Origin of the sequence: Clostridium manihotivorum (assembly GCF_004015185.1) — a bacterium.
GTDB classification, from domain to species: domain Bacteria; phylum Bacillota; class Clostridia; order Clostridiales; family Clostridiaceae; genus Clostridium_AR; species Clostridium_AR manihotivorum.
Genome location: NZ_CP025746.1, coordinates 5709063 through 6170435, shown reverse-complemented (window position 1 = coordinate 6170435; position 461373 = coordinate 5709063). Strand labels below are relative to the sequence as shown.

The 461373-nt window shown below is 31.9% G+C and carries 360 protein-coding genes, 3 tRNA genes, 5 rRNA genes, 7 pseudogenes, 4 riboswitches and 1 other annotated feature (2 of these 380 running past the window's edge); of the genes and pseudogenes, 323 read left to right on the top strand and 52 right to left on the bottom strand.

The window, feature by feature from the left end:
- The 3 genes from C1I91_RS27180 to C1I91_RS27170 all read left to right on the top strand — a co-directional run.
- Nucleotides 1–2088: ribosomal RNA gene (locus C1I91_RS27180) — 23S ribosomal RNA — on the top strand (it extends 817 nt beyond the left edge of the window).
- Between the two features lie 55 nt (nucleotides 2089–2143).
- A 5S ribosomal RNA gene (rrf, locus tag C1I91_RS27175) occupies nucleotides 2144–2261 on the top strand.
- Between the two features lie 6 nt (nucleotides 2262–2267).
- Nucleotides 2268–2343: transfer RNA gene (locus C1I91_RS27170), tRNA-Phe, on the top strand.
- Nucleotides 2344–2523: 180 nt separating this feature from the next.
- Here the strand turns inward: C1I91_RS27170 and C1I91_RS27165 are convergent.
- Nucleotides 2524–2982, bottom strand: a complete 459-nt coding sequence (locus C1I91_RS27165) for a peroxiredoxin (protein WP_128215731.1) — start codon at nucleotides 2980–2982, stop codon at nucleotides 2524–2526.
- A 648-nt stretch (nucleotides 2983–3630) separates the two neighbouring features.
- Here C1I91_RS27165 and C1I91_RS27160 point away from each other — a divergent pair.
- The 5 genes from C1I91_RS27160 (at nucleotide 3631) to C1I91_RS27140 (ending at nucleotide 9247) form a co-directional block, all read left to right on the top strand.
- A complete protein-coding gene (locus C1I91_RS27160; protein WP_128215730.1) occupies nucleotides 3631–4377 on the top strand; it encodes a peptidylprolyl isomerase in 747 nt (248 codons plus the stop codon).
- A 353-nt stretch (nucleotides 4378–4730) separates the two neighbouring features.
- A complete protein-coding gene (locus C1I91_RS27155) occupies nucleotides 4731–5396 on the top strand; it encodes a hypothetical protein (RefSeq protein ID WP_128215729.1) in 666 nt (221 codons plus the stop codon).
- A complete protein-coding gene (locus C1I91_RS27150; RefSeq protein WP_128215728.1) occupies nucleotides 5386–7152 on the top strand; it encodes a hypothetical protein in 1767 nt (588 codons plus the stop codon). Before C1I91_RS27155 ends, C1I91_RS27150 begins: the two co-directional genes overlap by 11 nt.
- A 30-nt stretch (nucleotides 7153–7182) precedes the next feature.
- On the top strand, nucleotides 7183–8289 hold the full coding sequence (locus C1I91_RS27145) for a glycosyltransferase family 4 protein (RefSeq protein WP_128215727.1): 1107 nt from the start codon (nucleotides 7183–7185) through the stop codon (nucleotides 8287–8289).
- 64 nt (nucleotides 8290–8353) lie between these two features.
- A complete protein-coding gene (locus C1I91_RS27140; protein WP_128215726.1) occupies nucleotides 8354–9247 on the top strand; it encodes a glycosyltransferase family A protein in 894 nt (297 codons plus the stop codon).
- Nucleotides 9248–9389: 142 nt separating this feature from the next.
- Here the strand turns inward: C1I91_RS27140 and C1I91_RS27135 are convergent, their stop codons facing one another.
- From C1I91_RS27135 to C1I91_RS27120, 4 genes are all read right to left on the bottom strand, one after another.
- Nucleotides 9390–10784: an oligosaccharide flippase family protein gene (locus C1I91_RS27135; RefSeq protein ID WP_238476069.1), complete on the bottom strand. Its 1395-nt coding sequence runs from the start codon at nucleotides 10782–10784 to the stop codon at nucleotides 9390–9392.
- A 358-nt stretch (nucleotides 10785–11142) separates the two neighbouring features.
- On the bottom strand, nucleotides 11143–11790 hold the full coding sequence (locus C1I91_RS27130; protein WP_128215724.1) for an HAD family hydrolase: 648 nt from the start codon (nucleotides 11788–11790) through the stop codon (nucleotides 11143–11145).
- 212 nt (nucleotides 11791–12002) lie between these two features.
- A complete protein-coding gene (locus C1I91_RS27125) occupies nucleotides 12003–12503 on the bottom strand; it encodes a phosphatase PAP2 family protein (protein WP_164880681.1) in 501 nt (166 codons plus the stop codon).
- 171 nt (nucleotides 12504–12674) lie between these two features.
- Nucleotides 12675–14024: a [Fe-Fe] hydrogenase large subunit C-terminal domain-containing protein gene (locus C1I91_RS27120; protein ID WP_128215722.1), complete on the bottom strand. Its 1350-nt coding sequence runs from the start codon at nucleotides 14022–14024 to the stop codon at nucleotides 12675–12677.
- 481 nt (nucleotides 14025–14505) lie between these two features.
- On the opposite strand from C1I91_RS27120, the gene C1I91_RS29520 reads away from it, so the two are divergent.
- A complete protein-coding gene (locus C1I91_RS29520) occupies nucleotides 14506–14628 on the top strand; it encodes a hypothetical protein (RefSeq protein ID WP_275051641.1) in 123 nt (40 codons plus the stop codon).
- Between the two features lie 48 nt (nucleotides 14629–14676).
- Nucleotides 14677–16071 carry an N-acetylmuramoyl-L-alanine amidase gene (locus tag C1I91_RS27115; protein WP_164880680.1) on the top strand — a complete coding sequence of 465 codons (1395 nt, stop codon included), beginning with the start codon at nucleotides 14677–14679 and terminating at the stop codon, nucleotides 16069–16071.
- A gap of 210 nt (nucleotides 16072–16281) precedes the next feature.
- Here C1I91_RS27115 and C1I91_RS27110 read toward each other — a convergent pair.
- A tRNA-Pro gene (locus C1I91_RS27110) sits at nucleotides 16282–16357 on the bottom strand.
- A gap of 231 nt (nucleotides 16358–16588) precedes the next feature.
- Here C1I91_RS27110 and C1I91_RS27105 point away from each other — a divergent pair.
- Nucleotides 16589–16888 carry a hypothetical protein gene (locus C1I91_RS27105; RefSeq protein WP_128215720.1) on the top strand — a complete coding sequence of 100 codons (300 nt, stop codon included), beginning with the start codon at nucleotides 16589–16591 and terminating at the stop codon, nucleotides 16886–16888.
- Nucleotides 16889–16984: 96 nt separating this feature from the next.
- Nucleotides 16985–18139 (top strand): metallophosphoesterase, encoded by a 1155-nt coding sequence (locus C1I91_RS27100; RefSeq protein WP_128215719.1) that lies wholly within the window; start codon nucleotides 16985–16987, stop codon nucleotides 18137–18139.
- A 35-nt stretch (nucleotides 18140–18174) separates the two neighbouring features.
- On the opposite strand, the gene C1I91_RS27095 is transcribed toward C1I91_RS27100, so the two are convergent.
- Entirely contained in the window at nucleotides 18175–19512 is a 1338-nt protein-coding gene (locus C1I91_RS27095) for a peptidoglycan bridge formation glycyltransferase FemA/FemB family protein (protein ID WP_128215718.1), read from the bottom strand.
- Nucleotides 19513–20064: 552 nt separating this feature from the next.
- Between C1I91_RS27095 and C1I91_RS27090 the strand changes: the two genes are divergently transcribed.
- From C1I91_RS27090 to rsmI, 3 genes are all read left to right on the top strand, one after another.
- Nucleotides 20065–21303: a C40 family peptidase gene (locus C1I91_RS27090; protein WP_128215717.1), complete on the top strand. Its 1239-nt coding sequence runs from the start codon at nucleotides 20065–20067 to the stop codon at nucleotides 21301–21303.
- 353 nt (nucleotides 21304–21656) lie between these two features.
- The gene (locus C1I91_RS27085; protein ID WP_128215716.1) at nucleotides 21657–22424 is read left to right on the top strand and encodes a tRNA1(Val) (adenine(37)-N6)-methyltransferase; all 768 of its coding nucleotides are present in this window, start codon (nucleotides 21657–21659) and stop codon (nucleotides 22422–22424) included.
- Nucleotides 22425–22427: 3 nt separating this feature from the next.
- On the top strand, nucleotides 22428–23267 hold the full coding sequence (gene rsmI, locus C1I91_RS27080) for a 16S rRNA (cytidine(1402)-2'-O)-methyltransferase (RefSeq protein WP_128215715.1): 840 nt from the start codon (nucleotides 22428–22430) through the stop codon (nucleotides 23265–23267).
- Nucleotides 23268–23426: 159 nt separating this feature from the next.
- On the opposite strand, the gene C1I91_RS27075 is transcribed toward rsmI, so the two are convergent.
- On the bottom strand, nucleotides 23427–23672 hold the full coding sequence (locus tag C1I91_RS27075; RefSeq protein ID WP_128215714.1) for an AbrB/MazE/SpoVT family DNA-binding domain-containing protein: 246 nt from the start codon (nucleotides 23670–23672) through the stop codon (nucleotides 23427–23429).
- A 937-nt stretch (nucleotides 23673–24609) separates the two neighbouring features.
- Between C1I91_RS27075 and C1I91_RS27070 the strand changes: the two genes are divergently transcribed.
- Entirely contained in the window at nucleotides 24610–25203 is a 594-nt protein-coding gene (locus C1I91_RS27070) for a DUF1836 domain-containing protein (protein WP_128215713.1), read from the top strand.
- A 90-nt stretch (nucleotides 25204–25293) separates the two neighbouring features.
- Here the strand turns inward: C1I91_RS27070 and C1I91_RS27065 are convergent, their stop codons facing one another.
- On the bottom strand, nucleotides 25294–26025 hold the full coding sequence (locus tag C1I91_RS27065; RefSeq protein WP_128215712.1) for a M15 family metallopeptidase: 732 nt from the start codon (nucleotides 26023–26025) through the stop codon (nucleotides 25294–25296).
- A 102-nt stretch (nucleotides 26026–26127) separates the two neighbouring features.
- Here C1I91_RS27065 and C1I91_RS27060 point away from each other — a divergent pair, with 102 nt between their 5' ends.
- A complete protein-coding gene (locus C1I91_RS27060) occupies nucleotides 26128–28482 on the top strand; it encodes an ATP-dependent DNA helicase (protein WP_128215711.1) in 2355 nt (784 codons plus the stop codon).
- Between the two features lie 107 nt (nucleotides 28483–28589).
- On the opposite strand, the gene C1I91_RS27055 is transcribed toward C1I91_RS27060, so the two are convergent.
- Nucleotides 28590–29468 carry an aldose 1-epimerase family protein gene (locus C1I91_RS27055; protein ID WP_128215710.1) on the bottom strand — a complete coding sequence of 293 codons (879 nt, stop codon included), beginning with the start codon at nucleotides 29466–29468 and terminating at the stop codon, nucleotides 28590–28592.
- A gap of 248 nt (nucleotides 29469–29716) precedes the next feature.
- On the opposite strand from C1I91_RS27055, the gene C1I91_RS27050 reads away from it, so the two are divergent.
- The 3 genes from C1I91_RS27050 to C1I91_RS27040 all read left to right on the top strand — a co-directional run bounded on the left by C1I91_RS27050 (nucleotide 29717) and on the right by C1I91_RS27040 (nucleotide 32625).
- Nucleotides 29717–31177 (top strand): oligosaccharide flippase family protein, encoded by a 1461-nt coding sequence (locus C1I91_RS27050; RefSeq protein WP_128215709.1) that lies wholly within the window; start codon nucleotides 29717–29719, stop codon nucleotides 31175–31177.
- A gap of 166 nt (nucleotides 31178–31343) precedes the next feature.
- On the top strand, nucleotides 31344–32174 hold the full coding sequence (locus C1I91_RS27045) for a YihY/virulence factor BrkB family protein (RefSeq protein ID WP_128215708.1): 831 nt from the start codon (nucleotides 31344–31346) through the stop codon (nucleotides 32172–32174).
- An 88-nt stretch (nucleotides 32175–32262) separates the two neighbouring features.
- Entirely contained in the window at nucleotides 32263–32625 is a 363-nt protein-coding gene (locus C1I91_RS27040) for a single-stranded DNA-binding protein (RefSeq protein WP_128215707.1), read from the top strand.
- Nucleotides 32626–32671: 46 nt separating this feature from the next.
- On the opposite strand, the gene C1I91_RS29515 is transcribed toward C1I91_RS27040, so the two are convergent.
- Complete coding sequence (locus tag C1I91_RS29515; protein ID WP_128215706.1) at nucleotides 32672–35326, bottom strand: FAD-dependent oxidoreductase; 2655 nt, start codon at nucleotides 35324–35326, stop codon at nucleotides 32672–32674.
- An 800-nt stretch (nucleotides 35327–36126) separates the two neighbouring features.
- Here C1I91_RS29515 and C1I91_RS27030 point away from each other — a divergent pair.
- The 10 genes from C1I91_RS27030 (at nucleotide 36127) to C1I91_RS26985 (ending at nucleotide 44461) form a co-directional block, all read left to right on the top strand.
- Entirely contained in the window at nucleotides 36127–37080 is a 954-nt protein-coding gene (locus tag C1I91_RS27030; protein ID WP_128215705.1) for an AAA family ATPase, read from the top strand.
- Nucleotides 37081–37097: 17 nt separating this feature from the next.
- Complete coding sequence (locus C1I91_RS27025; RefSeq protein ID WP_128215704.1) at nucleotides 37098–38219, top strand: DUF58 domain-containing protein; 1122 nt, start codon at nucleotides 37098–37100, stop codon at nucleotides 38217–38219.
- Nucleotides 38219–39457: a hypothetical protein gene (locus C1I91_RS27020; protein ID WP_128215703.1), complete on the top strand. Its 1239-nt coding sequence runs from the start codon at nucleotides 38219–38221 to the stop codon at nucleotides 39455–39457. The genes C1I91_RS27025 and C1I91_RS27020 overlap by 1 nt, the downstream gene beginning before the upstream one ends.
- 64 nt (nucleotides 39458–39521) lie before the next feature.
- Complete coding sequence (locus C1I91_RS27015) at nucleotides 39522–40088, top strand: hypothetical protein (RefSeq protein ID WP_128215702.1); 567 nt, start codon at nucleotides 39522–39524, stop codon at nucleotides 40086–40088.
- 251 nt (nucleotides 40089–40339) lie between these two features.
- On the top strand, nucleotides 40340–40666 hold the full coding sequence (locus C1I91_RS27010; RefSeq protein WP_128215701.1) for a DUF6514 family protein: 327 nt from the start codon (nucleotides 40340–40342) through the stop codon (nucleotides 40664–40666).
- A 256-nt stretch (nucleotides 40667–40922) separates the two neighbouring features.
- Nucleotides 40923–41297, top strand: coding sequence for a holo-ACP synthase (gene acpS, locus C1I91_RS27005; RefSeq protein ID WP_128215700.1), 375 nt, complete (start codon nucleotides 40923–40925; stop codon nucleotides 41295–41297).
- A 1-nt stretch (nucleotide 41298) separates the two neighbouring features.
- A complete protein-coding gene (locus C1I91_RS27000; RefSeq protein WP_128215699.1) occupies nucleotides 41299–42801 on the top strand; it encodes an NAD(P)H-hydrate dehydratase in 1503 nt (500 codons plus the stop codon).
- A gap of 58 nt (nucleotides 42802–42859) precedes the next feature.
- Complete coding sequence (locus C1I91_RS26995; protein WP_128215698.1) at nucleotides 42860–43474, top strand: germination lipoprotein GerS-related protein; 615 nt, start codon at nucleotides 42860–42862, stop codon at nucleotides 43472–43474.
- A gap of 385 nt (nucleotides 43475–43859) precedes the next feature.
- A complete protein-coding gene (locus C1I91_RS26990) occupies nucleotides 43860–44099 on the top strand; it encodes a hypothetical protein (RefSeq protein ID WP_128215697.1) in 240 nt (79 codons plus the stop codon).
- An 8-nt stretch (nucleotides 44100–44107) separates the two neighbouring features.
- Nucleotides 44108–44461 carry a type II toxin-antitoxin system PemK/MazF family toxin gene (locus tag C1I91_RS26985; RefSeq protein WP_128215696.1) on the top strand — a complete coding sequence of 118 codons (354 nt, stop codon included), beginning with the start codon at nucleotides 44108–44110 and terminating at the stop codon, nucleotides 44459–44461.
- Between the two features lie 135 nt (nucleotides 44462–44596).
- Here C1I91_RS26985 and C1I91_RS26980 read toward each other — a convergent pair whose 3' ends face one another.
- The gene (locus C1I91_RS26980) at nucleotides 44597–45328 is read right to left on the bottom strand and encodes an AraC family transcriptional regulator (RefSeq protein ID WP_128215695.1); all 732 of its coding nucleotides are present in this window, start codon (nucleotides 45326–45328) and stop codon (nucleotides 44597–44599) included.
- A gap of 349 nt (nucleotides 45329–45677) precedes the next feature.
- Between C1I91_RS26980 and C1I91_RS26975 the strand changes: the two genes are divergently transcribed.
- From C1I91_RS26975 to pyk, 45 genes are all read left to right on the top strand, one after another.
- Complete coding sequence (locus C1I91_RS26975; RefSeq protein ID WP_128215694.1) at nucleotides 45678–46946, top strand: ABC transporter substrate-binding protein; 1269 nt, start codon at nucleotides 45678–45680, stop codon at nucleotides 46944–46946.
- 102 nt (nucleotides 46947–47048) lie between these two features.
- The gene (locus C1I91_RS26970; RefSeq protein WP_128215693.1) at nucleotides 47049–47927 is read left to right on the top strand and encodes a carbohydrate ABC transporter permease; all 879 of its coding nucleotides are present in this window, start codon (nucleotides 47049–47051) and stop codon (nucleotides 47925–47927) included.
- Nucleotides 47927–48772 carry a carbohydrate ABC transporter permease gene (locus C1I91_RS26965; RefSeq protein ID WP_128216119.1) on the top strand — a complete coding sequence of 282 codons (846 nt, stop codon included), beginning with the start codon at nucleotides 47927–47929 and terminating at the stop codon, nucleotides 48770–48772. Before C1I91_RS26970 ends, C1I91_RS26965 begins: the two co-directional genes overlap by 1 nt.
- A 47-nt stretch (nucleotides 48773–48819) precedes the next feature.
- Nucleotides 48820–51099 carry a glycoside hydrolase family 65 protein gene (locus C1I91_RS26960; protein WP_128215692.1) on the top strand — a complete coding sequence of 760 codons (2280 nt, stop codon included), beginning with the start codon at nucleotides 48820–48822 and terminating at the stop codon, nucleotides 51097–51099.
- Between the two features lie 400 nt (nucleotides 51100–51499).
- On the top strand, nucleotides 51500–52324 hold the full coding sequence (locus C1I91_RS26955; RefSeq protein WP_128215691.1) for a transketolase: 825 nt from the start codon (nucleotides 51500–51502) through the stop codon (nucleotides 52322–52324).
- Nucleotides 52324–53268, top strand: a complete 945-nt coding sequence (locus tag C1I91_RS26950) for a transketolase family protein (RefSeq protein WP_128215690.1) — start codon at nucleotides 52324–52326, stop codon at nucleotides 53266–53268. Before C1I91_RS26955 ends, C1I91_RS26950 begins: the two co-directional genes overlap by 1 nt.
- A 134-nt stretch (nucleotides 53269–53402) precedes the next feature.
- Nucleotides 53403–54251, top strand: coding sequence for a YitT family protein (locus C1I91_RS26945; RefSeq protein WP_128215689.1), 849 nt, complete (start codon nucleotides 53403–53405; stop codon nucleotides 54249–54251).
- A gap of 504 nt (nucleotides 54252–54755) precedes the next feature.
- The gene (locus C1I91_RS26940) at nucleotides 54756–55610 is read left to right on the top strand and encodes a YitT family protein (protein WP_128215688.1); all 855 of its coding nucleotides are present in this window, start codon (nucleotides 54756–54758) and stop codon (nucleotides 55608–55610) included.
- Nucleotides 55611–55646: 36 nt separating this feature from the next.
- Entirely contained in the window at nucleotides 55647–56495 is an 849-nt protein-coding gene (locus C1I91_RS26935) for a YitT family protein (RefSeq protein WP_205694259.1), read from the top strand.
- Nucleotides 56496–56722: 227 nt separating this feature from the next.
- A complete protein-coding gene (gene ftsE / locus C1I91_RS26930; RefSeq protein WP_128215687.1) occupies nucleotides 56723–57409 on the top strand; it encodes a cell division ATP-binding protein FtsE in 687 nt (228 codons plus the stop codon).
- On the top strand, nucleotides 57399–58289 hold the full coding sequence (ftsX, locus tag C1I91_RS26925) for a permease-like cell division protein FtsX (protein WP_128215686.1): 891 nt from the start codon (nucleotides 57399–57401) through the stop codon (nucleotides 58287–58289). The genes ftsE and ftsX overlap by 11 nt, the downstream gene beginning before the upstream one ends.
- A gap of 81 nt (nucleotides 58290–58370) precedes the next feature.
- Complete coding sequence (locus tag C1I91_RS26920) at nucleotides 58371–59660, top strand: S41 family peptidase (RefSeq protein ID WP_128215685.1); 1290 nt, start codon at nucleotides 58371–58373, stop codon at nucleotides 59658–59660.
- A 12-nt stretch (nucleotides 59661–59672) separates the two neighbouring features.
- The gene (locus tag C1I91_RS26915; RefSeq protein ID WP_128215684.1) at nucleotides 59673–60944 is read left to right on the top strand and encodes a PDZ domain-containing protein; all 1272 of its coding nucleotides are present in this window, start codon (nucleotides 59673–59675) and stop codon (nucleotides 60942–60944) included.
- Between the two features lie 293 nt (nucleotides 60945–61237).
- Nucleotides 61238–63208: an excinuclease ABC subunit UvrB gene (gene uvrB / locus C1I91_RS26910; RefSeq protein ID WP_128215683.1), complete on the top strand. Its 1971-nt coding sequence runs from the start codon at nucleotides 61238–61240 to the stop codon at nucleotides 63206–63208.
- A gap of 258 nt (nucleotides 63209–63466) precedes the next feature.
- Nucleotides 63467–63982, top strand: a complete 516-nt coding sequence (locus C1I91_RS29295) for a hypothetical protein (RefSeq protein WP_238475870.1) — start codon at nucleotides 63467–63469, stop codon at nucleotides 63980–63982.
- Nucleotides 63983–64257: 275 nt separating this feature from the next.
- Nucleotides 64258–64950 carry a transposase gene (locus C1I91_RS26890; protein WP_128215682.1) on the top strand — a complete coding sequence of 231 codons (693 nt, stop codon included), beginning with the start codon at nucleotides 64258–64260 and terminating at the stop codon, nucleotides 64948–64950.
- Between the two features lie 425 nt (nucleotides 64951–65375).
- Nucleotides 65376–68198 carry an excinuclease ABC subunit UvrA gene (gene uvrA, locus C1I91_RS26885; protein WP_128215681.1) on the top strand — a complete coding sequence of 941 codons (2823 nt, stop codon included), beginning with the start codon at nucleotides 65376–65378 and terminating at the stop codon, nucleotides 68196–68198.
- A 501-nt stretch (nucleotides 68199–68699) separates the two neighbouring features.
- Nucleotides 68700–69950: an ATP phosphoribosyltransferase regulatory subunit gene (gene hisZ, locus C1I91_RS26880; RefSeq protein WP_128215680.1), complete on the top strand. Its 1251-nt coding sequence runs from the start codon at nucleotides 68700–68702 to the stop codon at nucleotides 69948–69950.
- A complete protein-coding gene (gene hisG, locus C1I91_RS26875; protein ID WP_128215679.1) occupies nucleotides 69937–70593 on the top strand; it encodes an ATP phosphoribosyltransferase in 657 nt (218 codons plus the stop codon). Before hisZ ends, hisG begins: the two co-directional genes overlap by 14 nt.
- Complete coding sequence (gene hisD / locus C1I91_RS26870; protein WP_128215678.1) at nucleotides 70586–71875, top strand: histidinol dehydrogenase; 1290 nt, start codon at nucleotides 70586–70588, stop codon at nucleotides 71873–71875. Before hisG ends, hisD begins: the two co-directional genes overlap by 8 nt.
- Nucleotides 71868–72929: a histidinol-phosphate transaminase gene (hisC, locus tag C1I91_RS26865; RefSeq protein WP_128215677.1), complete on the top strand. Its 1062-nt coding sequence runs from the start codon at nucleotides 71868–71870 to the stop codon at nucleotides 72927–72929. The genes hisD and hisC overlap by 8 nt, the downstream gene beginning before the upstream one ends.
- Before the next feature lie 4 nt (nucleotides 72930–72933).
- Complete coding sequence (gene hisB / locus C1I91_RS26860) at nucleotides 72934–73521, top strand: imidazoleglycerol-phosphate dehydratase HisB (RefSeq protein ID WP_128215676.1); 588 nt, start codon at nucleotides 72934–72936, stop codon at nucleotides 73519–73521.
- 109 nt (nucleotides 73522–73630) lie between these two features.
- Nucleotides 73631–74233: an imidazole glycerol phosphate synthase subunit HisH gene (gene hisH / locus C1I91_RS26855; RefSeq protein WP_128215675.1), complete on the top strand. Its 603-nt coding sequence runs from the start codon at nucleotides 73631–73633 to the stop codon at nucleotides 74231–74233.
- Nucleotides 74230–74952, top strand: coding sequence for a 1-(5-phosphoribosyl)-5-[(5-phosphoribosylamino)methylideneamino]imidazole-4-carboxamide isomerase (hisA, locus tag C1I91_RS26850; protein WP_128215674.1), 723 nt, complete (start codon nucleotides 74230–74232; stop codon nucleotides 74950–74952). Before hisH ends, hisA begins: the two co-directional genes overlap by 4 nt.
- Nucleotides 74953–74969: 17 nt before the next feature.
- On the top strand, nucleotides 74970–75731 hold the full coding sequence (gene hisF / locus C1I91_RS26845) for an imidazole glycerol phosphate synthase subunit HisF (protein ID WP_128215673.1): 762 nt from the start codon (nucleotides 74970–74972) through the stop codon (nucleotides 75729–75731).
- 32 nt (nucleotides 75732–75763) lie between these two features.
- Nucleotides 75764–76069, top strand: coding sequence for a phosphoribosyl-AMP cyclohydrolase (gene hisI, locus C1I91_RS26840; protein ID WP_128215672.1), 306 nt, complete (start codon nucleotides 75764–75766; stop codon nucleotides 76067–76069).
- Between the two features lie 168 nt (nucleotides 76070–76237).
- The gene (gene hisE, locus C1I91_RS26835) at nucleotides 76238–76564 is read left to right on the top strand and encodes a phosphoribosyl-ATP diphosphatase (RefSeq protein ID WP_128215671.1); all 327 of its coding nucleotides are present in this window, start codon (nucleotides 76238–76240) and stop codon (nucleotides 76562–76564) included.
- A gap of 392 nt (nucleotides 76565–76956) precedes the next feature.
- Nucleotides 76957–77397, top strand: a complete 441-nt coding sequence (locus C1I91_RS26830) for an FHA domain-containing protein (protein ID WP_128215670.1) — start codon at nucleotides 76957–76959, stop codon at nucleotides 77395–77397.
- A 31-nt stretch (nucleotides 77398–77428) separates the two neighbouring features.
- Nucleotides 77429–78649, top strand: coding sequence for an FtsW/RodA/SpoVE family cell cycle protein (locus C1I91_RS26825; protein WP_128215669.1), 1221 nt, complete (start codon nucleotides 77429–77431; stop codon nucleotides 78647–78649).
- A gap of 3 nt (nucleotides 78650–78652) precedes the next feature.
- A complete protein-coding gene (locus C1I91_RS26820; protein WP_128215668.1) occupies nucleotides 78653–80116 on the top strand; it encodes a peptidoglycan D,D-transpeptidase FtsI family protein in 1464 nt (487 codons plus the stop codon).
- A gap of 119 nt (nucleotides 80117–80235) precedes the next feature.
- A complete protein-coding gene (gene uvrC / locus C1I91_RS26815; RefSeq protein WP_128215667.1) occupies nucleotides 80236–82101 on the top strand; it encodes an excinuclease ABC subunit UvrC in 1866 nt (621 codons plus the stop codon).
- 24 nt (nucleotides 82102–82125) lie between these two features.
- Nucleotides 82126–82857: a phosphatase gene (locus C1I91_RS26810; protein ID WP_128215666.1), complete on the top strand. Its 732-nt coding sequence runs from the start codon at nucleotides 82126–82128 to the stop codon at nucleotides 82855–82857.
- A 65-nt stretch (nucleotides 82858–82922) separates the two neighbouring features.
- Nucleotides 82923–83843 (top strand): UDP-N-acetylmuramate dehydrogenase, encoded by a 921-nt coding sequence (murB, locus tag C1I91_RS26805; RefSeq protein WP_128215665.1) that lies wholly within the window; start codon nucleotides 82923–82925, stop codon nucleotides 83841–83843.
- A 180-nt stretch (nucleotides 83844–84023) separates the two neighbouring features.
- On the top strand, nucleotides 84024–85490 hold the full coding sequence (locus C1I91_RS26800) for a spore germination protein (RefSeq protein ID WP_128215664.1): 1467 nt from the start codon (nucleotides 84024–84026) through the stop codon (nucleotides 85488–85490).
- A 2-nt stretch (nucleotides 85491–85492) separates the two neighbouring features.
- Entirely contained in the window at nucleotides 85493–86689 is a 1197-nt protein-coding gene (locus tag C1I91_RS26795; RefSeq protein WP_128215663.1) for a Ger(x)C family spore germination protein, read from the top strand.
- Nucleotides 86690–86699: 10 nt separating this feature from the next.
- Complete coding sequence (locus tag C1I91_RS26790; RefSeq protein WP_128215662.1) at nucleotides 86700–87812, top strand: GerAB/ArcD/ProY family transporter; 1113 nt, start codon at nucleotides 86700–86702, stop codon at nucleotides 87810–87812.
- 44 nt (nucleotides 87813–87856) lie between these two features.
- Nucleotides 87857–88075: a binding site (T-box leader), on the top strand.
- A gap of 318 nt (nucleotides 88076–88393) precedes the next feature.
- Nucleotides 88394–88531 carry a hypothetical protein gene (locus tag C1I91_RS28455; RefSeq protein WP_164880678.1) on the top strand — a complete coding sequence of 46 codons (138 nt, stop codon included), beginning with the start codon at nucleotides 88394–88396 and terminating at the stop codon, nucleotides 88529–88531.
- A gap of 120 nt (nucleotides 88532–88651) precedes the next feature.
- Entirely contained in the window at nucleotides 88652–89935 is a 1284-nt protein-coding gene (aspS, locus tag C1I91_RS26785; protein ID WP_128215661.1) for an aspartate--tRNA(Asn) ligase, read from the top strand.
- Nucleotides 89936–90391: 456 nt separating this feature from the next.
- On the top strand, nucleotides 90392–91276 hold the full coding sequence (gene rapZ / locus C1I91_RS26780) for an RNase adapter RapZ (protein ID WP_128215660.1): 885 nt from the start codon (nucleotides 90392–90394) through the stop codon (nucleotides 91274–91276).
- A complete protein-coding gene (locus C1I91_RS26775) occupies nucleotides 91273–92595 on the top strand; it encodes a gluconeogenesis factor YvcK family protein (RefSeq protein ID WP_128215659.1) in 1323 nt (440 codons plus the stop codon). The genes rapZ and C1I91_RS26775 overlap by 4 nt, the downstream gene beginning before the upstream one ends.
- A 16-nt stretch (nucleotides 92596–92611) precedes the next feature.
- A complete protein-coding gene (gene whiA, locus C1I91_RS26770; RefSeq protein ID WP_128215658.1) occupies nucleotides 92612–93562 on the top strand; it encodes a DNA-binding protein WhiA in 951 nt (316 codons plus the stop codon).
- 403 nt (nucleotides 93563–93965) lie between these two features.
- Complete coding sequence (locus tag C1I91_RS26765; protein ID WP_164880677.1) at nucleotides 93966–94919, top strand: galactose-1-phosphate uridylyltransferase; 954 nt, start codon at nucleotides 93966–93968, stop codon at nucleotides 94917–94919.
- 192 nt (nucleotides 94920–95111) lie between these two features.
- On the top strand, nucleotides 95112–98702 hold the full coding sequence (locus C1I91_RS26760; protein ID WP_128215656.1) for a DNA polymerase III subunit alpha: 3591 nt from the start codon (nucleotides 95112–95114) through the stop codon (nucleotides 98700–98702).
- A gap of 802 nt (nucleotides 98703–99504) precedes the next feature.
- Nucleotides 99505–100464 (top strand): 6-phosphofructokinase, encoded by a 960-nt coding sequence (gene pfkA / locus C1I91_RS26755; RefSeq protein WP_128215655.1) that lies wholly within the window; start codon nucleotides 99505–99507, stop codon nucleotides 100462–100464.
- A 413-nt stretch (nucleotides 100465–100877) separates the two neighbouring features.
- Entirely contained in the window at nucleotides 100878–102296 is a 1419-nt protein-coding gene (gene pyk, locus C1I91_RS26750; protein WP_128215654.1) for a pyruvate kinase, read from the top strand.
- Nucleotides 102297–102569: 273 nt separating this feature from the next.
- Here pyk and C1I91_RS26745 read toward each other — a convergent pair whose 3' ends face one another.
- On the bottom strand, nucleotides 102570–102914 hold the full coding sequence (locus C1I91_RS26745) for a hypothetical protein (protein ID WP_128215653.1): 345 nt from the start codon (nucleotides 102912–102914) through the stop codon (nucleotides 102570–102572).
- Between the two features lie 625 nt (nucleotides 102915–103539).
- Between C1I91_RS26745 and C1I91_RS26740 the strand changes: the two genes are divergently transcribed.
- The 5 genes from C1I91_RS26740 (at nucleotide 103540) to C1I91_RS26720 (ending at nucleotide 109726) form a co-directional block, all read left to right on the top strand.
- Entirely contained in the window at nucleotides 103540–103902 is a 363-nt protein-coding gene (locus C1I91_RS26740) for a DUF1540 domain-containing protein (protein WP_128215652.1), read from the top strand.
- A gap of 538 nt (nucleotides 103903–104440) precedes the next feature.
- A complete protein-coding gene (rlmD, locus tag C1I91_RS26735; RefSeq protein WP_128215651.1) occupies nucleotides 104441–105817 on the top strand; it encodes a 23S rRNA (uracil(1939)-C(5))-methyltransferase RlmD in 1377 nt (458 codons plus the stop codon).
- Nucleotides 105818–106182: 365 nt separating this feature from the next.
- Nucleotides 106183–107397, top strand: coding sequence for a hypothetical protein (locus tag C1I91_RS26730; protein ID WP_055668298.1), 1215 nt, complete (start codon nucleotides 106183–106185; stop codon nucleotides 107395–107397).
- The gene (locus C1I91_RS26725) at nucleotides 107394–107852 is read left to right on the top strand and encodes a hypothetical protein (RefSeq protein ID WP_055668297.1); all 459 of its coding nucleotides are present in this window, start codon (nucleotides 107394–107396) and stop codon (nucleotides 107850–107852) included. The genes C1I91_RS26730 and C1I91_RS26725 overlap by 4 nt, the downstream gene beginning before the upstream one ends.
- On the top strand, nucleotides 107849–109726 hold the full coding sequence (locus C1I91_RS26720; protein ID WP_128215650.1) for a DUF3732 domain-containing protein: 1878 nt from the start codon (nucleotides 107849–107851) through the stop codon (nucleotides 109724–109726). The genes C1I91_RS26725 and C1I91_RS26720 overlap by 4 nt, the downstream gene beginning before the upstream one ends.
- 59 nt (nucleotides 109727–109785) lie before the next feature.
- Here C1I91_RS26720 and C1I91_RS26715 read toward each other — a convergent pair whose 3' ends face one another.
- A complete protein-coding gene (locus tag C1I91_RS26715; RefSeq protein WP_128215649.1) occupies nucleotides 109786–110001 on the bottom strand; it encodes a helix-turn-helix transcriptional regulator in 216 nt (71 codons plus the stop codon).
- A 181-nt stretch (nucleotides 110002–110182) separates the two neighbouring features.
- On the opposite strand from C1I91_RS26715, the gene C1I91_RS26710 reads away from it, so the two are divergent.
- From C1I91_RS26710 to C1I91_RS26630, 17 genes are all read left to right on the top strand, one after another.
- Nucleotides 110183–110968, top strand: a complete 786-nt coding sequence (locus tag C1I91_RS26710; protein ID WP_008423775.1) for a ParA family protein — start codon at nucleotides 110183–110185, stop codon at nucleotides 110966–110968.
- Entirely contained in the window at nucleotides 110965–111954 is a 990-nt protein-coding gene (locus C1I91_RS26705; RefSeq protein ID WP_128215648.1) for a ParB/RepB/Spo0J family partition protein, read from the top strand. Before C1I91_RS26710 ends, C1I91_RS26705 begins: the two co-directional genes overlap by 4 nt.
- Complete coding sequence (locus C1I91_RS26700; protein ID WP_128215647.1) at nucleotides 111947–118489, top strand: helicase-related protein; 6543 nt, start codon at nucleotides 111947–111949, stop codon at nucleotides 118487–118489. The genes C1I91_RS26705 and C1I91_RS26700 overlap by 8 nt, the downstream gene beginning before the upstream one ends.
- Nucleotides 118490–118520: 31 nt before the next feature.
- A complete protein-coding gene (locus C1I91_RS26695; protein ID WP_128215646.1) occupies nucleotides 118521–118751 on the top strand; it encodes a hypothetical protein in 231 nt (76 codons plus the stop codon).
- On the top strand, nucleotides 118752–119468 hold the full coding sequence (locus C1I91_RS26690) for a JAB domain-containing protein (RefSeq protein ID WP_128215645.1): 717 nt from the start codon (nucleotides 118752–118754) through the stop codon (nucleotides 119466–119468).
- Nucleotides 119469–119493: 25 nt separating this feature from the next.
- Complete coding sequence (locus C1I91_RS26685; protein ID WP_128215644.1) at nucleotides 119494–120483, top strand: DUF3991 and toprim domain-containing protein; 990 nt, start codon at nucleotides 119494–119496, stop codon at nucleotides 120481–120483.
- 21 nt (nucleotides 120484–120504) lie between these two features.
- Nucleotides 120505–120921: a DUF6075 family protein gene (locus tag C1I91_RS26680; RefSeq protein ID WP_128215643.1), complete on the top strand. Its 417-nt coding sequence runs from the start codon at nucleotides 120505–120507 to the stop codon at nucleotides 120919–120921.
- 150 nt (nucleotides 120922–121071) lie between these two features.
- Nucleotides 121072–121374: a plasmid mobilization protein gene (locus C1I91_RS26675; RefSeq protein WP_128215642.1), complete on the top strand. Its 303-nt coding sequence runs from the start codon at nucleotides 121072–121074 to the stop codon at nucleotides 121372–121374.
- A 185-nt stretch (nucleotides 121375–121559) separates the two neighbouring features.
- Entirely contained in the window at nucleotides 121560–122279 is a 720-nt protein-coding gene (locus tag C1I91_RS26670; RefSeq protein WP_128215641.1) for a hypothetical protein, read from the top strand.
- A 161-nt stretch (nucleotides 122280–122440) separates the two neighbouring features.
- Nucleotides 122441–123379, top strand: a complete 939-nt coding sequence (locus C1I91_RS26665; protein WP_128215640.1) for a relaxase/mobilization nuclease domain-containing protein — start codon at nucleotides 122441–122443, stop codon at nucleotides 123377–123379.
- A gap of 149 nt (nucleotides 123380–123528) precedes the next feature.
- The gene (locus tag C1I91_RS26660) at nucleotides 123529–125574 is read left to right on the top strand and encodes a hypothetical protein (protein ID WP_128215639.1); all 2046 of its coding nucleotides are present in this window, start codon (nucleotides 123529–123531) and stop codon (nucleotides 125572–125574) included.
- Nucleotides 125575–125661: 87 nt separating this feature from the next.
- On the top strand, nucleotides 125662–127842 hold the full coding sequence (locus tag C1I91_RS26655; RefSeq protein ID WP_128215638.1) for a VirD4-like conjugal transfer protein, CD1115 family: 2181 nt from the start codon (nucleotides 125662–125664) through the stop codon (nucleotides 127840–127842).
- Nucleotides 127832–128182, top strand: a complete 351-nt coding sequence (locus C1I91_RS26650; RefSeq protein WP_128216116.1) for an Mbov_0395 family pilin-like conjugal transfer protein — start codon at nucleotides 127832–127834, stop codon at nucleotides 128180–128182. The genes C1I91_RS26655 and C1I91_RS26650 overlap by 11 nt, the downstream gene beginning before the upstream one ends.
- Nucleotides 128183–128209: 27 nt before the next feature.
- Complete coding sequence (locus C1I91_RS26645) at nucleotides 128210–128440, top strand: DUF6133 family protein (RefSeq protein WP_128215637.1); 231 nt, start codon at nucleotides 128210–128212, stop codon at nucleotides 128438–128440.
- A 49-nt stretch (nucleotides 128441–128489) separates the two neighbouring features.
- Nucleotides 128490–128720, top strand: a complete 231-nt coding sequence (locus tag C1I91_RS26640) for a DUF6133 family protein (protein ID WP_027626208.1) — start codon at nucleotides 128490–128492, stop codon at nucleotides 128718–128720.
- Nucleotides 128721–128783: 63 nt separating this feature from the next.
- On the top strand, nucleotides 128784–129617 hold the full coding sequence (locus tag C1I91_RS26635) for a conjugal transfer protein TrbL family protein (RefSeq protein WP_128216115.1): 834 nt from the start codon (nucleotides 128784–128786) through the stop codon (nucleotides 129615–129617).
- Nucleotides 129617–129826, top strand: a complete 210-nt coding sequence (locus C1I91_RS26630; protein WP_027626210.1) for a hypothetical protein — start codon at nucleotides 129617–129619, stop codon at nucleotides 129824–129826. The genes C1I91_RS26635 and C1I91_RS26630 overlap by 1 nt, the downstream gene beginning before the upstream one ends.
- Here C1I91_RS26630 and C1I91_RS26625 read toward each other — a convergent pair.
- On the bottom strand, nucleotides 129823–130056 hold the full coding sequence (locus C1I91_RS26625; protein WP_027626211.1) for a helix-turn-helix domain-containing protein: 234 nt from the start codon (nucleotides 130054–130056) through the stop codon (nucleotides 129823–129825). The two genes, C1I91_RS26630 and C1I91_RS26625, sit on opposite strands and share 4 nt — an antisense overlap.
- A gap of 132 nt (nucleotides 130057–130188) precedes the next feature.
- Between C1I91_RS26625 and C1I91_RS26620 the strand changes: the two genes are divergently transcribed.
- The 39 genes from C1I91_RS26620 to C1I91_RS26435 all read left to right on the top strand — a co-directional run bounded on the left by C1I91_RS26620 (nucleotide 130189) and on the right by C1I91_RS26435 (nucleotide 167599).
- Nucleotides 130189–130359 carry a Spo0E family sporulation regulatory protein-aspartic acid phosphatase gene (locus C1I91_RS26620; protein ID WP_164880676.1) on the top strand — a complete coding sequence of 57 codons (171 nt, stop codon included), beginning with the start codon at nucleotides 130189–130191 and terminating at the stop codon, nucleotides 130357–130359.
- A gap of 29 nt (nucleotides 130360–130388) precedes the next feature.
- The gene (locus C1I91_RS26615) at nucleotides 130389–130721 is read left to right on the top strand and encodes a hypothetical protein (RefSeq protein ID WP_128215635.1); all 333 of its coding nucleotides are present in this window, start codon (nucleotides 130389–130391) and stop codon (nucleotides 130719–130721) included.
- A gap of 62 nt (nucleotides 130722–130783) precedes the next feature.
- Complete coding sequence (locus C1I91_RS26610; protein ID WP_128215634.1) at nucleotides 130784–131200, top strand: prepilin peptidase; 417 nt, start codon at nucleotides 130784–130786, stop codon at nucleotides 131198–131200.
- Nucleotides 131201–131215: 15 nt separating this feature from the next.
- Nucleotides 131216–132022, top strand: coding sequence for a Flp pilus assembly protein CpaB (gene cpaB / locus C1I91_RS26605; RefSeq protein ID WP_128215633.1), 807 nt, complete (start codon nucleotides 131216–131218; stop codon nucleotides 132020–132022).
- A complete protein-coding gene (locus C1I91_RS26600; RefSeq protein ID WP_128215632.1) occupies nucleotides 132012–132869 on the top strand; it encodes an AAA family ATPase in 858 nt (285 codons plus the stop codon). Before cpaB ends, C1I91_RS26600 begins: the two co-directional genes overlap by 11 nt.
- Nucleotides 132869–134233 (top strand): CpaF/VirB11 family protein, encoded by a 1365-nt coding sequence (locus C1I91_RS26595; RefSeq protein WP_128215631.1) that lies wholly within the window; start codon nucleotides 132869–132871, stop codon nucleotides 134231–134233. Before C1I91_RS26600 ends, C1I91_RS26595 begins: the two co-directional genes overlap by 1 nt.
- Complete coding sequence (locus tag C1I91_RS26590; protein ID WP_128215630.1) at nucleotides 134230–135159, top strand: hypothetical protein; 930 nt, start codon at nucleotides 134230–134232, stop codon at nucleotides 135157–135159. The genes C1I91_RS26595 and C1I91_RS26590 overlap by 4 nt, the downstream gene beginning before the upstream one ends.
- A 75-nt stretch (nucleotides 135160–135234) precedes the next feature.
- Entirely contained in the window at nucleotides 135235–135600 is a 366-nt protein-coding gene (locus C1I91_RS26585) for a type II toxin-antitoxin system RelE/ParE family toxin (RefSeq protein WP_128215629.1), read from the top strand.
- Nucleotides 135593–135877 carry a helix-turn-helix transcriptional regulator gene (locus C1I91_RS26580; protein WP_027626220.1) on the top strand — a complete coding sequence of 95 codons (285 nt, stop codon included), beginning with the start codon at nucleotides 135593–135595 and terminating at the stop codon, nucleotides 135875–135877. The genes C1I91_RS26585 and C1I91_RS26580 overlap by 8 nt, the downstream gene beginning before the upstream one ends.
- 58 nt (nucleotides 135878–135935) lie before the next feature.
- Nucleotides 135936–136808: a secretion protein F gene (locus C1I91_RS26575; protein WP_128215628.1), complete on the top strand. Its 873-nt coding sequence runs from the start codon at nucleotides 135936–135938 to the stop codon at nucleotides 136806–136808.
- Nucleotides 136809–136819: 11 nt separating this feature from the next.
- A complete protein-coding gene (locus C1I91_RS26570) occupies nucleotides 136820–137227 on the top strand; it encodes a DUF4320 family protein (RefSeq protein ID WP_128215627.1) in 408 nt (135 codons plus the stop codon).
- Nucleotides 137218–137772: a hypothetical protein gene (locus C1I91_RS26565; RefSeq protein ID WP_128215626.1), complete on the top strand. Its 555-nt coding sequence runs from the start codon at nucleotides 137218–137220 to the stop codon at nucleotides 137770–137772. The genes C1I91_RS26570 and C1I91_RS26565 overlap by 10 nt, the downstream gene beginning before the upstream one ends.
- A 159-nt stretch (nucleotides 137773–137931) precedes the next feature.
- A complete protein-coding gene (locus tag C1I91_RS26560; RefSeq protein WP_008423831.1) occupies nucleotides 137932–138465 on the top strand; it encodes a DUF6550 family protein in 534 nt (177 codons plus the stop codon).
- A gap of 71 nt (nucleotides 138466–138536) precedes the next feature.
- A complete protein-coding gene (locus tag C1I91_RS26555) occupies nucleotides 138537–140264 on the top strand; it encodes a DUF8193 domain-containing protein (protein ID WP_128215625.1) in 1728 nt (575 codons plus the stop codon).
- Nucleotides 140265–140274: 10 nt separating this feature from the next.
- Nucleotides 140275–140841, top strand: coding sequence for an MT-A70 family methyltransferase (locus C1I91_RS26550; RefSeq protein ID WP_035283401.1), 567 nt, complete (start codon nucleotides 140275–140277; stop codon nucleotides 140839–140841).
- 6 nt (nucleotides 140842–140847) lie between these two features.
- On the top strand, nucleotides 140848–141225 hold the full coding sequence (locus C1I91_RS26545) for a DUF3846 domain-containing protein (RefSeq protein WP_128215624.1): 378 nt from the start codon (nucleotides 140848–140850) through the stop codon (nucleotides 141223–141225).
- Nucleotides 141226–141237: 12 nt separating this feature from the next.
- A complete protein-coding gene (gene dcm / locus C1I91_RS26540; RefSeq protein ID WP_128215623.1) occupies nucleotides 141238–142302 on the top strand; it encodes a DNA (cytosine-5-)-methyltransferase in 1065 nt (354 codons plus the stop codon).
- Nucleotides 142303–142422: 120 nt separating this feature from the next.
- Nucleotides 142423–143097, top strand: a complete 675-nt coding sequence (locus C1I91_RS26535) for a hypothetical protein (protein ID WP_128215622.1) — start codon at nucleotides 142423–142425, stop codon at nucleotides 143095–143097.
- Nucleotides 143098–143117: 20 nt separating this feature from the next.
- Nucleotides 143118–143318 carry a hypothetical protein gene (locus tag C1I91_RS26530; protein ID WP_128215621.1) on the top strand — a complete coding sequence of 67 codons (201 nt, stop codon included), beginning with the start codon at nucleotides 143118–143120 and terminating at the stop codon, nucleotides 143316–143318.
- Between the two features lie 2 nt (nucleotides 143319–143320).
- Nucleotides 143321–145159, top strand: coding sequence for a VirB4 family type IV secretion system protein (locus tag C1I91_RS26525; protein ID WP_128215620.1), 1839 nt, complete (start codon nucleotides 143321–143323; stop codon nucleotides 145157–145159).
- A 128-nt stretch (nucleotides 145160–145287) separates the two neighbouring features.
- On the top strand, nucleotides 145288–145638 hold the full coding sequence (locus C1I91_RS26520; RefSeq protein ID WP_008423847.1) for a hypothetical protein: 351 nt from the start codon (nucleotides 145288–145290) through the stop codon (nucleotides 145636–145638).
- Nucleotides 145635–146498 (top strand): diguanylate cyclase, encoded by an 864-nt coding sequence (locus tag C1I91_RS26515; RefSeq protein WP_008423848.1) that lies wholly within the window; start codon nucleotides 145635–145637, stop codon nucleotides 146496–146498. The genes C1I91_RS26520 and C1I91_RS26515 overlap by 4 nt, the downstream gene beginning before the upstream one ends.
- A gap of 111 nt (nucleotides 146499–146609) precedes the next feature.
- The gene (locus C1I91_RS26510; protein ID WP_008423850.1) at nucleotides 146610–147443 is read left to right on the top strand and encodes a C39 family peptidase; all 834 of its coding nucleotides are present in this window, start codon (nucleotides 146610–146612) and stop codon (nucleotides 147441–147443) included.
- Between the two features lie 20 nt (nucleotides 147444–147463).
- The gene (locus C1I91_RS28450) at nucleotides 147464–147628 is read left to right on the top strand and encodes a hypothetical protein (protein WP_164880675.1); all 165 of its coding nucleotides are present in this window, start codon (nucleotides 147464–147466) and stop codon (nucleotides 147626–147628) included.
- On the top strand, nucleotides 147594–148589 hold the full coding sequence (locus C1I91_RS26505; RefSeq protein WP_128215619.1) for a hypothetical protein: 996 nt from the start codon (nucleotides 147594–147596) through the stop codon (nucleotides 148587–148589). The genes C1I91_RS28450 and C1I91_RS26505 overlap by 35 nt, the downstream gene beginning before the upstream one ends.
- Nucleotides 148590–148612: 23 nt before the next feature.
- Nucleotides 148613–149230 carry a helix-turn-helix domain-containing protein gene (locus C1I91_RS26500; protein WP_128215618.1) on the top strand — a complete coding sequence of 206 codons (618 nt, stop codon included), beginning with the start codon at nucleotides 148613–148615 and terminating at the stop codon, nucleotides 149228–149230.
- Nucleotides 149231–149425: 195 nt separating this feature from the next.
- Nucleotides 149426–149614, top strand: coding sequence for a MerR family transcriptional regulator (locus tag C1I91_RS26495; RefSeq protein WP_055668235.1), 189 nt, complete (start codon nucleotides 149426–149428; stop codon nucleotides 149612–149614).
- A 29-nt stretch (nucleotides 149615–149643) separates the two neighbouring features.
- Nucleotides 149644–150870 (top strand): DNA cytosine methyltransferase, encoded by a 1227-nt coding sequence (locus C1I91_RS26490; RefSeq protein ID WP_128215617.1) that lies wholly within the window; start codon nucleotides 149644–149646, stop codon nucleotides 150868–150870.
- Nucleotides 150871–150894: 24 nt separating this feature from the next.
- The gene (gene drmD / locus C1I91_RS26485; RefSeq protein WP_128215616.1) at nucleotides 150895–153504 is read left to right on the top strand and encodes a DISARM system SNF2-like helicase DrmD; all 2610 of its coding nucleotides are present in this window, start codon (nucleotides 150895–150897) and stop codon (nucleotides 153502–153504) included.
- Between the two features lie 14 nt (nucleotides 153505–153518).
- Complete coding sequence (locus C1I91_RS26480) at nucleotides 153519–155171, top strand: site-specific DNA-methyltransferase (RefSeq protein WP_128215615.1); 1653 nt, start codon at nucleotides 153519–153521, stop codon at nucleotides 155169–155171.
- A gap of 1 nt (nucleotide 155172) precedes the next feature.
- Entirely contained in the window at nucleotides 155173–157833 is a 2661-nt protein-coding gene (locus C1I91_RS26475) for a DEAD/DEAH box helicase (RefSeq protein WP_128215614.1), read from the top strand.
- Nucleotides 157826–161170, top strand: a complete 3345-nt coding sequence (gene drmA / locus C1I91_RS26470; RefSeq protein ID WP_128215613.1) for a DISARM system helicase DrmA — start codon at nucleotides 157826–157828, stop codon at nucleotides 161168–161170. The genes C1I91_RS26475 and drmA overlap by 8 nt, the downstream gene beginning before the upstream one ends.
- Nucleotides 161157–162920, top strand: coding sequence for a DUF1998 domain-containing protein (drmB, locus tag C1I91_RS26465; RefSeq protein ID WP_128215612.1), 1764 nt, complete (start codon nucleotides 161157–161159; stop codon nucleotides 162918–162920). Before drmA ends, drmB begins: the two co-directional genes overlap by 14 nt.
- Nucleotides 162902–163594, top strand: a complete 693-nt coding sequence (locus C1I91_RS26460) for a phospholipase D-like domain-containing protein (protein ID WP_128215611.1) — start codon at nucleotides 162902–162904, stop codon at nucleotides 163592–163594. Before drmB ends, C1I91_RS26460 begins: the two co-directional genes overlap by 19 nt.
- A 17-nt stretch (nucleotides 163595–163611) precedes the next feature.
- Complete coding sequence (locus tag C1I91_RS29685; RefSeq protein ID WP_128215610.1) at nucleotides 163612–164877, top strand: DUF429 domain-containing protein; 1266 nt, start codon at nucleotides 163612–163614, stop codon at nucleotides 164875–164877.
- Nucleotides 164878–164897: 20 nt separating this feature from the next.
- Nucleotides 164898–165608: a hypothetical protein gene (locus tag C1I91_RS26450; protein WP_128215609.1), complete on the top strand. Its 711-nt coding sequence runs from the start codon at nucleotides 164898–164900 to the stop codon at nucleotides 165606–165608.
- Nucleotides 165584–165781: a hypothetical protein gene (locus C1I91_RS26445; protein WP_128215608.1), complete on the top strand. Its 198-nt coding sequence runs from the start codon at nucleotides 165584–165586 to the stop codon at nucleotides 165779–165781. Before C1I91_RS26450 ends, C1I91_RS26445 begins: the two co-directional genes overlap by 25 nt.
- Before the next feature lie 125 nt (nucleotides 165782–165906).
- Complete coding sequence (locus tag C1I91_RS26440; RefSeq protein WP_128215607.1) at nucleotides 165907–166236, top strand: helix-turn-helix transcriptional regulator; 330 nt, start codon at nucleotides 165907–165909, stop codon at nucleotides 166234–166236.
- A complete protein-coding gene (locus tag C1I91_RS26435; protein ID WP_128215606.1) occupies nucleotides 166229–167599 on the top strand; it encodes an ImmA/IrrE family metallo-endopeptidase in 1371 nt (456 codons plus the stop codon). The genes C1I91_RS26440 and C1I91_RS26435 overlap by 8 nt, the downstream gene beginning before the upstream one ends.
- Nucleotides 167600–167642: 43 nt before the next feature.
- Here C1I91_RS26435 and C1I91_RS26430 read toward each other — a convergent pair whose 3' ends face one another.
- Together C1I91_RS26430 and C1I91_RS26425 are read right to left on the bottom strand one after the other, a co-directional pair.
- The gene (locus tag C1I91_RS26430; protein ID WP_128215605.1) at nucleotides 167643–168149 is read right to left on the bottom strand and encodes an ImmA/IrrE family metallo-endopeptidase; all 507 of its coding nucleotides are present in this window, start codon (nucleotides 168147–168149) and stop codon (nucleotides 167643–167645) included.
- 15 nt (nucleotides 168150–168164) lie between these two features.
- Entirely contained in the window at nucleotides 168165–168614 is a 450-nt protein-coding gene (locus C1I91_RS26425; RefSeq protein ID WP_128215604.1) for a helix-turn-helix domain-containing protein, read from the bottom strand.
- A gap of 168 nt (nucleotides 168615–168782) precedes the next feature.
- On the opposite strand from C1I91_RS26425, the gene C1I91_RS26420 reads away from it, so the two are divergent.
- The 11 genes from C1I91_RS26420 to C1I91_RS26380 all read left to right on the top strand — a co-directional run bounded on the left by C1I91_RS26420 (nucleotide 168783) and on the right by C1I91_RS26380 (nucleotide 180280).
- Nucleotides 168783–169337, top strand: coding sequence for a hypothetical protein (locus tag C1I91_RS26420; protein WP_128215603.1), 555 nt, complete (start codon nucleotides 168783–168785; stop codon nucleotides 169335–169337).
- A 214-nt stretch (nucleotides 169338–169551) separates the two neighbouring features.
- Entirely contained in the window at nucleotides 169552–169962 is a 411-nt protein-coding gene (locus C1I91_RS26415; RefSeq protein WP_053241277.1) for an RNA polymerase sigma factor, read from the top strand.
- A 533-nt stretch (nucleotides 169963–170495) separates the two neighbouring features.
- Nucleotides 170496–171698 (top strand): ATP-dependent DNA helicase, encoded by a 1203-nt coding sequence (locus C1I91_RS26410; RefSeq protein ID WP_205694258.1) that lies wholly within the window; start codon nucleotides 170496–170498, stop codon nucleotides 171696–171698.
- A 153-nt stretch (nucleotides 171699–171851) separates the two neighbouring features.
- On the top strand, nucleotides 171852–171992 hold the full coding sequence (locus C1I91_RS28445) for an SHOCT domain-containing protein (RefSeq protein WP_164880674.1): 141 nt from the start codon (nucleotides 171852–171854) through the stop codon (nucleotides 171990–171992).
- Between the two features lie 72 nt (nucleotides 171993–172064).
- Complete coding sequence (locus C1I91_RS26405) at nucleotides 172065–173774, top strand: recombinase family protein (RefSeq protein WP_128215602.1); 1710 nt, start codon at nucleotides 172065–172067, stop codon at nucleotides 173772–173774.
- Between the two features lie 416 nt (nucleotides 173775–174190).
- Nucleotides 174191–174334, top strand: coding sequence for a winged helix-turn-helix domain-containing protein (locus tag C1I91_RS28440; protein ID WP_164880673.1), 144 nt, complete (start codon nucleotides 174191–174193; stop codon nucleotides 174332–174334).
- Nucleotides 174335–174848: 514 nt separating this feature from the next.
- Entirely contained in the window at nucleotides 174849–175082 is a 234-nt protein-coding gene (locus C1I91_RS26395) for a helix-turn-helix transcriptional regulator (RefSeq protein ID WP_164880672.1), read from the top strand.
- A 147-nt stretch (nucleotides 175083–175229) separates the two neighbouring features.
- Nucleotides 175230–175388 carry a hypothetical protein gene (locus C1I91_RS28435; protein ID WP_164880671.1) on the top strand — a complete coding sequence of 53 codons (159 nt, stop codon included), beginning with the start codon at nucleotides 175230–175232 and terminating at the stop codon, nucleotides 175386–175388.
- Nucleotides 175389–175411: 23 nt separating this feature from the next.
- Nucleotides 175412–179080, top strand: coding sequence for a carbohydrate binding domain-containing protein (locus C1I91_RS26390; RefSeq protein ID WP_128215600.1), 3669 nt, complete (start codon nucleotides 175412–175414; stop codon nucleotides 179078–179080).
- Nucleotides 179081–179346: 266 nt separating this feature from the next.
- On the top strand, nucleotides 179347–179538 hold the full coding sequence (locus C1I91_RS26385; protein WP_128215599.1) for a YwbE family protein: 192 nt from the start codon (nucleotides 179347–179349) through the stop codon (nucleotides 179536–179538).
- 289 nt (nucleotides 179539–179827) lie between these two features.
- The gene (locus C1I91_RS26380; protein ID WP_128215598.1) at nucleotides 179828–180280 is read left to right on the top strand and encodes a GNAT family N-acetyltransferase; all 453 of its coding nucleotides are present in this window, start codon (nucleotides 179828–179830) and stop codon (nucleotides 180278–180280) included.
- 172 nt (nucleotides 180281–180452) lie between these two features.
- On the opposite strand, the gene C1I91_RS26375 is transcribed toward C1I91_RS26380, so the two are convergent.
- Nucleotides 180453–182084, bottom strand: a complete 1632-nt coding sequence (locus C1I91_RS26375) for a glycosyl hydrolase (RefSeq protein WP_128215597.1) — start codon at nucleotides 182082–182084, stop codon at nucleotides 180453–180455.
- Between the two features lie 564 nt (nucleotides 182085–182648).
- Between C1I91_RS26375 and C1I91_RS26370 the strand changes: the two genes are divergently transcribed.
- Both C1I91_RS26370 and C1I91_RS26365 read left to right on the top strand, forming a co-directional pair.
- Nucleotides 182649–183209 (top strand): cysteine hydrolase family protein, encoded by a 561-nt coding sequence (locus tag C1I91_RS26370; RefSeq protein ID WP_128215596.1) that lies wholly within the window; start codon nucleotides 182649–182651, stop codon nucleotides 183207–183209.
- 244 nt (nucleotides 183210–183453) lie between these two features.
- Nucleotides 183454–184740, top strand: a complete 1287-nt coding sequence (locus C1I91_RS26365; RefSeq protein ID WP_128215595.1) for an amidohydrolase family protein — start codon at nucleotides 183454–183456, stop codon at nucleotides 184738–184740.
- Nucleotides 184741–184883: 143 nt separating this feature from the next.
- On the opposite strand, the gene C1I91_RS26360 is transcribed toward C1I91_RS26365, so the two are convergent.
- Nucleotides 184884–187259, bottom strand: a complete 2376-nt coding sequence (locus tag C1I91_RS26360; RefSeq protein WP_164880670.1) for a preprotein translocase subunit SecA — start codon at nucleotides 187257–187259, stop codon at nucleotides 184884–184886.
- A gap of 827 nt (nucleotides 187260–188086) precedes the next feature.
- Here C1I91_RS26360 and abc-f point away from each other — a divergent pair.
- The 5 genes from abc-f to C1I91_RS26335 all read left to right on the top strand — a co-directional run bounded on the left by abc-f (nucleotide 188087) and on the right by C1I91_RS26335 (nucleotide 196745).
- The gene (abc-f, locus tag C1I91_RS26355; RefSeq protein WP_128215593.1) at nucleotides 188087–190015 is read left to right on the top strand and encodes a ribosomal protection-like ABC-F family protein; all 1929 of its coding nucleotides are present in this window, start codon (nucleotides 188087–188089) and stop codon (nucleotides 190013–190015) included.
- Between the two features lie 289 nt (nucleotides 190016–190304).
- Complete coding sequence (locus tag C1I91_RS26350) at nucleotides 190305–191474, top strand: M20 family metallopeptidase (protein ID WP_128215592.1); 1170 nt, start codon at nucleotides 190305–190307, stop codon at nucleotides 191472–191474.
- 65 nt (nucleotides 191475–191539) lie between these two features.
- On the top strand, nucleotides 191540–193255 hold the full coding sequence (locus tag C1I91_RS26345; RefSeq protein WP_128215591.1) for an ABC transporter ATP-binding protein: 1716 nt from the start codon (nucleotides 191540–191542) through the stop codon (nucleotides 193253–193255).
- 3 nt (nucleotides 193256–193258) lie between these two features.
- The gene (locus tag C1I91_RS26340) at nucleotides 193259–195118 is read left to right on the top strand and encodes an ABC transporter ATP-binding protein (protein WP_128215590.1); all 1860 of its coding nucleotides are present in this window, start codon (nucleotides 193259–193261) and stop codon (nucleotides 195116–195118) included.
- A 205-nt stretch (nucleotides 195119–195323) separates the two neighbouring features.
- Nucleotides 195324–196745 (top strand): glycoside hydrolase family 1 protein, encoded by a 1422-nt coding sequence (locus tag C1I91_RS26335; RefSeq protein ID WP_128215589.1) that lies wholly within the window; start codon nucleotides 195324–195326, stop codon nucleotides 196743–196745.
- Nucleotides 196746–197082: 337 nt separating this feature from the next.
- On the opposite strand, the gene C1I91_RS26330 is transcribed toward C1I91_RS26335, so the two are convergent.
- Together C1I91_RS26330 and C1I91_RS26325 are read right to left on the bottom strand one after the other, a co-directional pair.
- Nucleotides 197083–197688: an HAD family hydrolase gene (locus tag C1I91_RS26330; protein ID WP_128215588.1), complete on the bottom strand. Its 606-nt coding sequence runs from the start codon at nucleotides 197686–197688 to the stop codon at nucleotides 197083–197085.
- 295 nt (nucleotides 197689–197983) lie between these two features.
- Nucleotides 197984–199264: an Nramp family divalent metal transporter gene (locus C1I91_RS26325; RefSeq protein WP_128215587.1), complete on the bottom strand. Its 1281-nt coding sequence runs from the start codon at nucleotides 199262–199264 to the stop codon at nucleotides 197984–197986.
- 189 nt (nucleotides 199265–199453) lie between these two features.
- Between C1I91_RS26325 and mntR the strand changes: the two genes are divergently transcribed.
- The 3 genes from mntR to C1I91_RS26310 all read left to right on the top strand — a co-directional run bounded on the left by mntR (nucleotide 199454) and on the right by C1I91_RS26310 (nucleotide 202642).
- Nucleotides 199454–199927, top strand: a complete 474-nt coding sequence (gene mntR / locus C1I91_RS26320; RefSeq protein ID WP_128215586.1) for a transcriptional regulator MntR — start codon at nucleotides 199454–199456, stop codon at nucleotides 199925–199927.
- A gap of 175 nt (nucleotides 199928–200102) precedes the next feature.
- Nucleotides 200103–200759 (top strand): class I SAM-dependent methyltransferase, encoded by a 657-nt coding sequence (locus C1I91_RS26315; protein WP_164880669.1) that lies wholly within the window; start codon nucleotides 200103–200105, stop codon nucleotides 200757–200759.
- Nucleotides 200760–200983: 224 nt separating this feature from the next.
- Nucleotides 200984–202642, top strand: coding sequence for an oleate hydratase (locus C1I91_RS26310; protein ID WP_128215584.1), 1659 nt, complete (start codon nucleotides 200984–200986; stop codon nucleotides 202640–202642).
- A gap of 51 nt (nucleotides 202643–202693) precedes the next feature.
- Here C1I91_RS26310 and dhaS read toward each other — a convergent pair whose 3' ends face one another.
- The gene (dhaS, locus tag C1I91_RS26305) at nucleotides 202694–203248 is read right to left on the bottom strand and encodes a dihydroxyacetone kinase transcriptional activator DhaS (protein WP_128215583.1); all 555 of its coding nucleotides are present in this window, start codon (nucleotides 203246–203248) and stop codon (nucleotides 202694–202696) included.
- Between the two features lie 564 nt (nucleotides 203249–203812).
- On the opposite strand from dhaS, the gene C1I91_RS26300 reads away from it, so the two are divergent.
- The 5 genes from C1I91_RS26300 to C1I91_RS26280 all read left to right on the top strand — a co-directional run bounded on the left by C1I91_RS26300 (nucleotide 203813) and on the right by C1I91_RS26280 (nucleotide 210074).
- On the top strand, nucleotides 203813–204184 hold the full coding sequence (locus C1I91_RS26300; RefSeq protein WP_128215582.1) for an ATP synthase F0 subunit 8: 372 nt from the start codon (nucleotides 203813–203815) through the stop codon (nucleotides 204182–204184).
- Between the two features lie 26 nt (nucleotides 204185–204210).
- Nucleotides 204211–204888 carry a DUF421 domain-containing protein gene (locus C1I91_RS26295; protein ID WP_128215581.1) on the top strand — a complete coding sequence of 226 codons (678 nt, stop codon included), beginning with the start codon at nucleotides 204211–204213 and terminating at the stop codon, nucleotides 204886–204888.
- Between the two features lie 44 nt (nucleotides 204889–204932).
- Nucleotides 204933–206642 carry an ion channel gene (locus tag C1I91_RS26290; RefSeq protein ID WP_128215580.1) on the top strand — a complete coding sequence of 570 codons (1710 nt, stop codon included), beginning with the start codon at nucleotides 204933–204935 and terminating at the stop codon, nucleotides 206640–206642.
- 558 nt (nucleotides 206643–207200) lie between these two features.
- Entirely contained in the window at nucleotides 207201–208682 is a 1482-nt protein-coding gene (locus tag C1I91_RS26285) for a family 43 glycosylhydrolase (RefSeq protein ID WP_164880668.1), read from the top strand.
- Between the two features lie 453 nt (nucleotides 208683–209135).
- Nucleotides 209136–210074, top strand: a complete 939-nt coding sequence (locus C1I91_RS26280; RefSeq protein ID WP_128215578.1) for a DMT family transporter — start codon at nucleotides 209136–209138, stop codon at nucleotides 210072–210074.
- On the opposite strand, the gene C1I91_RS26275 is transcribed toward C1I91_RS26280, so the two are convergent.
- Together C1I91_RS26275 and C1I91_RS26270 are read right to left on the bottom strand one after the other, a co-directional pair.
- Nucleotides 210036–210215, bottom strand: coding sequence for a hypothetical protein (locus C1I91_RS26275; RefSeq protein WP_128215577.1), 180 nt, complete (start codon nucleotides 210213–210215; stop codon nucleotides 210036–210038). The two genes, C1I91_RS26280 and C1I91_RS26275, sit on opposite strands and share 39 nt — an antisense overlap.
- 222 nt (nucleotides 210216–210437) lie before the next feature.
- The gene (locus tag C1I91_RS26270) at nucleotides 210438–210818 is read right to left on the bottom strand and encodes a DUF1284 domain-containing protein (RefSeq protein ID WP_128215576.1); all 381 of its coding nucleotides are present in this window, start codon (nucleotides 210816–210818) and stop codon (nucleotides 210438–210440) included.
- 542 nt (nucleotides 210819–211360) lie between these two features.
- Between C1I91_RS26270 and C1I91_RS26265 the strand changes: the two genes are divergently transcribed.
- The 7 genes from C1I91_RS26265 to C1I91_RS26235 all read left to right on the top strand — a co-directional run bounded on the left by C1I91_RS26265 (nucleotide 211361) and on the right by C1I91_RS26235 (nucleotide 224197).
- Complete coding sequence (locus C1I91_RS26265; protein WP_128215575.1) at nucleotides 211361–212575, top strand: NAD(P)/FAD-dependent oxidoreductase; 1215 nt, start codon at nucleotides 211361–211363, stop codon at nucleotides 212573–212575.
- 323 nt (nucleotides 212576–212898) lie between these two features.
- Complete coding sequence (locus tag C1I91_RS26260) at nucleotides 212899–215601, top strand: PAS domain-containing hybrid sensor histidine kinase/response regulator (protein WP_128215574.1); 2703 nt, start codon at nucleotides 212899–212901, stop codon at nucleotides 215599–215601.
- A 291-nt stretch (nucleotides 215602–215892) separates the two neighbouring features.
- Nucleotides 215893–218316: an HD domain-containing phosphohydrolase gene (locus C1I91_RS26255; protein WP_128215573.1), complete on the top strand. Its 2424-nt coding sequence runs from the start codon at nucleotides 215893–215895 to the stop codon at nucleotides 218314–218316.
- A gap of 296 nt (nucleotides 218317–218612) precedes the next feature.
- Complete coding sequence (locus tag C1I91_RS26250; RefSeq protein ID WP_128215572.1) at nucleotides 218613–220847, top strand: MASE3 domain-containing protein; 2235 nt, start codon at nucleotides 218613–218615, stop codon at nucleotides 220845–220847.
- A 157-nt stretch (nucleotides 220848–221004) separates the two neighbouring features.
- A complete protein-coding gene (locus C1I91_RS26245) occupies nucleotides 221005–222165 on the top strand; it encodes an ABC transporter permease (RefSeq protein ID WP_128215571.1) in 1161 nt (386 codons plus the stop codon).
- 13 nt (nucleotides 222166–222178) lie between these two features.
- Nucleotides 222179–223435 carry an ABC transporter permease gene (locus tag C1I91_RS26240; RefSeq protein WP_128215570.1) on the top strand — a complete coding sequence of 419 codons (1257 nt, stop codon included), beginning with the start codon at nucleotides 222179–222181 and terminating at the stop codon, nucleotides 223433–223435.
- 42 nt (nucleotides 223436–223477) lie between these two features.
- Nucleotides 223478–224197, top strand: coding sequence for an ABC transporter ATP-binding protein (locus tag C1I91_RS26235; protein WP_128215569.1), 720 nt, complete (start codon nucleotides 223478–223480; stop codon nucleotides 224195–224197).
- Nucleotides 224198–224240: 43 nt separating this feature from the next.
- On the opposite strand, the gene C1I91_RS26230 is transcribed toward C1I91_RS26235, so the two are convergent.
- Nucleotides 224241–224435, bottom strand: a complete 195-nt coding sequence (locus C1I91_RS26230; RefSeq protein WP_128215568.1) for an alpha/beta-type small acid-soluble spore protein — start codon at nucleotides 224433–224435, stop codon at nucleotides 224241–224243.
- A gap of 448 nt (nucleotides 224436–224883) precedes the next feature.
- Here C1I91_RS26230 and C1I91_RS26225 point away from each other — a divergent pair, with 448 nt between their 5' ends.
- The 5 genes and pseudogenes from C1I91_RS26225 to C1I91_RS26205 all read left to right on the top strand — a co-directional run.
- Entirely contained in the window at nucleotides 224884–225894 is a 1011-nt protein-coding gene (locus C1I91_RS26225; RefSeq protein WP_128215567.1) for a phage holin, read from the top strand.
- A 174-nt stretch (nucleotides 225895–226068) separates the two neighbouring features.
- Complete coding sequence (locus C1I91_RS26220; protein WP_128215566.1) at nucleotides 226069–226659, top strand: TetR/AcrR family transcriptional regulator; 591 nt, start codon at nucleotides 226069–226071, stop codon at nucleotides 226657–226659.
- 67 nt (nucleotides 226660–226726) lie between these two features.
- Nucleotides 226727–228478, top strand: a complete 1752-nt coding sequence (locus C1I91_RS26215) for a methyl-accepting chemotaxis protein (RefSeq protein WP_128215565.1) — start codon at nucleotides 226727–226729, stop codon at nucleotides 228476–228478.
- Between the two features lie 240 nt (nucleotides 228479–228718).
- Nucleotides 228719–229303 (top strand): P-loop NTPase family protein, encoded by a 585-nt coding sequence (locus tag C1I91_RS26210; RefSeq protein ID WP_128215564.1) that lies wholly within the window; start codon nucleotides 228719–228721, stop codon nucleotides 229301–229303.
- Between the two features lie 43 nt (nucleotides 229304–229346).
- Nucleotides 229347–229610: pseudogene (locus C1I91_RS26205) on the top strand (MFS transporter); the annotation flags it as partial.
- A gap of 116 nt (nucleotides 229611–229726) precedes the next feature.
- Here the strand turns inward: C1I91_RS26205 and C1I91_RS26200 are convergent.
- The gene (locus C1I91_RS26200) at nucleotides 229727–231283 is read right to left on the bottom strand and encodes a PucR family transcriptional regulator (RefSeq protein ID WP_164880667.1); all 1557 of its coding nucleotides are present in this window, start codon (nucleotides 231281–231283) and stop codon (nucleotides 229727–229729) included.
- Nucleotides 231284–231462: 179 nt separating this feature from the next.
- Here C1I91_RS26200 and C1I91_RS26195 point away from each other — a divergent pair, with 179 nt between their 5' ends.
- From C1I91_RS26195 to C1I91_RS26155, 8 genes are all read left to right on the top strand, one after another.
- Entirely contained in the window at nucleotides 231463–233400 is a 1938-nt protein-coding gene (locus C1I91_RS26195) for an oxidoreductase (protein ID WP_128215562.1), read from the top strand.
- 132 nt (nucleotides 233401–233532) lie between these two features.
- The gene (locus C1I91_RS26190) at nucleotides 233533–234393 is read left to right on the top strand and encodes an SDR family NAD(P)-dependent oxidoreductase (protein ID WP_128215561.1); all 861 of its coding nucleotides are present in this window, start codon (nucleotides 233533–233535) and stop codon (nucleotides 234391–234393) included.
- A 394-nt stretch (nucleotides 234394–234787) separates the two neighbouring features.
- Nucleotides 234788–235177 (top strand): peptidoglycan-binding domain-containing protein, encoded by a 390-nt coding sequence (locus tag C1I91_RS26185; RefSeq protein ID WP_205694257.1) that lies wholly within the window; start codon nucleotides 234788–234790, stop codon nucleotides 235175–235177.
- A 382-nt stretch (nucleotides 235178–235559) separates the two neighbouring features.
- Entirely contained in the window at nucleotides 235560–236120 is a 561-nt protein-coding gene (locus tag C1I91_RS26180; RefSeq protein ID WP_128215560.1) for an AAA family ATPase, read from the top strand.
- 356 nt (nucleotides 236121–236476) lie between these two features.
- Complete coding sequence (locus C1I91_RS26175; RefSeq protein WP_128215559.1) at nucleotides 236477–241660, top strand: tandem-95 repeat protein; 5184 nt, start codon at nucleotides 236477–236479, stop codon at nucleotides 241658–241660.
- A 504-nt stretch (nucleotides 241661–242164) separates the two neighbouring features.
- Nucleotides 242165–243574, top strand: a complete 1410-nt coding sequence (gene ltrA / locus C1I91_RS26165; RefSeq protein WP_205694228.1) for a group II intron reverse transcriptase/maturase — start codon at nucleotides 242165–242167, stop codon at nucleotides 243572–243574.
- A gap of 353 nt (nucleotides 243575–243927) precedes the next feature.
- A complete protein-coding gene (gene ilvA / locus C1I91_RS26160; protein WP_128215558.1) occupies nucleotides 243928–245142 on the top strand; it encodes a threonine ammonia-lyase in 1215 nt (404 codons plus the stop codon).
- Nucleotides 245143–245295: 153 nt separating this feature from the next.
- Nucleotides 245296–245961, top strand: a complete 666-nt coding sequence (locus tag C1I91_RS26155) for an HAD family hydrolase (protein WP_128215557.1) — start codon at nucleotides 245296–245298, stop codon at nucleotides 245959–245961.
- Nucleotides 245962–246202: 241 nt separating this feature from the next.
- Here C1I91_RS26155 and C1I91_RS26150 read toward each other — a convergent pair whose 3' ends face one another.
- Genes C1I91_RS26150 through C1I91_RS26140 form a run of 3 tightly spaced genes read right to left on the bottom strand, consistent with a single transcriptional unit; the run spans nucleotide 246203 to nucleotide 248111 of the window.
- Nucleotides 246203–246856, bottom strand: coding sequence for an ABC-2 transporter permease (locus C1I91_RS26150; protein WP_128215556.1), 654 nt, complete (start codon nucleotides 246854–246856; stop codon nucleotides 246203–246205).
- Entirely contained in the window at nucleotides 246853–247716 is an 864-nt protein-coding gene (locus C1I91_RS26145; RefSeq protein WP_128215555.1) for an ABC transporter ATP-binding protein, read from the bottom strand. The genes C1I91_RS26150 and C1I91_RS26145 overlap by 4 nt, the downstream gene beginning before the upstream one ends.
- A 17-nt stretch (nucleotides 247717–247733) precedes the next feature.
- A complete protein-coding gene (locus C1I91_RS26140) occupies nucleotides 247734–248111 on the bottom strand; it encodes a GntR family transcriptional regulator (RefSeq protein WP_128215554.1) in 378 nt (125 codons plus the stop codon).
- 301 nt (nucleotides 248112–248412) lie between these two features.
- Between C1I91_RS26140 and C1I91_RS26135 the strand changes: the two genes are divergently transcribed.
- The gene (locus C1I91_RS26135) at nucleotides 248413–250191 is read left to right on the top strand and encodes a M3 family oligoendopeptidase (RefSeq protein ID WP_128215553.1); all 1779 of its coding nucleotides are present in this window, start codon (nucleotides 248413–248415) and stop codon (nucleotides 250189–250191) included.
- 52 nt (nucleotides 250192–250243) lie between these two features.
- On the opposite strand, the gene C1I91_RS26130 is transcribed toward C1I91_RS26135, so the two are convergent.
- Complete coding sequence (locus tag C1I91_RS26130) at nucleotides 250244–250633, bottom strand: VOC family protein (RefSeq protein ID WP_128215552.1); 390 nt, start codon at nucleotides 250631–250633, stop codon at nucleotides 250244–250246.
- A 451-nt stretch (nucleotides 250634–251084) separates the two neighbouring features.
- On the opposite strand from C1I91_RS26130, the gene C1I91_RS26125 reads away from it, so the two are divergent.
- From C1I91_RS26125 to C1I91_RS26080, 10 genes are all read left to right on the top strand, one after another.
- A complete protein-coding gene (locus C1I91_RS26125; RefSeq protein WP_128215551.1) occupies nucleotides 251085–251882 on the top strand; it encodes a Cof-type HAD-IIB family hydrolase in 798 nt (265 codons plus the stop codon).
- A gap of 446 nt (nucleotides 251883–252328) precedes the next feature.
- The gene (locus C1I91_RS26120; protein WP_128215550.1) at nucleotides 252329–253177 is read left to right on the top strand and encodes a GNAT family N-acetyltransferase; all 849 of its coding nucleotides are present in this window, start codon (nucleotides 252329–252331) and stop codon (nucleotides 253175–253177) included.
- Nucleotides 253178–253286: 109 nt separating this feature from the next.
- Nucleotides 253287–253703 (top strand): hypothetical protein, encoded by a 417-nt coding sequence (locus tag C1I91_RS26115; protein WP_128215549.1) that lies wholly within the window; start codon nucleotides 253287–253289, stop codon nucleotides 253701–253703.
- A 34-nt stretch (nucleotides 253704–253737) separates the two neighbouring features.
- Nucleotides 253738–254021, top strand: a riboswitch (cobalamin riboswitch).
- Between the two features lie 393 nt (nucleotides 254022–254414).
- Nucleotides 254415–255491 carry a nicotinate-nucleotide--dimethylbenzimidazole phosphoribosyltransferase gene (cobT, locus tag C1I91_RS26110; protein WP_128215548.1) on the top strand — a complete coding sequence of 359 codons (1077 nt, stop codon included), beginning with the start codon at nucleotides 254415–254417 and terminating at the stop codon, nucleotides 255489–255491.
- Complete coding sequence (gene cobU / locus C1I91_RS26105) at nucleotides 255488–256036, top strand: bifunctional adenosylcobinamide kinase/adenosylcobinamide-phosphate guanylyltransferase (RefSeq protein ID WP_128215547.1); 549 nt, start codon at nucleotides 255488–255490, stop codon at nucleotides 256034–256036. The genes cobT and cobU overlap by 4 nt, the downstream gene beginning before the upstream one ends.
- Before the next feature lies 1 nt (nucleotide 256037).
- Nucleotides 256038–256775, top strand: a complete 738-nt coding sequence (gene cobS / locus C1I91_RS26100) for an adenosylcobinamide-GDP ribazoletransferase (protein WP_128215546.1) — start codon at nucleotides 256038–256040, stop codon at nucleotides 256773–256775.
- A 143-nt stretch (nucleotides 256776–256918) separates the two neighbouring features.
- Nucleotides 256919–257515, top strand: coding sequence for a histidine phosphatase family protein (locus tag C1I91_RS26095; RefSeq protein ID WP_164880666.1), 597 nt, complete (start codon nucleotides 256919–256921; stop codon nucleotides 257513–257515).
- 184 nt (nucleotides 257516–257699) lie between these two features.
- Nucleotides 257700–258581: an ABC transporter substrate-binding protein gene (locus C1I91_RS26090; RefSeq protein WP_420808489.1), complete on the top strand. Its 882-nt coding sequence runs from the start codon at nucleotides 257700–257702 to the stop codon at nucleotides 258579–258581.
- Between the two features lie 11 nt (nucleotides 258582–258592).
- Nucleotides 258593–259591, top strand: coding sequence for a FecCD family ABC transporter permease (locus C1I91_RS26085; protein ID WP_128215543.1), 999 nt, complete (start codon nucleotides 258593–258595; stop codon nucleotides 259589–259591).
- Between the two features lie 2 nt (nucleotides 259592–259593).
- Nucleotides 259594–260364 (top strand): ABC transporter ATP-binding protein, encoded by a 771-nt coding sequence (locus tag C1I91_RS26080; RefSeq protein ID WP_128215542.1) that lies wholly within the window; start codon nucleotides 259594–259596, stop codon nucleotides 260362–260364.
- Nucleotides 260365–260630: 266 nt separating this feature from the next.
- On the opposite strand, the gene C1I91_RS26075 is transcribed toward C1I91_RS26080, so the two are convergent.
- Nucleotides 260631–261911, bottom strand: a complete 1281-nt coding sequence (locus C1I91_RS26075; protein ID WP_128215541.1) for an alkaline phosphatase family protein — start codon at nucleotides 261909–261911, stop codon at nucleotides 260631–260633.
- 912 nt (nucleotides 261912–262823) lie between these two features.
- On the opposite strand from C1I91_RS26075, the gene licT reads away from it, so the two are divergent.
- The 9 genes from licT (at nucleotide 262824) to C1I91_RS26040 (ending at nucleotide 281978) form a co-directional block, all read left to right on the top strand.
- Nucleotides 262824–263660 (top strand): BglG family transcription antiterminator LicT, encoded by an 837-nt coding sequence (licT, locus tag C1I91_RS26070; protein WP_128215540.1) that lies wholly within the window; start codon nucleotides 262824–262826, stop codon nucleotides 263658–263660.
- Nucleotides 263661–263977: 317 nt separating this feature from the next.
- The gene (locus C1I91_RS26065) at nucleotides 263978–265837 is read left to right on the top strand and encodes a sucrose-specific PTS transporter subunit IIBC (RefSeq protein ID WP_128215539.1); all 1860 of its coding nucleotides are present in this window, start codon (nucleotides 263978–263980) and stop codon (nucleotides 265835–265837) included.
- A 347-nt stretch (nucleotides 265838–266184) separates the two neighbouring features.
- On the top strand, nucleotides 266185–267141 hold the full coding sequence (locus C1I91_RS26060) for a carbohydrate kinase family protein (RefSeq protein WP_128215538.1): 957 nt from the start codon (nucleotides 266185–266187) through the stop codon (nucleotides 267139–267141).
- 9 nt (nucleotides 267142–267150) lie between these two features.
- On the top strand, nucleotides 267151–268623 hold the full coding sequence (locus C1I91_RS26055) for a glycoside hydrolase family 32 protein (protein WP_128215537.1): 1473 nt from the start codon (nucleotides 267151–267153) through the stop codon (nucleotides 268621–268623).
- Nucleotides 268624–268981: 358 nt separating this feature from the next.
- Entirely contained in the window at nucleotides 268982–274138 is a 5157-nt protein-coding gene (locus C1I91_RS26050; protein ID WP_128215536.1) for a S8 family serine peptidase, read from the top strand.
- 112 nt (nucleotides 274139–274250) lie between these two features.
- Nucleotides 274251–274763, top strand: a complete 513-nt coding sequence (locus C1I91_RS29960) for a transposase (protein WP_338032587.1) — start codon at nucleotides 274251–274253, stop codon at nucleotides 274761–274763.
- A 307-nt stretch (nucleotides 274764–275070) separates the two neighbouring features.
- Complete coding sequence (locus C1I91_RS29955) at nucleotides 275071–275637, top strand: transposase (RefSeq protein ID WP_338032586.1); 567 nt, start codon at nucleotides 275071–275073, stop codon at nucleotides 275635–275637.
- A 34-nt stretch (nucleotides 275638–275671) separates the two neighbouring features.
- Nucleotides 275672–275875, top strand: a complete 204-nt coding sequence (locus C1I91_RS29950) for a transposase (protein WP_338032585.1) — start codon at nucleotides 275672–275674, stop codon at nucleotides 275873–275875.
- 493 nt (nucleotides 275876–276368) lie between these two features.
- A complete protein-coding gene (locus C1I91_RS26040) occupies nucleotides 276369–281978 on the top strand; it encodes a S8 family serine peptidase (protein WP_128215535.1) in 5610 nt (1869 codons plus the stop codon).
- A gap of 47 nt (nucleotides 281979–282025) precedes the next feature.
- Here the strand turns inward: C1I91_RS26040 and C1I91_RS26035 are convergent, their stop codons facing one another.
- The 4 genes from C1I91_RS26035 to C1I91_RS26020 all read right to left on the bottom strand — a co-directional run bounded on the left by C1I91_RS26035 (nucleotide 282026) and on the right by C1I91_RS26020 (nucleotide 285686).
- Nucleotides 282026–283354, bottom strand: a complete 1329-nt coding sequence (locus tag C1I91_RS26035; protein WP_128215534.1) for an FAD-dependent oxidoreductase — start codon at nucleotides 283352–283354, stop codon at nucleotides 282026–282028.
- Nucleotides 283355–283732: 378 nt separating this feature from the next.
- Nucleotides 283733–284752, bottom strand: a complete 1020-nt coding sequence (locus C1I91_RS26030; protein ID WP_128215533.1) for a DUF4097 family beta strand repeat-containing protein — start codon at nucleotides 284750–284752, stop codon at nucleotides 283733–283735.
- Between the two features lie 12 nt (nucleotides 284753–284764).
- Nucleotides 284765–285370: a DUF1700 domain-containing protein gene (locus tag C1I91_RS26025; protein ID WP_128215532.1), complete on the bottom strand. Its 606-nt coding sequence runs from the start codon at nucleotides 285368–285370 to the stop codon at nucleotides 284765–284767.
- Nucleotides 285363–285686, bottom strand: coding sequence for a PadR family transcriptional regulator (locus C1I91_RS26020; protein WP_128215531.1), 324 nt, complete (start codon nucleotides 285684–285686; stop codon nucleotides 285363–285365). The genes C1I91_RS26025 and C1I91_RS26020 overlap by 8 nt, the downstream gene beginning before the upstream one ends.
- Before the next feature lie 759 nt (nucleotides 285687–286445).
- On the opposite strand from C1I91_RS26020, the gene C1I91_RS26015 reads away from it, so the two are divergent.
- The 17 genes and pseudogenes from C1I91_RS26015 to C1I91_RS25935 all read left to right on the top strand — a co-directional run bounded on the left by C1I91_RS26015 (nucleotide 286446) and on the right by C1I91_RS25935 (nucleotide 309798).
- Nucleotides 286446–287966, top strand: a 16S ribosomal RNA gene (locus C1I91_RS26015).
- Between the two features lie 580 nt (nucleotides 287967–288546).
- A 23S ribosomal RNA gene (locus tag C1I91_RS26010) occupies nucleotides 288547–291450 on the top strand.
- A gap of 54 nt (nucleotides 291451–291504) precedes the next feature.
- A 5S ribosomal RNA gene (gene rrf / locus C1I91_RS26005) occupies nucleotides 291505–291622 on the top strand.
- The 16S, 23S and 5S rRNA genes sit together here with 1 tRNA gene alongside, the layout of an rRNA operon.
- A gap of 6 nt (nucleotides 291623–291628) precedes the next feature.
- A tRNA-Glu gene (locus tag C1I91_RS26000) sits at nucleotides 291629–291703 on the top strand.
- 193 nt (nucleotides 291704–291896) lie between these two features.
- Nucleotides 291897–293523: pseudogene (locus C1I91_RS29900) on the top strand (IS1182 family transposase).
- Between the two features lie 581 nt (nucleotides 293524–294104).
- Complete coding sequence (sfsA, locus tag C1I91_RS25990) at nucleotides 294105–294797, top strand: DNA/RNA nuclease SfsA (protein WP_128215530.1); 693 nt, start codon at nucleotides 294105–294107, stop codon at nucleotides 294795–294797.
- A 36-nt stretch (nucleotides 294798–294833) separates the two neighbouring features.
- Nucleotides 294834–295325: an NAD(+) diphosphatase gene (locus C1I91_RS25985; RefSeq protein ID WP_128215529.1), complete on the top strand. Its 492-nt coding sequence runs from the start codon at nucleotides 294834–294836 to the stop codon at nucleotides 295323–295325.
- 162 nt (nucleotides 295326–295487) lie between these two features.
- Nucleotides 295488–296177: a beta/alpha barrel domain-containing protein gene (locus C1I91_RS25980; protein WP_128215528.1), complete on the top strand. Its 690-nt coding sequence runs from the start codon at nucleotides 295488–295490 to the stop codon at nucleotides 296175–296177.
- Nucleotides 296178–296326: 149 nt separating this feature from the next.
- Nucleotides 296327–296524, top strand: a riboswitch (Lysine riboswitch).
- Between the two features lie 414 nt (nucleotides 296525–296938).
- Nucleotides 296939–298234, top strand: a complete 1296-nt coding sequence (lysA, locus tag C1I91_RS25975) for a diaminopimelate decarboxylase (RefSeq protein WP_128215527.1) — start codon at nucleotides 296939–296941, stop codon at nucleotides 298232–298234.
- 549 nt (nucleotides 298235–298783) lie between these two features.
- Nucleotides 298784–299008: a DUF3006 domain-containing protein gene (locus C1I91_RS25970; RefSeq protein WP_128215526.1), complete on the top strand. Its 225-nt coding sequence runs from the start codon at nucleotides 298784–298786 to the stop codon at nucleotides 299006–299008.
- Entirely contained in the window at nucleotides 299008–299541 is a 534-nt protein-coding gene (gene lepB / locus C1I91_RS25965; protein ID WP_128215525.1) for a signal peptidase I, read from the top strand. The genes C1I91_RS25970 and lepB overlap by 1 nt, the downstream gene beginning before the upstream one ends.
- Nucleotides 299542–299609: 68 nt before the next feature.
- Nucleotides 299610–301601 (top strand): ATP-dependent zinc metalloprotease FtsH, encoded by a 1992-nt coding sequence (gene ftsH / locus C1I91_RS25960; RefSeq protein WP_128216113.1) that lies wholly within the window; start codon nucleotides 299610–299612, stop codon nucleotides 301599–301601.
- Nucleotides 301602–301700: 99 nt separating this feature from the next.
- Entirely contained in the window at nucleotides 301701–303833 is a 2133-nt protein-coding gene (locus tag C1I91_RS25955) for a HelD family protein (RefSeq protein ID WP_128215524.1), read from the top strand.
- Between the two features lie 700 nt (nucleotides 303834–304533).
- Complete coding sequence (locus C1I91_RS25950; protein ID WP_128215523.1) at nucleotides 304534–305352, top strand: transporter substrate-binding domain-containing protein; 819 nt, start codon at nucleotides 304534–304536, stop codon at nucleotides 305350–305352.
- Between the two features lie 175 nt (nucleotides 305353–305527).
- On the top strand, nucleotides 305528–306187 hold the full coding sequence (locus C1I91_RS25945) for an amino acid ABC transporter permease (RefSeq protein WP_420808444.1): 660 nt from the start codon (nucleotides 305528–305530) through the stop codon (nucleotides 306185–306187).
- Entirely contained in the window at nucleotides 306174–306896 is a 723-nt protein-coding gene (locus tag C1I91_RS25940) for an amino acid ABC transporter ATP-binding protein (RefSeq protein WP_128215522.1), read from the top strand. The genes C1I91_RS25945 and C1I91_RS25940 overlap by 14 nt, the downstream gene beginning before the upstream one ends.
- 1072 nt (nucleotides 306897–307968) lie before the next feature.
- The gene (locus tag C1I91_RS25935; protein WP_128215521.1) at nucleotides 307969–309798 is read left to right on the top strand and encodes an LTA synthase family protein; all 1830 of its coding nucleotides are present in this window, start codon (nucleotides 307969–307971) and stop codon (nucleotides 309796–309798) included.
- 298 nt (nucleotides 309799–310096) lie between these two features.
- Here the strand turns inward: C1I91_RS25935 and C1I91_RS25930 are convergent, their stop codons facing one another.
- A complete protein-coding gene (locus C1I91_RS25930; protein ID WP_128215520.1) occupies nucleotides 310097–311275 on the bottom strand; it encodes a cation diffusion facilitator family transporter in 1179 nt (392 codons plus the stop codon).
- Between the two features lie 401 nt (nucleotides 311276–311676).
- On the opposite strand from C1I91_RS25930, the gene C1I91_RS25925 reads away from it, so the two are divergent.
- From C1I91_RS25925 to C1I91_RS25915, 3 genes are all read left to right on the top strand, one after another.
- Nucleotides 311677–313434, top strand: a complete 1758-nt coding sequence (locus C1I91_RS25925) for an N-acetylmuramoyl-L-alanine amidase (RefSeq protein ID WP_128215519.1) — start codon at nucleotides 311677–311679, stop codon at nucleotides 313432–313434.
- 496 nt (nucleotides 313435–313930) lie between these two features.
- Nucleotides 313931–315226, top strand: coding sequence for a M18 family aminopeptidase (locus C1I91_RS25920; protein ID WP_128215518.1), 1296 nt, complete (start codon nucleotides 313931–313933; stop codon nucleotides 315224–315226).
- 229 nt (nucleotides 315227–315455) lie between these two features.
- Nucleotides 315456–324023 carry a glycoside hydrolase family 94 protein gene (locus C1I91_RS25915; protein WP_128215517.1) on the top strand — a complete coding sequence of 2856 codons (8568 nt, stop codon included), beginning with the start codon at nucleotides 315456–315458 and terminating at the stop codon, nucleotides 324021–324023.
- A 215-nt stretch (nucleotides 324024–324238) separates the two neighbouring features.
- Here the strand turns inward: C1I91_RS25915 and C1I91_RS25910 are convergent, their stop codons facing one another.
- On the bottom strand, nucleotides 324239–324454 hold the full coding sequence (locus C1I91_RS25910; protein ID WP_128215516.1) for a hypothetical protein: 216 nt from the start codon (nucleotides 324452–324454) through the stop codon (nucleotides 324239–324241).
- Nucleotides 324455–324860: 406 nt separating this feature from the next.
- On the opposite strand from C1I91_RS25910, the gene C1I91_RS25905 reads away from it, so the two are divergent.
- The 7 genes from C1I91_RS25905 (at nucleotide 324861) to C1I91_RS25875 (ending at nucleotide 332091) form a co-directional block, all read left to right on the top strand.
- The gene (locus C1I91_RS25905) at nucleotides 324861–325244 is read left to right on the top strand and encodes a desulfoferrodoxin (protein WP_128215515.1); all 384 of its coding nucleotides are present in this window, start codon (nucleotides 324861–324863) and stop codon (nucleotides 325242–325244) included.
- Between the two features lie 1050 nt (nucleotides 325245–326294).
- On the top strand, nucleotides 326295–327128 hold the full coding sequence (locus tag C1I91_RS25900) for a Cof-type HAD-IIB family hydrolase (RefSeq protein ID WP_128215514.1): 834 nt from the start codon (nucleotides 326295–326297) through the stop codon (nucleotides 327126–327128).
- A gap of 488 nt (nucleotides 327129–327616) precedes the next feature.
- On the top strand, nucleotides 327617–327820 hold the full coding sequence (locus C1I91_RS25895; protein ID WP_128215513.1) for a hypothetical protein: 204 nt from the start codon (nucleotides 327617–327619) through the stop codon (nucleotides 327818–327820).
- Nucleotides 327821–327842: 22 nt separating this feature from the next.
- Complete coding sequence (locus C1I91_RS25890; RefSeq protein ID WP_128215512.1) at nucleotides 327843–328469, top strand: hypothetical protein; 627 nt, start codon at nucleotides 327843–327845, stop codon at nucleotides 328467–328469.
- Nucleotides 328470–328482: 13 nt separating this feature from the next.
- Nucleotides 328483–328812: a hypothetical protein gene (locus C1I91_RS25885; RefSeq protein WP_128215511.1), complete on the top strand. Its 330-nt coding sequence runs from the start codon at nucleotides 328483–328485 to the stop codon at nucleotides 328810–328812.
- A 112-nt stretch (nucleotides 328813–328924) separates the two neighbouring features.
- Nucleotides 328925–331429, top strand: coding sequence for a glutathionylspermidine synthase family protein (locus C1I91_RS25880; RefSeq protein WP_128215510.1), 2505 nt, complete (start codon nucleotides 328925–328927; stop codon nucleotides 331427–331429).
- Between the two features lie 2 nt (nucleotides 331430–331431).
- Entirely contained in the window at nucleotides 331432–332091 is a 660-nt protein-coding gene (locus C1I91_RS25875) for a hypothetical protein (protein ID WP_128215509.1), read from the top strand.
- A 67-nt stretch (nucleotides 332092–332158) separates the two neighbouring features.
- Here the strand turns inward: C1I91_RS25875 and C1I91_RS25870 are convergent, their stop codons facing one another.
- Nucleotides 332159–333184, bottom strand: a complete 1026-nt coding sequence (locus C1I91_RS25870; RefSeq protein WP_128215508.1) for an acyltransferase family protein — start codon at nucleotides 333182–333184, stop codon at nucleotides 332159–332161.
- A gap of 697 nt (nucleotides 333185–333881) precedes the next feature.
- On the opposite strand from C1I91_RS25870, the gene C1I91_RS25865 reads away from it, so the two are divergent.
- Complete coding sequence (locus C1I91_RS25865; RefSeq protein ID WP_420808443.1) at nucleotides 333882–335504, top strand: peptide chain release factor 3; 1623 nt, start codon at nucleotides 333882–333884, stop codon at nucleotides 335502–335504.
- 239 nt (nucleotides 335505–335743) lie between these two features.
- Here C1I91_RS25865 and C1I91_RS25860 read toward each other — a convergent pair whose 3' ends face one another.
- Complete coding sequence (locus C1I91_RS25860; protein ID WP_128215506.1) at nucleotides 335744–336298, bottom strand: AAA family ATPase; 555 nt, start codon at nucleotides 336296–336298, stop codon at nucleotides 335744–335746.
- Between the two features lie 411 nt (nucleotides 336299–336709).
- Between C1I91_RS25860 and yidA the strand changes: the two genes are divergently transcribed.
- From yidA to C1I91_RS25795, 13 genes and pseudogenes are all read left to right on the top strand, one after another.
- Complete coding sequence (gene yidA / locus C1I91_RS25855) at nucleotides 336710–337516, top strand: sugar-phosphatase (RefSeq protein WP_128215505.1); 807 nt, start codon at nucleotides 336710–336712, stop codon at nucleotides 337514–337516.
- Between the two features lie 229 nt (nucleotides 337517–337745).
- On the top strand, nucleotides 337746–338117 hold the full coding sequence (locus C1I91_RS25850) for a FlxA-like family protein (protein ID WP_128215504.1): 372 nt from the start codon (nucleotides 337746–337748) through the stop codon (nucleotides 338115–338117).
- Between the two features lie 74 nt (nucleotides 338118–338191).
- A riboswitch (FMN riboswitch) is annotated at nucleotides 338192–338305 on the top strand.
- Between the two features lie 523 nt (nucleotides 338306–338828).
- A pseudogene (ribD, locus tag C1I91_RS25845) lies at nucleotides 338829–339263 on the top strand (bifunctional diaminohydroxyphosphoribosylaminopyrimidine deaminase/5-amino-6-(5-phosphoribosylamino)uracil reductase RibD); the annotation flags it as partial.
- Nucleotides 339264–339288: 25 nt separating this feature from the next.
- The gene (locus tag C1I91_RS25840) at nucleotides 339289–339939 is read left to right on the top strand and encodes a riboflavin synthase (protein WP_128216111.1); all 651 of its coding nucleotides are present in this window, start codon (nucleotides 339289–339291) and stop codon (nucleotides 339937–339939) included.
- A gap of 84 nt (nucleotides 339940–340023) precedes the next feature.
- Nucleotides 340024–340620 (top strand): annotated as a pseudogene (gene ribB, locus C1I91_RS25835) (3,4-dihydroxy-2-butanone-4-phosphate synthase); the annotation flags it as partial.
- A gap of 177 nt (nucleotides 340621–340797) precedes the next feature.
- Nucleotides 340798–341262, top strand: coding sequence for a 6,7-dimethyl-8-ribityllumazine synthase (gene ribH, locus C1I91_RS25830; RefSeq protein WP_128215501.1), 465 nt, complete (start codon nucleotides 340798–340800; stop codon nucleotides 341260–341262).
- Nucleotides 341263–341268: 6 nt separating this feature from the next.
- Nucleotides 341269–341928, top strand: coding sequence for an HAD family hydrolase (locus C1I91_RS25825; protein ID WP_128215500.1), 660 nt, complete (start codon nucleotides 341269–341271; stop codon nucleotides 341926–341928).
- 298 nt (nucleotides 341929–342226) lie between these two features.
- Nucleotides 342227–344533, top strand: a complete 2307-nt coding sequence (locus tag C1I91_RS25820) for an alpha-amylase family glycosyl hydrolase (protein ID WP_128215499.1) — start codon at nucleotides 342227–342229, stop codon at nucleotides 344531–344533.
- A gap of 191 nt (nucleotides 344534–344724) precedes the next feature.
- The gene (locus C1I91_RS25815) at nucleotides 344725–345930 is read left to right on the top strand and encodes a sugar ABC transporter substrate-binding protein (protein WP_128215498.1); all 1206 of its coding nucleotides are present in this window, start codon (nucleotides 344725–344727) and stop codon (nucleotides 345928–345930) included.
- A 231-nt stretch (nucleotides 345931–346161) separates the two neighbouring features.
- Entirely contained in the window at nucleotides 346162–347052 is an 891-nt protein-coding gene (locus C1I91_RS25810; RefSeq protein ID WP_128215497.1) for a carbohydrate ABC transporter permease, read from the top strand.
- 45 nt (nucleotides 347053–347097) lie between these two features.
- The gene (locus C1I91_RS25805; protein WP_128215496.1) at nucleotides 347098–348006 is read left to right on the top strand and encodes a sugar ABC transporter permease; all 909 of its coding nucleotides are present in this window, start codon (nucleotides 347098–347100) and stop codon (nucleotides 348004–348006) included.
- 111 nt (nucleotides 348007–348117) lie between these two features.
- Nucleotides 348118–349188 (top strand): LacI family DNA-binding transcriptional regulator, encoded by a 1071-nt coding sequence (locus C1I91_RS25800; protein ID WP_128215495.1) that lies wholly within the window; start codon nucleotides 348118–348120, stop codon nucleotides 349186–349188.
- Nucleotides 349160–351028: a glycoside hydrolase family 13 protein gene (locus C1I91_RS25795; RefSeq protein WP_128215494.1), complete on the top strand. Its 1869-nt coding sequence runs from the start codon at nucleotides 349160–349162 to the stop codon at nucleotides 351026–351028. The genes C1I91_RS25800 and C1I91_RS25795 overlap by 29 nt, the downstream gene beginning before the upstream one ends.
- A gap of 225 nt (nucleotides 351029–351253) precedes the next feature.
- On the opposite strand, the gene C1I91_RS25790 is transcribed toward C1I91_RS25795, so the two are convergent.
- Nucleotides 351254–351916: a hypothetical protein gene (locus C1I91_RS25790; protein ID WP_128215493.1), complete on the bottom strand. Its 663-nt coding sequence runs from the start codon at nucleotides 351914–351916 to the stop codon at nucleotides 351254–351256.
- Nucleotides 351917–352472: 556 nt separating this feature from the next.
- Here C1I91_RS25790 and C1I91_RS25785 point away from each other — a divergent pair.
- From C1I91_RS25785 to C1I91_RS25750, 8 genes are all read left to right on the top strand, one after another.
- Nucleotides 352473–355559 carry an ATP-binding protein gene (locus tag C1I91_RS25785; RefSeq protein WP_128215492.1) on the top strand — a complete coding sequence of 1029 codons (3087 nt, stop codon included), beginning with the start codon at nucleotides 352473–352475 and terminating at the stop codon, nucleotides 355557–355559.
- Nucleotides 355560–355573: 14 nt separating this feature from the next.
- Nucleotides 355574–356812: a response regulator gene (locus C1I91_RS25780; protein WP_128215491.1), complete on the top strand. Its 1239-nt coding sequence runs from the start codon at nucleotides 355574–355576 to the stop codon at nucleotides 356810–356812.
- A gap of 369 nt (nucleotides 356813–357181) precedes the next feature.
- On the top strand, nucleotides 357182–357613 hold the full coding sequence (locus C1I91_RS25775; RefSeq protein WP_128215490.1) for a ferritin family protein: 432 nt from the start codon (nucleotides 357182–357184) through the stop codon (nucleotides 357611–357613).
- An 81-nt stretch (nucleotides 357614–357694) separates the two neighbouring features.
- Entirely contained in the window at nucleotides 357695–358798 is a 1104-nt protein-coding gene (locus C1I91_RS25770) for a radical SAM/SPASM domain-containing protein (protein ID WP_128215489.1), read from the top strand.
- A 404-nt stretch (nucleotides 358799–359202) separates the two neighbouring features.
- Nucleotides 359203–359877 (top strand): response regulator transcription factor, encoded by a 675-nt coding sequence (locus C1I91_RS25765; RefSeq protein WP_128215488.1) that lies wholly within the window; start codon nucleotides 359203–359205, stop codon nucleotides 359875–359877.
- Nucleotides 359874–360932 carry a HAMP domain-containing sensor histidine kinase gene (locus C1I91_RS25760; RefSeq protein ID WP_128215487.1) on the top strand — a complete coding sequence of 353 codons (1059 nt, stop codon included), beginning with the start codon at nucleotides 359874–359876 and terminating at the stop codon, nucleotides 360930–360932. The genes C1I91_RS25765 and C1I91_RS25760 overlap by 4 nt, the downstream gene beginning before the upstream one ends.
- A 53-nt stretch (nucleotides 360933–360985) precedes the next feature.
- Nucleotides 360986–361957: a Gfo/Idh/MocA family protein gene (locus C1I91_RS25755; RefSeq protein ID WP_128215486.1), complete on the top strand. Its 972-nt coding sequence runs from the start codon at nucleotides 360986–360988 to the stop codon at nucleotides 361955–361957.
- Nucleotides 361958–362363: 406 nt separating this feature from the next.
- Nucleotides 362364–369749 carry an immunoglobulin-like domain-containing protein gene (locus tag C1I91_RS25750; RefSeq protein WP_128215485.1) on the top strand — a complete coding sequence of 2462 codons (7386 nt, stop codon included), beginning with the start codon at nucleotides 362364–362366 and terminating at the stop codon, nucleotides 369747–369749.
- Between the two features lie 124 nt (nucleotides 369750–369873).
- Here the strand turns inward: C1I91_RS25750 and C1I91_RS25745 are convergent, their stop codons facing one another.
- On the bottom strand, nucleotides 369874–370332 hold the full coding sequence (locus tag C1I91_RS25745; RefSeq protein ID WP_128215484.1) for a Ger(x)C family spore germination C-terminal domain-containing protein: 459 nt from the start codon (nucleotides 370330–370332) through the stop codon (nucleotides 369874–369876).
- Between the two features lie 328 nt (nucleotides 370333–370660).
- Between C1I91_RS25745 and C1I91_RS25740 the strand changes: the two genes are divergently transcribed.
- From C1I91_RS25740 to C1I91_RS25670, 16 genes and pseudogenes are all read left to right on the top strand, one after another.
- Nucleotides 370661–371269, top strand: a complete 609-nt coding sequence (locus C1I91_RS25740) for a hypothetical protein (RefSeq protein WP_128215483.1) — start codon at nucleotides 370661–370663, stop codon at nucleotides 371267–371269.
- Nucleotides 371270–371573: 304 nt separating this feature from the next.
- Complete coding sequence (locus C1I91_RS25735) at nucleotides 371574–372629, top strand: acyltransferase family protein (RefSeq protein ID WP_128215482.1); 1056 nt, start codon at nucleotides 371574–371576, stop codon at nucleotides 372627–372629.
- Between the two features lie 501 nt (nucleotides 372630–373130).
- Complete coding sequence (locus tag C1I91_RS25730; protein ID WP_160674498.1) at nucleotides 373131–375098, top strand: LPXTG cell wall anchor domain-containing protein; 1968 nt, start codon at nucleotides 373131–373133, stop codon at nucleotides 375096–375098.
- 149 nt (nucleotides 375099–375247) lie between these two features.
- Complete coding sequence (locus C1I91_RS25725; RefSeq protein ID WP_160674495.1) at nucleotides 375248–377050, top strand: O-antigen ligase family protein; 1803 nt, start codon at nucleotides 375248–375250, stop codon at nucleotides 377048–377050.
- Nucleotides 377051–377549: 499 nt separating this feature from the next.
- Nucleotides 377550–378260: a sugar transferase gene (locus C1I91_RS25720; protein WP_128215479.1), complete on the top strand. Its 711-nt coding sequence runs from the start codon at nucleotides 377550–377552 to the stop codon at nucleotides 378258–378260.
- Nucleotides 378261–378309: 49 nt separating this feature from the next.
- Nucleotides 378310–379461, top strand: a complete 1152-nt coding sequence (locus C1I91_RS25715; RefSeq protein WP_128215478.1) for a glycosyltransferase family 4 protein — start codon at nucleotides 378310–378312, stop codon at nucleotides 379459–379461.
- Nucleotides 379462–379577: 116 nt separating this feature from the next.
- The gene (locus C1I91_RS25710) at nucleotides 379578–380804 is read left to right on the top strand and encodes a glycosyltransferase family 4 protein (protein WP_128215477.1); all 1227 of its coding nucleotides are present in this window, start codon (nucleotides 379578–379580) and stop codon (nucleotides 380802–380804) included.
- 528 nt (nucleotides 380805–381332) lie between these two features.
- Complete coding sequence (locus C1I91_RS25705; protein ID WP_128215476.1) at nucleotides 381333–382115, top strand: hypothetical protein; 783 nt, start codon at nucleotides 381333–381335, stop codon at nucleotides 382113–382115.
- Between the two features lie 499 nt (nucleotides 382116–382614).
- Nucleotides 382615–383517, top strand: a complete 903-nt coding sequence (locus C1I91_RS25700; RefSeq protein ID WP_160674484.1) for a glycosyltransferase family 2 protein — start codon at nucleotides 382615–382617, stop codon at nucleotides 383515–383517.
- Nucleotides 383518–383546: 29 nt separating this feature from the next.
- Entirely contained in the window at nucleotides 383547–384980 is a 1434-nt protein-coding gene (locus tag C1I91_RS25695) for a flippase (RefSeq protein WP_128215474.1), read from the top strand.
- 79 nt (nucleotides 384981–385059) lie between these two features.
- Entirely contained in the window at nucleotides 385060–386175 is a 1116-nt protein-coding gene (glf, locus tag C1I91_RS25690) for a UDP-galactopyranose mutase (RefSeq protein ID WP_128215473.1), read from the top strand.
- A 214-nt stretch (nucleotides 386176–386389) separates the two neighbouring features.
- Nucleotides 386390–387118, top strand: coding sequence for an SGNH/GDSL hydrolase family protein (locus tag C1I91_RS25685; RefSeq protein WP_128215472.1), 729 nt, complete (start codon nucleotides 386390–386392; stop codon nucleotides 387116–387118).
- Nucleotides 387119–387904: 786 nt separating this feature from the next.
- Nucleotides 387905–388246, top strand: a complete 342-nt coding sequence (locus tag C1I91_RS25680) for a hypothetical protein (RefSeq protein WP_128215471.1) — start codon at nucleotides 387905–387907, stop codon at nucleotides 388244–388246.
- Nucleotides 388236–388380, top strand: a pseudogene (locus C1I91_RS29895) (IS66 family transposase); the annotation flags it as partial. The gene C1I91_RS25680 and the pseudogene C1I91_RS29895, both read left to right, overlap by 11 nt.
- Complete coding sequence (locus tag C1I91_RS29890) at nucleotides 388353–388517, top strand: transposase domain-containing protein (RefSeq protein ID WP_420808488.1); 165 nt, start codon at nucleotides 388353–388355, stop codon at nucleotides 388515–388517. The pseudogene C1I91_RS29895 and the gene C1I91_RS29890, both read left to right, overlap by 28 nt.
- Before the next feature lie 226 nt (nucleotides 388518–388743).
- Nucleotides 388744–390372 (top strand): IS1182 family transposase, encoded by a 1629-nt coding sequence (locus C1I91_RS25670; RefSeq protein ID WP_128215469.1) that lies wholly within the window; start codon nucleotides 388744–388746, stop codon nucleotides 390370–390372.
- Between the two features lie 194 nt (nucleotides 390373–390566).
- On the opposite strand, the gene C1I91_RS28430 is transcribed toward C1I91_RS25670, so the two are convergent.
- From C1I91_RS28430 to C1I91_RS25650, 5 genes are all read right to left on the bottom strand, one after another.
- The gene (locus C1I91_RS28430; protein ID WP_164880665.1) at nucleotides 390567–390710 is read right to left on the bottom strand and encodes a hypothetical protein; all 144 of its coding nucleotides are present in this window, start codon (nucleotides 390708–390710) and stop codon (nucleotides 390567–390569) included.
- Between the two features lie 74 nt (nucleotides 390711–390784).
- The gene (locus C1I91_RS25665; RefSeq protein ID WP_128215468.1) at nucleotides 390785–392077 is read right to left on the bottom strand and encodes a helix-turn-helix transcriptional regulator; all 1293 of its coding nucleotides are present in this window, start codon (nucleotides 392075–392077) and stop codon (nucleotides 390785–390787) included.
- Nucleotides 392078–392298: 221 nt separating this feature from the next.
- A complete protein-coding gene (locus tag C1I91_RS25660; RefSeq protein ID WP_128215467.1) occupies nucleotides 392299–393828 on the bottom strand; it encodes an IS1182 family transposase in 1530 nt (509 codons plus the stop codon).
- Between the two features lie 309 nt (nucleotides 393829–394137).
- Entirely contained in the window at nucleotides 394138–394899 is a 762-nt protein-coding gene (locus tag C1I91_RS25655) for a YdcF family protein (RefSeq protein WP_128215466.1), read from the bottom strand.
- 246 nt (nucleotides 394900–395145) lie between these two features.
- Complete coding sequence (locus tag C1I91_RS25650; protein WP_128215465.1) at nucleotides 395146–395643, bottom strand: hypothetical protein; 498 nt, start codon at nucleotides 395641–395643, stop codon at nucleotides 395146–395148.
- Between the two features lie 429 nt (nucleotides 395644–396072).
- On the opposite strand from C1I91_RS25650, the gene C1I91_RS25645 reads away from it, so the two are divergent.
- The 12 genes and pseudogenes from C1I91_RS25645 to C1I91_RS25595 all read left to right on the top strand — a co-directional run bounded on the left by C1I91_RS25645 (nucleotide 396073) and on the right by C1I91_RS25595 (nucleotide 408520).
- Nucleotides 396073–396498: a hypothetical protein gene (locus C1I91_RS25645; protein WP_128215464.1), complete on the top strand. Its 426-nt coding sequence runs from the start codon at nucleotides 396073–396075 to the stop codon at nucleotides 396496–396498.
- A 100-nt stretch (nucleotides 396499–396598) separates the two neighbouring features.
- Nucleotides 396599–397015, top strand: a complete 417-nt coding sequence (mntA, locus tag C1I91_RS25640) for a type VII toxin-antitoxin system MntA family adenylyltransferase antitoxin (protein ID WP_128215463.1) — start codon at nucleotides 396599–396601, stop codon at nucleotides 397013–397015.
- 5 nt (nucleotides 397016–397020) lie between these two features.
- On the top strand, nucleotides 397021–397434 hold the full coding sequence (gene hepT, locus C1I91_RS25635) for a type VII toxin-antitoxin system HepT family RNase toxin (RefSeq protein WP_128215462.1): 414 nt from the start codon (nucleotides 397021–397023) through the stop codon (nucleotides 397432–397434).
- A gap of 129 nt (nucleotides 397435–397563) precedes the next feature.
- Complete coding sequence (locus C1I91_RS25630; protein ID WP_128215461.1) at nucleotides 397564–400062, top strand: MBL fold metallo-hydrolase; 2499 nt, start codon at nucleotides 397564–397566, stop codon at nucleotides 400060–400062.
- Between the two features lie 230 nt (nucleotides 400063–400292).
- Nucleotides 400293–400592 (top strand): annotated as a pseudogene (locus C1I91_RS29655) (AlbA family DNA-binding domain-containing protein); the annotation flags it as partial.
- Between the two features lie 252 nt (nucleotides 400593–400844).
- Nucleotides 400845–401723: a Fic family protein gene (locus C1I91_RS29650; protein WP_338032630.1), complete on the top strand. Its 879-nt coding sequence runs from the start codon at nucleotides 400845–400847 to the stop codon at nucleotides 401721–401723.
- Nucleotides 401724–401952: 229 nt separating this feature from the next.
- Nucleotides 401953–402037: riboswitch (cyclic di-GMP riboswitch) on the top strand.
- Nucleotides 402038–402068: 31 nt separating this feature from the next.
- Nucleotides 402069–402680: a response regulator transcription factor gene (locus C1I91_RS25620; RefSeq protein WP_164880664.1), complete on the top strand. Its 612-nt coding sequence runs from the start codon at nucleotides 402069–402071 to the stop codon at nucleotides 402678–402680.
- A 923-nt stretch (nucleotides 402681–403603) separates the two neighbouring features.
- Nucleotides 403604–404296 (top strand): sugar transferase, encoded by a 693-nt coding sequence (locus tag C1I91_RS25615; protein ID WP_128215458.1) that lies wholly within the window; start codon nucleotides 403604–403606, stop codon nucleotides 404294–404296.
- Nucleotides 404297–404310: 14 nt separating this feature from the next.
- Complete coding sequence (locus C1I91_RS25610; protein ID WP_128215457.1) at nucleotides 404311–405618, top strand: UDP-glucose dehydrogenase family protein; 1308 nt, start codon at nucleotides 404311–404313, stop codon at nucleotides 405616–405618.
- A 19-nt stretch (nucleotides 405619–405637) separates the two neighbouring features.
- On the top strand, nucleotides 405638–406687 hold the full coding sequence (locus C1I91_RS25605; protein WP_128215456.1) for a mannose-1-phosphate guanylyltransferase: 1050 nt from the start codon (nucleotides 405638–405640) through the stop codon (nucleotides 406685–406687).
- A gap of 14 nt (nucleotides 406688–406701) precedes the next feature.
- Nucleotides 406702–407787, top strand: coding sequence for a GDP-mannose 4,6-dehydratase (gmd, locus tag C1I91_RS25600; protein WP_128215455.1), 1086 nt, complete (start codon nucleotides 406702–406704; stop codon nucleotides 407785–407787).
- 163 nt (nucleotides 407788–407950) lie between these two features.
- Entirely contained in the window at nucleotides 407951–408520 is a 570-nt protein-coding gene (locus C1I91_RS25595; protein ID WP_238475896.1) for an acyltransferase, read from the top strand.
- 129 nt (nucleotides 408521–408649) lie between these two features.
- Here C1I91_RS25595 and C1I91_RS25590 read toward each other — a convergent pair whose 3' ends face one another.
- Together C1I91_RS25590 and C1I91_RS25585 are read right to left on the bottom strand one after the other, a co-directional pair.
- Complete coding sequence (locus tag C1I91_RS25590; protein WP_128215454.1) at nucleotides 408650–409330, bottom strand: tyrosine-protein kinase family protein; 681 nt, start codon at nucleotides 409328–409330, stop codon at nucleotides 408650–408652.
- 13 nt (nucleotides 409331–409343) lie between these two features.
- Nucleotides 409344–410006: a YveK family protein gene (locus C1I91_RS25585; protein ID WP_128215453.1), complete on the bottom strand. Its 663-nt coding sequence runs from the start codon at nucleotides 410004–410006 to the stop codon at nucleotides 409344–409346.
- A 211-nt stretch (nucleotides 410007–410217) separates the two neighbouring features.
- Between C1I91_RS25585 and C1I91_RS25580 the strand changes: the two genes are divergently transcribed.
- Nucleotides 410218–410592 carry a glycosyltransferase family protein gene (locus C1I91_RS25580; RefSeq protein WP_128215452.1) on the top strand — a complete coding sequence of 125 codons (375 nt, stop codon included), beginning with the start codon at nucleotides 410218–410220 and terminating at the stop codon, nucleotides 410590–410592.
- Between the two features lie 85 nt (nucleotides 410593–410677).
- On the opposite strand, the pseudogene C1I91_RS25575 reads toward C1I91_RS25580, so the two are convergent.
- A pseudogene (locus tag C1I91_RS25575) lies at nucleotides 410678–411980 on the bottom strand (IS110 family RNA-guided transposase).
- A gap of 417 nt (nucleotides 411981–412397) precedes the next feature.
- Between C1I91_RS25575 and C1I91_RS25570 the strand changes: the two are divergent.
- The 14 genes from C1I91_RS25570 to C1I91_RS25505 all read left to right on the top strand — a co-directional run bounded on the left by C1I91_RS25570 (nucleotide 412398) and on the right by C1I91_RS25505 (nucleotide 430346).
- Nucleotides 412398–413276 carry a glycosyltransferase family 4 protein gene (locus C1I91_RS25570; RefSeq protein ID WP_238475895.1) on the top strand — a complete coding sequence of 293 codons (879 nt, stop codon included), beginning with the start codon at nucleotides 412398–412400 and terminating at the stop codon, nucleotides 413274–413276.
- Between the two features lie 33 nt (nucleotides 413277–413309).
- A complete protein-coding gene (gene fcl, locus C1I91_RS25565) occupies nucleotides 413310–414239 on the top strand; it encodes a GDP-L-fucose synthase (protein WP_128215450.1) in 930 nt (309 codons plus the stop codon).
- A 52-nt stretch (nucleotides 414240–414291) separates the two neighbouring features.
- A complete protein-coding gene (locus tag C1I91_RS25560) occupies nucleotides 414292–415182 on the top strand; it encodes a glycosyltransferase family 2 protein (protein WP_128215449.1) in 891 nt (296 codons plus the stop codon).
- A 17-nt stretch (nucleotides 415183–415199) separates the two neighbouring features.
- Nucleotides 415200–416342, top strand: coding sequence for a glycosyltransferase family 4 protein (locus tag C1I91_RS25555; protein ID WP_128215448.1), 1143 nt, complete (start codon nucleotides 415200–415202; stop codon nucleotides 416340–416342).
- A 10-nt stretch (nucleotides 416343–416352) separates the two neighbouring features.
- Complete coding sequence (locus C1I91_RS25550; RefSeq protein ID WP_128215447.1) at nucleotides 416353–418647, top strand: glycosyltransferase family 4 protein; 2295 nt, start codon at nucleotides 416353–416355, stop codon at nucleotides 418645–418647.
- Nucleotides 418634–419194, top strand: a complete 561-nt coding sequence (locus tag C1I91_RS29280) for a serine O-acetyltransferase (protein WP_128215446.1) — start codon at nucleotides 418634–418636, stop codon at nucleotides 419192–419194. The genes C1I91_RS25550 and C1I91_RS29280 overlap by 14 nt, the downstream gene beginning before the upstream one ends.
- Before the next feature lie 18 nt (nucleotides 419195–419212).
- Nucleotides 419213–420688 (top strand): O-antigen polysaccharide polymerase Wzy, encoded by a 1476-nt coding sequence (wzy, locus tag C1I91_RS25540; RefSeq protein WP_164880663.1) that lies wholly within the window; start codon nucleotides 419213–419215, stop codon nucleotides 420686–420688.
- Nucleotides 420651–421664: a glycosyltransferase family 2 protein gene (locus C1I91_RS25535; protein ID WP_128215444.1), complete on the top strand. Its 1014-nt coding sequence runs from the start codon at nucleotides 420651–420653 to the stop codon at nucleotides 421662–421664. Before wzy ends, C1I91_RS25535 begins: the two co-directional genes overlap by 38 nt.
- 2 nt (nucleotides 421665–421666) lie before the next feature.
- Nucleotides 421667–422971 carry a glycosyltransferase family 4 protein gene (locus C1I91_RS25530; RefSeq protein WP_128215443.1) on the top strand — a complete coding sequence of 435 codons (1305 nt, stop codon included), beginning with the start codon at nucleotides 421667–421669 and terminating at the stop codon, nucleotides 422969–422971.
- The gene (locus C1I91_RS25525) at nucleotides 422968–424023 is read left to right on the top strand and encodes an O-fucosyltransferase family protein (protein ID WP_128215442.1); all 1056 of its coding nucleotides are present in this window, start codon (nucleotides 422968–422970) and stop codon (nucleotides 424021–424023) included. The genes C1I91_RS25530 and C1I91_RS25525 overlap by 4 nt, the downstream gene beginning before the upstream one ends.
- Before the next feature lie 79 nt (nucleotides 424024–424102).
- Nucleotides 424103–425641: a polysaccharide biosynthesis C-terminal domain-containing protein gene (locus C1I91_RS25520; RefSeq protein WP_164880662.1), complete on the top strand. Its 1539-nt coding sequence runs from the start codon at nucleotides 424103–424105 to the stop codon at nucleotides 425639–425641.
- A 25-nt stretch (nucleotides 425642–425666) separates the two neighbouring features.
- Nucleotides 425667–427253, top strand: coding sequence for a glycoside hydrolase family protein (locus tag C1I91_RS25515; RefSeq protein WP_128215440.1), 1587 nt, complete (start codon nucleotides 425667–425669; stop codon nucleotides 427251–427253).
- Between the two features lie 22 nt (nucleotides 427254–427275).
- A complete protein-coding gene (locus tag C1I91_RS25510) occupies nucleotides 427276–428337 on the top strand; it encodes an acyltransferase family protein (RefSeq protein WP_128215439.1) in 1062 nt (353 codons plus the stop codon).
- 329 nt (nucleotides 428338–428666) lie between these two features.
- Entirely contained in the window at nucleotides 428667–430346 is a 1680-nt protein-coding gene (locus tag C1I91_RS25505; RefSeq protein ID WP_128215438.1) for a glycosyl hydrolase family 28-related protein, read from the top strand.
- Nucleotides 430347–430492: 146 nt separating this feature from the next.
- Here C1I91_RS25505 and C1I91_RS25500 read toward each other — a convergent pair whose 3' ends face one another.
- Both C1I91_RS25500 and C1I91_RS25495 read right to left on the bottom strand, forming a co-directional pair.
- The gene (locus tag C1I91_RS25500) at nucleotides 430493–431707 is read right to left on the bottom strand and encodes a nucleotidyltransferase domain-containing protein (protein WP_128215437.1); all 1215 of its coding nucleotides are present in this window, start codon (nucleotides 431705–431707) and stop codon (nucleotides 430493–430495) included.
- A gap of 22 nt (nucleotides 431708–431729) precedes the next feature.
- The gene (locus tag C1I91_RS25495; protein WP_128215436.1) at nucleotides 431730–433433 is read right to left on the bottom strand and encodes an ABC transporter ATP-binding protein; all 1704 of its coding nucleotides are present in this window, start codon (nucleotides 433431–433433) and stop codon (nucleotides 431730–431732) included.
- Between the two features lie 164 nt (nucleotides 433434–433597).
- Between C1I91_RS25495 and C1I91_RS25490 the strand changes: the two genes are divergently transcribed.
- From C1I91_RS25490 to C1I91_RS25400, 22 genes are all read left to right on the top strand, one after another.
- Nucleotides 433598–435556, top strand: coding sequence for an asparagine synthase-related protein (locus tag C1I91_RS25490; protein WP_128215435.1), 1959 nt, complete (start codon nucleotides 433598–433600; stop codon nucleotides 435554–435556).
- A gap of 81 nt (nucleotides 435557–435637) precedes the next feature.
- The gene (locus C1I91_RS29510; RefSeq protein WP_275051640.1) at nucleotides 435638–435772 is read left to right on the top strand and encodes a hypothetical protein; all 135 of its coding nucleotides are present in this window, start codon (nucleotides 435638–435640) and stop codon (nucleotides 435770–435772) included.
- Nucleotides 435773–435853: 81 nt separating this feature from the next.
- On the top strand, nucleotides 435854–435985 hold the full coding sequence (locus tag C1I91_RS29505; protein WP_275051639.1) for a hypothetical protein: 132 nt from the start codon (nucleotides 435854–435856) through the stop codon (nucleotides 435983–435985).
- Nucleotides 435986–436060: 75 nt separating this feature from the next.
- Nucleotides 436061–436192, top strand: coding sequence for a hypothetical protein (locus C1I91_RS29500; RefSeq protein ID WP_275051638.1), 132 nt, complete (start codon nucleotides 436061–436063; stop codon nucleotides 436190–436192).
- A 154-nt stretch (nucleotides 436193–436346) separates the two neighbouring features.
- Nucleotides 436347–437291 (top strand): phosphoenolpyruvate carboxykinase (ATP), encoded by a 945-nt coding sequence (locus tag C1I91_RS25485; RefSeq protein ID WP_128215434.1) that lies wholly within the window; start codon nucleotides 436347–436349, stop codon nucleotides 437289–437291.
- A gap of 14 nt (nucleotides 437292–437305) precedes the next feature.
- Nucleotides 437306–437578, top strand: a complete 273-nt coding sequence (locus C1I91_RS25480) for a lasso peptide biosynthesis PqqD family chaperone (protein WP_128215433.1) — start codon at nucleotides 437306–437308, stop codon at nucleotides 437576–437578.
- Nucleotides 437553–438032 carry a lasso peptide biosynthesis B2 protein gene (locus tag C1I91_RS25475; protein WP_128215432.1) on the top strand — a complete coding sequence of 160 codons (480 nt, stop codon included), beginning with the start codon at nucleotides 437553–437555 and terminating at the stop codon, nucleotides 438030–438032. Before C1I91_RS25480 ends, C1I91_RS25475 begins: the two co-directional genes overlap by 26 nt.
- Nucleotides 438033–438366: 334 nt before the next feature.
- Nucleotides 438367–439203: a metallophosphoesterase gene (locus tag C1I91_RS25470; RefSeq protein WP_164880661.1), complete on the top strand. Its 837-nt coding sequence runs from the start codon at nucleotides 438367–438369 to the stop codon at nucleotides 439201–439203.
- A 252-nt stretch (nucleotides 439204–439455) separates the two neighbouring features.
- Nucleotides 439456–440055, top strand: a complete 600-nt coding sequence (locus tag C1I91_RS25465) for a sugar transferase (protein ID WP_128216109.1) — start codon at nucleotides 439456–439458, stop codon at nucleotides 440053–440055.
- A gap of 559 nt (nucleotides 440056–440614) precedes the next feature.
- Nucleotides 440615–441910 carry a UDP-glucose dehydrogenase family protein gene (locus C1I91_RS25460; protein WP_128215430.1) on the top strand — a complete coding sequence of 432 codons (1296 nt, stop codon included), beginning with the start codon at nucleotides 440615–440617 and terminating at the stop codon, nucleotides 441908–441910.
- 19 nt (nucleotides 441911–441929) lie between these two features.
- Nucleotides 441930–442973 carry a mannose-1-phosphate guanylyltransferase gene (locus tag C1I91_RS25455; protein WP_128215429.1) on the top strand — a complete coding sequence of 348 codons (1044 nt, stop codon included), beginning with the start codon at nucleotides 441930–441932 and terminating at the stop codon, nucleotides 442971–442973.
- Nucleotides 442974–442988: 15 nt separating this feature from the next.
- Nucleotides 442989–444227 carry a glycosyltransferase family 4 protein gene (locus C1I91_RS25450; protein ID WP_128215428.1) on the top strand — a complete coding sequence of 413 codons (1239 nt, stop codon included), beginning with the start codon at nucleotides 442989–442991 and terminating at the stop codon, nucleotides 444225–444227.
- A 15-nt stretch (nucleotides 444228–444242) separates the two neighbouring features.
- Nucleotides 444243–445325: a GDP-mannose 4,6-dehydratase gene (gmd, locus tag C1I91_RS25445; RefSeq protein ID WP_128215427.1), complete on the top strand. Its 1083-nt coding sequence runs from the start codon at nucleotides 444243–444245 to the stop codon at nucleotides 445323–445325.
- A 135-nt stretch (nucleotides 445326–445460) separates the two neighbouring features.
- Nucleotides 445461–446408: a GDP-L-fucose synthase gene (gene fcl, locus C1I91_RS25440; RefSeq protein ID WP_128215426.1), complete on the top strand. Its 948-nt coding sequence runs from the start codon at nucleotides 445461–445463 to the stop codon at nucleotides 446406–446408.
- Between the two features lie 42 nt (nucleotides 446409–446450).
- The gene (locus C1I91_RS25435) at nucleotides 446451–447008 is read left to right on the top strand and encodes an acyltransferase (protein WP_238475894.1); all 558 of its coding nucleotides are present in this window, start codon (nucleotides 446451–446453) and stop codon (nucleotides 447006–447008) included.
- Nucleotides 447009–447032: 24 nt separating this feature from the next.
- Nucleotides 447033–447773, top strand: a complete 741-nt coding sequence (locus tag C1I91_RS25430) for a glycosyltransferase family 2 protein (RefSeq protein ID WP_128215425.1) — start codon at nucleotides 447033–447035, stop codon at nucleotides 447771–447773.
- A 123-nt stretch (nucleotides 447774–447896) separates the two neighbouring features.
- Nucleotides 447897–449078, top strand: a complete 1182-nt coding sequence (locus C1I91_RS25425) for a glycosyltransferase family 4 protein (RefSeq protein ID WP_128215424.1) — start codon at nucleotides 447897–447899, stop codon at nucleotides 449076–449078.
- A gap of 3 nt (nucleotides 449079–449081) precedes the next feature.
- Nucleotides 449082–450317: an O-antigen ligase family protein gene (locus C1I91_RS25420; protein ID WP_128215423.1), complete on the top strand. Its 1236-nt coding sequence runs from the start codon at nucleotides 449082–449084 to the stop codon at nucleotides 450315–450317.
- Between the two features lie 40 nt (nucleotides 450318–450357).
- Nucleotides 450358–451503 carry a glycosyltransferase gene (locus tag C1I91_RS25415; RefSeq protein WP_128215422.1) on the top strand — a complete coding sequence of 382 codons (1146 nt, stop codon included), beginning with the start codon at nucleotides 450358–450360 and terminating at the stop codon, nucleotides 451501–451503.
- A 12-nt stretch (nucleotides 451504–451515) separates the two neighbouring features.
- Nucleotides 451516–452103 carry an acyltransferase gene (locus C1I91_RS29275; protein WP_128215421.1) on the top strand — a complete coding sequence of 196 codons (588 nt, stop codon included), beginning with the start codon at nucleotides 451516–451518 and terminating at the stop codon, nucleotides 452101–452103.
- 101 nt (nucleotides 452104–452204) lie between these two features.
- A complete protein-coding gene (locus C1I91_RS29495; protein ID WP_275051637.1) occupies nucleotides 452205–452906 on the top strand; it encodes a DapH/DapD/GlmU-related protein in 702 nt (233 codons plus the stop codon).
- Nucleotides 452903–454354 carry a flippase gene (locus C1I91_RS25400; RefSeq protein WP_128215420.1) on the top strand — a complete coding sequence of 484 codons (1452 nt, stop codon included), beginning with the start codon at nucleotides 452903–452905 and terminating at the stop codon, nucleotides 454352–454354. Before C1I91_RS29495 ends, C1I91_RS25400 begins: the two co-directional genes overlap by 4 nt.
- 151 nt (nucleotides 454355–454505) lie before the next feature.
- On the opposite strand, the gene C1I91_RS25395 is transcribed toward C1I91_RS25400, so the two are convergent.
- Nucleotides 454506–455171, bottom strand: a complete 666-nt coding sequence (locus tag C1I91_RS25395; RefSeq protein WP_128215419.1) for an acyltransferase — start codon at nucleotides 455169–455171, stop codon at nucleotides 454506–454508.
- 384 nt (nucleotides 455172–455555) lie between these two features.
- Here C1I91_RS25395 and C1I91_RS25390 point away from each other — a divergent pair, with 384 nt between their 5' ends.
- The 7 genes from C1I91_RS25390 to C1I91_RS25360 form a co-directional block, all read left to right on the top strand.
- Nucleotides 455556–455819, top strand: coding sequence for a hypothetical protein (locus C1I91_RS25390; protein ID WP_128215418.1), 264 nt, complete (start codon nucleotides 455556–455558; stop codon nucleotides 455817–455819).
- 475 nt (nucleotides 455820–456294) lie between these two features.
- Complete coding sequence (locus C1I91_RS25385) at nucleotides 456295–456963, top strand: sugar transferase (protein WP_128215417.1); 669 nt, start codon at nucleotides 456295–456297, stop codon at nucleotides 456961–456963.
- Between the two features lie 36 nt (nucleotides 456964–456999).
- The gene (locus tag C1I91_RS25380; RefSeq protein WP_128215416.1) at nucleotides 457000–457920 is read left to right on the top strand and encodes a glycosyltransferase family 2 protein; all 921 of its coding nucleotides are present in this window, start codon (nucleotides 457000–457002) and stop codon (nucleotides 457918–457920) included.
- Between the two features lies 1 nt (nucleotide 457921).
- Nucleotides 457922–458806, top strand: coding sequence for a glucose-1-phosphate thymidylyltransferase RfbA (rfbA, locus tag C1I91_RS25375; RefSeq protein ID WP_128215415.1), 885 nt, complete (start codon nucleotides 457922–457924; stop codon nucleotides 458804–458806).
- 29 nt (nucleotides 458807–458835) lie between these two features.
- The gene (gene rfbC, locus C1I91_RS25370) at nucleotides 458836–459408 is read left to right on the top strand and encodes a dTDP-4-dehydrorhamnose 3,5-epimerase (protein WP_128215414.1); all 573 of its coding nucleotides are present in this window, start codon (nucleotides 458836–458838) and stop codon (nucleotides 459406–459408) included.
- Nucleotides 459409–459412: 4 nt separating this feature from the next.
- Nucleotides 459413–460462, top strand: coding sequence for a dTDP-glucose 4,6-dehydratase (gene rfbB, locus C1I91_RS25365; protein ID WP_128215413.1), 1050 nt, complete (start codon nucleotides 459413–459415; stop codon nucleotides 460460–460462).
- Between the two features lie 155 nt (nucleotides 460463–460617).
- Nucleotides 460618–461373 carry the 5' portion of a glycosyltransferase family 2 protein gene (locus tag C1I91_RS25360; protein WP_164880660.1) on the top strand. It continues 246 nt past the right edge of the window, so the window shows 756 of its 1002 coding nt (coding positions 1–756); its start codon is at nucleotides 460618–460620; its stop codon lies beyond the right edge, outside the window.

Below are 461373 nucleotides of genomic sequence, written 5' to 3'. Positions count from 1 at the left end.
AAATTCCAATCGAACTCGGAGATAGCTGGTTCTCCCCGAAATAGCTTTAGGGCTAGCGTCGGATATGACTAATGGAGGTAGAGCACTGAATGGGCTAGGGGGCATATCGCTTACTGAACCTTATCAAACTCCGAATGCCATATAGTATTAGTCCGGCAGTCAGACTGCGAATGATAAGATCCGTAGTCAAAAGGGAAACAGCCCAGATCGTCAGCTAAGGTCCCAAAGTATAAGTTAAGTGGAAAGGATGTGGGATTTCTAAGACAACTAGGATGTTGGCTTAGAAGCGACCACTCATTAAAAAGAGTGCGTAATAGCTCACTAGTCGAGAGATCCTGCGCCGAAGATGTTCGGGGCTCAAACTTATCACCGAAGCTACGGCTAGTAGATTTAATCTACTGGGGTAGGGGAGCGTCGTAATCGGGCTGAAGTCGTACCGTAAGGAGCGGTGGACTGATTACGAGTGAGTATGTTGGCATTAGTAGCGAGAACTAGGTGAGAATCCTAGTGGCCGAAAACCTAAGGTTTCCTCAGGAAGGCTCGTCCGCTGAGGGTTAGTCGGGACCTAAGCCGAGGCCGAAAGGCGTAGGTGATGGACAATCGGTTGATATTCCGATACCACTGCAAATCGTTATTACCGATGGAGTGACGCAGGAAGATAGAGTGTGCTAGCTATTGGATGCTAGTCTAAGCACTTAGACATGCAAGTAGGCAAATCCGCTTGCTAAGTTAAGGTGATGGGGAAGGCCCTTGTGGCTGAAGTACTTGATTCTACGGCCGCCAAGAAAAGCTTCTAGGGAGAAATGTAGTGCCCGTACCGCAAACCGACACAGGTAGGTGAGGAGAGAATCCTAAGGCCGGCGGAAGAATTACAGTTAAGGAACTCGGCAAATTGACCCCGTAACTTCGGGAGAAGGGGTGCCTACGAGAGTAGGTCGCAGAGAATAGGCCCAAGCAACTGTTTAGCAAAAACACAGGTCTCTGCTAAAGCGAAAGCTGATGTATAGGGGGCTGACGCCTGCCCGGTGCTGGAAGGTTAAGGGGAATCGTTAGCGGTAACGCGAAGCGGTGAACTTAAGCCCCAGTAAACGGCGGCCGTAACTATAACGGTCCTAAGGTAGCGAAATTCCTTGTCAGGTAAGTTCTGACCCGCACGAATGGCGTAATGACTTGGGCACTGTCTCAACTGTAAATCCGGCGAAGTTGTAGTGCAAGTGAAGATGCTTGCTACCCGCGATTGGACGGAAAGACCCCGTAGAGCTTTACTGTAGCTTAGCATTGAGTTTCGGTATTGTCTGTACAGGATAGGTGGGAGACTGGGAAACATCCTCGTTAGGGGATGTGGAGTCGACCTTGGGATACCACCCTGACAGTACTGGGATTCTAACCGGGCACCATGAAGCTGGTGACGGGACATTGTTAGGTGGGCAGTTTGACTGGGGCGGTCGCCTCCAAAAAAGTAACGGAGGCGCCCAAAGGTTCCCTCAGAACGGTCGGAAATCGTTCGTAGAGTGCAAAGGCAGAAGGGAGCCTGACTGCGACACTTACAAGTGGAGCAGGGACGAAAGTCGGGCTTAGTGATCCGGTGGTACCTCGTGGGAGGGCCATCGCTCAACGGATAAAAGCTACCTCGGGGATAACAGGCTGATCTCCCCAAGAGTCCACATCGACGGGGGAGGTTTGGCACCTCGATGTCGGCTCGTCGCATCCTGGGGCTGAAGTAGGTCCCAAGGGTTGGGCTGTTCGCCCATTAAAGCGGCACGCGAGCTGGGTTCAGAACGTCGTGAGACAGTTCGGTCCCTATCCGTCGCGGGCGTAGGAAATTTGAGAGGAGCTGTCCTTAGTACGAGAGGACCGGGATGGACTGACCTCTGGTGCACCAGTTGTTCCGCCAGGAGCATAGCTGGGTAGCTACGTCGGGAAGGGATAAACGCTGAAGGCATCTAAGCGTGAAGCCCACCTCAAGATTAGATTTCCCATAGCGTAAGCTAGTAAGATCCCTCGAAGAACACGAGGTTGATAGGTCGGAGGTGTAAGCATGGTAACATGTTCAGCTGACCGATACTAATAGATCGAGGGCTTGACCAAAACAAATATTACAAAGTAAACTTAAGTGCAATTTTGAAAGAATAATCTTTCAAAATCTAGTGATGATGCGTCTAAGGGTTACACCCGTACCCATACCGAACACGAAGGTTAAGACTTAGACGGCTGATGGTACTGCATGGGCGACTGTGTGGGAGAGTAAGTGGTCGCTAGGTAAATGTGGCTAGATAGCTCAGTCGGTAGAGCAGAGGACTGAAAATCCTCGTGTCCCTGGTTCGATTCCTGGTCTGGCCACCATAAGCATAGTACATATAGTACTATGCTTTTTTATTTTTTTAAAAAAGTAGTACAAAAAATTCACTAAAGGAGCTACTTCAGTGAATTTTCTATTTCTTAAGAAGTTTAATTGAAGCTTTAACAGAACCTTTATTTCAAACGCATGTTTTAGTAACACTCAAATAATATACAACTCTAAAATTAAATACTTTTTAGTACTTCCAAAACTTCTGATATATGCTCTTTTACTTTAACTTTTCTAAATTCTTTAACTAAAACACCATTTTCATCTATTATGAAAGTACTTCTTTCTATGCCAAGTACCTTTTTTCCATACATATTCTTTTCTTTTATTACATCGTAGATTTTACATACTTCTTCATTTGAATCACTTAACAGTATAAATGGTAATCCAAGCTTATTTATAAACTTTTCATGTGAAGACAAAGAATCTCTAGAAACTCCTAATACTATTGCATTATAATCACCAATTTCATTATAGTGATCTCTAAAATCGCAGGCCTCATTAGTACAACCAGGAGTATTATCCTTAGGATAGAAATAAAGCACTATCTTCTTACCTTTGTAATCACTTAATTTATGTATATTACCATCAGAACCTGAAAGAGAAAAATCTGGCGCCAAACTATTTATTTCCATATACAGTGTTACCGTTGACAAAACTTTATAAAACTCTATAAAGTTCATTCCTTTTTCGTTGAACCCAATTTTGTAAACTCAAAAGAGTAAACTACTTTTGTTTGATGTAGTTCTCCAAAGGCTTAAATTCCCGTACAACGCACGGTACATATTCGTAAACGCTTGTTAGTGCTTAGTTTACGAAGTGTCAACATTCTCCTTTCTTAATATTTATCAAATTAATCTTTATCTCTCCACACGGTGTTAAACACCCTCACCATTCTACTGGATGACTACATCACTTTCGCAATGTATGGGAATCACAATAAACCACCGACCTCAACGAAATGAGGATTTTATAAAAGATTATCATAGTTTTATAATTTTTTATAAGTTTTCTTTAACTGTTACTAGCCTCCTACTATTATTTGGTTATTATTATATAATAGTTATTATTAGATATCAATAATATTTTCTATTAAATTTATATTTATTGTTTTAGTAGGTCATGAAGTTGATGTTTTGATAAATTATAGTGTTTATAATTATATAGATATGAAGCTGTGTACTTACAAAGTATAAGTTTCTGAAGAGTAAAAATATGAATATTATGCTATTTGTGATATGATAAATAAGATTAAAACTTTAATATAAAAAAGGAGACTATTTATGGACAATAAAGTGTTAGCCGTAGTTGGTGGAAACGAAATAACTGAAAGAGATTTGATGGAGGTTATAGAAAGATATCCTGAAGATAGAAGAGGCGTTTTTGCTAGTGAAATGGGCAGAAAGCAATTACTTGAGCAAGTTATAAGCTTTGAATTATTATATAAGTTCGGTAAGGATAATGGATTTGATCAATCTCAAGAATTTTTAGCTCAGATTGAGAAAGCAAAAAAGGATATATTAACTCAAACAATTATAAATAAGATACTTTCAGAAGTTACAATAACTGATGAAGAAGCTCTTAAATACTATGAAGCTAATAAAGAAGCATTTATGGAACCAGAGACTATTTCAGCTAAACACATACTTTTAGATTCAGAAGAAAAACTTAATGAAATAAGAGCAGAGATAGTGTCAGGTAAGAAATCATTTGAGGAATCAGCTGCCGAATATTCAACTTGCCCTTCAAGCGAACAAGGTGGAAATTTAGGATCATTCTCAAAAGGAATGATGGTACCAGAATTTGAAGAAGCAGCATTTATGTTACCAGTAGGTGAAGTAAGTGAACCTGTTAAGACTCAATTCGGATATCATTTAATAAAAGTAGATGCTAAAAATCCTTCAATTGTTAAGTCTTTTGATGAAGTTAAGAATCAAGTTATACAACAACTAATCCAAGAAAGACAAGAAAGAAAGTATCTTGATTTTGTGCAAGAATTAACTGCAAAGTACGGTGTTGAAAGAAAGTAGATAGCTTATATTAATAATAGTAATTGAAAGGTGGATAAAATGATCTAAAAAATCATTTTATCCACCTTTTCTTTTCTTTAGTAAGATTAAGAAATTAGAAAATTAATATTAATGTGAATTAAAACTCTAATTATGATTAAGAATTAAAGTATAGCATTTTTTTGAAAATATATTTATTGCAGGTTATTAAAAAAATAGTGAGTATACAATAATAAAGCTTTTTTATAATATTAATCTCATTATAGGCAGCAAATTTGAATAAATCATATAGTTTAATTATATAAATAGATTATCATGTAAATTTGTATAAAAGTATACATTTAAACCAATTATAAGTAAGGGGTAGCTAAGTGATGAAGAAAAATATAATGATACTTGTAATATCTACCGTTATATTATTGATATGCATTATATATAGACCAGTTGCTAATGAGCAATCAATAGTTATAAATGTAAAAACTTACAGTTCCATTGATCCGGTATTATATAAATTACCTTCTATTTTTCAAAGTAAATACAATAGTACTATTACTTTGAATTATGTTGGAAGCACTACTGATGCAGACTTGATATTGGCCCATGAAGCATTAATTAAAGATAAATATAAAAAAGAGGAGTTTGAGGAATTGACAAATAGGGAAGATAACATAGTAATAATCAACGATGAAAGCTATGTTGATTTTCTTAATACCAATAGAACTCAGCGTATTACATTGGTTTCTAACGAAGTTAGAGATTATCTTATTAATGAAGGGTATTATAAAAAGTTAATTACAGCAGATGACTTGTTGGATAAGGCAATAGCAGATAAGAATATAAATGCAGTGGTTTTTAGAAGTGAGTTGAACAATTATATGGAACAAAGGTATTTAACAGAAATACCTAATAAAGTGAGTAATTTAAATAAGAGTGATACCGTTAAGCTTCTAATTAGAAAGAATTCTAGAGAATATGATGAGTTAAAATCAGCAATTAAACTGATTCTGGAGGAAGAGGAGAGAAAGAATAGTGAGAGGTAAATTAGTATTAGATAAGAAGCATTATTTTATCTTTTTAATAATATTCTTAGCTGTGATTTGTGGTTATATAAATACTACATATGTAAAGTATATTAATGTTAGAATTTACTTTTTGGATGTAGCGCAAGATAAGATTGAACCATTAAATAATAACAATATAAGAGTTATTAACTCTTATAATAATGAGTTTCATAGTAAGTACAAGAATATACTGATTTCGCCAGAGAACTCTAAGGAATATATATATAGGATGGAAGTTAAGAGTAAAAATAATGAATATAAAAACTTAAATACTATATATGAAGAGTATAGGGATGGTTTGATGAAGCGGGGAGCTTTCTTTATATCCAATAGTAATTATATAAATGAAGATATGACTAACATCAAAGTGAAAAATATAGCATTTAACTTGATGATGGGGATTATTTTTATATTTGTCATAAGGTTTTTAGAGAAGGTGATAAATAATACTAGGTATGTGTTTATTAAAGAAAAGTGTCCATATACACTATTGGCATTAGTATATTTTCTATCATCAATGATTAAAGTTAGTGTTGTATTAATAGCACTTTTAATATCCTTTGGAATTATAGCAAATATAATAAAAAGAAATATAGATAAGAAGCAACAACTTTTACTATTATTTAAGGTATCAGTAATTTTTAAGGTTGTTGCAATAATTGGGTTTAATTTGATTAATTATATTAAATATAAAACGTTATATAACTACACACAGCCAGATGAGCTGTTTTATTATTCTACAGCAGATTATTTATATCAAAGAATATTAAACATCTCTCACCTGAGGATATTGGAGCTTACAAATGGTAACAGGCAATTTGGTTATAACTTGTTCTTAGGTTTACTAAAAGTACTAAATAATGGAGATATATTAATAAGTGCTAAGGTGGTTAATTTACTAATCGGATTAGTATTCATATTTATAATGTATGAGTTTTCCTATAAATTATTAAGAGAGCACAAAGTTGCAATAATGACAGCATATATGATGGCTATACTTCTTACCTTTTCACTTTTTAGCTCAATTGCACTTAGAGATGTATTATTATCGTTATTAATATGTCTGCTTCTTAAGGAAATAATAATTGAAAATGGAAAATATACAATTAAGAAGTTAGTAAGAATAATGATTATATCCATAGCATTATGCTCATTAAGGATATTTGTCTTTATGATTATAGCATTATTACTTGCATTATATAAAACTGTACAGTATGGGCGAAAAAGATCCATAAGTATTGTATTTACGGCTTTAGGTTTAGTATCATTGGCCTTTATATTTATTATACTAGCTGGTAGGTTCTATAGATTGAGTATGTTTAATTTTATATACCCGTATATTAGAAGAGTAGGTTTGCTGGGGTATATAAAGGGATTGGTGTTAAGTAGTGTAAACTTAGATTTTATAGTGAATATAGGGGGCACCATATATACTTCTCCAAAAGCGCTTATACTTAGAATGTTATATCCAGATACCTTATTTCTTATAATTACATTTCCATTTATGATATTAGGCTTTTTTAGCTTATTTAGAAGAGTTAAGGATATTTCAGTAATTATTATAATAATGTTTGTATCGTTAATAACTATATATACTATCCAATATGGTGGATGGTTCTTAAGAATACAGCTTCAGATATTTCCATACCAATATATGGTCATAAGTCTGGGGATATTTGAAGTGTTTAAGAATGTTAGATTTAAATTTGTTGATAGATTTAAGAATTATATATAGAAGTATTATATATAATTATTTGGAGGTATTATGAAAGGTTCAAGAATACTTCATGTTGTTGCTACTGATAGGTTAAGTGGGGCAGAAAAGGTCGTTTCAGATATATGTACTAATTTAAGTAATAAATTTTCAGCTATAGTAGTTTGTTCAGGCGGTGAGTTAAAGCAATATTATGAAGAGAGGGGTCTAAAGGTTTATTTAGCTGATGTAAATAGAATTAGCCCTATGGAAATTATTAAGATAAAAAACATATTGAAAGAAGAAAATATAAACTTAGTTCACGCCCATGATGTAAAAGCTTCTATAGCGTCTCAAATAGCTTGTGGATCTCTAAATATACCGGTTATATCTCATATTCATGTAAATTATACTTGGATGAAAGATAATAAGCTAATGTCAGCTATAGATAAGCATTTTAGGCGTAAGTACTCACTGTCGATTGCATGTTCAGAGCTTGTAAAGAAATATTATTTAGACAATAATGATACGGTAAATAAAGAAAAAATAACTTATTTAGACAATGCTTTTAACTTTAATGAGTTTAATAAAATAAATCTCGGAGATACAAATAAATTAAGAGACGTGCTTAAAATATCGGAAAAAGACTTTGTATTTGGATATTTAGGAAGATTAATAGAGATTAAAGGAGTTGATCTATTAATTGAGAGTTTCTCTAATATAGCAAGGGAGCATTCTAATGTTAAATTACTTATTGTAGGAGATGGAACTGAAAGAGTTAAATTAGAAAAGTTGGTCAAGAATCTAAATGTAGAAGAAAGTGTGATTTTTACTGGGTATCAAAAAAATACTTATGACTATATGGAGCTTTTTGATTGTTTTATACTTCCATCTATAAGAGAGGGACTACCGATAGCTATGCTTGAGGCTATGGCTATGAGAAAGGCGGTTATTTCTACTGCAGTAGCTGGAGTAGTAAAATTAATAGATAGCGGTTATAATGGCCTAATATTAAAGAACAGAAATGAAAAGGAACTCATAGAAGCAATGATATCCTTATTAAATGATAACGAGAAGAAAAAGCAACTTGCTGAGAATGCATATAATTGCCTAAAAGACAATTACGATATAAATAATTATGTAGAGAAACTAGAAGTTATATATTCAAGATTTATATAAGCAAGCTATGTGTTAATGTGGCAGCTTTCTGATCAGATATATTATTAGGTATGAGGTAGGTAAAATGAAAGAAAACTTTGTAACAATATTTACGCCAACTTATAATAGAGGTAATTTACTAGGAGAGCTTTATGAAACTTTGACCAGACAAACTAATGATAACTTTGAGTGGTTAATATATGATGATGGATCTAGTGATAATACAGAAGAAATTGTTAACTCATTTATAAGAGAAAATAAAGTTGGTATAAGGTATACTAAAGCTAAAAATGGAGGAAAACATGTGGCCATAAATAATGGATCAGAATTAGCTATAGGTGAATTGTTCTTTATAGTGGACTCTGATGATATGCTGACCTATGATGCAGTAGATTATATATTAACTTATTGGAAGTCTATACCGGATGATAAGAAGCATTTATATGCTGGAGTAGGCTCTAATAGAGCTATACTGGATAAAGATAATAATAAAGTTGTAAAAAAGCTAAAAAATGAATACATAGATGCTAGCTTTACAGAGTTTTCTCTTTTACTAAATAATAAAGCTGATAAAGCTGAGGTATTTAGAACTGAATTATTAAGAAAATATAAATTTCCTGTATTCGAAAACGAAAATTTTATGACAGAGGCGGTTATATGGTTCAAAATGGCTGACGATGGCTATATTATGAGGTGGTTTGATGAAGCTATATATATATGTAAATACAGAGAGGATGGATTAACTCAAAACTCATTTAAAGTTAGGTTAAAGAATCTAAATGGAACTTGCCATGCATATAACTTGCTTTCATCTTATAAATTACCTAAGAAAAATATTATAAGATACAAGGCTAACTATTTCAGATTTGGATTACATAAAGGAAATACTATAGGCAAGTTAAAAGATAGCTTAATTGATAGAAGATATTGGATTGTTTCTAGTATATTAGGTAGAATACTATATATTAAGGATAGTTAGATAGTGGTATATATTATGATACAGCTATAACGCAGTCGCTAATTTTATATTAGAGACAGCGTTATAGCTGTAAATTTATTTTTTTTATAATAAGGAGCTATTAACCGACCTGTTGAAGCTAATTAGATAATCCTTCAAAGCTTTAATTATGCTTTATTAACTTAAGTTTAATTAAGATATCTAAAACTACTTCATCCTTTGTAAGCAATAATATTACTCCATATAAACTAGCATTTATAATAATAGAGGCTAATATTATAAGTATAAACTTATGAAGGTATAGCTTAATAATAAGAGTTATTGGAATAAATAAAAGGGATATAACTAGATACTTAAACTTATCAAAAGTTAACAGAGAAACTTTAACTTTTAACTTTAATTTTATGACGGTATATTCGGCAATAACCAGTATCCATGTTGAGATCGTTGTGGTAAATATAGCTGATACATGATCCAATAAATTGAGCTTTATTAGTATTACTTTTAATATGAAGTTTAATAAACCAAGTAAAGCAACCAATAACATTGCTAACTTTTCTCTTCTATGCACATAAAAGATGCTATTAACTAATAGGTAGTCTAAACCTGTAGCAATCATATATATACTAAAAACTTGAAGGACGGGTATGGATTGAGCAAATTTTATGCCAAAAAGCAAGAGTATTATCTCTTTCGATAAAACAAGTACACCAATTGAAGTTGGAAGAAGTAGTAGAAGATAAGTTCTTGCTATCTTGTTTAGTAGATATTCATAAGCATCTCTACCTTGAGAAGCTAGCACGTTAGATAAACGAGGTATAGATACTAATACTATTGAGAGTAGAAGATAATTAATCATGCTTCCAAGCATTTGACTTGTATTATAATACCCTACGGATGTTTCTCCAGCATAGGAGCCTAACAATATCTTATCTAGTTGGGTAAATAGTATACTAGCGTTTGACATTATAACAATTATGAATAGCGGTTTTAAATGCTTTTTTAAATCAAGTTCTGAAAAATTAAATGATATTCCCTTTTTTATATATATAAAACTAGCCAAATAATTTATAAATGTAAGTAATGAATTTAATGCAGCATATTTTATATAATCAGTTGGGTTTCTTACTAAGATAAGTAGAAATATAACATAGATACTTCTAATTATTATTGTCTTAATAGTAATAAAACGATAACTTTCAGTTGCTTCACACATCCACTCAACATAAAACACATTGCTAAAAAGAGTAAAGCCATATATGAGAAGTACTAAAAATTGTGGCTGATTTGAAAACTTTATAAACACAAATAACAGGTATACTATGATTACAAGCAAATTAGAAAGCATACCTATAACAAATAAGCTACTAAAAAGTTTGCTTGACTTTTCCTTATCATCTCTTATCCTACTAATTTCCCTTAGTCCATAATTATAGATTCCAAAGGTTGCAAATATAAGAAAGTATGTGTATATAGATTCACTAAAATAAACCCTACCCATATAAGTTGGCCCTATTATCCTAGATGCATAAGGCCCGATTATGAGAGGTATAATCATATTGAAAATTGTTAATAGCGATTTGTAAAATATATTTTTAGTTATAGAATTTTTTGAAGTCATTATCGTACCTTTCTTTATAAGAGTAGTATTGATGAAATACCTGTGAAAAACAACCCTATAATGTTAATTTTTCCATACTTTATATATTTATACCCATCAAGGGTTGCAAATATTACAATGACATCCATAAACTCATGGCTTTGCTAAGGTATCCTGTTGAAATTAAACAAAGCTTAAAAATTATATTTTTCTACATAATAAAAAATAAAGACTCTGCATAAATAAGTGTATTTACACTGTATGCAGAGTCTTTATTTTCTCTATAATAGAAAATAATTAATTGAATAGGATTATATTATATTACTATATCTAAATAGCTTTCTATATATCTGTTTGCAATTGATTTAACCTGTTCTACATCATCTTTGGAAGATTCATCATAAACGCCCACTACCTTCATGCCAGCTGCCTTTGCACCTTTAACAGCAACAAGAATATCTTCGAAAACCACACACTCATTAGGGGTAATACCTAATTTATCAGCAGCTAAAAGATATACATCTGGAAAGTTTTTTCCCCTAGATACTTCATCGGTAGTTGTAATAGAATCAAATAACTCGTATACACCATTAGCTTCTAAGGCTGCTCTTAATAGCTCCTGAGAATTAGAAGTAGCTAAGCCTATCTTTATGTTTAAGGCTTTTAATCTTAATAAAAAGTCTTTAGCACCAGGCTTTAACTTTACATCTTCGCGATAGTGTGCTACAGCCATTGAATGCCATTCATCCATTATGTCCTCTATATTATCTGAAATATTAAACTTATTTTTAAAATATAAAGCTGTTTGTTCAAAGCTAAGATGTCCGATTTCTTCTTTAAGATTATCAGGTTTAGTTAATCCTTTATTTATTAGGTAATCAGTATCTATCTTGTCCCATATCCACAAAGAATCTATTAAGGTACCATCTAAGTCAAATATTGCTGCCTTTATGTTTTGTAGCATTAGCAAAATCACCTCATTAAAGTTTAGTGTTAGGAATAATTATATAATGATATAGATATCTAAGTTCTAATATTTACAAATAAGCTTATAGTTCTACTAATGTAAGTTTAGTAAGCTATCTGACATTTCTTGAACTAGAATGTCCATAACAGAAATGCTATATCTATATAAAATAATTTTAGTTTATATTAATAGATATAGCAATGTAAAATTTACATATTTATATTTATGAGAAAATTGATTAATACACCTATAATCATACCTATAGATACATCTGTAACATAATGCACTCCAAGATATAATCTGGAGAATGCTACTATTAAGGCTAATAGTACAAATAATATAGAAAGGTGTGGAATTAGAAAACAAAAGGATGTAGCTAGGGAAAATGCCGCAGTAGTGTGTCCAGAAGGAAATGAATATTTATCAATGCCTATTTTATTTATATATAAATCTTTAATAACCAAGAAAGGCCTTGTTCTTCCAACTATAAATTTTATTAAGTTGCAGATAAGTGCACTAACTATAAGTGGTAGGATTATCTTTAGAGGCGATTTTACAACAAAGATTGATATTATAGAAATACATACACAAAATTGAATTGAACCTAGATATGTTGCCTTAGGCATGAGAAAGTTAAAAAGGCTGCACCTAAGTCCTTTATTTATTTTAATAAGAATAAGTTCATCATGAGCAAGAACTTTTTCAAGCATTATATCAACACCTCTCAAGTAATATTTATAATGATAGCATAGGAATATTAAAATATTATTAGTAAATGTAAAAAATATAAGAAGTTTTCTATTATATTTATATAAAAATACCACTATCATAATATTGGATTTCATCCAAATTGATAGTGGTTTAAGAAAATATTTATTTAGTTAAAATTTTCTCTCAAATATAGCTACTTTATGTTCATCTTGAAAGTCTTTTAGGGAGTTTATACCAAGCTCAGATAAAACCTCGTTCATTATATCGCTATGGGTAGAAACTTTTATTGGAGAATCATAGGCAACTCTATTAGATACCTCTTTTCCATATTCTCTTGGAACCAATGCTTTTGGACCTCCTACGCATCCTCCAATGCATCCCATACCCTCTATAAAGTTTGCATCTATTTCACCAGCTTGAGCTTTTTCAAGAATTGCTTTACATTCTTTTACACCATTTGCCTGAACTGCTTTAAAAATCGAGTGTTTCTCAGGAAAGAGTTCTTCTATAGCCTCAGAAACTGCAATGGAGACTCCACCAGTTCTTGCATATAGTCTTCCTCCTCTTGATGCATACTCAATTGAAGGAACACCATGGAGTTTAATTGGATCAATGTCTAATACATCAAATATTCCTTTCAATTCCTCAAAGGTTAGAACATAATCAATTGCTGAGTCTATATCTTTTTCTCGTGCTTCTGCTTTTTTAGCTATGCAAGGTCCAACAAAGACTACCTTAGCATCAGGATTTAGCGTTTTTACCATTCGTCCAGCGGCGATCATAGGAGAAACAGAAGGTGAAACATCTTCAACTAAATTATCATAAACTTTTTTCAGCATACCAACCCACATTGGACAGCAACAGGAAGTTATTAGGAAGTCTCCTTCTTTATTAACGTGCTTATCAAACTCCACCGCCTCTTTTATAGTCAACATATCTGCAGCAAAGGCTACTTCAACCATATCTGCAAAGCCTAACTTTATAAAAGCTGAACGTAATTGATCTAGTGTGACATCATCTCCAAACTGACCAGATATAGCAGGGGCAACTGCAGCAACAACTTTTTCATTGTTTTTAAGAAGCTCCATAATTGGTAAGAACTCTATTCTATCTATGAAGTTACCACTTTCGCATGCATCTATGCACAGGCCGCAATCAACACATAGTGTATCATCTATATAGGTACTACCGAAATTTTTATCTTTTTTTATAGCATTGAACGGACAGGCTTTCTGGCATCTAGAAAGTCCCGTATCATCAGTTTTGCAATCATCTGAGCAGTTACCTAACTTTTCAACAATCCTTTCTTTTACTTTGTAATCAGTTATGGCTTTTTTTAAGTTATAGATATAGTTATCGTCTTTGTATACATCCACTCCGCATAGTGAGGATACTATATTTCTAGCTTCATCTTTGTTAAAACTAGGATCATTAATTATTTCGTTAATAACTTTGTCAAAGTCACCCTCATAATATGATTTTACAATTTTTTTGAACAAATCTTCATATTCCTTTTTCATGGAAGCCTCCTAATTTAGAATAAAAAGTCTATTTCTTATACTCCTTAATATTTTTCAAATCTATAGTAATTTGAATATTACTATATTAAAAAACATAAGGTTGAGTTATAAGAAAGGTATATGTACATAAAGATAAGTATAGTATCTTCTATTACATGGAAATTAATTCATTTATTAATTGTAGTATTATAAAAAATTAGCTAAAGTGACCTTATTTAGTGAATCTTTTTGCGCCTCTACCTTTCTGAAAGCATATGAGGAAAATTTGGTAGGTGACATGATTTCTATTTTTTATCTATTATCCAATATATATACATTTAAGCTATATGCACATAGTTATTCACAGCTTTATACAAAATATAATTTCCTAAAGAATAAAAATTAATTAAACAAATATGAATGCTCTAGGTATTATTTGGAGAAATTAGATAGAGTATTATTTATAAGTAAATTTTATTATGCATAAAAAAGGGTGGTATTTATGTACTATATAGCTGGATTTCTTTTTTGTGGATTTATAAGTACCTTATGTCTAGCACTGTGTAAAGCAGCAGCTAAAGAAGAAGAGTATTATAGTCAGGTAGCAAGAAAAAATAAAAATTAGTTAATAATATAATATTATTGCAATATACATATAATGATTAAACATTATATGGAGATGAATTTTGGTATGATAGATTTGGTACTTGATGCTGGACATGGGGGAAGGGATCCTGGGGCAATAGGTCCAACTGGACTTCAAGAAAAAGAATGTAACCTTTATATCGCTAAAAAATGTGAGGAGATACTTAAGAAACAAGGTATAACCGTACAACAAACAAGAGCTGATGATAGTTATATAGGACTTTCTGAAAGAGCCAAAATAGCTAATGATGCTAATAGTAAGTATTTTATTAGCATACACATTAATAGCGCAGACATACAAACTGCAAATGGAACTGAAGTGTATTCCTTGGTAAAAGGAGGAGAGGGTGAGAAATTAGCGCAAAGAATTTTGAGTAGTATGGTTAATGAAATTAATTTAAGTAGTAGAGGTGTGAAGTTTGCTAACTTTGCAGTGCTTAGAGAAACTAATATGCCTGCTATATTAATTGAAACCTGTTTTATAAGCAATGTTAATGAAGAGAGGTTATTGAGAGAGGATAGTTTCAAGGATAAAGTTGCTCTTTCAATTTCAAAAGGATTTCTAGACTATATAGGTATCTCTTATAAGGAAGATGTTTCTGTTACTGATGACGATAGTAAGCTTACTCCATTAATAGCGCCGTCACAAGCGTCCAAAGATCAGGGCAAGCAGTGGGCTAAAAATAATGGAGGTACAGAATTATTTATATCTCTAGCTGATTTGTATTGGTCGATGTATTCAGCACATGGAAATATTAATCCTACTATAGCTTATGCGCAAGCTGCTTTGGAAACCGGATATGGTAAGTTTGGAGGTAGTATAGATGAGAGTTTCAAGAATCCTACTGGAATAAAAAGTACAAGTGCTAGAGATGATTCGGCAGATTCATATGTAAGATTCAAAAGCTGGAAAGACGGAGTATCAGCACATCTTGATCATTTAGCTTTATATGCTGGTGCTGATGGTTACCCAATTGAAAATACTACAGATCCAAGACACTTTGCATATTTAAATGGCAAAGTTAAGTATGTTGAAGAACTATCAGGTAACTGGTCAGCTTCTCAGGATTATGGGTTGAAGTTATTGAAGCTTATAAATGATATAGAAGGAGTTACTGTTGTTGATAAATTTGAAGATAGTAATATTTATGAAGATAGTATTATAGAAGAGAAATCAGAAGAAAAGGAAACTATAAAAGCTGTAAAAGATAAGTTACTTACATTTTCAGAAGAGATAGACAATTTAAAAACTAAGTATCAAGAATTTTCATCTGTTATTAATGATTTAGATAAGATGATAAGTTATAAAGATAGTGAGAATGAGAGATTATTAAAAGAGAATGGGGAACTTATGGACAAGGTAAAACAGTATGGAGAAGTAATTGATGATATACTCAATATTATTAATACAAGAGCAAGGTAAGAAAGTAGCTGAAGAGATCTTATTTTATTGATTTTTTAGGCATCTGCTTTTCTAGAGAAAATAAAAAGAATGTATTTTAGTATGGTTTATTTTATTGATGTATAACATAAAACATTATGCTAAATATTCATAGTTATTAGACCACGAAAACATAAGGATTTTGTAATTTTATAGAAATAAAAAAGGAATTGTATAAATACAATTCCTTTTTGGTCGGGGTGACAGGGATTGAACCTGCGACCTCATGGTCCCAAACCACGCGCGCTCCCATCTGCGCCACACCCCGCAGTACACTAGTAATTATAAGATACTTTTTTTGCATTGTCAATATATAATGATAAAAAATATGCAACTTGTCAGATTTTCTTATAATAGAATTATAAAAGTTATATGTTTAGGGATATTACCGATATGGCGACTTTAGTGAATTTTTAAAAGTGTTAAAAATCAGATATAAATTCTTTATACAATGAGGTATAATATATTATCATATAATTATTTGATGGAGGGAATGTTTATGAATCTTACCACAATAATAATAGAGGTAGCAAGCATAATATACATAATTTTTGGGCTACTTGTACTTTTTAGTAAGGGATTGAGAAAGAACGTTGAAAGAAGCAATGCTAAGGATATGAATGGTTATATAGCTTTTAATGGAAAGTTTAACTTAGTACTAGGTATAATTGGAGTATTTATTGGATTGCTTGACTATTTCTTTCCTTCACTTACTAAGGTTTGGATAGGACTGTTTTTGATAATAATGCTTGGATCTTCAGTTATACAGGCTAAGGTTAGTAGACAATTTGTAAAGTAAGATTTATGGAGTTATCTTAAAAGATAGCTCTATTTTCAATTTTTATGCTAACAGATTATATGTTTTCGCTAATATGTGGAATTAGGAGGGGAGTTTTTGAACTATAAAGTTGTGATAGCTATAATATCAGTGATTGGAGTTTATGCTCTAGGAAACTACTATATAGGTACTAGGATATATAAAGGATTAGCTAGTAACTTCTCCATAAACAGTGTTCTTTATTGGAGCATATTTTGGCTTATAGCAATTGCGTATATCATTACTATGATTTTAGGAAATTATATATCGGGAAAAATTTTTGACGTTTTTAATCTCATAGGTGCTTATTGGTTAGCCATATTATTTTATTTAATCATCTTATTTCCTTTAATAGATTTAGTAGCTTTAATAAATAGAAGGTATAGTTTCATTCCTACAGATATAGGACGATATAATGTATCATCTTTAGTTTCTTTAGTAGTTACAATTGCTATGGTTTTTATAGTTGTATACGGAACTTGGAATGGGAGACACTCATATGTTAAATCCTACGATATAAATATAGATAAAAAGATTGATGGTTTAGATGAACTTAATGTTGTTATGGTGTCTGATATACATCTAGGCAATCTTATTGATGGTAAGAGGGCAAAGACTATGGTTCAGGAGATAAATATATTAAAGCCAGATATTGTTTTGTTTGCAGGGGATATAGTAGATACAGAGGTAAAACCTTTTCTAAAAGGCAGTATGGCGGAAGAGTTTAGAAACATAAAATCAACTTATGGAACATATGCTGCTTTAGGAAATCATGACATCATGAGAGGTGATGATGATATCATCACAGAAGAGTTAAATAAGTATGGGGTTACAGTATTAAGAGATGATGTGAAAGCTATTAATGATAAGTTCTATGTAGTAGGTAGAGATGATATATCCATTAATAGAGCTAAGAGAAAAAGAAAATCTCTAGAAGGTATATTGGCTAATATAGATAAGAGTAAGCCTATTTTATTAATCGACCATACGCCTTCATCTCTAGAAGATGGGGTAAAGAACCATATAGATCTACAGGTATCTGGCCATACTCATAAGGGACAGTTTTTCCCTAATAATTTAATAACCAGCAGGATATTTGAAGTTGATTACGGTTATTTAAAAAAGAATGACATGAATGTAGTAGTCTCCTCAGGATATGGAACCTGGGGACCGCCAATAAGACTTGGTAGCAGAAGTGAAATCGTAAATATGAGGATAAAATTTAATGAATAAAAAATGTAAGTCACTGGTTTAGTGACTTACATTTTTTATTGCTTTCCATTCATTATTTTATTACGGATTTCTTTAAACTTAGGGAAGGCTTTCTTATACATATTGTATACAAAACTGTTTATAACAAGATCGAACTCGCCTATAAATTCAACAAAATTGCCATTGAAACCTTTTTTGAATTTATATAGACCATATAGAGGGTTCTCAGGGTTAAGATCTCCAGAAACCCCTCTAAAGTCGTATAGGTAGCAACCTAAATCAATGCTATCGGTTATCATAGCCCATTGCATAGCAAAGTTTGGCATAGTATCTCTCAATATATTTTCAGAGGCACCATAAAGATACCAAGCCTTTCCTCCATAGTACAGGTAAATAGAGCCGGATAAATATATTTCTTGACCTTTGAATGGTTCTATATCTTTAAGTCTGTTCTTAAAGCCTTCAATTTGTCTTTCTGATTCTTTTAGTTTACTATCTTGATCATCTATTTTCTTCTGTAGTCTAGCTAATTTATCTTCATCTTTCTCTTCTGAAAGTTTTATTCTTAGGTCATCTATTTTAATTATTGCCTTTTCTCTTACTTGAAGTTGTTTCTCCAATTTAGTATTTACTGTGGAAAAGTCTTTTTCATAACTATACTTTACCATATATAATCTGCAGTATGGATTTATATTTTCAATCATATCTTTGAAGTACTCTTTTTTTCTTACTATAAAGTTGTCCCTCTTACCTGTTGTCACCATTATTTCATGGAATCTAGATAATACTTCATCGGAGATATTATCTTTATTATAAACCTCAACAGAAAGGCCTCTATCTTCAGCAACTTTGATATTGTATCTAGTTTTATTGGAAAAAGATTTAAAAACATCTTTTTTTATTTGTTCTTTATCTTCGCCTTCTGGTAGGTTAAGTCTAAATACGAAATTTGGCTGAATTGCTTCAAAATTTTTTGAGTCTGTATTATTAAAGCCTAAACTTTTTAAAAAGTCCTTTATATTTTCACCAGCATCTATAAGTTTTTCATTTTCAGATAGATGTATATCTGGGTCAACAGTAATAAAGGATATCTTATGTTCCTTTGCATAGTTTCTTATGAAATCTGTAAACTCTATTAGAAGATTTTTATTAGTGTAGTCGCAAGTAAAGCTTCTAGGTATATAGCCCATATAGGCATTTATGTATGGAGCTTTTCTTAAAAGCATAGTTGCACATAGAACTAAATTATCATTTTCATCAAAACCACCTATGAATTTAGGAGTCCATTCTCTCTTTATGTTAGCCCAATAAGAGGTTTGAAATATATGCCCTTTTTCATGAACTGAATTAAATTCATTTATCTGAGAAGGGGGTACTTCCTTAAACTTATACAAAATAAATTCCTCCTTAATGCTTTCGCACTAAATGTTATTTGATTTTACGCATAACACTATTTTAATACTATTGGACTAACTATTTCAAGAAATTAATATATAACTGAAAATAGAGTATTTTCTGCCTATATGTATAGTAGATTATATTAATATCAAATTTAGTACATTAATGAACTTAATATATGAAGTAGACATAAACATTCATTTTAAAAGTTTCCCAATAACTATTTAAATTATACTAAAGTACTTTATGGAAGGCTGCCCAGTAAAAGTTATGTATAAAAATTATTATATTAACCAATATACTATAAGTGTTAACTAAAAATTATAATTTTAGTCCGAATATACAAATTGTCCATATATATAGCTGTTTTGGGAGTTAAAAGCATTAACAAAATGTTAATAAAATATAAAAGGTAACAAATTGGTAAATATTTATATTGTTATGTAAAACTATTTAATGGTATAATTTCAGTATAAAACAATGATAGGGGGGGAGCAGTTTTCGTATTTGACACTTTTGTCATGGATATATGAAAGCTGAGAGTACGCATGAATAAAAAAGTAATATCAACGTTAATCGTATTCAGTTTGGTATTTGGGATTGGTGTACAGGCACATGCGGCGCCACTTACGGATGATCAACAAAAACAGATACAAGATAATAGAGATAAGTATGCCGAAGTAAAAAGTAAAATAAGTGATTTGACTGATAAAATAGATGCATTAGATGACCAAATACAACCATTAGTAGTACAGATTGACAAGAACAATCAACAAATTAAACTAGTGGAAAAGCAAATTAAAACAACTCAAGAGGAAGTAGATAAAGCTAGAGCTGATCTTGATCAGAAAGAGCAAGTCTTTGGCGATAGAATGAGAGCTATATATAAGTCTGGAGGACAGGAAAGTTATATAGCTGTAATATTAAGTTCACAGAACTTTAGTGATTTTATCAGCAAGATGGAAGCTGTAGGTAAGCTTATGAGCTTGGATAAACAAATCATAAGTGATTTAAAAGATCAGAAGCAAAAGCTTGATGATAAAGTAAATGAGTTAAAAACTAAGAATGAACAATTGGCTAAACTTAATGAAAGTACACAAAAGCAAGTAGATGATTTGAATACTAAGAAAAATGATCAGCTTAAATTGGTAGCTGACTTAAAAGAGCAGCAAAAGAAGGTGTTAGGAGATCTAGCTAACTCCGAAGTAGCTCTTATACAATATCCAGCATCAATTATTGACAATGGTGATAGTTCTGTAAATGACTTACAAAATGCAATAGATATGTTAAGACAGGTTAGGACTAAGGTTGTTAGCCCAGATGTTGATAGTAAGATAGTAAATTATATAGAGAAGGCTAAAAAGGTTGCAGACAATAAGAAAGCAGCAGCTACTGCACAGACCTTCGTTAGTAGAGGTAGCAGCGGAAGTGTTCCAGCATCATCTTCTTCAGTTTTGTCTGAAGCATATAAGTACTTAGGGATTCCTTATGTATGGGGAGCTGGTGGTCCAAACTCCTTCGATTGTTCTGGATTTACAAGTTACGTTTTTGGGAAGTTAGGAGTTAGCCTTCCAAGAACAACATATGACCAAATAAATGTAGGTACATCTGTATCTTATTCAGATCTTCAACCTGGAGATTTAGTGTTTACTAGAGGTAGTGCATCTAGACCAGAGCATGTTGGTATATACGTAGGTGGGGGTCAGATGATACATGCACCAAGAACCGGTGAAAATGTAAAAGTTGGACCTATATACGATTATGTAGCTTCAAGAAGATTAAAATAATTAATTAAAAATGAGAGTAAAATAAGGAAGCTTATTAAGTCCGATGAAAGTTATATAACTTCATCGGATTTTTTACATTTTTATAATAGAAGGATGCTTATAATTCTATTTATATTCCATATGATGTAAGTCTATCAATTGGTTTCAAAACATATAGCATATTATTTTGCCTATATATCTATATGCGGGATATTTATAATGTGTGAGAACAACATTGAAGTATATTTAAATATTTATATTTGTTATGTATAATATATGATGTGTAATTGGGCATATAAAGTTTTTTTAGATATGGGATGCAGTAATGGATATAATACTAATAATAAATGGAATATGTTAAGAGAGGAAAATTAATGTTACATATAAATAATGATTTAATAAATAAACTTGTAAAAGATGATGAAAGTATTGATGATCTTCAACTGAATGGAATACATTTAATCCAAAAGAAAGAGGGATTTAGATTTGGGGTAGATGCTGTATTGCTTGCTAACTTTGCCAATGTAAAGAAAGGTAACAAAGTTATAGACATGTGTACAGGAACTGGTATAATTCCCTTTATATTAGCTGGTAAGACTAAAGCTTCAAGTTTGACAGGTATAGAAGTTCAGAGAGAAATGGTTGAGATGGCTAATAGAAGTATTGAAGTAAATGGATTAAATGATAGGATGAGTTTTATTTGTGGAGACCTTACTGATAGCAAACTTCTGAAAAGTATGGAGAAAGCAGAGGTTGTTACGGTGAATCCACCATATAAGTTAGCTAATTCTGGGATAGTTAACCCTAATGATAAGAATGCAATTGCAAGACATGAAATACTCTGTACTTTAGAAGATGTAATAATAGCAGCAAGAGTTTTATTGAAAGACAATGGAAGGTTTTTTATGGTACATAGGCCTGAACGATTAGCTGATATATTTGAGTTAATGAGAAAACATAGAATAGAGCCAAAGAGAGTAAGAATGGTACATCCAAATACTAAAAGAGAGCCTAATATAGTTTTAATTGAAGGGCAAAGAGATGGTGGAAGGTTTCTGAAGTGGGAAGCCCCTTTGTACGTTTATAAAGAAGATGGCGGTTATAGCGACGAAATTGAAGAGATTTATGGGAGGAGACAATAATTTATGGCTAAACTTTATCTAGTACCTACGCCTATAGGCAATTTAAAAGACATAACTCTGAGAGCGATAGAGACTCTTAAGAGTGTTGATGTTATTGCTGCAGAAGATACAAGACAAACATTAAAGCTTTTGAATCATTATGAGATTAAAAAGCCCCTTATAAGTTATCATATGCATAATGAGTACGGGAAAAGCGAGGATATAATAGGGATAATAAATTCAGGTAAATCTGTAGCATTGGTATCTGACGCTGGAACACCAGGAATATCAGATCCAGGCGAGATAATTGTTAAAAGATGTATTGAAGAAAATGTAGAGTTTGAAGTGTTACCAGGAGCAACAGCAACTACAACAGCATTAGTTTATTCTGGATTTGATACTACTAAGTTTATATTTAGAGGATTTCTTCCTAGAGAAAATAAAGATAGATTAAAGGTCGTAGAAGATCTTAAAGATAGAAGTGAAACTATAATATTTTACGAAGCTCCCCATAGACTTTTGAATACATTAGATTTTTTGAAAGAATGCTTTGGGGATAGAAGAATATCAATATGCAGAGAGCTAACTAAGCTTCATGAAGAGGTGGTAAGAGTCAACATAAGTGAAGCTCTAGTATATTTTACATCTAAGCAGCCAAAAGGAGAATTCGTATTAGTACTTGAAGGCAAGACAAAGGAAGAAATTGAAAATGAAAAGAAATCAGAGTGGGAGGATCTTTCCATAGAAGAACACATTATAAAGAATATTAATGCTGGGATGGGGAAAAAGGATGCTATAAAAGCTGTAGCTAAGGAAAGAAAGCTACCTAAATCTGAAGTTTATAAATATTCTACGAGTATATAATATAATTTTATTTTTTATTGCTTGGCATAAATAGCTAATCTAAAGCTCTAATATTGGCTAGGTTTAGATAACAAGAAATGTTAAACTTCCCTTAACAGTAAAAAAATAATAAGCACTTCAAGGGGAGTTGAAGTGCTTATAAATTAGAATCATATTTAATTATTTATCGTTCTTAAGCTCTAGTAAGCAGTTCTTACAGATATTCTTTCCTCTGTAGTTTATTACGTCTCTAGCATCACCACAGAATATACAAGCTGGTTCGTATTTCTTTAATATTATTTGTTCACCATCTACATATATTTCTAGAGCGTCTTTTTCTGCTATGTCTAAAGTTCTTCTTAATTCTATAGGAATAACTATTCTTCCTAACTCATCTACTCTTCTAACTACACCTGTTGATTTCATTTTTGTTTCCTCCTCATATCCTACATCTTTCGACAAATTATATTATAATACTAGCAAAAATGTAATATAAAGTCAATATTAAATGATAATATTTTTTGTTTTTTTACAAATATTTTATCTAGTAAACTTATAGATTAAATATACTACCATTTTTTTGAAAAGTCAATACCATTACTTGTTCAAAAATATACAAATTTCTTCAATAAATTTGATAAATATTCAATAATGGATAATTAAATTAATGTTTTTATATAAATTAATAGTAAATTATTCAAAAAAACAAATAATTACTAAAAATCATAAAAACAATTAAAAAAAAGTAATTTGTTGGAATAGTGGACTAGCATTGTCGAAATTAAGCTTTTGTTGGGGTAAAAAATGTTTTTTACATCAATAGTATATGTAATTAAAATAAATTTTGTTTATATTTATATGGAAACACACCCATTAATATTGTAAAATTAACTATTAATAAATAAAAAAGATTATAATAGGTGTATAGAATAAATTTTTATGTAAAAATAATGTAATATTTCGAGTGTATAAAAATATAATAATTTGTTGGATTAAGGTGTTTTTTAGTAGTATTTCCACATGTAATAAACAGGTTATCCACATGCATTCTGTGGATAATGTGCAAAAGTTTGTACATTATTTATTGCAAACACAAGATGTTGTGTTAAGTTATCAACATATACTGTTTATAACCTGTGAATAACTGTGGATAAGTGTGGAAAGATAGGATTTAATAATTATATAAGTTTATATGAGCAAAGCTTCATGTAAGGTATAGGAAGAAAAATTTAGTATTGAAAAATAATTAAGGTAAGATTATAATAATTATAAAAAATAGGCGCAGTTAACTTGTAATGGGTTTATGTATACTATATAATAGAAGTATATAGTAACATAAAATCAATATATTTAGAGGTGTGTTATGGACGATAAGAATTTCGATCTAAATTATATAATAGGGTTAGCAGAAGAAATGTCAAAGAATAGTATGGTATCATATGATGAGTTGCCAAGATATGATTTGTTTTTATCACAGGTTATTGATTATTTAAATGATAAATTTACTGAAGATAAGTATACCAACAATATTGTTCAAAATTATATAAAAAGTGAAGTAATAACTAAACCTGAGGATGGAAAAAAGAGAGGTTACACAAAACTTCATCTTGCACAGTTAGTTTTATTAAGCTATATGAGGCCCCTATTGACAACAGAGGAAATAAAGAAGGTATTTAGATTAGCGTTTAATGAAATAAATGATAGAACTGATGATATAATATCTTGGGAAGATGCTTATAAGATATTTTCAGAGATACAAACTGATAGCTTTAAAGATTTTTTAAAGGCGCCGTTGTTTAATGAAGATAAGTTAGAAGGATTTGTTAAAAATCTTAAGTTAGAATCATCTGATGAAGAAAGAATAAGAATATTCTTAATGGTTATGTCGTTAATAGCTCAGGCTAGTGTAATAAAGAAGTTAGTCCAAAAACTAGTAAATGAATATCATTCAGAATAATATAATTTAATTTACTTATAGTTAGATCTTTTTTAGTATTTTAATAGTTTAGAAAAGATAACTGTGAAAAAACCACTAATAGTATTTCTATTAGTGGTTTTTTAAATCATCTAGAGAAAGATTTATAACTGGGTATTTATCAGCATCTTTGTCGTCATAGTGCCACCATTCAGTTTGAATAGTATTGAAGCCATGCTTCTCCATTATCGAGGTAAGTAGATTCATATTTTTTCTTGCAGTAGCACTCATAGTAGTGCTTGTTCTATATGCAGTTACATTAAATTCATCGAATCCAGTGGGCATCTCTAACTCGTTACCATTTTCGTCTACCAAAGTAATATCTACTGCAACACCTCTATTATGTCTTGACCAATTAGCGTAAGGGCTTGCAATAAACCTACTATCATGTACTATGCTCCAAAAGTATTGCTGTACTTCCGGTGGACGATAAGCATCCCATATTTTTATTCTATAACCCATTGTTTTAAATTCATTGTTTGCAGCGATAAGTTTGTCTAATGTTGCTTTTTGAAGAAGACATACATCTTTTAGATATACTTTCTTCTTAGTAAAGTTATTGTCTGTTGCATAACGTAAATCTATGACAATTGAAGTATCATAATCAACTACATGTACTAGTCCATTGTAGGAGGATTTTTCGTTAAAGTTTGAGTGCTGTTTTATTGCAAATGATTTTATCTTAATTATTGCAGTATTTGTATTTTTTATATCATGGATAAAAGCTATATATAAACCTATGAAAAAGCCTAAGACAATCACGACTAATATAGGAATGTACTTTTTTATCAGGTTAATATTCATATTGCAAAATCTCCCTTTGACATAGAATCTTGTTATTCTATAATTAACTTATCGTGTTTTAATTATACCACTAAAGGAGCTCTTTAGAAAAAGGATGATTGTATGGTGAAAAAGGATATAAGGATATCAGTTAGAAATATAGTTGAGTTTGTACTTAGAACAGGCAGTATTGATAATAGATTTATGAGTAAGACTAGAGCACAGGAAGGTGTTAGGGCACATCAAAAGCTTCAAAAGCAGAATGAAAGAGAATTATCTAATTATCAAAAAGAAGTATATATGAAGCATAAATTTCAGTTTGATAAATTTGATATAGTAGTTGAAGGAAGAGCTGATGGCATAATAAAAGAAAATGAACAAAATATAATTGAAGAAATAAAAAGCACTAATAGTAATCTCAGCATGATTGATGAAGACTATAATGCTCTTCATTGGGCACAAGCTAAGTTTTACGCTTATTTTTACTTGATAGATAATAATCTTGAAGATGTAGATATACAGCTTAGCTATTATCAATTAAGCACAGACGAAGTAAAGTGTATAAGGAAAAATTACAAAGCAGATCAATTAAGAGAATTTGTGATGAGCATAGTAGAAAATTATTATATGTGGGCAAAAGTAGAAGCTAATTGGATAGAGCGTAGAAATAATTCAATAGGCGAAGTGGTTTTCCCCTTTAGTAATTATAGAAAAGGTCAGAGAGAACTTGCTGTAGCCGCTTATAATACTATAAGACAGGAAGAAACCTTATTCGTGCAAGCTCCTACAGGTATAGGGAAAACAATATCTACCATATTTCCTGCTATAAAGGCCTTAGGCGAGGGGCTTGGTGATAGAATCTTTTATCTAACCGCTAAGACTATAACTAGGACGGTAGCAGAGGAAGCTTTTGATAGGCTAAGAGAGAAAGGGCTTAAATGTAAGTCTATTACTATTACAGCAAAGGATAAGATATGTTTTAGTAAGGGATCAGCCTGCAATCCAGATGAATGCAGTTATGCTCTTAATTACTATGACAAAGTTAATGATGCTATAAGAGATTTAATAACTAATGAAGATTCAGTAACGAGAAATATAGTTGAGAAATATGCATTAAAACATAAAATATGTCCTTTTGAATTTTCTCTAGATCTAACATTCTGGTGTGATGCAATAATTTGTGACTATAACTATGCATTTGATCCTAAGGTGTATCTGAGACGTTTTTTTGAAGATATAGATGAAAACTATATCTTTCTAATTGATGAGGCTCACAATTTGGTTGAACGTTCAAGAGAGATGTTTTCAGCAGCAATAGATAAGAGCAACATTATGGAATGTAAAAAAATTTCTAAGGGAAAGTCTCCAGGAATGTATAAGGCACTTAGTGCTTTAAATAGCTATATGATAGAGCTTAGAAGAAGAACAGAAGAAATAGAGGTGGATTATTTAGTTTTAGAGGAAAATCCTAAAGATTTATATCCCCTTATAAGAAACTTTTTAAAAGAGTCCGATGAATATTTAATTAAGAGCAGAGGAACTGAAGGATATGAAAATATATTGGAATTATATTTTCAGTTGAACTCTTTTATAGCAATAGGAGAGAACTATGACAATGGATATATTAGCTATATAGATTGTGCCAATAAGAAAGTAGTGTTAAAACTATTTTGTATATATCCAAGAAATAAGATGATAGAGGCTATGAATAGGGCAAAAAGTAAGATTATATTTTCTGCAACTTTAACTCCTCTTAATTATTTTATAGATGTACTTGGAGGTGATGAGAATAGCTACAAGCTAAGACTAGCCTCGCCTTTTGAACGAGAAAATATGAATTTAAATATAGCAACGCTTTCTACTAGATATAAACATAGAGAAAAAAATATAGGTTATATAGTTGAGTATATCCATAACTTTGTAAGTTCTAAAGTAGGAAATTATATAATATTTTTACCTTCCTACTCATTTATGATTAATGTTTATGATAATTTTAAAAATGTTTATCCTGATATAAACACCATACTACAAAGTGGAGATATGAATGAGGAAGAGAGAGAAGTATTTCTGAAGAAGTTCGATAATAATCCAGATAGTACCATGGTGGCTTTTTGTGTGATAGGTGGAGTATTCTCTGAAGGTATTGATTTAACTAATGATAGACTTATAGGAGCTGCAATTGTTGGAGTTGGACTGCCGCAGTTATGTACCGAAAGAGAACTCATAAGAAATTTTTTTGGTGACAAGGATATGGGGTATGATTATTCCTATACTTATCCAGGAATGAATAAGGTGCTTCAAGCTGCTGGTCGAGTTATAAGAACCGAAGACGACATTGGCTCAGTTTTGCTTATAGATGATAGGTTTGCCACTAATAAGTATATGGCATTGATGCCGAGAGAATGGCTTAAGGAATATAATATAATAAGAGATCCGAATATGTTAGAAGCCAAACTGAAGGAATTTTGGGGTAACTAGCTAAGCTAAAATCATATACATTCGGAAAAGTTGATGCTCAAAAAAGAGCTCGCTGAATAAGGTTACTTCAGCGAGCTTTTTAATGTCTAGAAAAAATAGAGCATTACTTAACAATTTATTGTTACTGAATAAGAGCAATTAAAACTTTTGCTTTGATCCAGCTTTAATATACCTTCCTTATCTGAAAACTCACCAGTGAAATCCTCATAATCGGCATGGCCATACCAAGGCTCTATACACACAAAAGGAGATCCTGTAGGTTTAGACCAAAGGCCTAGATAAGGAAAACCACTAAAATCGAAATCTAAGGATTTGGAATGATTCTTTGACTTTAAGGATATTCTTGTAGAGTTTAAGTCTTCTAGAATCAGCGCATCATTCTTAAATAATTCCTTCGATAACATTATATTATTTTCGTTCTTTAGAAATGGAACAGACTCTCTTTTTAGAAACCCGTCACTGTTTAGTGGTATTAATGAAGCAGTCTCCTCTTTATTGAATTCAAAGTAGTAGTCGCTTAATGATTCATTTTCTAATATAGGACACATAAAAGCAGGATGAGCTCCTATGGAGAAAGGTATAACTTTAGAGTCTAAATTGGTTACAGTATAATTTATAGTTAAAGTGTTATTTTCTATTATATAGCTTATTTTTAATGAGAATTTAAAAGGATAAACCTTTAAGGTTTCTTCAGAATATATTAATTCATAAGTAATAGAATTCTCAGTTTTATTTAGTAAAGAAAAATCTTGTACTCTAGCAAGCCCATGTTGAGGTAAAGAGTATTTTTCTCCATTAACTAAGTACTGGTTATTGTTTACCTTTCCGACTATAGGGAATAGTATTGGAGCATGATACTTCCAGTAAGTTTCATCTCCATTCCAAAGACGTTCTGTATTGTCTGATTTTGAGAAGATACTGTGAAGTTCTCCTCCATAGGTTGAACTACTAATCTTCAAAAAATTGTTTTCTAAAGTATTTATCACATAAATCACTCCTTACAAATATGTATTAATTATACCACTTTACTTTAATAAAATAGAAATTATTGTAGCAGATAGTGGGTTAATTATGAGAATTGATTAATTGTAACACTTTATTAATGGACAATATTGAAACTATAAAATATAATTACATCTTGTAAAGAATATTTTATTTTTGTACTTTTAACTATAGAAGATCATACAAAGATTTTATCATTTAAATTATTATTTTTTAACGGAAGGTTAGCTTTATGGAGAAGAACAAATCTATTACGAGAAATGTAATATTCAAGGTTTTACTAAGTACTTTTAATATATTAGTACCACTTATAATAGGTCCCTATGCCTATAGAGTAATAGGGGACAATAATATGGGAATGATTAATCATGCTGATGCAATCTATAATTATTTCTATATTTTTGCAACCTTTGGCATATACCAATATGGCTTAAGAGAAATGAGTAGGATAAGAAATGATAAGGAAAAGCTTAAGACAGTATTTACTAGTCTATTTGTTATTGGAGTAATAGCTAATATTGTAGTCTTATCAATATTCATAATGTTTACTAATGCAAAGTATGGAGGTACAGTAAAGTACCCTGTACTGATGTTGTATTCAATTAATATATTTGCTAACGTATTTTATATAGAGTGGGCAAATGAAGCTTTAGAAAACTATGATTTTATAGCTATAAAAACCATAATAGTAAGAATAATTTACCTTATCTGCTTATTTGCATTTGTAAGAACAGAGAAAGACTATATTATATACACAGTAATAATAAATGCATATACTCTTTTAAACTACTTTGTGAGTTTCATTTATATAAAGAAAAGAATAGGTTTTAGTTTTAAGAATTTAAACTTAAGTATCCACGTTAAGTATTTACTAATGTCCCTTATAATGGGCAATGCTAACATGCTTTATATACAGCTTGACAGAGTAATGCTTGGTGATTATGTAAGTGATAGGTCTGTTGCATATTATACGCTTTCTTCATACATAACATCTATGCTTAATACTTTAATACTATCGGTGGTATATGTAACTATACCAAGACTTGCGAATATAGTGGCCAAGGATGACGAAGATGGGTATCATAATCTTTTAAATAAAGTGTGCGAGAATCTATTTGCTTTCATATTTCCAGCAGCTATTGGAATATTTGTGACTGCTAGAGAGATAGTACTTATATACGGTGGTGCTAAGTACATAGATACTGTTCCAGTACTAAAAGGATTTACTTTCTTTATGATAACCTCTGCCTTTGAGTCTGTTTTCACCAATCAAATATTATATGTAAAAAGAAAAGAGAAGAGACTTGTTTTATTTATACTTGGAGCAGGAGTAATGAATTTAATATTTAATATTACATTAGTAAAGTTAGGAATATTTACTGCAGTTACAGCAATATATACCACAGCATTAGCTAATTTTATTTTAATAAGTATGGAATTTATTTATGCTGTATTTGTGCTTAAAGTAAAGATAAATTTATTTACTATGGAAAAGCTTAAATATCTTTTATACTCGATTATATTTATACCTATAACCTTAGGGATAAGAATGGTCACAAATAGGGTTGTTCCTGTGTTTTTACTTGCGGTTACAATAAATGTACTATATTATGTTGGGGTATTATATCTAACGAAAGATAAAGTTCTGTTAGCTTTTATCAATAAGTTCTTTAAAAAAGCTAGTAAGGCATAGCTCTTAAAATTATTAAGCTCTCATCTTTATGACGAGAGCTTTTTTACTTTTAAGAAAAGTATAAAATGTTTGCTGTCTATTAAATTATAATTTAAGTTTTATAGGGAATATTAATGTATATAATAACAATATATTATTACTATTAGCATTATAAAAAGGTGGTTTGATGAATAAAGATTGTTTAGTGAAAAAGAATTGTTTGATTGATACTTTTAAAATTCTTATTAAAAAAGTTATTGAAGATGATATTTTTGCTTTAGCATCTCAATTAGCGTATAATCTTATACTTTCGTTTTTTCCGTTTTTGATGTTCATTATGACAATTGTGGGTATGAGTAATCTAAGTAGTGAGCAAGTTCTATCTAGTTTAAGTTTGATACTTCCTGTTAGCGCTTTTGAGTTGATAAAGTCTACTGTAGTAGAGGTTGTAGAGGTTCAGCAAAAGAACCTATTATGGATAAGTTTGCTATTAGCTTTATGGACATCTTCTTCAGGATTTAGTGGTGTTATAAAAGGGTTAAATAAAGCTTATGAGGTAAAGGAAAGTAGATCTTATATAAAGGTTACCTCTATAGCTATAATGTGTACTATAGTTTTTGCTCTAATGATAGTTATAACTTTATTTCTTATGGTTTTTGGAGATTTAATAGGCCACTTTCTAATGGCCAGGTTTCCTTTTGATGAGGCTATAAAGTTTGTGTGGGATATGGTAAGGTTTATAGTTATGATATCAATTATGATATTAGTTTTTGCAGCGCTATATCATTTTACTCCTAATAGAAAACTTGGTTGGTCGGAAGTTCTACCTGGTGCAGTAGTAAGTACTATAGGATGGTTGGCGGTATCTTATATATTCTCTTACTATGTTAACAATTTTAGCAACTACTCAAGGTTTTACGGAAGTCTAGGGGCGGTGTTTATTTTAATGACTTGGCTTTTTCTAACATCACTTATACTTCTTCTCGGAGGAGAAATTAATGCAGTTCTTGCTGAATGATGAAAATTATTAAATAAATATCTATAAGTGTATAAAAAACTCCTGAGTGGATAGAATTTACAATAAGAATCTTCAGGAGGTTTAAGTTATGAATAAAATTGTTTTATTAGGAAGATTAATAAGAGACCCTGAACTAAGAATAGTTGAAGACAGCGAGAAAATATATACTAAGTTTATTATTGCTGTAGAAAGAAACTTTAAATCTTCAGACGGGGAAAGAAAATCGGATTTAATTCCTGTTACTCTTTGGGGCAGAAAGGCTGAAGTTGTTTGTAAATATATGAAAAAAGGAAGCATAATCAGTTTGAGCGGAAGACTAAGAACGGGAAGCTATGAGGATAAAGATGGTAATAAGAAATACATAGCAGAAGTCGTAGCAGAAGATTTTAGATTTGTAGGAAACAAAAAGAATGTAGAAAATGATGAATTAGTAAGTGAAGATGGTAACTAAAAGAAAGAGGTAAAGATTATATCTTTACCTCTTTTAATCTCTTGTTTTATGAAATTAAACCTGAAGAAACTGCTTCTGATTTAGATATACCTTTACCTATACCACTTAGAATTTTTGTTGCTTTTGCTAGTCCACCTATTAATATTCCAGCCACTAGTTTATCAGCTTTGAAGAATAACTTTCCATACTGACCTTCAGGTAGGTTGTTATAAGGCACTTCTTCAAGAGACTCATCTGCAAAGTCTACTGAACCAGCAGAAAAAACATGAGCTCCTAGGGCGTTAAACATAACTGAAGATACGAACTTATTAAAGGATTTACAACTAACTACTGAGTTAGTACCAGCTACTTTACCCATTTCTATAGCAGCAGGCCAGTTTCCATAAACTATTCCATTAAGCTCAGCTACATCACCACAAGCATAGATATCAGCAATGTTAGTTTCCATGTTGTCATTAACTAAAATACCACGATTAATATCTACTCCAGCAAGTTTCGCTAATTCGCAATGTGGTCTAACACCAACTGAGAATAGGAGAAGATCACAGTCAAGAGTTTTTCCACTTCCAAGTTTTATTCCAACCACTTTATTATCTTTAACCACAATTTCTTTGCAGCATTCGCCTAATAATATGTCTACTTCAGAATTATCAATTATATTTTTAAATAATTGTGAACCAGCTTCATCTAGTTGTCTAGGAAGTAATCTTGGTAAAAATTCTACTACAGTAACTTCTGTACCTTTTTTTGATATTTCAGCAGCGGCTTCTAAACCGAGAAGGCCTCCACCTATAACTATAGCTTTTTTAGAGAGCTTTAAAGCGTCTCTAACTTCAAAAGTATCATTTAAATCTTTTATTGTGTAAATGCCATCGATTGTTTTATAGTTGAAGGAATTAAGTTCGGCTAAGCTTTCGCCTTTATCTGAAATCACTGCAGTAGGAGGTATAAAGTTATAACTTCCGTTAGCAAGTATTAACTTATCATAGCTTAAATTTTGTCCATTATCTAATGAAACTACCTTATCATTAGAATCTATGCTTGTAACTGTAACTCCTAATAACTGAGTAATAGAATTTTCTTCGTACCACTTTTCAGGAGCTATATAAAACTTCTCATCAGCAATATCTTTTGTTAGTAGATCTGATAGTTGGGGTCTAAAGTAGGATCTAACTTCTTCTTTAGATACTATTGTGATTTCACCTTTTTTATTATTTTCTCTTATGGATTTAGCTGCATAGAAGCCTGCTGCTCCATTACCAATAATAACATAGCGATCATTACTTTCTTTTACAGGTGCAGCAGCTTCTCTTTCAACTTCAACAAATTGATCACTTCCAGCACCACATACTGGACATATTTCAGGAGGAAGCTCTCCTTCAAATATTTCTCCGCATATAACGCACTTCCAAAGCTTTAATTCTCCGTCTCCACCCTCAATTTTTTCTACTGTTGATTGTTTTTTTGGTTTGAAGTCAGACTTTTTTTTTTCAAGGACCATTTCACCAAATCCAACACCAAATTCGAAGGCTTTTTGTAAGTCCTCTTCTGATGGCTTGAAATTTATCTTTAATCCTGGACCATAAATCTTCATCTTAAGTTCTTCTAATCTTGTTTCAATTCTTGGAACAGCTTCTCCGCTCCAACCATAGGAACCAAATGCTGCTGCAACTTTTCCACCATGAATTACAGGGTTTAATTTTGATAGCACATCTCTTATAGGTTCTAGCAATTCACTTACAATTGTTGGAGAACCGAATAATATACCATCTGAATCGCTTATATCAGCCACAATATCCTTCATATCGTGGTTAATTACGTTGTAAACTTTAATTTCATATGCACCAGTTGTGTTGATGCCTTCAGCTATTTTATAAGCAAGCTGTTCAGTGTAGCCATAAGCTGAAACGTAAGAAATAGTTATTTTCTTTTTGCCATCTTCTCTTGGAGAAGGAGGAGTGCTCCATTCTTTATAAAGGTTAACCACGTCCCAAGGAGTTGTTCTTAATATTGGTCCGTGTCCTGTACATATAGTATCAATTTCTAAATCCTTTATCTTATCTATAGCCTTAAGGACATAAGGCTTAAATGGTCCCATTATACAGTCGTAATAGTATCTTAATGACTCCATATATCTGTCATGGTCTTCTGCTGGTATTAAATCATCAAATACTCCCTCAAAGCAGAAGTGGCTTCCAAAAGAATCACAAGTTATTAACAATTTATCTTCTTTTACATAAGTATATATAGAATCTGGCCAATGTAAGAATGGTACTGATAAGAATTGTAATGTCTTATTACCTAAACTTATAGTATCACCATCATTAACTACTATGGCTTCAAATTTAGTATTTGCTATTTTGTGCATAAATTTAATAGCTGGAGCTGAACCTACTATTTTTGCATTAGGTGAAAGCTCTAATAATTTTGCAACTGAGCCAGCATGATCTGGTTCAGTATGATCAACTACTATATAATCTATATTATTTATATCAACATCTAAGCTTTTCAATCTTGAAATATATTGATCAAAGAATTGAACCTTAACTGTTTCAAATATTGCTACTTTTTCACTACCCTTAACTACATAAGAGTTGTAAGTTGTTCCGTTTGGAGTATACATTATAATATCAAAGACTCTTAAATCAGGATCTAAAGCACCTACCCAATGAATATCATTTTTAACTTCTAAAGAACGCACTAAAATCACTCTCCTCAACTATTCACATTAATACAAACCGTTTATTAATTAATAATTATTATTTGTTATATATATATATATTATACACTAACTAGCTGTTTTGTAAAGATAAAAATTTAACAAATATAGGTTGTATATTTAAAGATTTAGTAATTAAAATAGGTTTTATTAAAGTGTAAAATCCTTAAATATAGTCGTTTAAATTAGTATACGTCTTTACTTTATTACATATTCAGTACAGAAATAAATTAAACACTGGGTAATTGAATAAAAGATTCTAGTTTTATACAAAATTTATTATTTGATATTGCAAAATTTAATGTATATGGTATAATTAAGTTAGTTGATGATAACGTATACAAAAAAGATTACCGTTTCTTCAATTATGGTATTTGTGGGAATTTAGGTGAGATAAAAAGCAAATGGAGTTGGTAAACCAGCTCCATTTGCTTTTTTTACTGTTAAATTAAGTATGAAATTTTTGCTATCTAAACCTAGCAATACAAAGGCTTTAGAGCGGCTCCTTAGAGTAAATAGTAACAAAATAAAATTATGCATACTGTCATATTTTCGTCATGTAAATTCGAAAAGATAGATGCAGAAAAAATAAAACTTAGATAAGTTTTCGAAAAATATAATAAATAATTAATATTTTGAAAGTTTTTTATTTAACATAGATATAATAGCTCACTAAAGTTGCAAATGCTTGAACTCTATAGTTATAATTATATATAAATATTAATATTAGTAATTATTTGTTTAAAGGGGGCGAAGGGTAAGCAGTAGATTACCTGAATTATATGGAGATAAATAATTTTGTGAAATTTAGAGAGAAGATTCAAAACAATATTGGAAAAGTAATAGTAGGAAAAGAGGAAAAGATTGATAAAATAATTGTAGCTTTTATTTGTTCTGGACATGTTCTGTTAGAAGACATACCTGGATTAGGTAAAACCAAGCTTTCAAAAGCCTTATCGAAGACTTTAAACTGTACATTTAAAAGAGTTCAGTTTACTCCGGATCTTTTACCATCTGATCTGACTGGAATATACTTCTATAATCAAAAAACAGGTGAGTTTGAACTGAAAAAGGGACCGTTGATGAGTAACATAGTCCTTGCAGACGAAATAAATAGAGCCACACCTAGAACTCAGTCAGCTTTACTTGAGTGTATGGAAGAAAGGCAAGTTACTATTGAAGGAAATACCTTAAAGCTTGATAGCCCTTTCTTTGTAATAGCGACTCAGAACCCTATTGAGCAGTTTGGTACATTCCCGCTTCCTGAAGCACAGATGGATAGGTTCTTTATGAGACTTTCTATGGGGTATCCTGAGTATGAGGAAGAGAGGGCAATATTAAATAAATATATGAGTGAAGATCCTTTAGAAGATTTGAAAGCGGTTATATCTATGGAAGATATAATATATGTACAAAAACATTACTCAGAAGTAAGTGTAAGTGAAGATATTAAGAGTTATATACTTGATATAATTTCAGAAACAAGAAAGAGCTATGATATAGAGTTAGGAGCATCTCCTAGAGCTACTTTAAACTTAATGAGAGGAGCTCAAGCATTAGCAGCAATTAGTGGTAGAGATTATGTAATACCTGAGGATATTAAGAGCATAGCAGTAAGCATTGTCTCCCATCGTTTAACTGTAAAATCCTCTATTGGAACCTCTAGAAGTGATTCTCAAGAAAAGATCTTAGAAGATATATTAAATAAGATAGATACTCCTTTAGAAAAGCTGTAATCCAGTGAGGTGGTGACGTGGATGGTATATTAATATTATTTTTTTCTATATCAATAATTTCTATAATAGCAGAAAAGATAAGAAGAAATGCATTTAGAAACCTATCAATATTTAGAAAGATCGATAAAAAATCAATGTATCCTGGGGAAGAAATAAATGCAAAGTTGTATTTTGAAAACTTCTCTAAGATATTTATACCTTTTGTTCATGTTGAAGAACAAGTTCCATTAGAATTAGAAAGAATAGGCCAATCATATAGTGAGAGAATAGGTGATGTAAAATATTATTCCAATGTTTTCAATATCGGGGCAGTAGAAAGGCTGAAGTTTAATTACAAATTTTCATCTAATAAAAGAGGAATATATTATTTGAAAAACATAAAAGTATCAATAGGAGATGTTTTTGGATTATCTGAAGATATTCGTGAATTTGAAGATTACATTGAAATAATAGTATTTCCCAAAGTTAAGAGTCTTTCAGAACTTCAATTTAATAATAATAGTCTTTTAGGAGATATAATAGTAAAGAGGTGGATATTTCAAGATCCATTGTATGTAAAAGGCATTAGGGAGTATACCACAGATCATAGGATGAAAGATATTCATTGGAACTCTTCTATAAGAATGGGAAAACTAATGGTAAGAGAATATGATTTTACTTCTGATAGACAAGTTACCTTTTTATTTAACACTCAGACTACAACACCATTCTGGAATGTGTATGAAGGTAATAATATTGAAAGCGGAATAGAGTTGATGGCATCAATAGGCAAGGAGCTTATATATGGAGGTATTGCTACAGGAATATGGACAAATGGGCAGATAGTAAGTTATTTTGGAAAGCACGGCAATGAATTGCCTCCATCTACTTCATCAGTTGAAAGATTTTTAGAATATTGTGCAAGGATAGATGTAAATACAAAGTTTTCATTTAGTGACTATATATATAATAAAAGAGATAAGTTTGATATAAATACAGTGTATCTGCTTATCACTTCATATATTGATAATGAATCTGCAGCAATAATAAATATATTAAGAAGTAAGGGGATACTGATAAAGCTTATAGATATATCAAAACAAGGAGATATTAATATTCCTGGAGTTGAAAAGTTACATCTAAGCGGGGAGGGAAGATGATGAATTTATATAGATTTATTAAAGTAATATACGGTATTTTAGTATCTACTTTTGCATTTATAATTTCATCAATTCTGTTAAATGCTATAGGTGGAGTAGAACCTAAATTCATTGTTTATGTTATTACAATATTGTTCATGTTTCTATTTTATTATATGAATAATAAAATAAGTAAGAAGAATGGATATAAAATTATTATAGTAGTTCATAATGTATTATATTTTATTACATTATGCATTATGTTTGGGGTAGGAGATAACCTAAGCTTACAACTAATAGTTTTAATTCAAGAAGTGTTATTATTTGGGGGGGAAAGTGGATCTATAACAAGAGATTTTTATAAAAGCAGACTAAGAAATTTAGTAATATTTTTAGTTGTAGGAATAGTATTCTCTTTCTTTGCATCTAAAGAAGTTACTACCTACTTATATCCATTTTATATGCTGTTCTTAATTACAGGAATTATCTTATTAAGAGCTTCAAGAGCATTTCAATATAAACTTGAAAGCTCTAAAAAAGCAAAAAGTTATATAATAATAATTGTGTTATCTTTATTTTTATTTAATCCATATATATACACATTTCTGTTGAATATTATTAAAATATTATATAAGAAAATTGAATGGATTCCTCTGACACTTATCTATTTTATATCATTACTGCTTGAGTATCCTATAAAAATGATACAAGCATTATTGGCTAATGCTAAGACAACCGAAAGTGTTGATAATGGAGCTAAGACAGTAGATAATCAATTAAAGGTTGGCGACTATAGTGGTGTTACTACTAACCTAGTATTAAAAATTATATTTATTCTTCTTATAGTTATGTTTTTTATAATTATGTTTAGAATGATATTGAAGAGAAGTAAGGATAAGCAGAGGAACATTGAGACTCTTGGAGGAATAGAAAGAGAAAGTTTAGAAGAACTAGGAAAGAATAATAAAAAGATTAAAAAAAATAATTGGTCCGGAGCAAATGGAAAGATACTAGAGATATTTTATAATATAGAAAAAGATACTTATAAGAAAAATATATTTAAAAGAAGTATGACTGCAAGTCAATTATTTAATATATCAAAATCCTATATAGATAGAGATAAGGAGTTTAAGAATATAATTGATACCTATAATGAAGCTAAGTTTTCTTCACATGAAATTAGTAAAGAGGTAATAAAAGAATATGAAGAAAACTATAAAGGATTAAAAAAACAGATAAAAGATATTAAAAAGGCATAAATTCTTGAATAAAATAATCTCCTTTGGATAAAAATACTACTTGAATTGCAAGGGAGGTTAAATAATGAGAAATAATGATTTTATGAAGAAAACATATAATAATTTTTCTGACTTTGTAAGGGTAGCTTCTTCTAGAGAGTTATCCTATTTTTTGTTGGACGCAAAGTACACTAGTAACTTTAGTAAGCAGATGAGTCAATTAATTAGTGACATTACCAAGGAAGGAAAAGTAGCAGCAGATTTTGTGCTATTCTTTAATACTGATGGAGAAATTGCAATTTTTGATGAAGATTTACTAGGAACTTATATCGGAGACCGATTTACTGTAGAGATAGAGGAGAAGTATAGTAATAAGAGATTAAATTATATAATAAAATCTGTGATTAATAATAGTGAAGAGGTGCAGAAAGATTTTATTCAGGTATGTTATGAAGTAATCGTGTCTATATTAAATGAGATATATAAAGAAATGAAGTACAAGAAAGAGTTAGGAGAATTTTATAAAAAGACTTTAAAGCTTGATGATGATTCTATAGATAATCTCCCTTTAAAGATTGCGGCTTTGCTAATAGTAGAGGATATCTGCAGATACTTAGGAATTAATATAGGATTAAAACAGATAATAAAATAATATAAAAGTTGTTTACAAAAAAAGCATGGATTCGGCAAGTTTTGTTTGTTTCTTATGACAATTCGCAGTATTAATTTTCCATATGGCGCAGATATAGGATTATCAAAAGACGTTTTTAAAGTATTGTGTCATATTTTAAAGAGAAAAAAATTTTTGACAAACCATCATTTGACACAAAAATAAAATAATTAGTGTTAGGATATTCCTATGAGTTCTATAACATGGTTTATAAGACTTAAGGGGGTAATTTTATGATGGTTGTTGAAAATTTATGGAGAAAGGTAAACATTGACAACAGGGAATGTGACTATTCTTACAGACTTATCAAATCTGACTTTAAAGGAACACCTGTATATGGAATTGAAGTAGAGAGAGTTGACTACTACGATAATAAAATTGTTAATATAGAAAGAGACTCTATAGACAAGATTTCACCAATATACGATAGTGTACATCAGTTGTTAAATTTGGTTTATGAAAATCAAGTATCTCCTATTCATTTGATTGATATACTTGGAGAAAGAGTAGATGAGCTAGTAGAAGATTTCAGTACATGCTATCTGTCTGTTGCAAATTAATATATTCTTTTTCTTAAGGAAAGTAATTGCTTTCCTTAATATTTTGCAGTTTATCCTTAGTACAACTTTGAAATATCTTTTATTAGCTATAAAATAATATAGAGTTCCTAACTCAACTATCAATTTATACATGCCCGAAAATCCCCAAAAGCCGAGATTTTCGAACAAGTATAAATTAAGTTTCGATATATGAACTCTTTAGTAAGGCAAACTGTAGTTTATAATAAGATTTTCAAATATGTTTAGGGGTGAGCAGATGATTATAGGAACTGGAGTAGATATTATTGAAATAGATAGAATAAAAAGAGCTGTCGAAAGAACTAAATCATTTATGAGTAAAGTATTTAGTGAAAGAGAAATAAGTTTATTTGTTCAGCGAAATATGAGAATGGAGTCAATAGCTGGTAATTTTGCAGCAAAAGAAGCTATAAGTAAAGCTCTAGGCACTGGAATAAGAGGATTTCAATTAAAAGACATAGAGATTCTTAGAAATGAAATAGGAAAGCCAGAAGTAAATTTATTTGGAAGAGCTAGAATAATAGCTGACTTGAAAAACGTTAAATTAGTACACGTAAGCATATCTCATAATAAAACTGATGCTATTGCATTTGCTGTATTGGAGGGAGAATAAAATGAGAATAGGATCCTCTGAAAATATTAGAAAGATAGATCAATACTGTATAGATAAGATAGGCATACCTAGTATTGTTCTGATGGAAAATGCAGCTTTAAAAGTTTTAAGTAATTTAGATTTAAAAATTCATAAGAATTATGTAATTGTTTGCGGTAATGGGAATAATGGAGGAGATGGATTAGCTTTAGCTAGGCATCTTAAGGCTTTAGGTAAGAGCATTGATGTGTTTTTAATTGATTTAAATGGTAAATTATCTGATGATTGTTCTATGAATTATAGTATACTTAAGAATTTAGGTGTAAAAGTATATGGCTTAAATAACATAGAGGACTGCTCACAACTTAGAGAATCCTTGTTAAATAGTGATGCAACAATAGATGCTATATTCGGAACAGGTCTAAGCCGAAATCTATCAGAGTTTTATATAGATGTAATCTCTGTTATAAATGAAAACAGTAATTATATAGTTTCTATTGATACTCCATCAGGTATGGAATGTAATACGGGGAAGGTACTTGGCAACTGCATTGAGGCTGATAAGACTATAACCTTTCAATTTTTAAAAAAAGGTTTTTTAACTTGGGGAACTAGCAAATATACTGGCCATATAATTATAGAGAACATCGGAATAACAGATGAGATAGTGGATCAATATAACGATAATATTTTCATGATTACAGAGGAAATGGTGAAGAAGTACATACCAAACAGAAATAAGTATGGATATAAAGGGGATTATGGTAAAGTTTTAGTTTTGGCAGGATCTTCAGGTTTTTCTGGCGCTGCATATATTACCGTTAATAGTGCAGTTAGAAGTGGAGCGGGATTGGCTACTCTATGCACTTCACCAGATTTGCAAAAGATATTATCAACAAAGCTTACAGAAGCTATGACTTCGAGCTATGAAGATGAAGAAGCTTTGTCGAGACTTATTGATAAAAGTAATTGCATAGCGATAGGTCCAGGGATGGGAGATACGGGGTTAACCTTAGAACTATTAAAGAAAGTATTAAATAGGTCCACATGTCCACTGGTTATAGATGCAGATGGTATAAATGTTTTAAAGGATAAAAAAGAATTACTCATAAATAACAATCTGCCAATTGTAATAACACCACATATAGGAGAAATGGCTACTTTAACAGGATATTCAAGAGAATATATAAAGGAAAATAGGTTGGAAGTATCAAGAGAATTTGCCATTAAATACAAAATAGTGGTATTATTAAAGGGGTACAATACAATAATAACAGATGGAAATAAGACTTATGTAAATCCCACTGGAAATAGTTCTATGGCTTCAGGTGGAATGGGTGATTGCTTAACTGGTATTATAGCAAGCTTTATAGCTCAGGGGCTTTCTATACTTGAAGCTGCGGCGATAAGTGCTTATATACACGGGTATATAGGAGATTCACTATCAGAGTCCATGTATTGTGTTAATGCTAGTCATATCATGGATAATATATCATCAATAATAAAAGAAATCCAGCTAAAATAGAATAAAATCCTGCTTTCTTTAATAATAGTATTAATGTAGTCATAATTTAGGAGGATTTATGAAAAGGAATAGACTATTATTAATATTATTATTTTTAATAATAGCAGCAGTATCAATATTTGCTGCTTATCAAAGGTTTTTTAATATTACACCAGAGGAAATTCTAGATGAGATTAAAGAAATAGATGCATACAGTACAGACGTCTCTTATACAGCTATAAGTTCAAGAGGTGAAGTTAAGTATGATTCTACTCAGTGGTATGACAAAACACAAGGGACAAAGGTAGAGTTTAAGGATGGCAGGATAAATCTTTATAAAGAAAACAAGATCTATATAAAAGATATAAATTCAAACAGACAATACGAAATGGACAAGGACTCTGATCAGTTCTATAAGTTAGCATTTATGGATGAGATTAGAAAGTATATTGTACTAGATAATGAGATTAAATACTACTATAAGGATATTAATGGCATAAGGTATTTAATGGTTGAGTTTTCCATGCTCAATGGAAATAAAAATATGGACAAACAGTTATTGGTAATCGATAGTGAAAAGAGAGTGCCTAAAGAGTTGATAATATATGATAAGAAAGGAAGTGAGCGTGGAAAAATAGTTTATAGTAATTTTAAGAAACTTAAGAACGTTGATAAAAAGCTGTTTGAAATATAGTATTTGACATATAAATGTAAAATAAACTTTTTGCTGTTTTATCTAGAAAAGTTATGATAAAGAAAAACATAAGAATTATAATACTTAAGGAGATTGAGCATAGGGTTAATGTTTGTAAATATATATTTTACCTATATGGAGAGATTTCCGAGAGTATGTACATAGAATATGGAATTGGAATAAAGGTCATATAGTACTATCACTAAAGCTGATAAAAAACTTTTGATTAATCTTACATTGAAATAAATAAATTTAAAAATAAATGTAAAAAAAAGTAAAAACGGAATACTAAAAGATGAAAATTCTTTGACATTGTGACATAATTTGCTATAATTTACTTATACATATATCATTCTTTTTATAACTCTGAGGAGATGGGAGAATCATGTCATATTCAAAGAATAAGGGAAATAATGCATTGAAAAAAAAATATGAAATTTATAGTCAATTAAATGATGCAAATTTAATATCATATAATGAGGACGATGAAGAATCAAAATTTTATTTGTTGATGAAAAAAGGTTATGAAGAGATGGCAAGTATAAATTCTGAACTTGCTGAATTTGGTGTTTCATCAGAACTTAAAAATACTATTGAATATGAGACATGGCTATTCGGAGTGTGATATATGTAATGACGGGGACAAATGTAAAAAGAGGAGATATATTTTATGCAGATCTAAGTCCTGTAATAGGTTCAGAACAAGGTGGCATAAGACCTGTAATAATTGTACAAAATGATATAGGCAATAAGTATAGTCCAACTGTAATTGTTGCTGCTATAACATCTCAGATTAATAAAGCTAAGCTTCCTACTCACGTTGAGATATCTTCAGAAGAGTATGGTCTTAATAGAGATTCAGTTGTACTATTAGAGCAGGTACGTACTTTAGATAAAAAAAGATTAAAAGAGAAAATTGGTCATATGACTGATGAGGATATGAAAAAGGTGAATAGAGCTTTACTAATAAGTTTAGCATTAGATTAGATATTTGAAGGGGCTGTTGCATTAGCGTATAAAAACGTTTATGCCACAGCCCATGTTTTTTATAAATAACTATTTTCCCAATGATATATCTGGTTTTTATCTTTCTTTTCCATAGGAAAATTTATTTGTTGAATATTAAACGGTTGCAGTTAAGACCTGCTTTCTATATTCCATTGGAGTGAGTCCTATATGTTTCTTAAAGAAGCGTGAAAAGTATGTTATATGATTAAAGTTAAAAATATGACTGATTTCAGTCACAGATAAGTCAGTGTTATTGAGATAAAGTTTTATAGCTCCTATCTTAACCTCACTAATATACTCAGATAAAGTTTTACCAACTTCCTTTTTAAAAGCAGCAGAGAGGTAGTTAGGATGTACCTTTGCGAAAGTTGATATCTCTTGAAGAGATAAAGGATTTTCTATATTTTTTTTTATATATTCTATTACTCTATTTATAAGTGGGTTATAAAAATACTGCTTGTATCTTTTTAAAACATTAATAAAATCTGTCAACATTGAATACTCCAATTCTTGTAGCGCATGAACGTTGGGAGTTTCGTCTATTAGATTTATATAATAATCGCTTAATATAAAGGCTGTTTCAGTATCCAAACCTCCTTCTATTGCAGCTCTGGTAAAAATTGCACAAGAACCTACAATGGAATATTTAAGAGAAGTTAAGGGTTGGTTAGATAATTGAGCCCTTTCGAGTGAATTAATTTTATTTAAAATGTAGCTAGCAGTTTCAAGATCCAGTTGTTGAATACATTGTACCAATTTAGATTCAAGTTCATAAGGTGGATGAATATATGAAGCATATCTATTTTTAACCATAGTATCCTCGATTTTTTTATAAATACTTTTCATTTCTATATCACCTCAAAAAGTAATCTTAAAAAAGTGCAAAAGTTATTAATATTGTATAAAAATTATAGTTTTTTTTGGATATAATGTCAATGTAACCATTAATTAATTTAGATACAACGGTCCTACAAATGTAAAAGATTCCTTATTGTGTGGAACTTAGTACCATAATCCACCTGATTAAATAACTTAAAGTTTTACTATCATTAACTAAGAAAATTTAATTAGTGAAATGTATTTATGTTATCTTTGTAAACGTTTAATAAATTGAGCGGCTTAAAAAAGATAAAAATAAATATTTACATTACAAAAAACAATAACATATTGAGAATTAAAAATAGGGGGAAATAGTATGAAAACCAAAAAAATATTAAGTGTTATCTGTGTTATGGCGGTGGCATTAACAACTATGGTAGGATGTGGATCTAATGGTGGAGGATCAAGTTCAAGGTCAGGAAAAACAGAAGTTACATTGATTCAAAATAAGGTTGAAATTCAACCTGAACTTGAAAATGCAGCTAAACAGTTTAATTCTTCCCAAAGTGATGTGGAAGTGAAGGTGTTAGGAGCAGCAGGAGATAATTTGGTTACTACCTTACAATCACAATTTGCATCAAGTCCTGCCAAGGCACCTACAATCTTTACTTGCAATAGTGGAAGTGAGTTTGAAAAATTCTTCAAGTACATGGCTCCTATGGATTCAGCAGCTGCAGCTAAGAATATAGCTAAAGGACAAGCTGAAGATACTATGAAGGATGGTAAATTATATGGATTACCATTAGCAGTAGAGGGAATTGGACTTGTTTACAACAAGCAAATGTTTAAAGATGCCGGAGTAGATGCTGATAGCATAAAGACAATGGATGATCTAATTTCAGCTTGCGAAAAACTTTCAAAAGTTAAAGGAGTGAATAAGCCACTTGCTTTTGCAAAAGAAACTTACTTCCAATTTATGCATCCATTTAACTGGCCATTTGCAACTATGAGTAACTATAAAGATATTATTCCTAAGGTGGTAAGCGGACAATTAAATCTTAAGGATGTACCAGAAGTTAAGAAATATGCTGAAGATCTACAAAAATTAAAACCATATACTAATCTAGCTAAGGATACTTATGATGATCAAGTTGCAGGTTTTGCACAAGGTAAATATGCAATGATTCATCAAGGTAACTGGGCTCAATCAATTATAGATCAATATAAGGTTGGTTTTGATTATGGTATGATTCCAATGCCTGCAAATGGTAATACTTCTCTTGCAGTAGGAAACACAAACTTCTTCCATGTAAATAATGCGGCTACAAAGGAACAACAAACTGGTGCTATCAAGTTCTTAGATTGGTTATTAACTACTAAAGATGGACAAAAGATTGTAACTGATAAATTTAAAGTTATTCCAGCATACAATGGTTTTGATACAAGTAATTTAAGTGTTCTTTCTAAGGAAGTTTCTAAGTATTCAGATGCAGGAAAAACAGTACCATGGACATTTAACCTATTCCCTGCAGGTGTTGATAAGGATTGTACAAGTGCCATGGAAAAATTCTATGCTGGTCAAATTAATTCGGACCAACTATTAGATGAAATACAAAAGGTTTGGGTAAATGCAGCTAAAAAATAGTACTTAGTGTAGCCTTAGAAGCCTCTCTTGAGGCTTTTAAGGTATATAAAGATTAAGTAAGATGTAGAAATTAAAAATAAGGTTAGAAATGGAGCGAAAATAATGAATAAAAAGTATAAAAATAAAATAACTACAGCCTTATTTGTTATTCCATCTTTATTTATATTTGTAAATGTTGTTATTATCCCGTTTATAATGGGAGTCATATATTCATTTACTAATTGGGATGGATTTGCTTTTACAGGGGCCAGTTTTGTAGGAATAAAAAATTATATTTCAGCTTTTCAAGATGGAAAATTCGCTGCCTCTTTTTTGTTAACCACAAAATACGTTATTGCTATGACTATTTTAGTTAATATTGTTGGGCTTTCACTTGCAATGCTTGTAACATCAAAGGTTAAGTTTAAAAATTTCTTTAGGGCTGTATATTTCTTACCTAATCTAATCGGTGGGTTAATACTAGGCTTTATATGGAAATTCGTATTTACAAAGTTATTTGAGAACTTAGGGCAAATGACACATACTTCAAAGATATTTTTCAATTGGTTAGACAATCCTACTGCTGCCTTTTGGGCGTTAGTTATAGTAGGGGTGTGGCAAATGGCTGGATATGTAATGATAATATATATTGCCTCTATTGAGAGCATATCAGATGAAGTATTAGAAGCAGCAGATATTGATGGAGCAAGCGCATGGACTAAATTTAGAAAAGTAACTGTACCACTTATAGCTCCTGCCTTTACAGTAAGTTTGTTCGTTACTTTAGCAAATTCCTTTAAGCAATACGATACAAATCTATCTTTAACAAATGGTGGACCTTTTGGATCAACGGAGCTTATTAGTATGAATATATTTTCAACAGCCTTTGGATATAACAAATATGCTGAGGCACAAGCTAAATCTATAATGTTTTTCTTAGTTATTATGATAATTACTATAGTACAAATTTCCATTACTAAAAAGAAAGAGGTTGAAATGTGATGAAGTCAAAGTCGAAAGCATATAAAATCTTTTTTATCCTTGGAATTATTGTAGCAATAATGACTTTATTTCCTATATATATCATGTTAGTAAATTCGTTCAAAGGAAGAGAGCAGATATTTACTGATACACTTGGGTTACCTAAAGCTTTTGATCTTTCATATTATCTACAAGCAATAGATAAAATGAATTTTCTTCATGCATTGACCAATTCTTTAATTGTAACAGTAATAAGTACTGTCTTAATTATAGTATTTTCTTCTATGACAGCATGGGCATTAGTTCGTAGTAAGTCAAAGATTGCCAATGTAATACTCTTAATGCTAGTTGTAACCATGCTTATACCATTCCAATCAGTTATGATCCCATTGATGCAGTATATGAGTAAATGGGAAATACCTTCAATTGGGTTTTCTATGATTAATACTTTTTATGGCCTTATTTTTATGAATGTTGGCTTTGGAACAAGTCTTGCAGTCTTTTTATATCATGGATTTATTAAGAGTGTTCCTCGTGCGTTAGAAGAAGCGGCAATGATAGATGGTTGCAATAAATTTCAATTGTACTGGAGAATAGTATTTCCGAACTTAAAGCCAATTACAATCACAGTAGCTATTTTAAATGTTATTAGTATATGGAATGATTATTTATTACCATCACTAGTACTAAGAGATCCAGAACTTAGAACAATACCACTTTCAACATTTTATTTCTTTGGAGAATTTACAATTCAATGGAACTTAGCTATGGCTGGATTAGTTTTAACAGTTATACCAGTTGTAATTTTTTACTTAGTTTCTCAGAAACATATAATAAAGGGAGTTATGGCTGGAGCGGTTAAATAGCTTAAAAGATGAAGTAGTATAAATATATTAGAAAGAGAGAATAGGAAATGGAGAATGAATGGATTGTAAGTGATTATAGCTTAGATGAAAATAAACTTTTAAAAAATGAAAGTATCTTCAATGTTTCTAATGGATATATAGGGATAAGAGGAAACTTTGAAGAGAAGTATCCTGAGAAATATAAAACAATTAGAGGAACATATATAAATGCGTTTTATGAAGATACACCAATTACCTATGGTGAAAAAGCATATGCATTTCCTGATAGCATGCAGAAAATTGTGAATGTCATTGATTCACAAGATATCGATATAATAATTGATGGACAAAAGTTATCTATTTTTCAAGGTACGCTTAAAGACTTTAGTAGAAAGCTAGATATGAAAAAAGGATGCTATATTAGAGAAATATGGTGGGTTTCACCATCTGGAAAAGAACTAAAAATAAAGATATCTAGACTTGCATCTTTGGACCATTTGGAGTTATTTGTTATTCATTATGACATTGAGAAAGTAAATTTTGATGAAGAAATTATTATAGAATCTTCCATTAGCGGAGATGTAGAAAATTTTATAGATGATAATGATCCAAGAGTAGGTACAGGACATGCTAAAATATTATCTGTAAACTCTATAACACTTGAAGATGAAATTATGCAAATAGTTTCGCAAACAAAAAATGCAAAAAATATTGTAGCAGTTACTACAAAGCATGTATGTAGTTCAACGTATGAATGTATTTTTGAAAAAACAGATAAAAAAGCAAAAAGCATTTTTACAATCAAACCAGGTAAAAAGGTGATCAATTTTATAAAATATAATATATATACTGACTCTCTAAGACATGCAGATGTAGTAAGTATTGGTGAAGAAAAGGCGAAAAGTATTAGCAAGATACCATTTGAAATGTTGGTTAAAACTCAAGAGGAGCATCTAAGTGAGTTTTGGAATTTAGCAGATATTGATATTGAGGGGGATGAAAAGCTTCGTCAAGGGCTTAAGTACAATTTATATCAACTATTCCAAGCAGTAGGAAGAGATGATAGAAGCAATATCACTGCAAAAGGCTTGAGTGGTGAAGGATATGAAGGTCATTACTTTTGGGACACAGAAATATACATCCTTCCATTCTTTATACTATGCTATCCAAAGCTTGCAAAAGGACTTTTAAGATATAGATATAATATTTTAGGATTGGCTAGACAAAGGGCATTAGAGATGGGGCATAAAAAAGGTGCTGCCTATCCATGGAGAACCATAATAGGCAAGGAGTGTTCATCATATTTCCCAGCAGGCACAGCCCAGTATCATATTAATGGAGATATAGCTTATTCCTATATTCAATATTATTTGGCGACTGGTGACTTAGATTTCATTAAGGAATTTGGACTAGAAGTTATCTTTGAAACTGCAAGGATATGGATTGAAATAGGGCATTTTGATAAAGGTTTGTTTAAGATAGATGCTGTAACAGGACCTGATGAATACACAGCAATTGTGAATAATAATTACTATACAAATGTCATGGCAAAATTCAATTTAAAATGGGCAAGTAAGCTTTACGATGAATTTAGAAATAAGGATTCAGAATTTATTAGAGAATTAAGTAAAAGAATTAATATCGAAGAAAAAGAAGTTAGGCTTTTTGAAAAAGCTTATAAAAATATGTATTTACCATATGATGAAGAGTTAAAAATAAACCCGCAGGATGATTCTTTTTTACATAAAGCTATATGGGATTTTGAAAATACACCTAGTGAGAATTATCCATTGCTATTAAATTATCATCCTCTAACAATATATAGGTACCAAGTACTAAAGCAAGCTGACACAGTTCTAGCCCACTTCCTAGTAGAAGATGAAGTTGAGTTTAATATCATAAAGAATTCCTATGATTACTATGAAAAAATAACAACTCATGATTCGTCTTTATCTTGCGCCGCATATAGTATTATGGCTTCAAAGGTGGGATATACTGATTTAGCATATAAGTATTTTATTGAAACAGCAAGACTAGATTTGGATGATACTCATGGTAATACAAAGGATGGTATTCATACTGCTAATATGGGCGGAACCTGGATGTCTATTGTATATGGATTCGCAGGGCTTAGGATAAAAGAAGATTATATTTCACTATCTCCAAAGCTGCCGGAGGTATGGGAACAACTAAAGTTTGGATTCTTGTATAAAGGTAATCACATTAAGGTTTCTATGAAAAAAGATAAAACTGAGATAATTAATGAAGGAGACAGCCGTATCAATTTGAGAGTGAACAGCATCTTGTATGAAGTTTCTAGAGGTAAAAAAATTCAGGTTCAAAATTAATCTAGGAGATGTGACACTAAAAGTAATTAGTGCACAACTCCTTTTTTACTGTTAAGATCAGTATAAATTTCTTTGTTAGTTAACCTAGAGACATAATCACCCATGAAAGCTAAAATTTTCTGTTTAATAAAATAAAATTTTCTAAATAGTATAGCACATATATCATATTTGTGTATAAATGGCATCTTTTTTATAAAATAAGTATATCCAATTTAGGAAAGCTATGATAAAATATTTATTGGTTTGGCATAGCTGTTTAACATTATGATATTTAGAGCTGTACAACTTTGATACTAGATTAATTTCAATTACATACAGATATGTAACAGATAAATTAAAAAGTTAGTTCTAAAGTTTTGCTTCTATATAGATAATAGGCTAAGACCTAGAGGGGGATAATATGAGTAATAAAGTTGATGAATTAAAACAAATTGCTAAGGTTGTAAGAAAAGATATTATTTCTATGCTGACAGAATCAGCATCAGGTCATCCTGGTGGATCGCTTTCAGCAGCAGATATATTAACAACTCTTTATTTTAAAGAAATGAATATAGACCCTAAAAATCCTAGAATGACTGATAGAGATAGATTTGTTTTATCTAAAGGGCATGCTGCGCCAGTATTATATAGTGTACTAGCAAGAAGAGGATTTTTCTCAGTAGAAGAGCTAAATGGCCTTAGAAAATTAGGCTCTATGCTTCAAGGTCATCCAAATATGAATGATGTTCCAGGAGTAGATATGTCTACAGGATCTTTAGGACAAGGAATATCAGCAGCAGTTGGTATGGCGCTTGCTGGAAAATTAGATAATAAGGCTTATAGAGTATATGCTTTATTGGGAGATGGAGAACTTGAAGAAGGACAAGTTTGGGAGGCGGCAATGTCTGCAGCTCATTATAAACTTGATAATTTAACAGCTTTTGTTGATAATAATGGTTTACAAATAGATGGAGAGATAGAAAAAGTAATGAATCCAGCTCCAATTGGAGAGAAGTTTTTAGCCTTTGGATGGAATGTTATCAATATAGATGGTCATGATATAGATCAAATAATCAATGCCTTAAACGAAGCTAAAAATGTTAAAGGTAAACCTACCATGGTTGTATGTAAGACTATAAAAGGAAAAGGTGTTTCATTCATGGAAAATCAGGCTGGATGGCATGGAGCTGCACCAAATAAGGAACAATGTGAGATTGCTTTAAATGAAATAGGAGGGGAGAATTAATGTCTAATAAAATTGCAACTAGAGAAGCTTATGGCAAGGCACTTGCTGAGCTAGGTAAGATAAATCAAAAGGTGGTAGTATTGGATGCTGACCTTTCTAAATCAACAAAAACAGCAGATTTTAAAGCGGTGTTTCCTGAAAGATTTTTAAATATGGGAATAGCAGAAGGAAATATGATGGGGGTTGCGGCAGGTCTTTCAACTTGTGATAAAATACCTTTTGTTAGTACTTTTGCAATGTTTGCTGCTGGAAGAGCTTTTGAGCAGATAAGAAATTCCATATGCTACCCAAATTTGAATGTAAAAGTGTGTGCTACGCATGCAGGTTTAACTGTAGGAGAAGATGGAGCTTCACATCAAGCTATAGAAGATTTATCACTAATGAGAAGCATTCCGAATATGACTGTTATAAATCCGTCTGATGATATAGAAACAGAGGCTGCTATAAAGGCAGTAGCTGAATATGTAGGACCATGCTATGTAAGACTAGGAAGAGTTGCAGTTTCTACTATTAATGACAATGCAGATTATAAGTTCGAGATTGGTAAAGGAGTAAAACTTTCTGAAGGTAAAGATGCTACTATAATAGCTACAGGTATAATGGTTGAAAAGGCTTTAGAAGCTAAAAAAGTTCTAAAGACAGAGGGAATAGATGTAGCAGTTATTAATATTCATACAATAAAACCAATTGATAAAGAAATTATAATATCAGCAGCAAGAGAAACTGGAGCAATAGTAACTGCTGAGGAACATAATATAATCGGTGGACTAGGATCAGCAGTTTGTGAAGTTGTAAGCGAGAATATTCCAGTACCAGTAGTCAGAGTAGGTGTTAAAGATACTTTTGGAGAGAGTGGTAAGCCAGATGAATTGCTAAAAGCATATGGACTTACTACAGAAGATATTATTGCTTCTATAAAGCGCGTTATTGAGTTAAAGGGCTAAAATAAAAGGAAATAAAAGAAAATAGTAGATTATTTTAATTAAATCGATTAATATAACAGTGTAGGACATCCTATGCTGTTTTTTGCTGTAAAGCAAATTGCTATACTTTTTACATTAGAGGAAGGAGAAGTCATATGAATGACAAGATTAAGGAATTTTTTATAATAACATTAGGATTTATTTTAGTTTCTATAGCAGTTCAATATTTTTATGTTCCTAATAATATATCAGGTGGAGGAATAACTGGTATAGCTATGGTTATAAATTATTACATACCAAGCATACCAATGGGACTGTTAATGATAATAATGAATATAATTTTATTTATAGTTGCATTTTTTGTAGTTGGTGGCAATTTTGGTGGGAAAACTTTATACGCAGCTTTTGGACTATCATTTTCAATGTGGATTATAGAAAGGTTTTTAAAACCTCATGCATTAACTACAGATCCAATGCTGGCCGCAGTTATTGGAACCACAATGCTTGGAATTGGGTTAGGAATTGTCTTTTCTCAAAATGCATCTACAGGAGGAACAGATATATTAGCTAAAATATTAAACAAGTTTTTTCATTGGGATATGGGAAGATGTATGCAATCAGTAGACATAATTGTTGTTATTCTATGTGCTATGGCTTTTGGAATAAGTAAAGGCTTGTACGCTGTTGTTTGTGTTATGCTAAATGGTATTATAATTGATAAGGTTATTGAAGGCTTTAATTCAGCAAAAGCTGTAGCTGTATTTACCAATAAAAGTGATGTTATAAAGTCGTACATAATAAATCAAGTAAACAGAGGCTGCACTGTATTTGAAGGTAAAGGTGGATATACCAATGAAGAGAAAAAAGTTATATATTGTGTAATGGATAGAACTCAATTAATTAAGCTGAGAGCCTACATAAAATTAGTTGATAAAGATGCTTTCATTATAGTTAGTGAGGCTCACGAAGTATTAGGACAAGGCTTTAAAGATATACACAACTGAAGACCGGGCCTAAGTTCAATTCACAACTGAAGACCGGGCCTAAGTTCAATTCACAACTGAAGACCGGGCCTAAATATTTCATATTGTAAGTAAATATAGGGTTTCATTAAGAAAACTTAATACTTTAAGTTGGAATCCTATATTATTTCTACTCATAAATTTAATAGGAGAGCTTATAAAATGCATGAAAGCTCATCACAAAGTATAAGCCATACATAAAAGAAGATTAATCTTCTTTTATGTATGGCTTATACTTATTTAAAATTATTACTATATTTAATAATTTCAACACAATACTTTAATAGAGCCAATTTTATTGAGAAGTTGCACAGCATAACCTTTAAACTACCTATGATGGATAAAAGTTAATTTTTTAAGAGAGAATAAGTGTGATGAACATACAATAGTGCAATAAATACAAAGTTTGTAAGATGTGTATTCTATTAAGGGCTTATAAATATATATCTATAGTATATGTAAAATGTTATTAGGGGGAGTTTTGGTATGACTAAAAATTTTCTGAAAGACTATGTTCTTATAACCATAGGAATACTTTTTGTAGCTATAGCTGTTGAATATCTCTATGCACCAAATAATCTTGCAGCAGGAGGTGTAACAGGTCTGGCTATAGTTATAAATCATTATGTACCATTTGCATCTACTGGTATCCTTGTTTTAGTAATGAATTTGATCTTGTTTGTAATTGCATTTATATTTATTGGAGGCAATTTTGGAGCTAAAACTATATATGCATCTTTCGGGCTATCTCTAATAATGTGGATAATCGAAAAGTTCTTTAACCCTCAAGCTATTACCAAAGATTTAATAATAGCAGCTATATTTGGTACTTTTTTATCAGCTATAGGGATGGCTATAGTTTTTAATACTAATGCCTCTACTGGAGGTACAGACATAATAGCTAAGATACTCAACAAGTTTTTTCATGTAGATATAGGAAAGTCTTTATCTTCTGTGGATTTTATAGTGACACTATTGGCAGCTATTACATTTGGACTTAATGCAGGGCTGTATGCCTTGTTGTCTGTAATATTAAATGGAATTGCTATAGATAGGGTTATTGAAGGGTTTAATACCTCTAAGCAAGTTACTATAATAAGTAGAAAAAACAAAGATATAGGTCAATTTATAATGAATGAATTAGGTAGAGGATGTACTTTTTTAAGAGGTGTTGGTGGATATACTGGAAAAGATACCTTTATAATATATACGGTTGTAGGCAGGACTGAATTTATAAAACTTAGAGAATATATAAAAGGAATAGATTCAAAAGCCTTTATAACTGTTGGCGAAGCTCATGAGGTATTGGGAGAGGGATTTAAAGAGATAGGTAATATGTAGAATATATAGCATATATCTGTAAAGTGTGAGGAGCATATGATGAGAATCTTAAAGAAATACCTTTATATAACATTTGGTGTTCTCCTGATAACTATATCGCTTGAATATTTCTTTTTTCCTAACGATATAGCTGCTGGAGGGGTATCAGGTCTTGCAATTGTGATTAATAAGCTAACTGGTATATCAGTGGGAATACTAATGATAGCATTTAATATAATTCTATTCTTAATAGCTTTTATCTTTATAGGCGGAGGGTTTGGGGCTAAGAGCATTTATGCTACTTTCGCTTTATCAGGACTACTTTGGTTTTTTGATACCTTTATTGTCCCCTACCCATTTACTGAAAACTATATACTTGTAGTATTTGTTGGAAGTGCAATTCAAGCAGTTGGTCTTGCAATAGTTTTTAATGAAAATGCATCAACTGGAGGTACTTCAATAATAGCTAAGATATTAAACAAGTACTTACATATAGATATAGGTAAATCACTATTGTTGTCAGATTTTGTTGTTACAATTCTTGCAATATACGCTTTTGGTCCAGACAAAGGAATGTTTGGATTAATAAGTGTTTTTTTAACAGGAACACTTGTTGACAATGTAATTGAGGGATTTACTATAGCAAAAGCTGTTTTTATAATCAGTAGTGGAAGTGAAAAGGTAGCTCAATTTATTATGAGCGAATTAGGAAGAGGCTGCACTTACTTAGATGGTAGAGGTGCTTACACCAAAGAAAAAACATCTATGCTTTTCACAGTAGTAAATAGAAAACAATTCATAGTTCTTAAAAATAAGGTAAGAGAAATAGACTCTAATGCATTTATAACAGTAACTGACGCAAGAGAGGTTCTTGGAGAAGGATTTAGGGATATAGATGAGGAATAATTATACTAATATTCAATAATATATATTTTTTATTTAAAATTTTTATACAGGCTAAGGTCAGTAAATAAGTATGTTACAACAACTTTCCCTAGAATTCCCTAAGGTAAGTTAATAAAGAATTCATAAAAACAAACGCAACTACATTAATACTTATGTTATAATTATTTTGTGTATTTGTAGCATTAGATAAATTACCGTCGAAAAAACAATTTTAAGGAGTTGTCTATATGATTGAATTTAAGAGTGTAAATAAAGTTTATAATAATAATGTAAAAGCTTTATCAGATGTAAATGTTCAGATTGATCAGGGGGAATTTGTTTTCCTTGTAGGGCCAAGTGGAGCTGGAAAGTCTACTTTTATAAAAATGTTACTAAAGGAAATTGAACCTACTGATGGAAATATATTTATGAATGGAACAGACCTTGCATCCATTAAGAGGAGACAAGTTCCTTTTTATAGAAGAAAAATTGGAATGGTATTTCAAGACTTCAGATTAATTCCTACTTTAAATGTTTATGAAAATGTAGCTTTTGCAATGAGAGTAGTTGAGGCTTCTTCTAGAGAAATTAGAAGAAGAGTTCCGCTTGTTCTTTCTTTGGTTGGACTGTCTCATAAATATAAAATGTTCCCAAATGAGTTGTCAGGTGGTGAGCAACAAAGAGTTTCTATAGCAAGAGCTATTGTAAATAATCCTCAGGTATTAATAGCAGATGAGCCGACTGGAAACCTAGATCCTGAAACTGCTAAAGAAATAATGAAGCTTATAGATGATATAAACAAAGCAGGTACTACTATAGTTATGGCTACTCATGCTAAAGATATAGTTAATGCTATGAAAAAGAGGGTTATTGCTATTGAGAGAGGTACTATAGCAAGAGATGAAATGAAAGGTAGGTATATCTATGAAGATTAGTACTATAAAATATTTTATATCAGATGCGTTTAAAAGTTTAAGAAGAAATAGAACCATAAGTATAGCTTCTATGGCTACAGTTTTAGCAACTCTGTTTGTTTTTGGGGTATTCATGCTAGCAGCTTTAAATGTAAATAATGCAGTTAATAGTGTAGAATCAAAGATTCAAATACAAGTATATTTAAATAAAGATATAACTTTAAGTGATGAACGAGATATTGAGGTAAAGCTAAGAGCTGTTAATGGAGTTAAGGATGTAACCTTCGAATCAAAAGAAGAGGCGTTAGATAAATTTAAGAAGCAGCTAAAAGATAACGCATCTTTATTGGAGGGGTATGATACTAAAACTAATCCATTGCCAGATTCATATATAGTAGAAATAGACAAACCTGAAAACACTCAAAAAGTAATTAATGAAGTTAAAGGGATGAAGGGAATAGAAGAAATAGGAAATGATCAAGATCTAGTAAATAAGATTGCAGCCTTTTCTAAAACTATAAGATGGGTAGGAGTTATTATATTTGTAGTTTTAATTGGTGTATCTTTATTCCTAATAATGAATACAATAAAATTGACAGTTTACTCAAGAAGAAGAGAAGTTGGAATAATGAAGTTTGTAGGTGCTACAGATTGGTTTATAAGATGGCCATTTATACTTGAGGGAGTTGTTATTGGAGTAGTGGGTGCAGTTATATCTAATATATTATTATTCTTTGCTTATAAAGAAATATATTATAAGATAACAGCTCAACTTATAACTGTTAATTTGATAAATCCTAATTATGTATTAACAATGATGTCTTGGCAATTTGTTATTTCTGGAGCTCTAATAGGTATATTCGCAAGTATTATTGCCTTAAGGAAGTTCTTGGTAGTATAATTTAAAAATAAGAATAGAATAAATTATTAAGACAAGAATATAATTATAGGAAAGACAGTTGCTCAGAAAGGGTGAATACATATGGTCAATGACAGCGAAGATAAGAAGAAGACCAACAAAAAGAGATTAGGAGTAGTAGCTATAATTGTAGCAGCATTACTAGTTACAAATGCAGGATCATTTTATCTAGGAAATCTAGTGGCATTTAAAGGTTTTACCCCAGCACTAAATGATAAGGCAGTTGCAGCATCACTTGCAGGAGTAAATGATTTGTCAAAGTTTAAATCTTTATTTGAAGTAAGAGATATTCTTTACAAAAATTATGATGGTCCTATAGATGATTCTAAGCTGGTTGAAGGTGCTATAAAGGGTATGACAGAAGCTCTAGAAGATCCATATACAGTATTTATGGATAAGAAGGATTATCAAAGTTTTGCTGAACAAAGTAAAGGAAATTATATGGGACTTGGAATTCAAGTAGAGCCCAAAGATGATAAAATTGCAATTTCAGGAGTTTTTGATAATTCACCCGCAAAGAAAGCTGGACTTTTACCAGGAGATTTTATTTTAAAAGTAAATGATACAGCAGTATCTGGGAAAGAACTTGATAAGGCTGTTTCTATGATGAAAGGAACTACTAAGTCTGAAGTTAAGCTTACTGTTTCAAGAGAAGGTAAAGGAACTTTCGATGTTAAAGCTGTTAGAGATGTGGTAAAGATTGATTCGGTAAAAGGTGAGATGATAGATAGCAAAACTGGATATATACAGATAGCTGGTTTTGAAGAAGATACATCTAAGGATTTCACTAATAAACTTAAAGAGCTTGAAGGCAAAGGAATGAAAGGCTTGATATTAGACTTAAGAGACAACCCAGGTGGTTATCTAGATGAGTGTGTAAATGTAGTATCAAATTTCATTCCAAAGGGAAAGACTATAGTATCCACAATAGATAAATATAAAAACGAAAACAAAAGCGAATCAAAAGGTGGTATAGCAATAGGAATGCCTTTGGTTGTGCTAGTAAATGGCAATTCTGCTAGTGCTTCAGAAATAACTTCAGGGGCAATAAGAGACTATAAGATAGGAACTCTTATAGGAACAACAACCTTTGGAAAGGGTGTTGTTCAAGTAGTGTTTAGTGATGATACACCATATAAGGAAAAGTATATGCCTTCACTAGATAAAGGTACTGCACTAAAGGTGACTATTTCTAAGTACTATACACCAAGTGGTGAAAATATTCATAAAAAGGGTATTAAGCCTGATATAGTGGTGGAGTATCCAAAGGATTTACTCTCAAAACCATATGATAGATCAAAAGATCCTCAATTTAGTAAAGCATTTGAGGTATTACAAGAAAAGATGAAATAGGAGGATATCCACATGGATTTAGCGATATATACCCTTAGATCTCTAGCTTATGCAATTGTGGACCCCCAATATGCCTTGATATTAACATTACTTGCTGTAATGTTCTATATGCAAAATAGAAAAAATGCATTTATGCAAAGAATGATATTAGGGGAGAGCTTCAACTCTCCCCTAGAACTTACTTTATCACAGATAGTATTAGGGATACTTGCGGGAGCTTTGGGGAGTATAATACTTACCTATCTTGGGGTTGTTTTTGATAAGAACTCTGGAATTGGTATCTTATTCATGGTATCACTTTTACTAATGTTTTATAAACCAAGATTTTTTTGCTTTTCATATTCTGCAGCTTTGCTTGGAATTGTAACTATAATATTGAATTCTATATATGCATCAATGAATATGGAATCACCTCTAAATATTAATGTAGTTTCTTTAATTACTTTTGTAGGTGTGTTACATATAATTGAAGGAATATTAGTAAGCTTCGATGGTGACAGAGGAGCTATACCTGTATTTACTAACAAAGATGGCAGAATACTTGGTGGGTTTGCTCTAAAAAGGCATTGGGCCATACCACTAGCTTTAATTATATTAATGAAAGGTACTATCGATACTGGTACAGTAGAGATAGCAAACCCAAGCTGGTGGCCACTTATCCAAGGTGAAAGCTTTAAGAAAATAATGGAAACGGCAGTGATATCTTTGGTTCCGTTCTATGGAGTTATAGGCTATTCCTCTGTTACTTTTACTAGTAATAAGAAGGAGAAAGTTAGAGGCTCTGGAGTAGGAATATTCTTATATGGATTAATAATGATTTTAGTTGGACAACTTGGCGATCTTGGACTTGTATTCCAAGTTGTGGGGCTTGTCTTGATGCCTTTAGCTCACGAAGTTATGTTGAAATATCAGAATGTTTTAGAACAAAGAAAAGAACCAGTGTTTGTCAGTGATGAGGAAGGAATCTCTATACTTGATGTTTCACCAAATTCACCAGCGCAAAGTGCTGGTGTAAAGAGTGGAGATAAGATTCTAGCTATAAACGAAGAAAAGGTAGTTAATGAACTTCATGCATATAAGCTTATAAAAGAAAGTTATTTAACTGTAGATATGAAGATAAAAAATAGAAAAGGCTCTATAAAAAATATATTAATAAATCAAGTAGAGAATAAGAGATTAGGAGTTATATTAGTTCCTAAAGTTGTCAATGATAAAGATATGATAAATTACGATAAGCAAAGCTTTAATGATATTTTAGATAAGCTGAAAAATAAAGATAAGTAAATTAATAAAGATGTACCACTTTAATCCGTAACTATTTTTAAAGTTCCTCTGGATTCTGAGAGGAGAGCTTAAAAATATGAATTCAATATGAAGTGGTACACCCTAAATCAAGCCTAACTATAATGTACATCTACACTACATTGTTGTTAGGTTTTTATTTTACAAAGTATAAATATAGTGTTATTTTAGATAAATGGTATTTTGTAGTTGTATTTTATTATACTTACTATTGACTTGAAAATGAATAAAAGAATAAAATAGGATTATACGAATGTATGTACGGAGGTATACTTATGCCAGAATTTCAAATAGTATCAAAATTTAAACCAACTGGAGACCAACCTCAAGCAATTGATAGTTTGGTTGAATCACTAAACAATGGTGACAGAGGACAAATACTCCTTGGAGTAACAGGCTCTGGTAAGACTTTTACAATGGCAAATATAATTAATAGAGTTCAAAGACCAACCTTGATATTAGCACATAACAAAACACTAGCTGCTCAGTTATGTGAAGAATTTAAAGAATTTTTTCCTAATAACATAGTTGAGTACTTTGTATCTTACTATGATTATTATCAACCGGAAGCGTATGTAGCACAGACAGATACGTTTATAGAGAAAGATGCATCTATCAACGATGAGATAGATAAACTACGACATTCAGCCACTTCTGCATTGCTAGAAAGAAGAGATGTTATAATAGTAGCCTCAGTATCTTGTATATATGGACTTGGAGACCCCGACGAATATTCTAAGTTAACTATTTCATTAAGACCTGGTATGGTTAAAGATAGAAATGACATAATAAAAAAGCTTATTGAGATACAGTATGAAAGAAATGATATAGATTTTGCAAGAGGAACCTTTAGAGTTAGAGGAGACTCCTTGGATATTATACCAGCATCTTATTCAAATAAAGGTATTAGAATAGAGTTTTTTGGAGATGAAATAGATAGAATTAGAGAGTTTGACGTTCTTACAGGAAAAATAATAGGGGAGAGAAATCATATATCGATTTCACCAGCATCCCACTTTGCTACGTCTAAGGAAAAGATTGATGCATCAATAAGAAGAATTGAAGATGAACTTGAAGAAAGATTAAAAGAGCTAAATGCACAGGATAAGCTTTTAGAAGCTCAAAGATTAAGACAAAGGACGAACTTTGACATTGAAATGATACGAGAGGTAGGCTACTGTAGTGGAATAGAGAACTATTCAAGAATACTTGATGGTAGAGATCCAGGAACTCCACCTAAAACTTTGATAGACTACTTTCCAGAAGACTTCTTGCTTTTTATAGATGAGAGTCATGTTACTTTGCCTCAGGTGAAAGCTATGTACGGGGGAGATAGATCTAGAAAAACGGCTTTGGTTGAGTACGGATTTAGACTGCCAAGTGCTTATGACAATAGACCTCTTAAGTTTGAGGAATTTGAGCAAAAGATAAATCAAGTGGTTTTTGTATCTGCAACGCCAGCGCAGTATGAAGTGGATCATGCTACAAATATTGCTGAACAGATAATTAGACCTACAGGTCTTTTAGATCCAGAAATTGTTGTAAAGCCTGTTGAGGGACAGATAGATGACCTATATGGCGAGATTCAGAAGACTATAAGTGATGGATTTAGAGTTCTTGTTACTACACTGACTAAGAGAATGGCGGAAGATCTAACTAAATATCTGAAAGATTTGGGAGTAAATACTACATATATGCACTCAGATGTTGAAACAATAGAGCGTATGAAGACAATTCGATCTTTGAGACTTGGTGAGGTAGATGTGTTAGTAGGTATAAACCTTTTAAGAGAAGGGCTTGACATACCAGAGGTAGCGCTGGTTGCTATTCTGGATGCTGATAAAGAAGGTTTCTTGAGATCTGAAACTTCACTTATACAAACTATAGGTAGAGCTGCAAGAAATGCTGAAAGTAAAGTAATAATGTATGCTGATACAATAACTAGATCCATGGATAAGGCTATTAGAGAAACTAACAGAAGAAGAGAAATACAAATGAAGTACAATGAGGAACATGGAATTGTACCAACGACCATTATTAAAGATGTTAGAGATGTTATGGAAGCTACTAAGGTATCTGAGGAACAAGTAGAGTATAAGGCAGTTAAAGCCAATAAGATTGATGAAGATCCTAAGGTTCTTATTGCCAAGTATGAGGCAGAGATGAAGGATGCTGCAAAGAACTTACAATTTGAAAGAGCCGCTGAATTAAGAGACTTAATTAATGCATTAAAGAAAAAAGCTTAAAAAATAGCAGAATAACCAGTTGGTTTAGGGTTAATTAACAAGTTTTAACATCAATTATACTAATATGCTTTATATTTACCCCCTAGGTATATAATAATCTCTCGGAATCTTTAAGCCTTGATTTATCTGGCTTAAAGATTCCTTTTTTATTGAAATCCCCCACTTTTTTGTTAAAAGCACTTGACAAAAATATCGAAAAATGCGGCGCTACGCGCCCCTTAAATATAAGGTATATTTTTCGATTGGAGGAGATTTTTAATGTTACCTGTTTACTCTGGCGGCCATTCCGCCTATCAAAAATTTGTTGTTGAAATGCTTCGTAAATATTATCCTAATCCGGATGCTATCGCGCGTTCTACCTGGGATATCATTGATCGTTTCTGGAACCTAGACCTCTCATATACTGAAATACATCTGAAAAATAAATATTCCATTTTCGGTCCGAAGCCGAGAAATCCTTCTTGTATGCATAGATCATATCTTTTATCTATTGATTTTAAAGTTACTTCAGTAACTGATTGGGTTGCACAACTTAAGATCAACCCTCTTTATGCTATATTGAGCGGATTTGAAGTAGGCGACACTCCTGGTGTTGGTACTTTTTATGACTTCTTTAGCCGCTTATGGGATTCTGATAATAACAATCTTTCATCTCAGTTACAACCTTTAAAAACTTCTGTAAAAAAACCTAAAAAGAAAGGTTTAAAAGCTGATCCAGTTGAAAAGACAACAGTAGAACAACTATTAAAAGAATTACAAGGAGTATCTTTTTAAGTGATGAACAACCTTATAGTTCCCTTTTTAATTTATATAAAAATGAGTTTCTTAATCTTTCTATACAAAAGGGACTGATCAATACAGAGAACTTAGCTCTTGCAGGTGATGGCACACCAGTCGCTACCTCTGCAAGAGAACGAAAACACCGTGTATGTGATTGTATTTCCAAAGGTATTACTGACTGTACTTGCGATAGATTCTTTTCTCAGCCTGACTGTGACATCGGCTGGGATTCATCAAGAGACTGTTTTTATCATGGATATGATCTCTACATGTTTGTTGCATCTGATTCTGATAGTGATCTTCCAGTATTCCCTTTGTTTGGGCCAGCCTCAAGGCATGACTCCCATGGATTTCTCCATGCGTTTTTTCGCATGAAAAGTTTACTTCATGACTTTAAAATAGACAAAATTATTCTCGACTCTGCTCATGATGCCATGCCATTTTATGAATACTTCAAGCAAGAAGGAATAACTCCGTTTATTGACTTGAATGAGAAACGTGGCATCAAAGTTAAATATAAAGATGATTTTATCATTGGTAAAGATGGTATTCCCGTCTGCAGAGCAGGCCGTAAGATGAATCGTGATGGTGTTGAAAAAAAGAAACACCGTATCAAATTCCATTGTCCTCTAACAAGTAGAAAGTATGGATGTTCCTGCGAACACCCTTGTTCTGATTCCAAATACGGGAGAACGGTGCATCTGGCAATGAAAGATAATCCAAGATTGATAAACATCCCACCAAGGTATAGTAAAGAATGGAAAGTAGAATATAATTCAAGAACTTCCGTAGAACGTTCTAATAAACGACAAAAAATAGACTTTCTATTAGAAAGCGGCAGACACCGCTCTACTAAGATGTGGTACTGCCGCCTCTATAACATCTTGATGCTACAACATCTCAATGCCTGGGATCTGCCTTTTGAGTCAGATCTCAAAAAATTGATTTTGCAAGCCGCTTAATCAATACATAATTATTTTAAAACATAGCGGCAGCTATGTCTATTAGTTATGCGCATTTTTATTAATATTCCACATTCTCTGTAAATCTTTGGATAATATTCACTTTTTAATGTACGCTACCCCGATAGGACTATAATAATCACTCATAATTCCGAGAGACTATTATATTAAAATATTTAAGGGGTTTTAAGTTTTTTACCATCATTTTATTTGTAAAATTTCTAACTAAAAGTTGACTTATAAATTTTAAAGAATTAAAATAATTACATGCGAACTTATGTTCAAAGTTTTGTGCTTTTAGCCAATTTTTAATAAAGTGGTTAGAATTTGAGCAATAATGAAATAATTAAAAATGGTAACTAAGTACTTTGACCAATGATAAAGGTATAAATTTGATAGATAATACATAAGCAAGGAGAAATGATATGAAGGATAAGATAGTAATAAAGGGTGCTAAAGTACATAATCTAAAAAACGTATCTTTAGAGATTCCAAGAGATAAACTGGTTGTGTTTACGGGATTATCAGGATCAGGAAAGTCTTCACTAGCCTTTGATACACTTTATGCAGAAGGTCAAAGAAGGTATGTGGAGTCCCTATCAGCCTATGCTAGAATGTTTCTAGGACAGATGAATAAGCCGGATGTAGAGGCTATAGAAGGCTTGTCACCAGCTATATCTATAGACCAGAAAACTACTAGTAAGAATCCACGTTCAACAGTTGGAACTGTAACTGAGATATATGACTATCTAAGACTACTTTATGCGAGAGTTGGTACGCCACATTGTCCGAAGTGTGGAAAAGTTATATCGCAACAAAGTATAGATCAGATTGTTGACAAAGTAATGAGCTTTGAGGAAAGAACTAAGATACAAATATTGGCTCCAATAATACGTGGAAGAAAAGGAACTCATGAAAAGGTCTTAGAAAATATAAAGAAAAATGGATTTGTAAGAGCTAGAATAGATGGAGAAATTTATGATTTAACAGAGGATGAGGTTAAGTTAGAAAAAAATATAAAGCATTCTATTGAGGCTGTAATAGACAGACTAGTTGTAAAAGATGACATAGAAAGTAGACTTACGGATTCATTAGAAATAGCTCTTAAGTTAGCTGAGGGATTAGTTATAATTAATGTGGTAGGAGAACAGGATATATTATTTAGCGAGAAGTTTGCTTGTGCGGAATGTGGCATAAGTATAGATGAGTTAGAACCAAGATTATTTTCCTTCAATACTCCTTTTGGAAAATGTGATCATTGTGATGGTCTTGGTACTCTGATGGAGATTGACGAAGATCTTGTTATACCAAATAAAGAATTGAGTGTAATGGAAGGTGCTATAGCTTCTTGGGGTGAAGGAAGATTGGCAGAAGGAGCTTGGACCTATTCTGTTCTAAAGGCATTAGAGAAAAAGTACAATTTTGATCTAAATACGCCTATAAAGGACCTTCCTAGAGAAATAGTTGAATTATTACTTTATGGAACTAATGGAGAGAAGGTAGAAGTAGACTACACTAAAGAAGGAATATTAGGTAGGTATAATCACGCCTTTGATGGAGAGATAAACTCCTTAAAAAGAAGGTACATGGAGACTAACTCTGATGTAATAAAGTCAGATATAGAGCAATACATGAGTAATAATCCTTGTCCTAAGTGTAAAGGAGCTAGATTAAAACCTGAAGCTCTAGCTGTTACTGTAGGAGATAAAAATATAAATCAATTTACAAAGATGAGCATAAGAGATGAATTAGAGTTTATAAACTCCTTAGACTTATCAAATAAAAATAAAACTATAAGTGAACAAATAGTTAAAGAAATAAATTCAAGATTGAAGTTCTTAATAGATGTGGGATTAGACTACCTAGATCTAGCAAGAAGTTCTGGTACTTTATCCGGTGGAGAAGCTCAAAGAATAAGATTAGCAACTCAAATAGGTTCCCAATTGATGGGGGTATTATATATACTTGATGAGCCAAGTATAGGGCTTCACCAAAGAGATAATGATAGACTTATTGCTACGTTAAAGCACTTAAGAGACCTGGGAAATACTCTTGTAGTGGTTGAGCATGATGAAGATACTATGAAAGAAGCAGATTTTATAGTTGATATTGGACCAGGTGCTGGTGAGCATGGTGGTCAAATAATAGCAGCGGGGCCAATAGATGTTATAAAGAATACTAAGGATTCAATAACTGGTCAGTATCTTACTGGTGAGAAGAAAATTGAAGTACCTAATGAGAGAAGAAAGGGCAACGGGAACTTTATAACTATAAAAGGTGCGAAGGAAAACAACCTAAAGAATGTTAATGTTAAGATTCCACTAGGAACACTTACCATGGTTACTGGTGTGTCTGGATCAGGAAAAAGTACCTTGGTCAACGAAATTCTTTATAAGGGTCTTCACAAGATAGTGAATAAATCAAGGGCTATTCCAGGAGCTCATAAAGAGATATTAGGTTATGAAAATATTGATAAAATCATAGATATTGACCAAAGTCCTATAGGAAGAACTCCACGTTCTAACCCAGCTACTTACACTGGAACCTTTGATATAATAAGAGAACTTTTCTCAAATACAACAGAAGCTAAAATGAGAGGCTATAAGCAAGGAAGATTTTCTTTCAATGTTAAAGGTGGAAGATGTGAGGCTTGTAGCGGCGATGGTATAATAAAGATAGAAATGCAGTTTTTATCTGATGTATACGTGCCTTGTGAAGTTTGTAAAGGAAAGAGATACAACAGGGAAACTTTAGAAGTTAAGTATAAAGGTAAGAATATTGATGATGTATTAAATATGACAGTGGAAGAAGCACTTGATTATTTTGAAAATATACCAAGAATATATAATAAACTTAAGACTCTTCAAGATGTGGGACTAGGTTATATAAGATTAGGTCAGCCGTCAACCCAGTTATCTGGAGGAGAAGCACAAAGAATAAAACTTGCTACTGAACTTTCAAAGAGAAGTACAGGTAGAACGCTTTATATATTAGATGAGCCAACTACAGGACTTCATATTGATGATGTAAGTAGACTTGTAGAAATTCTTCAAAGACTAGTAGATGCCGGTAATACAGTAGTAGTTATTGAGCACAATTTAGATATGATAAAATGTGCTGATCATATAATTGATCTTGGTCCAGAAGGTGGAGAAAAGGGTGGTACAATAGTATGCCATGGAACTCCAGAAAAGATAGTACAGGTTGAAGAATCATATACTGGAAAGTATCTTAAAAAATATTTATAGAAATTATATAACTAAAGGGTTCAGTATTATACTGAGCCCTTTAATATATTAAAAGGAACATAAGTAATATTTGAGGCACAAGTAAAGATAATCAATCAGCCTGATAAGACTCAATATTGAGTCTACTCTTTCAAGTTCATAGGACAGGGCCCTCGAGGGTTTTTGAAGATATTCAATCAACAAAATGTTCAAGTTTAGATCCGTATGGTTAAATTGACAGTAAGATTAATTGTTGCTCTATACTTTAGCTGCAGTCTACATAGACTGCGGCTTTTTATATTACCATGTTCCTTATGTTATTAATATAACCTTCTGTGAAGAATTAATTCCTCTATATATAGTTAAATATATAGAAATCAAGGAAGTATATAACTTATAGGTAAGATAGATCACTTGCTTCTGTATATTGACAGAATATTTTATTTATAGTACTATTGTTTTAATGATTTATTAGTTTAGCATGTTAAAGTAATAGAGCGATGGAAAAGGTGGGCTATTTTTATGAATGTATGGAGAAAGTATGCGATTGAGGGAGCTCAGGATCTTTTATTTGATCAATGTGAAGTGAAAAATGAAGTTATATATAAATGCAGAAAGGTGTTTAGGAAGTACGGATTTAATGAAGTACAGACACCAACTCTAGAATTTTATGATGTTTTCAATTTTTCAAATCATCCAATAGATGATGAAAAGATATATAAGTTAGTAGATTTTAAAGGCAGAATATTAACTTTAAGGCCAGATTTGACAATTCCAATTGCAAGAGTTTATTCCACAAAACTAAAGACTGAAAATGCAATGCTAAGTTATGTTGGAGATGTTTATAGGGCAAATGAGCATAACCATGGAAGAAATAATCAGATAACTCAATGTGGTATAGAAATAATAGGTATTTCTAATATAAAAGCAGAAATATTGCTTATTTTAACAGCTATAGATACCTTTAAGGAGATTGGAATAGAAGAATTTAAAATTGAAATAGGTCAATGTAAGTTTTTTAAGGGAATACTTGAAACTTTAAGTTTTGACAAGGAAGAGGTATTAGAACTTGAAAGTCTTATAATGAATAAAAACTTAGGATCATTGTACTCTTTTTTAAATACTAAAAGAGATAAATTAGATGATGACCAGTATAGGCTTCTTAAAGTGCTTCCACAGTTATTCGGTGGAAAGGATGTAATAGCTGAAGCAGAAGAACTAGTAAACTCAGAGAAAGCTTTAAATGCCTTGAGAGATTTAAGATATATATACAATACCTTAGAATCCTTGGGATATTCACAGTATATATCTTTAGATCTTGCTATGATACAAAGTTTTAATTATTATACCGGAGCAATATTTAAAGGTTATATAAAAGAGCTTGGGGAAGAGATTCTTAGTGGCGGAAGATATGATGGCTTGGTTGGAGAGTTTGGAGAAGCTAGTGCAGCAGCAGGCTTAGCTATAAATGTAGATGAGGTACAAAAACTTTTATATGAGAGAGAAAAGCTTAAAAAGCCGGAGGAAGTAACTGGGGTAATTTTCTTTGAAAAAGATTCTTATGCCAATGCAATAAAAATAATGAATTTATTGAATAAAGGCAATGGCAATTGGCGGCTTAATATTCAAGAAAACTTTGAAGAAGTAGCAGATTATTGCAGAACCAAAGGAATACAGAGAATAATGAAGGTAAACAGCAATGAAGTAATTGAGTACAGATTAAATCCTAAAGGAGTTTTTATAGGAGAGATGTTTAAAAATGGGGAATATTAGAATAGCACTTACTAAAGGCAGACTTGAAAAAGATGCCATAAGTATCTTTGATGGTATAGGTATTGATACAAATGAATTAAAGAACAAAGGCAGAAAGTTAATATTAAAAAGTGAAAACTATCCTGTAGAATTTGTTTTAGCAAAAGCTCAAGATGTAATAACCTATGTAGAGCATGGAGTTGTGGATATGGGCATAGTAGGGAAAGACACCATTTTAGAAAACAATCCAGATTTTTATGAGGTGGTTGACTTAAATAAGGGAAAATGCTTTTTTGCCCTTGCATCTCTTGAGAGTTTCAGTACTTTGCCTAGTTACAAAAGAAAGGTTATAGCTACTAAATATCCTAAAGTAGCTCATGATTACTTTAGAGAAAAAGGTGAAGATGTAGAAATAATAAAGATTGAAGGCTCCGTAGAGCTTGCTCCAATATTAGGTTTAGCTGATGCTATAGTTGATATAGTAGAGACCGGAACCACTCTTAAAGAGAATGGACTTATAATCTTTGATAAGATTTGTGATATAAGTGCAAGATTAATTGTCAACAAAGCAAGTATGAAGATGAAAAAGAACTTAGTGCTAGACCTAGTAGATAAGATAGAGAAATTTCTACTTTTAAGTGAAGGAGAAGTTAAAAATGATTAAGATATATGAAGATGAAAGATCAATTGAACAATTTCTTGATTTGATGAAAAAAAGAAGTGAAGATGATAGCAAAGAGGCCTTAGAGGCCGTTGAAAATATAATAAGTTTGGTAAGAGCAGAGGGCGATGCGTCTGTAAGAGATTTTACAGAGAAGTTTGATGGAATAAGCCTCGGTGATATGAAGGTTAGCGAAAAAGAGATAGAAGAGGCTTTTGAAAATGTTTCAACTGATATAAAAGCTGCATTAGAAAAAGCAATAGCTAATATAGAGTATTTTCACAGAAAACAAATAAGACAGTCATGGATAAGTACAGAAGAGAATGGGGTTATGATGGGACAAAAGATAATACCTTTAGAGAAGGTAGGGGTTTATGTTCCTGGTGGAAGTGCTGCTTACCCATCTTCTGTTCTAATGAATGTTATACCTGCAAAGCTAGCTGGGGTAAAAAATATAGTTATGGTGACTCCTCCAAGAAAGGATGGGAGTATTGATGTAAATATATTAGTAGCTGCAAAGCTAGCTGGAGTAAGTGAGATCTATAAAGTAGGCGGGGCTCAGGCGATCGCAGCTCTTGCATACGGAACAGAGTCTATTCCTAAGGTTGACAAGATTGTTGGCCCTGGCAATATATATGTAGCTTTAGCTAAGAGGGTATGCTATGGAAAAGTTGACATAGATATGATAGCGGGGCCAAGTGAAATTACTATTGTATGCGATGATAAAGCAAATCCAAGATTCCTAGCAGCAGATTTAATGTCTCAGGCTGAGCATGATAAGCTTGCCTCATCAGTTCTTATAACAACAAGTAAAGCATTAGCAGAACAAGTTAATGATGAGATTATTAAACAGCTTCAAAACCTAAGTAGAAAGGATATAATAGAAGCTTCTCTAAAAAATTATGGAGGAATACTTATTGTCAATTCTTTAGGGGAGGCTATTGATTTATCAAATACAATTGCTCCTGAGCATTTAGAATTAATGATAGAAAATCCTTTATCTTATCTAGGTAAAGTGAAAAATGCAGGATCTATATTTCTAGGACAGTATAGCCCAGAACCTTTAGGAGACTATATGGCTGGACCTAATCATGTTCTGCCAACCAATGGAACAGCTAGATTCTTTTCACCTTTGTCAGTAGACGATTTTATAAAGAAGTCTAGTTATATATACTATACGGAAGATGCTCTTAAAGCCTTAAGTGAAAGTATAATGGTACTTGCAAAGGCTGAAGGCTTAGATGCACATGGTAATTCTATAAGAGTGAGGGTTGACAATGAATAGTTTGTTTAGAAAAGATTTAAGCGAATTTAAACCGTATGAGGCAGAAGAGAGTAATTGCAGTGTTATTTTAAATGCAAATGAGAGCTTTATAAATATAGGGCAACAGCTGGAAAAACAGATATTATCAACAATTAAAGAAATTAACCTCAATAGATATCCATCACCAACAGGGGAAAAGTTAAGAAGTGCATATGGTGATTATTCAGGCGTTGATAAAGAAAGCATAATGATAGGAAATGGTTCAGATGAACTTATTTCAATAATATGTAATACCTTTGTAAATAGCGGAGATAAGGTTATAAAGTTCAATCCTGATTTTTCTATGTATAAAATTTATGGAGTTATACATGGAGCTAAGGTGATAGAGTATGAACTAAAAGACGATTTTTCCTTAGATATAGAAAAATATATAGATTTTATAAATAATGAAGCACCAAAGGTTGTTTTTATATCGGTGCCCAATAACCCCACTGGAGGAATAATTAATAAGGAAGAACTACTAAAGATTGTGTCTTCAGTGAATTCTATAGTAGTCATAGACGAAGCTTATTTTGAGTTTTATGGAGAAACTTTAATAAATGAAATAAATAAATATAATAACTTAATAGTACTTAGAACTGCATCAAAAATAGGATTAGCAGCTCTAAGATTAGGTTTCTTAATAACAAATTCAGTTTTATTAAGAGAGTTATACAAGGTTAAACCTCCGTACAATGTTAATGCTATTACACAGGAGATAGGTACATTATTGTATACCAATAAGGATTTACTTCAAGCTAACGTAGAGGCGATTTTAAAAGAAAAAGACTTATTGGAAACAGCCTTGAAGAACTTAGCAAGTAGATTTGGTTTTAATGTATATCCTAGCAGTACTAACTTTATATTAATTGAATTGAAGGAAGCAAAAGCTCTTTATGAGTACTTAGAAAGTATGGGAGTTGCAGTAAGATTCTTTGGTAAGGGTAGATTAGAGAATTGTATAAGAGTTACTGTTGGAAGCGGTGTTGAAAATATGGTGTTAGTTAAAAAAATTAATGATTTTCTAGGAGCTTGATTGTATGAGAGAAGCAAAGATGTTGAGGAAAACAAGTGAAACTGATATTGAAGTTAGTGTGAAATTAGATGGGGAAGGCGTTTACGAAATAAATACGGGAATTGGATTCTTTGATCATATGCTTTCTTTGATGAGCAGGCATTCACTTATGGATATAAAAATATCGGCTAAGGGCGACCTGTATATAGATGGACATCATACAGTAGAGGATGTAGGTATAACCTTAGGTAAGGTATTAAAGGATGCACTGGGAGATAAAGCTGGTATAAAGAGATATGGAACTTCTTATGTACCAATGGATGAAGCTTTAGCTTTAGTATCTTTAGATTTAAGTGGAAGGGATTATTTAGTTTTTGATGCACCTATAGATACTAGTAAGACCTTAGGAACTTATGACGTAGAGTTAACAGAAGAGTTTTTCAGAGCGGTAGCAGCTAACTGTGGTATAACTCTTCACTGTAAGGTTTTGTATGGTAAAAATAATCATCATATGATAGAGGCTCTTTTCAAAGCTTTTGGAAGAGCGCTTAGAGAGGCTGTAGCTTATGATGAAAAAATAAAAGGTGTTATGTCTACAAAAGGAGTTTTATAAGCTGTTTTTTACTGTTAAAGAAGGTCGCTTTATAGAATTTTTTTTCATTTGATTTCAACAATAATCAGAAACACTACCTTATATAAAGGTAAGTAAATGAGGTGAAATAATGATTTCAATAATAGATTATGGTATAGGAAACCTGAGAAGTGTTGAAAAAGCTCTTTGGAGCCTAGGGATAGAGGCAAAGATAACTAGTGATGTGAAAGAGATAAAAGCTAGTAAAGGAATAATACTTCCAGGAGTAGGGGCCTTTCCTGCAGCTATGGCTAACCTAAGGGAGAGAGGTCTTGATTTTTTCCTTAAGGAAGAGGTTAAAAGCGGTAAGCCCCTTATAGGGATATGCCTAGGAATGCAATTACTATTTGATTCTAGTGATGAAGTTAGATATACAGAAGGGTTAGGGTTAATAGATGGACATGTGAAAAAGTTTGATATAAAGGAAAAAGTGCCTCATATGGGGTGGAACAAGTTAAAATTTAACGTTCCAAGTGAGACGCTGAAAGGTATAACTGAGGGAAGTTATGTGTATTTTGTTCATTCCTTTTACGCACAGACAGATAATGCTAATGTGAATGCATATGCTGAATATGAGATAGAAGTACCTGCTATAGTTTCAAAGGAAAACGTAATAGGATTTCAATTTCATCCTGAAAAAAGTGGAGAAGTGGGACTTAATATATTAAATAACCTAAAGGGGCTGATAAGATGATAATAATACCTGCTATAGATTTAAAGGATGGAAAGTGTGTAAGGCTTTATAAAGGAGAAGAAGACAGTACGCATGTAGTGGCAGAGGATCCTATCAAGATATCAAGACAATTTGAGGAACAAGGCGCAGAGTTCATACATGTTGTTGACTTAAATGGGGCTTTTAGCGGTGAACAAGTTAATCTGCCTATTATAGAGAGTATAGTAAAGAGTGTAAAAATTCCTGTTGAAGTTGGTGGGGGAATAAGATCTATAGAAGCCATAGAAAATTTGATTTCTATTGGTGTTAAAAGAGTGATATTAGGTACTTCTGCTGTTAGTAATAAAGAGCTTTTAGAATTAGCTTTAGATAAATATGGAGAAAAGATAGCTGTAGGAATAGATGCTGCCAACGGTTATGTAGCTATTAAGGGATGGGTTGAAGTTACAGAGAAAAATTATATTGACTTTGCAAAGGAGCTTGAGTCATTGGGAGTAAAGACCTTTATTGTTACGGATATATCTAAGGATGGAACACTTGAAGGGCCTAACTTAGATATGCTTAAGCAGCTAAAAGACAATATACTTGCTGCGAATATAATAGCATCTGGAGGAATTAAAGACCTTAATCACATTGGTAAATTAAAGAAATTAGATTTATATGGAGCTATAACTGGAAAGGCTATATATTCAGGAAATTTAGATCTAGATAAGGCCATAAGTCTCACAAAAGAAGATTAATAAAGGGGGGATTTATAATGATAACAAAAAGAATAATACCTTGCTTAGATGTTAAGATGGGGAGAGTGGTCAAGGGAATAAACTTTGTAGGGCTTAAAGATGTAGGAGATCCTGTTGAGATAGCTAAGTTTTACAATGATGAAGGCGCAGATGAGCTAGTTTTTCTAGATATAACAGCAAGTCATGAAGGAAGAAAAACTATGATAGATGTGGTTGAGAGAACAGCAAATGAAGTTTTTATTCCATTAACTGTTGGTGGAGGAATAAGTACCATAGAAGATATAAAAGCAATACTTAGAGCTGGTGCTGACAAGATTTCTATAAACTCTGCAGCCCTAAGGAATCCTAATTTAATAACAGAAGGTGCAGAGCTTTTCGGAGAGCAATGTATCGTGGTAGCTATAGATGGAAAGAAAAGATCTGATGGAAGTGGATGGAATATATTTATTAATGGTGGAAGAATAGATACAGGGGTAGATGCTATAGAGTATGCCAAGGAAGCAGCTAGAAGAGGAGCAGGAGAAATATTATTAACAAGTATGGATGCAGACGGTACTAAAAATGGTTACGACATTGAGTTTTTAAATGCCATATGTGGTTCTATTAATATACCTGTAATAGCCTCAGGAGGGTGCGGAGAAATATCACATATCAGCGAAGTTTTTAAGAAAACCAATTCAGACGCAGCATTAGCTGCTTCAATATTCCACTACAAAGAAGCATCCATCGGTGATGTAAAGAAATATCTGAAAAAAGACAATATTGAGGTTAGGATATAAGTTTAATAACTTTTATTACCAGGAGGGGTATTATGGAACCTAATTTTGAAAAGGGCTTGGTACCTGCAATAATTGTAGATGAAAGCACTAACGAAGTCCTAATGCTAGCATATATGAATGAAGAATCTTACAAGAAAACTATCGAGACAAAGACTACTTGGTTCTTTAGTCGATCAAGAAATAAACTATGGAATAAGGGAGAGACTTCAGGACATTTTCAAACGGTTAAGGAAATCCTTATTGATTGTGATGAAGATACTCTCTTAATTAAAGTAGAACAAATAGGTGCTGCTTGTCACACAGGTGAGAGAACCTGCTTTTATAGGAAGATTTTATAAAGGTATTATGTTGTTCTTTAGAAAACTATATTTTGCTGTCTAGTAAAGTATAAAAAAAGATAAAACTGTGGATAAGCATCTGTAGATGGTTTAAATTTAGGTATCTCGGTTTTATTGTGAATAGCAAGTAAGCATAGATTAAATATAGAATTGGAGGAGAGAATAACTATGGACGATTCTCTTAAAAAACTTTATGAAGTCATAAAGCTAAGAAAAGATAACCCTATGGAAGGTTCCTATACAAACTATTTATTTTCAAAAGGTAGAGATAAGATATTGAAAAAGGTAGGAGAAGAGTGTACTGAGGTCATAATAGAAGGAAAGAATGATAACAAGGAAAATGGCATTAGTGAAGTTTGCGATTTGATATATCATACTTTGGTCTTAATGGCTGATATGGGGATAGAAATTGAAGACATATATACCGAGTTAGACAGAAGAAGTGAAAAAATGGGTAATCTAAAAAGCGAAAGAAAAGATATAGAAATTCTATAGATATAGTAGGACAAATTGAAATATATAAATCAATAAAAATACCATATAATATTTAAAATTATAGTTAGAATTTTTCAAGACAATAAAATGTCATCATATTAAAAAAATCACTAATGAAAATAGCATTAGTGATTTTTTTAATTAAAGGGCATCAATATAATGTGTTATAAATATATTATACAGTAAAAAGGGTGAATTTATATTACTTTATTTATAAAAATATTAAAACTTAGGGCTTTTTAATATCTTAAGAAAATATAAATTTTTTATATGAAAACGTATGAATTGCATTTTGTCATGATTTAAGATGATTTTTATTGTATAATCAATATGGAGAAAGAAGAGAATAAAATATAGGATAATACTGGTTAAAGATAATTTGAGGTGAAAATATGGATTTTAAGAAGATAAGTAGTGTAATTTTTGGAGTTATTTTTATAATTATTCTTTACGTAATTATTTATTATGCTCTAAAAATAATGTACAAGGATGTTAAAACTGGTGGGAAAAGGAGACCTAGCAAATCAAAAAAGGTTCATGGAATTGAAGTTATTAAAGCTTTAGAGAATCATGACCTTAAACCAGGTTCTGTTATACCAGTTATGAATAGTATAACCATAGGAAGAAGAGATGATAACTCCATAGTTTTAAACGACCAATTTGTTTCGGGCCACCATGCAAAGTTATATTTAAGAAATGATGATTTTATTTTAGAAGATCTCAATAGTACGAATGGTACCTTTGTTAATGATAATAAGATAACGGGAAGAGTAAAGTTAAAAGTTGAGGATGAAATAAAGTTCGGAGGTACTATTTTTAGAGTTATAGATTAAAAACAAACTTTGTCAGGCTTGAGGTGATTATATGAGTTCAGTAAAATATGAAAGAAGATTACTTTTTATATCATATCTTTTATGTATAGCGCTATTTGGAGATTTGGCGTTCTTAAAAACTCCAGTTGACATAGGAGCATTAATTATGGGAGGAGTAGTTATTATTCTAATAACTTATGCTCATTTTGTAATACGACGTTTTTTCCCAGATGGAGATAAGTTCCTATTAATTTTTTCAGCAATACTTTCATTTATTGGAATAGCTATGCTCTACAGAATAAATCCCCAGTTTGCAGTAAAGCAGCTTATATGGTTTATAATTGGCATAACCTCTTACATACTTATTGTGGTGATTGTTCCTGATTTAAGAAGCTTCATAAAATATAAATACGTATTTCTAGGAGTTACTGCAGTATTTATGCCTATGGCTCTGTTTATAGGAAGTGAAGTATATGGAGCTAAGAATTGGGTTAAGATAGGTAGCTTTAGCTTTCAGCCTTCAGAGATAGGAAAGATATTTTTTGTTTTATACTTATCTTCTGCATTATCTAAGTATGAAGATAAAAAAAATATACTAGAAGACTTTAAGCAGCTTGTAGAGCCGGCTGCAGTTGTAATGGCTGTACTAGGTTGTATGGTACTTCAAAGAGATTTAGGATCAGCACTTATATTTTTTGGTATCGCAGTAACTATGCTGTTCATAGCTACAGGAAAACTGAAGTATGTAGTTACTTGTTTATTATTGTTTGCTGCAGGGGCAAGTGTTAGTTATAAGCTCTTTGCTCATGTAAGAAAAAGAGTGATAATATGGAAGGACTTATGGAAATATGCTAACGATCAGAGTTACCAGATAGTTCAAGGTCTATTCTCTATATCCTCAGGTGGATTCTTTGGAGCTGGGCTTGGACAAGGATACCCTGGATTTGTTCCTGTTAGAGAATCAGATTTTATTTTTGCAATTATTTGTGAAGAGTTCGGAATAATATTTGCTATAGGAATAATGCTTCTTTATTTTTTGCTTTTTTATAGAGGTATGAGAGCTGCTTTAACGACTGATGATAGATTTTCCCAGTTAAATGCAGTTGGATTTAGTGCTATGATAGCTATGCAGGTATTAGTTATTGTTGGTGGGGTTTTTGCAGTTATACCTCTTACAGGAATAACACTTCCTTTGATAAGTTATGGTGGTACTTCAATGATGACTATGTTTTTTGCATTAGGAATATTGCAGAAGATTTCAGAGGAGGGCTAGAATATGAAGGATTTATCAAACAGTATAAAAAAAGTATTGGTTGTTTATCTTGTTCTGATTTTGGCTCTTATAACATATATAGCTTATTTTCAATTGTTTAAAGCTAGTGATATTGCGGCAAGACCAGAGAATCAGAGATTATGGGCCAAAAGAAATGAAGTTTTAAGAGGAACTATATACGATAGAAATAAAAATCCTCTAACAGCTTCTTCAAAGAAGGATTTATTAACTCAGAATAGAGAATATAAAGGTGGAGCTGTTTATGCGCAGGTATTAGGATATGTAAATCCTAAGTATCGTCTTTCAGGACTAGAGAGTAAATATGATGAACAGCTTACTGACTATCATAGTGCTACACTTAAAGCCTTCTTAAAGTCTTTAAATGTAATAGATGCCTTTAAGAATAGAAATAATACAGAGGAAAAAATAGGAAATAGTATAGTTACTACCCTAGATGATAAGATACAAAAAGCAGCTTTTGACGCCTTAGGTGACAATAAGGGAGCGGCGGTAGTATTAAATCCTAAGACAGGGGAGATACTTGCAATGGTGTCAAAACCATCCTATGACCCTAACAATCTGGATGAGGTTATGAAACAGGCTAATTCAGGAAGTTATGGTGATTCTCCTCTTATAAACAGAGCTGTTATTGGAATGTATCCTCCAGGATCTACTTTTAAAATAGTTACTTTAGCTTCGGCTATAGATAACTTACCAGGAGTTACAAACAGGACTTTTAATGATACTGGTAAAATTATTTTTAATTCCAAGCAGTCCTTAAGTAATTTAGACGGACATGTATATGGAACTCTAAGCTTAAAGCAGGCTTTAGCGGTTTCTTCTAACTTTGTATTTGGTAATTTGGCGTTAGAATTAGGAAATGATAAATTAAAAGCAACAGCGGAAAAGTTTGGCTTTAATGATACGATTCCTACTGATGGAATAGCACTTGAAAAAAGTGAATTTCCAACTTTAAAAAGTTATGAAAAAGGAAGTATAGCTCAATCTGGAATAGGTCAAAGTAGTGTTTTAGCTACGCCTACCCAAATGGCTCTAGTTGCAAGTACGATTGCCAATGGCGGTATAATGATGGAGCCACAGCTTGTAAGTCAAGTGTTGAATAAAGATGGAGAGCTTGTAAGTAAGACATCTCCTAAGGTAGCTAGAAATGTAATTTCTCAAAATACAGCCAATACCATAAGAGATTATATGAAGTATTTGGTTGATGATAGAGTAACAAGAGATTGGAAAAACTATTTTGGTGGTACAAATGCTGCCGGAAAGACTGGAACAGCCGATTATCAGATAAATGGTAAAGATGGAGTGCCACACTCCTGGTTCATAGGCTTTGCACCAGCAGACAATCCTCAAATAGCTTTTGCTGTAATAATAGAAGGTGGCGGAGCTGGTGGTGGAAAGGCTGCTCAGGCCGCAGGAACAATAACCAAGGCAGCCTTAAATAAGTAATAAAGTTAAGTTTTAGATAAACATTATAGGGTAATCTGTATTTGTTTATCTAAAACTTATGCCCATATTTAAATATATATTTTTATGATTTGCGCAACATATGATTAGGAGGTGAAAAAATGTTTGATTTTGAACATCAATTAAAAATACTACCAGATAAACCTGGAGTTTACATAATGAAAAATTCCTTAGGCGAAATTATATATGTAGGAAAAGCTAAGATACTTAAGAATAGAGTTAGACAGTATTTTCAAAATTCTAAAAATCACTCAGAAAAGACAAGAGCCTTGGTTAAGAATATTTCTGAATTTGAATATATAGTAACAGATTCAGAAATGGAGGCTCTACTACTTGAATGCAATCTTATAAAAAAATACAGTCCAAAGTATAACATAGCTTTGAAAGATGATAAGTTTTATCCATTTATAAAAATAACAACTAATGAAGACTTTCCTAGAGTATATGTAACTAGAAATTATGCAAAGGATGGAAACAGGTATTTTGGACCATACACAAATGTTCCTGCTGTTTATGAAACAATAGGTATGATAAAAAAGGCATTTCCCTTAAGAACCTGTAAGAGGATTATTACTGAAGATGGAGAAAAGACTAGGCCATGTCTAAACTACCATATAAAGCAATGTAATGCGCCTTGTGGAGGCTATGTATCTAAAGCTGAGTACGGAAGGATGATCGAAGATATAATCAATATATTAAGTGGTAAGGATACGGAACTGGTAAAGGGCTTAAAAAGTGAGATGAACATAGCAGCAGAAAATCTTGAGTTTGAAAAAGCTGCAAAGCTTAGAGATAAGATATTATCCATAGAGTTTATAAGCGAAAAACAAAAGATGTTTACTGCTAGAGAGGCTGATGAAGACTTTATAAATGTTTATAGTGATGAAAAAGACATCTGTATTCAGGTATTTTTCCTAAGAGAAGGAAAGATAACTGGAAGAGAACATTTTATGTTTCAAGATAAAGCTAATGATGAGGTTGGAGAAGTCATATCTGAATTTATAACCTCCTTTTATGGTGGAACCGCTCAGTTGCCTAAGAACGTTTATGTGCCAGACATACAGGATATTGACCTTATGGAAGAGTTCTTAACAATAAAAAAAGGATCGAAGGTTTGGATCAAGATTCCTAAAAAGGGCGAAAAGAAGGATATGCTTGAGATGGTTCAGAACAATGCAAAAATGACCTTGGAGCAATTTAAGGATAAGATGTTAAAGGATAAGGAAATTAACAAGGTATCCTTAGATGAACTTGCATTTCTCTTAAATCTTGAAAGCATTCCTACAAGAATAGAATCCTATGATATATCTAATATTCAAGGTGTAGATTCAGTAGGAACAATGGTGGTTTTCGAAGAAGGAAAGCCTAAGAATTCTGATTATAGAAGATTTAAGATAAAGACTGTTAAAGGTGCAAATGACTATGATAGCATGAGGGAAATATTAGAAAGAAGGTTTTCTCACGGTCTAGAAGAAATAAAAGCAATTCAAGAGAGAAACCTAGAGTTCTCAAAGGGTAAGTTTTCTATATTCCCAGACCTCATAATGATGGATGGAGGTAAAGGACAAGTAAATGTAGCTCTTGAAGTATTAGAGAAGTTTGGCATAGACATACCTGTTTGTGGAATGGTTAAGGATGATAAGCATCAGACTAGAGGGCTTATATATAACAATGAGGAACTTATTTTAAATAGAGGTTCAAATTTAATGCACATGATAACCAGAATACAGGATGAAGTACATAGGTTTGCTATAACATACCACCGTTCCCTTAGAGATAAGAGAACCTTGCATTCAATTCTTGAAGATATTCCTAATATAGGAGAAAAGCGAAGAAAAGAACTACTCATGAAGTTTGGAAGTGTAGAAAATATAAAAAATGCTACCTTTGAGGAATTGCTTGAGACTCCTAGCATAGATAAGAAGGCTGCTGAAAGCATAAGGGGATATTTCGCATCAAAAAAATAATTTGAAGAGGAGACTTTAATTTATATGAACTATGTTTTAGATACCCATACGCACACAATTGTAAGCGGTCATGCATATACTACATGGTTAGAAAATATAAAGTGGGCATCAGAGAATGGTATAGAAGTGTTAGCAACAACTGATCATGGTCCTAATATGCCAGGAGGACCGCATATATTTTATTTTAATAATCTAAAAACACTTCCAAGAGAGCTTTATGGAGTTATTCACTTAAGAGGCTGTGAAGCCAATATCGTTGATTATGAGGGCAATTTAGATATACCACAAAGAACCCAAGCTAATATGGATATTTTAATAGCTAGCCTACATGATGTTTGTATAAAAGCGGGAAGTAGAGAAGAGAATACAAAAGCACTAATTAATGCAATGAACAATCCACTAATCGATATCATGGGGCATACAGGTAATACATTTTTTCCAATATATGAGGAAGAAGTTGTAAAGAAGGCTAAGGCTGAGGATAAGATAATTGAAATAAATAACAGCTCATTCAAGTCTAGACCAGGCAGTGAAGCTACTTGTTTAAAGATAGCAAAGCTTTGTGCAGATTATGGGGTTAAAATTGTTTTAAGCTCTGACGCTCATGTGTGCTTTAATATAGGTAAATTCCCTATTGCGCAGAAGATAATAGAGGAAGCAAAGGTTCCAGAAGAGTTAATATTAAATACGAATAAAGATAAAATTTTAATTTACTTAAAGAAAAAAGGCAAACTTTCTGATTTAAGCCTTGATTAAAGGGCAATAATTACTTTATACTATTTAATTGAGCGTATTTAATAAAATCATGAGGAGTTTTAATAATGAATGAATACTTAGAGTTTAGTAAGCTACTTTTTAGTATTTACGATGAAGAAGATATAGAACTAAATTCTCTTATGAGTGAGCACATATATTTTAAGGTTGGGGGCCCAGTTGATATATTAGTGAATCCCAATACTGCCGAACAAGTGAAAAGAACTATTGATATATGTAAAAAGCATAATGTCCCATATTTTATTATAGGTAATGGCTCCAATATTCTAGTAAAAGACGGTGGAATAAGAGGGGTAGTTATAAAGCTTTGCAAACTTAGTAAGATAACAGTTAGAGGTACGGAAGTAGAAGCAGAATGTGGAGCCCTTTTAGCAGATGTTTCTAAACAAGCCTTAGCTAATAGCTTAACTGGATTTGAATTTGCATGCGGTATACCAGGTAGTGTAGGTGGAGCAGTGTTTATGAATGCAGGAGCTTATGACGGTGAGATTTCATTCGTAATAAAAGAAGCAGTTGTGTTAGATGATAAAAATCAAATAAGAGTTTTGGAAAAAGATGAGCTTGAGCTTGGTTATAGGTCAAGCGTTGTTATGCAAAGGGGATTTATTGTTATTGGAGCAGTATTTGAGCTAAAAAAAGGTAATTATGAATCTATAAAGCAAAGAATGGAAGAGCTAACAGCAAGAAGAGAAGAAAAACAGCCATTAGAATATCCATCAGCAGGAAGTACCTTCAAAAGACCACAAGGGTATTTTGCAGGTAAGTTAATTCAAGACGCGGGATTAAAAGGCTTTACAATTGGAGGAGCTGGGGTTTCTGAAAAGCATTCAGGCTTTGTTATCAACAAAGGCAATGCTACAGCAGCCGACGTTTTAGCAGTAATACATCATGTACAGGCCACAGTTAAGAATAAATTTGATGTGGACCTTCATCCAGAAGTTAGGATTATTGGTGATGATGTAATATAACTAGAGATTTACGGCTTCATATTATAATTTATAGCTTTAACTTAATATTTCTTTTATACTTAAATTTATAACTTAGCTTATTAAGTTAAAAAGATAGAAAAAACTTATATACCACTATTGGTATATAAGTTTTTTTTTAGGGAATTTTAATAGTAAATATAGGTACTAGTGGTGATAATAATGAATGAAATTAGTACTAATCTAAAAGAAAACTTATCTAAGATCAAAAGTGTATTAGGAAAGAGCAATGATATAGTAATTAGGGAATTTACCATAGGAAAAGATGAAAGAATAGAAGCTTTTATAATTTATATAGATGGACTTTCTGATGATGATACGGTAAATAGCATAATTCTAAAGTCTTTAATGATAGATGTAAGAATAGCTGATATAAAGCTTTCTAATGGTAAGAATATTGATTGGTTTGATATTATTAAAAGACACTCTCTAGCTTTTGGAGAGATAGATGAATTATCCGATATTGATAAGGTGTATGAAAGCGTATTAGCAGGTGAAACTGTTTTACTTATAGACAGTTGTAATAAAGCTATTTCAATTGATTCTAAAAAGTGGGCTCAAAGAGGAATTGAAGAGCCTACTACACAAAATGTTATTAAAGGGCCTAAAGATGGATTTACAGAGACTCTAAGGACAAATACAGCTTTGCTTAGAAGAAGAGTAAAAAATAGAAATTTAATATTTGAAGATTATAGGTTGGGAGAGCAGTCTCAGACTGATGTATCACTTATCTATATAAAAGGAATTGTTGATGAGGATGTTTTGAGTGTGGTAAAAAACAAGCTGCAAAATATGAATATAGAATTTGTTGTAGGCAGTGCAATTATAGAGGATTATTTGCAAGGAGATAAAGTGTCACCCTTCCCTATAATATATAGTTCTGAGAGACCAGACTTCGTTGCCACTGCGCTTATGAGAGGAAAACTAGCTATACTTGTAGATGGGACTCCTTTTGCTTCAATACTGCCAGCAGTTTTTACTAACTTTTTTCAAACTACAGAAGAGCTTTATGTAAGAAATTATACAGGAAGTTTTTTAATGTTTATTCGATTTATAAGCTATATTATAGCCTTGCTTACCCCAGGAGTATATTGTGCTATACTAACCTTTCACCAAGAGATGCTTCCAACAGCCTTATATATAAGTATTGCCGCTCAAAGACAAAGAGTGCCCTTTCCTATAGCTTTCGAGGCTTTTATATTAGAGCTTATATTTGATATATTAAGAGAAGCTGCGGTAAGAATGCCTAGAGCTGTAGGTCCAACAATATCCATAGTAGGAGCCTTGATTTTAGGGCAAGCATCTATAGAGGCTGGAATATTTTCACCAATACTCATAATAGTAGTAGCTATAACTGCGATAGCCACTTATGTATGTCCGTCATACATAATGGCCAACGCTTCAAGATTATTAAGATATGTTATGCTTGCTTTAGGTACTACACTTGGACTTCCTGGCTTAATAAGCGGCATAATAGTTACAATATTTTATCTTTGTAGCATAAACAGTTTTGGTGTTCCTTATATGGAGCCTTTTGTACCCAAAACTATGGCTCCAAAAAATACCCCTATTGATCCTAAGATAAAGAATATTTTTAAGCTTATATTGAAAAATTTAATTAAGAAGTGATTATGATGAAGAGAATTTCTAGATTATTAATTATAATTATGATATGTAACCTATTAGGTGGCTGCTGGGGAGCGAAGGAACCATCACAGCTTTCTTTAATTACGGCTTTAGGGATTGATAAAGTTAAAGAAAAATATCTAGTTACAGTACAAATATTAAATACTGATAAAGTAGCATCTGATAGATCTGGGGCGGATGGTACTGCTGTAACTACTTATAGAATGGAAGGCAAGTCTTTAGAGGAGGCTATTAGGAGGTTAAGTTTAGAAATTCCCAGACAGTTCTTCTTAGGACATTTAAGAATGCTTGTATTTGGAGAGGATTTTGCAAGAGAAGGAATTGGTACTACTCTTGACTACTTATTAAGAAATAGTGAGATAAGAAGTGATTTTTATATTGCTGTGTTGAGAGGGAAAAAAGCTACTGATGCACTTAATGTATTAACACCATTAGATCAGAATCCGGCTAATAAGCTCTTTCAATCCATAGAAAATTCAGAAAAGATATGGGTAGCAACTACAAAGGTAAGATTGTTTGATTTAATAGAAATGACTCAGAGTGAAGGGATAGAACCTATATTAACAAGTATAATAGTGACTGGTGATACTGATATTGGAATGAGTAAAGAAAATATTAATTATTCAGATGTACCCGCAAACATTCAACTGGGGCCAGTAGCTGCCTTCAAAGGAGATAAACTCATAGGTTGGCTAAATGATAGTCAAAGCGCATTAGTAAATATAATAAGAGGTAGTGAAAAAGGTTTTTTGATAATAGTTCCCTGGGTTGATCCAAAGGAATTTATTAATTTAACAGCTGAGAATTTAAGAAAGACAATCACGGTAGAAGAAGTGATGGGTAAACCGAAAATAATAGTTAATATGAAAATAAAGGCCTCCATTGCTGAAGCTACAGGAGTTATACCAATAGATAAGCCAGGTACCATAAAACAAATAGAAAGGAAAACAGAGGATTATCTAGTCATGAGATTTAGTAAATCGACGTCAGAAATACAAGACAAATTTAAAACAGATATATTCGGGTTTGGTAGAAGTATTAAGATACATAAAAATAAACTGTGGAAGAAGGTAGGAAAGAATTGGGACAATGAATTCCCAATTATTCCAGTAGAATATAAGGTTAAGGTTGAGATAACAACTACTGGAACAACTACAAAATCACTTAAGCCTACAAAATAGGGTGAAGTTTATGAATAATAAAATAAGCGGAAGACAACTTGTTCGTATGATGATTTTATTTCAAATAGGAAGTGCTGTAGCAATACCACTAGCAACTAGTGCAAAACAAGATTCTTGGATAGTTATATTTTTAGGTATGGTTATAGGTACTGGAGCAACTTTTGCATATAGTACTTTATTTAACAAAACTAGTGGAGCTAATTTTACGGAAATTTTGCGTGAGATCTTTGGTGGAAAAGTAGGTTTTTTTCTATCTTTGGTTTACATAGTTTATTATATATATATTGCAAATAGAATAATTAATGATTTTAGAATAATAATAAAATCTACAGCCCTTCAGAGGACTCCTGACATTATGGTGATACTTATTATGACCATACCTGCTATATATTGTGCTTACCTAGGCATAGAAGCAATGGGAAGAGGAGCGGTTATATTAAATGCAATAACCTTTACTACAATCACTATAATAACTGTATTTGCATTTGTAAATAAGCTGCCAAGGATAGAGCGACTGCTTCCAGTGCTTGAATATGGATGGGGGCCAATCATAAAATTACTGTTTCCATTGGCTATAACAGTGCCTTATGGTGAAACTATAACTTTTTTGAATATATATCCTAATGTTAGGGATAATGAAATGAACAAAGTGAGAAAGCTTTCATTTATCTCTAATATAATTGCCGGAAATGCCTTAGCTTTTGCCTCTATTATGAGTATAGCTACAATATCTGCAAACATAGTTGAGGTATCTGTATTCCCTATATTGAAATCTATTGGTATAATACAGATTGGCAGCTTTATACAAAGATTGGATGTTTTTGCTATAATCCTCTTAATGCTAGGAGGTTTTTATAAGATTCTTATATTTTTTTATTGCTCGGTAGAGATGGCTATGGCTACTTTTAAAGTTGAAATTAAATACAGAAACTTTATAGTTATTATCTTAGGTGTAATAGTAGTTTTACTTTCATATATACTAAAATCTAATCCTGTTCAGCATTTCCATATTGGATTAGATATTGTTCCTATATATATTCATGTTCCATTGCAATTTGTAATACCTATCTTCTTATTAATAATAGCTCTTAGAAGAAATAAAAATAGGAATAAGATACAATAAATACAGGTTTACATATTTGTATTATTGATGTATAATTTATACAAATAAAATCAATGAAGAGAAAAGTAAAAGTAAAAACTTAAATTGAAGCGAGTTGGGGACGGTGGAAGCCCATATTTATATTTACTTTGAAGGACATCTCTGAGATGCGAAGCTGAAAAATAATTTATCTATTAGGCTGAGCCGGGTAAATACCGTTATATTGTAAAGATAACTTTTTAAGGTTAATTAGGATGGTACCGTGAGTAATGCTCGCTCCTTTATTGGAGGGAGTTTTTTGTTTTTCACCAATTCTTCTTAAAATCTAAAGCATCCAAAAGTATGATGAGAAAGCATTTCTTTTTCGTAGAAAATTATATTTTAGATAAAGCTATGAATAGATATGTTTGGATGGCTTAAATGAATATATAGTAGAAGAGTAAAGAAAAATTATTTTCACTGCCAGAAGCTTAATTTACTAAAAAGTCAATTAGGGTGGTACCGCGTATAATAGGTATCCTTTACGAAAACTTAATTTATACATGTTCGATGATCTCAGCTTCTGGGGATTAGATGATCCCGGCTTCTGGGGATCATCGGGTATGCATAAATTAATAGTTGAAGTTGGATACCAATATTCGCCCCTTGAGTTTACTCAAGGGGCGTTTTTTACTTTATTTATAGGTACTTGCTTGAAGTTAAATATCTATAAGTATACTGGAAAAGGCTTTGTTAAATAAATATAAAACTACGGCTGATCACCGTTTATATAGAGATTTATAACGTTATATACAAATTTATAGGTTTAAACATTTTGATATCAATATCTAAAGATTTAATTGTTTAAGGAGGAATTTGTTATGGAAAGAACATTAATAAATGAGCTTAAGTGTGGAAGTAAGGTAAAGATTACTGGATGGCTTCATAAAGTGAGAAGCTTGAGTAAAGTTAGTTTTTTAGTTTTAAGAGATAGAAGTGGTATGGTTCAATGTGTAGTTGATAATAACCAATTAGATATACAAGGTATAAAATTAGAATCTGTATTAGCTATATGGGGCAATGTAGTTGAAGGAAAAAATAAAATCAGTAATATTGAGCTTCAAGCAGAAAAGGTTGAGGTGATAACCTTAGTTAAAGATGAGCTACCTATAACTATAAATAAAAGCCCTATGGAAAGTAATTTGGAAACGCAGCTTAATAATAGAGTATTAAGTTTGAGAAATGAAGATAATAACTTTATATTTAAAATTCAAGCTGCTATATCTCAAGGCTTTTCCGAGTTTTTGATAAAGGAGGGCTTTACTCAGATATACACACCAAAGCTAGTTTCTGAAGGTGCTGAGGGAGGCACTGCTTTATTTAAAGTTAACTATTTTGAAAAACAGGCTTATTTAGCGCAAAGTCCACAGACCTATAAGCAGATGATGGTGGCAGCTGGATACGAACGAGTTTTTGAAATAGGCCATGTTTATAGAGCTGAAGAGCATAATACTTCAAGACATATAAATGAGTATGTGAGCATGGATTTGGAAATGGGATTTATAGAAGATGAGCAGCAACTAATTGAGCTTGAGACAGAGCTTTTAAAGTTTATACTTTGTAAGATAGAGAATGAGTATAAGGGTAAGTTTGAAGAACTTGGAATAATAATACCACAAATTAGAGAGGCTATACCTCAAATTACTTTGCAAGAGGCGATAGAAATATTGAAGGCTAAATACTGTCGTAGTGATCTTGTTGGAGATCTAGACCCATTGGGTGAAAAGCAAATATACCAATATGCTAAAGAAGAGCTTGATTCTGAGTTCATATTTATTACTAATTATCCAAGAAGTAAAAGACCTATGTATACCATGCCTAAGGGTGAGCTTGGAACTAGAAGTTTTGACTTATTATTTAGGGGAGTTGAAATAACTACAGGTGGTCAGAGGATAAACGAATATTCTGAGCTTGTGGAAAATATGAAGTATAAGGGATTAAATCCAGAGGATTTTGGTTTTTATCTTGAATCTTTTAAGTATGGAATGCCGCCCCATGGAGGATTAGCTATAGGGTTAGAGAGAATAACTGCTCAACTATTACAGCTAAACAATATAAGAGAAGCAACTTTATTTCCTAGAGATAGAACAAGGTTAACACCTTAATTATAATGGATAGGAATCAACCGTGAAGACTAAAGCTCTCACAAAGTATAATGAAAAAGCTTATTTTTTTTAGTAGGAAAATATAAAATTATACAAATTCAATCTGCATTATAGTTTTCAAAACTCTCAAGGATTCCTAGAGAGTTTTGAAAACTTGCTATTAATTTAAATGCTATTGTGAGCATAAACGTATATAATTTTAAGGTTTTATTTAGGCATAAATGCAACTTTAAAATTGTATATCTATAAAAGTTACATTATGTGATATAATTTAATGTAAGAATATTTTTACTCATAAGTGAGAATAGTTACTTTTTAAAATCGTATAGCATTTTATGATGTACTATTCAAAGTGAGTATATAAAGATGTAGCACTTCAATCCGAAAATATAGATTTTATTATGAAGTGATACGTATAAAGATGAAATACTTAAGGATGTGGCAAGGAGGATATTTATGAGATTTGTGATAGTAACTGGTCTTTCTGGAGCCGGTAAGACAGAAACCACAAGAAGTTTAGAAGATTTGGGATACTTTTGCGTAGATAATTTACCTCCAAAGCTTATATGTAAGTTTGCAGAGGCGTGTCAGCAAAGTGATGGGAAAATCGATAAAATAGCATTAGTAATGGATATAAGAGGTGGGATCTTTTTCGAAGATTTATTCGAAACTCTGCATTCTTTGAAGGAAAATCAACTAAAGTATGAAATACTGTTCCTTGAAGCGTCAGATGAGGTGCTTGTAAAAAGATTCAAAGAGTCTAGAAGAAGTCATCCACTTGCTCCAGACGGAAGGGTTATAAACGGTATTGAGGAAGAGAGAAAAAAACTTAGAGAGATAAAAGATAGAGCTGATAATATAATAGATACTTCTAAATATGCAATAAGAGACTTGAGAGAAAAACTTAACTTACTATATGGAAGTGGCTCAACAACCGAAAGACCATTAACAATCACTGTTGTGTCTTTTGGATTTAAATATGGAATACCTATGGATTCTGATTTGGTATTTGATGTAAGATTTTTGCCTAATCCATTCTATATACCAGAGCTTAAACCTTTTTCAGGAAATGATGAGCCTGTAAAAAAATATGTTTTGGAAAAAGAAGAAACTAAGAAGTTTATGGATAAGATAGATGACATGTTGAAGTTTTTAATACCTAACTACGCAAAGGAAGGTAAAAGACAGCTTATAGTATCTATAGGCTGCACTGGCGGAAGACATAGATCTGTAGCCATAGCAAATGCAATATGTGAGGATTTAAATAGCAGTGGATTCAAGGCTACAATTGAGCATAGAGACGTCAACGAAGATGTTAATAGAGGAGCTAAAAAGCTATGAGACTTATAGACTGGCTAAAACCAGGTATAAAACTTAAAAGGTGGATTTTATATGCTATACTAGGTATCTTGTTTATAGCTTTTGGCCTTAACGAATTGGTTCAACATAAGGTTTATAATACACCTTACATGGTTTTCTTTATATTTTTAAATATAACAGGAATTTTCATAATTTATGTATCCGTTACTGAGGGAATCAAGGCAGTGATAGCCCTAATGAATAAGGGATATATAAAAGTTTCCTTCGATAATGAGAAGATAGAAAATCTTATATATGAAAAGAGACTTTTAGTTAAAGGTCCTAAAATAGTTGTAATAGGTGGTGGAACAGGGCTGTCTACCATGCTTAGAGGTTTAAAGTATTATACCTCTAATATTACGGCTATAGTAACTGTTGCAGATGATGGAGGCGGTTCTGGAGACTTAAGAGAGGACCTTGGTATACTGCCACCAGGTGATATAAGAAACTGTATATTATCTCTTGCAGATACGGAGCCTCTTATGGAAGACCTACTTCAATATAGATTTAAAGATGGAAGACTTAAGAATCAAAGCTTTGGCAATTTATTTTTAGCAGCTATGGACGGTATCTCTGACAACTTTGAAGATGCAGTTCAAAAGATGAGTTCAGTTCTTGCTGTTACTGGAAAAGTATTACCTGTTACCTTGGAAAATATGAAGTTAAAAGCTGAATTGGCCGATGGGCAAATCATTGAGGGAGAGTCTATGATTCCTGAGATAGCCTATGAGAGTAAAACTAGAATAAAGAAGTTATCCATAATCCCAGAAGATGCAAAGCCTTTAGATGATGCTATAGATGCAATAAGAGAGGCTGATGCCATAGTTTTAGGACCAGGAAGCTTATATACAAGTGTTATACCTAATATGTTGGTAAAAGAAATAACTAATTCAGTAAGAAAAAGTAAAGCTTTTAAGATTTATGTATCAAATATAATGACACAGCCTGGAGAAACAGATGGCTTTAAAGTATCTGATCACATTAAGATATTAAATGATTATTGTGGTAAAGAGATTGTTGATTGTGTAATAGCTAATGTGGACAATATATCTGATGAACTTAAGAAAAGATATATGGAAGATGGCTCAGAGATTGTTGACATAGACTTGCCAGAACTTCAAAGGATGGGCATAGAGGTGGTAAAGGCTAATCTTGTAAACATAAATAAAGGGCTAGTAAGACATAACTCTGAGAGATTGGCCGAAGTAATAATGCAAACAGTTATGGAGAAAAAGCTTTTATATGATAGAAAAAAGATATTAGAATATATGTACTTATCACAAAGACTAAAGGAAAAGTAGCAAGGAAGGGGTATTTATGTCATTTTCGTCAAAAGTTAAAGGAGAAATATGCAGATATACTGATTTGAATAAAAATGAGGCATTGGCAGAAATTTCTGCAATAATGAAGGTTAGTGGAACCTTAGCTTTTAGTGGAAGACAGATTAGCTTTAAGATAACCACAGAAAATCCTGCCTGTGCTAGGTTAGTTTTTACTTTATTAAAGGATCATTTTAATATACATTCTAGGCTTATGGTAAAGAGAAGTAACTCATTGAAGAAGAATAATATTTATATGGTTCTTATAACAGAGGAAATGGGTGTTAAGGACCTTCTTAGAGATACAGGAATATTGAGAGAAGTAGAAGGTATCACCACCTTAGATTATAGGATTGATCAAGACATAGTGTCAGATGAGGAAAAAAGAAGGGCTTATGTAAGAGGCGCCTTTATCGGTGGTGGAAGCATAAGCAATCCAGAGAAAAATTACCATCTAGAGTTGGTCACCCATTCCTTAGAATATGCAGAAGATCTAAGAGATGTTATAAATACCTTTGCACTTAATTCAAAAGTGATACAAAGGAAGAATAGTTATATTGTTTATATTAAAGAAGGCGAACAAATAGTAGATTTATTAAATGTTATAGGGGCTCATTCTTCGCTATTAGAACTAGAAAATATAAGAATAATGAAGGAAATGAGAAATAACGTAAATAGGCTTGTAAATTGTGAAACTGCCAACTTAAGTAAAACTGTAAATGCCGCTGTAAGACAGGTTGAAAGTATAAAGCTTATACAAAGGCAAATAGGACTTGCAAGATTGCCTAAAAACCTGAGAGAAGTTGCAGAGCTCAGATTGTCATATCCTGATGAATCTTTAAAGGAATTAGGTGAGATGCTAGATCCTCCAGTAGGTAAGTCGGGAATAAATCACAGACTTAGGAAGATTGAAAAAATCGCAGACGAAATAAGATCAGGACAGATTTAAAGGTGCTGTTAAAGCATTTATGTGCTATTAATAGCCAGATGCTTAAATGAGATTAATTCAAGTAATATTATTGAATATAGATGTGTATGTAGATTTTATCATTAAGTGAAGAATAGCATTAGGGTTAAGTATAAGAAAATCAAATTCTTGTATTTAATCCTATTTTTACTTATCTAACAGGATTTTTTCACATATATTCAGAAAAGAAAAGCCAGTTGCACAAAAAGTTTACCAAAGAAAAATACTTTAGTACATTTTTGAAGCATATTAGTCAATAATCTCAATATAGGAAGTTGAAGAAAGATAGACTTTATTAATAAAGCTTAATATTGTTTGGTTATGTTAAAGCATCATGTTGAAATTAAACATAACCTATAGTTTATACATTAAGGAGTTACCAAGTATGAATGAGATTAGAGTAGATAAATTAACAGGAAGACAAGTAATAATAGCTACCAATAGGAGCAATAGACCTATTCACAGTAATCATAAGCTTAGAATATCTTCAGACACTGATATGCCTGTACATGACATTAAATGTCCTTTCTGCAAGGGTAATGAGGAAGAAACTCCTATTGAAATATATAGGACAGGAAAAGATCACTGGAAAGTAAGGGTAGTGAAAAACAAATATCCGACAATAGTGGAAGATGGAGAAAGTATTAAAGGCTATCATTATGTTGTTATTGAGACACTAGAGCATAACACAAAGTTATATCAATACGATGTTGAAAAGTGGAGAGATATATTTACAGCTTATAAATATACCGTAGAGAAATGTTTTGAAGACAAGGATATGGCGTTTATACAGATTTTTAAAAACTACGGAGTTAAAGGAGGTGCATCTATAGAACATCCTCATTCTCAGATAATAGCTCTCAATTTTACCCCTACTAGCAGAACTTCAAAAAGTTCAGGTTGTTTGGTTTGTGAGGAAATCAATTCAGAGCTTTCTTTTAAGGAGAGAGTAATATTTGATAATGAACATTATATAGTCTATTCACCTTATGGTTCTTATGTTCAGAATCAAATAAGAATAGCGTGGAGAAAACATTCAAGCTCTATAGAGGACGTTTTTAATTCTGAAAATATAACTAGGTTATCAGACTTAATGGCAAAGGTGTTTTCTATGATTTTTCATAGTTTAGGGGATATAGCTCTTAACATATGTTATTATATCGAGAAAAATAATGATTCATTAAGTCATTTTTACATTGATATATTTCCTAGAGAAGGTTTCTTTGCAGGCTTTGAGATGAGTACTCAGGTTTTCATAAATGTAACCTCTCCAGAAGAGGCTGCTAACAAATTTAGGCAGGCCGCTAATTATGTACATGATAGGCAAGAAGAGTTATAATAAATATAAATTAGATTTGTTATTTGAAGATGTAGCATCTCGATGTGAGAATTGTTTTTAAAGCACATATGGCTTATGATAGGATAGTTTTAAAATATAAATTTTAATATGAAGTGTACAAATATAGGAACTTATAGAAAGGTTTAAGTTAACTTAAGATAGATATAGATTAACAGAAGGAGGAGGGGCGTATTGAGTGATAAGAAGTTTACTCATCTTCATCTTCATACAGGATATAGTTTACTAGATGGTTCTGGAAAGATAGATAAGGTAATATCAAAGGCTAAAGACCTTGGTATGGACAGTATAGCTATTACAGACCATGGAGTAATGTATGGATGTGTTGATTTTTATAAAGCTGCAAAAAATGCTGGCATAAAGCCAATTTTAGGCTGTGAAGTCTATGTGGTACCTAAGTCTATGCACATAAAGAATGTTGATTCGGATAATAAAACTTATCATCTTGTTCTTCTTGTAAAGAATGAAAAAGGCTATGAAAATCTAATGAAGATAGTATCAAAAGCTTCTACGGAAGGTTTTTACTATAAGCCGAGAACAGACCATGAGTTTTTAAAGAATCATAGTGAAGGTTTGATAGCCTTAAGTGCATGTCTCGGTGGAGAGGTGCAATCAAATTTACTAAATGGAAATAAAGAAAAAGCTAAAAATGCTGCTTTATTTTATAAAGAGACCTTTAAAGATGGATTTTATCTGGAGATTCAGTATCATGGTACTGATGATGAGAGAAAAGTTAATGATATGAACATTGAGTTAGCTAAGGAGCTGGATTTGCCTCTTGTAGCCACAAATGATGTTCATTATATTGAGAAAAAAGATTCTAGATCTCATGATGTACTTCTATGCATACAGACTGGAAAGACTGTAGATGAAGAGAACAGAATGAGATACCCTTCAGATCAATTTTATTTAAAATCAGCTGAAGAGATGTGGAATATGTTTTCATATGTGCCGGAAGCACTGGAAAATACTCAGAAGATAGCAGATATGTGCAACTTTGAATATGAATTCCATACATCAAAGCTTCCTAAGTTTCCATTACCAGAAGGAACTGATCCTTTTGAGTATATGAGAGAGGTTTGCTTTAAAGGACTTATTGAAAGATATGAGGTCTTTAAAAATTTTTTACATAAGGATTTTGACTTAGACAAGATAATAGAATTTGGTGAAACAAACGATGAAGCCAAGCTTTATATAGATAGATTGAATTATGAGCTATCAGTTATAAATCAGATGGGATATGTGGACTACTTTTTAATAGTTTGGGACTTTATAAAGTACTCCAATGATAATGGTATACCAACTGGACCAGGAAGAGGTTCTGGGGCCGGATCCTTAGTTGCGTATACTCTTGGAATAACAAAGATTGATTCTATTAAGTATAGCTTGCTATTTGAGAGATTCTTAAATCCAGAGAGAATAAGTATGCCTGATATAGATAGTGACTTTTGCTATGAAAGAAGACAGGAAGTAATAGATTATGTTGTAGAAAAGTATGGCATGGACAATGTATCTCAGATTATAACCTTCGGTACTATGGCTGCTAGAGGCTGTATAAGAGATGTGGGAAGAGCCATGAACTATTCTTATAGCGAAGTTGATAAGATAGCTAAGATGATACCTCCTAATATGCAAGGGGTTACTATAACCATTGATAAGGCGTTAGAGCTAAATCCTGAACTTAAAAGTGAATACGATAATGATGCAAGAGTTAAGGAATTAATAGATGTTAGTAGGGAGCTTGAAGGACTACCAAGACATTCATCTACCCATGCTGCGGGTGTAGTAATAGCTTCACGTCCCTTAGTTGAGTATGTACCACTGCAAAAAAATGAAGATAACGTAGTAACACAGTTTGATATGGTTACTCTAGAAGAGCTAGGTCTCTTAAAAATGGACTTTCTTGGACTTAGAACCTTGACTGTAATGAAAGATGCAGTAGACATGGTAAAGCAAAATCGTGGTATAGATATTGATCTAGATAAGCTAGATTTTGATGATAAAGAAGTTTATAGGATGCTAGGAGAAGGTAAAACAGTTGGGGTATTCCAATTAGAATCTGCTGGTATGACTTCTTTTATGAAAGAACTAAAGCCAGATTCTTTGGAAGATATAATAGCGGGAATATCTCTATATAGACCAGGTCCTATGGCTGAGATTCCAAGATACATAGAAAATAAGAAGAACCCAGATAAGATAACTTATTTAACACCTCACCTAGAACCTATATTAAAAGTTACTTATGGATGCTTAGTATATCAAGAGCAGGTAATGGAGATAGTTAGAAAGCTTGGAGGATACTCTATGGGACGTAGTGACCTTGTAAGAAGGGCTATGTCTAAGAAAAAGCATAAGGTCATGGAAGAAGAAAGAAAGAACTTTATATATGGAATCGTTGATGAAAATGGAGATATCGAAGTTCCAGGATGTCTTAGAAACGGTATATCAGAAGAGATAGGTAACAAGATTTTTGATTCAATGATGGACTTTGCTTCTTATGCATTTAATAAAAGCCATGCTGCAGCTTATGCTGTAGTAGGTTTCCAGACTGCTTATCTTATGAAGTATTATCCTGTTGAGTACATCGCAGCAATGCTTAATTCGGTAATGGGCATAAATGAAAAAGTAGCTTACTATATCAATTTTGCAGAGAGTCTAGGTATACAAGTGTTGCCACCAGATATAAATGAAAGTTATTCAAAGTTTACAGTTAAAGGCGATACAATAAGATTTGGACTTGCAGCTATAAAAAATGTTGGTATGAATGTAGTAGAAAGCGTAGTTAGTTCCAGAAGGGAAAAGGGACACTTTAAATCACTTATAGACTTTGCAAACAAGGTGGACCTATCCACTATTAACAAAAGAGCAACAGAAAGTTTAATAAAGGCTGGTGCCTTTGATTGCTTTAAAATATTTAGATCAAGGTTACTTGCAGTCTATGAAAGAGTGTTAGACAGTATAGGAAACCAGAGAAAACGAAATATTGATGGGCAGATAAGCCTTTTTGGAAATGAAGATAACTCTGTATTAGACACTCCTACAATAAAGTATCCAGAGATTAAGGAGTTTGATAAAAAGTATCTTTTAGCTATGGAAAAAGAAATGACAGGGCTTTATATAACGGGACATCCTTTAGACGAATATGCTCAAAGTTTGAAGCTTCAAACTACTATTAGAATAGAAAAAATACTACTCTCTCATAGCCAAGTGCTTGAAGATGAAGCTTTAGGTGATTCTATTGATAGTGGACTTATGACCTCAGCCTCGGTTTATGATGGCGAAAGAGTGGTTATAGGTGGAATAATAGCAGAAGTGTCTAGAAAAGTAACCAGAAACAATACCATAATGGCTTTTTTAAAGTTAGAAGATCTTAGTGGTATTATTGAAGTTATAGTTTTCCCAAAAACCTTAGAAAAAGTAAATGCACTAATTAAAGAAGATTCTTTAGTGGTTGTAAGAGGCAGAGTTAGTATAAAAGAGGATGAACTTCCTAAGCTGATTTGTGAAGAGATACAGCCATTGGAGAAGCTAAATTCTTCAAAGATTTATATAAGAGTTCAGGATAATGAAAAGGCTAGAGCTGTAAATAAGCTTTTAAAAACAATATTAGAGCCCTTTAAGGGAGAAACCCCTATATATATATTCTCTGAAAAAGAGAGACAAAACTTTAGATTAAGTAAGGATTTGTGGGTATCTTTAGATGGGGATATAATAGCAACATTAAGTGGATATTTTGGGGATGAAAATATAAAAGTTGTGGATTAATTTTAAATCGAAAATTTAATTGTTATAGATATACCAGTTCAAAGTAAAATATATAAATCGACAAAAATACCATTAATAGTAAGAATGATTTCTAGGGTATTACAAGATTATAGAACTGGAATATCTATTCCTCTGAACAGACAAACTACTTCAATCCTTAGACTCAAAATAAAGCTTTCGATGAATCTACGAAGTTTTATTTTGATAGAGTTCATTTTGAAGTAGTATGTCTATGTAAGATAACAGTCTAAGGCATACTCTTTATGTAGTATGCCTATAGTCTGTTATTTGTTTTTATGCTTTTACAGTTAGCTATTAATATTTTTTGTTCTTTTAAAATATGAGAGTTTCATAAATTTTAGCACTCAAAGTAGTAATTTAAGCACAACAAAAAATATGTAGAAAATAAGAAAAGAAATTTAAAAATAATATCCTGTAAGTTAAAGGATTTCATATATTTTTTAACCACATATAAAAATATCACAAAAAGGATATAATAAATTGTATCAATCCCCAATGTTTCGTCATGTATTTCTACATTTCAACATAAAATCATTGAAAATTATGAAAATATTAGTTAGAATTTATTTGGGGAATTAATATGAAGTAATTTTAATTTTATTTGTCAGAATATTCAAGCGTTATTAAGCTAAATTTTATGAAGATAATTTAACTAAAATTATAATTTATACGTTGAAAAATCTTCGTAGTTTATGTAAAATTAATCTAGTTAATAAATGTGGGTAATATTTAGCACAGGTGGGACTATAAATGTCCATGAATGTGTGGAGGAGGAAATATTATGAAAAAAATCGCTGTTTTAACAAGTGGTGGAGATGCACCAGGAATGAATGCTGCAGTAAGAGCTGTGGTAAGAATGGCTTTACATAATGGATTGGAAGTTATGGGGATAAAAAGAGGGTACGCTGGTCTTATAAATGGGGAACTTTTTAAGATGGATAGAAGCAGCGTATCAGATATCATCCAAAGAGGTGGTACAATCCTAAGAACAGCAAGATGTGAAGAATTCAGACATGAAGAAGGAAGAAAGAAGGCAGCTAACATACTAAAAGCATACGGTGTTGATGCACTTGTTGTTGTTGGTGGTGATGGTTCCTTTACAGGTGCTAAACTTATATCTAAGCTTGGAGTTAAGACTATAGGTCTTCCAGGAACAATAGATAATGACTTAGCTTACACAGATTATACAATAGGCTTTGATACAGCTTTAAATACTGTTATCGATGCAGTAAATAAATTAAGAGATACATCAACTTCTCATGAAAGAGTATCTGTTGTAGAAGTAATGGGAAGACACTGTGGAGATTTGGCTTTATATGCAGGTCTTGCAGGTGGAGCTGAAGCAATAGTAGTACCAGAAAAAGGGTTTAATCAAGATGAACTATGCAAAACTATTCTAGAAGGAAAAGCTAAAGGCAAGATGCATAACCTTATCCTTCTTGCAGAAGGTGTTGGTGGAGCAGAAGATTTAGCTAAACACATAGAAGAAGTTACTGGACTGGAAACTAGAGCAACAATATTAGGACATATACAAAGAGGTGGAAGTCCATCTGCAGCAGATATAGTTCTTGCTTCAAAGATGGGAGCTAAAGCAGTTGAGTTACTACTTGAAGGAAAAACTTGCAGAGTAGTTGGAATAAAAAATAATCAAATAATGGATATGGATATAGACGAAGCATTAGCTATGGAAAGAAAATTTGATGAGAAATTATATGAGATAGCTACTGCACTTTCATATTAAAATTTTGTTTTCTATTAATGCGATAATATGATAGAATGTAATCTATGTGTGCATAAGTTTTTATTTAGGGTTTAAAGCTTGAGCACACATAAATTGAATAAATTATTTAATTTATGTATTTAGAGCAAGTTATAGTAGATTTTCAATTAAATAATTATATCTATACAAGCTTATAAATATAGTATTACTGGAATAATAAATGTATATTATACATGCCAAGTTGAAAATCTCTTTTTAGGGTAAGTAGATTTTTGATTAATTTAGCTAGTTAATTAGGAAAGTATATCTTGATTAACCAGGTTAATTTATGTCATGTTTTAATAGATAGATAAGTGAGCTAAAGAAAAAAGTATCTTTAGTCAGCTCTAAACAACACGTATTTGGGGTTAAAAAAAAAGAGGGAGTGTATTTTCATGAGAAAAACAAAAATTATTTGTACAATTGGACCAGCTAGTGAAAATGAAGAAATTTTATCACAAATTATTGAAACAGGAATGAATGTTTCAAGACATAACTTCTCACATGGAGATCATGAAGAACATAAAGGAAGAATGCTTGCAGTTAAGGAATTAGCTAAGAAGTATGACAAGCAAATAGCTGTTATGCTTGATACTAAAGGACCAGAAATAAGAACTGGAAAGTTTGAACCAAGTAAGGTTGAATTAACTGTAGGATCAGAATTTACAATATATGCAGGTGGAGATGTAGTTGGTGATACAACTAAATGTTCAGTTACATATGCTGGACTAGGCAATGATGTTAAGCCAGGTAACATGATCTTAATAGATGACGGTCTTGTTGGATTAGAAGTAACTGCAGTAGACGGAAACGTAATAAAGTGTGTTGTTAAGAACACAGGTGTTGTAGGTACTCATAAGGGAGTTAACGTTCCAGGAGTTGCTATAAAACTTCCTGCAATGACAGAAAAAGATATAGCTGACCTTAAGTTTGGTTGCGAAGTAGGAGTTAATCTTGTTGCTGCATCTTTCATAAGAAAAGCTGCTGACGTTGAAGCTATAAGAAAGGTTCTTGTAGAAAACGGCGGAGCTGATATTCAAATCTTCTCAAAGATTGAAAATCAAGAAGGTGTTGACAACCTAGATGAAATAATAGCTGTTTCAGATGGTATCATGGTAGCTAGAGGAGACCTAGGTGTTGAAATTCCAATAGAAAAAGTACCATCAGTACAAAAGCTTATAATAGAAAAATGTAACACAGTTGGTAAGCCAGTTATAACTGCAACTCAAATGCTTGATTCTATGATGAGAAACCCAAGACCAACAAGAGCAGAAGTTTCAGACGTAGCTAATGCTATCCTTGATGGAACAGATGCTATAATGCTTTCAGGTGAATCAGCAAATGGTAGCTGGCCAGTAGAAGCAGTTCAAACTATGGCTAGAATAGCAGAAGAAACTGAAAAGAAATTAAGCTATGAATTAGCAGTTTCAACAGCTAAGAAGCATGTACCTGCTATATCTGGAGTTATAAGCAGAGCTGCTTGCAATGCTGCACATGAATTACAAGCTGCTGCAATAATAACTTCAACTCAAACTGGTGCTACTGCTAGAAGAATTTCTCAAAACAGACCAGATTGTCCTATATTTGCAGTGACTCCAAATGAAAGAGTTGCTAAGACATTAGCTTTAAGCTTTGGAGTATACCCAATAGTTGCAGAAAAAGCTACTTCAACTGATGAAATGATGGAAAAATCAGTTTCTACAGTTAAAGCTAAGGGATGTATAAATAGTGGAGATACTGTTGTAGTTGCTGCTGGAGTTCCTGTAGACCAAGTTGGTGCTACAAACCTATTAAAGGTAAGTGTTGTAGAATAATTTTTAATATAAAATGAGTGCTTATGCACTCATTTTTTTTTACTATCTAAGAAATTATGAAAATCTTTTGTATAAAAAATCAAATATTACATAGAATATTTTTTATGTAAATATTGAATTTGTATTTTGTTAACAGAAAATTTACAAATTTAATAATAATTTTTTTCTTTTGTTCTGTATATTTTCCTTTTTATATGTGAAAATAATACTAGGGATATAATGGCAACTGATTCCTATGATTACTTGCACCTATTTTTTCTAGGTGCCCTTTTTTTAAATCTTGCCACACTTATATAAATCTTCTAATATAAACATCTTTTCGTTATATTCTTCCGGTGATAATATATTCAAATCTTTTAGCTTAAGTAAGGCGTTTTTCTCTTCTTCTAGTTTCTGTGAGCTTTCAGACTTCTTATATTGTGATAGTAGTTGTTCCATTTGATCACTTGAAACTATACCTTTTTCATTTAAGTTCTTATAAGCCGATAGTACTGAATTGGTTTCAGCAAATGCAGTTTCATTTTCTTTTTGTTTAAAATAACGGAATAAAATATAGACCTTTATAGCCAAAGCACTTATTATCATTACTGAAGCTATAACTAAAACAAATGTAGTCATATTATAATAACCTCCCGATACCCCAAAGGATTAAATATTTATATTTTTGCTTATGAAATCCTTTACTTGGTTTTATTATACATCTTTAGGTAGTATTTGAAAACACTTGCCCATGGATTAGTATAAAAAATTTGTAGTAAGCTAAATATTATAACCTAAGCAAACTTATAGAGCCAATAAATGAATTATTTAAGTTATATATGATAAAAATACTATTACACTATTAAATATGTAAGCTTTTACTTTTTTATTCTTTAGGAAATCATATTTAAGATAAATCTATAGATAAGTATGTGGAGTTACCTTAAATGCATATGGGAGAAAGAATAAAAAATAAAGATTAATCGCCTGCCAGAATTTCTTCACATACGTTCAGAAAAGGCAGATGCGCAAAAAAAGTCGCCGAAGAAGTTCGCTTCAGCCACTTTTTTATTCTTTAGGAAATCATATTTAAGATAAATCTATAGATAAGTATGTGGAGTTACCTTAAATGCATATGGGAGAAAGAATAAAAAATAAAGATTAATCGCCTGCCAGAATTTCTTCACATACGTTCAGAAAAGGCAGATATGCAAAAATTAGCTAAAGAAAAAATCATACATAGATATCAAGGAGAGATTATGATATGGCAAAACTTAGTTGTAATGCTGAAAATTGCGTTAACAATGTTTCAGGAGGCTTTTGTACTGCTGGTCAGATACATATAAAAGGAGATAATGCACATAGTTCAGAAGGAACATTGTGCTCCACCTTTGCTGAGAAAAGCTTTAAGAATTCAGTTAAGAGTATGACTAATACAAATTATACCGGAGAACTGATGCAAGTTTTTTCAGATAATGAGATAGTAGTTAGCCCAGGCATAAGGTGTGAAGCAGTAAAGTGTGTGTTTAACGAGAATCATAACTGTAAAGCTACAAATGTACTTATCAATGGGGAACATTCAGTTAGTGAATTGAGTACTCAATGTGAGACTTTTGTTGACAAATAGATCTGACTTATCATCAATTTATAAATTAGCCTTTTATAAATTGATATTCATAAGGATACTTTTATAATACTTAGTCAAGATTAAGGGGTAGTTAAACCAAACTTTACAACAATAAAATAGTTTGTACTTTAAACAATTTTACAATTTATATTGTTAAAAATATAAGAAGATAAATTCTTAAGAATATAAGAATTTATTGATAAAATCAGCTTTTGCAGCATTTTTTAGCAAATAATATTGACATAATTAATGATATAAAGGACAATTTATAGGTATGTATAAAGGTGTACTACTTAAATCCAAAGTTTACTTTCAAAACTCCTCTTGTGTATGAGAGCAAAGATTGAAAATAAAAAGTTTATTATGAAGTGGTACAGCTATATAGGGTTCCAACTTCAACTATTAATTTATATATGCCCGATAATCCCCAGAAGTCGGGATTATAGAACATACATAAATTAAGTTTTCGTAAAGGATACCTATAGAAGCGTGTTTAAACGTAAATGGATAGCGATTTGCTATATGAGGTGAAAATTGTATGATAGAAAAAAATAAAGAGTACATAGTTGATATAGTAGCTCAGGGATATGAGGGCGAAGGTATAGGAAAGTTAGATGGTAACTTTACTATGTTTGTTGAAGGAGCATTAAGAGGTGAAAGAGTAAAAGTTAAAGCTATAAAGGTTAAAAAGAATTATGCCTATGGAAAGCTAGTAGAAACTTTAGAGACCTCAGAGGAAAGAGTAGAACCTATTTGTCCAATATATAAAAGGTGTGGGGGGTGTAGGCTTCAGCATACATCTTATAACGAGCAGCTTAACTTTAAGACAGAGAGAGTTAGGGACTGCATTACAAAGATAGGAAAGCTGAATGGAGATCTAGTTAGAGATACTATCGGTATGGATAATCCATATAGGTATAGAAACAAAGTTCAACTACCAATCGGATTGCAAGACGGAAAACTTACCATAGGATTTTTTGCACCAAGAAGTCATGAAATAATAGATATGGAAAGCTGCTATATACAAGACGAAATTGCAGATAAGGTTGTGACCTTAACTAGAAGCTGGATAGAAAAAAATAATATAAGACCTTACTTTTTAGATGGAAACTATGATGAAAGTGGGATACTAAGGCATATTATGATAAGACGTGGCTTCAAAACAAATGAAGTTATGGTGGTGATAGTTACTAATGGTACTAAGCTTCCAGGTAAAGAAGAGTTCATAAATCTTATGAAGTTAAATATTCCTGGTATTAAAAGCATAATTCAGAACATCAATGATAAGAAGTCTAATGTAATACTCGGACAAGAATCTTTAACTTTATGGGGACAAGATACCATAAGTGACTACATAGGTGAGTTTAAATTCAATATATCTCCACTATCCTTCTTTCAAGTAAATCCAGTTCAGACAGAAGTGCTATACTCTAAGGCATTAGAATTTGCAGCTTTAGAGGGAGAAGAAACTGTTTTTGATGCCTACTGTGGAACAGGTACCATAACCTTATTTCTTTCGCAAAAGGCTAAAAAAGTATATGGGGTTGAAATAATTCAAGAAGCTATAGATAACGCTTGGATTAACGCCGAAGAAAATTCTGTTAGCAACGTAGAGTTTTACGCTGGTGAATCAGAAAAGGTTATACCAGACCTTATAGCTAAAGGAATAAAAGCAGACGTAGTAGTTGTTGATCCTCCTAGAAAAGGCTGTGACAGGAAGTTACTTGAAGCCATAACTTCTATTGATGCTGATAGAATAGTTTATGTTTCCTGTGATCCAAGTACCTTGGCTAGAGACTTAGCTATAATTGAAGATTTAGGCTATAAAACTGTTGAAGTGCAGCCGGTTGATATGTTCCCGCAGACCAGTCACGTGGAGTGTGTAGTAGGAATACGTCGCAAGGATTCCTTATAATCATTGAATTTACTCACTTTGCAAGCTTTTATAACTTTAACACAAATGGTGATGATTTTAGAAATAAAGAAGTTATTCAGGGTGTTAGAGTAAGAGTGGGGATTTGATATGGTGAAAGTAGATATGTAATTATAAAAAGTAAGTATGTGATAAGAAAACTATGAAGTAGAAATATTTTTAATTATAACTTCATAGTTTTTTCTTTATAAATATTTTTATAAATGTATTGGAAAGTCTGTTTGTAAATCATATAAGTATTTTACCGTAATTATTGTTATATTATGACTATTAATGTTATAATTATTGTAAATATATCCAAATTAGCAATGATTAGAGTTTATCAATAAAGAGTGAGTGATGATTTCATGAATACAGAGAGAAAAAGATATGATTTAACTTCAGCGGACACAAAAATAATAGGAACTGACTATCAATTTTTCTATTTTATAAATGAGTTATTAAAATTAAAAAAAGGCCAGCAATTAGGATATGAAGTGAAAGATGATGTTCATATTGATTTGTCATGTGGAAAAACTACACTTATACAACTTAAACATACAACACAGAAACAGGCAAATGGAGAAACAATTAACTTGACGGAACTTGATGATGATCTTTTACATACAATAAACAATTGGATACTTGCAATTTGTGATGAAAATGACGGAAGGAAAAGTTATGATTCTCAAAAAAATTATGTAAAAAACACAACATTTGTTCTAGCGACCAATAAATTAATTGATAAAAACCCTTTTATTATTAGCATGAAAAAAGCAAATGGTAATAATAGAAATTTTAAAGAATTTATTGTATATTTAGAGAATTTGCTTAAAAATTGCAAAGGAGAAAGTTCTAAAGAATGTATTAGCAATATATTATCAATGAATAGAGTTTTATTAAAAGAATTTATTTCATCGATAAAAATAGAGGTACAAGCAGATACTATTGTTAATGATATTAGAGAAAGTATTTCAAATAAGTATATTCGTGATGAGAAAATAAATGATGTTTTTAGTGATATTTTTTTTGAGTTAAAAGTAAGTTTTTTTGATAAGGTAAATAGTGGACAAAAATTTATTGTAACTTATGAGGAGTGGCAACCTAAAGCAATTGCTATTTTTGAAAAATACCAAACAACAAATTTACCTATAAGGGAGTTCCAAAAGCCTTTACCAAGTAAATTACAAGAGCAGCCATTTATACAGGAGTTAATTGAAATTGGGGATATTGATGAAGAAAATATTGAGGAAATGGCTGAATACACAGGTTTTATGCTTGAAGTAGAAATGAATTTTAAGGAATGGTATGATAATGGAGAAATTACTTTACAACAAAAAGAAAAATTCCATGAAATAGCAACAACATATTGGAAAAATAGTCACAAAAAGTGGCATCGTAAAACTATTTCTTCAAATGATATAGATCATGCTATTCAGTGTATAAATGAAATAAGAGATAAAGAATTAAAATTTGATAAAATTGATTTTAATATACAATTAAGCAATGGAGAATTTTATCACCTTTCAAATAATAGAAAAATAGGATGGTTAAAACATTGGGAGGAAAGGTATAAAAGATGAAACAGATAGATACATTTTATAATAATGAGTTACTTACTGGTATTGCTATTTTAGCAGCACTTAAACAAAAAGGAAAAGTAGAAATAAGCAAAGTTTTGCTAATTCATCCTATATTAAGCTATAAAGGAATAGTGGAATTTTTAAAAGATAAACGAACAAAAATCAGGAGTGTAGAAGAATTAATTATTAAGAAGAATATGGCTTTTGCTAATTTTAATAAAAGATATTTAGAAGATCTGGAATTAAGTATAAATGCAATTTTTCTATTTAAAGAATTGGGAATGTTAGATATTATAAATAATGAATTAATATACATAGAGGCTGGTTTTGATTTTAAGAATAAAGTTTTAGGCAAAAGAGCTTTAGATATTATAGATGCAAGTTATAACCTAATAAATGTTCTTGATAAGGAGGAGGCAAGTAATTTATATTTAAGCTTGCGAGTAGAACTATGAAGTTTTGTATAAATAAGATTATTCTTTGGTTAAAAAATGGAGAAAAAAGAGAACTTTTATTTCAAAAGAATAAAGTTAATGTTATTACTGGTAATAGCGATACAGGCAAGTCAACTATATTGGAGATAATTGACTATTGTTTTTTTGGAAGTGAAAGTGGAATTCCTGATGAACATATTGGGGAAAATGTTGATTGGTATGGTTTAAATTTATCAATAAATGAAAAATGTTACACAATTGCTAGAGGTAAGAAAAAAGGCACTCGTTATTCGAATTCTTATTATTTTTCTGGTGTTGGAGTTATACCTGATTTACCCAACGAAAGTATAGGTGAGGATGAACTTAAAGAAACTATAGAAAGAGAGTTTGGAATAAATGACAAAGTTGTATTTCCTTATAACGGGAAAATAATCAAACAAAATACAAAGATATCTTTTCGCTATTTTTGGATGTTTAATACACAGTCAGGAGATGTTATAACTCATAGTCAAACTTATTTTGACAAACAACATAAAGAAAGGTATAGAGAGGCATTACCAAGAATTTTCGATTTAGCTACTGGTATTACTACAATTGAAAATTTATCTTTAGCAGAAAAGATAATGCGATTAGAAAAAGAAATTGTAAAGCTTGAAAAAAAAGAAAAAGATGAATTGGCTGAAGAGGAAAAGAAAGATGATAAATTATATGAACTTATAAAAAAAGCAAAGGAATTTAAATTAATTCCAATTCAAACAAATAGCTTCAATGAAGATGTTGCAAACCTTTCATTAATTGTAAAAAATAATAAACTTGATTTGGTCGAATTTCCAGAGAATGATTTACTGGAGGAATTGCTAAAAGAACGACAGGAAATAATTTTAAAGATCAGAAAACTTAAAAGTTTTTCAGGCCGATATCGGAAATATAAAAATAAACTTTCAAAGGATGCGGAAAGTTTAAAACCAATAGAATACTTAAAAAAATATATAGATAATATTGAAAATAGTGAATATAAGAAATTTTTAAACATACTCGAAAATGATTACTATCAGATAAAAGAAACGATTAAGACTAAGATGCCATTTGAAATAGATATTGAGAATAAATTAAATAATTTAGAAGAACAATTGAAGAATAAAGAAGAGGAGATTAATAAGTATCCTAAAATAGATTTTAAACCTATAAGTGAAAAAGAAAGATATATAGCATTTGGAGAGATTAAAGCAGAGATCAACAAATTTTCAGAAGGGACATTAATTTCTTCTGGAACTAGAGAAAAAATAAAAGAAAAAACTAAAGAACTAGAACGTGCTAAGAAATCATTCATTCCATTGGAAGAAAGTAGAGCGAATACTATTGAAGCTTTGAATGAGTATATAAATACATATATTCAATCAGCAAAAGATGTATTTGGAACCTATAGTGATTATAAGGCATCATTTGATTATAAAGATAAAAAATTAAATTTAAGAAAAAGCAAATCATCAGAATGTGCTGGACACACAAGTAGTTCAGTAGATTTATTTAGGCATATTTGTCTATTTTTGGGATTGCATGAAATGATAATGAATAAAGATATTGAATATGTTGCACCATTTTTAATTCTTGATCAACCAACTAGACCATACTTTAATAGTTCAAAGAAACTTAATTATCAGGAAAGCAAAAGTAATACTAAGGATAAAGATGATTGGACAAAAGTAAGAAGAATTTTTTTATTACTAGATGAATTCATAAAAAATGTTGTTGAAAATGATAAAGAAATGCAGCTTATAGTTTTAGAACATGTTTCAACAGATGCATGGGAAGATTGTAATTATGTTCATCTAGTGGAAGAATTTGATGGAATAAAAAATGCTTTAATACCACCGAATATTGCTGAGATAAAATAATATGTTAAACAACACGGGTGAAAAGTCAAATTTAAGTATTCACTAGCGTTGTTTAATTTTTATATTTTATTCCCATTTTCAAAAACAAAAAATCCTTCAAATTTACAACCAAGAGCTTCAGCAATTTGCTGGAGCTCTTTTTCTGAGAAATTATCACGTGATAGTTTATTGGATAAATTTTGATTAGTAGTTCCAATTAATCTTGCAAGCTCCGATATAGTAATATTTTTTCTTTTTATTAAAATACGAATTTTTTCACCCATAGTTAATTGCATGTGATTCACCATCCTTAAATTTAAATATACACTTTTTAATGTGAATTTTCAATAATAATAAAAATAATTGATAAAAACAAAAGATTCTTCTTGAATAATCACATTTATAAGTGTAATATTAAATTAAATAGTGTGAATTAGAAAGGCAGGAAAAATGAATTTATAAAGGTGGAGGGTAAAAATGTGTAAAAGTAAAGTAATTTCTATCGTGAATCAAAAAGGGGGCGTTGCTAAAACCGTAACAACTTTAAACTTAGGATATGCATTAGCAGAAATGGGAAAGAAGGTATTACTTATAGACTTTGATCCTCAGAGTAGCTTAACAGTATGTTTTGGTTATGATAATACAGATAGTATAAAAACAACAATATATAATCTTATGGCACTGGCTATTGAGGAAAAAAGCTTACCTAAAAAGGAAGAGTATATTATTACAGCAGGAAATATTGATATTATTCCTTGTAGCTTAGAGTTATCAGCAATTGAAATAGCCCTTGTTAATGTTATGAGCAGAGAATTGGTTTTAAAATCTATAGTTGATGAAGTGAAAACTGATTATGATTACGTTATTATTGATTGTTCTCCATCACTTGGAATGCTTACTATAAATGCTCTTGCGGCTTGTGATAGTGTTATTATTCCTGTTACTCCTCAATATCTTTCAGCTAAAGGCTTGGAGCTACTTCTTAGGAATATTATAAGAGTTAAAAAGAGAATAAATCCTAAGATTGAGGTTGATGGAATACTTTTAACAATGTATGCAGAAAGAATGAAGCTTTCAAAAGAGGTATTAGCAATTATTCAGGATGCTTATGGTAGTAAAATCAACATATTTGAAAATAAAATTCCAACTTCTGTTAAGGTTGGAGAAGCCAATATGAAAAGTAAGAGTACCATAGAATATGATTCTAAAAATAAAGTATCCATTGCATATAGAGAATTTGCTAAGGAGGTGGCTGCAATATGAGTGAGAGAAAGTTAATGAGCTTAGATGATATGTTTGGAGATATCTCATCTGAAAAAGAAACTAATTCAGGAATAGCAGAGATTGAAATAGAAAAACTTGTGCCTTTTAGTAATCACCCCTTTAAGCTGTATGAAGGTGAAAGATTAAATGATATGGTAGAAAGTATTAAGGAGTTTGGAGTTATTGTACCTATAGTTATAAGACCTATAGGTACAAGCTATCAGATCCTATCTGGTCACAATAGAGTAAATGCTGCAAAACTTGCAGGAATACTTAAAGTACCAGCGGTTATTAAGGAAGGACTTACTGAAGATGAAGCTACTTTAATTGTTACTGAAACTAATTTAATTCAACGTTCTTTTGCAGATTTAAGGTATTCAGAGAGAACAGCTGCAATATCACAAAGATATAAAGCCATGAAGCAGCAAGGAAAAAGAAATGACCTTTTAGATGAAATTGAAAAGCTTGCAAACCCTTATAATATCAAAGATGAAGCAACTTTGTGCCAAATTGAGACAAAGTTAAGAACAGATGAAAAATTAGCTCAAAGTTATAATCTTTCAAGAAATATGATAGCCAGATATGTTAGGCTTGGAGAATTAGATAGTGATTTAATGAATAGACTTGATGCTGATGAAATTGCATTTATGACAGCAGTAACAATATCATTTATAAAAAAAGAAGAGCAGCAAATTATAAACGAAATTCTAAACTCCAACAATTTTAAATTAGACATGAAAAAAGCCGAAGTACTTAGGGATTACTCAGAGAAAGGTAAATTAAATGAAGAAACAGCTCATTCAATTCTTTCAGGAGAACTTAACAAAAAGCTGAAGTCAAATAAACCTGCATCTATAAAATTGAAGCCAAAACTAATAAGCAAATATTTTGCACCAGAAGTTAAACAGCTAGAGATTGAAGAGATTATTGATAAGGCTTTAAAACTATATTTTGAAACACAGGGGAAGGAGGTACTTGATGAGTAGAATAACAGATGTAAGAGAAATCTACGAAAAAGTAACAGGAATAGTTACAAGCAATAAAAAGGAGTGGAAAGAGTTCTTAGACTTTGCAGCAAAAATTTATAAATATAACTTTGATAATGCAGTTTTAATTTATGCTCAAAGACCTGATGCTACCATGGTTGCTACCATGGAAATTTGGAATAAAAAAATAGGAAGATATGTAAACAGAGGAACAAGAAGCATAGCAGTTTTTGATACTTCAATGCCAACTCTTAGATTAACATATTTATTTGATATTAAAGACACTAATGGAGAACCTCATACCATTCCTAAGCTATGGAAGTTAAGTGATGCTATTTGTGAAAAACTTTTAGAAAATATAAATGAAAAATATGAGTTAAATTGTAGTTCTATTGAAGAATTGATATTACAGCTTACAGATATCAAGGTTAATGAAGGCTTTGATAATATTTTAGAAGGCTATGAACAGGATATTAAAGAAACGTGGCTTGAAGGTTTACCAGAAGAAGGGTTTATAAGTTGTTTTACTCAAACTGTTCTTGAAAGTATAAATTATATGGTGGCAAAAAGATGTGGAATAGAAGCTTCAAACTTTGACAGCGAAAATAGCTTTAGAGTAATAAATCATTTTAATACGCTACCATTAACTTTTAGACTTGGAAATTCTGTATGCAATATATCACAGCAAATTCTTAGAGAATTTGAAAGTGAAATAGTAAAAATAATAAAAAAGCAAAGGAGCGAAAAAAATTATGAAAGAGAACTTAAATTTAAGTTACAAGGATATAGAAGGAATATTTTATCCAGAGATACAAATATCCAGGAACAAGGAAGTAGATCAGAAGCCTTTAGGGAAGTACGGGAAGATGGCATTAAATTATCTAAAGAACAATCATCAGAGCAGATACAGCTTACTTTTAGCACAAGGGGAGCTGATGGAGAAAATGCATCAGGTGAACGAGGAAGCATATCAGAGGTTGGAAGTATTAATGGAGCAAATGCTGAAAACAGATCCAATAATGAATCCAGAGAATACAATAGAGAGCTTCAAGCACAGGAAGAGAATAAAGGAAACAGCAGAGGAGATAGTTCTTCACGAAATAGTATACAAAATGAGATAAAGCAAATAGATATTTTTGAGTCACAACAAAGTGGCTCTTTTTTTATTCCTGAAAATAAGCATAAGGAAGCTAAAAATATAGAAGATACTAAAAATGAAGATATTAGTAATAAAGGCGATATTCAAGATAAAATCTATGAGCAGGTTATTTATAAGCTAAAAGCACTAAATACTGATTATTATAAAAGTGTAGAGTTTGAAGAACCATTAGAAAAGAACCTTTACTCAAAGACTTTACAAAATATATCAAACTTAATTACAAGTAAATTAGCATTAGAAGAAGCAAATATAGAAAGCAAGTTAGAAAAAATTCAAAATGTAATTGATAAAATAGTAAAAGAAATTACTTTTAATGATTTGGAGATAAATGTTGCTGTAAATAAAATAAACTCTTTAATTAATACAGAAGCATCAACTGTAGTAAATACAGAATATATAACTACAGGTAAAAATTCAACTTGGGAAGCTTATAAAAATAAAGCCATAGAAAATTATGAAACTAATATTTTAGGGTGGCTAAATAACAATGGAGTTAATAGAAAACCTGAAACTAAAGGAAAAACAAATGCAAAAGAAAAAGATGAGAAAATAAACTACAACTATAGTCCAGATGATGAAATTGGAGTTGGGGGACTTAAAACTAAATTTAGAAACAATATAGAAGCTATTAAAACTTTAAAGGCTATTGAAGAAGAAAATAGATTAGCAACACCAGAGGAACAGAAAATACTTGCTAAGTACGTAGGATGGGGAGGTATGGCTCAAGCCTTTGATATTAATAGCACAGGATGGAATAGTGAATATACAGAATTAAAAGCACTACTTTCTCCTGAAGAATATGCATCTGCAAGAGCTTCTACACCTAATGCTCATTATACTTCACCTACAGTGATTGAAGGAATATATAAAGCACTTGAGAACTTTGGATTTAAAACAGGTAATATATTAGAACCTTCCATGGGAGTTGGAAATTTCTTTTCTATGCTTCCAGACAGTATGAAAAATTCTAAGTTATATGGAGTAGAACTTGATGATATTTCAGGAAGAATAGCAAAGCAGCTCTATCAAAAGGCGGATATAAAAATACAAGGCTTTGAAGAAAATAATTATCCAGATAATTTCTTTGATGTTGCTATAGGTAATGTTCCCTTTGGAGATTATAAACTTCATGATTCTAAATATGATAAATATAATTTTTTAATACACGATTACTTTTTTGCTAAGACTTTAGATAAAGTAAGACCAGGTGGAATTATAGCTTTTATAACTTCTAAAGGGACTATGGATAAAGAAAACAACAGTGTAAGAAAGTACATTGCTGAGAGAGCAGAATTAATTGGAGCAATAAGACTTCCTAATACTGCCTTTAAATCAAATGCCAATACAGATGTTACTGCGGATATTATATTTCTTCAAAAGAGAGAAAGGGTACAAGTTACAGAAGAAAATTGGCTTCATGTATCAAAAACAGAAGATGGAGTGCCTATAAATGAATACTTCCTTGATAATCCAGAAATGCTTCTTGGAAAAATGGTTTTTGATCAGAGAATGTTTGGTGAAGGTAGTAAATACACAGCCTTAGTTAATGATGATGAGAATTTTGATTTAAGTGAAGCTTTAGATAAAGCAGTTGGAAATCTAAATGCTAACATAACAAGTTTTGAAAGAGAAGAAGCTGCTGCGGAAGATTTTATTCCTGCTGATCCTAATGTTAGAAACTACACTTACACCTTTATAGAGAATCAGTTATATTATAGAGAAAATGCTGTAATGAGAAAGATTGAAGCTACAGGAAAGACTTTAGAAAGGATAAAAGGTCTCCATGCTATAAGGGAAATCACTAGAGAAATAATAGATATTCAAACAAATGGATGCACCCAAGAAGAGTTAAAAGAAAAGCAGGAAATATTGAATAAAAGGTATGATACATTTGTTAAAAATTATGGATATATAACAGCAAGAACCAATAACACAGCTTTTAGAGATGACAATGATTATCCTCTATTATGTTCTCTTGAGGTAGTAGATGAAAATAAAAAAGTTACTAAAGCTGATATGTTTACTAAACAAACTATACGTCCTCTTGAAAAAATAACAGAAGTTGATACAGCCATTGAAGCTCTTACAGTAAGTTTAAATGAAAAGGGAACGGTAGATTTATCTCTAATGCTAGAAATTTATGATAGCACAAGAGAAAACATTATAAATGAACTTAAAGGTCTGATATTCTTAAATCCTGAAAAATATAATAAAGATGATTTACTTCAAGGCTGGGAAACTCAAGATGAATATTTAAGCGGTAATGTAAGGCAGAAATTAAAATTGGCAAAGCTTTATGCTGAAACTAATCCAGAGCTTTTTACACAAAATGTAGAAGCCTTAGAAAAAGTTCAGCCAGTAAATTTAGAGGCTAGTGAAATTGACATAAGGCTTGGAACAACATGGATTGAAGAAGGAGATATAGAAAAATTTATTTATGAAACCTTAGGAACTCCTAAGTATGCACAAAACTCAGGTTCTCGTTATAGCAGCAATGAAATAAAAGTTCATTATAATAATTTTAATGCATCTTGGGTTATTGAAAACAAAGGTATAGATGGCTATTCCGTGGCAGCAACAGAAACCTTTGGAACTAAAAGGCTTAATGCCTACTACATTATTGAAGAAACCTTAAACCTTAGAACAGTTACAGTAAAAGACAGAATAGAAGAAGGAGATAGTGTAAGATATGTACTTAATCAAAAGGAAACTATGCTGGCTAGGGAAAAGCAAAATCAGCTTAAAGAAGAATTTAAGAACTGGATATTTAGAGATCCTGACAGAAGAAAGAAGTATGTTGATTTTTATAATGAAAACTTTAATAACATAAGGCTTAGAGAATATGATGGGAGCCATTTAACTTTCCCAGGAATGAATCCAGATATTAAACTTAGACAGCATCAAGTAAATGCTATAGCTAGAATTTTATATGGTGGAAGTACCCTTCTTGCTCATTGTGTTGGTGCTGGAAAGAGCTTTGAAATGATAGCAAGTGCAATGGAGCTTAAAAGACTAGGACTTTCCAAGAAAAGCATATTTGTAGTTCCTAATCATTTAACAGAGCAGATGGGAGCAGAGTTTTTAAGATTATATCCTTCAGCAAATATTTTAGTTACAACAAAGAAAGACTTTGAAAAGCAAAACAGAATAAGATTTGTAAGCAGAATTGCAACGGGAGCTTATGATGCAATAATTATAGGGCATACGCAATTTGAAAAAATACCAATTTCAAAGAAAAGACAAGAAAAAATGTTAAACTATCAAATTGAGCAAATGACCTATGCCATAGAAACTACCAAAAGAGAGCGAGGAGAAAACTGGTCTATTAAACAGATGGAGAAATTTAAAAAGAGTTTAGAAAGTGAACTTAAAAGGCTTCTTGATGAATCAAGAAAGGATGATGTTATAAACTTTGAAGAGCTTGGTATTGACACTATGTTTGTAGATGAAGCCCATTATTATAAAAACTGTGCAGTATTTTCTAAAATGAGAAATGTGGCAGGAATATCAAATACAAGAGCTAAAAAAGCTAGTGACATGCTTATGAAATGCCAATATATTCATGAGATAAATGAAGGCAGAGGAGTAATATTTGCTACAGGAACTCCTATTTCAAATTCTATGACAGAAATGTATGTAATGCAAAGGTATCTTCAAAATCATGAACTTGAAAGGCGAGGTATCCAGCATTTTGATGCTTGGGCAGCTAGCTTTGGTGAAGTGGTTTCTTCATTAGAACTTGCTCCAGAAGGTACAGGCTATAGGTTTAGAAGCAGGTTTTCAAAGTTTACAAACCTTCCAGAACTAATGACCTTATTTAAAAATATAGCAGATGTTCAAACCTCAGATATGTTAAAGCTTCCAGTGCCAAAACTTAAAAACGATAAATATATTTTAGTATCTACAGAGCCAAGTGAGTTTATAAAATATGAAATGGAAAACTATGTTGGAAGAGCAGAAAGAATTAGAAATGGAATGGTTGATCCTTCTGTAGATAATATGCTTAAGATAACCAATGAAGCAAGGCTTTTAGGTACAGATCCAAGGCTTATAAATAAGGAAGCAATAAATGAGCCCTATTCAAAGGTTAATAAGTGTATTGAAAATATTTATGAAGAATATAAAAAATCAGATAGTATAAAAGGAACTCAAATAGTATTTTGTGATGTGGGAACGCCTAATTCAGATGGGCGCTTTTCTGTTTATGATTCAATTAAAGCAGAACTAATAAATAAAGGAATTCCTGAAAATCAAATATGTTTTATCCACGATGCTAAAAATGAAATACAACGTGAAGAAATATTTTCTGATATGAGGTCCGGAAATAAAAGAATAATCATAGGAAGTACTCCTAAAATGGGAACAGGAACTAATATTCAAGACAGACTAATTGCACTTCATCATTTAGATTGTCCCTATAGACCAAGTGATATTGAGCAGCGTGAAGGAAGAATTTTAAGGCAGGGGAATATGAACCCAGAGGTAAATATTTATAGGTATGTTACTAAAGATACCTTTGATTCATACCTTTGGCAGATTGTAGAGCAAAAACAAAAGTTCATATCACAGATAATGACCTCTAAATCTGTTGCAAGAAACTGTGAAGATGTAGATGAAACAGTACTGTCCTATGCAGAAGTTAAAGCTTTAGCTACAGGAAATCCATTAATAAAAGAAAAGATGGATGTTGATAATGAAGTAGCAAGACTAAGAGTTTTAAAAGCTGCCTATGATAGTCAAAAATATACCATGCAGGATAATTTCACTTTCAAATATCCAAAACTCATTAGTGAAGCTAACAGCCAGCTTGAATGTGTTATTAAGGATATTGATAAAAGGAATATGGAGGATGGTAAGGAGTTTTCAATAATTATAAATGGTAAATTATTTGATGAAAGAGAAAAGGCAGGAACAATGATTCAGAGCCTTTATGAGAAAATACCAAAAGGTGAAGAACTTAATGTAGGAAGTTTTAAAGGTTTTGAATTAAAACTTAGAAAAAATCTATTCTATGAAAAGTATGAACTCTTAATTCATGGTAATTTAAAATACACCGTAGACCTTGGAGATAGTGCTCATGGAAATATGTTAAGAATTGAAAATTTGCTAAATAACCTTGAAAGCAAAATGGAGAATATAGAAACAAAAATTGAAGAGTACAAAAGAAACTTAGAACAGTCAAAGATAGAATATGAAAAACCATTTCCTTATGAAGAAGCTTTAAAAGAAAAGTTATCGCGACAATTTGAGCTAAACTCATTACTGGATCTAAATAAAAAAGACAATGAAGTTATAGTAGATGAAGATGCATTAAATAAGGAAGGTGAGGAAAATGAAGGCTTTAAAGAACAGGAATATGATGAAATGGCAATGTAAAAAAGATTTTGAAAATGGTGGGGTGAAGTAAGTGAACAAAAATAAAGGAATAAACAGAGATAATTATAAATATATAAGTTCTTTAATAGCACAACTTTTAGAACTTGATATAGACATTGAAGAAAAAATAACAGGGTATATTGAAAACTATGGAGTAGATAATTTTCTAAAAGACTATGATAAAATGGATCTTCCTTATGAGATTTATGAAAAATTAGAAAGCTTAGGGATGATTATAGAAAATATGGGAGGTGCGGTGTAAATGGATAAGAATATGCCCTATACTAATAACTTTTTAAAAGGGTTAACCAATTTGACAGGTATTCCTATAAAGAAAATTCAAGAATATGCAAAAGAAAATAATCCTTTTAATATATTAGAGCATCCAAAAGTTATAGAACCAAATGAAAAGCAACTTCAAAAAATAGGACTGCTTAATGAATTTATAGCTTCTTACAACCTACTTAAAGTACATGAAAGTGAAAACAAAATTAAGTTTTCATCTCCTAAAGAAGCAGCTGATTACTTTATTCCATTATTAAGCGGTATAAAGGATAAAGAAAAATTTATGGTGGCATTTTTAGATAATGGAAACAACATAATTCAGACAAAAATAATGTCAGAAGGAAATATAGCTCAAGCAGTAATTTATCCAAGAGACATTTTAAAAGAAGCACTAGCTTGTGACTGTAAAGCCATGATATTAGCACATAATCATCCAGGAGGTTCTAATTCCCCATCCAATGAGGATAAAGCATTAACACAAAAGCTTGTAAATATATTTCATCCCTTAGATATTAAAATACATGATCATATAATAATTGCAGGAGTAAATTATTGTTCAATGGCTGAAAAAGGTTATATGCCACAAGCTATAGATGAATTAGCTAGCTATGAACCAATAAAAATAGAAAATAAAAATATATTAGAAGAAAATCAAAGCTTCAATTCTCAGTTAGACGAGGAATTGGAGCTTTGATTTTATTTATAGGAGGGAATAGTCCATGGCAATGGAAAAACTAAGATTTACTGATGAAGAAATATCTAAAGCTGATAGTGTAAATATAATAAGCTATGCCTTAAGTGCAGGATATCCAGTAAAGCAAGTTACTTCTCGTTCCTTTAAAATAGATGGCTATGGAGGTTTATATATTCATAGTGATGGCCATAAATGGAATTGGTTTTCTCAGAATAAAGGTGGTGGAGCTATTCAGTTTGTAATGGAAATGGAGAATAAGTCCTGGGTAGATTCGGTAAAAACTCTAATAGGAAAAACAGGTGAAATTGTACGATATAAACCTCCAGAAGTTATTGAAGAAGAAACAAAAGGAGAATTTATTCTTCCAGAAAAAAATACTACTTTTAAACATATCTTTGCATATCTTATAAATTCAAGGGGCATTGATAGTGAAATTGTAAGAGATTTTGTTAAAGAACATAAGCTATATGAAAATACACATGGTAGCTGCGTATTTGTAGGTTTTGATAAGGAGAACAATCCTAAATATGCAAGTATAAGAAGTACTAATACTACAGGGAATTCTTTTAGATGTGATGTAAAAAACTCAGATAAAACCTATCCATTTTGTAAGGAAGGAAAGAATAGTGCAGTATGTATATTTGAAGCTCCTATAGATTTAATGAGCTATCTTACATTGATAAAAAAACATAATATACGAAGCTTTGATAATCACTGTATTTCTCTCGGAGGAGTTGCTGATAAAGCTCTTGAATATTACTTAAAAGAAAATCCTAGTATAAATAAAATAATGCTCTGTCTTGATAATGATGAGGCAGGGCATTTTGCATGTAATCAAATTTTTAATAAATATAAAGATAGATATGAAATTGTAAGGCATAAACCTAAAGGAAAGGATTTTAATGAAGATTTAATAGCTTTAGATGAGGAGTCGAAAGTAACAAAAATAAGTGAAAATGAATCTATGTATGGAAGTAATAATTACTTAAATGAGTTTGATGATATGAGTATTTAGAAAGGCAAAGGATGATTTGAAATGCAATTTTTAAATAAGGAACATGCAGTCAATTTTAATGAACTAATACAGAAGGACAATACACATCCTAGAGATACTGAAAGGTACTCTTTATTTTATATTATTGCAGGTAATGAGGATTTATATAGAAAGAGAAGCTTTCTATATGACTTTGAAAGTAATGGTATTAAAGCTAACTGTCTTGATGATGGTACTGTTGATCTTTCTAGCAGTGCAAAAGCTCTTGTAAGATTAGCTTTTAATTTGCTCAACAACTATGAAGATAAATATACGACACCTATTGATATTTTTTATAGCTTGGATGATAAAAATTATAATTTGGCAATGAATTCAATAGATATAAGGTTTGGAATGGGTATTGAAAGTGAAAAAATTTGTAACATGGAACAGGAAAATGATGAGGAATTCGAAGTTTAGTTCTTTTTTCAATATCCAAGAGGACTGAGCGAAAGCCATGGGCTTGAGGTGAAGGCAAGCTTCCTATTGGTATAGCCAATAGCTTGTATAAAGTTGGGGAATCCCCAAACCCCTTTTTAAAAATGATTCTTTCAAGAAAGAAGTGAAGGAATGAGAAAAAGAAATGTTCAAACTAATATAAGAATGACAGAAGAAGAAGTAGAGCAAATAAAAAAGAAAGCAAAGAAAGCCAATATGACCTTTAGCAATTATGTTATAGCTTCAGCACTTAATAAAGAAATAGTGGTTATTGATGGAATAAAAGATTTTACTCACCAACTTTCTAAAGTAGGTACAAATCTTAACCAATTAACTATGCTTTGCTACCAAGGAAAGATAAATTGTCCTGATATAAATTCAGTGAATAGGATGTTGAAGGAGATATTGGAGAAACTTGTAGGAATTAAGAAATAAGATAAAATTCTTGGAATTATTGAGAATTTAACAGAAGTGGAATATAATTTTGTATAACTAATAAGATATTTAAAAAAAATAGAAATTTATCTAGTTTTTTATAAATTATGTAGAATATTTGTAGACAATGAAATATACCAATCAAAATTTATCATTGGAATTTTTTATAATTGGAGGATTGTTGAATGCGGTTATATAGAGCCATGCCCATGAATGAAAAAATACTAAATAGCCATAAAAGAGTCTTTTCCAAGGGTCAAAATGTTATTAGTAATATTTGTGTTTTGAATGAAATATACAGTCAGATAATCCCTACACATAAGTTGAATAAAGCAAGTAGGAATAGAATTATTTTTTCATTCACAGATGATATAGATGTGGCTTGTAGATTTATAGAAAAATATCCTATGACATATAATAAAATTGGATATATAGATTTAGAAATTTCAGATGAAACTTCTGCATTATTAATAAATAATGAAAATGTTCTATTTATTAAACCGATTTTTAGATTGTCGGATTGGATAGATTTAGCCATTTATAATGTAAGTGAAAATAAAAATTATTGTACCCCAATTACTATAAATAACGTCAATTACGCACGAAAAGAATTTCCATTAATAAATACCTTAGTTCCAAGTAGATGGGGAGCTTTAAGTTTAGCACGTGCTGCAAGAGAATACGTGGTAATATGTCAAAATTTAGTTCCTTCTATACTATCAAAAAAGGATATTGATTACGAGAGAAAAAATAAGCACCTTAAAGATTATAATCTATTTCTTTCTGATAATGATTCCATCACAAAAAAAGAAGTTGTAAAAAGTTTGAAGAATGACCTTGAAAATATTAACATATCAAAAGTGCGCAAGGATTACCTATTTAAGTTATTATCTGAATGCAAATGAAAGAAATAGGATGGTCATAGTATTTTGATTACAAATTTCAATTCATCAAAATTTAATTGCGCATTTTATAAGAATATTAAAATTATAAAAACACTTGTTATTTTAAAATAGCAGGTGTTTTCTATTGTAACCGCAATTGAGTGAAAAAGTAAGGTGAAGATATGGCTGTAATAGAATTTATTAATGGTTCAAATAATACCTATAAAGGTATGAAAAGAGCTATAAATTATATAAAGAATCCCCTAAAGACATCAGAATATTTAACTGGAGGAAAAGATTGCTTACCAGATACAGCTTATGAAGAGTTTGTTATCACTAAACAGAATTTTAATAAAGAAAAAGGGAGGCAGTTTATACATTTTGTTCAATCATTTTCTCCTAATGATATAGCTACACCGGAAATTATAAATGAAATAGGTAAAAAGCTTTTGGAACATGAAGTTTTTAATGATTTTCAGGTAATATATGCAACTCATACAGATAAAAAACATCTTCATACTCATTTTATTGTAAATTCAGTTAGTTTTTCAAAAGGATGTAAGTGGCAGCTATCTAAGGAACAATTAAAAAGTCTTAAGGAATATTCAGATGAGTTATGCAAAGAATATGGTCTTATTGTTATAGATGGAGAAAAAGGAAAGCACAAAAACAGGGGAGAATATAGAGTAACGTATAAAAAGCAGAGTTGGAAATATGAGCTGTATCTTGCTGTCAAGCATTGTAAATGGTGTAGCAGAAGTAAGGATGAGTTTATAGAAAATATGAATATGCTTGGTTATAAAGTTGATTGGATAGATGAAAGAAAATATATAACTTTTATAACTCTTGATGGAAAAAAGTGCAGGAATAGAAAACTATATCCTCCAGAACAATTTACAAAAGAAGCACTTCTTAAAGCTTTTGAATTAAATAAACAGAAGGCTGATAAAAAGCAGCTTGAAGCAAGGATGGAATTACTATTGACAGCAATTGAAATAATTTCTAAGGATAATAGTAATAATTTTAACTCTCATTTACCTTTAACCGCACTTGAGGGACAAGCAAAGAAGGAAAGAGCAATTGAGGAAAGCAAAGGAAGAGGATTAGATTGGGAGATATAAAATTAAAAACAAACATATTGGTAAAATATAAGATAATTTGTAAAATGTATGATACAATATTATCATAATATTCTATCAAAACGACTAATTCGTTTTGATTTCTATAATTTAAGAAAATAGAATAAATATGGTGAGTTGTGGAGGCAAATATGATAACTAAGCAGTCTAGAACAAAGCTTGATTTAATAAGAATAGAAGGTATTTGTAGAATGCTTTTTGATTCTATAGAATATGATACACTGAAAAATAAAATAGAGAATGTAACAGGTAGTGGAGAAATTAAAGATGTTAAGCAAGCTTTATTTAGAATGCCGAGATATCAATTAATAAAAATAATTGAAATCACACCTAGTATAACTACATCAATGATTAATGAGGCATATGAACAGTATAGATATGGTTTGAAACCAGGATTTACTTTATTTTCGATAACAGGAACATGTAAGAATATAAAAATTAGCGATGTAGAAGATAAGCTAAAAGAATTATTGTCAGAAGTTAAGTATGCAGATGAAGGCAACTATAAAAATTTAAAATATAAAGATAAAGTAAAAATTGATGAAAATGTATATGAGTTTTGCTTTGTGTATTTAAGTAAATATAGTTATATTTCAGAGACAGAAGAACCTAACTTTATTTATGAACTTGAAGAGTGTTTTGTTTGGATTAGTATTATGGATAAATTTATTGCTATTAAAAGTGCTCCTAATGCAATAATAAATATTATTAAAAGAATTTTTTCTAATATTTATAATGCTCATATATGCAGTGTAAAGCTTACTAAAAAACTTATTAATGAGATATTTGGTGAGAATAAAATGCGTAAAGGAACTTTTTATAAACCAACTGCTGGAATAGATGAAGCAGAAAAGGTTACTGTGGCAGATCCATATCTATCTGAAAAATCAAGTGTAAGGGAAAGGTTTGAAGGTTATGATATTACGTCTTCGCATTTAAATGAAGAAATAGATGAAAATACTACAAGCACATTAGGTATAAATTGTAATAAAGGGAAAATATATATTACAAAAAACCTTAATGCATCGCTTTTTAGAAGTTGGAGTGTTAAACGAATAAAAGATATTATCTCATATTTACGTAAATTAGAAAATACTAAAGATTTTGAAATTTTTAAAGCTAAGAATATGACTAGCGACAGTATATGGGGGAATTATAATTCAAAGCAAAAAATGATGATTGAAAATATTATGTTTTCTGTATTTATTCATAAGCTAAATGGAATTGATTCATTCCAGTTAAATTATACGGTTGAAGATATCTTTAATACTTTATTTGATTCATTTTATAAAAGAGTAAGTTATAATTGTGAAATTTGTGATGATGTTTGTAGTGGTTATTGTTCAAATTGTGGAAATAGTCAAATTGTTCTTGCTAAAAACGGAGCCTTGATGTGTAATAGCTGTGGCAGTGTACAAAAGGATAATTATACTTTTCAATGTGATGAAGGACATGAAAGTACATATAATTCCATTAATGAATTTATTATACTAATTCCAAATGGAGAATTATTAAGAAAGATATATGAAACAATTGGAAATCAGTTTAGTATAAAAATGGATTCTATGAATGAAAGTTTTTATATACAAGAAAATACTATAAATTTTCTTTCACATACTAAAGGAGAATATATTCCACCTGAAGATATAATAGAGCTAAAACCAATAGCAAATAGAGAAATATCGGAAGCTAGATATGAAGAACTTCTGGATAAATATATTAGTATAAAAGAGAAATGCAAAAAGACAAGTAATAAAGATTGTAATAAATGTTTATTATCAGATAGAAATTCTTGTATAATGAAGATTTTTACTGTCTATGATGGATTTAGGCCAAGCCCGCATCATGGACAAGAATTTGGTGATATTAATTTTGAAGTAACATACAAACAACAGACATTAGAATTAGTTGGTATTGCAAAAAGTAGAAATAAGGATAGTGAAGTATTAAATCTTAGTGATTCTTCAGCTAGAGAATTAATACAGCAGTTTTTATCAATGACTCATGATAAAAGAGTTGGAATAATATCAGCGGTTTGTCCGATGAGATTTCATGAACAACTTGTACAAGAATTAAAATATGTTTCAAGATTAAGTGGTGCAAAGATGACAATATTTGATGATATTTTTATGACAAAATTATTAGATTGTTTTATAGAAAAAAATAAACTCGGTTAATAGTTGATTTCTTATAATTAAAAGACTTACCAACTGGTAGGTCTTATTTTTATCCCCAAAATTCAATTAAGAAAGGAGATCTGCTCCATGAAATCGAAAAAGAAAAAACTTTTAATAAGCCTACTCATACTAGTGAGTGGCATTTTATTTAACCTTTATTTTTCTAGCATTATTCATCAGCTGCTTTCAAAGCAAATGACAATACTAAAAATCCCAAACTTAATAATCTGTATCCATAGCATGGCGGTAAGTAAAAAACACTTACTGCTTTTTTTATGTCTTGATGGGTTTATAGCTTTATTTTCGGTATTCTACTATCTAGCAAACAATAAGCCTTATCAGAGTGATTTAAGGGTAATAACACCTAAAATTTCAACACCAGTACCAGCAGGGCAAAAGCAGTTTGGTTCTGCTGAGTGGCTTACAGAAAAAGAGAAGGATTCAGCTTTTAATAGCTTTATTCTAAATACAAATGACAACGGGATAAAGGTATTAATAGAACAAGGATATGATGATTTAAAAGAAATGAAGAAAGGATGGAATGAAAGAAATGAAAGAGAAGATGAAGGGGAAAAGAAGCAAGAAAAATGCTCAGAGAGGAAAGAACAGTTTACCATGGAAGGAGAAAAAGGAAATATTCAAGGAAAATCCAAAGATGAAACCTCAAAATGTTCAGGTGAATTTACCAAAACTCTTTTACCGCAGGGTGGGATAGTTTTAGGTTGTAAAAAACATAAGGGAAGTGAAAAGATTTATTTTATAGGAGAAGATGTTCATAGTCTTTGTATTGGAGCTACTCGTTCAGGCAAAACAAGAACGGTGGTACTTGAAAGCATAGGTACAATAGCACTTGCAGGGGAAAGTATGATATTAAGTGATCCTAAGGGAGAATTGTATGCATATACCTATCCTTTTTTAGAAAGGTTAGGCTATGAAGTTATAGCAATAGATTTTAAAAATCCTGAAAAGAGCAGTAGGTATAATTTCCTGCAGCCTATAATCGATGCAGTAGATAACAATGATGTTGCTAAAGCTATTGATGCAACTTGGGATTTAACCTCACAGCTTGTAGGAGAACCAAAGGGTGAGAGGATATGGACAGATGGTGAAGCTTCTATAATTGCAAGTGCTATTATGAGTGTGGTTTATGACAACAAAGATGACAATAACAGAAAATATCAGAATATGACTAATGTTTACTACTTTATTAGTGAGATGTGCAAGGCTACTGGTAACACTATGCCAATAATAGAATATGTTAAAAAGCTAAATCCCTCCCATCCTGCTAAAGCTTTACTTGCTATTTCAGAAGTAGCACCAAGCAAAACTAGAGGAAGTTTTTATACTGCAGCTCTTACAACTCTAAGATTATTTACTAATCCTTTAATCAATTCCATGACTAATGTAAGTGACTATAATCCTAAGGAAACAGGCAGTAAAAAGAGAGCTATATTTATAATACTTCCAGATGAAAAGACTACTTATTACACATTGGCAAGTTTATTTGTATCACAGCATTATATTGAACTTGTAAAAAGTGCAGATGAAAGAGGTGGAAGACTAAAAAACAGAGTAAATTTTCTACTTGATGAATTTGGAAATTTTGCTACAATACCTGATTTCTCTAATAAGCTAACCGTTGGTGGTGGCAGAGGAATCAGGTTTAATTTATTTCTACAGAGTTTTGCACAGCTTGATGACAAGTATGGAAAGGAGGTGGCAAAGACCATAAAAGGCAATTGTGAAAACTGGATTTATCTTCAGGCAGACGATATTGACACTCTTGAGGAAATATCAAAAAAGCTTGGGAACTATACAGTATCTACTTATTCTTTAAGTGCATCTCAAGCAAAATTTTCTACTCCATCCAGCTCTCAAAGTATTAATCTAACCCATAGAGCACTACTTGCAGCAGATGAAATAAGGCTAATATCAAGACCTTACAGCTTAATTACTTCAAGAAATAACCCTGCAATTATGTATTCACCAGATTTATCAGCTTGGGAGTTTAATAAAATGTTTGGACTTGGAGATAAAGAACATAACAGAAAAGTAAGGGAGCTAAGGCAAAACAGAAGAAAATCAAGAAACATAACCATGTCTGATATGGACTTATGGGGAATATGGCTTTACTATGCTGCAAAGGAGGAAATGGGATTAATAAAGCAATCAGTAAGAGATATGCGTATGCAGGTTTCTAAAATCCAATCAGGATATTTTTATGAAGAAAGCGAAAAGAAAGGAGAACTATACAGCGATGAAGATTAAGAATTTATTAAAGAAAGTAAAAGAAAAGGCTTGGGCAGTAATTTTAACTTTATACGCCTTATTTATGAGTAGCTATACAGTCTATGCTGATGATAATGTACAAAATAGCAAACTTGTAAAAGGTACAGAAAAACTTATAAATGACATAACAACTTGGCTTATGATATTTGCTCCAGTAGTAGCAGGAGTGCTTATAATATACTTTTTTATAAGACGTAGTGCTGCCGATGATATGGATCAGAAGAAGTGGAACAACAGAATTGTAGTTGCTATAGTTTCTTGCATAGGTGCAGTTATAGCTTCAGCCACATTAAATTTAATAATTGGATATTACAAATAATTTTAAAAAAATTGGAGGGATTTATTAATGAAAAATTTAGTATTAATGATGCAATTAAAAGCAATGAGTAAGATGAATTCAGTAAAAGAAGCTTTAAAGAGTAAAAGCGGTGAGGGCTTTGTTGATACGGCAGTAAAAATACTTATGTCAGTAGTAATAGGAGCATTAGTTCTTGGAGGACTATATCTATTATTTAAGGACACAGTTCTCCCTACATTAACTCAAAGAATAAAGGATATGTTCAATTTCAAAGGTTAAAAAGTTATAAAAAAGTAAAAGAAAATATAAAAAGTGGAGGGATTTATTAATGAGAAATTTAGCATTAATGATGCAATTAAAAACAATGAATAAGGTGAATTCAGTAAAAGAAGCTCTCACAAGTAAAAGCGGTGAGGGCTTTGTTGATACCGCAGTAAAGATTCTAATGTCAGTAGTAATAGGAGCACTTGTACTTGGTGGATTATATCTATTATTTAAAGATACAGTTTTACCAACATTAACTCAAAGAATAAAGGATATGTTTAATTTTAAAGGCTAATAAAATCGTTTAAAGGGCTTGCAAGTTTAAACTTCAAGCCCTTTAAACTTGGAGGTGATGATGTTGGAGGCATTACTTGTAATGCTAATTGCAGGGATATTAAGTGGCTGCCTTGCATATGTAAATTCTCTTTTAAATGATCTTGTCTCGATAGCTCTTCATGCAGAAAAATATATGGATACTCTAATTGGTACAAATGGATTTACGGAAGTGTTTAATATATTTTTGGCTTTTGGTATATCTCTTATAGTGCTTAAATTTCTAAAGAAAGGCTTTGAGCAGTATGTGCTTTGGACAGAAGGTGATGCAGACGCAGATCCCTTAGTATTTCTTACTGGATTTTTTAAAGCGTTGGCAATAGCAATAAGTTTTCCTACACTATATCTTTGGCTTGCAACAATAGTTGAAGATTTAACAGATAAGGTAATAAATTTAATAAGTAGGGGAATGACAACAGATTTTTCAGCAGTAATAACAGGAATATCAAGTGCAGGACTATTTACAGCTATAATATCCTTGATATTTTTCATATGTTTCTTTCTTTTATACTTACAGTTTTTAATGAGAGGTATGGAAATATTAATACTAAGGATAGGACTTCCCTTAGCTTGTGTAGGTATTTTAGATGCAGATAAAGGAGTATTTAGAACCTATATACAAAAGTTTTTTCAATCAACTTTAGCTGTAATGGTTCAGATAGTGCTTGCAAAGGTAGGAGTAGCACTAATGCTTAATACTCATGTGTTTTGGGGAATAGCAGCCCTAATGCTTGCCATAAAAACACCAAGATTCCTTCAAGAATTTATTATCGTATCTGGTGGTCAAGGCTCTGGATTAATGGGAAATATATATCAATCTGTAAGACTTGTACAGATAGCGAAAGGAGCTTTTAAGTAATGGATTTAGTAAAAGAAATGGCAGATGCTTTTATGGTATTAATAAGAGCAGGGGCAGTACTTAGGGTAATTTATTGTATTATTCGTATGGGAGCATCTGAGGAAGAAAGCTCTATGTATAAGAAGAGAGCAAAAAACACAGCGATTTTTTATATAATAGCTGAGTGTATATGGCAAATTAAAGAATTAATAATGAACTATTATAGCTAAATTTTATCTTTAAGGAGTATTTCAATTTTAGCAATAAACACACTAGGTTTAACCTTTAAACTGTTACAAATATTAAAAATAACACTAAGAGTAGGCTTTCTTTTTCCTCTTTCTAAAAGGCTAATATAGGTTCTGTCTAAATCACATTTATCTGCTAATTCTTCTTGAGAAAGATTTTTTTCAGTTCTATATTCCTTTAAAACAATGGCTAAAGCTTCTTCTAAAAGCATTAAAATCATCCCCTTCTATATAATTGTCAAAAAAAAAGCGACAAGAAGTCCACGGACTATAGTCTACAAATGATAAAACATGTGGTATAATATCTCAATGTGATATTATTATGGAAAATGTGGGTGAGGATTATGAAAAAAAGCATAGAACATATAAATAATGAAATAGAAAATCTAAGAATTGTTTTAAATGAAATATGTGCCTCTATAGATGACGAAAGTCTTACGGAAGAAATTTTAGATATAAGCAGACAAATGGACAAACTTATAATTGATTATATAGAAGCAAAAAAGAAAAGATAATAAAACTTAAATATGAATGGGGGAGAATAATGGAACAATTTGAAAAAGAAACCCTATATATACCACTTGGACTTAAAACAAGAACAGAAATTTTTGAAGGTTTTGGCAAGGAAGAACTTTTAAAATCTATAGGAGCTACCCTTGTTGCAGCATTAATTGATACAGTAGTGTATCTAACAATAAGGAACACAGCATTTTGTGTGGTGTTTATCCTATCTTCAATTGCAGGCTCAGTTATGATGCTTACAAAAGATAAGACTAATATTTCAGTAGTGGATCAGATAAAATTCATGGTTAGATTTCATAAATCTCAAAAAGTTTATAGATACAAATATTTGGATGAATGGAATATAGGCACCTAACATTTATATCGTTAAATGATGGGTGTTTTTATTTTGTCTGAAAGAAAGGTGAAAAGTTAGTGATGGAAATATTTATTCTTAAAGGTATCTTATATGCTTTAATTTTAGCCTATGCAAGTTTTTATGATATAAAGACTAAAACTATTCCAGATAAGGTTCATATCGTAATAGTTATTGTAGCATTAATCAATTTAAACAGTTTAAATTCAATAATAGGCTTATTACTTGTCCCAATACCATTTTTCATTACAGCTTTAATAAAAGGTGGAGGAATAGGTGGAGGTGATGTTAAGTTTATGGGAGCTAATGGATTTTTTCTTGGAGTGAAAGGAGGTTTTATTGCAAGTATCATAGGACTTACTTTAGCAGTAGTTGCAAATTTTATTTATTACAAAATTAAAAAGAAGGATAAGAATATATCCTTTCCATTAGCACCGTATCTATCCATAGGGTGCTTTTTAACATATTTATTATTTTAGAGGAGGAGTTTTTCAATGAAAAATTTATTTAAAAATAGAACAATTGTAGGTCTTTCAGCTATAGTTTTATCTCTTATTATATGCTTTGGAGTAACACCATTATACAATAATGCACTACAGTCAAAGGTTAAAATTGTGAGAATAAGTAAAGATGTCCCTAAGGGAGAAATTATAAGTGCAGATAAGGTTGAAATTATAGAAGTTGGTGGATACAATTTGCCAAAGGAAGTTATAAAGAATAAAGAAAATGCAGTAGGTAAATATGCTGCAGCAGATTTAAGTAAAGGAGATTATATTTTAAGTAGCAAGATTTCAAATAGTCCTTTAGCAGAAAATAAATATCTTTATAGCCTCGATGGAAATAGCCAGGCAATATCCATCACTATAAAAAGTTTTGCAGCAGGGCTTTCAGGAAAACTTCAAACAGGAGATATCATTTCAATAATTGCATCAGATTATGGTGAGTTTAGAGAAACTGTGATACCGAAAGAGCTTCAATATGTAAAAGTCCTTGCAGTAACTACCAGCGAAGGAGCAGATAGGGTTTATAATCAAAAACAAACAAATGAAAAAGATAAGGAACAGGAATTACCATCTACTATAACTCTTTTAGTAAATAGAACTCAAGCAAAGTTGCTTGCAGATCTTGAGCAAAAAAGTAAAATCCATGTGTCCTTAATATATAGAGGTTCAGAGGAAAATTCTCAAAAATTCTTAGATGAGCAAAAGAAGCTTATAAATGATAATAAAGATAGTAGTACAGGAAATATGAGTAATACAGATAACTCAGTAAGTCAGGGGGCAAGTACAAATGAACAATAATAAAATAATTGCTCTTTGGGGAAATCCTGATGCAGGAAAAACTACTGTAAGCATTAAACTCGCTAAAGAACTTTCTACAAAAAAGAAAAATGTTATAGTGGTGTTTTGTGATGTGCTTTCACCAAGCATTATGACAATATTACCCTATGCAAAAGAAGAAAATAAATCTTTAGGTAGCATATTATCAGCTCCAGAAATAACTCAGGAAGATATTTTATCAAAATGCATTACCTTAGAAAAAAATCCTTATATAAGTTTTCTGGGATATTCTCAAGGAGAGAATATATTTACTTATGCTTCTTATTCAAAGGAAAGAGCAGTAGATTTTTTAATACTTCTAAGGCATCTTGCAGATTATGTTATTATAGATTGTTCAAGTGTTTTTGCCTATGATACCTTATCAGCAGTAGCACTTGAAATGGCAGATAATGTAGTAAGGCTTTGCAGCAGTAATTTAAAGGCAATATCCTACTTTGCTTCTTATTTACCACTGCTTGTAGATAGAAGATTTAATGTAGATAAGCATATTAAGGTTTTATCAAAGGTAAAGGAGAAGGAACCAAAGGATCAGATAATAGAAATGTATAGAGGAGTAAGATATGAGCTGCCCTATACAGAAGAAATAGAAAATCAATTTTTATCAGCATCACTTTTTAACCAGCTAAAGGATAAGAATAGCTTAGAATATGAAAATACTGTAAGAGCTTTAAGCAATTATATTATAGATGAAAAAGAGAATACTAAAAACTCAATTTCAAAAAAGAATGCTGTAGAAATTAAATCAAAAATAAAAGAGATTTCCTTATTAAAAAAAGCTTTTGTCTTTGGGAAGGGAGGAACTAAGTAGTGAATAATGCAGCTTTGTTTTTCAATACAGGGAAAAACTTAAAAGAATTCCCAGACATACTACAGGATGTACAGGAACATATTTCAAATAAATATTCAAATCTTATTTCAGATAACCCAAATGAGCAGAAGGATCAAATAAAATCCTATATTTCAAAATATATTATGGACTATTCCTTAGGGGTAGAGGGATTAAGTTTTGATGAACTTGTAGAAAAACTTTATTCAGAAATGGCAGAGTTTTCATTCTTAACAAGGTATTTATTTAGAAAAGATGTAGAAGAAATCAATATAAATCAGTGGAGAGATATTAAAATAACTTATACTAACGGAGAAATTCTGCCTACAAAAGAGAAATTCAATTCACCTGAACATGCTATAGATGTAATAAGAAGACTGCTTCATAAGTCGGGAATGATTTTAGATAACTCTCAACCCATAGTAAGAGGACACTTATCAAACAAAATAAGAATAACTGTATTTGGTACTGGTGTTATAGATGATGATAAAGGAATTTCAGCTTCTATTCGGATTGTAAATCCTCAAAAATTAGCAAAAGAGAACTTTATTAAAAATGGCACAGCTACAGAAGAAATGTTGGATTTTTTAAGTATATGCTTAAGATATGGCATAAGTATGTGTGTAACAGGAGCAACGTCTTCAGGTAAAACTACCTTAATGAGCTGGCTTTTATCTACAATTCCAGATGATAAAAGAATATTTACCATAGAAAATGGAACAAGAGAGTTTGACCTTGTGAAAACAGATGAAGAAGGAAAGGTAATAAACAATATAGTACATACAGTAACAAGATATAGTGAAGATAAAAAGCAGAATATAGATCAAGAAAAACTCCTTGAAAGTGCTTTAACCTTTAACCCTGACTATATATGTGTCGCGGAAATGAAGGGAGAAGAATCCTTTGCAGCTCAAGAGGCAGCAAGAACAGGACATGCAGTAATAACTACAACCCATGCAAATTCCTGTGAAGCTACTTATTTTCGTATGATGACCCTTTGTAAAATGAAATATGATATAAATGATGACACCTTATATTCTTTAGTTACAGAAGCTTTTCCAATAGTTTTGTTTACTAAAAAGCTTGAAGATAATTCAAGAAAGGTAATGGAAATTACAGAGTGTGAAATACTGCCTAATGGTAAAAGGCAAATTCACACTCTTTTTCGTTATCATATTAAAGAGAATACAGTAAAAAATGGGAAAGTTAAAATAATAGGTAACTATGAAAAAGTAAAGGATATATCAAAGAGTCTTCAAAAAAGGCTTCTTGAAAATGGAATGCCATTAAGTGTACTAGAAAGCTTGCTTTCTAAAAATGTAGTAGAAGAAGGTGAAGAAAAATGACCTTATTAAAATTAATAGCTTTCTTAGGAATAATTGCAGGGAGTTTTATATTACTTTCCTTGTCACCTTTTGAATTCTTTGAAGCTATAGCAAATAAATTTAAAGGTAAGAAAAAAACTATTAAAACAAAAGTTAAAGAAGCTACAAATAAGAAAAAGCCAAGAGGAATAAAGCTTCTTCTTGAAGAAACTAAAGAAATACTAAAGATTACAGGAAAAACAGAAAAGTTTTATACTCTATGTGTAGCTTCATTTTTCTTATTTGTAATAGGAGTTATTGTAGCTGTATCTATGAATAACTTCTTTTTAGTTCCAGTGCTCTCTATAGGCTTTTCGCTTGTACCTTTTTGGTATATAAAATTTACAGCAAACTTTTTTAAAAAGCAGTTAAATGCTGAACTTGAAACAGCTCTTTCAGTAATTACCACATCCTATATGCGAAGTGAAAGTATAATAACCGCAGTAGATGAAAATATAACCTATTTAAATCCACCAGTATCAGATGTATTTAAAGGTTTTTTAACTCAAACCAAGCTTATAAATTCTAATATGAAAATAGCATTAGAAAACCTTAGGAGCAAAATAGATAATGATGTATTCAGAGAATGGGTGGATGCAGTAATAGCCTGCCAAGAGGATAAAAACTTAAAAACCACCTTAACACCAATAGTGTCAAAGCTTTCAGATATGAGAATAGTAGGAGCTGAACTTGATTATCTTCTTTATGAACCTATGAAAGAGTTTATAACTATGACTATACTTTTAATAGGAAATATTCCACTAATGTATTTTCTAAATAAGGAATGGTACGAAACGCTACTATTTACTGGCATAGGGAAAGCAATACTTGCAGTTTGCATAACTGTCATATTTATATCATTAGCAGCAGTAATTAAATTAACTAAACCAGTGGAATATAAGAGATAAGACATTGACTAAAGTTATCGTATATGATAACATATAATTAATAAATGCATATATTATAAAGAGGGAGATATAAACGTGGATTGGAAGGTTGAATTCTACCAAAGAGAAAATGGTAACATCCCTGTAATGGAATTTTTATCATCACTCTCACCTAAAATGAGAGCAAAAGCATATAGTGAAATAGAACTTTTAAAGAAGCATGGCATTTATTTAAAAGAACCTTATGTAAAACCCATTAAAGGAGAACAATATAAAGGAATATATGAGTTAAGAATAAAATTAGGATCAGATGCATCAAGAATATTTTATTTTACTTATCATAGAGATACTTTTGTATTGTTAAATGGATTTCTTAAAAAAACAGATAAAACGCCAAAGCTAGAGCTTGAAAAAGCAAAAAGGTATAAAGAAGATTTTGAAAAGAGGTGTGAAGATGAGTAAAGCAAGTGTTGATTTTTCAGTAATTAAAGAAGAACTTATGAAGGATAATGAGTTCAAAGATGAGTATGAAAAACTAAAACCACGCTATGAGCTTATTTCAGAAGTAATAAAAGCAAGAAGAGAGCTAAACCTAACTCAGGAAGAATTAGCTTACCGTATAGGAACTCAAAAATCAAATATTAGCAGGCTTGAAAGTGGAAACTACAATCCTTCTTTAGATTTTTTAAGTAAGCTTGCAAAAGGGCTAGGAAAAGAAATTCATATAGAACTAAGATAATATTTAATAATTTTACACGCAGAGCAAAAGCACTGCGTGTTTTTTGCGAGGTGAAAAAATGTTAATTATATTTTTTATATTCTCATGTCTATTTTCTTTTGGAATTTACATGATAATTGCAGACATATTAAAGTTTCCAGAGATTAAAGCTTCAAAGGCAGTAATAAGCATAAGCAGGAGAGAAAAGAAAAAGACACACAATTCGGAACTATATATATTACAGCTATCAACTAAGCTTTCAAAAATTATAAAGCTTAATGAGTATAAAAAAAGAAAACTTACAGCAATTTTAAAATCCGCAGAAATAAATTTAACTCCAGAAACCTATATTGCTAAAGCTTATGTTAAAGCAGGTTTAGTACTATTTAGTATTATTCCTGCTTTATTTATTTTACCAATAATAACTCCAGTAATCTTATTTTTAGCTATAGCAATATATTTTAAAGAAATTAAGGTGGTTGAGGATAAGGTTAAAAATCAAAGAGAGGAAATAGAATATGAACTTCCAAGATTTACTGCTACTCTAACTCAAGAGCTTAAAGCAAGCAGAGATATACTGTCTATTCTTGAAACTTATAAGCAAAATGCAGGAAAAGCCATGAAAAGAGAACTTGAAATAACTGTTGCAGATATGAAATCAGGAAGCTTTGAGGGAGCACTTACAAGGTTTGAAACAAGACTTGGAAGTTCAACACTTTCAGAGGTCGTAAGAGGGCTTATAAGCGTACTTCGTGGTGATGATGGAGTGGTATATTTTCAGATGTTATCCCATGATTTAAAGCAATTAGAACTTCAAAGACTTAAAACACTAGCAGCAAAACAGCCATCAAAAATAAGAAAATATTCCTTTGCAATGCTTATGTGCTTTGTACTAATGTATCTTGTTGTAATGGGGATTCAAATAATGAAAACCATGGGGCAATTGTTTTAGGAGGTGGTGCAGTGATTAAACTTTTAAAAGAAAAGAAAGGCGAAGGATATATTGATACTGTAGTTATTATAATTGCAGCTATGATGGTTATTGCTTTTGCAGTAAAAATATTTCCTGTATTTGTGGCAAAAAATCAATTAAATACTTATGCCAATGAAATTATGAGAACCGCAGAAATTTCAGGAAGAGTAGGTACGGAAGTAAGTGCGAAGGTAGAAAGTTTAAAAGATCAAACAGGAATAAGCCCTGCTATATCATGGCAGGCAAATTACATTAGTGGAACAAATAAAGTACAGCTAAATGATGAAATTACTGTAACAGTTACTAAAACGGTGGATATAGGTTTCTTTAGTTTTGGCTCTTTTCCTATTGAACTTAAATCTAAAGCTACGGGGAGGAGTGAAGTGTATTGGAAGTAAAAAACATAAGAAGGATATTGAAGGAGAAAAAAGGAAATGCTCTTCCTCTTGCTTGTGCAATAGTTTTATCACTGATAATAATATTTAGTGCAGTATCAGAATACATGAGGCTTCAAATTATAGCAAAGGGAGTAAGGGATGCACTTCAAACTTCTGTAATAGTTGTGGCGGTTCAAAATTATGATGATGTATATAATGGGCTACGTGAAGGATATAGTGGAGGCTATAATCTAAACCAAGCTAATTTATGGGAGAGTAAAGTAGATACAGGAGATATATTTACTTATCTTGATAATCTTTTAGGTTTAGAGAAAAATGGTGTATATCACATTAAATTTACGGGAAAAGAGACAGAATATAAGCTTTCAGATCTTAAAATAAATATTATAAATACACCATTAGCACCGTTAAACCCTAATACTTCAAATAAATTTCAAGCTCAAGCTACTATCCATATTGAAGTACCTTTATCTTTTGGATGGGATAAGTTGCCACCACTACAAATAAACTTAAAGGTCAATGCAGGTTATACTTCTAAGTTCTAAAGTTAATCACATATCCACAGGAGAGCGTGTGGACAACGTGTGAATAAGTGAAAATAAAAAATTAAAAAAACATCTGGACAAAATACAAAAAGTATGTTTATTTTTTAACAAGGGCAAAAAAAACCGTTATGTTGAAAAAAATTAAGGGAGTGAATGTGGATGAAAAAACTTAATTTTAATGTAAAGAAAAATTTAACTGTAACATTTCTTGTTGTTTTAGCTATAGCTCTTGGAGCAGGCTTAATAAGTTATGTAAATAAAACACCTAAAACTAAAGAGGATAAAGTTTTATCAGATATTAATAAGGTAGATGAAGTTAAGGTAGACGAAATAAAAACAGAAAATGAAGAAAAAGCTAAAGTACCAGTTATTAATGCTGCTGATAGTACAGAAAAATCCTCTCAAAATAATGTTGTAAGTAGTAATACTGAAACAGCACCTAAAAAACCAGAACCACCAAAGGAAAAACCTAAGACTACAGATGATATAACAAATAAAAATAAAGTACCTACTTATCCTGAAAAAGCAGTAAAACCACAGAAAGAATCAAGTCCTAAGGGAGGAGAAAAAAATAACAAAGGACAAGTATATGTTCCAGGGTTTGGTTGGGTTAACGATGAAGGTGGTGGTGGTCAAGGAACAAATGTAACATCTGATGGTGATATTAATAAGCAAGTGGGTACAATGGATTAGTTTAATAAAAAAGTATTTTTAGAGAGTATGGTTAAAATCTGTACTCTCTATTTTTTTGGAGGTGTAAGCTTATGAAAAGAGTAACAGCATTTTTACTTTGTTTAATGTTAATAATTTTTTCTGTACCTATAAGTGTATTTGCTGAAGGAGATGGAAACTTTGACGGTGGAGGAGGTGGAATGGGAAATGGATCATCTCAAAACTTTTGGAATCCAAGGAATGATGGGGTAAGGATTACTGTTATCAGGTGTAGAGATCAAATGCCAGTAACTACACCTATTGATTTCTCAAATAAAAATCAAAATAATATAAAAATACATTTTGGAAAGAAATCAAAAATTCAATATAGAAACGGAAGTTCCTTGCAAGCATACACAAGTGTGTATAACTATTATATTCCATCTCAACCTATGCCAAGAATTATAGGTTCAAGTAGCTATACTATAAATATTGAAGCTACTAAAAAATACTTTTGTTCTGAATATGCTCTAAAATTAATTGCAAGCCTTACTGGTATGAATTATGAAAATCTTATAAGCGGAGATTATAAAATACTTATTGAACCTATAGCTTACATGACTTTTCAAGGAGTGTATATGGCAATGACTGCACATGAAGCAGCATTATATGATGAAAAACTTGGAGGAGGTTTAAGAGCAAAGATGGTAAGTTTATCTCATAAGAATTTGCCCCTTGCTTTGTTTTTACAAACTTCTGATTTAGGTTTTGCTGCTTGGTCAGGATCGAGTAATCAAAAGGTATCAAATACTCAAATAAAAGCCTATTTAGGACTTGGTGTCATAAGGTTTAGTGAGGCGGATAAGGGAGTAGATATTGATAGTAATTCCTATGAATATAGATGTGACACAGATGTTATTACTTCAATAACTGTAAATACAGATAGAAGAAGAACACCTGACAATCCTGTATCTGTAACCTTTAGAGTAAATGGACAAAACTACACTGTAAGTAATATTTATATTCCAGAAGGAGAATCTCAAAAGGTTTGGTTTAAATGGCACACTCCCAAAACACCACAAACATTAAATATAGATGTAAGTATAAGTGGAGCATCTGCAAATAAAGCAAATATTACAGCCCAAATAGTAGACCTTAAAGAAAACACTCCACCAAATCCTACTGCTAATGATAAGAATTCAAGTTTTAAGACTTCTAGTATTCCAAGTAAAGCTCCAAAAACTTCTGCTACATGGGGAAAATGGGATTGCTATTGGGAACCTAAATGGGAATGGCAGGCAAACTGGAGCTGGGTTAGTACAGGTAAAAACACAGGATACTGGGTTGATAATGGTCATTGGGTTGATAGAGGAGATTGGAAATATAAATGGATAAGTTACTATGCTTATCTTTCAGCCAATATGAACCTTCAGCCAGATGCTAAAGTCCCTACAGCCTATTCAAAAACTATGAAATCAGGATATGGAATAAACTTAAATGTAAATTCTAATCTTAGTTCTAATGCTCCAAGCTCATCCATAACAGGTGCTCAAAATGCTATTTCTTATTATCCTGAATTTAATTATAAAACTTATAATAGAGTATTAGAAATGATAACAGCAGGTTATTCCTCAAGTTTTCAGCTTAGAAAAAATAAATATTCTACCTATAATCAAAGAGTACATTTTACTCCAATATGGTATCCAGATGGAATCTATTCTGTATATGCAGAAGTAATAGATGTATGGACGCCAGAGGGTATGCTTTCAGTTAATTTGAATGATTATGTAAACATAAAAGGCAGCTTGTATGACGATTGGCATATAGGCCCACAGTTTTAGGGTGAAACTTATGCGATTTAATATAATTTATGCTGATCCACCTTGGAGCTATAAGGTATATTCTAAAAAAGGTAGAGGAAGATCTGCTGAAAATCATTATAATACTATGAGTCATGAAGATATATACAATCTTGACGTAGCAAGTTTAGCTATGGAAGATTGTATTTTATTTTTATGGGTTACTTTTCCTAACTTACTTGTAGGTCTTGAAACTATGAAAAGATGGGGATTTACTTATAAAACTTTAGGGTTTTGCTGGGTAAAGAGAAATAAGAAAAGCCCAAATTGGTTTTGGGGACTGGGATTTTGGACAAGAGCTAATCCGGAAATATGCCTAATTGGAACTAAAGGTCACCCTAAAAGAATATCAAAAGCAGTTCATTCAGTTATAGATTTACCTATTGAAAAGCATAGTAAAAAACCTGAGGAAGTAAGGAAAAGAATAATTGAGCTTTGTGGAGATTTACCCAGAGTTGAACTCTTTGCACGAGAAACTCATGAAGGATGGGTTTGTCTTGGTAATGAAATTGATGGTTTAGATATTAGAGAAAGTATTAAAAAAGTAAAGGAGATGTAAAAACTTATGAGAGTATTAATAGTTCAACCTCAAATAAGGCCTTATGTTGCAGAAATAGAAGAAGGTTTACAACCTATGCAGGAGATAGTTGGAGGCTCAATTGAAATGGTAGATTTAGATGATAATACAAGCCTTGTTTGTAATGAAGAAGGTAAAATAAGAGGTCTTGAAGGAAATAGACGTATCGGCAGGGATATAATTGCTGGTACGTTTTTTCTTTGCGGCTTTAATGAAGATGGAGAATCTATTTCACTAACAGATGAGCAGATTTCAAAATACTATGAAAGGTTTAGAGAACCAGAGTATTATTGTCAGGAAGAAGTAGAAGACTCCGCTTTTATGGATATTTATGTACCAGATTATGAAGATGATATGGAGCTATAGGAGGGAGAATACTTGAAGTTTATTGATTTGTTTAGTGGTATAGGCGGATTTAGATTAGGACTTGAATTGGCTGGACATGAATGTGTAGGTCATTGCGAAGTAGATAAATTTGCAGATAGAAGTTATAGAGCTATGTACAGTTGTGAAGGAGAGTGGTTTATTAATGATGTCAGAAAAATCAATCCAAAAGAAATGCCCGAATTTGAATTGCTCTGTGCAGGATTTCCTTGTCAAAGTTTCTCAATTGCAGGAAAAAGGAGAGGATTTGAAGATATTAGAGGAACTATGTTCTTTGAAATTGCCAGATTGGTTAATGAAAGAAAACCTTCACTTCTTCTTCTTGAAAATGTCAAAGGACTGCTATCGCATGACCAAGGCAGGACTTTTAAAACCATCCTCAGTACACTTTATGAATTGGGGTATGATGCTGAATGGCAATTGCTTAACAGCAAAGATTTCGGAGTGCCACAAAACCGTGAAAGAGTGTTCATTATTGCACATATTAGAGGAAGAAGTTTCACAAAAATATTTCCTATCATCAGTTGCAACCCAAAAACTCTTAAGCAGCTTATAGGAGGTAAACAAGGACAAAGGGTATACAGTATAGATGGTTTAAGTACAACATTAACTTCTCATGGAGGTGGTCAAGGAGCAAAAACAGGATTATATTTTGTTGACTTAAATTTAAAACCTCAAGTAACTGAAAATGCAAGATGTATAAAAGCAAGATATAATTCTGGGATTACAAATAAAGCTGCAGATAATAGTGGAGTTTTAGTTATTCCAAGAGCTGTTCTTACCCCAGAAAGATTAAAAAAACGTCAAAATGGGCGTAGATTTAAAAATGAAAATGAACCAATGTTTACTTTAACAACACAAGATAGACATGGAATATTATTGGGTGGGGCGATAAGAAAACTTACGCCTCTTGAATGTTTTAGATTGCAAGGATTTCCTGATGAATTTTATTATAAAGCACAATCAGTCAATTCAGATAGCCAGTTATATAAGCAAGCTGGTAATTCAGTTACCGTTTCAATAGTATATGAAATTGGCACAAGATTAAGAGTAGAGTGACTAGAATTTTAGATAATATGCACTGCTTAAAGAATAGCAAAAATGAGGATTATGAAAAAAAGATATTAATATTAAAACATGAAAGAATTAAAGAAGGATTAAAGCTATAGGAGGTGCACCATGAAACCTATTATACCAATTGTTATGTTATTACTATGTTTAATTTGTGGAGGTTTAACACTGCTATTTTTAAAGAAAAATAGTATAAGGACAAAGGTTACAGAAAATAAAGAGCAGAAAACTGCTAATGAGTTTGTAAATGCAAAAGATATTAAAGAACGCTATTTATATACACGAGATGGCTACATTATCATGTATATAAAAATTAATCCTATAAGTATTGATTTGTTATCAGAAAGAGAAAAAAAGCTTTTATGTAAAACTCTCACAGCAGAACTTTCAAGTGAGCAAAAACCTTATAAGTTTTTAGCAGTATCAAGACCAGTAGATATTTCGCTACTTATAAATGAGTATACTGGTATTATTTCAAATAGCTCAGATCAAAAGCAAAAGGATTTGCTAAGAAATGAAATGCTTGTAATGAGTAATTATGCCTTATCTGGAGAAGTTGTTGAAAGGCAATTTTATATAATGCTTTGGGAAAGGTATGAAGAAGATATAGAAAGAGAAATATCTAAAAGATGCTATGAATTTAAATCAAAGCTTGAAAGTGGAAATATACAATGTGAAATTTTAAAGCAGCAGGATATAGTAAGGCTATGTAATCTTATTAATAATCCAGCTTATACAAATATTGAGGATAGTGAGTTTGAAGCCACTATCCCTATTTTTTAAGGGAAAAGGGTGAGTTATAAATGGCAAAGAAACATTATTATGGGAAGATTGAATTTTATTCTATGACAGGTAAAGTTATGGAAACAATTTATTATGAAACTGAAGAAGCTTATAGAAAAGAAATAATGGATAGCTACGAAATTGGAAGACCTATTAATCCTCAGCGATTGCCTGAAAATAAGTTTATAGAGGATGAATTTGAAGATGAAGTGGAGATGTGAAAATGATAAAAAATAAGAATAACATAAACCAAGAAATTTTATTAAATAAATCTTTGCTAAATATAATTACTCCAATGGGACTAGAAATAAAAAGAAACAGCTTAGTTATAGGCGAAAATACTGGAAAGGTATATGGAATAGTTAAATATCCTCAAAAAGTTGATTATGGATGGCTTTCTAAAATTACTAATATACCAAGTACTATTGTCAGTATAACCTTTAAACCTATTGATAATTCTTCTTTTATCGAAAGTCTTTCAAGAAATGTAATACAAAGTCGTGGGGCAGCAGAAAGTGCCAAAGATCCACTAGCTCAGAAAAGGGCAGAACGTTCAGCTTTAGATGGAGAAAAGATAATGGTGCAAATAGATCAAAACGGTGAAACTGTTGGACTTATGGGAATTACCATTATGCCAATATCAAGAGAAGATGAAAATTTCAATAAAGTTTGCAGAAAAACTGAAAGTACCTGTGCCATGAGTAAATGTAAACCAAGAAACCTGTCAAACTTGCAAGAACAGGCATTTAAAAACTGTTCACCCTTTTATACTTCAGATGAAAATATAGAGCAGATAGTAAGCAGAATAGTTCCTTTATCCACCTTTGTAGGTGGATTTCCTTTTTCATCAAGCGGTTATAATGATGGAACAGGTTATTATTTTGGAAGAGATTCTAGTGGCGGATTAATTATACTGGATACTTGGAAGAGGGGAAATGATAGAACCAACACTAACATGGTTATAATGGGAGTAGCTGGTGTTGGAAAGTCTACAGCAGTTAAGCATATAGCCTTATCTGAATATATGAAAGGTACTAAAATTATATTTGTAGATCCAGAAAGAGAATACAAAGAGCTATGCGAAGCTTTAAATGGAGATTGGATTAATGCAGGTGGAGGCAGCAATGGAAGAATAAATCCACTCCAAATAAGATCAACACCAGTAGATGATAATGATGAAGTTTATAAAGATGAAGGTCAAGGTATGGGTGATATGGCTCTTTATATTAAGAATTTAGAAATATTTTTTAGTCTATACATTCCATCCTTAACAGATAGAGAAAGAGCTATTCTTAAAGATTGCTTAATTGAGCTATATAATAACTTTGGCATAACTTGGGATACAGATATAAACCAATTAAATAATGAGGATTTTCCTATATTTTTAGACCTTTATAATTTGATAGATAAAAAAGCAAAGGAAAAAGAAAAAACAAGAAAAGAAAGTGAAGCCAATATTTATGATGACCTTGCTCTGCTTTTAAAAGACATAGCCATGGGAAGTGATTCTTTTCTTTGGAATGGATATAGCTCTATTAAGACTAACACAAGATGTATTTGTCTTGATACCCATGATTTACAAAATACTAATGACAATATTAAAAGAACTCAATATTTTAATATTCTTACCTGGTGTTGGCAGGAGATGAGCAAAGATAGAAATGAAAGAGTATTGTTAATCTGCGATGAAGCTTATCTTATGATTGATACCAATGTACCTCAAAGTCTAGTATTTTTAAGAAATGTTGAAAAGAGAGCAAGAAAATATGAAGCAGGAGTTGCTATAATAAGCCATTCAGTTGTAGATTTTCTTGATCCACAAATAAAAATGTATGGACAGGCACTTCTTGATATACCTTGCTTTAAAATCATAATGGGTACAGATGGCAGAAATTTACAAGAAACAAAGGAACTTTACAATTTAACAGATGCAGAAGAAGAGCTTCTTGCAAGTAAAAAGAGAGGCAATGCCTTATTCATGATTGGGTCTAAAAGACTTCATGTTGTGTTTGAGATACCTGAATATAAATTTGAGTATATGGGGAAAGCTGGGGGAAGATAAATAATATAAGAGTAATATTATTAAACTATGGAATTTATCGACAATAAAATAAATTTCAAGTAAAATAATAGAATAATTAGACAATTTATGATAATATAGTTTATGAAATTAAGGAAGGTGACATATTTATGGGATATAAATCAGAAGGAACTAAAAAAGCTGAAATAAGTATGAGATTTTCAGAGTTTGAAATGCCTCCTATGCAAGACATATTAATTGTTGGTAAGAAAGCTCCAATAGGTCCAGAGGCTGCTAGAAGAATGGTAGATATATTATCTCCTGATCAATATGAAATAGTTAAAATAGAACATCAGTGCGTGGAAGCAATAGTTGTTAGAAGGACTATCTTAAATATGCTTCCGCAAGATAAACTTATTCCAATAATAATGGAGGAGGTTGAAAGGATTGCTAATGAAGATATGATTATAAAGGCGCAAGTTAATATAACTATCAATGTTAGCAAATCTATAGATTTATGATACAAAGGGTTTTAGATATAATAGATAAAAATTTTTATAAAGTAGACGTATTAGATGGAGTAAAAAAAGTTCAGGAGATTTTTTATCAAAATAACATAGAGTGTTCTGCCGTTTATGATAAGAAAAAGTTAGTGGGAGTCTTAACTTTAAGAGAATTAGGAATTGCAAATCCTAACAGAATAGTTGCGGATGTTATGACTAATAGATATATTTGCGTAGGCTCAGAAACCTCTACATGGGAAATTAAAAATTTATTTGATTTTAATCAGAACATAGATGTAATATTTGTAGAATATAATAGTAAAGTTGTAGGGGTTATTACGAAAAGTCAATTAAAGATAGAATTGGGAAGACATATTGATTTACTAACGGGTTTATATAAAAGCGATTATTTATTTTATAATATAAATAGTTTAATAGAGCAAAGAAAAGAAGTTTCATTAATATTTATAGATTTAAATAATTTTGGATATATTGATAAGAAGTTTGGACACATAAATGGAGATAAAGTTTTGAAAATTGTGGCAGATTTACTTAAAAAAAATATACAACCAGATAATTTTTTATGTAGATATGCAGGGGATGAATTTGCAATTTTGACTACATATAATGCGAATAAATGTAAAATTCTTTCTAAAAAAATAGTAACGGCAATAAAAGATTATAATTATCCTTATAATATTCCAGTTTCAGCATCTGTTGGCATAGCATGTTGTAATTTCAGTGACAGAATAATTGACGATAGGATAGAAACAATAAGAAATTTAGTAAATGTAGCAAGTTTAGCATCAACAAAAGCAAAACAGAATAATAATGATCATATTATTATTGAAGATTTTGAAACAGGTATAACGGCATAAAATCTTAATAAATCTATAGTCTAGTAACAATTTGTATATTAGTTTAGAGAAGGATATGTAATAATTCAATCCTTCTTTTTTAGTTTAAAAATAATAATGGAGGCGGGTTCTATGCTATTAGATCCGAAATCAGCAGCTACAATTGCTAAAATAGTAATTCAAGCTGCAAAAGATGATGAAACCAGAAATAAAATAATTTTTATATCACTGGCACCGATTATTTCGGTGCTTTTAATTTTGGCTTTTATTGTATATATTCTTACAAATCCACTTGAAATGCTAAGTAGCATTTTCTTTGGAAATGAGTTAACACAGATTAAAAATATAAGAAGCCAGTATGGATATGAACAGTTGATAAATTCTAATGACAATAGTTATTTAGAAAGTAGTGGATTAGACTTTTCAGGAGTATCTTTTAAAGATGGAGTAACAGAAGTGTTTTATTATAATCAAGCTGATGAAAGGTGGAAGGACAAGCCTTATGGAAAAACAGGTACTATAGGAAGAAGTGGTTGTGGTCCGACTTCTCTTGCTATAGTTGTGTCAAGCCTTACAGATAAAAAGGTTGATCCAGTTCAAATGAGTCAATGGTCTTATGAAAAAGGCTATTACTGCGAAGGGGTGGGTTCTTACCATACGTTAATACCTAATGGGGCAAAACACTTTGGACTTAAAGTAGAAGGCTGCACTTCAAGTGAGCCACAAAAGATAGTAGATGCTCTTGCAGCGGGTAAACTTATAATTGCTATTATGGCAGAAGGACATTTTACAAGGAATGGTCATTTTATTGTGCTTAGGGGAGTAACAGCAGATAAAAAGATTTTAGTTGCTGATCCAGTAAGCAGGACAAGAAGCGAAGAAAAGTGGGATTTATCAATAGTATTAAATGAAGCAAATAAAGGAGCAGATGCAGGAGGTCCATTTTGGATAATCAGTAAACAATAAATAGAAAGGGGTAGAGTACTTTGAAAAAGAAGTTATTAATAGAGCTATTTATATATATTGTAATTGTGGTTATAGGGGTCATTTTACTATTTACTTATAAACCTAAACACAAACCTATAGATATACCAGCAGACTATAAGGTGGCAAGGGGTGAGAGCAGTGCTTTTGTATCTATCAAGCAATGAAAACATAGGAATATTGGATTTTTTATCTAAGGAAAAAGGTATGGTAATTAAAAAGCTTTCAGGGGAATTCTATTTAAAAAAGTTTGTAATTCATGACATGAGAAATTTAAGTCACTACTCTTATTTTGCTATAGATTTAAAAGCTCTTAAAGATACCGAAAATGAAATAATTGAAGCAATAACAGCCTTTAAAGCCATGTATGATTCAAGAATAATAATCTTTGCTGAAGGATTAAAAAGAGAAGACGAAATAATATCAAGGCTTATAGAAGAAAAAATCTACAACGTTATAATTTCTAAAGAAATACAAGAGATTAAAGATGAAATATTAAAATGTTTAAGCAATATAGGAAAGACAGAGGAAGATTGGAACATAAAAGGAATTCATGAAAATCAGTATACATTTAATTATAAAAATATAAAAATAGCAGTTGCGGGAGTATCATCAAGAGTTGGTACAACTACAACTGCTTTTAATATGGCAAGATTTTTATTTAATATTGGAGCTAAGGTAAGTTATACAGAAGCTAATGACAGTGGGCATTTAAAAGAAATAGCTGCTTATTATGAATTTTTAAAGGTAGAAAATTATTATAGATACAAAGGAGTTGAATACTATCCTAATAAGCAATTTCCTAATGATGTAAACTATCAAATCTTTGATTTAGGAAGCTTAAATAAAGGGAATATAGCAATATTTAAAAGCTGTAATATTAAAATTTTATGCAGTGGAAGCAAGCCTTATGAGCTTATAGAAACATATGAAACGACTAATTATGTAAAAGATTTTAATTATAATATTTTGTTTACTTCAGTATCTAATGAAGAGAATTTTAAAATAAGAAAAAGCTTTGTAAACAGAAAGGATAATATACATTTTCTTAAATATTCACCAAGTCTATTTGATGAAAAGATTAATGAAGATATATACAAAGAAATAATTAATGACTTTATTACCTAAACTTGAAGAGAGGAGGAGCTATTGTGAAAAAAGGAGAAATGCTTGATAAAGTATATAAATCAAATCTACCAAGCAGAGCAAAGCAAATAATGTTTTATTTTATAAATAGAGCTAATGCAGAAGGAACCTGCTTTCCTTCTGTAAAAACTATAGCCAGTGACTGCGGAGTATCAGAAAGAACTATACAAAGGAATATGAATATTCTTGTAGAAGAAGGATTCATTATTAAAGAAGAAAGATATAGGGATAATGGAGGACAAAGTTCTAATCTTTATAAGCTTCAAATAGATTTTGAAAATAATGATATTAAAGCTAATGCTAATGAAAATAAGTTAGATGAAGAAAAGCTAAAAGATATTGAAGTGAAAGAAGAAATAAGCAATATAGAGAATATTGAAGTAGTTAATTTTGAGGATTATGAAGAAGAAAAAGATGTTATAGAAAATGAAACAAAGAAAGAAAAAACGTATATAGTAGATGTTTCAATGGGCGTTCCTTCGAATAAAGCAAATCTTGTAAATAAATATAATTGTCACCCTAGTATTTTCTATGAAATAGGTAAAAAAAGAAAGCCGATTACAATCATGTCAGCATTAAGTTCATTATGTCATGGGGAGAGCGACAATTTGTACCCTCCATGAACTATACAATATAAGGTTTATAGGGATATTGAAAGATAAGTATAACTTGTCAATTAGTAAAATAAATATATAAGATATCATGTAAATATATGGTGAAATATAAAATAATGCATCTAAATTTATTGTAATTCTACGTTAAAGCGAATAAAATAAAAAGTGGGATATTATATAATTTTCAAATTAACGAGGTGCAATATGAAGGGATACATTACAGTTCAGGATGCAGCTAAAAAATGGAATATTACTATAAGAAGAGTACAAGCATTATGTGCAGAGGGAAGAATCAAAGGAGCTACAAAACACGCATCTGTATGGGCAATTCCAGAAAATGCTGAAAAGCCATCTGATGCACGTATTATATCAGGGAAATATAAAAAAGAATAAATATTTAGAAAGCAGGATGAAATTAATATATGAATTTTATTGACTTATTCGCAGGAGCAGGAGGACTTTCAGATGGATTTGTCTCAGCAGGCTTTAACCCTATTGCACATATAGAGATGAATGAATATGCATCATTAACATTGAAAACAAGAACATGCTATTATTATTTAAAAGAACATAGAAGGATAAACATGTATTATAGATATCTCAGAGGGGAGATTTCTCAAGAGGAATTATATAGTTCAGTACCAAATGAGCTACTATCAACAGTTATGAATGAAGAAATATCAGATAAATCCATTGAGAATATATTTAACAATATTGACAACATAATTCGTGAAAAACAAATTAATAAAATTGATGTTATTATTGGTGGCCCACCATGTCAAGCATATTCCCTTGTAGGTAGGTCGAGAGACGAAAATAACATGGAAGATGATCCTAGAAATTATTTGTATAAACAATACGTGAAATTTTTAAATAAATATCAACCAGATATGTTCGTGTTTGAAAATGTACCAGGAATACTTACAGCCAAAGGTGGAAAAACCTTTAAAAACATTATCGCTTTTATGAAAAGGGTTGGATATGAAGTAGAAGCAAGACCATTAAATGCTAGTGATTTTGGGGTGTTACAAAATAGAAGAAGAATCATTATTATTGGTTGGAGAAAAGGAAGCGGATTAAGATATCCAGATTTTCAGCCTATTAAAATTAATGCAATAGTAAATGATATTCTAAGAGATTTAAGTCCATTAAATCCAGGGGAAGAGATTAATGAATACGTAGAGCCTATAAATAAATATTTAAGATGGAGTGGTATAAGAAAGAAAAATGATATTTTAACTCACCATATGTGCAGAAACCATAATGAAAGAGATAGAAAAATATATAGATTGGCTATTAATGCTTGGAATGATGGACATAGAAGATTAAAATATACAGATTTGCCAGAAGAGCTATGTACTCATAAAAATAAAGAGGCTTTTTTAGATAGATTCAAAGTAGTAGCAGGAGATATAGAAAGTGCCCAAACAATGATGGCACATATTTCAAAGGATGGACATTATTTTATTCATCCAGATGCTAATCAATGTCGTTCTTTATCAGTCAGAGAAGCAGCTAGAGTACAATCTTTTCCTGACAATTATTATTTTGAAGGCCCTAGAACTGCAAAATTTGTTCAGATAGGCAATGCAGTTCCACCACTAATGGCAAAAGGTATTGCAGAAAAGATTAGGGAAATGTTAGAGTAACGTTATTTTGGGGGAATTAGAATTATGGGAGATAATATTTTTATACAACATTATGCAAGTATAAAAAAGGAGTTTTTGAAAAACAATCCATATAGTTGTTTAATAGGTTCTAATATTGATGTTAATCCACATCAAGTAGAAGCTTTTTGCTCAGCAGTATCTTCTTTAAAAACTGGAGGTATTATACTTGCGGATGAAGTTGGGCTAGGTAAGACTATAGAAGCAGGTCTTGTATTAAAATATGTTATTCAAAATGGTGGTAAAAGAGTTTTATTGATTATGCCATCAAATCTTAGAAAACAATGGCAAATAGAACTTGAAGAAAAATTTAATATATATTCTACAATTGTTGATAGCTATAATATGGATGAATATTATGAAAAGGTCGATTCGGAGAATGAAAATGTTGCAGTAATAATATGTTCTTATAATTATGCTTCTAAAAGGAATGATATATTTAGTAAGACAGCATGGGATTTTATTGTATTTGATGAAGCACATAAATTAAGAAATGTTCATAAATCAGGGACAAAGACATCAAAAAATTTATATCAATTAACAAAAGGAATTCCTAAAATTCTCCTTACTGCAACCCCTATTCAAAATAACTTATTAGACTTATATGGATTAGTTTATTTTATAGATGAGAAAATATTTTTTGATAAACAGATATATGGAAAAAGATATTTGAAGGATAAAAATTATGAAGAATTAAAGAAACAAATAAACCAAGTTATACATAGAACTTTAAGAAAAGATGTAGCAGAGTATTTATCTTTTAAAGAAAGAATTTGTGTAACCGTTGATTTTAAATTATCACCTTCAGAAGCTATATTATATAAGATGGTTAATGATTATTTGAAGAGGGAAATCTTGTACTCAATTCCGTCTTCAAATAGAACCTTAATTACAGTGGTTATAAGAAAGCTATTAGCTTCATCAAGTTATGCTGTTGCAGATACCTTTGAAGTTTTAAAAGATAGACTTGTATTATTAAAAGAAAGTACAAGAATTGAAAGTGTGGATAAAGGACTTGATTACTTTTTCTCATATTTAGATGATGATAGTGAAGATGAGGAAGAAGATAAGATTATTGAATTATATGATAAGGAAAAAGTAAATGAATTTATTCAGCATGAAATAGATATAGTTGATAACATTATAAAGTTAGCTAGAAGTATAGACAAAAATGCAAAGGCAACTGCATTGTTTAAAGCACTATCTATTGCATTTGAAAGGCAAAATGAGCTAGAAATAGATGAAAAAGTAGTTATATTTACAGAATCTGTTAGAACTCAAGAATATCTTTTTAATGAACTTATAAAAAATGGATATGAGAATGAGGTTTTAATTTTTAATGGAAATACCTCGGATAAACGTACTGGAGATATTTACAGAGCATGGAAGGCTAAAAACTTTGGGAAAGTATTTGGCAGTCGAAATGTAGAAGTAAAACATGCTATAGTTGATTATTTTAAGAAAAACTGTAAAATTCTTTTGCTTACTGATGCTGGTTCTGAGGGTTTAAATCTACAATTTTGTAATACTGTAATAAATTATGACTTGCCTTGGAATCCACAAAAGATAGAGCAGCGTATTGGTAGATGTCATAGGTATGGGCAAAAAAATGATACAGTAGTAATTAATTTGTTAAATACCGAAAACTTAGCAGATAGAAGAGTTTATGAAATTTTATCTCAAAAATTTATGTTGTTTCAAGGGGTATTTGGTGCATCAGATCAGGCACTTGGATTATTAGAATCAGGAATGAACTTTGAAAAAAGGATATTACAAATATACCAAAACTGCGATAGTATAGGTGAATTTAGTAAAGAATTTAAGGCTCTTGAAAAGGACTTTGAAAGGAAAAGAAATACTAAGTTTAAAGAATTAAAATCACTACTTATTGAGGAAAAAGATAATACTAAAGGTGAATATTATAAAAAATTTCTATCAGATATATTTAAATATTTAGATGAAAATGAGAGTTTAAAAAATGTTAATAAGCCAAATAAAAAAATGAATTTACCAGCAGCTTTTAAAGTAAGAAGTTCTGCTTTAAATAAATATAATTTAAATCATGGATATATTTTTATAGGTGGATTTTACAATAATGATAAAATTATATATCCAGTTTTAAGTGTTTTTGATGAAAGAAAGAATAAAGTAAACTTAGACGAAAAAAGTATACTTGATGTAATTAAAAATATTGATGAGAACACCGTAGAAAAAATAGATATAAAAGAAAAGGAAGTGGAAAAGTGTGGCAATGACATCTATGAAGAATTAATTTTAAATTATTATAATCAATACCAAGGGCTTATTCAGTATAATAATTCTAAAATAAATAATTGGTCAGAAATTAGAAAAGAACAGTTTAATTTAGAAATAGAAGCTATAACATCTGAAATACAAGAAATTATGGAGCAGTGTGCTGCAACTAAAGTTTTTAAAGAAAAAATAGATTATAAAAAGAAAGCAGAAGAAAGAGAAAAAGAACGTAACAATATTATTATAAAATATCATGAAGCTATTCAGGAAATAGAGGATGAAGCAAGTAAGCTTAAAGAAGATTTTAAGAAACAGTTTGATATAAATCCTTATTTGATAGTTAGATTAATACTAAAATTTTGAATGGAGGAATAATAATGCTAAAACAAGGTAAACTTGAGTTAACTTGGGTAGGAAAATATGAAGAGAAAAAGATAGAACCAAGAATATTAATAGAAGATAAGTCAAAATCCTATGGTGATCCTAATACTGAAAATATGCTAATACATGGTGATAACCTTATAGCTTTAAAGGCTTTAGAACAGGATTATGCAGGGAAGATAAAATGCATATATATTGATCCACCATATAACACAGGTAGTGCATTTGAGCATTATGATGATGGATTAGAGCATTCTGTTTGGCTAAATATGATTTATGATAGACTTAAATTATTATATTCTCTATTAAGTAATGATGGATTATTATGGATTTCAATTGATGATAATGAATGTCATTATTTAAAAATTATATGCGATGAAATATTTGGTAGAACTAATTTTATAGCTGATATTACTTATGAACGTTCAGGTAGTGCAGGACTTGGACAAGGTGGAGTTTTTGTTAATAATTCTGAACATATACTTGTATATAAAAAAGAAGAGTTGGTAGTTAATGAGGTACTAGGAAGTGTAGAATTAGAATTTAAAACAATGAAAAGATATAATAAAATTCTAGTTAAAGAAGGGAACCGACAACTAATAGAAGAGTTTGAATCAAAGTCAAATGGAGAAACTGTAAAAATATATAAGCATGAAAATTTTGTAATTGAAACTATTTCATTAAGAAGCTTTGAACAAAGAGAATCTGAAATTCGAAATGAATTTTTATTGAATTTTGATAAATTATTTAGAACCAATAATGTACAAAAAGAAAATGAATTCCAAAATGATTTATTAAGTAGAATGGATAAGAAATATTTGTATACTGTTGATTATATCCCAAGCAGGGGGAAAAATAAAGGTAGGTTGACTACACTTTATTATTATAATGCAGAGTTATTTGCTTGGCTTAAAGATACTGCCTATATCGAACAAGACAAGATTATGAAAACAAATAAATTAACTACAGTATGGGTTCATTCCGATATACCAAAAGCTGATTTAGCTAATGAAGGAGGTGTAGAATTCCCACGTAGTAAAAAACCGGAGCAATTAATTAAAAGAATTATTGAAATTTCAACAAACGAGGGTGATTATGTTTTAGATAGCTTCTTAGGATCTGGAACTACTGCTGCAGTAGCTCATAAGCTAAATAGGAGATATATTGGAATAGAATTAGGTAATCATGCTTATACTCATTGTATTCAAAGATTAAAAAATGTTATTGATGGAAACGACAATGGCGGGATTACTAAATCTGTGAATTGGCAAGGTGGAGGAGGTTTTAAATTTTATGAACTTGCAGAACCATTACTTATTAAAAACTCTAAGTTGCCAATTTATAGTATAAATCCATCTTATACTTTTGACATGATGGCTGAGGCAATATGCAAAATAGAAGGATTTAAATATAAACCAATTGGAAATTTTCATGGGAAATCTTCTGAAAATAGATTTATTCATGTAACTAATGAATTTGTTAATAGTAAATATGTATTTTCTCTTGTTAATGAATTGGAAGAACGACAATCTTTGTTAATATATTGCACTAAAATGCAATCAGATATTAATCTGCCAGATAATGTTGAAATAAAGAAAATACCAAAAGATCTTTTAAATAAGTGTTCCTTTGAAAGCGAGGGAATGTAAAATGAGTATTGTTGATAAATTAAATTGGGCAATGAGCCTTAGAGAACCTCAATTTGAAGCTCTTAAAATTTTAGATAATATATGTTCTAAAATAGATTATAAAACCTATTCTAAAGAACAGGCAGAAGAAATAGCTATAGAAAACTGTCAAACACAATCCAAGATAAAGGTAGATGATAATCTTGGTTTTCCTTCTTTCTGCTTTGAAATGACCACAGGTATTGGAAAGACAAGATTAATGGGGGCTTCCATATATTATTTATATAAAACTAAAGGCTACAAGCACTTTTTTATATTGGCTCCAGGGAATACAATATATGATAAACTGCGTAAGGAAGTAATGCCGCACCATCCTAAATATATGTTTAAGGGATTAGAAGCAGAAATGGGAAGACCTAAGGTATATGATGGTGAGAATTATTTATCCTATCCAGTGAAATATGTTCAAGGTGAGATAGAAATTGATAATTCTTCAGAGATTCAAATATTTATTTTTAACATTGGAAAAATATTTAATAGAGGAGATGTACAATTTAAGTTCCACGAGTTCCAAGAAGCATTAGGAAAGTCCTTTGCGGAAGTACTTGCTAGTTTTGACGATTTAGTAATTTGTATGGATGAGGCACATAGGTATTATGCTCCTGCATCTATGAAAGCTATAGATTATTTGAAACCAATATTAGGATTGGAGTTTACAGCTACACCGAAATCAACAAATAAAAATATTATTTACAGCTATGGATTAGCAGAGGGAGCAGGAAAATTTCTTAAAATACCTGTAGTTATGGGAAGAACAAATACAGCAGGTTTTACTGAAAAAGATATTGAAGAAATGAAAATAAAGGATGGTATTAAGCTGCATGAGCATAGAAAAGCCACAGTTTATAAATACTGTAGTGAAAATGGATTACCTCAGGTAAAACCTATAGTTTTGATATCTTGCAAAGATACAAACCATGCTATGGAAATAAGACAGTTAATAGATTCTGATTCCTTTTTTGATGGAAAGTATAAGGGTAAAGTTATAGAAATACATTCTAAAACAGGTAGTGTAGAAACTGAAGATAATATAAAAAAGCTATTAACTATAGAAGAGAATACCAATCCTATTGAAATAGTTTTACATGTGTACAAACTAAAGGAAGGATGGGATGTTAATAACTTATTTACGATTATTCCTTTAAATGCTGCAAAAAGTGAAATATTAGCATTGCAGACTATAGGAAGGGGACTACGTTTACCTTTTGGGAAAATAACTGGACAAGAAGAATTGGATACATTGGATATAGTAGCACATGATCATTATAGGGAATTAGTTGATGAAATAAAATCAAATCCAGTATTTAAGAAGCGTAACCTAGATGAAGAAGACATAGAGCAAACAGAAACAGTGGAAATAGAACCAGAGCTTAATAATATGCAGTTAGAATTATTTGAAAAAGCAATAAGTTATACTGATATGAAATCCTTTCAGGATATAAGTGATATTAGAATACAGGAAGACTTGTATAAAGGATACTTAAAAACATATGCAAAAGAAGTAAAGGCAAAGGATAACTCCGATATACAGCAGATGACATTATTTGAACTAGAAAAGACTGTTGAAGAGAAGATAGATGAAAATTCAAAAGAAGCCTTTGAAAAACTCTCAAAGACTAAAGATAAAGCAAAAATTACTAAAACTCCAATACTCAAAAAAGATGAATTTATTGAAAAAATAAATAAGTTAAAGCAATTCGCTATTTCTGTACCTAAAATAAGTATAGGATACAGTTCTACAGTAAAGTTTAAGCCAATCATAGTTAAAAAAGGGATTAATAACTTTGAATTGGAGCAATCATATATTGAAAGATATGATGTTATAAATAATAAATTACTTGAAACACTTGAAGCAGTAGCATTAGAAATTGATGATCCAATAAATGAACTTGCATGTATGCTTCTTGAAAGTGTACCAGAGTTTAGTTCTGAAGATGCTGATTATATATTAAATGTGGTAGAACAATATCTTAAGCTTATTGAAGGTTCACATGAGGATAAGAAAAAGGTAGTAAGAAGATATGCTACTTTAATAGTAAATGAGATAAAAAAGCAAATTTATGCAGCAAAAGAAGAGCATACAGAATTTATATATAGAATAGAAAAAGACCTGATTATTTTCAAACCTTTTGTAAAAAATATAAAACCAGGTGGAAGTGTTGATTTTTACAAGGATATAAAAGATAAAAAGAACATTAGACAATACTTGTTTACAGGATACAAAAAATCTTACTATCCTGAATATGGTTTTGACAGTGATGATGAAAGAAGATTCTCAGTTATATTAGAGGAAGATAAAAAGGTGTTAAGATGGATTAAGCCACCACTAAATCAAATGGGATTATTCTATAAGGCAGGAAAACAATATAATCCTGATTTTATTGTGGAAACTACAGATTCAAAATATTTAATTGAAATTAAAGCTAAAAATGAAACGGAAGATAAGGATGTTCTAGAAAAGGCTAAAGCAGCAATAAAGTGGTGTAAATGTGCAACAGAAGTGGATGCTGATAAAAAACAATGGAATTATAGACTTATTGCAGGGGATAAAGTTATTATAGGTAATTCTTTCATGTACACAGTTGGTTTAAGTGAAAATTTGGAGGGAATTGAGAATGAGTGATAAATCTTATAGTAAAGTTAGGGATAAGCTACTTGACGCTTTAAGAATTGACTTAATGGGGCCTTTGGAAGAAGAAGAGAAGTTAGATGAATCACCACTAAGCAGTTATATAACAGGAATGCTATATCCTAGGAAAATTTCTGTATCTCCTGATGTGGAATATGAGAATAATGATTTTATGTCAGCAATGGATGAAGAATATATAGATGATGAAGAAGACGAAATAGAAGAGATGGTTGGAGCTAAGTTCAAGCTTCAATCTTCTATGGGAATAAGATTTTATGTTAATAGTGACATAGAAAAATTAAAAGTTAAAGTAAAATGGGGACAATATTATAAAGATAAGATAAAACCAGATAAAGATAATGATGAAGAAAATAAAAAGAAAACTGGTAGGACTGTTTTTATACGTATTCCAAAGGAAGAAGAACTTATTCTTGATATAGGAGATAAAAATAAGAATATAGAAATAGCACTAAAAGATGATTCATCTATTAAAATTAAATCATCACAAATAAGGCTTAAGAGTGGTGCGAAATTAGTTGCAGTTTATTTGGTTAATGGGAAAGAGACCTGTGATGAAAGAGATTTTGAAAATGTGATGTTTCAAGCAGAACTCATAGTTTCAGGAATAGACAATCAACCAGTTTTTGAACCGGAACATCTTTGCAGAGACATTGAAATAGAAGATGAGTTTTATTATGAAAAAAGACCAATTTATGCTCGTGGCAATGGGTGTGCTGCAGATTGGACTAAATCAGAAGGAGACAAGGCTATAGAGGTTAAAACTGTTTTTATACCTGAACATGAAATTGCTTCTGTTAGTCCAAATCTTGAAGGATTTTCAGAAGATTATTTTTCTATGAAGTTTATGGCTAAGCCTTCAAATAAAGCTAAAACAATTAGCAGATTAAAAGCTTTAAATAGTGATTATTTTAAATGGATTAATGCTTTAAAAAGTAATTTCAAAATGCAAGAAGAGGGGTTTAGAGACAGAGGAGATAAGATTATAAATTCATGCCTAGAAGCTTATAATAGAATTTCTAAAGGTATAGAGCAAATAGAAAGCAATGATTATGCTTTTAAAGCCTTTTGCTTTATGAACCAATGTATGTATTTGCAAAGAGGAATGAGTGAATTCTCAAAAAAATATGGTAGCGGTATAAAGTGTAGTTTTAGAGATGAAGAATTTTGCAAAAAAGATCATAGCAAATGGAGACCATTCCAAATAGCATTTATACTTTTAAATATTTCTGGATGTATAAATCCTATAGATAATGAACGAAAAAATGTTGACTTGCTTTACTTCCCAACTGGAGGAGGAAAAACTGAGGCTTATTTAGGATTGATTGCATTTGTAATTGGACATAGAAGATTAACTGCAAGTAATGAAAAAGAATTTGAAAAAGATGGTGGAGTAACAGTTATTTTAAGATATACATTAAGACTTTTAACCACTCAACAACGTGATAGATTAACCAAAATGATATGTGCAGCAGAGATGATTAGAAGTAAAAATGAAAATGATTATGGTAAATCACCAATTTCAATAGGATTTTGGGTTGGAGGTGGAGTAACTCCAAATAGTTTTAATGAATTTAAGTTTAATAAAGAAGATCCAACAGCTAGTGATAAAGCCGTAAATAAACTTACTAAGCAAATTATTACTTGTCCTTTCTGTGGGAGTGAAATATATAGAGAGGATTATGAAATTGATATTGAAAAAGGAGAAGTAAATATTTATTGTCACGATGCTAATTGCTATTTTTATAAATATAAAGAAAAGCCAATACCAGTTTATATTGTAGATGAAGAAATTTATAGAAAATGCCCAACGGTAATTATTTCAACAGTAGATAAGTTTGCAAGGCTTCCTTGGGATGAAAAAACTGGATTAATCTTCGGTAGAACAGATAGAGTTTGTGAAAGGCATGGATATATAGCTTGTGGAGAAGACCATCCAAATCGCCATAATAAAAAAGAAAATTTAAGTGCAGCTAAAGTTGTTGAAACAAGACAATTCTATCCACCAGAACTTATAGTTCAAGATGAATTGCATCTTATAACAGGTCCTCTCGGAACAATTTATGGAGGTTATGAAACTGTAATAGAAGAAATGTGTTCATTTACAAGGAATGGAAAGAAAATATTACCTAAATACATAGTTTCCACAGCAACTATAAAAAACGCAGATGAACAAATAAGATGCTTATATGGAAGGAATAGTTTCTCTCAATTTCCACCAAGTGGTTTTGATATTGGAGATAGTTATTTTATTAAAGAAATTAGTTTAGCTGATAAGCCCTTTAGAAAATATTGTTCAGTTTGTGCCAGTGGGCAATCAATGAAAACTACTGTACTTAGAATATATGCAGTGCTGCTTCAAACAGTTAAGGAGTTATTAAATGATGAAGAGTATAAAGAATTTATAGATCCTTATTATACTTTAATTGGTTATTTTAATAGTATAAGAGAATTAGGTGGTACTGTAAGGTTATTACAGGATGACATTCCTAAGAGAATAAAAAGAATAAAGAAAAGATATAGATATAATCAGGAAAGATTCTTAAAGAGAACAAAAGAAATTACCTCACGTATATCTTCTTATAAGATTGCAGAACTATTAGAACAATTAACTCTATCCCATGACAATGAAGAATGTTTAGATGTTGCAATAGCTACAAATATGATTGCAGTTGGTATGGATGTTGATAGACTTGGGTTAATGACTGTAATGGGACAACCTAAGCAGAATTCTGAATATATTCAAGCCACAAGCCGTATAGGAAGAAGGTTTCCTGGACTTGTAGTTACCATTTATAATCCATATAGACCGAGGGATTTATCTCACTATGAAAACTTTAAAGGGTTCCACTCACATATGTATAGATATGTAGAAGGAACTACTGCAACACCATTTTCTGCTCGTGCAAGAGATAGAGTTCTTCATGCAATAGTTGTAGCTTTATTAAGATTAAAAAATGAAGTTATGGCTGCTAACAAAGGAGCAAATAGTATTTGTGATATTGAAAATGAAATAATAGAAGAAACAAAGAAAGTAATAATAGAAAGGCTTAAGGTAGTATCAGCTAAGGCAAAAGAAGATACATCTTTTGAAATCAATCAATTTATTGAAGATTGGAAATGTTTATCAAAAGAAGAAAAAGAGTTATATTATTATATTAAAAATACTGAAAAGTATAATAGATTGTTAAATTATTACAACGAATATTGTACTGCTAAAGAAAAACCTACACTTAATTCAATGAGAGAAGTTGAAAGTTCATCGGCACTTTATTATTTTACAGAGGAGGCTAATAAGAATGAAAATAAATAAACTGGGTGAATTAAGACCTAACCAATTAATAACAACTTTTGGTCCAGGCTCCATATTAGATGCTCTTAATGATTCGGTAACAGTCTTAGATATTAATTATTGGACATCTTATGGAAAAACAATATATGATTCAAGATTAGCTTCTTACTTAGGAGTGGATTTTTTTAAAACACCTAAAGCTTCTTTTATTGGGGATATTCCAGTAGTATCATTTCCAAGCTATCATGTTTGTTCTAATAGTAGGTGCAATAACTTATTTGACATTACAGAAAATTTTAACTTAGATAAATATATTCAAAACGGTCCAGTGTGTCCTTTATGTGGTTTTAAAGCATATCCTGCCAGATTTATTACGGCATGTACTGACGGACATCTTGATGATTTTCCTTGGAGATGGTGGGTTCATAAAGGAGAAACTACTTGTAAAAAAAGTATGAAATTAATTTCTACTGGAAACACATCTTCTTTGGCAGAATTAATTGTTCAATGTGAATGTGGAGCTTCTAGGAACATGAGTGGGGCAACAAGTCCAGATAATTTTAGAGAGTTAAAATGCAGTGGTAGACATCCTCATAATCCAAGAGTAATTAAAAATTCCAAAGGAGTATATTCTACATGTAAAAAACAAGTTATTCCATCACAGCGTGGAGCTTCTAACGTTTATTTTTCTGTAATAAGAAGTGCAATATCAATTCCACCTTGGATAAATCCATTATATTCATTAGTTGATGAGCACTACAGGGACATTATCAATTATAGGGATGATTTTGGTGAAATGGGAGTAACAAAAGTTTATGAGAAGTATTTTAAAGAAAGATGCTCAAGAGAAGAATTTAATGCTGCAGTTAAAAAAAGAGATGAAAAAATAAAAGAGTTTACTGAGATTAAAGAAATGGAATATGCAGCAATCACTCATCATGATGATATGATATACCAAACAAATGTAAAATACTTTAAAGCAGAGGAAGAAGCCGTTCCTAATTATCTATCAAAATATTTTTCTAGAATTATTAAAGTTCATAGATTAAGAGAAGTAATGGTATTACTAGGTTTTATGAGAATGGAAGCCCCTGAACCAGAAGTAGATGATCCTAAAAATATAGTGCCGCTAACAAAAAGTAAAGTAGAACCTTGGCTTCCAGCAGTTGAAATAAATGGTGAAGGGATTTTTATTGAGTTTAATAAAGAAACAGTTAAAGAATGGAATCAAAATCTAAAAACTCAAAAATTATCGGAAAAATATAAGAGTTATTACAGCGAATTTTGTCAATCGAGGGGATGGACAAAATTTAAGGAAAGAAATGCGGAATACGTTCTCTTACATACTTTTGCTCATTTAATGATTAAGGAAATGGCTATGCTTTGCGGTTATTCATCCTCTGCGATTAAAGAGAGAATATACAGTAGTGAAAACATGTGTGGCGTATTACTTTATACTGGAAGTGCTGATAAAGAAGGATCTTTAGGTGGATTAGTTGAAATGGGTGAAATAAGAAGTTTTAATAAACTGTTAAAACAGGCATTGGAAAATGCATTGACCTGTACAACAGACCCAGAATGTATGGCAAATGAGCCTTCTGATGAAAGATTAAATGGTGCCGCTTGTCATTCTTGTGCAATGATTTCAGAAACAGCCTGTGAAAATGGAAACAGATTATTAGATAGAAAACTTGTTGTACCTTTAGCTATAGACGGAGATTGTAGTTATTTTAAAGATTTGGTGAAAGAATTATGTGGAATGGAAGTATAAGTGAAGCACTTCTTATAGAAACCATTGTATCAGATATTGAAAAAATTAATGATACTTTGGATTTTAACTTGAATTTTAAGGAATCTCTTATAGAAATTAATAAGAGATTCCCCAATCTATCTGTTGAAGAAGCAAATAGATTACTTCAAGTTGCAATTGGTTTATATAATTATAAAAATACTGAAAAGGTTGAGATTGTAATAACAGCACCAAATAGTTTCAAATTAAATGCCAGAAAGACCAGTGCAATCATAAAAGAATTAATATTTAGTGCGGAGAAGAGTATAACTTTAACAGGTTACTCAATATCCGACTATGCTATAGAACTATTTGATGAGATAGTTAATAAAAGTAGACAAGGTATATATGTAAATTTCTATCTTAATGATTTTGAGAATAAAAAAGAGCATTTAGATAAGCTTTTATTGTATAAGAGTAGGTATTTAAATATTTATGATTATAACAAAAACACAAAAGACAAGATGGCAGCTCTTCATGCCAAAGTAATAGTTATAGATTCCTATAAAACTTTTATTTCTTCTTCAAATCTATCTTATCATGGAATTGAAGGAAATATTGAAATGGGCACAGTTATAGAGTCTTTTAAAAAAGCAGAATTAGTTGAGGGGATGCTAAAAGAGCTTAAGAGGCAGAAGGTGTTTGAAAAGATATAAAGAGGGGAGAACAAAATATGTCCGATTATATTTTAACCTATACAAAAACTAAATTTTATCCTTTAGAACCATTAATGAAAGATATAAAAATTGAAGATATAGCCCATGCTCTTTCTTTGATGACAAGAGCAAATGGGCATTTTAAGCACTTTTATTCTGTAGCTCAGCATTCTGTTAATTGTTATAAGGAAGCAAAAATTAGAAGATATTCAAAGAGAGTTCAGCTTGGCTGTCTTTTACATGATGCCAGTGAAAGCTATATTTCAGATTTAACTAGACCTGTTAAAAAGAATTTATCACAGTATTTTGTTATAGAAGAAAAGCTTCAAAAGGTAATATACGAGAAATTTGGACTTATTAATTTAACAGAAGATGAAATAGATAAGATAAGAGAAATTGATGATGCAATGCTATACTATGAATTTATAGAGCTTATGGATGAAAAAATATTTGATGAAGAGCCTTTTATAGCTATGAAACATAACTTTTCACAAAGAGATTTTAAAAATGTTGAAAGTGAATTTATATATGCCTTTGAAAACTTAAATAAATCTGATACTAAGAATAGTTTTGTTGGTGTTGATGGCTGTAAATATGGTTATGTAGCAGTAAATATAACAGATAATGATTTTGATATTAATGTTTTTAAAAATATAGAAGAAATATGTGGAAAATATAGTGATAGTAATACTATTTTAATAGATATGCCTATTGGACTTCCTGAAAATACATATGATATAAGACCGGAAACAGAAGGAAGAAAAATATTATCTTCAAGATCATCTTGTATATTTACAGTGCCATGTAGACAAGCTGTGTATGAAGATGATTACTGCAAGGCTAATGAAATAAACAGAGATGTATTAGGAAAAGGTTTAAGCAAACAGTCTTTTTCTATTTGCAGCAAAATAAAAGAGATAGATGAATTTTTAAATAATGCACCAGAGTATAAAAATAGGCTTTTAGAAAGCCATCCAGAAATCTGTTTTGCAATGCTTAATTTTGACGGAACAATGGCAATGCCTATTTTTGAAAACAAGAAAACAGAAGAAGGAATAGATAGAAGATTTGAGGTATTAAGCCGCTATTATGAGAAGACTGATGAAATTAGAGAAGTACTATATTCTCATGACAAGTTGAAAGGGATTAAGGATGATATCATAGATGCACTATGTCTTGCTATTACTGGAATGCTTGGATATAAAAATGGATTTAAAACTATACCAGGAAATCCAATGAAGGATAGCAGAGGACTATTTATGCAGATGGTTTATGCTGATTAAATTTAAGAGAGGTATTATAAATGCTTTCAAAACAAAATATAATAACCACAATAAATTCCTTGAGTAATAAAAGAAAAATCTTTTTTTCGGAGGCAGACTTTCAGTTTGCACTTTCTTGGGAGCTGCAAAGGCATATGCCCAAAAGTGATGTTAGATTAGAATACTCTCCTGCACATATTGATCCATCTATGCATATTGATATTCTTCTTAAAGAAGAGGATGAGTTTTATCCTATAGAGTTAAAATATGTAACTGCTGCTTGTGATACTATTGTAGATAGAGAAAGATATTTATTAAAAAATCATGGAGCACAAGATATAAGAAGATATGATTTCTTAAAGGATGTTATGAGAATTGAAAAACTCATTTATAACCATAATGAATATAAGAAGGGGTATGCTATTTTTCTAACTAATGACTGTAGTTATTGGACAAAGTCCTTCGCTAAGGAAACCTGTGATAGGGATTTTAGGATAAATGAAGATGAAATAAAATCAGGTGAACTTAAATGGGGAGAAGCAGCAGGAATAGGAACTAAAAAGGGCAGAGAAGAATCTTTATTGCTGCAGGGAAACTATAAATTAAACTGGCAGGACTATAGTAGTATTAGTGATGAAAAATGGGGGAAATTTAAAATTCTTATTGTTGAAGTAGAAAATAGCAAAGATATAACAAGTGTTACTAATAAATATTGGGTTTATGAAAATTGGGTAGCAGAAAAAAAGCAGTAATTCACAAAGATAGCTGTGTATTTTGTAACCATGGAAAAGGTAATAATAAGAATATTCATGGAGATAGAAATGGAAAATGGCATGGGGAATTTTCAAGTTTTGATGAAGCAGAAAAATTTACAAATACACTTAAGGATAGAGAAATAAGAACTTGTAAAAAGTGCATTATATAGAATTATAGGAACATTGTATAAATTTAAAATAAGATGGTAACGATAAAAATGTTAGAATATATAACATTTTTTGTTGCGAAAACAATCTAAATTGCATATAATAATAGTGAAAGGAAGTGAGAGGTATGTCAAATAAGTTAAATGAAAGGCTTAAACAAGCTAGAAAAAACTTAGGACTTTCACAAGAATATGTTGCCGATGTAATGAAGGTGCATAGAACCACTATAACAGCTATCGAAACGGGAAGTAGAAAAATAACAGCAGATGAATTAAAGCAATTCGCTGAATTATATGGAGTAACCTTAGATGAATTAGTTTATGATCAGGACAATACCAAAGAAACCAAAATGTTTGCAAGAGCATTTTCTAGTCTTTCGGATATAGATAAAGAAGAAATAATGAATCTAATTGAATTCAAGAAAAAAATAAAAGAGAGACTTATAGCAAATGTTTAGTAGTGTAGATTTATCAGACTATTTCCACAAGCCAGAAATTCTTGCAAAGAAAGTTTTAGAAATATATTTTTCTCAAGGAATACCTTCTTATCCAATAGATCCTTTTGATATTTTAAAACAGATGAACGTAGTCTATCAATTTAGGGATTTTAAGGATTTAGAAGGTATTTATATTGTTCCTGAAGATGAGAATGATATAGCTATTGTAGGTATAAATAATAATAGACCAGTAACAAGACAAAGATTTACAGCCGCACATGAGCTGTGCCATCATATAAAAGATAAAAATGAAAGTTCTATATGTCCAATTGATGGAAGAGAAAAAAGTCCTATTGAAAAGTATGCTGATAAATTTGCTAGTGAAATATTAATGCCAACAGAGGAATTAAAAAAACAGGTAGGCAAATTTGAAAATAATGGGTATGTAAATTTTGAAAATATTATTTACATTGCTGATTACTTTGGCGTAAGTTTTGAAGCTTGTGTATTTAATATAGCTTATAAGCTGAATAAAATAGAAGGAGACATAGAACCCTCAAAGCTAAAAAAACGAATAAATAAATTTAAACCTGATAAAAAGAGAATTGAGCTAGGACTAAAAAAATATGATTCATTATTATTAAGAAATATAATAAATTCCTACGATTATTTTTACAGCAATGAAAGTAAGGCTGTTTGGTATAAATTCAAGAATGATTTTATTTATAATGAAAATAGACTTGAAGGGGTAAATATTGATAGAGAGGATGTTGCTGAAATTCTAACAGATATTAGAATTTATAAGCAAAACAGTGAATATTGCAAATCTGAATACAAAGATATAATTGAAGTTGTTGGACATGCATCTATCTATGATTTTTTACTAGAAACAGAAGAACCAATTAGCATCTTTAAACTTTTAAAGCTACATACTATGCTTTTTCAATTTGCACCATACCCAGAAGCAGCAGGGAAAATAAGAAACTCAAATAATTTTGTCACAGAAGCAAAATTTGAAACAGTTGACTATAATAATATAATTAATGAGCTGTTAAAACTAGAAGAAAAATTAAAAGAATTAATAAATAAAATGAATAGTATGTCTATTTCAGAATATGTTGAAGAAGCCGTGAAAATTCATCATAAAATTACTGTAATCCATCCATTTGTTGACGGAAACGGCAGGTGTTCTAGGGTTATGTTAAATTGGCTATTTAAGATTAAAGGATTACCTCCTGTTTACTTAAAATATGAAAATAAAGATTATTACTATGAAGCTTTAAAAGAAGCAGATCTAAATAATGATTATTCTTATTTATGTGAAGTTTTTTATAGAGAGATACTAAAGTCAATGATTCAATTAAATACTAAATTTAAACTGTAAAATATAAAAAGCATTGACTCAAATTAAAAAAGTTCAATGCTTTTTACTTCTTTAAAAAGTTTCCTTTAGAAATGCATAGTGGACTTATATTATACCCTTTAGCTTTTAATATTTGACTTTTAAAATCAACTAACTCAATAGGCACGTTTAGTTCAGCAGCTACTGATGAAAAGGTATAATCGCCATAAAATAATTCCATAATAGTAGAGTCTGGAATTAAAAGTTCTGATGCGAAAAAATTAGCTTCTCTTTCAGGTTTTGATGTCATATCAAACAAAGAGAATTCTCTTATAGCATCATTTTTGGCATAATTTTGGTGAAACCTATCGTGTCCAAGCTCGTGAGCACATATTACTGGCAAAAGTTCTTCTTGAATATTATTGTTTATTACAATGTATCTAAATTTAGACTGGTAAAAATAGTATCCCTTTAAGTTGCCTAAATCATGATAGCATATATTAATTTTCATATCTTTAGCCATTTCAAAAGGATCTCTTGTCTTATATTTTTTAATAAGCTTATCCACTTCTTTAGAAATAAAATTAGTCATAAGCAATTACCTCTCTTAAGGAGTTTTATTACCGTCGTTGCCTATAGATGCTGATTTCTTACCATATTTTTTTCTTGCCTTTTGTTTTGCATCAAAATATATTTCCGTAATTGACTTAAAAAAAGCATCCTTATCTTCATCGGACAATTCCCCTCCTGCAAGTACTGCAGAAGTTCTCTTTAAAATCATTTCTGCTTCTTTTTTTCCTTTGTAACCAAATTCAGCTTTAGCAGAAGATATAAAATTCTCATCTCTTGAAACATTTTCATTATCTGAAATTAAGTAATCTACAGAAACATTGAATATTTCAGCAAGTCCAGTAATAATTTTTTGCCCTTTAGGGAATCTAGTATTATTTTCGTAATTACAGATAGATTTTTGAGTAATACCTAACTTTTTTGCTAAGTCTTCCTGAGAAAGTCCAGCTTCTCTACGGAGTAATTTTATTTTATCACCAAAATTCATTTCCGTGACCTCCAAATATATAAATTTAAATACAGAACATTTGTTCTTGAAATTATTGACAAGATAAATTTGCCAATATATACTTATAATTAGAACGAAAGTTCATAATATTATTCTAATTCAGAACAATATTTCTGTCAATGATAAAGTGTAAGGGGGATGTGTCATATGGCTATTTTTAAAGAAATTCAAAGTAATAATATTAATGCTGGAATTGATAACATAAAAGATAATAAGAAAGTAAGTCCTAATATTTATCATAATACTAAGCTGCTTTTAAAACTATACAATAAAGTTTTATGGAGAATAAATAATTCCTTTGAGGAGATAGAGGAAGATTGTATTTCTTTCTCTGGAAAGAGACTGGATGAACTATTACATAGTCTTACTGATACAGAAGAATTCATAACAGAAGCAAGACTTGAAAGTAGGCTGCAATCTATAGAAGATAGTAAAAGTATTATAAATTTAATTGAAAAAGCTTTACTTATGTTAAAGTCCTATCCTGAAAATGGAGAGAGGTATTATTCAATAATTTATAAGATATATATTTCTGCCTACCCTTATAGTGAAAGTGAAATAATTGATTATTTATGCTGTTCAAGAGCTACCTATTATAGAGAGAAGAAAAATGCAATTAATTTACTTGGAACAATACTATGGGGATTTTTATTTCCTAATTTCATGAAAGAAATTAAAAGCATAAAACTGATACAAGATTGATACTAAAAAAATACATAATTGGTACTGACACCATACTTTGATACTGCTATGATATATACAATGGAAATAATATTAGCTGTTTTTTAGCCTTGAAGCGTTTATATACGCCTTAGGGCTTTTTTTATACCCAAAATTAAAAATTAATATAAAAACTCAGGAAGGAGTCGCACATTTTGTGCGGCTCCTTTTTGCGTTCTGAAAGGAGTTATTAAAAATGTCAAAGGAAGAAAATCAAAAATTTAATGAAGAATTTAAAGTTGTTATTGAGGAAGAAAACAAAAAAGAAAAGAACAATGAACGGAAGTATTATAGGCATAACATTTCGCTGGAATACTTACAAAGTTGTGAGGTACCAGTGGAATTTGCAGAAACAGAAAAAGATTCTCAGGTTGAAAAAGAGGTAGACAAGCTTATGAAATTTATTGATTTAATTTCAGACCCAAGGCTTATAAAAGCCCTGAAAAGTTTAAAAGAAGATGATCTTAGAGTGATTGAACTTAGATATAGATTTGGGCTTTCTATAAATGAAATAGCAGTAAAACTTCAACTAAAGGATGAAGCTGCAAAAAAGAAACATCAAAGAGCAATAAAAAAATTAAAAGTAATTTTAGAAAAAAATAAATAAAATTTTCAAATTTTGTCCCCTTATGTATTTTCTCAAGGCTATATAGTGAAGGCATTTTTTATAAGTGCTTTTATAGCTCTTTGAGAATTTAATACTCCATATATCAAGAAAACTACCTTTGCTGCTGGGACACGGCAAGCAACTTAAGCAGAGCGCCATGACCATTAAATATGCGAGCGATTAACTCTGGCTTTAAATAGTCTGTGGAAAGACTAATTGCGATGATAGGCAAAGGGATAAATAATGATACTTCTGCCTTGAACGCTTATCGGCATTGGGCAGCCCACAAGGAATGATGGGATAACGCTCCTTTGGCTTGAGAACTTATAGCCATGGCAGCTTATATGATGCTTATCCAAAAGCAACTTGATATATGTTCGAAGGTGTCAGGGGTGTTGAGAACAAATATGATGCACATTAATTTAGAAGAAATTATTTTTATAAGATAAATAAACTGCTTGACAGCAGAAACTATGCGGTGGAATAAATTCCACCGTATCCTTGTGCTGTCAAGGAGATGTGAGGAGAAGAAAATGAAAAAGGAAAGAGAAAATTTCCCATTGGAGCCTAAAGAAATGATTGAATTCATTTTCAAAAGGCTTATGTGCGGAAATGGATTTATAGTAAGAGATAACCAAATTCAACTATCTAAAAAAATATTTGATGGTATAAAAAATAATAATATTTTAATCTGTGAAGCAGGGGTAGGTATTGGTAAGACCTATGCATATTTAGTAGCCTCTGTAGTATATTCACTTTATAAAACAGGTGAGAAGAAATCAGTTTCAATAATATCAACATCAAGTATTGAGTTACAGAATGCCATAATTAAGAACTATGTACCAGCTCTATCAAAAATTTTAGTTGATAATAAGATTATAGATAAGCCATTAAGTGCAGTTTTAAGAAAAGGTAAAGAACATTATTTTTGTATATTAAGATTTAAGAGAATAATGAACTATTTGAAAAGCAGTGATAAGGATATTGATAAGGAACTGCTTAATAAATTAATGGGTTTAAAAATAGGAGAAATTTCAATAGATTTAGATGAGTATAAGGGGCTTAAAAATCATATAGTACAAAAGATAAATGTACCTAAAGGTTGTAATTATAGTTGTCCTTTTTATGAAAATTGTAGGTATATAGAACTTATGAAATATGTAAAATCATCAACCCATGATTTTCAAATTTGTAATCATAACTACTATATAGCCGATGCAATTAAAAGATATAAAGGAAAGACAAGTCTTATGCCAGAGCATTCATTAGCAATAATTGATGAAGCACATAAATTAATGGATGCTGCCATTCAAATTTTTGAAAAAAGATTTTCTTATGAAGATGTACTTATTATTGTTAATGTTTTAAAAAGTAAAATGAAGGGAAATAAATCATATTTGACAGTGCAAAAAGGCTATTTAGATGATTTATCTCTGGAGACTAAAAAGTTCTATCAAGGTCTTTTAAATCAGTTAAAAAACATTGAGCTTGAGGAAGATAGTTCCCAGATTAGAATTAAACTTGGAGCATATGAAAGAAAAATACTTGGAAATATCATTTTAAAACTTGATAAGATAAGTCTATATTGTAAAGCTGATATTGAAAATAGAGTAAGCTTAAAAGGGAAGTACAGAAAAAGAGTGCTTCAAGCTCTTAATGAATACAGGATAACAGATTCTCTTGATGATGTGAGAAGATTTTTTAAGAAAGTTAAAAGAGAAGAATATTTTTTATAGCAATATAAAGTAGTTACAGGAGTAGCTGCTTTCTCTATATTAAAAATTAACAAACACAAATTGTATTTATAAATAACAGGCAAAGAAGAATTAGTGAGTTTTCAATTTTTTGCCTGTTATTTTGATTAGAAGAAGTAAGGGGGATATTATTATATGGATAATAACATGAAGTATAGTGTTCAGCTTGCAATGTTAAGTCAACTATTAAAGTTAAATTTGATATCAAATAAAGAATTTGTAGCAATAAAAAATGAATTAATGAAAAAATATAAGATTAGTATGGTCAGCGCTTGAAAAAACATGATAGGAGTCATATAATAGTAACTAATAAGTTATAGGAATACATGTTTTGAAGGAGCGATTCATATGGCAGATGTTCAGGTGATAAAAGCTAATACAAGCAGAGTCAATAGAAAAAACGCAAAGGTTATTGAAAGATTAAGAGTAGCTGCTTATTGCAGAGTAAGTACGGATTCAGAAGAACAATTAAGTAGTTATAATTCCCAAGTAGAACATTATAGAAATATGGTAGAAAATAAGCCGGATTGGGCACTTGTTGATATATATGCAGATGAAGCGATTAGTGGGACTCAGATAGATAAAAGATTAGATTTCCAAAGAATGATAAATGATGCGGTAGATGGGAAGATTGATTTAATAATAACTAAATCAATATCCAGATTTGCAAGAAACACTTTAGATACATTAAAATATGTAAGACTTCTTAAAGAACATAATGTTGCAATCTTATTTGAAAAGGAAAATATCAATACCCTAACAATGAATGGTGAAATGCTACTTGTCATTTTAAGTTCTTTAGCTCAACAAGAAAGCGAATCTATTTCAGCTAATGTAAAAATGGGATTAAAGATGAAAATGAAAAGAGGAGAAATGGTTGGGTTCAATGGATGTTTAGGGTATGATTATGATCCAATAAATAAAGTAATTACAATAAATGAAGAAGAAGCTAAGACAGTTAGATACATTTTTCAAAGATATGTAGAAGGTGCAGGCTGTTTTGTTATAGCAAAAGAGCTTACCAAATTAAAGTATAAAACAAAGAAGGGAAATACAAATTGGAATGATGGTTCTGTAAGAGGTATAATTAAAAACGAAAAATACAAAGGAGATTTACTGCTAGGTAAGACTTTTACAGTTGATCCAATATCCCATAGAAGACTTGATAATATGGGAGAAGAAGAAAAATATTATATTAACTCACATCACGAACCAATCATTTCAGAAGAAATGTTTAATGAAGCTCAGAAGATATTAAATAAGAGAAATTCAGGAAGCAACAATATGGGAAGAAAAGAAAAATATAGCAGGCAGTTTGCATTTAGCAGTAAAATTGAATGTGGTTTTTGTGGAGGAACGGCTACGAGAAGAAGATGGCATAGTAATACTTCTCATGAAAAGACCATTTGGCATTGTGTTGTATCAACTAAAAAAGGTAAGAAATACTGCCCAGATAGTAAAGGGATAGACGAAAAGATAATAGAAAATGCATTTTTGGAAGCATTTAATATGTTTTGTCTTCAAAATAAAGAAATAGTAGAAGAATTTATGGAAACAGTAGAAAATACAATCAATGCTACTAATTCTATAAAAGAATTAAAAAAGCTTCAAAGAGAAGTCTCAACTATAGAAAATAAGATTAGAAAATTAGTTGATATGAGAATAGATGAAATGATAGACAAAGATACTTATGAACTTAAATACACAGAACTATCAACAGAATTAGAAAAACTTAAAACACAAAGAGATGAAGCAGAACTGGTTAATGAAGATAATATTGATGTAAAGAAAAGAATTGAAAGTTTTAGAAAAGTTTTTGATAGCAATAAGCCTATAAAAGAATTTGATAGAGTAGTTTTTGAAAGTGCAGTTAATAAAATAATATTAGGTGGAACGGATGAAGAAGGAAATAAAGATCCATATATGCTAACATTCATATTTAATTCTGGCATGAGCCATTCATTAAAAGGTAAAGATGTGGTAAAATTTAATGGTGATTCAAAAGAGGGAAAAGTGTGTTCCTATACAGAACACGCCACACGTGGAGACGGTAGTTAAGCTTAAAAGGAAACTGTTGTAAACCTCTAATAATCCCCTGCTCTTTCAAATAATCTTCTGACTTTTAAAATAAACATTTGCTTTTGGCAAGATTAAGAAGTTAGGAGAGTAGGATTAAGGGAGAATAGAGGCAAGGGTTAAAACAAGACACCGCAACGCTTAGACCAAGTTATAGCAAGAATAAATGTAAGAATGTGAAGCAAGACTTTATTTGAATTTAAATAAGGTGTTGCTTTTTATATTGTTCTTAATACGGGATAGGAGCAAGGTGAAAGCAAGAACGTTATTTTAAACGGTGGCGAAGAAATGCGGGGTTGAGGCAGAAGAAACTGGATTATAGAGCTTATAAGACAATGGACAATCAAAGAATTTAATATCACAATGAGTCATAGAGGTGTGGATGAAGGCTTTATAGGTTGAATTTAAGTTATACTAGACCAACTTATGTGTTAGCTAAAGATGATAAAGATAAGCAAGAAGCTCTTAAAAAAGATTTTGAAAGTTTTAAAAACACATTAATGGTAAAGTTGATCACATATTATTTGAAGACCAATCTATGATTAGAGACTATCAACCTATTCAAAAGACATTGCAAATGAAGTATCATTAATTAAAGTTGTAAATGATGTAATAATGGACACTGGAGCATCACATTCAATTATTTCACCAATTTCAATTATCTCATCTTTAGTGATTCCTAAAATCTGAGCTAGTTTACCTACACCAGTTGATTTATCACAGCCTCTTTTAACTCGTAATATAAGTAACTTTTTACTATCTTATCGTAACTTTATACTATTCCTCTAAGAAGGTAGTTAATTTAATATAATTATATATTAATTGTCTGAAAAGTACTTGTTTAATAATTACATTAGAATTTAAAGGAGATGAGTAAATGGAACAAGATATATGAAAAATTTATATAAAAAGTCAAGAAAAGTTCAAAAATCAAGAATAATTTTACCTTTCATTGAGGTGGATAGTGTAGCAAGTGCTATTCTAACGAGAAATGCAAATATTAATAAATTATAAGACTAGGAAAATTGTAAGATTGAAAGATTTAATTCCATATTGGTGGGGAGCTTATCTCTTGAGATGGTGGCAGAAGAATTTGATCTAACTTCTCAATGTTTATCTAGATGCTTTAAAAAATATATGGAAATCACATTTGTAAAATATTTAAATAGCCTAAGGTTAGAAAGTGCATATAAAGATTTGATTTATACAGATTATTCTATAACTTATATAGAAATTAATAATGGGTTTCCTGATAATAAAGCTTTTACTAAGACTTTTGGATATATATAAGGTTAATCCTAGGGAATACTGTAAAGGTTTTAGTATTCAGTGTAAAAATAAATTAATAGTTTGAGAAAAGTATTTAGAAGCTAAAAGCTAACCTTTTTTAGATTAAAAAAGACAACGAATTCTTAATTTTATGAAGCTATAATCAAGATGAAATTACTTAAATTACAGAAGTTAAATTTAATAGTAGTAAGAAATAGGGTGAATGATGAGTGGATTGTAAAGGTTATCATTATTAGCGTTGGTGAAGCTCAATTTAGAACTCTAAAATATAGATCTAATATAATGGCGTATAGTAAAAGAGCATAGTTTGATGAGAAGGGGGAGTAGATGTGTCAAAAATAAGTAAAATAGTAGCGGTTGTATTTTTATTTATGGCAACAATGACGATGAATGCATTTGCTGCTGAAGAAACAAACATACAGCCGGAATTGTCGGTACAAACAGACAAATCTGAATATTCGGACAGTGATAATATCACTGAAATTGTCAAGGTGAATAATCTTAGTACAAATCCATTGACAAATATTGAAATCAAAGTACAGATGCCGAAAGGGTATGTAGCAGAGGATGGAAAAGGTTCTTCGGGAGAGCGGATCTATACCATCCCACAGATTGCTGGAGGCCATACATCAGAAACAAGCGTTGTATTAACACCGAAAAATCCAGGAACAAGTGTTATATTACCGACGAAAAATTCAGAAACAAGCGTTGTATCAACACCGAAGAATGGAGAAACAAACGTTGTATTACCAACGAAAAATCCAGGAACAAGTGTTGTATTACCAATGAAAAATTCAGAAACAAGCGTTGTATCAACACCGAAGAATGGAGAAACAAACGTTGTATTACCAACGAAAAATTCAGGAACAAGTGTTGTATTACCAATGAAAAATTCAGAAACAAGCGTTGTATCAACACCGGAAAGTGGAAAAACAAGCGTTGCTGCACCAACGAAAGATCCAGAAACAAGCGTTGTATCACCAACGGGAAAGTCAGGCCAAGTGGAAGGACTGAACGCAAATAATACAAAGACTGGCATCTTTAGTCATAAAGAATTGTGGGTATGCATTGTGCTCATAAGTGCAGGCTTAATTGTTTTTGCTGTAAAGAAGAAAAAGGGAAAAAAATTATTTACACTTCTTTTAGTGATTACAATGATTGGCGCAGCGATTCCAGAAATTGGTATGAGAAGAGCCTATGCAGCAGAAACAGGCACAACAACCAAGACAATCACAGCAACCAAAGACATTACAGTTGCTGGAAAGAATGTAACTCTGTTAGTAACGATGACATTTGAGAATCAGGGAGAGGTTGCACAAAAATTGTCTTATGAAGGTTATAAATTAAAGTGGCAGGATGATTTTAATGAGACAACACTAAACAGAGATGACTGGAACGTAGAAACACATGATGCCGGATGGGTAAATGCAGAAAAACAGAAATATGTTGATTCTGATAAAAATATCTATTTGAAAGACGGTAAATTAGTAATAAAACCAATCAAAACTGTTGATGAGAATGGAGTGACATCCTATACATCAGGTCGTATTAACACACAGAATAAAAAAGACTTTAAGTATGGTATTTTTGAGGCAAGACTCAAGGTACCTAAAGGACAAGGATATCTGCCAGCATTCTGGTTAATGCCTACAGATGAGAATAACTATGGTCAATGGCCAAGATGTGGCGAAATTGATGCGGCAGAAATAATGGGACAAGATACATCGAAAGTATATGGAACCATTCATTATGGTAATCCTCATAATCAATCTCAGGGAACCACTTTATTAAGTAATGATACATTTTCTGATACGTATCATGACTTTGCTGTAGAATGGCTTCCAGGTAAGATCAACTGGTATATGGATGGAGTTATGTACCATAGTGAAGATAACTGGTATTCCAGAACAGAAGGTCAGGGAGAGATTACTTACCCGGCTCCATTTGATCAGAAATTCTATATGATCTTAAATCTTGCAGTTGGTGGAAGCTGGGTTGGAAATCCAGATGAAACTACAGATTTTGAGAATCAGGCTTATAGTATTGATTATGTAAGAGTATATCAGAAGGATAGTTATGATGAAAACGTAACAAAACCTGAAAACAGTGTCACTTTTAGAGACCCGGCTGAAGATGGAAACTATATTATCAATGGTAATTTTGCCACCCAAGAAAATCTGACAGATGACAAGGATTGGAGATTTATTACAGCTGTAGGAGGAGATGCAAAGGCGGAAATAAATAATAACAAGATTGATATTAATACCACCAATGGTGGAACTGCAGATTACAGTGTACAGCTGGTACAGCCTAATATTCCATTGAAAAAGGGTGGAACTTATCAGGTTACGTTTGATGCATGGGCAGATGATGCCAGAGCAATGAAGGTAGCTGTGACAGGACCCAATAATGGTTATGTGCGTTATATGGCTGATACAGGACTTAGCTTAACAACAGAAAAGAGCCCATATACTTTTAATTTTTCCATGAAACAGGATGATGATGCAAACGGGCGTATGGAATTTAATATGGGTAATGCAGGTTCCGCCGCCAGTATCCATATCACCAATGTAACGCTGAAGAAGATTTCACAGTCTGATGGCTCTAATGAAGCGAAAACAGTACTTGCAGATGGTAACTACGTTTACAATGCTAATTTCCAGGAAGGAACCAATCACATGGGCTTCTGGAATATCAAGGCAGCAAATGGTAATGCCTCTGTCACACCATTAGAGGATGGAAGAAGATTAAAGATTGAGGCTTCAGAAGAAACAACAGATGCGAATCCGGTTGTGATTTCACAGAACGGACTTGCATTAACAGCAGGTACAAATTATGCATTGAGTTTCAAGGCTGAGGGGGAATCTGGTAAGAACATTCAGGCAGCAGTAGTAGGCAAGACTTTTGATGCTGCACTTGATGGAAAAAATAATCTCTATAATTATAAATTCAAAATGCCAGCTACAAGCGGGGGAAATGATATTGCATTTAAAATCAACGAACCGGGCATTTATTATTTAGATGAGATTCGTATTGTTGAGGATACACTGATCAAGAACGGAAGCTTTAATGCAGGATTTGCAGGATATGATCCATATGTTGATGGGAGTGCAGACGCAACTTATGTAGTAGACAGCCTAACAGAGAAAAATGCAGCGGCTTTTACCATTAAAAATACAGGAGATCAGGGTTGGAAGATTCAGTTAAAGCAGAATAATGTGGAACTAGATAAAGATCAGTGGTACAGACTTACTCTGGAAGCAAAATCAAGTTTGAACAGAAAGCTGATGTTTGCAATTCAGAGAGATGGCAGTGCTGATAATAACTGGGACCCATATTCCGGAGAGAAAATTGTAAATCTGACAAATAATTATCAGACATTTACAATTGATTTCCAGATGAACAAACCAACGGATCTTAAGTCCATATTAAGTATCTCTATGGGTGCCGTAGGTGGAACTCAGATTACAACGCAGCATCAGATCTGTATTGATAATATTAACCTGGAAAAGATTGATGCACCAGCGGTACAAGTGACACCTGTTGGAGAAAATTTGTTGAAGAATTCTAATTTTGCAACTGGCAGCAATGGCTGGGAAAGTGCAATTACTGCACCAGCACAGGCAACATCAGCATTTACAGATAACAAGGCAACTTACTGTATAACCAATGTAGGATCAGCTGATTGGAATGTTCAGCTCAAGCAGAGTGGGATTACTCTGGAAAAGGGAGGAAGATATAAAGTAACCTTTAAGGCTAATTCAACAGAAGCAAGAACAGTTAAACTAGCTATGCTTACAGCAACATATGGCTGGTATGGTGGAGCAGATATTGCTTTAACAAAAGATGTGACGAAAGATGCAGTAGCTGAGTTTACAGTGAATGATCCTACTGATACTAATATAACAATGGTAGTATCTATGGGGCTGATTGATGGGGTGACTACTCCTACATCAACCATAACTTTATCAGATTTTTCATTGGTGAAGGAACAGTAGTTTATTCATAAGGTAAGAATGGCATGTGGCAGCCTGGCCATATGTCATTTTTGTATTACTTTTCTACATAAACTAATCGTAGCTCCGCTATACAGAATAGGTGAAGTATGAATTTCTATATAGCCTTAATGTGTTATAATTGTTTTTGTCAAAGTTAAAGATAAGGTAAGTTTAACATCGATTAATATATGTTACTACAAATAACATACACCATATGTGGAGTGTGTAGTAAAGCTATATAGAAAATAAGAAAGAAGAGTAATACTATGGATGGAACCATACGAAAACATATAAAAGTAGGAACAAAAGTCCTTGTTGTTCAAAAACAAGACCAGCGTTCTGGAAAGCTAACAGAGGGTATAGTGCAAAAACTTCTCACAAACTCAGAGGTTCATCCACGTGGTATCAAGGTAATGCTTGAGGGTGGAATTGTAGGAAGAGTTCAGAAAATAAAATAATATTTAGGCATAATAGAGAGCATTCAATTTTTTGATTGAGTGCTTTTTATTATAGCAAAAAAATCGAACAGTTTGAGTTGTATTGTATTATTTGGTAAAAAAGTAAGCTATAATATAATTGTATCAGTTTAAGCTTGTGCGATTTATTAAATTAAAGGGTAGATTTGTTATAACCTTTATATAATAGTGGAAGGAGTGATTTCATATGAAAAATATACTGGTTTGTAAATTAAGAAATACAGGGAGGGTGACCATAATTTAACCCTCCTTTAGAAATGGAGGATTTTAGTTGGGAATAGAATATAAAGTAATTGATATAAATGAAGTGCCTAAAATTGCAGAGATTTTTGGTGATTACATTATTAAATTTAATTGTTTTCATTTTGGTGAAGGCTGTTTATCATTAGTAGCTTATGATAATGAAGTACCAGTTGGGATTATATCGACATATCCATTAGAATATCCAAAACCATTAGAATATTTAAGAGACGCTTATATTGATGTTATCGAAGTAAATGAAAAGTATAGAAAACAAGGCATAGCAAGAGGAATGATAACTCATACTGAGAAGTGGGCCAAAGAGAATGGATATCATCAAATCAGAGCTTGGAGTAGCGAAGATAAAAAAGAAGCTATTCCAATGTGGTATGCATTAGATTATTGTATGTGCCCAGCCAAGATATGGGTAGAATGGTGCAAAGAAGTTGTAGATGGATTTTATGTAGCTAAAAAGCTAAACTAAGAAATTTATTAATAAAAGAATTGTATATGAAGAAATTATTTTAACATTCATAAACTCACCAATATGCTTTAAAGAATAGCATAAGGTGAGTTTATTTTATAATAAAAGTAAGATGTGAAATTAAAAATATTATTATTTCAAGTAAACTTCAATACATCTTATATGTTTTAATTTATCTACGATTAGTACTCAATAAATAAGAATCTAATGAACTTGTCTTTGAAAAATTATTTACGTTGCCATAAGTTAGCTTGGTTGTAGTTGTTCCATAAAGGTTTGTTGGTAGTTCATCTAGTGTTAATACATATGGACTGTTGTATATAGTATTTAGAAGTGTAGGATTGTTATAGGTTGAACTGGTAATAAAGTCACCATACCATGGGCAGAAATATAGCCACCAAGCTCCTTGATTGACGATGTTCTGAATGTCTGGGATAACGTCATTTTCAGTCATTGCGACCATTTTTTTATCGGTGGTGTCGTTTACAAGGGTAAGAAAAGCTGTTGTTGCAGCACTTGTTTTCCAGGTGTAAGGAGAGCCTTCATATTTATCATATCCTACTATATCTACATAGTTATCTCCTGGATACCACTGAGCTGAATTTGCATAGGTATAAAGATTAACTTCCCATATTAGATTGTGAATACCGTATTTTTCAGTTAGTGTTGTGTAAAGAAGCTGCCAAAGTTGCTTGTAGACTTCAGAACCTGAAGAACCCCACCAGAACCAAGCGCCAGAACCATCTGTATTGTTATTACCTTCAGCTTCATGGAAAGGTCTAAAAAGTAGAGGAACCTTTGCATCTTGAAGAACACGAAGCTGTTTTGCAAGATCATCAATTGCAAGCATTAAGTATGCATATTCCTTTGTGGATTTATCTAGACAGTTAGCTGCTTTAAAGCTAGATGTAGGTTTATAAGTGCATTTTGACCAGTCTAATTTATCGCCTAATTTATAGCTTGTAAAATCAGATGGAATGTTGATATGCCATGAGGAAGTTGCGATACCTCCACGTTGTTTTACCCATTGAATTATACGATTTGTTGTACCATCTTCCCATCCATATAGAGGATTGTAGTTCATCATATCAAAGCCTCTGATAGCAGGGTATTTACCTGTCTTGTCATGTATATAATTAAATTCAAGCTCAGTATTGCCGTTATTTCCGCCACCATAAATCTCCTGCTGTCCAGAAAGAACGTGATTGCCATAAACGCTGGTAAGGTAGTTTTTAAGAGCTTTTGTTTCAGATGTTGCATTTACATCAGAAGGGGTTGGATCAATCTTTAATGCAGGCATTTTGGCATTGTCAAAGGTTACTGTATCATATAGTACAAACCCCCAGCTTCCTGAGGTGCCAATCTCGATTTTTGCCTGTCCTGCTTCAAGGTAAAAGTATCCAAAACTGTAATCAGCCCATCCGCCTTTGTTTGGAATATAAAAATTGCCTTGGGAAACTCCATTGATGCTAAGAACCTGAAGTCTAGTATCACCTTTGTTTCCAAGATACATCCAGCATCTTGTTGAAAGCTCGTACATACCATTTTTAGGGACTGTGACGTTTAGTGTTATTGTACCTGAGTTTGGCACCCACACAAATCCACTGCCAGAATACCCAGGATATTTGGTTCCATAGACGTTGTCAGTAACAGTAGCACCATTGCTTAGAGTGCAAGTCTCAGCTTCCATTTTTACAGGAAGGGAAGTTGCGGCTTTAACTGAAATAGGCTTGTTAGTGAGAAAAGTACCTGCTATTGCAATGGTTGTCATCAGAGACAGTACTTTACGTAAAGTCTTATTCATAATAGATACACCCCTTAAAATTAAATTTTTGTTTATTAAATAGTTATGTTATATGAACTAATACTGTAAGATTACATAAAACATTACCTATCGTTAGAAAGGTATATACTTTATTTACTTACAAAACTATAATATGTTAAGAAATTAGAATTAATAACAAAGTTATTATAAAAATTTGTTTATTTTAACATGGGTGATTATTTTTCATTTACTTCTAGATTTATGAAGTGACGTCAATATTACAATACAATTATTAGCGGCTGTAATGTTAAATTATTTTTATTTGAATAATAAATTGCTGTGCAGTATAATATGTTAAATTAAGGAATATGAGAAGGTATCTGGAGGTTGTTGAGATGTAAAAAGAAATTTATCTGTATTTAAATTTGAGGTTTTTCAATAGCATATATAGGCCTTCCTAACTCAACTGTTAAGTTATACGTGCCCCATAATCCCTAGAAGTTGGGATTTCATAACAAGTATAAATTAATTTTTTATATAGGTTCTCTATATATGGAAGTTTAATTAGTATATTATAATAAATTATTATGAGAGGAAAAAATAATGGATAGTTATAAGAAGTCTACAAATAAAGCTTTATTAGTAATAGATATACAGGAAGATATGACTGGAGTAACCGCTACCAAGCCGCATCCATATAAGAATTCAGAAGAACTAATTAACAATGTGAATTCAGTAATTAAACTTTCCAAGGAAAAAGGTATCGTTGTAGTATATATAAAGTATGAGTATAGAAACAGTCTATTAAGTAGAACTTTAATAGGTAAACTAATTAAAGATACTGCTGGAAGTGAAATAGACTCAAGGATAAATATTGTTAGCGATAATATTTATTCTAAAGGTAAAGGGGATGCTTTTTCAAATCCTAATTTAGATACCTTCTTAAAGCAAAATAACATTAATGAACTGTTTTTAGTTGGCTTAGATGCTTCTGCTTGCGTTTTAAAAACATCAGTAGGGGGTAAAAGCAGAGGATATAAAGTTTCAGTTTTAAAGGATGCTATTACCACTATGGATATGAGTAAAATGCCAAAATTATTGGATAAATACTCAGAACGAGATATAGTATTAACTTCAGTAGAAGAATTCGAAAAGATTAGCTAAGTTTACCTATATAAAAAGATATGCTCTCTCATAGTTATTTGGGAGGGCATTTATATTTAAAAATATATTATAATTAAAGATGTAGAACTTTTATTATTAACATATTTTCAAAACTTAGCTGCTATTTGAGAGAAAAAGTTTGAAAATATAAATTTTTAGGTCATAAATAATTAAGAAAATAGCTTAAGTGGAGTTTTATGAGATTATCAAGACAATTATATATAAATGCTGAAGGGAGATTTTAATGGAAAAGTATACTTATTATAAGGCTTACAAAGGAAATATAATTTACAGTGAGAACAAGAATACTATGATTAGTAAGGATAATTCCTACATATTAGTTTTTAATGGTCAGGTTAAGGAGATTTGCTACGAATTGCCTGAAGACTTTCCAAAGGAAAATATTATAGACTTTGGAGATAGGCTTATCATCCCCGGTTTTTGCGATATGCATGTTCACGCTCCTCAATTTTTACAAAGAGGCATAGGGATGGACAGGGAGTTATTAGATTGGTTAAATACATATACATATCCAAATGAGGCAAAGTTCAAGGATGCAGATCATGCAAAAAAGATATACACCCTTTTTGTGGACGAATTAATACGTCAAGGAACCTTGCATGTTAATTGTTTTCCTTCCATTCATTACGAGGCTTCGGAAATACTTTTTGATATACTTAGAGAAAGGGGACTTTTTGCTTTTACTGGAAAGTTAAATATGGATCAGAACAGCCCAGAATACTATATAGAAGAAACAGAGCAGTCAATTGTGGAAACTGAGAGATTTATAAAAGAGCATATAAAAGCTGGAGAAGTAAAAGCATCTATTGTACCTAGGTTTTCAATCACTTGTAGTGAAAAGTTATTGTCAGGACTAGGAGAATTAGCAGAAAGATATGAAGTTCCAGTGCATTCTCACATGTGTGAAGCCGTCAATGAAATGAAGGTTTGTAAGGATCTTTTTCCAGATTATAAAAATGGAGCAGAGATATTTTATAAAAATAAACTTTTAGGTAATACGCCAACAATAATGGCTCATTGTATCTTCATGGATGAAGATGTTTTAGAACTTATGAAGAATCCAAACTGTATGGCAGTTCATTGTCCAGATGCTACTTCAAATATAAATGCTGGAGGGATAATGCCAGTTAAAAAACTTCTTGAGATGGGGATAAATCTAGCTCTTGGCAGTGATATAGGCTCTGGAGCAAGTTTATCAATAGCTAGATGCATTGCAACTACTATACAGCATTCAAAGATCCGGAATATGTTTGATCCACAGTGGGATGCTGTAACTCTTTCAGAAGCTTTTTACATGGCCACTCGTTCAGGAGGAAGATACTTTGAAAAGGTTGGGGCCTTTGAAGAAGGCTATTGGTTTAATGCTCTAGTAGTAGATGACAGCAATATTTATTCGGAAGATATAAATCCATTAGAAAGATTAGAACGTTTCTGTTACATGGGTGACGATAGAAATATAGTAAGGAGATATATTAAGGGAAAGGAAATTGGGACGCAGGGACGGTTCTAATGTCCCGATTTCAGTGCACAGTTAGGAAACTAATTTACAAATTAAATTAAGTGGTTAGCAGGAGATACCTTATTAACATTAAGGAATCTAGCGAGTAACCACTTAATTTCAACACAGTACTTTAACAGAGCCTACAATTTAATCTATGATTTATTTACGAGCTTATAATATAATGCTTCTATATCAAAACTTAATCCAGAGAAATAACCTTTTAGCTTTCTTAAACCAACAGCTTCTCCAACTTGTAATAATGCTACCACTGGAAGCATTCCTATACCTAGAAAACTATCTAGAGTATTGTCATATACGAAGTATGTCCAGGTAGAAACCGGTGGTTTATTTCTTTCACTAATTTCTTCAAAGGATAGTTCAGAATTTAAAAGTTTATTATAATCAGCTTTTATGGCTTCTTCTATTTCTTCTTGTAAAATATCAAATTCCTCTACCAAGGTAAGATTGAATACATTTAGAGGATTCTTACCTCCTAACAGATTTAGATGAATACCTTCCTTTATGCTTGCCACCTTTGCAAGATATTCAGACCAACATTGATCAATATTAAATAATCTAAGATTTTTCTTAAACTTCTCAATTTCAGCTAAAGTATATTGCTGCTTTAATTTTTCATGCAGTGTTGGAAAATCCTTGGATAATATTTCGTCTTCAGAATTACCTTCTATAATACTCATACGGATATTGTACATATATTGTCTTTGATCATCCAATATAAGAGAAAATTTATATAATTCTCTTCTCAAATCAGAGTTATTACCTTGAATTATTCGTTGAACTTGATTGATCTTTCCTCTAAAGGCAGCATTTTTAAGAGGTTCCTTTTGATGCTTAGGCATTCTTGACTTAGGAATAATATTCTGTATTCCGTATTTTACAATGAGATCATCCTCTAAGCTTATGAAGAAGCGGGTTAAGCCGGGATCTCCTTGTCTGCCAGTTCTACCTTTTAACTGCTTATCTATTCTTAAGCTTTCATGAAGGTTTGTTCCTATTACATATAGTCCGCCTAAGCTTTTTATTTTTTCTACATCTTTTCCCTCAGGACCGCCTAGCAATATATCTACACCTCTTCCTGCCATATTGGTTGAAACAGTTACAGCTCCGAACACTCCAGCTCTTTCAATAATTTGAGCTTCTAGTTCATCATTTTTAGCATTTAGTACCTGACAGTTTATTCCTGAGTTTAGTAGCTGCTCTGCCAAATATGTAGATTCTTGAATACTACTAGTGCCTATAAGAATTGGCTGACCAGTAGCATTAACGGTTTTAACTTCTTCAACTAAGGCCTGGTACTTAGCTTCTTTATCAGTAAATACATAGTTTGGCAAATCTATTCTATTAGAATTTTTATTTGGAGGTATTACCACGATTTCAATATCATAAATTTCGCTGAATTCGTATCTTGCATCAACAGCGGTTCCAGTCATACCTGATAAGTTTTCATATAGGCTGATAAAATGTTGAAGGGTTATCTGAGTTAAGATTCGGCCTCTAGATCGAACTTCAAGGTTTTCTTTGGTCTCTAAAGCACTTTGAAGACCATCAGGCCAATGTCTATTTTTTGCAACACGACCGGTGAACTCATCCACCATTTCAACTTTTCCATTACGTATGATATAGTCTACATCTTTTTTTAGTAGCACCTCTGCATAAAGAGCACTATTCACCTGAGTTAGCAAATCAAAATTTTCTTTTTCATAAAGATTTCCGCATGCTAATAAGGCTTCAATATGAGATATTCCCTTTTCTGTAAGATAAACATTTTGACCGTATTCATCTTTGGTGTAGTCTGTTAAAGAGTCTAGTGAGGTAACAGCGTCCCTAACTTTCTTAAAGTTTGAACCTTTTTCATCAGAACTTACAGCTATAACTAAAGGTATTCTTGCCTCATCTATTAGTATTGAATCAGCCTCATCTATGATAGCAAAATGAAAAGAACCGTGAATTAAGTCTTCCTTATTGTAGCAAATTGAGTCTCTGAGAAAATCAAAGCCCGATTCCTTTGCAGTAACGTAGGTTACATCACAACCATAAGCTGCTTTCTTTTCGTCTATGGACATACTTTCTTGTACAAAGCCAACAGTTACTCCAAGGAGCTCATAAATAGGCTTCATCCAAAGAGCATCTCTTTTAGCTAAGTAATCATTAAAGGTAAGGATATGTACACCTTTCTTTGATAAGCTGTTAAGATAAGCAGGAAATACTGCTGTTAAGGTTTTACCTTCGCCAGTTTTCATTTCAATAAGTTTCTTATCATTAAGTGCTACCGCTGCCGCCAATTGAACATCATAGACTTCAAAACCTAAGGTTCTCTTTACAGCTTCTTTTACTAAAGAAAAGCCCTCTATGATAAGCTCATCACTAGAAGTGCCATCAAGCGCAAGTTGCTTTAAACTATTTGATTTATTTAATAACTCTTCATTACTTAAGTGTTGTAAATTCACTTTATTTATTTCCTCAGCTATGAATTCATAGCTTTCTAAAAGTTTGTTTCTCTTAAACATGAATCTTCCTCCATGCTGTTTCATAAAATATTATTTGTTGTATATATTTTACATTAAGTAATGGATTTATAAAAGTAAAATATATGTTTCAAGGTTTGCATATAACTTAAGTTTTTATAAAGGTTCCCTATAATTCTTTCCCTAGGTTAATTAAAGCATGGGAGGATTAGCAATTATTTTTGACTCAGTGCATTAATATTGTTAAATCATAATATTGTAAGTTAAGTTGCCTTGTTTACATATATTTGAAAGTGTGATATTATTAAGTAAATTACACGGAAAGGGGAAAGTAAGTTATGATACCAGCTAATTGCTAATATTAATTTATGAAAAATTAATAGATATTTTGTAATGAGTTCTAATTTGCCTAGATTTAATTAGGTTTTATTGTTGTACTCTTTATGGAATAAGCATTTAGAAGGTAACTTGCTTCTCTGAGATTTATATTATAAATTATTAAGTATCCCAGTAATTATAGGGACACCTTGGAATTTTTTAGAATTCAAGAATTAGATATGATAATAATGAGTTTTTAGTGATAGTATTAAAAGCACTAACTTTTACTATATTTAATTTTAATAAGTTATTATAAGATAGAATATTTCGGGCTGTAGGAAGATAACTCTTCTTGCAGTCCTTTTTATATTTTAGGGTTCTGGGTATTTGATGTAAGCCTTTAGATAAGTATACTTAGGAAATTTAAATGCTAAGGCTATGTGATCTGCTAAATTTTTTCATGTAGGTGTTAAGAAAATGTAGAGATGAAAGAAAAGACTGCCTATCCATAAAGAAATGATTAGTATCAATGGATGAAAGAAGGAATAAATATGTTTGAATTATCGTTAAGTGGTGTAAAAAAATATATGGAAGCAACGCTTGTGACTGAAAATATAACCTTTCAGGTCTATTCGGGAGAAAAGGTTGGTATAGTAGGGGTAAATGGTAGTGGTAAAAGTACTATTCTTAAGCTAATAGCAGGAATAGAGCCTATGAACTATTACCCTGGTTATCCTCAGACCTCTAGCTACGGCTATGATGAAGGCTTTATTAATCTGCCGAGAGAAGCCAGTGTGGCTTACCTTGAACAGATACCGGAGTATCCAGAGGGCGTAAAGGTTATTGATGTGTTAAATTTAGCCTTTCAAGAGGTTAAAGAAATAGAAGAAAAGATGCGTAAGCTAGAATGTGAGCTAAAAACTCTTATAGGAGAATCTTTAGAAAAGGCTTTAAAGAAATATAGTTCTCTGGTTCAGCTTTACGAGGTCAAAGGTGGATATGAGGTAGAAGAGAAATTAGGAAAGGTATGCACTGGATTAAAGTTTAGTGAGAGCTTTTTGAATAAGGATTTTAGTTTATTAAGTGGTGGAGAAAAAACCACTGTTGTCCTTGGAAAGCTTCTTATCGACAATCCAGATATACTTCTTTTAGATGAGCCTACCAATCATCTAGATATGGACTCTATTGAATGGCTAGAAGCTTATCTTAAGGAGTACAAAGGAATAGTTATTATAGTTTCTCATGATAGATATTTCTTAGATAACGTAGTAACAAAGATAGTAGAAATAGAAGATATGGAGTCCATAACTTATAAGGGCAATTATTCTTCTTATGTTAGCCAAAAGGAAGAAAATATGAGAGTCCAGTATGAGCAGTTTAGGGAACAGCAAAAGAAGATAAATACTATGGAGAAAACAATTAAGGACTTGAGAGACTGGGCTATGAGGGCGGATAATAATAAATTCTTTAGAAGAGCAGCAAGTATGCAAATAAAGCTCGATAAGATGGATAGAATAGATAAACCAATTCTTGAAAAGCAAAATATGAAACTAAGCTTTAAAGCTGCCCAAAGATCAGGAAAAGAAACCATTAAAGCTTTAAACTTAAACAAATGCTTTGAAGATAAGACTATTTTTAAACATGCCAATCTAATGGTTAGCTATGGAGAAAGAGTAGCACTTATAGGGCCTAATGGATGTGGTAAAACAACTTTTCTAAAGATACTTTTAGGGGAAGAAGCTGCAGATTCAGGGATAGTAGAGCTAGGAGCCAGTGTTAAGGCAGCATATCTTCCACAAAGGATAACATTTAATGATGAAGAGCTCACGGTTTTGGAGTGCTTTAGAGAGGGAATATTTATAGCAGAAGGAAAGGCAAGAGAATATCTTTCTAAGTTTATGTTTTATGGTAACAGTGTATTTAAGAAGGTAAAACATCTATCTGGTGGAGAAAAAATTAGGTTAAAGCTTGGGAGATTGCTATATGAAGATATTAATCTTCTTATATTAGATGAACCTACAAATCACCTTGATATTGACTCTATAGAAAACTTTGAAGAAGCTTTGGAAGACTTTAGCGGAACTATATTCTTCATATCTCATGATAGATATTTTATTAATAAGGTTGGAGAAAGAGTAATTGCTGTTGAGGATAAGGGCTTTAAAAGCTATCTTGGTAATTATGACTTTTATAAAAAGGAAAAGCTTAAATTAGAGCATCAAGAAGTAAAGGCACCTTTAATAAAAACTGAAAAGCTTAAGAAAACAAGGACTGTGGATGAAAGTAAAAGAAGAGAAGTTGAGAAAGAAAAGACTTTTATAAAGCTTGAAAAGCTTGAAAAAGACATAGCTGAGGTAGATTTAGAAATGGCCAATTCGGAGCTTCATTATGATGAACTTAACAAGCTTTACTGTAGAAAGGAACAATTGAGTAAAGAGCTAGATACAGTTATGGAGCTTTGGTTAAGTTTCGAAAACTAGTTCTATTAATTAATTAGACTGCACTAAGGATAGCTTCTTTAGTGCAGTCTTTAATATCTAGGAAAGTATAAATTTTTAAATAGTTAAACCTAGCGATATTAAGGGGTTAGAACAGCTAGTTAGGTGGAACCGTAAAAAAGAAATCTGGGGATATATAATTGTAAAAGATACTAGACAAGAACATATCATTTGTCATGGCTATATTATAAGATTCAACTATATAAGGAATTAAAATAAATTTAATGATAAAATAGAATAATATATTTTAAAATAACAGGGGGCTTATGAGATGAAAGAAATAATTAAAGAGGAAGTTTATAAAGTTAGGGAGAAGCTATTTGAGATAAATGATTTTATTTATGCAAATCCTGAGCTTGGAAACAATGAATATAAAGCAGTAGAAACCTTAACTACGTTCTTGAAGGAAAATAAATTTGAGGTACAACTTGGGATAGATGAGATAGAAACAGCCTTTAAGGCTAGCTATTATAGCGGTATTGAAGGACCATCAATAGCTTTGCTTTGCGAATATGATGCACTGCCTGGGATAGGTCATGGTTGTGGACATAACATGATAGGAACTATGAGTGTTGGGGCAGCAGTAGCTTTAAGTAAGGTAATAAATAAAACCGGTGGTAAAATTATAGTTTTTGGAACACCTGCAGAAGAGACTGATGGGGCAAAGGTTAAACTAGCAGAGAGAGGATGTTTTGAAGGAATAGATGCAGCGATGATACTACATCCTGGTGAATTGACCTATAAAAGTGGAACATCACTAGCTATGGATGCTATTCAGTTTGATTTCTATGGAAAGACTGCTCATGCAGCAGCTTCACCGGAAAAGGGTGTTAATGCATTAGATGCAGTGATTCTTACTTTTAATGGTATAAATGCGTTAAGACAACATGTAACCTCTGATGTTAGAATTCATGGAATAATAAGTGATGGAGGAAAGGCGGCTAATATAGTTCCAGATAAGGCTACAGCTCAATTTTATGTTAGGGCAGCTAAGAAGAGCTATTTAAAAGAAGTTAGAGAAAAGGTGTGTAATGTTGCAAGGGGAGCTGCCCTGATGACTGGTGCTAAGCTTGAGATAAGCAATTACGAAATATCGTATGATGATATGAATACAAATAATGCACTTTCTGAAGCCTTCAATTCAAATTTAAAGCTTGTTGGCATAGAGGATATAAAGACACCAGAAGGTGGTCATGGCTCTATTGATATGGGAAATGTTAGTTATGTAGCACCAGCTATACATCCTACTATAGGAATTGGTAATCCAAACCTTATTGGACATACAAAGGATATGGCCGACTTTACCATTACAAAGGCTGCTCATGAAGCATTACTTAAAGGCGCTTGTGCCTTAGCTCTTACTGGATATGATGTAATTACGGATAAAGAACTTCTAAAGAGCATAAAAAAGGAATTTGAAGTTAATACAAGAGTAGAGTGATTTTTACTTCGATAAAAAGAGTTATAATATTATTTGAAATTCATACTAAAGAAAGGATAAGGTTTATGGGATTATATAATAAGTATTTTAAGAGATATAAGCTTCCATTTCTAATAGCAGTAACCTGTGTTGTTTTCGAAGCTTTCTGTGATCTTCTTGGTCCCACTTTAATGTCTAACATAATAAACACTGGAATTGAGCAAGGTTCTCTTTCTAAGGTTTACTATTGGGGGGCACTTATGCTTATAGTCACTGGCATAGGAGCTTGCTTTGCTGTTACTAGAAATATCTTAGCCAGTAAGGTGTCACAGCGTATGGGAGCAGATCTAAGATATGATTTATTTAAAAAAATTATGAGTTTTTCTGAAGTTAGTGCGGATAAGCTTGAAAGCGGCTCTTTAATAACTAGAATGACCAATGATACAGCTCAGATAGTACAATTTAATGGGATAATGAGAATATTTTTGAAGGCTCCAATAACTTGTGTTGGAAGTATTGTGCTTGCAAGCATTTTAAACTTTAGGTTAAGTATAATAATTTATAGTGTTGTTGCAGTAGTTGGAGTTCTTATAGTAATTAGTATGAAGCTTAGCTATCCACGGTTTTATAAGCTTCAAAAAGCAATGGATAAAGTGAACTCAGTGGTTCAAGAGTATCTTATAGGGGTTCGTCTAGTCAAAGCTTTTGGGACCTACGACAAGGAAACTGATAAGTTCGAAGAGGCAAATCTGAATTTGATGAAGATGGGAGTTTCCTCTCAGATGATAATAACCTTTATATCACCACTGATGACCTTGATAGTTGGTATAGGGACAGTAGTTGTTATTCTTACCGGAAGCAAACTGTTTTTATCAAGGCTTGCAAGTCCAGGAGATATATCAGCTTTCACTATTTATATGGCTCAGATATTAACTTCACTTATCATGATAACCAACATATTCAATACCTTTGTAAGAACTAAAGCATCTACTTCTCGTATTAAGGAAGTTATAGACGCTGAAGAGGACTTTAATCATGATGGTAAGGCGGTACAACTAAAGGGAGCTGTTGAGTTTAAAAATGTTACCTTTGCATATCCTAATGGTAGCGGAGTTCCTGCAATTAAAGATTTATCTTTCTCTATGAGAGAAGGAGAGAGTCTAGCCATAATAGGACCTACTGGAAGTGGTAAGTCTACAATAGCTTGGTTGTTGTTAAGATTTTATGATATAGATAGCGGAGAAATATTGATTAACGACAATAATATTAAAGAGCTAGATATTACCTCAGTTCGTAATGCTATTGCTATAGTTCCTCAGAAGCCTATGCTATTTTCAGGTTCTGTTGCTGAAAACATAAGCTGGGGAAATAATAAGAGCAAAGAGGATATGATAAAGGAAGCTGCAGCAAAAGCTCAAGCATCATTTATTGATAAGATGCCAGAAGGTTACCATAGCACTTTAGGAAGCTCTGCTGTCAATATTTCAGGAGGGCAGAAGCAGCGTATTTCTATAGCAAGAGGCATACTTAAACAAGCTCCTGTTCTAATACTTGATGATGCTACTAGCGCCCTTGATGCTGTAACAGAAGCAAAGGTTAGAGACAATCTAAACTCAAAGGAAACAAATCAAACCATAATAACTATTACGCAGCGTTGCGGAACTGCTATGTTTGCAGATAAGATCTTAGTTATGGACAACGGTCGTAAGGTTGGATATGGAACTCATGATGAGCTTATGGAAAGCTGTGAAATATATCAAGATATCTATAAGACACAGATTGAAAGCAGCAGGGAGGCGTAAGTTATGACACAGCAAATTTCAAGACCAGAAGCAAAAGGTCCATCTTTAGGCGGAAGACCTGGAGGAGGTCCAAATAGATTTGCACCTACAGCAAAGCCTAAGAATGCTAAAGGTACACTTAGACGTATTATAAGCATCTATATGAGATGGGGAAAAACTATATTTGTAGCTATGGTACTTACCGTATTTTCTTCATTAATTTCCGTGGCAATTCCCTATTTTGTTGGGAAGACCTTCAATACCTTCAAGATTAGCAATAGAACAGTAGACACTGAAAGACTTAAGTGGCTTTTACTAATAATAGTAGGTCTATATGCAATAAATTGGATTATTTCTTATTTAAATGGAGTTATTATGCTTAAGGTTTCTCAAAGACTAGTATTAGCTTTACGTACCGAATTTTTTGAGAAGATGCAGAAGCTTCCTTTAAAGTTTTATGATACTCGCTCCCATGGAGATACAATGAGCAGAATAACAAATGATGTGGACAACATAAGCTCAACTATTGCTCAGACAACCACTCAGTTGATAGCTAGTATATTAACGTTGGTTGGCTCATTTGTGGTTATGGTAACTCTGAATATTCCACTTACACTTACAGTTCTATTGTGTGTTCCGCTTGTAGCTTTATTAACTAAAACTATTGCATCAAGAAGTAAAGGCTACTTTAAAGCCCAACAAAGAAGCCTTGGAACTCTTAATGGAGTAATAGAGGAGAACATTTTGGGTCTTAAGATGGTAAAGGCTTTTGGGAAGCAGGAGGATGTATTAAAGCACTTCAAAGAAATAAATGAAGAACTATATGAAAGCAGCAGCAAGGCTCAAATATGGTCTGGATATATGATGCCGCTTATGAATGTTATAAATAATTTAGTTTTTGCTATTGTAGCTATTACAGGAGGTATTCTTTCTGTAACTTATGGTGTTTCCGTAGGAACGGTTGTAAGCTTTATGAGCTATTCAAAGCAATTTGCTCAGCCGCTTAATTCTGTTGCAGGTATGTTTAACACTATCCAGTCTGCTTTAGCTGGAGCAGAGCGTGTTTTTGAAATCTTAGATGATGAAGAGGAGCCAGCGGATGTAGAGGCTGCTAAAGAAATAGAAAATCCCAAAGGAGAAGTTACCTTTGAGGATGTATATTTTTCATATGATAAAGCCACACCTATACTAAAGGATGTAAGCTTTCAGGTTAAAGCTGGGGAAGTAGTAGCCTTAGTAGGTGAAACTGGTGCTGGAAAGACTACTATTGTAAATCTTCTAACTCGGTTTTACGATGCTGATAGCGGAAGGATTCTGATCGATAATGAAGCAATTACTAATCTAAAAAGAGATAGTCTCAGAAAGTGCTTTTCGGTAGTTCTTCAAGATACTTTTATGTTTACTGGTACTATAATGGATAACATAAGGTATTCTCAAAATGATGCCACAGATGAACAGGTAATAGAGGCTGCAAAGATTGCACATGCACATGATTTTATTGATAAGCTTCCCAAAGGCTATAATACTATGGTGTCTGGAGCTACAGACAATCTAAGTCAGGGGCAGAGACAATTGATATCCATAGCTAGAGCAGTACTTTGCGATAGTCCGATTTTAATTTTAGATGAGGCCACTAGTAGTGTTGATACTAAGACAGAAAAGGACATACAGCATGCCCTACTAAGTTTGATGAAGAATCGTACAAGTTTCTTAATAGCTCATCGCTTATCTACTATTAGAGATGCGGATCATATAATGGTAATAGGTGAAGGAAAAATATTGGAAAAGGGCAATCACAAGACTCTTATGGAGAAAAAGGGACGATATTATGATATGGTAATGAGTCAGATGGGAAGATTGGATAAAGTGCAAGCTGATAGCTAAATTTTCTTAATCTGAAAATCCATTGACCTATTTTTAATAAACATGCTAGCATATATTTATAGACAATAAAACATACTTAGGATTGTAACTGGTAAGCAGGCAAAACCTAGATTAATATGAGATGTCTTCTTTATAGATTTAAAGATATCCTATTAATTTAGGTTTTATTATTTACCAATCATAATAGGATAGGGGGAAAAATAATATGTCAAAAGAAATTAGGTTTCCAGAAGGTTTTTTATGGGGAGGAGCTACTGCTGCCAACCAGTTTGAAGGAGCATATAATGAAGATGGAAAAGGTCTATCAACCCAGGATATAGCACCTAGGGGTATTATGGGACCTCTTACAGAAGAACCAACAGAAGATAACATGAAGCTTATAGGTATTGACTTTTATCACAGATATAAAGAAGATATAAAGCTATTTGCAGAGATGGGCTTTAAGACTTTTAGACTTTCTATAGCATGGTCAAGAATATTCCCTAATGGCAATGACAAAGAACCAAATGAAAAGGGTTTAGAATTCTATGATAAAGTATTCGATGAGCTAGCTAAATACGGAATAGAGCCTTTAGTAACAATATCTCATTATGAGACTCCGCTGGCGCTTGCTAAAAACTATGATGGATGGGTTAATAGAAAGTTAATAGGTTTCTTTGAAAACTATGTTAGAGCAATATTTACAAGATATAAGAATAAGGTAAAGTATTGGTTAACCTTCAATGAGATAAATTCTGCATTGCATGCACCTTATATGAGTGCTGGAATATGGACACCAAAAGAAAAGCTAAGTAAGCAGGACTTATATCAAGCTATGCACCATGAGCTTGTTGCCAGCGCATTAGCAGTAAAGGTAGGACATGAAATAAATCCAGATTTTAAGATAGGCTGTATGATTCTTGGTGTACCAAACTACCCATTAACTTCTAAGCCAAGTGATGTACTTAAGGCTATGGAACAGGACAGAGAAAATCTTTTCTTCGCAGACGTTCATGTAAGAGGAGAATATCCAAGATATATGAATAGAATATTTAAAGAAAACAACATAGAGATTAAGATGGAGCCTGGTGATAAGGAAATACTAAAAAATACAGTAGATTTTATTTCCTTTAGCTATTATATGAGTTCTTGTGCAACAGCAGATCCAGAGAAGAATAAAAAGGGAGAAGGAAATATTCTTTCAGGGGTTCCAAACCCATACTTGAAGGCTTCAGAATGGGGATGGCAGATAGATCCAGAAGGACTAAGATATATCCTAAATCAATTATATGATAGATATCAAAAACCTCTATTCATAGTTGAAAATGGACTAGGGGCAGTGGATGAGTTAACAACTGATGAAAATGGCAATAAGACAGTAAATGATGACTACAGAATCAACTACTTAAATGATCATTTAGTTCAGGTTGCAGAAGCTATTGAAGATGGTGTTGAACTTATGGGATATACTACTTGGGGTTGCATAGACTTAGTAAGTGCATCAACTGCTCAGCTTAAAAAGAGATATGGCTTCATATATGTCGATAGACATGATGATGGAAGTGGAACTTTAGAAAGATATAAGAAGAAGAGTTTTGATTGGTATAAAGAAGTTATAGCTACTAATGGTGGTAGCTTAAAGAGATAGCATCTTCTTCATGACCACTTAATTTCAACAATATTATTAAACATTGACTAAAAGATATATTGATGTTTAAAAATACTTAAAGAATCTTGCATCTAGGACTAATTGGGTCTTAGATATGCAAGATTTTTTGCTATATAGGAAGATATAAAACTTTGTGCTAGCTAAACCTAATAATTTCAGCGGTTTAGAACAGCTAATTAGGGTAAACAGTAAAAATAAAATTATGTCGCCTGCAATGTTTGGCTTATATGCTTTCAGAAATTCAGATGGACAAATAAAGCACCATAAGACGACCAATAATTTAGTTTCACAATGGTTATATTAAGTTAAGCCTCCATTAAAGCTCAATTCCATAGGCTCTTAGCCCTTCAACTAATTTAGTAGGATCTTTAAGTAGTATTGTATTGAAGTTAAGTTTTTTCGCTCCCTCAATATTTTCTTCCACATCATCAATAAATATTGATTCCTCTGGGTTAAGGCCATATTTTTCAACTATTCTTGTATATATGGCTTCTTCAGGTTTTAGGAGCTTTTCTTTATAAGATACTATACCTCCATCAAAAAGCTTAAAAAAATCATACTTTTCAGTTATATGCTCAAAGGCTAATAGATGAAAGTTAGATAAAAAGTACAAATTGTACTTTAGTTCCTTAAGCTTTTTTATTACTTCAACTGTGGATTCAATAGGTGTAAGTATATCGTACCATCCTTCAAAAGCAAGTTTTATTAAGTCTCCATTTGCTTTGCTCCTATTGATTATTACTTTTCTAGCTTCTTCTTCGGTGATAACTCCTCTATCAAGCATCACCCATTCTTCACTCTGAAATAACTCCTTATGTACCTCTAGTACCTTATCAGGGTCAGATATTTTTTTACCAAGATAAGCTTTAGGATGAAAGTCTAAAATTACATTTCCTATATCAAATATTATATTTTTATACATGTTTAAAGCTCCTTTTGTGTAGAATTAGAATTATTTATAGGCAATAACATAATTATATTACATTATTATACAGAAATAAATTCAATTGGTATATATATATGGGTATTAATTCTTTGGGTAAGCTAGTAAAAACATCACATGACGTACCACTTAATCTCAACACAGAACCTTAATAGAATCTAAAGCTTATTGTTCCGAATTTTTATCTAAGCTAATAAAAATAACAGATGGCTCCTAGCATGGCGTTGTTATAGGAGAACATCTGTATTTATATAATAGCTTAGTTTTAGGCTTATTAAACCTTCCCTGTTAGAGTTAGATATATTAAAACAGCATTCATAATTATTATAACTGATGCTATAAGCCAGCCTAATATCTTTACAAAAGGTTTATTTACAAAGTCACCCATTAGGTCCTTTCTGTTAGTAATCTTAAGCATAGATATTATTGTAACTGGTAGTACAAAGCTTAAGCATACTTGACTTATTACAAGTGCCTTCATTGGGTTTACGCCTATTGCTATAATGATTATACCAGGAAGCATTGTTATAATTCTTCTTACAACTGCAGGAATCTTTAAATCTACAAAACCATCCATAATTGTTTCACCTGCCATGGCTCCCACAGAAGAGGAGGAAAAGCCAGAAGCTAGTAAAGCGGCTCCAAAAGCACCGCTTGATAGAGAACCAAGTAAAGGTTCTAGAGATCTGTGTGCTTGCTCTATTGAGTCAACTACCATACCATGACTATAGAATACTGATGCTGAAACTATTACCATAGCTGCATTAACGATAAAGGCTATATTCATAGCTACAAAAACATCGACCTTTTCCATAAAAAGATGCTTCTTCTTTTCTTCTAGAGTCTTATTAATACTTCGACTCTGGACTAACTGAGAATGCAGGTAAATTACATGAGGCATAACTGTAGCTCCTAGCATACCAACAGCTATTAGTAAAGCTTGACCGTTTGGAATGGAAGGCAATAAAGTATGAATAGCTACTTGAGACCAATCTGGTTTGGCAAGAAATAATTCTATGGTATAGGCTATGCAGATTACAGCAATCAATATTGTAATAACAACTTCAACAACTCGTTGGCCATATTTTTGAAGATAGACAATTGATAAAGTTATTATTGTAGTTATTACTACTGCGTAAGATATAGGAATATGAAGTAATAAGTAAAGTCCTAAAACAGCACCTACAAATTCAGCTAGAGTAGTGGCCATTGCTGCAAGAGTTGACACGATGTAAAAGAACCAATTAGCTTTCTTTGAAAATACTTCTCTGCACATCTCAGTTAGATTTTTATTGGTTGCTATACCTAATTTTGCAGACATTATTTGAAGGAATATAGCCATTAGGTTACTCCATAAAATAACCCATAGTAGACTGTAATTAAAGGTGGAGCCGCCACTGATATTAGTTGCAAAGTTTCCAGGATCCACATATGCAACACTTACAATAAAGGCTGGACCTAAAAATTTTAGTAAGTTCTTAAAGCTTAAAAAAGTGCTAGGTTTATTATTTTCTTCTATATTATAAGTTTTTTTGCAAAAGCTTCGTTTATTCATATATTCTTCACCCTCTGTATTAAAAATAATATAAGTATCTTAAAAACAAAATTTTTAGTCTAGGCTAAAAATTTTAACTTAATATAAACTATGAACTTAATTATAAAAATGTTACTCTAGAGTAATTTTTTTATAAACTAGTGCATATAATTTACTAAGCATTTATTAACCCTAAGAGAAGGTGAAGAAATGGACAACAAAGCTTTCCGTACTTTTAGTGAATATATGAAAAATGAAGATAATCCACTTACTGCATCAATGGAGGATTATTTGGAGATGATATATCGTTTGTCAATAGATAAAGGCTTCACAAGAATACATGACTTGTCTGAAGCTTTAAATGTACATCCTCCCTCTGCCACAAGGATGGTACAGAGACTTGGAGAGTTAGATCTCTTACTATATGAAAAGTACGGAGTTATAGTTCTAAAGGATGAAGGAAAGAAATTAGGTGCATTTTTATTAAAACGTCACAAGACCGTAGAGTCCTTTTTAAGAATATTAGGAATTTCTGAGGACAAAATTTTGATAGAGACAGAAAAGGTAGAACATACTCTAAGTAATCAGAGTATAAAATGCTTCGATAAATATATAGCTTTCATAAAAGATAACCCAGATATAGCTGTTAGGTTTAATGAATATATGGGTAAAAAACGTAAGTAAGGAGTTCCTATGATAAAATAGAGCAAGTTTTTTTCAGTAATATCTTTAAGGTTTCTTACTTACTTTTATAGGAATATAATTTTGTTGTAGCCAAAGATGTACCACTTAGATTTGAAAATATAAATTTTCGTATAAAGTGGGACATATACAAATTTATATTCAGGAGATGGTTAAAATGTTAGAAGAGATGAGAAGCTTTTTTAATAAAAGGGTAGATGGTTATGAACAGCACATGATGGATTTTGTTGATGGTGCAGGTAATTATTATATAGAAACAGCTAAGCTTGTACCACAAAACCAACCTATAAAACTATTAGATTTAGGTTGTGGCACCGGATTAGAGTTAGATGAGATATTTAAAATTAATCCTAAGGTTGAAGTTACCGGCATTGATTTTTCAAAAGATATGTTGGAGAAATTAAAAGAAAAACACAAGGATAGAATAAATCAAATAAGACTTATAGAAGATAGCTACTTTAATTATGATATGGGAGAAGAGAGCTTTGACGTTGCTTTATCTGTGCAGACTCTCCATCATTTCACTCATGAAGAAAAGCTTCAGTTATATAAAAAGCTTTTTAAAAGCTTAAAATATGGCGGTATCTATATTGAAACTGACTATATGGCCCCAAATCAAGAATATGAGGACTTTAATTTTAATGAGAACAAAAGAATACGAAAAGAGCTTGGCATAACTGAAGGTTTTTATCATTATGATACTCCTTGCACAGTAGAAAATCAGGAGAAGATTCTCTATGAAGCTGGCTTTAAGTCTGTGGAGAAAGTTAACCAGTTCGGAAATACGGTTATTTTGCTATCAAAGAAATTTTAAGACTACTTAATTTCAACAGGATACTTTAACAGATCTAAAAGTTAATTTTACATCAGATCATTTATGTAAAAAAATTAGACAGTTTTAAGAAGCTGTATGTTTTTTAGACAAACACAAGGTTTTGATTATTCAACTTACTTTTATAAAGAATTATATTATAAGCATAGCAAGTGATTTGGGTATAAATTTGCTAGATAATATTTTATAAAGAGGGGTTGGATAAAATGAGATTTAATTTTGACAGAAATGTAGATGTAGAAAAGATTAATGCTTATTTAGTTGGAGGGGGAATAGCATCTCTTTCAGCAGCGGTTTATTTAATAAGGGATGGTCATGTTCCAGCAAAAAATATTCATATACTTGAGCAAAGTAGCATAGAAGGCGGAAGTATGGATGGTGCTGGCAATCCTGAAACAGGTTATGTAATCCGTGGAGGAAGAATGTTTGATGAAGAGGCATATGCATGTATTTTTGGCATAATGGAGTGTATCCCTTCTTTAACTGATCCTACGGTTTCAATTATGGATGAGTTTAGAGCCTTTAATAAAAAAGTTCATACTTCATCAAAAGCTAGATTGATTGACAATGATGCCAACATATTGGAATCTTCAAAGTTAGGTTTTAATCGTCAAGATAGACTCGCTCTTATAGATATATTAATGAATACAGAAGAAGCTTTAGGGACTAAGACAATTACTGATTGCTTCCCAGAGACATTTTTCGAAACAAACTTTTGGTATCAATGGACTACGACTTTTGCTTTTGAACCATGGCATAGTGCAGTGGAGTTCAAGAGATATCTTCATAGATTCTTTCATGAACTTCCAAGAATAAGTGATTTATCTGGAGTTCGTCGTACACCTTATAACCAATATGATTCAATAATACTACCTATGACTGAATGGTTAAAGGGGCAAGGGGTAGATTTTCAATATGGCTGCTTAGTGACTAGCTTGGAGTTTAACACAGAGAATGATAAAAAGACTGTTAAAGGAATAAATTGTTTGAGAGCTGAAAAAGAAGAAAAGATAGTAGTTGAAGCCGATGACTTTGTATTTGTTACAATAGGTTCATTAACTGCAGGTGCTAGCTTAGGTTCTATGAACACTGTACCAAAGCTTAATGATAAGACCGTAGGAGGAGACTGGAGCCTTTGGGAAAAGATTGCTAAGGAGTCACCTGAGTTTGGAAGACCAGAAGTGTTTAATAATAGAGTAGAAGAATCCATGTGGGAATCCTTTACTGTTACTTTAAAAGATCCTACAATGTTTAATAAGATAATAGAGTACACAGGAAATCAGCCAGGAACAGGAGCTCTTATGACTTTCAAAGATTCAGGTTGGTTTATGTCTATAGTTCTACACAATCAACCTCACTTTATTAATCAACCTGACGATGTACAAGCTTTTTGGGGCTATGCATTATTCCCATATAAAGAAGGAGACTTCGTTAAGAAGAGAATGGTAGATTGTACTGGTGAAGAAATCCTAACTGAGCTATTGTACCATCTAAACTTTAAAGAAGATATGGACAAAATTATAAGTACTTCTATATGTATTCCATGTATAATGCCATTTATAACAAGTCAGTTTTTAACAAGATCAAAGGGAGATAGACCACAAGTAGTGCCAGAATGCTCTACCAATCTAGCCTTCCTTGGACAGTTTGCTGAGATTCCAGATGATGTTGTATTTACTGTAGATTACTCAGCTAGATCTGCTCAAATGGCTGTATATAAATTCTTAAATCTAGATAAAGAAGTTACTCCTATATACAAAGGACAGTATGATGCAAGAGTACTTCTCAACTCAGCTATGGTAATGATGAGAGATGATAATTTACGTGAAGAGATAATGGCACTAAAGAAGTTGTTTATAAATTAGTTAAAAGGGTTCAAGGCTTATTGGTTATAGCCTTGAACCCTTTTCTATTATTTAGTATCTAGCTAGAGCACCTAGCATGCTGCCCTCCACAATATTTCTAATTTGTTCTACCATAATCTTAGGGGATTCTTTCATACCGCCCTTTATCCATTGAACTATTATTCCTACAAAAGCATGAGTATAAAATTCACATATAAACTTTTTATCCTTTTGTGAAACCTTTAGTTGAATAGACAAATCATTAACGACTCCCAGGATGAGTTCATAGCTAAATTCAAAAAAATAACCGTCAAATGCATTTTGTCCAGGAGTATTAAGAGCGTTTATATAAAAGGATTTGTTATTCATTAGGTAGCATAGGGTTCTATACATGCCATCAGGCCAGTTATCATAATGCCTGCAATTATCTATATTTTCTGTGACCTCGGTGTAATAAATCCAGTTTACAAGGTCAAATTTATCCTTAAAGTGATAGTAGAAGGTTTGTCTATTTAGTCCGCAGTTATCTGCTATTTCTTGAATAGATATTTTAGATAATGGAATCGTCTCCATAAGCTGCTTAATTGAAGCTGCGAGAGCTCTTTTAGTTATTAGTGACTCTGACATATCAATCTCCTATAACATTTTTTTCTTTTTGATCCTATAGTTTATTAATATGAGGATTTATAAATTACTTACAAGCTAGTCTGTTATATATAGATACACAAGTTCAAAATAAAATATACAAATCAATAAGAGTACAATTAACAGCTAAAATGGTTGTTAGTACGTTTAAAGATTAAAGAACTGTGAGATCTATTCCGCGAACAGATATACTACTTGAATCTTTAGACTCAAAATAAAGCTTTTGATGAACCTAAGTAGCTTTGTTTTTATAGATTTCAGTATGAAGTAGTATGTCTATATATTATATATCATTTATGAAAGTAATAACAATAATCATACAAAGCTGTAATAATATTTTAATTATTTAAGTAACTTTATCAAGGCATCTGAGGACTAACTGCATCAAATTTAATATGGAGATTTTACTGGATGGCCAAGTAATTTATATTAGATCATAGAAGTATTAAGTATATTAATGAAGTGATTTATAAGTAGGGGAAGAAGTATAATTATAATCAATCTTGCGATACTAAATAGTAGTACATAAGGAACGGATGTGAGAGCATGTTTGATAATTACGATATTAGATATAAGATTGCAATCATATGGTTTTTAGCTTTTATATTATTATGGATTATATTTAGAAATATCCTTCCTTTAAAATCTATGAACTATCAGCTTAATAATATTCAAGCAAGCATAGAACAGGGCGATTGGAAGAAGGCTGATCAGTACACTGAAGAGTTTGTACATAACTTTGAAAGCAATAAATTTATAATACAAATAAATAATGCTACAGAAGCATTGATTAGCTTCGAACATACTGTTGGACAACTTAAAGTAACCGTAAAGAATAAACAAGATAGTTCGTTAGAATATGTAGGGGCGCTAAGAGAAATGATTAATTTAGTAGTAAAACCTTTTTCAGGGCCCTAACTAGTTAGTTTTATTTGGAGGAACATATGAAAATAGTTATAACTTATTCCATAAGGGTTATTTTGGTGTACTTTTTCACTTATTTATCAACAAGAATGATGACAAAAAAAGCAATTGCTGAAATGACTGCTTATGAAATAGCTGGGGTTATGATACTTGCCAATGTTGCAGCTGAGCCCTTAGTTGATAAGGTGGTCATAAAGTCAATATACGGAGTTGGACTGCTTGTGGCATTGATGGTTCTTGTAGGAAGACTGGCTGTTATTAATAAGCTTACTATGTTCTTTGAGCATACAGCCACTATAATAATAGAGAATGGAAATATTGATATGAAGGCTTTAAAGAAACTTAGTCTAAGTATGAATCAGTTGAAGGGACTGCTAAGAGAACAGGGATGCGATAAAGTATCAGATGTACAAACTGCGATTTTTGAACCGCAAGGAACCCTATCTGTTTTTTTAAAAGGTGAAAATAAACCAGTTACCCTTAAGGATTTAAATATGTCAGCGTCAAATGAAACTATTACTATTCCGCTTATTCTAGATGGTACTATACAGCATAGTAATCTAAAACATATAGGAAAGGATGAAAATTGGCTTATAAGTGAACTAAAGAATAAGGGGATTGAGGATTTTGTAAAAGAAGTTGCAATAGCGGAGCTAGACCCTTCATGGAAGTTAATTATTTTACGAAAATATAATTAATTATATTGATTTCCCAGTAGGAGATATTTAGGAGCGATAATACAATGAGATATGATGTGGTTGAAAAAGCTACTCCTTATAAAATAAGTGAAAACTTGTATTCTGAAAAAACTATTGTAATAAACTTTTTTAATGATGAAGGGGAAGTACTTGAGATAAGAGAATTTGGAGCCTTTACTATAGAACAATTACTACATATAAAATCAGCATATACTGATTTTAAGTTTAGGGAACTTTATTTTTTTGACTTCTCTATAGATGAGTATAAGGAGTTTTTTGGTTGTGATAGCCAAGATAATATTAGGGACTTTTATGCTGAGAGATGTTTCTTTGATGGTAATTCGGATTTTAGCAATACTAGGTTTGGCGGAGATGGATTTAGCCTAGCTAATTCAATTTTTGGTAATGGTAAAGTTAATTTTGAAAAATCATATTTTTGGGTAAGTAATACTGATTTTAACGGTATTAAGTTTGGGAATGGAGAAAAGAATTTTTCGTTCTCTCACTTCTATGGAAAAGAGATAAATTTCTATGGCGCACACTTTGGAAATGGAAACGTAAGCTTTAGAGCAAATAGCTTGCCTGAGGGGCACTTAAATTTTAGTGGAGCATCCTTCGGAGATGGGCATATTGATTTTGACTATTCTATATTTAGTCCAAGTGGATTAGATTTTAGTGGTACAAACTTTGGTAAAGGAGATGTCTCCTTTAGAAATGCTAATTTTAGCAATGGAGATATTATATTTTTTGCATCTTCCTTTGAATTGGGGAAGGTTTCTTTTAGTGGATCTATATTTGGAAATAGTAATATTGATTTTAGTTTTTGTAGATATTCTAAGTGTGATATACATTTTAGATATGTAGTATTTGGTAGCGGTAAGTTTAATATGACTAACCTGAACTTGATAGAGGGTAAAATTGTTTTCAAGGCTGCAGAGTTTAAGGGCAAACCTATAAGCTTTTCTGATAGTACTATAGATGAACTTATATTTAAGGATTCCATATTTATTGAACATGTAAATATGAGATTAAAATATTGTAGATCATTAGTATTAGAAAATTGTATAATAGAAAAAACTTTTGATCTAGCTTCTTCAAGTAAAAAAGTCGTTAATATAGAAGCTTTTAATGTACTTAACACAAAAAACTTGGGGCAAATATATATAGATTGGAAGATGAATAAAGTTAAGGAAATGGTATATTCTCAAGGCGATAAAACCAATTTCCAAGAGAAGGCTAATCAGTTCAGACTTTTGAAAGAGAATTTTAGAAATATTGGAAGATATAATGATGAAGATCTGGCTTACTTGGAATTTAAGAGATGCGAAAGCATCTATAAACTAAGAGGAGAAAACTTACCGCCTGATAGTAATAAAAAGATACATAAAATTAGAAGGTATATGATCTACCCTTTTAAGTGGTTTGTTTTAGATTTTGTAGGAAACTATGCTACAAATCCTTTTAGAATAGGCTTTACTATGCTAATAACAGTAATTACCTTTGCGGGAATATATACCTTGCCCTTTGTAAAGCTAGATGGGGATAAGTTTTCTTATTATAAGGAAATAAGTCCTATTCTGCAAAAAGCCTTGCAAGGCTTATATCATAGCATTGCTACGATTTTAACCATAGGTTATGGCGATGTTAACCCAGGCAATATTTATGCTATGTTATTATCTGGTATTGAAGGGTTTATGGGAATGTTTCTTATGTCCTATTTTACCGTAGACTTCGTAAGAAAAATATTAAGATGATACAAAGGCAGATTCGCAAAAAAATCACTGAAGAAAAATCGCTTCAGTGATTTTTTTATTCTTTAGAAGAAATTATACTTTAGATAAAGCTGTGATAAGTATGCTTGGATTACTCAAGAGTATATAAAAGAGAAAAGAATAAAAAAGAAAATTATGTCGCCTGCCAGAATTTCTTCACATGCGTTCAGAAAAGGCAGATGCGCAAAAAAAATCACTGAAGAAAAATCGCTTCAGTGATTTTTTTATTCTTTAGAAGAAATTATACTTTAGATAAAGCTGTGATAAGTATGCTTGGATTACTTAAGAGTATATAAAAGAGAAAAGAATAAAAAAGAAAATTATGTCGCCTGCCAGAATTTCTTCACATGCGTTCAGAAAAGGCAGATGCGCAAAAAAAAAATCACTGAAGAAAAATCGCTTCAGTGATTTTTTTATTTTAAACAAACCTAAAATATTGAACATAAATCTAAAATAGTGTATATTATTGTTATTATAACAAGTTTATGTATTCTTATAGTTTATGTAAACGTTAATGGCATCATAAGTATGGAGGAGAGAATGAATAAAAGATTCATAATTAATCTAACGAAGGTTTTAGTTGTAATTGCATTTATAGTTGGCTTTGCATTCTATTTTGGTAGGCCAAAGGAAACTTCCTCAGGAGCTGATACAATTGTTAGGCTGCAAGCTTATGACTTACTAGGATATTATTTAACAAATTCTGATTCTGAGATGAAGGTAGATAAGGACATATCGCCAATATATGATAGTTATTATGTTCAAAGAAAAGGCTTAGCCAATTCTAAATATGTATCTTTAGAATCTGTAAGTCATCCTGGGCACTTTCTAAAAAATGATAATAATATACTTACTTTATCAGAGAATGATGGAAGTGCTGATTTTAAAGAAAATGCAACTTTTAAGAAGGTATCTGGGTTAGCTAGTTCAGCCTATACTTCTTTTCAGGCTTATAAAGATTCTAACTTGTATATGAAAATTAAGGATGGAAAGTGTATTTTTGAAGAAATATCGGGAGCTTCTGATAAAAAGGATGCTACCTTTAAACTTTATTCTACAACAAGCACTATGACTAACCCTAGAGATACAGATAGAGACAAAGCTGACCCATATGTGTATAGCCATACAGATGGATATTATTATGGAATGCACACTTATACAGTAGATGGTGCATATACCCCTAAACTTATAATGTATAAAAGTAGAAATCTAAGCGATTTGTTTAATACTGAGGGAAAGATAATTTGGACAGCTCCGGACTTTGGTTGGAATACTGAGAATATATGGGCACCAGAACTGCACTATATAGATAAGGTTTGGTATATTTACTATAGTGGAGGAGGAAAAACTGGAGTTCTTAAAAACACTAATGCTGATCCTACCACCGGTACATGGACAGATGCTGGTAGGTTATATGTAGAAGATGCAGATGATTGGGCAATAGATGGGACAATCCTTATGCAAAATGGTAGTCTGTATTTTCTATGGTCTGGAATAACTCCATCAGATCCAGGAGTACAAAAAATATTTATTTCTAAGATGAGTAGTCCAACTTCTCTTACTGGCAAAAGAGTAGAGCTTTCAAGACCTAGCTTTTCTTGGGAGCAACAAGGTACTAATGGAGTTTATAATGTAAATGAAGGCCCAAGCGTACTACAGCATAATGGAAAAACCTTTGTTACTTACTCAGCAAGCTTTTGTAGTACTCAGTATTATTGTTTAGGTATGCTTACTTGTGATAGTAAGGCAGACCCTTTAGTACCCTCTAATTGGACAAAGTCACAGAAACCTGTGTTTCAAGCTTCCGAAGAGAATGGACTTTGGGGAGTTGGTCATAACTCCTTTGTAAAATCAAAAAATGATGATTCAGATTGGATTATATACCATGCCATGATGAGCCCAAATAACTATGCTCCGAGAATGGTTAGCATGCAGAGATTTACCTGGAACAGTGATGGAACACCAAACTTTGGTACACCGGTGGGAAGGTATAACACTATCCCAAAACCTAATGGAGAATAAATCAAGTTTAATTAAATTTAATTGAAATGAACTGCATCAGCATATATAAGTTGTGTTGAAGCAGTTCATTTTTTACTGTCTAGGGATCACATATGAAGATTAGAATTCTAAGAAAGCTTAATGAATAAGCTTGTCTTTTTAGTAGGAAAGTATGAAGTTGTTTCTTGTTAAGTCTAATAATCGTAAGGCCTTAGATAGCTTTATAGTATAAACAGTAAAAAAGCAGTAATCTAGCTTTTTAAAAAAAATTAATAAAGGAGGTCGCTTTAGCAAATTTTTTATACTATATTTATTATATGCTTTAAAATATGGACATCTTTAATAATATTGTTGAAATTAAGTGATACATCTATCATTAATGCAAGGGATGACTAACCACTTAATCTAAACATGATACTTTAGCATAACCTAAAAAATAAAGTATATAGATTTAGCTGGATGGGAGTAATAGATATGGATAAAAATAAGTTTTATACAAACAGAAGGAATATTGTAATATTAGCAACTTTATGTTGTGCTTTATGGGGAAGTGCTTATCCATCAATTAAGATTGGATATGGATTATTTCATGTAGGGGCCAATGATCTAGGATCAAAGCTCACCTTTGCTGGTTATAGATTTACCTTAGCAGGAATTTTTGTGCTTTTACTTAGTTTACTTATGAAGAAGAGCATATTTATTTTTTCAAAGAAGCAATTTGGACAAGTTATATCTCTTGGCTTTCTTCAGACAGCACTTCAATACATATTTTTCTATATAGGAATGTCCTATACTACTGGTGTTAGAGGTTCCATTATAAACGGAACAGGAACCTTTGTTAGTATTATATTAGCTCACTTCATTTATAAAAATGATAAGCTTAACTTTAATAAAATACTTGGATGTATTGTTGGGTTTTCTGGTGTTATAATTGTAAATCTTAATGGGCAAGCCTCTTCGGGAGGAGCTTTTTCTTTCAGAGGTGAGGGATTTATAATGATTTCAGCAATTATCTTTGCAGTTTCAGCTATATACGGAAAAAGGATAACTCAAAAGTCAGATCCATCTATAGTTACAGGATATCAGCTATTTATTGGAGGAGTCATATTGACAATTTTAGGCCTTATGTTAGGGGGAAGATTGCAAGGCTTTAACTTGAAGTCTACAGGACTTTTATTATATATGGCATTGCTTTCATCTGTGGCTTTTGCACTTTGGACACAGCTTTTAAACTATAATAAAGTAGGGCTGATATCAGTGTTTAATTTCTTAGTACCTGTGTTCGGTACATTACTTTCAGCGTTGTTCTTAGGAGAAAATATATTTGATTTAAAGATATTAGTAGCGCTAATACTTGTATGCTACGGCATATTTTTAGTTTATAGAGTAGGCTCTGTTAAAGTACTGTGTTGAAATTAAGTGATCAGTCATCCGATGCTTAGATGAGCTTGCGCAAAGAATTAATATGATTTTGTCATATTCCATGGCTAAAACTGTAAACTCACTACGTTCGAACATACAGTTTATTAACGCCATTCCATCTGAAAAAATCATTTAATTCTAATAGCTCGCTCATATAGCATCTCCTTCATGACCACTTAATTTTAACAATATTATTAAACATAGCCATAGAGTAAAGCAAAAGTAATATATATAGGTATCCTTTACGGAAACTTAATTTATGTATGTTCGATAATCCTGGCTTCTGGGGATCACCGGGCATGCACAAATTAATAGTTGAAGTTGGATACCTATATTTATTTAAAAGCAGGGTTTTTACTCATAAAAACCCTGGCAAATACTAATCCATTCGCATCCCTTACAAACTATAGAGAGCTTGTCTTGGGTTAAGATATTTTTTTGTACTATTTGTTTAAATTCTTTCCATTGGATAACGTCTCCGAAATTTAAATTACATAAACTAAGGCAGGACTTATCATAATCTTCAGGCTTTTGTCCAGATAAGCAAATTCCTTGATTATTATTTGGACAAGAACTACAAATATTATCTGAAGCAGGCACTAAGGTTATTTCTATATTAGGGGTGTTTTCAAGAACTTGAATTGTACTTTTCATATTATCAACAAAATCTTGGCTATAGCCCTCTCCAACAAAATGTTGAATACAAAGTCCATGATGAGGTCTTAAATATATCATAATTAACTCCTTTATTACTTTTAACAAGGATCTGTTAAAGTACTATGTGAAATTAAGTGGTCAGTCATCCGATGCTTTAATGAGCTTGCGCAAAGAATTAATATGATTTTATCATATTCCATGGCTAAAACTGTAAACTCACTACGTTCGAACAGTACAGTTTCTTAACGCCATTCCATCTGAAAAAATCATTTAATTCTAATAGCTCGCTCATAGAGCATCTCCTTCATGACCATTTAATTTCAACAATATTATTAGACATAGACAAACATAAAAACGAATTTTATTAAGTATAGGCTATATATATTATAGCATGATATAAATCTATTTAAGGATTTACTACTGTATAAATTTAATATAACTAAACTTAGTTAAATCACTGACAAAAACAGTGATTTTTTTATTGTCTAGACTGGTTATAATTAATAACTTTTAGAAAAATAATATAGTGAAACCTTATGAGAGCAGGTAATTCGATTTATATAGATAGTGAAAATTAACCTAAGGGTTTAAGTATGAATACATGGAGGTAAGTGGTAGAAATGGGTACTCAATATGTAAAGGGTGAGAGTTTTTTTACTAGAATAAACAAGGTTACTAAACAGTATGAGTATTTAACGGAAGATATAGAAGCAGATGTAATAATAGTTGGAGGAGGTGTAACTGGAGCAATATTGGGATACTATTTTTCTAAAAGTGGGGTAAATGCAGTCATTTTAGAAAAATCAAGAATAGCCCATGGAAGTACTAGTATAACTACATCACTTCTTCAATACGAGCTTGATAGCAATGCAGAGGAATTAAAAAAGGATACTTCGTTGGAAAATATTGTGAAGTCATATAAATTAGGCTTAAAAGCTTTAAGTGAAATAGAAAACTTTATAGCTCAGTATGGCAATGGCTGTGATTTTAAGAGGTTAGATAGTTTTTTGTATACAGCTAAAGATATAGAGGTTAAAGAAATAAAGGAAGAGTACCATGTTAGAAAGGAAAATGATTTTCAGGTTGAGTTTATAGATAAAGTTAGCAATCCATCTGGATTTGACGTTAAGGCAGGTGTATTAAGTAAGAATGGAGGAGCCATGTTTGATCCTTATAGATTTACCCATAGCTTACTTGATGCAAGCTTAAGTAATGGGTTAAGGGTATATGAAAATACAGAAGTAATAAAAGTTGAGTATGAAGATGATGCTGTTAATGTGGAAACTGTTTATGGCTATAAAGTAAGAGGTAAAATTATAATAGTTGCAACAGGTTACAATACTAGTTTATTTACCAACAGGGATTTTGGTGTTAAAACTACAACCTTCAATATAGTAACTAAGCCTATTGACCAGATAGAAGAGCTATATAAAAACGTAATATTTAGAGATAATGAAGATCCTTATAACTATTTTAGAACTACAGAAGATAATAGATTAATAATTGGAGGAGAAGATTTAGATTTCTTACATGGTATACCTAGCGAAGCTATATGTAATGAAAGTTATACAAAGCTTGAACAAAGGATAAAAACTCTTTTTCCTAATTTATCTATAGATATAGAATACAAGTATTGTGGAGCCTTTGCATCTACTAAAGATAACTTAGGCTTCCTAGGAAAGGATCCAAAAAATAATAAGCTTTGGTATTGTTTGGGCTACGGTGCCAATGGAATACTTTTTGCCATACTAGGTGGAATGATGCTTAGTAAGTTATATATTGGAGAAGAAGATGAGGATTTGAAGTTATTTAGGATTAGCAGATATGATTGCTAACCTCCTCCACATATTTTTAACACAATTTAACTGTATAATCAAAGATGTCCCTATTCGATTCGAAATATAGTTTTAAAGTTTCTCTAACTCCTGAGAGGAGAATTTTAAGATATAAATTTTGTTGTGAAGTGGTACATCTATATATAGTGGATAAAAATAAATTATACGATACAAAGAGCCGATGAATTAGATTGGTTGAATTTACATTAATATTATTAAACCATAAGTTATTAAGACTAATACAAACCTCTCGAAAATATTAATAACAATTTTAATAAAAATAAAAGTTTATTTAAACTTAATAATTATAGAGGTGGCATATATTGGGTTTTATAGATGTGTTAGGAACTAATCAGGAACTAAAGGCCTATAGGCAAATAATAGATAAGATAAATGACATAGTTTTGGTATTTGACGTCGCAGGTAATATAGTAATGGCCAATAGTGAAGCCATGACGACCTATGGATATATAGAGAATGAACTCTTATCTATGAATGTACTTGACGTAAGTACCCAAAGTACTATGGATCGCTTTTGGGATAAGTTTCATCAAGCTCTAGAAAAAGAGATAGAGTTTGAATCTTATAATTATAAGAGGAATGGGACTATATTTGCAGTAAGAATAAAGTCTTTTGGGATTAATATAAATGGCATTGATTATGTTGTCAGTATTATTTCTGATGTCACTGATTCAAAAAGAAGTTATGATGAGATAAGATATTTATATTCCATATCGGAAGAGACTACAGATGCCATAATTGGAACAGATGTTGAAGGCATTATAAAGATATGGAACAGAAATGCAGAATTCATATATGGATTTTCAAAAGAAGAGATTATAGGCAAAAACTTATTTATAGATATGTTTAATAAGTGTGGATATGATTATTTTAGCGAAGTATTAAAAGTATTTAAGGGTGAGAAAATTAAAGATTTTGAGATTATAGACTTAAGAAAAGATGGAAAGAAGATTTGTATATCTTTAACTGGCTCTGCTGTTTATAGTGATAATGACGTAATTGGTACCTTGTTCTTTATTAGAGATATAACGGATAGAGTAATGCTAGTAGATAAATTAAATGAGAACCAGGAGAGATTAAGGATGGCCATTGAAGGAAGCCAATCTGGAGTCTGGGATTTTAGTATTAATTCAGGAGAAGTACATTATTCCGAGGTCTTTGAAAAAATTCTTGGTTATGATATTGATGATTATCCTAGAGACTTAGAAAAATACATAATGACTATTCATCCTGATGATATAGATGCTGTAAGAAAAGCCATAAATGAGGCTGTACTTGGAGATTATTTAAAGGTAGAACATAGGATGCTCAGAAAAGACGGAAAGTATGTATGGGTAAGCTCCATGGGCAAGGTTATTAATAATTTTGGTAGCAGTGATAATATTAGAATTGTTGGGCTTACAAAGGATATAACTTGGCAAAAAAAGCTTGAAGAAAAACTAAGAGTCAATGAGGAACGATATAGGTTATTATACAGTTCTATGAGTCAAGGAGTGGCCTTAGGAGATGCTATTTACGATGACAATAACAACATAATCGATTGTAAGTTTGTAAGCGTAAACAAGAGCTTTCAAGAAATCACAGGTACAGAGGCTGTGAAATGTATCGGAAGGTCTTTGCTTCAGGTATTTCCTGAGTTAGAGGACTGGATATATAAGGGGTATCAGAAGGCTACAGATAATGGGGTCTCACATTGTGCCCAGTTCTATTGTGACTTCATAGATAAATACATTGATGTGCAAGCCTATGAATTGAAAAATGGTCAAATTGCTATATTTGTAACCGACATAACTGATGCTGTATTAAAAGAGAATCAATTAAAAGATAACTTTAAGCAGTTGCAGTTACAAAAGGAAAAAGCTGAAAGAGCTAATCAAGCTAAGTCACAATTCTTAGCTAATATGAGTCATGAATTGAGAACTCCTATGAATGGCATATTAGGGATTGCCCAGTTGATGGAATTTACTGAGTTAGATGAGGAACAGAAAGAATATATAAATATTTTAAAAACTTCTTCTAATCACTTACTGAAGATAATAAATGATTTATTAGATATATCCAAGATAGAGGCGGGAAAAGAAGTTATCAGTTTGGAAAAGTACAATTTTAGAGAATCTATTGAGATGATAATTCAAGAGTTATCTATTACAGCCGGTGAAAAAAACTTGGAGGCATTGTATTATATTGATCCATTGATAAGTGAAAAGGTAGAAGGAGATCAATTAAAGATACGCCAGATACTGCTTAATCTTATAAGTAATGCGGTTAAGTTTACAGAAAAGGGGCATATATACTTTAGAGTAAAGAAAGTATTAAATACTGCTGCTGATAAAATTAAATTACAATTTTCCATTGAAGACACTGGCAGGGGGATAGCTCCTAGCTTTAGAGAGGATATATTTAGCTTATTCACACAAGAAGATAGTTCTTACACAAGAAAATATGGTGGCACTGGTCTCGGACTTGCAATTTCAAGAAAGCTTGCCAATCTAATGGGGGGAGACATATGGTTTGAAAGTGAAGAAGGCAAAGGAAGCACATTTTACTTCACTATAGAACTTTTGAGTGCTGAAAGCACTAAGTCTAATTATTTTAAAGAAGCTAATCCATTGATTAGAAAAGCAGATATTATAAGTAATAAAAAAACTATCCTTGTTGCAGAAAACGATCCGATGAATACATTAGTGATTGAACACTTTTTACAAAATCTTATGTATGAATATCATTGTGTAAAAGACGGTGAAGAGGTTTTGCTTGCAATGGATAAAAATAAATATGATATTATTTTAATGGATATTCAGATGCCTTTATTAGATGGATGTGAAACAACAAAGATAATTAGATCAAGAGAGAATGCGTGCAATAAGCACGTACCTATAGTTGCCATGACAGCCTACGCCATGGAAGGAGATAAGGAAAGATTTATAAGTTGTGGTATGGATGAGTATCTATCTAAACCTATAGATTTAGAAGCATTGACAAAGATTTTGAGAAGATATCTATAATTATCTAAAATATAATAAATATCACATAAGAGGCGTTTAGTATAAAGTTAAGTTACTAAACGTCTTTTCACATTATAAGAATGTTAGGTTTACAATATATGACTATTGTTAAAAATATAGCAATATTATAAAAATATATGAAAAATATTACATAAATTCATTTTAATAATATTATTTTACAAAAAATAAAGATTTTCTTTAATAATGAATGTATAATATAGATAAAGCTACAAATTATTGAACGAACGATTAATCGTTAGTCTGAATTGATTAATTTAGGAGAGGATAGCGATGAGTGTAAGGTTAAAGACTTTAATAATATCTATAATGAGCTTTTTACTTTTTGTCGTTTTTACAAATGTTGTTTCTTATTTAGTTATTGATAAATACATTAATAAAATAGAAAGTAAAACTGTGGATGATTCCTTTGATGTGTTAACTTCAATACTAAATAAAGAGGAAAACAGTATTAAAAGCACCTCACTGGATTGGGCTCATTGGGATGAAACCTATAATTTTTTAGAGAACAAAAATGAAGAGTATATAAGACAAAATATAGTGGACAACACTATGCAGCAGCTTAAAGTAAGTTTTATTTATTACCTAGATCAAAACAATGATATGTTTTATAAAAAAACATATCTGTTAGAAGACGAAGAAAGAAGTGAAATAGAGAAGAAATTACTTAATAAAAGTTACTTAGGTAAGATAAACCCATCAAGTATTGAGGCAAAGGAGGGTGTCATAAGTAGTAATAATAAATTATATATAGTATCTATAGCGCCTATCACCACTTCAGATGAAAGATCAAAACCAAATGGTAAGCTTATAATTGGCAGAGTTGCAGATAAGGAACTAATAAATTACATAAATACAATAAGTAAAAGTAATATAAAGTTTTTAGATAAGTTAAAGGATTATAATAATAAAGAAGAATTAACTATAAAGAATAATGGATATATTCTTGCTTCTAAGTTTTTAAAAGATATAAATGGCAATAACAGTATAGAAGTTACAATCGATATTGAAAGATATTTATATAATATTGGGTTAAGTTATTTGATGATATTTGGCAGTCTATACATAGTAGCATTGCTTATAGTTTTACTCATAGATAGATTTGTATTAAATAGATTTGTATTAAAAAGACTTAAAGTATTGAATTCATTTATTGGAGATATAACAAATAAAAAGGATACTAACTTAAGAATCATGCTTGATGGAAATGATGAGTTTAGCCATATAGCACAGTCTACAAATAATATGCTTGAAGAACTAGCCTTAGCTAATATTGATATTAAGGACATGCATGAGAGGTTTACTCTTGTGATGGAGGCAACAAAGGACGGGTATTTTGACCTAAATATAGAAGAAAGTAGGCTTTATATAAATGAAGAGTGGAAACAGGCTTTAGGCTATGAAGCTGGAGATGACCGTGAATTATTTCATGAACATTTTTCGAAGATACATCCAGAATGCTTAGAAAACTTAAGAAAGAGATATAAAGACATACTAAATAGTAGCACTGATTTTTTTGATATATCCTATAGAATGTTTAATGATATGGGAGAAATAGTTTGGGTTTCTCAACGTGGAAAGATTGTAAGTAGGGATGGTGAAGGAAAACCACTTAGATTAATAAGTGTATTAATAAACATAACAGAAAGAAAAAAATATGAAGAAGATATATTGTTCTTAAGCTACTCAGATAAATTAACAGGCTTAAAAAACAGAGCATTTATGGAGAGAGAACTTGAAGAACTTGATAGAAACCATTACGAAAAATACTTTTTAATAATGGGGGATGTGAATGGTTTAAAACTTATCAATGATGCGCTAGGACATAAAGAGGGAGATAAGTTAATATACAATGTAAGTAAGGAACTTAAGAGGCTTTGCAGTAATGACGATATTGTCTCACGCTGGGGAGGCGACGAATTTGTCATATTGATTAAGGGGAAGAGCAAGGATTATGTAGAGGAATTAATTACAAAAATAAAAGTTGCTTGTGATAGTATAAAAGACTTTCCTATAAATGTTAGCATTGCATTAGGCTATGCTAACAGGGATGAAGAGAATGTGGATTCAGAGGCTGTGATGAGTGTTGCAGAGAAAAGGATGTATAGGAATAAACTTATAGAGAAAAAGAGTACAAGAAATGCAGTTACAAGTTCATTATTAAGAACTTTACATGAGAAACACAGTGAAACTGAAGAACATACTATGAGAATTAAAGAGCTGAGCTTTAAGTTAGGAACTAGTTTGGGATTATCAAAAGATAAGTTAGATGAATTAGAACTTCTAGGACTTCTTCATGATATAGGGAAGATAGGAATTCCTGAGCATATATTATTAAAGCCTGGTAAACTTACAAATGATGAGTGGGAGATTATGAAAACTCATACTGAAATAGGATATAGGATAGCAAAGTCAACTCCTGAATTATCTCATATAGCAGATGAAATACTAGCTCACCATGAAAGATACGATGGGACAGGCTATCCAAATGGATGGAAGGGTGAAGAAATACCTCTGTTAGCTAGAATAATAAATGTTGTTGATTCCTTTGATGTAATGACTCATAAAAGAGAATACAAGGAAGCTAAGGACATTGAGTATGCTGTTGAGGAATTAAAAAGATGTTCGTCAAAACAGTTTGATCCGATTTTAGTAGAGGAGTTTTTAAAGTTATTAGAGAGGGAAGAGCTAATATAGTTATAAAAAGTGATTATAACAGTATATTGGTGCTAATGAATAGTGCTGGAATCACCATAGGGTTTAAACTGATTTTTACTGCACCCTATGGTTAGGTTTTGGTAAGAATTGTAGTATATTTGATGATATCTATAAAGCAAGTACAAAACTCTAATTATATGTGAAAAAATTATGATTATTATGAAATTTCACATTTATTCCTTAAATATTTATGGTATAATTTTCAATATAACTATGAGAATTATGCCATAAATATTTATAGTTTTAGGAAACGAGTCGAATTTGGGGGCGCGGCTATGAACAATTTATGTAAAACTAAAAACTATGCGATTTACAAGACTATTTTTACCTATATAATTTATTCAGTTCTGATTTCTCTAATATTAGCTTTTATAATTTGGAAAGGATATTGGGGAGAAGATAAAGAGATAATTCACTCAATTTTAGAAATAATAACTGCAGTAGTTGGTGTGGCTATATTCTTAATCGTTTGGTACCAGATTGAGATGGAAAATGAAGTGAACATAATATTAGGATTCGGATTTTTAATTGTAGCAATTTTAGATTTAATACACGCTCACTATTATAAGTATCTCATAATAAATGATATCATAAACTCAAATCTAACCGCAAGATACTGGATGTTAGCCCGTCTAATACAGATGATGACCTTATTAATTTTCTCTTATAAACCCTTTAAAAAAAATAACAATAGATATTTAGGTTTGATTATTACTATATCGAGCGGAATTATAGTTTTCTATATATGTAGGCTTGGCTATTGGGATATCCCTGTTTTATATGATGAGAAAGGTATTACTTTCTTTAAGGTATTACTAGAGTTATTAGTAATAGGATTAGCCTTATTCACACTGAAAAAATTAAGTGGAAGGCTGGAAGAAAACTACTTGATAAGGTTTACCTATATATTTTTGTGTGTTGCTATGATAATTCCCTCTGAGGCATGTCTTGCATTATATAAAGATATAAACTCTTTTTTTATGGTATTAGGACATATATTGAAGATTGTAAGTTACTACTTCCTTTATAAGGGCGTATTTTCAAGTGTAATAAGATATCCATATGTTAGGATGATGGAGACCAATCAAAGACTGGCAGATATTCTTAATGCTGTACCAATGCCTATACATACCTATGATAATAATAATAAAATAGATTTTGTAAATGATAAGTTTGTAGAATTATTTAAGTGTTCTAAGGAAAAGATTGTAGGAATTGGTGATAATAAGCTATTAGAGATTCTACCAAGATTGGGTGATGAAAAAGAAGATACAATTGCTAATATAGTTAGGAAATGTGAAAAGGGAGCAACCAATCTTATTAGAACCTACATTAATGGGGATAAGGAACTTGTAAGAGTCATTGTAAACGCACATAAAATAAAAAATGGAGTTCTTGTGTTGCTTAAGGATGTAAAGCAAGAACAGGAAATAGATAATTTGCATTTGCAAACTCAAGTGATTTTGAATTCTATATCTGCTCCAGTAATGATTTTAGATGCTAATGAGAAGATAACTGCTTACAATGAGCATTATGGTGATTTATTCGAAGTACAAAGCAGAAGCCTTATAGGGCTAAGCTTGGAGGAATTTAAAAAAAGCGTTGGATTCAATGAAACAAGCTTTTCTGAAGTGCTAGAAGCTGGAAAAGTAGTTGGTAAACGATATGAAGGGTCAATATTTTTTAAGGATAATCTGGAGAGGGAGATAGGCGGAACTTGCTCGGTGATACGAAATATTGACGATGAGAAAATTGGCGCTGTTTGTATTTTCAGAGATATAACTCAAGAAAAAGAGAAACAACAAAAATTGATCAATCAAGAAAAACTAGCAACCATAGGGCAGATGGGAGCAACTATAATCCATGAAACTAGAAACTTCTTAACAACGATTAAGGGAAGCAGTCAGCTAATTGAACTTTATGCAAATGATGTAAGGATAAAGGAATATGCAAAAAAGATTAATATTAGTACAGATGAAGTAAATAGGATAATAAGTGGGTTTTTAAGTTTATCTAAACCAAAAGAAACAGAATTTTTAGAGGTAGCTTTTATTGATTTAATTGAATCTATGAGAGGTATACTTGAAACCTCTTCTCTTATGAGAGGTGTTGAGCTAATTCTAGATTTAAAATATGATGAAAGGTACATACTTTGTGATGAAACTCAAATTAGGCAAGTTATGCTTAATATATGTAAGAATGCTGTAGAAGCCATGGATAACTCACTACATCCTGTTTTACTTATAAAAAGTGGAATAAGAGAAGCTAATAAGGAAATATTTATAAGTATATCTGACAATGGGGATGGAATACCTAAAGACATGGTTAAAAAGTTAGGAACACCATTTTTATCTACTAAGAAAAATGGAACGGGATTAGGATTAAGTGCTTGTTTTAATATAATAGATGAGCATAGGGGTAGGATAGAGGTTGAAAGTGAACTTGGGATAGGAACTACATTTACTATTATAATTCCATATATAGAAGAAGATTTGGATGATATTGTATAAAAAATCACTAATGTGAATTCATTAGTGATTTTTTCCTTAATGTAGTATTTTGTAAAAAGGTGCGAATGAAATTAATTGAATTGTGCAACCGCATGCGCAATAATTAAATGTATGATATTGTAAACGGTATATAGGCTTTAAAGAATGGGGAGTGGTTATGCTAAAAAATATGTTAGGAAGTTGGAAAAACAGACCTGTACAGTTATTTATAATAATTCTGGGCTATGTTATTTCTATATTGGTTACATCTGCATTAATAAGCGGAGTTCAAAAAAAGATTTTTGAGTTCAATGAATCCAATTTCGGAAAGCTTGAAAGTCGTACAGCAATGTATTTATATAATAAAACAAAGGAAAAATACGATACTAACACCTTAGATGTCTTGAGGGCTTTAGGAAAGACTGCTGAAGTTGACATACTTAGATTGGACAATGAAGAAGTAAGAAATGGCAATAAGGTCATTGAAGGAGAAGTGGTTCCATTTTACTATGAAAATAAACCGGATTGGCAGCCTGCATTATACTCAGGGAGGTTTATTACTCCGAATGAGTGCAAGAAAAATGATAAAAAGTTGTTATTGGGAATTGGATTGGCTGAAGATTTAAAATTGAAGACAGGAGATTTTGTAAGTTTTTACGGTATGAGTTATGAAGTAATAGGTATATTAGGAAGAAAGTATATGGATACAAATTTTGATAGAGCAATTTATATACCAATTGGTTCCATTCCAGATACCTATATAACTAAATTAAATCAACAAGTTATATCAAGAAGTGGCGAAGAGAGTCAATTAAATATAAATATTCTATACAGAGTTAATGAGAAGAATGTAAAACCGCTGATAGATAGTACTAGCAAAAAGTTTAATAGCGATTTTAAGTACGATGTTCAAGCTAATGTAAATCTTAAGGTATCGTTTGATGAGGTGATAGTGGATGTGGTATTGGTAAGCTTACCATTGCTTATTGTAGCACTTATAAATATAATTAGTATCTCTATTTTTTGGATAGATGGTAGAAAAAAAGAGATCTCTATAAAAAAAGCACTTGGAGCAAATGATAGATATATAAAGAAAAGTATAGAAAAAGATATGCTTCTAGTTGCAGCAATATCTTCACTGATTTCTGTTTTAGTACAAGGTATTTTGTTCAAGGTTGTTGAACCAGTCGTGAATAACTATAGATTTACTTTTAACTTATCGTGGATTAATCTTTGCGTAAGTTTATTTCTAGCAATATTTATAGGATACTTTGCCTCCTTAATTCCTGTAAAGAAGACTCTTGAAATGAGTCCAGCGGATGCAGTAAAAGTAAACTAGTAGGAGAATAGAGATGGAATTAATATTGATAATCTGGAAATCCCTAAAAACACAGAAAAAGAGAAACATACTTATGATAGTTGAATTAACTCTAAGTTTTTTCATAATTCTTATGGTTTCTGGAAGGATAGAGTATTATAGTACCTTTGCAAATAAAGGAATAGCTGTTATTAATAAAGATTACTATACAGTATCTTCAAGTAATATTGCAAATAAAGATGATTATAACCTTACAAGGTTTAGTTTTACTCATAAGTATGAGCCGGATGTTACGCCCACCAGTAAAATATATGAAATTGCAAGCAATGACAATAGAGTAGATACTGTAGGAAGGCTTTTTGGTGATGTATTAAAGCCAAGTATAAATAATCCTAATGAAATAAAGGCTAATGTCTTAAATTTGCTTGCTATATTTGAGGATAAGCCAGCAACAAAGCTATTTGATTATAAGGTCATAAAAGGTGAAAATTTTACTCAGTATTATAAAAGATATAAGAAAGCAGATGATACTGAAGCTATTCCATTGCTAATAGGTCCACCATTAGAAAAGCTTAATCCGATAGGATCAATAGTGGAGCTACCAGGAGCGTTAGATTACAAAACATTTAAGCCAATAAAATATAAGATTATTGGAATCTTAGATCCCAATATGCCTACAGGTTTTGAGCCTGGAACCTTCGATATTGGGTTAGAGAATAATGGCTATGTAACTATAGGCGCAAAACTTCCAAGTGATCAAAGGGCAGTAGATAAGGAGATTTTTCTTAATGTATTAGTTACAGTAAAAAGTAAAGCAGATATTAAACAAATTGAAAAAGATTATACGGAGAAAATAAAAACTCATAAGATATCCCTTGATAATGCAAAAGATTATTACAGAAACATAAAAAGAGATGGGCAAAGGAACTACGCAGGTTTTTTTTATGGAGTAATAATGCTTTTATTATCATCTTTTGGAATTATTAGCGTATCCCTTTCTACATTGTTAAAGCGTAAAAGAGAGATTGGAATAAGATTTGCAATAGGTGCTAAAAAGAGTAATATAGCTATTATGCTTGGTGGAGAATTACTTTTTCTGTACCTTGTTTCTGAAATTATTTCACTGACTATGGCTAAGGGGGTTGAGAAAATTGTACCTCAAATGCTAATTAGCATGCATGTTGTGTTTGTAGCTTCATCTATGGTAATAAGTTTTATGTTGTTATCAACAATCCCCTTAGTTATTAAAACTTTTAAACTGAATATTATAGAGTTTATAAAGGTTGATTAGTAAAAAAACTAAAGTTTACAGGTGTAGAAGGAGTTGAAATATATGAGCCAAGTTAATATAAAAGACATAGTAAAGAAGTATGTTACGTACGGTACTGTCACTATGGCTTTAGATAGTATATCTTTAGAGATATCTGAAGGAGAGATGATTGCCATAATGGGGCCTTCTGGATCAGGAAAAAGTACCATGCTCAATATCTTGGGGTGTTTAGATGAACCTACCTCAGGAGAGTATCTAATCAATGATAAGTCCGTAGAAAAACTAGGAAGTTTAGAACTTGCTAAGACTAGGAATGAGAGAATAGGGTTTATATTCCAGCAGTTTGCTTTGATTGATGAGTACACAGTACAAGATAATATAGAATTACCTTTGATATATAAAAACCTGTACTGTAAGAGAAAAGATAAGCTGTCAAGAAAAGAAATAAATTGTAGAGTCTTAAATATGTTAGAGGCCCTTGGAATAAAAGAACATAGATTTAAACATCCATATCAACTTTCAGGAGGTCAACAGCAAAGGGTTGCTATCGCAAGAGCTTTGATTGGAGAGCCTGAAATTATAATAGCAGATGAGCCCACAGGAGCATTAGATCAAAAGACTGGTAAAGAAGTTATGAATCTTCTAGTAGACATAAATAAAAAAGGCAAGACTGTCATTATAGTAACTCATGATGAGAATGTAGCAGCCTACTGTAAAAGGCGTATTGATATTTTGGATGGACAAGTAATATCAGATAGACTGACGAATATAACAGCTATATAGTTAATAAGAAATCGCTAATGAAAGCTTCATTAGCGATTTCTTATTATTTATTCTTGTTAGACAACCTTTCTTCGAAGGCTTGCACTGCATTTTTAGTGAAGTTGCCGCCTTCTGCGCCGCCTATCATTCCACAAACCTTTGAGCTAGTATTTCCCCAGTAACCATCATCTGGAAGTTCTATTCCTAACTCTTTCGCTTGTTCTGACTTTGTGTTTAATTCATTAATGATCTCTTTCATAATACAAACACCTTCCTCATTAGTTAATTATAAATATTGAACAATCTTTTGAAACTTGAAGTTTACATCCCTCACATATTATTGATTTCCATAATGAGATAATTTATTTTATAGAATAGCTAGTAATTTGATTGTATTTTTTCTATTTATAATATGAAGTTATAAGTAATTACCTATTGTGTATATGAGTTAAACAAGAAGTTAAATTATTTCTTAGTAGGTTATTTAAAAATAGTTTTATTATTAGTAGCAGATATAGTTCTAAGAAAATAGTATATATAAATGTGTTATACAAAAGAGAAAGAGTCTTTTAAATTAAATATTTTTAAAGGTCATTTTTAGATTTGAATATGTTTTGGCATAAGAAATTTTAACTTAACAGGTAGATTTTTAAGTCATTTAATTTTGTACAAGCTAGACTTAAGAATATAATAAACGGAGGATTAAAATGGATATTAAATCTAGATTAAAAAACTATGGATTGTGGGTATCGGTTTTAGCACTAATTCCAATTATATTAAAAACTTTTGGATTAGATATACTGCCAAGTAACTACAGCGAGCTTGTAACTGCTGTTTTAGGTATACTTGTTCTCTTAGGTATTATTAATAATCCTACAACTGAGGAACGTGGATATAAAGACGACAAAAGATCTTCAAATAATGATAATAACATTAAGAGAAAATATGTTTTAAAAGAAGATAAGTTTGATAACAGAGATTATTATTTTAAAGACCATCCATTAGTAAAGGCTTTAGAATTGCCTAAATCAGTTGATTTAAGGGAAAAGATGCCACCCATATATGAACAAGGAGAATTAGGTTCCTGTACTGCCAATGCTGGATGTGCCAATAAAGAGTATTTTATTAATAATAGAGTTGAGCTTTCGAGGCTTTTTCTATATTACAAAGAAAGACTTATTCAAGGCACTGTAGATGAAGATAGTGGAGCTTCTATTAGGGATATATGTGTAGCATTAAAAAATAGTGGAATATGTGAAGAAAGTTTTTATCCTTACGATATAAGTAAGTTTACGGATATACCTTCGGTAGCAGCAGACCAAAATGCTTTGCAATATACTATTAACTCCTACCATAGAATAACCTCTTTAGAGGAAGTAAAGCAAGCGTTGGCAAGCTCTTTACCAGTTCTTTTAGGAATTACAGTATATGAAAGTTTTGAGAATGTAGGAAAAGATGGTTTTGTTCCTATGCCTGGTGTTTTTGAAAAAATGCTTGGTGGTCATGCTGTTCTTCTAGTTGGATATGTGGACAATAATTCGCAAAAGCAAGGTAGTCTTAATAGTATATGCAGTATGATTAAAAAAAGAAGAAAGAATAACGGATACTTTATATTAAGAAATTCTTGGGGAACAACCTTTGCGGATAAGGGCTATATGTATCTCCCTTATGAAGTCTTTGAAAAGATAAAAAATGATATTTGGGTTATAATACAATAACTTTAATTATATTAATTTCTTTCATATAAGCTTAAAAAAAGCTAAATTAACAAAAAAATCACTGAGTAAGAATAATTCAGTGATTTTCTACTTGTAAGAATAAAAAAAATTCGTTAAGATTATCCTAAGAAAACCGATAGATATGTATAAGTATGTTGATTGGATGTGTGTTAAATGACTTATCTTAGAATAAAAGAAGCTGGACTTAAACTTTTTTCTCAAAAGGGATTCGATGGGACAACAATAAAAGATATAGCAAGTGAGGCTGGATTAAAGCCATCATCTATATATTCACACTTTTCTAGTAAGGAAGAGATATTTGTAACTGTATGGAGAGAGTGTATAAGTAAGGCTGGAGTAGGTGTAAGCAGTATAAAAGAATATGTTGCAAAAGTAGAAGATTATGATGCTAAAGAGGTTCTTCATAGATACTATGTGGCTATAGTTGGATATTTCTCTAAGAATAAGCAAGAGTACATGTTTCTTAGGCAAGCATCGTTTTTTGCAAAGGGTAAGGAAAATATCAATGATGCTAACTATTCTAACTTTATGATAAATGAAGCTAGTGTAAAGTTTTTTGAAAAATACTTTGATAAATTAAAAAATGAAAATAGGATAATTGAAGACAGTAATGAAAACCTGTTTTATATATATATATCTGGAATGCTAGCTTATTTAGAAGAAAAAGTAGTTTACAATATTCCACTAAATGATGAATTTGTAGATAGACTCTGGTCAGGATTTTGGAAAAGTATAAAAAAATAAAAAAATTTATTATAAAGCGAACGATTATTCGTTCCTAAACGAAAGAAAGTAATTTGGAGGTAACAGTATGATAAAATGGGTTGGAAATCAAAAGCTTGTAACAAAGATATTAGCATTAGTAGTTTTTATATCTCTATTCATAGTAGCGGTTGGGTATTTAGGGCTTCGAGATATGAATAAAATAAACTCAAATGCTGTATTACTGCATGATTATAACCTTAAAACTATAAATAAGGTAAATAAGCTTAGGCAAAATTATTCTGATATAAGAACTGATTTACTAAAGATGGCATACAAGCAGCAAAAGGATACCGGTGAGGCTGATGAAACAGTTAAAGATATAGAAGAGCTTACAAAGCAAAGTGCTGCAATGTTTTCTGAAATAAAGACTACAAACGAATCCATTAGAGCATATAAGAGTAAAGCAGAGGGCGAAAAGGATAAAAGTACCTTGGATAGTATAGAGAGTTCTTCTAAGGCTTACCTTGAAATGGGAAAAAAGATGAGTGACTTTGCTATAGCAGGTGATTATAAATCTGCCACAAGTCTAATTTCTTCAGCCTCTAAGGTTAGAGAAACTTTATTCAAGAGCCTAGGAGACTTAAGTGATACTTCAATATCGGAAGCTGATTCTATATATAACTCAAATAATGCTACATATAAAACTACAAGTTTACAAGTTATTGTAATTACCTCAATTGGTTTTTTTGTTGCAATTTTAATGGGTGTAGTTATTGCTACAATTATATCGAAAAAGCTAAAAAAGGTAGTAGTCTTTGCTGAAGGCTTAGGTAAAGGTGATCTAACTACTAATATAGATTTGGATTCAAAAGACGAAATAGGTGATCTTGCAAGAGATCTAAACAAGGCGAAAGAAAATATGAAACTACTTATATCACAAATAATTAATGGTGCTAGTGATATTAGTGCTGCAAGTGAGGAGCTATCAGCTACTTCACAAGAAGTTGCCTCAAAGATGAGTATTGTAAATGAATCTACTGAACAAATAGCAAAAGGAATACAAGATTTAAGTGCAACCACAGAAGAAGTAAGCGCATCTGCACAAGAGATAGGTAATACGACTAGTGACCTTACAAGTAAAGCTGATAGAAGTTTCAAATCTGCTGTGGAAATAAAGAATAGAGCTCTGGAAGTTAAGGAAAAGGCAGCAAAAAGTATGGAAGAAGGAACTAGAATATATATTGAAAATAGAAGAAGTATACTGAAGGCTATAGAAGATGGAAAAGTAGTTGATGATATAGTAATTATGGCAAAATCTATAGGGGAAATAGCAGAGCAAACTAACCTTCTTGCATTAAATGCTGCAATTGAGGCTGCAAGAGCAGGAGAAATGGGTAAAGGCTTTGCAGTAGTTGCAGATGAGGTAAGGAGCCTAGCGGAACAATCTTCAGAGGCAGTTGCGAATATTTATAAGATTGTAAACAGTGTTCAACAAGCATTTAATAATCTATCTAATAGTGGTCAGGGAGTTCTTAAATACCTCGAGGATGAGGTTAAGCCAACCTATGAACTATTTATGGAAACTGGTGATCAATATGAAAAAGATGCTGAATTTGTAAATGATATGGCTCGTGACATATCTTCAGCAGCTATTCAAATAAAAGAAGTAATAGATCAGGTTGCTTATGCCTTAGAGAATCTATCAGCAACAGCAGCTGAATCAGCTAGCAGTTCAGAAGATATATCACTAAGTGTAAATGAGGTAACCAATGCAGTTTCAGAAGTATCTACATCTTCTCAAAGTCAAGCAGAAACTGCTCAAGAGTTGACTGAACTGGCAAGCAATTTTAAGGTGTAATTATTCTGAAATTTATATGGTATCGTCTATGAAAAAAGTTATGCATTAGTTCAGGAGATGCAGATTAGAATAAAAGAGTTCGCTAAAGGAGATAGCTTTAGCGAATTTTTTTTATTCCTTAGGTATATTTACAATAAGGATATGGATAACCGTTCTTATTTGCTTTTAATAGCTAAAAAGTATAGAATTCTATTTGGAATCTAACAAAAGTCGTATAACCGCATAAAGGAAGTGTATCAAATGAATAAAGATTTAATAAGTATAGAGCAGATGCTCATGATTGGATCTACAGGTAGGAATAGCGGAAAGACAACCTTAGCCTCAGCGCTTATCAATAAATTTAAAAGTGATATAAAAGTTATAGCTCTAAAGGTTACTACCATAGAGCATAAGAATGGTAAGTGTCAAAGAGGCGGAGAAGGTTGTGGTGTATGTACTAACTTAAAAGAAAACTTTGAGCTTATAGAAGAAGTTGACTGCAATAGAAATAAGGATACATCACTGTTACTTTCTGCTGGAGCAGATAAGGTCTACTGGCTTAAATGTCTAAAGGGCCATCTAGAAGAGGGGATAAATTACTTCATGTCAAAGGTACCATCTGATGCATTGATAATTTGTGAATCAAATAGCCTTAGAAATGTTGTTATACCTGGATATTTTGTAATGATAAAGAACACTGAGATCAATTCTTTTAAAGAATCTGCATCGAAAGTAATAGATATGGCTGATTTTATAATAGAAAATGATTTTAATAAAAGCTTGGATATGTTTGTTAGCAATGTTGAAGTTGAGGAAGATGAGAGAAATATAAAGATAAAATACTAGATTATGAAAGAAGAAAATGTTTTGTTGTCAAGGAAAGAGAATAGGTTTAGTAATAGGTGTAATTTTACTTGATTTAGGTGTTCAGTCTTGTCAGATATCTAATCAGGCTAGAGTTCATGCCATAAGTGAGGAAGCTCGAAATAGAGTAAATACTGTTTTTATGGTATCTTACTTTTTAGGGGGATCCATAGGTTCATTTGTGGGAGCTTATAGTTATTCTCATTTTGGATGATATGGTGTTTGTGCTACAGGACTTATTACCCAAGGAATAGCCTTATTCTGTCATAAGCTAGGTAAAGATAAATAATTAAGAAAGCATGTCTTCAAAGGTATTTGCTGAGGGCATGCTTTTTGACTGTCTAGACAAGTTTACACAAAAAACGCTAGTTAAACCTAGTAATTTTAAGGACTTAGAAAAGTTATTTAAGATATTCTAGACTTTATAGAGTCAGTGTATTCTATTAGTTTTATGGAATAATAAATTTTAAAAATATCTTCACTGTCTTTTAGGTCTACTCCTAATATATCCTTTATTTTAGTCAGCTTATAATTCAAAGTGTTTCTATGTATAAAAAGTTTTTCGGAAGTCAAATTTGTATTTTGGTTATTTTGAAGATAAACTTTCAATATCTTATAATAATCTGTGTTATTATTTGAATCATATTCAAGCAGTTTAAGGACAGAACTGTGGCAATATTCATTTGTAAATTCAGGATTATTATTCGCAGTATAATCAATTAAGCTATAAAATTTATAGTCATTATATCTAAAAATAATTCCTGGTATATTTAACTGCTTGGACAAATTTATAACGGTTTTGCATTGATTGTAGCTTTTATTAATAGCTGTAAGATTAGAGAATCTGTCACTTATACCAATAGATAAGTTGTTATTTCTTAAAAAATCTAAGTTTTGCGTTATTACAGAATCTAAATTTTTAGTATTATCTCGACTATCTAATAATATAACTATGTCCTCTTTATAATAGATAAATTTAGAGTTGATAAATATATTATCTAGATAATGTTTTAATGGCTGATTAGGGCTAACTTGTTTATAATTGGATAAGTCAATGGTTACTAAAAATAAGTTTTTTGAAAAATTACAATTGGAATTTCGCATTTTTTCTAAAGCAATATTCTCATCTTTTATATTATCTTCTAATAAGTCATATATAAGATTTTCATAGTTATTTCCCTTAGTAGTTCTATAAAACAAGTTTGTCCTAAGTTCTTCTACTATAGCATTATTCAAAATCTTTAATAAGCTTAAATGCTCAGGTCTTACTTTTTTATTGCACTCCAATAACACCAAATACCCAACTAATCTAGAATCTATAACAAGCTTACTTACATATTTGATATAAGGGCTAGCTATGCATTTAAAAGGGAATGGTTCATTGTTTAAAGATGACCCTCTTAATTCCTTTTGTTTTTGTACATAAGAAATAAATTCATAAGAACAATAACCTCTATTGATATTACGAGTCCAAATGTCATCAGAGATAGGTACATTTTTAGAATATTCTAATACGGAAAAGCTACTATCTAAGAGAATTACTGGATTATCTATAAACTCTGAGCCTATATTAATCAGGTCTTTTAATCCATTACCATGAGCCAATGAATCTAGTAGATTCACTGCAGGATTATCTATCAAAAGATATTTTGTAAGTATTTCATTTATTAGATTAAATACTGAGAATAGATTCTCCTCATTATTGAGTAATATATAATTTGATATCTTTAAATGCGATAAATCACTGTTCTTAAATAATATGAAGCTACTGCTATCATAGTCATATGCATTTACTAGTTGAGAAGTTTTGCCTATATATAAACAAGATTGTTCAAAATGAGAAATATCATTGGTTATGAACTTTATTTGCCTTATTGCAGTTGAGTTGCAATTGTTTTCATAGCTGCTAAACTCATAAAGCTCTTTTATTTCCTTAAAGATATCTTTGAAATATATTTGCATAAAATCACTCCTATAATATAGTGCTATATGCATTATATTATATCCTATTTTTGTTCATAAAGACTATATTTATATAATTATCCTTATGTTAACTTATAATTATAGATGAATGTATAACTTTACATTACTGATGTTTATGTGTGTGTTTTCTACTTAATAGAAAATCATAGGAGGATATTATGGAGTATAAAAAGTTATTTTCTAAGGGTAATATTGGAGGTCTCGAATTAAAGAACAGAATAGTAATGCCTGCCATAGGTACTTCGTTAGCTAGTTACACAGGAGAAGCATCTCAAGAACTTATTGCTTATTATGAAGAAAGAGCAAAAGGAGGATGTGGACTTATAATAACTGAGATAACCAGAATAGATGAAGAGTATGGGGTAGGAACATCGAACCAGTTAAGTGTTACTAGCATAAAACACGTAGCTCAACTTGAAAGGCTTGTGAGAACAGTTCATAAGTATGACACAAAGATATTTGTTCAATTGCATCACCCAGGAAGAGAAAGCCATAGCCATTTGATAGATGGTAAGCAGCTTATAGCTCCTAGTGCGATTCCTTGCGGTGTTTGTAAAGAAGTGCCTAGGGAAATGACTATTGAAGAAGCGGAAGCTCTTGTTAAGAAGTTTATAAAAGGAGCTAAAATAGCTCAAACTGCAGGTGTAGATGGAGTAGAGTTACATGCTGCTCATGGATATTTGATAAATCAATTCTTGAGTCCATATACAAATAAAAGAATAGATAAATATGGAGGCAGCTTTGAAGGAAGAATGAGATTTATAACTGAAATAATAATGGGAATAAAGAGTGTATGTGGGCCTAGATTTCCTATCAGTGTGAGGATCGATGGAGATGAATTTGTAGAAGGTGGTTTAAGAATAGAAGATTCTATTAAAATTGCAAAGTATTTGGAGAGTATAGGAGTTGCCGCTATTAATGTAAGCAGTGGTATATATGAGTCAGGATATAGCATAATTGAACCGATTGCTTTTGAGCAAGGTTGGAAGAAGCATCTGGCTAAAAATATTAGAGATAATATTAATATACCAGTAATAGCCGTTAATAACATAAAGCATCCAGGTGTTGCAGAACAGCTTCTAAATGAAGGAGTTATGGATTTTGCTGGTCTTGGAAGAGCTCAACTTGCTGATGCTGAGTTTGCATTAAAGGCTTTTGAAGGAAGAGCTGATGAAATAACGCCATGTATATCTTGCCTTCACTGTATAGAAGAGCTTGAGTCTGGTAAAACAGTTAAATGCGCAGTCAATCCAAAACTAGGAAGAGAATTAGAGTTCAATAGTCTTAAGAGAGATGGTGATAGGAAGACTATTGTTGTGATAGGAGCAGGACCTGCAGGTTTGGAAGCTGCCAGATGTGCAGCACTTAGGGATTTTAATGTTGTACTTTTTGAAAAAGAATCAGAGTTGGGTGGCATGGTTGCACTAGGAAGTAAGCCGCCTAAGAAAGAGAAGCTAACCGAACTAATAAATTTTTATAAAAGAGAGCTTCATAAGTTGGATGTTGACATAAGACTTAATTGTAAGGCTGATATTAATAGTATTAAGAAGCTTAATCCATATGCAGTATTTGTTGCCACTGGTTCAGATCCTATTGTACCTTCTATAGACGGAATCTCCAGTGCAAATGTGTACAATGTATCAGATGTACTTTCAGGTAAAGTAGATATTAGAGATGAAAAGGTAATGGTAATAGGATCTGGAATGACTGGTTGTGAAACAGCTGAGTACTTAGCTATTAGAAATAATAAAATAACATTAGTGGATATACTGCCTAAGATCGGAACAGGAGTTTATCCATCTAATATGTATACTGTAGTTGGTAATCTTATGAAGCATAATGCTAATATACTTACTTCACATAAACTAGTGAAGATAAATGAACAATCTGTTGATCTTATAAATTTGAGTACTAATGAGGTTGTAAATATTGAAGTTGATAAAGTTATACTTTCATTAGGAATCAAATCTAATAATTCTTTGGTGCAAGTACTTGAGGAATACTTTGATAAGGTAAGGGTAATAGGAGACGCAAGTGCACCAGGGAGAATAGCAGAGGCTATAAGACAGGGATTTGAAAAAGTATATATAATTTAATTATGTATATTTGAACCATTAATAAAAATAATGTATAATTTTACTATTATATAGCTAATAATGTATAAATTTAGTGGAAGTGTAATATAACCGCTAATTAATTTAATTAAGATATAAAAGGAGAGATATGAGATGAAGGATTTCAAAAATAAAGTTGCTGTAATAACTGGAGCTGCAAATGGCTTTGGTGTAGAGTTTGCAAAAGAATGTGCAAAAAGAGAAATGAAGATAGTACTTGCAGATATAGATAGTGAAAATCTAAAAAAAGTTGATGAAACAATAAAGGCTATGGGTGCAGAAACCTTAGCTGTAACCTTAGATGTAACTGTATATGAACAAGTACAAGCTTTAGCTGATAAAACAATAGAAAGATTTGGACAAGTAGATTTATTGTTTAATAATGCAGGAGTTGTAGTAGGTGGTGCAGCTTGGGAAGTTCCAGTAAGGGATTGGGATTGGATTATTGGAACTAATGTTAATGGATTAGTATACGGAGCTAAGGCTTTTATTCCTACAATGCTAAAACAAGATAGAGAGGCCTATATAGTTAATACTGCATCTGTTGCAGGACTTCTAACCTCACCAGGTCTTACAATATATCACACAACTAAGCATGCAGCTGTGGCGTTAACAGAATCTATGTATTACGATCTACAGGCTATGAATTCTAAAATAAAAATGTCTGTGTTCTGCCCAGGCTTTGTTCAAACAGATCTCCACAATAGTTATAGGCATAGACCAGAAAGATTTGCAGCAGATCCTCAGGTTGATCCTTATTATGCAACTGAAAGTTATAAAAGAACTTTAGAGGTTGCTAGACATTTAATTGAAACAGGAATGCCAATAGATACAATAGCAAATACTGTTTTTAGTGCTATTGAGGAGGAGAAGTTCTATATAACAACTCATCCTGAGTATGAACCTATAATAGGATTAAGAGCTAAGAATATATTGGAAGGTAAGAACCCTGACGTAAGTATATTTAATAAATAAATTAATAGTTTAAAAGATCAGAGGTAGAGTACTCTGATCTTTTAATTATTAGGGCTAGTATAAAGTTTTTTATTAGCTAAACCTAGCAGCGTTAAGGATTTATAACGGTGAATTAGGGTTAACTAATAAGAAATAAATGATTAAATATTGGACTGAAGGATAGATTGATATCTAATAATGCAGAGATAAGTTAGAATATTCTTACTATTATGCAAAACGAAATTGATGTAATGGTTTTATTCTTAACAGCTCTTTGGAAACTAGTTTTATTATAAAATGTTGCATAAAATAAAAATATAAAAATTATTTTGACTATATTTATTGACTTTTGATACCATGAGGAATATATTGTAAGTGTGATCACGAATATTATAAATAAAAGGAGGAGAAAATTATGTTAAACGCAAAAAAAATAATTGCAACAGGTACATTAGTAGTGTCACTTTTAGCTTCTGCAACTCCAACTTTTGCTGCGACTAGAAATTCAGATTTAAAAGAGGCACCAACAGCTATAATGACACCACAATTTGTAGATTGGAGTACATCTGCATCTACTATAATTGCAAGAGGTGGAGTAATACAAAAAGGGGATCAAGGACTTTCAGTTAGACAAGTTCAGATAGCTCTTAATAATTATGGACATTATGGTTTAAGTACAGATGGTATATTTGGAACAGCTACTGAAAATGCTGTAAGACAATTCCAATTTGCAGATCCAAATATTGTACAAGTTGATGGAATAGTTGGTTCTGAAAGCTGGAATGTATTACAAAACTACCTATAGTAGCAATATAAAATTAAAAAGGGGTTCCTGATGTGGAAGCATCAGGAACTTTTACTGTCTGAAAAAGCATAAAATTATTTGCTAGCAAGATTTAGTGATTTCAGGAGTTTAGAATAGCTATTTTGATAAGTAGTAAAAATAAAATTATGTTTTGAAGAAGTTTTAGATAGTTTATATTTTCTATATTCATATTAGGAAGAAAGAAAATAACTTTATTTCGATTAATTAAACTATTATACATATTGAGCACTTTCCTAGATTTAATAGAAACTTATTTGTAAAATAATTATATATGTACATAGTTTCTTTTGATATATATTAATATTATAATTAATAATAATCGAATTGAAGTATCTTATATTATAGAAATGGAGCTTAGAGTATGGATAGAATTATTTGTTTAGTAGGAGAAAGTGGAAGCGGTAAATCTACTATAGCTGAAGAACTTTCAAAGAAGGATTATAATTATATAGAAAGTTATACTACAAGAAGACAAAGATATGAAGGAGAGAAAGGTCATATATTTGTTGATTACGAAACGTACATAGAAAGTACTATTACTGTTGAAGACAAAGCAAATATAATAGCATATACATATTTTGATGGAAATCACTATTGGGCTAGTAGAGAACAATATAGAAATAGGGGGAACTCAATATATATAGTTGATCCTGTTGGTGTCCATGAGTTAAAACAAGAAGTGAAAGATGCTGAGATTATAACAATATATCTAAATGCAGATGAACAAATTCGTTATAATAGAATGTGTAAGAGAAAATACGGTGAAGAGAATATTTATGACGAAACAATATATTCTAGAATAAAACATGATAAAAACGCTTTTAAGGTAATTGAGTGTGATTATGTTGTTGATTCAAATAGAAATTTAGAAGAAGTATTGAGTGATGTTGAAAATATAATAGGATATATGAATAAAAAATAATATTAGGCTCTTAAATGGGCTTAATATTATTTTTTTATTCTTTAAGGATTCTACATGAGGGATAAAGTCCAATAAAGTATAATAAAGAAGGTTCTCTTTCGTATGAAATTATATATTGCATAAGTTTATGTATAAGTATGTAAAGGTGGCTTATATGTAGATATTTAACAATATAGGATATTAAAAATTGTTTTTGAAATTAACAGAATAATTAATAAACAATAATTATTATTACCAAATAAAAACCATAGCAATTATCATGTCACTGCATATATAATTATTCCATGTAATTGATTTATATAGAACGAAAATTTGAATTTAATTAAAAAATTTATATAAAAATATGAGGTGTTATTTTGATAAGAAGAAGGGGTAAAATTATTGGCTTGATTGCGCTCTGCCTTGTGTTATATTCTCCGGTATCAAAGGTTGCTAAAGCTACAACAGTAGTTACTGATAAAACCAGTATTACAAACAATCAATCTGTGGCGTGGCCTTCAAAGTTCTATCCCTATAGTAAAAAGGATGGAACTTATATCTATGACTTATACGAGGCATACAATCCAGGAACGGATTTGGTAAGTAGTGACGTATTAACTAAGGGGCAGGCAGGTACTCTGCCATCAGTATATGTTGCATCTGATGGGACAAATATATTTTTTAGATTTAGACTAGATGCAAATCCTTTGGCTCCAACTTCTGGAGGATTTGACACTTCAGTGTGGCAGTTAGTTGTTGCTGCTGAAGATATAAATAATGGAAGTTCTAGCTATGGAAAGTTTGTACAGAGAGTAACCATAGGTATTGATGGTAAAAATCCTTCTGATGACTATGTTTATATAACAGATGGAGCTGAAACCAATGTGTATAAGATATTTAAGGCAATATCTAATGGTACTGCTGGACAACAGGTAGTTCCAGGTACTAGAATAGTTAAAGCAGAAGGAACAGAGCCTTATTTCTTAGATTTCCAAATTCCTATAAGCTTAATAACTGATTTTGAAAAAAATGCTTTAGGTATGACGAGTCCTATTACAGGTGACACTCCTGTAAAACTATATTTTGGTACTACTAGAGCGGGTTCAATATCCACTATCAATAAGGATTGGATGGATGGTACATCCATGAATTTTGATAATTTGTCTACAGTAACGCTATCAAGTATTTCTCAAACTCTGCCAAGTATTAATATTGATGGAGGTGCTTCTGTAACAGTTGCTACTTCTACTCCAACAATTTCTGGAGATACAGAGGCTCAGGATGGAAGTCAAGTTGCGGTTACTATAAATGGACATACTTATAATACAACTGTTAATAATAAAAGATGGAGTGTAAATGTAACTGATCCATTACCAAATGGAACTTATCCAGTTACTGCTAAGCTTACAACTATTTTAGGAAACAGCGCCACAGCCACTCAAAACTTGACGGTTTTAAAGCCTAATACAGCACCAACGGCTACTAATGGTTCTCTTACTGTTACAGAAGATACTGCTAAAACAGGAGCATTAGTAGGGAATGATGTGGATAGTGGAACTACTCTTAGTTATATAATAATAAGCGGTCCAACTCATGGTTCAGTAACCTTAGGGGCAAATGGAGCTTATACTTATACACCAGCCGCGAACTACAATGGAACAGATAGTTTTGTGTTTAAAGTAAATGATGGACAATTAGATTCTAATACTGCTAGCGTAAGTATAAATGTTACCGCAGTAAATGACGCACCAGTGGCAAACGGGCAAACATTAAATACAGATGAGGATAAGAGTTTAAGTGGAGTATTAACGGGATCCGATATAGATGGAGATAATTTAAAATACTATGTAGTTAAAGCGCCATCTCATGGAAGTCTAAACATAAACCAAGATGGAACCTTTACATATACTCCAAATAAAGATTATAACGGAACTGATAGCTTCACCTTTAAAAATAATGATGGAACAGTAGACTCAGCTCCAGCTACTGTAAACTTAACAGTAAAACCAGTAAACGATGCACCAATAGCAAATGGACAGAACCTTACATCAGATGAGGACAAGGTTTTATCAGGAACTTTGACGGGTTCAGATGTTGATGGAGATTCTTTAAAGTATTATCTAGTTACAGGTCCTTCACATGGAACTGTAGTGGTAAATCAAGATGGTACCTTTAACTATACTCCAAATCTTAATTACAATGGACAGGACAGTTTTACTTTTAAGGTGAATGATGGCTTGGTTGATTCAGCTCCTGCTACAGTAATACTTAATATAAGTCCTGTAAATGATAAACCAGTTGCATATGGACAAAGTCTTAGTTTAGCTGAAGATGATTTTCTTCAAGGAACACTTACTGGATTAGACATTGATGGCGATAGTTTAAAATATGTTGTAGTTTTAGGGCCAAGTCATGGAACATTGAAGCTAAATGAAGATGGAACTTTCACTTATACACCAGATAAAAATTACGATGGACAAGATAGCTTCACTTTTAAAGTTAATGATGGAACTGAAGATTCCTTATCAGCTAAGGTAGACTTGACGGTTCTTCCTATAAATGATGGACCAGAGGCTTATGATAAAAGTGTTACTATAGGAGAAGATGAAAACTTAAATGGAGTTCTTAAAGGCATTGATATAGATGGAGATGTTTTAAGTTATTACCTTGTATCTATGCCAACTCACGGAAGTTTAGTCTTTAATGAGGATGGAACTTTTACTTATACACCAAATAAAGACTATAATGGACAAGACAGTTTTACTTATATGGTTAGTGATGGATTGGAGTTTTCGTTGCCAGCATCGGTGAACATAACTATTAATCCTATAAATGATGCACCAAGTGCTTTGGGACAAAGCCTAAATACAGATGAAGATAAAGCTTTAAATGGAACAGTTACGGGATCAGATATAGATGGAGATAGCTTAAAGTACTATGTAGTAAAAGCACCAACACATGGAACATTAAAGTTAAATGAGGATGGAACCTTCACCTATACACCAAACAAGGACTACAATGGACAAGATAGCTTTAGCTTTAAGACAAATGATGGAGATGTTGATTCAGCACCAGCAGTAGTTAATATAACTGTTAACCCGATGAATGATATCCCAAGTGCTTTTGGACAGAGCTTAAGGACAGATGAAGACAAGGCTTTAAATGGAACAGTTACAGGATCAGATATAGATGGAGACAGCTTAAAGTACTATTTAGTAGCAGCACCAACTCATGGAACCTTAAAGTTAAATGAGGATGGAACCTTCACCTATACACCAAACAAGGACTACAATGGACAAGATAGCTTTAGCTTTAAGACAAATGATGGAGATGTTGATTCAGCACCAGCAGTAGTTAATATAACTATTAACCCAATTAATGATGGACCTACAGTAGATTCAAGTTATAGCAAGAATACTCCTTATTACAAGCCAGTATCAGGGTCTGTAGTAGGTAATGATTTGGATAATGATAAGCTTAAATATTCAATTTCAGCTTTTAACAAACCAACTAATGGTTCAGTAGTTATAAATGAGACTACGGGACAATGGACTTATAGTCCTAAGAAAGGCTTCAGTGGAAATGATAGCTTTATGGTTGTTGTAAGTGATGGGAAGGGTGGAACAGCTACTACTACTATTTTCATAAAGGTTCTTAATGCAGATCCTACAGTAGAAAACTATTCTAGAGCTACTACTATGAATAAGTCAGTATCAGATAGTATAGTTGGTCTTGATGAAAATAATGATGAGTTGCTATATGCTATAGTAAGTGAACCAACCAATGGAAGTATAACCTTAGATTCGAAGAGTGGAAGATGGATTTACACACCTAAGAGTGGATTTAGTGGTAATGACAGCTTTAAGGTATCTGTAAGTGACGGTAAAGGTGGAACAGCTATATCAAATATAAATATAACTGTTGATGCTACTCTTAATCTTTTAGGTACAGTAACTGATCAAACTACTGGAGTTATACTACCAGGTTCCACAGTTGAACTTAGAGACTTATCAAACAATCTTGTAGCTACAGTAGTATCTAATAATAATGGAAATTACTATTTTAAAAATATAAAGTTAGGTAGCTACAATTTATTAGTTAAGAACTCAAAGTACAGTACTCAAACTCTTTCAGTAGGGGTTGCCAAGGATAAGACTTCAACTGATGAGATTAGAATGGATGCTAGATTAGTTAACTTTGTTATAAGTTTAAATGCAAATCCTACAACTATTATTGGTGATGGAATTCAGACCACAACTCTCACAGTAAAGGTTACAGATAAAAATAATAAGCCTTTAGCCAATACTGAAGTTACTTTTAATGCTCCTATGGGAAGCTTCCCTAATGGAAATGTAGTTAAGACTGATAGTAATGGTATAGCTAAAGTGGTTTATAAATCAGCTAATATTGAAAGTGTAAAGAGTGTAAGTGTACCAGTAACAGCTATAGTAGAGGATAAGTCAAGAGGTCTATATGCCTCAGAAAAAATCACTATAAATTTTGAGCCAGGAACCCTAACTGGGGTTGTTGTGGATAATACTACAAAGCTCCCTGTAAAAGATGCCGTTATTGAGGTATCAAAAGACTTTAACAATGATGGTGTTATAGATTTCTATACAAAGCTTATAACTGGAGCAGATGGTAAGTATAAGATTGCAATACCTAAAGGTGGAGTAACTTATGATGTTAGTATTACTAAACCAGTAGTTATAGGAAATCAAACTAAAATGGTTACCTTTAATCAGAAGAGTACAGTAGATAATATTACAGGAGCTGGTAATGAATCCTTTACTTCTGACAAAACTGCAGCTGGATTAATCTTATTCAAGAAGCCTAACGGTGAGGATTCCTTACTAAAAGATTACTCCAATCTAAGCTTTGATGTTTATGATAGTGATGATAAATTAATTTCATCAGGGGTAAGTACACATATATACAACTCAGCCAATGATAAGGGTGTATTTAGTGCTGATGGATTAGAAAAAGGACAAGAATATAAATTTGCAGTAAAATATACTCTACCAAATGGACAAAAGATTATAATTGGAAGTATGAAGGTTGCCATGAATCAAGATGGAGAAATAAATCTTAGTTCTGCATTGATTGACCCATATGGTACAATAACTGATAGCATAAGTCATAAAATCATTACAGGTGCAGATGTTAAGTTGTATTATGCAAATACTGCTAGAAATATATTAGCGGGAAGAAAGCCAGGAACTCTTGTAGAGTTACCTAAAGTTGCAGAGTTTCCACCAGCAGACAATGCTAACCCACAATTCTCTGATGACTTTGGTAAGTATGCATATATGGTATTCCCTGATGCAGATTACTATGTAGTTGCAGCAAAGGATGGATACGAAACTTATACAAGTCCAGTAATCTCAGTAGGTAAAGAAATAGTAAAGCATGATTTTTCAATGAATGCTAAGCATGAAGCAGAAGTAATTAAGCAATTACCTAAGACCGGATCAGAAGTTGATATGAATGGATTAGTTGCACTTGGAACCATATTAATACTTTCAGGACTAGGATTAACTCTTAAGCCTAAGAAAAACTAATAAACTTATTAGTAAGTTATTCATAGCAATATATAAAGATATAATTTGACACTGTTGATGAAGAATCAGCAGTGTCTTTTATTGTGTGCCCAGCATGGGCAACAACTTGGCGGTGAAAGTCCGCTGTGGGCTTGATAGTGGGAACCACTAGCTAAGGGCAAGGGTGTCCATCGTGAGGTGGAATCTGAAGGAAGCTTAAGGCAAAGTCTCGGTCTGAGGGATACGAACTACATACAAGGCTTACTAGGAACGGACGAGTTTGCAATACAAAACGAAGTCCTACACTATCCCAATTCCTAGGAGTAAATGTAGCAGATATATGAGATGAAGGTTGTTGTTCTTACCTGGGGAGGTCTGATAGATACATCGCTAACAAAGATGAATTTCTAAGCGGTAACCTACATAGCGATATGTAACTGAACTATCAGAAGTCAGCAGAAGTCATAGTAACTCCGCTAATCGTGATAGCGGATGAAGGACTGAACTTTAAGGAGGTTTTCAAGTTTGAAAGTTTCGCAGAATACTCAAAGATTGCAGAAAACTAAATATTTAGGCTCTAGTGCCCAAGATAGAGTGGAACTCGAAGATAAGCAAAGAGTGCATAGAGAATTCTCGGCAACTCCAAAGGAGAAAATCAGTGGATTTGAATATGGCTCACTAGAAAGGATATTATCCAAGGATAATATGAACTTGGCTCTTAAAAGAGTAATTTCTAATAAAGGTAGCCACGGCGTGGACGGAATGACAGTTTATGAACTTAAACAATTTTTGAAAACAAACTGGATATCTATTAGAGAAAGTATTCTTAATGGTGAGTATAGACCAATGCCAGTTAGAAGAGTAGAAATTCCAAAACCTAATGGTGGAACTAGGCTCTTAGGTATACCTACAGTTTTGGATAGACTTATCCAACAAGCTATTGCTCAAGAATTAAATAGTATTTATGATAGAAGATTCTCTGAAAGTAGCTTTGGCTTCCGCCCTCAAAGAGGAGCTAAAGATGCAATTAAGAAAGCAGAACAGTATATCAATGATGGCTATAGGTGGGTTGTTGATATGGACTTAGAGAAATTCTTTGATAAGGTTAACCATGATATCTTAATGCATAAATTATCAAGAAGCATTAAGGATAAGAGAGTATTATCCCTAATAAGGAAATATCTTCAGTCAGGAATAATGATAAATGGTGTAGTGGTCAGAAATGAAGAAGGAACTCCACAAGGAGGACCGTTGAGTCCACTATTATCTAACATAATGCTAGATGAACTAGATAAAGAGTTAGAAATGAGAGGTCATAAATTTTGTCGCTACGCGGACGACTGTAATATCTATGTTAAAAGTGAGAGAGCTGGGAAAAGAGTAATGGCAAATATAACAAATTTCATTGAAGGCAAACTCAAATTGAAGGTGAACAGAGATAAAAGTGCAGTAGATAGACCTTGGAAGAGAAAGTTTCTAGGATTCACGCTAAACCTAATGTTTGGTAAAGCATACTCATCTATATCAAAGCAATCGTTAAAGAGATACAAAGATAAAATCAGAGAAGTCCTATCTAGATCAAAACCGATAACTTTGGAACAAAGAATAGAAAAATTGAACCAAATTAATATTGGTTGGATTAACTATTATGGAATAGCCAAATGCAAAGGAATAGTGGAGCATTTAGATATTTGGATAAGGAAAAGATTAAGAATGTGTATATGGAAACAGTGGAAGAAAGTTAGAACTAGATATAAAAACCTTAAGAAGCTGGGACTTGAACACTACCAAGCTATAAAGTTTGCCAATACCCGCAAAGGATACTGGCGAGTAGCAAATAGTGCAATATTAAACACAACTCTTACAAATAAATTCTTCTCGGACTTAGGCTTAAAAAGCCTAACGCGTCAATATATTAAAATTCATTCAACTTAAAGAACCGCCGTGTACCAGACCGGTATGCACGGTGGTGTGAGAGGACGCTGAATAAAATAATTATTCAGCTCCTACTCGATTATTCGCATACCGAATTTTTATCATAATTAATTATTTGTGTAGGCTCATCAGAGCATTGGATCACTGAACGCTTAATTTCAACAGGGTATTTTAACAGAGTTTTTGTTAAAGTGATAGGTATTTATTTTGCCCAGTGCTTCACAAAATATACTATATTTGATAGAATATTTATGTAATAAATATGATAATTTATAAACTAGTTGGACAAAGCTCGTCTTCAATTATTATTGGAGCGAGCTTATTTTCTGATATAAAGTAGGGGGCAGTATTATATGGAACATAATGAGTTCACAAAGGGACAGTTTTTAGAAGCTAGTGCAAGAATAAAAGAAGTCTTGAAAGATACTAAACTTATTTATAGCAATATTTTTAGCAAGGAATCAGGAAATGAAATATATATAAAGCCTGAAAATTTACAGGTAACAGGAGCATTTAAGATAAGAGGAGCCTACAATAAGATAAGCAAACTAACTAAGGAAGATAAGGAAAAAGGGCTTATAACTTCTTCAGCAGGTAATCATGCTCAGGGGGTAGCTCTAGCGGCTCAAAGGCTAGGGGTTAAGGCAACTATAGTTATGCCAAAAGCAACTCCACTGATAAAGGTAGAGGCAACTAGAAGTTTTGGAGCAAATGTAGTACTTCACGGAGATTGCTATGATGAAGCTTACGAAGAAGCTAAAAGGTTAGAGCTAGAGAATGGGTATACCTTTGTGCACCCCTTTAACGATATAGATGTTATAGAGGGACAAGGCACCATAGCCATCGAGATACTTGATGAGATAAAAGGTATGGATTGTATAATAGTTCCAGTTGGTGGAGGAGGGCTAATAAGTGGAATAGCTGTAGCTGCTAAGCTTATAAATCCTAATGTTAAAATTATAGGGGTAGAACCAGAGGGAGCTAATGCAGTTAAGTTATCATTAGAGGAGAATAAGGTAGTCTCTCTTGAGAGTGTTAAGACTATAGCTGACGGAGTTGCTGTAAAGACTCCAGGAGATTTAACTTTTTCAATAATAAAGGAATATGTGGACGAGATAGTTACAGTTTCTGATTTAGAGGTGATGGAAGCATTTTTAATACTTTTGGAAAAGCACAAGCTTATAGGCGAGACCTCAGGCGTTCTTCCACTAGCAGCACTGAGAAAAATTAAAGAAAAAGATAAGAAGGTAGCTTGCGTTATAAGTGGTGGCAATATAGACGTTTTAACAATTGCAGCCATGATAGACAGAGGTCTTGTATCCCGTGGAAGAAAGTTCTGCTTTACTGTAGAGCTTCTAGATAAGCCAGGACAATTACAAAGAATATCTCAAGTTTTAGCCAGTGTCAATGCCAATATAATTAAACTAGATCATAATAAGTTTAAGACCTTTGATGCGTTTATGAAGGTGCAGTTGGAGGTAACTGTAGAGACAAATGGACATGAACATGTTCAGTTGATAACTGACGAGCTTGAGAAAAATGGATTCAAAATAATTAAAGTTTATTAATAGGTATCCTTTACGTAAACTTAATTTATACATGTTCGGTAATCCAAGCTTTTGAGGATCATTGGGCATGTATAAATTAATAGTTGGAGTTGGACACCTAAAATAACTAAAGTTTTAGCAGTATTAAGTCACAATACTTAGTTGGAGGTTATTATGAGCAAGATTGAATTAGTTATTTTTGATATGGATGGATTAATGTTTGATACTGAGATTGTATCTAAAAGAGCATGGAAGGAAGCAGGGAAATTATACGATTATGATATTTCTATGGAATTTGCTTTAGGTCTAATAGGAATGAATAGAAACTCCATAGCGAAGCATTTTAAAGAGAACTTCGGCGAGGAGTTTCCTTTCGAAGAAATATATATGCAACATGGTAAGTTTATAGATAAGATAATAGAAGAAGAGGGGCTAGGGATAAAAAAAGGATTGGTAGATATTCTTGAATTCTTAGAGAAAAATAATATTAAAAAAGCAGTAGCTACCTCAAGCAGTAGAGATAGAGCAGCAAAGCTACTTAAACTTGCTGGAATTTATGATAAGTTCGATAAAATCATTTGCGGAGACGAAGTTACTAAAGGAAAGCCAGATCCAGAAATATTCTTAACAGCATGCAATAAATTAGAGGTTGCACCTGATAAGGCAATAGTTCTTGAAGATTCCGTAAGAGGCTTAGAAGCGGCTGTAGCAGGTTGTATAAGATGTGTCTTAGTTCCTGATTTAGTTGAGCCTTCAGAAGAACACGTAAGGAAAGCTTATGCAAAGGTAGCTGACTTAATAGAGGTCATCAATTTAAAGGAATTATTTGAAGAAATATAAATTGGGGCTATCAATCAGTCTAAAGATGTACCTATTAAATCTAAAAATATAGATATACCAGTTCAAAAAATACATACATAAGCAATAGCACCATTAGCTGTTAGAATGATTGCTAGTAAGTTTAAAAATCATAGAACTGAAAGATCTGTTTTATAGGGTTTCATTAGGAAAACTTAAGTTATACATGCCCCATAGTCTTAATATGATACGATTATGAAACATGTATAATTTAAGTAGATCTTTATAAATCTTTTTTTAAGTAGATATTCATAGAAATAGTAAGTGAAAGTGACCAAATGACAAGTAGTACTAATAGAATCATCAGCTTTAATACATTCTCTGATAAAGTGCTTAGATAATTGATAATATCTACACCAATATTATTGCCTAGTAAGTTAAATATGGCAGTTGGAATAAATATGGCGCCTAGCATAAGGAACATGCTGATATATCTGGATTTTAGATAGCCTAATTTGAAGTATATAGGGAAATATATTGAACTTAAAAATATAATACTAGCAAAGCAACCTAGGACATCTTCAAAAGTCATCAATCTATTAAGTGTACTAAAGCCTGAGTATTTAACTAATGCAGTAAATATAAATGAAATAGATATACTAATCAATAGGTACACAATTATAGATAAATACTTAGCATATACTATATCTCGTCTGTTGATTGGAAGACTATTTAACATTAGGTCAGAACTGCTTTTATCATCATATGCGCAGGCATAGCTAATAAAAAGATAAGCTATAACTGATGGAACCGCAATAAAAATTCCGTTTGGAGCAGAACCTCTTGAGAATATAAAGCTGAAAATGAAACCATATAGTATAGCAATATAGATAGACTTTTTTTGTATTAATAAATCTTTAAATACTAGATTAATCATCTTTTATCACTCCTTATAGAATAAACCATTATATCTTCTAGAGAAGCTCTTTCAATAAGCACTTTATCACCAAAGACTTTTGTTATTTGAGCGGAGTTATTGGTTAAGGCTTCAAATCCAAAAGAATTTTCTCTTATATTTATAAAATAGTTACTGTTATCCTTGTGTAATAATGACTTATCGCCTTTTACAATTTTATAAGATTCCAATATTTCGTCTTTTTCTTTAGAAAATATTATTCTTCCATTGTTTATGAAGGTAATATAATCAGCTATTTTTTCTAAGTCTGTAGTTATGTGTGTGGAGAAAAATATAGCTTTATTTTCATCTTGAATTACAGAATGTAAGATGTCTAGCATTTCACTTCTGAATACGGGATCTAATCCTGAAGTAGGTTCATCCATTATTATAAGCTCAGCATTATGAGAGAGCGCTATGGCAAGGGAATATTTCATTTTCATTCCTTTAGAAAGAGCTTTTATTTTTTTATCTTTAGGTATAGAAAATTCAGCCAGATACTTATTAAAGCTATTATTATCCCAGGATTTATAGAAGCGACACAGTATATTCTTCATCTCTTCTGTAGTTAATTCTTCATAAAAGTGGTTTTCATCATAAACAAACCCTATTTTTTCTTTTACGGTTCTTTCGTGAGATATGTTATCTAAACCAAATATCTTTATAATTCCAGAATCCTTTCTTAGAAGGTTCATTATAAGTTTTATAGTTGTACTTTTCCCAGCTCCATTAGGACCGATAAAACCCATTATATATCCACGCTCAAGTGTAAGATTTAAATCAGTTAGTGAAAAGTCCTTATAGGATTTTGAAAGGTTTGATATTTCTAAAATATTATTCATATAAATCCTCCAAAGTGTTATTTATTGCTGTCATATAAAATTTGCAGCATATCTTTTAAATCATCTAAAGATAAATTTAGTAAATTAGCTTCTTCTAATACTTCAATTAGTTTATCTTCAATAAGTTTTAAATGCTTTTCTTTCATTAATTCTTTGTTTTTTCTGGATACGTATGAACCTTTGCTAGGAATGGTTTCAATAAATCCATCACCTTCAAGTTCTTCATAAGCTCTTTTTGTTGTTATTACGCTAATCTTTAATTCTTGGGCTAGACTTCTGATGGAGGGAAGAGCATCTCCTTCAGATAGCTCACCTGTGAATATAAGATTTTTTATTTGTGTAGATATCTGTTCATAAATTGGTTCTCCAGATGTGTTTGAGATAATTATCCTCATATAATAAGCTCCTTTGCAAAGAGTGAGTGTATATATACTGTATATAGACAGTATATACAGTAAGAAACAGTTAGTCAATTAGTATTTTAGAATTTATATGAAATAACTAGCATATTCTTTTATTAAAACAATTTAAAATAACTAAAATTAATGATAAAAATGTAGAATAACGTTAAAATATTTTTATTATTATTAAAAATTCCCTAGATTAATATACAATAAATGCTATAATTTATTTAAGTAAATTAACTATTACTATGAAATAATACATTTATTATATAGAGAGAATGGGAGGATTATTATGAGTTTAAACTGGAGTTTAAAAGAAATTTACAGTTCTTTTGAGGGAGAGGATTTTCTAAATGACTTGTCAACAGTTGATAAGTTTTCTAAGGCATATGAAGAAATGGCTGAGAGGATATGTGCTTCTCATTATGATGAAAAAAATAAATTAGAAGAGTTTATAAATACATCTATAGAACTTGATAACTTGATAAGAAGACTATTTTCTTTTATAAACCTTACATTAAGTGTAGACACAAAAAATAAAGAAGGCTTAAAGTATTCTGATATTTTTCAAAATAAGGTAAGTGGATTTGCAGAGCCAGAGGCTAAGATAAAGAAGTGGATAGGCGAGATTGAGGATATAGATAAATTAATAGATGCTTCAGGTCTTTTATCTGAACATAAATTTTTCCTAACAGAGATTGCTGAAGGAAGCAAGTATATTTTAAGTGATAAAGAAGAAGCCTTGATTGCTAAGCTTCGTAATACTGGTTCTAACTCATGGTCAAAGCTTAGAGATCTTTTAACTTCCACAGTTTTAGTGGATATAGATATAGATGGAGAAAAGAAGGCACTGCCTCTTACTGTTGTTAGAAACATGGCAAATGATAAAGATCCTAAGGTTAGAAAAGCTGCATATGAGGCAGAATTAGCTTCTTATAAAAAGATAGAAGATGGAGTGGCAGCAGCGCTAAATGGAATAAAAGGAGAAGTTATTACAGTAGCTAAGCTAAGGGGATATGAGTCTCCGCTTGAAGAAAATCTAATAAAATCAAGAATGGATAAAGAATCTTTGGAAGCAATGCTTACTGCTATGAAAGAAAGTTTACCTTCTTTTAGAAAGTATCTAAGAAAGAAAGCTGAGCTTTTAGGCTATAAAAATGGCTTGCCATTTTATGAACTTTTTGCACCTATGGGAGATGTAAATATGGAGTTTCCATATGAAAAAGGGCAAAAGTTTGTTGAAGATAACTTCAGAACTTTTAGCGATAAGCTTGCAGACTTTGCTAAAATGGCTTTTGATAGAAATTGGATCGATGTTATGCCAAAGGAAGGTAAGGTTGGAGGAGCGTTCTGTTCAGGACTTCATTTTATAAAAGAAAGCAGATTCTTATTAAATTATGGAGGAGCTTTTAGCGATGTAGTTACTTTAGCTCACGAGCTTGGTCACGGATACCATGATTATTGTGTAAGAGATAAAAGCCCGTTAAACTCTGACTATCCTATGCCTATAGCGGAAACAGCATCTACCTTCTGTGAAACTATAATAAAGAAGGCTGCTGTAAAAACTGCAACAAAAGAGGAAGCCTTCTCAATATTGGAAACAGAGATTGGAGACTGTACTCAAGTAATTGTTGATATATATTCAAGATTTTTATTTGAGAGTGAGTTATTTAGAAGAAGAGAAGAAAGTGCTTTAAGTGCTGAAGATCTAAAGGAAATAATGCTACAAGCTCAAAAAGACTCTTACGGCGATGGATTAGATCCAGAATATCTACATCCTTATATGTGGGCATGCAAACCACACTATTATGATGCTTCATATAATTTCTACAACTTCCCTTATGCCTTTGGACTACTATTTGCCAAAGGACTTTATGCTGAATATTTGAAGAGAGGCGAAAAGTTCGTAGAAGCCTATGACAATCTGCTTGCAGTAACAGGAGACAGGAGTATAGCTGATGTTACTAAGGTTATGGGAATAGATATACATTCAGTAGACTTCTGGAGAAGCTCACTAAAGATAGTTGAAGAGGACATAGAAAAGTTTATAGAACTTAGCGAAGAAAGATAATATAAGGAGGTATAGCAGTGTGATAATCAATGCACACTACTATACCTCTATTTTATATAGTTATTTCTATTCTATTTTCCTCTGCATCTAGTATGCAACTTTCATAATATCCATCTCCGGTGGTTCTTGGACCGCTTATAAGAGTGTAGCCATCCTTAACTAATCTGTTAGTGAGTTCATCTACTTTTTCTTTGCTGCCTACTGAGAATGCTATATGAGCATAACCGAAGCACTCATAACTTTTGGAAACATTTATTGAGAGTATGGTTGGTTTCTCCATTATTTCTAACTTAGTTCCATCATCAAAGGATAGAAAATAAGAGCTGAATCTTGTTTTCTCGTTATAATACTTCTCGTTATAGGTTGCATTAAAGTATTTTACATAAAAGTCTTTTGCCCTTTCTAAGTCTCTAGTCCATAATGCTAAGTGTGCTATTCTCATTGAATCAACCTTTCTTTTAATTTATTCAAGCTATATTTTAAATATTTTAACTCTGTGTTTTATAACACCTTTGGTATATAGTAATATGTTTCATATTGAATTCTTTAACAATATTGTATCATATACTTAGCTTACATATACCAATATAATTTTACGCTTGTTAAATTATATTATTGAAATTAAGTGCTCAGTCGTCAGATAGATTGATGTTATCTAATCTAAAAGTTATTTAAAATTGACAAGTAATGCTTTTGACTTCCATTGATAAAGTCTTTTTGGAAGTAGAAGAAGCTTTTATGTAGCAAATTGGATTTATGATTATATATATGATAAACTGTACTTGTAAAAAGCAATTATTAAATATGTAAGATGTACAAGTACATTTACTTTGAATATTAAACAAAAGTTAATTGATATAAATTGATATTAATTTATATATGGAGGTTGTTTGATGATAAAATTAATCGCAACAGATATGGATGGAACATTACTTAATAGCAAGGGGGAACTTCCAGAAGGTTTTTTTGATACTTTAGATGAGTTAGCAGATAAAGGAGTATTATTTGTAGCTGCTAGTGGAAGACAATACTATACTTTGGAAAATAATTTTAAAAAAGCTAAGGACAAGATGTTATTTGCAGCGGAGAATGGTTCCTTTGTGGTTCATAATGGCGAAGAGTTATTTTCAAAGACTTTATCTAGAGATATTGCAATGGAGATAGTGAAGGATGTAAGGGAGATAGATCACTGCCATGTTGTTGTTTGTGGAAAGAAGTGTGCTTATATAGAGTCTGAAAATACTTTATTCAATAAGGAAGTAGAAAAATATTATCATAAGATGATGAAGTTGGATGATTTAGAGTCTGTTGAAGATGATATTTTAAAAATAGCAGTATATGATTTTAAAGGCTCAGCAGAAAATTCCTATAAGATACTCAATGAAAAGTGGGGAAAAGAACTTCAACTAGCAGTTTCAGGTCAAAATTGGCTAGACTTAGGAAGAAAAGATGTTAATAAAGGAGTTGCTATCAATTTCCTTCAGGAGAAGTTTAATATAACCCATGAAGAAACAATGGTATTTGGAGATTATTTCAATGATGTTCAAATGCTTCAAAATGCTTATCATAGTTATGTTATGATTAATGCTCCAGAAGAATTAAAAAAGTATGGAAGATTCATAGCTAAAAGTAATGATGACAATGGTGTAATTGATGTGATTGAAAGAGAAGTTCTCAAAAAAGATGCTTAGATTATACTTCTATATAAGGTACAATAAAAGACTTATAATAAGTCCTTTATTGTACCTTTATTAATTCTCTGGATTATTAATATGAAAATTTAATTATAGAAAAAGTAATAGTTTATCAAATTTAGACATAGAAAAAGTGAAACTTACAATAACCTAAAATTCTAAGCAATAATAGGTAAATTGAAGTTATGTGGTAATAATTACATATTAATAAAATTTTAAAATAGTATCTATTACTTGTAAAAAATAGCAATATTATAGTAATATTATAACAACAATCTCAAATTTAGTATGATAATTATGAAAAAATTATATTTGGATCAGTAATTATTATGGGCAAGGGGTAGAAGAGAGCTATACTACCTGATGAGATTATTTAGGAAATATAACTAGAGTTAAAGGGTAAAAAAGGACTTTGAATTTATATATGCTTAGGGGAGGATTATATGATAAAGTATAGGAGTTGTTTAGAGGTAAGTATTGATGATGTATTCAAAGCATTTGAAGATGGATTTTCGGACTATATTATCAAATTTAATATAACTAAGTGTGAATTTGAGAAAAAGTTCTTCGGAGCAGAAGGAAATTCAAAGGAAGATTCTTTTGTTGTATATGATGGCACAAAACCTATTGGCCTTATGTTAGGAGGAATAAAGGATTACGAAGGGGTAAAAACCTTAAGATGTGGTGGGTTAGCTATACATCCGGAGTATAGAGGAGGCTGGATAAGTAAAAGGTTGTTCCAACTTCACCAAGAAACTGCTCAGAATAAAGGCTGCAGTCAACTGTTCTTAGAAGTGATAGTTGGAAATGAAAGAGCTATAGCTTTTTATGAAAAGATGGGTTACTGTAAAGTGTATGATATATCTTACTACTCTAATGACAATTTAGGGAACTTAAAAAGGTATCATAATAAAAAAATAGCTTTAAAGAGTATATCAGCAGAGCAGTATAAGGATGTCTGTAGTAGATATGATGGTCATATGAATTGGCAAAATAGTTTTGAATCCGTAAGTCTATCTGAAGATTACTGTTATTATGGAGCTTTTTTTGAAGGCAAACTAATAGGTGGAATGAGTATAAATCAATCAGGTAAGTTAGGTTTTATCTATGTAGATAAGGAATTCAGGTATAAAGGAGTAGGATCTTCTATGACTACTTATGCTGTAAAAGAATTGGCTTTAAATATGATTACAACTAACTTTGCCAATAATAGCAGTGCTTTCGGTTTTTTAGCTAAGAATGGTTTTAAGAAAGTTGCCTTATCACAATACGAGATGTACAAGGTTTTATAGAGTTCCTAACTCAACTATTAATTAAGTTTCGATATAGGAACTTAATTAATAGTTGAAGCTTTAAGATATTATGTATAATATATAAATTAAGGGATGAGGAGGGATATTTATGGTACCATTGATAAAAGCATTTATGAAAGCAGTAAATGACATACATGATGCTATTATACAAAGTGCTCAGCAATCAGGATACAGCTTTACAGACAAGCAACTTCACTTCATAATAATAGGTATAGCTGGAATGCTTATTTTTGCAGTGACTCAAATAGCATTTAGGAAGCTTGCCAAGTATAGTATAACAGCTATATCCTTTATATACACATTTACAGTACTTTTGGTTATAGTGTTTGGTATAGAGATAGAGCAAAAGATAACAAAACGTGGGAATATGGAGTTTGCAGATATAGTAGCAGGTGTATGGGGCTTTTTGTATATATTTATAATTTACGTAATAATAAGAATAGTATCATATCTCATAAAGCAACATTCAAAAAAAGGTAAAGCAAAACAAAAGCTAAAGTCTTGACTATGTAATAGACGAATACTATAATTTAGGTGACAATTTAATAAGTTCTTATAGGTGCTTCTATTGATATACACTAGAAGGTAAAAGGGAAAAAGGTGAAAGACCTTTGCAGCCCCCGTTACTGTGATGATGACAAAATCTGCATTAGATCCACTGAGTTTATGCTTTACTGTTTCGCTAGTTCTAGCTTTAAAAGCTTTCATAAAAAGCATTTTATAGCATAGTTTTAGGGAATGAGAGTTTTTTTGCATAACTTGGGAAGGAGCAGAAAGTAGGATGATTCAAAGCCAGAAAACCTGCCATAAGAAAAGTTAATTTTCCGGGGTGGAAAAATTACTAAGATATAAGCTATTTTACGGTGTACTCTTTAACATAATGGAGTTATCTGTTTTATGGAAATGCGTTGCTCTAAGCTAAAAGAAACCTTAGAGGAATATTTTTATATAACAATTGTTTATACATACAGTAATTATAGTGTTTATTGTAAGAGGGCCTCCTTAGGGAGGTCCTCTAATTTTTTACTGTTTAGGAGGTTATAAGACCTTTTCTTAGATGGAACTAGCATTATTAAGGCTTAGGGTTAACAGAAGAATAAATCTTATTCGCCTGCCAGATTTTCTTCATAATATATTCGGAAAGGCAGATGCGCAAGAAAGCATATAGTTAAAAGTTAATGCCTATTATTAAATATTATTGGGGGATAGAGGCAAGATGAAAGAATTATACTTTATGGAAAATATAAAACCACTATATACAGATAAAATGCTTGAAGCAAAAAGAAGAGCAGATAACTTAGTAAAGCCTGTAGGAAGTCTTGGAAAGCTTGAAGATATGGCTATAAGATTAGCTGGAATAACTGGAGCCTTGAACAATTATGTAGATAAGAAGGCTATTGTCATAATGTGTTCAGACAATGGTGTTTGCGAAGAAGGGGTAGCATCTGCTCCACAGATAGTTACTGCAACTCAAACAATTAATTTTCTAAAGGGGATAACCGGAGTTGGAGTTCTAGCAAGACACAATAGTTGCGATCTAAAGGTTGTAGACATAGGTATAAAGGAGGATATAACTCATAAATCCTTAATAAACTGTAAGATAAGGAAAGGTACCTCAAACATAGCTAAAGGCGAAGCTATGACTAGAGAAGAAGCGGTTAAAGCAATTAAGATTGGTTTTGATTTAGTTTATAAGCTTAAGAAGGAAGGCTATAAGCTTATAGGAACTGGAGAGATGGGCATCGGCAATACTACTTCTAGTTCCTCAGTACTTATGTCCTTGACTGGATGCTCTATAGATAAAGCTGTTGGTAGAGGTGCTGGGCTTACAGATGAGGGGATGAAAAAGAAGTTTTTGGTTATTAATCAGATTCTAGAGGTTAATAAACCTAAGGCTGAGGACCCTATAGAAGTACTTCATAAAGTTGGAGGCTTTGATATAGCTGGCCTTGTAGGGGTATATTTAGGAGCAGCAAGTTGCAGGCTTCCTGTGGTGATAGATGGTTTTATTTCTGCCATTGCAGCTCTTTTGGCTTATAGGATAGAGCCTTTATCCAAAGAGTTTATGTTTCCTTCTCATATATCCTTAGAAAAAGGTTATAGCTTGATTATGGAGCAGTTAGGGTTAGAACCTATTTTAGATTTAGGTATGAGACTAGGTGAAGGATCTGGATGCCCTATAGCCTTTAACATAATAGAGGCAGCTACAAGGGTAATGAATGAAATGGCTACCTTTGAGGAAGGTAATGTGGATTTAGAAAATTATAAAGGATTATGGGAGAATAAATCATGATTACATTAGTAACTGGAGGCGCAAGAAGTGGCAAGTCTTCCTTTGGGGAGTCGCTGCTAAAGGATCTTCGTAAAGTTTTGTATATAGCAACCTCAATACCCTTTGATGAAGAGATGAAGGAACGGGTAAAAAAACATAAGAATCAAAGACCTGATTATTGGGATACCTTAGAAGCTTATAAGAACTTTAAAGGTGAATTTAGTAATATAATTTATCAAGAGTATGATGGAATAATCGTAGATTGTATAACTATAATGATTTCGAATATATTACTAGAGAGTTTTAACGAAGATAAAGAAAATGACTATGGATTGCTTGAAGATAATATAATGTGCCAAGTTGATGAGCTTATAAAGGTACTTAAAAATACAGGATGCAAGGTTGTTATAGTTACTAATGAAGTAGGAAGCGGCATAGTTCCAGAAAATAAGTTGTCTAGAGAGTTCAGAGACATAGCAGGAAGAGTAAATCAAAGAATAGCAAAAGCAGCGGATGAGGTTTATTTGGTGGTTTCGGGTTTACCTGTAAGGATTAAGGGGGAATAAATTGAAAAAGCTTATTTTGATCATACAGTTTATGACTAGGATACCAATAAACTTGAGTTTAGAAGTAAAAAGAGAAGATTTTGCTGATGCAGTAAGGTATTTTCCAATTGTAGGTGTTATAGTAGGTGCTTTAGATATGCTTATATATCTTGGAACCAGCACTTTTTTTCATGGAGTACTTCCAAGTGTTTTTACTATATTATCTCATATTATAATAACTGGAGGCCTTCATCTAGATGGCGTAAGCGACACGGCAGATGGCATTTTTTCCGGAAGAAATAAGGAAAGAGTACTGGAGATAATGAAGGATAGTAGAGTAGGAACCTTCGGAGTTTTAGCATTAATAATTATCATACTCCTAAGATTTTCAGCACTACAAGATATGCCAAATATAAACATCTATACCGCCCTTCTAGTATCTCCAGTTATAAGTAGATCTCTTGCTACACTTCTTATGTACAAAAGAAGGTATGCAAGAGAAAAGGAAGGATTGGGAGACTTATTCATAGGAAAGATTTCTAAAACAACCTTATTTTTAGCTTTGTTTATAGGAATAGGTGTAACTCTTTTAGCTGCTAGGCTTAATGGCCTAATAGTTATAATTGTAGGAGTAATCTTTACACTGATTTTTAGAACCTACATTGAAAAAAGACTAGATGGAGTGACAGGAGATATTTTGGGGGCAAGTATTGAGTTAAATGAAGTTATTGCTTTAATAGTTTTCAATTTGCTTAGGTAAAGCAGAAGTTTATAAATATAAAGCTTTATAGGAGATAAAAAACTAGGCTATATTAAGCAGGGAACTTTATCAGAGCCACAAATTAAAGCCACTGATATGAGTTACTTAATAGAGAAGTATTTACTTTGATGGGAGATTTATTAATGAAGTTAATTTTTATAAGACATGGGGAAACTGAGGCAAATAATAAAGGAATATATCAAGGAACTTGTGACTATCCATTAAGTAATAACGGAATTATACAAAATATAAACTTAAAGAGTAAACTTGGACAAATGAATATTAACAAAGTTTATTATTCGTCTCTAAAAAGGGCAAAGGTTACTGCAGACATGGTTTTCGATTTTTCTAAGGAAGATATAAAATTCTTAGAGGAACCAGCCTTTAATGAGATTGATTTTGGTAAATGGGAAGGAAAAGATTACAGATATATAGATTTAAATTACCACGATGAATTTCAGAATTTTATTAAAGATTATAGAACTTTTATGTTCCCTGAAGGAGAAAGCTTCAAAGCCTTTTATTCTAGAGTGAGCTTAGGAATTGAGAAAATCATAAGTGAGTCAAAAGGAGAAGAAATTGTAGCTGTGGTTGCACATGGCGGAACTATAAGAGCTGCTATTTGCTATCTTTTATCTCTAGGACATGAAGCTTTTTATAAGTTTAATATCAATCATGGCTGTTACACACTTTTTACTATATATGATGAGAGTGCAGTTTTAGAAGTGTTGAACGGCTAGAAAAGGAATATGAGTCAAAAATTAACTGTAGAAGTTCGCTCCAGCGACTTTGTACTGTAAATGAAAGAATAAAACTTTTTGCTAGCTAAAGTTAGTGATTTAATTGGTTCATAGCAGCTATTTAGGATAAACAATAAGAATAAAGGAGGAAGAGAAGTTGAAATATATAAGAAGGATTACGATAATATTTGTTTCATTAGTGATTACTTTATCATTAGGTGCTTGTCAAAAGCAAGAACCTAAAAAGGAACAGGTTAAAGGAATAAAGATTACAGACTCCTATAATAGAGAGGTTGTATTAGATAAGCTTCCGCAAAGAGTTGTGACTTTATCACCAGGAGCTACAGAAACTATATTTGCATTAAAGAAAGAAAATGTATTAGTTGGTAGATCAGACTATGATGATTATCCAGAAGCTGTTTCTAAGGTAGAAAAGGTTGGGGGCTTGGAAAATCCTAATATAGAAAAAATAACAGAGCTTAAACCTGATTTAGTTATAGCAGGGGCTCACTTTTCAAAGGAGGTTCTTAAGAAACTTGAGGACTTAGGAATTAAGGTAGCTGTGCTTTATGGAGAAGACAGTTTTGATGGAGCTTATAAGAACATTCTAGATACTTCAGAAGTACTTGGGGTAAAAGAAGATGGTCAAAAGATAGTAGATGGAATGAAAAAGAAGGTAACTCAAGTAGAAGATAAGCTTAAGAGTGCTAAAAAAGTTAAGCTTTACTATGTTGTAGACTTTGGAAAAGAGGATTATACTGCAGGTGGAGATACCTTTGTTGGCCAGCTTATAGAAAAGGCTGGAGGAGATAATATAGCTAAGGATGTGAAGGGGTGGAATTATAGTTTCGAAAAGATAGTTGAAAATAACCCTGACATGATAATAGTATCAGATAAATATGATGCTAAAAAAAGATTTATCCAAGCAGATAGATATAAAGATCTTTCAGCAGTTAAAGCTAATAAAGTTTTTGAAATAGATGATAACATGCTGGTTAGGCAAGGGCCAAGACAGGCAGATGGATTAGAGGCACTAGCTAAGATACTTCATCCAGAAGCTTTTTAAGAGGTAATGAAATGAAGAAGAAGAGATTGTTAGTAGGTCTCATTATACTGCTTATAACATGTTCTCTAATATCTATTACAATCGGTTCAGCCTCTATCAAAGCTACTGAAGCGGCTAAACTGATATGGTTTAAGATAATAGGGACGAATATAGATTCAGTATATGTAAAGATAATATTTGATATAAGATTACCAAGAGTAATATTGGCTATAACAGTGGGTGCAGGTCTTGGAGTAAGTGGGGCTGTATTTCAAGGAATATTTAAAAACCCAATGGCTGATCCCTATATACTTGGAATATCCTCAGGAGCGGCTTTAGGTGCTACGCTAGCTATAATACTAAGACTAGAAACAAAAGGATTGTTTTTTACAACTATCTTTGCCTTTGTGGGAGCTTTTGTTTCCTTGATATTAGTATATAACATAGCTAAAGTGGGGAAAAAGCTGCCTACATCTACTCTATTACTTGCTGGGGTAGCTATAAACTTTCTTTTTTCTTCAATGATATCCCTTTCAATGATTCTACATAGAGAGGCTATGGAAAGAATAGTTTATTGGACCATGGGAAGCTTTAATGAAGCTTCATATAAACAGATAATTGTTGTATTACCTATAGTAGTTCTAATATCCTTCATATTTAACTTATCTTACAGGCAGCTTAACATAATGGCATCTGGAGATGAGGCGGCATATACCTTAGGGGTAGAGGCTGATAAGTTAAAGAAGTATATTATACTATTGAGTTCAATTATGGTTGCAGTAATTGTATCGGTTAGTGGAGTAATAGGTTTTATAGGACTTATAATTCCACATATAGCAAGGCTAATAGTAGGAGCCAATCATAGAGAGCTTATACCATTTTCATTCATACTTGGAGCCTTGTTTTTGCTTATATGTGATACCTTGGCAAGAACAATAATGGCGCCTACTGAGCTTCCTGTTGGAGCTATCACTAGTATTTTCGGAGCTCCATTTTTTATATATCTTCTTTGGAAAAGAAAGAGAGTATGAATATGCCTATAGTTGACATCATACAATTAGAGTATAAAGCTAATAAAAATTTGATCCTAAAGGGCATAGATATTAGTTTTGAAAAAGGTAAGTTCTATTCTATAGTAGGGCCTAACGGAAGTGGAAAAACAACTTTAGTGAAAAACATAATTAAATATATTTCACCAAGTAAAGGTAGTATAGTGGTTTCAGAGACTCCTATTAATAAAATAAAAGCAAGAGATTTGGCTGACATTATAAGCTATGTTCCTCAAGATACTTTACTTGAACTAGAGTTTAGCTGTTATGATGTAGTTATGATGGGAAGAAGTAGCAAGGTTAAGTTTCTAGGCAATGAGAAAACGACTGATATTGAAAAAGTCCTTGAGGCCATGAAGGTTACAGGAACTCTTAACCTAAAAGATAAGCTTATAACTGAAATTAGTGGGGGGGAAAGACAGAGGGTATTACTTGCGAGGGCTATTGCTCAAGAAAGCCAGTGCATAATATTAGATGAACCATTGTCCCACCTAGATATAAAGCATCAGCTTGATATACTTGACAACTTAATAAAAATAAAGAAATCTGGTAAAACCATAATCTCAGTACTACACGATATAAACTTGGCCCTAAAATATTCTGATAATACAGTTATAATGAAGGATGGAAAAGTATTTGCCAATGGGCCTACAGAGAAAGTAATAACTCCTAATAATATAAAAGAAGTTTATGGTGTGGACTGTAAAGTGGTATCAATTGCAGAGGAAAAACATATAATATTTACTAGAAATTAGATAAGGTTCATAACTACAATTCATGTGTGTCCTAAAATCATAGGGTTGGTGATCTTAGGACACGTATAAATTGGTTTATGATATAGAAAAGGCATCACTACTTAGCAGGAGGCTTTGCAGTGGTGCTTTTTGTAGTGTGTAAACAAGTATTTAAATCTTTTATGCACGATTGTCCGTAATCTTACCAAAGTTTTCGGATTGCAAAAATATATACTATAGTTATCAGTGGTAAAATAATAAAACTGGTTTACAACAAGATTATTATATTAGACATCAAATATGCTACTAATAACTCGTCCATCTGCACCTTCTAGTTCTTTGCCTATTATTTTTGCAATAGTAGGAGCTTCATCTATTAGATTCATTTGACCTATGTTATAGTCTTTTCTTATGCTATCTCCGCTAACCAAGAAGAAGGTTTGGTAATCTTCTTTAAAAGGAGAATATCCATGGGTGGCTTTATCATATTTTTCTCCAACTTCTTCTATAGCTTCACCAGCTAAGTCGTTTGAAAAGTAATATCCTTTCTTAGCCTCAAGCATAAGAGTGCAGTTCTTATCCACACCTAGAGGCTTTAGGTCGTCACCACTTAGTACTTCCTCTATACAGTCATCATTATTCTTTGAAAAGTCTTTTATTAGATTTATAATTTTATTTTGTAGTTCCTCTGTAGAATCCTTTATATATACGTAGGCAGAGCCATCGCAGTTATTCATATATACCCTAGGCTCTAAGAATTTCCCTTTTTCATCCTTAGTTATATATCCTTCTTTTAAAAACACACTATTTAAGTTAATAACTTTTTCAGTGTCAATAAGTGAGTGATCGCCCAACAATACTATAGTAGAATTTTTATAGCAATCATTATTATTCATTGCTTCTAGTATTTTTCCTAGTCTAGCATCGTGTCTTCTTAGCGCATGAGTTACCTCCTCGTTTTCCGTACCATGATGATGCTTCATAGTATCAACATCTGTAAGATGAAGCATGAGGAAGTCTACCTTACCTTTTTTAAGCAGATAAAGCGCACATTCAGTGGAAAAGTTATCAAGCTCAGGCTGCTTTTTGCCTTCTCTTAAGTAGCCATATTTAAAGTTCATGAGTAACTGATATATCGGACTTCCGCTATATAAGGATACCATTGCCTGATTATGCCACCAGCGATTTGCGAATATCTCTGGTATGTTATAATCTATCTTAGCCTTGCCTGTTACAGGCCATAATATAGCTCCAGTGGTATAACCCGCCTTCTTAGCTAAATCATAAATGGTTTCACCTTCAACTTGTGATCTAAACCAAAACCAATCGGAAGAAGCTCTATAGTGTTGCAACAATATATTGTTTACTACACCGTGATTAGCAGGTTTCTTACCTGTTACTATTGAAGTGTGAGCAGGATAAGTTAGAGATGGATATATACTATTAACTTTATAAGAGTATGAGCTAGATTTAAGTAGTTTTCCAAAGTTTGGTAGAGTTTTTAACAAATCAAAATCTTTTCTTCCAACACCATCTAAAGATATTATTATAATAGGATTAGCTTTCATATAATAACCCTCCTAAGTAATATTTGACATAGTAATCTTATACTTCAGATATACTTGTCCAAAAAGTTAATTTCATATAGCTTTTATTCATATGAAATATGGGATAACACAACTTATGGCCTACCTAAACTTTTTAAAAGTTAGAAAAAGGTAGCTGCATAAAAAAATCACTAATGAAACATGCATTAGCAATTTGCTTATTGTATTCCTAACACTAGTATAGGCTTCTATTTTAGAAATTAAAACCCTTATGGAGTTACATTTACTAATATTTAATATTTTTAGCTAAAGATATACCACTTCAATCCGATAATATAAGTTTTATTATGAAGTAGTACATATTAAAGTGCTATGTTGGAACTAAGTGGTTACGCATCAGATACTTTGATGAGCTTAAATTAAGGGTAATACTTTAAATGAGTATTAAATACCTGTTGACAATGTTTACAGTGATGGTATAATATTAATATAATCAAATAATAGTATTAGGATTGTTACTGGTTAGCAGGCAAAACCTAAATTAAAGTATGCTATATAAGCATGTTTTAATTTAGGTTTTTTTATTTTTTATTAAGTTTATAAATCTTGCAATTATATATACTAAAAATGTATAACTTCAATGCGAAATCTTTTTTCAAAACTACTCTGGTTTCTAGGAGGAGGAATTGAAAATATAAATTTTAGTATGAAGTGATACACCTATATAGCTAATAAATATTTCAATTACTTAATATAGAATAAAAGCTTAACATTTAGCCTGCTATGATTTTCTAATAGCCTTATCAAGGAAGCATTAGAAATATAATAGGTTAATTTTTATATAACTACCGCGGAGTTGTATAAAATGCTCCTATATATGTTAGGTCCTAGTATTAGCTTTATTAAATAAAAGACAATCTCCGGAGTGATAACATGAAAATAGAAAAGGTATTAAATAACAATGTTGTTACAATCATTGATGAAAATGGTATTGAGCAAGTGATAATGGGTAGGGGAATTGCATTTAAGAAAGTTTCAGGAGATGAAATCGAAGAAAACAAAATAGAAAAGATATTTAAACTAGACAGTAAGAATGCCTCTGAGCGATTCAAAAGTTTATTAAATGAGACGCCTATGGAATACGTTGATATATCCCGTGGTATTATAAAGTATGCTGAGAAGACTTTGGATAAGAAGTTCGAAGATGTTATATTTTTAGCACTAACAGATCATATAAATTTTGCAATTAAAAGATTCAAAAATGGACTACCTATTAAAAATGAGATGTTATGGGAGATAAAAAGAATATACAGAAAAGAATATTCAATAGGCATGTGGGCTATTAACTATATTAAATATAAGTTAGGTATAGATCTTCCAGAGGATGAAGCAGGATTTATTGCACTTCATATAATCAATGCTACTCTTGGTGAAAGCATGCCAAATACTATGAATATAACAAAGCTTATCCAAGATATTCTAAGCATAGTGAAATACCACTATAAGATGGATATTGACGAGGAGTCTCTTAGTTTTCATAGATTTACAACTCATTTAAAGTTTTTTGCTCAAAGGATGTTTAGTAATAAGCAGGAGTTGTCAGGCGATGATAGCTTATACGAAGTAGTTAAAGACAAATATGAAGCTTCCTATCTTTGCGTAAAGAAGATAAGAGACTACATAAAAGTAACCTATGATTATGAGCTTACTGATGAGGAAATGGTATACCTAATCCTGCATGTACAAAGGCTTACAAGCAAAAAGGTTTAATAATTAAATATTAGATTTTAGGATTGTTACTGAGTTCAATTTTTAAGAATAAGTATTGTTAGATATATAAATTTAAGTCTTAAAAATTCGTTAAATTGCAGGCAAAACCTAAATTGAAGGTAAGTGGATTTTTATATCTATAAACAATCCTATTTACTTCAATTTAGGTTATTTTTTTATCTTTAAAAAGTAGGCTGCAATCTAATAAGTTGCATCTTTAAAAGTGAGATGATTAAAAAGTTAACTAAATTGAAATGTTTGATGGCCTAAAAATTTAGGTTAAAAGATATTATAAATTATAAAGGTGGATGAATTATATGGATTATAAAAAATTAGCGATGGAAATTCTACCTCTAATAGGAGGAGAAAAGAACATAGAAAGTGCAACTCATTGCGCTACTAGATTAAGATTCGTATTGAAAGATGACAATCTAGCTAAGACTAAGGACTTGGAAGATTTAGATGGAGTAAAAGGAGCATTTTTAAGCTCTGGCCAATTCCAAGTAATAATAGGTCAAGGTTCAGTTAATAAAGTTTATGCAGAACTAGTTAAGGGAACTTCAATACAGCAAGCTTCGGTAAGCGATCAGAAGAAGGTTGCTATGAAGAAGATGAATCCGCTGCAGAGATTTGCAAGAATGTTATCAAATATATTTGTACCTATTATTCCTGCAATAGTTGCATCAGGACTTCTTATGGGAGTACTTGGAATGTGTACAAAGTTTGGATGGCTCGATGGAAAGAGTGGAATGTTCCAACTTCTTGATATGTTTTCAAACGCAGCCTTTGTATTTCTTCCAGTGCTTATAGCTTTTTCAGCAGCGAAGGAATTTGGCGCAAATCCATACTTAGCAGCAGCTTTAGGTGGTATATTAATACATCCAAATCTTCAAAATGCATGGAACGTAGGTACAGGTATTGAGAAGTATATAAATATATTTGGATTTAATGTAGGTATGGTTGGTTATCAAGGAACAGTATTACCGATTCTTATAGCGGTTTGGGTTATGTCTTATATAGAAAAGGGACTAAGAAAGATTGTTCCTAACGTACTTGATATTTTACTAACTCCATTCTTAACTCTTATGATAACAGGATTTTTCTCATTCCTAATAATAGGACCTTTAGGAAGATTCTTAGGTGATGGAATATCCTTTGGACTACAAAGTTTATACAACACTGCTGGACCAGTAGCAGGTTTGATTTTTGGTGGATTATATTCAACAATAGTTATTACAGGAGTTCATCATAGCTTCCATGCAGTAGAAGCTGGATTAATAGCTAATAAAGCTATAGGTGTTAACTTCCTATTACCAATATGGGCCATGGCAAACGTTGCCCAAGGTGGAGCAGCTCTTGCAGTTTACTTTAAGACAAAGAATGAAAAAATGAAAGCTATCGCTATGCCAGCATCAGTTTCCTGTCTTTTAGGTATAACAGAAGCGGCTATCTTTGGTGTTAATCTTAAGTTAGTAAGACCATTTATTGCAGCTGCTATAGGAGGAGCTTTAGGTGGTGGATATGTTACCTTAATGAAGGTTGGAATGAGTGGTATAGGGGTAACAGGAATACCAGGAATTGCGTTAGTAACAGGTTCTACAATGATTCATTATATAATAGGAATGGCTATAGCATTTGTAGGTGCATTCATAGCAACTAGTATATTAGGTTTTAAAGAAGAAGTTGAAGCTAAAGAAAAGAAAGTGGATTTAAAAGAAGGCATTGTTGAAGTCATAAAAAGCCCAATGAATGGAGATATTATCGATCTTAAGGATGTTCCAGATAGTACTTTTTCTTCAGGAGTTATAGGAAAAGGGGTAGCAGTAAATCCTAAGGATGGAAAAGTTGTATCACCAGTTAGTGGTACAGTTTCTGCAGTATTTGATACAAAGCATGCTATAGCTATAACGTCAACTAAAGGTGTTGAAATTCTTATACACATAGGAATTGATACTGTAAAGCTTAATGGAGAAGGATTTACAGTACATGTGGAGAATGGAGATATAGTAAGAGAAGGCGATTTAATTGCAGATATAGATATTGAGTTCATAAAGAAAAATAACCTATCACCAATTACACCTATTATTGTTGCTAACACTGATGATTACTCAGCTATCAATGTTATAAAAGAAGGAACTACTATTGGGCAAGAAGGAATAATAGAGGTAAGAGTTTAGCTTATTAAAGCATGCATTAATATAATGCATGCTAACCTATTTTAAACTATAAAATAAAGTGAAGTTAATTGTATTAATATCCTTAAACCCTGATTAATACTATATATTTATATGATTATATGATTATATAAATATAACAATATAAGAATTTAAGAATACAACAATTTAAGAATTTAAAAAGTTATATTTTGGGTTGTAATATTAGATAATTCAAAATTCTGAGATTTAGTTTTAATTTAGGTTATGTATAATAATATTGTTTAAATTAAGTGGTTATAAAGGAGATGCTATATGAGCATCAGATGATTAACCACTTAATTTAACTTAATTTTATGAGGAGATGTATTATGAATAGTATTTTTTGTATTGGAGAGTTATTGATAGACTTTATATGTTCCGATGTTAATAGTAGCTTAGTAGATGGGGGCAATTTTATAAAAAAGGCTGGGGGAGCTCCAGCCAATGTTACTTCGGCAATAGCAAAGTTAGGTGGTAAGGCTTATTTTGGTGGAAGTGTAGGAAGAGACGCTTTTGGTTTGTTTTTAAAGAATACCATTGAAGAGGTTGGTGTTGATACTTCATATATGAAACTTATGGAAGACAAAAGCACTACCTTAGCTTTTGTTTCCTTGAAAGATAATGGAGAAAGAGACTTTATATTTAATAGAGGAGCCGACGAAGCTTATGAGTTAAGTGAGGATGAAGTGGCTCAGATTGTAAATAATAAGATAATTCATTTCGGCTCTGCCACTGCTTTATTGAGTGGAAGTTTAAAAGCTACTTACACTGATTTGATTTATAAAGCAAAAGAAAATGGAACTTTTATTTCCTTCGATCCTAATTACAGAACTGACTTATGGAAAGGTAGAACAGAAGAGTTTGTAGATATTTCAAGATGGTGTATGAAGTATGCTGACTTTGTGAAGGTAAGTGATGAGGAAGCTCTCCTTATATCGGGCAGAACTACAGTAGAGGAAGCAGCAAAGGCTATTGCTTCAATTGGTAATAGCACAGTAGCAGTTACCTTAGGAAAAGAAGGTACGTTAATCACTAATGGAGAGGCTACTGCTGTTATAAAAAGTATAAGTATAAAATCCATAGACTCTACAGGAGCAGGTGATGCCTTTGTAGGTGCAGTTTTATATAAGCTAGCTCAAGCAAAGGAACCTAAAGCATCTGTTAGAAATATGGAAGCAATGAAGGATATTATAACTTTTGCGAATAAAGTGGGTGCTATAGTATGCACTAAGTTAGGAGCGATAGCTGCTCTTCCAACTTTATCGGAAGTTAATGATTTTAAGTAGGTGATTGCTTTGATTAATAATAAAGAGTTAATAAAAAGTGCACTAGAAGAGATTGCAAAAAAAAGTGACTTGGTGGAGAGTGATTACTATAGACCTAGGTTTCATATAGCACCGAGAGTTGGACTTATCAATGATCCTAACGGCTTTGTGTATTATAAGGGCTATTATCATTTATTTTATCAATGGCATCCTCTTGACACTAAGCATGGATTAAAGTATTGGTATCATCTAAGATCTAAAGATTTAATATGTTGGGAAGAAGTCGGTGTTGGATTGGCTCCAGAACAGTGGTATGAATCTCACGGATGCTATTCAGGTAGTGCTATAGAGCATAATGGAGAGATGGTTATCTTTTATACAGGTAATGTGAAGGATAAGGAAGGAAATAGAGAGTCTTATCAATGTATGGCTTTTTCAAAGAATGGTACTACTATAGAAAAGTATGCAGATAATCCTGTTATTGAGAAGCAGCCTGATGGCTATACAGCTCACTTTAGAGATCCTAAGGTATGGAAGCAAGGAGAGTTATGGTATATGGTGCTCGGTGCTCAAACGGAAAGCCTAGAAGGAAGAGTCTTGCTATATAACTCAGATAACCTGAAAGCCTGGAAGTTAGTAGGAGTAGTATCAGGAAGTAATATAAACAATAATGATGATATGGGATATATGTGGGAGTGTCCAGATTTGTTCTCCCTTGAAGATAAAGACGTACTTATAACTTGTCCTCAGGGTATGGAGCCTCAAGGGATTTTATACAATAATAGATATCAAGCTGGATATTTTGTTGGAAGTCTGAACTATGCAACTGGAGCTATGAACCATGGAGGTTTTACTGAGCTTGATAGGGGCTTTGAGTTTTATGCACCACAAACTTGTAAAGATAACTTAGATAGAAGAGTTATTTATGGATGGATGGGAATGCCGGAGGAAGAAGAACAGCCAACTAAAGAACATAATTGGCTTCATATGCTGACTTTGCCTAGAGTGCTTGAGTTAAAAGGTGATAAGTTATATCAAAGAGTTCCAGAAGAACTTAAAAAGTTAAGAAAAAATAGTGTTTTAGCAACTAATATTAAAATAAAAGATGATGAGAAAAGTTTAGAAGGCTTCTATGGAGATGTATATGAATTATGTGTTGACATTGAAGTAGAAGATGCAGAAGAAGTGGGGCTTAAGCTAAGATGCTCAGAAGATGGAGAAGAGTATACGATGCTGAGTTTCTTCCCTAAACAAAAACTATTCACCGTAGATAGAAATAAATCGGGCAAGGCGCTAAGTGGAGAAAGAAGCTGCAAGTTAAAAGATAATAGAAGATTAAAGCTACAAATATTTTCAGATAGATCATCTTTAGAGGTATTTATAAATGATGGTGAAGAGGTGTTTTCTCTTAGAGTTTTTCCAAGCTTAGAAAGTAAAAGTATGAAGTTCTTCTCTAATGGAGGAACTGTAAAGTTTAATAATATTAAGTTCTGGGAGTATTAGGTGTAGCTTATGAATTTATTATTTTCTTAGGATAAACTATGAGAATAACAAAGTAGAAAGATAGTCAATTTATTGGCTGTCTTTTTTTCTTATTGTCGAGAAAGCTTTATAGATACTGATTTAATTTTATAGGAAGATAGGTAAATAGGTAAAAAATAATGTAAAGCTTTAAAACGGTAAAGCGTTTCTTTAAAATAGAGAATATAGTGATATATTATTAAAAAGTTGTGTGTTTTTTTAATAAAAAAATAAATTTATTTCAGAAGTATAATAACTATTGATAATTGGTATGTTGTGGAATAAAATGTAGTAATGTACCATATGTGTAAGTTTATTTATAAAAAGGGGGTTTTATTAAGTGAAAAACAGAGTGGTTTTATCAAAAACCATAAGTGCACTTGTTGCATTAGCTTTAGTTGTGCCTAATGGATTTACTAGACAAGTTAAGGCATTAGACAAAAAGATAACTGGGGCAAATGATATTAAAGCTATAGCGACAGAAAAATATAAAAATAGTCTTGCTAAAAAAGCGGACAAGCTAAAAGGAAAACAACCAAATGATTCAGTAAGGGTGGTTGTTGAACTTGATGGAAAGCCAGCCTTAGATAAGGCTAGAGAAAAGGGATTAAAGTCTGCAGTTAAATCAGATATTCAATCTGTTAAGGACTCGCAAAAGACCGTTCAAGACAATGTTAAAGAGATAACCGGTAATAAGATAAGAAACACATTTGGTACAGTAGTAAATGGTTTTAGTATTGATGCAAAGGTTAAAGATATAGACAATATAAAGAAATTAAAGGGTGTTAAAGATGTTAAGGTAGTAAATGTTTATTATCCAGATATGAACACCGCAAAGGAATTAACAGAAGCAACTAAGGTTTGGAAGGATCTTGGTTTAAAAGGTGAGGGAATGGTAGTATCAATAATTGATACTGGTATAGATTACACCCATAAAGATATGAAGCTTACAGATACTAGTAAAGAAAAACTTACTGAGGCTAACATAAAAAAAGGCGGTCCAGGTAAGTTCTATACTGATAAGGTTCCGTATGGGTATAACTTTGCTGATAAAAATGATGAAGTTAGAGATACAACCTCTAGCATGCATGGTATGCACGTTGCAGGTATAGTTGGAGCCAATGGAAGTGATGCGGATATAGCAGCTAACAACGGTATAAAAGGTGTTGCACCTGAAGCTCAGCTTCTTGCTATGAAGGTATTCTCAAATAACCCGCAAATACAAGGAGCATATTCCGATGATATAGTTGCTGCAATAGAAGAATCAGTAAATCAAGGTGCTGATATTATAAATATGAGTTTAGGATCTACAGCAAGCTTCCAAGAAGACGATGACCCTGAACAAGTAGCTATAAAGAAGGCTGTTGATGCAGGAACAGTAGTAGTAGTATCTGCAGGTAACTCTCAGTATTCTACTGCTCCATATAAACAATCAAATATGACAGATACAGGCTTAGTTGGATCTCCTGGACTTGCTAAGGATGCACTTCAAGTAGCTAGCTATGAGAACACAAGTGTGACACTATCTGCTATCACCCTTGAAGATGGAAAAGAAACAAAAGCAGGATATACAACTTCAGATGTACTTCCTTCAAAGGTTTTGGATCCAACAAAGGATTTTGAAATAGTAGATTGCGGACTTGGACAAGCGTCCGATTTTACAGGAAAAGATGTAAAAGGCAAGGTTGCTCTTATAAAAAGAGGTAGTATTAATTTTGTTGATAAGAAGAAAAATGCTCAAGGTCAAGGAGCTGTAGCTGCTATTATTTATAACAGCGAAGCTGGTGGAGATGCTTATATAAATATGGCTACAGATCCATCAATAACCATACCAGGCGTATTTGTTACGAATACAGATGGTAAAAAGCTTGCTGATTTGGCTAAGAATGGCGGTAAAGTTAAGTTTGGAACTGAAAGAGTTATAACTCCTAATGTTAATGCTGGAGATTTTTCAGACTTTACATCTTGGGGGCCAACACCTAACTTAGACTTTAAGCCACAGATTTCTGCACCTGGTGGAAATATATTCTCTACAGTAAACAACAATCAATATGAAGTAATGAGTGGTACTTCCATGGCTTCACCTCATGTAGCAGGTAGTGAAGCTCTTATAGTAGAAGCTTTGAAGAAAGCTAATCCTAATTTAAAGGGAAGAGATCTAGTTGATCTTGCAAAGAACACAACTGTTAATACTGCTACAATAGAAATGGACAAGTATCATACAGATACACCATATTCTCCAAGAAGACAAGGTGCAGGTATGATACAAACTGAAAAAGCTATAAATAATAAGGTTACTGTAACAAATGATGGTAATTCTTACGTAGCTTTAAAGCAAATAGGTAATGAAGCTTCCTTTGACTTAACTCTTAAAAATTACGGAGATAAGGATGCCACCTATGACTTAGAAAACTATGGAGGGGTATTAACTGAACAGGATCAAGAGTTTATATCTACTATGTCTTATGATGTAAAGGTAGATGGAGCAAAGGTGACTTTTGATAAGAGTTCTGTAACTGTACCAGCTAATGGTACTGCAACAGTTAAAGCTACACTAACAGTACCTAAAACTGTATCAGAAAATAGATTTGTTGAAGGCTTTGTTAAGTTTAATGCTTCTAATGTACCAGCTTTAGTAATACCATTCATGGGGTATTATGGAGATTGGGGTAAAGAACAAATAATAGATAAGATGAATTATGATGGAGATCCAATATTTGCAGTATCATCGTCAGCTGTTACAAGTCTAGGAGATAAATATATGCCTCTTGGAGTAACTGGTAAAGATAGTAGGGGTGATGATATAGTAGATAAGGATTATATAGCTATATCGCCTAATGATGATTCATTATTTGACAACTTTGTACCTGATTTATATTTCTTAAGAAATGCAAAGAATGTAGATGTAGAACTTTCAGATGAAACTGGAAAAGTTTTAGGCCTTGTTGCTAACGATAAGGATATTCGTAGAAAAGTATATAATGATACAGATGGTTCAGGAAAAGTAGCTTCGGTTTATAACTCTTTAGCCTGGGATGGAAAGTTATACGATCCAACAGTTGGTGTGAAGAGAGCTGTAGCAGATGGTAAATACTATCTTAATATAAAAGCAACTGTAGACTTTGCAGGGGCTAAACCACAGGATTATAAGATTCCTGTAAAGGTTGATACTACTGCACCAGAGATAAAGTTAGTATCGGCAGTTCCTAATGCTGCAGCAACTAATGGAGTGGCATCATATCACATAACACTTGAAGCTAAAGACAATTTAGCTATGTCAAAAGAAGACCCAGTTGTACTTTTAAATGGACAATTAGATCAAGATATTAAGAATCTTCAAGTTAATGGTGGAACTTATAGCTTTGATGCTAATCTTAAAGCTGATAGTATAAATGATCTATCAGTTGCATTGCCAGATTCTGTTTATAACATTGGATCTAATGACTTTAAGATTAATGCTGGAAGCTCAGCTCCAGTACTGTTCTATGATGATAAGTTTACTAAGGGATTTGATAGTCCTGTGGATACTTACACCGTAGAAGGTAAGGTTAATACTCAGCTTAAGACCTTTAAGATAGCAAATCAAGATGTTAAGGTTAAGGATGATGGAACTTTTGCAGTTGAACTTAAGCTAAATCAAGGAGTTAATGTTATTCCTATATATGCAGAGGATTTAAGCGGAAATAAGCTTATAAATTACTCAACAAAGATAAATTGTGATTCAATTGCACCAGTTATTAATTTAGCTAGTCCAGCAGTTAATGGTGATGGACTAATCGTTACTAACCAAGACTCTATAACTTTAAACGGTACTGTAGAAGATAATGGTTGGGGATATAAATTTGAGATCAACGGTGAAGTTGCTCTTAATGTAAATGTTGATGGAGCAACAGGACCAGAAGCTAATAAGAAAGACTTCAGTAAAACTATAGCTGTTAAGGATGGAGATGTAATCTCACTTAAAGCTACAGACACTTTTGGCAATATTACTGAGAATAAGATAAGTGTAAGAGTTGATAAGGTTGCTCCTGCATTAACTATATCAGGAGTAACTGATGGTGGCCTATATAACAAGTCGGTAACACCAGTAGTAACTGCAGATAAGAAAGCAACTCTGACTTTAACTTTAGATGATAAAGCATATAGCGGAGCAGCAGTTGATGCTGAAGGAAAGCATGTTCTAAAAGCTAAAGCTGTTGATGAAGCTGGCAATGTAACTGAAGCTTCAGTTACTTTTGAAATTGATAAAACTGCACCAACATTAAGTTTAACTGGTGTAGAGGACGGAAAGCTATATAATGCAGATATAACTCCAGCAGTACAAACTGAAGCTGGAGCAACTGTTAAAGCTTCGTTAGATGGAAATGCTTACGATTTTAAGGCTGTTACTGCTGAAGGGAAACATGTGCTTGAGGTTACCTCTACAGATAAGGCTGGAAATCAATCAACAGTAAAAGTAAGCTTTGAAATTGATAAGACAGCACCTGTATTCAATGTAAAGAATATAGAAAATGGAGCTACTTATTTGGATAATGTTACTCCAAGCATAACAGTTGATGACAAAACTTCAGCAGTAAGCTTATTATTAGATGGAAAAGCTTATGATGGAGCAGCTGCTATAGCTTCAGAAGGAGACCATGTTATAACTGGAACTGCTACTGATAAGGCTGGTAATAAGTCAGCTATAGAAATTAAGTTTACAGTTAAGCAATCAGTTAAAACTGATAAGAACAGTGATGGATCTGTTAATGTATCAGTAAGAAAGCCTCTAGATAAAGATGGCAGCAATGTTGTAACTTCAGATGCTACAAACTCTGCAAGCTTTGCTTTTGAAAATGCTGATGCTATGAAGGGTGGCAAGGGTTCATTTACATTAAATGTAGGTGCAAACTCTATTAATCTGCCATTTGCAGCCTTCGATCCAAATCTAATTAGTAATGGTTCAAGTGTTGTTATAAATGCTAAAGTAGATGAAAACTCACCATTAACTAAGGGACTAAAAGCAGTTAATAAGGTATTTACCTTTGAAGCTCTAATAGATGGCAATGGTAAGCAAACTCCAGTTCACAGCTTTAGTAATGAAGCATTAGCTACAATAACCCTAACTTTCTCAGATGATGAGTTAAAAGGCTTAGATAGGAGCAAACTTGCTGTATTCTATTATAATGAAACTACTAAGGCTTACGAAGAAATGGCTACAAAGGTAGATGGAAACAAAGTTACCTTCAACACTCCACACTTTAGCAGCTATATAGTAGCTGAAAAGCAAGTAGCGTCAAACACTACTGGAACAAGCACAACAACAACTACTAATAGCGGAAGTGCTAGTGGAAGCTCAGCTAACACAACAGCTTCTACTGGAAGTACAGCTACAACTAGCACACCAGCAGCAATGCCTAAGACAGGTTCAGTAATAGATTCTAATATATTAGTGATATTAGGACTTATGGCTTTAGCAGGCGGTGCAGTAATAATAAGAAGAAAAAGATTTAACTAGGTTATGATAAAATGGGGCTGTCGCACTAATTAATTAGTGCACAGCTCCGTTTTTTGCATAAAAAATAAATCCAGCATTCACAAGAGTGCTGGATTTATTGTAAAATTAATATATGACCAAACATATTAATTTACATAAAGATTATACTTTAAATAAAGGAAGTTATCAATTAAAACTTCCATTTAATATTGATTATATGGTCTCAGTTAATGATTCGGTGCGTTTGCTAAGTCAATTTGTAGAGGAGATGGATTTAACAGATTTATATTCGACTTATTCCCGAATTAGGGAAAATCAAGCTACGCCACGACAGATGCTGAAGATTGTACTCTATTCTTACATGAACCATATCTATTCTTCACGGGATATGGAAAAATATTGCCGACGTGATATTAACTTCATGTATCTTCTTGAAAATTCACCAATACCTGATCATTCAACATTTGCTAGATTTAGAAGCTTACACTTTGCGCCATGTGCAGAAAGAATCTTAGCTGAAATGACAGAATGTCTTCGTGCTACAGGAGAAATATCTGGAGATGCTATATTCATTGATGGTACTAAAATTGAGGCTTGTGCTAATAAATATACTTTTGTTTGGAAAAGGCAGTTACAAAGAATTTAGAAAAGCTTCTTGTTAAATTGGCTGATTTAGTAGCTAACTGTGAGGAACTATACGGAATTAAGATAATATACAATGACAAAGTGAAGATGAAACATATAAAAAAGTTGCGAAAAAAAGCTTTACGCTCTGAAATATGAGAGAAATATTGAATTTGTGCATGGATCAGGGAAAAGAAAAATGCCATTACAGCGATCTATTGAAACTCTTGAAGAGTATCTTGACAAGTTAAAGAATACACGCAAAAGTTGCACATTTGCGGTAACCGTAATAGTTATTCAAAACAGATAATGATTCAACATTTATGAGAATGAAAGAAGACGCTATGGGAAATGGTCAGTTAAAAGCTGGATACAATGTCCAACACGGTGTTGATTCGGAATATATTGTATGGCTCACCGTATGCGATCAGCCAACGGATACCCCTACACTTATTCCATTTCTTAAGAGCATGGAAGAATCTCTAAGTTTTAAATATCTAAAAATAGTTGCTGACGCTGGCTATGAAAGCGAAGAGAACTATTTATTTATTGAAGAAAATGGACAACTCTCTTTCATTAAACCAGCAAACTATGAGATATCTAAAACAAGGAAATACCAAAGGGATATTAGTAGAATTGATAATATGGACTATGATGAAATTGGAGATTACTATATCTGCAAGAATAATAAAAAGTTAATATTTAGTAAGACTATAAAAAGAAAGAGTAAAACCGGATACATAAGCGAAAAAACAGTATATACTTGCGAAGATTGCAGTTCTTGTTCTTACAAAAGCAAATGTATAAAAGGAAATAACAGCAAGACACCTTTGGAAGAAAGAGCTAAAAATCTTGAAACCTCAAAGTTGTTTAATAAGCTTAGAAAAAAGATTTAGAAAGAGTTGTAAGTGAAGAAGGTCACAACTTAGAATGAACCGAAGTATTCAAGCTGAAGGTTCTTTTGCAGAGATAAAACAAGATATGGGCTTCCGAAGATATCTCTCGAAGGGCAAACAGAATGTTTGGGCCGAAAGTATTCTTTTAGCAATGGCACATAATGTAAACAAACTACATAATAAAATCCAATCAGAGAGAACTGGAAAACACCTATTTTCATTAAAAAACAGTGCATAAATTTAAACTTTTAAAAACTAATTGTTTAAAAATAGCCTTAATAGAAAAGGCTTATTAAAGTGCGCAATTTTTTAGAATTTCAGAAAAAACATTCTAAAATATAGTTGTAATTCTTACAAATTTTTAGAAAATTAGGGCTGAGCATCAGCGGTTTTTAACCGCTAATGCGACAGCCCCATTTTTTTTGGAAAAGGAATATATGAAAAAAACTCGCTTTAGCGGCTTTTTTATTAACATTAAAATAGTGTTATTTTTATAATAAAAAAGAAAAAAAGATTCATAAAAAAAATCATTATATTAATTTTAACGGTATAATAAAAAACTATTGATAATTTCCATATAAAGGCATAAAATGTGTAATATACCATAAAGCAGGTATTCCTTTAGTAAATTATTTAGTTGATTATTAGAGGAGTCTACAGTTGGTATGTACTGAACCCTAGCAAAAAATGTTTTGAGGGGGCATTATACTATTCAAAAAGGGGGGGATGTTTTGAACAAATCTAAAAAGAAGATACTGTCCTTATTGGTTGCATTCTTAATGTTTGCATCATTTTTTACCAATATAAGCAGTGTCACAGCGAAGGCAGAACAGCCAGATGCTAAGAAAGTTAAACAAGAAATGATTGAAAGCATGAAGCAGCAAAATGCTGAAAATGCAAGTAAGATCAAGGTTTCTAGTAAGCTTGACGGTAAATTGGCCAATACTAAAGATGATGATACTAAGAAACTTAGTGGAAATGATCCAAATGAAGTAGTAAGGGTCATAGTTCAACTTGACGGTAAGTCAGCAGTTGAAGGAGAAGCCAAAGGAATTTCTTCAGCTAATCCAATAACTAATAAAACAGTTACTGGAGCTATAGAAAAAGTTCAGAATACACAAGCGGCTATAATAAAGAAAGCTGAGAGTATAACTGGCAATAAGGTAAGAAGAACCTATGGCTATCTCGTTAATGGCTTCAGTATTGAGGCTAAGAGAAGCGAAATTTCTAAAATAGCTTCTATTTCTGGGGTAAAGAGTGCTACAGAGGCAAAAACTTATCATCCAGATATGAAGTTCGCAGATAGCTTGACTCAGGCCTATAGTACATGGCAGGAGTTAGGCTATAAAGGTGAAGGCATGGTAGTTGCTATAGTGGATACAGGTATTGATTATACTCACAAAGATTTAACAATAACTGATCCATCAAAGGCTAAGCTTACATCTACAACTCCTAAGGGCCCAGGAAAGTTTTATTCTGTAAAAGTTCCTTATGGTCACAACTTTGCAGACGGATCTGATGATGTTGTTGATAAGAATGCTAATACTGAGATGCATGGAATGCATGTAGCTGGAATTGTTGCCGCCAATGGTAAGGAATCCGGTGTTGATACCTTTAGCACAGTAAGAGGAGTTGCACCAGAAGCTCAATTATTAGCTATGAAGGTTTTTACAAACAATCCAGCAAGCAAAAGTGCATATGATGACGACATAATAGCTGCAATAGAAGATTCTGTTCTTCATGGAGCAGATGTTATAAACATGAGCTTAGGATCAGATGCAGGCTTTCAAGACGCTAACGATCCAACTCAAATAGCTATAAAAAATGCTACTGACAATGGAACTGTAGTTGTAATATCTGCAGGTAATTCAGCTATATCTACAGGTAGTTCAGCAAATAATGTACCGCCTGTAAATGCTTTAGGTACAACTGATGATGGTACTGTAGGAAGTCCAGGAGTTTCTAAAGATGCAATCACTGTAGCAGCTTATGAAAATACAAACATCACAGGACCAGCTTTCGACTATGCGTCTACAAGTGATACTGGACTTATGCTCTATTCTAAGAGTGAAGTTGATCCGTTAGTTGCACTAACTAGCAAAGCAGGGTATCAGTTAGTAGATTGTGGACAAGGTAAAAACACTATAGAGGGTACTGGGGATGATTTTTCTGGAAAAGACTTAAAAGGAAAAATTGCTTTGGTACAAAAGGTAAGTGGTAGCTTCGGAAATAAAAAGCTAGCAGCTCAATATGCAGGGGCAATAGGGGTTATCTTCTATAACGCACAAGGTGATGATTCTATACCAACAACAGCTGCTAAACCTGGTGTTACTATACCATGCATTAATGTATCTTATTCTTCTGGCGCTAAGCTAAAAGCTTTGATAGCTAGTGGGGTAACAGTTCAATTTAATGGAAAAGATACAAGTATAGCTAATCCAAATGCAGGGGATCTTTCAGCCTTTAGTTCTTGGGGACCAACTCCAGAATTAGATTTCAAACCTGAGATATCAGCACCAGGTGGTAATATATGGTCTTTGGCTAACGGAAATAAGTATCAGTCTATGAGTGGAACATCTATGGCTTCGCCTCATGTAGCTGGTTCAGAGGCTTTGATAGTACAAGCGATTAAAGCTAATAATCCAGGAATATCAGGAAGAGCTTTAGTTGAGTTAGCTAAGAAGACTACTATTAATACAGCGAAACTAGAATATGATAAATATAATACTTCAGTTCTGTATTCTCCTAGAAGACAAGGGGCTGGGTTAATACAAATAGAATCAGCAATAAAAAATAAGGTTACTGTTACAGATAATAACGGTAATGCTGCTGTAGCCTTAAAACAAATAGGACAAAGTACTTCCTTTGATTTAACCTTAACTAACTATGGAAAAGACTCTTACACTTATAATTTAAGTGATACTGGAGTGTTAACAGAGACAACTAATTCTGATACTGGAGCTGCAACAGAAGCTGTTATAGGCGGTGCAAGTATTAAGTACAGTACAAATAAAGTAACAGTTCCAGCAGGTGGTTCTACTAAAGTAAATGTTACAATTACCTTACCAAGCGGTTTTGCTAAGCAAAGCTATGTTGAGGGCTTTATAAAGCTTACTGCAGATAATGTTCCTTCTTTGGTTGTACCATACATGGGCTTCTATGGGAATTGGTCAGCTCTAAAGACCATAGATTCACCAATGTGGGATTCAAGTACTATTGTTGGAACAACAAGTTTAGGTACAGGTTCAAGTTCAGCCTTTACTCCTTACGCTGTTAGTAAGGATGGAAGTATAGATAAAGATAAAGTAGCTTTCTCTACAGGAGAGTCAGCTCTTTACAATACTGTTGTTCCTAATCTATATATGTTAAGGAGTGCTAAGAATTTACAAGTACAAGTCCTAGATAAGGATAAAAACCTGATAAGAACTTTATCTTCAGAAAACAATGTAAAGAAAAATATTTTAGAAAATGAATTATCAAAAGCTGTATATGGAACTGTAGACTCTCAAGGTACTTGGGATGGAAGCATATACAATGAGGCAACAGGTAAGTACGAAGCAGCACCGGACGGACAATATTATATAAGGATTCAGACAACTACAGATATAGATAACTCATCAACTCAGTCTTTGGAGTTACCTGTAAAGATTGATAGTAAAGCACCTTCTATTAATATAGTATCTGCAGACAAAGTAGCCAATGGAACCTATAAACTTCAATGGAAGGCATCAGATGATGCAACAGGTACAAATGGAGTGTTTGCAATATCTGTTAATGGAACAGCATTGACTAGTAAGCAGTTGAAAAATATTACTTTAACAGGAGATACCTATTCCATAGACCTTCCTCTTAAAGATAATTGTGAAAACTCTATAGAAATTTTAGGAACAGATTATGCTTCTAATATAGGAGAGAGCTCTATAAGTGTAAAGACAGGAGTACTACCTGAAGTTTATCTTTATGATCTTCATGATGGAGATAAGTTTAATAGTGATAAAATTCAGTTCTCTGGAGAGGTTCAATCAGACGTAAAGACATTACTTATAAATGGAGCAGAAACAGAAGTAGCTTCAGATGGAACCTTTAAGAGGGAGTTACAACTTACAGAAGGAAACAACACCATAAGTATAGTTGCAAAGGATAGTACTGGTAATGAAGTTTATAATAAAAATTATAGTGTATCTGTAGATACCATAAAGCCAGTTATAAGTATTTCTTCACCAGTAGTATCAAAGGATGGCTACATTTATACCAATAATCATAGTGTTACCTTTAATGGTAAGGTTACAGATGCCTCTCAATTAGCATTAAGTATAAACGGTTCCCCAGTTAAGCTGAATGCGGATGGAACCTTTGCAGCTGATGTTGCAGTTGATGGCAATACCTTGGTTCAGATTGTAGCAGCGGATGCTTATCAAAATACAACAGAACAAGATTTTACTGTTGTATCCACAGTTAATTCTGATCCTTTTGAAGTTAATTTTAACAATTTAGATGCCTTCTCAGTACTTTCTGCCAAAGATACTAATAAAGATGTTTATACAGTAACTGGTAAGGTAAACCACAAGGTACCTGTGTTTAAGATAGGCGGACAAGACGTTTCTGTAAAAGATGACTTAACCTTCAGCTCAGAAGTTAAGTTGGTTCAAGGAAATAATAATATAAATGTTTATGCTGAAGATAATACTGGTACAGTTGTATTTAATTATGCATATAAAGTTCTATATGATTCAGTTGCACCAAAACTTGTGATAAACAGTCCAGTTGCAAAAGCAGATGGTAATGTTTATACAAATCAAGACAGTATCACCTTAAACGGAGCAGTTAATGACAATACCTATGGCTATAGTTTGTTTGTAAATGGAAATGCAGTTCTATCCTATGATAGATATCCAGCTACAGGTGATGCTCCAGATAAGCCATTTAGCTACACTGTTCCATTGACAAGTGATAAGAGCATTATAAAAGTAAATCTTATTGACGAATCAAACAATGCTACAGTAGATGTTATAAATGTAATTAAAGATAAAGTTGCCCCTAAGGCTGCAACTCTTACTCCAAGTACCACAGAGCTAACCAATAAAGATGTCAGTGTTACTATTGCAGCAGATTCTTCTGATAAGGATGTTGATAAGCTAGAATATAGCTTTGACAATAACACCTACTTGCCATACTCATCACCGGTTAAGGTAGTTAGCAATGGTAAGCTATACGCTAGAGTCATAGACTATGCAGGAAATGCAACTACATCTTCTATAGATATAGCTAATATTGATAAGTCAGCTCCAATAGTTACAGTTGCAGGTGTTGAGGATGGTAAGACTTATGTTAATACATCAGTTACACCTAAGGTTACAACTGATAAAGAAGCGTCAGTTTCATTAAAGCTTGATGGAAACAGCTATGATGGAACAACTGCTATCTCAGCTTTAGGAAATCATAAGTTAACTGTTTCTGCTACTGATAAAGCTGGCAATACAACAGTAAAAGATATTAACTTTACTCTTACTGCTCAGACAACATCAGATGAAATATCATTGATAGATTATCTTAAAACCTTAATAGGTAAGTCAAAGCCAGGTGATAAGCTTAGTATTGATGCAACAAACGTAACATCAGTTTCTAGTGATGTATTTAAGGTCTTAAAAGGTTCAAATGTATTTGCAAGCTTCAACACTAATTCTCCTTTAGGCGCTATAACCTGGACATTCAATGGTAATGATTTAGGTGATTTTGATAGAAGTGTAGATTTAGGACTCAATGCTACTTCAACAAGCGCAGATGAGATCAATAAGTTAGATGGTAAAGCGCAGATAATATCCTTTAAGTTTGAAGGAAATTTACCAGGAAAAGCAGTGGTTTCATTGCCAGTTGATACTTCAAAGCTTGATGCTTCAAAACCAATATATCTATACCATTATAATTCTGATACTAAGGTTGTAGATAAGGTTGGAGATGCCTTAACAGCATATCAGAAAGGTTCATTGTATTATGTTGATATAGCAATAACACATTGCAGTGACTACTTCCTTTCACTAAATGGTCATATTGAGACTGTTGTAATAAGTCCTGCACAACCTGGTACAGGGTCAAACACAAATAATGGATCGAATACAAATAATGGTTCAAATGGAACATCAGGGTCAAGTTCAAATAATGGTTCAAATACAATAAGTTCATCAAGTACTTCAAATTCAACTTCATCAGATGCTTCAACAAGTTCCAATGCAGCATCAATGCCTAAAACTGGTTCAGTTATCGACTCTAATATATTGATAGTATTAGGAATCATAGCATTGGCAGGTGGAGCAGTTCTTGTAAGAAGAAAGAGAATTAATTAATAAAAAATAGGTGCCTCTATGTAAGAGGTACCTATTTTTTTCTCATCCTATTTAGCGCTTAAAGCAACTACATTTAATAAACTCCAAGGTTTATTAAAATGAGGTTGGAAGAAGAAGTCCACAAAAGCAAGTTCATCTATTGTCATTTTGTTTTGGATAACCACAGACATTGTATTCATCATCTGAGTTAAGTCTGTCTTGGATATAAGTTGAGCACCAAGAATAACTTCAGAATCAGCATCATATACAACTTTTATTGTAGCTGAATCAAAAGTCGGCATGAATTCTGGTCTATAGTTATCAGTAACGGATACTGACTTAACATTGAAGCCTGCAGCTTTGGCAGAGTCTTCTGTAAGACCTGTTGCAGCAATGTTATATTCATATATTTTAATTCCTGAAGTAGCTTGAGTACCCATGTATTTAGTGGTTGGCTTAACAAGATTTCTTCCTATTAGAGTACCCATTCTAACTGCATTTGTAGCAAGAGGGATATATTCTCTTTTACCTGTTGGATTGTAAATTACTGAACAGCAATCTCCAGCTGCAAATACGTCTTCTTTACTTGTTCTCATATATTCATCTACAAGTATTGCTCCGTTTGGTAGCATATCTAACTTACCTTTAAATAGGTCAGTGCTTGGTCTAAAGCCAATACATAATATTACAAGATCAGCTTCATATTCACCTTTATTGGTTACTACTTTAGTAACCTTTCCATCGTTACCTTCAAACTTATTTACAGTTTCACCTAAAGCTAGCTTAACACCTCTATTAGCAAAAGCCATTTCTGCAGTGTCTGTAAATTCTTTGTCTAGATATTTGCTTAGTATTCTATCTACGCTATCTATTAAAGTAACTTCTTTACCATTAGCTTGGAAAGCTTCTACTAATTCAACACCGATATAGCCAGCTCCTACAACAACAATTTTATTTGCTTCTTTTGCTTTTTCAATAATTGTATTTGAATGATAAAAGTTCTTTGAAAGAAGTATATTATCTAAATCTATTCCTTCTATCTTAGGCACTATAGGCCATGACCCAGAAGTTATGATTAGCTTATCAAAAGTATCTTCGAATTCTTCATTTGAATTTAAATCTTTAACTTTAAGTTTTTTTGCATCAAAATCTATATCTAATACATCGTGAGACATCTTAGTTTTTACACCTAGCTCTGCTAGTGCTTCAGGAGAGCTGTAGAACAATCCTTGAGGATCCTTAACCACTCCACCAACGTATAATGCAATACCACAGGAAAGGAATGAAATATTATTATTTCTCTCATATACTGTAATTTCTGCATCTGGATATAGTTTTGCTGTATTTACTATCGCTGCAGTACCTGCATGGGTACAACCTATTACTGCCACCTTCATAATCTTTACCTCCAAAAATATAATTAATATAAATTATTTACGAATAACAATTATCGCTTGTCTATATTTTAACAAGAGTTATAGAAAAAATCCATATATTTTTTAACGACTTTTTATTATTTTTCTTCAAAAAAGTAATTCTATACTAAAAATTATTTTATTACTTAGGAAATTATTTTATTAGATAAAGCTGTTGGCAAAAATAATTGGATGGTTTAAATGCATGTAATAGGAGAAAGAATAAAAAAGAAATTATACAGTCTGCCAGATTTTTCACATATATATTTGGAAAGTCATATGCGCAAAAAAAGTTCGCTGAAGAAGCTTCAGCGAACTTTTTATTGTTAAGACCATATTAATATAAAACTAATATATTTTTTAATTCTTATCTACACTTATATCTCCAGAGGTTGTATGAAGTGATAATTTATTATTGCCATTACCGTAGGTTCCACTTAAGCTTCTTTTGCCAGAAGAACTATTTTCAAGAGAAAACTTAGTGCTCATATCTCCTGAAGTAGATGATGCATCTAAGTTGAAAGAGCAATCCTTGGGTAGCTTTAAAATAATATCCCCAGAAGTAGAGTGGGCACTGATATCACCTATGACACTTTGATAATTGAATGATATATCTCCAGATACTGAAGAGGAACTAGATGACCCTTCAAACTTATCTAACAATACTTTTCCGGATACTGTTTCAGTTTCAGTTTTATTTGTTATAACATTTGAACCAGTTATATCTCCAGAAACTGTTTTAGCATTGAGAGAATCCACCTTAATATTTGACAGTTTTATACTCCCAGAAGTTGAGTTTAACTTTAGGTTATTAAGTTGTTTATCCGATATATTGATTTCTGAGGAAACAGTGCCAAGTGACAAGTTTTTTGAATAATCTTTTGGCATGTAGATATCTATCTTTGAGTTTAATGAGTAACTTCCTATACCGAGAAAGGACTTATTTTCAAGTGAAACATTTACCGTATCTCCATCTGTTGAACTTTCAAGTTTGGGAGCAGTTGTTGCAAAGCTAGTCTTCAAGTTACCAGTTAAGACTACTTTTATTTCATTTTTATCATAATCATGGAATGCTAAATCACTGCTTACAAAAGATAGATTTATATTATTTATCCCAGATAAAGATTTGTTAACCTCGTCATTTAAGTTGTAATCACCTTTATTATTAGAAGATGATGAACTACTATTGTTATCATTGAATTGAACTGTATTAGAGTGTCTTTCAACAACATGATTATTATTTATAAATGAATTAGTATCATTTATTACATTAAGAATATTAAAATTTGACACCTTCAATATTATGGCCGCAGCTCCATAACATATTAATACTATGGCTGCTAGAATTAAACAAAGTCTTTTCATAAAATTATTTTTCATATTATCTCACCTCTATCTAAAAACAGATATAATCCATTTAACAAATTTTATTATTAGAAGAATAAACGCTCTTATCAAATAGAAGCTTCCTATGGTACTTAGTATACCTAAGGCTAAAGTACCGATTCCTATTAATAGAGAAGCTGTTCCTGGTACTGCTGACCAACCACTAGGAATTGAAATTAATCCAAAAACAGATCCTACAGTTGTTCCTAGTGTTATAGCAAGACCAGCTACGCCTATGGCAAAAGTTCCGCCTATAAGACCAATCATTGCCCCTAGTATACCTATAACTATCCCGAATATTCCAGGACTAAATAATAGAAGTAATATAATTAGAATTATTGCGAATACTTTACTATTGCCGTTATCGCTACCATTATTTATGCTATTGTTGATTATAGGTGTATTATCATATATAAGATTATTTTCTTTTCTATATTGATTTACAATTGTATGTGGATCGCCTAGTTCTAGTATTATATCTTCTTCTGATTTTCCTTGGGCTAAACCAACATCAAAATGTTCTTCATAATCATAGATAATATCTTTTCTTTCCTTTTCAGGGAAATCAAGTAGGCCATTAGAGATTATATTTAGAAATTGATGCTTATTCATCAGGACTTTCCCCCTTAATTATTGTATTAACATTCTTTGAAAAGCTAAACCATTCATTTTCTAATTCTAGTTTTGTTTTGTATCCTAGTTCTGTTAATCTGTAGTATTTTCTAGGTGGACCTTCTTGAGACTCTTGTAGGTAGGTTGTAAAGTAGCCTTCTTCTGTAAGTCTTCTTAGTATTGGATATATAGTCCCATCTGATATTTGAATATTTTTAGAGATTTCATTTACTAGTTCATATCCATAACAATCCTTCCTAGACAATACAGAAAGTACACAAAGTTCTAAAACACCTTTCTTTAATTGAATATTCACCATATCACCTCTTTATTAATTTAAATTAAGAAAAAAATATACTTATTTTATTACACAGGTAAAATATCTTTATATTTAGGCTCTGCTAAAGTACTGTGTTGAAATTAAGTGGCCAGTCATACGATGCTTAGATGAGCTTACGCAAAGGATTGATATAGAATCTCCTTCTTAATCACTTAATTTCAACAATATCATTAAACATAGCCTATATTTAATGAAAAATTTAGAGTTATAATTACTACCTCCAATGGTTACTGATTAATGGTTAATTCATCTCATATCTATAGTATATAAATCAGTATTAAATAATGCAAGGTACTGAACAATGTTTAAGAAAATCTTAAGAATTGGATAAATTTCCTTGAAGATAATATAAACACAGCCTAGTGTATCAATATGGTGATTATCTATTAAATAACAGGAAATTAAAGAACAAGGTGATTAAATTCAAGAAATAGAGAAATATGATGTTTAGCTATATTAATACACATGATATTATAAAACTCGTCCTTACGACAGAGTTGAGAGGACAAACACAAGAATTGAATTAAGTTTTTTAAATAAATTAAACTAATTCAAAAAAATGTGTTGACAAAGAAATCTTACGGTGGTAAGATAAATGAGCTGTCAGAAATGCAGCATAACAAACTTGGTCTTTGAAAATTAAACAGAGTAAAATAAACAAAGTCTAAAACTAGACTTAAACCAGCAATTCTTTTGAAAAAAGACTTACTAAGTAAGTAAGCTATGATTAAACTTTAAATTGAGAGTTTGATCCTGGCTCAGGACGAACGCTGGCGGCGTGCCTAACACATGCAAGTCGAGCGGAGAAAGTTCTTCGGAACTTTCTTAGCGGCGGACGGGTGAGTAACACGTGGGTAACCTGCCTTATAGAGGGGGATAGCCTTCCGAAAGGAAGATTAATACCGCATAACATTTTCGTTTCGCATGAAATGAAAATCAAAGGAGCAATCCGCTATAAGATGGACCCGCGGCGCATTAGCTAGTTGGTGAGGTAATGGCTCACCAAGGCGACGATGCGTAGCCGACCTGAGAGGGTGATCGGCCACATTGGAACTGAGATACGGTCCAGACTCCTACGGGAGGCGACGGTGGGGAATATTGCACAATGGGGAAACCCTGATGCAGCAACGCCGCGTGAGTGATGAAGGCCTTCGGGTTGTAAAGCTCTGTCTTTGGGGACGATAATGACGGTACCCAAGGAGGAAGCCACGGCTAACTACGTGCCAGCAGCCGCGGTAATACGTAGGTGGCAAGCGTTGTCCGGATTTACTGGGCGTAAAGGGAGCGTAGGTGGATGTTTAAGTGGGATGTGAAATACCTGGGCTTAACTTGGGTGCTTTGCATTCCAAACTGGATATCTAGAGTGCAGGAGAGGAAAGTGGAATTCCTAGTGTAGCGGTGAAATGCGTAGAGATTAGGAAGAACACCAGTGGCGAAGGCGACTTTCTGGACTGTAACTGACACTGAGGCTCGAAAGCGTGGGGAGCAAACAGGATTAGATACCCTGGTAGTCCACGCCGTAAACGATGGATACTAGGTGTGGGGGTTTCAACACCTCCGTGCCGCCGTTAACACAATAAGTATCCCGCCTGGGGAGTACGGTCGCAAGATTAAAACTCAAAGGAATTGACGGGGGCCCGCACAAGCAGCGGAGCATGTGGTTTAATTCGAAGCAACGCGAAGAACCTTACCTAGACTTGACATCTCCTGAATTACCCTTAACCGGGGAAGTCGGTACCTTTGGTATCGACAGGAAGACAGGTGGTGCATGGTTGTCGTCAGCTCGTGTCGTGAGATGTTGGGTTAAGTCCCGCAACGAGCGCAACCCTTATTGTTAGTTGCTACCATTTAGTTGAGCACTCTAGCGAGACTGCCCGGGTTAACCGGGAGGAAGGTGGGGATGACGTCAAATCATCATGCCCCTTATGTCTAGGGCTACACACGTGCTACAATGGCAAGTACAAAGAGACGCAAGACCGTGAGGTGGAGCAAATCTCAAAAACTTGTCCCAGTTCGGATTGTAGGCTGAAACTCGCCTACATGAAGCCGGAGTTGCTAGTAATCGCGAATCAGCATGTCGCGGTGAATACGTTCCCGGGCCTTGTACACACCGCCCGTCACACCATGAGAGTTGGCAATACCCGAAGTCTGTGAGCTAACCCGTAAGGGAGGCAGCAGCCGAAGGTAGGGTCAGCGATTGGGGTGAAGTCGTAACAAGGTAGCCGTAGGAGAACCTGCGGCTGGATCACCTCCTTTCTATGGAGAAATTATTAAGTACTGATGCATTTCAGACTTAATATACACGAATTCTGGTTGTTATTTACTCTGTTTAATTTTGAGATACCAAGTATCTCAGATTGTTCTTTGAAAATTGCACATAAGTTAAAGTAAAGATATTTACTAATTCTTTGTAATATAACTACTGACTAAACAATGCACGCTAGTATTGAAGTCAGTATCCGGTTTGTTCAAATGCAAAATATGCGGTTAATCTATATAGTACAAACGCACAAGTGCGAACAGTACATATATAAGTCAGACGCAAAATTTGCGAAGCAAATTGGAGTGGCATTAGAACCAAGCAGTACGAGGAACCGACGAACGAGCCGCGGAGCTTACTTCAGGTAAGTGAGCAGCGTAGTGAGGAAGGTGACGAAATAATGCGCCGGTTATAATGACACTAAAGTAGAATTGTTTAAAAGCAATTCGACGAAATTGATAGAAACGAGCAGGACGAGGAATCGACGAACGAGGAGCGGAGTTTACTAAGCTAAATGAGCACCGCAGTGAGGAAGATGACGAAGTAATGCGAAGTTTATAGCAATTTCAAAAGATGGGTTAAGTTAGAAAGGGCGCATGGTGAATGCCTTGGCATCAAGAGCCGAAGAAGGACGTGACAAGCTGCGATAAGCTTTGGGTAGGCGCAAATAGCCTGTGATCCAAAGATTTCCGAATGAGGAAACTCACGTAGGTAACCCTACGTATCTTATAGTGAATACATAGCTATAGGAGGGTAAACCTAGGGAACTGAAACATCTAAGTACCTAGAGGAAGAGAAAGAAAAATCGATTCCGTCAGTAGCGGCGAGCGAAATCGGAAGAGCCCAAACCAAAGATTTATCTTTGGGGTTGCGGACAGAACATAAATGTGGTGGCTATTGTAATTGAAGATATCTGGAAAGATACACCGTAGAAGGTAATAGTCCTGTAAGTGAAACAAGAAGACCATAGTTCTGCTCCAGAGTACCACGAGACACGTGAAACCTTGTGGGAAGCAGGGAGGACCACCTCCCAAGGCTAAATACTACTTGATGACCGATAGTGAAGAAGTACCGTGAGGGAAAGGTGAAAAGAACCCCGGAAGGGGAGTGAAATAGAACCTGAAACCGTGTGCCTACAACCGATCAGAGCACCATATGTGTGTGATGATGTGCTTTTTGTAGAACGAGCCAACGAGTTACGGTATGTAGCGAGGTTAAGTACTTAAGGTACGGAGCCGAAGGGAAACCGAGTCTGAATAGGGCGAATAGTTGCATGCCGTAGACCCGAAACCGGGTGACCTATCCATGGCCAGGTTGAAGCGAAGGTAAAACTTCGTGGAGGACCGAACCACGTTGGTGTTGAAAAACCATGGGATGAGCTGTGGATAGCGGAGAAATTCCAATCGAACTCGGAGATAGCTGGTTCTCCCCGAAATAGCTTTAGGGCTAGCGTCGGATATGACTAATGGAGGTAGAGCACTGAATGGGCTAGGGGCATATCGCTTACTGAACCTTATCAAACTCCGAATGCCATATAGTATTAGTCCGGCAGTCAGACTGCGAATGATAAGATCCGTAGTCAAAAGGGAAACAGCCCAGATCGTCAGCTAAGGTCCCAAAGTATAAGTTAAGTGGAAAAGGATGTGGGATTTCTAAGACAACTAGGATGTTGGCTTAGAAGCAGCCACTCATTAAAAGAGTGCGTAATAGCTCACTAGTCGAGAGATCCTGCGCCGAAGATGTTCGGGGCTCAAACTTATCACCGAAGCTACGGCTAGTAGATTTAATCTACTGGGGTAGGGGAGCGTCGTAATCGGGCTGAAGTCGTACCGTAAGGAGCGGTGGACTGATTACGAGTGAGTATGTTGGCATTAGTAGCGAGAACTAGGTGAGAATCCTAGTGGCCGAAAACCTAAGGTTTCCTCAGGAAGGCTCGTCCGCTGAGGGTTAGTCGGGACCTAAGCCGAGGCCGAAAGGCGTAGGTGATGGACAATCGGTTGATATTCCGATACCACTGCAAATCGTTATTACCGATGGAGTGACGCAGGAAGATAGAGTGTGCTAGCTATTGGATGCTAGTCTAAGCACTTAGACATGCAAGTAGGCAAATCCGCTTGTTAAGTTAAGGTGTGATGGGGAAGGCCCTTGTGGCTGAAGTACTTGATTCTGACGCCAAGAAAAGCTTCTAGGGAGAAATGTAGTGCCCGTACCGCAAACCGACACAGGTAGGTGAGGAGAGAATCCCTAAGGCCGGCGGAAGAATTACAGTTAAGGAACTCGGCAAATTGACCCCGTAACTTCGGGAGAAGGGGTGCCTACGAGAGTAGGTCGCAGAGAATAGGCCCAAGCAACTGTTTAGCAAAAACACAGGTCTCTGCTAAAGCGAAAGCTGATGTATAGGGGCTGACGCCTGCCCGGTGCTGGAAGGTTAAGGGGAATCGTTAGCGGTAACGCGAAGCGGTGAACTTAAGCCCCAGTAAACGGCGGCCGTAACTATAACGGTCCTAAGGTAGCGAAATTCCTTGTCAGGTAAGTTCTGACCCGCACGAATGGCGTAATGACTTGGGCACTGTCTCAACTGTAAATCCGGCGAAGTTGTAGTGCAAGTGAAGATGCTTGCTACCCGCGATTGGACGGAAAGACCCCGTAGAGCTTTACTGTAGCTTAGCATTGAGTTTCGGTATTGTCTGTACAGGATAGGTGGGAGACTGGGAAACATCCTCGTTAGGGGATGTGGAGTCGACCTTGGGATACCACCCTGACAGTACTGGGATTCTAACCGGGCACCATGAAGCTGGTGACGGGACATTGTTAGGTGGGCAGTTTGACTGGGGCGGTCGCCTCCAAAAAAAGTAACGGAGGCGCCCAAAGGTTCCCTCAGAACGGTCGGAAATCGTTCGTAGAGTGCAAAGGCAGAAGGGAGCCTGACTGCGACACTTACAAGTGGAGCAGGGACGAAAGTCGGGCTTAGTGATCCGGTGGTACCTCGTGGGAGGCCATCGCTCAACGGATAAAAGCTACCTCGGGGATAACAGGCTGATCTCCCCCAAGAGTCCACATCGACGGGGAGGTTTGGCACCTCGATGTCGGCTCGTCGCATCCTGGGGCTGAAGTAGGTCCCAAGGGTTGGGCTGTTCGCCCATTAAAGCGGCACGCGAGCTGGGTTCAGAACGTCGTGAGACAGTTCGGTCCCTATCCGTCGCGGGCGTAGGAAATTTGAGAGGAGCTGTCCTTAGTACGAGAGGACCGGGATGGACTGACCTCTGGTGCACCAGTTGTTCCGCCAGGAGCATAGCTGGGTAGCTACGTCGGGAAGGGATAAACGCTGAAGGCATCTAAGCGTGAAGCCCACCTCAAGATTAGATTTCCCATAGCGTAAGCTAGTAAGATCCCTCGAAGAACACGAGGTTGATAGGTCGGAGGTGTAAGCATGGTAACATGTTCAGCTGACCGATACTAATAGATCGAGGGCTTAACCAAAACAATATTACAAAGTTAACTTAAGTGCAATTTTGAAAGAATAATCTTTCAATATCTAGTGATGATGCGTCTAAGGGTTACACCCGTACCCATACCGAACACGAAGGTTAAGACTTAGACGGCTGATGGTACTGCATGGGCGACTGTGTGGGAGAGTAAGTGGTCGCTAGGTTCATAAGGCTCCTTGGTCAAGCGGTCAAGACACCACCCTTTCACGGTGGTAACAGGGGTTCGATTCCCCTAGGAGTCACCATAACCTATATAACTCGATTTACTTCCGGAGTTAATCGAGTTTATATATGTGTAGAACGTAATGGAGAATTTATTCTCGTAAACTAATATATAAGGGGGCTGTCGCACTAATTAATTAGTGCACAGCTCCGTTTTTTGCATAAAAAATAAATCCAGCATTCACAAGAGTGCTGGATTTATTGTAAAATTAATATATGACCAAACATATTAATTTACATAAAGATTATACTTTAAATAAAGGAAGTTATCAATTAAAACTTCCATTTAATATTGATTATATGGTCTCAGTTAATGATTCGGTGCGTTTGCTAAGTCAATTTGTAGAGGAGATGGATTTAACAGATTTATATTCGACTTATTCCCGAATTAGGGAAAATCAAGCTACGCCACGACAGATGCTGAAGATTGTACTCTATTCTTACATGAACCATATCTATTCTTCACGGGATATGGAAAAATATTGCCGACGTGATATTAACTTCATGTATCTTCTTGAAAATTCACCAATACCTGATCATTCAACATTTGCTAGATTTAGAAGCTTACACTTTGCGCCATGTGCAGAAAGAATCTTAGCTGAAATGACAGAATGTCTTCGTGCTACAGGAGAAATATCTGGAGATGCTATATTCATTGATGGTACTAAAATTGAGGCTTGTGCTAATAAATATACTTTTGTTTGGAAAAAGGCAGTTACAAAGAATTTAGAAAAGCTTCTTGTTAAATTGGCTGATTTAGTAGCTAACTGTGAGGAACTATACGGAATTAAGATAATATACAATGACAAAGTGAAGATGAAACATATAAAAAGTTGCGAAAAAAGCTTTACGCTCTGAAATATGAGAGAAATATTGAATTTGTGCATGGATCAGGGAAAAGAAAAATGCCATTACAGCGATCTATTGAAACTCTTGAAGAGTATCTTGACAAGTTAAAAGAATACACGCAAAAGTTGCACATTTGCGGTAACCGTAATAGTTATTCAAAAACAGATAATGATTCAACATTTATGAGAATGAAAGAAGACGCTATGGGAAATGGTCAGTTAAAAGCTGGATACAATGTCCAACACGGTGTTGATTCGGAATATATTGTATGGCTCACCGTATGCGATCAGCCAACGGATACCCCTACACTTATTCCATTTCTTAAGAGCATGGAAGAATCTCTAAGTTTTAAATATCTAAAAATAGTTGCTGACGCTGGCTATGAAAGCGAAGAGAACTATTTATTTATTGAAGAAAATGGACAACTCTCTTTCATTAAACCAGCAAACTATGAGATATCTAAAACAAGGAAATACCAAAGGGATATTAGTAGAATTGATAATATGGACTATGATGAAATTGGAGATTACTATATCTGCAAGAATAATAAAAAGTTAATATTTAGTAAGACTATAAAAAGAAAGAGTAAAACCGGATACATAAGCGAAAAAACAGTATATACTTGCGAAGATTGCAGTTCTTGTTCTTACAAAAGCAAATGTATAAAAGGAAATAACAGCAAGACACCTTTGGAAGAAAGAGCTAAAAATCTTGAAACCTCAAAGTTGTTTAATAAGCTTAGAAAAAAAGATTTAGAAAGAGTTGTAAGTGAAGAAGGCTGCCAACTTAGAATGAACCGAAGTATTCAAGCTGAAGGTTCTTTTGCAGAGATAAAACAAGATATGGGCTTCCGAAGATATCTCTCGAAGGGCAAACAGAATGTTTGGGCCGAAAGTATTCTTTAGCAATGGCACATAATGTAAACAAACTACATAATAAAATCCAATCAGAGAGAACTGGAAAACACCTATTTTCATTAAAAAACAGTGCATAAATTTAAACTTTTAAAAACTAATTGTTTAAAAATAGCCTTAATAGAAAAGGCTTATTAAAGTGCGCAATTTTTTAGAATTTCAGAAAAAACATTCTAAAATATAGTTGTAATTCTTACAAATTTTTAGAAAATTAGGGCTGAGCATCAGCGGTTTTTAACCGCTAATGCGACAGCCCCCTTATTTTTGTTATTCATCAGTAGATTTTTATTCTTTGGCACTTTGTGTAGATTTATAACTTATGCACAAAATATTAAGAAAAATTAACAGTTGTCCACAGTTTTATGCACAATGCTGTGAATAAGTGTGGACAAATGTGCATAACTATCGAAGAATTAATTAGTTTTTCTATAAATTATTAGGGTGATAGATGAGTTGCATTGTAAATTAGTCTTTAGTATACTCAATAATAGCAATTAACGTATAACAAAATATTATATTTATCTACAGTAAACTACATAAAACAAATAAAAACATCAAAGAATACTTTTTTGATGTTTTGTTATTAGACTTACAAACAAACCCTGTGGACAATGTGTGTTGATAATGTGGATAACTTCTAATAAGCTTGAAAGGAGTTCATATGAAGATAATTAAACCTGTTTTAGAAGCAACTTTTATTAGGAGACCAAATAGATTCCAAGGATATATATTATTAGACAACGAGGAAATGATGGTTCATGTCCCTAATACAGGAAGATGCAAAGAGATTTTGATACCAGGAACTACTGTTATACTTAGGAAGGAAGATGCACCTGGAAGAAAAACCAAGTATGATTTGATTTCAGCATACAAAGGAGATAAGCTTATAAGTATAGATTCACATATACCTAATAAGGTGGTTGAAGAAGCTTTAATCAATAGAAAAATACCGTCACTAATAAGATATACTAAAATAATGAGAGAAAAGACCTTCGGAAACAGTCGATTTGATTTTAAGTTAAGTGACGAACAGGAAAATGAGTACTATCTTGAAGTCAAAGGGGTAACGCTAGAGAGTAATGGAATTGCTAGCTTTCCAGATGCACCTACAGAAAGAGGTAGGAAACATCTGTTGGAGCTTGTAGAGGCAAAAAAGCAAGGAAAAGGTGCGGGCGTTATTTTTCTTATTCAAATCGATGATATAAAGGCTTTTACACCTCATGATGAAACAGATCCTGAATTTGGAGCAGCGTTAAGATATGCGTCAAATAATGGAGTTGATGTTTTTGCATATTGCTCTGAGGTGACTAAGGACAGCATTACTTTAAAAAAAGAAGTTCAAGTGATATTATAAAACATATATTGTAAGTGAGTTTTAGGGGGAGTAATATTGAAATTCATATATTGTCCATTATGCGGAAGAAAACTTGAAGAAAAGTATAGTTGGGATGAAGGAGGGGTGCCGTATTGTCCAAAGGATGATATGTTATTTTTTGATGTTCCTAAACCCTGTGTGGTTGTTGCTATAATCAAGGAGAATAAGATATTATTACTTAAGCAAAGCTATATATATAAGAATTCAAAGGTTCTTGTATCAGGTTATGTTAGCCCAGATGAGAAGGCTGAGGATGCAGTTTTAAGAGAAGTAAAAGAAGAAACCGGCTTAATAGTAGATAACATAAAATATTTAGGAAGCGATTATGTTAAAGGTAAGGATTTGCTCATGCTTACATATATAGCTTACTACAAATCTGGAGAAATAGTGAAGTCTTCTGAGGTAGAGTGGCTTGATTGGAGTAATATCGGAGATGCATTAAATGAAATGAGTGAAGATGAAATAGGTAAGGCTGTTGTAAGAAAAGTACTAGAAGAGATAGGCTAATGTAAAAAGTATTATCTATGTAATATTTTGCATAATATTGTCATATAAATTAAATGAAAATTAATCTAAAAAAAATGACAAGTGAACACGGTTGTATTAAAATATAGTTAATTTTAATATAGTTGATTTTTAGATTTAATGAAAGGGAAAGGGGGAAATTAAATGACAGTAGGTAACAATAAAGAACTCAAATATGTACCTGAAATAAAAGGTTCACTTAGGAATCACCTGATAGAAATGCCAGCAGTTATAAGAGATGCTAGCGGAATAAAAATATTCGGTAAGAGGATAAAATCTTTAGTATTTACTACAGATGTAGCAATAATAAAGAATACAAATGCGGATGCAATAATTGCAGTATACCCTTTTACTCCTCAACCTATAATTACACAGGCATTGATGCTTGCAGCAGATGTTCCTGTATTTTGCGGTGTAGGAGGGGGAATAACTCAAGGAATGCGAGTTATTAATCTGGCTTTGGATGCAGAATTTAAAGGAGCAATGGGTGTTGTTGTTAATGCACCAACATCAAATGAGATTGTAAATAAGTTAAGAAATACAGTTGATATACCTATAATAGTTACAGTTGTCTCTGAAAATGATGACTTTGAAGGTAGGATAGAGGCTGGGGCCAATATTTTAAACGTTTCAGGTGGCAAGAATACTGCGGCTATTGTAAGAAATGTTAGAAAGAAATTCCCAGAGTTTCCTATAATAGCTACTGGAGGTCCTACAAATGAAAGTATAAAAGAAACTATACTTGCTGGAGCTAATGCAATAACATATACGCCGCCAAGTTCTGGAGAGATATTTAGCGAACTTATGGTGAAGTATAGAAATGATAAAGAATAAGAAGTGCAAAATATTCTTAATAAAAATAAATATACTTAAATAAGATATATAGTATAAAATGACATAAAATATTTTTAGTTTTATATTGTATATTTATTATAATGTGATATCATAATAGTTAAATTACTGAAAATTAAATATGTAATAAGACCTAGGGTAGAGGTGCTGTTTTTAAGAGTATTTATTTATAGCTGGCGAGCGATGAAGAATAAAAAAAGGAAAAACAGCCGAAGAAGAATGCTTGGCAGAGTTTTCTTCTGGTTGTATGCATAATATGTATATAACTGTCACTTTAAATTATTATGTCATACTGGCATGATAATATGAAGTGGAGAGCTACAAGGATTAATGAATTGCAATAAAATATTGTTATATTTTAAAATTATTTTTATAATAGAAATTCGTTTCTGCAATTTCACCTTAAAGCAAATTCTACCCGTCACAGATTTTTCTGTGACGTTTTTTACTATATAAAAATATTAGCTAGATATTGTGATTTATAGGCTTAAAATAGCTTCTTAGCATATATAGTAAAAAAGAAAATTTATGTGATTGCTACATTTTTTTATAAACATCAGAAAAGGCAAATACGTAAAAAATCATTGAAGAAGGTCACTTCAACTCACTTTTTATTCTTTATAGATTTATTTTTAGGATGTACATAAGCATACAAATAGGCTTAAATATGAATTCCAGTGAAAGAATAAGTAAGTATCATATCTACAGTAATAGACATATATAAATTTGGGGAGGAAATATAGATGAAATTGTTTGGAACTATGAGTGTTGAGGAAAATATATTAGAGATAGATGGAATTAGAGCTACTGACTTAGTAGAAAAATACTCTACTCCATTGTATGTTTTTGATGAGAACCTTATAAGACAAAATTGTAGGGAATATTACAATAGTTTTAATTGTGAAAGTGAAAATAATAGAGTTGCATATGCTGGTAAAGCCTTCTTAACTCTTGCTATGTGCAGACTTATCCAAGAAGAAAATTTATATTTAGATGTTGTTTCTGGGGGAGAGCTTTTTACTGCATATAAATCAGGATTTCCGTTGGAAAAGGTATATTTCCATGGAAATAACAAGACAATTGACGAAATTGAACTAGGTATTGAACTGGGAGTTGGAACTTTTGTAGCAGATAATATTATGGAAATTGAGTTTATAGATAGAATCGCTAAGAAATTTAATAAAAAGCAGCGCATATACCTAAGAATTACACCTGGTATAGAAGCTCATACCCATGAATATATAAAAACAGGTCAATTAGACTCTAAGTTTGGATTTGCATATATAGAAGATAATGTATTAGAAACTGTAAAGAAAGCATTAAGCTTTGAAAATATAGAGTTAGTTGGATTACATTGTCACATAGGGTCGCAGATTTTTGAGATTGATCCTTATGAAGATGCAACAGAAGTAATGCTAAGAATAATTAAAGATATTTATGATAATACAGGATATGCCATTAAAGAACTTGATCTTGGTGGAGGTTTTGGAGTATATTACAATAATGGCGATTCGCCAAAAACTGCATCTGTATATTGCAATGCAATATTAAATAAGGCTCGTTCGGTCTCTAGTGAATTAGGAATGGAAATGCCTATACTTACCATAGAACCAGGTAGGTCAATAGTAGGCAATTCAGGTATAACACTATATACTGTTGGCTCAATAAAAGAAGTACCTTCTATAAGAAAATATATTTCTGTAGATGGGGGAATGACTGACAATATTAGACCAGCTTTATATCAAGCTCAGTACGAATCTATAGTAGCTAATAGGGTGCATTCTGATGACGAAGAATCTATAACAATAGCAGGTAAATGCTGTGAGTCTGGAGATATACTAATAAACGATATAACTCTGCCAAAGGTTCACAGTGGAGATTTATTAGCTATAATGTCTACTGGAGCTTATGGATACTCTATGGCAAACAACTACAACAAAATTCCTAAAGCGGCTGTGGTAATGATAAGAGATGGTAAAGACAGGTTAGTATGTAAGAGAGAGACTTATGAAGATGTAATAAGTAATGAAATAATATAGTGGTGAGATATTGAGTTAAAGCAGAGTATCAATGTATGGGATACTCTGCATTTTTACTGTTAAGAAAAGTAAAATTTTTCTTTAGGAAATTATCTGTCCTGCCAGATTTTTCTCATATACATTCAGAAAGGTAGATGAACATAAAAATTCAAAAAAAAGTTCACTTCAGCAACTTTTTTATTGAATATTTCTATCAATTACATATTTACATAAATAATAAATAGGTATATCATATAATTCACACAATTAAATTTTATACAATTGCAATCAAATGTGAATGTTTTTTGCATAGCATTGTAATTTTTTATAATTATATGTTTATAATTTATAAAGAATTATGTATTATTTCCGTTGATAATTGCTTTAGCTAATTTTTATTACTATACATTAATTTTGATGTTAAGGAAAGGTTAATAAAGATATATAGTCTTATATATCTTTGGTAGGAAATCCAATAAAAATAAACATTTAAATTATGTATCTATAATACAAAAAAGTTTATATTATGATATACTTATATAAGGTATATTTTTAATTAAGGGAGACATTATGAAGCTATCTAAGGATATTATAATTGTAGATAGAATAGAATCAAATTTCGCCATTTGTGAACAAGAGGATAAAGTAATAAAAATAGATATGAAATGTATCAATGGGATGCCTAAAGATGGTGATATTTTGATTAAGAAAGATTCCTTTTATTATATAGACGAAGAGCTAACGAATAATAGGAAGGCAGTTGTAGATGATTTAATGAAAGGTATGTGGGAATAATGGAGAATAGTAATGCTAAAAGTCCAGTGATCAAGTTTTTTTTAGATTGGGTAGTTCCAATAGGTGCAGCTATAATTTTGGCAGCTCTTATCAATAAGTTTGTCTTATATAAGGTTTCAGTACCAACTGAATCCATGTATCCAACTATAAAAAAGGGAGATCAGATGTTTGTTACTAAGATATATAATTATAAAAACATAAAAAGAGGAGATATCTTAGTATTTTATTCACATGAGCTTAATGATTTATTAATAAAAAGGGTAGTTGGACTTCCAGGGGAAAGCGTAGAAATTAAGGATAATGGCGATGTATATATAAACGGTACTTATCTTGCAGAGGATTATGTAAAGAATCCGGAGAATAAGTCAGCAAGTTTCAAGATTCCAGAAGGAAAGTATCTTATGTTAGGTGATAACAGAGCAAATTCTGAAGATGCACGTTATTGGAATAATCCATATATTGATGCAAAGGATATACAAGGAAAAGCAAGAGTTATGGTATATCCATTTAACAGGATAGGCTTCTTAAAATAGTATATGTAATTTAGCATAACTTAGTAGAATATTATTAATTTATAAGACAAATGAAAAGAGGTGCAGATATGTTTAAAAATAATAAAAAATGGCAATATGCTATTATATATGGAATAATAGCGTTAGGATTGCTATTTGCTTTCAACTATACTAAGGCTGAAATGATGACAGAGGATATAACATATGATCAGTTTCAAAGTATGTTAAAGGATAAAAAAGTTGATACAGTAACGATAACTAATCAAAAGTTAACAATAATGCCTAATAAGGCAAGTAGCGATTACGGAAAGATATTGTATACAGTGAATTTAAACGATAAAGATCTTGTTAAGCAATTACAAGACTCTGGAGTAAAATACGAAGGAAAATTACCAGACAGATTTCCAGTTGCTGATTTGATATTATATTGGATAGGACCTTTAGTATTGATCTTTGTAATAGGAAGATTAATGGTTGGTAAGATGGATAAAAAGATGGGCGGAGGAGTGATGTCTTTCGGTAAGAATACCGCTAAGCTTTATGCTGAAGATGAAACAGGAAAAACCTTCGCAGATGTGGCAGGGCAGGAAGAAGCTAAAGAGTCACTTAAGGAAATAGTTGATTTCTTACACGACCCTAAGAAGTATCAGGAAATAGGAGCTAAGCTACCTAAGGGAGCACTTCTAGTTGGACCTCCAGGTACAGGTAAGACTTTACTAGCAAAGGCTGTTGCTGGTGAGGCAAAGGTTCCTTTCTTCTCTATGTCAGGTTCAGATTTTGTTGAGCTTTTTGTAGGTATGGGTGCCTCAAGAGTAAGAGATTTATTTAGACAGGCTGAGGAAAAAGCCCCATGTATAATCTTTATAGATGAAATTGATGCTATAGGTAAAAGCAGAGATGGTGCTATACAAGGTAATGACGAAAGAGAGCAAACATTAAATCAATTGCTTGCTGAGATGGATGGCTTTGATTCCTCTAAGGGTGTAGTAATACTAGGTGCAACAAATAGACCTGAAATACTTGATAAAGCTTTATTAAGACCAGGAAGATTTGATAGAAGAGTTATAGTTGATAGACCTGATTTAATAGGTAGAATATCTATATTAAAGGTTCATGCAAAAGACGTAAAGATAAGCGACAATGTAGACTTAGAAGCAATAGCTAAGAGTACTCCTGGAGCTGTAGGAGCAGATCTAGCAAACATAGTGAATGAAGCTGCACTTAATGCAGTTAAAAACAATAGAAAATTTGTACTTCAACAAGACCTTGAAGAGGCAGTAGAAGTTATAATAGCAGGTAAAGAAAAGAAGGATAGAATCCTTTCACCTAAGGAAAAGAGAATAGTTGCATTCCATGAAGTTGGGCATGCACTTGTTGCAGCTTTATTAAAGAATACTGATCCGGTACATAAGATAACAATAGTACCGAGAACTATGGGGGCACTAGGGTATACTATGCAGCTTCCTGATGAAGAAAAATATTTAGTTTCGAAAGATGAGATGTTAGATGAAATTACAGTAATGCTTGGAGGAAGAGCTGCTGAAGAGATTGAATTTAACATAATATCTACAGGAGCTTCTAACGATATAGAAAGAGCTACTCAATCAGCTAGAAGTATGGTTACTATATACGGTATGACAGAAAAGTTTGATATGATGGCACTAGAGTCAGTTAGCAATAGGTATCTTGATGGAAGACCAGTACAAAACTGTTCAGCAGATACTGCAGCTCAAATAGATGATGAAACTTTACAAATAATTAAGACTACTCACGAGAATGCAAGAGAGATATTAAGAAATAATAGAGATTTGTTAAATGATATATCAAATGAACTTCTTGAAAAAGAAACTTTATCTGGAGAAGAATTTATGGCAATAGTATATAATAAGTATCCAGAGTTAAAAGTAGAAAGAGAAAAGAAGGAAGCAGAGAAAAAAGAGCTTGAAAAGCTTGAAAAAGAGAAAAGAGATAGGAAAAAGAATGGAGAAGTTATTCAGGATTTGGTATTAGAATCAAGTTCTAAGGATAATATTCCAGAGTTAGCAAATGATAGTGTTATAGACAATGCAACTAAGCTTTAGAACTAACTATTAATTGAACAATTAGACTTTAAGTTTAAAACAAAGAGAAAGTTTCCAAAAGGAAACTTTTTCTGCATTAATTTAAGGAAGGTGATTTGAATGGAAGATATTACTTCAAGCAGGGAAAAAGAATTACAATTATTATTCGAGGAAGAAAAGCTAGATGAAACCTTAAGGATAATAAACCAAGAGATTTTAAATTACCTAGAGAAGCGTAAATACATATCAGAATATATATTAGATTACAGAAAAAATCATATTGAAGAATATAGAGATGATGAAGACAAAGTAATGGAATATTTTGATCATGAGAGATATGTTAAGGAAGAAGCTTTTAAGACGATAGATAGGAAGCTTAAGGAACTAACAATACTTAAAGAAACTCCTTACTTTGGAAAGGTATCATTTGTTGAAGAGGAAGATTTTTTAGAAACACTTTATATAGGAAGATTTGGGGTTACTCCTGAAGGAAGCTATGATCCAATAGTAGTAGATTGGAGAGCTCCTGTTGCTTCTTTATTTTATCATGGGAGTTTAGGTAAAGCTTCATACAATTCACCTGCTGGAGAGATAGAGTCTGAAATCAAAGAGAGAAGACAGTTTATTGTAAAAAAAGGAAAGCTTCAAGGCATGTTTGACTCTGCAGTAGATGTTAAGGACGATATACTACAGATGGTATTGAGTTCTAATTCTAGTGATAAGCTTAAAGATGTAATCATGACAATACAAGAAGAGCAGGATGCAATAATAAGAAGACCTAGGGAGAAGACCGTAGTAGTAAATGGAGTTGCTGGTAGTGGAAAAACAACCATAGCCCTTCATAGAGTAGCATATCTATTATATAACAATAGGAAACAACTTGGAGATAAAGTTTTAATACTAGGACCTAATGCTATATTTATGGAATATATATCAACAGTACTTCCAAGTCTCGGAGAAGTTGGTGTAAAGCAAGATACTATAAGCAATTTTATTATAAAGCAAATTAAGCTTAATGAAGAGATAATGGAATTCTCGAAATATATGGAAAAGGTTCTTTCTGGAGATAAGGAATTTATAGAAGATATAAAGCTTAAGAAATCTAGAGAATTTATTGATAAATTAGATGGCTTGGTAAAGTCTATAGAAGAAGAATATTTTAAGATAAAACCTGTAAAGTACTTTGGGGAAGAGATTGTAAGTGCAGAATACATTAAAAATATGTTCGAAAAAGATTTCTTATATATGCCTATTTTTAGAAGAAGTCAAAAAATTAAAAGAGTTTTAATATCTAAGATAAAAGAAAAAAGAGATGAAAGAGTTTGGAGACTTAATAAAGAAACGGAAGAATATAAAAAGAGTCTAAAACCAGATGATCGTCTAATAGAAGAAAATAATATAGAATTTAATAGAAAGATAAAGATAAGAGAGATAGTAAGAGAATTAATGAACTCTAGAGCTGAACTCGAAGAATGGATAGATAATGAATCTATATTTAATATATATAATAGATTTAATGGCTATAAGCAGCTTACTTCAGATGATTTAGCTCCTATACTTTATCTAATGATAAAGCTTGATGGAAAAAAATCAAAAAGTGATATTAGGCATATCGTTATAGATGAAGCTCAAGATTACAGCGAGCTACAGTTTAGAGCAATAAAAGAATTAACTGGTTGTAAGAGTATGACTATAGTTGGAGATACTAATCAAAGACTTGTAAATACAGAGCAAGAAGCAGCGATGTTGAGTATCGAAGCAATTTATCCAGAGGATGAAGTGGAGAATTACTCTTTAAACATTAGTTATAGATCAACAATGGAGATAATGAACTATGCTAATAAGTTCTTAAAAGAAGAAAAGGTAATACCTTTGGTAAGACAAGGAAAAGAAGTTAAATCATTAAATATAAGCTCAGAAGAAGATCTAGTGGATGAAATACTATTAGCTATAGAGGATTTTAAGGATGAAGGACTTGAGAGTATTGCTATTATAACAAGAAATGCTGATGATATGAACACAATATTCCCTAAGATTAGAGAGTTTGTTCCAGCGATTAAGTTTAATAGTGAAGATGTAATATACAACGGTGGAACTGTAGTTATACCATCATACTTTGCAAAAGGATTGGAGTTTGATGGGGTAGTAATTGTTGACTTGGAAAGTGATGTAGATAAAGAAGAAGATTTAATAAAATATGTTATGTGTACTAGAGCATTGCATATTCTTAAGGATATAAAAGCTAAATTATAATTCTAATAGGCTCTGTGAAAGTGCACCGTTAAAATTAAGTGGTCAGTAATCCGATGCTTTAATGAGCTTGCGCTAATAGCTCGCTCATAGAGTATCTAATTCTCCACCACTTAATTTGAAAAGTATTATTGAACGTAGATTGACAATAATATTAAATATACTTAAGATACCAATTATGTCAATCAAGTAGTATAAAACTTGAGCTTTTATGCTGTTTAGTGGATAATACACATATAAATCTAATAAATATACAGTTATTATAGAAAAATAGAAAGTTTTTTAATGCATAAAATGTGTAAGTTGGACATTTTATGCATTTTTTGTTGTATAAATAGTTATAAGCTTTTATTAAAGTAAAATATAGTGATTTCAAGTGTTTGTAATGAGTTTAATGGACAAACAGCTAAGAATAGATTACATATATCCCTAATAAATACATCAATATATTCGACGAAAATATGGGTGAAAAAATATTCCATAGCATAATATTTTAATGAATTAAGAAAAAAACTCCTAAAAGATTGCTTTTATAATATATCTAAACGATTTAATAAATATACATTTACAAATGTTTAAGAATTATTAAAAAATACTTGCATAAAAATAAATAATTAATGTATAATTATACTCAGTTAAAGGAATAATACATAATCTAATTTGGGAAACAATAAATGTTGTAATTATAGGAAGGGGTTTTAAAATGAAAAAAGGTATATTAAAAACAGTGTTAGCTACTGCCTTGGTTGGGATAATGGCATTTAGCGTGGTTGGATGTTCTAAAAAAGATAGTACTACTAGTGCGGTGGATAAAATTAAAAAAGCAGGTAAATTAGTATTAGCTACTAGTGCTGATTATCCTCCATATGAATTTCATAAATCTATAAATGGTAAGGATACAATAGTAGGTTTTGATATTGAAATAGCTAATGCTATAGCTAAGAAGCTAGGTGTAAAAGTTGAAATAAGTGATATGAAGTTTGATGGTTTAGTAGCTGCTCTAAAGACTAATAAAGCTGATTTAGTAATAGCAGGTATGAATCCAACAGCAGAAAGAAAGCAGAGCGTAGATTTCTCTAATATATACTACACAGCAACTCAATATGTAGTAGTTAGAGCTGAGGATAAAGATAAGTACAATTCATTAGATGCATTAAAAGGTCAAACTATAGGAGTTCAGAAGTCATCAGTACAAGAAGGCCTTGCAAAGGACCAAATAAAGGATTCAAAACCTAATTCTGTAGGTAGAATTCCTGATGTAATTCTTAACTTAAAGAATAAAAAGGTTGAAGCAGCAGTGGTAGAAGGACCAGTTGCAAAGCTTTATGTTCAAAAGAATAGTGATCTAGCAATAAGCGATGCAAAGTTCGATTTAAAAGCAGAAGAACAAGGATCAGCAATAGCTGTGGCAAAGGGTTCAGACGACTTACTTAAGATCATAAATGATACTATAGACGAGTTGAAGAAAGATAATAAAATAGATCAATTAGTAGTAGATGCTGCTAATGCAGTAGAACAATAATTTTACAAGCTGAAACAACTAATGATTAGCAAGTTGTAGTGTTTGATTAAGAAAAGACCAAAATGCAATAAGCATAAAATGGGGCTGTAATTAATTTGGGGATATATTAATAATGTGATTAAGATATAGTAGGTAGGGGTGCCTGCTATATCTTAGATTATTGGAGGTAATCGGGTTGGGTTTTATAGATATTTGGAGCAAGTACCATAATTTCTTTATAACAGGAGCAAAATATACAATAATAATAGCATTTTTCACTGTAATAATAGGTACGTTAATCGGACTTTGCTTAAGTTTAATGAAGCTTTCTAAGAATAAAATATTGAGATTTATTGCATCTATATATATTGAGTTTATAAGAGGAACTCCTGTATTAGTTCAGTTGTATCTTATATTCTATGGTCTGGATTATGTAGGAATACATTTTTCAGGTATAGTTTCAGGAGTAATAACTCTTTCAATTAACAGTGGTGCATATGTAGCAGAAATAATAAGAGCAGGAATAAATGCAGTAGATAAAGGACAGACAGAGGCTTCAAGAAGTCTTGGACTTAGTCATGCTGCTACGATGAGGCATATAATAATACCTCAGGCTTTAAAGAATATATTGCCAGCTTTAGGTAACGAGTTTATAACAATAATAAAGGAATCATCAATAGTATCTGTTATAGGAATAGCAGAATTGATGTATGAAGCTGATACTGTAAGAGGTAATACTTTTGAACCTTTTACTCCATTAATATTTGCAGCTATAATTTACTTTGTTATGACATTTACACTATCTAAGTTAGTTGGTGCATTCGAAAGGAGACTGAGAGTAAGTGATATACGTTAATAATCTTCACAAATATTTTGGTAAAAATGAAGTCTTAAAAGGAATCACTGACCATATCGAAAAAGGTGAAGTGGTTGTTGTAATAGGCCCAAGTGGTTCTGGTAAAAGTACCTTCTTAAGATGCTTAAACCTGCTTGAGGAGCCTACAGATGGAGAGATAATATTTGAAGGTAACAATATAACAGGAAAGAATGTAGATATAAATAAGATAAGAGAAAAGATGGGGATGGTATTTCAGCAGTTTAACTTGTTCCCACATAAAACGGTCTTAGACAACATAACCCTAGCACCTATTAAGGTTAAGGGATTAAGTAAAGCTAAAGCAGAAGAAGTAGCTTTTAAGCTACTAGACAAGGTTGGTCTTAGAGATAAAGCTACTGCTTATCCTGCGTCTTTGTCAGGGGGACAAAAGCAGAGAATTGCAATAGCTAGAGCCCTAGCAATGGAACCAGATGTGATGCTTTTTGATGAGCCTACTTCAGCTCTTGATCCGGAGATGGTAGGGGAAGTTCTTAATGTTATGAAAGGACTTGCTGCTGAAGGTATGACTATGATAGTGGTAACTCATGAAATGGGCTTTGCAAGAGAAGTTGGAGATAGAATAATATTTATGGATGGTGGAGTTATAGTAGAGCAAGGAAAACCGGAAGAAATATTTGACAATCCTCAAAACTCAAGAACTCAAGATTTCTTGTCAAAAGTTCTTTAGTAAGTGATACATCTAAAGATGTACCACTTCAATCAAAAATATATTTTCAAAATCTATCTATTTTCTTAGAGGAGGATTTGAAAATGTCAATTTTAGTGAGAAGTGGCACATCTATATTTCAAATTCTCTCTTGAACTTTAGAAGAGAGAATTTGAAAATTATAATATGTGTTTATATACGATATTGGGCAAGATCAATTTTAGTATTTAAATATTCAATTTTAGATTTCTATAAATTCTTATTGTGATAGAAGTTTAAAATTGGATAATTTAAAGCCTGTGCTTCGAGATAATATAGCTTGCATAGCAAAAGACGGGTCAGTTAGAAATAATTAATTGCCAACCCAATAACAGATTTCAAATTTAGTATTACTTTTAATAGCTCTATATTTATCTGATCAATAAATATAGAATTAAAATAAGTTATATTTTGGTTTGAACTCTGTACTGTTTTTAATATAAACCCCAGGAACGCTGTTCATGTTTAATGAGCAGCGTTTTTACTGTCTAGGAAATTATAAAGAGATTTTTTATTTTAACCTAATAATATCAAGGCTGTAGAGAAGCTATTTAGGGTAAACAAAAAAAATTATATCGGCTGCCAAAATTTTTTCACATACATTCAGAAAAGGCAGATGCGCAAAAAAAGCTAAAACTAAATAAATATTAAATAAGTTGAAACAATTATACATTTATATAGTATCTAGCATTATTATAATATATAATAATTGATGGCCATAAGAGGAGTGGTTAGTTTATTGTTAAAGAAAAGTTACAAAGTATCATCAATTGAATAGCTAAGATGTTTTTGCAATATTAATCTTAGATGGTATAATAAGTAAATATGGTGGCGAAATTAGTTTACTATTAATTTAATTTACACTTGTCCGAAGTTGTAATAAACCTGTAACAAATATACCTTTGAATAAGTATAAATTATTAATTGATGTGAAAATATATCATTTTAAGGCTATAAGTATTTGCAAAGCTTATATTCTAATGAGTACAAGCAAAAGACTAAAGGCTATCAATCAAGCTAGGTATGAATAAATATAAACAAACGAGGTGATGTGATGAATAACAAGATTTTTTCAGAAAAGATTAAAAGCTTAGTAAATGTAATTTTAATTCCATTAATTTTTGGTGTTATATATATGCTAAAATCTATGGTTTTTTTAGCTATGTTAAGAACGCCTGGTTCTTCTTCCTTGGATTTTAAGAGGATGTATTTTACACCTCCTCCAATATGGGCACACATTGCTTGTATAGTACTACTTCTTAGTATAAGCTTCTTGTTTAAACACAAGGGAAGAATTAGATATTTAATAATATTAGATGTACTTATTAGCATACTTCTATTAGCAGATATTTGGTATTATAGAGTTAACGGAACCTTTTTGTCTTTAAGACATATAATATATCCTAAATTATTTAACCCTCTGAACAAAAGTTTATTTAGGCCAGCATTTATAGATATATTATATTTTATTGATTTTATAGCCATAGCTGCAATGTGTATTAAGCTTAAGAGTAAGATAAAAACTCGTGAAAGAAATATATTTGCTTTTGCATTTACCCTTGTAGTGGCAGTTGTAACCTTAATTTCATCTTATTATTATATAGATGTTATTGACGGAACAAAGGGAGAAAAGATGCTATTTAGAATAGCCTGGGCACCTTTTCAGACTATGTCCAATATGAGTCCACTTGGGTACCATGGCTATGATATTTATAAGACTCTGCATGAAAAGAATGCAGTTAAGCTTTCAGATGACGATAAGCAAGAAATAACTCAGTGGTTTAATGATAACAAAGAAAACATACCAGACAACGAATATAAAGGTAAGTTTAATGGTAAAAACTTAATTTTTATTCAAGTGGAGTCCTTAGAAAACTTTGTTATTGGACAGAAAGCATACGGTCAAGAGATAACTCCAAACCTAAACAGGCTTATAGGAAACAGTTTATATTTTAATAATATTCACGAGCAAAACAATAACGGGACAAGTTCAGATGCTGATCTTATGGTAAATACTTCAATACTACCAATAAGACAAGGAGCAACCTTCTTTAATAATCCATATACTCCTTATACTACATTACCAGATCTAGTTAAGGCTAAAGGGTATAGTACTGTTTCTACTCATCCAGAGGTTGCAGGAAATTGGAATTGGAGTGAGGTACATAGAGGATCATTGGGCTTCAATGATATTTGGGATATAAGTAGATTTAATGTAAATGAAGTAATAGGGCTTGGAATATCTGACGGATCATATTTAAATCAAATTGCAGATAAGTTAAAGGATGTACCTAAGCCATTTTATTCTTTTATGGTTACTCTTACAAGTCATGGTCCATTTGATATACCAGACCAATACAAGCTTTTGAATCTGCCTCAAGATTTTGATAAATCAATATTAGGTGCATATTTCCAAAGTGTTAGATATACAGATGAACAAATAGGAAAGTTTGTAAATAAGCTAGATCAAGAAGGTATATTAAAGGATTCTATCGTTGTTATATATGGAGACCATACAGGAGTGCATAAGTTCTATCCTGCTCAGCTTAAACAAGTTAAGTTTGAAGGAGATTGGTGGCAAAAAGACGATAAGGGAATACCTTTCATAATATATAGTAAAGATTCAAAGGGAGAGACTATCTCAAAGGCTGGAGGTCAGATAGATTTCTTACCAACAGTATCATATCTTATAGGTATAGATAGAAATAAATTTGATAGTAGTACAATGGGAAGAGTCCTTGTTAATACAAATAGAGATGCTACTATATTGAATTACGGACAGATTGTAGGAACCCCTAAAGATGATAAAGAGAAAAAGCATCTAGAGGATGCCTTAAAGATCGGAGATCTATTTATTAGAGGTAAATACCTTAATAATAAATAACATAGCAGTAAAAAAGCTTCAGGAAAGTATTTTTCCTGAAGCTTTTTCGCTAAAAATTCTGTAATATATTCTCTCTTTTTACTCTTTATTTTAATAGCATTCTTAATATTAAGGTACATAAGATTTATAAAAAGTGAATGGTTAAATAAAGAGTAAAACTGTACTGTTCGAACGTAGTGAGTTTACAGTTTTAGCCATGTAATATGACAGAATCATATTAATTCTTTGCGTAAGCTCATTAAGGCATCGGATGATTAACTACTTAATTTCAACACAATACTTTATCAATACATTTATTTTACCTAAAATCTTTATCTACGGTTATAACGCAGTTATATTGAGGATGTGTTTGCTTTATAGCATTTGTAATCTCTGATTTTAGTTGTTCTTCGCTCATTATCTTATTAAGCTTAGCAGAATGAACCACTATATCAAAAATAAGATTCTTTTTTTCGCCCTCGCCAACAATTCTAAAATCATGCATTGATTTTATTAGTGGGTTATATGATATTATTTTATCTAATTCTTTTTTTGCTGATTTGATTTCTTCATTTTCCATACAAATTGGATCCATATGTATAACCAGATAAATTTTAAGCTTTTCTGATAGTTCTCTTTCAGCAGTGTCTATTATATCGTGAATCTTCATTATATTTATATCTGAAGGGATCTCGGCATGAATCGATGCCATACATCTTCCAGGTCCATAATTGTGTATTATTAAATCATGTACTCCTGTAACATATTCATAAGAAAGAACTCCTTCAGTTATAGAGTCTACCAGCTCATCATCGGGTGCTGAGCCAATAAGTGGATTCATGGTTTCTTTTACAAGAGAAAAACCAGAGTAAAGTATTACTAAAGCAACCACTATACCTATATATCCATCTAGAGGAAACACTGTGAATCTAGCAATAAAGAAAGATATAACTACTACGCTAGTTGTAAATACATCACCTAAAGCATCTAAAGCTGAAGCCTTTAAAGCAGAGGAATCAATTTTATCCCCTATTGATTTGTTAAACCTACTTAACCATATCTTAAACAAAATCGACACTAACAGTAGTATGAAAGGTATCCATTCAAATACCACTGATTCAGGATGGAGAATTCTTTCAAAAGAAGATTTTACAAATTGAAAGCCTACTAACATCACCATGAATGCAACTATTAGAGCAGATATATACTCAAGTCTCCCATGTCCAAAAGGATGTTCCTTATCTGGAGGCATATTAGAAAGCTTAATGCCAACTATAGTTACTATAGAAGAGGCAGCATCTGAAAGGTTGTTAAAGGCATCAGCCATTATGGAAATACTGCCAGTTAAAATCCCAACTGTTAGTTTTATAGTAAAAAGAATAAAATTGACTACAATGCCTACTACACCGGCAGCATAACCTAATTTAGTCCTTATTCGCTCATTTTTATAATTAGTACTGTCTTTCGAAACGCTTTTTATTAGGTAGTTAGTGATCATAGCTTAGCCTCCATTAAAAAATAACAATATAAATAATTTATTGTTTTAGCTTATATAGTAATATAATATATATGCTTATTATTAAAAGTTTTAATAAACATATTCTATGAATAACTTTAATTACTAAATTATTCTTTGCTATATCAATTCTATGTGGTTTATAGTTTTTTTTCAAGAAATAAATGCTAAAAAAGCAACTTATAAATTAAGGTTCCCTATAAGTACAAACTTAAGTAAATAATTGCTATTATTATATAATGTTTAAGGAATTAATTACGATAAATAATTAGGTATAATTAAGCAGAATTTGTTATAAGGTGTTATAATAATGGTATATTTAGCACATGAAAAAATATAAGTTCCAATATAAAATGTAATAAGTAAATTTGAGGAGTAAGCATATGAAGAAAAAGTTTTTAACGGCGCTTATAGTATCAACAACAATAACTTCTATGGTATTGACGGAAGAAGCTGTACAAGCATTAGGGGCAGAACAAAGTAGTAGTACTCAAAATACGAACTCACAACAAGAAAGTCTAAAAACTACTGATACTCCAGTTCTAAATGGGATAAAAGTCAATAAGCAATTAATAAATATAAACTACTCTGTAGGTATATCAATAGCACCAAAATACATAGTAATACATGATACAGACAACAGACAGTTTGGTGCTAACGCAATGGCTAACAGAAATTATTTTGCAAACCATCCAGAAGCAGAAGCCTCAGCTCATTATACTGTGGATCAAAGTAATATAATCCAAGTGCTAGAAGACAATTGGAGAGGTTGGCACTGTGGAGATAGATATAATCCTATAATAAATAATTCTAATACTATAGCTATTGAATTATGTGTAAATGTAGATAATAATTTTGATAAAACCTTGGAGAATGGAATTGCGCTTACAAAATACTTAATGCAGAAATATAATATTCCTGCAGAAAATGTGGTAAGGCATTACGATGTTTCCGGTAAGATATGCCCTAAGATGATGATTAAAGACAGACCGGAATTATGGACATACTTTAAGCAGGTAATTTCAGGACAAAACCAAGGAAATTCAAGTTCCGCAGATACCCCAGCTAAGGCAAAGGGGACTCTAACCAATGTATCTTCGTCTCTAAACATAAGAGAGAAGGCTAGTGGTACTTCAAATGTTATAGGAAGCGTTGCTAAAGGACAAAATATCAATATATATTCAGAAGATAATGGTTGGTATAAGATTGATTTCGTTAAAGATGGACAGAAACAGTATGGATATGTAAGCAAGAACTATGTTGTAATAACACAAGGATCATTAACTTCTTCAAATAACTCTTCAAGCAACCAGTCATCTAATAATAGCTCAACTGGAGGCTCAACGAGTGGACAAACACCAAGTGGAAATCAACAAAATACTCCTAAGAACGGAAAAGTTACCAATATATCTACAAGCTTAAATGTCAGGACTGCTGCTTCTTCAACAGCAACTATAATAGCTTATTTAAAAAATAATACAGCAGTAAAAGTAAACTATGAACAGAATGGCTTTTATAATGTAACTTTCGACGGCAATAAAACTGGTTTTGTTAGCAAGCAATATATTGCTATAGAGAATAATCAAACGACCCCTATTACTAATACCTCAGCCACTTCAAATACAACTACTCCAACAAATCAAAATGGAGCAAGTACTGGTAATAATAGTAGTACTCAAGTAACTGTAAGAAAAGGTAAGGTTATAAATATATCTACATCTCTTACTATGAGAACAGGGGCAGGTGCTAACTATGCTGCATTAGCTTATCTTCGCAATGGTACAGAGGTTGATATAAAAGGACAGCAAGGTGATTGGTATAAGATTGCTGCTAGTGGTAAAGAAGGATATGTTTCTAGCAAGTACATACAAATAACAAGTACACAAGTTACTACTACACCTACAGCGAGTCTTTCTTCTAATACTACTGCTCAGACTTATAAGATAGGTAAAGTTATAAATGTATCTACTAACCTTAATGTAAGGCAGAGTGCTTCTACTAGCTCCTTAATAATTGGATATTTATTAAATAATGCTACTGTAAGTGTTAAGTCTCAATCAAATGGTTGGTGTCAAATTGAATTCTCAACTAGTACTGGGACTAAACAGGGGTATGTCAAAGCAGAGTATATAAAAGTTTAGGTGTTCAAATCTAAAAATTTATATATTCTTCGCAAATAATTCTACATATAAAGTCTTGCAAGATGAACTAAATACAGAAATATTAAATGTAGGAACTTGATTGAAGTATATATATTAGGAAAATGTATTATATAATAATGTTACTATATTGAGACTTCACTGCTTAAGATATGTATATATAAAGTAGTGAGGTCTTAATTTTATAGTAAAGTAGCAGATCACTGACCACTTAATTTCAACACAATCCATTTTTTACTATCTAGGAAAATATATTGTTTTTAGCTAAACCGAGTGATATCAAGGGCTTAGAACTGGTAGTTAGAATAAATGGTAAAAAAAGAAATCTTATTAGCTTGCCAGATTTTCTTCACATGCATTCAGAAAAGGCAGATGCGCAAAAAAACTCGCTTCAGCGACTTTTTTATTGAATAATTTGATAATGTAGGAAATATTAAATATAATAAATTAAGATACTATAAAACGGAGAGGTGAAATTATGGAAAAGCAAATAGCACAAGAGCTTATAGATTTTATATATGAAAGTCCAACTGCATTTCATGCGGTATATAAGGTGAAACAAATATTGATTAATGAAGGCTTCCAGGAGCTTAAGGAAGAAGATAGATGGGGTCTAAAAAAACAAGGTAAATATTTTGTTACAAAAAATGATTCTGCGATTATAGCCTTCAAGGTTGGAAATGGAAAGATTGCAGAAAGTGGGTTTAAAATAATAGGTGCGCATACTGATTCGCCTACCTTTAGAGTTAAACCTAACCCGGAAATAGAAGCTGAAAGTAATTACGTAAAGTTAAATACAGAGGTATATGGTGGACCAATACTAAATACTTGGTTTGATAGACCGCTTTCAATAGCTGGTAGAGTAACCCTAAGAACAAATAATACTCTATTCCCTGAAACTAAACTTGTAAATATAAATAGACCAATCCTTGTTATACCTAACTTAGCTATCCATATGAATAGGGACGTAAATGATGGAGTTAAGCTAAATAGACAAAAGGATACATTGCCATTGCTTGCAATGGTCAATGATAAGCTTGAAAAAGGTAAATATTTAATCAATATAATAGCAGAGGAGTTAAAGGTTGAAAGTGAGAACATATTAGACTTTGATTTGTTCTTATATGAATTTGAAAAGGGCTGCATAATGGGCTTGAATGAAGAGTTTATATCTTCATCAAGACTAGATGATCTAGCCATGGTTCATGCAGGAATAAAGGCTCTTACAGGAACAGAAGCAGCTATGGCTACAAATGTGATGGCTTGCTTTGATAATGAGGAAGTGGGAAGCTCAACTAAGCAAGGAGCTGACTCTGAGCTTTTGGCACATATATTGGAAAGAATAGTTTTATCTTTAGGCGGAGATAGGGAGTATTACTTTAGAGCACTTGCAAAGTCCTTCTTGATATCTGCAGATTTGGCTCATGCAGTTCACCCTAACTATGGAGAAAAACATGATCCAGTACTTAAGCCAGTTGTAAACGGAGGACCAGTTATAAAGATAGCTGCATCTCAAAGCTATACTTCTGATTCCAATTCATCAGCTGTTTATGAAGAAATATGTAAGAAGGCTGGAGTGCCTGTTCAGAAGTTTGTAAATAGGTCAGACTTAAGAGGAGGTTCAACAATTGGACCAATATCATCAACTCATCTGCATATAAGATCAGTTGATATGGGAACACCAATACTTTCTATGCACTCTGTAAGAGAGTTAGGTGGAGTAAAGGATCATTATTATTGCATAAAATCCTTTGAAGAGTTTTATAAGATATAAATTAATACTACGTAAAAGCCGTAAGTTAGATTACATAACTTACGGCTTTTTGCTTTAATCAGGGTTAAAAAAATTTGTGGTAAATATAGTATCCTTCTATAATAAGTGGGCTAAAGCCTTATATACCAATGCCTTGAGGTAGTTAAAAATTTTTAAGGGACAACCACTATAATTATTCTATAATTGGAAAAAATAAAATGTACACTATAGAGAGGGAAGGATAATACTCATGAATATACTTGATTCAGTTAACTGCAGAAGGAGAATAATGTATTCTCTAAAGGAAAGTTATAATAGAATACTAGAAAATTATCAATATATCAATCAGCAAGTAAAAGAAAATAAGGATATAGTAGGAGCTGCAGAATGGCTACTAGATAATATTTATGTTATAGAAAAAGAGTATAAGACTATAAAACTAAATATGCCATGGGGTTACTTTGAAAATCTTCCTTTAGTAAATGGAGAGGAGTCTTGTCCTAAGGTTTATCTTTTAGCAAAGGAAATCTTGAAGTCAAATGATGGAAAGATTGAAGAGAATGATACCATAAACTTTTTAAAAGGCCGTGACGAGAGAGAGTACATAACCTTAGGAGAACTATGGGCATTTCCTTTGATGTTAAGAGTGGGGTTAATTGAAGGGATTGCTACGGTTACAGATAAACTTGCTTATATTCAAAAGGAAAAGCAAGCTGGTGAAGAACTAGCTTATAGAATAATAGATAGTAGCAATAAAGAAAGTTTAGAAAAAACCATTGATGACATAGGAAAAAGTGACGAGAAGTTCTCTATTGAAATGGGAGAAAAACTTTTTAGAGTTCTTAGAGACAATTCCATTGATAACGATGAGCTTTATAAAACTTTAGCTAAAAAGGTAACGAAGGAAGAAAAGTTTGAGGATGCCATAACTGGGGAGTTTATAAGAGAAAACAAGTTGCAGCTTTCTATGGGCAACTATATAACTTCACTAAGAACCATTGACGCTATAAGTTGGAAGTATGTTTTTGACAGCGTATCAAGAATAGAAAAACTTCTAAGTGAAGATCCAGAAGGTACCTATAGTTTAATGGATTTTGACTCTAAGGATTTTTATAGGCATAAGGTTGAAGAAATCAGCAGGATGACCTCTAAAGAGGAATGGAAGGTAGTAGAAGAAGCTTTAAGATTGTGTAATTCTGCAGGGCCTTTGGAGGAAGACAGGTATAAAGCGCATGTAGGTTATTACCTATTAGATGATGGGCAAAAAGATTTAGAGAAGAGTATAGGAAGATTCAGAAAGAAGAAGTTTATAACTCCAGCTAACTTTATTTTATATCAGATATTTCTAGTGATTTTATTTGAAATTATTATAGTATCCTTAGTTTACTTAGCAGCTCCTAATATGTCCAATGCTGAACTTATTACTGGAGCTTTGGTAGTACTTTTGCCATTGTCAGAAGTTGTTGTTGGTATATTAAATTGGAGTGTTACTAAGCTCTATAAACCGGATTTTCTACCTAAGTTAAATTTTGAAGAAGAGGGGATACCAGAACAGTGCAGAACCTTGGTGGTTATACCTGCTATATTTAACAGCCCTCATAAGGTAAAAGAACTTATGGATTCTTTAGAAGTGTATCATATTGCCAACAAGGATGATAACCTATACTTTGCCTTGTTAGGTGATTTAGGTGATTCTAAAGATGAGGAAGAAGAAAAGGATGAAGATATAAATTATATAGGTACAAAAACGGCGGAGATCTTAAATGATAAGTATTATAGCCATAAGGAGCAACACTTCTTTTTCTTTAACAGAAAAAGAGTTTTCAATGAAAGAGATAAAGTCTGGATGGGATGGGAAAGAAAAAGAGGGAAGCTTATGGAGTTCATGGCTTTATTAAGACATGATGCAGACACAACCTACAATGTGATCAGTGGAAATATTGATGAGCTTAGAAAAGCAAAATATCTAATAACGCTAGATGCAGATACAATACTTCCTATGTCAGCAGGTAAAAAGCTAGTAGGTGCTATGGCCCACGTTCTTAACAATGCAGTTGTTAGTGAGGATAACAAGGTTTTAAGAGGCTATGGAATAATGCAGCCTAAGGTTGACATGAAGATAGAAGCATCAGAAAAAACAATATTTACTCAAATATTTGCAGGAGATGGAGGCATAGATGTTTATTCTAGTGCAGCATCTGACTCCTATCAAGATCTGTTTAAAGAAGGTATATTCACAGGAAAAGGCATCATAAACATAGACGCCTTTTACAATATATTAAAGGATGAAATACCTGAGAATACTGTACTGAGCCATGATTTACTTGAGGGGTCTTATACTAGATGCGCTCTAGTAAGCGATATAAATGTAGTGGATGGATATCCAGCTTCTTATAAAGCTAGTAGTATGAGATCCCATAGATGGGTGAGGGGAGACTGGCAGATACTTCCTTGGTTGTTTAGTAGGAAGTTAAAGTTATTATCTAGGTGGCAGATCTTTGACAATCTAAGGAGAAGCTTAGTAGCTCCTTGGATTGTAATAAGTTTATTTATAACCATAATAACTCTTAAAAACGGAGAGATGTGGGACGTTTTTTCTTTGCTAGGAATAATATCTCTTGTAGCATTTGCTTTTACTGATATGCTGATTACTCCTAAATATAAGAAAAAGGATATTTTAAGAAGTTTAAAACAAGTGTTACTCACAATAACCTTTTTACCAAACCAATGTGTGCTTATGTTGGATGCCATAGGCAGGACATTATATAGAACAACTATATCAAAGAGGAATTTATTACAGTGGCAGACTTCTGCAGATGTTGAAGCAGCCTGCAGCAAAGATTTATATAGCTATTTTAAGTATATGTGGGCTTCATCTGTTATTGGTTTATTATACTTAATAGCCACTTTTAACAAGTCAATATCCCTAGGAAGTACGAACTTAATCATTTCTGTGCTATGGATTATAAGCCCAATAATTGCCTATTTAATAAGCAAAGAAGATAGGAATGTAAGCACCACATTTAAGGATATATCAGAGAAAGATAAGTTGCTTATTAGAACCTTGAGCAGAAGAACCTGGGCGTATTATGAGGACTTTGTAAATGAAGAAAATAACTACCTAGCCCCAGATAACTTCCAAGAGGACCCTAATAATGGGGTAGCTTTTAGAACTTCTCCTACAAATATGGCAATGGGACTGATGTCCAATGTAGTCGCAAGAGATATGGGATATTCTACTTTATTTGATTTAGTAGATAGGATAGAGAAAATCCTTAATAGTATGGATAAACTAGATAAGTTTCACGGACATTTTTTAAACTGGTATGACACGAGAACAAGAAATCCGTTATGGCCTAGATATGTTTCTACTGTAGATAGCGGAAACCTAGTTGGGTATTTGTGGGTTATTGAGGAAGCTCTAAACGAGTATCTAAAAAAGCCTTTAATTTCTGACAATCAAAGAATAGCTCTTATTGATACAATGAGTATAATCGAAGAAGAGTTAAAAGAAGAAGCTCTATTTAAGCTTGAAAAAGACACTATACTTAGCGAAGATATGAGTATAAGAAATTATGTAGGAATACTAAGGCAGATTGTAGAAAAGTGTTTAGATATTGAGTTTCAACATAAGCAAAAAGAGTTATATTGGGTTGATAAATTAAAAAGAGAAGCCATAATGAAGTTGGCAGAGATTGGGGAGGTTTCAGAATTTGATGATGAAGCTGTAGCAAATGATAGCAGTATGCTGGATGAAATAGATAAATTGTTGCTTAAGGTGCCTGTCATAAATTTAGCTACTTCATTGGGAGATATAGTTTACAATGAAGCTAAAGACGTAGGTAAAACTAGTAAGGCAGAATGCAGGATAAAAAATGAATCAATATTAAGTTTGGTTAGAAGAGTTAACACACTAATTGGAAGACTAGATACCATGGCTTCTGAAACAGACTTTAAAGTTTTGTACAATAGCCATAGGAAGATATTCTCCATAGGATATGATATGGAGAATAATACCTTAGGAGACAACTGTTATGATTTGTTAGCTTCAGAAGCAAGAGCAGCTTCTTTCATAGCTATTGCTAAAGGTGATGTAGAGTATGATCATTGGTTTAAGCTAGGAAGAGCTATAACTACTGCCTTTGGAACGAAGAGTCTTGTTTCTTGGAGTGGAACCATGTTTGAATACTTCATGCCAGCATTGATAATGAAGAATTACGAAGGTACTCTATGGGATATGACTTATAATTCAGTGATTGAAGCTCAAAAGATTTATGCTCATAAAAGGGGAATTCCATGGGGAATATCAGAATCAGCCTTCTATCATTTTGATGTTGCTATGAACTATCAATATAAAGCCTTTGGAGTTCCAGGAATAGGGCTAAAAAGAGGATTGGTAGACGAACTTGTAGTATCTCCATACTCTACAGTTATGGCGTTAAGTTTTGCTCCCTTATCTTCTATAGAAAATATGAATAATTTAATAAATAAAGGCATGGTAGGGAGATATGGATTTTATGAAGCCATAGATTTTACTGAGGAAAGGATAACTAGAGGAAAGAAAGAATCAACGGTGAAATGTTTCATGGTTCATCACCAAGGCATGAGTTTAATGTCTTTGGATAACTTTGCAAACGATAATATACTCCAAGAAAGATTCCATAAGCTACCTCAAGTTAAAGCCTTTGAATTGCTCCTTCAAGAAAAACAAGGCTATCATGAAATATTTACTAGAAAGCAAGAGTTTGATTTGCCAGAAATAAAGACAGAACAAGAAGCACTTATAGTAAGAGAATATTCTTCTATAACTGAGAATCCAGAGGTACTGCTTTTATCAAACGGGTCATATTCAACTGTTCTTACTAATAGCGGAAGTAGTCTTAGCAAGAAATGTGAAATGACTATAAATAGATGGAAGTCTGATACAACGGATGAAGGTGGCGGTATATTATTTTATATAAAGAATTTGAACAGCAATGAATACTGGAGTCCTTCCTACGAACCATGTAGAGTTATGGGCGATGACGAGGTAGTCCAATTTACTTTAGATAAGGCTTTATTTAAAAGAACTTTTGGAAATATTGAAAGTTCAATGGAAGTCTGCGTGTCTTCTCAGTATGATGCAGAGGTAAGAAAGATAACTTTAAAAAATAATTCGGAAAGCGAAAGAAGTATTGAGATAACAAGCTATATGGAAGTAACCTTAGCTCCATTTAGTGCTGATGTAGTTCATCCAACATTCTCAAATTTGTTTATTACAACTGAATATGATGAGGAAAACAGATGTATTATTGCCAAGAGAAGGCCTAGAGCTAAAGGACAAAAGCAAAATCATTTAATTCAAAAGATTGTAAGTGATGGCGATATTATCGGCTCAGTATCCTATGATACCTCTAGGGTGAACTTTATCGGAAGAAATAGAAGTCTTAGAGCTCCGAGAGCCATGGATAATGACGCTGCTTTGACAAATAGTATAGGTATAGTCTTAGATCCTATCATAGCTATGAGAGTTATGGTAAAAATACCTCCTAGAGAAAAAGTATCTTTATCTTACGTAACTATAGCAGCTGACAGCAGAGAGGAAGTTATGAAGATTGCAAACAGATACACAGACAATAGTTCTGTGGAAAGAGCATTTATAGGAGCAACTCAGCAGGTTGCATTAGAAATGAAGTATCTTGCTATAAAGTCTTTCCAAGCAAATATGTTCCAATCTTTAGCTTCTAATATGCTATTTTTGACCTCTTATAGAAGAGAAAATGAAGAATATATAAAAAATCTTAATAAGCATCAAAGAGATTTGTGGCCATACGGAATTTCAGGAGATCTTCCAATATTAATGCTTGTGATAAAAGAAGAAGCTGATATGGACCTTTTAAGACAGGTTATAAATCTGCATTATTATTGGAGAAGTAAGGGGTTAAAAACAGACTTAGTTATTTATAATGATGAGGAGACCTCTTATGATCTTCCTGTTCAAAAAAATATAATAGAACAAGTCAATACTTCTCAATCAAGAGATTATTGGAATAAGCCAGGTGGAATATATCTTCATAGTAAAAGTACCTTAGGTGAAGATATGAGAGATTTCTTAATAGGCATAGCTAAGCTTGTGATTAGTTCTGATAGAGGAACGTTGCTAAATCAGATGAAGCAATGGGAAGAAAAGGATAAGAAGGTAAGAGCAGATATATTGTTAAGACATAAAGAACTTCAAGGATATGATCTTCCAAGAAGAGAAACTATACTTAGAGAAATTAGTAAAACTGATTTATCTAATGATAAAAGTAATGTTAAGTATAGTGAATTTGTAAACTCAGAAGAGGTTACTAATTATGCTTATGATGTAGAATCACTAGATTTCTTTAATGGATATGGAGGCTTTAAAAAAGACGGAAGTGGATATGTAGTTGTACTAAATGACCACAGAGATACTCCAGCACCTTGGATAAATGTAATTTCAAATGGAAACTTTGGTTTTCATGTGTCTGAAAGTGGATCTTCATATACCTGGATAGGCAATTCAAGAGAAAATAAGATAACACCTTGGAATAACGACTGGGTAATGGATGCATCAACTGAAGGTCTTTATCTGAGAGATGATGTAAATGAAGAAATATGGAGTATAACACCTAAGCCTCTAAGAGATACAGGAGAATATGTTATAGAGCATGGATTTGGATATTCTGCTTTTAGCCATGATTACCATGGTATAAAAGGCAAAACTACTATGTTTTGCTCTATGCAAGACAACATCAAACTCTTAAAGATAGAACTTGAGAATAACGGAGAAGAAGATAGAACAATATCTCTATACTATTATGCTCAGTTGGTGTTAGGAGTTGTACCTCAACAATCTGCTCAATATATATCTACATATATTAGTGATATAGATATGGCTGGTAGTGCTACTGATGAACCTTCTGGCAGTAAGAAATCAAATGAAAGATTTATATGGGCATCAAATCCATACTCTTCAAGCTTTGGTACTTATAAGAGCTACCTTAAGTTTTATGGAGGTCAAGAAGAGAGTTTTACTGGAGACAGAAGTGAGTTCTTAGGACGAAATGAAAGCCTGGGTTATCCAAGTGCCTTAAGGCTAGAAAAACTATCTGATACTGTAGGCGGTGGCTTTGATCCATGTTTAGGCGCTCAAACTAAGGTTGTATTAAAGCCAAATAAGAGAAAGACCATAATACTAATGTTAGGAGCTGAAGAGAGCTTAGAAGCTATAGAAACTGTTATAAACAAATATAGTAGCTTCAGAGCAGTAGACGATACCTTAGAAAATGTTAAGGAATACTGGCAAAACTTCTTAGGAACTATTAAAGTAAAGACTCCTGATAAATCTATGGATTATATGGTAAATGGATGGCTTATATATCAAACTATGAGCTGTAGATACTGGGCTAGAACAGCCTTCTATCAATCTGGTGGAGCTTATGGATATAGAGATCAGCTTCAAGACTCTCTGTCTTTAGGTGTATTGAACCATGAGATTACAAGAAACCAAATACTAAGAAGTGCTTCAAGACAATATGAGGAAGGTGATGTTCAGCACTGGTGGCATCCTGTAGTAAATAGCGGTATAAGAACTAGGTTCAGTGATGACTTACTATGGCTACCATATGTTGTTTCTAAGTACATAAAATTTTCTGGAGACTATAGCATTTTAGATGAAGAAGCACCATTCCTTTATGATGAACCTCTTAAGGAAGGTGAAGATGAGAGATACTCAGATAGGTTTGAATCCAGAACCTCAGGAACTGTATATGAGCACTGTGTAAGAGCTATCAATAGATCATTAAAGTATGGTGAACATAATATACCTCTCATGGGCAGCGGTGACTGGAATGACGGAATGAGTACTGTAGGTAATGAAGGAAAGGGTGAGAGTGTATGGCTTGGTTGGTTCTTATACGAAATACTAGGTGATTTCTTAGATATAACAGGTTATAAAAAGGATAAGATAAATACAGATATCTTTGCCTATAATAGAGACTTCATATTAGAGAATTTGGAGAAGAATGCTTGGGATGGTGGTTGGTATAGAAGAGCATACTTTGATGATGGAACTCCATTAGGATCTAAGGAAAATGATGAGTGTAGGATCGACTCCTTAGCGCAAAGCTGGGCTGCTATAACCGGTGGAGGAAAACCTGAAAGAGTTAAGGAAGCTATGGAGGCCATCGACACCAACTTAGTAAAAGAAGATAAAGGTCTAATACTTCTTTTAAACCCACCATTTTATAATTCTAAGTTAGAGCCGGGATATATTAAAGGTTATGTACCTGGAGTAAGAGAAAACGGAGGACAGTACACTCATGCTGCAGTTTGGGTTATTGTAGCCTTGGCAAAGATGGGAATGGGTAATAAAGCTTGGCAATACTTTAATATGATAAATCCTATAAATCACAGTTCCTCTGAACTTTCTAGCAAAACTTATAAAGTAGAGCCATATGTTATGGCTGCAGATGTATATTTACAAGAACCGCATGGAGGAAGAGGTGGCTGGAGCTGGTATACTGGTGCATCCGGATGGATGTATAAAGCTGCAGTTGAATATATACTAGGTTTTAACTCTCATTATGGTAAAGGCTTTACTATAAATCCAGCTGTACCAACCAACTGGAAGCAATACGAGATAGAATATAACAAAGACAATATGTACTATCATATAGTAGTAAGCCAGGACCTAAAGGAGATTAATAAGGCTGGAGCTGATATTTCTAAGGTGATAATACTAGATGGTAATCCATTAGATGATGAAGTGGTTCCATTCCTAGAAGGAAACCACGAAGTTGAAGTTCATATATAAGGTTTAAATTAAAAAAAAAGAATTCGCTAAAGATCACATTCTTTAGCGAATTCTTTTACAAATGTACTTTTTATATTATATAGACATATATATTCTGAATTTACTGGTTAATATATGTAGTTGAATAGAGCATATATATACCAAATTATTTAATGAATGTGCAATATTGAGATGATTAAAAGACGCTAATGAAAATTACATTAGCGTCTTTTTCTTTATTGTTCATCGTCAGTATCATCATCTTCATATAGAGATTGATCAGTATAGTCAAACTCCATATAAGATATATTATTAACTACAATAGGATCTGTTTTTGGATTAGGTAGTTTTGTATAGGTATTTCCTGAACTAGAAAGCGATATTAAGTCATGCCCTTCAGGCGAATACCAGTCTCTTTCATCAGGTAGATAAGGTTTATTTTTATCTGACATAAGCATCACTCCTTCAATCATTAGTATGTCTGCTCAGAGTAATAGATATTCCGATTCTATAATTTCTAAACTTACTAGCAACTAGTTTAATGACTAATGGTGTATTCGTTTTATATATTTTATTTTGAACTAGTATATGTATAGCTTAAATATTTATAATCGAAATTCCATAAGTGTTTTGCATTGTAAAACTTATCCATAGAATTTATAATATATATAGATGGCTATTTATATTTTCAAGACCTTTTTAGGCTTTGAGGGAAAACTTTAAGCTAGAAGCTTTACTAAGAACTAGCATGTCTCTAGGACAAGCAATAAACATAATTTATATCCTTAGAAAATATAAATAATAAGTAGATTATAATAATTAGATTAAGTCATCAAATATCAAATAGGAGGATTTAATATGACAGAAGCAAATCAAGTATATAAGTGTGAAATATGTGGTAACATCGTAGAGGTAGTAAACAAGGCTGGTGGAACTTTAGTTTGTTGTGGTCAGCCAATGACATTAAAGAAAGAAAATACAACTGATGGAGCTAAAGAAAAGCATGTTCCAGTAGTAGAAGCTGTTGAAGGTGGAGTTTTAGTTAAGGTTGGAGAAGTAGCACATCCTATGACTGAAGAGCACTTAATTCAATGGGTAGAAGTTGTTACTGAAACTACAGTACTTAGAAAGAACTTCAAAGCTGGAGACAAGCCAGAAGCTTTCTTTAAGCTAGGAGAAGAAAAGGTAGTAGCAGTAAGAGAATACTGCAACTTACATGGACTTTGGAAGGTAGAACTATAATTCCAAATATATATATGTGTTTAAGAAAGAAGCAAGAGATTGCTTCTTTTTTATTTGAGCTCTCATCAAAACAAGCAATGTGAAGTATTAATTGCATCTTCAAAACGCATTTGCAATGCTTCAGAAGAAAGAATCTAAATCTATAGAATAATAGGAATAAAATCTCTGAAACCCTGATAGAATCAATAAATTCTTAACTTCTTATATTTATAACAATTTAAAAATATTACAATATAAAAGTTTAAGAATATAAGAAGTTATATTTTTAAAAAAACTTCATATTGAAGCCTTATAGTTTAGACGACCAATTAATTTAAATTACTTTAGAAGTTGTGATACATAGAAATTTTATTATATACATGCATGCATTAATCCATAAAGTATCGATACTGTAATCTTGACATTAATTTATTTTAACATATAAATAAACTTATGGATTTGGGTAAAGCATTGAATTATTTGTTATAATATAAATATGTAGCTTAGAAGCCGCAATTTATATTTTTAAAAATAAGAGTATCAAACATTATTATTTGATGTTTTAATTCGGATTATTTTTAATAGTATTGTTGAAATTAAGTGGTTATACAGGAGATGCTATATGAGCGAGCAGCTAGAATTAAATGATTTTTTCAGATGTAATGGCTTTAAAAATCACTAATACGTTCTTCATTAGGGATTTTTTGCGCATCTGCCTTTTCTGAACGTATGTGAAGAAATTCTGGCAGGCGACATATTCTCTCTTTTTACTCTTTATTTTAATAGCATTCTTAATATACTTATGATTAAGATACATAAGATTTATATAAAGTGAATGGTTAAATAAAGAGTAAAACTGTACTGTTCGAACGTAGTGAGTTTACAGTTTTAGCCATGGAATATGACAAAATCATATTAATTCTTTGCGTAAGCTCATTAAAGCATCGGATGATTAACCAATTAATTTCAACACAGGACTTTAAAATTGACATTACTTTTATGTCTTAAAAATACTGTAATTGCAACAGGCAGGCTTAAAATCATAGTTAAAACAGGAGAGGTGAACTACTGATGAAATATAAGTTAATATGTTTAGACATGGACGGTACGCTTTTAAGTAGTCCAAGTAGTATAAGTGAAGAAAATAGAAAAGCTGTTTTACAAGCTTATGAAAAAGGAGTAAAGGTTGCTATTGCAACAGGAAGACTTTTTACTTCAGCAAAGTTTTACGCTGATTTAATAGGTATAAAAGCTCCTATAGTAGCTTCAAATGGAGCTTATGTAAGAGAGAAAGATACTGAGGAAGTTATATATAAATCTTCTTTAAACCAAGATCAATTGGAGAGAATATATAATGTTATAAAGAAATATGATCTTTTAACATACTTCAATACTGAGGACACCCTAATATCTGAAATAGTAGTTGGAGAAAATCACGGCTATAAAGTAAATAATAAAGATTTACCAGAAGATAAGAGAATAAAGTTTGATGAAGGAATTGATTTTAAAGAAGCCTTTAAGAAGCATGAAGGATCTATACTTAAAGCTATTTGTGTGGAAATGGAAGACATAGATAAGCTTATGAAAGCTAAAGAGGAGCTTAAGCAATACTCAGATTTAGAAGTAGTAAGCTCATGGACAAATAACTTTGAGGTGATGAATGCAGGAACTTCTAAAGGAACTGCTGTAAAAAGGTTAGCTGAGATGCTTGGGATAAAACAAGAAGAAGTTATCTGTATGGGGGATAGTGAAAATGATCTTTCAATGATACAGTACGCAGGACTTGGTATAGCTATGGGCAATGCTGAAGAATTCATCAAAAAACAAGCTGATTATGTTACAGACACTAATGCCAATTCAGGAGTAGCTAAAGCAATAGAAAAGTTTGTATTGAATGAAGCTTAATTTGAAACACAATATTCGATATAAATATGTAATTTAATATAAGTAATGAAGTTAATAAATAATATTGAAAAGCTTAGTCATTAGTTTGACTAGGTTTTTTCTTTTAAATACTATAACCAACATTATTTGAATACATACATATAAGCAATAAAAATATAGAGTCAGAAGCTGTATAGGATGTATTCTAAACAGAATTATGAGTAATAAAAGCAAGTCTATCATATCTTTATCATATGTATGACTGATATTTACTTTTGTACTACATAATTAATCTTAAGGTAAAATTTATATTACTACTATTTAATAAATATTGGAGATATTATAAAATAGATATATCAATTTCAAAGCACATATAGGTATCCAACTTCAACTATTAATTTATATATGCCGATAATCCCCAGAAGCCGGTATTATCGAACATTTATAAATTAAGTTTCCGTAAAGGATACCTATAGAACACAAAAATAATATAAAGAGGTGTGAAATTAATGTATGGAATAACTCAATGCTATATATATAATACTATCGATTCTTATAATAGTGAGACTCCTGACGTCACAATAGAGATAAAGGAAATAAAGCAGAACGGAGATTATCTTACACTTAATGATACAAGTGGATATAATCACATAATAAATCTTACAAGAGTATTTGCAGTTACTTACAAGTCAACTCAAAATAGTGGGTACTAGAGAGGTAAAATAAAGGGTTATCATGAATAGAACTGAATTAGATATTTATAAGGTATATGATAGTTGGCAAAAGGATTTGGAAGGATTTCAGTGTTATCTTAAAGTGACTCCTTTTGCCACTTTAAAAAATTATAATGATTTTTCCTTAAGCGATGAAGTCAGCCCTAGTTTAGATAACATAAAAATATTCAATAGAATAAAGAAGTTTTTTAGTTCTAATGCTTTGTATATAATTGATTTTGATTCTAGTACAGCTTTAGATCTGGCATTGCTTTTGAATAACGAAGCTTTTGTAAAACCTATTTTGTCCTTCAATCATATATTTCATCCCTTTGGAATTGTAGGGGATGAAAGTATGGCTGAGAAGCTACTATTATACAGTGATAAGCTTAAGGTTATAAAACCTAAAGCTTACTGCTTTATATTGGACAAGGAACGCTATCAAGAGGATTATTTAGTTGATTATATGAAGTTTAATAACCAATATGAGATAACAGAGGAAGAGTTGCCTCCTGTAGAAGTTTTACAAGAACTAAAAGTTAGTAAAGTAGTGTATATATCTAAGGAATTTGTAAAAGAAGATGTAAAGTACTATCTTGAATATCTAAAAGCAAATAAAGTTATAGTTCAAGAGATTTTAAAGTTTTAGGAGATGTAAGAGAATGGACGAGAAGTGGAAAAAAAGAGCTTTAGCACTGTCAGTAGCCACTGCGGTAAGTTTAGCGAGTCCTTTATACAATGAAGGTAAGCTTATTGTTAAAGCAACTCCAAATAGTCTTACAGAAGATGAGGAGCAGCAGGCTGTGGATCAATTTGAAAAAGATGATGCTTATCATGGCACTGGATCTGCTGGAATAATATTTCCATCAAGTGTTCCTATAATGTTAAGAGGAAAGGCAACAAAGTTTTCTTCAGATAGCTGGAAGGCTTGGCAGGATGGAAAAGGGCTTTATGGTTATAAGCATGATAGGATGACCAGTTCCTCCAGTTAGTTGATTAGTTATAAATATGCATAAAGCCTTAAGTTATAAGGTTATTAAAGCATAGATTAACTTCAGTACGGTGCGGAGCAAAGTCTTACTTATAAATGAAAGAGTGAATTTTATGAAAATAGAGGAGTGTTATAGGTACAAAAGTTTAAGTGATATGATGCTTTTTAAGTACAATATGGTACATACCACCAGAGAGGACGATGTATTCTCCGATGAACCAATGCTGATTAGTGAAGCTGTGGCAAACAGCTTTAAGCATAGCAGTGAAGTTCTGAATGGTCTTATAGAAAGAATTATATCTAATATAAATACTGAATTTGAAGACTTAAAGCCTTTTATACCGGATTTTAAGTACAAGGATGAAATAATAGCTATAAAGAGGAGTTTGCCTGAAACTCTATGGGTTAGGTATGACGGATTTAGAAAAGAAAATGGAATCTTCTATAGTGAACTAAACTATGATAAGCCTTGTGCACAAAGAGAATGCAGTTTTAATTCCAAGGTAGAAGATGCTTTTGGAGATAATTTTGATGATGATTTATATAAAACTGTAAAAAGAATATGCTCAAAAGAGTTTCCTAACAAGGAGAAGATAAACATAGCCTTTTTAACAGCTCCTTCAAGATATGAGGAAACTCATCTTGTAATATACTTAAAAGATATATTAGAAGATAGTAAGCACTCTTTTATCCTAGCTGGTCCAGACAATTTTAATGTTTCGGATGATAAAGTATATGTTTTTGGAAAACCTATAGATGTGATAATAAGATTGTATCCTACGGAATTTTTATATGAAGTAAGGCATTTTGAGCAAATATTGAAACTTCATGACTTAGGAAAAGTTCTTATATTAAATGATCCTAGAGTGATAATAGGTCAATGCAAAAGTTTATATGCTTATCTGTGGAACCTTGTAGATAGCAAAGACTTTAGGATTAGTGAAGCAGAAGCTAAGGTGATAAAAGCGGTATTGCCAAGAACAGAAATCTTGAAAGCAGCTAATTTCTATAAGGCTGTTAATAATAAGAACAAATATGTGGTAAAACCTGTATTTGGAAGATATAGCATAGATGTATTTATAGGAAAGCTTCATAGTGAAGAGGAGTGGAAGGAAAGCCTTGATTATGTAAAGAAGGAAATGGACAATAAAACCTTTATACTCCAAGAATTCTGTGAAATAGAAGCTGAAACAGCTCCATACTATGATGGAAGGTTTAGCTATGATGTTGAAGCTTTTGGCAATTATGGAGTATTTCTAAGCGGGCATAAATTCATAGGAAGCTGCATTAGGTGGAATGATGATTATCTAACGGAAGAAGAGAGTACTTGGATAAGTTCGGTAAAAGTTAAAAAGAAAAGTTTTATGGAGGTTGCAAAGTCAAAGCTTGATTTGCATAGCCTTACTAAGAAGTTAGTGTTGGACCATGGCTTTACTGGGATATATGCAAAGAATTATAACTATATCAGTGAAGATATAATTTTAATGGACAAAAGTAAGTTTGAAGAATTGAAGCTTGCAACAGAAGAATTAGCTTATATCTTCAAAAAGACTACTAAGCTTATATATAATAACTTGGATATGTATGCTGATATTCTTGGAATAGAAGAGCTTAAAGAAACCATAAAGAGAGAGTATACTGATGAGCTTATATTCTTAGGAAGAATGGACTGGATGCTTGATAAGTACGGCAATCTGAAGGTGTTGGAGATAAATGCAGAAACCCCTGCAGGTATATTCGAAAGTACAGTGATTGACAAGTATTATTATGAAAGTGTTAAAGATAATAAAGGCTTGAAGATAACTCCGATTAATAATGAAATGCCAAAGCTTATTAAGATGCAGTTCAATAAAATATTAAAAGATCTAAAAGCTAAGAAGAACGTAAGTACAGTGGCTATAGTAGCTGCGACTTACTATGAAGATTGGTATACCATTAATAGTATTTATGAAGCTATTAAGGGAGAAGATACGGAAGAGGCTCAGGATAATGATATAGAGGTAATAACTGGAAGTATATATGACATAGAGGTGAAAGAAGATCAATGTTATTTATATGGCAAAAAAATTGATTGCTTTTATAGGTTTTATCCTTTAGATTGGTTTTTTGATCCCAAATATGAGGTGGAGGCTATAGGAGAACTTATTAATAAAAGTATATTCTCAATAAATCCAGTTTCTTCTATAATACCACAGAGTAAGGGCTTTTTTAGTGCAATTTATGAGCTTTTAAAATATGATTTTTATAGTGAAGAGGAAAAGAAGCTTATTGTAAAATATATTCCTTATACAACCTTTGATCCAACAAGCTTAAAAAATGAGAACTATATTGTGAAGCCTCTTTTAGGAAGAGAAGGCAGCGATATTAAACTATCTTATGAGTTAGATAATTTGCCAGAGTATGACTGTGTATTCCAGGAGACGGTGAAGGGAGCTACCTTGAAGTTTACAGTTAAGTGCAATACAGGTACTTGGTCAGAAAACCTCTATCCTATAATAGGAACTTATATTGTTGGAGATAACTTTGCAGGAATATATACTAGGGTAGGATCAAAAATAACTGATAGCATATGTATGTATTCACCTTTATATACAATTGAAAGAGAGGGGGATAATTAATTATGGATGATAATAAACCCGCCATAAATAAAAATATATACCAAGCTCCCAAGAATCCTTCAAAATTAAAGAATTCAAGATTCAATAACAAATCTGTATCTAAAGAGAAGGAAAAGTTCTACAATGAATCTTTGATAAAAACTAAGAATAAAGTTAAGAATCCATCTATGAATAAGAAGTTTACATCTGACTCAAAAGATGACTTGAAAGCCTTAAAGCTAGCAGGAATACTTTTAGCTATATTCGGTGGTTTAGTAATACTAGCAGTATTTATCTTTGGAATGTCTAAAAGTGATAGCGACTTTTTTAAGGGGAAAAAGTATTTTGACTATTTGGGCATAGATGCAACCAGTACCTTTAATGAAAAGCTAGATAACAAATATAATCTAGTGAAAAGTGACAACTATTATGCAGGTACCTTTACTTACGAAGATGAAAGTTACTATAGGTTTGAGGTAGATAATCAGGGAGAGAAATCCTACGATATGGAGATAAGCTCCTTGCAGTGCAATGTAAGTGAAGAGGACAATTTAAATACTGGATATGTAGAGGTATTTAAAAGAACTTATAAATCCACATCAGGAGAATACTCAGGCAAAAATGTAGATGTATTTTTCTATAAGTTGCATGTACCAAAGGGTGGAATTAAAAAGTTTGAATAGAAAAGGTAGAGGCGAAAAAAATGCTAATGAAAAACGCTTCTGCCTTTTTCATTAGCATTTATGGGATTTAATGAGCAAATCCCATTGAGTGATTTTTGGATGATGATGATGTATTAATACCCTTAAAAATGAAACCTGCCAGTTCATTCTTACTTATTAATACCCCTAAGCCTAGAGGAATTAATAGTCCTATTAGGGTGAATATTACGTAGTTATAAGTAAATAATGTTTCAAAGTAATGATTTAATGGTATATGCAAGTACATAATAATAAGTGAGTTTGAACCAACAAGCTTAAAGAAGCTTGATATCTTACTTAGCTGTTTTAGTGCACTTAGATGATAGCTCAAAGATATTATAAATACTGTAAAAGTCAATGGTACTAAAAGATCCAAAAAGTAATATCTAAACTCAGAGTACTTTATATTCATATAGTAATATACTTGAAAAACTGTATTTAATCTTAAATAGCTTATTGCAAGTAAGCCACTTATGATTAAAGTTATTTTACTACTTGCAAATCTTAATATATCTTTTGAGTAATAGCCTATAGCATAGTATGGTAAGGTAATCATTAATGCATCTAGGTTCCAAGGTATATAGTTAGCTGTAGTTATGTCAACTACATTTTCAGGAACGGTAGCTAAAACGAAAGCATGACCAGCAATATACAGTCCGCTGATTATTAATACAAGTGCTGGAGTGGATAAGAACTTCTTACCATAATGGAATAAAACCTTTGTAAGGAACAGACATGGTATAAACCAGAATACACCAGGCATCATCTTACCAGCATATATATGTTCGTAACTGTAATGAATTATGTTTGCAAGAGATAAGTCCTGTGGACTAGTCATAAAGGTTAAGATCATATCTATAATTGAAAATGCTGTATATGGTATGAAAAATTTAACCGCCTGAGATTTTAGGCTAAGTTTGTCCTTATACAACAATCCACTAATTATAAAAAATGCAGGCATATGAAACCAATACATATATTGAGCGAAAGGAAAATCGCTATGGCAAAGAATTACTGTAATGATTAAAAAGCCTTTTGCAATATCAAGGTAGTCCACTCTTTTTGAGTTCCCCATAATTAACTCCTCCTACTTTCAGAAGAACCACCTAGATTTAATTACAAAATTAAAGCAATAATAATTTTTATATAGTGGCTCTCAATCAAAATTTAATTAATATTTTCCTAAAAATTATGTAAAACCATTATATGGATATTATACCTCATCTTAAAATGAAGTGATACATCCTTAGTTATCCAATCTTAATGTTAATATTCTTTTAACAAAAACTATTTTAGCACAAAAAAATAGTATAATAGGAGTTTTCTGATATCTTTAAAAAAAAGTTTATCATTGTGTGAAACTGTGTGAAGCTTTGTGTGATGCCACATGGATTAAAGTTACTATAACACATTATTCAATAAAAAATGGAACAATATTATACTGTAATTTTCTACTATATTAATTATAAACAATACTTGAGGATGTATTAAGTAATTCGCAAATTTGGTTATAAACAGCACAATGATATAGGATTTGAAACTTTATATCTATATTTGTTGAAAAATTGTCTGTAAATTGCTATAATTAGCTTGTTTTGAGTTAAGTATATAGATATGAATAAAATTCAGTTTAAATAGAGGTCTTTGCTATTTTGGCTTGGACCTTTTTTGGAGAGTGAACCAATGTAATATTTAGTATAGTACGAGAGATAGCTACAATATTTTATAAAATTGATTTTGAAGTTCGGTAAATGCATAAAGTTTTAGAGTTTATGCATTTCATTAATAAAGGAGGATTAACAGTGGCAGAGTTTATTGAAGAGATAGAAAAAAGACGTACCTTCGCTATAATTTCTCACCCTGACGCAGGTAAAACTACACTTACAGAAAAGCTTCTATTATACGGAGGCGCTATAAGACTTGCCGGTTCTGTAAAGGCTAGAAAAGCATCTAAGCATGCTGTTTCTGACTGGATGGAAATAGAAAAACAAAGAGGTATATCAGTAACATCATCAGTTATGCAGTTTAACTATGATGGATACTGTATAAATATATTGGACACTCCAGGACACCAAGACTTCTCAGAGGATACTTATAGAACCTTGATGGCTGCAGATAGTGCTGTAATGGTAATTGATGCTGCAAAGGGTGTGGAAGATCAGACTAGGAAGCTGTTCCATGTTTGTTCCTTAAGAGGTATTCCTATATTCACATTTATAAACAAGATGGATAGAGAAGCTCAGGATCCATTTCAGCTTTTAGAGGACATAGAAAGAGAACTTGGGATAAAGTCATATCCTATGAATTGGCCTATAGGCTCAGGAAAAGACTTTAAAGGTGTATATGCAAGAAATAACAACTCTATAGAGGTATTCAATGGCGGCAATCACGGACAGACAGAAGTTAATGCGGTAGAAGGAGATGTTTCAGATCCAGTATTTAAGGACCTTTTAGGAGAAGCACTTCATTCTAAGCTTATGGAAGATATAGAGCTCTTAGATATAGCAGGTGACGATTTTGATCTTGAAAAGGTTAGAACTGGAGATCTTTCACCAGTTTTCTTCGGATCAGCACTAACTAACTTTGGTGTAGAGCCATTTCTAAAGGACTTTTTACAACTTACGTCATCACCACTTCCAAGAAAATCAAGCAAAGGAGAAATAGATCCTTTCAAGGAAGATTTCTCAGCTTTCGTATTTAAGATTCAAGCTAATATGAATAAGGCTCATAGAGATAGAATAGCCTTTATGAGAATATGCTCAGGTAAGTTTGAAAAAGGAATGGAAGTTAATCACGTACAAGGTGGAAAGAAGATAAAACTTACACAACCTCAACAATTTTTGGCTCAAGATAGAGAAATAATTGATGAAGCATATGCTGGAGACATTATCGGTGTATTTGACCCAGGTATATTCTCAATAGGGGATACCTTATGCTTTGATTCTTCAAAATTCAAATTTGAAGGAATTCCTACCTTTGCTCCTGAGCACTTTGCAAGAGTAAGGCCTGTGGATACCATGAAGAGAAAGCAATTTATAAAAGGAATAAGTCAAATAGCTCAAGAGGGTGCCATCCAAGTATTTAAAGAATTCTATGTTGGAATGGAAGAGATAATAGTTGGAGTTGTAGGTGTACTTCAATTCGAAGTTCTAGAATATAGATTGAAGAGTGAATACAATGTTGACATAAAAATGGATAGATCATCTTATAGATATGTAAGATGGATAGAAAATGATGATATAGATGTTGATAAGTTAAACCTAACTTCAGATACTAAGAAGGTTAAAGACTTTAGAGATAGAAATCTTCTTATATTCCAAAATGACTGGGGTATAAGCTGGGCTCTAGATCATAATAAAGGCTTGGTACTTTCAGATATAGGTAAGACAGAATAATCTATAGTTATTAAATATTGACTATAAGTAAAAAAGGTTTCTGACCTAGACAGTAAAAAAGCCGCTGAAGCGATCTTGCTTCAGCGACTTTTTTTGTGCATCTGCCTTTTCTGAACGTATGGGAAGAAATGATGGCAGGCGACATAATTTAATTTTTTACTGTTTACCATAAGTAGCTAATTTAAAGCCTTTATACTGGTAGGTTCAGCTAAGAAAATATGTACTTTATCAAAACCTTTTTACTGTATGTCTAAGATAGATAGTATCTTTTCGCATCTTTCCTTTGTGTTACCTTCGATAACTTGATAATTAACGTTTTCTGAGTCTAAGAATTGCTTTATGGCTAGGTCTATACCCTCAGCGGCAGTTTCATCTTGCCATCTTACACCATCTTTAGTATATCCAAACTCTCTTGGAACAAAGAAGATATGATCGTACTTGTCCAAATCTTTAAGCGCAAGTGAGTATAAATCCTTTAAAATCTCTTTATCTTTTACTGTTCTTTTTTTATCGCCAAGCATGAAACGGCCGTATATATAAGGCACAAAAGTAGCATAGTCAGTAACTGCATAGTCAAAATCATTTAGAGAATCCTCTATATTCTTTTGTCCTAAATAAATACCATACTGTTCTGCAATAGATTCAATCATTCCTTTTTCTCTAAGGTACTCAGTACTATATTCAGTTGCAGCACCTACATTTAAGCCTTTAATCTTCATATCTACATATAACTGTTGTATTAATGTGGTTTTTCCACATCTAGGACCACCTAGAATTGCAATTCTAATTGGCATTTTACAAACCCCCGCATAAATTATTCTAATAAACTTTTAGAATTCGAATTTTATGAAAACAAAGTTATTATAGCAGTTTTAGACAAGCATTTCAATGAAGGATTAGTAAAAGGAATACTTTGGTTACTATAGGGTTCCATTACGAAAACTTAATTTATACTTGTTCTAAAATCCCGGCTTCTGGGGATTTTCGGGCACGTATAAATTAATAGTTTAAGTTGGAACCCTATAATAGCTATAGATAAACTTGAAATATTCAGATAACTTAATACACTATAGAACACAATAAAACAAGTGTAATCGTTACAAAATGTACATATTTTTATCTAATACCATATTATTATTATCCAACAATAACTCAATCAATGGTATAATAAAGTCGTAAAAACATAACGGGGGATGAGTAAGCTTATGTATAAATTAATTGCTATAGATATGGATGGTACTTTATTAAAAGAAGATAAGACAATTTCAGATATGACAAAGAAGGCAATAAGAAGTGCTAAAAAGAGAGGCGTTAAAGTAGTTATTGCTTCTGGAAGACCTGTTCAAGGTTTGACTAGATACTTAGAAGAGTTAGAATTAATTGCTGAAAATGAATATGTACTAAGTTTTAATGGTGCATTGATTCAAAATACAAAAACTAAAGAAGTTATTGGTAAAACTGTATTAAAGGGAAGCGACTTAAGATATTTGTACAACCTTAGTAAGGAACTAGGACTTAATATCCATGCTTTTACTGATAATGGATGTATTACTCCGAAGATGAGCAAATATACTGAAGTTGAAGCAACAATAAATGGTATTGAGGTAGGAATAGTAGATTTTAATGAGGTTTCAGTGGATGAAGATATTGCAAAAGTAATGATGGTTGATGAGCCTGAAATACTAGAAGCTGCTATAGAAAAGTTACCTAAAGAAGTATATGAAAAATATACAGTTGTAAGAAGTGCACCATACTTCCTAGAATTCTTAAATAAGGAAAGCAATAAAGGAGAAGGTGTAAGAGCTCTTGCGGAACATTTAGGTATTAAGCAAGAAGAAGTAATCTGTGTAGGTGATGCTGGCAATGACCTTCATATGATAGAATTTGCTGGTCTTGGAGTTGCTATGGGCAATGCCTTTGACGAAGTAAAACAAGTAGCTAATTATGTAACCTCAACAAATGAAGAAGATGGTGTTGCTGAAGTAATAGAAAAGTTTATATTAGCAGGCTAATATTATTTAATATAGCCCAAAAATATTTTTAGACCATAGAAGATCCTAATCAGTTTAGTGAGGAGCTGATTAGGATTTTTTGCTGTCTAGGAAGCTGTAATGAATGCTAAAGTACACGAGACCGATAATAAAAAGCTTGTCTTTTTATTGGGAAATTCACATAAAGAAAACATAGTCTTATGCCATAATAAGGTTGGAAAGAAACTAATTATAGGTAGGAGGCATATATATGAATATTTCGTCAGTGTCGTCATCAAGTACAGCTAATACATCTTTTAGTACCACTAGCAGCAGTGATGACGTATCTCAGCTTGAGAAGCAAAAAGCAAGTTTAGAGAGTCAACTACAAAAAGTTAACTCAAGTAAGGAAGATGAAAAGACAAAACAGCAGCAAGTAAAAACTATTGAGGCACAGATTGAACAGCTTGAGGCTGAGATACAGCAAAGGCAAGCAGAAAAAACAAACGCATCTAAAAATAATGAGAGTGTTAGTACCAATAATGGCCAAGTGTCAAAAGTAATTTCAAAAGATAAGGATGATGAAAAATCCAAGTCTTCTATTCAGTATCCTACTGGAAATATTATAGATGTAATGGCTTAGTGTAAATTAAAAACGTTAAAATTTTATCAGGTTGACAAATTATTTTAGTAGTGTTATATTGAAGAAAATTAAATAAATATCTTCAGGGCAGGGTGTGAATCCCTACCGGCGGTATAGCCCGCGAGCCGTAAGGCAGATTCGGTGAGACTCCGAGGCCGACAGTAAAGTCTGGATAGAAGAAGATTAATAAAGTAATTTATTAATATGAGTAGTTATATATTTAAATGACACAGTAATTTATATTTTTATTGAGAACTATAGATTTATTTAATCTATTTTGCTTTTGAAGATGTACCACTTCAATAAGAAATATATTTTCAAAGACCCTCATGGTTATAAGAGGAGAGCTTGAAAATATAAATCTTAATATGAGGTGGTACATCTATGTTTAAGCATGAAAATATTTTGTGTTTATAAATATATTGTGAAATTATTAATAGATAAAGTGAGTATTTTACGCCCTGAGAAATTTATTTCTCAGGGCTTTAATTTTTTTCTCTTAAAAGTTTATAGAGTTCCCCTTCAATATAAAATCTTTATTAAAGGCTTGTCTGATTTCTAAAAGAAGAGCTGAAAGTAAAAATTTTATAGCCAAGGGGTACATCTATACTTGAATAAATGGAAAACTAAATAAAGCTTATAAAATATTTGTCCTAAAGAGAAGAAAATTAAAGCCCGCCAATTATAAAAAAGTGACTGGAGTGATTTTTTATGGATGTCAAGTTTATGAAGAGAGCATTGGAACTGGCAGAAAAGGGTAGCGGTCATGTTAGCCCTAATCCACTGGTGGGAGCTGTAATTGTGAAAGATGGAAAAGTTATTGGAGAAGGGTATCATATGGTTTATGGAGGCAATCATGCAGAGGTCAATGCCTTTGAAAATGCATCAGAAGATGTTAGTGGTGCAACCATGTATGTTAATCTAGAGCCTTGCTCACATTATGGAAAGACCCCTCCTTGTGCAAAGGCTATAGTAGAAAAAAACATCAAAAAAGTTGTTATAGGCATGGAAGACCCAAATCCTCTAGTGTCAGGGAAAGGCATAAAACATTTGAGAGATAATGGCGTAGAAGTAGTGTTGGGCGTAATGGAAACGGAAGCAAAAGCTCTTAATGAAGAGTTTATAAACTATATATCTAAAAATATTTAAAGTAAAAGTGAGGTGAGTGATTATTTTTACTGGGTTAATAGAGGAAATAGGCACTGTTGAAAAAATAGATAAAACAGAAAAATCAGCAGTAATAACAATAGGTGCTAAAACAGTATTAGATGAAGTGAAGCTTGGAGACAGTATCTGTACCAATGGAGTTTGCCTTACAGTAACTTCATTTTACCATGGCAAGTTTACTGTTGATGTAATGGCAGAAACTATGAGAAGAAGTAATCTTAAAGATCTTGAAAGAGGCAGTAAGGTCAACCTGGAAAGAGCTTTAAGATTAAGTGATAGATTAGGCGGACATATGGTTAGTGGACATATAGATGGAGTAGGAAAGATAGAAAAGTTTTTAGAAGAGGCTAATGCAGTTTGGATAACAATATCAGCAGATGAAACTATACTTAAGTATGTGGTGGAAAAAGGATCTATTGCTATAGATGGGGTGAGTCTTACTGTAGCTTACGTAGATGAAGCTTCTTTTAGAGTTTCTATAATACCTCATACTAAGACCATGACAACTCTTTTAAGCAAGCATCTTGGTGATGAAGTGAATTTAGAATGTGATGTTGTAGGAAAATATGTTGAGAAAATTCTTGGCATGAACAATAGAGATAGCAAAAAAGAAGATATAAGTATGGATTTTTTAAAAGATAATGGCTTTGCTTAGAGAGCTAATTACATTTATAAATTGTAAATAAAATCAATCGGTATACAAGAGTGTACACGAGATATTTAACGGAGGAATATTGAAATGAGTAAATTTAATACAGTATTAGAGGCAATTGAAGACATAAAACTTGGAAAGATGATTGTAGTTGTAGATGATGAGGATAGAGAAAATGAAGGCGATTTGTTAATGGCTGCTGAAAAAGTTACTCCTGAAGCTATTAACTTTATGACTAAGTATGCCAGAGGTCTAATCTGCATGCCAGTTAATAAAGAAAGATTGATGGAACTTGAAATAAACCAGATGGTACCACAAAATACTGAGTCTCATAAAACTGCCTTTACAGTTTCTATAGATGCAATAGAAACAACTACTGGTATATCTGCTTATGAAAGAGCAGCTACAGTTTTAAAGGTGCTAGATCCAGCTACAAAACCATCAGACTTGAGAAGACCAGGACATATATTTCCGATTGAAGCTAAGAATGGCGGTGTGTTAGAGAGAAATGGTCATACTGAATCTGCTGTTGATCTAGCTAGGCTTGCGGGTTTGTACCCTGCTGGAGTTATATGTGAGATTATGAATGAAGATGGTACCATGGCAAGAGTTCCAGACCTTATGGATTTTGTAAAAGTACATGATCTAAAAATCATAACAGTGGCTGATTTAATAAAGTATAGAGAAGCTATATAGTAATTGTTAGTTTAGTCTTATGTAATATTTGCTTTAAAGTGTTGTGTTGAAATTAAGTATGTATAGATTTGCAGTATAATCGCTTAATTTCAACAGTATTAAATATTTTTATTTATAATAAAAATCTAAAATCAATAAAGTGTTAAAAAATAGGAGGAATAAAATATGAAAATATATGAAGGAAAGCTAATTGCACAAGGTTTAAAGTTTGGAATTATTGTAGGAAGATTTAATGAGTTTATAGGCGGAAAGCTTTTGTCAGGAGCTTTAGATGGGTTAAAGAGACATGGAGCTTTAGAAAACGAAATAGAAATAGCTTGGGTGCCTGGAGCTTTTGAGATACCACTAATAGCTAAGAAGCTAGCTAAATCAAATAAATACGATGCAGTAATATGCCTTGGAGCAGTAATAAAAGGATCAACTCCACATTTTGACTATGTGTCTAGTGAGGTTTCAAAAGGTATAGCTAGTGTATCTCTAGAGACAGAGGTTCCAGTGATATTTGGTGTATTAACTACTGATACCATAGAGCAAGCCATAGAAAGAGCTGGAACAAAAGCAGGAAATAAGGGCTATGATGCTGCTATTACAGCCATAGAAATGGCAAACCTTCTTAGAGAGTTTAAGTAAAAATATATGCTCAAGTTTGAAAAAATAAAAACAATTTTCTTCGATTATGATGGAACTTTGCATAATAGCATAAAAATCTACGGTCCAGCCTTTAGAAAAGCATATGATTTTTTAATTGAAAACGGGTATGCAGAAGAAAGGCAGTGGACAGACAGAGAAATAAGCTACTGGCTTGGTTTCAATCCAAGCGATATGTGGAGAGAGTTTATGCCAAGTCTTAGTGACAACATAAGAGATAAGGCTAGTAAAATCATAGCTGGAGAAATGAAGTCCTTAATTGAGTCAGGAAAACCAGAACTATATGAAGGAGCTATAGAAACCTTAGAATATCTTAAAGATAAACATATTAAGCTTGTTTTTATTAGTAATTGTAAGATTTATTACAGAGATTGTCACGAAAAGCTTTTTAACTTAGACAACTACTTTGAAGAATTGGCATGTTCCGAGGAGTATGATTATATACCAAAGTATGAGATTTTAAATATTATAAAGAAAAGTTACCCAAAAGAGATGGTTATAGTAGGTGATAGAAAACAGGATATAGAGGCTGGAAGAAAAAACCGAATATTTACAATAGGCTGCAGCTATGGCTTTGGATTGCCTGGAGAGTTAGACGATGCTGATATAATCATAAATGATATTTCAGATTTAAGAAAATTGATATAGATGACTTAATTTATGCATGCCTGATAATTCCCAGAATTCGGTATTGTCAAACATGTATAAATTAAGTTTTCATAAAGGATACCTATACAAACTCTGATTCTAAGGATTATCTAGCGAGTATAGCTTAAAAAATAAATTAATGGTTAGTACATCTTTCTGAAAATTAAATATAATTTGAAATTCTAGATATTGACAACGATAACAAAAGGAGTTAAACTTAAATTAGTTAATCGGTTAACCGGCTAACTAATTTTCATGGTATTTGGTTAAACGCTTAACCAAAGTAAGGGGGAATTTTATGAGAAAGAGAAACTTAAAGATTCTATCAATCTTAACCTGCTTGGCTACTGCCTCCAGCATCTATTTTAATGTCGCTGTAGGTAAGGCAGAGGTTGCCAATGCTGCAACAGCTGTAGCTTCTATTAATTCTACTCCACTAGGCCCAGTAACATCAAAAGATGTTATATATCAAGTTATAACTGATAGGTTTAGCGACGGAGATACAACAAACAATATACCTTCATCAAAAGAGCTTTTTGATGATAAAAACAATGATGGTAAAGGAGACGGAGCTGATCTGAAGCTTTACCAAGGTGGAGACTTTCAAGGAATCATAAATAAAATACCATATCTAAAAGGGATGGGAGTTACAGCAGTATGGATATCTGCTCCTTATGAAAATAGAGACACACCTATATATGATAAACAGGCAGATGGTTCAACAAATACTTGGACTAGTTTTCATGGATATCATGCAAGCAACTACTTTACAACTAACAAACACTTTGGAACTATGCTAGATTTTGCGAGACTTAGAGATGAGCTTCACAAAAATAATATGAAACTTGTCATTGACTTTGTTACGAATCATAGTAGCAGACAGAAAAATCCTACTATGAATAATATCGCTGAAGATGGAAAGGTTTACGAACCAGATAAAGATGCAAATGGAAACTATGTTTTTGATGTCAACGGTGAGCCTGTTGATATAAATAAAGACGGAAAGTTAGAAAATCTATTAGCTGATCCTAATAATGATACTAAGAACTTCTTCCACAATAAAGGTGATAGAGGAACTGATTCAAGTGTTTATGGATATAGATACAAAGACTTAGGATCTCTTGCAGATTACAACCAAGAAAATCCTTTAGTAATAAATCAATTAGAAAAGGCTTCACTTTTCTGGAAACAAAAAGGTATAGATGGAATAAGACATGATGCAACCCTCCACATGAATCCAGCCTTTGTGAAAGGATTAAAGGATGCTGTGGATAGTGATAGTACAGGCCCTATAACTCAATTCGGAGAATTCTTTATAGGAAGACCATCAGATAAGTATGATGAGTTTAAGAGTTATCCAGATAGGACTGGAGTTAATAACCTAGACTTTGAATACTATAGAAGTTTAAATTCCACTTTTGGTGACTTCACAAAACCAATGAGTGACTTTGCTAGTATGCTTGGCTACACTGAATCAGGTTATTCTTATGAAAATCAAGCTGTTACATTTATGGATAACCATGATGTTAGCAGATTCGGATATCTTCAAAAAAACCAGAAGGTTTATAATGCAGCATTAGTAGCACTTTTAAGCTCAAGAGGAATTCCAAACATATATTATGGAACTGAGCAGTATATCACTCCAGCAGATGGAAGTGATGTAGCAGGAAGAGTATTTATGGAAAAGTCCAGTGCTTTCGATACAACAACTACTGCTTATAAAGCAATAAGTAAAATGTCAGCATTGAGAAAAGAAAATGATGCCTTAGCTTATGGTACTACAGAAGTGCTTTACTCAAATGATGATGTAATAGTTATGAAGAGAAAGTATTATGACAAACAGGTTATTGTAGCAATAAATAGACAACCTGATAAGAGTGTTACTGTAAGTTCAAGTGTTTTAGCTGGAATACCTAATGGCCAATATACTGATTACCTAGGTGGACTATGTGGAGGAAAGACTTTAAATGTAACTAATGGTGTACTTCAAGGTGGTGCATTTACCTTGGCTGGAGGTGAAGTATCTGTTTGGAGTTATAACCCTACATTAAGTGGTGCAAAAATAGGCGATGTAGTTTCTACTATGGGTAGAGCAGGAAATCTAGTGTATATTTATGGAGAAAATTTAGATGGAACTGTAGGCGTAAAGTTTGGAACAACTAGTGCTACAGTAGTTTCAAATAACAGTGGATTAATCACAGCAAAAGTACCTAATACTACACCAGGTCCTGTAGATATAACAGTAACTAAGAACGGAGTAACCAGCAATGCCTTCAGATATACGGTGCTTTCCGGAGATCAAAACCAAGTTATATTCCATGTAAGGGCAAATACAAACTATGGAGATAGCATACACATAGTTGGTAATATTCCTGAGCTTGGCAATTGGGATTCGAATAAGTGTACTGAAGGAATGCTAAATCCATCTTATCCAGAATGGATACTACCAGTAAGTGTTCCAGCAGGCAAGACTATAGAGTTTAAGTTTATAAAGAAGGATTCTACAGGAAAAGCTGTATGGGAATCAGGAGTTAATAGAGTAATAACATCCTCTTCAGATGCGCAAGGAGTAATAGATACACCAATCTATGACTGGAGCAACTAGTAAGAATAGAAGTATATAAAAAGAGCAATTACTCAAAGAATATATTTATAAAAATAACTAATCAACTTATCACAATATATAGACCGCTTCATTTATATAAAAGCTTTTGACAAAAGTAAAGGCTTGATAATATAAAAGCACATAAGAGGTGAAGCAGTAGTATTTAAATATAATTATAGGGGGAATTATTAATGAAAAAAAAGATATTATCATTATTTTTAGCTTTAGCTGCAATGACAACATTTACAGCATGCAGTAGTAATAGCAAAGCAACAAATGGAGGCAGTGGGGAAAAGACTATAGTGGTATGGCATCAGCTAGAAACTCCTGTTGAAGATGCATTAAAGAAGTCAGTAAGTGATTTAGAAACAAGTGAACATATAAAGGTCAAGTTCGTAAAACAAAACGAATTATCTCAAAAGCTTACAGTAGCAGGACAGAACAGTAAGGACTTGCCTGATTTAATAATAGGACCAAACGATTGGACAGGTAAATTTTCAGTAATGGGAATTATAGATCCTATATCAAAGGCTGTAGATAAGAGTATATTAAAGGATCATTTAGATAATACAGTAGAAGCGGTGACTTACAAGGGAGAGAGTTATGGAGTTCCAATGACTTTTGAATGTTTAACCTTTATGTATAACAAGAAACTTCTTACTACTCCACCTAAAACTACAGATGACTTATTAAAAATAGCTAAGGAAAATACAAAGGATGGTAATTGGGGATTTCTAACTAATACATCTGATGGATACCATATGATGCCATGGATTTATGGATTTAATGGATATGCTGTAAGCAAAGACGGAACTCCTGGTTTAAGTCAAGCTGGAACAGTAGACGCATTGAACTTTATAAAGGATTTGACTGCGTACTTACCTAAAAATGTTGATTACCAAGTTGTAGACGGACTTTTTAAAGAAGGAAAAGCAGCATCTATAGTAAATGGTTCATGGGCAATTAAGGGATATAAAGGAATAGATAAGATAGATTTAGGCATAGAGGTGTTACCTGTAGTTACTAAGAGCGGAAAAAATGCTCAACCTTTATTAGGAGTTCAGGCAGCAATGGTTATGGCAAAATCAAACAATAAAAAAGAAGCAGGAAAAGTTTTAGAAAGTTTTGCTTCAGAAAAAACTGCTAATGCACTTTTAGACTGTGGTTATTTAGTATCAAATAAAAAAGTTGATATGACTAAGGATCCTATAACAAAGAAGCTTTTAGAACAAGCAAATTTTGCGACTCCAATGCCTAACTCACCAGAGATGTCATCAGTTTGGGAACCATTAGCAAATGCTTTAAAATCAATTAGTACAGACAAGAATGCTGATGTAAAGAAATTATTGGACAAAGCACAAAAAGATGCTGAAGATAAGGTTAAGGCAGCTAAATAGAAAATATATCACAATGATACTCCCTAATTTTTAATATAAAATATTTAAAGGTGTACCTGTGATTTAGATTTAAAAAGAATTCAGGTACATCTTTAAGTAAGATAAAAGTGGATATTTACCTTAAGCGTCATCGTGGTAAGAGAATGAATATAAAGTTTTAGAAGAAGGAAAAAGTTAGAATGCTTAGGTTTTTCTATACATAAAACCGATTATAGAAAGGAGTATTAATAAATGAACGAGAAAAGAAGGAGTCTTTTGCCATACCTGTATTTAACTCCGGGAATGCTAATAATTGTTACACTGTGCATATACCCCATAATCTATACAATAGTTTTATCTTTTACTAACTTAAATATGTACCACTGGGCCAACCCATCCTTTATAGGCATAGATAATTTTATAAAGATATTTTCTTCTTTGGATGGTGGTTTTATAGAGGTTATACTTAGAACTATAGTATGGACAGCGTTGAATATGATAATACATGTTGGATTGGCACTTGTACTAGCACTTTTGCTTAATATGGAAAAATTAAAGTTTAAAGGCTTTTATAGAACAATGCTTATATTGCCTTGGGCTGTGCCAGGGTATATATCAACCTTGGTATGGAGAGGTATGTTCAACTATGACTTTGGAGCAATAAATCAAATATTAAAATCCATTGGGCTTAATTCTGTAGAGTGGTTATCAAATCCTAAAACAGCAATGATAGCTTGTATAATAGTAAATGTTTGGCTTGCTACTCCATTTATGATGATAGTATGTTTAGGAGCGCTCCAAAGTATTGATAAAAGTTATTACGAAGTGGCAGAGCTAGATGGAGCAAGCATATTCCAGAACTTTAGATATATAACCTTTCCTTTGATGAAACCGGCAGTGCTACCAGCTATAATAATAACACTTTTTGTTACCTTTAAGCAGTTTGATGTAGTATACTTACTGACAAGAGGTATGGCTGGAAAGACTGACCTAGTAATAACTTATGCGTATAACAAGGCTTTTACAGATTATAACTATGGCTATAGTGCAGCATTTTCTTTCATTATATTTGTAATTTTACTTTTAATTACATCCTTTAGAAGAAGAATGATTAATTCTGCTGAGGAGGTATATAATGGATAGAGAGGTTGGTATGATTATAAACTTATCATATAAGGGGGGAGATTTATGAGTGAAAAGATATTAACTGAACAGCAGGTATCAACGTACAGTTTTAAAAGCAAAACTATTAAAAAGAAGAACAAACAAATGCTAGAGCATGGTATTGCTCACTTTATTTTAATCATAGCTACATTGATTGCTGTGTTTCCTATTCTGTGGATATTTAGTTCATCTATAAGATCCACTGATACTATGTTTTCCTCTACCTTAAGGTTAATACCTGAAAACCCAACTCTTGCAAATTATAAAAATATAATAACTCAAGGGGATTTTCTTATATGGCTTAGAAATAGTACAATTATTGCATCCGTAACAACAGTTGCTAGTATAGCAATAGGATTATTAGGTGGATATGCTTTTTCAAGGTTTAGATTTCGTGGAAGAAAATTCGGGTTATCTTTATTCTTATTACTAAATGCATTTCCAAATATATTGGCTATGGTAGCAATATATAGACTATTCGATAAGTTGAATTTTATTAGCAGCCCAATTAAGCTAATATTGATATATACAAGTTGGCAGGTAGTATTTGCAATATGGAATATAAAAGGCTACTTTGATACTCTGCCAAGAGAGATAGAAGAGGCAGCGTTTATAGATGGTGCTTCCAGGAAAGATGTGTTCCTAAAGATATTAATACCTCTTTCAAAGCCATCTTTGGCTGTAACTGCATTATTTGCATTTTTAGGAAGTTGGAATGAGTATATTTTTGGTATTACTTTTGTAACTGATCCGAAATTTTTCACTCTGCCTATGGGATTGTACAATCTTCAATCTTCAGCAGGGGATTATGCGGTAAACTGGTCATTATTTTCCGCAGGAGCACTTCTTATAGCATTGCCAATAACAATAGTATTCTTAGTATTGCAAAGATATCTAATTTCTGGGCTTACAGTTGGAGGCGTAAAAGGATAGTTAGCTGTTTAAAGTTGGAAAACATATAAATTCAAAATGGTTTGTTCACATATATCTATATACCTAAAGATAGAACATGAAGCATAGAGAGTACAGGAGGAATAACTAGAAATGGTAGAAAAGTCAAACTTAAAGGATGAAGCAGTAAAAAAACAAAATGTGACTATAAAAGATGTAGCTAAAAAAGCAAAAGTTTCTACAGCAGCAGTATCTTATGTGCTTAATGGAGTAGAAAAGGTAAATAATGAGACAAAGCTAAGAATTCTAAATACCATTGAAGAGTTAGGCTATGTTCCCAACAATACTGCAAGAAACTTAGCTAAAAGACAAGGTAGGTTGATAGGAATACTAATACCTATAAAGGAAAACTATAAAAAAACAGTACTTACAGATAACCCTTTTTATCAAGAGTTTATAAGTGGAGTTGAATATGGCGCTAGAGAAAAAGGTTTTAGTACTCTCATTATTGGAATAGAGAATGAAGAAGATTGCTTAAATGCCTTAAGAGATAGTGAACTTATAGGAGTTATGGTTTTAGGAGCAATAAGTGGAACCTTATATAAAAAGCTTCATGATGTAAGTATACCTGTAGTTGTAATAGATCAAGAAAACACTGATGATAGGTTCTATTATATTAATACTGATGATGAACAAGGTGCATATATTGCAGTGAAATATCTTATTGAGAAAGGCCATAAAAATATAGGGTTTTTATCTGGCAACCTTAAATATAGCATAGTTCATAGAAATAGATTTGAAGGCTATAAAAGAGCTTTAAAGGAAAATAATATTGAACTTAGAGAAGATTTTATTATACAGACTGATGTTACTTATGAAGGAGGAATAAATGCTTCCAGTTATATAAAGGAAAAAAGACATGAGTTAACAGCAGTATTCTCAATAAGTGACATTATGGCCCTAGGACTTATTAAAGGGCTTCATAGACAAAGGATCAATGTTCCAAAGGATATTTCAGTAATTGGCTTTGATGATATAAAAAGTAGCAGATACTTTATTCCGGAACTTACAACTATAAGACAAGATATATTCGGTAAGGGTGAAAAAGTTGTTCAGATAGTAACTGAAGGTTCAAATGAACCAAATAAAAGAGAATTTATAATACCAGTAGAACTTGTAGAAAGGGAGTCAGTATATGAATTTAGAGAGGAAGACGATAGATGATTGGAAAGCTTCTGTCTTTTCTGATGGGAGTAAGCTGTTTGTAAGTAAAGAAGCTATAAATCTGAAGGAAAATATAGATATCAGTATAAGGTTTTCGGTAGTCAATCCCATAAAATCAGTATACCTAAGATATACAAGGAATGGAGAAGAATCCATTGTTCAAATGAATAAGGACAAAGTGGAGCATAACTTTGTTTATTATAAAGCTCAACTGTTTATTAATCAGCCCTTTATTAATTACCACTTTATATTAGCAACTGAGGATAGTTGTTATTTCTACAATCAAAAAGGGCTATATGACCATATAATTTCAGAGGAATATGATTTTAAGCTTGTAGCAGGATATAATCAGCCAAGCTGGGTGAAAAACTCTATATTCTATCAAATATTTGTGGATAGATTTTTTAATGGGGATAGCGACAACGATGTAAAGGATGATGAATATACCTTAAATAATTTTAAAACTAAAGCACTAGCTTGGGGAGAGAAGCCTTATGATTATCCTAAAGGCGGAAATGTTGATTTCTTTGGTGGGGACTTAAAAGGCATTGAGAAGAAGATAGATTATCTAAAGGAATTAGGTATAAACGCTGTATATTTAAACCCAATATTTGAGGCACCATCAAATCATAAGTATGACTGTACTGATTATTTTAATGTGGATAAGCATTTCGGTGGCAATGAGGCCCTTAAGGAACTAACGGAGGCATTGCACAAGGCAGGGATAAGAATAATATTAGATATATCCATAAATCATACAGGGATTAATCATCCATGGTTTAAGGAAAAGGAAAAGTATTATTATATCTATAACGACGGAAGCTATGAGTGCTGGTGCGGGGAGAAGTCTCTTCCAGTTTTAAATTATAACTGTGAGGAAGTAAAGGACATAATGTATAAAGGAAAGGATAGTGTTCTAAAGCTGTGGCTTGAAGAACCTTATAGTATAGATGGCTGGAGAATGGACGTAGCTCATAACGTAGGTAAGGTAAATGAGTTCCAGCAAGATGTTTCTATATGGAAAGAAGTAAGGAAGGAAATTAAAGAAACTAAGGAAGATGCTTATATAGTAAGTGAGCACTGGACAGACTGTAGCAAATATCTTCAAGGAGATATTTGGGATGGAACCATGAACTATTTTGGCTTTATGAGACCAGTGAGGAAGTACTTGGGCGAAGATGATGTATTTTTAGGCTGGAAGATAAAAGATATAAAATTTAAGAAGCAAAGCGGTACTTTATTTAAGGAAGAAGTACTGAGTCATTATGGAAAGCTACCTCATGTGATGAAGGCACTTCAGTTTAATCTTTTAGGAAGTCATGATATTCATAGAATAAACAATTCACCTTCCTTAGATAAGAAAGATGTAGCTGCTGCAATAATGATGGAGTTTTTATTTCCAGGGGTACCTTGCATTTATTATGGAGAAGAAGTTGGACTTTCTGGTGAGATAGGAACCAGTGGTGGCTGTAGATTCCCAATGGAGTGGAATGAGGACAAATGGAATAGAGAGATAAGAAGTCTTTACAAAAAGATGATTTCTTTAAGAAAAACAGAACAGATACTAGTGGAAGGCTCTTTTTCCATACTAGATGTTTCAGAAGATTACCTATCCTTTGCTAGGTTTGATGATAAAAAGGCATTTATTTTTGTTAACTCTCAAAGTGAAAGTGGATGCGATATAGAGATTCCTATGAATAGACTTGGTGAAGCAGATACTATTGAAATTATAGAAAAGACTGTCCCCAATGCTCTTATAGTAAAGGAGTTTACTGAGGATTACATCAAGGTTCATCTTTCAAAAAAAGAATCAGCATTGCTAAAAGTAGTATTTAAATAGATTAATAGGTATTTGTATGCTAAGGAAATAATTTTGGCGTAGATAAGCAAGTAAAAGTTGCTTATCTACGCCTTTTTAGGGTTCCTATATCGAAACTTAATTTATACTTGTTCGAAAATCGCGGGTTCTGGGGATTTTCGGGCACGTATAAATTAATAATTGAGTTAGGAACCCTTTATATATTTAAAAGGTAATCATTTAGCCATAGCTTGTGTAGTAGTAATATTATTGATTTTCAGGAACGTAATCATAAGGTGGCTGAGTATTTAAGAAGTATCCGCTTCTAACTTCAGCTGACCAGTTTTGGAGCATTTCCTTCCATTCTACGCTCATGAAGAAGTAATCAATTCCTTGTGAAGAGTCCCAAACCAACACACGGAAAGGAGTGATTCCTCCTGCTTCATACACATCTTGATTTGCCACTAGAGCTTCAGTTATGAAAAGCTGAGGCAAGCCGTATTGAAATGCCATTGCAGGTTCGATGAAGGAGAAGGTGGAGCCTGTCCAATATTCTGTATTAATATCGTTAGAATAAACAGTAGCACCGTTTGTTTCAATAACTCTTACTTTTTTCCTTGCTAGATTTAAAGTTACCATGCCATAGCTAGAGTAGATCATTCTTCTAATACTTATCATTGTACTTTCAGGGTATTGCTCAGTATTTGGCAGTGTTCTTGGAAATAACAGCTCTTTTTTTAACTCATCCATAAGTCTTATTAGAAAGCTTATTTGGAGATTGTTCAAAGTATTGCTAGTGGGATGACTTAAAAATACTGGTATTTTGTAAAATCTATTTGTTTTAGCAACTAAACTTGGATTTGGTACAACAGCTTCTACAGGACAATATTTTTGTCCGGGAGTAGCCAGTACATATTTTGGGTCTGCCATTTGAAATCACCTCAGTATAGTATATGCCAGATTAAATTAAAGGTGATGGACAATATTGTGTTAATCATAAAAGCATTATAAACTATATAGTAGTAATCATTATTATATACATATAACTATTGGAGATGATTAATATTAAGCCTATGTTAAAGTACTGTGTTGAAATTAAGTGGTCAGTCATCCGATGCTTAGATGAGCTTGCGCAAAGAATTAATATAATTTTGTCATATTCCATGGCTAAAACTGTAAACTCACTACGTTCGAACAGTACAGTTTCTTAACGCCATTCCATCTGAAAAAATCATTTAATTCTAATTACTCGCTCATATAGCATCTCCTTCATGACCGCTTAATTTCAACAATATTATTAAACATAGCCAATATTAAAAATAGAGCTATATATTTTCACACTTTAGTAGAAAATATATCTTGGCAACATAAATAAATTAAGTAAAGAGAAGTTGTATAACTTAATTTAGATAAATACGCTTAAACATACTACTCAATTTTTATATATAGCAGTTCATCAATATATAAGATAACAATAGGAGATATTATGACAAAAATAACTAAAGATACGATAAAAATCATAAGCATATTATGTTTTTTAATACTTGGATTCATGATTATGAATATAAATAGTCAGGAGTCAAGGCCTCCTTTGGCTGTTGATGGATATATTGACTTATCAAATTATAAGCTTAGTGAGAATGGGGTTATTAACTTAGATGGAAGGTGGCAGGTATATCCAAATAAGTTGTTAGAGCCTATAGATTTAATTAGTGACTACAGCTTAGAAAAAGAGACAATCAATGTTCCAGAACTATGGAGAGAAAACAAAAATAAGCTTAAGGGTAAGGGTGTAGCTACCTATAGGCTACTGATTAAAACAGATAAGAAGCCTCAACTATTAGGTATAAAGCTTGAGAATATAAAGATGGCAAGTAAAGTTTATATAAATGGAAGACTATTAAATCAAAGAGGTGTAATATCTTCTAAGGTTAAGCAATATAAAGCTAATAATAGCCCCTATACAATCTTTTTCTATAATGAAGGCAATAGTAGAGTAGCTACTGAATATAAAAAAATGCCTAGGGAGTATGATATAGAGCTTGTTATACAAGTTGCTAATTATGATTATATAAATGGAGGAATCTCTAATAGTATATCCTTTGGAACAGCTAATGCAATTGAGAACATGGTAGATATGCAAAATGCTTTAGATATATCTGGAGCAGTAATACTTATGCTCTTTGGTGTATACCACCTAGCGATATATGCACTGGGCAAATATTTAATTGATAAAAGCTTCTTATACAACGGACTCTTTTTTATTATGCTATCCATATGTGTTCTCGCAAATAATGAAAGAATACTATTGCAGGTTTTATACAACGATTTAGGTTATGTAGTTTATAAGCTTCAACACTTCTTTTCAATTGCGGTTATAATTCCTTTCGCACTTTTTGTTAGAAGCATGAACAGGGCTTTTTTAAGTGATAGAGTGAATAAGTTAGTTTATTTTATAACAATTCCATATTTACTTTTAGTCACTGTGACACCTTTAAGTATATACTCATCAGTTAAGCTGTTTTTTTTATCCTTTAATCAGATAATAATTTTGATAGTGTTAATAAATTCTATTAGATGTGTTTATAAGAAGGATTATGGAACTTTAGATGAAAAAAGCAGCATACTATTTTTGGCATCCATGTTATGTCTATTGGTTTTCCCAATTCTCTCAATTGTGTATAACAATAATATGCTGGGAGATAGTATATTTTTAGCATTTTCCTTCTTGGGTTTTATCATCTTTACTGCTATATTGCTTGCGTACAGATTTGCTGCCACATACAGAAATTCAGCGAAGCTTTCGGAAGACTTAATAAAATCTGAAAAGATTAGGGATGAGTTTATGGTTAAGACTTCCCATGAGCTTAAAACTCCAATATACGGAATAATAAATATATCTCATTCGCTTATGCAAAGAGAATTTCTTAACAATATGCCTGCAGAAAAAAAGGATATAATGCTTATAAATAAGGCAGCCAGCAGAATGTCAAAGTTAGTTGGAGATATATCGGACTTTATCACCTTGAAGGATGGGAAGCTTAGAGTTGAATTTAACAAGGTAGATCTTAGAATATGCATAGACATTGTTTTTGGAACTTTTAAGTACTTAATTGATAAAAAAAGAATAGACTTAATTAATGAGGTTAAGGAAAATACCTTCATCTATGCTGATGAGGACAGAATAAGACAAATATTATATAACCTTGTAGAAAGCTGTGTTAATAGCATAGAAGATGGATACATAAAGGCTACAAGTAATACCTTCAATGATAGCACATATATCAATTTAGAACATAATGGTGAGGGGTTAAGTGAAGATGAAATTGAAGATATATTTAGTGAACAGAAAAATCTAAGTAGTTTGGAGCTAGGACTTTTAATATCAAAGCAGTTGGCAGAAGTGATGAATGGAGTTTTAGAGGTTAGTAATACTAAGAAAAACTCTGGTGTACAATTTATTCTCCATATACCAACGTATAAAGAATCTGCAAAGGTTAACCAGAGACAAAAAATATTGATAAGAAAGCCTATAATAAAGGATGAAGACGAGGATATAAAAAATAATTTAGATGTGTTAGAAGGACATGATTTCACTATATTAATCGTAGATGATGAACTGTCCAACATATATGTTGCGAGAAATGCATTTATTGCTGAGGGATACAATGTATTAACTGCATTTTCAGCAGAAGAAGCGTTTAAAAAGCTTTTAGACAATTCGGCAGATGTAATGATACTTGATATAATGCTATCAGGGGTTTCAGGCATAGAGATTTGCAGAAAGGTTAGAGAAAATTACAATCTTATAGAGCTTCCAATTCTAATAACTACAGCAAGTCATAAAAGTGATGACATACTTTTAGGACTAGAGGCTGGAGCAAATGATTATTTAGAAAAGCCTTTTAACGAAAGGGAGGTAAAGGCTAGAGTAAGAACTTTAATTAATATGAAGAAGTCTGTCAGGGAGGCTTTAAGTAGTGAGATGGCCTTTTTACATGCACAGATAAAGCCACATTTTCTATTCAATGCCTTAAGTACAATAATGTCATTTTGCTACACGGATGGTGAAAAAGCAGCTAGTCTTATAGCTCAATTTAGCAAATATCTAAGGACTGTGTTTGATATTGATAAGGACTCCATATTTACAACCATATATAATGAGCTTGACCTAGTGGAAGCTTATGTAGCAATAGAGAAAGCAAGATTTGGAGAACTGGTGTCAGTTAAATATGATGTGGATGAAAAGCTTACTAATTGCATGATACCATCCCTTACTATACAGCCGCTTGTAGAAAACTCCATAAAGCACGGCATATATAATAAGGAAGATGGAGTAACTATTAATATAAAAATAAATGAGGAACAAGATAAGGTTATTATAGAAGTATTGGATACAGGTGTGGGAATTGAAAAAGAAAAGATAGAAGAGTTGCTTAAAGATGGAGGAAAAAAGGGAGTTGGCATAAGAAATGTTTATGACAGAATTAAAAGTATAAAAGGCAGTGAATTCAATATAGAAAGTGAAGAGGACCGTTATACTAAGGTGAAAATAAAATTGCCAAGGATGTAGGAGGTGCAAAGTTTTTGAGATTATCAGCTATCATTATTGATGATGAACTGCCAACACTTAATCTTATGAAATACCTAATAAGTAAGAATAAAAATATAGAAATAGTAGGAGCCTTCTCAAATCCTAGAGAGGCTCTTGAACAGATAAAATTATTGAAGCCAGATGTGGCATTTATAGATGTAGAGATGCCAGGAATTAATGGAATAGCTTTTGCTGAAGCCTTAGAAGACTTAAATTATGATATAAAGATAATTTTTGCTACTGCGTACAAAGAATATGCCTTCGATGCATTTAAGGTAGAAGCTTCGGATTATATTTTAAAGCCTGTAACAGAAGAACAGGTAAATAGGACAGTGGATAAGCTTATAAAAAGGTATCCGCTTATAATATCAAAGGGGCATGAAAGAAATGTCAAAGCAGCTAGTGAGGCTGAGGAGAATATTAATATAAGTAAAGATGCTGAAGCTTCTAGCAGTACTAGAGCTGAAGATAAAAAGGATCAAAGATGCTCAATTATATCCTTTGGACAGCTTATTGTATCTACTGAAAGCAATAATGCTTCGTCTTTGAGTCAGGTCAAGTTTGAAACCTCAAAGGTTGAGGAACTGTTTGCGTATCTTGTACTTAGTGAGGGCCGCCCAGTGGAGAAATGGAAGTTGTGTGAACTGCTTTGGGCTGACTTTCCAGAAAAAAAGGCTGAGCATAACCTACATAGCACCATATACAGACTTAAGACCTCCTTTAAAAAAGCAGGTTTTATAGAAGAATTTATAAAGTATAAAAATGGATGTTATACCTTAAATATAGATTTGTTTTATTGCGATCTTTGGGACTTTAGAAAGCTTGAAAAGTATAGGACTTTAGATGATAGCAATGCTAGTCAGATTAAGGCTATACTGGATTTATATCTAGGTGAGCTTTATGGGAATAAGGGCTATATATGGGCCATAGATGAAAGTCAAAAATTAAATGACATATATACTGAAACAACAATGAAGCTTGCACACTATTATATTGACAAAAGACAGTATGACTTAGCCATCAGATACTTGTCTAAGCTACTTCAATACAATACTTACAATGAAGAAGTATATGAGCTTATGATGAAAATCTATTTCTATAAAGGGGATAGAATAAAGCTTATGAAGTTTTATAAAGATATGCAGGAGACTTTAGAAAAAGAGCTTGATGTAAAGCCTAGAAAAACTACTATAGAGCTATATAATGCTCTAATAAATACTTTGGGAATTTAGAATATTAAAGACTGTTAATCATATAATCTAGGATTAACAGTCTTTTTTACTTTCTAGGAAAGTGTAAAATCTTTTGCTGGCTAAACCTTAGAGTATCAAGAGTTTAGATTTGCTACTTAAGGTAAACAATAAATATGAATCTATAAAAGTCTTTTTTAGTTTTACTTAGGTCATATTTAGGACACATAAGAGAGATATACTATATATGAACCATTTTAATTCGAAGTATATTTTTAAAGATATATCACTTCAATTCGAAATATATTTTCAAAGCTCCGCTGGATTTTGAATGGAGAATTTGAAATATAAATTTTATTATGAAGTGGTATATTTATATGATGCATTTATTATGCTATGTGAGGAGTAATTATGGATAATTTAAAAGCAGAAGTGAGAAAAAGTTTTCGAACAGAGATGTTTGCCTTTGGTTTGTATACGGTGCTTGGAAAGCAATACAAAAACTTTAAGCCTAATTTTGGAGAGCATTTACAAGAAGCAGGCAAGCAAGAACATATGCATGGAAGAATATTTAAACATTTTTATCAAAAACAATATAATATAGAATTGAAAGAAGAGAAGGTTTGTATTGCTGTTGGTAAGTGTGTTGGACATATGCTAAGACCAATGCCGCTAAATAAGAAGTTGAAGATGATCAGTGACAATGAAGCAAAGGTTTCGGTAGAGATTGAAAAAAAGATAGCTGAAGGTGGCAATAAGGACTATATTAAAGCCTTAAAAAGAATACTTCCAGATGAAATAGCACACTCAAAAATATATAGTGAGGCTTTTGAAGCTAAATAAATTTAGGCTCTGTTAAAGGACTGTGTTTAAAAATAGCATAAATTTAATATTACAACAATTAATAATAAGGGGAAAAGGTTTATGAATAATGATTTTAATATATCAGAGTATATGAGTGGTGGGGTAGAAAATATAGTAAATAATATAGTGAAGGCATCTTTCAAGAACCCAAGAGAGACAGCTTTTATCGTTAAATATATGCTAGCCAGCAAGGAAGCAAAAAAGAAAAGAGACGCTTTTGAAGCTAATGGACAAGACATACCTGCTTTCTTAATTTCTAGTATAGCAAGTACCTGTAATTTATTTTGTAAAGGCTGTTATGCTAGAGCAAATAAATCTTGTGGAGAAGGCTTAGATAAGAATCAAATGTCCGCAGAAAGATGGGGAGAAATCTTTAAAGAAGCAAGAGAGATAGGAATACCATTTATACTTTTAGCTGGTGGAGAGCCATTTATGAGAAGAGATGTTATAGAGAAGGCATCAGCTGTTAAAGAAATAATGTTCCCTATATTTACAAATGGCACAATGATAGATGAAGATTATTTAAAATTACTTGATAAGAACAGAAATCTTGTACCAATTTTAAGTATAGAGGGAAATAAGGAGCAAACTGATAGCAGAAGAGGAGCTGGAACCTATGACACTCTTATGAAGGTAATGGATTCTCTTAATAAAAAGGGAATATTATACGGCGCTTCCGTTACTGTTACTACAGAAAATATTTCAACAGTTACAAGTAAAGAATTTTTTGATAAGCTATATAATAAGGGCTGTAGAGCAATGGTATTTGTAGAGTACGTACCAGTAGCAGAAAGCACAAAGCATCTAGCACCTAGTGATGTAGAACGAGACATACTAGAAGTAGAACAAGGAAAATTGAGAGTAGAATATGAAGATGCAATTTTTGTATCCTTCCCTGGAGATGAAAAGTATACTGGAGGATGTCTTGCAGCAGGAAGAGGGTTTTTCCACATAAATACTAACGGCGGAGCAGAACCATGTCCATTTTCACCATACTCAGATAAAAATATAAAGGATTGTACTTTGCTTGAAGCGCTGCAATCACCTTTATTTAAAAAGCTAAAACAGTATGAGGTGCTTTCGGGAGACCATGCTGGTGGATGTGTTCTATTTGAAAAAGAAGAGGAAGTAAAGAAACTACTTGGAGAAGGAGTATTGATGTAATAATGCGTTGAAATTAAGTGCTTGCGCATCCGATGCTTTAATGAGCTTGCGCAAAGAATTAATATGATTTTGTAATATTCCACCGATGTATCACTTCATAATGATTTTATATTTTCAAAATCTCTGCTCAGAACCCAGCAGAGTCTTGAAAATAGTTTAACGATTGAAGTGATGCATCTTTGGCTAAAACTGTAAACTCACTACGTTGGAACAATACAGTTTTACTCTTTATTTAAACATTCATTTTTTATATATCTAATCTTAAGTATATTAAGAATGCTATTAAAATAAAGACTAAAATAGAGAATATGTCGCCTGCCAGAATTTCTTCACATACGTTCAGAAAAGGCAGATGCGCAAAAAAATAATTATAAGAAAGTTATCAGAATTACAGGAGGGGTATAATGTTTCGTATACTAGTGGTGGAAGACAGTAGAAATATAAGAAAGCTCATGGCTGCGAAACTAGAGCAGTCTGGTTATGAGGTTTATCAAGCTGAGAATGGGGAAAAGGCTTTAGAGCTTATGGAAGGTACTCATATAGATCTGATTATCAGTGATATAATGATGCCTAAGGTTGATGGCTATGAGCTTACAAAATCACTAAGAGAAGCAGATTACAACATACCTATACTTATGGTAACGGCAAAAGAAAGCTTTGAGGACAAGGAAAAAGGCTTCGAGCTAGGAACAGATGACTATATGGTTAAGCCAATAGATATGAATGAGATGGTTTTAAGAGTTGCCGCTCTTTTAAGAAGAGCTAAGATATCAACAGAGCGTAAGATTGTAATAGGCGATGTAGTCTTAAACTATGACCACCTTACAGTTACTACAAGAGATGAAGTTTATGAATTGCCAAAAAAAGAATTCTATCTACTGTTCAAATTATTGAGTTATCCTAATAAAATATTTACAAGACAGCAGCTTATGGATGAGATATGGGGTATGGATATAGATACAGATGAAAGAACCGTAGATAGTCATATCAAAAAACTTAGAAAAAAATTTGATAACCTAACAGAATTTAAGATAGTAACCATTCGAGGACTAGGGTATAAGGTGGAAAAATATATATGAAAAAGATAGCAAACTCTATAAGAGCAAAAGTTACACTTACCTTTATAAGTATATTATGTTTTTCTTGTGCGGTATCCTTAGGTTTTGCACTAGTATTAGATAAAATATTTAAATACTTGAATATTTACTTTTATGTTGGAGAAAAGGATATAACCCAAATAGTCCTTCTTATAATAACGTTGATTATATGTGCTTTAATAGGCTCTATTACTGTATTTTATGTGACAAAACATATAATAAAACCTATAAAACAGTTAAGTGATAGCACAAAAGAAATAGCAAAAGGGAATTTTGATATTAAGATCAAGGCTAAGTGTGAAGATGAAATAGGAGTTTTGGCAAATAATTTTAACAGTATGATAGAAGAGCTTAAAAGCATGGAATACTTGAGAAAAGATTTTATGAGTAGTGTATCTCATGAGTTTAAGACACCGATAGCATCTATTCAAGGCTTTGTAGAGATATTAAAGGATAAAAATCTTCCAAGAGAAAGATTTGAAGAATACACAGACATTATAATAGAAGAAACAAAAAGACTTAACAATTTGTGTTCAAATATACTTAGGCTTTCTAGACTTGACAATCAAGTAATTCAAAATGAAATAAAAAGATTTTCCTTGGATGAGCAGATAAGGAAGACTATATTGTTATTAGAAGATCAGTGGACCCAAAAGGATCTGGAGCTTAATATTGAACTAGAAGAACTTACATATGACGGAGATGAAGAGCTTATTCAACAAATTTGGCTTAATTTAATAAGCAATGCTATAAAGTTCTCAAACTCTAAGGGGAAGATAAATATTTCTTTAAAGACTTTTGATAAAAAGGTTATAGTAGAGATAGAGGATTATGGAATAGGTATATCAGAGGAAGGTAAAAGTAGAATTTATGAAAAGTTTTATCAGGAAGATACCTCAAGAGCTGAGGAAGGTAATGGTTTAGGTCTAGCTATCGTAAAAAGGATAGTGGAAATATGTCAAGGAACTATAACCTTTGAAAGCAACATTGGTGAAGGAACTAAGTTCATAATAACATTACCCATTATAGAAAATTGAAATTTGTGGTTTAATAGGAGTGTAGAGGATTCATAAAAAAGGGAGATGGGTATATGGTTGTTAGATTTGGGATAATAGGATTAGGAGCTATAGCTTCTAGGTTTGCAAAGGTTTTAGTTAACACTAAGGGGGTAGAACTTAACTCAGTAGCTTCTTCAAGTAGAGAAAGAGCTGAAGCTTTTAAAGAAAAGTTTGGATCAAAGAAGGCATATAATAGTTATATTGATCTAATAAAAGATGAGGAAGTTGATGTTATTTATATAGCTCTAACTCATAATTTTCACTTTGATATGGTTAAGTTATGTTTAGAGAACAATAAACCTGTAATATGTGAAAAACCAATGGTTACAAATAAGAAGGATGCAGAGGAATTATGTAAGCTTTCTAAAGAGAAAAAGGTTCTCCTAATGGAAGCTATGTGGTCAAGATGCATTCCAACAACAAGGATGGCCAAGAAGTGGGTTGATGAAGGTAAGATAGGTGAAGTAAAACTTGTTAGCGCTTCATTTGCTTTCAATTTTCCCTTTGATGCTGAAAATAGATTATACAATCCTAAACTTGCAGGAGGAAGCTTGTACGATGCTGGTGTGTACCCAATAGAATTTACCACTGGTATACTAGGTGAAAAGCCTGACACCGTAAACAGTCTAGCAACTATGAGTAAAAGTGGAGTGGATGACTTTGTGGTGATGAACATGAAGTTTAGAAGCGGAGCATTAGCTACATTAAGCTGCGGATTTACAGCTGAAACTAATAGAGATGCACATATATATGGTTCAAATGGACATATAGTAGTATATGATTTCTTAGGGCCTAAAAGATGTGAGAGATACGATAGGCAGAATAATCTAGTTGAAGTGTTTGAAGAGGAATTCCAGGATGGATTTATCTATCAGATAGAGCATTTTGTCAGTTTATATAAAGAAGATAAATTAGAGAGTGATATAGTACCATTAAAGGATACAATAGACTGTGCTGAAATATTCGATAAGGTTTTATTACAGTGCGGAGCTCAAAAGTATTAAAAATTAGTTTGTATAAGGTTAGATAGCCAGCATTATAATAATGCTGGTTTTTTTTATTCTTTAAGAATACATTACAAAATTTAAAGTCATAACAAAAGTATAATGAAAAACCTTGTGTTTTTCCTAGGAAAATATATTGTGGATAAAGCTTTGGATAAGGATGTGTACAACGCTTAGATGCAGGCATAGGAGAAAAAATAAAAAAAGAGGGATTATGAAGCCTGCCACACTTTGCCCATATGCATTTTTGTAATTTTAGCATACTCAAAGGTATACTTCTAAAGGTGTAAACAATTACTAGTAATAATTTGATCTGTGAGATATGCTCTTGTGAGAATTTTGTGAGAACTTTTTGATAAAGTTTACTTATAATAAAAAAATAAAGATTTGAAGTAAGGGGGATCTTATGAGGAGCAAAAGCGCTAAACGATTTGTGACGTTCCTTGTTGTACTTGCTATGCTTTTGGTAGATGTAGTACAACTATCTGGAATAAACAAATCACTTATTGCAAAAGCAGACACTGATGGCAGCCTTTATGGGGCGCTTTTAGTCAGTGATGTTGGAAGTAGTCCAACACTACAAAACGGAAATACTTCAAGAAAGCTTGCTGTTGGTTCTGATGGAACTATATATGCAGTTTACAGAAGTAATGAAGGTATCAGAGTAGCCAAAAGCACAGATAATGGTGCAAGCTTTATCCCAAGTGTAAGTGTTTATAACTCTAACTATGAAGCTGAAGTAGCAGTATCATCATCGGGGATAGTATATGTAACCTGGATAGAAAACAGCATGATTAAGCTTTCAAGAAGTACTGATCATGCAGCAACCTTCTCTCAACCAGTAGATGTAGGTGCATCCAATGGTATGGGAATGATGGGTATGGGATCGAGTGTACATATGACTACAGATGGTAACTATTTATATTTCATTGATAAAAATGGACAAAACTTTTATAAGAGTGAAGATGGAGGAGATACTTTCTCTCATTATGATTTTAATGAGTCATATGTATTCTCAGATGTGCATGTAGATCCATTCACTCACAATGTAATAGTTCAAAAAGATAATCCAAGCATTACTTATTATATAAGTACTGATCATGGACAGACCTTTAGTGCACCACATATGCCAGGAAATCAAGTGTTCTACTCAGTTGGAAGCATTGCTGCAACAGCCGACGCAAGCTACTTGCTTATCGCAGGTCAAAGCAGTAGTGGTGTAAAGGTTAACTTGTCAACTGGAATTTCAACAACGCCAGATATGGGTAATAACCAAGTTTCTCAAGGTAGATCCTTAAGTGATGACTGGTATGGAAACGTAGTAACTGGATTCTCAGATGGAAGCTATGTATACTATGCGGTAAGCGGTGATCTAGGAGAAACCTTTGGAGCTGCACAGCAGGTTGCTCAGACAACAGTAGCTAACGCATCAATTAACTCAACAAACGGAGATGTATTATTCTTATATGAAAGCAATGGACAAATATATCTTAAAGTCTTTGGAGGAAAGCTTCAGGGCTATGATCTTAAGGTATCAAACAGTAGCTTGTTCTTTAATGCAGCTACTAACGAACTAACTAAGAAAGTAACTATAACTAATATATCAGAGCAGTCTATAAATATTGTAGACATTAAAGCTACAGGAGACTTTACTGTAAACAGAACTGGTGTGGGGAGTACTCTTAGCCCAGGGCAGACGGGAGAGATAAGTGTAACCTATAATACCTCTGAAAATCCAACAAGTGCAGGTAAGATATCTATACTTTATGGAAGTCCAACAAAGGAAAGAATAATAAGCCTCAATGGAGCTTTAGATGGGGGAGAAGCATCAACTGGTGGTTCATCTCAGCCTACTCCAACTCAAGAACCAGCAGCAGCTTTAACTGCCACTGCAGCTAAAGGAACACAGGTAGGGGACACCAAAGTAAATGCAGCTCCAGCTGATGGCAATCACTTAGCAGTGAAATATTCAAATGCTACGATTGCTACTCCGAATAAGGGAGATGCAGCACCAACAGGTACAGCAGTTACTAATCCATATGTAGCAGGTAATGATATTAATTTAGATAATTACAACATAAATAGATATTTAGGAGTATATGAACTAGACAGCAGTGAGAAGGTTGTAGGCTTTAAGCTTATTAATCTTCAAGATAGCCAGATCTATGGTATACCAAGCTCAGTAGATGCAACAGCAGTAAAGGGAACTAATAGTCAGGAAACTAGAGTTATGGTAAATACTTCAGATGTAACTCATCACATTGCAGTTAAGGTTTCTGATAACCTTATAGAAACTCCAGTAGAAGGAGATAATGCTCCAATAGGTGGAGGAGTATACAATCCTTATAACTCAGGTTCAGATATAAATCTTGGAGACTATACCTTAAATAAGTATTTAGGAGTATACGAGCTTGATCAAAATGATAAGGTTCTAGGCTTTAAGCTAATAAAGTTATCAGCAGCAGAAGTAAATACTACTGCTAAACTAATAAATGCTAGTGCAGAAAAAGGCAGTAATACTGCAGATACTAAGATAAATGTTACTCCAGGCTTTGGCAATCATATTGCAGTAAAGGTTTCAGACTCTACTCTGAAGACACCTTATATAGGTGATCCAGCTCCAACAGGAGAAGGAGTTACTAATGCTTATGTTCCAGGTTCTGATTTATATCTTGGTAATTACACTCAAAATAAGTATGTAGGTGTATATGAATTAGACGGAGATAATATGGTTGTAGGGTTCAGATTGCTAGAACTAACAACTAATGAAATAAATATAGCAGCTCCAGCTATAACAGCAGATCCAGAAAAAGGCAGCACTACAGGACAAAGTAAGCTTATAACATCACCTCAACCTGGTAACCATACAGCAGTTAAAGTTTCTTCAACAGTTGTATCAACTGCAAACATAGGCGATGATGCTCCAACAGGAGTAGGAGTGACTAACCCATATACTTCAAACACAGATATTGATCTTGGCGATTACACTGTTAACAAATATATAGCAGTATATGAATTAGATACAAATGAAAAAGTTGTAGGCTTTAAGCTAGTAAACTTATCAAATGAAGATATAAACAGAGAAGCTAAAGCTATAGTGGCTAATGTTGGACAAGGAACTAACAATGGAAGCACAAAGGTTAACGTAGTTCCAGGAATCGGTGACCATATAGCAGTTAAGGTTTCAAACGTACCTCTAGGAACTCCAAACACAGGAGATTATATGGAAACAGGTTTAGGAATAACAAATCCATATACCTCAGGAACAGATGTAAACCTAGGGGACTATGTAAACAATAAATACTTAGGTGTTTATGAATTAGATTCAAATGAAAAAGTGGTAGGTTTCAAACTTATAACTTTAACAAATGAAGATGTAAATAGAGTTTCTCCTGAAATAGTAGCAAGTCCTGAAAAAGGAGATGTTTTAGGTAGAACTAAGATAAATGCAACAGCTGGAATAGGAAATCATCTAGCAGTTATGGTATCTGAAATAGCAGTTTCAGCACCAAATAAAGGTGATGCTATGCCGTTAGGCCTTGGAATAACTAATCCATATACTTCAGGTACAGATATTAACTTAGGTGATTATACTAAGAACAGATACGTAGCAGTTTATGAATTAGATTCAGATAATAATGTAATTGGCTTTAAGCTAATAGCTTTAAGTGATGCAGACATAAACAGAACAGCACCAGAAGTTACTGCAGATGCTGAAAAAGGAACTGGCACTGGTAAGACTCAGGTAACTGCAACAGCAGGAACAGGAAACCACTTAGCAGTTAAGATTTCAGACAAGGCATTGCCTTCAGTAAACATAGGTGATGCAGCACCAGTAGGAGAAGGAGTAACTAATCCTTATACCTCAGGTACAGATGTTAACTTAGGTGATTATACTAAGAATAGATACTTAGGCGTTTATGAATTAGATAAGAATGATAAGATTGTAGGCTTTAAGACTATAATTTTAGATGATGAGCAGATAAACAGAACAGCGCCAGAAGTTACTGTAGCTCCAGAAAAAGGAACAAACACTGGAGAAACTAAGATAACTGCAACAGCAGGAACTGGCAATCATTTAGTACTTAAGGTTTCTGATGCAGAAATACCAACAGTAAACATAGGTGATGAAGAACCAACAGGAACAGGAGTAACTAATCCATACGTTTCAGGAACTGACATAAACCTTGGAGATTACACTAAGAATAAGTATATAGCTGTTTATGAAGTTGATTCAAATGGCAAAGTTGTAGGCTTTAAGGCAGTAACTTTGACAAATGAAGATATTAACAGAACAGCACCAGAAGTTACTTTAGATCCTGAGCAAGGAACAACTTTAGGTAATACTAAGGTTACAGCAACTGCAGGAAACGGAAATCACCTTGCAGTGAAGGTTTCAGCTACAGAGATTCCAGCGGTAAATATAGGAGATTCAGCACCAGTAGGTGAAGGGGTAACTAATCCTTATACTTCAGGAGCAGACATAAACTTAGGAGATTACACTAAGAATAAGTATCTAGCTGTTTACGAACTTGACTCAAATGATAAGGTAGTAGGCTTTAAGCAAGTTACTTTAACAAATGAAGAGATCAATAGAACGGCACCAGAAGTTACTGTAGCTCCAGAGAAAGGAACAACTGGAGGTAAGACTCAAGTTACTGCAACAGTAGGAGAAGGAAACCACTTAGTAGTTAAGGTTTCAGACACTACCCTTCCAGTAGTAAATGTAGGAGATGTAGCACCAACAGGAACAGGAGTAACAAACCCATATGTTTCTGGAACTGACATAGACCTTGGAGACTACACAAAGAATAAGTATCTAGGAGTTTATGAAGTAGATAAAGATGGCAAGATAGTAGGCTTTAAAGAAGTTGTATTAACTAATGAAGATATAAATACAACTGCACCAGAAGTTACTGCAACAGTTGAAAAAGGAACTACTTTAGGTGAGACTAAGATCAATGCTACAGCAGGAAATGGTAACCACCTTTTAGTTAAGATTTCTGATACAGAACTTCCAGTTGCAAACAAGGGAGAAGCTGCACCAACAGGAACAGGAGTAACTAATCCATATGTTTCTGGAACTGACATAAACCTTGGAGATTACACTAAGAATAAATATCTAGGAGTTTATGAAGTAGACAAGGATGGAAACATAGTAAGTTACAAGACAATCACTCTTCAAAATGAAGACATAAACAGAACAGCTCCAGAAGTAACTGCAGATGCAGAGTCAGGAACAAAGGTAGGAGATACTAAGGTTACAGCAACAGCTGGCAATGGCAATCACCTAGTGGTTAAGGTTTCAGACACAGCAACTACAAATGTAAATGTAGGAGATGCAGTGCCAACAGGAACAGGAGTAACAAACCCATATGTATCAGGAACAGATATTAGCTTAGGAGATTATGCTAAGAATAAATATTTAGAAGTTTACGAAGTAGATTCAAACAATAAAGTTGTAGGTTTTAAGCTAATAACTTTAGCAAATGAAGATATAAACAGAACTTCAGCTGATATAGCTGCAGCAGCAGATAAGGGAAGTGCTTTAGGAAAGACTAAGATAATAGCACAATCAGCAATAGGTAACCACTTAGCAGTTATGGTATCAGATGCGGTAGTAGCAATACCAAACAAAGGTGATGCAATGCCGCAAGGACTTGGAATAATAAATCCATATATTTCAGGTTCAGATATAAACTTAGGAGATTACACAAAGAACAAGTACGTAGCAGTATACGAATTAGATGCTGACAACAAAGTTGTAGGCTTTAGATTAGTAGCTTTAAGCAATGAAGACATCAATAGAACAGCTCCAGAAGTGACTGTAGCACCTCAGAAGGGAACAACTTTAGGAGAAACTAAGGTTACAGCAACAGTAGGGCAAGGAAACCACTTAGTGGTTAAGGTATCAGACACTACACTTCCAACATCAAATGTAGGAGATGCAGCACCAACAGGAACAGGAGTAACAAACCCATACGTTTCTGGAACCGACATAAACCTTGGAGACTACACAAAGAACAAGTACCTAGGAGTTTATGAAGTAGATGCAAATGGTAAGGTAGTAGGCTTTAAGCAAGTTACTTTAACAAATGAAGATATCAATACAGCTTCTTATGACTTGGCAGCAGCTGCTGCAAAGGGATCTACTTTAGGAAAAACTAAGGTATTGGCAAATGCAGCTATAGGCAATCACCTAGCAGTTATAGTATCAGACACAGTAGTTAAAGTTCCTAGCAAGGGAGATGTACTTCCATCAGCTCTTGTAAAGATAAATCCATATACTTCAGGTTCAGATATTAGCTTAGGAGATTACGCTAAGAATAAATATCTAGGTGTATATGAATTAGATTCAAACAACAAGGTTGTAGGCTTCAAAGCAGTAACTTTAACAAATGAACAAATTAACAGAACAGCTCCAGAAGTTACTTTAACTTCAGCGGTAGGAACAGCTACAGGAACAACTAAGATAACTGGAACAGCAGCACAAGGAAACCACCTAGCAGTTAAAGTTTTAGACGGCACTGTAACAACACCTAATGTAGGAGATACAGCACCAACAGGAACATTTGTTACTAATCCATATACCTCAGGTAGTGATATAGCTCTTGGTGATTACACTAAGAATAAATACTTAGGAGTTTATGAGTTAGATGGAAACAATAAGGTGGTAAGCTTTAAGTTTGTAACCTTGGCTGATAATGCTATAAATAAGACTGTAGTTCTTAATGATACTCAGTCAGTAAGTTCAGATAAGGACAGCTTACAAGTGAAATATGCAGATGGTGATAGTGCAACTAGTGTTACTAAACCACTTATACTATCTGGCAATGGTTCAAATGGAACTGCTATAACTTGGGCATCTAATCCATCAGGTTTAGTTTCTAAGGACGGAACACTTGCAAGACCACTATTTGACACAGATGTTAAGTTAACTGCAACTATATCAAAAGGAAAGATAAGCGATACTAAGGACTTTAGTATTAAGTTAAAAGGAACCGTTCCAGTGCTTTATGACTTAAACAGCGGTGGAGAGCTTATTGATCCAACTGACAAAGACAAGGCAAGTATAACTAAAGCAAATGAACTTAATATTGGTGGAAACAGAGATTACCTAGTAGATCTATTCATAATGTCTATCGAAAAGAGAAACACAAATTATGAAGGAAAAACAGTAAAAGTAGGTATAGAAGAAAAACCAGTAGTTGATACTAAGTTCTTTAGTGCAATTGATGGTAAAGATATTTCCTTAAGCTTTGTTGGAAATAAGGTAGGTTGGACATTTAATGGTAAGGACATAACTGCAGATAAGTTTGCAGGAATGGACAAGATAGATTTATCCTTAAAGGAACCATCTGCTGAGCTTATAAGCACCATTGGAAATAAACTTAAATCTGATGCAGGAAAAGAAGTTGAGTATGCTACATTCTCATATACTTACGATGGTTACTTACCAGGTAAGGCTACTGCTAAGGTTTATGTAGGAAAGCAATGGGCAAATAAGACTGTTGATGTTGGTAGATTCTATACAGACAAGAACAACTATGATATAGTAGCTAAAACTGTACAAGTTGATAGCGAAGGTTATGTGTCTTACGTGACAAATCACTGTTCAGATTACTTTGTTGTAGAGTCAAATGCATTATCAAAGCCAACAACTATAACTACTACTGACAATCTTCCTAAGACTGGATCACCAATCAATACAGGTTCTGTAGCTCTAGCAGGATTCATGTTAGTTGCTCTAGGATATGTAGTTATGAGAAGAAACAAGAAGACTAATATGTAGTAGCTTAACATATTAAAAAGGTTATTCTTATAATAGGAAGTTTAAGTAAAAAGTAGTTAGAAAAATTATAGAAGGCTGCTACCAAGGCGTTAAGCTAAGGTAGCAGCTTTTCATTTTATTGAAATTAATATCTCATCTTTAATACACCAGATGAGTTTATATCAACTTTAACGCTTATATTGAAGTTAACTTTGCTATACTTACCTTCCAGCCAATCATCTGAAAGGTTGTAAGAAGAGTTTTTAGCCCAATATATCCGCTGAAGATTAAGAGTATCCAACTTATTCTCTTTGAGTTTTTCGCAAAGATGAGTTAGTTTATCCTTAATATAAAGTTCAAGCTCTTCTTCAATACGATTTGTATCTTTGTAGTCTTCGCTGACCTCTTCTAAGGCAGCATCTATTTGTGTTTTTATATCAAAGGTTAGGTTGTTATTATATGGTTTTTTAATTTTTATTTTTGTTTTAGATTTGTTTATTCCAAACCCCATGGGAACTTTGTTCCCATCATAATTGTATTCTAATGAGCTGGATCTGATAGTGTTATTTAAAATATTAAAAAACTTGGACTCATCTTTTTCCAATGGACATCAGCTAAAATCCTGTATATTTTTATATGAAACAACTTTCTATAAACGTTAATTCTATTTATTCGTTAATGCTATTGCCTATAGATCTAGGAGATATAAAATTACTAACTGCTATTACTTTCTAGATTAGTATGGCTGTTAAAATGCTAAAATAAACATAAGAAGCAGAGCATTGATAATATAAATAAAAAGTGTGTATAATGACATATATATAATTATGTGTGAAACAAAGATAGTGAATATTAAGCTGATTGCAAAGCCGATAATTGCCTAGGCAATACGTAGGCTACTAGCAAAATTTAATAAGATTGGATGGTCTTTTATGAAAAGAAGAACAAAAATAGCAGGTTCTACGATAATAATTGTATTAATTATACTTATAGGGGTAGGAATATTCTTAATAAAGCCTGAAAAAGAAGTGGATTACTTCGATAAAAGTAAGGTAAATGCCTCGGATAGCAATTTACTAGACACTAAGGCTTTAGATCTTAAAAACTTTTCCTTAAATCTTTCCATAGATGAAACTAAATTAAATACATTAATTGCTGCAAACAATAATGTCCATGATTTTAAGGCTCAAATAGAAAATAATAACATAGTTTTTTATCAAAAAGTAAACTTAATAGGTTCTTTAAACTCTCAATACAAGATGGTATTTGATGTAGGTACAGAGAATAATAACATCGTATTAGCTTTGCAAAGTGCTCAGATAGGAAAGATAAAAATATCAAACAGTACAGTGATGAAAGAGCTTAAGAACCATGAAAATGATCTTATCTATATAGATGAAGCACAGAGTAAGATAATATTAAAGCTACAGAAAATAAAGATTAATGAAGCTAAGGTAGAAGGCAGTTCTATAAAGATAAAAGTAGATTTGAGGGAATATATTAAAAATAATTTAGGTATTCTTAAGGATTTATTTAAATAACGGTAGGCGCTGTAAAATCTTTGTGTTGAAATTAAGTGGTTAGGTATCTGATGCTTTGAGGAGCTTGTACAATATAATTAAATATAGGAGTATTGTTATTAATTTAAGATATAATATTTTATATTATAGAAAGTATAATACTACTAAACTGCGAAAGAGACCACTGATGGCGTAAATGTTGCTAGTGGCTCTTTTTGATGTATAATATAAATTATTGTAGATAATTGCTGAAAATTGATAAGATGAGTTTTCTAATGTATAATCTAAATGAAAGAGAAGCTGACATATACAGGAGGGCATTATAATGGAGACTAAAAGGGTAGAATGGGTTGATGTTTGTAAAGGACTTGCAATATTAGCTATTTTTATCGGTCATATAGGACCACAAGACATAATTACAACTTTCGTATTTAGATATCATGTTCCACTATTCTTTTTTTTATCAGGTTTTTTCTTCTCTAGGAGAAAAGTATTAACAGCAAAAGATTATATTATAAAATGTATAAAAGGAACCCTAGTGCCTTATATGTTCTTTTGTGCTATTAATATAGTTGTTGAAATAGTTGTTAATAATGGAGATGTAAGTAAGATTCCTGCTTTTTTAACACAAGGTTTGTTTGGAGTTAGGGATCATATCGATTTTGCCGTTCAATTATGGTTTTTAACTTGCTTATTTTCAATACAAATAATTTATTACATATTAAATAGAATTTTGAAAAAATCTATTTTAATAGTCATAATAACATTTACTATGACTATTATGAGTGCATTTTTTCTTAAAATGCCTTTTAATACAACAATGTTTTTAAATATAGATAGCGCTATATACTATACGTTTTTTTATTGTATAGGTGATTTAATTTATCCTAAGTTAGAAAGCTTATCGATGAGTAAGACTGACGATAAAACTAAAAAAATTATTAAAATGTTTGGTATCATAACTTTGATAGTTACATTCTATATTTACTGTAAGTTCTCTGTATTAGATGAGGCTATTAGGAGACATTCTGATATATCATCAATTGCGTTTATAAATACTACAGTTGCTCAAATAATTACTTTATTCATAACATTTATTTTAATTGCTGCTAATATAATTGTAGCCTTTTCATTGAGCAAATCTACGTATTTAGCTGATATGGGTAAAAATACTATTATATTATGTGGTTTTGAAAGAGTCTCTATGATAATAGTTTTTCAAGTGCTAGGTTTTATGGGGATACAATTAAAAACAGGACAAGTAATATATAAGATACTTATAGCAGTTTTAAAGGCTGCAGTAATACAAAAGCTATTTTTCAAACTATTTAACAATAACATACCCTGGGCTACAGGAAGATCTGTGAAACAACTAAATTAGGATTTTTATTAGCTGTTGGCAATGAGCCAGCAGCTTCTTTACTGTTTAGACAGTTATAAACAATTGATAGCTAAAGCTGGTAACTTAAAGGGTTTAGAATGGATTTTACGGTAAATACTGAAGCAGTAAAAAAAACTGGAATAAGGTATATTATGGAATGAGATTTAAATAAAGTTATTGAGTACAAAAAAATGTATTAGTATAAAATGTATACGGTTAAAAAGGCGCTGGAATGCACTTCTTTCAGTATTTTTTTCTAAAAATCAATGGTTAAAAGTTTTCACTAGAAAATTTATAGTATATGAAGTGTCTTTTAATATTATATTAGGTTTTATTATAATAGCTGTACAAAAAAAAGAACTGATAAGAAATTAAATGAGAAATTGAGATAAATAATAAAAAGAACTATAAAAGAGGAGTTTTTAAATGTTATGTCAACTTTTGTAATAATATGAAATATAATATAATATTATGGTAAATTATATAATAGGGGGAAAAGAAATGAAAAATTTTAAGAAAGTGTTTAGTTTGCTTTTAGTTTACTTTTTTGTTGTAACGGTTATTCCTACAAGCCTAATTAGCAAAATAGTAAATGCAGAAGAGAGTGTTCCTAAGTTTTTAGATTATACTGAGGGATATGCAATGGATAAGCTGATTTATAAGGATAATTCTCTTGCTACGATTGATTTCAGCGATAGAGAAGTATCTTTAACTTATATTAAAGATACTAAAGCTAAAAAACTTGATGGCTATATATCTGATTATCTTGGAAGATCAAAATATGTTCTAGATAAAGAAGATGAAAAAGGAAGTCATTTATATGTTTATGATTTAGAAAAGGGAGAAACTGTAGGCGATTACAGCTTTGAAGAACAAAAAAATGCTACAAAAAATAAGTATGGTAACAATGCGAAAATAGATGTATATCATATTTATGGTGACAGATGGTATCAGTATTATGGTGACTATAAATCTGAATATGTACATGGTTTAGTTTCACCATCAAACAAGGTAATCGAGTATGGTAGTGAGTATAGTCTACAAAATAGCGCTACTGATAAATCTGGAGATAATATTTATGGGTTATTTACAAGATATGGTTCAGTTGATGAATATATAAAGATAATTAATAAGGATGGTTCTATAAAGGAATACACTATAAATGATAATCCAAGAGAAACAAACTATAACATTCTTAGATTATATGTTCAGAATAACTCATTGTGTGCCTTAGTAGAAAATTCAAAACACGAAGTTACTGCTTCAAAATTTAATTTTGAAAATAATACTGCTAAGCTAGGTGATGTTTTATTTTCAAGAACAAAGAATGATTTTGCACAAGATAGTAATGGCGACTTTTGGACTGTAGAAAATGGATTTGTTAAGAAGTTTGTAGATAGTAAATGGGTAAATAAATATGAAGTTGATAAGAATATGGATTCTATTGCAGTATACGATGATAACAATATATTCCTATCAGGTTATTTTTACAATGAAGATAAAAAGGATCATGTTGGTATATATAAAATTATAAATAATGCATCAGTACCAGAAACAAAGTCAGAAACACCAGCTTCAGGAAATGGACAAGGTGGAAGTGCTACAGGAAATAGTGGTAGCAATAATTCAACAACAGCTCCAGGAATCACAACAGGTGCATCAGGAAGTGCTGGGTCAACAGCTCCAACTGCTACAGGAACTTCAACTCCAACTGCTGCTACTTCATCAACAACACAAAATACAACCACAGCATCAACTACTAACAAAACAGTAGTAGGTACAGCAAAAAATGGAGTGCTACCAGTAGCAGTAAACAAATTAGATAAAGATGCAGCAAATGTAGTTGATGCTACAAGCGCAGCTTCTGGCAACAAGGTAGAAGTTACAATAGCAGATACAAAAGCAATAAAAGAAGGTAATGGATCTCTTCAATTAAAAGCTGGACAAAATGAGATAGTAAACTTACCATTCTCAGTGGTTGATAAGAGCTTAATAACAGACAGTTCAAAGCTTGTATTAGATACAACTGTTGCAGATAACACTGACATAGTTAAAGGGCTAAAGGCTGTAAAGAAACTTTATAGTTTTGATCTTACATTAGTAGATGGTGATAAGAGAACAGCTATACATAAGTTTGCCAATGGTTCAGCAGAAATAGCTATAAATCTGAGTGATGAAGAATTAAAAGGCTTAGATAAGAATAACTTAGCTGTATTCTATTATAATGAAGATACAAAGAAGTTTGAGTTAATGGATACAAAAGTTGATGGCAACAAAGTGACCTTCAAGACTCCACACTTTAGTAAATTCATAATAGCAGAAAAATCTTCAAATTCATCAAACTCAGCACAAGTATTACCTAAGACTGGATCAAGCTTTGGAACAATGTCTTTAGTTATATTAGGTGTAGTACTTGTATTATTTGGTTTTGCAATCACTAGATTTAAAAGAGTGGCTAAATTAAACTAGTTTTATTTAGCTGTCAATTAAATTAACATTAAAATAATGAAGGAGGTGGTAAATCCACCTCTTTTTACTATATAATTGTGTTTAAAGGGCTTTGAAATAATAATGTTAAAGTATTTTATATGATTTTGACTTTTAAAGGGGGACATGCATTGATTATAGAACTATTGATTTTTATAATGCCATTTATAATTCCGTACACCATTATAGGTTTTGATGGTGGAAACATATTGTTAACACTTGTTTCACTAATGTATATATTGCTAAGAAGAAAAAAGATTAGGCTAAATAAAGTAATAATATTTTTATTGATTTCACTGCTTTTTTTATCAGTAATTTCTGCTGTAACTAAATTTTCAATACTAGCATTAAACGGACTTAGTCTATATCTAGCACCAATATTTTATTATGTGATTTATTCATATTTAAAGGATCACAAGAGAAAAGATGACATAATGAAATATACTGTTTACATAATGGCTGTGTTATCAGTTATATTCATAGTATATGAAGGTGTATTTTTGAAGCTGAGAATCTTTGGACTTGTCGGTTACGCAAATACTTTTGCACTATCACTTTTGATCCTTATACATATAAACAATATAAGGGAATATGATGGTTACAAAGTCCCAATTGATATTATTTTTATAAGTTCAATACTTTTTACGGGTTCAAGAAATACTTTAGTTTATATGTTTGTCTACATAATTTTTGCAGCATGGAAATCTAAAAGCATAACACATATCTGCAATATATTAGTATCAACTATTTTGTACATATTAGTAGCCGAGCTATCCATTATTGGGTTTCTTCTTGCACCAATATTAATTTATCTATATATGCTTTTTGAGAAGAAAATAAGTGATAATTCTAAAAAAAGTAGAAATGTAGTTATTTTAGTAGCATCAATTATTTTAATAATTGCTATAGCTTCAATAAGTGGAAGTAACAGTATTGAAAGAGTAAGAAATATATCCATAAATAATGGCTCAATGCAAGAAAGATTCATAATCTTTGAGGACACAATGAGGGCAATTAAGTCCAAACCTTTAGGTCACGGAATTAATACCTTCAGTAAATATCAATATTACCTTCAATCCGCATACTACGATGTGAAGTATGTTCATAATTCACTGCTTCAGATAGGCTTTGATATAGGAATATTAGGCATTATACCATTTTTATTATTACTTATATATGGAGTTGTAAAAAGTTTTAAGAAGATAACAGATAGGCAGCCTCTTGAAGTGTTAAACTTAGTCATATTTGTACTGATTTTTCTCCATAGTTTTTTAGATTTCGATTTTTCTTTTGCGAGTATATTTGCCTTATGGCTACTTCCTTTATCTTTAGAGCTGAAAAACGACTTTGAATTTAATGTAAGTGATAAGGTAGCAATGGCTTCACTATGCAGCTTGAGTATATTTTTAGTATTGATACTATACAATGAAGGAATTATTAAATTAGGGAATTATTTTACTAAATATGGTAATTACTCTACAGGAAGAAACATTACAAAAACAGCATTATTTAAAGATAGTAGATATTATGAAGTGATAAGTGATAGTTACAAACAGCAATACTCATATAACCAAGACTCTAAATTGCTTAAGCAGCTTGAAATAAATCTAGAAAAAGCAATAAGCTGTGATAGAGAAAATCTTAACCTTAAGTGGGACATGGCTTATATAAAAGGGAAGCTTGGAGAGAAGGAAGATGCAATAAGTCTTTGGAATGAGGTTGTAGATGGAGAAAAGTACTACTTTGATGCTTATAAAACCTACTATGATTACTTACAAGATATTAAAGCTAAGGACGGTGCAAGTTACAAAAAGCAACTAGAAGCACTATCGGCAAGACATAGAGAAGCCTACGATTCTTTAAATACGAAAAGTAAATATCTAAAAAATCAATTAAAGGAAAGTCTTTCTGATACTATAGAGATGAAAAGATAACAATATTGACATAACAACATTCGTAGATGTGACACAACAGTTGCTATAGTTTAATATGTTGTAAGTGGTTGGAAGTTAATTGCGATAGAGAGGAAAAGTATGTGTTTTATTGTAAAATAGTAGAATGTGGAATAATAATTTGTTGTGCTTTTGTACAAAAAGATAACCTTATAATTATGAATAAACACAAAAGATTCGACATGAAATTTATGAGATTTTATTATAGAAATTTCATCAGGTACATAATTTTACTTTAAAATGTAGTATTTTCATGGTAAGATACATTAGTGAGTTTTAAATATAATTAAATTAAAAAAAATAACGTAATAAAAGAAAAAAATGACAAAAATAGAGCTTCGTTGTGGTTGGACAGCTGCAAAATATGAGCTTATAATTTAAATGAAATAAAATAATAAAAAATATGACATATAAAAATATAAATTTATAAGATAGATAAGATTTAAATAGGAAATATTTAATTTTGCAGGGGGATGATTACATGGCTTCAGGTATTGAAAATTCTTTATTAGAAGATGAAGTGGATTTTAATGAAAAGAAACATTATGATGAGATTAAAGATAATTCTGATATAGGGGTAAATGAATTCATTTATTTATATATTAAGAGATTATTTGATTTTTTTAGTGCGTTGATACTTTTAGTAACCATATCGCCAGTACTATTAATTATATGCGTAGCAATAAAACTAGATTCTAAAGGACCAATATTTTTTGAACACAGTAGATTGGGTAAGTGTGGTAAATTGTTTAAAGTATATAAGTTTAGGACAATGGTTTATAATGCTGCTGAAGTTTTTAATAATTTCACACCGGAACAAAAGGCTGAGTTTGAAAAAAATTTTAAGTTAGATAATGATCCTAGGATAACAAAGCTAGGAAAATTTCTTAGGAAGACAAGCTTAGATGAGTTACCACAACTTATTAATATAATAAAAGGTGATTTAAGCGTTGTTGGACCAAGACCTATTGTACAAAAGGAAGTGGTAAAGTATGGAGCACATGCTGAAAAACTTTTTACTGTCAAACCAGGTCTTACAGGCTACTGGCAGGCTAATGGAAGAAGTAGTACTAGTTATGAAGAAAGAGTAAAAATGGATATGTACTATATTGACAATAGAACTACTTGGCTTGATATAAAACTTATATTTAAAACTGTAATGTCAGTTATTAAGAAGGATGGAGCAATGTAGGGTAATTGATAGTAAGTTTATCTTTATGTGATAGAAAGAGGTTGTTAAATTGGATAGAAAGTTAAAGTTGTTGTATATTTCTGAAGCCACAAGTGGAGGCCTTAGAAAAAATGTTTTAGACCTAATTAATAACATAGATAAAGATAAGTTCGAAGTACATTTTATATATTCAGATATTAGGGCTGATGATATATTTATAGATAATATAAAAGTACTATCCAAAAATATAAGTACATATAATGTGAAAATGGTGAGGAATCTAAACTTTTTTGAAGATATAAAAAGTTTTTTGAAAATAAATAACATAGTTAGGAAAGTTAAGCCAGATATAGTTCATTGCCATAGTTCAAAAGCTGGTGGAATTGGAAGGTTAATTGCATATATCAATAGAGTTCCTAAGATTATATATACACCTCATGCTTATGTGATTCAAAACCCTAATATAGGTAATCTTAAAAGAAATATCTTCTATATAATAGAAAAACTTTTAGCAAGACTTACTACTACCACAATAAATGTATCAAATGGAGAAAAACAGTTTGCGGTTCAATCAAAACTTATAGAAAAACAAAAGTCTAAAGTGATATATAATGGGATAGAAAATATAATATCAGATATAGGTAATATACATAGTAAAAGAAATGAATTAGGACTTTCAAGAGAAGATTTTATAGTTGGCGTTGCTTCAAGACTAGAGGTTCAGAAGGATCCTTTTACTTTTATAAAAATTGCTATAAAAGTATGCAATCATATGCCCAATGTTAAATTTATATATGTAGGCGACGGAGAGTTATCATTGGACATTAGGAAAATATTGAAGCAGAACAATATGGAAGATAGAATAAAACTACTAGGGTTCAGAGATGATATTTCAGAAATTATTAGTGTATTTGATATATATATGATAACATCGTTATATGAAGGGTTGCCATATTCTCTTGTTGAGGCTATAGCATGTGGAAAACCAATATTAGCTACTAATGTGATAGGAAATAATGAAATAGTAATAGAAGGAGTAAATGGGGAATTGTTTGAAAAAGGAAATATAGAGCAAGGTTTTCATAAACTAGTAGGAATGATAACTGATCAAGAAAAGCTGACAAGATATTCAGAAGAAAGCTTAAAGATGTATAGCTCTAAATTTACGATTGATAATATGATTCAAAATGTTGAATTAGTGTACTATAATAAAACTTCATAAATTTAAGAAATTATATATTTAAGAAGTGTAATAGGTATTTTATGATGGTTCATTTATTATATCTATTATTAGATTTTATAGCATAAAAAATTACTGTTAATGATGAGGAAAATAATATGGAAAATTTAAATGTAATAATAATTTGTGATTTTGCATTTCCAAGCGGAGGGTCAGAAAAAGTAGCTATAGAAAGTGCTGTGGGATTGGCTGAGAGAGGTGTTAAAGTTACTTATTTTTCAGCAGTTGGTCCGGTTTGTAAGGAATTAGTTCATCCGAATATTAAAGTTGTATGTTTAAATCAGCAATCGTTGGTAAAACAAAAAAATATTGCAGCGGCTTCTATTCAAGGAATTTGGAATTTCGAAGCTAGGCGAGAATTTAAGAAACTTTTATTAGAGTTTAATCCAAAAGACACTGTAATACATCTGCATTTATGGCAGAAAGCAATATCAGCGAGTATCATTAGAGAGGCTATAAAGAATAAATTTAAGGTAGCATTTACATTTCATCATTATTTTATTGTCTGTCCTAATGGAGGGTTTTATAATTATCAAAAGCATGAGATATGCAATAATATAAAACCAATGTCTATGAAGTGTATAGTATGCCACTGTGATTCTAGAAGTTACTTTCATAAGTTTTGGAGGGTTATTAGGACATTTGTAGAAAATAAATTAGCATATAGTCCTAGTGGGATAAAGAATTATATATATATATCACAGCTTGGTAGAGATGTATTAAAACCATATTTACCCAGTGATGCCAATTACTATTCTATAGATAACCCTATAAATATCTCAAAACAAAATAGAGTTAATGCTAGTAAAAATAATTGCTTTATATTCGTGGGAAGGCTTTCAAAAGAAAAAGGTGTTATACTTTTAGCAAAAGCTGCAAAAGAGATTGGATGTAATATTATATTTGTAGGAGAAGGCGATTGCGCAGATGAGATAAAGGAAATATATCCTAATGCAGAAATAACTGGTTGGGTGGATAAGGATAAGGTTCAAGAATATCTTTCTATGGCTAGAGCGCTTGTTTTTCCTGCATTATGGTATGAGGGGATGCCGCTGACTGTCCTAGAAAGTCAGGCTAAGGGAATTCCAGTAATTTTATCAGATACTTGTACAGCTATTGAGGTAGTTAAGGATAATGAGAATGGCTTCTTGTTTGAGAGAAATAATTTAGATAGTTTAGTAGAAAAGATGAGACTATGTAATGATGACTCTTTAATTGACAGGTTAGGCAGAAATTCTTATGACCAGTTCTGGAGTAAAGATTATTCTATCAATAAACACATAGAAAAACTAGTTAATGTTTATGAGAAAATTATAAAAAGCTAAAATAATTATAGCTTTTTATATTTTTAATTATAAAAGTATTTATGGAGAGGAAAAGGTTACATGCTAAAGGATAAGACGGATAATATGATAGTCTATATTATTGGCTTTTTGATAATAATATTTAGTGGTGGAATATGGCCTTATTTTTATGGTAAGTATTTTGAAATAATATATATAGCAGTAGCGATGGTAATTTTATTGGTTTTAATTAAAGATTATTTGCTTGACACTTTTAAGTTATTAATTCCTGTAGGATTTGTTATTGCTTATTTGTCATTTGAGTTGGTATTTTATAGTGAATCTTTTGATGGGTATACTTACTTCTTGAGAAATTTAATATTATTATTTTTGGTTGCATTATTTCTTTATAAGAAAAAAGTAAGCATATTAACCTGTCTTACAAAAGTGTTATATCACTACAATTATATATGTTTCATTCTCTATATAATTATATTTATATTGAATATAAATATACCTCATAATATTGTTCAGAATAGTGGGTTTAATGTGAATACCTATACTTCATATATGAACTTATCATACTACCATCAGATTGTATATATTAGTGATAAGTTGTTTATTAGAAATAATGGTATTTTTTACGAACCATGTTATCTTGGCATGTACATATCTTTATTTTTAGTTAATGAATTATTTTATAGAGATAAAATAAGATTGATAGCAGTTATAGTGGCATGTTTTAATTTGTTTACAACAATGTCGACAACAGCTTTAATTTTTGTAGTTGCGATTTTTTTGGTGAAGTTCTATACTTTGAAATTTGATAATAGATTAATAAAATTATTAAAAAATATCTTTATTCCTATAATAACTTTTGCTTGTGGAGTTGTTGCGATATATATATATATATCGAAAGTGCAAGGCTTTGGGAAATTATCTTATGGAATAAGACAAGAAGATTTTTTGTTAGGATTAAAGTTATTTAAAGAAAGGATTATTGCAGGATGGGGGTTCGATAATCTTAATGCTATAATTTTTTTGGAATCTTCTGACCTTAGAGGAAATGGTTTAGGTTCTAACTGGGGAAGTAGTAATGGATTAACACTATTAATGTATCAAGGTGGACTTTACTTCTTGATGGTTTACGTTACAGGTATTTATTATTACTTTAAAGATTTATATTTAAAAAATAAAATTGGAAGTCTAATCTTACTTTCGTGGTTAATTTTATTTTTGATTTCAGAACCAATACAATATAACAGGTTAATAATCTTTTTTGTTGTTTATGGAATCTTAATACGGTACTATGATGTTTTTAAAAATAGAGCCGAAAAAATGTATTTTTCATAAAGTACAAAGTGTAATTCTTGCAAGTTACTTTTTTATTTATAATTTTTCGGCACTAGTAGAAGATAAAATAAGAAGCAGGAAGAGTAATATTTATTAATATCTTTTATATGTAAAAAAAGTATTGTACGTAAATAGGGTAGCATTCTATGACCTATTTTGTTATTAGATGTTGTTAATACATCATGATTTGCCTACTGCAAATAATTATAAAATTAATAATACTAGCAATAAATATACTACCACTAAGATATTATAAGTGTTAATAATACACTAATTATAAAATAACTGATTTGAAGTTATTGTTACTATTTTACCAAAGAGTATAGCATTGTTTGTTTGTCCTCTTTGGTTAGAAGTTTTAAATTTAAAACAGAAATTAAATTTTATCGAATTATATAAGTAATGCCTGATGAAGTATAGAATCTTACTTTTTCGATTGAATTAATAATATAATAGTGTTAGAGACTATATATTTGTTATACTATAAGGAGGTATATTTTTGATTAAAAAATCTACATGCGTAGTTGTCGTAACTTATAATAGAAAAGAACTACTTAAAGAAAACATTAGTGCATTGGTAAATCAAACATGCAGTATTGATAAGATACTAGTAGTGAATAATTGTAGCACTGATGGAACTGATAAATTGCTAAATGATCTTAGTAAAAAATATAATAACTTAGAAGCTTATAATATGGAAAAAAATATTGGAGGAGCAGGCGGATTTAATCAAGGATTAAAAATTGCTTATGCGTCCAATTGTGATTACATATGGATTATGGATGATGATACAATACCAGAACCTGATGCACTTGAAAACTTATTAGGTAAAGTTAGTTTGAATGAGCTAGAAAATTGGAGTTTTCTTTGTAGTAATGTAGTTTGGAAAGATAATAAGGCTTGCTTAATGAATATTCCAGAAGTTACACATGATTGGAATTATATGCTGAAATTTGGATTGACTAAGTTAAAGAGTACATCTTTTGTATCGTTGTTAATAAAGAGACAAGATATAGAGAAGGTGGGATATCCAATTAGTCAGTTTTTTATTTGGGGTGATGATGTAGAGTATACAAAGAGATTAGCGACTTTAGCACCAGGGTATTTGGTTACTGATAGTGTTGTAACGCATAAAATGAATCAAAATTGTGATGTGAATATAGTTTCAGAGGAAAAGTCTAGGGTTGACAGGTACTTTTATGAGTATAGAAATAAATCATATACATCTCGAAAAAGTGGTTTAAGTAGCTATGTGAATTACTTAAATTATGTTATTAAGAGTATAACAAAGGTCATTATAAGAAAAAATGATTCCAAAATAAAAAAAGTAAAAGTTATTTTACAAGGTTTTATAAAAGGCATCTTTTTCAACCCAAAGATTGAGTTCCCAGAAGATATTTGATAATATTTTATTTTAATAGGAGTAACAGAATGGAAATAGCAAAAAACTATATTTACAATATGTTATACCAAATAGTAACTCTAATAATTCCGCTTATAACAGTGCCATATGTATCAAGAGTACTTGGAAAAGAAGGTGTAGGAACCAATTCCTATACGTTATCTATTGTTCAATATTTTGTACTGTTTGGAATGATGGGAATCACGCTGTATGGTAATAGGGTAATTGCTACTGTTAGGGAGAATAAGAAAAAGTTAAGTGAAGATTTTTTTAGTATATATTGCTTACAGCTTTTTATGTGTACTTTAGCAAGCATAGGGTATATTGTGTTTACTATATATTTTGTAGAAGAGGATAGGTATATATACTTAATTCAATCATTATATCTAATTGCTGCAGCAGTAGATATATCGTGGCTTTTTATGGGGTTAGAGCAATTTAAAAAGACAGTGACACGAAATACTATAATAAAAATAATTGGGCTTGTTTTAGTATTTGTATTCGTTAAAAAAAGTTCGGATCTATGGATATATGTCTTAATTCTTGGTTCAACAGCTATTTTAGGACAGGCTATAATGTGGTTTTATTTAAAAAGTACTGTGAGTTTAGTGAAGATAAATATCAAAATGATAAGGTCACATTTTATTCCATGTTTATCACTATTTATCCCACAAATCGCTATTCAAATATATGTACTTCTAAATAAAACAATGATTGGATCTATTGCCACTAAGGGTGATGTGGGGATATATGAGAATTCAGACAAGATAGTTAAGATGACCTTGGCTATAGTTACATCACTTGGGACTGTTATGTTGCCAAGGATATCTAATACATTTGCAAAAGGAAACTTGAAAAAGGTAAGCTATTATATAATTCAATCACTGAATTTCGTTTCTTTATTATCAATTGCAATTATGTTTGGGTTAGCAGGAATAGCTAAAGAATTTGTTCCTTGGTTTTTTGGAAAAGAATTTTTACAATGCACTAATAATATTATTATTATAAGTCCAATAGTTTTTTTCATAGCATGGAGTAATGTGTTGGGAATACAGTATTTGGTGCCTACAGGTAAAAATAAGGCTTTTACACTATCTGTCACATTTGGTGCTATTGTGAATATAATATTAAATGTTTTTTTTATAAGACTGTATAAGTCATTTGGGGCTTCAATATCAACAGTTATTTCTGAAGCAGTTGTTACAACAGTGCAAGTTATAATAATTAGGAAAGAGGTAAACATATTTAAAACTTTAAGTGAAATAATTAAATATTTTATTAGTGGGGTTATTATGTTTGTTGCCATAAGAATTATTGGAAATAAACTTGGATCTGGTATGGTAACGACTATTGTTCAAATAATAGCTGGATCTTTTGTATATATTACATGTATAATTTCTTTAAAATCTAAACTTATTTCACGTTTATTTGTTATTATAAAGGATAAAACCGATGTTGCATAAGAATATTATTGATTAGTAATAAGTAGTAAGTTCCCTAGATAAGTTGTTATAATTTCTTAGAAAGTGATGGTGTATATAAATGGCTAAAAAATATGATTATTTAATAGTAGGAGCTGGGTTATTCGGATCAGTTTTTGCATATGAGGCTAGTAAACTCAACAAGAAGTGTTTAGTAATTGATAGAAGAGATCACATAGGTGGAAATATTTATTGCGAAAACATAGAAGGAATAAATGTACATAAATATGGAGCTCACATTTTTCATACAAGTAATAAAAAAATATGGGATTACATCAATCAGTTTGCAACGTTTAATAGATATATTAATTCGCCTATAGCTAATTATAAAGGGGAAATATATAACTTACCATTTAATATGAATACATTTAACAAGTTATGGGGAGTTATAACTCCACAGGAAGCTAAAAATAAGATAGAGGAACAGAAAAAAGAGTATTCTATAAATATACCTAAAAACTTAGAGGAGCAAGCTATCTCACTTGTTGGATTTGATATTTATGAGAAGCTAATAAAGGGATATACAGAGAAGCAATGGGGACGAAGTACAATTGATTTACCCTCTTTTATAATTAAGAGACTACCTGTTAGGTTTACATATGATAATAATTATTTTGATGATAAATATCAGGGGATTCCTGAAGGCGGATATAATATTATAATAGAAAAGATGCTTAAAGATGTAGACGTGAAACTGAGTACCGATTTCTTTAGTGATAGAGAAAAGTTTGAAATGATGGCAGATAAGATAGTTTTTACAGGTATGATTGATGAGTTCTATAATTATAAATTTGGTCTCTTGCAGTACAGAAGTCTGGAATTTAAACATGAAATATTAGAAAAAGAAAATTACCAAGGAAATGCTGTTGTTAACTATACTGATAGAGAGACTCCATATACAAGAATAATAGAACATAAACATTTCGAATTTGGAAATCAAGAGAAAACTGTAATTACAAAAGAATATCCATCAGAGTGGAAAGTTGGAGATGAACCATATTATCCTGTGAATGATGACAGGAACAGTAACATTTTTAAATTATACAAAGATCTTGCTGATAAAGAGAAGAATGTTATATTTGGCGGCAGATTAGCTGATTATAAATACTATGATATGCATCATGTTATATACCATGCTCTAGAAGCTTTAAGTAGAGAGTTTGGAAGTTTATTTTAGATTTTTTTTAGAATTGTAAGTTTAGTAGGTATGAGAGATATTCTATGATTATAATTTTGGGGAATAGTGTAATCCATCGTAGCTCTTTTAATATGCTATAAAATAAATAATGTGTTATTTTGTGTGATATTGTAATATTTTATTGCTTTTTGTATAATTAGAATTATAATTTTAATTATACAAAAAGCTATTTTATTACGGAGGCAACATTTATATGAAAATTGTAGGATTTGGTGCATGTCTAATTGAGGGGTTTCCACATGAATCTAATGTATCTTTTTTTAATCAACTACTCGATAGTCTTTCTAGTAAAAATAATATTTATGATAATGAGATTGTAAGTTTAGGGGGATTCCCTATTACTAGAGCAAAGAAGTATTTAGATAAAAAAGTAATTAAAGTGAAACCAGACATAGTAATACTGCAATTTGGAACTACTGATGTGGATATAAAAATAAAGAAAACATTAAGCAGGAGATTTAATTTAAAGTATTCAAGCTCTAACATAGATATGAAGTTAAGAAATGTAGAACGACTGAACTATAGTTATTTTAATAGATTTAAATTATTGCTTAAATCTTTTATCAAACACTTAGTTGCTAAAATATTAAGGGTTGAACCTGTTACAAATATAAAGGATTACATAGATTCTATGGAGGAAATTATAACATCTTTAAATTCTCACGGGATAAAAGTTGTGGTATTAGCGCCTTTTATTCAATTGGATTATCTTACTAATGTAAGAATTAATAGATACATAGATAAACTTAGTGACTTGTTGAAAAAAAATAATAATTTTTATTTAGTTAATTGTAACAGTGAATTATTAAAACAAGAGAAGTCGGAAATATTTATTTTTGATGGAATACATTTTACGGAAAAGGGCCATAGTATCATAGCTTCAAAGATAAGCGAAGTTTTGATAAATACTAGAATTTTATAATTATAAAATTGACAAAGTAGTATTGCTTTGTCGTAATTTTCGAGAATATTATTTTTGATGAATAAAATTTCTTTAAATATAAGTTATATATGAAAATTCAAAGAATTACAGTTATAAGTCATTTGAATTTACATATATAATCTTAATAATAATTATAATTATGCAAATCGGAATTAATTCAAAAATGTTGGTAGTTAGTTGGCTTTTGTTAAAAAACTAAGACTTTGATATTCAAAGTCTGGATAAAGGAATATTATATTTCTATCAATATTTCACTATATATATATGAAAATATAATTTCTATATGAATTTATTTAATTGTTTTAGGTAATTATTACAGACCGGTTGATTCTCCTGTTCATTAGCTGCTTCGACTAGCTTATAAAGTGGGAAGAGTCTTTCTCCTTATATCATATCTTTCTGAGGTTTGTAATAATCTTTCCATGGTTTGTTTATCGGTAAAAGCTAAATCTTTTGTGTTTAAAATTGATGTAGAATGGAATTGTTAATGATGATAATCTTTCTTTGTAAATAGTGTAAATGTTAATATGAAAGTGCATAAAAGTTCCAACATCAAAATGTAGGGATTTATGCACTTTTTATGTTGCCTTTTTTCAATATATAATTGTAAGCGTAAAAAATTAAGTACCTAGATAACATGTCCTCCTATTGATAAAATCAAGGAAAAAGATTATCAATGGGAGGATATTTATGTCTAGAAAATTAGATAATGCCGCTTAGGAGCGATATGTTAATAAGTTTGATTCATATAAAGGTACAGTAACATTGAAAGAGTTTTGTATAGAAAATGAGCTTACCAGAAGCCAATTTTATTATCATAGAAGGAGATTAGAAAAAATCAACTCTTCAACAACTATTTTTCATGAAGTTTCATTAAGCACTGATAAAGACAATATAGAGGCTTATTCGAATGAAGAAAATTACTATGATATCAGATTTAAATCAAGATCTGAAAAGCTAGCTCCAGTTCTAGACAACTTTATTGAATATGTTGAAAGAGAAATTAAAGATGCTCTTCCAAGAAGTCATTTAGGTAAGTCACTTGATTATGCTGAAAAACACTTACTAGGATTAAAAAATGTTTTATTGGATGGTTTTAGAGGTTGATAATAATGCTGCTGTAAGAGCAATTAAGCCTTTCGTTATCGGTCGTAAGAACTTTATTTTTGCCAATACTGCTAAAGGAGCAACTTATAGTGCTAATATTTATAGCATTGTTGAAACTGCCAAAGCTAATAAACTAGTTATTGAAAGGTACTTAGTTTATTTATTTGATAATCTATCAAAGATAGATGTATCCGACAGAGAAAGCTTAGAAGCTCTTATGCCTTGGTCAGAAAAGATCCCTGAAAATATGAAAATTAAAGATAGGCCATAAATTAATCCTAGTAAAGCATCTTATTGCCTTACTAGGATATTTTAATATTATTTTTGAAGTTATTAAAGATACTAAAATTTTTACGCTTACGAATTATAGTAAAATTAAACTTTTGAATACAGAAAAAAGGGGCTGTCGCACTAAGTATTTAGTGCACAGCTTCTTTTTTTGCATAAAAATAAATCCAGCATTCACAAGAGTGCTGGATTTATTGTAAAATTAATATATGACCAAACATATTAATTTACATAAAGATTATACTTTAAATAGAGGAAGTTATCAATTAAAACTTCCATTTAATATTGATTATATGGTCTCAGATAATGATTCGGTGCGTTTGCTAAGTCAATTTGTAGAGGAGATGGATTTAACAGATTTATATTCGACTTATTCCCGACTTAGGGAAAATCAAGCTACGCCACGACAGATGCTGAAGATTGTACTCTATTCTTACATGAACCATATCTATTCTTCACGAGATATGGAAAAATATTGTCGACGTGATATTAACTTCATGTATCTTCTTGAAAATTCACCAATACCTCATCATTCAACATTTGCTAGATTTAGAAGCTTGCATTTTGCACCATGTGCAGAAAGAATCTTAGCCGAAATGACAGAATGTCTTCATGCTGCAGGAGAGATATCTGGAGATGCTATATTTATTGATGGTACAAAAATTGAGGCTTGTGCTAATAAATACACTTTTGTTTGTAAAAAGGCAGTTACAAAGAATTTAGAAAAGCTTCTTGTTAAATTTGCTAATTTAGTAGCTAACTGTGAGGAACTATATGGAATTAAGCTAATATACAATGACAAAGTGAAGATGAAGCATATAAAAAAGTTGCGAAAAAAGCTTTACGCTCTGAAATATGAGAGAAATATTGAATTTGTGCACGGATCAGGGAAAAGAAAAATGCCATTACAGCGATCTATTGAAACTCTTGAAGAGTATCTTAACAAGTTAAAAGAATACACGCAAAAGTTATACATTTGCGGTAACCGTAATAGCTATTCAAAAACAGATAATGATTCAACGTTTATGAGAATGAAAGAAGACGCTATGGGAAATGGTCAGTTAAAAGCTGGATACAATGTCCAACACGGCGTTGATTCAGAATATATTGTATGGCTCACCGTATGCGATCAGCCAACGGATACCCCTACACTCATTCCATTTATTAAGAGTATGGAAGAATCTCTAAGTTTTAAATATCTAAAAATAGTTGCTGACGCTGGCTATGAAAGCGAAGAGAACTATCTATTTATTGAAAAAAACGGACAACTCTCTTTCATTAAACCATCAAACTATGAGATATCTAAAACAAGAAAATACCAAAGGGATATTAGTAGAATTGAGAATATGGACTATGATGAAATTGGAGATTACTATATCTGCAAGAATAATAAAAAGTTAATGTTTAGTAAGACTATAAAAAGAAAGAGTAAAACTGGATACATAAGCGAAAAAACAATATATACCTGCGAAGATTGCAGTTCTTGTTCTTACAAAAGCAAATGTATAAAAGGAAATAACAGCAAGACACCTTTGGAAGAAAGAACTAAAAATCTTGAAACCTCAAAGTTGTTTAATAAGCTTAGAAAGAAAGATTTAGAAAGAGTTGTAAGCGAAGAAGGCTGCCAACTTAGAATGAACCGAAGCATTCAAGCTGAAGGCTCTTTTGCAGAGATAAAACAAGATATGGGCTTCAGAAGATTCCTCTCGAAGGGCAAACAGAATGTTTGGGCCGAAAGTATTCTTTTAGCAATGGCACATAATGTAAACAAGCTACATAATAAAATACAATCAGAGAGAACTGGAAATCACCTTTTTTCACTAAAAAAAGGTGCATAAAGTTAAATTTTAAGAAACTAATTATTTTAAAATAAGCCTTAACCTTAAAGGCTTATTAAAGTACGCCATTTTTTAGATTTTCAGAAAAAATGTTTTAAAATATAGTTGTAACTCTTATAAATTCTTAGAAAATTAGGGCTGAGCATCAACGGTTTTTAACCGCTAATGCGACAGCCCCTTTAATTTTATGTTTACTATATTGGGTCTACCCAGTCAATCAGTGTGTGGAATATATGTCCACCATTGGTAGGTGTAATATTGTTGACGGGAATAGCTAAAATTCCCAGAACTAGAACACTAAGCATAATAGTTGATAATTTCTTTCTCATAACTAACATCCCTCCAAACTATTTATGTTACTATTATATTACATTTATATCAATATTTCACTATATAAGTGAAAATATAATTTCTATATAAATTCCTTTAATTGTTTTAGGTAATTATTACAGAGAGTTTGATCGCCTTTTTCATTAGCAGCTTCAACTAGCTTATAAAGTGCGAAACGTTTTCCTTCTTTTGTGTCACATGTTTCTAAGGTTTCTAACAATTTTTCCATGCTTAGTTTTAATTTATCAAATAATTTATTTTCTGATAGGACATCTGCTAATTCCTTATAGGCCTCTAATAATAGATCTAGTCTATTGTATTGCTCTGCCATTTCAGTAGCTAAATCGAATAGCATCAAGCTTTCTTCAAGCAACCCTTGAGCATATAATACCTTTGCTTTTAATGTTAATGGTATCGAAAGTTTTTCTTTATTATATTTCAGCCTTAAGCTTTGAGCTTGGCTTACGTACTGTAAGCTTTTTTCGTAATCCTTATTATGGTAATAATATTCACCTATATTAGCGTACAGTGATGAAAGCATAGAGCTGTACTTGCTTGGGGACTTATCTTTTATTAACTCAATTAATTCAAAGCATTGTTTGGCAGCTTCATCGCTTTTACCAATTAGTGATAAGACATTAGCTTTATCTGATTTTGCAGCTATTAATATGTCGTCCTCAGGAGTTATAGAACTATTTAATATTTCATTATCTATTATCGATAGACACTCATCATATTTTCCCATACGAGCATAGCATAAGGCTAGTGATCTGCTTGATCTTGAAAAAGCTCTGTAATCCTTATGCGCTAAGGCATAAGTTGTAGCATTTTTATAATAAAGACTTGCATCTTCGTAGCTACTTTTCATATACTTACAACTACCTAGTTCTAGGTAAATAGTGATTTGACTCTGTTCATCCTTTAACTCTTTATAAAGCCCTAAAGCATTATTTAGTTCTATAAAAGCATTGGTGTAATCCTTCTCCTTATTGTACATTACCCCAGCAATTTTATAACACTCAGCTAATAAATCTCTTAGATTAAACCTTTTTTCTATTTCAATAAGCTCGTACAGCTTTTTAAGAGAAAGCCCATCGTTACTTCTAAGTTCGTTCTCGCAGTAGTATCTAGCATCCTCCTCTGGAGTTCTAGAAAAATACTCTGCATCTAAGTCTAGATTGACACTTATCCTTTTAGCTATTTCGTTAAATCTTTCTGCTAAAAGCTTAGAACTGGATTTACTTACGTTTCTTTTTCCGCTTTCCATCATGCTGATGAAAGCTCTTGTCATATTTGTGTTTTCAAGCTCTGACTGGTTTACTCGAAACTTTTTCCTCATTAGTCTAATTTTCTCGTTTGGATTTAGAAATTCCAAATCAATTCCCCCCTTGTACATTAACTTATAACCAAAGCTATTAGATACATATATTAGAAATTATACATTAATATTACACCAAATGCTCGTAAAAAGAGAAAAAATGTTAAATTGCTAATTATTTGAAGAAAAATTGGTTGTTTTGTTAGTTGTGAGGGACAGGGGGACGGAGCGAAACCACTGAAAAAGTAGCATCTTTTAGACAATAAAAAATGGCTTATTCAATAAAGATAGATTAAACATCCTTTATTTGTCAAAAAATTCAGTATATCTAATAAAAAAGAGGATACCAGCTTGGCTATCCTCTTTAAATTTACCGCTAATGCCGTTAACCGGGCTTGCATGCCCATGCTTCTTAGACCATACCCTTTGGCACGGTCTAACCCATGAAATCTCTTCATCTCACCATTTTTCCACTCTTGACAGGAACGGTTTTTATATTTTTCTAAAGACTCTTGAGTCTTTGCACGTTGACTATACTCGTAGTACTCGTGTGCATTTACTCCAACTTCTAAAGTTCTTGCGGACATTTTACCATTAATACATTCAGAACGGTGTGGACAATCTTTACATATTTCTTTGTCAAAAGTATATCTAAAACTTTTTTTACCACTTTTATTGATTTTTGCTTTCTTTTTTACTGTATTGTTTCCATGTTTACAATACCATTGGTCGGAGTCTTTATTATAATTAAATTTACTCTCATCGATACGATATACAGATTCACTAACAGGTATATAAGCTTCTGCTTGATCTTCTTTAATTAAGTCTAAAATGGGTTTTCTAAAGTATGCTTTATCACCATAAACTTCTTCTGCTTCAATCCCTGCTTCTTTCGTTAGCTCGTATAATTCTTTAAAACCTGTTCCGTCAACATAAGTTCCATCATGTACTGCTACCGCAGTGATTATACGTTCTGAACCTGTAGTCATTATAAATTCTGTCTTGTATCCAAAAAAACTATCAGTTTTACTTTTGTTTCCCACTCTTGCATCTTGGTCTACTAATGAACGTACTCTTTTTTGTTGAATAAATTTCTCATCGAATATGATTTCACGAGCATTATTAATAACCGCTGCGGTAGCAGAAGTATCAGGATTTTCTATATGATTTTCTGCTTTCTCCATAAGATCTTCCAAGTATGCTTTCATTGTTTCTTTGGCTACTTTGTGATCATCGATTGCTTTATAATCAGGAATGTTTGCATCAATATCCTCAGGTATTGCCCCTTTTTCTTCTTCCAGGTTCTTTAGGATTTTTTTAGCTAAGTGCTTTAATACTCTCTCAGGAACTAACTTACCTGTATTAGCATGTGTATGAGTAGAATCAATGCTTATACTATGTCCTTTTATAATTCCTTTTTCAACGCATTGTCTTACAACTTCTTTTATGATCTCATCCATTGTAACTTCTTGTAGTCTATGGACTCTAAATTTAGCAAGAAGACTTGGATGCGGAAGTTCCTCTTCTGGGTTTAAGCCAACAAACCACATGGATGCAAGATTTAAAGAAGTTTCTTCTATTATTTTTTTATCCGATAGATTATATAAATATTGTAAAATCAACAATCTTATCATCATTTCCGGTTCCTTTGCGGGACGGCCATAATATTTGCAATAAGAACTTTCAAGAAGTTTATTAACAAAACTAAAATCCACAGCTTGATCAATTAGTTTCAATATATGATTATCAGGAATCTTGTGGTATAATATAGAATATAGACTGTATTGTTTTGATTGATTTCTTAACATATGGTTGAAACCCCCTTTTTGGTTATGGTTGTCGCAATTCCATTATACCATTTTAAGGGGGGTTTTTCTATTTTATTCTACCTTTTTCTGATTTAATTTACATATTTTCAAATATTTATAATATGTTTTTCAGTGGTTTCGGACGGAGCTTATGTCCCAAAGTAAAGAAAAGAAGGTTGCTTCAGCTACTTAGTGTAAACAGTAAAAAAAGAAACTTTAGTCGACTACCAGGATTTTTTCACATACGTTGAGAAAATCTAGATGCGAAAAAACACTAAAGAAGTCTACTTTAGTGCTTTTTACTAAAGGTTAAAATATTTTCTTAATCCAAAGTTGGAATATGCCAAGATACTCCTTTAATGCAGTTCCAACAGCATTTATACTATCATAATTAGGAACAAAAGTATTAATGCTTAAACTTAATCTAGTATTAGTAGAATAATCACAAGGGTAAGCCACAAGGTTTTTCACATGGGCGTTATCAAAATTCATCATTGACCGTTCCATATGGAAGGCTGATGTTATGAGTATTGGTCTTGATAGGTTATTTTCTTCCATTAGCTTTTTTGTATATAACGCATTTTCTGTTGTATTGAGGCTCTTATTTTCCACAATTATATCTTTTTCAGCCACTCCAAGGTCTAAAAGCTGACGTTTAGCTATCTCAGCTTCTGTTCCTGTATTTTCAAATACCTTACCACCGGACACTATTATAGGAAGTTTTGTCTTATTGTATATACGAGCAGCAGTCAGTAAGCGATTAGCTGCATGTCCAGAAAGGTTTGCTTTTCCGCTAAAGTCAGGAGTGTCAAGGGTAGCACCACCACCTAGCATAACTATCACATCTCCATCTATTTTATTAGGTAGTAAGAATTTATACTCCAGTGGATGCAGTAATAAATTTGATGTAAGCTGGATGGAACTTATATATATAAGTACTGAAACTAATATTGTAAGTTTGGATACTTTCTTTTTTCCTCTATATTGGATTATAGCGGATACTATTAAAAGAATAATGAAACAACTAGGTGGAAGTAGTAGGTTTGTAATAAATTTTATAATATATAGCATAGTTAGTCCTTTCTTTCATAGATAAGTATATAGTAAGTTTATTATAACTATGTTACTACCTATAGGTAAACAACTTCAACTATTAATTTGTACATGTCTGATAATCCACATAAGCAGATATTATCGAATGTTTATAAACTAAATTTTGATAAATGGTACCTATAAATTAAATACAACATATAATCTATAATAAGTTAACCAATGGTGATTTATGTTATGGGTAACATATAACTTCCAAAGCAATACTTAGTGATGTGGTTCAGAACCGCCCTCCCCTGTAATATGCTTATAATAGTGTCTAATAGCAGCGTCCACTAAGGTGTTCATATATACATTTATATCATCATCTAAAGCCTTTATATGGTTTAGCATTTTAATTGTAGATTTTCTTAAGGTATAAGTTCTTTTTATGGTAAAGAATTCACCATCTATGGGAGGAGTTATTCCATTAGGAGCGGACTTGGTAGTTCTATTATCCATGGTTGATATACCTTGTAGTTGTATTGAAGTAATATCATTGTTGGGTTTGTTTGTAGAAATATCTATAAGGTCATTTGAAGCAGAGTTTATAACTTGTGCTTGATCATCTTTATTAGAACAATTACTAAAATCAAAATTTGAAATCACAATTTGATTTGGATCATCAGTAGTTACCTCACACAATCCTGTTATTTCCTCATCGTCTTCATAGCCAAGATCATCTTTGGATATAAAGGTTGAAGGCAACTTGTTTTTTCTTTTCATGTCCCTACCTCCGTTAAACAAAATTAATACATAAAACCTATTCATAGAAGTTATATGTTCTTTGAACATATTTTTAGCTTTTTTAAATTGTTAAGTTTTTAAGAAGTTAAAAAGTAAAATTTTAAAGAATATTAGAATGTAAGAAGTTAACTTCTTACCTTCTAAAGAATAAAGCTTTATAAAAAGTAAAGAAGTTAAGAATTTATTGGAAACATGCGGGTTTAAGAGAAGTTTTAGATTGATAAAGCACTATTATATGTGCATTACATATAAATATAGTTTACAAAGAGGTTCTACTTCCATCACCAAATATAAGTTGTACTATGAGGTGGGACAAAAGCTCCGTCCCCATGTGCCAATGGAATATTAGAAGTAAAATAAGTCAATACTTTTTGTATGGAATTTCTGATTTAGAAAGGTGTGTCCTTAATGACAATAAATAAAAAGATAGCTTTTCTTATAAGCTTATTAGTACTTAACACTTTATGCTTATATACTTTTATAAATGTTAAAGCAAACACAGCATCAAGTGATGCTTCTGATATAGCTATTAATGGAGGCATATTAAATGAAAAGAGGGGAGAGCCATCTTATGATTATATAATTGGCAATGATTACCTTCCTCATTTTCGTGTGTTCTTTTGGGTAGATAAGTCTGCTAAGAATTATTTTCCTTATGCAGATAAAGACATAGATACAGATGTATCTAAACATGGACCTGTAGATAAATGGTTTGTAGGAGAAACAAGTGAAGTAAAAGGAAATGAAAAGTTAGTATATATATATGTACCTAAGACCTTCGTAATTCTCCAAGGCGAAGGCTTTCAGAACAAGATACATTTAGAATATAATTAGGTAGTTATAAACTTAATTGTAAATAGGGTATATGATATAATTAAATTAAAGAATTATCATAATTAAATTCTTTAATTTAATTATACCCAGGAGTAATTTTATGAATAATATACAAGTTATGCTTGATAAATTTTTAATAGAAGCAGAAAAGCTTTGCGATATAAAGTTTGCGTACCTTTTTGGTTCTTATGCAAGAAAAGAAAATAATAAAAACAGTGATATTGATATAGCAATAATGCCTAAATACAGCTTAGGCAAGCTTGAAGATACTTTATTAAGAGGAAATTTAATCGAGATAGGTAAATCAATATTCAAAAGGGAATGCGATGTAGTGTTTCTAAATATAGATGCGCCAGTATTAAAATATGAGATAATAAAAGATGGCATCGTAATAAAGGATCATGAAGAAAGAATTTCTTTTGAATCTTTATCAATAAGAGAATATTTTGATTATAAATATTTTATAAAATACTACGATGATCAATTACTTGAAGATATTAGGAATATGGAGGTATAGTTATATTGGTAAAGAGAGAAATAGTTATAACTAGATTAAATAAGCTTAAAGAGTATATAGATTTTTTAAATAATATAAAAAAACATTCTAAGGAAGAATATCTAGGAGATCCTTTTATATATGGCGCTACTGAAAGGTTTTTACACTTATCCATAGAATGTGTATTAGATATATCTAATCATGTTATAGCTGACATGAGATTTAGAAGGCCAGAAAGCAATAGAGAGATATTTCAAATACTATGCGATAATAATATTATAGATAGAACCCTAAGTAGTAATTTATCCAACATGGCTGGTTTTAGAAATATTTTAGTGCATGACTATGTAAGACTAGATAGAGAGGTGGTCTATGATATAATAATAAATCATCTAAAAGATATAGAAAGCTTTATGAAGATAATTTCGGAATATATATAAAGAACTAAAAAGATTTCATTCTATATAAATAGCATATTATAGTATAAGTGGTATTTCGTAAATATAGGCAAGTTAAAACATAATATATTTAATTATAATTTAATAAAAAATTAGTGGACAGGTGGACAAATGAAGATAAATTTTTGTGGAGGCGCCTCAGAGGTTGGTGCTAGTTGTATTTTAGTAAATATAGATAATAAAAATATACTTTTGGATTGCGGTATTAGACCTAAGGGAGGAAAAGATCAATTACCTGACTTTTCTCAAATTCAGAAGCAAGGCGGTGTAGACTGCATCATAGTGAGTCATGCACACTTAGATCATACAGGAGCTCTTCCGATAATAAGCAGAGAGTACCCAGATGCAAGGCTTTATATGACTCATATGACAAAGGATTTAATAAGGGTGCTACTTTATGATAGCTTAAAGCTTATGAACAACAATGAAGGTGAGATACCTATTTATGCAGAGAAGCATGTACTTGATATGCTAGATAGAAGTATTTGCTATTCCCCCCAGTTTACCTTTAGGCCTTTTAATGATAATGATATTGAAGTTACTTTTTATATAGCAGGTCATATTGCTGGTGCAGTTATGATCTACATTAAGGGTAAAGAAGGAACCTTGCTTTATACTGGGGATATATCAGGAACTCCTCAAAGAACTGTAGCTGGTACCATGGTGCCAAAGCTTAGACCAGATGTGGTTATAACCGAGTCAACTTATGGAGATAAACTTCATGCCAATAGACAGATAGAAGAGGATAGATTAGTTGATACTGTAAGAGAGGTTATAAGTAGAAAAGGTAAGATATTGATACCAGCCTTTGCTCTTGGAAGAGCTCAGGAGGTTATTCTTATATTGAAAAAAGCTATGAATAAGGGACAATTGCCTAAATTCAAAATATATGTTGATGGTATGGTAAAGGATGTCAATAGAGTATATAAGCAAAATCCTAATTATCTTAGAGAAGAACTTATGAAAAAGGTTTTGAAAGGTACTGATATCTTTTATGATGATAATATAGTTCCTGTAGATAACAAAGACATAAGAAAAGAAATTCTAGATACTTCGGAACCTTTGTGTGTCATATCAAGCTCAGGAATGTTGACCGGAGGGCCAAGTGCTGAGTATGCTGAAAAGTTTGCAGCTAATGAACAGAACTATATAGCTATAACAGGCTATCAAGATGAAGAGGCTCCAGGCAGAGCCATAATTGAAGTATTAGAAGATACTGAAAGAGATAGGGTTATCAGTCTCAATGGAAGATCAGTGCCATTAAAGTGTGAAGTGGGAAAATACGGTCTGTCAGCCCATTCAGATAAAGGAGAAATTTTAGGTATCATAAATAAAACTACACCTAAAAAGATATTCTTAGTACACGGAGATAAAACAATAATTGAAAGCTTAGCAAAATATATAAATGAAGAGATATGGTCACAAATATATACTCCTGTGGGAGGAGAAAGCTTTGAATTTTTTATACAAAACCCAAGGAAGCAGATAAATCTAAAAGAAGATATTCCATCATTAAATATGACAGAGAAATTATCACTAGACAATATTGAAAGACTTTACGATTACTTATATAAAAACTATGGTATAGAAAAAGGCTATTTAATAGAAGAACTATTTTACATATGGAATGGGAAAAATGAATATCCAGAGGAAGATATAAAAGCCTTCAGAGACATACTTAATGCTACACCATATTTTGAAGTGAATAGCAGAAAATTATTTTTATATCATCCTGTAGAAGAAAAGGAAATAACTGAAGCTACAGAACTTCCTTTAGAGATGAATGCTATGTTTGAATACGTAGATAAAATTTTTCCAGCATCAACAGGTTTATATAAAAGAGGAGCAAAGTATGATGAAAAAATAGTGCTTTTATACTTTAACTTTCCAGATAAAGCAAAAGAGCTTTACAAAGCAGATTTTGAGGAAGTTGAGAAAAGTACAGGTTGGAGGATAGAGCTTAATGCTAACTGCAATACCTTAGAAGCTGAAGCCGTAATATATTCCTTACTTCCAGAAAATACTTCACTAACTAAGGTATCTTATCATAAAGAACAAAAGACCTTTGTTATAGAAACAAATAAAGTTATAGAAAGTTTTAATAAAATTCAGGAGAAATTTTATGAATTAACAGGAAATAAACTTATATTAAAAGCAGACGGAGTATCGATTGGTACTGCTGAACTAGAGCTAAAAGATAGAGCTAATAAGCTTGAACAAAATAAAACTATGGCACTAATAGATGACAGTTTTCTAGAGGCTAAACACAAAATATATAGAAAAAGCTTAAAACAAGAAAATGGAGTTAAATATATAGAGCTTAGCTTTATAACCTATGAAGTAGGCATCAGATATATTGAGAAAATAAAAGAGTTAGAGCTACTGACAAACTGGGATATAGTTGTAGGAAAAAATCCTAATCAAAATGAAATTATAAGGCTTGCAAAAGAGATATGCAGGAAGTATGATATAGCTTTACTTAAGAATCCTAGCGTTTTTACAGATACGAAGTTTGTTAAGCTTGTAGCAGAAATTAATAATGAAGTAGTCACTAAAGCTTGTAAGGAAGAATTTATGGAAGAAACAGGATTCGAATTGATTATTGGTTAATATTATTTATGTATCTTAAAAAAAAATGTTATACAACAATGTTTTTTATAGATTACAATATAGTATATAAAAAATTATACTATATTGTAATAGAAGTGGGTGAAAATATGGCATTGCCTATAAATATTTAACAGTTATTTGATGGAACTACAGTTGAATGGGAGCGAATAGAGTTTAAAACTGGATGGAATCCTAATGAAGTTATGCATACAGTATAAGCATTTGCTAATGACATAAATAATTGGGGATGTGGGTATGTAATTATAGGTGTTGAAGAAAACAATGGAAAACCCATATTACCACCATGTGGAGTAAATGAAGAGTCGATAGATAGGATACAAAAAGAACTATTGAATTACTGTAATTTACTTAAGCCAACATATTTTCCTATAGTTGAACCAGTTAGATATAATGATAAATATATTATTGTTTTATGGGCACCAGGAGGACAAAATAGGCCGTATAAAGCCCCAAAGGATTTTTATTCAAAACAAAAAGAATATAAGTTTTATGTTAGAAGATACTCAAATACTGTTCAGGCTAAAGAAGATGAAGAGAAAGAATTGTATAACTTAGCTGGTAATATACCTTTTGATGATAGAATTAGTTTTAATTCTGAAGTTTCAGATTTAAGAATATCTTTAATTAAAGAATATTTACACGATGTAAAGAGTGACTTATATGATAGGGCATCAGATATTTCCATAGATTTATTAGGTAGACAAATAAATATAATTGAGGGTGGTCAAGAATTTATAAGGCCCAAGAACATAGGTATATTAATGTTCAATGATGAGCCGCAAAGGTTTATACCAATGAGTCAAATTGAATTGGTCCATTTTTTAGATAGTTCAGCTGATGATAGTTTTATAGAAAAAATATTTACAGGACCTATTCATGAGCAAATAAGAAATGTTCTCAAATATATAAAAAATTCTATAATAAAAGAGAAAGTTATAAAATTACCTGATAAGGCAGAAGCAATAAGAGTTTTTAACTACCCTTATTCTGCTATTGAAGAGTCAATTGTTAATGCTGTATACCATAGAAGCTATGAAGAACGTAATCCAATAGAATTAAGAATAGATAAAGAAAAGATAGTAATTGTAAGCTACCCAGGGCCAGATAAATCAATACGAAAATCAGATATTGATAAAGGTGAAGTTATAGCACGTAGATATAGAAATAGAAGGATTGGTGAGTTCTTAAAGGAGTTAAAGCTTACAGAAGGAAGATCAACAGGACTTCCTAAAATAATAAAATCTATGAAAATAAATAAATCAGATCGGCCAGTATTTGAAACCGATGATGAAAGGACATATTTTTTAGTTAAGCTTTATGTTAATCCATATTTTATAGCTCAAGATGAGGCCCAAGATGAGGCCCAAGATGAGGCCCAAGACTTTAAAAGACATATAAATCAAATGAAATTAATAAATTTAAATATGAATAGTACTGAGAAAAGAATACTTCAGTTATTGTATAATGATGAAATGTCAAAAAAAGAAATTGCTGCAGCTCTAGGGTATAAAACCATAAATGGAAATTTGAAAAAATCTATTGAAAGACTTTTGAATGAAGGGCTTATAGAGTATACTATTCCAGATAAGCCGAAAAGCAAAAATCAAAAATATAGATATTGTTGTAAAAATGATTCTTAAATCATACTTGACAATTAGATTTTACAAATAAAAATGGTTCAATAAATAATAAATAGAAGTGATATAAACCTAATAAGTTTTAGGATATATCACTTCTTTTTTATGTTTTTTGCAATATTATATGTAATAAAATGTTTTTATTTGTTTGAAAATATAAAAATATAAAAGAAAAAAGTATTTTACATATTATGGAAGTAGTTGTAAAATATTGTTATGCAAATTTATGTGTCTAATCTATGGAAGCGTAGAGCTATACTCTTTATTTGGTCACTTTGAGTATGGGGAGCTAGTAGTGAAACCACTCCATCGCAGCATATATGTATTTATTCAAGGGGGGACATGAGGATGAAACTGCTTCTAGTTGATAAGCAGCCTATGATTAGAAGTGGGCTAAGATCTATAATTTCAAGTTATTATCCAGATTATATTATACATGAGTCATCAAGTGTTGATGAGTCCTTAAATATAATAAAGAAGGAAAAGCCACAGGTTATTATACTTGATATAGACTTATACTATGAGAGTGGGATTGATCTTATGTTTAAAGCAAAGGATATATTAAGAGAAGCAAAGTTCCTAGTATTCACTGCTGCTATAACCAAAAATGATTTTAATAAATGTGAGGAATTGGGCGTTAGTGGATATGTTATGAAGGATGCTTTGGCTGAGGATGTAATTTTTGCTTTAAACAGTGTATTAAGAGACAGAAAATATTATGATTCTCAAGTAGTTAAGACTATAAATAATAATAAAGAGGACAAGCTTTTAGAACTTTCTGATAGGGAAAAAGAAGTTATTGATGCAGTTGGCAAGGGTTTAAGCAATGCCCAAATAGCTTCTAAGCTTTTTATTTCTGAGAGTACTGTAAAAAAATATGTTTCTAATATATTGAATAAGTTAGGGTTTCGAAATAGAGCTGAAGTAATTTGCTTTTTGTATAATGAGTATGAAAGGTAAGTTAAGCATTATTATTGCAATACATTAGGATAATAGAGGTAGAGAAATCTACCTTATTACTATGCATAGAAATATAGAAATTTTGGTTATCTAAAGCAAGTAAATCTGAGCAACTGAGATAGCTTTTTAGGCATACATAAAAAGTAAGATAAATTAGGGGTAAATACTGAGTAAATTAATGATGAGAAAAGAACTACTGGAGGGATTCACTTTGGTGGTTCTTTTTTACTGTATATATAGGCAATATAATTTTTTCTTGGCTGAATCTAACAATATCAATGCTTTGGAGTAGATGTTTAGGGTAAACAGTAAAAAATAAAATTATGCCACTTGCCAGAATTTTTTAACATGTGTTAAGAAAAGGAATATCCGAAAATAAGTTCACTTAAACGTTTTTTTAGTGAGTAGATTAAAAGTTAATAACACCTTTGTTAAGAAATGAAGCACATTTGGTTATTGGTAAGTATATCTAAAATAGTTTATTTAACAAAATATAAATATATAACGATTACTGTTAAGAAAATGCTAAATATTTTTTACTGTAGTGACATGGAAAAAATGTAATAGATTGAAATTACTAGGTTTAAGGAAGGTGTATGGTACTAAAGTACCATCCCTTTTACTACTTTAAGCTGAAATAAAGTATACTTCTTATGGAAGAAAATTTCCAAAAAGTGGAATAGAATTTTTATATGGAATTATTTGTAATAAAAAATTCATAAAGCAAAAAAAAGTATAAATGTGGCCTTTATTTAATTGCTATATTTAAAGACCATTAGGAATATTATTATTTTTTAATCTTAAAACAATGAATTTTTTTATTTAGTAACTTGCAAAGAGTCTAGTTATTAGTTGCTTTATGAATTGTTTATAAATAACTTTATAAAATTTTTGTAATTATCGAACTTTCGGGGAGTGTTTGTATGGAAGAAAAATCTCTACTTACGTCTGAAGCTTCAGAAGCAGCAAGTTATGAAGAAATTTTTACTGAAATTACAAAGGATAAACCAAAAACTCTTTATCTGATATTAAAGAGAGTTATTGATTTGTTAGGTGCTATTTTTGGTCTTATAATAACTAGCCCCATATTAATTGTTGTGTCCTTGTTCATAAAATTTGAAAGCAAAGGACCGATACTTTTTAAACAAAAGAGAGTTGGACAAGATGGTCGTGAATTTGAAATGTATAAGTTTAGATCAATGGTTACTAATGCAGAGGAACTAAAGGAAAAGTTAAAAGAGAAGAACGAGATGAGTGGTCCAATGTTTAAGATGAAAGATGATCCTAGAATAACTAGAGTTGGACGCTTTATCAGAAGAACAAGCATAGATGAACTTCCTCAACTATTAAATATATTTAAAGGAGAGATGAGTCTAGTAGGTCCAAGACCTAGTCTTCCTAAAGAAGTTAAATATTTTGAAGGCTGGATGCTTGAGAGATTAGTTGTTAAGCCAGGACTTACATGCTACTGGCAGGTATCTGGTAGAAATAATATTGATTTTAAGGACTGGATGAAACTTGATATTAAATATGTGAGAGAAAGAAATCTTTGGATTGATATAAAACTTATTTTTAAGACTATAAGAGTTTTATTTGGTGATGATAATGCAAGATGAGGGGGAATGAAGTTATGAAAATAGTAGTTGCTGGAACAGGATATGTAGGTTTAGTAACAGGAGCTTGCTTATCACATGTGGGTCACAAGGTGACCTGTGTGGACATAGATGAGAATAAGGTTGAAAAGATGAAAAAAGGCATATCACCTATATATGAGCCTGGTTTAGACCAACTTCTAAAAGAAAACTTTGAGGCAGGTAGACTAGACTTTACAACTGACTATAAGAATGCATACAAGGATGCAGACGTGATATTCATAGGGGTTGGAACTCCTGAGAGAGAGGATGGCTCGGCTAATCTACAGTATGTTTATGGTGTTGCAAAGCAGATAGCTGAAAGTCTAGAGAAAGACTGCTTAGTAGTTGTAAAATCAACAGTTCCTATAGGAACAAATGACAAGATAGAAGAATATATATTAGAAAATCTGAAGGAAAAGGTAAAGGTTGAAGTTGCCTCTAATCCAGAGTTTCTATCTCAGGGAACCGCTGTTAAAGATACCTTGAGGGCTAAGAGAATAGTTATTGGGGTAGAATCTAAGGAGGCTGAGGGTATTCTTAGAGAAGTATATGAGAGGTTCAATCAACCTCTAGTTGTAACCAATAGAAGAAGTGCAGAAATGATTAAATATGCATCTAATGATTTCTTAGCATTAAAAATATCTTTTATTAATGAGATTGCCAATCTCTGTGAGGTTGTTGGCGCAGATATTGAGGATGTTGCAACTGGCATGTCTTATGACGATAGAATAGGCAATAAGTTCTTAAAGGCTGGTATAGGCTATGGAGGTTCATGTTTTCCAAAGGATACAAAGGCCCTTCACTGGCTTGCTGCAGATCATGGCTATGAACTGAAGACTGTTAAGGCTTCAATAGAAGTAAATGAAAATCAAAAATTTAGAATGATTAGAAAAGCAATACAGAGGTTTGACTCTCTTAAAGGGCTAAAAGTGGCTGTACTTGGGCTTACCTTTAAGCCTGGTACAGATGATTTGAGAGAATCTCCTTCAATACCTAATGTAAGAAGATTAATTGAAGAAGGTGCTGAGGTTAGAGCTTATGATCCTGTGGGAGTTGACAATTTTAAAAGAATATATCCTAAGGACATAGAGTATGTATCAGCACCAGAGGATGCTATTAGGGATGCTGATGTTGCCTTTGTATTTACTGAATGGGATGAAATAAAGCAAGTTAACCTAAAAAGATATAAGGAACTTATGAATAAACCTGTTATATATGACGGAAGAAATTGCTATGACTTAGATGAAGCTGTAGATGCAGGGGTTGAATATTATTCTGTAGGAAGAAAAGATATAATAGCTTAATAATATGGAGGAAAACGCTATGCTATGTGCACTTATTATGGCTGGTGGAAAAGGAACACGCTTTTGGCCACTTTCTACCGAAGATAAGCCTAAGCAGTTTTTGAACCTGTTAGGTGATGAAACAATGATTCAGATGACTGTAAATAGGATAAAACCACTTATTCCATTAGAGCGAATTTTTATATGTACTGGAGAAAGATATGTGTCTTTGGTAAAAGAGCAGCTTCCAGAGATACTTGAAAGAAATATAATCGTAGAGCCAGAAGGAAGGAACACAGCTCCATGTATAGCTCTTTCTTCCTTTATAATAGAACGCTACTATAAGGATTCTACTATGGTAGTGCTACCATCAGATCAGCTGATAAAGGATGAGAAGAAGTTTTTAGAGGTTATCAGTGATGGTAATCTGTATCTAAATTATCACAATAATGAGATTTTAACCTTAGGTATGACTCCTGATAGGGCTGAAACAGGGTATGGATATATAAGAGTTTCAGAGGAAGTAACAAGAGTCAATGATAATGAAGTAGTAGGGGTAGATGCTTTCGTTGAAAAGCCTAACCAAGAGAAGGCGGAGCAGTATTTAAAAGCTGGTAACTACCTTTGGAATGGAGGTATGTTCCTTTGGAAAACAAAATTAATATTAGAGCTTATTAAGGAACATATGGAAGCTACTTATGAAGCACTTAGAGGTTTAAAACATATTAGTGAAGATTTAATAAGTGGATATGTTAGTGAAAACTACAGTAAAACAGAGGCAACATCCATAGACTACGGAATACTTGAAAAGTGTAATTCTATAAAGGTTATCCCATGCACCTTTGGATGGGATGATGTGGGGAGTTGGAATTCCTTAGAGAGATATAGAGAAAAAGATAAAAATCATAATATTTGTGATGAAAATATAAGAATAGTTGATTCGACTAATAACATCGGTATAGGACATAAAAAGCCAATAGTTTTTTATGGACTTGAAGATCTTTTCTACATTGAAACTGATGAATTAATAGTTGTAACTAAAAAAGAAAAAATGAATGAAATAAAAGTATTGAAAGAAAAGATAGGGTAGGGGGATTTATTGTTATGGTAAAAAGAGCATTGATTACAGGAATTACAGGACAGGATGGATCTTATTTAACAGAGTTATTACTAGAAAAGGGTTATGAGGTACATGGAATAATAAGAAGACATAGCACCATAAATACAGGAAGGATAGATCATTTATATGAAAATCCTGAGATAGGTGGAAAGAAGCTTTTTCTTCATTATGGAGATCTTACAGATTCAAGTAATTTAAATAGACTCATAGAAAAGATTAAGCCAAATGAAATTTATAACTTAGCAGCACAGTCCCACGTAGCAGTATCCTTTGAGGTTCCAGAGTACACTGCTGAAGCTACAGGAGTAGGAACTATAAGATTATTAGATGCTATTAGAGAAACAGGAATTAACTGCAGATTCTATCAAGCCTCAACTTCAGAGCTTTTCGGAGGACTTCCTCATACTGCTCCTCAAAGTGAAAAAACACCATTCTATCCTAAGAGTCCTTATGGAGTAGCTAAGCTTTATTCTTACTGGATAACTGTGAACTATAGAGAGTCCTATAATCTTTATGCTTGTAATGGAGTGCTATTTAACCATGAATCTCCAAGAAGAGGAGAGACTTTTGTAACTAGAAAGATAACAAGAGCAGTTGCATCTATAATGGCTGGAAAGCAGGAAAAATTATCTTTAGGAAATCTTGATTCTAAGAGAGACTGGGGCTTTGCTGGAGACTATGTAAGAGCTATGTGGCTTATGCTTCAACAAGAAAAACCTCAAGACTATGTTATAGCTACAAATGAAACTCATACTGTAAGAGAGTTTGTAGAGCTTTCCTTTAATGAAGTAGGTATAGATATAGAATGGACAGGTAGCGGTGTTGAGGAAAAAGGAATAGACAAGGCTACAGGTAAGGTACTAGTTGATGTTAATCCTAGATATTTTAGACCAGCAGAGGTTGAGCTTCTATGGGGAGATGCTAGAAAGGCTGAGAGTGAGCTTGGATGGAAGAGAAATGTTTCCTTTAGAGAGCTTGTAAGAATGATGGTAGATGGAGATATGAAGGAAATAGCAGGCAAGAGCATAGAGGATTATCTTGCTGAGAGAGAGGTAGCAGCAGCCAAATAAACTGGTATATATTAAGAAAGTAATTCATTAATATTAGGCTGTGAAGTCTTATAAAGACTAAAGTTAACACCTTATACTTTTTGAATCTAAAGTTAAGTCTTATGGGTCAATAAAGTATAAGGTTAGTTTGTATACTTATTATTAATTATAGGTAGGTGTTAGATTGCTTAAGCTAAAAACAAATTATTATAAGATACTTTTAAGAATGAATAAAGTTATTTACGGTAAAAACTTAAGCTTAATAGGTCTTCCTGTTATATTTAAGCAAAAAAACGCAAGGTTAAATATAGGAAGTAATTGTACTATAAAGAGTGATTTTTTATCAAACCTAGTGGGTTTATTTCAAAGAACCATAATTGTTGCAAGAGCTGAAGGAATAATTGAAATAGGAGATAATGTTGGTATTTCTGGAGCTACTATATATAGTAGAAATAGAATTGAAATAGGTAGTTATACCAATATTGGAGGCAATGTTAAAATACTAGATAACGATTTCCACCCAATTGATCCAGAAAAGAGAAGAGAGAATGATGTGGATAGTATAGACAGTAGACCAATTAAGATTGGAACTAATGTTTTCATAGGGTGTAACTCAATAATACTTAAAGGTAGTGAGATTGGTGACAATTGTGTTATTGGTGCAGGCAGTGTAGTTTCAGGAAAGTTCCCTGACAATACTGTAGTAGCAGGTAATCCAGCTAGAGTAGTTAAGACTTTAAGCTTAAAAATATAGTATCAAATCTTGTAGTGTAGGACGGAAAAAATACTTCTTCTACACTATTAATTTGCCTCAATTTAAGGAAAGTATGATTAAAATATAAAACTGACTACAAGTTATAAACTCATAGTCAGTTTTTTAATATTAGAATGCTTTAATTTTATCGTAATTTTTGTAGTAAGTAGAAGAAACTTTCTTAGGCACATCATTAATTATAGAACCTATAATCCTGCCATTAACTTTGTCCACTATTTCTTTACACTTTATTATGGACTGCTTATTTGTTTTTCCATACTTTGAAACTATTATAGTTCCGTCATTGATGGCTGAAAGAATCTGACTATCTGCAAAGCGTAGAATAGGTGGTGTATCTAAGATTATTAAGTCAAAGTTTTCCTTTAGCTCAGATATAAGGTCCAACATTATGTTGCTAGAAAGCAGTTGAGAAGGATTGTTAGGGGTATTGCCACTAGTTAGCACATATAGATGTCTTGGTTCGCATTCCTGTACACAATCCTGAAGCTTATACTTGCCTAAAAGTATATCAGATAATCCAATGGTATTGGTCAAATTGAAATGTTTATGAATACTTGGATTTCTGAAATCACAGTCTAGCAATAATACTTTTTTATTACTTTGGGAGAAGGAGGTAGCAAGGTTGCATGCTACTGTACTTTTTCCCTCTCCAGAGTTTGATGAAGTAACCACTATTGATTTTATTGAATTATTTAAATAAGAATATTGTATGTTAGCTCTAAGTGCACTGAAGGCTTCTGTATCTAGTTTAGTTAGTTTTACATGTTTATTTTTTGATTTTAATGCCATAAATAAATACCTCCTATTTAGTAGAGCTTGGAATTATACCTAACACTGGTGCACCAAGCAACTTTGACAATTCATCTTCATCTTTTACTGTACTATCAATATATTCATGTAAGAATATTATTACAATTGAAAGCATTATTCCTATGACGAATGCAACAGTTAAGTTAAGTCTTGTATTTGGAGAAAAGGCTGATGAAGGATCTTGAGCCTCGTCTATAACATGTAAGGAATCTGGCTGTACTAAATCTTTAGTGACGTTTTTCAGTGAAGTAACAACCTGATTTGCCATAGGAGCTACAAGAGTTTTATCTGAAGACATTACTGTTATTGTTAGAAACCTAGAGTCTTTAGAAGTTGTTGCTGATATCATTGACTGTACTTCACCTGCTGATATCTTTAAATTAAGAGAATTCATAACATCTGTAGCTACTTTCCTCGTAGAGGCAAACTGAGCATAGGTTTCAGCTAAGTCCTGGTATAGATTTAAGTCATTCATACTAGGCTTCTGATTTGATGAAAGATTCTCATCTCCAATTATTAGCAAGGTAGATGCCCTGTATTGTGGCTGAAGATAAAGCTTTGTTATTCCGTAGGTAACACCAGTTACCAATACTGTCACTAAGATTAAAAACCACAATCTCTTTTTGATGATAGATAGAAAATCCTTTAGTTCCATAAATAAAACACCTCTTAAACTATAAACTTTATTGTAAAAATATGTAATTTAATAATAATATATATTGGTCAAGGTGTAAACAATAAAATTACTTAATTTACATAAAATAATACTAATGTAAAATATTGACAAATAACAGAAAGTTATATAAAATTTATACAATGCATGAAAATTATTAATTATATTTACATCAAGGAATGAGGAGGGAAGTATGAAAAAGAAGCTACTTATATATGCACACTATTACTACCCAGATGTAGCTTCGACAGCACAAATACTCACTGAGCTAACGGAAGGCTTAAGTAGTGAGTTTGATATCACTGTTATATGTGTTGTGCCAAGTTATGGGGGAAAGATTGAAGATCAATACAAGAGGAAAAGATTTTTTTATGAAGATTATAAAGGGATGTCAATAATAAGGGTTAGAGTTCCTGAGTTTCATAAGGGAAATAAAATAAGCAGGATAAAAAATATAATGGCTTACTTCTTTAACTCTATCTTGGCTACTACTAAGTTAAGTAAGCAGGATTATGTATTTACTATATCTCAGCCACCTATATTAGACCAGCTAATAATAGTCAAGTAAATTTATAAAAAAATATTTTTCGAAAAAAAGGGTATAGCAAACAAACCGTTTTAAAACACGAACGGTTACAAAAATTGGAATATAGTTAAGCGACCTTGTTTAAAGAATTATTTTCTAAAAACATTTGTTTATGTATTTTAGGATCTCTTTGCTCAAACGGAGTTTGATTTCGGAGAACAGCAAAAATATAATTTATAATCTTATGCATTATAGCTATTAAGGCGATTTTAGGCTTTTTACCTTTCATATTTATTTGATAATAGTCTAATAGAACTTTGTTTATAGGAATTCCATTACGATTGTTACGAATAGATGCTAATGCAACAGCATATAATGCTCTTCGACCGAAACGAGTTCCTCTTTTTGAAATTTTTTATTATCGCCCTTAAAGTTACCTGACTCATTAACTGAACTATCAATACCAAAGAAAGCAACAAGGTGTTTTGGTTTAAGAAAGCCATCAATATCACCTATTTCAGCTATTAAGGTAATAGCTGTTAAGCGTCCTATACACCGGAATTGAATCAATTAAGTTAATATTATCTCTAATTGAATTAGGAAATGTTTCAGAATTTATAAACGTATTAATTTGCTCTAATATAGTATTTATTTCTGATTCAATAGTCTTTATTAAAGTTATAGTACTATCTATTTTGACGGCTAAACCGTCTAACGGTAAGCCAATGATTTTAGCTTCTTTAGCAGCATTAGTCAATTTAGAATATATATTTTCGGCCCATGCAATGCCTTTTTTAGAGTTGGTAAGGAAAATTGTAATTATATCTTCCTTAGGTGCATCTAAAATTGATTGTGGCGTTGGATATTGACTTAAAAGCTCAAGTGAACTTTTAGAGTTAGAATTTTGAAAATATAGTATTATATCCGGAAAAATAACTCTTAAATCAGCAGATAATTTTTTCTTAAAAGTAGAGCAAGTATCTGTAAGTTTATAATATTCTCTTACAAGATTTTTCAGAAGGAAAACATCAAGATCAAGCTTTTGAGATAGCTTAATATTTTGAAATTTTCCCTATTGTTGCAATAGATAAAGAGTCTTTTTTATCATTTTTCACTTTTCTTATGTCTCCATTTTTGTTAGACTTAGTAACGAGTGGATTGATAACAAATGTGTTATCAAAATTATTATTAAGATAGTGGAAAAGAGATAAGTGGTACACACCAGTGGACTCCATGAAAATTGCCGTTTTCATGTTAAACTCTTCTTCCACTTTTTTTATTTCATTAACTAAGTGGTCGAAACCATTGAGGTCATGTTTTATCTTAAAGGGTTTCTTATGGATATCACCATTCGGAGCGAGTATCGCAACATATGAAAAATCAGCTGAAACATCAATTCCTACTACAGGACTATAAAAAAATTTAGACATTGTATATATCTCCTTTTAATTAAATTTTAGAGATAGAATAGAACTTCCACTCTATCAGATAGCTTATAACCTTGTTTGTGACACGGGTAATTCCAGAATGGAAACCCAACCAGCTAAACATAGAATTCTACCTGATGGAACGATACGCTAATTTACGGGTATAGGTTCTAAAAGACCTCCCAGGAGGGGTACATCTATCTTCTATTCAGGAGTATTATACTAAACTATATTAAATTTGGTTAGATTCCTTTTGGAATTTAAATAAAAAACTATTTAAGATATGAAATGCATAATCCCTATCGGGGCGTAGGCAAAGTAATAAATAAGAATATTAAAAATAATAAGAAGTGTAATGTTCGTTAGAAAGATAAATAGTTTTCTATCAAATGTTACAACTAGATTATACAAGGTGGGGTGTTGGGTGTTATTGGCAGCAAACTAAAAAGAGCTAAACTTATATATAATATTCAAGACTTCAATCCTGAGCAGACTGAAGCTGTAGGGTATTCAAAAAATAAGTTCATATTAAAGCTTGCAAAAAAAGTTGATTGTATAAGTTGCAAGAGTGCCTCTCAAATCATTCTTGTTGGAAGAGACATGGAGGAAACCTTAATAAAGAGACTAAGCAAAAAAAATATAAAGGATGTAGCCATAATTAATAACTGGATAGATGAACAGGAGATTTTTCCATTAGATCAGTACAACTCTAATGTAGTAGATTTTAAGAAAAAATATAACCTTACTAATAAGCTTACAATTATGTACTCCGGTAATCTGGGACTTTACTATGATCTTGAAAACATAATTAAAATAGCAGACCGATTTAAAGAAAATAATCAGGTCATTTTTGCTTTTGTAGGTGATGGATCTGTTAAAGACAAGCTCGTGAGTTATGCTGAAGGTAATGGATTAGATAATGTTGTCTTTATACCTTATCAAGATAAGGCTGACTTAAACTATTCTCTAAATGCTGCGGATGTTCACTGGGTTATAAATGCAAAAGGAATAAAGGGAGTTTCAGTACCTAGTAAGTTGTATGGAGTAATGGCAGCAGGTAAAAGTGTATTAGGTGTACTAGAACATGGTTCTGAAGCTAGAAGAATAATCGAAGAAGCCAATTGTGGTATATGTATAGATCCTGGTGATTATGAAGGGATATATGAAGCCTTACTAGATATTATAGAAGGAAGGTTAGATATAAAAGCAACTGGGATTCTAGGAAGAAGATTCTTAGAAGCCAATCTAAAAAAAGAACAGTCAATTGAGAGATATAAAGAAAAAATTCTACAAGTGTAATATAAGCATATTTATTGATAGGAGGAGATTTGATTGAATAAAGATAGCAAGATATATGTAGCAGGACATAGAGGACTAGTAGGATCAGCCATAGTAAGAAATCTTAAGAAAAAGGGCTATAACAACCTAATATATAGAACTCATCAAGAACTTGATTTGACTAACCAAGCAGAAGTAAGAGAGTTTTTCCAGAGAGAAAAACCAGAATATGTTTTCCTAGCAGCTGCCAAGGTAGGTGGAATAAATGCTAATAACACCTATCCAGCTGACTTCATATATGAAAACCTAATGATTGAAAGCAATATCATAAAAGCTGCTCATGACTATAAGGTGAAAAAGCTTCTTTTTCTAGGGAGTACATGTATATATCCCAAGATGGCACCCCAACCAATAAAAGAAGAATACCTACTAACAGACTCTCTTGAAGAAACTAATGAGGCTTATGCCATTGCTAAGATAGCAGGACTTGAAATGTGTAAGTTTTATAAAAAGCAATATGGAGATAACTTCATAAGCTGTATGCCTACAAATCTTTATGGACCTAATGATAACTTTGATTTAAACAATTCTCATGTGTTACCTGCACTCATAAGAAAATTCCACGAAGCTAAAGTAAATAATGCTCCTAATGTAGAAGTTTGGGGAACAGGAAAGCCACTAAGAGAGTTTTTATATGTAGATGATATGGCAGATGGATGCGTATTCCTAATGGAAAACTATGATGGACTACAGCATGTAAATATTGGTACAGGTGAAGAGTTAAGTATTGGTGAGCTTGCTCAAATAGTTAAAGAAGTTGTTGGGTATGAAGGAAATGTTGTGTTTAATAGTTCAATGCCAGATGGGACACCTAGAAAGCTTTGTGATGTAAGTAAACTGCGTGAGCTTGGCTGGAGACATAGTGTCAATTTAAGAGATGGTCTGAAAGTCGCTTATGATTGGTTTAATGAAAATTACAATTAATATTTAGATATAATTTAGATCGGAAAATATAAATAAATGAGGTTGTATAAGTATGTTAGATCTAACAGTAGTAATACTAACTAAAAATGAAGAAGAAAACTTATGTAAATGCATTGAATCCTTTAGAGGTATTGCCAAGAGATTTGTTATTGTAGATAGCTATAGTACTGATGGGACAAAGCTATTATGTGAAAAGTTAGGTAAAACTAATGAGATAGGTTTCTATGAAAATAAATTTATTGATCATGCGACTCAACTAAATTGGGCATTCAATAATACTGAGATTACTACAAGTTGGACAATGCGTATGGATGCTGATGAGGAGGTAACACCCGAATTAGTAGAGGAAATGGTAAGCAAGCTACCATTAGTTGAAGATACTATAAAGGGAATCGTATTGAAAAGAAGAGTTTATTTTATGGGAAGATGGATTAAACATGGAGGTAAGTATCCAGAACTACTTTTAAGAATCTTTAGAACTGGATTCGGAAAGTGTGAGCAAAAGCTTATGGATGAGCACATTGTAATATTAGAGGGAGAACTTACCACATTCGATAATGATATTATTGATAACAATAATAAAAGTTTGGAATGGTGGACACATAAACATAATTGGTACTCTAATAGAGAAGTCTTAGATTATCAATTAAAAGTATCAAATAAAGATGATAAGGAAGAGCTATCTAACAATGGGTTAAATAGTGCTCAAGCCTTTAGAAAAAGGGTTATTAAAAATAGAGGATATTATAAATTACCGCTTTTTTTTAGAGCTCATATTTATTTCATATATAGATATTATTTAAGATTAGGTTTCTTAGATGGAAAAGAGGGCAAGATATATCATTTTCTTCAGGCCTATTGGTATAGATTTTTAGTAGACTCTAAACTCTTTGAGTGTAGTAAGTTTAATATAACATTAAATGAACCAGGAGATTTAAAATAGTTGATTAAGGAGATAAGATGAAGAAAAAAGTATTGATATTAAATGGACAATATATTCCGGGCTATAAAGGCGGTGGCCCAATACAGTCATGTTTGAATATGGTTGAAAATCTTGCGGAAAAGTTTGAGTTTTTAGTACTAACAGCTGATAGGGATTATAAATCAGATAAACCATATGAGAATATTAAAATTAATCAATGGAACTGCGTTGGACAAGCGAAAGTTTTTTATATGAGTCCTGAAATGCAGACATTAGGTGGATTTAGAAAACTTCTAAATGAGACTGAGTTTGATAGTATTTACCTTAATGGTTTCTTTTCTCCAATATTTACAATAAAGCCTCTTATATTAAGAAGATTAGGTAGATTAAGAAAAGTCAATATAATTCTTACGCCAAGAGGTGATTTTACTGGAGGTTGTGAAAATAAGAAAATAAAGAAGTACACCTATATATTACTTTGTAGGCTTATTGGTTTGTACAGAAACGTAAGATGGCATGCTACTAGTAAGCTAGAAGAAAAAGATATAAAAAAGAGGTTTCCAAAGGCAGATGTTTTTGTTGTACCAAACCTACCAGCTAAGTTTGAAGTTAGGGAGCCAGCAATACATAAAAGAACTGGTGAATTGAGGCTAGTGTTTGTTTCACGAATATTTCCTAAGAAAAATATTAAATTTGCACTAGAGGTTCTTAAGAAAGTAAAGATAGGGAATGTTATTTTTGATATATACGGTCCTATGGAGGACAAAGCTTATTGGCAGGAATGTGAAAATATTATAAAAGAACTACCTGAAAATGTTAAAGTATCCTATAAAGGAGAAGTTTCACATAGTGAGGTTCCACATATATTTGAGAAGTATCATGCATTTTTTTTCCCAACCTTAGGAGAAAACTATGGACATGTTATAGTTGAGGCAATGATGAATAACTGTTTGATGATACTTAGTAAGGGGGTAACTCCTTGGGATGATTGTGATGGAAATGGAGGATTTATTGAAAGCCTTTCTAATAAAGATGGGTTTAGAGATATTATAGGTAGATTAGTAGATATTGATGATAAAGAGTTTAGAGAATTAACTTGTAAAAATAGAGAGTATGTGTTGAGAAAAATTAATTGTCAAGAAGATATAAAAAATTACTATATACATTTGCAATCTAAATAAGGGTGATAGTATGAAAGTTTTATATGTAACAACTGTACCTGCACCATATAAAGTTCAATTTTTTAATGAACTTGGAAAACTATGTGACTTAACAGTTATATTTGAGTTAGACAATGTAAGCTATAGAGAAAAGAGTTGGATGGAAACAAATTTTGAGCATTTTACCCCTATCTTTTTAAAGGGCTTTAAGATAAGGGATAAACGTATTTCATTTGGAGTAATAAGCAGTATTAAGAAAAATAACTATGATTTTATCATAATAGGAGTATATTCAACCGTTTCTCAGATGATAGCACAATTATATATGAAGCATAAGAGAATACCGTACATCATTAGTTCTGATGGTGGATTGATAAAACAGGAGAGAAGAGTTATCTACAATATTAAAAAGTATTTTATTGGCTCTGCTCAAGCATGGCTTAGTACAGGAAAAACCACTAATGATTATCTAGTTCATTATGGTGCTGATATTAATAGGGTGTATACATATCCATTTACATCCATTAGTGAAAAAGATGTTTTAAATGAGCCTGTAACAAATTATGAAAAAGGTTCATTAAGAAAAAAATTAAATATTGCAGAAAATAAGGTTATCATTTCTGTTGGTCAGTTTATTTACCGTAAAGGGTATGATATCTTACTAAAAGCCTGTATGAATTTGGATAAATCCATAGGTGTATATATTGTTGGAGGTAAGCCTACAGAAGAGTATATCAATATGCAAAAAGAAATGAAGCTTACTAATGTTCATTTTGTAGATTTCATGGAAAAAACACAGTTAGCGGAATACTACAAGTCTGCCGATCTTTTTGTACTGCCAACTAGGGAAGATATTTGGGGGCTAGTTGTAAACGAGGCTATGGCTTATGGATTACCTGTTATTACAACGGATAAGTGTGTAGCAGGAATAGAAATGGTTCATGAACAAGAAAACGGAGCATTAGTTAATAGCGATGATGAAAAACAGCTTTTTGCAGCTATAAGAGAATTCATGGTAGGAATGAATGAAAAGGTAAGTTTTGCAAGTTTAAATGTGGCACAAAAATATACCATCGAGTCTATGGCTGAAAGACATAATGAAATTTTTGAAAGTATATTAGGAGAAGAGCAAATGAGTGGTATTAATGAGAAGCCCAGAAGAGTGTTACACGTTATTCCTGGGTTTGGGGGAGGCATATCCTCAACAGTTAGAAATCTAGTAAACTCAATAGACACTAATAAAGTTATAATTGATGTTGTAAGCTTTTCTCATTATAGTGAGGATTTTGCTGAAGAAATCGTAAAGAAAAGCGGAAGGTTATTTACTTTAAGAAAGATAAGGATTAGAACATTATTTAGGAGTATTAAAGAATATTGCTCAATTCTAAATAGCAACGAACCGTATTATGCTGTCCATATCCATATAATTGGATTTAAAGGAATGTACTTTTCTATATTAGCAAGAATATGTGGAATTAAAAATATTATTATACATGGACATGCTACAGCAGATAAAGGAAGTGAATTTTGGTATAACAAATTAAAGATGGTGGTATCTAGGCTAATAACAAGAGTATCTGCAAATAGGCTGGCATCTTGTAGTAAGTTAGCGTCTCAATACATCTTTGGAAATTCTGTTGTAAGTAAGGGAAAGGTAATGCATATACCAAATAGCATAAATGTTGATAAATTTATAAGCGATATAGGGGAAGAAGAAAAAGTAGAAATTAAAAGTTCTCTCAATATTGGGGAAAATTCTTTAGTTATTGCTCACATAGGACAGTTTGGGTATCAAAAGAATCATGATTTTATGGTGAATATTATTAAGAGAATGAAAGAACTAAATATTAAATTTGTATGGTTATTTATAGGAGTTGGGAAAGAGAAGGAACGTATAGAGGCAGAAATAAGTAAGAATAAATGTGAAGATGTAACCAGATTTTTAGGTAGACGTGAGGATGTTAATAGGCTATTGAATATTATAGACATAACAGTATTGCCATCGCACTTTGAGGGATTACCTACAGTTACTATAGAGAGCCAAGCAGCTGGAGTGCCAACTGTAATATCATCATCAATAACAGATGAAGTAGATATGCACTTAGGCTTGGTCAAGTACTTGTCGTTAGAGGAGGAAATAGATGTATGGATTAAAGCGATAATTGAAATGTCAAAGGTAAATATACCAGATAAAGAAACTAGGATAATTTCTCTACAGAGAAGAGGATTTACAACAGAAGCAGCAGCCAAATTATATGAAGCATATATATGGGATAAGGTATATTTCTATAACTTAGGAGATGAGATCATAAGTGGGGTGTTGTGATTTTATCAAGGCAGATTTGTATAGGTATTGTGGAAATACAAGAATAAAGGATTTTATAAAACAATATTTAACTGCTGAAGGCTTCAGATTCTCTGTTTGGTTAAGAATATGCTGTTTCGCTAAGAAAAAAATCTATACGAAGTACACTATATTCCCAGTAGCGTTAGTGTTTTTTAAACATTATAAGTATAAATACGGATATGACATTTCATATAATGCTGACATAGGACCAGGCTTACTAATTTTTCATATATCTAATATTGTTTTAGCGCCTAAAAAAGTTGGTAAAAATATGACTATCTCACAAGGGTGTACAGTAGGTATGGTTATTAAAGATGGTATTAAGGAGTTTCCTATTATTGGTGACAATGTTTATATGGCTCCAGGATCGAAGATTATTGGAGGAATTACTGTAGGTAATAACGTGGCTGTAGGCACAAATTGTGTTCTGAATAAATCAGTTGCTGATGATGCCGTTGTGGTAGGGATACCAGGGAGAGTTATATCTTATAAGGGTGCAAAAGAATATGTTAATAATTCAATATAAATGGAGAAATATTTGATTATGAAGATTATGATTGGTAAATTTAATTTAATATTAATAGGTTTAAGTGCACTAATCTTTGGATGGGCATATATATTTACAGATTTGAATAAGGTAAGTAACGGATGGGAATACAGGATGGCTATTTTTTCTACAATTCTAGTTGTTTATTATATCGTTGTTTGGAAGTGTATGAGGTTTGCAGTTGTTTCTCCTAAGTTCTTTGTTTTATTAAGTCTTTGGCTATTTCATATTTCTCTTGTTATCGTCATGGGATTTAATCTACATGAATACAATAAATATATTATGCTTTATAGATATGGAGAGCAGAATTCCTGTAATGCCTTATTTTTTTCTAATATGGTAATAATCTTTTATGTTTTTGGTCTGATAGTATCTTCTAAGAAAAATAGAAAGTTAAGGTTAGATAAAGATATTGATAGTGCTTTTGAAGCTGAGATTTGTAGAAAGGTAGGTATAACCCTTTTTTTGCTTTCCTTACTACCAACTTTGTATAGTAATTATGTCCAGATATCAGCAAAGATAGCTGATGGATATACTGGAACTATGTCTGCGGATACTTCATTTCATGGTATTCCTTTAGGTTGGTTTACAAAGATGTTTTTACCAAGTATTTTACTTTTAATGGCTAGTTACAAAAATGATAAGAAGAAATGCTTAAGGGTTATGATACCAACATTAATATATTATATAGCGTTTATGTTTTTTACAGGTAGAAAGGGTAATACAATACAGACTATAGTTCCAATACTGATTATATATTTCTATTATTTTAAACCTAAAATAAGGATCTTTAATATAGTAATAGTTTATTTAGGAATATATATAGTTACTATAGTAACAAAAACTAGAAGCATGAGTGTTGATGCGAATTTTTGGATTCAACTAAAAGCTGTTATTAAAGAAACTAGCCCTATTAGTGACTTGATGCTGGAGATGGGGGGAACTATTAAGTCTGTTATTCAGATGCAGCTTGCAGTACCCAAAACAGGTACTTACTTGTTTGGTATTACTTATATATTCGGGGTTATTTTTTCAATCTTAAATACTGGGTTAAAATTAAATGTTGTTATGCCGCTTGCTAAATACTCGGTATTTGCAGAATATCTAGCTCAGCCACAGAGAGGAAAATATATAAATGATACTGTAGTTAGTATGGGAGGATCCTGTATAGCTGAGTGGTGGTGGAACTTTGGGTGGTTTACATTAATTTTTGTATTAGTATTTGCCAAACTAGTTTTGCTTTATGAAGAGAGAATAGAAAATGTGTTATATAATCCTACTAAGTTTGCTATGTGGTGTTCATTCTTATATTATCTTATGAGATATACTAGGGGATATGTTACAGACATGGTTTGGGATCCTATATTTATATTCTTGTGTATATCATTTATGTATAAGTATTTTAAGAGTAGAGTGAGAAGTGGAGAATGTAATTATGAAGGAAATAGTATCAGTAATTGTACCGGTATATAACGCTGAAAAATCAATAGAGAGATGTATAGCAAGTGTGATAAGTCAAACCTATAAATATATAGAAATAATCGTAATTGATGATGGAAGTAATGATAAAAGTGGATCAATAATAAATAATTTATGGCAAGACAATAAGCAAATTATATATATAAGGCAAGAAAACAAAGGCGTAAGTGCTGCTAGAAATAAAGGAATTGATAGTTCATCTGGGAAGTTTGTTTTTTTTCTTGATGCTGATGATTGGATTGAAGAAGATTGTATTGAAAATATGATATCAATGATGATAAAAACAAATTCAGATTATTGTTTTTCGGATTGGTATGTTGAGGGTAATTTTGGAACTAGGATAGATAGCTTAAATAGAGATTGGAATGTTTATTTTGATGCAGATGAGCTATATAGGTTTTATATTTTGAATAGATATGGGTGTGCTCCTTGGGGAAAGCTATATCGACTGGATATAATAGTTGAAAATAAAATAAGTTTCATAGAAGGGCTTCCATACGCAGAAGATTATTTATTTATTTTGAGATATTTATCTTTTGCTAGCATATGTTCATATATTAATAGACCTCTTTTACATTACGATTGTTATGAAGCTGGTGCAGGTGCAAAAGTTCGTAAAAATTATTTTGATTTACAGGTTAGAGTTGAGCGGTACAAGCATGAAATAGTACGTTCTTCTAATAAATATAAAGAATATGATGACGAGCTGTTAAAAATATCAAAGTTAAAATCATATGTAGTTTCTCTGGCTTACCTGCAACTATTATATGAAGGTTTTGATCTTTGCCGTAGTCAGGCTAAAGAAATTATAAATCTAATAAATTCTGAATGTTCTCGTTCGCTAATTAAGAAAGCTAATTTTAGTAAAATTAATAAAATATATGCATATCTTTCTTTTTATAAAAGTGATATGGCAATTACATTACTAACAATATTTTCAGTAAAAATAAAAAGATTAGTGAGGTCTTAAATATGCAAGAAGATAATAAGTATAAAGTAATTGTTGCTCATCCTGGTAAGCAGCATTCTTTCAAAACTGCAACTGCATTATATGAAAAAGGAATGCTATTTAATTATATAACTACTGTATATGACAAACCTGGAAGTATAACGCACTTTGCTAACAAACTTTTAACTGGGAGTGATAAAAAGAAGGCTAAATCTAGAAGGTCTGATACACTACCTGATTCAAAGGTATATCAGTTTTTTGAACTTTATGGACTTATTAATATATTTCTACCTAGGCTCAAGTTTTTATCAAAGTATAAATATTGGTGGAATAATTGGTTAAATGACAGATTTGGAAAAAAGGTTGCAAAGTATGCTATAAAGAATAATGTTGATGCTGTTATCTCTTATGATTATAATTCACTAGCCCTTTTTGAATATCTAAAAGCAAAAGCTCCACATATAAAAAGAATTTTAGATGTGTCAATAGCAAATAGAATTTATGCAAAAGATGTTTTTCAAAGAGATGTAAATAAAACAGGAGAGACTGGGGTTTATAGTGAAAACCTCGACGTATGGGAAGAAAGTAGTCTCAATAGAGTAAAGAATGAAATTGATTTGGCATCTCATTTTCTTGTCCCTTCTCAAATTGTAAAAGAAAGTTTGATATTTAGTGGTGTAGAAGACAATAGAATTTCGGTTGTTCCTTATGGTGTAAATACTGATCAGTTTTCATATGTAAAGAAGCAAACAATTCATAAACCTCTAAAACTATTATATGTAGGTGGAATTATATATAGAAAAGGAATTCATCATTTGTTAAACATTGCTGAAATACTAGGACCAGATGTTGTTGACATTAACTTAGTGGGTAAATATGATACTAATTCATGCTTGTACAAGCGAGGAAGTAAATTAGATAACGTTAGATTCCTTGGATTTTTAACCCATGATGTTTTATTTGAGCAGTATAGAGAGTCTGATTTTTTTATATTTCCTAGCTTATGTGAGGGGTATGCTTTGGTTATGTTAGAAGCTCAAAGTTGTGGAATGCCAATTATATGTTCAGACCATTCAGGTGGAAATGATGATATAATTAACGGATTCAATGGATATGTATTTCCTGCAACAGATGATGAGGCTTTAATTAAATGTATTAAGAAAATTATAAGCAACCCTGACTGTATTTCTTATATGAGTGAAAATGCAAGAGAAACTGCAAGTAAAATGACCTGGGAAGCATATAATAGTTTGTTAATTGATACTGTTATAAAAATTTTGAATAAAGCTTCATATGAAATTACTATGAGTGAGGTGAGTCAAAATTGAATAAAGTTATTAGAGAGTTTTTAGATTCTCATCCAAAACTAGATTATATACAAAGAGTAATTCGGTATTATAGAAACTCTGAATTTAGGGAAGATGTACTAGCATGGCATGATAATCCAGGAATTATTAAAATAGATTCATATGGAAACAAAAATTCAGATATTATTATCTATTATATAGAAATTGATAACCCTAAGTCTGGTTTCTTTGCAGTATACAAAAACCTGCTTGAACACTTAGTTTTTGCAGATAGATATAACATGATACCCCTGGTTAAGTTCCCATCAGGATGGCTTTATTCCGATGATATAAGGGAGGATAGTAATCCCTTCGAGGAATATTTTATTCAATATTCCAATCTATCAATTGATGATGTATTTGTATCGCAAAATGTTGTTAAAGCTTGTTATTATCATAAAAATTTAGTAAATGATGGTGAAAATAATGGAACATATTATGTGGATACAGATGAAAAGTTAAAGATTCTTGGCAATATTAATAGTAAGTATATAAAACTTATACCAAGAATTGAAGAGGAAATTAATGAACAAGTTAAAAGCATTATTAATGAAAAAAAGGTATTAGGCGTACATATTAGAGGGACAGACTATAAAAAAATGTTTAATGGTCATCCAACATATATTACGCCGGATGAATATGCTTTGGAAGTTAATAAAGCATTTGATAGTGGATTATATGAAGCTATATTTTTAGCTACAGATGATTCCAGTGTTATAGAAAAATTTTCTGAGTTATATGGTGAGAAGTTGTTATTTTATAAAGATGTTAGTAGATCTGATGGGGAAGTATCAGTATCAATGATAAACCAAAATTCTAAAAATAGTAAACATATGCTTGGTGTTGAAGTAATTAGAGATATGGTTACTTTATCTCACTGTAATGGGATTATTGGTAATCTTTCTATGGTTTGCACCTGTGCTCAGATTGCTAAATATGGACGTAATGAAGTTTATGATACCAAGGTAATCCTTTCTAAAGGACTTAATCAGAATAATAATCAACTAACAAGTTTTGAAAAATCATTAAGCTGATTTCTAATAAAATAAGTGTATATTACGTGCCAAATTAAATGTACGTGATTAATCTAATAAAATTATGTTAGGAGATAAAATGAGTAATAAAAGAGTAATATTTCTAAATAGTGGAGTAGGAATAGTAAGTCAGATTGTTTCTATGATATTTCAGTTTGTTGCAAGAATGGTGTTTATTAAGAGCATTGGTATCGGTTTATTAGGTATAAATAGCACCTTTTCTTCTGTGCTTGCAGCTTTCTCCTTAGCTGAACTTGGATTTCAGACAGCTATAGTTTATAGCTTATATTCTCCACTTAATAGCAATGATAAATCTGAGATTAATAAAATAGTAAATGTTTTTAAATTTGTATATAGAGCTATAGGAATTTTTTTTATTGTGGCTTCAATTGCATTTCTTCCATTTATACCTAAGATTCTTACTAATGTTGATATAAATAAATATATATATATATTCTTTCTTTTGCAGTCATCTGCATCAGTTTGTTCTTATTTTTTAGCATACAAAAGAACTTTATTATATGCAGATCAAAAAAATTATATTTCACAAATAATTGACCTAATAGCAAATGTTGTATTTAACATATTACAAATAATATCATTAGCTGTATTTAAAAATTATTTGATCTATCTCGTACTTAAATTATTGCAAGTTTTTATATCAAATATGATAGTCAATATTGCATGTATTAGGATATATCCTTATTTACATAGCGAAAAGATAGATAAGAGTATTTTGCAAGGGATATGGTCAAATGTAAAAAATGTATTTGTAGGCAAAGTAGCAGGATATATTTATACTTCTACAGATAACCTTGTAATTTCCACTGTAGTGAGTACTGTATCAGTAGGATATCTTGTGAATTATACTACAATAACATACAATCTTAAAGCAATAACAAATAGCATACTTAATCCTATTGCTCCAATCATAGGTAATCACCTGACCAGTGAGAATTCTAAGAATGATAAAGAGCATATATTTTCGGTATATACCCATGTAAGATTTATTATAGCAATAATGCTTATCGTTCCAACTACTGTATTGATAGATGATTTTGTTTCAATGTGGGTTGGAAGGATATATATTATGCCTAAAATAATTGTGATACTTTTAGTGGCTGATTTATTCATTCACCTTGTTCATAGTGCTTGTTGTGATTATATAAATGGAATGGGCTTATTTAAACATGATAGAAATATTGCGATTGTTGGAGCTGCAGTTAATATAATAGTTTCCATTATACTGGCAAAGTTAATAGGAATAGAAGGAGTTTTAATCGGAACTGTAGTTAGTCAAATAATCTTTTGGATAGGCCGTAGCATTATAGTCTATAAAGCTTGCTTTAACTTAGAACTAAAGAGATTTAATCGGTATTGGATTAAAAATATAGTTTATATTGTAGCAACAGCTTTTATGATCCTAGCCTCTAAGTTTATTTATAGTTTAATAAACATTAAACAACCAGTTTTTAAGTTTATATTAGGGGGCATAATTACAGAATGTATTGTTGGGGTAGTTTATGTTTGTATATTTAGAAGCTTTAATGAAAGTCGTGAAGTAATAGCAATTATAAAAAAGAATATAATTAGGAAAAAGTTGAAGGTGGCAGCTTAATAAATGTTTTAGATAAGGGGGAGAAATGAAATTTATTAAAGGTCGTATAATAGTTTTCATGGCTATTGTATTCTTTATAATTATAGCATTTTGCTCAGAAGGTAATATACTAATAAATGAAGTTGGCAATGAAAGTATATTTAACAATTCTAGAGAATCTTCTGAACTTAGTGAGCTTAAGAATCTAGAAGATCCAAGTGTTGGGCTTAAATTGAGTGGACTTAAGATGAAAGATAAAGCAACTGATAAAAGCAATATTATTGATGTAACTGACTTTGGTGTGGTAGGAGATGGTGTTGCTAATGATACACCACATATACAAGCTGCTTTAGATTACTGTGAAAGCTTAGGTGGAGGTAAGGTGATATTTCCAGCTAATAAAGTTTTAAGAATTAGCAAAGCTGGCTACAGATCTATATGGACATGGAATACTAAAATAAAATATAAAAGGGCCTATGCATTACTAATACCAAGTAATACAGTGATAGATTTTAACGGATGTACATTACTTGCTGATAAATCAAATAATGACACAATAAATATTATAGAAAATAAAAATGCTAGTATTGATTTGCAGAAAGATAATAATATAGAAATAAGAAATGTTATTTTAAACCAGAATGTTAATATTGATAAGTTCAATGGAAATGATTTAGATTCCTGTGCAGCTTGTTTACAAAATGTTGATGGATTAGTATTAGATAATGTTGAAATACTTAATTCTTATAGTTATGGTCTTAGAATAATTAAAGCGATCAACGTAGAGTTGAAAAATAAGGTTCATATAAAAAACTGTATAGGTTGTAACATGAGAATAGGATGGGATATCTTTACTGTAGAACATGTTTTTATTAATCAGCTAATATGTGAGAACTCTTCAAACAGGTTATATAATAAAGAACATAGATATACTCCTGGCAATACCTTGTATATTAATTCAGGAATTAATATCTATTTTGGTGAATATAAACAATTAACTAACGATCCAAAAGCATATGTTGGCAGTGTTAATATAAGCAATAATGCAGAAAATATTTATTTTAATAATATATTAAGTTATGATACTGGTTTCAAGATACAAGATTATACAACTGATGGAAAAGGTCAACCAACTAATATTAATATTAATAATCTGATTACCGAAGGTATAAAAAGTACTCCAATATTTTACTTAATGGGGGATAAGGTTAAGATTAGAAAAATGTCGTGTAAAAACTTGGGGGCATTTTGGGTTAATAATGGTAAGTATACGGAGTTAGGTTATGTATATTTAGATAATTGTTTCTTTGTGGTAAAAGGGGCGCTTCCTAAAAAGCTTCTAGTTTACAATTTAAATATGTTAAATAGTCATGCTGCATTTCAAGCGAATGGCGGTTCTGATACTGTATTTATCAATCAGGCAAATGTGAAATGGGATACGGGCGTTTATAAAGATTCTTATCTAAAATTGTTAGATATTCAATGTGAGTTTATGAAAATAAATACTATTACGTATAAATTAGATGGTAGTTTTGCTAATGGAAGTCAAAAGGGAGATGTTTTATCACGTTCAAGTTCAAATAAGGTATTAAGTGTAGGACATGTTATAAATCTAAATATTTCTAATAAGTAAAATAATAGTAGGAGAAAGATAGATGTATCAAACTATTAATAAAAAATATAACGATAAAAAAATATATACTAGTTCATACTCAAGAGTAACATGGATAGATATTGCTAAAGGTTATGGAATTTTATTTGTTATACTTGGGCATATAGGGGCATCATTCTTGAAGTCAGAGATATATACTTTTCATATTCCTTTATTTTTTTTCCTATCCGGATGTGTTTTTTCAGCTAATAAATATAATTTAAAAAATTTTATTAAAAGAAAAATAAAAACTATAATAATTCCTTATATAATGTTAGGAATTCCTATGATAATTTTTACGTTTTTTAAAATGTATAATGAGAATAATAGAAATATCAATGACTATGGTTTACTTGTAGTAAAGTTCTTAATGCAGGAACGTCTTTGGACTTTGTGGTTTATGGCATGTCTTTTTTGGTTAAATATCTTATTCTATTTATTGGTTAAGAGACTTAACAATAATTATAAAAAGGTTGGTGCAGCTACTATTACTTTAATGATCTTAGGGGTACTATACTATAAATTTATCGGAGTTCCGTTGATATGGAATATAGATGTTTGTTTAACTGCAATACCATTCTTTTATGCTGGCTACTTATTTAAAAATGAACATTATATTCAAAATATTGTATTAAAGAAGGAACGAAAACTTATTTGTTTCATTATATTTTTATTTATTAATTTATTTTGTGGAATGTTGGCACATAAAATAGATGGTGGTGGACTTGAAATGTTTAGAAGTAGTTATGGCTTTGCACCACTCACATATCTTTCTGCCTTTGGAGGAATAGTTTGTATAGTTATCATATCATCTTCGTTTGATATTAAATTTATAAAATATATAGGGGCAAATTCATTAGTGTATTTTGCTTGGCATCAAACTATAATAATGCCAATTGTAAATGAGGTATATAAGACCCTTAATGTTTTTCAATCAGAGAATCTTTCGTTCTCTTTAAAAATATTAAAGACAAGCTTATCTTTATTTATCATTCTTATAGTACTTACATTAGCTGATTATATTATTAGAAATACAAAGTTAAAGTTCATGCTTGGGATGAAATAATCCTAATGAAATTTACTAAAGATTATATCAAGTAATTTTAAGATTAATTATATTGGCACATACCAATAATATTAATCATATATATATATTATAGTATTGGCTTTATTAGTTAGAATACTTCTTAAAAGAACATATATAGAATTTATAGGTAAAATTGAGTATGGAATGGCAATAAGTAAAATATTATAAGTTTGCTTCTCATATTCTAATGTGGCTTTAATTAATTTTAAGAGGTGATAAAAATTTTAAAATCTATTATAAATAGGATTTCTTCCAGACCGCAAAAATATAATTTAAATTCAGCAAATAATACTATTCAAACTAATACTATGATTTTTGATATAAGAGACTTTGGTGCTAAATGTGATGGGGTTACGGATGACACAATTGCGATTCAGAATACAATCAATTATGTTGAGTCGATTGGTGGCGGATTTATTAAGTTTCCATATGGTAAAACTATTAAAGTAAGCATGGCTGGTTCTAGGGCAATTCAAACGTGGCATAGTGGTCCTTATAATAGAAGATATTCTATTTTAGTTGGAAGTAATATAGAGATAGATTTCAATTATTGTATCATATCTTGTCAATTAGACATGTCTACTGGTTATGCTATTCCAGTGAATATAATTGGAAATAAGTTAGCTAGCAATACAGACATAGGAAATAAGAATATAATATTAAGAAATGGAGTTTTTGATCAAAATGTTACCTATTTAAATTTTGACCCCAGTCATGTAGGAAATTATGATGTTATAGCAATGGAATTTAATAACACTGAGAACTTAGTGTTAGATAATATAACTGTGCAAAATGTGTTTGGCTATGGAGTATATATATGTAATAGTAGAAACTTTAAACTTAATGGAAAGACTAAAATAAATAATGTCATTGGTAATTCTCTTAGGATTGGTTGGGGAGACAATACTAGATATGGATATGTAGAAGATGTAGAAATTCATAATAATAGTAATATATATCAATCTTATGTTCCTGGTAATACCATATATGTTATTGCTGAGAATATAAGGTTTCATAGAATATATCAAACTCTAGATCCTAAATATATCCCATCTAACTTTGATATAAATAGTATAAATAATTATAATATAGGAAGCGTAACCTTAGCTAATGGATGCAATAATATTACTATAGATGAATGTTATTCATACTACTTAGCTTTTAAGATTCAAGACTATTCAGGCACAGCTAAGGGAAGTCCTGATAATATAAATATAGGGAAAATGTACTTCAGTCACACTTTTTTTTACCAACAAGCTAAGAAATGCTATATAAATCAATTGATATTAGACAATGGAAGTTACGCTGATAGTAATAATGGTGAATGTTGTTATATAAATCAATTGATTATTAACAAGTCAGGAAATTATTACATTAAGGGTAACTACTCAAAAGAGCTATATATTAATGAAATTATATCTAATGATTCGCCAAGTGTATTATCTACTGCGCCTAATGTTAATATCTACATTCAGATGCTTTATACTACCAGGAATGACTCTAGCCTAATAGCCAATACTGTTAACAATTATCTTATAGATTTAGGAAGTGGTTATAAGGCAAGAATTGAGAGAGTTGTATACTTTATAGGAAGTAATGATAGTATAAGAAAGAATTATATAAAACTTCCCGTTGGTGGTTCTATTGGTTCAGTAACTGGCATAATGGTAAGTTCAGATGGTGCAACAACAAGTAAAGTTGTAGATAATTTTAGTATTACTCTTACTGCTGGGGTTCAAAGCATTATTAATTTGTCTAATAACAGCTTAGGAAATAATGATAGCTCTGTTTATAAAAATGGTAACAATATGCACAGGGTGTTTGATTTAGTTCCTATGAACTCACTTGCAAGATCAGTAACTATAAGTAAGGTTACTGAAGTACAATATGGAGAAAAGATTATGATTAGTCATTCCGCTGCTAGTGGTGGAGAAGTTTTCTTTATTAAAGTACTTTCTTATGAACAGTTGCCAAGTGTAGGGTGGTAATTATCAGTTTTATAAGTAGATGATTTTCGTATAACCTGAATTAGTATATGTACTTTTATTTAAAAAGGTGAAGCTTCTTAAATTTAGGAAACTTCACCTTTTTGTTATTTAGATATTATAGACTCCTAAATAAACAGTTGTCATTATCATAATTGCAGCCATTTAATTAAGTCATATCTACTTTCAACTAAAGAGGATATTGATCCAATTTTAAATAGCTCTTCTAATTTAAATATATTAAAAATCAGCTCGTAGAATAATCTATGAATCCAAGCAAAAATTAATAAGAAGGGATACTTTGAGGCATATGAGTATCTTTTGTCTAACAAACGTACACTAGGAAATAAATATCTTAATATGACCTTGAATTTATTTGTATTCTTTTCTACTTTCAATGTATTAGAAAGTAATCTAGAACTTGATATTCTAACTTCATCCCGTTTTCCATAAACCCCACTCTGAAAAACCTCATTAATCAAGATTCCCATATACTTGTCTGTTTGGTGATAAGTTTTACTATAAGCACTTGGTAGATCTAAATCAAATAAACTATGGCATAAACATAGAATAATATTGATGAGTTTATTTAGTTTACATATATCCGCTAAGCTATAAATTAAGTTCCAATCTATTTGGTTCCTATTTTTATCTATAAACACAAATATGTCACATAGTTGTCTTAATCCAAAGCCAGATTTTATCATATGAGAAGCTATATGGACAAAGAGGTGAATAAGTTCATATTCCAGTGAAAGAGCTTGGACTTCTATACCGTTGAAATTGTATTTTCTAAGGTTTTGCCAAATTGTATTCTCAAAAGGATATACGTTTTTTAATTGAGATTCGTCGCTAAGTGACCAGTGCAAATCTATTGATAAAGCATTAGGGTGAGTAAAACAACTTTCATTACCTATAGATCCATACTTTGAGTACCCTAAGTTGTTAAGAAGCTTTTCAGCCTGATCTGAATATTCTTTTTTTATTAGTATATCAGAATCAGACATGGTTCTGAATTCAGGGTTAGGGTAAAGGTCTCTAAGAATTAACCCCTTTAGAGCAACAACCTGTATTCCGGCCTCATTAAAAGCAGTAAAGACAGTTTTCATATGATTTATATGCTGAGTTTGACATACTGCGTTCATAATAGTATTATTAGTCCATTTATTAATAATTTCACCATTGATGTTACAGCTGGAACTTATTTTTTTTACAGTTGGAAATATCAGTGGAAGTACGGCATGTGCATCTGCCTCCTCATAAACTTCATTCCAGTCTATTTCATCTATATAAGATAAATCAACTTCATTCTTACGAATTGATGCTGATAACAAATCTATTAAAGCTTTTTGAGCTGTATTCATTGTAAATCCTCCTATTTATAAATTATTTCAAAGTACTTAAGGCAGATTCTTCGATAGAATTAATATCTATCTCATGTACATTACCATCCTCTAATTTTAATACTCTATTGCATATAGCTAAGGCTGATGGTCTGTGTGTAATTATTATGCAAGTAGGATGATAGTCTAAGGTTTTTATTGATTTGAGAACATTTATCTCTGTATCCATATCAAGTGCAGAGGTTGCTTCATCTAGAAGCAATATAGGTTTTCTTCTTATTAATGCTCTTGCTATAACCAATCGCTGAGCTTGCCCCTCAGAAACTCCACTACCATGCTCTCCAATAATTGTGTCTGTTTTTTGTGGTAGTTTATCTACAAAGTCCCAAGCGCAAGCTGCTTTTAAAGCCCTTTCTATATCTTCATTTGTAGCTTCTGGAAAGCCGTATCTAAGATTATCTGCTATGGTTCCAGAAAATAAAGTGTTTCCCTGAGGAACATAAGAAATATTGTTACGGGTATGTGGAGAAATATCTATGGCTTCATTATTGCAGATTATTTTAGCAGAACCTTCTTTTGGGCTAATAAGAGAAAGTAATAGTCTTATTAAGGTTGTTTTTCCTTCACCGGATGGTCCTACTAGTGCAACAATTTCACCTGGGAACAATGTGAAGGAGACATTTTCCAATATAGGTAAAGCTTCTTTATATCCAAAACAAACATTATCGTATTGGATAATAGGAAGCAAAAATGTATCGAATTTATCATGTTTTTTAGATATAGACTCTAGATCTAGGTCTTCTATAGCCATAAGTCTTTCTGTAGATGCATAGGCTGTAATAAACTGTGAAAGTGAACTGGCAAGTCCTGAAAGTGGAATCTGAACATTACCTGTAAGCTGAAGCAGTGCAGTAAGAGTACCAAAGGTTAACGAGCCTAAGGAAAGTCTATAAGCACCAAGAGCAAAGACTATGAAGTAAGTAAACCAATATCCTAAGTTTATAGAAGCGCTGTAAAAGGCGCTAATTCCACTTTTTGATACTGAAAGTTTTAGTTTATTATGTTGAAGTTTACTAAACTTATCTAAGGTGTCATCTTCTACGCAGAAGGACTTGGTGATTAATATTTTCTGTACTGATTCTTGCATATAGCTTATATACCTAGATTCATTTTCCTGTGTTCTTAGATGTATGTTTTTTAACTTCTTCGCATATATTCGACTAAAAAGTAATGATATTGGAGCTAGAACTATTGTTATTATTGCTACTGTTGGTTCGTAAGATAGAAGTATGAAAAAGGATGAAAGTAATAACGTCATTAGAGAAACCACATTTGGAAGTGTAGTTACTAATAGACTAACTAAGGTTGATACATCGTTTGTAAGTCTTGAAAGCAAGTCTCCGCTATGATACTTAGTGGTATCAAGCCACTTACTAAAGGTAATATGTGAATAAAGCTTCTTCTGAAGATTGTTTGACAATTTAGTCGAGGAATATGTTGATAGTATGGATATAGCCGAGCTTAGAACTATATCGCCTATAATTAAAGCTCCTAAGATTATAAGATACTTATAAATAGCTGAAAAGGATCCTTTTACAGCAGTATCTATTAAGTTCTTAGTGATTAAGGCCCTATAAACATTGGCAAAGGAACTTATGATTCCAAGGGCGATAATTATAATCAAATATAACATTACTGATTTGCTTTGTTTAAATATCCATATAGTTTTTGTGAATAAATTTTTCAATATTTATCCTCCTTCATTGAAAAGTTGTAAGTCTATAAATAATTATAGGCAAATAGGTAAAAAATGTAAATAAAAAGAAAAATATATTTACAAATAATGGCAAACTGTATATAATTTGCTTATGGAAAAAAATGTAATGAAGCTTACAGGTGGAGGATAAAGTAATGAGTGCTATTTGGGGATTTGTAAATACAGATTACCGTAAGTCAGATGAAAAACTTGGAAAAAGTATGAGTAAGTGCTATGAAAAATACAAAGTTGATTGTATAGATTATATATCATCTAATAATGTTTTTATGGGATGTGGGTTACAAAGGGTAACTGAAGAGTCTAAGGATGAGGTGCTTCCTAATAAATATAAAGATGGAGATTTAATAATTACAGCTGATGCCATTATAGATAATAGAGAAGAACTTTTTGAACTACTTAATTTAGATAAAGGTAAATTTAAAATAATCAGCGACAGTGAGCTAATTATTAAGGCTTACTCAAAGTGGGGGAAAGACTGCCCTAAATATCTTATTGGGGATTTTTCCTTTGCTATATGGAATGAAGTCACCAAGGAGTTATTTTGTGCACGGGATCATGTAGGTAAAAGGACTTTTTATTATAGTTATATAAAGAAGAGATTTTCTTTTTCAACTATTATAAAGCCTTTATTGAAGTTAATAGATACTAAGGTAGAGTTTAATGAAAGATGGATTACAGACTACCTTGCATTGGATGGGTTGCTTCATGAGTTTGAGCCTACTGATACCATATATAAGGATGTATATCAGCTGCTTCCAGGCCATAGCATTACTGTGAACCATGAGAAGGCAGAAATAGAACAGTATTGGAATCCTCTTAGAGATGTTAAACCAGCGAACTTTAAATCTGATGAAGAGTGTATAGAACAGTTTAAAAAGATATTTTTTGAAGCTGTACGTTGTAGGCTTAGAACCTCAGGTGAAATAGCTATGATGCTAAGTGGCGGTTTAGATTCTGGTTCTGTTGCTTGCGTTGCAGCAAGAGAACTTGAAAAGAATGAAAAAGTTATACATGCCTTTAGCTCAATACCTATGGTTGGCTTTGATAAGGAAAATACAAAGCGATTGACTGTAAATGAGAGTGAATATATTGAGTCAGAGGCAAATAAATATAGAAATATAGAAGTTAACTACTGTAGAAGTGAGGGAAAAGACTCCATTACAGATATGGATGAAATAATAGATATATTAGAGCAACCTTATAAAATTGTCCAAAACATATTCTGGTACAAAGAAATATTAAAAAAAGCAGCTGAAAGTGGTTGCAGCGTAATATTAAATGGTCAGTTTGGTAATAGTACCATATCTAATGGGGAGTTTATGACCCATTTTAAAACTTTGATTGAACAGGGAAAGCTATTGACTTTAGCAAAAGAAATTAAACTTTTAAGTAGAGACATAAATGTACCTAGAAAAAATATAATTAAGGTAGTAGCAAAAGCAGCTGTTCCCTTTTCAATAAGAAACTTCATAGCTAATAAGTCAAAGGATAGCGATAGATTTAGTTCTGTTTCAGTTAATCCATCATTGATAAAGAAATGGGATGTAGAGAGTAGATTTGATGAAAGGGGATTTAATCTTTTGACAGATAAATTTCTTGATATAGATGCTTATCGAAAAAGTTTAGTTGATCCTCTTCCTATGAATCACATAGCTACAATTGAAACAAAACTTACACTATATTATGGTCTTGTATTAAGAGATCCAACAAGAGATAAGAGGCTTATAGAATTTTGTTTAAGTTTACCAAGTGATCAGTTTGTTAGAAATGGAGAAAACAGAATTTTAATAAGACGAGCCATGGAAGGTATATTACCAGACAAAGTTAGATTGAATAAAACTGCCTATGGGCTTCAAAGTGCTGACTGGCTAAACAGACTTCAACCTAAATGGAATGAGGTATTGAAGGAATTTAAAAAAGTAGCTGAAGATGAAAGCCTAAAGCCATACTTAAACATTACTAAGATAAATAAAGAAGTTTCTAAACTTGAGAATTCCTTGGATGAAGAAAAGTCAGATACAGTATTAATGCTTTTCATATCTTTGGCATTTTCTAAATTTATAAAAAGTAATAATTATGTACATGTTAACTAAATTTGGTATTTACTAATAGATTTAATAATTCAATTAAGTCTACATAGTTAATATATATAAATTCTTTCAGGAGGGATATAAATGGTGAAAAAGTCATGGAAGGCACCTAAGGTTTCAAATCTAGGTGTGGATAAAACAATGCATGGAACAACAATAACAAACAAGCCAGATGGAACTATAACTGTTGGACAATTTACATTCTTCTCATTCTCTTAGTAATTAATAGCAGGACTTTTATCTGTGGGTAAAAGTCTTGCTGTTAAAATAAATATATTCTTTTGAAGGGAGTGGAGACTTATGAAAAAGACATGGAAAAGCCCTAAGCTAGTAAACCTTGGTGTAGAAAATACAAACCATGGAACAACAATAACAAAGAAACCAGATGCAACAATAACTGTTGGACAATTTACATTCTATTCCTTCTCTTAAAACATACTAATATATTTTTTATTAACATAGTAATGATTTTGAGAATTAGATTTACGTTAAAGGAGGTGATTTTTAATGAAAAAAGCATGGAAAAGCCCTAAGCTAGTAAACCTTGGTGTAGAAAATACAAACCATGGAACAACAATAACAAAGAAACCAGATGCAACTATAACTGTTGGACAGTTTACATTCTACTCTTTCTCCTAATAAATAAGGAGACAAGCATTACATATGTCCTAAAAGATTTACTTTTAGGGCATATATTTATACTTTTTATTAGCTTAGGTTGGGCGATTAAGTTATATATTTAGTAAGTGGATTGATGATAATATAAAATATTCTAAAATATGAGAGGATATACATGCTATTAAGAGATAATTATAAAAAAAATTATTATAGGGTATATGGGTTAAATGTTAAATCAGAAGTAGTGCTACCTGAATTAATAAATATCAGTGAAACTGAAGACTTAGAGGTTGATATAGAAGTAACTTATGGAAGCATGAATGAAGAAATATTAGAAAGCTTGGAAAAAGGAATAACTCATGGTTTTATTGCAAATGAAATGTGGTTTTCAATAGATAATATTGCAACCTATTACATATATGATGGAAAAAATATTGTTGTAGAGCCCTTTGAAGCTGCAGAGAGTGAGCATGTAAAGGCATTTTTACTTGGAAGTGCCTTTGGAATGTTACTTTATCAAAGAGACTTGATTGCAATTCATGGTGGAACCATAGTTATTGATGGTAAGGCTGTTATTTTTACCGGAGATACTGGGGCTGGCAAATCAACTCTTACAGCTGCTTTAAGGCAGAGGGGATATAGGTTTATGGCCGATGATGTTTCTGTTCTTAGAGACATTAGTAAGGATGGCATAGTGATTCATCCAGCATATCCTCAGCAAAAGCTATGTAGAGATACAATAAATAAACTAGGTGGTAGCCATACTGATTTTAGAAAGCTCAATGATGATCGTGATAAATATATAATACCGGTTCAAGATAGTTTCTATAAAGAACCTCTTAAGCTAGGTGCTTTAGTTGAGCTGTCAGTAGGAGACAATGCATCTCTAGAGATTTCCGAGGTGCTTGGAAGTGAAAAGTTAATAACATTAATGAAGAATATATATAGGATAGAAATCTCACAGTTTACAGGTATAAGTAGAAAATATTTCAGGGATTGTGTACAAGTTGCTAAGGAGATTCCTATATACAAGGTAGTTAGACCTAAAGGAGAAAATACTATAGATGAAATCATATCTATATTAGAAAATAAATTAATCAAAGATGAAAAAGTCATATAAAGGGAGGCAATTATATGGATTTGCAGACTAAAGTAGCACAGCTTGAAGGTATTGATGCTACTGAGCTTAACGGTGAAAAGGTAATGATGAACTTAGACAAGGGACAGTATTTCGTACTTAATGAAGTGGGAAGCAGAATATGGGACTTGATAGAAGCGCCAAAGTCAATTGGTGAAGTAGTTTCCGAATTGCTACAGGAATATGAAATAGATGAAGAAAGCTGCAAAGAAGCTGTCTATGAATTCTTAGGAAGTATGAAAGATGCAGAGATTATACAAGTTCTTTAAAAAGTTAAAAGCTTTTTTAAAAATTGGCTTTAAGGAGAAGTTTTTATTTTTTGAAGCATTCGTACTTAGCGGTATAGCGAGGCTGGCTATACTTCACTTACCGTTTAAAAAACTAAAAAGCTATATGGGGGAGTATAAAAAAGATTCACCTATGGATATAGATATAGATGAGGAACAGTATGCAGTAATAAGGAGGGTCATAACTGCTCTAAATAAAGCAGTACGATACACTCCTTGGGAAAGCATGTGTCTTGTCCAAGCACTTGTAGCTCAAAGGATGTTAAAGAGACGAAAAATATATACTACTTTATATTTAGGGGTAGGAAAGGCTAACGAAGATAATCTTTTAGCCCATGCTTGGCTTAGATGTGGTAAATATATAGTTACTGGAGCAGCAGAAGCGGCAAACTTTAAAGAAGTAGCAAGGTTTTCAAATTATGAATTTAATAATTAATATACTTAAGTTTATTAGATAAATGCCCTATTAATTGATTAATAGGGCATTACTTATAAAGAATATAAAATTAAAAAAGAAGGGAATTCTAAAGATGTACCACTTCAATCCAAGAACTATTTTTAAAGCTCCTGTGGCTTATGAGAAGAAAATTTGAAAATATAAGCTTTAGTATGAATTGGTACATCTTTATAGGGAACCAACTTCAACTATTAATTTATACATGCCCGATAATCCCCAGAAGCCGGGGTTATCAAACATGTATAAATTAAGTTTTCATAAAGGTTCCCTATATATAATAAATATGATGATTAGGAAAGTGAATAAAAAATATATGTATTCAATTATTATTGCAATAGTTTTGTTTTCAATTATTTACAATATATATGATAATAATAGGTTTAAAGTTGTAGAACAGACAGTGAAGATAGACAGCTTACCTCAAAGCTTTAACAATTTCAAAATCCTTCAGATAACTGATCTTCACGAAAAAAGTTTTGGAGAAAATCAAAAGGACCTTATAGATGCTATAAACAAACTTGACTATGACATCATAGTGATTACAGGAGATATAGTGAATAAGGAAACAGTAGATATGAAGCCTTTTGAACAGTTGATTAAAGGTATAAAGAAAAAGGATTTGGTGTTTTTTGTAGGAGGTAATAATGACCCAAAGGTATTTGACACAAATGGAGTGACGTCTTTTGGAAAGAGAGTAAGAGAAGATGGTTGCATATTGCTTGATAAACCTTATGCTATAAAGAGAGATAAGGATGCACTTTGGATGCTTCAATATATGCTTGTTAGCGAGGAATGTAACAAGGAGTATCAAGAAATAAAAAAAGAAGATATAAGGATTGGACTAAACCACTATCCCCTCACTGAAGAAAAGTATAAATTACATAATGCGCTTAAAGGTCTAAGATATGATTTGTTGCTTGCAGGACACTATCACGGTGGACAGATTAGGATTCCATTGATTGGGGCATTATATGTTCCTAAAGGTGGAGTTAGGGTTTTTTTGCCAAGTGAGAAAGAAGTTTCGGGTCTTCAAGAGAAGAGCAATTTTAGGCAGTATGTAAGCCGAGGCTTAGGGTCAAGTGGACCAAAACTTCTAGCTTTTAGAGTATTTGATACTCCTGAGATTAATATAATAACCTTAAAAAAATAACACAATCCATAGTTAATATACCTTTAATTCCCGCTAGAACAAATATGTTAGTATATATTATAATTTAGTTAAAGAAGTAGAAAAAATAAAGTTAATATATGTTAGTGAAATTATTGTGATGGGGATTATGTAGAAGGGGGGATTAGTTTGGATATTACAGAAAAAAAGGTTATTGGGGCAAAGCTTGATAAAGGAACAGACTTGAATAAGGGTGATTTTATTAATATTAGGGCACTTACTGAAGGCAGGATAATGTATAATGCTATAAAGAGATTTGTAGATATACTAGGAGCCTCAGTAGGCCTTCTTATAACAGCACCTATATTTGTAATTATTACATTTTTAATAAAAATTGATTCAAAGGGAAGTTGTATATTTACCCAAGAGAGAGTTGGGCAAGATGGTAAAAGATTTAAAATGTACAAGTTTAGATCCATGATTGTAAATGCTGAAGAACTTAAGGAAAGGCTTGAAAAGCATAATGAGATGAGCGGGCCTATGTTTAAGATTAAAGAAGACCCAAGAGTGACAAAAATAGGTAGATTTATAAGAAGAACTAGCATAGACGAGCTTCCTCAGCTTATCAATATATTAAAAGGTGATATGAGTTTAGTTGGACCTAGACCAAGTCTACCAAAGGAAGTAGAAAAGTTTGAGCCTTGGATGTTAGAAAGACTTAAGGTAAAGCCTGGACTAACTTGTTACTGGCAAGTATCAGGACGTAATAATATAGATTTTATAGATTGGATGAATCTTGATATCAAGTATGTATCGGAAAGAAGCCTTTTAGTAGATATTAAGCTTATACTTAAGACTATAAAAGTTCTTTTTGGGGACAAGCATGCAAGCTAGTTGTAATCGCAAACAGTAGTGCTATTATAAGCTATCTTGATTAAATTCATATGTTATTAATCATTTCTATTATATAAATAGATTTAATATCTGATATATATTTAGAGCTCATAATTAAACAACTTTCATAAAATCTTCAACATTTTAAGTCATGCAATGCATGGCTTTTATTTTTTTGCAAATAATTAAATTATAGTTTAATCTAAAAAGTTCATGAAACTATGATATAACTTTACAAAATCCTCATTTCTTTGAGGTCGGTGGGGCTTATTGTGATTCCCATACATTGCGAAAGTGATGTAATCATAGGGTAGAACCTTGAGGGTGTTTAGCACCGTAGAGAGAGAAAAAAAACTGATTTGATAATATTAAGAAAGGAGAAAGTTGACACTTCGTAAATTAGGCACTATCAACCATTTACGAGTATGTACCGTGCGTTGTACGGGAATTTAAGCCTTTGGAGAACTACATCAAACGTAAGTAGCTTTTAGCAAACCCGGGTTCAATGAAAAAGGAATGAACTTTATAAAGTTTTATAATGTTTTGTCAACGGACTAATATGAAGATAGTTGTTGCAGGTACAGGATATGTGGGTTTAGTTACAGGAGTTTGTCTTGCCGAGATAGGCCATAAGGTAGTTTGTGTTGATATAGATGAGAAGAAAGTAGAGTTGCTTAAAAAAGGAGTATCCCCTATATATGAACAGAACTTGGAGAAGCTTATAAAGAGTAATTATGAAAAGGGAAGAATTGATTTTACTTTAGATTACATAAATGCCTATAGAGATGCAGATATTATCTTTATAGGAGTTGGTACTCCTGAAAGAGAAGACGGATCAGCAAACTTAAGCTATATATATGATGTAGCCAAAGAAATAGCAGAAAGCGTAGAGAAGGATTGCTTGATTGTTATAAAATCCACTGTTCCAATAGGAACCAATGATAAGCTTGAGGCCTTTATAAAAAACAATTTAAAAAACAAAGTAAATATAGAAGTAGCTTCAAATCCAGAGTTTTTATCCCAGGGCACAGCGGTAAGTGACACTTTAAATGCTAGCAGAATAGTAATAGGAACTGAATCAGAAAAAGCAGAGCAGCTACTTAGAGAACTGTATAAAAATTTTAATCAGCCAATAGTTTCAACAAACAGAAGAAGTGCTGAGATGATAAAGTATGCTTCCAATGACTTTTTAGCTTTAAAGATATCCTTCATTAACGAAATAGCCAATCTTTGTGAGATCGTTGGAGCAAATATCGAAGATGTTACAACAGGTATGGCTTATGATGAGAGGATTGGGGGAAAGTTCCTAAAGGCTGGTATAGGGTATGGAGGTTCTTGTTTTCCTAAGGATACCAAAGCTCTTCACTGGCTTGCTTCGGATTTTGGATATGAGCTTAAAACTGTAAAAGCTACTGTGGAAGTCAATGAGAACCAAAAGTTTAAACTAATAAGAAAAGCTATTAGTATGTTTGGTTCCCTTATGGATATGAAGGTAGCAGTGCTTGGTCTTACCTTCAAACCTGGTACTGATGATCTGAGGGAGGCTCCATCAATACCTAATGTGAGAAGGTTGCTGGAGGAAGGAGCCAAAGTTACAGCCTATGATCCAGCGGGAGTGGAGAACTTCAAAAAGCTTTATCCTAGTGAAATAGAATATGCCTTAACTCCAGAAGAGGCATTAGAAGATGCTGATTTAGCTTTTATATTCACAGAGTGGGAGGAAATAAAAGCTATAGAACTTTCAAAGTTTACACAGTTAATGAAGAAGCCTATAGTGTTTGATGGCAGAAATTGTTACAACATGAAGGAAGCTTTAGAGGCAGGTTTACAATACTACTCTATAGGAAGAAAGTAAAGTATAGGAGGAAGTTATTATGTTGTGTGCTTTAATAATGGCGGGAGGGAAGGGAACAAGATTTTGGCCCTTTTCAACGGAAGAAAAGCCAAAACAATTTTTGAAGCTGTTAGGTGAAGAGACCATGCTTCAGATGACTGTCAATAGAATAAAACCTCTTATACCTTTAGAGAGAATATTTATCTGTACTGGGGAGAAGTATATATCTTTGGTTAAAGAACAGTTACCAGAAATAGATGATAGAAATATTATACTAGAGCCTGAAGCTAGAAATACCGCTCCTTGTGTAGCTCTCTCTGCTTTCATAATAAACCGGTATTATGAAGCTTCTACAATGGTGGTACTTCCAGCAGATCATTTGATAAATAATGAGGAAAGGTTTTTAAGCATAATAAATTCCGGGGAAATATTCTTAAAAGATTATCCTGAGGCTATTGTAACCCTAGGGATAACTCCGGATAGACCAGAAACAGGCTATGGATATATAAAACTTTCGAAGAATACAGTTTATGTGGATGAGTATAACGCCATAGAAGTAGAAAGATTTGTAGAAAAACCTGATAGAGAAAAAGCAGAACAATATATAAGGGAAGGAAATTACCTTTGGAACGGTGGAATGTTTATTTGGAAGACAGATTACATACTAACTCTTATAGAAAGATTGCTTCCAGAGACTTATAAAGCTTTGGTACCTATAAAAACTTCAAGAGAAGAAGAAATTAACGAGATAGTGCTTAGAAACTATGGCAATACTGAAAGCATTTCAATAGACTTTGGTATTATGGAGCATTGTGACAATATATATGTAATTCCAAGTAACATAGGTTGGGATGACGTTGGTAGCTGGGAGTCTGTAGATAGGTATAGAGAAAAGGATAGTGAAGGTAACATATATATTGGAAGTGTTAACTCTATATCAGGTTACAATAATTTAGTTATTACCAATGATCATAATGTGATAATAGATGGACTAAGTGATATCTATGTCATAGAAAATCAAGGACAAATAGTTATAGGCCCCAGACACAGTATAGATAAGATAAAGCAGCTAAGAAACTTATAGATGTGAGGTAAGGCAATGAAAAGAAGCTTATTGGTATATGCTCACTACTTTTATCCTGATGTGGCATCAACGGCGCAGATTCTAACAGAGCTAACGGAAGGACTTGAAGAATATTTTGATCTGACTGTAATTTGTGCAGTACCAAGCTATGGCGGAACTGTAAATCCAGAGTACAAAAGCAAGAGATTTTATTTTGAGAAACTTGAAGAGTTAAAGGTTATAAGGGTAAGAGTACCTGAGTTTTCTAAAGTTAATAAAATTAGCAGGGTGAAAAACATAATAGTATACTTTTTAAACTCAGTACTAGCAACATTAAAACTGGATAAGCAAGATTATGTATTTACCATATCACAGCCTCCTATATTAGGAGGACTCCTTGGAGTTATTGGAAGCAAGTTAAAAAAAGCGAAGCTTATATACAATATACAGGACTTTAACCCAGAACAGGTGGAAGCAGTGGGATATTCTAAAAGCCAGGTTCTACTGGGGATAGCTAGGGATATTGATAAATATAGTTGCAAAAAGTCAAGTAAGATAATTTTAGTAGGACGAGATATGAAGGACACCTTAAGTAAACGGTTTGAGAAAGGAATACCTACAAAGGTTTCAATAATAAATAATTGGATTAATGAAAAAGAGATATTTCCCATATCTGAAGATACTCCAGAGGTGAAAGCCTTTAAGGAGAGATATAAGCTTCTTAATAAACTAGTGATAATGTACTCTGGCAATATAGGTTTATATTATGATCTGGAAAATATAATAAAGGTTATTGGAAGGTTTAAAGATGAAAGAGATGTGGTTTTTGCCTTTGTAGGAGAAGGAGCAGTGAAGAAAAAACTTGTTGAATATGTTAGTAGTAACAACATAAATAACGTAACCTTCATACCTTACCAGGATAAAGATAAATTAAATTTTTCTTTAAATGCTGGAGATATACATTGGGTTGTAAATGCAAAAGGTATAAAAGGGGTCTCAGTGCCTAGTAAGTTATATGGGGTCATGGCTGCAGGAAAAGCAGTGATAGGAGTTTTAGAAAAAGGTTCAGAAGCAAGGCTTATAATCGAAGAATCTCAATGTGGTATCTGTGTTGAGCCTGGTGACTATGAAGAATTGTATAAAGTAGTAAAAGACATAATTACTAATAGTGACGTTATAAAAAAGCGAGGAATTAATGGAAGAGAGTATCTAGAAAAGAATCTTACAAAAGAGAAATCAATAGTTAAGTATAAAAAGGCTATTTTAGAAACTTAGGAGGTCATGATTGATATGAAGAAGGCTTTGATAACAGGCATAACAGGGCAGGATGGATCTTATTTAACTGAACTTTTATTAAGTAAGGATTACGAGGTACATGGGATAGTAAGAAGACATAGCACAATAAATACTAGCAGGATAGATCATTTATTTGAAAATGAGGCTATAGGTAACAAAAGATTGTTTCTCCATCATGGGGATTTGACTGATTCGAGCAACTTAAATCGACTTATTGAGAAAATAAGGCCTGTAGAAATATATAACCTAGCGGCCCAATCTCACGTTGCAGTATCTTTTGAAGTACCTGAATATACTGCAGAAGCAACTGGTATAGGAACTATAAGATTGCTTGATGCCATAAGGGAAACAGGAGTTGATTGCAGATTTTATCAAGCTTCTACCTCGGAGCTTTTTGGAGGAATTCCAGAAACTGCGCCTCAAAGTGAAAATACTCCATTTTACCCTAAAAGCCCTTACGGAGTAGCTAAGCTTTACTCTTACTGGATAACAGTTAATTACAGAGAGTCTTATGGACTATATGCTTGTAATGGAATTTTGTTTAATCACGAATCTCCAAGAAGAGGAGAAACCTTTGTAACTAGGAAGATCACAAGAGCAGTAGCAAGTATAATGGCTGGTAAGCAGGAGAAGCTGTCTTTGGGCAACCTGGATGCAAAAAGAGATTGGGGCTTTGCTGGAGATTATGTTGAGGCTATGTGGCTTATGCTGCAGCAGGAAAAACCAAAAGACTATGTTATAGCAACTAATGAAACTCATACTGTAAGGGAGTTTGCTGAGCTAGCTTTCAGAGAAGTTGGTGTAGAGCTTGAATGGAGAGATAGCGGAGTAGATGAAAAAGGCTATGATAAAAATACTGGAAAGCTCTTAGTAGATGTGAATCCAAGATACTTCAGGCCAGCGGAGGTAGAGCTTCTGTGGGGTGATGCAACAAAAGCACAAGTAGAGCTAGGTTGGAATAGAAGGGTTAGCTTTTTAGACTTAGTTAAGATGATGGTAAACGTAGATATGAAGGAAATAGCTGATATGTCTACAGAGGAGTTTAGGGCTAAGAAGTCATTGTATGTGCAGGTATAGTTTAAAGACTGAAACTTGTTGAATTTAATAATTATACATTTTTTAACAATAGAAACCATGCTTAGATATAAACTAATTGATGGTAAGCTATAAAGAATATTTATCATAAGATAGAGGTTTTAAGAGGTGATACTTATGGATAAAGAAGGCAGGATATACGTTGCTGGTCATAGAGGTTTGGTAGGTTCAGCTATAGTAAGGAATTTGAGAAGCAAAGGTTATAACAATATAGTTGGTAAAACCAGACAAGAATTAGATCTGACCAATCAGGAAGCTGTTAGGAAGTTCTTTCAAGAGGAAAAGATTGATTATGTATTTTTTGCTGCTGCAAGGGTAGGTGGAATCAATGCTAACAATATATATCCAGCGGAGTTCATCTATGACAACTTAATCATGGAGTGCAATGTAATAAAGGCAGCTCATGACTTTAAGGTAAAGAAACTACTGTTTTTAGGCAGTACTTGTATATATCCTAAAATGGCACCTCAGCCCATAAAAGAAGAATACCTTCTTACAGGACTGCTTGAACCTACCAACGAAGCCTATGCAGTGGCTAAGATTGCTGGTTTAGAGATGTGTAAGTTTTTTAAAAGGCAGTATAAGGATAATTTTATAAGCTGTATGCCTACAAATCTTTATGGACCTAATGATAATTTTGATTTAAATAATTCTCATGTAATGCCTGCGCTTATAAGAAAGTTTCATGAGGCAAAGCAGAGCCTAGCTGATAAGGTAGAAATATGGGGTGATGGAACTCCTTTAAGAGAATTCTTATACGTAGACGATATGGCAGATGCTTGTGTATATCTTATGGAAAACTATGAGGGCGAAGAGCATGTAAATATAGGAACTGGTGAAGAGGTATCTATAGGTGACCTTGCAAAGCTTATTAAGAAAATAGTAGGTTTTGAAGGTGACATATTTTTTAACACCAATATGCCCAATGGTACTCCAAGAAAACTTACAGATGTGACAAAGCTTCACGAATTAGGCTGGCAGCATTCTGTTGGTTTAGAAGAAGGTATAAATCTAGCTTATGATTGGTTTAAAGATGAGGAGCTACAAGCCTTAAAATTAAAATAAAACACCTATTGTTATAATTGATGCTCACCGGAGGATAAAGCGTTGTTAAAGATAAAAACAAATTTTTATAAGCTTATTTTGAAGGCCAACAGAGTTAGATACGGAAAAAATCTAAGTATAATAGGGCTACCTGTTATATTTAAGCAAGAAAAAGCTCAGCTTCAAATAGGAGATAACTGCACCATAAAAAGCGGCTTTTTATCTAATCTAGTGGGCTTATATCAGAGAACCATAATAGTGGCTAGAGAAACTGGCAAGATAACAATAGGAAACAACGTTGGTATGTCAGGAGCAACAATATATGCTAGAGATAAAATAACCATTGGAGATTATACAAACATTGGTGGAAATGTGAAGATACTTGACAACGACTTTCATCCTTTAGATCCTGAGGCAAGAAAAATAGATGATAAAGCACTTATAAAAAAGAAGGAAATAGTTATAGGAAGTAATGTATTTATTGGGGTGAACTCAATAATACTTAAGGGAACAAAACTTGGTGACAACTGTGTAGTTGGCGCAGGAAGCGTTGTGTCAGGTGTTTTTCCAGCTAATGTTATAGTGGCAGGAAACCCTGCAAAAGTAATAAGAAACTTATGAAGTTAAAGATGAAGGGGAAAGAAAATGAAAGAAAATAATGACCCTTTTTTTTCAATTGTAACTGTATCTTATAATAGTGAAAAGACCATTAAAGATACTATTGAATCTGTACTTAATCAATCCTATAAAAGTTATGAATACATAATTGTTGATGGAAGCTCTACAGATAAAACCTTGGATATAGTAAAAAGTTATGAGAGAAAGTTTCAAGGAAAGCTAGTATACATAAGTGAAAAGGATAAAGGTATATATGATGCAATGAATAAAGGCATAAATATGTCAAAAGGGAGCTTTGTAGGAATAATAAATAGTGATGACTGGTATGAGAGTGATGCTTTAGAAAAAATATATAACCAGCATATTAAAGATAATGCTGCGGATATAATTTATGGAACCTTAAGAGTAATAAGAAATGAAAAAGAATATGGAATTGAGCGAACCAACTATGACTTTCTTAATGAAAAGATGATCCCCCATCCTACTACTTTTATAAGAAAAGCTGTTTACAGTAAAGAAGGCGGCTATAACACTGAATATAGATATGCGGCTGATTATGATTATATGCTAAGCCTAAAGGAGAAAGGCTATAGGTTTACTTTTACTAATGACATAATAGCAAACTATAGAGAAGGGGGAGCTACTCATACCAATATAGAAGCTGCAATCGAGTCTATTAATGTTAGATATAATCATAAAAAAATTGATAAGAAGAGAAGAAACCTACAGATAATGAAAATTAAGTTTAAGAGTTTTTTGAGTCTATAAGTAATAAGTAGATTAATAAAAATGTGAAGCCGAATACCTATAGGAAATCTATATTAAGAAAATTAAGATGTACAAAAATCACTGAAGAAGTTCGCTTAAGTGAATTTCTAGGAGAGAGTGTGTATGAAAGTTCTTTTTATTTCAGGAATTTATAATTGTAAGATTGGGGGGCTGTACAATTCAATAATAAACAGACTAATAAGATTAAAATCTATAGATTCAAATATAGAATTAGAGGGCTGTAATATAGTAGAGATTGATAGTTATGCTGTTAGAGCTATAAAGAGATTAACGAAGACGGATATAAATATAAAAGTGAATAGTAGCAATGATAAGCTTTTTAAGCAAATAGTATATATAAAAAATAACGTGTTCAATTTGATACTAAAGGGATTATTTCCTACTTTATATATAAACAACATAATACAAAAGGTAGAGGGAAAACTTAATATAAAAGAATATGATATCATTCATTGCCATTGGCTGTATCCCCATGGCTTTGCTGCTTATAAGCTTGCTTTAAAGTATGATAAAAAGCTAATTGTTACAGGACATGGTTCAGATGTACATAGCATATATAGGAAGTCTTCTTTTATAAGGAATTCCATAAAAGATGAGTTAGAATATGCGGACTATATAACCTTAGTCAGTGAAGGGCTTAAAGAAAAACTAATGGATATATATAATATCAATTCTAGTAAGATACAAGTTATAGGCAATGGTGTAGATATAAATCTGTTTAAACTAAAAACAAAAGAAGAGAATAATCTAAAGACATATAAAACAGTAGGTTATGTAGGTAACCTTAACCATACAAAAGGCAGTGACAGACTTCCAAGAATATTTGATTTAATAAGCAAGGAATTAAAAAGTACTCGATTTGTTATTGTTGGAGATGGAGAGTTAAAACATGATATATCTAGTGAGTTCGATAACTTAGGGTTAGAGGTTGATTTTGTTGGTAGAGTTGCGCCAGAGCTTGTACCTGACTATATAAATGAAATGGATGTTATGATACTGCCTAGTAGAAATGAAGGCTTTGGCATGGTCATAATAGAAGCCAATAGTTGTGGGGTGCCTTGCGTGGCAGCTGAAGTTGGTGGAATACCTGAAGTAATATCAGATAAAAGGCTATTAGTTCCAATTAATAATAATTTAGAAGAAAAGTTTGCTGAGAAGGTAATAGACGTACTAAAGTCACCGATAAAGGTTGAGAAACTTTTGGATAATGCTAAAAGATATGATTGGAAGGAAATCATAAAAAAAGAGGTTCAAATATATAAAAAAGTCAGCGATAAGAGGTAAACTATGATTTTATTAAATGTGATATTTATAAGCATATTTGTTAGTTATGGCTTTGGAAATCTAGATGAAAAGCTGCCTTTTTATCCGTCACAGCTTTTAATATATTTATTATTTTTCTTTAGCGTCATATATGCACTTTCAAGTAAGAAAAAGGTAAGGTTACCAGTATGGTACATAGTTTTTATCATATTCATAATACTTTCTATACTTTTTTCCTACTCTAGCTTTGATAACTTTGCCAAAAAGCAATTAATAAATATGATAGTTTATCCTCTTGCCTTCTACTTTTACTTCTATGTAAATGATGTAGAAACTATTGTAAAAAAGTATTTGAACTTTTCTTTTGTAATATGTGTAATAGGCATAATACAAGAATTGGGATACATAATTAAGTTTAAATACTTGTATGACTTTCAGATATACGGCATAAATATGCTTTTTAATGTAACAGGGCCTTTTATGAGAGTAACCTCTATAGCTACGGAACCATCATGGTTTATTTATTATATATTGCCTGCTATATATTTTTCTATAGGCTTTCTTTTTGATAAAACTAAATATAAAAACTTTATAACAAGAAAAAAGGTTGTAGTAATATTGGTGGCTTCCATGCTGAGCTTCTCGTTGAATGGATACCTTGCGATTTTAATATTAATAATTAGTTTTTTGTTTAGGAAATCAAGAGTTAAAAAGGTTAGATCAAATAAACTAAAGGTAATAATCTTAGGGATTATCTTCTTATTTATAATGCTCAATGTGCCTAGCATAAGAGAGAGACTTTCAGCTATAAATGCCTTAAAGCTCTCTTTCCAAACTCAGAATTTATCTGTGTTTGCAATTATATCTAACTATCTCATAGTTAAAAAGTCTTTTTTTGAACACCCTATATTTGGAGTAGGCTTTTTTGCTCATAGATTTAATTATTGGAGCAACATATATAACTTTTATAGTCCTAACCAAATATATATGTATTTAAACTATGTAGATGCTTCAAATATGTTCTTTAGAATAATATCAGAATTTGGAGCTTTAGGAATGGCATTATTTATTATGTATTTTGTCACATATAGAGTTAGAGATAAAGAAGATATATCTTCTTTAAGAATAATAAGTAATATGGCTTTTTTGTCTGTATTGATTTTTTCTTTAAGAAATGGGCAATATAACACTCCAACCTTTTGGTTTTTTATGGTCTTATACCAGAGTGCCTTTTATAGTTCCAAATTAAAGACGCAATAAAGTGAAAATATAACAAAAGATAATCTAGAGAGGTATAGATATGGCTAATAATATATTGATATTAAATTCCTATTTTTTACCTGGTTTTAAAGGTGGTGGACCGGTGAAATCTATAAACAATATAGTTAAGAATCTATATAAGGAATTTAATTTCTATATACTGACCAGTGACAGGGATCTTAATGATGAACAAAGGTATGCAGGTATAGAGATAAATAAGTGGATTGATAAAGACGTATATAAGATATGTTATATAGATGTAAAACATATAAGTTTTAGTGAATATAAAAATATAATGAACTCAGTAGATTTTTCCTATATATATATGAATGGTTTTTTTTCACCTACGTTCACCATTAAGCCTATGATACTTAGAAAACTTGGATTTACAAAGTGTAAGAATGTAATAGTATGTCCAAGAGGAGACTTTTCGCCTGGACATTTAAAAATAAAGGCTCTAAAGAAGTATGGATATATCCTTTTTGCTAAGCTTACTAGCTTATATAACGGAGTAATATGGCATTCTACTAGCGAATTAGAAACAAAGCACATATTGAACCTTTATAAGAATGCTAAGATAAGAGTAGCTTCTAATCTGCCACATGAAAAGCCTTTATCCGATAAATTAATAGAAAAAGAGAAGAAAAAGGATGAATTGAAATTAGTGTTTATTTCAAGACTAGTACCGAAAAAGAATTTGGCCTTTGCCTTGCAGTGCTTACAGTATATTAATACAGGTAAGATAGACTTTCATATATACGGGCCAAAAGAAAGTTTAGAATACTGGAAGCAATGTGAAGAGCTTATAAAATCTATTAAAGGTAATATAAAGGTTAGTTATAAAGGTGAATTGAACCAATCTGAGGTTGTAGATACTTTAGCTTTATATCATGGTTTTCTTTTTCCAACCTTAGGAGAAAACTATGGGCATGTGATTGTTGAAGCTATGCTGGCTGGTTGTGTTCCAATAATAAGTGACGAAACCCCTTGGAGAGAACTTAGGGATAAGGAAGTTGGATGGGATATCAGCTTAAGCCATAGAGAAGAGTTTATTGAAGCTATAGTTACTTTGCTAAGCATGGATAAAAAGGAGTTTAATAAATATAGCAATAATGCCTATAGATATATATTGAGCAAGAGCAACTACAAGGAAATATTAGAGCAAACTAAAAATCTATTCAAATAAGAGGCTTAACTTATGTTTAATCTTTGGATGAAGGTTTTGAGAAAAACTATAAATATAAAGGATAGCGTATTAAATAAATTAACAATAAAGCAGCATGGAATATTATTGGGAAGAAATGTTAAGATACATGGTAAGTTGTTTGTACAGGGCTTAGGAACCATAGTAATAAAGGATAATGTTACTATAAGAAGTAAATACTCAGCTAATCCTATAGGAGGTCAGACCTTTACATCTCTTTTTGTAAAAGATAAGGCAAAATTGATCATCGAAAAGGGTGTGGGTATCTCCAATACCGCAATATGCGCATTTAACTATGTACATATAGGTGAGAACTGTTTTATAGGTGGAGATTGTAGGATTTTTGATACGGATTTCCACTCTATTGACTACGAAAAAAGGATAAGCGGCTTTGAAGATATAAAAACAGCACCTGTGATTATTGGGAAGGGATGTTTTATAGGAGCTGGGACTATTATATTAAAAGGTGTTAGCATAGGAGATTATAGTGTTATAGGCGCAGGCTCAGTGGTGACAAAAAATGTTCCTTGCAAGGAAGTCTGGGCAGGTAATCCAGCAAGATTTCTGAAAAGAATCATGTGATTTTAATTGCGGGCTCATATAGCATCTCCTGTGTAATCACTTAGATTTAACATTGTTGTTAATCCCTAAAACTAAAAACTAACTTGGAGTTGCTAATTGATATGAAGAGAATGATTAGAATGTTGATTAATAGTATCTATACCATTTACTTTAAACTCAGTATAAAAAAAATTCATTGCACCATTGGTGCTAGAGTGAAAATAGATAGAAGAACTAGGTTTGAAGGACGGTCCATAGTATATAAGAATTCTAATATAACCAATTCTGTTATTGGGCTAGGAAGTTATGTAGGGTGGAATTGCAATTTGGCTAACTGTAATATAGGAAGGTTTTCCTCAATAGCTCCTTTTGTTGAGGTCATTTATGGAACTCATCCAACAAATGAATTTGTATCTACTCATCCTGCTTTTTTCTCTACACAAAAGCAAGCGGGTTTTACTTTTACAGCTGCTGATATATATATAGAACATAAATTTGTTGATATTGATAATAAAGTAAGTGTTGTAATAGGCAGTGATGTATGGGTAGGTTATGGTGCAAGGTTACTTGAAGGAGTAACAATTGGTGATGGTGCAGTAGTAGCAGCTGGAGCTGTTGTAACAAAGGATGTAGAACCTTACTCGGTGTGTGGAGGTGTTCCTGCAAAGCACTTAAAGTACAGGTATAACATGGATCAAGTGGAATTCTTAAAATCCTTCAGGTGGTGGGATAAAGATTTTCAGTGGATAAAAGCTAACTCAGATTACTTCAAGAATATAGAACGCTTTTATAAAAAATTTAGAGATGATAGAGGTTTTTCATGAGTAAAAGTTTAGTAAAAAACTTTATGTACAACTTAGTCTTTCAGATGGTAACACTATTTATACCATTAATAACCGTACCTTATACCTCAAGAATATTAGGAAAACAAGGAATAGGTATATATAGCTATACTCTTTCTATAGTCCAGTACTTTATAATTATAGGAACTGTAGGAATTTCTTTGTATGGGAACAGAAGCATTGCATATGTGAGAGATGATAAAGAAAAGATGTCTAGAGTATTTTGGTCCATAACTTTATTCAAATTTATTACTACGGCTATTGCTTTGATAGTATACATAATTATGTTTTGTATAAAAACTGAAAATAGTTTAATATATCTTATTCAGTCAACAAACATAGTTGCTGCTGCGCTAGATATATCATGGCTTTATATGGGGCTAGAAGATTTTAAAAAGACTGTGACAAGAAACTTATTAATAAAATTAATTGGAGTAGTCTGCATATTTTTGTTTATAAAAAGCTATGATGACTTATATGAATATATAGCTATAAATGGGCTTATGCTTGTTTTCGGCAATTTGATTATGTGGGCGTATGTACCTAATACTGTAAGTTTTATTGCGGTAACTTATACAGATATGAAACAGCATTTTATACCTGCAATGAAGCTTTTTATACCACAAATATCTGTACAAATATACGCAGTACTTGACAGAACCATGCTTGGGATACTATCAAATACTGGAGAGGTTGGTTTGTATGAGCAGTCTCAAAAGATAATCCGCTTAGTGCTTGGTATAGTGACTTCGCTAGGAGTTGTTATGCTTCCTAGAATGAGTAACACTTTCTCGAAAGGGGACAATAACAAATTGAAGGAATACCTAAATAAAAGTCTAAAGGCCATTGCTTATATTTCAATTCCTATGGCTACTGGCTTAGCAGCTATTTCTAAAGAACTTGTACCATGGTTTTTTGGAAAGGATTTTTATGAAGTGTCCTATTTGCTTATACTTTCTTCTGCTAGCTTAGTATTTATAGCTATAGGAAACGTGCTCGGAATGCATTATCTTTTGCCGTCTAACAGAACAAGAGAATTTACTATAGCTGTAACCGTTGGAGCTATATCAAATGTAATTATCAATCTACTATTAATAGGAAAGTATAAGGCTCAAGGAGCATGCATAGCAACTTTAATATCTGAATTTTTAGTGGCCTACATACAATATCTTTTTATAAAGCAAAGCATAGACGGTTCTATGATTATTAATATTGTTAAGTATATTGTAGCAGCATTTCTTATGTTTGTTACCGTAAGATTGATAGGCTATTCTCTTGGAGCAGCAGTCTTTACAACCTTTATACAAAGCATAATAGGTGCGGCTGTATATGTTCTAATTCTAGTTTTATTGAAGGAAGAAATCAATCATTTATTAACTAGTATAATAGGAAGCTATAGATATAAACTTAAAAGATTGCTTAGGAAATAAATCAGTAATATAAAGCCATATAATAAAGTATATTGTAATAAAGTTTTACTAAATCATATAATACTACAATTTACAAATCTATAAGGCTGTTGCTTTAATGAATTCTAAAATATACTATGCACAGGCTATTTAATGAAACAGCCTAGAAATTTTATCTTGTCCAGTAAACATCAGTTTTTACAACCTTACAAGGATTTCCACTGAGTATTGAGTTATTTTCTATATACTTACTTCTTGTGACGCTGTTAGCTGAAACTATGCATCCATCTCCAATTACAGTACCTTTCAAGATGGTACATCTGCAGCCTATCCAAACCTTATTACCAATATATATTTCTTTATCTTCATTTATTATGCTGTTGTCTTCTAGCTGTTTAATATAATGAAAGTCAGTGTCCATGATTAAGTTATCCCAAGAAAATAAACAATCATCTCCGATGGTTATTTTTTTTGCACATATTATAGAAGTTTCTGCATTGATATTAAAGTTTTTTCCTATGGTTAATTCACCTAAGACGAAAATTTTTGATCCATGGCCTAAGGTACACTTTCCGTTAAATATTACTTTCCCTTCTATATCGATTATAGTTCTTCGTCGTTTAAAATCGAAGATACCTACTTCCCCAAAGCCTATTTGTATCATCTTACTACGTATATTGCTGGTTATAGCAATAGAACCTTTAAGACTTTTCAGATATACTCTATGAGAGATTAAAACTGGAAGTTTAACTGCGTCTTTAAAATTGAAATACTTAAAATTGAAGTATAAGGTTTTTGGAAATCCTAAAATGATGGACATGTATCTATCTAATCTCATATAAAATAATCATCTCCTCAGAAAATAGTACGTAATATTTTTCTCCTAAGAAGGATTATTTATTCTGTATTCTAAATGGAAGTGTTGAAATATTAAGTTTACACAAAAATATTAGAAGAGTTATATCGCCATAGAAAATAGGTCAATTATTAAGAATGTATTTACATATTCTTACAAACTTATTAAGAAAGCAATTAGCTTATTGACTATAGAAGGTGTATAAAATACTATATTAATATACAAAATATTCCAAGTAGGTAAAGTTGTTAACACAAATGGCTAATAGCATTGTAAACTCAGCATTATAAAACTTAACTTGTACATCTATGTATTATCAATTGGTTATAAATAACTAAGTAACTAGATAAATAAAGGGGGATGAGCATGAATAAGTATGAATACTTTCAAATACTTTTATATGAAAGAGAGCTTTTAGACAGTGAAAGAGCAATAAAGAAACTTTTGAAGAATAACATAATGCTCAGTATAGATAACCATAGGCTTAGCTCTGAAAATCAAAGGATAAAAGAAAAGTTAGAGCTTATGGAGTTAAAAGAGAAAGGTTTTATTACCATGAGGAGCAGTGTTACTAAGCTAGAAGTGGCGTATAAAGATACCTGGTATAGGAATGGTGGATATAGGAATTGATTGAAGGTTAGCTTTGTTATAAATTATCTGTAGTTTACGAAACTACAGATAATTTATTTTGATACAAGTTAAATAATCGTGAACTTATTAAAAAAAATGTATATAATTCTCAAACCAGGTGAATTTGTGGATGATTTGGTTTATAATTAAATAATATAAAAAGATATGGTTGTAAACTGGGTAAAACCAACTTATAGACTATAATACAAATTTTAGAAAATATAAAAAATGTTTTGATGAGTTGTTTAATTTGATTAAAAAAATAATATATCGTTATGTATAAAAATGTGAAAAACCGTGATAATTGTTGATGGAATGTTTGGTTTTTATGTTAATTACAATTTATTATTGTTATTAAATAGTGTAAAATATTATCTGGGTTTATTAAACGACGGCGTTTTATTATTATGGACATAAATTCTCATTGCATATATAATGTTTATGTGTAAAAAAGTAACCAAGATGGGGGATCAATATGCAGATGATAGATAATACAAAAGTAGTATCTGATGAAGAGATTAGTTTGAAAAAGGAAAATTTAATGTATATATGTATAAAAAGACTCTTTGATTTTTTAAGTGCTTTCATTGGACTTATATTGCTTTCACCTGTTTTTGTCATTCTTATTCTCTTAGTAAAATTAGATTCTAAGGGGCCTGCAATGTTTGGTCATAAGAGACTTGGCAAAAATGGTAAGACTATAAAGGTTTACAAGTTTAGGACTATGGTTGCAAACGCTGATGAAGTTTTTGCTAATTTTACAGAAGAGCAGAAGAAAGAGTTTGCTATAAACTTTAAGCTTGATAATGATCCTAGAATAACTAGGATAGGTAATTTTTTAAGAAAGACAAGCCTGGATGAGTTGCCTCAACTTTTAAATATATTACTAGGAGATATGAGTGTTGTGGGACCTAGACCTATAGTTGAGAAGGAAGTAGAAAAGTACGGCAAGTTTGCTCCAAAGTTTTTCTCTGTTACACCTGGACTTACTGGGTACTGGCAGGCTCATGGTAGAAGTGATACTACTTATGAGGAAAGAATAGCTATGGACATGTATTATATAGATAACAGGTCTTTAATCTTAGATATGAAGATAATCGCTAAAACCTTTGTATCGGTTATAAAAAAAGAGGGCGCAATATAGATAAAGCAACTTACTATAAAATAAGGGGTAATGAAAATGAAAGTAGACATAATATGTCCTTTATATAATGCTAGTAATTATATAAATTCATTACATAGCAGTTTAATGTCTCAGACAGTGGATTTTGATGTAAGTATTAGATATGTACTTACAGAATCAACTGATAATACGTTGGAGATTTTAAAAGGACTTAATTTAGAATATGTACTTATAAAAAAAGAAGAATTTTCACACAGTAGAACAAGAGAAATTATGGCTATGGATTCCGAAAGTGATATCATAGTATTTATATCTCAAGATGTTATGATGAAAAATGATAAGTGGTTAAGTAATTTAGTAAATCCTATAATCAATGGAGTTTGTGAGGCTGCTTTTAGTAGACAGATATGTGAAAATAACTCTATAGAGAAATACATAAGAGAGAAAAATTACCCTGAACAATCAAGGATTGTATCAAAAGAAGATATCGATAAGTTAGGTCTTATGACCTTTTTTTATTCAGATGCTTCTTCAGCTGTAAAAACCTCAGTATACAAAGAATTAAATGGATACGACGGAAAGCATCTAATAATAAATGAAGATATGTATTTTGCTCATAAAATAATAGAAAATGGATTTAGGATAAAGTATTGTGCAGATTCAGAGGTCTATCACTCACATACATTTACATTAAGAGAATTGTTTAACAGGTATTTTGATACTGGAGTGTTTTTTAAGATAAACTCTATATTCCTAACCTACAAGGGTAATCAAAGTGGAATGGCTTTGTTTAAACATGTGTTATTAAGAGCTGTAAGAGAAATGAATTTTAAAGTTTTATTAATTTTAATACCTAATTTTGCTACTAGATATATAGGAAATATTTTAGGTCAGAAATATGAAAAGTTATCGTCGAAAAAAAGAATTAAATATTCTTTAGATAAAAAATATTGGACAAAGTTTGAGGAGGATATATAAGATGAAGGGAATAATACTAGCTGGTGGGTCAGGTACTAGACTTTATCCAGTAACAAAGGCAATGTCAAAGCAGATGGTTCCTATATATGATAAGCCTATGATATACTATCCAATGTCTGTGTTAATGCTTGCTGGAATAAGAGAGATATTAATAATATCAACACCAAGAGACATAGTTAACTTTAAGGAGTTATTCAGAGATGGCTCAGAATTAGGTCTTAAGATTGAATATGCTGTTCAGGAAGCTCCAAATGGACTTGCTGAAGCCTTTATAATAGGAGAAGAGTTTATTGGAGATGATAATGTTGCTATGATATTAGGCGATAACATCTTCTATGGACAAAGATTTAGTGATAATTTAAAGAGAGCAGCAGCTTTAGAAAAGGGTGCTATGGTATTTGGATACTATGTTCAAAACCCTAAGGCTTTTGGCGTTGTTGAGTTCGATAGTGAAGATAGGGTTATATCTTTAGAAGAAAAGCCAGAAAAACCAAAGTCAAAGTATGCGGTTCCAGGACTTTATTTTTATGATAACTCAGTAGTGGAAAAAGCTAAAAATCTAAAGCCTTCTGATAGAGGAGAGCTAGAGATAACTGACTTAAATAAAGTATATATGCAGGAAGGTACTCTAAAGGTAGAACTTTTAGGAAGAGGCCTTGCATGGCTAGATACAGGAACACATGGCTCTATGCTACAAGCATCTAATTTTGTAGAAGCGGTACAAAATACACAAGGTACTTACATTGCATGTCTAGAAGAAATAGCTTTTAGAAAAGGTTGGATTAGTGCTGACCAGGTTAGAGAGCTTGCAAAACCTCTTATGAAGACTGGATACGGTCAATATCTTGTTGATGTTGTTGAAGAAATTGAGAAGAAAAACAGATAAAATAATATTTATTAAGAAGGTGAGTTTGTATGGGACAGTTTAAGTTTATAGAAACTAAGATTAAGGACTTATACATAATACAACCTAATGTTGTTGGAGATAACAGGGGTTATTTTATGGAAAGTTATAATAAGAAGGATTTTTTTGAAGCAGGTCTAAAGATGGACTTTGTTCAAGACAATGAATCTAAATCAAAAAAAGGTGTTTTAAGAGGTCTTCACTTCCAAACAAAGCATACTCAAGGAAAGCTTGTTAGAGTTACTAAAGGACAGGTTTATGATGTAGCTGTAGATCTTAGAAAAGGATCACCAACCTTTGGAATGTGGGAGGGTGTACTTCTTACTGAAGAAAATAAAAGACAATTTTATGTGCCAGAAGGTTTTGCTCATGGTTTCTTAGTAGTATCAGATGAAGCTGTATTTAATTACAAGTGTACTGATTACTATGCACCTGAATATGATAGTGGACTTTTATGGAACGACCCTGATGTAGCAGTTCAGTGGCCTCTAGAAGGAATAGAAGAGTTGCTTTTATCAGAAAAGGATAAAAAGCAAAAGACATTGAAGGAATTAGATGTACCATTTGAATATAAAGGAGAGTAATTATATGAAAACTTATTTAGTAACTGGTGGAGCAGGATTTATAGGCTCAAATTTTGTACTTTACATGTTGAAAAAATACAATGATGTTAAGATTATAAACTTAGATAAGCTTACTTATGCAGGAAATCTTGAGAATTTAAAAGATGTACAGGAAAATCCTAACCATATATTTGTTCAAGGAGATATATGTGATAAAGAGCTTGTAACAGGACTTTTTGAAAAGTATGATATAGACTATGTTGTTAACTTTGCAGCAGAGTCACATGTAGATAGAAGTATAAAAGAACCTGAGATATTTGCAAATACAAATGTTTTAGGAACAGTAAACTTACTAAATTGTGCTAAGAATGCATGGGAAAGAGAAAATGGATGGAAAGAAGGAGTAAGATATCATCAAGTTTCAACAGATGAAGTTTACGGTTCTCTTGGAGAAACAGGTTACTTCATGGAAACAACTCCACTTGATCCTCACAGTCCATATTCATCAAGTAAAGCTGGAGCTGATTTCATGGTTAAGGCTTACTTTGATACTTATAACATGCCAGTGACTATAACTAGATGTTCTAATAACTATGGACCATATCATTTCCCAGAAAAGCTAATACCATTACTTATAAATAACTGCTTAAATCATAAAGATCTTCCTGTTTATGGTGATGGCCTTAATATAAGAGATTGGCTTTATGTAGAAGATCATTGTAAGGCTATCGACATGGTTGTAAGAGACGGCAGAGTTGGAGAAGTTTACAATGTTGGTGGTCATAATGAAAGAACTAATATTCAAATAGTAAAGACTGTAGTTGCATATGTTCATGACAATGTAGATGCATCAGTAACAGAAGAGTTAATTAAGTATGTTGAAGACAGAAAAGGTCATGACAGAAGATACGGTATAGCTCCTGACAAGATAAAAGAAGAATTAGGTTGGTACCCAGAAACTACTTTTGAAGTAGGTATAGTTAAGACTATTCAATGGTATTTAGATAATAGACAATGGATGGAACACGTTACTTCTGGAGAATATCAAAATTACTATGATAAGATGTACAATTAAATTATTAGAGGGGTTAATTAGTTATTATCATCTAAAATCCACCAGCGATTTATAGGATAGTAGAAATTAGCACCAAAATAAACCTCTTTGTATTTTTAAGGCTTTAAAAAGCTTAATACAAAGAGGTTAGTTTATTATAATAAAGGATGAAGCTTATGGATAAATTGGTTAGCTTGGTAATAATAAATTTTAATAATAAAGATTATATTGAAAGATGTATGAATTCTATACTTAATCAAACCTATAAAAATCTAGAAATTATTTTTATAGATAATAACTCTAAAGATGGATCTTTTGAACTGTTTAATCAATTGTATGATGCGGAAAACATAGTGAAAATACACAATAGTGATAATAAAGGTTATTCAGGGGGAGCAAATCAAGGAATAGAAGTTTCAAAAGGTGAATATATAATGCTTTTAAATCCAGATATAATTTTAGAAGAAGATTTCATCTACAAATTATATTGCTATGCTGAAAAAGATGTTAAGATCGGGGCTCTATCTGGAAAGTTGTTGAAATATGATTTTAAAAACGATAAGAAATTAAATTATATTGATAGTGCTGGTATTGAGTTCTACAGTAATAGAAAGTTTAAGGATAGAGGTCAAAATGAAGAGGATAGAGGGCAGTATGACTCTATAGAAAGAATCTTCGGCGTATGTGGTGCAGCACCTTTCTATAGAAGAAGTTCTCTAGAAGATATAAAGGTGAAAAACGAGTATTTCGATGAAGACTTTTTTGCATATAAAGAAGATATAGATGTTTCTTGGAGATTGAACTTAGCAGGATTTAAGTGCATGTATTATCCAGAAGCTGTAGCCTTTCATGGAAGAGGTCTTGGAGGATCTAAAGGTGGAGTTTTGAACTTTATTAAACATAGAAAGAGCCAATCAGAGTTTCTAAGGGGG

What these genes read in the sequence shown, in the direction of transcription:
- murB (WP_128215665.1), top strand. Translation starts at nt 82,923, where the DNA reads ATGAATGAATACTTAGAGTTTAGTAAGCTACTTTTTAGTATTTACGAT.
- C1I91_RS26680 (WP_128215643.1), top strand. Translation starts at nt 120,505, where the DNA reads ATGCAATTTTTAAATAAGGAACATGCAGTCAATTTTAATGAACTAATA.
- C1I91_RS28435 (WP_164880671.1), top strand. Translation starts at nt 175,230, where the DNA reads ATGAAATTACTTAAATTACAGAAGTTAAATTTAATAGTAGTAAGAAAT.
- C1I91_RS25550 (WP_128215447.1), top strand. Translation starts at nt 416,353, where the DNA reads ATGAAAGTTTTATATGTAACAACTGTACCTGCACCATATAAAGTTCAA.
- hisD (WP_128215678.1), top strand. Translation starts at nt 70,586, where the DNA reads ATGATTAAGATATATGAAGATGAAAGATCAATTGAACAATTTCTTGAT.
- rfbC (WP_128215414.1), top strand. Translation starts at nt 458,836, where the DNA reads ATGGGACAGTTTAAGTTTATAGAAACTAAGATTAAGGACTTATACATA.
- C1I91_RS27135 (WP_238476069.1), bottom strand. Translation starts at nt 10,784, where the DNA reads ATGATTATACCTCTCATAATCGGGCCTTATGCATCTAGGATAATAGGG.
- C1I91_RS25630 (WP_128215461.1), top strand. Translation starts at nt 397,564, where the DNA reads ATGAAGATAAATTTTTGTGGAGGCGCCTCAGAGGTTGGTGCTAGTTGT.
- C1I91_RS26135 (WP_128215553.1), top strand. Translation starts at nt 248,413, where the DNA reads ATGAGTTTAAACTGGAGTTTAAAAGAAATTTACAGTTCTTTTGAGGGA.
- C1I91_RS25860 (WP_128215506.1), bottom strand. Translation starts at nt 336,298, where the DNA reads ATGCCAATTAGAATTGCAATTCTAGGTGGTCCTAGATGTGGAAAAACC.
- C1I91_RS26060 (WP_128215538.1), top strand. Translation starts at nt 266,185, where the DNA reads ATGAATAGTATTTTTTGTATTGGAGAGTTATTGATAGACTTTATATGT.
- C1I91_RS25615 (WP_128215458.1), top strand. Translation starts at nt 403,604, where the DNA reads ATGGAAGAAAAATCTCTACTTACGTCTGAAGCTTCAGAAGCAGCAAGT.
- abc-f (WP_128215593.1), top strand. Translation starts at nt 188,087, where the DNA reads ATGTTTGAATTATCGTTAAGTGGTGTAAAAAAATATATGGAAGCAACG.
- C1I91_RS26700 (WP_128215647.1), top strand. Translation starts at nt 111,947, where the DNA reads ATGAGTAGAATAACAGATGTAAGAGAAATCTACGAAAAAGTAACAGGA.
- C1I91_RS26460 (WP_128215611.1), top strand. Translation starts at nt 162,902, where the DNA reads ATGTGGAATGGAAGTATAAGTGAAGCACTTCTTATAGAAACCATTGTA.
- C1I91_RS27065 (WP_128215712.1), bottom strand. Translation starts at nt 26,025, where the DNA reads ATGAATATTAACCTGATAAAAAAGTACATTCCTATATTAGTCGTGATT.
- C1I91_RS26940 (WP_128215688.1), top strand. Translation starts at nt 54,756, where the DNA reads ATGACTAAAAATTTTCTGAAAGACTATGTTCTTATAACCATAGGAATA.
- mntA (WP_128215463.1), top strand. Translation starts at nt 396,599, where the DNA reads ATGAATAATATACAAGTTATGCTTGATAAATTTTTAATAGAAGCAGAA.
- rapZ (WP_128215660.1), top strand. Translation starts at nt 90,392, where the DNA reads ATGAGATTTGTGATAGTAACTGGTCTTTCTGGAGCCGGTAAGACAGAA.
- C1I91_RS26630 (WP_027626210.1), top strand. Translation starts at nt 129,617, where the DNA reads ATGGATTTAGTAAAAGAAATGGCAGATGCTTTTATGGTATTAATAAGA.
- C1I91_RS25710 (WP_128215477.1), top strand. Translation starts at nt 379,578, where the DNA reads ATGGAAAATTTAAATGTAATAATAATTTGTGATTTTGCATTTCCAAGC.
- C1I91_RS26405 (WP_128215602.1), top strand. Translation starts at nt 172,065, where the DNA reads ATGGCAGATGTTCAGGTGATAAAAGCTAATACAAGCAGAGTCAATAGA.
- C1I91_RS26280 (WP_128215578.1), top strand. Translation starts at nt 209,136, where the DNA reads ATGGATAAAAATAAGTTTTATACAAACAGAAGGAATATTGTAATATTA.
- C1I91_RS25765 (WP_128215488.1), top strand. Translation starts at nt 359,203, where the DNA reads ATGTTTCGTATACTAGTGGTGGAAGACAGTAGAAATATAAGAAAGCTC.
- C1I91_RS29685 (WP_128215610.1), top strand. Translation starts at nt 163,612, where the DNA reads ATGTCCGATTATATTTTAACCTATACAAAAACTAAATTTTATCCTTTA.
- C1I91_RS26185 (WP_205694257.1), top strand. Translation starts at nt 234,788, where the DNA reads ATGTTAAACGCAAAAAAAATAATTGCAACAGGTACATTAGTAGTGTCA.
- C1I91_RS26610 (WP_128215634.1), top strand. Translation starts at nt 130,784, where the DNA reads ATGGAAATATTTATTCTTAAAGGTATCTTATATGCTTTAATTTTAGCC.
- C1I91_RS25455 (WP_128215429.1), top strand. Translation starts at nt 441,930, where the DNA reads ATGTTGTGTGCTTTAATAATGGCGGGAGGGAAGGGAACAAGATTTTGG.
- C1I91_RS25885 (WP_128215511.1), top strand. Translation starts at nt 328,483, where the DNA reads ATGGACGAGAAGTGGAAAAAAAGAGCTTTAGCACTGTCAGTAGCCACT.
- C1I91_RS25785 (WP_128215492.1), top strand. Translation starts at nt 352,473, where the DNA reads ATGACAAAAATAACTAAAGATACGATAAAAATCATAAGCATATTATGT.
- C1I91_RS26180 (WP_128215560.1), top strand. Translation starts at nt 235,560, where the DNA reads ATGGATAGAATTATTTGTTTAGTAGGAGAAAGTGGAAGCGGTAAATCT.
- C1I91_RS25935 (WP_128215521.1), top strand. Translation starts at nt 307,969, where the DNA reads ATGAATAACAAGATTTTTTCAGAAAAGATTAAAAGCTTAGTAAATGTA.
- C1I91_RS27070 (WP_128215713.1), top strand. Translation starts at nt 24,610, where the DNA reads ATGGACGATAAGAATTTCGATCTAAATTATATAATAGGGTTAGCAGAA.
- C1I91_RS26655 (WP_128215638.1), top strand. Translation starts at nt 125,662, where the DNA reads ATGAAATCGAAAAAGAAAAAACTTTTAATAAGCCTACTCATACTAGTG.
- ftsH (WP_128216113.1), top strand. Translation starts at nt 299,610, where the DNA reads ATGTTTAAAAATAATAAAAAATGGCAATATGCTATTATATATGGAATA.
- C1I91_RS26225 (WP_128215567.1), top strand. Translation starts at nt 224,884, where the DNA reads ATGGATATTAAATCTAGATTAAAAAACTATGGATTGTGGGTATCGGTT.
- C1I91_RS26810 (WP_128215666.1), top strand. Translation starts at nt 82,126, where the DNA reads ATGAACTATGTTTTAGATACCCATACGCACACAATTGTAAGCGGTCAT.
- C1I91_RS26640 (WP_027626208.1), top strand. Translation starts at nt 128,490, where the DNA reads ATGAGAAATTTAGCATTAATGATGCAATTAAAAACAATGAATAAGGTG.
- C1I91_RS26275 (WP_128215577.1), bottom strand. Translation starts at nt 210,215, where the DNA reads ATGATTTTTTCAGATGGAATGGCGTTAATAAACTGTATGTTCGAACGT.
- C1I91_RS25755 (WP_128215486.1), top strand. Translation starts at nt 360,986, where the DNA reads ATGGTTGTTAGATTTGGGATAATAGGATTAGGAGCTATAGCTTCTAGG.
- C1I91_RS26650 (WP_128216116.1), top strand. Translation starts at nt 127,832, where the DNA reads ATGAAGATTAAGAATTTATTAAAGAAAGTAAAAGAAAAGGCTTGGGCA.
- C1I91_RS25930 (WP_128215520.1), bottom strand. Translation starts at nt 311,275, where the DNA reads ATGATCACTAACTACCTAATAAAAAGCGTTTCGAAAGACAGTACTAAT.
- C1I91_RS29520 (WP_275051641.1), top strand. Translation starts at nt 14,506, where the DNA reads ATGTACTATATAGCTGGATTTCTTTTTTGTGGATTTATAAGTACCTTA.
- C1I91_RS25485 (WP_128215434.1), top strand. Translation starts at nt 436,347, where the DNA reads ATGCTATTAAGAGATAATTATAAAAAAAATTATTATAGGGTATATGGG.
- C1I91_RS29650 (WP_338032630.1), top strand. Translation starts at nt 400,845, where the DNA reads ATGTTCAATGATGAGCCGCAAAGGTTTATACCAATGAGTCAAATTGAA.
- C1I91_RS26450 (WP_128215609.1), top strand. Translation starts at nt 164,898, where the DNA reads ATGCTTTCAAAACAAAATATAATAACCACAATAAATTCCTTGAGTAAT.
- C1I91_RS25760 (WP_128215487.1), top strand. Translation starts at nt 359,874, where the DNA reads ATGAAAAAGATAGCAAACTCTATAAGAGCAAAAGTTACACTTACCTTT.
- C1I91_RS25490 (WP_128215435.1), top strand. Translation starts at nt 433,598, where the DNA reads ATGAGTGCTATTTGGGGATTTGTAAATACAGATTACCGTAAGTCAGAT.
- C1I91_RS26155 (WP_128215557.1), top strand. Translation starts at nt 245,296, where the DNA reads ATGAGCAAGATTGAATTAGTTATTTTTGATATGGATGGATTAATGTTT.
- C1I91_RS26535 (WP_128215622.1), top strand. Translation starts at nt 142,423, where the DNA reads ATGAAACCTATTATACCAATTGTTATGTTATTACTATGTTTAATTTGT.
- cpaB (WP_128215633.1), top strand. Translation starts at nt 131,216, where the DNA reads ATGAAAAATTTATTTAAAAATAGAACAATTGTAGGTCTTTCAGCTATA.
- C1I91_RS26200 (WP_164880667.1), bottom strand. Translation starts at nt 231,283, where the DNA reads ATGCAAATATATTTCAAAGATATCTTTAAGGAAATAAAAGAGCTTTAT.
- C1I91_RS26795 (WP_128215663.1), top strand. Translation starts at nt 85,493, where the DNA reads ATGATGAAGAGAATTTCTAGATTATTAATTATAATTATGATATGTAAC.
- dhaS (WP_128215583.1), bottom strand. Translation starts at nt 203,248, where the DNA reads ATGTCAGAGTCACTAATAACTAAAAGAGCTCTCGCAGCTTCAATTAAG.
- rfbA (WP_128215415.1), top strand. Translation starts at nt 457,922, where the DNA reads ATGAAGGGAATAATACTAGCTGGTGGGTCAGGTACTAGACTTTATCCA.
- C1I91_RS25385 (WP_128215417.1), top strand. Translation starts at nt 456,295, where the DNA reads ATGCAGATGATAGATAATACAAAAGTAGTATCTGATGAAGAGATTAGT.
- C1I91_RS25530 (WP_128215443.1), top strand. Translation starts at nt 421,667, where the DNA reads ATGCAAGAAGATAATAAGTATAAAGTAATTGTTGCTCATCCTGGTAAG.
- C1I91_RS26125 (WP_128215551.1), top strand. Translation starts at nt 251,085, where the DNA reads ATGATAAAATTAATCGCAACAGATATGGATGGAACATTACTTAATAGC.
- C1I91_RS26130 (WP_128215552.1), bottom strand. Translation starts at nt 250,633, where the DNA reads ATGAGAATAGCACACTTAGCATTATGGACTAGAGACTTAGAAAGGGCA.
- gmd (WP_128215455.1), top strand. Translation starts at nt 406,702, where the DNA reads ATGGTAAAAAGAGCATTGATTACAGGAATTACAGGACAGGATGGATCT.
- C1I91_RS26955 (WP_128215691.1), top strand. Translation starts at nt 51,500, where the DNA reads ATGAGTAATAAAGTTGATGAATTAAAACAAATTGCTAAGGTTGTAAGA.
- C1I91_RS25605 (WP_128215456.1), top strand. Translation starts at nt 405,638, where the DNA reads ATGCTATGTGCACTTATTATGGCTGGTGGAAAAGGAACACGCTTTTGG.
- C1I91_RS27145 (WP_128215727.1), top strand. Translation starts at nt 7,183, where the DNA reads ATGAAAGGTTCAAGAATACTTCATGTTGTTGCTACTGATAGGTTAAGT.
- C1I91_RS27050 (WP_128215709.1), top strand. Translation starts at nt 29,717, where the DNA reads ATGGAGAAGAACAAATCTATTACGAGAAATGTAATATTCAAGGTTTTA.
- C1I91_RS26725 (WP_055668297.1), top strand. Translation starts at nt 107,394, where the DNA reads ATGAAACAGATAGATACATTTTATAATAATGAGTTACTTACTGGTATT.
- drmB (WP_128215612.1), top strand. Translation starts at nt 161,157, where the DNA reads ATGAAAATAAATAAACTGGGTGAATTAAGACCTAACCAATTAATAACA.
- C1I91_RS25955 (WP_128215524.1), top strand. Translation starts at nt 301,701, where the DNA reads ATGGAAGATATTACTTCAAGCAGGGAAAAAGAATTACAATTATTATTC.
- C1I91_RS26425 (WP_128215604.1), bottom strand. Translation starts at nt 168,614, where the DNA reads ATGAATTTTGGTGATAAAATAAAATTACTCCGTAGAGAAGCTGGACTT.
- C1I91_RS26730 (WP_055668298.1), top strand. Translation starts at nt 106,183, where the DNA reads ATGAATACAGAGAGAAAAAGATATGATTTAACTTCAGCGGACACAAAA.
- C1I91_RS26430 (WP_128215605.1), bottom strand. Translation starts at nt 168,149, where the DNA reads ATGACTAATTTTATTTCTAAAGAAGTGGATAAGCTTATTAAAAAATAT.
- C1I91_RS26235 (WP_128215569.1), top strand. Translation starts at nt 223,478, where the DNA reads ATGAGCCAAGTTAATATAAAAGACATAGTAAAGAAGTATGTTACGTAC.
- C1I91_RS28430 (WP_164880665.1), bottom strand. Translation starts at nt 390,710, where the DNA reads ATGTTAGTTATGAGAAAGAAATTATCAACTATTATGCTTAGTGTTCTA.
- C1I91_RS26995 (WP_128215698.1), top strand. Translation starts at nt 42,860, where the DNA reads ATGAAAAGGAATAGACTATTATTAATATTATTATTTTTAATAATAGCA.
- C1I91_RS27105 (WP_128215720.1), top strand. Translation starts at nt 16,589, where the DNA reads ATGAATCTTACCACAATAATAATAGAGGTAGCAAGCATAATATACATA.
- ftsX (WP_128215686.1), top strand. Translation starts at nt 57,399, where the DNA reads ATGAAGATTAGTACTATAAAATATTTTATATCAGATGCGTTTAAAAGT.
- C1I91_RS26310 (WP_128215584.1), top strand. Translation starts at nt 200,984, where the DNA reads ATGAGATTTAATTTTGACAGAAATGTAGATGTAGAAAAGATTAATGCT.
- C1I91_RS25920 (WP_128215518.1), top strand. Translation starts at nt 313,931, where the DNA reads ATGGAAAAGCAAATAGCACAAGAGCTTATAGATTTTATATATGAAAGT.
- C1I91_RS29950 (WP_338032585.1), top strand. Translation starts at nt 275,672, where the DNA reads ATGAACCGAAGTATTCAAGCTGAAGGTTCTTTTGCAGAGATAAAACAA.
- C1I91_RS26065 (WP_128215539.1), top strand. Translation starts at nt 263,978, where the DNA reads ATGGATTATAAAAAATTAGCGATGGAAATTCTACCTCTAATAGGAGGA.
- lepB (WP_128215525.1), top strand. Translation starts at nt 299,008, where the DNA reads ATGGAGAATAGTAATGCTAAAAGTCCAGTGATCAAGTTTTTTTTAGAT.
- C1I91_RS25610 (WP_128215457.1), top strand. Translation starts at nt 404,311, where the DNA reads ATGAAAATAGTAGTTGCTGGAACAGGATATGTAGGTTTAGTAACAGGA.
- wzy (WP_164880663.1), top strand. Translation starts at nt 419,213, where the DNA reads ATGAAGATTATGATTGGTAAATTTAATTTAATATTAATAGGTTTAAGT.
- C1I91_RS25475 (WP_128215432.1), top strand. Translation starts at nt 437,553, where the DNA reads ATGCAGAGATTATACAAGTTCTTTAAAAAGTTAAAAGCTTTTTTAAAA.
- C1I91_RS25460 (WP_128215430.1), top strand. Translation starts at nt 440,615, where the DNA reads ATGAAGATAGTTGTTGCAGGTACAGGATATGTGGGTTTAGTTACAGGA.
- C1I91_RS26590 (WP_128215630.1), top strand. Translation starts at nt 134,230, where the DNA reads ATGACCTTATTAAAATTAATAGCTTTCTTAGGAATAATTGCAGGGAGT.
- C1I91_RS26115 (WP_128215549.1), top strand. Translation starts at nt 253,287, where the DNA reads ATGGTACCATTGATAAAAGCATTTATGAAAGCAGTAAATGACATACAT.
- C1I91_RS27030 (WP_128215705.1), top strand. Translation starts at nt 36,127, where the DNA reads ATGGAGATAAATAATTTTGTGAAATTTAGAGAGAAGATTCAAAACAAT.
- C1I91_RS25875 (WP_128215509.1), top strand. Translation starts at nt 331,432, where the DNA reads ATGGATGATAATAAACCCGCCATAAATAAAAATATATACCAAGCTCCC.
- C1I91_RS26075 (WP_128215541.1), bottom strand. Translation starts at nt 261,911, where the DNA reads ATGAAAGCTAATCCTATTATAATAATATCTTTAGATGGTGTTGGAAGA.
- C1I91_RS25695 (WP_128215474.1), top strand. Translation starts at nt 383,547, where the DNA reads ATGGAAATAGCAAAAAACTATATTTACAATATGTTATACCAAATAGTA.
- C1I91_RS26255 (WP_128215573.1), top strand. Translation starts at nt 215,893, where the DNA reads ATGAGTGTAAGGTTAAAGACTTTAATAATATCTATAATGAGCTTTTTA.
- C1I91_RS26385 (WP_128215599.1), top strand. Translation starts at nt 179,347, where the DNA reads ATGGATGGAACCATACGAAAACATATAAAAGTAGGAACAAAAGTCCTT.
- C1I91_RS26990 (WP_128215697.1), top strand. Translation starts at nt 43,860, where the DNA reads ATGTCATATTCAAAGAATAAGGGAAATAATGCATTGAAAAAAAAATAT.
- C1I91_RS25805 (WP_128215496.1), top strand. Translation starts at nt 347,098, where the DNA reads ATGAGTGAAAAGATATTAACTGAACAGCAGGTATCAACGTACAGTTTT.
- C1I91_RS26475 (WP_128215614.1), top strand. Translation starts at nt 155,173, where the DNA reads ATGAGTATTGTTGATAAATTAAATTGGGCAATGAGCCTTAGAGAACCT.
- C1I91_RS26350 (WP_128215592.1), top strand. Translation starts at nt 190,305, where the DNA reads ATGAAAGAAATAATTAAAGAGGAAGTTTATAAAGTTAGGGAGAAGCTA.
- C1I91_RS27165 (WP_128215731.1), bottom strand. Translation starts at nt 2,982, where the DNA reads ATGGAAATAAATAGTTTGGCGCCAGATTTTTCTCTTTCAGGTTCTGAT.
- C1I91_RS27015 (WP_128215702.1), top strand. Translation starts at nt 39,522, where the DNA reads ATGAGAAATAATGATTTTATGAAGAAAACATATAATAATTTTTCTGAC.
- uvrA (WP_128215681.1), top strand. Translation starts at nt 65,376, where the DNA reads ATGAAGGATAAGATAGTAATAAAGGGTGCTAAAGTACATAATCTAAAA.
- C1I91_RS25465 (WP_128216109.1), top strand. Translation starts at nt 439,456, where the DNA reads ATGTATAATGCTATAAAGAGATTTGTAGATATACTAGGAGCCTCAGTA.
- C1I91_RS25590 (WP_128215454.1), bottom strand. Translation starts at nt 409,330, where the DNA reads ATGGCATTAAAATCAAAAAATAAACATGTAAAACTAACTAAACTAGAT.
- C1I91_RS26555 (WP_128215625.1), top strand. Translation starts at nt 138,537, where the DNA reads ATGAAAAGAGTAACAGCATTTTTACTTTGTTTAATGTTAATAATTTTT.
- hisI (WP_128215672.1), top strand. Translation starts at nt 75,764, where the DNA reads ATGGAACCTAATTTTGAAAAGGGCTTGGTACCTGCAATAATTGTAGAT.
- C1I91_RS25510 (WP_128215439.1), top strand. Translation starts at nt 427,276, where the DNA reads ATGTATCAAACTATTAATAAAAAATATAACGATAAAAAAATATATACT.
- hisA (WP_128215674.1), top strand. Translation starts at nt 74,230, where the DNA reads ATGATAATAATACCTGCTATAGATTTAAAGGATGGAAAGTGTGTAAGG.
- C1I91_RS26365 (WP_128215595.1), top strand. Translation starts at nt 183,454, where the DNA reads ATGGAAAAGTATACTTATTATAAGGCTTACAAAGGAAATATAATTTAC.
- C1I91_RS25775 (WP_128215490.1), top strand. Translation starts at nt 357,182, where the DNA reads ATGGATAATTTAAAAGCAGAAGTGAGAAAAAGTTTTCGAACAGAGATG.
- C1I91_RS25400 (WP_128215420.1), top strand. Translation starts at nt 452,903, where the DNA reads ATGAGTAAAAGTTTAGTAAAAAACTTTATGTACAACTTAGTCTTTCAG.
- C1I91_RS25395 (WP_128215419.1), bottom strand. Translation starts at nt 455,171, where the DNA reads ATGAGATTAGATAGATACATGTCCATCATTTTAGGATTTCCAAAAACC.
- C1I91_RS26085 (WP_128215543.1), top strand. Translation starts at nt 258,593, where the DNA reads ATGAAGAAGAAGAGATTGTTAGTAGGTCTCATTATACTGCTTATAACA.
- C1I91_RS26520 (WP_008423847.1), top strand. Translation starts at nt 145,288, where the DNA reads ATGGGATATAAATCAGAAGGAACTAAAAAAGCTGAAATAAGTATGAGA.
- C1I91_RS27020 (WP_128215703.1), top strand. Translation starts at nt 38,219, where the DNA reads ATGAATTTATATAGATTTATTAAAGTAATATACGGTATTTTAGTATCT.
- hisB (WP_128215676.1), top strand. Translation starts at nt 72,934, where the DNA reads ATGAGAGAAGCAAAGATGTTGAGGAAAACAAGTGAAACTGATATTGAA.
- C1I91_RS25480 (WP_128215433.1), top strand. Translation starts at nt 437,306, where the DNA reads ATGGATTTGCAGACTAAAGTAGCACAGCTTGAAGGTATTGATGCTACT.
- C1I91_RS25815 (WP_128215498.1), top strand. Translation starts at nt 344,725, where the DNA reads ATGAAAAAAAAGATATTATCATTATTTTTAGCTTTAGCTGCAATGACA.
- C1I91_RS27160 (WP_128215730.1), top strand. Translation starts at nt 3,631, where the DNA reads ATGGACAATAAAGTGTTAGCCGTAGTTGGTGGAAACGAAATAACTGAA.
- C1I91_RS27010 (WP_128215701.1), top strand. Translation starts at nt 40,340, where the DNA reads ATGATGGTTGTTGAAAATTTATGGAGAAAGGTAAACATTGACAACAGG.
- C1I91_RS26265 (WP_128215575.1), top strand. Translation starts at nt 211,361, where the DNA reads ATGGGTACTCAATATGTAAAGGGTGAGAGTTTTTTTACTAGAATAAAC.
- C1I91_RS26745 (WP_128215653.1), bottom strand. Translation starts at nt 102,914, where the DNA reads ATGACTACATTTGTTTTAGTTATAGCTTCAGTAATGATAATAAGTGCT.
- C1I91_RS27040 (WP_128215707.1), top strand. Translation starts at nt 32,263, where the DNA reads ATGAATAAAATTGTTTTATTAGGAAGATTAATAAGAGACCCTGAACTA.
- C1I91_RS25980 (WP_128215528.1), top strand. Translation starts at nt 295,488, where the DNA reads ATGACAGTAGGTAACAATAAAGAACTCAAATATGTACCTGAAATAAAA.
- C1I91_RS26970 (WP_128215693.1), top strand. Translation starts at nt 47,049, where the DNA reads ATGAATAAAAAGTATAAAAATAAAATAACTACAGCCTTATTTGTTATT.
- C1I91_RS26025 (WP_128215532.1), bottom strand. Translation starts at nt 285,370, where the DNA reads ATGAATAAGCATCAATTTCTAAATATAATCTCTAATGGCCTACTTGAT.
- C1I91_RS26550 (WP_035283401.1), top strand. Translation starts at nt 140,275, where the DNA reads ATGCGATTTAATATAATTTATGCTGATCCACCTTGGAGCTATAAGGTA.
- C1I91_RS27120 (WP_128215722.1), bottom strand. Translation starts at nt 14,024, where the DNA reads ATGAAAAAGGAATATGAAGATTTGTTCAAAAAAATTGTAAAATCATAT.
- C1I91_RS26890 (WP_128215682.1), top strand. Translation starts at nt 64,258, where the DNA reads ATGTTTGTTGCATCTGATTCTGATAGTGATCTTCCAGTATTCCCTTTG.
- C1I91_RS26245 (WP_128215571.1), top strand. Translation starts at nt 221,005, where the DNA reads ATGCTAAAAAATATGTTAGGAAGTTGGAAAAACAGACCTGTACAGTTA.
- lysA (WP_128215527.1), top strand. Translation starts at nt 296,939, where the DNA reads ATGAAATTGTTTGGAACTATGAGTGTTGAGGAAAATATATTAGAGATA.
- rlmD (WP_128215651.1), top strand. Translation starts at nt 104,441, where the DNA reads ATGATAGAAAAAAATAAAGAGTACATAGTTGATATAGTAGCTCAGGGA.
- hisE (WP_128215671.1), top strand. Translation starts at nt 76,238, where the DNA reads ATGGACGATTCTCTTAAAAAACTTTATGAAGTCATAAAGCTAAGAAAA.
- C1I91_RS25535 (WP_128215444.1), top strand. Translation starts at nt 420,651, where the DNA reads ATGAAGGAAATAGTATCAGTAATTGTACCGGTATATAACGCTGAAAAA.
- C1I91_RS26230 (WP_128215568.1), bottom strand. Translation starts at nt 224,435, where the DNA reads ATGAAAGAGATCATTAATGAATTAAACACAAAGTCAGAACAAGCGAAA.
- C1I91_RS26920 (WP_128215685.1), top strand. Translation starts at nt 58,371, where the DNA reads ATGGTCAATGACAGCGAAGATAAGAAGAAGACCAACAAAAAGAGATTA.
- C1I91_RS25505 (WP_128215438.1), top strand. Translation starts at nt 428,667, where the DNA reads ATGATTTTTGATATAAGAGACTTTGGTGCTAAATGTGATGGGGTTACG.
- C1I91_RS26030 (WP_128215533.1), bottom strand. Translation starts at nt 284,752, where the DNA reads ATGAAAAATAATTTTATGAAAAGACTTTGTTTAATTCTAGCAGCCATA.
- C1I91_RS26120 (WP_128215550.1), top strand. Translation starts at nt 252,329, where the DNA reads ATGATAAAGTATAGGAGTTGTTTAGAGGTAAGTATTGATGATGTATTC.
- C1I91_RS25950 (WP_128215523.1), top strand. Translation starts at nt 304,534, where the DNA reads ATGAAAAAAGGTATATTAAAAACAGTGTTAGCTACTGCCTTGGTTGGG.
- C1I91_RS26545 (WP_128215624.1), top strand. Translation starts at nt 140,848, where the DNA reads ATGAGAGTATTAATAGTTCAACCTCAAATAAGGCCTTATGTTGCAGAA.
- rfbB (WP_128215413.1), top strand. Translation starts at nt 459,413, where the DNA reads ATGAAAACTTATTTAGTAACTGGTGGAGCAGGATTTATAGGCTCAAAT.
- acpS (WP_128215700.1), top strand. Translation starts at nt 40,923, where the DNA reads ATGATTATAGGAACTGGAGTAGATATTATTGAAATAGATAGAATAAAA.
- C1I91_RS26035 (WP_128215534.1), bottom strand. Translation starts at nt 283,354, where the DNA reads ATGAAGGTGGCAGTAATAGGTTGTACCCATGCAGGTACTGCAGCGATA.
- C1I91_RS26705 (WP_128215648.1), top strand. Translation starts at nt 110,965, where the DNA reads ATGAGTGAGAGAAAGTTAATGAGCTTAGATGATATGTTTGGAGATATC.
- C1I91_RS26580 (WP_027626220.1), top strand. Translation starts at nt 135,593, where the DNA reads ATGAGTAAAGCAAGTGTTGATTTTTCAGTAATTAAAGAAGAACTTATG.
- aspS (WP_128215661.1), top strand. Translation starts at nt 88,652, where the DNA reads ATGGAAAGAACATTAATAAATGAGCTTAAGTGTGGAAGTAAGGTAAAG.
- C1I91_RS26080 (WP_128215542.1), top strand. Translation starts at nt 259,594, where the DNA reads ATGCCTATAGTTGACATCATACAATTAGAGTATAAAGCTAATAAAAAT.
- C1I91_RS25415 (WP_128215422.1), top strand. Translation starts at nt 450,358, where the DNA reads ATGGCTAATAATATATTGATATTAAATTCCTATTTTTTACCTGGTTTT.
- pfkA (WP_128215655.1), top strand. Translation starts at nt 99,505, where the DNA reads ATGAAAAAAATCGCTGTTTTAACAAGTGGTGGAGATGCACCAGGAATG.
- C1I91_RS25820 (WP_128215499.1), top strand. Translation starts at nt 342,227, where the DNA reads ATGAGAAAGAGAAACTTAAAGATTCTATCAATCTTAACCTGCTTGGCT.
- C1I91_RS26985 (WP_128215696.1), top strand. Translation starts at nt 44,108, where the DNA reads ATGACGGGGACAAATGTAAAAAGAGGAGATATATTTTATGCAGATCTA.
- C1I91_RS27130 (WP_128215724.1), bottom strand. Translation starts at nt 11,790, where the DNA reads ATGCTACAAAACATAAAGGCAGCAATATTTGACTTAGATGGTACCTTA.
- C1I91_RS28445 (WP_164880674.1), top strand. Translation starts at nt 171,852, where the DNA reads ATGGATAATAACATGAAGTATAGTGTTCAGCTTGCAATGTTAAGTCAA.
- C1I91_RS25905 (WP_128215515.1), top strand. Translation starts at nt 324,861, where the DNA reads ATGACAGAAGCAAATCAAGTATATAAGTGTGAAATATGTGGTAACATC.
- pyk (WP_128215654.1), top strand. Translation starts at nt 100,878, where the DNA reads ATGAGAAAAACAAAAATTATTTGTACAATTGGACCAGCTAGTGAAAAT.
- C1I91_RS29275 (WP_128215421.1), top strand. Translation starts at nt 451,516, where the DNA reads ATGTTTAATCTTTGGATGAAGGTTTTGAGAAAAACTATAAATATAAAG.
- C1I91_RS29505 (WP_275051639.1), top strand. Translation starts at nt 435,854, where the DNA reads ATGAAAAAGACATGGAAAAGCCCTAAGCTAGTAAACCTTGGTGTAGAA.
- C1I91_RS26525 (WP_128215620.1), top strand. Translation starts at nt 143,321, where the DNA reads ATGATAAAAAATAAGAATAACATAAACCAAGAAATTTTATTAAATAAA.
- hisC (WP_128215677.1), top strand. Translation starts at nt 71,868, where the DNA reads ATGAATAGTTTGTTTAGAAAAGATTTAAGCGAATTTAAACCGTATGAG.
- C1I91_RS26095 (WP_164880666.1), top strand. Translation starts at nt 256,919, where the DNA reads ATGAAGTTAATTTTTATAAGACATGGGGAAACTGAGGCAAATAATAAA.
- C1I91_RS26215 (WP_128215565.1), top strand. Translation starts at nt 226,727, where the DNA reads ATGATAAAATGGGTTGGAAATCAAAAGCTTGTAACAAAGATATTAGCA.
- C1I91_RS26375 (WP_128215597.1), bottom strand. Translation starts at nt 182,084, where the DNA reads ATGAATAAGACTTTACGTAAAGTACTGTCTCTGATGACAACCATTGCA.
- C1I91_RS25720 (WP_128215479.1), top strand. Translation starts at nt 377,550, where the DNA reads ATGGCTTCAGGTATTGAAAATTCTTTATTAGAAGATGAAGTGGATTTT.
- gmd (WP_128215427.1), top strand. Translation starts at nt 444,243, where the DNA reads ATGAAGAAGGCTTTGATAACAGGCATAACAGGGCAGGATGGATCTTAT.
- C1I91_RS28455 (WP_164880678.1), top strand. Translation starts at nt 88,394, where the DNA reads ATGCATAAATTAATAGTTGAAGTTGGATACCAATATTCGCCCCTTGAG.
- C1I91_RS25585 (WP_128215453.1), bottom strand. Translation starts at nt 410,006, where the DNA reads ATGGAACTAAAGGATTTTCTATCTATCATCAAAAAGAGATTGTGGTTT.
- C1I91_RS25730 (WP_160674498.1), top strand. Translation starts at nt 373,131, where the DNA reads ATGAAAAATTTTAAGAAAGTGTTTAGTTTGCTTTTAGTTTACTTTTTT.
- C1I91_RS26715 (WP_128215649.1), bottom strand. Translation starts at nt 110,001, where the DNA reads ATGCAATTAACTATGGGTGAAAAAATTCGTATTTTAATAAAAAGAAAA.
- uvrC (WP_128215667.1), top strand. Translation starts at nt 80,236, where the DNA reads ATGTTTGATTTTGAACATCAATTAAAAATACTACCAGATAAACCTGGA.
- C1I91_RS25555 (WP_128215448.1), top strand. Translation starts at nt 415,200, where the DNA reads ATGAAGAAAAAAGTATTGATATTAAATGGACAATATATTCCGGGCTAT.
- licT (WP_128215540.1), top strand. Translation starts at nt 262,824, where the DNA reads ATGAAAATAGAAAAGGTATTAAATAACAATGTTGTTACAATCATTGAT.
- C1I91_RS25800 (WP_128215495.1), top strand. Translation starts at nt 348,118, where the DNA reads ATGGTAGAAAAGTCAAACTTAAAGGATGAAGCAGTAAAAAAACAAAAT.
- C1I91_RS26665 (WP_128215640.1), top strand. Translation starts at nt 122,441, where the DNA reads ATGGCTGTAATAGAATTTATTAATGGTTCAAATAATACCTATAAAGGT.
- C1I91_RS26625 (WP_027626211.1), bottom strand. Translation starts at nt 130,056, where the DNA reads ATGCTTTTAGAAGAAGCTTTAGCCATTGTTTTAAAGGAATATAGAACT.
- C1I91_RS25420 (WP_128215423.1), top strand. Translation starts at nt 449,082, where the DNA reads ATGATTTTATTAAATGTGATATTTATAAGCATATTTGTTAGTTATGGC.
- C1I91_RS26620 (WP_164880676.1), top strand. Translation starts at nt 130,189, where the DNA reads ATGAAAAAAAGCATAGAACATATAAATAATGAAATAGAAAATCTAAGA.
- whiA (WP_128215658.1), top strand. Translation starts at nt 92,612, where the DNA reads ATGTCATTTTCGTCAAAAGTTAAAGGAGAAATATGCAGATATACTGAT.
- C1I91_RS25790 (WP_128215493.1), bottom strand. Translation starts at nt 351,916, where the DNA reads ATGGCAGACCCAAAATATGTACTGGCTACTCCCGGACAAAAATATTGT.
- C1I91_RS25380 (WP_128215416.1), top strand. Translation starts at nt 457,000, where the DNA reads ATGAAAGTAGACATAATATGTCCTTTATATAATGCTAGTAATTATATA.
- C1I91_RS26140 (WP_128215554.1), bottom strand. Translation starts at nt 248,111, where the DNA reads ATGAGGATAATTATCTCAAACACATCTGGAGAACCAATTTATGAACAG.
- C1I91_RS25925 (WP_128215519.1), top strand. Translation starts at nt 311,677, where the DNA reads ATGAAGAAAAAGTTTTTAACGGCGCTTATAGTATCAACAACAATAACT.
- cobT (WP_128215548.1), top strand. Translation starts at nt 254,415, where the DNA reads ATGAAAGAATTATACTTTATGGAAAATATAAAACCACTATATACAGAT.
- C1I91_RS26530 (WP_128215621.1), top strand. Translation starts at nt 143,118, where the DNA reads ATGGCAAAGAAACATTATTATGGGAAGATTGAATTTTATTCTATGACA.
- drmA (WP_128215613.1), top strand. Translation starts at nt 157,826, where the DNA reads ATGAGTGATAAATCTTATAGTAAAGTTAGGGATAAGCTACTTGACGCT.
- hisF (WP_128215673.1), top strand. Translation starts at nt 74,970, where the DNA reads ATGATAACAAAAAGAATAATACCTTGCTTAGATGTTAAGATGGGGAGA.
- rsmI (WP_128215715.1), top strand. Translation starts at nt 22,428, where the DNA reads ATGGCTAAACTTTATCTAGTACCTACGCCTATAGGCAATTTAAAAGAC.
- C1I91_RS26410 (WP_205694258.1), top strand. Translation starts at nt 170,496, where the DNA reads ATGAAAAAGGAAAGAGAAAATTTCCCATTGGAGCCTAAAGAAATGATT.
- C1I91_RS25770 (WP_128215489.1), top strand. Translation starts at nt 357,695, where the DNA reads ATGAATAATGATTTTAATATATCAGAGTATATGAGTGGTGGGGTAGAA.
- C1I91_RS26915 (WP_128215684.1), top strand. Translation starts at nt 59,673, where the DNA reads ATGGATTTAGCGATATATACCCTTAGATCTCTAGCTTATGCAATTGTG.
- C1I91_RS26360 (WP_164880670.1), bottom strand. Translation starts at nt 187,259, where the DNA reads ATGTTTAAGAGAAACAAACTTTTAGAAAGCTATGAATTCATAGCTGAG.
- C1I91_RS26370 (WP_128215596.1), top strand. Translation starts at nt 182,649, where the DNA reads ATGGATAGTTATAAGAAGTCTACAAATAAAGCTTTATTAGTAATAGAT.
- C1I91_RS26335 (WP_128215589.1), top strand. Translation starts at nt 195,324, where the DNA reads ATGTCAAAAGAAATTAGGTTTCCAGAAGGTTTTTTATGGGGAGGAGCT.
- C1I91_RS26325 (WP_128215587.1), bottom strand. Translation starts at nt 199,264, where the DNA reads ATGAATAAACGAAGCTTTTGCAAAAAAACTTATAATATAGAAGAAAAT.
- C1I91_RS27075 (WP_128215714.1), bottom strand. Translation starts at nt 23,672, where the DNA reads ATGAAATCAACAGGTGTAGTTAGAAGAGTAGATGAGTTAGGAAGAATA.
- C1I91_RS26270 (WP_128215576.1), bottom strand. Translation starts at nt 210,818, where the DNA reads ATGATATATTTAAGACCTCATCATGGACTTTGTATTCAACATTTTGTT.
- C1I91_RS25825 (WP_128215500.1), top strand. Translation starts at nt 341,269, where the DNA reads ATGCTCAAGTTTGAAAAAATAAAAACAATTTTCTTCGATTATGATGGA.
- C1I91_RS25850 (WP_128215504.1), top strand. Translation starts at nt 337,746, where the DNA reads ATGAATATTTCGTCAGTGTCGTCATCAAGTACAGCTAATACATCTTTT.
- C1I91_RS27060 (WP_128215711.1), top strand. Translation starts at nt 26,128, where the DNA reads ATGGTGAAAAAGGATATAAGGATATCAGTTAGAAATATAGTTGAGTTT.
- C1I91_RS29295 (WP_238475870.1), top strand. Translation starts at nt 63,467, where the DNA reads ATGTTACCTGTTTACTCTGGCGGCCATTCCGCCTATCAAAAATTTGTT.
- ftsE (WP_128215687.1), top strand. Translation starts at nt 56,723, where the DNA reads ATGATTGAATTTAAGAGTGTAAATAAAGTTTATAATAATAATGTAAAA.
- C1I91_RS25515 (WP_128215440.1), top strand. Translation starts at nt 425,667, where the DNA reads ATGAAATTTATTAAAGGTCGTATAATAGTTTTCATGGCTATTGTATTC.
- C1I91_RS26690 (WP_128215645.1), top strand. Translation starts at nt 118,752, where the DNA reads ATGGATAAGAATATGCCCTATACTAATAACTTTTTAAAAGGGTTAACC.
- C1I91_RS29955 (WP_338032586.1), top strand. Translation starts at nt 275,071, where the DNA reads ATGAAAGAAGACGCTATGGGAAATGGTCAGTTAAAAGCTGGATACAAT.
- C1I91_RS25670 (WP_128215469.1), top strand. Translation starts at nt 388,744, where the DNA reads ATGACCAAACATATTAATTTACATAAAGATTATACTTTAAATAGAGGA.
- C1I91_RS26950 (WP_128215690.1), top strand. Translation starts at nt 52,324, where the DNA reads ATGTCTAATAAAATTGCAACTAGAGAAGCTTATGGCAAGGCACTTGCT.
- C1I91_RS26415 (WP_053241277.1), top strand. Translation starts at nt 169,552, where the DNA reads ATGTCAAAGGAAGAAAATCAAAAATTTAATGAAGAATTTAAAGTTGTT.
- C1I91_RS25430 (WP_128215425.1), top strand. Translation starts at nt 447,033, where the DNA reads ATGAAAGAAAATAATGACCCTTTTTTTTCAATTGTAACTGTATCTTAT.
- C1I91_RS26830 (WP_128215670.1), top strand. Translation starts at nt 76,957, where the DNA reads ATGGATTTTAAGAAGATAAGTAGTGTAATTTTTGGAGTTATTTTTATA.
- glf (WP_128215473.1), top strand. Translation starts at nt 385,060, where the DNA reads ATGGCTAAAAAATATGATTATTTAATAGTAGGAGCTGGGTTATTCGGA.
- C1I91_RS26345 (WP_128215591.1), top strand. Translation starts at nt 191,540, where the DNA reads ATGGGATTATATAATAAGTATTTTAAGAGATATAAGCTTCCATTTCTA.
- C1I91_RS27140 (WP_128215726.1), top strand. Translation starts at nt 8,354, where the DNA reads ATGAAAGAAAACTTTGTAACAATATTTACGCCAACTTATAATAGAGGT.
- C1I91_RS26420 (WP_128215603.1), top strand. Translation starts at nt 168,783, where the DNA reads ATGGCTATTTTTAAAGAAATTCAAAGTAATAATATTAATGCTGGAATT.
- C1I91_RS27000 (WP_128215699.1), top strand. Translation starts at nt 41,299, where the DNA reads ATGAGAATAGGATCCTCTGAAAATATTAGAAAGATAGATCAATACTGT.
- C1I91_RS26935 (WP_205694259.1), top strand. Translation starts at nt 55,647, where the DNA reads ATGATGAGAATCTTAAAGAAATACCTTTATATAACATTTGGTGTTCTC.
- C1I91_RS26295 (WP_128215581.1), top strand. Translation starts at nt 204,211, where the DNA reads ATGAAAATAGTTATAACTTATTCCATAAGGGTTATTTTGGTGTACTTT.
- C1I91_RS25425 (WP_128215424.1), top strand. Translation starts at nt 447,897, where the DNA reads ATGAAAGTTCTTTTTATTTCAGGAATTTATAATTGTAAGATTGGGGGG.
- C1I91_RS29960 (WP_338032587.1), top strand. Translation starts at nt 274,251, where the DNA reads ATGACCAAACATATTAATTTACATAAAGATTATACTTTAAATAAAGGA.
- hisZ (WP_128215680.1), top strand. Translation starts at nt 68,700, where the DNA reads ATGAATGTATGGAGAAAGTATGCGATTGAGGGAGCTCAGGATCTTTTA.
- hisH (WP_128215675.1), top strand. Translation starts at nt 73,631, where the DNA reads ATGATTTCAATAATAGATTATGGTATAGGAAACCTGAGAAGTGTTGAA.
- C1I91_RS25620 (WP_164880664.1), top strand. Translation starts at nt 402,069, where the DNA reads ATGAAACTGCTTCTAGTTGATAAGCAGCCTATGATTAGAAGTGGGCTA.
- C1I91_RS25900 (WP_128215514.1), top strand. Translation starts at nt 326,295, where the DNA reads ATGAAATATAAGTTAATATGTTTAGACATGGACGGTACGCTTTTAAGT.
- C1I91_RS25895 (WP_128215513.1), top strand. Translation starts at nt 327,617, where the DNA reads ATGTATGGAATAACTCAATGCTATATATATAATACTATCGATTCTTAT.
- C1I91_RS26480 (WP_128215615.1), top strand. Translation starts at nt 153,519, where the DNA reads ATGCTAAAACAAGGTAAACTTGAGTTAACTTGGGTAGGAAAATATGAA.
- C1I91_RS25810 (WP_128215497.1), top strand. Translation starts at nt 346,162, where the DNA reads ATGAACGAGAAAAGAAGGAGTCTTTTGCCATACCTGTATTTAACTCCG.
- cobU (WP_128215547.1), top strand. Translation starts at nt 255,488, where the DNA reads ATGATTACATTAGTAACTGGAGGCGCAAGAAGTGGCAAGTCTTCCTTT.
- C1I91_RS26220 (WP_128215566.1), top strand. Translation starts at nt 226,069, where the DNA reads ATGACTTATCTTAGAATAAAAGAAGCTGGACTTAAACTTTTTTCTCAA.
- C1I91_RS26145 (WP_128215555.1), bottom strand. Translation starts at nt 247,716, where the DNA reads ATGAATAATATTTTAGAAATATCAAACCTTTCAAAATCCTATAAGGAC.
- mntR (WP_128215586.1), top strand. Translation starts at nt 199,454, where the DNA reads ATGGACAACAAAGCTTTCCGTACTTTTAGTGAATATATGAAAAATGAA.
- C1I91_RS26240 (WP_128215570.1), top strand. Translation starts at nt 222,179, where the DNA reads ATGGAATTAATATTGATAATCTGGAAATCCCTAAAAACACAGAAAAAG.
- C1I91_RS25890 (WP_128215512.1), top strand. Translation starts at nt 327,843, where the DNA reads ATGAATAGAACTGAATTAGATATTTATAAGGTATATGATAGTTGGCAA.
- fcl (WP_128215426.1), top strand. Translation starts at nt 445,461, where the DNA reads ATGGATAAAGAAGGCAGGATATACGTTGCTGGTCATAGAGGTTTGGTA.
- C1I91_RS25655 (WP_128215466.1), bottom strand. Translation starts at nt 394,899, where the DNA reads ATGCTATATATTATAAAATTTATTACAAACCTACTACTTCCACCTAGT.
- C1I91_RS25580 (WP_128215452.1), top strand. Translation starts at nt 410,218, where the DNA reads ATGAAAAAGAAGCTACTTATATATGCACACTATTACTACCCAGATGTA.
- C1I91_RS27155 (WP_128215729.1), top strand. Translation starts at nt 4,731, where the DNA reads ATGAAGAAAAATATAATGATACTTGTAATATCTACCGTTATATTATTG.
- ribH (WP_128215501.1), top strand. Translation starts at nt 340,798, where the DNA reads ATGAAAATATATGAAGGAAAGCTAATTGCACAAGGTTTAAAGTTTGGA.
- C1I91_RS26980 (WP_128215695.1), bottom strand. Translation starts at nt 45,328, where the DNA reads ATGAAAAGTATTTATAAAAAAATCGAGGATACTATGGTTAAAAATAGA.
- C1I91_RS25910 (WP_128215516.1), bottom strand. Translation starts at nt 324,454, where the DNA reads ATGTCAGATAAAAATAAACCTTATCTACCTGATGAAAGAGACTGGTAT.
- C1I91_RS25880 (WP_128215510.1), top strand. Translation starts at nt 328,925, where the DNA reads ATGAAAATAGAGGAGTGTTATAGGTACAAAAGTTTAAGTGATATGATG.
- C1I91_RS26490 (WP_128215617.1), top strand. Translation starts at nt 149,644, where the DNA reads ATGAATTTTATTGACTTATTCGCAGGAGCAGGAGGACTTTCAGATGGA.
- C1I91_RS26440 (WP_128215607.1), top strand. Translation starts at nt 165,907, where the DNA reads ATGTCAAATAAGTTAAATGAAAGGCTTAAACAAGCTAGAAAAAACTTA.
- C1I91_RS25735 (WP_128215482.1), top strand. Translation starts at nt 371,574, where the DNA reads ATGGAGACTAAAAGGGTAGAATGGGTTGATGTTTGTAAAGGACTTGCA.
- C1I91_RS25740 (WP_128215483.1), top strand. Translation starts at nt 370,661, where the DNA reads ATGAAAAGAAGAACAAAAATAGCAGGTTCTACGATAATAATTGTATTA.
- C1I91_RS26600 (WP_128215632.1), top strand. Translation starts at nt 132,012, where the DNA reads ATGAACAATAATAAAATAATTGCTCTTTGGGGAAATCCTGATGCAGGA.
- C1I91_RS26740 (WP_128215652.1), top strand. Translation starts at nt 103,540, where the DNA reads ATGGCAAAACTTAGTTGTAATGCTGAAAATTGCGTTAACAATGTTTCA.
- sfsA (WP_128215530.1), top strand. Translation starts at nt 294,105, where the DNA reads ATGAAGATAATTAAACCTGTTTTAGAAGCAACTTTTATTAGGAGACCA.
- C1I91_RS26645 (WP_128215637.1), top strand. Translation starts at nt 128,210, where the DNA reads ATGAAAAATTTAGTATTAATGATGCAATTAAAAGCAATGAGTAAGATG.
- C1I91_RS26285 (WP_164880668.1), top strand. Translation starts at nt 207,201, where the DNA reads ATGAATAAAAGATTCATAATTAATCTAACGAAGGTTTTAGTTGTAATT.
- C1I91_RS25750 (WP_128215485.1), top strand. Translation starts at nt 362,364, where the DNA reads ATGAGGAGCAAAAGCGCTAAACGATTTGTGACGTTCCTTGTTGTACTT.
- C1I91_RS25390 (WP_128215418.1), top strand. Translation starts at nt 455,556, where the DNA reads ATGAATAAGTATGAATACTTTCAAATACTTTTATATGAAAGAGAGCTT.
- hisG (WP_128215679.1), top strand. Translation starts at nt 69,937, where the DNA reads ATGGGGAATATTAGAATAGCACTTACTAAAGGCAGACTTGAAAAAGAT.
- C1I91_RS26660 (WP_128215639.1), top strand. Translation starts at nt 123,529, where the DNA reads ATGATAACTAAGCAGTCTAGAACAAAGCTTGATTTAATAAGAATAGAA.
- C1I91_RS25520 (WP_164880662.1), top strand. Translation starts at nt 424,103, where the DNA reads ATGAGTAATAAAAGAGTAATATTTCTAAATAGTGGAGTAGGAATAGTA.
- C1I91_RS26290 (WP_128215580.1), top strand. Translation starts at nt 204,933, where the DNA reads ATGAGATATGATGTGGTTGAAAAAGCTACTCCTTATAAAATAAGTGAA.
- C1I91_RS26190 (WP_128215561.1), top strand. Translation starts at nt 233,533, where the DNA reads ATGAAGGATTTCAAAAATAAAGTTGCTGTAATAACTGGAGCTGCAAAT.
- C1I91_RS25470 (WP_164880661.1), top strand. Translation starts at nt 438,367, where the DNA reads ATGTATTCAATTATTATTGCAATAGTTTTGTTTTCAATTATTTACAAT.
- C1I91_RS25915 (WP_128215517.1), top strand. Translation starts at nt 315,456, where the DNA reads ATGAATATACTTGATTCAGTTAACTGCAGAAGGAGAATAATGTATTCT.
- C1I91_RS26965 (WP_128216119.1), top strand. Translation starts at nt 47,927, where the DNA reads ATGAAGTCAAAGTCGAAAGCATATAAAATCTTTTTTATCCTTGGAATT.
- C1I91_RS25660 (WP_128215467.1), bottom strand. Translation starts at nt 393,828, where the DNA reads ATGTTAAGAAATCAATCAAAACAATACAGTCTATATTCTATATTATAC.
- C1I91_RS26975 (WP_128215694.1), top strand. Translation starts at nt 45,678, where the DNA reads ATGAAAACCAAAAAAATATTAAGTGTTATCTGTGTTATGGCGGTGGCA.
- uvrB (WP_128215683.1), top strand. Translation starts at nt 61,238, where the DNA reads ATGCCAGAATTTCAAATAGTATCAAAATTTAAACCAACTGGAGACCAA.
- C1I91_RS26825 (WP_128215669.1), top strand. Translation starts at nt 77,429, where the DNA reads ATGAGTTCAGTAAAATATGAAAGAAGATTACTTTTTATATCATATCTT.
- C1I91_RS26515 (WP_008423848.1), top strand. Translation starts at nt 145,635, where the DNA reads ATGATACAAAGGGTTTTAGATATAATAGATAAAAATTTTTATAAAGTA.
- C1I91_RS26765 (WP_164880677.1), top strand. Translation starts at nt 93,966, where the DNA reads ATGAATGAGATTAGAGTAGATAAATTAACAGGAAGACAAGTAATAATA.
- C1I91_RS26560 (WP_008423831.1), top strand. Translation starts at nt 137,932, where the DNA reads ATGAAAAAACTTAATTTTAATGTAAAGAAAAATTTAACTGTAACATTT.
- C1I91_RS27045 (WP_128215708.1), top strand. Translation starts at nt 31,344, where the DNA reads ATGAATAAAGATTGTTTAGTGAAAAAGAATTGTTTGATTGATACTTTT.
- C1I91_RS26675 (WP_128215642.1), top strand. Translation starts at nt 121,072, where the DNA reads ATGAGAAAAAGAAATGTTCAAACTAATATAAGAATGACAGAAGAAGAA.
- C1I91_RS27125 (WP_164880681.1), bottom strand. Translation starts at nt 12,503, where the DNA reads ATGCTTGAAAAAGTTCTTGCTCATGATGAACTTATTCTTATTAAAATA.
- C1I91_RS26820 (WP_128215668.1), top strand. Translation starts at nt 78,653, where the DNA reads ATGAAGGATTTATCAAACAGTATAAAAAAAGTATTGGTTGTTTATCTT.
- C1I91_RS25500 (WP_128215437.1), bottom strand. Translation starts at nt 431,707, where the DNA reads ATGAATACAGCTCAAAAAGCTTTAATAGATTTGTTATCAGCATCAATT.
- C1I91_RS25450 (WP_128215428.1), top strand. Translation starts at nt 442,989, where the DNA reads ATGAAAAGAAGCTTATTGGTATATGCTCACTACTTTTATCCTGATGTG.
- C1I91_RS26210 (WP_128215564.1), top strand. Translation starts at nt 228,719, where the DNA reads ATGAATAAAGATTTAATAAGTATAGAGCAGATGCTCATGATTGGATCT.
- C1I91_RS26250 (WP_128215572.1), top strand. Translation starts at nt 218,613, where the DNA reads ATGAACAATTTATGTAAAACTAAAAACTATGCGATTTACAAGACTATT.
- C1I91_RS26195 (WP_128215562.1), top strand. Translation starts at nt 231,463, where the DNA reads ATGGAGTATAAAAAGTTATTTTCTAAGGGTAATATTGGAGGTCTCGAA.
- C1I91_RS27115 (WP_164880680.1), top strand. Translation starts at nt 14,677, where the DNA reads ATGGAGATGAATTTTGGTATGATAGATTTGGTACTTGATGCTGGACAT.
- C1I91_RS26685 (WP_128215644.1), top strand. Translation starts at nt 119,494, where the DNA reads ATGGCAATGGAAAAACTAAGATTTACTGATGAAGAAATATCTAAAGCT.
- C1I91_RS26510 (WP_008423850.1), top strand. Translation starts at nt 146,610, where the DNA reads ATGCTATTAGATCCGAAATCAGCAGCTACAATTGCTAAAATAGTAATT.
- yidA (WP_128215505.1), top strand. Translation starts at nt 336,710, where the DNA reads ATGTATAAATTAATTGCTATAGATATGGATGGTACTTTATTAAAAGAA.
- C1I91_RS25865 (WP_420808443.1), top strand. Translation starts at nt 333,882, where the DNA reads ATGCATTTCATTAATAAAGGAGGATTAACAGTGGCAGAGTTTATTGAA.
- C1I91_RS25560 (WP_128215449.1), top strand. Translation starts at nt 414,292, where the DNA reads ATGTTAGATCTAACAGTAGTAATACTAACTAAAAATGAAGAAGAAAAC.
- C1I91_RS29495 (WP_275051637.1), top strand. Translation starts at nt 452,205, where the DNA reads ATGAAGAGAATGATTAGAATGTTGATTAATAGTATCTATACCATTTAC.
- C1I91_RS29510 (WP_275051640.1), top strand. Translation starts at nt 435,638, where the DNA reads ATGGTGAAAAAGTCATGGAAGGCACCTAAGGTTTCAAATCTAGGTGTG.
- C1I91_RS29500 (WP_275051638.1), top strand. Translation starts at nt 436,061, where the DNA reads ATGAAAAAAGCATGGAAAAGCCCTAAGCTAGTAAACCTTGGTGTAGAA.
- C1I91_RS26945 (WP_128215689.1), top strand. Translation starts at nt 53,403, where the DNA reads ATGAATGACAAGATTAAGGAATTTTTTATAATAACATTAGGATTTATT.
- C1I91_RS26790 (WP_128215662.1), top strand. Translation starts at nt 86,700, where the DNA reads ATGAATAATAAAATAAGCGGAAGACAACTTGTTCGTATGATGATTTTA.
- drmD (WP_128215616.1), top strand. Translation starts at nt 150,895, where the DNA reads ATGGGAGATAATATTTTTATACAACATTATGCAAGTATAAAAAAGGAG.
- C1I91_RS25870 (WP_128215508.1), bottom strand. Translation starts at nt 333,184, where the DNA reads ATGGGGAACTCAAAAAGAGTGGACTACCTTGATATTGCAAAAGGCTTT.
- C1I91_RS26435 (WP_128215606.1), top strand. Translation starts at nt 166,229, where the DNA reads ATGTTTAGTAGTGTAGATTTATCAGACTATTTCCACAAGCCAGAAATT.
- C1I91_RS26300 (WP_128215582.1), top strand. Translation starts at nt 203,813, where the DNA reads ATGTTTGATAATTACGATATTAGATATAAGATTGCAATCATATGGTTT.
- C1I91_RS25705 (WP_128215476.1), top strand. Translation starts at nt 381,333, where the DNA reads ATGAACTTATCATACTACCATCAGATTGTATATATTAGTGATAAGTTG.
- C1I91_RS26800 (WP_128215664.1), top strand. Translation starts at nt 84,024, where the DNA reads ATGAATGAAATTAGTACTAATCTAAAAGAAAACTTATCTAAGATCAAA.
- C1I91_RS26710 (WP_008423775.1), top strand. Translation starts at nt 110,183, where the DNA reads ATGTGTAAAAGTAAAGTAATTTCTATCGTGAATCAAAAAGGGGGCGTT.
- C1I91_RS26495 (WP_055668235.1), top strand. Translation starts at nt 149,426, where the DNA reads ATGAAGGGATACATTACAGTTCAGGATGCAGCTAAAAAATGGAATATT.
- C1I91_RS26575 (WP_128215628.1), top strand. Translation starts at nt 135,936, where the DNA reads ATGTTAATTATATTTTTTATATTCTCATGTCTATTTTCTTTTGGAATT.
- C1I91_RS26340 (WP_128215590.1), top strand. Translation starts at nt 193,259, where the DNA reads ATGACACAGCAAATTTCAAGACCAGAAGCAAAAGGTCCATCTTTAGGC.
- C1I91_RS27085 (WP_128215716.1), top strand. Translation starts at nt 21,657, where the DNA reads ATGTTACATATAAATAATGATTTAATAAATAAACTTGTAAAAGATGAT.
- C1I91_RS25650 (WP_128215465.1), bottom strand. Translation starts at nt 395,643, where the DNA reads ATGAAAAGAAAAAACAAGTTGCCTTCAACCTTTATATCCAAAGATGAT.
- C1I91_RS25970 (WP_128215526.1), top strand. Translation starts at nt 298,784, where the DNA reads ATGAAGCTATCTAAGGATATTATAATTGTAGATAGAATAGAATCAAAT.
- C1I91_RS27090 (WP_128215717.1), top strand. Translation starts at nt 20,065, where the DNA reads ATGAATAAAAAAGTAATATCAACGTTAATCGTATTCAGTTTGGTATTT.
- C1I91_RS25685 (WP_128215472.1), top strand. Translation starts at nt 386,390, where the DNA reads ATGAAAATTGTAGGATTTGGTGCATGTCTAATTGAGGGGTTTCCACAT.
- C1I91_RS26670 (WP_128215641.1), top strand. Translation starts at nt 121,560, where the DNA reads ATGCGGTTATATAGAGCCATGCCCATGAATGAAAAAATACTAAATAGC.
- C1I91_RS26150 (WP_128215556.1), bottom strand. Translation starts at nt 246,856, where the DNA reads ATGATTAATCTAGTATTTAAAGATTTATTAATACAAAAAAAGTCTATC.
- C1I91_RS26960 (WP_128215692.1), top strand. Translation starts at nt 48,820, where the DNA reads ATGGAGAATGAATGGATTGTAAGTGATTATAGCTTAGATGAAAATAAA.
- C1I91_RS26330 (WP_128215588.1), bottom strand. Translation starts at nt 197,688, where the DNA reads ATGTATAAAAATATAATATTTGATATAGGAAATGTAATTTTAGACTTT.
- C1I91_RS25645 (WP_128215464.1), top strand. Translation starts at nt 396,073, where the DNA reads ATGACAATAAATAAAAAGATAGCTTTTCTTATAAGCTTATTAGTACTT.
- C1I91_RS26775 (WP_128215659.1), top strand. Translation starts at nt 91,273, where the DNA reads ATGAGACTTATAGACTGGCTAAAACCAGGTATAAAACTTAAAAGGTGG.
- C1I91_RS26315 (WP_164880669.1), top strand. Translation starts at nt 200,103, where the DNA reads ATGTTAGAAGAGATGAGAAGCTTTTTTAATAAAAGGGTAGATGGTTAT.
- C1I91_RS26615 (WP_128215635.1), top strand. Translation starts at nt 130,389, where the DNA reads ATGGAACAATTTGAAAAAGAAACCCTATATATACCACTTGGACTTAAA.
- C1I91_RS25795 (WP_128215494.1), top strand. Translation starts at nt 349,160, where the DNA reads ATGAATTTAGAGAGGAAGACGATAGATGATTGGAAAGCTTCTGTCTTT.
- ilvA (WP_128215558.1), top strand. Translation starts at nt 243,928, where the DNA reads ATGGAACATAATGAGTTCACAAAGGGACAGTTTTTAGAAGCTAGTGCA.
- C1I91_RS26720 (WP_128215650.1), top strand. Translation starts at nt 107,849, where the DNA reads ATGAAGTTTTGTATAAATAAGATTATTCTTTGGTTAAAAAATGGAGAA.